Source organism: Ruegeria sp. AA3 (genome assembly GCF_056542905.1).
Map to the genome: position 1 here is coordinate 115,344 of NZ_JBQGAQ010000002.1, position 328,134 is coordinate 443,477.

At 54.4% G+C, this 328,134-nt stretch carries 289 protein-coding genes, 3 tRNA genes, 7 pseudogenes and 2 riboswitches (1 of these 301 cut by a window edge); of the genes and pseudogenes, 172 read left to right on the plus strand and 127 right to left on the minus strand.

The window, feature by feature from the left end; translation table 11 throughout:
- Positions 1-1,352: the 5' portion of an ABC transporter ATP-binding protein gene (locus tag ACR0JR_RS05040; RefSeq protein WP_480455288.1), read on the minus strand. It extends 346 nt beyond the left edge of the window; only the first 1,352 of its 1,698 coding nucleotides appear in the window; it begins with the start codon at positions 1,350-1,352; its stop codon lies beyond the left edge, outside the window.
- A gap of 1,153 nt (positions 1,353-2,505) precedes the next feature.
- Positions 2,506-3,204, minus strand: coding sequence for a DnaA N-terminal domain-containing protein (locus ACR0JR_RS05045; RefSeq protein WP_480455289.1), 699 nt, complete (start codon positions 3,202-3,204; stop codon positions 2,506-2,508).
- A 374-nt stretch (positions 3,205-3,578) separates the two neighbouring features.
- Here ACR0JR_RS05045 and ACR0JR_RS05050 point away from each other — a divergent pair, with 374 nt between their 5' ends.
- Positions 3,579-4,889 (plus strand): AAA family ATPase, encoded by a 1,311-nt coding sequence (locus tag ACR0JR_RS05050; RefSeq protein WP_170546972.1) that lies wholly within the window; start codon positions 3,579-3,581, stop codon positions 4,887-4,889.
- Positions 4,886-5,938: a ParB N-terminal domain-containing protein gene (locus ACR0JR_RS05055; protein WP_480455290.1), complete on the plus strand. Its 1,053-nt coding sequence runs from the start codon at positions 4,886-4,888 to the stop codon at positions 5,936-5,938. The genes ACR0JR_RS05050 and ACR0JR_RS05055 overlap by 4 nt, the downstream gene beginning before the upstream one ends.
- 84 nt (positions 5,939-6,022) lie before the next feature.
- Here the strand turns inward: ACR0JR_RS05055 and ACR0JR_RS05060 are convergent, their stop codons facing one another.
- From ACR0JR_RS05060 to ACR0JR_RS05115, 12 genes are all read right to left on the minus strand, one after another.
- A complete protein-coding gene (locus tag ACR0JR_RS05060) occupies positions 6,023-7,078 on the minus strand; it encodes a tyrosine-type recombinase/integrase (RefSeq protein WP_480455291.1) in 1,056 nt (351 codons plus the stop codon).
- 122 nt (positions 7,079-7,200) lie between these two features.
- On the minus strand, positions 7,201-7,560 hold the full coding sequence (locus ACR0JR_RS05065) for a GMC oxidoreductase (protein ID WP_480455292.1): 360 nt from the start codon (positions 7,558-7,560) through the stop codon (positions 7,201-7,203).
- 12 nt (positions 7,561-7,572) lie between these two features.
- Positions 7,573-8,037, minus strand: a complete 465-nt coding sequence (locus tag ACR0JR_RS05070; protein ID WP_480455293.1) for a hypothetical protein — start codon at positions 8,035-8,037, stop codon at positions 7,573-7,575.
- A gap of 15 nt (positions 8,038-8,052) precedes the next feature.
- Positions 8,053-8,289, minus strand: coding sequence for a hypothetical protein (locus tag ACR0JR_RS05075; protein WP_480455294.1), 237 nt, complete (start codon positions 8,287-8,289; stop codon positions 8,053-8,055).
- A gap of 104 nt (positions 8,290-8,393) precedes the next feature.
- Positions 8,394-9,236 (minus strand): fumarylacetoacetate hydrolase family protein, encoded by an 843-nt coding sequence (locus tag ACR0JR_RS05080; RefSeq protein ID WP_480455295.1) that lies wholly within the window; start codon positions 9,234-9,236, stop codon positions 8,394-8,396.
- A 17-nt stretch (positions 9,237-9,253) separates the two neighbouring features.
- Positions 9,254-10,009, minus strand: coding sequence for an SDR family oxidoreductase (locus ACR0JR_RS05085; RefSeq protein ID WP_480455296.1), 756 nt, complete (start codon positions 10,007-10,009; stop codon positions 9,254-9,256).
- 8 nt (positions 10,010-10,017) lie between these two features.
- On the minus strand, positions 10,018-11,520 hold the full coding sequence (locus ACR0JR_RS05090; RefSeq protein WP_480455297.1) for an aldehyde dehydrogenase (NADP(+)): 1,503 nt from the start codon (positions 11,518-11,520) through the stop codon (positions 10,018-10,020).
- 12 nt (positions 11,521-11,532) lie between these two features.
- Positions 11,533-12,645, minus strand: a complete 1,113-nt coding sequence (locus tag ACR0JR_RS05095) for a fumarylacetoacetate hydrolase family protein (protein WP_480455298.1) — start codon at positions 12,643-12,645, stop codon at positions 11,533-11,535.
- 1 nt (position 12,646) lies between these two features.
- A complete protein-coding gene (locus ACR0JR_RS05100) occupies positions 12,647-13,477 on the minus strand; it encodes an amidohydrolase family protein (protein WP_480455299.1) in 831 nt (276 codons plus the stop codon).
- On the minus strand, positions 13,474-13,902 hold the full coding sequence (locus ACR0JR_RS05105) for an RbsD/FucU family protein (protein WP_480455300.1): 429 nt from the start codon (positions 13,900-13,902) through the stop codon (positions 13,474-13,476). The genes ACR0JR_RS05100 and ACR0JR_RS05105 overlap by 4 nt, the downstream gene beginning before the upstream one ends.
- Positions 13,892-14,944 (minus strand): aldo/keto reductase, encoded by a 1,053-nt coding sequence (locus ACR0JR_RS05110; RefSeq protein WP_480455301.1) that lies wholly within the window; start codon positions 14,942-14,944, stop codon positions 13,892-13,894. The genes ACR0JR_RS05105 and ACR0JR_RS05110 overlap by 11 nt, the downstream gene beginning before the upstream one ends.
- A complete protein-coding gene (locus ACR0JR_RS05115) occupies positions 14,941-15,678 on the minus strand; it encodes a GntR family transcriptional regulator (RefSeq protein ID WP_480455302.1) in 738 nt (245 codons plus the stop codon). The genes ACR0JR_RS05110 and ACR0JR_RS05115 overlap by 4 nt, the downstream gene beginning before the upstream one ends.
- Positions 15,679-15,762: 84 nt before the next feature.
- Between ACR0JR_RS05115 and ACR0JR_RS05120 the strand changes: the two genes are divergently transcribed.
- From ACR0JR_RS05120 to ACR0JR_RS05135, 4 genes are read left to right on the plus strand one after another with little or no spacing between them, the layout of a single operon-like run.
- Entirely contained in the window at positions 15,763-17,316 is a 1,554-nt protein-coding gene (locus tag ACR0JR_RS05120; protein ID WP_480455304.1) for a UxaA family hydrolase, read from the plus strand.
- 41 nt (positions 17,317-17,357) lie between these two features.
- Positions 17,358-18,884, plus strand: a complete 1,527-nt coding sequence (locus ACR0JR_RS05125) for a sugar ABC transporter ATP-binding protein (RefSeq protein ID WP_480455305.1) — start codon at positions 17,358-17,360, stop codon at positions 18,882-18,884.
- Positions 18,881-19,888: an ABC transporter permease gene (locus ACR0JR_RS05130; RefSeq protein WP_170334476.1), complete on the plus strand. Its 1,008-nt coding sequence runs from the start codon at positions 18,881-18,883 to the stop codon at positions 19,886-19,888. The genes ACR0JR_RS05125 and ACR0JR_RS05130 overlap by 4 nt, the downstream gene beginning before the upstream one ends.
- A gap of 48 nt (positions 19,889-19,936) precedes the next feature.
- On the plus strand, positions 19,937-20,881 hold the full coding sequence (locus ACR0JR_RS05135) for an ABC transporter substrate-binding protein (protein ID WP_170560619.1): 945 nt from the start codon (positions 19,937-19,939) through the stop codon (positions 20,879-20,881).
- Positions 20,882-21,021: 140 nt separating this feature from the next.
- On the opposite strand, the gene ACR0JR_RS05140 is transcribed toward ACR0JR_RS05135, so the two are convergent.
- The gene (locus ACR0JR_RS05140; RefSeq protein ID WP_480455306.1) at positions 21,022-21,696 is read right to left on the minus strand and encodes an IS6 family transposase; all 675 of its coding nucleotides are present in this window, start codon (positions 21,694-21,696) and stop codon (positions 21,022-21,024) included.
- 249 nt (positions 21,697-21,945) lie between these two features.
- Here ACR0JR_RS05140 and ACR0JR_RS05145 point away from each other — a divergent pair, with 249 nt between their 5' ends.
- Both ACR0JR_RS05145 and ACR0JR_RS05150 read left to right on the plus strand, forming a co-directional pair.
- On the plus strand, positions 21,946-22,983 hold the full coding sequence (locus ACR0JR_RS05145) for a glycosyltransferase family 4 protein (protein ID WP_480455307.1): 1,038 nt from the start codon (positions 21,946-21,948) through the stop codon (positions 22,981-22,983).
- Between the two features lie 89 nt (positions 22,984-23,072).
- Positions 23,073-23,478: pseudogene (locus tag ACR0JR_RS05150) on the plus strand (transposase); the annotation flags it as partial.
- Positions 23,479-23,486: 8 nt separating this feature from the next.
- On the opposite strand, the pseudogene ACR0JR_RS05155 reads toward ACR0JR_RS05150, so the two are convergent.
- Positions 23,487-24,087, minus strand: a pseudogene (locus ACR0JR_RS05155) (helix-turn-helix domain-containing protein); the annotation flags it as partial.
- A 138-nt stretch (positions 24,088-24,225) separates the two neighbouring features.
- Here ACR0JR_RS05155 and ACR0JR_RS05160 point away from each other — a divergent pair.
- Positions 24,226-25,230: a GlxA family transcriptional regulator gene (locus ACR0JR_RS05160; RefSeq protein ID WP_170545991.1), complete on the plus strand. Its 1,005-nt coding sequence runs from the start codon at positions 24,226-24,228 to the stop codon at positions 25,228-25,230.
- Positions 25,231-25,238: 8 nt separating this feature from the next.
- On the opposite strand, the gene ACR0JR_RS05165 is transcribed toward ACR0JR_RS05160, so the two are convergent.
- The 7 genes from ACR0JR_RS05165 to ACR0JR_RS05195 all read right to left on the minus strand — a co-directional run bounded on the left by ACR0JR_RS05165 (position 25,239) and on the right by ACR0JR_RS05195 (position 32,552).
- Positions 25,239-25,799, minus strand: coding sequence for a sarcosine oxidase subunit gamma (locus ACR0JR_RS05165; protein WP_480455308.1), 561 nt, complete (start codon positions 25,797-25,799; stop codon positions 25,239-25,241).
- Entirely contained in the window at positions 25,792-28,737 is a 2,946-nt protein-coding gene (locus ACR0JR_RS05170) for a sarcosine oxidase subunit alpha family protein (protein WP_480455309.1), read from the minus strand. Before ACR0JR_RS05170 ends, ACR0JR_RS05165 begins: the two co-directional genes overlap by 8 nt.
- Positions 28,734-29,021, minus strand: coding sequence for a sarcosine oxidase subunit delta (locus ACR0JR_RS05175; RefSeq protein WP_480455310.1), 288 nt, complete (start codon positions 29,019-29,021; stop codon positions 28,734-28,736). Before ACR0JR_RS05175 ends, ACR0JR_RS05170 begins: the two co-directional genes overlap by 4 nt.
- A gap of 11 nt (positions 29,022-29,032) precedes the next feature.
- Complete coding sequence (locus ACR0JR_RS05180) at positions 29,033-30,283, minus strand: sarcosine oxidase subunit beta family protein (RefSeq protein ID WP_319544238.1); 1,251 nt, start codon at positions 30,281-30,283, stop codon at positions 29,033-29,035.
- Positions 30,284-30,490: 207 nt separating this feature from the next.
- Positions 30,491-31,297, minus strand: a complete 807-nt coding sequence (locus ACR0JR_RS05185) for an iron chelate uptake ABC transporter family permease subunit (protein ID WP_480455311.1) — start codon at positions 31,295-31,297, stop codon at positions 30,491-30,493.
- Complete coding sequence (locus tag ACR0JR_RS05190) at positions 31,297-32,037, minus strand: metal ABC transporter ATP-binding protein (RefSeq protein WP_480455312.1); 741 nt, start codon at positions 32,035-32,037, stop codon at positions 31,297-31,299. Before ACR0JR_RS05190 ends, ACR0JR_RS05185 begins: the two co-directional genes overlap by 1 nt.
- A 2-nt stretch (positions 32,038-32,039) precedes the next feature.
- Positions 32,040-32,552, minus strand: coding sequence for a Fur family transcriptional regulator (locus ACR0JR_RS05195; protein WP_170545968.1), 513 nt, complete (start codon positions 32,550-32,552; stop codon positions 32,040-32,042).
- A 56-nt stretch (positions 32,553-32,608) separates the two neighbouring features.
- On the opposite strand from ACR0JR_RS05195, the gene ACR0JR_RS05200 reads away from it, so the two are divergent.
- A complete protein-coding gene (locus ACR0JR_RS05200) occupies positions 32,609-33,697 on the plus strand; it encodes a zinc ABC transporter substrate-binding protein (RefSeq protein ID WP_480455313.1) in 1,089 nt (362 codons plus the stop codon).
- Positions 33,698-33,830: 133 nt separating this feature from the next.
- Here the strand turns inward: ACR0JR_RS05200 and ACR0JR_RS05205 are convergent, their stop codons facing one another.
- Positions 33,831-34,958, minus strand: a complete 1,128-nt coding sequence (locus ACR0JR_RS05205; protein WP_480455314.1) for an amidohydrolase — start codon at positions 34,956-34,958, stop codon at positions 33,831-33,833.
- A 97-nt stretch (positions 34,959-35,055) separates the two neighbouring features.
- Between ACR0JR_RS05205 and ACR0JR_RS05210 the strand changes: the two genes are divergently transcribed.
- On the plus strand, positions 35,056-35,232 hold the full coding sequence (locus ACR0JR_RS05210; RefSeq protein WP_480455315.1) for a hypothetical protein: 177 nt from the start codon (positions 35,056-35,058) through the stop codon (positions 35,230-35,232).
- Positions 35,233-35,686: 454 nt separating this feature from the next.
- Here ACR0JR_RS05210 and ACR0JR_RS05215 read toward each other — a convergent pair whose 3' ends face one another.
- Both ACR0JR_RS05215 and ACR0JR_RS05220 read right to left on the minus strand, forming a co-directional pair.
- Positions 35,687-38,059, minus strand: coding sequence for a 1-deoxy-D-xylulose-5-phosphate synthase N-terminal domain-containing protein (locus ACR0JR_RS05215; RefSeq protein ID WP_480455316.1), 2,373 nt, complete (start codon positions 38,057-38,059; stop codon positions 35,687-35,689).
- 14 nt (positions 38,060-38,073) lie between these two features.
- Positions 38,074-39,273 carry a methionine gamma-lyase gene (locus tag ACR0JR_RS05220; RefSeq protein ID WP_480455317.1) on the minus strand — a complete coding sequence of 400 codons (1,200 nt, stop codon included), beginning with the start codon at positions 39,271-39,273 and terminating at the stop codon, positions 38,074-38,076.
- Positions 39,274-39,388: 115 nt separating this feature from the next.
- Here ACR0JR_RS05220 and ACR0JR_RS05225 point away from each other — a divergent pair, with 115 nt between their 5' ends.
- On the plus strand, positions 39,389-39,844 hold the full coding sequence (locus ACR0JR_RS05225) for an Lrp/AsnC family transcriptional regulator (RefSeq protein ID WP_480455318.1): 456 nt from the start codon (positions 39,389-39,391) through the stop codon (positions 39,842-39,844).
- 170 nt (positions 39,845-40,014) lie between these two features.
- A complete protein-coding gene (locus tag ACR0JR_RS05230) occupies positions 40,015-40,434 on the plus strand; it encodes a tyrosine-type recombinase/integrase (RefSeq protein WP_480455319.1) in 420 nt (139 codons plus the stop codon).
- A 75-nt stretch (positions 40,435-40,509) separates the two neighbouring features.
- On the opposite strand, the gene ACR0JR_RS05235 is transcribed toward ACR0JR_RS05230, so the two are convergent.
- Positions 40,510-40,587 (minus strand) — tRNA-Pro (locus ACR0JR_RS05235).
- Between the two features lie 151 nt (positions 40,588-40,738).
- Between ACR0JR_RS05235 and ACR0JR_RS05240 the strand changes: the two genes are divergently transcribed.
- From ACR0JR_RS05240 to ACR0JR_RS05315, 16 genes are all read left to right on the plus strand, one after another.
- Complete coding sequence (locus ACR0JR_RS05240) at positions 40,739-41,986, plus strand: site-specific integrase (protein WP_170781455.1); 1,248 nt, start codon at positions 40,739-40,741, stop codon at positions 41,984-41,986.
- A 172-nt stretch (positions 41,987-42,158) separates the two neighbouring features.
- Positions 42,159-42,611 (plus strand): hypothetical protein, encoded by a 453-nt coding sequence (locus tag ACR0JR_RS05245; RefSeq protein WP_480455320.1) that lies wholly within the window; start codon positions 42,159-42,161, stop codon positions 42,609-42,611.
- Positions 42,612-42,676: 65 nt separating this feature from the next.
- The gene (locus ACR0JR_RS05250; protein ID WP_480455321.1) at positions 42,677-42,949 is read left to right on the plus strand and encodes a helix-turn-helix domain-containing protein; all 273 of its coding nucleotides are present in this window, start codon (positions 42,677-42,679) and stop codon (positions 42,947-42,949) included.
- 141 nt (positions 42,950-43,090) lie between these two features.
- Positions 43,091-43,345 (plus strand): hypothetical protein, encoded by a 255-nt coding sequence (locus ACR0JR_RS05255; protein WP_170781457.1) that lies wholly within the window; start codon positions 43,091-43,093, stop codon positions 43,343-43,345.
- A gap of 198 nt (positions 43,346-43,543) precedes the next feature.
- The gene (locus tag ACR0JR_RS05260) at positions 43,544-44,365 is read left to right on the plus strand and encodes a hypothetical protein (RefSeq protein ID WP_170781458.1); all 822 of its coding nucleotides are present in this window, start codon (positions 43,544-43,546) and stop codon (positions 44,363-44,365) included.
- 92 nt (positions 44,366-44,457) lie between these two features.
- Positions 44,458-46,245, plus strand: a complete 1,788-nt coding sequence (locus tag ACR0JR_RS05265; protein ID WP_170781459.1) for a DNA polymerase — start codon at positions 44,458-44,460, stop codon at positions 46,243-46,245.
- 753 nt (positions 46,246-46,998) lie between these two features.
- Positions 46,999-47,610 (plus strand): hypothetical protein, encoded by a 612-nt coding sequence (locus ACR0JR_RS05270; protein ID WP_170781460.1) that lies wholly within the window; start codon positions 46,999-47,001, stop codon positions 47,608-47,610.
- A 15-nt stretch (positions 47,611-47,625) separates the two neighbouring features.
- A complete protein-coding gene (locus ACR0JR_RS05275) occupies positions 47,626-47,910 on the plus strand; it encodes a hypothetical protein (RefSeq protein ID WP_170781461.1) in 285 nt (94 codons plus the stop codon).
- Positions 47,907-48,161 (plus strand): hypothetical protein, encoded by a 255-nt coding sequence (locus ACR0JR_RS05280; RefSeq protein ID WP_170781462.1) that lies wholly within the window; start codon positions 47,907-47,909, stop codon positions 48,159-48,161. The genes ACR0JR_RS05275 and ACR0JR_RS05280 overlap by 4 nt, the downstream gene beginning before the upstream one ends.
- Positions 48,162-48,411: 250 nt before the next feature.
- Positions 48,412-48,957 (plus strand): ProQ/FinO family protein, encoded by a 546-nt coding sequence (locus ACR0JR_RS05285; RefSeq protein ID WP_170781463.1) that lies wholly within the window; start codon positions 48,412-48,414, stop codon positions 48,955-48,957.
- Positions 48,958-49,045: 88 nt separating this feature from the next.
- A complete protein-coding gene (locus ACR0JR_RS05290) occupies positions 49,046-49,561 on the plus strand; it encodes a hypothetical protein (RefSeq protein ID WP_170781464.1) in 516 nt (171 codons plus the stop codon).
- Entirely contained in the window at positions 49,542-50,207 is a 666-nt protein-coding gene (locus ACR0JR_RS05295; RefSeq protein ID WP_170781465.1) for a hypothetical protein, read from the plus strand. Before ACR0JR_RS05290 ends, ACR0JR_RS05295 begins: the two co-directional genes overlap by 20 nt.
- A complete protein-coding gene (locus ACR0JR_RS05300) occupies positions 50,208-50,603 on the plus strand; it encodes a hypothetical protein (protein WP_170781466.1) in 396 nt (131 codons plus the stop codon). It begins immediately after the preceding gene.
- A complete protein-coding gene (locus ACR0JR_RS05305) occupies positions 50,600-51,142 on the plus strand; it encodes a hypothetical protein (RefSeq protein ID WP_170781467.1) in 543 nt (180 codons plus the stop codon). The genes ACR0JR_RS05300 and ACR0JR_RS05305 overlap by 4 nt, the downstream gene beginning before the upstream one ends.
- On the plus strand, positions 51,135-51,323 hold the full coding sequence (locus ACR0JR_RS05310) for a hypothetical protein (RefSeq protein ID WP_170781468.1): 189 nt from the start codon (positions 51,135-51,137) through the stop codon (positions 51,321-51,323). Before ACR0JR_RS05305 ends, ACR0JR_RS05310 begins: the two co-directional genes overlap by 8 nt.
- A complete protein-coding gene (locus ACR0JR_RS05315) occupies positions 51,310-51,552 on the plus strand; it encodes a hypothetical protein (RefSeq protein ID WP_480455323.1) in 243 nt (80 codons plus the stop codon). Before ACR0JR_RS05310 ends, ACR0JR_RS05315 begins: the two co-directional genes overlap by 14 nt.
- Positions 51,553-52,214: 662 nt before the next feature.
- Here the strand turns inward: ACR0JR_RS05315 and ACR0JR_RS05320 are convergent.
- Positions 52,215-52,367, minus strand: a pseudogene (locus tag ACR0JR_RS05320) (IS6-like element ISPmar1 family transposase); the annotation flags it as partial.
- Between the two features lie 642 nt (positions 52,368-53,009).
- On the opposite strand from ACR0JR_RS05320, the gene ACR0JR_RS05325 reads away from it, so the two are divergent.
- Both ACR0JR_RS05325 and ACR0JR_RS05330 read left to right on the plus strand, forming a co-directional pair.
- Positions 53,010-53,234, plus strand: a complete 225-nt coding sequence (locus ACR0JR_RS05325) for a hypothetical protein (RefSeq protein WP_170780364.1) — start codon at positions 53,010-53,012, stop codon at positions 53,232-53,234.
- Positions 53,235-53,297: 63 nt separating this feature from the next.
- A protein-coding gene (locus ACR0JR_RS05330; RefSeq protein ID WP_170780365.1) for an IS5 family transposase occupies positions 53,298-54,055 on the plus strand; the annotation gives its coding sequence in 2 pieces (ribosomal slippage) (positions 53,298-53,622 and positions 53,622-54,055; 759 coding nt in all).
- 164 nt (positions 54,056-54,219) lie between these two features.
- Here ACR0JR_RS05330 and ACR0JR_RS05335 read toward each other — a convergent pair.
- Positions 54,220-54,857, minus strand: a pseudogene (locus tag ACR0JR_RS05335) (IS6 family transposase).
- A gap of 111 nt (positions 54,858-54,968) precedes the next feature.
- On the opposite strand from ACR0JR_RS05335, the pseudogene ACR0JR_RS05340 reads away from it, so the two are divergent.
- Both ACR0JR_RS05340 and ACR0JR_RS05345 read left to right on the plus strand, forming a co-directional pair.
- A pseudogene (locus ACR0JR_RS05340) lies at positions 54,969-55,295 on the plus strand (transposase); the annotation flags it as partial.
- Positions 55,296-55,542: 247 nt separating this feature from the next.
- Positions 55,543-57,216 carry an FkbM family methyltransferase gene (locus ACR0JR_RS05345; protein WP_480455325.1) on the plus strand — a complete coding sequence of 558 codons (1,674 nt, stop codon included), beginning with the start codon at positions 55,543-55,545 and terminating at the stop codon, positions 57,214-57,216.
- A gap of 163 nt (positions 57,217-57,379) precedes the next feature.
- Here ACR0JR_RS05345 and ACR0JR_RS05350 read toward each other — a convergent pair whose 3' ends face one another.
- Positions 57,380-58,540, minus strand: a complete 1,161-nt coding sequence (locus ACR0JR_RS05350; protein ID WP_170780367.1) for an IS30 family transposase — start codon at positions 58,538-58,540, stop codon at positions 57,380-57,382.
- Between the two features lie 253 nt (positions 58,541-58,793).
- On the opposite strand from ACR0JR_RS05350, the gene ACR0JR_RS05355 reads away from it, so the two are divergent.
- The 6 genes and pseudogenes from ACR0JR_RS05355 to tnpC form a co-directional block, all read left to right on the plus strand.
- The gene (locus tag ACR0JR_RS05355; protein WP_170780368.1) at positions 58,794-59,564 is read left to right on the plus strand and encodes a class I SAM-dependent methyltransferase; all 771 of its coding nucleotides are present in this window, start codon (positions 58,794-58,796) and stop codon (positions 59,562-59,564) included.
- Between the two features lie 124 nt (positions 59,565-59,688).
- Positions 59,689-60,633: a glycosyltransferase family 2 protein gene (locus ACR0JR_RS05360; RefSeq protein WP_480455327.1), complete on the plus strand. Its 945-nt coding sequence runs from the start codon at positions 59,689-59,691 to the stop codon at positions 60,631-60,633.
- Positions 60,634-60,823: 190 nt separating this feature from the next.
- Positions 60,824-61,699, plus strand: coding sequence for a hypothetical protein (locus ACR0JR_RS05365; protein WP_170780370.1), 876 nt, complete (start codon positions 60,824-60,826; stop codon positions 61,697-61,699).
- A gap of 591 nt (positions 61,700-62,290) precedes the next feature.
- Positions 62,291-62,503 (plus strand): hypothetical protein, encoded by a 213-nt coding sequence (locus ACR0JR_RS05370; RefSeq protein ID WP_480455498.1) that lies wholly within the window; start codon positions 62,291-62,293, stop codon positions 62,501-62,503.
- Positions 62,500-62,853 (plus strand): IS66 family insertion sequence element accessory protein TnpB, encoded by a 354-nt coding sequence (gene tnpB, locus ACR0JR_RS05375; protein WP_170780371.1) that lies wholly within the window; start codon positions 62,500-62,502, stop codon positions 62,851-62,853. The genes ACR0JR_RS05370 and tnpB overlap by 4 nt, the downstream gene beginning before the upstream one ends.
- A 54-nt stretch (positions 62,854-62,907) precedes the next feature.
- Positions 62,908-63,825, plus strand: a pseudogene (gene tnpC, locus ACR0JR_RS05380) (IS66 family transposase); the annotation flags it as partial.
- A gap of 38 nt (positions 63,826-63,863) precedes the next feature.
- Here the strand turns inward: tnpC and ACR0JR_RS05385 are convergent.
- The 5 genes from ACR0JR_RS05385 to ACR0JR_RS05405 form a co-directional block, all read right to left on the minus strand.
- Positions 63,864-64,990, minus strand: a protein-coding gene (locus tag ACR0JR_RS05385) for an IS3 family transposase (protein ID WP_170780372.1) whose coding sequence is annotated in 2 segments (ribosomal slippage) — positions 63,864-64,729 and positions 64,729-64,990 — 1,128 coding nt in all. Because the reading frame shifts where the segments join, the coding sequence is not laid out codon by codon here.
- Between the two features lie 82 nt (positions 64,991-65,072).
- Complete coding sequence (locus ACR0JR_RS05390; RefSeq protein ID WP_480455329.1) at positions 65,073-67,124, minus strand: glycosyltransferase family 2 protein; 2,052 nt, start codon at positions 67,122-67,124, stop codon at positions 65,073-65,075.
- Positions 67,125-67,588: 464 nt separating this feature from the next.
- Positions 67,589-68,653 carry a glycosyltransferase family 2 protein gene (locus ACR0JR_RS05395; protein WP_170780374.1) on the minus strand — a complete coding sequence of 355 codons (1,065 nt, stop codon included), beginning with the start codon at positions 68,651-68,653 and terminating at the stop codon, positions 67,589-67,591.
- Between the two features lie 215 nt (positions 68,654-68,868).
- A complete protein-coding gene (locus tag ACR0JR_RS05400) occupies positions 68,869-69,078 on the minus strand; it encodes a Tn3 family transposase (protein WP_480455493.1) in 210 nt (69 codons plus the stop codon).
- Positions 69,079-69,091: 13 nt separating this feature from the next.
- Positions 69,092-69,775, minus strand: coding sequence for an IS6 family transposase (locus tag ACR0JR_RS05405; protein WP_480455331.1), 684 nt, complete (start codon positions 69,773-69,775; stop codon positions 69,092-69,094).
- 50 nt (positions 69,776-69,825) lie between these two features.
- Between ACR0JR_RS05405 and ACR0JR_RS05410 the strand changes: the two genes are divergently transcribed.
- Positions 69,826-70,536 (plus strand): hypothetical protein, encoded by a 711-nt coding sequence (locus ACR0JR_RS05410; RefSeq protein ID WP_170780375.1) that lies wholly within the window; start codon positions 69,826-69,828, stop codon positions 70,534-70,536.
- 283 nt (positions 70,537-70,819) lie between these two features.
- On the opposite strand, the gene ACR0JR_RS05415 is transcribed toward ACR0JR_RS05410, so the two are convergent.
- Positions 70,820-70,896: transfer RNA gene (locus ACR0JR_RS05415), tRNA-Pro, on the minus strand.
- 128 nt (positions 70,897-71,024) lie between these two features.
- Positions 71,025-72,140, minus strand: a complete 1,116-nt coding sequence (locus ACR0JR_RS05420; RefSeq protein WP_480455332.1) for a THUMP domain-containing class I SAM-dependent RNA methyltransferase — start codon at positions 72,138-72,140, stop codon at positions 71,025-71,027.
- Positions 72,141-72,439: 299 nt separating this feature from the next.
- On the opposite strand from ACR0JR_RS05420, the gene ACR0JR_RS05425 reads away from it, so the two are divergent.
- From ACR0JR_RS05425 to ACR0JR_RS05455, 7 genes are all read left to right on the plus strand, one after another.
- Complete coding sequence (locus tag ACR0JR_RS05425; protein ID WP_480455333.1) at positions 72,440-73,783, plus strand: Na(+)-translocating NADH-quinone reductase subunit A; 1,344 nt, start codon at positions 72,440-72,442, stop codon at positions 73,781-73,783.
- A 5-nt stretch (positions 73,784-73,788) separates the two neighbouring features.
- Positions 73,789-74,997: an NADH:ubiquinone reductase (Na(+)-transporting) subunit B gene (locus ACR0JR_RS05430; RefSeq protein WP_480455334.1), complete on the plus strand. Its 1,209-nt coding sequence runs from the start codon at positions 73,789-73,791 to the stop codon at positions 74,995-74,997.
- Positions 74,990-75,805, plus strand: coding sequence for a Na(+)-translocating NADH-quinone reductase subunit C (locus ACR0JR_RS05435; protein WP_480455335.1), 816 nt, complete (start codon positions 74,990-74,992; stop codon positions 75,803-75,805). Before ACR0JR_RS05430 ends, ACR0JR_RS05435 begins: the two co-directional genes overlap by 8 nt.
- Positions 75,805-76,458, plus strand: coding sequence for an NADH:ubiquinone reductase (Na(+)-transporting) subunit D (locus tag ACR0JR_RS05440; RefSeq protein ID WP_170545951.1), 654 nt, complete (start codon positions 75,805-75,807; stop codon positions 76,456-76,458). The genes ACR0JR_RS05435 and ACR0JR_RS05440 overlap by 1 nt, the downstream gene beginning before the upstream one ends.
- Entirely contained in the window at positions 76,458-77,066 is a 609-nt protein-coding gene (gene nqrE, locus ACR0JR_RS05445) for an NADH:ubiquinone reductase (Na(+)-transporting) subunit E (protein ID WP_010441340.1), read from the plus strand. Before ACR0JR_RS05440 ends, nqrE begins: the two co-directional genes overlap by 1 nt.
- Positions 77,067-77,076: 10 nt before the next feature.
- A complete protein-coding gene (nqrF, locus tag ACR0JR_RS05450; RefSeq protein WP_170780380.1) occupies positions 77,077-78,300 on the plus strand; it encodes an NADH:ubiquinone reductase (Na(+)-transporting) subunit F in 1,224 nt (407 codons plus the stop codon).
- Between the two features lie 70 nt (positions 78,301-78,370).
- Positions 78,371-79,207, plus strand: a complete 837-nt coding sequence (locus ACR0JR_RS05455) for a metallophosphoesterase (protein WP_170772356.1) — start codon at positions 78,371-78,373, stop codon at positions 79,205-79,207.
- Positions 79,208-79,210: 3 nt separating this feature from the next.
- Here the strand turns inward: ACR0JR_RS05455 and ACR0JR_RS05460 are convergent, their stop codons facing one another.
- Positions 79,211-79,735 carry a CBS domain-containing protein gene (locus tag ACR0JR_RS05460; RefSeq protein WP_010441346.1) on the minus strand — a complete coding sequence of 175 codons (525 nt, stop codon included), beginning with the start codon at positions 79,733-79,735 and terminating at the stop codon, positions 79,211-79,213.
- 122 nt (positions 79,736-79,857) lie between these two features.
- On the opposite strand from ACR0JR_RS05460, the gene ACR0JR_RS05465 reads away from it, so the two are divergent.
- From ACR0JR_RS05465 to ACR0JR_RS05495, 7 genes are all read left to right on the plus strand, one after another.
- Positions 79,858-80,043 (plus strand): hypothetical protein, encoded by a 186-nt coding sequence (locus ACR0JR_RS05465; RefSeq protein ID WP_170545946.1) that lies wholly within the window; start codon positions 79,858-79,860, stop codon positions 80,041-80,043.
- A gap of 67 nt (positions 80,044-80,110) precedes the next feature.
- Positions 80,111-81,136, plus strand: coding sequence for an FAD:protein FMN transferase (locus ACR0JR_RS05470; protein WP_480455336.1), 1,026 nt, complete (start codon positions 80,111-80,113; stop codon positions 81,134-81,136).
- A 15-nt stretch (positions 81,137-81,151) separates the two neighbouring features.
- Positions 81,152-81,382 carry a (Na+)-NQR maturation NqrM gene (nqrM, locus tag ACR0JR_RS05475; RefSeq protein ID WP_010441352.1) on the plus strand — a complete coding sequence of 77 codons (231 nt, stop codon included), beginning with the start codon at positions 81,152-81,154 and terminating at the stop codon, positions 81,380-81,382.
- Between the two features lie 15 nt (positions 81,383-81,397).
- Entirely contained in the window at positions 81,398-83,068 is a 1,671-nt protein-coding gene (locus tag ACR0JR_RS05480; RefSeq protein ID WP_480455337.1) for a sulfatase-like hydrolase/transferase, read from the plus strand.
- Between the two features lie 84 nt (positions 83,069-83,152).
- Positions 83,153-84,670, plus strand: coding sequence for a 2,3-bisphosphoglycerate-independent phosphoglycerate mutase (gene gpmI, locus ACR0JR_RS05485; protein WP_480455338.1), 1,518 nt, complete (start codon positions 83,153-83,155; stop codon positions 84,668-84,670).
- Positions 84,667-85,800 carry a murein hydrolase activator EnvC family protein gene (locus tag ACR0JR_RS05490; protein WP_480455339.1) on the plus strand — a complete coding sequence of 378 codons (1,134 nt, stop codon included), beginning with the start codon at positions 84,667-84,669 and terminating at the stop codon, positions 85,798-85,800. The genes gpmI and ACR0JR_RS05490 overlap by 4 nt, the downstream gene beginning before the upstream one ends.
- A gap of 6 nt (positions 85,801-85,806) precedes the next feature.
- On the plus strand, positions 85,807-87,150 hold the full coding sequence (locus ACR0JR_RS05495; RefSeq protein WP_170545931.1) for a S41 family peptidase: 1,344 nt from the start codon (positions 85,807-85,809) through the stop codon (positions 87,148-87,150).
- A 47-nt stretch (positions 87,151-87,197) separates the two neighbouring features.
- On the opposite strand, the gene ACR0JR_RS05500 is transcribed toward ACR0JR_RS05495, so the two are convergent.
- The 5 genes from ACR0JR_RS05500 to ACR0JR_RS05520 form a co-directional block, all read right to left on the minus strand.
- Positions 87,198-87,647, minus strand: a complete 450-nt coding sequence (locus tag ACR0JR_RS05500) for a hypothetical protein (RefSeq protein WP_480455340.1) — start codon at positions 87,645-87,647, stop codon at positions 87,198-87,200.
- Between the two features lie 81 nt (positions 87,648-87,728).
- Complete coding sequence (locus tag ACR0JR_RS05505) at positions 87,729-88,199, minus strand: MFS transporter (RefSeq protein WP_480455341.1); 471 nt, start codon at positions 88,197-88,199, stop codon at positions 87,729-87,731.
- A 6-nt stretch (positions 88,200-88,205) separates the two neighbouring features.
- Positions 88,206-88,724, minus strand: coding sequence for an MFS transporter (locus ACR0JR_RS05510; RefSeq protein WP_480455342.1), 519 nt, complete (start codon positions 88,722-88,724; stop codon positions 88,206-88,208).
- 103 nt (positions 88,725-88,827) lie between these two features.
- On the minus strand, positions 88,828-89,181 hold the full coding sequence (locus ACR0JR_RS05515; protein WP_170780387.1) for a hypothetical protein: 354 nt from the start codon (positions 89,179-89,181) through the stop codon (positions 88,828-88,830).
- A 9-nt stretch (positions 89,182-89,190) separates the two neighbouring features.
- Positions 89,191-89,952, minus strand: coding sequence for a DUF6478 family protein (locus tag ACR0JR_RS05520; RefSeq protein WP_480455343.1), 762 nt, complete (start codon positions 89,950-89,952; stop codon positions 89,191-89,193).
- Positions 89,953-90,180: 228 nt separating this feature from the next.
- Here ACR0JR_RS05520 and ACR0JR_RS05525 point away from each other — a divergent pair, with 228 nt between their 5' ends.
- The 4 genes from ACR0JR_RS05525 to ACR0JR_RS05540 are packed head-to-tail and all read left to right on the plus strand — an operon-like array spanning position 90,181 to position 96,428.
- Positions 90,181-93,276 (plus strand): ABC transporter transmembrane domain-containing protein, encoded by a 3,096-nt coding sequence (locus tag ACR0JR_RS05525; protein ID WP_480455344.1) that lies wholly within the window; start codon positions 90,181-90,183, stop codon positions 93,274-93,276.
- A complete protein-coding gene (locus tag ACR0JR_RS05530) occupies positions 93,266-94,165 on the plus strand; it encodes a CPBP family intramembrane glutamic endopeptidase (protein WP_480455345.1) in 900 nt (299 codons plus the stop codon). Before ACR0JR_RS05525 ends, ACR0JR_RS05530 begins: the two co-directional genes overlap by 11 nt.
- 59 nt (positions 94,166-94,224) lie before the next feature.
- Complete coding sequence (gene accD / locus ACR0JR_RS05535) at positions 94,225-95,157, plus strand: acetyl-CoA carboxylase, carboxyltransferase subunit beta (RefSeq protein WP_170780391.1); 933 nt, start codon at positions 94,225-94,227, stop codon at positions 95,155-95,157.
- Complete coding sequence (locus ACR0JR_RS05540; protein ID WP_170780392.1) at positions 95,154-96,428, plus strand: bifunctional folylpolyglutamate synthase/dihydrofolate synthase; 1,275 nt, start codon at positions 95,154-95,156, stop codon at positions 96,426-96,428. Before accD ends, ACR0JR_RS05540 begins: the two co-directional genes overlap by 4 nt.
- Before the next feature lie 68 nt (positions 96,429-96,496).
- Here the strand turns inward: ACR0JR_RS05540 and zapE are convergent, their stop codons facing one another.
- Positions 96,497-97,555: a cell division protein ZapE gene (zapE, locus tag ACR0JR_RS05545; RefSeq protein ID WP_170780393.1), complete on the minus strand. Its 1,059-nt coding sequence runs from the start codon at positions 97,553-97,555 to the stop codon at positions 96,497-96,499.
- Positions 97,556-97,702: 147 nt separating this feature from the next.
- On the opposite strand from zapE, the gene ACR0JR_RS05550 reads away from it, so the two are divergent.
- Positions 97,703-98,944 carry an MFS transporter gene (locus ACR0JR_RS05550; protein ID WP_480455346.1) on the plus strand — a complete coding sequence of 414 codons (1,242 nt, stop codon included), beginning with the start codon at positions 97,703-97,705 and terminating at the stop codon, positions 98,942-98,944.
- 1 nt (position 98,945) lies between these two features.
- Here the strand turns inward: ACR0JR_RS05550 and ACR0JR_RS05555 are convergent, their stop codons facing one another.
- From ACR0JR_RS05555 to ACR0JR_RS05575, 5 genes are all read right to left on the minus strand, one after another.
- A complete protein-coding gene (locus ACR0JR_RS05555) occupies positions 98,946-99,566 on the minus strand; it encodes an HAD family hydrolase (protein ID WP_170780395.1) in 621 nt (206 codons plus the stop codon).
- Between the two features lie 142 nt (positions 99,567-99,708).
- Positions 99,709-100,164: a YaiI/YqxD family protein gene (locus ACR0JR_RS05560; protein WP_170780396.1), complete on the minus strand. Its 456-nt coding sequence runs from the start codon at positions 100,162-100,164 to the stop codon at positions 99,709-99,711.
- The gene (sthA, locus tag ACR0JR_RS05565) at positions 100,161-101,621 is read right to left on the minus strand and encodes a Si-specific NAD(P)(+) transhydrogenase (RefSeq protein WP_170780397.1); all 1,461 of its coding nucleotides are present in this window, start codon (positions 101,619-101,621) and stop codon (positions 100,161-100,163) included. The genes ACR0JR_RS05560 and sthA overlap by 4 nt, the downstream gene beginning before the upstream one ends.
- 3 nt (positions 101,622-101,624) lie before the next feature.
- On the minus strand, positions 101,625-102,458 hold the full coding sequence (gene fghA, locus ACR0JR_RS05570; protein ID WP_480455347.1) for an S-formylglutathione hydrolase: 834 nt from the start codon (positions 102,456-102,458) through the stop codon (positions 101,625-101,627).
- 103 nt (positions 102,459-102,561) lie between these two features.
- The gene (locus ACR0JR_RS05575; protein ID WP_480455348.1) at positions 102,562-103,491 is read right to left on the minus strand and encodes an AEC family transporter; all 930 of its coding nucleotides are present in this window, start codon (positions 103,489-103,491) and stop codon (positions 102,562-102,564) included.
- Positions 103,492-103,652: 161 nt separating this feature from the next.
- Between ACR0JR_RS05575 and ACR0JR_RS05580 the strand changes: the two genes are divergently transcribed.
- Entirely contained in the window at positions 103,653-104,270 is a 618-nt protein-coding gene (locus ACR0JR_RS05580; RefSeq protein WP_480455349.1) for a TetR/AcrR family transcriptional regulator, read from the plus strand.
- A 48-nt stretch (positions 104,271-104,318) separates the two neighbouring features.
- On the opposite strand, the gene ACR0JR_RS05585 is transcribed toward ACR0JR_RS05580, so the two are convergent.
- Positions 104,319-104,403 (minus strand) — tRNA-Leu (locus ACR0JR_RS05585).
- Positions 104,404-105,168: 765 nt separating this feature from the next.
- Here ACR0JR_RS05585 and ACR0JR_RS05590 point away from each other — a divergent pair.
- From ACR0JR_RS05590 to ACR0JR_RS05645, 12 genes are all read left to right on the plus strand, one after another.
- Positions 105,169-105,582, plus strand: a complete 414-nt coding sequence (locus ACR0JR_RS05590; RefSeq protein WP_170474967.1) for a hypothetical protein — start codon at positions 105,169-105,171, stop codon at positions 105,580-105,582.
- A gap of 2 nt (positions 105,583-105,584) precedes the next feature.
- Entirely contained in the window at positions 105,585-107,585 is a 2,001-nt protein-coding gene (locus tag ACR0JR_RS05595; RefSeq protein WP_170780399.1) for a dynamin family protein, read from the plus strand.
- Between the two features lie 8 nt (positions 107,586-107,593).
- Positions 107,594-109,237, plus strand: coding sequence for a dynamin family protein (locus ACR0JR_RS05600; protein WP_480455350.1), 1,644 nt, complete (start codon positions 107,594-107,596; stop codon positions 109,235-109,237).
- A gap of 25 nt (positions 109,238-109,262) precedes the next feature.
- The gene (locus ACR0JR_RS05605) at positions 109,263-109,664 is read left to right on the plus strand and encodes a hypothetical protein (protein ID WP_010441394.1); all 402 of its coding nucleotides are present in this window, start codon (positions 109,263-109,265) and stop codon (positions 109,662-109,664) included.
- 24 nt (positions 109,665-109,688) lie between these two features.
- Positions 109,689-110,537: a hypothetical protein gene (locus ACR0JR_RS05610; RefSeq protein WP_480455351.1), complete on the plus strand. Its 849-nt coding sequence runs from the start codon at positions 109,689-109,691 to the stop codon at positions 110,535-110,537.
- A 70-nt stretch (positions 110,538-110,607) separates the two neighbouring features.
- The gene (locus tag ACR0JR_RS05615) at positions 110,608-112,650 is read left to right on the plus strand and encodes a dynamin family protein (RefSeq protein WP_480455352.1); all 2,043 of its coding nucleotides are present in this window, start codon (positions 110,608-110,610) and stop codon (positions 112,648-112,650) included.
- Positions 112,647-113,936, plus strand: a complete 1,290-nt coding sequence (locus tag ACR0JR_RS05620) for a dynamin family protein (protein ID WP_480455353.1) — start codon at positions 112,647-112,649, stop codon at positions 113,934-113,936. Before ACR0JR_RS05615 ends, ACR0JR_RS05620 begins: the two co-directional genes overlap by 4 nt.
- A 340-nt stretch (positions 113,937-114,276) precedes the next feature.
- Positions 114,277-116,472: a serine/threonine protein kinase gene (locus ACR0JR_RS05625; RefSeq protein WP_480455354.1), complete on the plus strand. Its 2,196-nt coding sequence runs from the start codon at positions 114,277-114,279 to the stop codon at positions 116,470-116,472.
- A 199-nt stretch (positions 116,473-116,671) separates the two neighbouring features.
- A complete protein-coding gene (locus ACR0JR_RS05630; RefSeq protein WP_480455355.1) occupies positions 116,672-117,637 on the plus strand; it encodes an FHA domain-containing protein in 966 nt (321 codons plus the stop codon).
- A complete protein-coding gene (locus tag ACR0JR_RS05635; protein ID WP_170780407.1) occupies positions 117,637-118,416 on the plus strand; it encodes a protein phosphatase 2C domain-containing protein in 780 nt (259 codons plus the stop codon). The genes ACR0JR_RS05630 and ACR0JR_RS05635 overlap by 1 nt, the downstream gene beginning before the upstream one ends.
- Before the next feature lie 23 nt (positions 118,417-118,439).
- A complete protein-coding gene (locus tag ACR0JR_RS05640; protein WP_170780408.1) occupies positions 118,440-119,702 on the plus strand; it encodes a transporter substrate-binding domain-containing protein in 1,263 nt (420 codons plus the stop codon).
- A 44-nt stretch (positions 119,703-119,746) separates the two neighbouring features.
- Entirely contained in the window at positions 119,747-120,853 is a 1,107-nt protein-coding gene (locus ACR0JR_RS05645; protein WP_170780409.1) for a transporter substrate-binding domain-containing protein, read from the plus strand.
- A 388-nt stretch (positions 120,854-121,241) separates the two neighbouring features.
- Here ACR0JR_RS05645 and ACR0JR_RS05650 read toward each other — a convergent pair whose 3' ends face one another.
- The 4 genes from ACR0JR_RS05650 to ACR0JR_RS05665 all read right to left on the minus strand — a co-directional run bounded on the left by ACR0JR_RS05650 (position 121,242) and on the right by ACR0JR_RS05665 (position 126,741).
- Positions 121,242-123,455 carry an NADP-dependent isocitrate dehydrogenase gene (locus ACR0JR_RS05650; protein ID WP_480455356.1) on the minus strand — a complete coding sequence of 738 codons (2,214 nt, stop codon included), beginning with the start codon at positions 123,453-123,455 and terminating at the stop codon, positions 121,242-121,244.
- A 211-nt stretch (positions 123,456-123,666) separates the two neighbouring features.
- Complete coding sequence (locus ACR0JR_RS05655; RefSeq protein ID WP_480455357.1) at positions 123,667-124,632, minus strand: sensor histidine kinase; 966 nt, start codon at positions 124,630-124,632, stop codon at positions 123,667-123,669.
- Entirely contained in the window at positions 124,620-125,297 is a 678-nt protein-coding gene (locus ACR0JR_RS05660; protein ID WP_480455358.1) for a response regulator transcription factor, read from the minus strand. The genes ACR0JR_RS05655 and ACR0JR_RS05660 overlap by 13 nt, the downstream gene beginning before the upstream one ends.
- Entirely contained in the window at positions 125,275-126,741 is a 1,467-nt protein-coding gene (locus ACR0JR_RS05665) for a DUF4153 domain-containing protein (RefSeq protein WP_480455360.1), read from the minus strand. The genes ACR0JR_RS05660 and ACR0JR_RS05665 overlap by 23 nt, the downstream gene beginning before the upstream one ends.
- A 169-nt stretch (positions 126,742-126,910) precedes the next feature.
- On the opposite strand from ACR0JR_RS05665, the gene ACR0JR_RS05670 reads away from it, so the two are divergent.
- The 7 genes from ACR0JR_RS05670 (at position 126,911) to ACR0JR_RS05700 (ending at position 137,331) form a co-directional block, all read left to right on the plus strand.
- Positions 126,911-129,217 (plus strand): Tex family protein, encoded by a 2,307-nt coding sequence (locus ACR0JR_RS05670; RefSeq protein WP_480455361.1) that lies wholly within the window; start codon positions 126,911-126,913, stop codon positions 129,215-129,217.
- Positions 129,218-129,426: 209 nt separating this feature from the next.
- Positions 129,427-131,007: an ABC transporter substrate-binding protein gene (locus ACR0JR_RS05675; RefSeq protein ID WP_480455362.1), complete on the plus strand. Its 1,581-nt coding sequence runs from the start codon at positions 129,427-129,429 to the stop codon at positions 131,005-131,007.
- 149 nt (positions 131,008-131,156) lie between these two features.
- Positions 131,157-132,722 (plus strand): ABC transporter substrate-binding protein, encoded by a 1,566-nt coding sequence (locus ACR0JR_RS05680; RefSeq protein ID WP_480455363.1) that lies wholly within the window; start codon positions 131,157-131,159, stop codon positions 132,720-132,722.
- Positions 132,723-132,725: 3 nt separating this feature from the next.
- On the plus strand, positions 132,726-133,670 hold the full coding sequence (locus ACR0JR_RS05685; protein WP_480455364.1) for a glutathione S-transferase family protein: 945 nt from the start codon (positions 132,726-132,728) through the stop codon (positions 133,668-133,670).
- A 25-nt stretch (positions 133,671-133,695) separates the two neighbouring features.
- Positions 133,696-134,673, plus strand: coding sequence for an ABC transporter permease (locus ACR0JR_RS05690; protein WP_480455365.1), 978 nt, complete (start codon positions 133,696-133,698; stop codon positions 134,671-134,673).
- Complete coding sequence (locus ACR0JR_RS05695) at positions 134,670-135,620, plus strand: ABC transporter permease (protein ID WP_170774252.1); 951 nt, start codon at positions 134,670-134,672, stop codon at positions 135,618-135,620. The genes ACR0JR_RS05690 and ACR0JR_RS05695 overlap by 4 nt, the downstream gene beginning before the upstream one ends.
- 4 nt (positions 135,621-135,624) lie before the next feature.
- Complete coding sequence (locus ACR0JR_RS05700) at positions 135,625-137,331, plus strand: ABC transporter ATP-binding protein (RefSeq protein ID WP_480455367.1); 1,707 nt, start codon at positions 135,625-135,627, stop codon at positions 137,329-137,331.
- 34 nt (positions 137,332-137,365) lie between these two features.
- Here the strand turns inward: ACR0JR_RS05700 and ACR0JR_RS05705 are convergent, their stop codons facing one another.
- Both ACR0JR_RS05705 and ACR0JR_RS05710 read right to left on the minus strand, forming a co-directional pair.
- Positions 137,366-138,103 carry a creatininase family protein gene (locus ACR0JR_RS05705; RefSeq protein ID WP_480455368.1) on the minus strand — a complete coding sequence of 246 codons (738 nt, stop codon included), beginning with the start codon at positions 138,101-138,103 and terminating at the stop codon, positions 137,366-137,368.
- Between the two features lie 45 nt (positions 138,104-138,148).
- Complete coding sequence (locus ACR0JR_RS05710) at positions 138,149-138,919, minus strand: transporter substrate-binding domain-containing protein (RefSeq protein ID WP_170780419.1); 771 nt, start codon at positions 138,917-138,919, stop codon at positions 138,149-138,151.
- A gap of 119 nt (positions 138,920-139,038) precedes the next feature.
- Here ACR0JR_RS05710 and ACR0JR_RS05715 point away from each other — a divergent pair, with 119 nt between their 5' ends.
- From ACR0JR_RS05715 to ACR0JR_RS05745, 7 genes and pseudogenes are all read left to right on the plus strand, one after another.
- Entirely contained in the window at positions 139,039-139,779 is a 741-nt protein-coding gene (locus ACR0JR_RS05715; protein WP_010441434.1) for an amino acid ABC transporter ATP-binding protein, read from the plus strand.
- A gap of 10 nt (positions 139,780-139,789) precedes the next feature.
- A complete protein-coding gene (locus ACR0JR_RS05720) occupies positions 139,790-140,551 on the plus strand; it encodes an amino acid ABC transporter permease (RefSeq protein WP_029621928.1) in 762 nt (253 codons plus the stop codon).
- Positions 140,552-140,562: 11 nt separating this feature from the next.
- Positions 140,563-140,913 carry a carboxymuconolactone decarboxylase family protein gene (locus ACR0JR_RS05725; protein ID WP_480455369.1) on the plus strand — a complete coding sequence of 117 codons (351 nt, stop codon included), beginning with the start codon at positions 140,563-140,565 and terminating at the stop codon, positions 140,911-140,913.
- A gap of 55 nt (positions 140,914-140,968) precedes the next feature.
- On the plus strand, positions 140,969-142,417 hold the full coding sequence (gene phnY / locus ACR0JR_RS05730; RefSeq protein WP_480455371.1) for a phosphonoacetaldehyde dehydrogenase: 1,449 nt from the start codon (positions 140,969-140,971) through the stop codon (positions 142,415-142,417).
- Positions 142,418-142,544: 127 nt separating this feature from the next.
- Positions 142,545-143,557, plus strand: a pseudogene (locus ACR0JR_RS05735) (NAD-dependent epimerase/dehydratase family protein).
- Positions 143,558-144,383: 826 nt separating this feature from the next.
- A complete protein-coding gene (locus ACR0JR_RS05740) occupies positions 144,384-146,123 on the plus strand; it encodes a type I secretion system permease/ATPase (RefSeq protein WP_480455372.1) in 1,740 nt (579 codons plus the stop codon).
- A complete protein-coding gene (locus tag ACR0JR_RS05745; RefSeq protein WP_480455373.1) occupies positions 146,123-147,430 on the plus strand; it encodes an HlyD family type I secretion periplasmic adaptor subunit in 1,308 nt (435 codons plus the stop codon). The genes ACR0JR_RS05740 and ACR0JR_RS05745 overlap by 1 nt, the downstream gene beginning before the upstream one ends.
- Positions 147,431-147,450: 20 nt before the next feature.
- On the opposite strand, the gene ACR0JR_RS05750 is transcribed toward ACR0JR_RS05745, so the two are convergent.
- Both ACR0JR_RS05750 and ACR0JR_RS05755 read right to left on the minus strand, forming a co-directional pair.
- The gene (locus ACR0JR_RS05750) at positions 147,451-148,407 is read right to left on the minus strand and encodes a dockerin type I domain-containing protein (protein ID WP_480455374.1); all 957 of its coding nucleotides are present in this window, start codon (positions 148,405-148,407) and stop codon (positions 147,451-147,453) included.
- Between the two features lie 84 nt (positions 148,408-148,491).
- A complete protein-coding gene (locus ACR0JR_RS05755) occupies positions 148,492-149,496 on the minus strand; it encodes a hypothetical protein (protein WP_480455375.1) in 1,005 nt (334 codons plus the stop codon).
- 221 nt (positions 149,497-149,717) lie between these two features.
- On the opposite strand from ACR0JR_RS05755, the gene ACR0JR_RS05760 reads away from it, so the two are divergent.
- The 4 genes from ACR0JR_RS05760 (at position 149,718) to ACR0JR_RS05775 (ending at position 158,036) form a co-directional block, all read left to right on the plus strand.
- Positions 149,718-153,569 (plus strand): Ig-like domain-containing protein, encoded by a 3,852-nt coding sequence (locus ACR0JR_RS05760; RefSeq protein ID WP_480455376.1) that lies wholly within the window; start codon positions 149,718-149,720, stop codon positions 153,567-153,569.
- 65 nt (positions 153,570-153,634) lie between these two features.
- On the plus strand, positions 153,635-154,453 hold the full coding sequence (locus ACR0JR_RS05765) for a SapC family protein (RefSeq protein ID WP_480455377.1): 819 nt from the start codon (positions 153,635-153,637) through the stop codon (positions 154,451-154,453).
- A gap of 156 nt (positions 154,454-154,609) precedes the next feature.
- Entirely contained in the window at positions 154,610-156,742 is a 2,133-nt protein-coding gene (locus ACR0JR_RS05770; protein WP_480455378.1) for a type I secretion system permease/ATPase, read from the plus strand.
- Positions 156,726-158,036, plus strand: coding sequence for an HlyD family type I secretion periplasmic adaptor subunit (locus ACR0JR_RS05775; RefSeq protein WP_480455379.1), 1,311 nt, complete (start codon positions 156,726-156,728; stop codon positions 158,034-158,036). The genes ACR0JR_RS05770 and ACR0JR_RS05775 overlap by 17 nt, the downstream gene beginning before the upstream one ends.
- 68 nt (positions 158,037-158,104) lie before the next feature.
- Here ACR0JR_RS05775 and ACR0JR_RS05780 read toward each other — a convergent pair whose 3' ends face one another.
- The 4 genes from ACR0JR_RS05780 to aspT all read right to left on the minus strand — a co-directional run bounded on the left by ACR0JR_RS05780 (position 158,105) and on the right by aspT (position 164,084).
- On the minus strand, positions 158,105-158,806 hold the full coding sequence (locus ACR0JR_RS05780) for a response regulator transcription factor (RefSeq protein WP_480455380.1): 702 nt from the start codon (positions 158,804-158,806) through the stop codon (positions 158,105-158,107).
- Entirely contained in the window at positions 158,807-160,672 is a 1,866-nt protein-coding gene (locus tag ACR0JR_RS05785; RefSeq protein ID WP_480455381.1) for a PAS-domain containing protein, read from the minus strand.
- Between the two features lie 91 nt (positions 160,673-160,763).
- Complete coding sequence (locus ACR0JR_RS05790; RefSeq protein ID WP_480455382.1) at positions 160,764-162,380, minus strand: bifunctional aspartate transaminase/aspartate 4-decarboxylase; 1,617 nt, start codon at positions 162,378-162,380, stop codon at positions 160,764-160,766.
- An 18-nt stretch (positions 162,381-162,398) separates the two neighbouring features.
- Complete coding sequence (aspT, locus tag ACR0JR_RS05795) at positions 162,399-164,084, minus strand: aspartate-alanine antiporter (RefSeq protein ID WP_480455383.1); 1,686 nt, start codon at positions 164,082-164,084, stop codon at positions 162,399-162,401.
- A gap of 399 nt (positions 164,085-164,483) precedes the next feature.
- On the opposite strand from aspT, the gene ACR0JR_RS05800 reads away from it, so the two are divergent.
- From ACR0JR_RS05800 to ACR0JR_RS05815, 4 genes are read left to right on the plus strand one after another with little or no spacing between them, the layout of a single operon-like run.
- On the plus strand, positions 164,484-165,608 hold the full coding sequence (locus ACR0JR_RS05800) for an ABC transporter permease (protein ID WP_480455384.1): 1,125 nt from the start codon (positions 164,484-164,486) through the stop codon (positions 165,606-165,608).
- Between the two features lies 1 nt (position 165,609).
- Entirely contained in the window at positions 165,610-166,425 is an 816-nt protein-coding gene (locus tag ACR0JR_RS05805) for an ABC transporter ATP-binding protein (RefSeq protein WP_170475076.1), read from the plus strand.
- Between the two features lie 5 nt (positions 166,426-166,430).
- On the plus strand, positions 166,431-167,747 hold the full coding sequence (locus tag ACR0JR_RS05810; RefSeq protein ID WP_480455385.1) for an MlaD family protein: 1,317 nt from the start codon (positions 166,431-166,433) through the stop codon (positions 167,745-167,747).
- On the plus strand, positions 167,744-168,400 hold the full coding sequence (locus ACR0JR_RS05815) for an ABC-type transport auxiliary lipoprotein family protein (protein WP_480455386.1): 657 nt from the start codon (positions 167,744-167,746) through the stop codon (positions 168,398-168,400). The genes ACR0JR_RS05810 and ACR0JR_RS05815 overlap by 4 nt, the downstream gene beginning before the upstream one ends.
- 6 nt (positions 168,401-168,406) lie before the next feature.
- Here ACR0JR_RS05815 and ACR0JR_RS05820 read toward each other — a convergent pair whose 3' ends face one another.
- On the minus strand, positions 168,407-169,987 hold the full coding sequence (locus tag ACR0JR_RS05820) for an FMN-binding glutamate synthase family protein (RefSeq protein ID WP_480455387.1): 1,581 nt from the start codon (positions 169,985-169,987) through the stop codon (positions 168,407-168,409).
- Positions 169,988-170,243: 256 nt separating this feature from the next.
- Here ACR0JR_RS05820 and ACR0JR_RS05825 point away from each other — a divergent pair, with 256 nt between their 5' ends.
- Positions 170,244-170,612 (plus strand): fluoride efflux transporter FluC, encoded by a 369-nt coding sequence (locus tag ACR0JR_RS05825; RefSeq protein ID WP_480455388.1) that lies wholly within the window; start codon positions 170,244-170,246, stop codon positions 170,610-170,612.
- Complete coding sequence (gene crcB / locus ACR0JR_RS05830) at positions 170,609-170,971, plus strand: fluoride efflux transporter CrcB (protein WP_480455389.1); 363 nt, start codon at positions 170,609-170,611, stop codon at positions 170,969-170,971. The genes ACR0JR_RS05825 and crcB overlap by 4 nt, the downstream gene beginning before the upstream one ends.
- Before the next feature lie 87 nt (positions 170,972-171,058).
- Here crcB and ACR0JR_RS05835 read toward each other — a convergent pair whose 3' ends face one another.
- From ACR0JR_RS05835 to ACR0JR_RS05850, 4 genes are read right to left on the minus strand one after another with little or no spacing between them, the layout of a single operon-like run.
- Positions 171,059-171,385 (minus strand): cytochrome o ubiquinol oxidase subunit IV, encoded by a 327-nt coding sequence (locus ACR0JR_RS05835; RefSeq protein ID WP_170475091.1) that lies wholly within the window; start codon positions 171,383-171,385, stop codon positions 171,059-171,061.
- A complete protein-coding gene (locus tag ACR0JR_RS05840; RefSeq protein WP_480455390.1) occupies positions 171,378-172,010 on the minus strand; it encodes a cytochrome c oxidase subunit 3 in 633 nt (210 codons plus the stop codon). The genes ACR0JR_RS05835 and ACR0JR_RS05840 overlap by 8 nt, the downstream gene beginning before the upstream one ends.
- Positions 172,007-174,097, minus strand: coding sequence for a cbb3-type cytochrome c oxidase subunit I (locus ACR0JR_RS05845; RefSeq protein WP_480455391.1), 2,091 nt, complete (start codon positions 174,095-174,097; stop codon positions 172,007-172,009). The genes ACR0JR_RS05840 and ACR0JR_RS05845 overlap by 4 nt, the downstream gene beginning before the upstream one ends.
- Positions 174,094-175,056 (minus strand): cytochrome ubiquinol oxidase subunit II family protein, encoded by a 963-nt coding sequence (locus ACR0JR_RS05850; RefSeq protein ID WP_480455392.1) that lies wholly within the window; start codon positions 175,054-175,056, stop codon positions 174,094-174,096. The genes ACR0JR_RS05845 and ACR0JR_RS05850 overlap by 4 nt, the downstream gene beginning before the upstream one ends.
- Before the next feature lie 132 nt (positions 175,057-175,188).
- Between ACR0JR_RS05850 and ACR0JR_RS05855 the strand changes: the two genes are divergently transcribed.
- From ACR0JR_RS05855 to ACR0JR_RS05890, 8 genes are all read left to right on the plus strand, one after another.
- Positions 175,189-176,424 carry a lytic murein transglycosylase gene (locus ACR0JR_RS05855; protein WP_480455393.1) on the plus strand — a complete coding sequence of 412 codons (1,236 nt, stop codon included), beginning with the start codon at positions 175,189-175,191 and terminating at the stop codon, positions 176,422-176,424.
- Positions 176,425-176,813: 389 nt separating this feature from the next.
- Positions 176,814-178,442, plus strand: coding sequence for a peptide ABC transporter substrate-binding protein (locus tag ACR0JR_RS05860; protein ID WP_010441492.1), 1,629 nt, complete (start codon positions 176,814-176,816; stop codon positions 178,440-178,442).
- Between the two features lie 66 nt (positions 178,443-178,508).
- Positions 178,509-179,432 carry an oligopeptide ABC transporter permease OppB gene (gene oppB, locus ACR0JR_RS05865; protein WP_010441494.1) on the plus strand — a complete coding sequence of 308 codons (924 nt, stop codon included), beginning with the start codon at positions 178,509-178,511 and terminating at the stop codon, positions 179,430-179,432.
- 11 nt (positions 179,433-179,443) lie between these two features.
- Positions 179,444-180,373 (plus strand): ABC transporter permease subunit, encoded by a 930-nt coding sequence (locus tag ACR0JR_RS05870; protein WP_170475103.1) that lies wholly within the window; start codon positions 179,444-179,446, stop codon positions 180,371-180,373.
- Position 180,374: 1 nt separating this feature from the next.
- Positions 180,375-182,180 carry an ABC transporter ATP-binding protein gene (locus tag ACR0JR_RS05875; protein ID WP_480455394.1) on the plus strand — a complete coding sequence of 602 codons (1,806 nt, stop codon included), beginning with the start codon at positions 180,375-180,377 and terminating at the stop codon, positions 182,178-182,180.
- 253 nt (positions 182,181-182,433) lie between these two features.
- Positions 182,434-183,327: a UTP--glucose-1-phosphate uridylyltransferase GalU gene (galU, locus tag ACR0JR_RS05880; RefSeq protein ID WP_480455395.1), complete on the plus strand. Its 894-nt coding sequence runs from the start codon at positions 182,434-182,436 to the stop codon at positions 183,325-183,327.
- A gap of 70 nt (positions 183,328-183,397) precedes the next feature.
- A complete protein-coding gene (locus ACR0JR_RS05885; protein WP_480455396.1) occupies positions 183,398-184,834 on the plus strand; it encodes a mannose-1-phosphate guanylyltransferase/mannose-6-phosphate isomerase in 1,437 nt (478 codons plus the stop codon).
- Between the two features lie 192 nt (positions 184,835-185,026).
- Positions 185,027-186,103: a DUF2793 domain-containing protein gene (locus tag ACR0JR_RS05890; RefSeq protein WP_480455397.1), complete on the plus strand. Its 1,077-nt coding sequence runs from the start codon at positions 185,027-185,029 to the stop codon at positions 186,101-186,103.
- Positions 186,104-186,136: 33 nt separating this feature from the next.
- Here ACR0JR_RS05890 and fcl read toward each other — a convergent pair whose 3' ends face one another.
- From fcl to ACR0JR_RS05915, 5 genes are all read right to left on the minus strand, one after another.
- Entirely contained in the window at positions 186,137-187,123 is a 987-nt protein-coding gene (fcl, locus tag ACR0JR_RS05895) for a GDP-L-fucose synthase (RefSeq protein WP_480455398.1), read from the minus strand.
- A 1-nt stretch (position 187,124) separates the two neighbouring features.
- On the minus strand, positions 187,125-188,249 hold the full coding sequence (gene gmd / locus ACR0JR_RS05900) for a GDP-mannose 4,6-dehydratase (protein WP_480455399.1): 1,125 nt from the start codon (positions 188,247-188,249) through the stop codon (positions 187,125-187,127).
- Positions 188,250-188,343: 94 nt separating this feature from the next.
- Positions 188,344-189,426, minus strand: a complete 1,083-nt coding sequence (locus tag ACR0JR_RS05905) for a helix-turn-helix domain-containing protein (RefSeq protein ID WP_480455494.1) — start codon at positions 189,424-189,426, stop codon at positions 188,344-188,346.
- Positions 189,427-189,485: 59 nt separating this feature from the next.
- Positions 189,486-190,223 carry a hypothetical protein gene (locus ACR0JR_RS05910; RefSeq protein ID WP_010441511.1) on the minus strand — a complete coding sequence of 246 codons (738 nt, stop codon included), beginning with the start codon at positions 190,221-190,223 and terminating at the stop codon, positions 189,486-189,488.
- Positions 190,220-190,744 (minus strand): RNA polymerase sigma factor, encoded by a 525-nt coding sequence (locus ACR0JR_RS05915; protein WP_260026907.1) that lies wholly within the window; start codon positions 190,742-190,744, stop codon positions 190,220-190,222. The genes ACR0JR_RS05910 and ACR0JR_RS05915 overlap by 4 nt, the downstream gene beginning before the upstream one ends.
- 98 nt (positions 190,745-190,842) lie before the next feature.
- Between ACR0JR_RS05915 and ACR0JR_RS05920 the strand changes: the two genes are divergently transcribed.
- Positions 190,843-191,424: a YceI family protein gene (locus ACR0JR_RS05920; RefSeq protein ID WP_170780449.1), complete on the plus strand. Its 582-nt coding sequence runs from the start codon at positions 190,843-190,845 to the stop codon at positions 191,422-191,424.
- Positions 191,425-191,461: 37 nt separating this feature from the next.
- Here ACR0JR_RS05920 and ACR0JR_RS05925 read toward each other — a convergent pair whose 3' ends face one another.
- The 3 genes from ACR0JR_RS05925 to ACR0JR_RS05935 form a co-directional block, all read right to left on the minus strand.
- Entirely contained in the window at positions 191,462-192,484 is a 1,023-nt protein-coding gene (locus ACR0JR_RS05925; RefSeq protein ID WP_480455400.1) for a trans-3-hydroxy-L-proline dehydratase, read from the minus strand.
- 63 nt (positions 192,485-192,547) lie between these two features.
- Positions 192,548-193,606, minus strand: coding sequence for a sn-glycerol-3-phosphate ABC transporter ATP-binding protein UgpC (locus tag ACR0JR_RS05930; protein WP_170780451.1), 1,059 nt, complete (start codon positions 193,604-193,606; stop codon positions 192,548-192,550).
- Entirely contained in the window at positions 193,603-194,397 is a 795-nt protein-coding gene (locus ACR0JR_RS05935; RefSeq protein ID WP_480455401.1) for an IclR family transcriptional regulator, read from the minus strand. Before ACR0JR_RS05935 ends, ACR0JR_RS05930 begins: the two co-directional genes overlap by 4 nt.
- Positions 194,398-194,537: 140 nt before the next feature.
- On the opposite strand from ACR0JR_RS05935, the gene ACR0JR_RS05940 reads away from it, so the two are divergent.
- The 12 genes from ACR0JR_RS05940 (at position 194,538) to ACR0JR_RS05995 (ending at position 208,721) form a co-directional block, all read left to right on the plus strand.
- On the plus strand, positions 194,538-195,797 hold the full coding sequence (locus ACR0JR_RS05940; protein ID WP_170475143.1) for an ABC transporter substrate-binding protein: 1,260 nt from the start codon (positions 194,538-194,540) through the stop codon (positions 195,795-195,797).
- Positions 195,798-195,890: 93 nt separating this feature from the next.
- Entirely contained in the window at positions 195,891-196,817 is a 927-nt protein-coding gene (locus tag ACR0JR_RS05945) for a carbohydrate ABC transporter permease (RefSeq protein WP_170475146.1), read from the plus strand.
- 1 nt (position 196,818) lies between these two features.
- On the plus strand, positions 196,819-197,667 hold the full coding sequence (locus ACR0JR_RS05950; RefSeq protein WP_170475148.1) for a carbohydrate ABC transporter permease: 849 nt from the start codon (positions 196,819-196,821) through the stop codon (positions 197,665-197,667).
- 22 nt (positions 197,668-197,689) lie between these two features.
- Positions 197,690-199,030 (plus strand): alpha-galactosidase, encoded by a 1,341-nt coding sequence (gene melA / locus ACR0JR_RS05955; protein ID WP_480455402.1) that lies wholly within the window; start codon positions 197,690-197,692, stop codon positions 199,028-199,030.
- A 58-nt stretch (positions 199,031-199,088) separates the two neighbouring features.
- On the plus strand, positions 199,089-200,798 hold the full coding sequence (locus tag ACR0JR_RS05960) for an IlvD/Edd family dehydratase (protein WP_480455403.1): 1,710 nt from the start codon (positions 199,089-199,091) through the stop codon (positions 200,796-200,798).
- The gene (locus ACR0JR_RS05965; RefSeq protein ID WP_480455404.1) at positions 200,798-201,565 is read left to right on the plus strand and encodes an SDR family NAD(P)-dependent oxidoreductase; all 768 of its coding nucleotides are present in this window, start codon (positions 200,798-200,800) and stop codon (positions 201,563-201,565) included. Before ACR0JR_RS05960 ends, ACR0JR_RS05965 begins: the two co-directional genes overlap by 1 nt.
- Before the next feature lie 4 nt (positions 201,566-201,569).
- Positions 201,570-202,463 carry a 2-dehydro-3-deoxygalactonokinase gene (locus tag ACR0JR_RS05970; protein WP_480455405.1) on the plus strand — a complete coding sequence of 298 codons (894 nt, stop codon included), beginning with the start codon at positions 201,570-201,572 and terminating at the stop codon, positions 202,461-202,463.
- Positions 202,460-203,065, plus strand: coding sequence for a 2-dehydro-3-deoxy-6-phosphogalactonate aldolase (locus ACR0JR_RS05975; protein WP_170774325.1), 606 nt, complete (start codon positions 202,460-202,462; stop codon positions 203,063-203,065). Before ACR0JR_RS05970 ends, ACR0JR_RS05975 begins: the two co-directional genes overlap by 4 nt.
- A complete protein-coding gene (locus ACR0JR_RS05980; protein ID WP_170780457.1) occupies positions 203,062-203,922 on the plus strand; it encodes an SMP-30/gluconolactonase/LRE family protein in 861 nt (286 codons plus the stop codon). The genes ACR0JR_RS05975 and ACR0JR_RS05980 overlap by 4 nt, the downstream gene beginning before the upstream one ends.
- Positions 203,919-205,832, plus strand: a complete 1,914-nt coding sequence (locus ACR0JR_RS05985) for a beta-galactosidase (RefSeq protein WP_480455406.1) — start codon at positions 203,919-203,921, stop codon at positions 205,830-205,832. Before ACR0JR_RS05980 ends, ACR0JR_RS05985 begins: the two co-directional genes overlap by 4 nt.
- Before the next feature lie 67 nt (positions 205,833-205,899).
- Positions 205,900-207,756: a family 1 glycosylhydrolase gene (locus tag ACR0JR_RS05990; protein WP_480455407.1), complete on the plus strand. Its 1,857-nt coding sequence runs from the start codon at positions 205,900-205,902 to the stop codon at positions 207,754-207,756.
- Positions 207,757-207,794: 38 nt separating this feature from the next.
- Positions 207,795-208,721 carry a carbohydrate kinase family protein gene (locus tag ACR0JR_RS05995; protein WP_480455408.1) on the plus strand — a complete coding sequence of 309 codons (927 nt, stop codon included), beginning with the start codon at positions 207,795-207,797 and terminating at the stop codon, positions 208,719-208,721.
- A 624-nt stretch (positions 208,722-209,345) separates the two neighbouring features.
- Here the strand turns inward: ACR0JR_RS05995 and ACR0JR_RS06000 are convergent.
- The 3 genes from ACR0JR_RS06000 to ACR0JR_RS06010 form a co-directional block, all read right to left on the minus strand.
- Positions 209,346-210,611 carry an ABC transporter permease subunit gene (locus tag ACR0JR_RS06000; protein WP_319544560.1) on the minus strand — a complete coding sequence of 422 codons (1,266 nt, stop codon included), beginning with the start codon at positions 210,609-210,611 and terminating at the stop codon, positions 209,346-209,348.
- Complete coding sequence (locus ACR0JR_RS06005; protein ID WP_010441534.1) at positions 210,608-211,414, minus strand: taurine ABC transporter ATP-binding protein; 807 nt, start codon at positions 211,412-211,414, stop codon at positions 210,608-210,610. Before ACR0JR_RS06005 ends, ACR0JR_RS06000 begins: the two co-directional genes overlap by 4 nt.
- Positions 211,415-211,512: 98 nt before the next feature.
- On the minus strand, positions 211,513-212,508 hold the full coding sequence (locus ACR0JR_RS06010; protein ID WP_010441535.1) for a taurine ABC transporter substrate-binding protein: 996 nt from the start codon (positions 212,506-212,508) through the stop codon (positions 211,513-211,515).
- A gap of 175 nt (positions 212,509-212,683) precedes the next feature.
- Between ACR0JR_RS06010 and ACR0JR_RS06015 the strand changes: the two genes are divergently transcribed.
- Positions 212,684-213,661 (plus strand): LysR family transcriptional regulator, encoded by a 978-nt coding sequence (locus tag ACR0JR_RS06015; RefSeq protein ID WP_260026931.1) that lies wholly within the window; start codon positions 212,684-212,686, stop codon positions 213,659-213,661.
- Between the two features lie 69 nt (positions 213,662-213,730).
- Here the strand turns inward: ACR0JR_RS06015 and ACR0JR_RS06020 are convergent, their stop codons facing one another.
- Complete coding sequence (locus tag ACR0JR_RS06020) at positions 213,731-215,419, minus strand: Na/Pi cotransporter family protein (protein WP_480455409.1); 1,689 nt, start codon at positions 215,417-215,419, stop codon at positions 213,731-213,733.
- Between the two features lie 277 nt (positions 215,420-215,696).
- Between ACR0JR_RS06020 and ACR0JR_RS06025 the strand changes: the two genes are divergently transcribed.
- Positions 215,697-216,671 (plus strand): LysR family transcriptional regulator, encoded by a 975-nt coding sequence (locus ACR0JR_RS06025; protein ID WP_480455410.1) that lies wholly within the window; start codon positions 215,697-215,699, stop codon positions 216,669-216,671.
- A 440-nt stretch (positions 216,672-217,111) separates the two neighbouring features.
- Positions 217,112-219,547, plus strand: a complete 2,436-nt coding sequence (locus ACR0JR_RS06030; RefSeq protein ID WP_480455495.1) for a GcvT family protein — start codon at positions 217,112-217,114, stop codon at positions 219,545-219,547.
- Positions 219,548-219,555: 8 nt separating this feature from the next.
- Here ACR0JR_RS06030 and ACR0JR_RS06035 read toward each other — a convergent pair whose 3' ends face one another.
- Positions 219,556-220,473, minus strand: coding sequence for a GlxA family transcriptional regulator (locus tag ACR0JR_RS06035; protein ID WP_480455411.1), 918 nt, complete (start codon positions 220,471-220,473; stop codon positions 219,556-219,558).
- A gap of 96 nt (positions 220,474-220,569) precedes the next feature.
- Between ACR0JR_RS06035 and ACR0JR_RS06040 the strand changes: the two genes are divergently transcribed.
- The 5 genes from ACR0JR_RS06040 (at position 220,570) to ACR0JR_RS06060 (ending at position 226,251) form a co-directional block, all read left to right on the plus strand.
- Positions 220,570-221,730 carry an acyl-CoA dehydrogenase family protein gene (locus ACR0JR_RS06040; protein ID WP_480455412.1) on the plus strand — a complete coding sequence of 387 codons (1,161 nt, stop codon included), beginning with the start codon at positions 220,570-220,572 and terminating at the stop codon, positions 221,728-221,730.
- 7 nt (positions 221,731-221,737) lie between these two features.
- Positions 221,738-223,753, plus strand: coding sequence for an acetate--CoA ligase family protein (locus tag ACR0JR_RS06045; protein WP_480455413.1), 2,016 nt, complete (start codon positions 221,738-221,740; stop codon positions 223,751-223,753).
- 3 nt (positions 223,754-223,756) lie between these two features.
- Positions 223,757-224,536 carry a carnitinyl-CoA dehydratase gene (locus ACR0JR_RS06050; protein ID WP_170780469.1) on the plus strand — a complete coding sequence of 260 codons (780 nt, stop codon included), beginning with the start codon at positions 223,757-223,759 and terminating at the stop codon, positions 224,534-224,536.
- Positions 224,537-224,709: 173 nt separating this feature from the next.
- Positions 224,710-225,291: a helix-turn-helix domain-containing protein gene (locus ACR0JR_RS06055; RefSeq protein ID WP_480455414.1), complete on the plus strand. Its 582-nt coding sequence runs from the start codon at positions 224,710-224,712 to the stop codon at positions 225,289-225,291.
- Positions 225,292-225,360: 69 nt separating this feature from the next.
- Positions 225,361-226,251 carry a LysR substrate-binding domain-containing protein gene (locus ACR0JR_RS06060; protein ID WP_170544053.1) on the plus strand — a complete coding sequence of 297 codons (891 nt, stop codon included), beginning with the start codon at positions 225,361-225,363 and terminating at the stop codon, positions 226,249-226,251.
- On the opposite strand, the gene ACR0JR_RS06065 is transcribed toward ACR0JR_RS06060, so the two are convergent.
- Genes ACR0JR_RS06065 through ACR0JR_RS06075 form a run of 3 tightly spaced genes read right to left on the minus strand, consistent with a single transcriptional unit; the run spans position 226,238 to position 228,449 of the window.
- On the minus strand, positions 226,238-226,810 hold the full coding sequence (locus tag ACR0JR_RS06065) for a thiamine pyrophosphate-dependent enzyme (protein ID WP_480455415.1): 573 nt from the start codon (positions 226,808-226,810) through the stop codon (positions 226,238-226,240). The two genes, ACR0JR_RS06060 and ACR0JR_RS06065, sit on opposite strands and share 14 nt — an antisense overlap.
- On the minus strand, positions 226,807-227,355 hold the full coding sequence (locus tag ACR0JR_RS06070; protein ID WP_480455417.1) for a decarboxylase: 549 nt from the start codon (positions 227,353-227,355) through the stop codon (positions 226,807-226,809). The genes ACR0JR_RS06065 and ACR0JR_RS06070 overlap by 4 nt, the downstream gene beginning before the upstream one ends.
- Positions 227,355-228,449: a pyridoxal phosphate-dependent aminotransferase gene (locus ACR0JR_RS06075; protein ID WP_480455418.1), complete on the minus strand. Its 1,095-nt coding sequence runs from the start codon at positions 228,447-228,449 to the stop codon at positions 227,355-227,357. Before ACR0JR_RS06075 ends, ACR0JR_RS06070 begins: the two co-directional genes overlap by 1 nt.
- 125 nt (positions 228,450-228,574) lie before the next feature.
- Between ACR0JR_RS06075 and ACR0JR_RS06080 the strand changes: the two genes are divergently transcribed.
- From ACR0JR_RS06080 to ACR0JR_RS06110, 7 genes are all read left to right on the plus strand, one after another.
- Positions 228,575-229,597, plus strand: coding sequence for a succinylglutamate desuccinylase/aspartoacylase family protein (locus ACR0JR_RS06080; RefSeq protein WP_480455419.1), 1,023 nt, complete (start codon positions 228,575-228,577; stop codon positions 229,595-229,597).
- The gene (locus ACR0JR_RS06085; protein WP_480455420.1) at positions 229,598-231,058 is read left to right on the plus strand and encodes an aldehyde dehydrogenase family protein; all 1,461 of its coding nucleotides are present in this window, start codon (positions 229,598-229,600) and stop codon (positions 231,056-231,058) included.
- A 243-nt stretch (positions 231,059-231,301) separates the two neighbouring features.
- Positions 231,302-232,684 carry a Rieske 2Fe-2S domain-containing protein gene (locus tag ACR0JR_RS06090; RefSeq protein ID WP_480455421.1) on the plus strand — a complete coding sequence of 461 codons (1,383 nt, stop codon included), beginning with the start codon at positions 231,302-231,304 and terminating at the stop codon, positions 232,682-232,684.
- Positions 232,681-233,313: a hypothetical protein gene (locus tag ACR0JR_RS06095; RefSeq protein WP_319544545.1), complete on the plus strand. Its 633-nt coding sequence runs from the start codon at positions 232,681-232,683 to the stop codon at positions 233,311-233,313. Before ACR0JR_RS06090 ends, ACR0JR_RS06095 begins: the two co-directional genes overlap by 4 nt.
- Positions 233,313-233,939, plus strand: coding sequence for a hypothetical protein (locus ACR0JR_RS06100; protein ID WP_480455422.1), 627 nt, complete (start codon positions 233,313-233,315; stop codon positions 233,937-233,939). Before ACR0JR_RS06095 ends, ACR0JR_RS06100 begins: the two co-directional genes overlap by 1 nt.
- The gene (locus ACR0JR_RS06105; RefSeq protein ID WP_480455423.1) at positions 233,936-235,129 is read left to right on the plus strand and encodes a YlbE family protein; all 1,194 of its coding nucleotides are present in this window, start codon (positions 233,936-233,938) and stop codon (positions 235,127-235,129) included. The genes ACR0JR_RS06100 and ACR0JR_RS06105 overlap by 4 nt, the downstream gene beginning before the upstream one ends.
- Complete coding sequence (locus ACR0JR_RS06110; protein ID WP_480455424.1) at positions 235,126-236,415, plus strand: amidase; 1,290 nt, start codon at positions 235,126-235,128, stop codon at positions 236,413-236,415. Before ACR0JR_RS06105 ends, ACR0JR_RS06110 begins: the two co-directional genes overlap by 4 nt.
- 14 nt (positions 236,416-236,429) lie before the next feature.
- Here ACR0JR_RS06110 and ACR0JR_RS06115 read toward each other — a convergent pair whose 3' ends face one another.
- From ACR0JR_RS06115 to ACR0JR_RS06140, 6 genes are all read right to left on the minus strand, one after another.
- Positions 236,430-237,362: an AEC family transporter gene (locus ACR0JR_RS06115; protein WP_480455425.1), complete on the minus strand. Its 933-nt coding sequence runs from the start codon at positions 237,360-237,362 to the stop codon at positions 236,430-236,432.
- An 80-nt stretch (positions 237,363-237,442) separates the two neighbouring features.
- A complete protein-coding gene (locus ACR0JR_RS06120) occupies positions 237,443-237,856 on the minus strand; it encodes a RidA family protein (protein WP_170475228.1) in 414 nt (137 codons plus the stop codon).
- A 14-nt stretch (positions 237,857-237,870) separates the two neighbouring features.
- On the minus strand, positions 237,871-238,356 hold the full coding sequence (locus ACR0JR_RS06125) for a sarcosine oxidase subunit gamma (protein ID WP_480455426.1): 486 nt from the start codon (positions 238,354-238,356) through the stop codon (positions 237,871-237,873).
- A gap of 13 nt (positions 238,357-238,369) precedes the next feature.
- Positions 238,370-241,237, minus strand: coding sequence for a 2Fe-2S iron-sulfur cluster-binding protein (locus tag ACR0JR_RS06130; protein WP_480455427.1), 2,868 nt, complete (start codon positions 241,235-241,237; stop codon positions 238,370-238,372).
- Entirely contained in the window at positions 241,224-241,481 is a 258-nt protein-coding gene (locus ACR0JR_RS06135; RefSeq protein ID WP_480455428.1) for a sarcosine oxidase subunit delta, read from the minus strand. The genes ACR0JR_RS06130 and ACR0JR_RS06135 overlap by 14 nt, the downstream gene beginning before the upstream one ends.
- 13 nt (positions 241,482-241,494) lie before the next feature.
- Positions 241,495-242,745 (minus strand): FAD-dependent oxidoreductase, encoded by a 1,251-nt coding sequence (locus tag ACR0JR_RS06140; RefSeq protein WP_480455429.1) that lies wholly within the window; start codon positions 242,743-242,745, stop codon positions 241,495-241,497.
- A gap of 285 nt (positions 242,746-243,030) precedes the next feature.
- Here ACR0JR_RS06140 and ACR0JR_RS06145 point away from each other — a divergent pair, with 285 nt between their 5' ends.
- Positions 243,031-243,819 carry a phytanoyl-CoA dioxygenase family protein gene (locus ACR0JR_RS06145; protein WP_480455430.1) on the plus strand — a complete coding sequence of 263 codons (789 nt, stop codon included), beginning with the start codon at positions 243,031-243,033 and terminating at the stop codon, positions 243,817-243,819.
- A gap of 35 nt (positions 243,820-243,854) precedes the next feature.
- On the opposite strand, the gene ACR0JR_RS06150 is transcribed toward ACR0JR_RS06145, so the two are convergent.
- Both ACR0JR_RS06150 and ACR0JR_RS06155 read right to left on the minus strand, forming a co-directional pair.
- Positions 243,855-244,904, minus strand: a complete 1,050-nt coding sequence (locus tag ACR0JR_RS06150) for an aromatic ring-hydroxylating dioxygenase subunit alpha (protein WP_480455431.1) — start codon at positions 244,902-244,904, stop codon at positions 243,855-243,857.
- 95 nt (positions 244,905-244,999) lie between these two features.
- Positions 245,000-245,953, minus strand: a complete 954-nt coding sequence (locus ACR0JR_RS06155) for a LysR substrate-binding domain-containing protein (protein WP_480455432.1) — start codon at positions 245,951-245,953, stop codon at positions 245,000-245,002.
- Positions 245,954-246,024: 71 nt separating this feature from the next.
- Between ACR0JR_RS06155 and ACR0JR_RS06160 the strand changes: the two genes are divergently transcribed.
- The 3 genes from ACR0JR_RS06160 (at position 246,025) to ACR0JR_RS06170 (ending at position 248,530) form a co-directional block, all read left to right on the plus strand.
- Positions 246,025-247,110: a hypothetical protein gene (locus tag ACR0JR_RS06160; RefSeq protein ID WP_480455433.1), complete on the plus strand. Its 1,086-nt coding sequence runs from the start codon at positions 246,025-246,027 to the stop codon at positions 247,108-247,110.
- 154 nt (positions 247,111-247,264) lie between these two features.
- The gene (locus ACR0JR_RS06165) at positions 247,265-248,209 is read left to right on the plus strand and encodes a fatty acid desaturase family protein (RefSeq protein WP_480455434.1); all 945 of its coding nucleotides are present in this window, start codon (positions 247,265-247,267) and stop codon (positions 248,207-248,209) included.
- A 3-nt stretch (positions 248,210-248,212) separates the two neighbouring features.
- Positions 248,213-248,530, plus strand: a complete 318-nt coding sequence (locus ACR0JR_RS06170) for a non-heme iron oxygenase ferredoxin subunit (protein ID WP_319544530.1) — start codon at positions 248,213-248,215, stop codon at positions 248,528-248,530.
- Positions 248,531-248,537: 7 nt separating this feature from the next.
- Here the strand turns inward: ACR0JR_RS06170 and ACR0JR_RS06175 are convergent, their stop codons facing one another.
- From ACR0JR_RS06175 to ACR0JR_RS06190, 4 genes are read right to left on the minus strand one after another with little or no spacing between them, the layout of a single operon-like run.
- Positions 248,538-249,419 (minus strand): amino acid ABC transporter permease, encoded by an 882-nt coding sequence (locus ACR0JR_RS06175; protein WP_170475251.1) that lies wholly within the window; start codon positions 249,417-249,419, stop codon positions 248,538-248,540.
- A gap of 54 nt (positions 249,420-249,473) precedes the next feature.
- Complete coding sequence (locus tag ACR0JR_RS06180; RefSeq protein ID WP_010441573.1) at positions 249,474-250,307, minus strand: transporter substrate-binding domain-containing protein; 834 nt, start codon at positions 250,305-250,307, stop codon at positions 249,474-249,476.
- A 36-nt stretch (positions 250,308-250,343) separates the two neighbouring features.
- Positions 250,344-251,186 (minus strand): amino acid ABC transporter permease, encoded by an 843-nt coding sequence (locus ACR0JR_RS06185; RefSeq protein ID WP_480455436.1) that lies wholly within the window; start codon positions 251,184-251,186, stop codon positions 250,344-250,346.
- Position 251,187: 1 nt separating this feature from the next.
- Positions 251,188-251,934 (minus strand): amino acid ABC transporter ATP-binding protein, encoded by a 747-nt coding sequence (locus ACR0JR_RS06190; RefSeq protein WP_480455437.1) that lies wholly within the window; start codon positions 251,932-251,934, stop codon positions 251,188-251,190.
- A 316-nt stretch (positions 251,935-252,250) separates the two neighbouring features.
- On the opposite strand from ACR0JR_RS06190, the gene ACR0JR_RS06195 reads away from it, so the two are divergent.
- From ACR0JR_RS06195 to ACR0JR_RS06205, 3 genes are read left to right on the plus strand one after another with little or no spacing between them, the layout of a single operon-like run.
- Positions 252,251-252,829 carry a carboxymuconolactone decarboxylase family protein gene (locus ACR0JR_RS06195; RefSeq protein ID WP_480455438.1) on the plus strand — a complete coding sequence of 193 codons (579 nt, stop codon included), beginning with the start codon at positions 252,251-252,253 and terminating at the stop codon, positions 252,827-252,829.
- A gap of 11 nt (positions 252,830-252,840) precedes the next feature.
- Complete coding sequence (locus tag ACR0JR_RS06200; protein ID WP_480455439.1) at positions 252,841-253,428, plus strand: helix-turn-helix domain-containing protein; 588 nt, start codon at positions 252,841-252,843, stop codon at positions 253,426-253,428.
- A gap of 12 nt (positions 253,429-253,440) precedes the next feature.
- Entirely contained in the window at positions 253,441-254,829 is a 1,389-nt protein-coding gene (locus ACR0JR_RS06205) for an MATE family efflux transporter (RefSeq protein ID WP_480455440.1), read from the plus strand.
- On the opposite strand, the gene ACR0JR_RS06210 is transcribed toward ACR0JR_RS06205, so the two are convergent.
- The 4 genes from ACR0JR_RS06210 to ACR0JR_RS06225 are packed head-to-tail and all read right to left on the minus strand — an operon-like array spanning position 254,810 to position 261,123.
- On the minus strand, positions 254,810-256,048 hold the full coding sequence (locus ACR0JR_RS06210) for an NAD(P)/FAD-dependent oxidoreductase (RefSeq protein ID WP_480455441.1): 1,239 nt from the start codon (positions 256,046-256,048) through the stop codon (positions 254,810-254,812). The two genes, ACR0JR_RS06205 and ACR0JR_RS06210, sit on opposite strands and share 20 nt — an antisense overlap.
- Before the next feature lie 11 nt (positions 256,049-256,059).
- Entirely contained in the window at positions 256,060-257,073 is a 1,014-nt protein-coding gene (locus ACR0JR_RS06215; RefSeq protein ID WP_480455442.1) for an Ldh family oxidoreductase, read from the minus strand.
- A gap of 60 nt (positions 257,074-257,133) precedes the next feature.
- The gene (locus tag ACR0JR_RS06220; protein WP_480455443.1) at positions 257,134-258,654 is read right to left on the minus strand and encodes a trimethylamine methyltransferase family protein; all 1,521 of its coding nucleotides are present in this window, start codon (positions 258,652-258,654) and stop codon (positions 257,134-257,136) included.
- Positions 258,655-258,669: 15 nt separating this feature from the next.
- Positions 258,670-261,123 (minus strand): GcvT family protein, encoded by a 2,454-nt coding sequence (locus ACR0JR_RS06225; protein ID WP_480455444.1) that lies wholly within the window; start codon positions 261,121-261,123, stop codon positions 258,670-258,672.
- A gap of 189 nt (positions 261,124-261,312) precedes the next feature.
- Here ACR0JR_RS06225 and ACR0JR_RS06230 point away from each other — a divergent pair, with 189 nt between their 5' ends.
- The gene (locus tag ACR0JR_RS06230; RefSeq protein ID WP_480455445.1) at positions 261,313-262,194 is read left to right on the plus strand and encodes a LysR substrate-binding domain-containing protein; all 882 of its coding nucleotides are present in this window, start codon (positions 261,313-261,315) and stop codon (positions 262,192-262,194) included.
- Between the two features lie 354 nt (positions 262,195-262,548).
- Entirely contained in the window at positions 262,549-263,871 is a 1,323-nt protein-coding gene (locus ACR0JR_RS06235; RefSeq protein WP_480455446.1) for a UDP-glucose dehydrogenase family protein, read from the plus strand.
- Between the two features lie 487 nt (positions 263,872-264,358).
- Here the strand turns inward: ACR0JR_RS06235 and ACR0JR_RS06240 are convergent, their stop codons facing one another.
- The 6 genes from ACR0JR_RS06240 to ACR0JR_RS06265 all read right to left on the minus strand — a co-directional run bounded on the left by ACR0JR_RS06240 (position 264,359) and on the right by ACR0JR_RS06265 (position 270,625).
- Positions 264,359-265,291 (minus strand): hypothetical protein, encoded by a 933-nt coding sequence (locus tag ACR0JR_RS06240; protein WP_480455447.1) that lies wholly within the window; start codon positions 265,289-265,291, stop codon positions 264,359-264,361.
- A gap of 6 nt (positions 265,292-265,297) precedes the next feature.
- Complete coding sequence (locus ACR0JR_RS06245; protein WP_010441588.1) at positions 265,298-266,611, minus strand: TRAP transporter large permease; 1,314 nt, start codon at positions 266,609-266,611, stop codon at positions 265,298-265,300.
- Positions 266,612-266,615: 4 nt separating this feature from the next.
- Complete coding sequence (locus tag ACR0JR_RS06250) at positions 266,616-267,149, minus strand: TRAP transporter small permease (protein WP_170406962.1); 534 nt, start codon at positions 267,147-267,149, stop codon at positions 266,616-266,618.
- 68 nt (positions 267,150-267,217) lie between these two features.
- Entirely contained in the window at positions 267,218-268,192 is a 975-nt protein-coding gene (locus ACR0JR_RS06255; protein ID WP_480455448.1) for a TRAP transporter substrate-binding protein, read from the minus strand.
- Between the two features lie 52 nt (positions 268,193-268,244).
- Positions 268,245-269,495, minus strand: a complete 1,251-nt coding sequence (locus ACR0JR_RS06260; RefSeq protein WP_480455450.1) for an NAD(P)/FAD-dependent oxidoreductase — start codon at positions 269,493-269,495, stop codon at positions 268,245-268,247.
- Complete coding sequence (locus ACR0JR_RS06265) at positions 269,492-270,625, minus strand: enolase C-terminal domain-like protein (RefSeq protein ID WP_480455452.1); 1,134 nt, start codon at positions 270,623-270,625, stop codon at positions 269,492-269,494. The genes ACR0JR_RS06260 and ACR0JR_RS06265 overlap by 4 nt, the downstream gene beginning before the upstream one ends.
- Before the next feature lie 97 nt (positions 270,626-270,722).
- Between ACR0JR_RS06265 and ACR0JR_RS06270 the strand changes: the two genes are divergently transcribed.
- Positions 270,723-271,643 (plus strand): LysR family transcriptional regulator, encoded by a 921-nt coding sequence (locus ACR0JR_RS06270; protein ID WP_480455453.1) that lies wholly within the window; start codon positions 270,723-270,725, stop codon positions 271,641-271,643.
- Here the strand turns inward: ACR0JR_RS06270 and ACR0JR_RS06275 are convergent.
- Positions 271,604-273,298, minus strand: a complete 1,695-nt coding sequence (locus tag ACR0JR_RS06275) for a thiamine pyrophosphate-binding protein (protein ID WP_480455454.1) — start codon at positions 273,296-273,298, stop codon at positions 271,604-271,606. The genes ACR0JR_RS06270 and ACR0JR_RS06275 overlap by 40 nt on opposite strands.
- 103 nt (positions 273,299-273,401) lie before the next feature.
- Between ACR0JR_RS06275 and ACR0JR_RS06280 the strand changes: the two genes are divergently transcribed.
- The 9 genes from ACR0JR_RS06280 to pta all read left to right on the plus strand — a co-directional run bounded on the left by ACR0JR_RS06280 (position 273,402) and on the right by pta (position 281,799).
- Positions 273,402-274,106, plus strand: a complete 705-nt coding sequence (locus ACR0JR_RS06280; RefSeq protein WP_170475285.1) for a GntR family transcriptional regulator — start codon at positions 273,402-273,404, stop codon at positions 274,104-274,106.
- Positions 274,103-274,816 carry an aspartate/glutamate racemase family protein gene (locus tag ACR0JR_RS06285; RefSeq protein ID WP_480455455.1) on the plus strand — a complete coding sequence of 238 codons (714 nt, stop codon included), beginning with the start codon at positions 274,103-274,105 and terminating at the stop codon, positions 274,814-274,816. The genes ACR0JR_RS06280 and ACR0JR_RS06285 overlap by 4 nt, the downstream gene beginning before the upstream one ends.
- Before the next feature lie 139 nt (positions 274,817-274,955).
- Entirely contained in the window at positions 274,956-275,354 is a 399-nt protein-coding gene (locus ACR0JR_RS06290; RefSeq protein WP_170475290.1) for a 5-carboxymethyl-2-hydroxymuconate isomerase, read from the plus strand.
- A gap of 3 nt (positions 275,355-275,357) precedes the next feature.
- Entirely contained in the window at positions 275,358-276,869 is a 1,512-nt protein-coding gene (hpaE, locus tag ACR0JR_RS06295; protein ID WP_480455456.1) for a 5-carboxymethyl-2-hydroxymuconate semialdehyde dehydrogenase, read from the plus strand.
- 42 nt (positions 276,870-276,911) lie between these two features.
- Positions 276,912-277,763, plus strand: coding sequence for a 3,4-dihydroxyphenylacetate 2,3-dioxygenase (gene hpaD / locus ACR0JR_RS06300; protein ID WP_170475294.1), 852 nt, complete (start codon positions 276,912-276,914; stop codon positions 277,761-277,763).
- 91 nt (positions 277,764-277,854) lie between these two features.
- The gene (locus ACR0JR_RS06305) at positions 277,855-278,709 is read left to right on the plus strand and encodes a fumarylacetoacetate hydrolase family protein (RefSeq protein WP_480455457.1); all 855 of its coding nucleotides are present in this window, start codon (positions 277,855-277,857) and stop codon (positions 278,707-278,709) included.
- Positions 278,706-279,506, plus strand: a complete 801-nt coding sequence (gene hpaH, locus ACR0JR_RS06310) for a 2-oxo-hept-4-ene-1,7-dioate hydratase (RefSeq protein WP_480455458.1) — start codon at positions 278,706-278,708, stop codon at positions 279,504-279,506. The genes ACR0JR_RS06305 and hpaH overlap by 4 nt, the downstream gene beginning before the upstream one ends.
- Before the next feature lie 13 nt (positions 279,507-279,519).
- Positions 279,520-280,584 (plus strand): aldolase/citrate lyase family protein, encoded by a 1,065-nt coding sequence (locus ACR0JR_RS06315; protein ID WP_480455460.1) that lies wholly within the window; start codon positions 279,520-279,522, stop codon positions 280,582-280,584.
- Between the two features lie 207 nt (positions 280,585-280,791).
- The gene (pta, locus tag ACR0JR_RS06320; protein ID WP_480455461.1) at positions 280,792-281,799 is read left to right on the plus strand and encodes a phosphate acetyltransferase; all 1,008 of its coding nucleotides are present in this window, start codon (positions 280,792-280,794) and stop codon (positions 281,797-281,799) included.
- Between the two features lie 266 nt (positions 281,800-282,065).
- On the opposite strand, the gene ACR0JR_RS06325 is transcribed toward pta, so the two are convergent.
- The 8 genes from ACR0JR_RS06325 to ACR0JR_RS06360 form a co-directional block, all read right to left on the minus strand.
- Complete coding sequence (locus ACR0JR_RS06325; RefSeq protein WP_480455462.1) at positions 282,066-284,123, minus strand: adenylate/guanylate cyclase domain-containing protein; 2,058 nt, start codon at positions 284,121-284,123, stop codon at positions 282,066-282,068.
- Positions 284,124-284,570: 447 nt separating this feature from the next.
- Complete coding sequence (locus ACR0JR_RS06330) at positions 284,571-286,007, minus strand: aminotransferase class V-fold PLP-dependent enzyme (protein WP_480455463.1); 1,437 nt, start codon at positions 286,005-286,007, stop codon at positions 284,571-284,573.
- Between the two features lie 129 nt (positions 286,008-286,136).
- Entirely contained in the window at positions 286,137-287,396 is a 1,260-nt protein-coding gene (locus ACR0JR_RS06335) for a cytochrome P450 (RefSeq protein ID WP_480455464.1), read from the minus strand.
- Between the two features lie 49 nt (positions 287,397-287,445).
- The gene (locus tag ACR0JR_RS06340; protein WP_319544502.1) at positions 287,446-287,850 is read right to left on the minus strand and encodes an OsmC family protein; all 405 of its coding nucleotides are present in this window, start codon (positions 287,848-287,850) and stop codon (positions 287,446-287,448) included.
- Positions 287,851-287,867: 17 nt separating this feature from the next.
- Positions 287,868-289,160 carry a TRAP transporter large permease gene (locus ACR0JR_RS06345; protein WP_480455465.1) on the minus strand — a complete coding sequence of 431 codons (1,293 nt, stop codon included), beginning with the start codon at positions 289,158-289,160 and terminating at the stop codon, positions 287,868-287,870.
- On the minus strand, positions 289,160-289,702 hold the full coding sequence (locus ACR0JR_RS06350) for a TRAP transporter small permease (protein WP_480455466.1): 543 nt from the start codon (positions 289,700-289,702) through the stop codon (positions 289,160-289,162). Before ACR0JR_RS06350 ends, ACR0JR_RS06345 begins: the two co-directional genes overlap by 1 nt.
- A gap of 7 nt (positions 289,703-289,709) precedes the next feature.
- A complete protein-coding gene (gene dctP, locus ACR0JR_RS06355) occupies positions 289,710-290,720 on the minus strand; it encodes a TRAP transporter substrate-binding protein DctP (RefSeq protein WP_170475321.1) in 1,011 nt (336 codons plus the stop codon).
- Between the two features lie 227 nt (positions 290,721-290,947).
- The gene (locus ACR0JR_RS06360; RefSeq protein ID WP_010441613.1) at positions 290,948-291,400 is read right to left on the minus strand and encodes an Lrp/AsnC family transcriptional regulator; all 453 of its coding nucleotides are present in this window, start codon (positions 291,398-291,400) and stop codon (positions 290,948-290,950) included.
- A 690-nt stretch (positions 291,401-292,090) separates the two neighbouring features.
- Here ACR0JR_RS06360 and ACR0JR_RS06365 point away from each other — a divergent pair.
- From ACR0JR_RS06365 to ACR0JR_RS06380, 4 genes are read left to right on the plus strand one after another with little or no spacing between them, the layout of a single operon-like run.
- The gene (locus ACR0JR_RS06365) at positions 292,091-293,449 is read left to right on the plus strand and encodes a hypothetical protein (RefSeq protein ID WP_480455468.1); all 1,359 of its coding nucleotides are present in this window, start codon (positions 292,091-292,093) and stop codon (positions 293,447-293,449) included.
- Positions 293,450-293,501: 52 nt separating this feature from the next.
- A complete protein-coding gene (locus tag ACR0JR_RS06370) occupies positions 293,502-294,482 on the plus strand; it encodes a glycosyltransferase family 2 protein (protein WP_480455469.1) in 981 nt (326 codons plus the stop codon).
- Positions 294,479-295,204 (plus strand): class I SAM-dependent methyltransferase, encoded by a 726-nt coding sequence (locus tag ACR0JR_RS06375; RefSeq protein WP_480455471.1) that lies wholly within the window; start codon positions 294,479-294,481, stop codon positions 295,202-295,204. Before ACR0JR_RS06370 ends, ACR0JR_RS06375 begins: the two co-directional genes overlap by 4 nt.
- Entirely contained in the window at positions 295,201-296,124 is a 924-nt protein-coding gene (locus tag ACR0JR_RS06380; protein WP_480455472.1) for a hypothetical protein, read from the plus strand. Before ACR0JR_RS06375 ends, ACR0JR_RS06380 begins: the two co-directional genes overlap by 4 nt.
- Before the next feature lie 151 nt (positions 296,125-296,275).
- Here ACR0JR_RS06380 and ACR0JR_RS06385 read toward each other — a convergent pair whose 3' ends face one another.
- From ACR0JR_RS06385 to ACR0JR_RS06405, 5 genes are read right to left on the minus strand one after another with little or no spacing between them, the layout of a single operon-like run.
- Entirely contained in the window at positions 296,276-297,289 is a 1,014-nt protein-coding gene (locus ACR0JR_RS06385) for a FecCD family ABC transporter permease (protein WP_010441617.1), read from the minus strand.
- A 1-nt stretch (position 297,290) separates the two neighbouring features.
- Positions 297,291-298,238, minus strand: coding sequence for an ABC transporter substrate-binding protein (locus ACR0JR_RS06390; protein ID WP_170543947.1), 948 nt, complete (start codon positions 298,236-298,238; stop codon positions 297,291-297,293).
- 16 nt (positions 298,239-298,254) lie between these two features.
- Positions 298,255-299,040 carry an ABC transporter ATP-binding protein gene (locus ACR0JR_RS06395; protein WP_170780528.1) on the minus strand — a complete coding sequence of 262 codons (786 nt, stop codon included), beginning with the start codon at positions 299,038-299,040 and terminating at the stop codon, positions 298,255-298,257.
- Positions 299,037-299,393: a DUF1636 domain-containing protein gene (locus ACR0JR_RS06400; protein WP_170780529.1), complete on the minus strand. Its 357-nt coding sequence runs from the start codon at positions 299,391-299,393 to the stop codon at positions 299,037-299,039. The genes ACR0JR_RS06395 and ACR0JR_RS06400 overlap by 4 nt, the downstream gene beginning before the upstream one ends.
- An 11-nt stretch (positions 299,394-299,404) precedes the next feature.
- Positions 299,405-299,599 carry a hypothetical protein gene (locus tag ACR0JR_RS06405; protein ID WP_480455473.1) on the minus strand — a complete coding sequence of 65 codons (195 nt, stop codon included), beginning with the start codon at positions 299,597-299,599 and terminating at the stop codon, positions 299,405-299,407.
- Between the two features lie 32 nt (positions 299,600-299,631).
- Positions 299,632-299,839: riboswitch (cobalamin riboswitch) on the minus strand.
- 331 nt (positions 299,840-300,170) lie between these two features.
- Between ACR0JR_RS06405 and ACR0JR_RS06410 the strand changes: the two genes are divergently transcribed.
- Together ACR0JR_RS06410 and ACR0JR_RS06415 are read left to right on the plus strand one after the other, a co-directional pair.
- Positions 300,171-301,238 (plus strand): catalase family protein, encoded by a 1,068-nt coding sequence (locus ACR0JR_RS06410; RefSeq protein ID WP_480455474.1) that lies wholly within the window; start codon positions 300,171-300,173, stop codon positions 301,236-301,238.
- 18 nt (positions 301,239-301,256) lie between these two features.
- Complete coding sequence (locus tag ACR0JR_RS06415; RefSeq protein ID WP_480455475.1) at positions 301,257-302,909, plus strand: peroxidase family protein; 1,653 nt, start codon at positions 301,257-301,259, stop codon at positions 302,907-302,909.
- On the opposite strand, the gene ACR0JR_RS06420 is transcribed toward ACR0JR_RS06415, so the two are convergent.
- Positions 302,906-305,908: an ATP-binding protein gene (locus ACR0JR_RS06420; RefSeq protein WP_480455476.1), complete on the minus strand. Its 3,003-nt coding sequence runs from the start codon at positions 305,906-305,908 to the stop codon at positions 302,906-302,908. The genes ACR0JR_RS06415 and ACR0JR_RS06420 overlap by 4 nt on opposite strands.
- A gap of 430 nt (positions 305,909-306,338) precedes the next feature.
- On the opposite strand from ACR0JR_RS06420, the gene ACR0JR_RS06425 reads away from it, so the two are divergent.
- From ACR0JR_RS06425 to ACR0JR_RS06435, 3 genes are all read left to right on the plus strand, one after another.
- Positions 306,339-307,637, plus strand: a complete 1,299-nt coding sequence (locus tag ACR0JR_RS06425; protein ID WP_480455477.1) for an AGE family epimerase/isomerase — start codon at positions 306,339-306,341, stop codon at positions 307,635-307,637.
- Between the two features lie 74 nt (positions 307,638-307,711).
- Positions 307,712-307,954: a hypothetical protein gene (locus tag ACR0JR_RS06430; RefSeq protein WP_480455478.1), complete on the plus strand. Its 243-nt coding sequence runs from the start codon at positions 307,712-307,714 to the stop codon at positions 307,952-307,954.
- 32 nt (positions 307,955-307,986) lie between these two features.
- On the plus strand, positions 307,987-309,264 hold the full coding sequence (locus ACR0JR_RS06435) for a hypothetical protein (RefSeq protein WP_480455479.1): 1,278 nt from the start codon (positions 307,987-307,989) through the stop codon (positions 309,262-309,264).
- 314 nt (positions 309,265-309,578) lie between these two features.
- On the opposite strand, the gene ACR0JR_RS06440 is transcribed toward ACR0JR_RS06435, so the two are convergent.
- Positions 309,579-311,042 (minus strand): aminotransferase-like domain-containing protein, encoded by a 1,464-nt coding sequence (locus tag ACR0JR_RS06440; RefSeq protein WP_480455481.1) that lies wholly within the window; start codon positions 311,040-311,042, stop codon positions 309,579-309,581.
- A 649-nt stretch (positions 311,043-311,691) separates the two neighbouring features.
- Here ACR0JR_RS06440 and ACR0JR_RS06445 point away from each other — a divergent pair.
- The 4 genes from ACR0JR_RS06445 (at position 311,692) to ACR0JR_RS06460 (ending at position 315,195) form a co-directional block, all read left to right on the plus strand.
- On the plus strand, positions 311,692-312,186 hold the full coding sequence (locus ACR0JR_RS06445; protein WP_170475351.1) for a TRAP transporter small permease subunit: 495 nt from the start codon (positions 311,692-311,694) through the stop codon (positions 312,184-312,186).
- 66 nt (positions 312,187-312,252) lie between these two features.
- Positions 312,253-313,302 (plus strand): TRAP transporter substrate-binding protein, encoded by a 1,050-nt coding sequence (locus ACR0JR_RS06450; RefSeq protein WP_010441629.1) that lies wholly within the window; start codon positions 312,253-312,255, stop codon positions 313,300-313,302.
- Positions 313,303-313,463: 161 nt separating this feature from the next.
- Positions 313,464-314,771, plus strand: coding sequence for a TRAP transporter large permease (locus ACR0JR_RS06455; RefSeq protein ID WP_010441630.1), 1,308 nt, complete (start codon positions 313,464-313,466; stop codon positions 314,769-314,771).
- Between the two features lie 13 nt (positions 314,772-314,784).
- Positions 314,785-315,195: a universal stress protein gene (locus tag ACR0JR_RS06460; RefSeq protein WP_010441631.1), complete on the plus strand. Its 411-nt coding sequence runs from the start codon at positions 314,785-314,787 to the stop codon at positions 315,193-315,195.
- 70 nt (positions 315,196-315,265) lie between these two features.
- Here the strand turns inward: ACR0JR_RS06460 and ACR0JR_RS06465 are convergent, their stop codons facing one another.
- Positions 315,266-315,565 (minus strand): CcdB family protein, encoded by a 300-nt coding sequence (locus ACR0JR_RS06465; protein ID WP_480455482.1) that lies wholly within the window; start codon positions 315,563-315,565, stop codon positions 315,266-315,268.
- Entirely contained in the window at positions 315,565-315,795 is a 231-nt protein-coding gene (locus tag ACR0JR_RS06470; protein ID WP_170543922.1) for a type II toxin-antitoxin system CcdA family antitoxin, read from the minus strand. The genes ACR0JR_RS06465 and ACR0JR_RS06470 overlap by 1 nt, the downstream gene beginning before the upstream one ends.
- Before the next feature lie 176 nt (positions 315,796-315,971).
- Positions 315,972-316,077, plus strand: a riboswitch (TPP riboswitch).
- 32 nt (positions 316,078-316,109) lie between these two features.
- Between ACR0JR_RS06470 and thiB the strand changes: the two genes are divergently transcribed.
- Genes thiB through ACR0JR_RS06485 form a run of 3 tightly spaced genes read left to right on the plus strand, consistent with a single transcriptional unit; the run spans position 316,110 to position 319,292 of the window.
- Complete coding sequence (gene thiB, locus ACR0JR_RS06475; RefSeq protein ID WP_480455483.1) at positions 316,110-317,090, plus strand: thiamine ABC transporter substrate binding subunit; 981 nt, start codon at positions 316,110-316,112, stop codon at positions 317,088-317,090.
- Complete coding sequence (locus ACR0JR_RS06480) at positions 317,066-318,613, plus strand: ABC transporter permease family protein (protein ID WP_480455484.1); 1,548 nt, start codon at positions 317,066-317,068, stop codon at positions 318,611-318,613. The genes thiB and ACR0JR_RS06480 overlap by 25 nt, the downstream gene beginning before the upstream one ends.
- Positions 318,600-319,292: an ATP-binding cassette domain-containing protein gene (locus ACR0JR_RS06485; RefSeq protein WP_170780539.1), complete on the plus strand. Its 693-nt coding sequence runs from the start codon at positions 318,600-318,602 to the stop codon at positions 319,290-319,292. The genes ACR0JR_RS06480 and ACR0JR_RS06485 overlap by 14 nt, the downstream gene beginning before the upstream one ends.
- Here ACR0JR_RS06485 and ACR0JR_RS06490 read toward each other — a convergent pair.
- From ACR0JR_RS06490 to ACR0JR_RS06505, 4 genes are all read right to left on the minus strand, one after another.
- Positions 319,280-319,759: a putative molybdenum carrier protein gene (locus ACR0JR_RS06490; protein WP_480455485.1), complete on the minus strand. Its 480-nt coding sequence runs from the start codon at positions 319,757-319,759 to the stop codon at positions 319,280-319,282. The two genes, ACR0JR_RS06485 and ACR0JR_RS06490, sit on opposite strands and share 13 nt — an antisense overlap.
- Before the next feature lie 17 nt (positions 319,760-319,776).
- Complete coding sequence (locus ACR0JR_RS06495; protein ID WP_480455486.1) at positions 319,777-320,718, minus strand: 4-hydroxyproline epimerase; 942 nt, start codon at positions 320,716-320,718, stop codon at positions 319,777-319,779.
- On the minus strand, positions 320,709-321,668 hold the full coding sequence (locus tag ACR0JR_RS06500; protein ID WP_480455487.1) for a dihydrodipicolinate synthase family protein: 960 nt from the start codon (positions 321,666-321,668) through the stop codon (positions 320,709-320,711). Before ACR0JR_RS06500 ends, ACR0JR_RS06495 begins: the two co-directional genes overlap by 10 nt.
- 91 nt (positions 321,669-321,759) lie before the next feature.
- Positions 321,760-322,362 (minus strand): helix-turn-helix domain-containing protein, encoded by a 603-nt coding sequence (locus ACR0JR_RS06505; protein WP_480455488.1) that lies wholly within the window; start codon positions 322,360-322,362, stop codon positions 321,760-321,762.
- Between the two features lie 146 nt (positions 322,363-322,508).
- Between ACR0JR_RS06505 and glyA the strand changes: the two genes are divergently transcribed.
- The 5 genes from glyA to ACR0JR_RS06530 all read left to right on the plus strand — a co-directional run bounded on the left by glyA (position 322,509) and on the right by ACR0JR_RS06530 (position 328,012).
- Entirely contained in the window at positions 322,509-323,762 is a 1,254-nt protein-coding gene (glyA, locus tag ACR0JR_RS06510) for a serine hydroxymethyltransferase (RefSeq protein ID WP_480455489.1), read from the plus strand.
- Between the two features lie 11 nt (positions 323,763-323,773).
- Complete coding sequence (gene lpdA, locus ACR0JR_RS06515) at positions 323,774-325,153, plus strand: dihydrolipoyl dehydrogenase (protein ID WP_480455490.1); 1,380 nt, start codon at positions 323,774-323,776, stop codon at positions 325,151-325,153.
- 14 nt (positions 325,154-325,167) lie between these two features.
- Complete coding sequence (lipA, locus tag ACR0JR_RS06520) at positions 325,168-326,112, plus strand: lipoyl synthase (RefSeq protein WP_480455491.1); 945 nt, start codon at positions 325,168-325,170, stop codon at positions 326,110-326,112.
- Positions 326,113-326,137: 25 nt separating this feature from the next.
- Complete coding sequence (locus ACR0JR_RS06525) at positions 326,138-327,511, plus strand: alanine/glycine:cation symporter family protein (protein ID WP_029621957.1); 1,374 nt, start codon at positions 326,138-326,140, stop codon at positions 327,509-327,511.
- A gap of 78 nt (positions 327,512-327,589) precedes the next feature.
- On the plus strand, positions 327,590-328,012 hold the full coding sequence (locus ACR0JR_RS06530; protein WP_010441645.1) for a universal stress protein: 423 nt from the start codon (positions 327,590-327,592) through the stop codon (positions 328,010-328,012).
- The last annotated feature ends 122 nt before the right edge of the window (positions 328,013-328,134 follow it).

Below are 328,134 nucleotides of genomic sequence, written 5' to 3' on the forward strand. Positions count from 1 at the left end.
ATGGTGTCAAAGCCCTGCTCCAAAGTCATAATGAAATCATAGGCGTTTGCGGCCTTGGCGGCCTCGATCACGTCCTCTTGTGTCGCTCCCTCTCGACCAAAACGAATATTGTCGGCGATCGACGCTGAGAAAAGAAATGTCTCTTGGCCGACAAAGGACATGTTCTGACGCAACGTCTTGAAAGAGGCGTATTTTATGTCTTGGCCATCGATCGAAATCGAACCACTATTTGGATCATATAGGCGCAATGCAAGGTTCAAAATGGTCGACTTTCCGCCACCAGATAAGCCAACCAAAGCGGTCGTCTTACCGGCCTCAAAGGTCAACGAAAGCCCCTTCAAGATCGGATCACGCCGAGCGTAGCCGAATACAACATCGTCAAACACGACTTTGCGAGGCCCATCTGGCAACGCTTTGGGATTAACTTCCTCAGGCAAGGTTTCCGGCTCGTCCAGCATGCTGAACAGCATTTTAACACGCCGCAAACCCACTTCCATCTTCACCCGCACCTTGGTCAGACGCTTCGCAGGTTCATACGCCATCATCACAGCGGTAACGAATGACATCAGTTCGCCCGGGGTGGAGGCCGCTGCACCAAACAATTTACCTGCACTCAGCCCGATGACCGACGCAATTGCAAATCCTGCCAGAATATCAGTCAGTGGGCTGGTTGCCGCTTGCAAGCGAGCAAGCTTATTTCGGCGTTGTTCGACGCTTTTAACTGCCGAATTCATCTGTTCGGCCATGCGTTCTTCCAGTCCAAAGGACTTGACCACCCGAATTCCGGCCGACGTCTCCTGAATGACTTTCATGATCGCACTCATCGACTGCAGCTCCATATCCGCAATATCGCGGACCTTACGAAGCAGCATCCGAACCCCCAGAATTGCAAGCGGGCCGACGATTAGCGTAAAGAGGGACAAGACTGGTTGCTGATAGAACATCACGGCAAGCAATCCGATCAATGTAAGCATGTCTCGAACGGCGGTCGTGACCATAATTTCGATAACCGTCCGCGCAGCCTGTGCTGTCTGTGTCACTCTCAACAGCAAATCCGAGCTTTCGGTCAGGTTAAAGAAAGATACGCCTTGCCGCAAAAGCTTGTCATATAGCTTGATCTGCTGTTTTGATACGATCCGGTTCCCAGCGCGGGTCAAAGCTACAACCTGGACGTACGTGGCGACACCTTTAACCAAGAAAATAGTGAACACGGCCATCGAAACGCTAAAGATCTTGGCCGAATTATCACTGTCGAACAGCGAGTCAACGACATCGCGCATGATGAACGCGATACCAGCTGTAGTCCCCGCCACAAACACCATCGCGATAATTGCAATGGTATACGGCAGCATTTGCTCCCGCATGTTCTCTGACAGCAAACGCCACAAGACGGAATCGCTTAGTACTGCCGCAAACTTTGATTTGATCTTTTGCAATGCACATGCCCACTGTGATCAGGATCGAGACATGTCTATTATGACAGACTCATAAATCGTGTCCGCTAGATAGTCGCCCGCTCTCTATTGGGCAAGCCCACGCAGTATTCCGCCTTATTCTACGGTTTCAATGCGCAATGTCCTGATCGGTGTGTCAACACGGATGTAAACCGCCAAAACCCGCCCTGACCACTGATATGCAATGTATTGGGCAATAAACGAGAAGGCGCGACAAGCATAGCCTGGGCCCCTGCCCTTTCGGCCTCGTTCAAATGTTGAAACCAACTGACCCAAAACTCGGGATCACACCCATATCAGATGGTCTGAACTTGCACCCAGCCCCCCTCTAGAGAGGGAGAGTTAGCTGGTTTTGACTAAAACACGACAATATTGTTGTGCTGATCGGGTTCATGTTGCATCCGATTCTGAAAGTCTGATCCGAAAATGGGCTCACCTCAACCGTACCAAGTAGAATCTGTAGAGCCGTCGCGAACATAGCAGAGGAATAAAGCTATCACTCTGATTAGCTTCAATTATCCAGCGAACTCTGCAAATTGCGGAATCCACATGCCGAACGTTCCAGCGGCCTCTTACCGATCAAATTGGCGGTTTCGATGCCTGCAACAACTGGGGTGAAGCATTTGAAGCGAAGCACGGGCCTCGTAAGCTGCTTGATGAACCGGTGATCCTGCTTGTAGATTTTGTTCACTTCTTTGATTTGCGACCCGCCAAGGATGAATACATTACTAAACAGCTGTTCATCCTCGCCTGTTCGACCTTAACACTACTTTCAGCCGGTATTTCTTCTAGATCACGACAGGAAACGCCGTTTCGAACGCAGAAGTAAACCGCAAATAGGATCACAGATACTGGGTAGAGCGCGCCATTGAAATAGATCACAAGACTTTCCCAAATATCATTGCAGACCAAGCCTCAATTGGAATTAACACGCGAAGCTGCAACATTCCGACCAACGACTGCGACAAAGAACGGTTCTCTACTAGTTTCAATCTGAAAATCTGACTGGTTTAATTCAAACAAATTCAAGCAAAGCAACGGCATGTTCCAGTTAGCCTATCAGACGCACCTTCTGAATTCGCCCAAATTCAAGTTGGATAGCTCCAAGCAAAGGCTTCAAATGGTGAGACTGAATGTACTGTGCAATGAACTTGCTTGGCGCACGCAAGGTGATCGTCTGATCTTGGGTTTCAACAAGTTGAAGGTCACGATACCAGCATTTGAACAACAACATTTCTGACTCTGATAAGCGTTGGAGCGCCCTACCCCACGGACTTTGAAGATCTTGCCTCTCAGGTTCGACTTCTAATTGTTTTTCTTGACCAAATTGTACATGAACGACCTTTTCGGATGGTTTTGGTACTTGCATTTCCATGCGTGATACAAAATCAGAACCAACATTTTGCCAAACTGGTTTGCTTAGGCGATAAATTTCCGCGTAGTTGAGTCGGTACGCCGCAACACGGCCTCTAACTCCGGGCCTAAGCTGAAGAAGCATATTATAATTCGTCAACCGCTTAATTTCTCGCTTGACGGTTCGTTGGTCTACGGACCAGAGGCGGGCCATTTCTTTTTGTCCGACCGTCAGCTCATCAGTGCGCCAGTTGTATCGGGCGGTTATCAACGCAATGAGCCGCATCATTGAATTTTGAAAACCAGGTGTACCACATAATCCCGCAACAGAGATTGCAGTTAGTAGATCGTACTTCTGTGAACCGGCCTGATGTCCTGTAAATCGTTTTATTTCCATTTTGATACTGCCACTGTGCCTCGAACGGATCGGTCTTGCTGTCCGATTCCATCAATTGGGTTCAGTGTGATGAAATCCCGTAGTTTGTCAACAAACTTTGAAAAGCAGGATACCCACTTCATTTTTCAAAATCAAAAGAAAATTCGGTTAATAGGTAATAGGTGACATTCGGGATGACACCCTATTAGAGGGTGAATGTCACCATATATCTAGTTAGTGATTGATGCTTGTCACCAAAACATAGCCTGGCATTCGAATTTCATCCCGTATTTAACGGATCATAGGCTAAAAAGCGGAATTTCTATTCTTTACGTTTTGCAGTTTCCGAAAATCGCGTTATTAAAAGACAACCGTCATATAACAAGAGCAACATCATGCGTGACCATACCGACCTTCAAGCTATGAACGAACGAAGCCTGGCTCAACAGGCTGCCGTCCGCCGCGCTACTTTCTCGCCTGCAGACGAGAAAGTTCTTCGACCATTCTCAATCTGGGAAATTAGCCAGTTCATGTTTGATGTCCCGGCCGACACCTTGAGAAAGAAGTTGGCCGAAGACCCGTCTCTTCCGCAAGGTGCGACTGAAGATGATGGACGGCAAAGATGGTTTTCTCTTGCTGAGATTAATGAGTTGAGACGGCGTTTGAGATTTAGGGGTAGGAGCCTTCTGCCTCAAAGGCCGGCAGGCCGGGCTATGAGAGTGGCGGTTTCGAACTTTAAGGGTGGTGTCGGCAAAACTGTCGTTGCTCAGCACTTGGCGAATGCGGCCGCGCTTGATGGTTATCGTGTTTTGGTGGTGGATTTTGACCCCCAGGCGACACTCACTCATTCAATGGGTCTGGCTGAAGTAAGAGAGTGGAACACTGTCTGGGGCATTATGTGTCGCGACCTCTGCCGTGAGGCGAACCGGATCGCGGACGAATATGATGATCCAGCAGATTGCCCCTACCCTACTGCCGACGAGTTGCCAGAAGATGTTCAGTCGATCGGCGCACAGCGTGTTCAGGATTTTATTCAAAGAACTTCATGGTCGACGATTGACATCATTCCGAGCTGCGCGAACGCTGCCTTCGTTGAATTTGCTTCCGCCCAGTATAGGTCCATTCATAAGGCATGGAGTTTTTTTGGATGCGTCGCAAGATATCTCGATGAGTTGCCAGACGACCAATATGATTTGATTGTTTTCGATTGTCCGCCTGCAATTGGATACCAATCTTTGAATGCGGCCTTTGCCGCTGATATCCTCTACATTCCGTCTGGTCCTGGCTATTGGGAGTATGACAGCACAACGAGTTATCTTGGTCAACTTGGCGACGCCTTGGAAGACATAACCAACGGTTTCGAACGTATTGCGCAGGATGCTGGTATCACTCTTCCTAAAAGGTTCGATGACATACGTGTTCTCATGACTCGCTTTGAGGCCAGCAACTCTCTGCATGTCGCGATGATGGACGCTTTCAAAAATGTCTTCGGGGCCGATGTCTGTCAAAATCCGATCGAAATGACACGTGCGGTCGAGCAATCTGGTAGGTTCCAGATGTCTGTCTACGAGCAGGACTATAGGCAGATGACTCGGGACACATGGAAACGGGCGCGTCTGTCCTTTGATAATGCATACAGTGAATTTAAGGACGTCGTCCTACGGGCCTGGGAGGCGCGTACTAAAGTTGAGGAGCGGGTAGAATGAGCGGTAACAAATTTGGCTTCACTCCGATTGATGAAGATGACCTCAAGAAAACACGCCGCCGCGAAGTGGGCCCAATGGGGGCTGCGGTACGCGAGACAGCAAATAGTTTAAATGAAAGCACTGAGAACCGTGTCGAACAGCGACGGCAAAATGCCTCCGATGCCAAGGAGTATCGCAAAGCTCGTGACGAGGGGCGAGTTTTGGTTGCGGTCAGCATCAATGAAATTCTTACGACAGATCTTCCAAGAGATCGCTTGGATCTATCGGCCGTCGCAAGTTCGGATGAGATGGATGAACTCAAGGCTTCTATTCAGGAACGCGGCCAGAAGGAGCCTATAGAGCTTTATAAGGATTCAGATGGTCGTTTCCAGCTCAAAAAGGGTTGGAGACGAGTAACTGCTCTTAGACAGCTTTATGAGGAGACTGGTGATGAACGGTTTTCCAGTGTTACAGCGCGAGTTGCCGAATCCCAGAGTGATCGCATCGACCTTTACATTGACATGGTTGAAGAGAACGTTGTTCGAGAGGACCTGACTTTTGCTGAGATGGCGCAAGTGGCAATTCTTGCTTCCAACGATTCTGAGTTGGGGGCAGGGGATGCAGAAGCTTTGGTCGGAAGGCTTTACTCATCCCTGCACAAGATGAAACGCTCTTATATTCGTAGCTTTGTTTACCTGCTCAATGAACTTGAAGGCGCGTTGCCGTTTCCTAAGAGTGTCTCCAGAAACCTTGGCGTTGAAGTTGCGCGTAAACTTCGAGCGTCATCGGGTTCAGCTGCTGGGTTAAGAGATGTGTTGGTGCGCGCATCCACAGCCGGTGAGCAAAACGAAGCGCTGGATGCCTTCTTGGCAGATACTGATGCTGAACCGGGTAGTAGCAAGCGACGTGAGAAAGCCGAGAGCGTGAAGTATGAGTTCCACGTGGGTGGCTCAAAAGTCACTGCGCGAAAGGGAGAATGCAGGATATTGTCTGGTCAGGACTTTAGTTCGATTGACCGGTCAAAGCTCCAGAGAGCGGTTGAAGCTTTCGAAGCTGTTTTGAACGAGTAGTAACCCGTGGGTTACCCATGCTCAGATTTCTTGATTTCAAAGGCGGTAACCCACGGGTTACCGCCTTCATCGTTTAGCGCCAGCTCACCCCAACAAGTCCGTCGCCGGGTTTTCAGCGATATCGACGTCGTCATAGTACTTTTTTGCCTGGGCCATCGAGCGGTGCAGCGAGAGGCGCATGGCCGCCTGGATTGGGGCGCCGTCCAGTGCGGCCTGGGTCAGGAATCCCGAGCGTAGCCCATGGGGCGAGGCAAAACCATCCGGCAGCCCGGCCAATTTCAGGCGGTGCTTGACGATCTGTGCGATTGCATCCGGGCTCAGACGACGTTTCAGCACACGATCCGCTTTTGAAATAGGTCGGAACAACGGGCCGTCGGTGATCCGTCCAACCTCGATCCAATGGACCAGCGCCTGGGCTGCGCGGGTCTTCAGCACCAGGCGCGGGGTCTCGCCCTTCTGGGTGGTCTTGGTTTTCAGTAGCGAGAGCCAGACGATGCCGCTCTTGTCAAATTCCTTGAGCGAGACATCCTCGCGCATCAACCCGGTGATCTCCGAGCGCCTCCGACCGCCCGAGGCCCAGCCCAGCATTAACAGCGCCCGGTCGCGACAATCCCGGCGAGAGCCGCAACAAGTGGCCAGCAGCTGCTCCAGCACATCGCGGGTGATCGGGTGTTGCGATTTTGGGGCAGGGGGTCGGGCAGCGGCTCGGCGGGCCTTGGCGCGGGCTTGCTTGACTTGGGGCGCGTCAAAGGGGCTGGAGAGGTTCTTCATCCGGTGAAAGGCCAGCCAGGAAGCGATGCGCCGATCGAGCGTAGACGGGGCGGGGCAGGAGAGGGACTTGCGCAGCCCTTGCGCAATCAGCAGCTTTGCGGTTTCGCGCGCTACATCCGTTTCTGGTGCGTCGTTCAGATCGCGGGCGTGATCGAGAATAAAAGCCAGCGCGATGGGCTCGCTTTCCGGCCAATCCAGCGCTGACCCGAAACGCGCGGCTTTCCATGCCGTCACGTAGAGCAGATCCCGCTCATAGGCGCGCAGCGTATTGGCCGGCGTGCCGCGCACATACAGGTCGGTCAGCGCCTCCTGATCTGTTTGCGACAGGGCAGGGGAGGCAGCTGGAAGATAGGGGGCAGGCGGCTTCATGGGGCCCATTCTGCGCTGATTTCCCGGTAAATCAATTATACATGATAAGAAACACTTATCGTGTATAACAGCGGATCTCTCGCACTACTTAGATAATGATCACAATGGGTATATAATGATCGTTACTCTACAAGCGGGCAATTTATATAACGCCTGCAGCGATCTGTCAGCACAAGATCACTACATTTTTCTTCAATCCTGATAGCGGGGGCGTTGGTATTGCCGCTGACGATGTCGGGCATGATTGAGGCGTCTGCGATACGAAGGCCCAGAATGCCATGGACTCGCAGGCGAGGGTCAACAACAGCACGGTTATCTGTGCCCATTTTACAGGTTGTGGTGGGGTGATAGATCGTCTGCGCCATGTTTCGGGCGGCTACGAGGTGGTCCTCATCGGTTTCAACGGTGCCAGACGGAACATGTTCGCACAAGATGAAGGGTGAGAGCGCCTTGGTTTTGGTCATGCCGCGGGCAATTTTCACAGCGCGGATCGCTCAAAGCTGGTCGCCGGATGTCGACAGATAGTTCGGCACGATCTTTGGGTAGTCGTGCGCATCTGACGACGTGATATGGATATGACCGCGACTTTCTGGCCGCAACTGACAGACAGAGGAGGTAAATCCTGAGATCGGATGCATCTCGATCCCCGGCTTGTCAGCGGACAGCGGCTGAAAGTGGAACTGGATGTCGGGGGTATCCAGCCCCTCCATGGATTTGGCGAAGATGGCCACCTGACGGGCACCTAGGCTCATGGGGCCAGTGCGGCGCAAAGCGTATTCGATTCCGATTCCTGTTCGATGGAAGATATTTTTGATAGCGTCGTTCATTGTCGGAACGTTGACCTTGTAAACAAGGCGGATTTGCAGGTGATCCTGAAGATGTTCACCCGCGCCCGGCAGTGCGTGACGCAGTTCGACCCCTGCGGTGCTCAAAATGTTCGGATTGCCGATGCCCGACACTTCCAGCAGCTGTGGCTAGCCAATGGCACCGGCGGACAGGATCACTTCACCGCCAGAGTTCAGTATAACCTTTTGGGGAGTTCCCTTGCGAACGTAAGCGACCCCGGTCACTTGCTTTGGCGCACCAGAGGCGACAGTTGAAACGTGGCTGTAAGACGGACTTTGAAGGATTGAAATACCTGAAGTACCCGGACCGATGTTCGGCAAGATCTGAATCGGCAGATATTGAAAAGCTACGCGTGTAGCGCCCATAAGAATATGAACTACGTTTGATCAATCATCGTCATCTAAGGCAAAACCCCTTCAATACGTTTTTGCTTCAACGCTGTTTTTTTGTCTTCTTTAACAGAATGTTCCTAACCCTGAATGACATCCTGTCGCTGTATGCCCAACCCCTCAATCCCCAGTTCAATTGTGTCGCCTGGCTTCAAATAGATCTGAGGTTCTTGCCCCATACCCACGCCAGGCGGTGTTCCTGTCGAAATCACGTCCCCGGGTAGCAGCGACATAAACTGCGACAGGTGCGAAATGACGGTCGCCACCCCAAAATGCATCGTTTTGGTTGACCCATCCTGATAGCGGTGCCCGTTTACCTCAAGATACATGGGCAGGTTTTGCGGATCTGTCACCTCGTCTCTTGTCACCAGCCAGGGGCCGATTGGGCCGAATGTATCGGCGGACTTTCCCTTGACCCATTGACCCGAGCGATGAAGTTGAAAATCACGTTCTGACAAATCGTTCACAACGCAATACCCAGCGACGTAGTCCATGGCTTCGGCTTCAGAGACGTATTTGGCCTCTTTGCCGATGACCACGCCCAGCTCCACTTCCCAGTCGGTCTTGACCGATCCGCGCGGGATTTCCACCGTATCATTGGGGCCGACGATGGCAGAAGTGGCCTTGAAGAAAATCACTGGCTCAGCAGGCAGCTCCATGCCGCTTTCCGCTGCGTGATCGGCATAGTTCAGACCGATGCAGATGAATTTGCCGACATTCCCGACGCAAGGGCCGATGCGCGTATCGCCGCCCACCACAGGCAGGCTGGCCACATCGACAGCACGCAGTTTTTCAAGAACGGCGTCGCCAAGCGTTGCGCCTGAGATGTCATCGACCACACCGGACAGGTCGCGAACCGAGCTGTCCAAGGCCAGAATGCCGGGTTTCTCAGCGCCTCTGGGGCCATAACGTAACAGTTTCATTGTAAGGTCCTTCCTACTCAGATCGTCCAACCGCCATCGATGGCAAAGGGCTGTCCGGTTGTGTATTTGCTGGCATCACTGGCCAGATACAGTGCCAGTTCTGCGATTTCTTCCGCCGTGCCGATGCGGCCCATTGGTTGACGGGCGATGAAATCGGTCATTGCCTGTTCATAATCTCCGGTGGAGCGCAGCCTCTCATGCAGACTGGGGCTGTCGACTGTGCCGGGACAAATTGCGTTGCATCGGATGCCTCGTGTTACGAAATCGGCCGCGACGGATTTGGTCAGGCCAATGACCGCTGCCTTTGATGCGCAATATGCAAATCGGTTCGGCACGCCCTTCATGGATGATGCGACCGACGACATGTTGATGATTGATCCACCGCCTGCTTCCAGCATTCCCGGAAGGGTCAGGCGGATCAGTCTGAACATGGCTTTGACGTTGAGGTCGAAACTGAAGTCCCAGTCGTTTTCGCTGCACTCAAGGATTGAGCCTCCCGCAACATAGCCCGCACAGTTAAACAGAACGTCCAGTTTCGGCAGGTCGACCACAGCGGCGGTCACAGCCTCATTGTCTGTTACGTCCAGCTTGAGCGGCTCGATACCCGCGATACCGCCTAATTCTGCAAGCGAAGCATCGTTGATGTCGCTGGCGATCACGCGTGCGCCTTCGGCTACAAACAATTCAGCGGTTGCACGGCCAATGCCTTGCCCGGCAGCTGTGATCAGAGCGGTTTTGCCCGCAAGCCGGTTGGATGGTTCGAATGTCGTCATTGGTTGCCTCACAGTTTCTCGGGCAAAAGGTCGGTTGGAATGTCCTGATAGCAAACCGGCCGCAAGAAACGGCGGATCGACAATGTGCCCACGGATGTTGCGCCAAAGTTGGTTGAGGCGGGGTAGGGACCGCCGTGAACCATGCTGTCGCACACTTCAACGCCGGTCGGGAAACTGTTGGCCAGTAGGCGCCCCGCCTTTCGTTCAAGCAGCGGAAGCAGCGCCTGAGCCTCTGGTTTGTCGCCTGCGTCCAGATGCAGGGTACAGGTTAGCTGCCCTTCGATGGCGCGCGCGATCTGTTGCATTTGTGAGGCGTCTTTCACGCGAACGATAATACCCAACGGTCCGAAAACCTCTTCCTGCAGCTTGTGATCGGCCAGCCAGTCATCGCCGGAAACTGCGAACAGGTAAGGGGCAGCATCGCGTATCTCGCAACTGGTGCCTATGATCTTGGAAACGCCTGTTCCGGCGGCGACCCGCGAAAAGCCGTCCCGATACGCTGCCGCAATTCCATCGGTCAGCATGGTCTGTTCGGCTACGGAAGATAGGCCGGTCTCAGTTGCTGCCTGAAACGCCTCGGCATCGGGTCCGTCAACGATCACGGCAATACCGGGATTCGTGCAGAACTGGCCAGCACCCATGGTCAGCGACGCTGACCAGCCCGTCCCGATCTCGGCCCCACGCGCGGCAGCGGCTTGTGGCAAGATGAACATTGGATTGACCGAACCCAATTCGCCAAAGAACGGAATGGGTTCATCCCGTTGCGCGCACAAGTCAAACAGGGCCCGCCCGCCCGCCAGACTGCCGGTAAAACCCACCGCCCGGATCAGAGGATGTTGCACCAGGCGCGTGCCGACATCCCGTTTGCCACCTTGAACCAGTGAAAACACTCCGGGATGAACCCCGGTCGCCTTGATGGCGGCGTCGATGGCCTGCGCCACGATCTCGCCCGTGCCGGGATGGGCTGAATGGCCTTTGACGACAACGGGGCATCCTGCGGCCAGTGCTGCGGCGGTATCACCCCCAGCAACCGAAAAGGCCAATGGGAAGTTCGACGCGCCGAACACCGCAACAGGACCCAGCGGGCGCTGGATCATGCGCAAGTCGGAGCGGGGCAAGGGTGCGCGATCCGGCATTGCCGGGTCATGGCGCATGTCCAGATAATCACCCGTTTCGATGTGATCGGCAAAGAGGCGCAGCTGGCCGACCGTACGGCCACGTTCCCCCTGTAGGCGCGCCTCGGGCAAGCCGGTTTCCTGAGTGCCAATCTCGGTGATGTCATCCCCGCGTGCGTCAATCTCATCCGCGATTTTACGCAGCAGCGTGGCACGCTCGGTGCGAGAAGACCAGCCGAAAGTGGCAAACGCCGCCTCGGCCGCTTCCACCGCGCTGTCGACCAATGCTGCTGTCCCGACAGAAAATTCATGGCTTGGTCCGTGCGCGGGTTCCGACGCAAAAGTTGTGTCTGCGCTAAGCCATTCGCCTGCGATCAGATGTTTTCCAGTCAACATGTTCATTCTCTCTTACAACAAGCCGCGATGGGCGAGGTTTCGCATCAGGTGTGACGCCCCGAAGGTCCATTCGGCGCATTCGGTCGATAGGCGCACGGTGTTTGTCAGCGCTCCAAGCTGGTCATTGGCGATGGTGACAACGTCACCAAGTTTGTGCGTGAACCCGCCACCCGGTTTATCCCGATCTTGGGTCGGGGCGAAGAGCGTGCCGAGAAACAGCATCAGTCCGTCAGGATATTGGTGGTGGCGTCCGATTGTCTGCTTCACAAGATCGGCAGGATCGCGGCTGATCTGCGACATGGACGAACTGCCGTTTAGGACAAATCCATCCGGTCCGGTGACGGTCAGCGTCAGTTCGGCTTGGCGTACATCGTCCAGAGTGAACCCGTTATCGAACAACCGGATCATCGGTCCAATCGCGCAGGAGGCGTTGTTGTCCTTGGCTTTGCTCAGCAACAGGGCTGAGCGCCCTTCAACGTCGCGTAGGTTGACATCGTTCCCTAGTGTCGCACCCTTGATCTGACCTTGTGATGTCACGACCAGAACAACTTCGGGCTCGGGGTTGTTCCAGGTCGAAATCGGGTGCAGCCCGATATCTGCACCGAAGCCGACTGATGACAGGACCTGCGCCTTTGAGAATACCTCGGCATCGGGGCCGATCCCGACTTCCAGATACTGGCTCCAGAGACCTTCTGCTATCAGCGCTTCTTTGACATCTGCGGCGGCGTCCGATCCTGGTACGATGTTCGAGAGGCTGCCTCCGATCCGATCTCCGATGCGCGCCCGGATCGTGTCGGCTTTGGCAGGATCGCCTGCGGCCTGTTCCTCGATCACGCGCTCGACCATGGAGCCTGCAAATGTAACGCCACAGGCCTTAACCGCTTGCAGATCACATGGCGCGAGCCACTGGTGGTCGGCGTCCAAAGGCCCGATATTTTCACCTTGTACGTTGCGCACAAAATCCGCGGCATCGTCGCGCTCTAGAATATCCCGGACGGTTGGTGCCGCTTTTGATGTAATATCGACAACCCGCCCACTGCGCAGTGTGACCACGCTGGGTCCGACCTCAGCACGCTCAAGACGTCCGAGCCACAGCCCGTTTGCTTCCAATGTAGGTATGGTCATTTCAATCCCTGAGGTTATAGGCACGGGCAGCGTTACCACCCATGATCGCCTGGCGTTCTGCGTCGCTCAGCTGGTTCAGCAGAGTGTCGGTGGTTTCACACCAGCGTTCGTAGCTGCTGGCCAAAGTGCAAACCGGCCAGTCGCTGCCCCAGATCAGGCGCGACGGGCCGAAGGTGTTCAGCAGGTGATCCACATAGGGGCGCAGGTCTTCGATCGTCCAGTCTGCAGCAGCTTCCGTCACAAGACCGGACAGCTTGCACCATGCACTGGTATCTCGGGCCAAGGCGGACATGTTGTCGGACCAATCATCCAAGAGCGCGTCTTTGATCAAGGGTTTTGACCCATGGTCGATGACAGTACGCATATCGGAGTGGCGTTCAAGAAGTTGCCTGAGCGGGCCCAGATGTTGGGGAAAGGTCAATGCATCGAATGTCAGGTCGTGCCGTCGAACTGCCTCGAAGGCCGGAGACAGCGTGTCGCCGAGCATCCACAAAGGGTCAGCAATGTCTTGTATCATCGGACGGAGACCGACCAGTGCCGGATGGGCGGCCATAGCGGCAATCTGCACGCCCACATCATCGGCTTCAAGATCAACCCAGCCGACAACACCTTTGATGAACGTATTCTGGTCGGCCAGCGAGAGCATGTATTCCGTCTCAGCCACAGTGGGCGCCGCCTGGACAAGGACTGTGCCGTCGATCCCGGCAGCCTTAAGCAGGGGCATTAGATCGTCCGGTGTGAAATCTCGGTAGATCGTACTCAGATCGGGCGTCAGCCAGCCATAATCGCCACGCGCCAAAGCCCAGAAATGCTGATGTGCGTCGATCCTCATTCGATCACACCCTTTTTCAGGATGATGTTGCCATAAAGCCTGCGTTCGCCGGTCTGAACGATAGCAAAAGCGTTGGCAGCACGGTCGTAGAATGCAAACCGTTCTAAGCCCTGCGCCTTGGCGGGGTTGTCGGCGGTGGAGTCAATGATGCGCTGAAAGTCTGCGACGGCGTCTGGAACTGCCTCTGGGTCGCCGACAACCTGCATGGTCAACGCCGGATCAGAAACGAATGTGTCCAACGGCATCACCGACAACACAGCTTGCAACACTTCACTGGCTGAAGATCCATCCGCCCGGATGCAGCCCGGCCCGCTGCTGGTGCCTGGGAAGTTTGCATCTGCGATGACGATTTCATCCCCGTGGCCCATGGTCCTGAGGGTATACAGAAGCTCCGGCGACAGGATCGGGTTGATGTTACGCAGCATCTGCAGCCTCACTTGGCAGAGGTGCGTCGAGTCGGATCAGGCCTTCGGATCGCAGGTCCGACCACAGACCCAGAGGAATGTCGCGCTCCATCAATGCTACATTGGACTGCACCTCGGATGCGTTGACGGCCCCGGGCACCACTGTTTTGACGCAGGGATGACCCAGAACAAATTGCAGCGCCGCCGCTATCAGCGGAGTGTTGTGGGCCGCGCAAACCGCTTCGATCTTACGGACCCGTTCCAAAATGTCTTCTGGTGCGTCTGCATAATTGTACTTGGCGCCGGGTACAGCTCCAGTGGCGAGAATGCCTGAATTGTAAGGCCCCCCAAGGATGATCCCGACATCGCGCTGCTCACAAAGTGGCAGGAAACTGTCGAGGGCTTCCTGTTCCAGCAGCGTATAGCGCCCAGCCAGCAGGAAGCCATCAAAGTCCCCCAGCCCAAGCAGCCTTTCGCAGACTTGCCATTCGTTTACACCCGCGCCGATTGCGGCGATCTCACCTGCATCGCGCAGTTCGGTTAGCGCTTTGTATCCCCCGCCATCAAAAAGCTCGCGCACCTTGGCGTCCGACATTTCCTGACTGCCCTGGCTGAAGACGCAGACGTCATGGACCAGAAGAATGTCTGAGTTGGCTACACCGATCCTGTCGCGGCTGGCCTCGTAAGACCGCATGACCCCGTCATAGGTATAGTCGAAGACGATCCTTTTCTGCGGGACATCGACAAAGGCTTCAGGTGTCACCTCATGCGGTTCGCAATCCAGTAAAAGGCGACCGATCTTGGTCGAAAGTTGAATGTTCTCGCGGCCAAACTGGCCTATCGCCTGTCCGAACCGGTGCTCCGACCGACCAAGCCCGTATTGCGGCGCGGTGTCAAAAAACCGGATGCCTGCGTCGTAAGCGGCCTGCAGTGCTGCCTGCGCGTCCTCGTCTGAGACTTTGCGGTACAGATTGCCCAACGGCGCCCCGCCGAACCCCATGCGGGTCAGGGGAACGGGCCGTTTGGTCCGGTTATTCAGTAGTTCTGTCTGGGAAACGGTCATCCTGCCTCGCTATTCAGCTGTGGGGTGAGGTTGAACAATTCGGGGTTTTGCTTTTCAAGTTGTTCGATGCGCGGCATCAACTGCCCAAGGTGAGTACGCATAGCGTCCTGCGCAGCCTGTTCATCGCGATTGCTGATTGCCTCGAAAATAGCTCTGTGCTCTGCCAGTGTTTCAGCGATCCGACCGGGGGTGGGCAGCAACAGCATTCGGGCGCGGCTGACTTGTAGCGAAACGGTCTGGGCGACATCCGCGAGACGGCGGAAACCGGTAAACTCCATCAGCAGACCGTGGAATTCTTCGTCTGCCTGGTAGAATCCGGGGATGTCCTCATCCTCGATCAGCAGCTCTTGCAGGCGCATGTTGCGGCTCAACCGCTTGCGCTGATCTTCGGTCAGATCGCGCGCAACCTTCGCAACAGTTGCAAGCTCAAGCGCCTCGCGCAGGAAAGCACCTTCACGGATTTCGTCCATCGAAAAGTAAGACACGCGGGTGCCAGATTGTGGCACTACATCCACCAGCCCTTCAGAGGCCAGACGCGCGATGGCGTCGGCAACAGGCGCACGAGATACGCCCAATCGTTCGCATACGGGAGCTTTCCGGAGATTCGCTCCGGGTGGGAAATCAAGCGAGAGAATCGCCTGCTTTAATGATTGGTGAACCCGTTGAGTCAGCGGCCCTTCGATAGTCGTGATCTCAGGCAGCAGCGCGGCATCAATATCTTGGTGTTTGCTCATGTTAAGCAACTTAGCATTCTAACATGTTAGTTGACAAGTAGTGATTTTGGATTTAGCAACATTGGCCAAGCAAGCGGGGAACAGATGCAAGCACACGGCGGCATAGATGTTTTGGAAGAGGCGACGCGCGACGTCGTGAAGCTTAATCCGCAGGACAATATCGTCATTGCTTTGCGCGACCTGCAGGCGGGCGAACATCCGGTGCATGTTCCGGTGCCCTTGACCGCGTCTGTCACCCGCGGTCACAAGATTGCGGTGTCATCAATCCAGGCCGGCGAAAACGTTGTTCGCTATGGCCAGATTATCGGGCAGGCTAAATGTGATATCGCACCGGGTGAACATATCCACGTGCACAACCTTGGCATGGGGGCGCATCAGCAAGACTACGCACATGCCAGCGCGAACGCGCCACTGCCCGCGCTGACTGAAGACCGGACATTCGACGGATACCATCGCACCGACGGTAATGTGGGAACCCGAAACTATATTGGCATTCTGACAACCGTGAATTGTTCGGGGTCCGTGGCACGTTTCATCGCAGAGGCGGCGGAAAAATCCGGGCTGCTGGACAGCTTTCCGAATGTGGACGGTGTGGTTCCGATTGTGCATGGGACCGGCTGCGGAATGTCCAGCAAGGATGAGGGTTATGCCACCCTGTTCCGCACCCTGTCCGGGTACGCACAGCATCCGAATTTCGGGGGTATCCTGCTGATTGGTCTGGGGTGTGAGGTTATGCAGGTTGCAGACCTTGTTGGCGGTCGTCCAATCCGCGCTGACGGTGCCTTACGTTACATGACCATTCAGAACGAGGGCGGAACGCGGCGTACCATCGAACGTGGGCTGGAAGAGCTGCGTGGCATCGCGGAGTTGGCCAATCAGGTCGAACGCGCCCCCGCTTCGATCAGTGCCATTACGGTCGGCATGCAATGCGGCGGCTCTGACGGGTATTCAGGGATCACGGCGAACCCGGCTTTGGGATATGCCTCGGATCTGCTGGTGCGCCACGGGGGCACGACGATCCTGTCGGAAACCTCGGAAATCTACGGCGCTGAACACTTGCTGACGCGGCGGGCCGAAACGGTCGAGGTTGGCGAAAAGCTGATCGAACGCATTCACTGGTGGGAGGATTACACCGCCCGCAACGGCGGTGAGATGGACAACAACCCAAGCCCCGGCAACAAGCGCGGTGGCCTCACGACCATTCTGGAAAAATCGCTGGGAGCCGTTGCCAAAGGAGGTACAGCCCCTCTGCGCGATGTATACAAATTCGGTGAGATGGTCGACAAGCACGGGTTCGTCTTCATGGACAGCCCGGGGTTCGATCCATGTTCCGTCACCGGGCAGGTGGCGTCGGGTTCAAACCTGGTCGTATTCACTACCGGGCGCGGCTCGGTTTCGGGGTATAAGCCGACGCCCTGTATCAAGCTGGCCACAAATTCCGAGATGTATGCCCGCATGGCCGACGACATGGACCTGAACTGCGGAGACATCGTGACTGATGGGATCAGCATCGAGGCAAAGGGCGAAGAGCTGTTTGAAATGCTCATCCGTGTTGCGTCGGGCCAAAAAACCAAAAGCGAGGAACTTGGCTTTGGGGGCGTTGAATTTGTCCCCTGGCAAATCGGCGCGGTGATGTGATCCGCGTTGGGCCCAAGGGAGAGGGGCACATGGGAGGGAAAATGAATAAATTGGTCGAAATGACGGGGATTGATAAGTTCTTCCCCGGCGTGCACGCGCTGAAATCCGTGCAGTTCGATCTTGAACTGGGCGAAGTTCACGCGCTGATGGGTGAAAACGGGGCCGGGAAAAGCACGCTGATGAAGATCCTTTCGGGTATCTATCAGCGCGATGGTGGAACGCTGAAGATCGAAGGGCGCGAAGTCAGCCCGACAACCCCCCGCGAAGCGCAGGATCTGGGCATCGGGATCATCCATCAGGAACTGAGCCTGATGAACGACCTCACCGTCGCCCAGAACATCTTTATCGGGCGTGAACCGCGTAAAAGCTTTGGGCGTTTGGACGAGGCCGCGCTGAATGCGCAGACCGCCGAAATCTTTGCTTCGATGAACCTCAGTCTTGATCCCAAGGCATTGGTGGGCAGCTTGACCATTGCGAAACAGCAGATGGTCGAAATCGCCAAGGCTTTGTCGTTCCGATCCAAAGTGCTGATCATGGACGAGCCCACAGCCGCCCTGAATGACGCCGAGATTGCCGAGTTGTTCGTGATCATTCGCCGCCTCAAGGCCGAGGGCGTGGGCATCGTGTACATCAGCCACAAGATGGACGAGCTCAAGCAGATCTCGGATCGCGTGACGGTCATGCGCGATGGGGAATATGTCGGAACAGTTGGGGCAGATGAAACCCTGATCAGCCAGATCATCGCCATGATGGTCGGCCGCGAGGTCAAAGAAGAACCGCTGGACGTGCCCGATCTGGGTGATGCTGAGATGTCTCTGCAGGTCACCGGGCTGAGCCGGAGTAGCGAAATTCAGGATGTGAGCTTCTCGGTCCAAAAGGGCGAAATTCTGGGCTTTGCCGGTCTGATGGGCGCAGGTCGTACAGAGGTTGCACGTGCTATCTTCGGGGCCGATCCCAAGGATAGCGGCGAAATCCGGGTACATGGTCAGGTGGTGTCGATCAAATCACCCACTGACGCCGTCAAAGCGGGGATTGGATATCTTTCAGAAGATCGAAAGCACTTCGGTCTCGCCACTGGCATGAACGTACGCGACAACATCGCGCTTGCCTCGATGGACCTATTCACCGGCGCAGGCGGGGTTCTGCACGATAGTGAAATCAGCGACACCGCCAAAAGCTACATTAAGCAGTTGGGCATTAGAACGCCATCTGACGTTCAGGAGGTACGACTGCTGTCAGGCGGTAATCAGCAGAAGGTGGTCATCGCCAAATGGCTGCTCCGCGACTGCGATATCCTGATTTTTGACGAACCCACGCGGGGTATCGACGTCGGCGCTAAATCCGAGATCTACAGACTACTGGAAGACCTGGCGGGGCAAGGCAAGACGATCATCGTGATCTCATCGGAACTGCCCGAAATCATGCGCCTCAGCCATCGCATCGCCGTGATGTGCGAAGGCCGACTGACCGGCATTCTACCCGGCGGAAAAGACACCACTCAAGAAGACATCATGCATCTGGCCACGCAGCGCGCGGCGGCGATGCAGGTAACAGGGACAGTCCAATGACCACAGCTACGGATATCGACAAGAAGAAACCCCTCGCGGGTCTGTCGGAAAGCGGTGCCTACCAAAAACTGCTGGCGTTCGCGAGTTTGATCGCCCTGCTGATCGGCTTCTCGATCGCGTCGCCGAATTTCATGCAGACCTCGAACATGATCGCGATTTTGCAGGCGACCTCGGTCAACGGGGTGCTGGCGGTGGCTGCGACGCTGATCATCATCACCGGCGGGATCGACCTATCGCTGGGCACATTGATGACCTTCTGTGCGGTGATCGCGGGCGTTGTTCTGACCTATCTGGGGATGCCCTTGCTGTTGGGTGTCGCAGCGGCCATCGCGGCGGGGGCGCTTTGCGGTCTGTGCTCGGGTACGTTTGTGGCCAAGATGAAGATCCCGCCCTTCATTGCGACTTTGGGCATGATGCTAATCCTCAAGGGTATGTCGCTGGTGATCTCGGGCACAAGGCCGATCTATTTCAACGACACGCCGGGCTTTGACCAAATTTCGCGCGGGTCACTGATCGGCGAGGTTTTTCCGTCTCTGCCTATCCCCAATGGTGTGCTGATCCTGTTCCTTGTGGCTATCGCAGCCTCATACATTCTGGGGCGCACGGTTCTGGGCCGGTACACCTTTGCGCTTGGTTCCAATGAGGAAGCAGTGCGTCTGTCCGGCGTAAACACCGACATGTGGAAGATGCGCATTTACGCGCTAGCCGGCGCGATCTGCGGCATCGCCGGCATCTTGATCGCCTCGCGTCTGAATTCCGCGCAACCAGCATTGGGACTTGGATACGAACTGGAGGCGATCGCCGCCGTGGTGATCGGAGGGACTTCGCTGTCCGGCGGGCGCGGGACGATCCTGGGTACGCTCATCGGTGCCTTGATAATGGCCGTGTTGACGAATGGCTTGCGTGTGCTGTCCGTCGCGCAGGAATGGCAGACCGTTGTGACCGGCGCAATCATCATCCTGGCCGTCTATGCCGATATGGCACGGCGCAAGAAATCGGGATGAACAAGCATCTAAATCAATAATCAGAACGACCAACTGGAGGAGAAAAACATGTTTTCACGTCGTTTTATTCTGGGGGCGCTGAGTGCGGCCACCCTGGCAGGACCCGCCTCGATGGCGGCAGCCGAAGAAGTTTACATCCCACTGGTTTCGAAAGGTTTCCAGCACCAGTTCTGGCAGGCGGTGAAGTCGGGTGCGGAACAGGCGGCTGACGAATTTGATGTTACCATCACCTTCGAAGGCCCGGATAATGAGACCATGGTCGACCGCCAGATCGACATGCTGGCTGCCGCCCTGGCCAACAACCCCAAAGCCATTGGTTTTGCCGCTCTGGATAGCCAAGCTGCAATTCCGCTTTTGAAGCAGGCCAATGAAAAGGGCATTCCGATCATCGCTTTCGACAGCGGCGTTGACAGTGACATTCCGCTTTCAACTGCGACAACGGATAACCTGGCGGCAGCTGGGCTCGCAGCCGACAAGATGGCCGAGAAAATTGGTGGCAAAGGCAAAGTCGCAGTTGTCGCGCATGACCAGACCAGCCGCACAGGCATCGATCGTCGCGACGGCTTCGTCAATCGCATGGCCGAGAAGTACCCGGATATCGAAGTTGTCACGGTTCAGTACGGCCAGGGTGACCACCTGAAGTCGACCGAAGTCACCAAGGCGATCCTGACAGCAAACCCCGATCTGAACGGCATTTTCGGCACAAACGAAGGCTCGGCCATCGGTGTTGTAAATGGCGTTCAGGAGCTGGGTACCGAGGGTCTGGTCATTATCGGTTACGACAGCGGCAAAGCTCAGAAAGACGCAATCAAGAGCGGTCTGATGGCGGGCGCGATCACGCAAAACCCTGTGGGCATCGGTTATGAGACGGTGAAGGCAGCGGTTGCGGCTTTGAACGGGGAAGAGGTTCCAGGTCTGATCGATACAGGCTTCTACTACTACGATGCCTCGAACATTGACGACCCGAAGATCTCGGCCGTTCTGTACGACTAAACACAACCACTCATACTGTCCGGCCTGCCTTTTGGGCCGGCCGGATAGTTCCATCTGCAGATTGTCAGGTGAATTGATACCAAGGCGGGATGTGTCGCAAATTTTTGGGAGGGGAAGAGTTAGCCTCTTACCGGACACACCTATCCTGCGATCTCTGCAAATAGCCGAAAGCCAGATTTCGCAGCGCTCGGGAATTGCTGCTTTCGGATCATGTTGGCGACCTCAAAGCCGTCCAGAGTGGCCGAAGCGGAACTGAACGATTTGAACCCGCACATTTGCCGTACACGACACTTGATAAACCGATGATCCTGTTCGATCAGGTTGTTTAAATACTTGGACCTGACTGTTTCGATTGGGATCGGGCAGCCAAAGCCTTTAAGCATCTTGTTTATGGCTTTGATGCCAGCCGCGTTTGCTCCGCTTTTGTCGATGACGATCTTGCTCGGGATTCCATTTGACGACAGAGCTTTGGCAAAGAACCTGGCTGCCGCTGGAGGGTTCCTGCGCTCAGACAGCATGAAATCAAGGGTATTTCCTGCCTTGTCGACGGCCCGATAAAGGTGCGTCCATTTGCCGCGAACGCGAATATAGGTCTCGTCCATTCGCCATGAACTCAGCGTTGGGCGTTTCTTCGATTGCGCTCTTGCTGCGATCATCGGTGAATACTTCTCAACCCAACTGTTGAGAGTGGCATGGTCCACCTGTACGCCGCGTTCAGCCATGATCTCTTCCAAATCACGGTAGGACACCGTGTACCGCAGATAGAAGTACAAAGCGTACAAAACTGCATCCTTGGGGAAATCACAGCCCTTCAATGAGCTCGTACTGAAACCTGTTCGAAATCTATTCGGCGGGAACAATCGTTAGATTGGACAGGCTCGTCAACTAGACCCCAGAGTTTGCGACACATCCCAACAAAAAAATCTCGTCCTGTGGGGCTTTTTACTGCTTTGTCAGATAGATACGGGGCGCCGCTCGCTCGCTCTTGTCATCGACCTAATGAATCGCTTTATTGCCCAAAATATTGCAACCATCTCTGAAGCAGATTCAGGCAGGAGCGTAGAGTGCATAATCTTGAGGTCATTGCGCCCAATCTGAAGCGAAGTCTTTCGGGGGTGACAACAACCATTGTCCGCTTACTGCCAATTCAAAAAGAGATGATCGGCATTTGTGCGACCGGACCGGGTCTTCCAACGGACATCCCACATATAAGGCTCTGGAAAACATTGTTTTTGTCTCGCGATGTTAAACGGGTCTGGCACGCGCGTCGAAATTCCGAAATGCTGATGGGCTTGGTGTTGACAACGATCTTCCGGCGAAACTTCAAACTACTCTTTACGTCAGCAGCCCAACGCAATCATTCTGCTTACACCAAATGGCTGATATCAAAAATGGATGCACTGATCGCAACAACTCCTCAGGCTGCATCGTTCCTAGATCGTCCCGCAACAGTCATTATGCATGGTGTGAACACCAACTTGTTCCATCCTGAGGATGATAAAAGAGCTCTAAGAAACAAACTTGGACTTCCTCACTGTACATTGATTGGTTGCTTCGGCCGTATTCGCCCCCAAAAAGGTGTCGACCTATTGGTGGACGCAGCCATTGAAGTGCTGCCTGCGTTTCCAAATGTCGAAATTGTATTCACAGGTCGTACAACAAAAGAGTTTATCGAGTTTAAACAACAGCAAGAGACAAAATTGCAATCAGCCGGCTTGGCGGAGCGTGTGCACTTCTTAGGTGAACGCCCATGGAGCGAACTCGTCGAACTATACCGTGCACTGGACTTGTTTGTTGCGCCTGCTCGGCACGAAGGATTTGGACTGACTCCTTTGGAAGCAATGGCTTCAGGTGTTCCCGCCATTGCTTGCGATGGGGTAGGCGCCTTTAATGCCCAAATTGAAGATGGTGAGACAGGACGGCTGGTGGAGAAGGACAATGCCGAGGCTTTGGCTGACGCGCTTAGAGAATTGCTTTCAGACCGCGACAAACTAACGGCCAAAGGCCGTGTTGCCAGATGCCATGTCCAACAGAATTTTAGAATTGAGAGCGAGGCAAAGGCTATAGTTCAAGTGTATCGCTCACTACTAAATGCTTCCTGACCACCTGATTTATGCCGAAGCTATTAGGGTCCGCATGCATTGATTTTCAACGCGCTGCATGATTCACGGCTCGGAAATGGAGTGGTGATATAAACGACCTTTTCCAAGTGACCGATGAGCAGATGGCCAAGTTTTCCGCTTTTTACCCGAAGTCGCACGGCGGGCCATGGGGCGATGGTAGAAGGATACTAGGCGGGATTATCTTCATCAACCGCAATGGATTAAAGTGGAGAGATGCGCCCGAAGCCTACGGTCCGCACAAAACGCTCTATAGCCTCTGAAAACGTTGGCGTGAGAAGTGCATCTGCGTCCGAATGATGGTTTGCCTAGTTGCCGAACATGGCGAAGAAAAAAACCATGATGATTGATGCGACTTGTCTGAAGGCACACCGTACCGCGATCAGCATGGTCGCGAGAAAGGGGCGTGGCCGCCTGATAGCGAAACTGCCCTCAGGACGCATCGATATTTTCACAAAATGCCATTGTTCAGTTTGTTTGAGGGTACTGATGATCGAAATATAACGTGCTGGCAGATTCACCAATCTTTCTGGTCCGTGTGGGGCGTCGGCGTCGAAAAACAGGGTGTCGCCAGCTTTCAGCGGATAGATCTGATCCCCATGGCGATAATCTACTTCGCCCTCAAGCATGTAAATTGTTTCGATCCCGCCGTGTTGAAATGTCGGATTTGGCAATGAGCGTGATCAAATACGGCTCCACGATTACGCCCGATCCGTTCGCACCCAAGTGTCCCAGTAAGTTATATTGGTGATTGGCGCGTGTCCCTTCGCGTTCAAGCTCCACCCCTTCTCCGGCTTTTGTGTGGACGGCTTCTCGGCGTTCTTCGAACTGTCGGAAAAAACTTGTCAGCGGCACCGACAACGCATCTGCCAGCAATTGCAGGGTCGTCAATGAAGGAGAGGTGTTGCCGTTTTCGATTTTCGACAACATGCCGATCGACAAACCGGTTAATTGGGCCAAGTAGGCAACAGTGATGTTTTGCTGTTTGCGAAAGGCCCGAACTTCGCGCCCGATCGCAACTTCTAACACCTTCTCTCGTTCGCCTGCCCGAAAGGAATGCGGATTTTGCGTCAGATTGGTAGGCATTTCGGTGTCGCGATTTTCTGTTCTGGACATTCAGCCTATTGCTATACTTGAGTTGCCTGTTTCTGCAAACATGTACCGTGCATCGCAACTTCCATACGGGCAAACATATCAACAATATTTCCTGATAGTGAAAATATCATGCTGGCTGAAAAAACAATCGAGTTGGGCATTTTGCTGTTTGATGGGTTTCCGATGGCGTGTTTGACCTCGGTGATTGAACCACTGCGGGCAGCAAACGAGATAGCGGGACAGGAGGCTTTTTGCTGGCATCTGGTTTCTGAGGCAGGGCAGAAAGTCAGGTCCAGCGCCAATGTCGGGTTCGAGGCCGACCGGCCTCTATCTGATTGTCAATCCATCGATATCCTCTTCATGCTCAGCAGTCCCGTCGCCGGGTTCCGGGACCCAAAGCAGGGCAATGGTGCATTGCGCGCGCTCGCGCGACATGGAGCAGTTCTTGGGGGTATCAGTGGTGGTGTTTTCCCTTTGGTCCGCTCAGGGGTCATGACTGGGTGTCCGGTTTCCGTACATTGGTGCTATGAGGCTGCTTTTGAGGCCGAGTTTCCAGATATCGAGGCTCGGCGCGAGGTGATTGTATCTGGTGCCAATCGTTATACCGCGGCAGGGGCAGCCGCAGCCTTTGATCTGGCCCTGCATCTGATCCAAGATCGATTGGGTAGTGAGGTCGCGCATGAAGTGGCTTGCTGGTTCCAGCACCCGATGATGCGTGGAACGAGTGTAAAACAACAGGTTCCGAATGTCCGTCAATCGGATTCCGGTGACAGATTGCCGCCGCTTGTTACCAAATCGATCGAGTTGTTCGCGGGCAGCGTCGGTCAGCCGATTTCGATCACCGAGGTCGCGCGTCAGACGGGTGTCACTCCGCGTCAGATCGAACGCGCATTCAAGCAGGCCACCGGACAAAGCCCCAGCCATTATTTTCGCGCGATGCGTATGAAGGCGGCGCGGCAGATGGTAGTGTATACAAAAGACCCGATCTCTGAAATTGCGGCAGCAGTCGGATATAGTTCCGTCGCACCGTTAGTGACACATTATCGCGCAGCCTTCGGCTTGAGCCCAAGCGAGGACCGCCGTCGGATTAACCGCTTTCGAGTTGAGGATAATGCTCCGCTGCCCTCAAGCTGAACTGCGTGTCACAGTGCGGATTTCATTGCAGTGACAATCGCATGTTGCAGAGATTGGGCTGAAGATCGCGGAGCGTATATACTGAACAAATCGGTTGACCGGCGCAGGAGGAAGCATGCCAGGTGGTGAATTGAGGTTCGTGCTGCGCCGCCTGTCGCCAAATTTTTGCAGTCCAGATTGCACAACAATTCCAGCACCGACTGAACATCGGGACCTTTTAGATCAAACCGGGCCCAGGCATCCGTCTGTTCGGACACCGAAGCAGCATCTTTGGTGCCATCTTTCACCAATTCCGCAAGACCCTCATGACTTTCGAAGGGAGCCTCGACAATCCATTGTTCGGGTCCAGCCCAAAAGGCTATGAGGTTTTGTCCTGAAAACTGACCGATACCAGGTGCCTTCTGCCCGATCAAAGCGGCCAACGCCGAATGAGTTTCGCCTTCACGCCCCAGGCGCGCCGCGACCGAAGCCAGCGCAACATCGGGGACTTCACTGCAGGTTACGCTGCCAATGGTGCAGGTTTCCGGGTCCGCTCCACCAAGTGCGGTTAACGCGATAAGATCATGCACGGAGCCGTTCTCCCTCAGGGTCGACAAAATGGGACGAAACAATCTCGACCTCGACGGTCAGATCGGTTAGCGGCGACACAAGGCGCATCTTCTCGCCATGACGGTCACTTCCGTTCGTCAGAAAGCCCAGACCGATATAGCAGTTCAGAGAAGGCGAGAAGGCGGCTGAGGTGACATAGCCCTGATCATGCGCGGCATCGACCGGACCGGATGCATCCATGAGATGCGCGCCAGCGGTGATCTTATCGGCGCTGTTCACGGGTTTGACGCCGACCATGTTCAACGCATCAGCCTCGTTCAGCCCTTCACGCTCTGACAGAACTGAACCAATGCTGTCTTTCTTCTTTGATACCATCCGATCCATGCCAAGGTTCAGTGCGGTTGTGGTTCCATTTAGTTCGTTGCCCGCCGCATGACCTTTTTCGATCCGCATAACGCCCAATGCTTCCGTGCCATAGGGCACCACGTTGAATTCTTCGCCTTCGACCATCAATCGTCGCATGAGGGCATCGCCATAGCGGGATGGGACCGCGATCTCGAATGCCAATTCACCCGAGAATGATATCCGGAACAGACGAGCACGTAATCCACCGCAAACGGTAGTGTTGCCGCAGGCCATAAAGGGGAAACCGTCATTCGAGATATCGAATTCTGGATCCACTATTTTCTGCAGCAACTTACGTGAATTCGGGCCAGCAACAGCGTATTGTGCCCAGGCTTCGGTGGTCGAGATCAATTGCACGTCCATGTCCGGGAATAGGCATTGCCGTACAAACTCCATGTGCTGGTAAACTTTTACCGCATTGGCCGTCGTTGTTGTAACCACAAAATGATCTTCGGCCAGTCGTGCTGCGGTGCCATCATCCATTGCAATGCCATCTTCACGCAGCATAAGCCCATAGCGGGTTTTGCCGACGGCTAGCTTGGCAAAACCATTGCAATAGATCCGGTTCAGGAAATCCGCTGCATCGGTGCCCTGTACATCAATCTTGCCCAGCGTGGTGCAATCGCACACCCCGACCGAGGCACGAGTCTGGCGCACTTCGCGGTCAACGGATTGCCGCCAATGCGTTTCTCCCGGTAACGGGAACCATTGAGCGCGCAACCAGTTGCCGACTTCAACAAACACTGCACCGCGCTCTTTGGCCCAGTGGTGTGATGGTGTCAGACGGGTGGGGTGAAATTCCTTACCCCTCATACGGCCCGCAAAGGTTGCTATTGGCACTGGCGTATAGGGTGGGCGGTAGATAGTGGTGCCGACTTGCGGAATGGATTTCCCGGCGATTTCGGCCATAATTGCCAAGCCGCCCATGTTCGAAGTCTTACCCTGATCGGTTGCCATGCCCAGCGTGGTGTAACGTTTGAGATGCTCGACCGACTGGAAGCCTTCCTGATGGCTGAGCTTTACGTCTTTGACAGTTACGTCGTTCTGTTGATCCAGCCATGCCCGCGAGCAGCCTTGGACATACCAGAATGGCGTCTGAGTGACCGGAGCATCTTCGGCCGTTGGAATCGCGATGGCATCGCTTTTCAAGTCAAGTGCGTGGGTGGCGGCTTCGGCACCGGATTTCAAGGCACCATGGGTGGACATGATGCCATTTGCGGCTCCGGCGACTGTCAGGCCCGGAGGCAACGTATCGCTGGGGACAAAGGCAGACAGGGTCTCATTCCAGACCGGGCGACCGCGTTGGTGGCAGGTCAGGTGCACATTCGGGTTCCAACCGCCTGAGATACCAAGCGCACCAACATCCAATGTGCGGTTTGAGCCGTCGGCCAATTTGACTTTGGCGAAAGTTAAACCAAGACGCCCTTTGGTATCGATAACCTCAGCGCCGCGCAGCACCTCATAGTCACCGTTCAGAGGGGCCTCGGGCCGAATGTCAACAACGGCCGCGATTTTCACCCCTTTGGCGTGCAGATCGGCTGCGGTGCGGTGGCCATTGTCATTGTTGGTAAAAATAGCCACGCGTTGCGCGGGGGTGGCGGCGAAACGGTTAGCATAACTGCGCAGCGCTCCGGCTAGCATGATGCCTGGCCGATCATTGTTCTCAAAGGCAATCGGGCGCTCGGTTGCGCCCGCGCACAAGAGGGCGCGCCCAGAATAGATGCGCCATAGGATTTGACGGGGTTTGCCCTCGGATGGAGCGGACAGATGATCGCCTTTCCGTTCGACTGCCCCGTAAATTCCATGATCATAAGCACCGATAACGGTTGTGCGCGGCATCAGGCGGACATTCGGCATCGCGGACAACTCCGCCACCGTCTGTGTAATCCAGTTTGCAGCGATGTCGTCGTTCAGCGAGTAAGTTTCGCTATTCAAACGACCACCGAGGGCAAAATCCTCATCCGCCAGTATCACGTCGGACCCCGCACGACCGGCGGTCAGCGCTGCCATCAATCCTGCCGGACCCGCGCCGATAATTAGAAGGTCGCAGTGCCTAAATCCCTTGTCATATTCATCAGGGTCTTCCTGCATCGACATGGTGCCCAGCCCTGCAGCCCGGCGGATAACAGGTTCATAGAGCTTCTCCCAGAATGCGGCGGGCCACATGAAGGTTTTGTAGTAGAAGCCTGCGGTCAAAAAATTTGAAAACCGATCATTGATCGCCATCGCGTCAAACCTGAGGCTTGGCCATCGGTTCTGAGAATGCGCTTCGAGCCCGTCAAACATCTCGATCGTCGTGGCCCGTGTGTTGGGTTCTTTGCGATTTTCCGTACGCAGTTCAACCAAGGCGTTGGGCTCTTCAGACCCGGCGCTCAAAATACCACGGGGGCGGTGGTATTTGAATGATCGCCCAATCAGGCGCACGCCGTTGGCTAGAAGGGCGGATGCCAGAGTGTCTCCCGGATGCGCCGTGAAGCTGTGGTTGTCAAATTTGAAATTCAGAGTACTGGTGCGGTCGATTTGGCCGCCGTTGAGCCGGTTGACTTGGGTCATTTGGAACGTCCTTGCATCCGGGCTACATCACGGGCCAATTCCACTTTCGAAATCTCATGCGTAACCGTATTGCGTGTCACGACGAGCCAGGATCGATCCCCCCCTTCGTGAAACCACAGCTCACGGTGTTCGCCCGCTGGATTGTCGCGCAGATAGGCGTAATCATAGAATGTCTCGACTGCGTTTTGAGCTTGCCAGTCGGGACGGTTTATCAAGGACGCGTCGCCCAGATACACGAACTCTGAACTGTCACGGGGACCCAGCAATGGATGTTGGATGATCATTTTTGGCTTCCTCAGTGCAGATTGGGCTGATTGCCCATACCTTTTTCGTCAATCATCCGACCGGTGCGAAAGCGGTCAAAGCGATAGGCGGTCGCTGTTGGGTGTGGCTCGTCCTTTGCCAGCAGATGCGCGAAACAATGGCCCGATGCAGGAGTGGCCTTGAAGCCGCCATAGCACCAGCCGCCATTGAAATAGAGCCCGTCGATATGTGTGCGGTCGATAATGGGCGACCCGTCCATGGACATATCCATGATCCCGCCCCACATGCGCAGCAGCCGCGCGCGGCCGATCATTGGCATCAGCGCCATGCCGCCTTCGCAAACATCTTCAACTACTGGCAGGTTTCCGCGCTGAGCGTAGGAGTTGTAGCCGTCGATATCGCCTCCAAATACCAAGCCGCCTTTATCGGATTGGCTGACATAGAAATGTCCCGCACCAAAAGTGATGACGCCCGGCAGGAGCGGCTTCAAACCCTCGGAGACAAACGCTTGCAGCACGTGGCTTTCAATCGGCAGTCGCATACCCGCCATTCCCATCAGACGCCCCGAATTCCCGGCAACGGCACAGCCAACCTTACCGGCCCCGATGAAACCTCTCGAAGTTTCAACGCCCACGCATGTGCCGTTTTCGATGCGGAATCCGGTGACTTCGCAATTCTGAATGATATCGACGCCGTGACTATCCGCCGAGCGCGCATAGCCCCATGCTACGGCATCGTGACGAACGGTGCCGCCGCGTCGTTGAGCCAGACCGCCTTTGATCGGGAAACGCGCGTTGTCAAAATTGAGGAACGGATACTCCTTGCGTACCTGTTCGGCATCCAGCAGTTCGGCATCCGCGCCGTTTAGGATCATGGCATTGCCGCGTCGCGTGAAGGCGTCGCGCTGTGCGTCCGAGTGGATCAGGTTGATAATCCCGCGCTGACTGACCATTGCATTGTAATTCAGGTCCTGTTCTAGACCTTCCCAAAGTTTCAATGAGAATTCGTAGAAAGGTTCATTACCATCCAGCAGATAATTTGAACGTATGATGGTCGTATTGCGCCCGACATTGCCGCCGCCAATCCAGCCTTTCTCGATCACAGCAACATTGCGAAAGCCGTACACTTTGGAAAGGTAATGGGCCGTCGACAGACCGTGACCGCCGCCGCCGATGATGACAATGTCATATTTCTGTTTGGGTTCGGGATCACGCCACGCCGGTTTCCATCCTTTGTGACCGCGAAGCGCTTCTTTGATGACGGTGAAACCGGAATATCGCATGAATCAGACCTTTTTCCAAAGAATCGCTTTATTTTGGTGAATTGGATACTCTCAAATCCGACATCTATGGCCCTGAATCAGACCTGAATGGCAGGCTGTGACTAAGTTCTCTTTACGCTAGGGCAATTCTATCGAATGTGGGTGCTGGATACATCATGTCTGTCATGACTAATGGAATGAAACGCCTGCGCAGATCTTGCGTCGAACCTAATTGAGCTTGGATCGGTCGCGTGTTTGCAATCCGACGACGCTGAGGCAGGCAAATAAAATTGCGGCCACACAGACGATGGACGGACCGGCAGGTGTATCGAACATATAGGCCGCCCTTAGACCAGTGACCGCCGAGAATGCGCCAATAGCGGCGGCGATCAATGCCATCGATTCCGGTGATCGCGCCAAACTTCGAGACGCTGCAGCAGGTATGATCAGCAACGCAGCGATTAACAGAACACCCACCACCTTGATTGCCACTGCCACTGTTATGGCAAGCGCCAATGTCAGGATTAACTGCTCGCGTCTGGGATTGAAGCCGCTGGCATATGCCAGCTCTTCGTTTAACGTGGCCGTCAGTAGGTGAGACCAGCGCCACGCGATCAGCGCTACGACAAGGACGGCGCCGCCCCAGATTACAAGCAAATCGGTACGCGATACGGCAAGGATATCGCCGAAGAGGTAGGCCATAAGGTCAATTCGTACGCCGGACAGAAAGGAAACGGCGACGAGGCCAAATGCGAGGGCGGAATGCGCCATAACACCTAGCAGAGTATCCATCGCATACCCGCGCCCGGACAACAGTGTTACGGTAAGCGCCATCGCAAGCGCAACCGCCAATGCCCCAGTAAAGACTGACAACTGAAATGTCAGCGAAAGCGCGATCCCCAAGATTGCGGCATGCGCTGTGGCATCTCCGAAATACGCCATCCGACGCCACACGACAAAGCAGCCCAGCGGGGCTGCGGCGAAAGCCACGCCAACGCCTGCCAGCGTTGCGCGTGTCATAAAATCATCAAGCATTATTCTGCCGCTTCTTGAGAGGTTTCACAGTGATCGTGATCATGGTCATGATCATGCCGATATAAGGCCAACGCACCGCCTGTTCCGGTCCCGAACAGAGCGCGGTATTCCGGGGCCGAGGCCACCACAGCGGGGGAGCCTTCGCAACACACGTGTCCGTTCAGGCAGACCACGCGATCTGAAGCGCTCATGACCACGTGCAATTCGTGGCTGATCATCAGAACGGCGCATCCGGTTTCGCGCCTGACTTCTTCGATCTGGTGATAAAACGCAGCCGATCCCGGTTGGTCGAGTCCCTGCGTTGCCTCGTCCAATAGCAATACATCTGGTTGGTTTATCAGGGCCCGCGCCAGCAGCACGCGCTGAAATTGCCCACCTGACAATTGCGACATCTGTCGTTTCAGCAGATCTGGCACCCCGGCAGTTTCGAGCGCTTTTTCGCATTCTACTTTGGAAACGCGATCGGTCAGCCGCATGAACCTCTCGACCGAGATTGGCAGTGTCGGATCGATGTGCAGTTTTTGAGGCACATATCCAATTTTCAATCCTGGTTTCAATGAAACCTGTCCTGCGGTTGGTTTTGTTGCACCAATGATGGCCCTCAACAGGCTGGTCTTGCCTGATCCGTTGGGACCGACGATGGTTACTATCTCTCCGGCCTCGACAACCATATCTACATGTCGCAGAACTGTATTCGCGCCGTAACGTACGCTGAGATTCTCAACGGAGATCAAGCTCATTTCTACGCCTTTTCAGTGCAGCTGGGGCAAAGCCCTTCGGCTTCTACAACCGTTCGCTCTATTTCAAAACCCGTTGCACGTGCAGCTGCGCCAAGTATCCCCTTGGCTGGTGCAGACTGCGCTTCGGCCACAGCGTCACATTTTCGGCAGATCATGAACGCCGGCGAATGGTCTGCTCCGGGATGAGAACACGCGACAAATGCGTTCAAACGTTCGATCTTGTGAACAAATCCATTTTGGACAAGAAAATCAAGCGCACGGTAAGCCACTGGTGGCTGCGAACCAAACCCTTCCTCGCGCAGCGCATCAAGAATGGCATAGGCCCCCAAGGCTCGATGCTCCTGCAGCAACATCTCAAGTACTTTTCGCCGCACAGGCGTTAGTCGCAACCCTTCTTTTTTGCACCGAGCTTCGGCTGTGGTCAGCGCAGTCTCAACGCAATTTTTGTGATCGTGTTTATGAAACCCAACAAGTGCGTCGTCGCAAACAGGATTGGGAGTGGCTTCACTTGTCATGTTATTCCATATCATGTATGTCGCTCGCAATGTTATACAATCACACTGAGGGTCCGATGTCCAGAAAGCTGCTCTTACAATCGATCACCGCTGCGTTAATGGGTGGAACAGCCATGGCGGATGCCCCAAAGGTGGCCGTCGACATTGCACCCGTCCACTCGTTGGTAGCCCGTGTTATGGAAGGTGTTGCAACACCTGATCTGGTCATCCCAGCGGGCGCATCGCCGCACGAATACAACCTGCGTCCCTCGGAAGCCTCTGCGCTGCAAGAGGCTGATCTGGTGTTCTGGATTGGCGAGGATCTGACACCCTGGTTGGAAGGCGCTGTCGAGACACTCAGCGATGGTGCCACGGTCACAACGCTTCTGGAATCGGATGGAACGGTTCTGCTTGATTTCCGTGAGAACGCATTATTCGAAGTACATGACCATGGGGATCACGATGACCATGGTCATGATGATGATCATGCGGAAGACGAAAAGCATGATGAGCACGATCATGAAGAAGAGCACGCACATAATGATCATGGCCACGACGATCACGATGATCACGATAGCGAAGATCACAATGATCATGCGGATCACGATGATCATGACCACGACGATCATGCTGATCATGACGATCACGGGCACGGCGAGCATGATCCTCATGCCTGGCTTTCACCGGCGAATGCAGAAATCTGGCTGAATGTCATTGCGGCCCAGCTTTCTGCCGCTGATCCTGACAACGCTGGTGCATATTTTGCAAATGCGGCTGCAGCGCGCGAAGAAATGGCAGCATTGTCAGATGAGGTAGCTGAAACACTGAAGCCAGTTCAAGGCGGTCGTTTTATCGTATTCCATGACGCCTATCAGTATTTCGAGGACGCCTTTGATTTCCGGGCTTCTGGCGCAATTTCTCTTGGCGATGCAACCGATCCCAGCCCGGCGCGTATCTCGGATATTCAGGGGCGTATCCAGGAAGAAGGTATTGAGTGCGTTTTGACTGAGCCGCAATTCAACCCAGGAATTGTTGCAACTGTTTTAGACGGTACAGAAGCAAAGACTGCCGTAATTGACCCGCTGGGCTCTGACCTTGATCCCGGGGTTGAGCTTTATCCGCAAGTCATTCGCAATTTGGCAAACTCACTGGCTGAATGCCTGTGATCCAATGAGCAGCCCGGCCGTTGCCAATAGGCGGTCGGGCTGAACATCCGCAAGCGTAACCAAATACGTTAATTGTCAGGATGTCGAACAGCACAAGCCAAGGGTGGCGGCTTCTTAAAAAGACGCCATCAAATTACGTGCTCTGATGGGCGAGATTGACCCAGAACGCGACACCGTGATCCAGTGCATCGTCGTTAAAGTCATAAGACGCGTTGTGCAGGGGCATCGCAGCCGGGCCGTCCAGTCCGTTACCCATCAGGATGAACGCGCCGGGGCGGTGTGTCAGAAACTCGGCAAAATCTTCAGAGAAACCTACTTGACCAAATTCCGCATCTACCGAACCTACCTCGCGCGCAGCACTGACGATGGTTGCAGTGGCTTCAGGGTTGTTCTTGAGCGGCCTGAAAGATGTTGAGTATTTTAGCGTTGCCGCGGCACCTTGCGCGGCACACACGCCCTCCACAATAGCACGCATTCTGGTCTCGATAGTGGCAGACACCTCGCTGGAAAAGCCACGGCAATCCCCCCGCAACACCACGTTGCTTGGCAGGATATTACGTGCTCCATCTGTGAGGAATTCAGTGACAGAAACGACCGCATGTTCACTTGCCGGTAACGACCGAGATACGATCGATTGTAGCTGCAGCACAATCGCCGAGCCCGTCACGATAGGATCAATTCCTTTGTCCGGCATCGAAGCATGACCGCCTTGGCCAGCAATCTGAATCTCAAAATTGTCCTCGAACGCGCAAAACGCTCCGGATTGCGTTGCAAAATGACCAAGCGGCATACCAGGCATATTATGCAGTCCAAAAATCGCGGACATGGGAAATCTGTCGAAAAGTCCATCCGCAATCATCGCGGCGGCTCCATTTCCGTTCTCTTCGTCGGGCTGGAATATGAAATGTATGGTTCGCTTAAGCGTCGGGTCATCCGCAAGCTTTAGGGCCGCACCCAACAGCATTGTGCTGTGCCCATCATGACCACATCCATGGAACTTGCCTGGGGTTTCTGAACGATGCGCAAACGTATTGGCCTCGTCTATTGGCAGCGCGTCCATGTCGGCGCGAAATCCAAACGCGGTTTCCCCAGGACCTCGGCGCAGCGTCGCAACAAGGCCGGACTTACCTATGCCACGCGTGACCTCCAGACCAGCTTGTTCCAATTGCTCGCCTATCAGGCGGGGTGTTCTGACAAGGTCAAAGCCGATCTCAGGGTGTGTGTGCAAGTCACGACGAAAGCGGGTGAGGTCAAGCATCATGAAGGCCTTTCTTGGATAGATTTCTCAGCGGTTGAACATTGTTTTGGCCAATCACGCTGTAGGTCCCGCAATTGCAGATGGCGGGATTGCTTATTCCATGCATCGCACCGACACAACCTCGGCTGTAGACAGCGCATCGCTGATCGCCATCCATTCGCCCTGGCTGTTCTCTGGTGCAGCACCTTTTGGCACTCCAAAATTTTTTGAATGCGAAGTCAGTTGGACCAAATACGTCCACTGCATCGCGGGTGATATATATACAGTCCGTCTGTAAATCGGTGATTTCGGAAAATCCAGCCGCAGAAACTAGTGGTTGTCTGGAGGGTCTCTGACACTTCGATTTGCCGCTTTGCATCTTGCGGCGGCGGGGCATCTAATCACCAAAAGGGCAGTGGATACATACCGGCTCATCGCTGAAAGTGTGAGGGCTCATAGAATCCAGCAAATTGACCATAAGCTGAAACGGCAGAATGCCCTTAGAATATTGGTCGGAGTGAGAGGGTTCGAACCTCCGACCCCTGCCTCCCGAAGATCGGTGCAGAGGGCCAAGTTATTGATTTTTAGTCAAAGGAGCCCTGTTTTCCAGGCGTTATCGCCAATCAAACAAGCCAAGTTCAGGTTCGGCAGGTTCATTGAACCTCAGAGCACTGTCTACATGGTCCGCTAGTTATCGTGGTCTATGTTCAGTGCTGGTTTGTTCTCTAAATTATTGCCCAGATCCAGCCCACTTATGCACGGCGAAGAGCTCTGCCATGAGTCAGGCCGTTCACTTTCTCCAAGATTGCGCCTGCGTCAATGCAGTGGTGGCGATATAGATCGCCGATTGTTCCGGTCTGACCAAAATGCTCGACACCCATTGGGATAGTCTGATGTCCAAGCACTGCCCCGAGCCAAGAGAGAGTCGCGGGATGACCATCGATGACGGTGACCAACTTGCAGTGTGGCGGGAGGTCGGACATCAGGGTTTCAATGTGGGAGCGTGCCGCTTGGTTACCGCGCGAACGCGCTCGTTGAGCGGCGGTCCATCCAGCATTCAGGCGATCTGCGGATGTCACGGCCAATACACCTATGTCGCGACGGCCTTCACCAATCATACCGGCGGCCTTGATTGCCTCCGGCGCGACTGCTCCTTGATAGGCGATTACAACTTCGCAATTGGGCCCCGGTTTTCGTAGCCAATAGGCCCCGTCGATGGCACCTTGGCGGAACTCGTCGTCGACACGCTTTCCAGGTTGTTCAATCGGGTTGGTGGTCAGGCGCAGGTAGACAGACCCTCCGGTTTCATCGCGTAGCCATGTGCGCTCGTCGGGCTGCCCTTCGCCATCGCGCTGCAGGTAATCGAAGGCCCATTCCATAATCACCGCCAGCTCGTCGGCAAAAGCGGGTTCAAAAGCGGCCAACCCGTCTTGGCTCATGCCGATCAGCGGTGTTCCAACGGATTGGTGTGCTCCACCTTCGGGGGCGAGTGTGACGCCCGAAGGTGTGCCAACCAGCATGAAACGCGCGTCCTGATAGCAGGCGTAATTCAGCGCATCGAGGCCGCGGCTGACAAATGGATCATAGACGGTGCCAATTGGGATCAGCCGCTTACCGAACAGGGAATGCGACAAACCCGCCGCTCCCAGAAGCAACATGAGGTTCATTTCGGCGATACCAAGCTCGATATGCTGCCCTTCGGGCGTGAATTCCCATTTCGCCGTCGAAGGGATCCGGTGTTCTATGAAGGCGTCGGATTGTTCGGATCGGGCAAATAGCTTGCGCCTGTTCACCCAAGGACCAAGGCTTGTCGTGCCTGTCACATCTGGGGAGGTCGTCACTATGCGTTCGGCCATTGGGCCGTCGCCTTTGGACAGACCGTCAAGGATCTTGCCAAGCGCCATCTGGGTCGAGATTTCGCGGCTGGTGTCGATTCCGATTGGCGGCACTTCCAGCTTGCCATCAAAATAGCGGCGCGGACCCTTGGCAAAGAAGGGCGTATTTGCAAGGAAATCCTTGAGCTTTTCTGGGTCCTGCACTGTTGCAAGCGGCTCCCATTCTTCGCCCTTCGGCACACCCATATGCGACTGCCACGCGGCAAACTGGTTATTGTTCATCAGCCCGCCGTGATTGTCCTTGTGGCCTGCAATGGGGGTGCCCCATCCTTTGACGGTGTAGGCCAGGAAACATGTTGGGCGATCATGATCGATGTCGGCAAATGTTTGGGCCATAGTCTCGACGCAGTTGCCGCCGAGGTTTTCCATAAGAGCGGCGAGCTCTGCATCCGTGCGCCGTTCGATTAGAGCGGTCACATCCCCCTGATCCCCCAGATCGTCCAAGAGACGTTGTCGCCAATTCGCACCACCCATGAAAGTCAAAGCGGAGTAATCCTGGTTGGGACAAGCGTCGATCCAATCACGCAGGCGGTCCCCGCCGGGCTCGTCGAAGGCGGCGCGTTGCAAGACACCATATTTCACACGAACGACATCCCAGCTGAACGCATCGAAGATCTTCTCGATCCGTTCAAACAGCCCTTCCCGGACGATACCGTCCAGCGACTGTCGGTTGTAATCGATGATCCACCACGTGTTTCGTAGGTCGTTTTTCCAGCCTTCTTGTAATGCCTCATAGACGTTGCCTTCATCCAGTTCGGCATCGCCTACCAAGGCTACCATACGACCCATTGGCGCGTCTGAACCCCAGCTTTTGGCCTTGATGTAGTCTTGAATGATCGAGGCAAACGAGGTGATCGCGACACCTAAGCCCACAGACCCGGTCGAGAAATCAACATCATCAATATCCTTTGTCCGGCTGGGATAACTTTGCACACCCCCAAATCCGCGGAAATTCTCCATCTTCTCGCGGGTCTGATTGCCCATGAGATACTGAATCGCGTGAAATACCGGCGACGCATGCGGTTTGACTGCGACCCGGTCCTCAGGGCGTAGGGCCGAGAAGTAGAGCGCGGTCATGATTGATACCATCGAAGCAGACGAAGCCTGATGGCCACCGATTTTGATCCCATCCACCTTTGGTCGGACATGGTTGGCATGGTGGATCATCCAATGAGACAACCACAACAGGCGCTGTTCGACGATCTTCAGTTGGGTGGGATCGATGTGCATGTTGGTCTCCGGGTTTAGGCGGCGCTGCGGGCAGGGTAGGGCAAAGCTTGTTCTAGGTCTGCAAGGATATCTTCGACATCCTCCAGCCCGACGGACAGACGGATCAGGCCATCGCTAATCCCATGCTCGGCCCGCTCTTCCGGGGTATACGTCGAATGCGTCATGGATGCGGGGTGCTGGATCAGGGTTTCCGCGTCACCCAAGGACACCGCACGCTGGATCATATTCAGGCGGTTCATGAACTCAATCCCGCCGGACAGGCCGGATTTGATTTCAAACGCTATCATGGCGCCGGGTTGGGACATCTGGCGCTGCGCGACATCATGCTGGGTGAAACTCTCAAGACCGGGAAAATAAACTTCGCCGACAGCGGGATGTGCTTCGAGGAAATCTGCGACGACCTTGGCGGACGCGCAGTGACGATCCAGACGTAGGTTCAGTGTTTTCAGACCACGCAGGATCAGCATCGCGTTGAAAGGGGCCATTACCGCGCCGGTCATGTCCTTCATCCCAACAAGGCGGATCTCAGAAATCTGTTCAGCGGTTCCTGCAACAAGACCCGCGACCACATCACCATGCCCGCCGAGGTATTTGGTAGCAGAGTGCAGCACGATATCTGCCCCGTGCTCGATCGGGCGGGTCAGATATGGGCTGGCATAGGTGTTGTCGACGACGACCGTGGCACCGACCGAGTGCGCAATTTCGGCGCTGGCGGCGATGTCCACCAAGCGCATGTTCGGATTGGCCGGAGTTTCGAAATAGACAACGCGGGTTTTGTCAGAAACCGCTGCTTTCAGGTTCTCGGGGTCTGTCATGTCGACATGTGTGATCGTGACCCCCCATTTCGCCAAACCGTGGCGCATAAAGGCGAAGGTGCAGCCATAGAGCGTTTTGTCCACGATGACTTCGTCACCTGGCGACAGCAGGGTCCAAAGCACTGCCGTGATCGCCCCCATGCCGCTTGAGAGAGCCAGTCCAGCCTCGGCGCCTTCAAGCACGGCAATGCGTTGTTCCAGAAGGTCGCATGTGGGGTTCGAAATGCGGCTGTAGATATGACCTTCACGCTCGCCGGCGAACATCTCTCCACCAGCCTCTGCGGTTTCAAAGGTAAACGTGGACGTCAAATGCAGCGGTGGTGTCAGCGCACCATCATTTTCCAGTGGGTTGTAAGCGTGGTGAATGGCGCGGGTGGCAAATCCGGTTGAACGAGTCATTGCAAGCTCCTGAATCATGTTGGAGCCAGTTTGCGCCTTTACTTTGAGCTAATGGTTGCTAAATATGCCAACTTGATCGGCGATATTGGCATATTCTGCCAAGAAAGAGGGTGAAATGGACGCTAAGGATAGGCAGATTATTCGAGCGCTGCAGCGGGACGGGCGCATGACGAACCAGGATCTTGCCGACGAAGTGAACCTGTCTCCCTCACCGTGTTTGCGCCGGGTCAAAAACCTTGAAGCCAACGGAGTGATAAAGGGATACAGCGCCGACGTTGACGCTGCCGCGTATGGGATGGCCATTACCGTCTTCGTTCGTATCCGGTTAGAGCGACACAATGAAACGGACGTTCAGAGCTTCGAAAAGCGTGTTCGGATGATTGATGAAGTTCTTGAATGCCACGTGTTGACCGGGGCGATGGACTATCAGTTGCGGGTTTTGGTATCGGATCTCGAGGCCTACGAGGAATTTATTCGTCACCGAATTCATCCGATCGGTGGGATAGCTTCGATCGATACCAGCTTTGTCTATGGAACAGTGAAAAAGACCGCTGTTTTTCCGCCCGGATAGATGGGCCGAGTTAGAATGAGTCGTTGCCAATCGGCTAAACATTTTAGTTGATTGATTTTTTCCCTCCGCAATTTCCCATTCTCACCGTCGCTATATCAAAGACATGCAGCGCGTGCTGCATCACTTATGAGAGGATAGCGATGATAAACAAACCGTATGGAGACACCCGGATGGCGAAGTATGTCGAACGGAGGGTGCTCGAACTGAAACCTACCAAGAGCCAAGCCGAGATCGCGGCGCAGGTGGGATACGTCAACCCGAACATGATCACGATGATCAAGCAGGGTGGTTCCAAAGTAGCATTGGATCGCGAAGCCGCTTTGTCCGATTATGTCGTTGAATGGGCGGGTGGACCTGTGAAGTCGATCAAGAAGGGATTCAAAGCAGCAGCAGTCGCGGCGGGCCTGCCTGATGTGTCACCACATGTGCTGCGGCATACAGCTGCAGTTCATATGGCGGAGGCAGGCACTCCGATGGATGAGATTGCTCAGTTTCTCGGCCATTCAGCCTCTCGGATCACCGCGTCCGTCTATGCACGCTATAGCCCCGAGCACCTGCGTAAAGCTGCCAACGCGTTAGAGTTCGACTAATGCTCAGGTTCAACGAACCTCGGATCACTGTCTTGAAAATACAAAAGGCGCCCTCAGGCGCCTTGTTTTATTGGTCGGAGTGAGAGGATTCGAACCTCCGACCCCTGCCTCCCGAAGACAGTGCTCTAAAAACGCTCACGTACTGAACACCCCTTCAATGCCTTATAAAATAAAGGTCCCGAGAGTAAATCTCTACGTAGGACTACGCTGGTCTACTATTTCATATTGCGGGACTGGCGCGGGACCATTGACCTCAGAGCACTGTCCTGCCACAAACAATCTGTCACCATGAAAAGAGACCAAGATGAACGACCAAACCGCGACCGTTGTCGCCTTTCCCGAACAACCGAAAAAGCGCCACCGCGCAGAGCGTATGATGCTCACGGACAAGATGGCGCGCACCTCGCTCCAACTTGAACTTGGCAAGAAGCGACAACGTATTGCCGATGCCAAGGTGATCGGGTTGTTCCTCGACCTCAGGGCGTCTGGCGGTAGAGGCTATGTCGTCCGTGGGCGCATTGCAGATGGTAAGAACAAAGCGATGATCGATGTGAGTATCGGTCAGGCTGACGCCATAACGATTGCACAGGCCCGGAAGCGTGCCACCGAGGTACTAGCCCAGATGAAGCTGGGTCTTGACCCGCGAAAAGCTGATACCGACGCCTACACCGTTGCGCGCGTGGTCGATGAGTTTATCGACCATCACCAGACCAAGGGTACCAAGACTGCCGACAAGATCGAACGGTGTGTCTGCCGCATTACCAGAGACCTTGGACAGACTGCCTTTGACACAATCACGCTTCTCCAGTGGAACAACGCCGTGGCTCGGTCGTTCAAGAGAAATGGCTACGCCCCTGCAGCCGACGACGCGAAATGGTTGCGTGCAATGGGGCGTTGGGCGCAGGAGACGGGCAGGGTCGCTACCGGCTTTGCCGCCATGGTCAAGGCACCTGAGTTGTCCAGCAGCGCCAAGGCTGAGGCTGAAGAAGCGCGCGATAGATTGTGGACGCTACATCGTGCCGAATGGCCGGTATTCTGGAAAGCGACGACTGCAGCCCGCAGCACCGTGTTCCGTGATTACCTGCGCCTTCTCTCTTTGACTGGCTTGCGTAGGCGCGAGGCATCGCTTGCGCGCTGGCGGGACATTGATCTCGACAATGGTGTGTGGCGCATCCCCGCGACCAACGCGAAGATGGCGCGGTCTCACACCGTCTATCTAGGTCCTCTCTCCACCGAGATACTTACTGGTTTGGGAGGCGACAACCCCGACACGCTTGTGTTCCCGGGCCGAGGCGGCGTGGTGATGTCGGGCTGGTCGAAGCTCATAAAGCCCGTGTCGGTGGCAATGGGGTCTCCGGTTCTGATGCACGGGCTGCGCCGTGGCTACCGCACGGCATTGGCGGAACTGGGAGTGTCTTCCGACGTCGCCGAGGCAATGATCGCCCACGCTCCTCCTAAGCTGGAGCGCACTTACGACAAGTCTGTCAGGGAACAAGAACGGCGTGACGCCCAACGCAGGCTTGAGCGAGCATGGATGGAGGATGTCACATGAACAAGCGCAACAACGGCAACGACGACGCCTACGACGCCGCAATCCTGCGCGATCTCCGGGCCATGGTGGACGAGCAAATGAAGCTTCTACACAACGTGCCCCGGGGGCGGGAGCGCGCTCTGAAGGAGGCCGACATCATGATCCGTGTCATGAAGCGTCTCGCCCCGGTCATATGGCGGGGGGAAACTTTGACAGTGCCTTCGCCATGTATGGTCGGACCCGCGACGAAGCTCTGGCGAACCCGTTTGGTGGGAATGATGCGGATGTGGAGACCGAGGCGTTCGAACTCACGCTTGGCGCTGCCGCCGACGTTCTGCACGAAGACTTCAGGGAGAGCCGTCGCAATGCTTGGCGGCAAGTATCTCACATGGTGGGCACCGACATCGCAACTCCCAAGCGGGTTGAGAACTGGTCCAAAGGCGGCAAGGAATACAAAAAACCCGGGCGTCTTGTAGGCGCGGAAGTCGCAATTGCACAGCTTCGGGCGTCTATAAAACGCCGCTGCTTGTCCGGAGACCTGAGTGCCGCAAAAACTTTTTTGCAGGAGGAACTGCGCCGATTACACAAACGATCTCAAGAGGTTGAGCAGGCGCGGATCGCTTTAGTTGGAAGTGTCCCCCTTTGACCCTATTCCGGGGGACACTCTTCGTGTGATTAATGAGGTGCCAGATCGAATGAGGATTTGGCACCATGAACGCCCCAACACGAGAAAACGTTCTCGTCGATGCGATCAAGCGCATCAACAAGGAGATCGACGCAGAGATGTCCGTGATCCCGGCTCGCGTCTCTCCCGACCAGTTGCTGGACACTGAACACCTCGCGGCATTGCTGATGGTAAGCCCCCGCACGCTCGAAACATGGCGAGCCCGGGGCCAAGGCCCTAAGGTTACAAAGGTTCGTGACCTAGTGCGATACCGCTACAGCGATGTGCTGGAGTTCATCCTTCACCAAAACCAAGAATGAAGAAGCCCGTGAAGCCGACCAAGGCTCCACGGGCTTTTTTTTTGTCACCAAGGTCCCCAACCGACCAAAGTAGGAGAACTCTATGGTCCCTTCATTACACGCTAATCTACGCCGCAGCAACTTCGCCGTTGGAGGTCTCTCATGAAGACCTCACCCACTGCACACGCAACAACGGGTGCCAGAATACCCCGAACATCACTGAGCCAAGGCGTGGCCCGCGACGTGAGCCACAGCCTGCGTGGTGCCGAGACAGCGATCAGACGAGCGTTGGAACATACGTCGAAACTCAAGAACCGCGCGGACATCGCTGCCTTGGCAGGAGACCTTGAACGCCTGCAGAAAGACCTGAGTGAGGTGAAAGCCAGCGCAGGCTGGATTGCGAGGGGGAAGCAATGAACCGTCGTGTCCGAGATGTCACCCGATTGGCCCGTCGGTATGGTCGAACCCTTAGCCATACAAGGAATGGCCACCTCCGCTTAGAGCACCCGCACCTCGACCCCATCATTACACCCGGATCGCCGTCTGATTGGCGCTCCATCCGCAAACTGCGTGCTAATCTCGAGCGCGCTCATCGCCATTGAAAGGACAACGGTCATGGCAACTGAGAAACTGAACGATGCCGCTAAAGAATGTGGTGCAGGCAAGGCGTTGGTTGATGCCGTCAAAACCGCAAGTGGTCTGAAGCACAGCGACGCTGTGCGCGCGATTAATGAATACGCGAATAACGGTCATGCCCCCGGCACCGAGATCGATCCTGAGAAGGTGTTGGCACACTTGGCCCATGGGTCTCCCTCCGAGGGGGTTGAGACCAGCGGGCGCGACGACGCATTGGGCGCGGAGCCGGAGGATATCTTCGCGCAGGCCACGCGGGCGCGGAAGGAACGTAAGCGCACAGGTACAAAGCCGAAGATCACCCGGAAGCCCATGCCGATCCCGGTGGTAACGAAGACCAAGGCTTGGTTTCGGGCCCACCCTGACGGGGCGTACACCGAAGTGCCGATCTTCATCGACCCGACATCCGAGGAGATGGAAACCAAGCCCTATTACGTGACACCTGACCTTGCCGACGAACTGGAAGGTTCTGACGGTCTGACCTACCAGACCGGCTACCTGATCTGCACAGCCAATGGGAAGGTCATGCTGTTCTTGGTCCGTGAGGCGGATCTTGAAGGAAACATGCACGCTGCCACCGAAGCGAAGCATGAGGCCTGTGCGGACGCCCAAGAGCACTGGACCCGGATGACGTGGGAAAAGGACGTGGGCCAGTATCAGATTAGCCACGCCGAGTGGGACAAGAAGGAGCCTCGCTGGCCCGCTGACATAACGGAAGAGACCGTCTTCCGCCTCGCATTCGGTAAGCAGGTTCTGGACGATTGGGATCACCCTATTCTGAAGAATTTCCGGGGTGAGGACTGATCGTGGATCTCCGGTCCCTCCCCCTCCGCCCGATCTCCGTAGACTTCGAGTACATACCGCAGGACGATGGCACTCAGAAGGTTGTCTGCGTTGTGGCAAAGGATCTGTGGAGCGGAGAAGTGTACCGGGCTTTCGGAGACGAATTGGGAGCCGCCCCGCCATACCCTCACGGGCACGGCACCGTGATGGTCGCTTACAACGCTGCCGCTGAGATTGGTAGTTACATGGCGCTGGGTTGGAAGCTACCACCAGCAACCATCGACCTGTACGCCGAACACCTCCGCATCACCAACGGACGCCCGCCCAGCAAGATGAACGGGGTTACCGGGCCGCGTGGTAGTTTGCTGGCCGCACTACGGTGTCACGGCCTGCCCGCACGGCAGAATGAGAGCAAGCGCCGGGTCATTAACCGCATTCTTGCTGGGCCACCCTTCAGCCAATCAGACCGGCAGATGATCCTTGATTACTGCCAAGAGGATGTTGAAGACGCCGGGAACCTGCTGGAGAAACTGCTTCCGCAGATGGAGGCAGCGTGGTGGGAATGCGCTTTGATCCGGGGCAGGTACTCAATCCCCACTGCGCATTTTGACAAGAACGGGTACCCCGTGGACGCCGATCTCCACGACCAGATCATCTCCTCATGGGGGGATATCCGTGCAGAGCTGGTCGCGTCCGTCGAGAGTTATGGCGTGTACCTGAACGGTAAGTTCAACCACATGCTGCTGGAAGAATTATTGGAGCGTCTCGGGATCGCAGAGGCGTGGCCTTTGACGCCGACGGGCGCACGGAGCACCAGCGAGAAGACCTATCGGGACATGGCGGACAGATACCCTGCCGTTGCCCCGTTCTGTAATGTCCAGATCGCTCTGGGCCAAATGAAGAAGGTGCAACCTTTAGGTGTAGGCCCGGATAGCCGCGCTCGGCTGGGCAAGCGGGATCTGGGGTACAAACGCCTCAACCTCCCGTATTCCGACGATGACACCCGCTCCGTTGGGTATGGGGCTTTCCGTTCGAAGACGGGCAGAAACCAGCCAATGGCATCCGAGTTCATCATGTTGCGGAACAACTGGTGGCGCACGATGGTTACACCGTCGTCAGGCAAGGCGCTCCTGTATGCAGATTGGTCGTCTCAGGAGATCGCCATCGCCGCCTTTCTCAGCGGCGACCCGAACATGATCCGACATTACCGCACCGGCGACTTCTACCTGTCTTTCGGCAAGTCTGCGGGCTTAGTTCCCGAGACCGCAACAAAGCAGAGCCACAGCCTGTTTCGCGACAAGGTGCTGAAACCCGTAAGCTTAGGTACACTTTACGGCCAGAAAGAGCATTCGATGGCGGGCAGGATTGGCCGCACTGTCCCCGAAGCAGCAGGCCTTCTCCAGAAGCACGCCCAACAATACCCCGAGTATTGGGATTGGAACCGCGACAGCATCGACAGCGCCGCCCTGTCCAGCCGGATTGAGACCCCGCTCGGTTGGCAGATGGAGGTTGCCGATATCCGGCAGACTGTGTTGGTGGACTGTGAGTGGGAACAGGAAGGTATTCGCGAAACCACCCTCCAGAACTGGCCCATGCAGGCCACGGCGGGCGACATCCTTCGGGTTGCCTGTATCGCACTTGCCGACGCCGGTTTCAGGCTCTGCTTCCCCTTGCACGACGCCGTGCTTGTGGAGGTAGATCTCGTCGAGATCTCGGATGCCTCAGCGGAGATCGCACGTCTTATGGAGGAAGCTGCCCGGTCGGTTCTAGGGCACGGCATCCCCGTAGACGTTGACGTGATAAAACCCGGCGAGAACCTGCGCGGACCTAAGGGTAAGGCTATGTGGGACATCGTCAACGCTGCGCTTACTCGCAGGGGGTATGTCACCAAATGGCCATGAATATACACACCTCCACGCCCCGTCTTGTCGCTTGGCCGGAAACCGACCCCCAACGCGGGACGATAACGGTCAAGATGCAGTCGAAGGAATACCGGTCTTTCAGGGCAGGGGGCGGGCACGTCGGTCAATGGCCGGGCATAGAAGTGTTGGAGGCTCCAGACCGGAATACCGGTTTGTTGTTCGTCCGGCGAGGTGTACCGAATGACGTGCTGGTAGCGTTAGAAGGTCAGCGAAATCCCAAAGACGAACCCGTCCGGTTCAGACAGCGGACCCGTCCGGTTCAGACAGCGGACCCGTCCGGTTCAGACAACCCCGTACCCCCTCTTTCAAATTCCTCAATATCCTCAATATATATACCCCCTATACCTAGTACCCCCTCAGACGGGGACCTTTACGAGGATCGGAAATACCCACAAGCGGGGGCAGAGGACGCCTTCGTTCGTATACCGCTAGCCTTACTTTACGACCTAGGCGCTCCCCCACATCTCCGGCTGGCGGCTGTTCTGATCCGACACTCTCGCATGCGGCAGCGTGCGCAGTTCAAATTGATCTCGGAGATGTGGCAGGAGGCCAACATCTCTTGCAGGGGGAACCGCGCCCGTGCCCTAGCCCGCCTCGAATCCCTGGACATCATCCGTGTTCAACGCCTGCCGGGCAGATCTCCCACCGTCTCGTTGAACATCGACAGGTACGGCTACGCACGTCCGTGGAAGCAATCGCCGGATCTCAAGGTCATCGAAGGAGGAGAGCCTGATGGGGATTAACCCCGAACTGGACGCCCGCCTATGGGCACGTGCCGACGCTGTCTGTGAACTGTGTGGCGATGGCGATGCGGACGAATACATTGCTCACCACTTGGACTACACCCGCGAGTTCGATGAGTGGTTGAGCGATGTCGTATTACTGTGCCGTAGGTGCCATGTCCTCCAGCATTTCCACAGCGCTTCGAGCCACAGGCGGTTTGCTTCTGGCAATCTGAACGGGTTCCGCACGTTACGGCCTTGCTCCCCCCACCCACAGTCATGGCCGGGGACAATCCTCCCACCTCGCCTGTTGCTGGCGGTGTTGCAAGATCCGCATAGCGATTTAGGGGAGAAACTGGGCACCGCGACGTTACCCAACAACTCACTATTGGTGATCCATGAGAACGGGATCTTCACACCCAAACCGGCCAACCTCACGATTGAAGAACTGGCCTATGACTTCCTCTTACCTGTAGCGTTGGAGATCAGCCGTCTCGCTCTGAAGCGATACCCTGTCGGCGAAGACGGCTTCCCGATGAAGCAGTTACCTATGCCCAAGCGGATCGGCTCGCTGCCTCTCCTTCGATACCAAGAAGCGCTGGGTGTATCTCAGGATGCGTAATGTAGGAACTGCCCCGTGAACCGTGCCGCCGACATACGCCGCCAATTTGGGATCACCAAACTGCAGTGGACCCGTGCAGCCAACAAAGCTGCCAAGCGTGTTCGCAATGGTGATCCGGCACTGGGTCACGTGTTGATGAGCTATCTGACGCAACTGTGCGGCATGCCGGTTGATCAGGCTTTCGATGAGATTGAACGCGTGACCGGTGAGCGCCCAGCACATTCCCCGACACCGATAGAGCAAACCAAATCACTGGCGTTCGTTCGCGCCTCCGATGACCAAAGGAGCAAGGCGAAATGACCAACATGATCCAGCTTGCGAAGCTGTGGCAGCGTACATCCACCAACTCGGGCAAGGTCTATTACGGCGGCCTACTGGGCGATGCGAACGTTTTGTTGTTCAAGAACGACCGTAAGGACGCCAAGGACGATCACGACCTGACGCTGTTCATCGCGCCCCAAAAGCCCAAGCCGAAGTCCAAGACCGACGACAGGCGCCAGGATGACCTGTTTGGGCGCGACCCGTACTCGGGTGATGAGGTGATCGAATGATGGATGTGTTGGAGAAGGTGATGAAGCATGGAGAAAGGAGCTCTCACCTGAACCGAGGTGGAGTGCATGGTGCCGATACCTGTGGGACCCCTATCACCCTGACCAAATCTCTCCGACCTTTGGACCTGTGTTTACCCCCCTTCGAGGTCGAAGAGCGGGTCCCTATACACACCGGTATTACACAAACCGGTCACAATGTTCCCGATCCTATGTTGATTAACCCGACCCCGATTTTTCTGGGGGAATTTTTTTGGCCGAATTTCCGGAAACTGTTCACCGAATTCCAACCGACGAAGTCCTGCCGATGAACGACACGAGCACCGAGAAACCCCGCATTCGTGGCAAGTTGGGTCTGGCGACTGCCGCTAAAACGTCCAGCGCCCTCGAGAAACACGCCCAGACGACCGTGGAGCCGATTTCCCCGCCCACTGAGCCGTCTGCACCCCCTAACGCACTTCCTGAGGCCGCTCAGACGCCCGCAGAGAAAGCCGATCTGGCGCTGGCTGAGGCCAAACGTCGTTGGCCTGTGATGTTCGACCCGTCAAATCCGCTCCCGCTTGCTATCGGCCTGAGGGATGCCATCCGCAAGGAACTGGGTATCAGCAACCAAGTTGCACGGATCATGGTCGGGCGTTGGGCGAAACGGTGGGCGTATCTGCGGGCCTTGGCCCACCCCGACAGCCAGCGACACAACCTTGACGGAACAGTTACCGAACCAGTGGCAGGTGAACATCGAAAGGCCGCTGCTGATCTACTGGCCAACAGACAGAAGCGTCGGGAGAAGCGCGATGGCTGATGGTGGGCAGGCCACGAACGTTTCCGAACAACGGGGTCTTCGAGTAGGTAACGAACCGACGACCAAGTGTCGAATTTGCACGTGGCGAATGGAGGATCGGCTCCGGCTGGTTCACGCGCACCTTGAGGGTGCATCTTACCGGGCGCTTGCCAAACAATTCCCTGCAGGCACGACCGCGATCTTCGAGCACCTGACCAAATGCGAGGCTGCCAACATCGCGCGTCAAAAGCTGCATCGCCACCGTGCCGTTGACTGGGGTCCGATATTGAGCGTGCTGGCAGAGGCGGGCGAGGTTGCTGGCGCTTCGATCCAAGCTGGGTTTGAGACGGGCGATATCTCAGGTGCCATGGACGCTGTTGACAGGTTGACTGACAACGTGACTGCGCGCACCGCTCTGGCACAGCGCCTGCGGGACCATGAGCACCACGAGATTGCTGCCGCCCTAAGGGAGATCGCCGCGCATTACACGCACGCCGACCCGCTGCACGCCCCAGCGATCATTGACGCTGTTCTGAAGGACCGACCGCATGCGCGTAATGCGATTGAGGATGTGCTAAAATCCTCGACAACAGGAGGCCTGAACGATGACAAAAGAGACGATTGATCTGTCCGCCATGAAGGCCGAACAGAAGGCCAAGTCCCGCGACCGTGCGACCGAGCACCTGCTGAAGATGGCCCCCGAGCAGTTGGTCCTGCTTAAAATGCAGCAGAAAACGCGTGAGGTTTATCCGGACAACGTGGAGTATGAACTGACGCGGATTGCGTTGGAGAAGCGACGTAATGAGCAGTTACCGACACCGACCTATGACGACCTGAACGCTGCCGTGGAAGCTGCGTTTGCGGCCTTGTTACACGCCAATCAGATCGCAGTTCGGATGGAGGTGGGCAAGGTGGCCTTCGACCATGACAACCCCCTTCACCGGGATAGTCCTGAGGGTGTTGCCATAACAACGGCTGAGGCTTTGGTCGCAATGCGCTGGCGCGAGGAGCCACCTGAGCACAAACGTGAGTTCAACTGTCACCGCCCCGGCATCGACGACGATGCACCCCTTCACCCAGACTGGCTGCCGGGCGGCTGTTATTACGAGGGTGATGTAGTCGAACGCGAGTTGGGCATGGACAAGGTCCCCTTCGATCAGGTCTCCGAAGAACTGCGCGACCGTCGGTTCAACAAGATCGTTGAACGGGTGCGACTGCCTGAGGAGAAGGACTGGAGCGAACTGGAACGCGAATACGGTGTGGAGGTATAGATGGCTGATCTACGTGTGGTAAACGACGACGACGATGCAATTGACGGTGAAATCTTTGGCCCTGTACCTGACGCCGACCTGATCGCCGCCGCTGGCACTCTGACTGGAGCACGCGCTTTAACTGCCGAGGCTATGGCGATCACGATATCCATTGCCCGTGACCCGACCGAGGAGCCTAAGAACCGGATTGCGGGCGCTATGGCCACGGGTGCTCTGGCGGCTCGGCTCCCTGCGCTGGCAGAGGCACAGCTTGATATCGAAAAGCGTGAACGGAAGGTCGTGGCTAGAAAGCTAAATCTGGGGCACGCTGATCCGTTCCGGGCAATTGAAAAGGCTGAGGCTATGGACACGCTGGAGACCCATGCCCAGATGCGCGGGATCGAGGTGAAGAAATGACAGCCACTGCGCGCAAGATCATCGACTTTGTTTCGGAGTACCAAGACCGCGCGGACTACTCCCCGTCCACTGATGTTATTGACCTGCCAGCGCTGAGCGAAGCCGAACGTGTCGCGCGCACCGACGTTGAGCGTGAGCCCGACCGTCCCGGTGACAAGTTGGTTCACGTGATACGAGCAGCCACCGACGCCGCCCACAACGCGACAGACGTGGCTATGTCAGAGGAAACGGGTGAGCGCAGTCTGAAGCTCTTGTGCAAGGCATCAGACGCATTGTGTCGTTTAACGAATGCGATCTATCCGATCCTGAAACGGGAAAATGCCCTCTTGACTGGCTCCATGTGGAACCAGAAGTCTGCCCGTCTTGCCATGCGGATCGGTCCATATGTGCCACCCCAACACAGGGCGAAGATTGCCGAAATACTGGAGAGTGAACTGACGCGCGGTATACCTGACGGTCGTTTGGTTTCAGATGAACTGAAGATTGCCCTGAACCTTTATCGCAAGCCGTACAATAGTGGGGGCACTGCTGATGGCTGATGCGTTGGAGATACTGAAAGCGGCCATGCCAAATGCTGCCAAGGTCTTGGCACGGATGGCTGCGCAGGGTGATTTATCAGCCCGTGATCGTCTTTTGCAGGCATACCCGGATAGCGCTGACGAGATGATCGATCGGGCGCGAAGGGCCCTCAAGAAGGAGAAACAAAATGCTGAGACGTAGACCAACAAGCCCAGACTTTCTGTCAAAGACCAACGCGATCCGAAGGGCGAATGGCCAGTTGCCTCTGACACCTTTGAAGGGTTCCATTTCAGGTGGGAAGCGCCGACCAACTACCGGAATGAAATCCGGGGGCACCTCCCCCAAGACCACGGATCGCGGTCGTTTGCGTCGGATCACGGAACAAATCGCCAATGGGGGGCAACCCTTGTCGAAGGGCCAGAAGCGTTGATTGCTCCCTGTTGCCTTGATCGCTGGCCATCTGCCATCTGAACCCTACCTTCTACTCGGATCAAATCTGGCGTGTTCAAGACGGTGAGAGTTTCGTTCTGGATTGCCCCGATGCCTACGCCACCCACACCGTTGCGTCTTACTACCGGCTCTGGGCAGGCGAACTACCTGATGAGGCCGAAGACGACACTGACGCCCCGATCTCTGACGAACTTTCAGAGGAAGAACTGCTGCGTGCTCTTATCGACGCCCAAGCCCACATCGAAGGAGCCCCGGTATGAGTATTCACATGGCAGGCTCAGGCGAGGAGCAGATCATCGATCCAGCACAGGCCGAGCAGGATGACGCATTGGTCAAGGCGCTGGTGCAGTCATACTTGCAAAGCCGCCGTCGTGACCTCAACGCCATCCGTCAAACCCACCGGGTGGCCGAGGCTTACAATCGAACCGTCTACGGTATCGGCGGCCATGATATCGACATCGATCCGCGTGCAGTGTCCGAACGCCAGTGGCGGTGTGCCCTAAAGTTGGCGGCGACGTTTATCCAGAGTGGCGGCACCATGACCCCGGCACAAGTCCGTCACGAATGGGCGATCCACATGGCGCAGCAGGATACGCTGCGGTACCTCAACGACGACCTGCTTGCCCCGTTTGAGGAATTGGATACCCACCTATTCAATGTGGCGTGGTCAACTCGCACACCGCGTTCAGCCATGATCTCTTCCAAATCACGATACGACACTGTGTACCGCAAATAGAAGTACACAGCGTACAAAACGGCATCCTTGGGGAAATGGCAGCCTTTCAAGGAAATCATGCTGAAACCTGTTGGAGAACAATACGCGGACAACAAACGTCGGATTCTGCATGCTCGTCAATCTAGGTCCAAAGTTTGCGACACAACCGCCAACACTGCTGGAATCAAGGCGATCAACAAGATGTTGAAAGGCTTTGTGTCACTGTGCCTTTAATTGCTGGACGCTCTCTTCAAAAAGTTGAGCAAAATCAGTCCCAAATTGTGCCCTTAGTTTCTGGACTGTGTCATTAATTGTCGGACTGTGCCCTTAAATCCAAGACTGTGCATTCTGGGGATAAGTCGTGTGTCAGCCAGAAGTGAACAGGTACAACGGCCCTTTATTCCCTCACCGAGAGTGTTTGAAATCGCGGGTTGGCAACTTGTGGATATCCGAGAATTAAGGGCACAAAACCGGGTCAAATGTCCGGTAGTGTGTCTGCGTCCATAAATCAAGGGCACAATGACAACAGATATCCAAATAAGTTATACTTAGAGTATTGTTTTGTGCCACGGTCTACGTTCCTGCGAGTGCCAGTTCCAAAAGTGTATGATGGCATGCGAAAACCTTGATATTTGGCTTTTGTTGACCATCGTGCTATGGCGATCAGGTTTGTTGAGCTTCAGACGGCCTAAAATTCAATTAAAAAACTTAAGAGGTGAGTAATGCCACAGTGGCATACAATCGAGGAACTTACGACGGATATTCTCCGCGAATTTGAAGCCGAAAGAACTGCAGGTGGAACAGAAGAAGCGGCGGTAGTGCGTGCCTCCGCTTTATTGGCAATGCACCGTGACGACATCGCCAGCCCAAATATTAGCTATGGCCTTACCGTCGCTGTTCTGCGGTCTGTTCTGGAAATCGTGGACCCACATGGGACACGGCACTAGGGTCAGGACCCATTGATTTCCGCTTGGCTGCGTGATTCACGGTTCGAAAAACGAGCGGTGAACATGTCTGATCTTTTCTGGCTGACCGATGCGCAGATGGCGCGTCTTGAGCCCTTCTTTCCAAAATCCCACGGCAAGCCCCGCGTCGACGACCGACGTGTGCTGAGTGGCATTATCTTTATCAATCGCAATGGCTTACGATGGCGCGATGCACCTGCGGCGTATGGGCCTCATAAGACGCTGTACAACCGTTGGAAGCGGTGGAGCGATAAGGGTATCTTTGCCCAGATGATGGTGGGTCTGGCGGCTGGACACGGCGAAGAGAAGACCGTGATGATCGACGCCACCTACCTGAAGGCGCACCGTACAGCGACCAGTTTGGGCGTTAAAAAGGGGGGCGTGGACGCCTGATTGGTCGGACGAAGGGCGGCATGAATACGAAGCTACATGCCATCTGCGACAGCCATGGTCGACCTCTCAACCTGTTCGTCACCGCCGGTCAAGTCAGCGACTACATCGGCGCTCGGGCTTTGTTGAGCAGCCTACCGAATGTTGATTGGCTGCTGGGTGACCGGGGCTATGATGCGGATTGGTTTAGAGAAGCGTTGAAAGACAAAGGGATACGCGCCTGTATCCCAGGCAGGAAACAGCGCAAGAAAGCTGTGAAGTATGACAAGCAACGCTACAAACGCCGCAACCGGATTGAAATCATGTTTGGTAGGCTCAAGGACTGGCGACGCGTAGCAACCCGATATGACAGATGCCCAAAGGTCTTCCTCTCGGCAATCGCACTCGCCGCAACCGTCATCTATTGGCTATGAGTCCTGACCCTAGAGCATCCGACTTTTAATCTGAGACATATCCGGCAGCTTTAATGTAATTCCAGCATTCATCTGGTGAGAAGAGATCGCGGATTTCTGTGAGAGCTTTGAACGGCATTGCCAACTTGTTTGCGTTTGATTGAGCAGGGTGATGCCAGTTCCTATCAGACATTCATTTCGGCAACATAACCGCTCCAGAGGCCGAAAGTATCGGTTCTGACGTGACGGTAAAAGTTGATGGAGAGTTAATAGCGGCGGGGGAAAAAACAGTGTTGACTTGATCGTGAGCGCCAAGGAACCTTTGCGCCTGCCTTGCCGACTTGAACTTCCTCATCATCTTCTCACGCTTTCGAGTAGGTTTGTGTGATCCTTCGATCCGATTGCTTAATCTCTTAAGTGCGCGGTAATCCGCGCTCGGCCTGAAATAGCTTCGCAACTTGTCCGTGATCACGACACCGGGTTCGCCGTATTGCGAAATCAACCACTTCAGAAAACGCCTGACTGCCTTGGCATTTCGCCGTGGTTGGACGAAAATATCAAGAGCATCTCCGTTCGCATCCACCACCCGCCAGCGCCAGTATTTCCGACCGTTGATCGGGATGACCACTTCGTCCAATTGCCATTTGTCGGCAGCCCCTAGCCGGTCCCGCCTGATGCAAGTGGCGGAATGGCGGCCAAAGCGTTCGACCTATTGTCGGATAGTTTCCCGGCTCACCGTAACTCCGCGTTCAGCGAGCAGATCTTCAACATCAGCAGTGATGAGTGCAAAGCGATGGTAGTCCCAGACAGCATAGGCGGTGATCTAGCGCGGAAAACGAAAACCCTTCAGGCGCGGCATTTTTTTGGGCGGTATAGTCATGCGAGAGGCCTAACCAATTCAGAACCCGCAAACAAGTTGGCAATGCCGTGCCAACAGATTGGCTATCCGGTGACGATACGGGTGGATAACAGCAGCGAGTTTATCTCTCGGGACATGGACTAGTGGACCTGCCGCAACGGCATCACGCTCGACTTTGCACGCCCGGACAAACCGACCGACAACGCCTTTATCGAAGCGTTCAACTCCAAGTTCAGAGCAGAGTGCCTGAACATGCATTGGTTCCTGTCGCTGGCAGATGCTTGCAAAAAGATTGAGGAATGGCTTAGATACTACAACGAAGAAAGACCGCACAACGCCATCGGGAACTTCCCGCCGGCAATGCTGGCACACTCACATGACGATACCAGCCCGTCATGCTGAGAAAAAGCGGAATACTCTATGCCTACGCGGCAGAAGGTTGGGATTCAGTGCAAAACAGGAACGGATTCTACATCAAAACGGCCCGGATGAAGGGGCTGGGTCACACTCCGAGGTGCAACGTGCTTGCCAAAGTTTGCGACACATCCTCGTCAGAGTTGAAAACGCCCACGAAAACGCTCAAGCTAATCGCAATACAAAGTTACTTGGGAAATATCGGTTTATGCGGCTATGGCCAAGTTGGGGTACGGTGACGACCCTCAAAGAAAGCCCCGAAAATGTGAAACGTTTTGTGGCTCACCATCTCGCGATCGGTGCGCAGCAAATCGTGCTGTTCTTTGATGACCCAGAAGATCCCGCAGCAGAGCTGGTCACGCATTTGGACCGGGTTACAGTGGTGCTCTGCGATGACGAGCACTGGATAGACCGTCGTCCAGCCGCCCATCAAAAACGTCAAAAGATCAACGCAAACATCGCCTACCAGTCGACTAAGCTGGATTGGATCATCCATCTGGATGCGGATGAACTTATTCACGCTCGCATGGATGTCGCGCGGGCGCTGGCAGTCGTGCCGCCGTCCCAACAGGTGGTGCGTTTGCCCGTAGCCGAAAGCTTTGCTGGGACGCAGCGCGGGCGCAATATTTTCCGCTATGCCCTGCCGAATTCGAAGAAAGGACGCGAGGTGGGCGATCGTGTCTACGGAGAGGCCTATTCGATCCTCGATGGTGGATTGCTGAGCCATCGGGCGGGCAAGCACTTCGTTCGCACAGGGCAGCCCGATATGGCCCTGTCGATCCACGGCCCGTTTCAACACGGGACCCGCGACGAGGGCGAGCTTGCCAAAGATATGACGCTTCTGCATTTGCACAGCTATGACGAAGATGAATGGGTCGGATCTGTCCAGCGCCGCCTGAAACGCGGGGCCTACCAGAAAAAAAACAATGATGACAAGCGCGGTGCAGGAAAGACAGCGGATGGGCTTGGGCGGAATGCCTACCTCAATCGTATAATCGAGACAGAGGGCGAAGCAGGTTTGCGGGCCTTTCACCGTCGTGTGTGTCGCTTTGACAAGGACAAGCGCCCTCTGCGCCGCATGGGAGCACTGTTGCGGGTGGATCTTTGGGAAGCGGAGAAAAATGCCACATTTTTTCCCGGCAGTGCGCCCGTCGCGGCACGGTCCTTTCGTTTTGATGCCGCCAAAGGGCATTTTTTAGCCGAAGTGGATTTTCGAGGGACGCGCATGGTCGTCTTTCCGGATGACAACTATACCGACCACGAGTTGGCACGCGGGATCGAAGTTGAGAAAGAGGAACTTAATAGTATTCAGGCGCTCGTATCGGGCAAATCTGTTGTCCTCTACGATATCGGCGCAAATTCAGGCATTTACAGCCTTATGGTCGCCCGTAGTGCCAGTGATGAAAGCCGCATTCACGCCTTTGAACCCAACCCGGAAATGATGGCGCGTTTGCAACATAATATCGAATTGAACGGCTTTGATCAAATCCGGACCCATGGCGTGGCGCTCGCGGGTGAGGACGGCACCGCGCAACTGTATTTGCATTCAAACCTGGGGCAAGCCAGTTTGCTCGGATCCTCAGCCGCTGGGGATGACTCAAAAAATATTTCTTCCGGCAATTCCATTTCCGTATCGCTCAAACCATTGAAGGCCTTTGTGGAGGAACGGAAGCCTGGCGTGCTCTATGTCCTGAAAATAGACATTGAGGGCGCTGAACCGCTTTGCCTCATACCGTTCTTCCAATCCGCGCCGCGCATAACCTGGCCGGATTTCATCCTGTATGAACACGCCCATACTGACAAATGGCAGACCGTACCGGAGCAGGTTTTTCCGGAAGGGGCCTATGAGGTCTATCAGAAATTCGCAAGCAATACCCTGCTGCGGCGGTCTGATTTCGTAGGCAGTTGACGAACGCCCCTTCCTGCACCAAAAAGTCCGCAAAAAAAGTGGCTGATTGTGGAACGGGATGCAAAACTGTCCCCCATTGAGGAGTGATCGACGTCCAAAACTGCTTCCCCTGATAATTCTCAAATGATTTTGAGGAGTAGAACGACCGCTCAGTGCTGTGGTTTCAACTGATCGCTGCAACACAAGCTTCAAATTTCTCCGCTGGCGTTTGGTAATGCAAGGTCTTTCGAGGTCGCTCGTTGAGCTGGCGAGCGACGGCGCTGAGTTTGGCTTGGCTAAAGCCCGATATATCAATGCCTTTCGGGAAGTACTGTCTGAGAAGTCGGTTGGTATTCTCGTTGCTACCGCGTTGCCAAGGTGACCGCGGATCACAAAAGAAGACGTCAATCTTTGTGGCCATGGTGAACTTCGCATGACCGGCCATCTCAGATCCTCGGTCCCAGGTCAGTGACCGATACAGCTCTTTAGGCAACTTGCGCGCTTGCTTGATTAAAGCGGTGATGACGCTTTGTGTGTCTTTGTTCTCGACCTTCGCCAACATCACAAACCGGGAATGGCGTTCCACCAGCGTGGCGATGTAGCTGTTGTTGGATCCTACGATCAAATCACCTTCCCAGTGCCCTGGGACAGCGCGATCCTCGACCTCAGGAGGGCGTTCACTGATCGGGATCGCATTCTTGATCTTGCGTAGCTTCAACCCTTTCTGGGTCGCATGGCGAGAGCGCCTGATTGCACGTGGGCTGCGCAAACACTCCTGTAATTCCTTCTTCAAAACCCCATGGGTCTGCACATACAGGCTGCGATAGATCGTTTCATGCGACACGCGTTGCTGCTCCTCGTCCGGGTGCTTGCGCTTGAGCCAACCGGCGATCTGCTGAGGTGGCCATTTCCGACGCAACTTGCGTGCGATCAGTTGGCACAATGGGTCGTTGAACGAGAGCTTACATGATTTGGGCCGCGTTGCGCAGTCCCAGGCCCGCTGATCCGAGCGCGCCGCGCGATAGGCCTGACGCCCGCCGTTTCTATGAACCTCTCGGCTGATCGTTGATGGCGACCGGTTCAGGTTTCGCGCAATGGAGCGGAACGATTGCTGGGCGACCAACCCGCGAGATATCTCCTTCCGCTCCGATAGGCTCAAAGCAAATCGCGACCTCTTACGGGCAGGTGGCCGGATCCCGCCAAACTGCGCCAAATGCGGAAAGATCGAAGACGACGCACGATTGAAGTGCCGACCAATCGAACTCATCGACTCTCCGCGTTGCCACCGATCCCACATCTCGGACTTCTGTTCGTCTGTGTAAAACGTCCGCGTACGATACTTCATCTGTAACACTCCATCTTGCCAAAAAGACTAAAGTGTTGCGCTCACCCGTTGAAACCGCCGCCGCTTTGCTGTCATTTAGAAAAACAGTTAGAATACCGGGTCGAGACTAAAGCGAACCTTTGCAAGAACAATGCAAACTGCATAAGTTTGGTTTGATGGCTGTCATAAAAACTGATCGCATGTTCAACACCATACCAACAGGTGTCATAAGACGCTTTCCAAAATTTAGATCAAATACAGGGAGCATGTTCGCATGACTAGCTTTTTCGAGAAAGTCCGCCCGGAGATACAAGCGAATGGGCTGAGATACATTAGGTTTCTGAAGGCACTTCACAATCGATATGTGTTTGATTGGTATTTCGAAATCGGTAGTCGCAAAGGGAATTCGTTGGCCACGGTGCGCTCAAAAACGATTGCGGTGGATCCGGTGTTTTCGATCACAAAGAACGTAGTTGGAACAAAACCGGAGCTGCACCTGTTTCAGAAGACCAGTGACTCGTTTTTCGAGTCCGAATTCCTCGAGAACAACGACATTAAGGTTTCGCTTGCGTTTCTCGATGGAATGCACCTGTTCGAGTATTTGCTTAGGGACTTCATCGCGACGGAACGTAACTGCGCGCGCGACAGCATCATCATGCTACATGATTGCTGTCCTTGGAACCTCGAAATGACAACGCGGGATCTCGACAATCTGCCCGAAGGCCCTTGGACCGGGGATGTTTTCAAACTTATTCCGATCTTGCAGAAGTATCGCCCGGACCTTCGCATTGATGTCTTTGACTGCAAGCCCACGGGTCTGGTTGCGGTATCAAAGCTTGACCCGGACAACGCTGTGCTCAGAGATACATATGCCCAGATAGTGCAAGACTACTTGACAATTGATTTTTCTTCGGACGAAGCAGAGAAACTGTATGATAGCTTTGACTACGTGTCTGCGGACGCAGAAGCAGAGGCAGGTTTTCCATTGTTCGATGGGCCGGGGCAGATCATAACGGTCAGTGGCCATCAAAAAGTAACTCCATAATTAGTCAGTCAGGAAAATTGGTAATTTGACAAAACCCGAAAGATCTGCAGTGCCCCGCCTTATACCGGAACGTCGATTTCGGGACTGGCCGATCGATGACCCGAACGTGTTGATTGTCACGTGCATGAAGGACGAAGGGCCATTTATCCTGGAGTGGGTCGCCTGGCACAAAGCGATCGGCGTTTCAGATTTCGTTGTTTATACGAACCACACAAACGACGGCACGACTGAGATTTTGGATCGGTTGCAGGACATGAAAGAAGTTGTTCATCTAGAAAATCCTGCTATCGCATTGGGTAGCACCTACTTTCAGCCTATCGCATTGAAAGCCGTTCATTCCAGGCCTGAATTCGAAACTGCGGATTTCGTGATTTCGATGGACGTGGACGAATTTGTGAATCTTCGCTGTGGATCGGGTACATTGCAGTGTTTGTTCAATGAAGTTGGCCCGTTTGACGTGTTATCGATGTCGGAACTGAACCACGGCAGCAATGATGTCGAGTCCTTTATCCCAGGCTGGGTTACCGAACAATTTCCCAGACATCAGACGCTGTATCCCGGAAGGTGGAAAGCGGAGCGTGGTGTAAAATCGATCGTACGGCTCTCGGACAAAGTCTTGCAAATCAGAAACCACAGGCCGGACGTTGATGAAACCGCGGTATGGGTGGACGGCAGTGGCCGACCCATTTCTGCCCTGCACGAGGATAGGACCAAGAATGGTATTGACACGCGTGGTTCATATGAGTGCGTTGTTTTGGAACATTTTCCACTTCGGTCACTAGAATCCTACCTTGTCAAAATGAATCGCGGCGATGTGGTGATCAAAGGCAAAATGGTTTCACATCGTTATTGGCGACTTCGTAACCAGAATGCACCCGCTACGTCGGACATGTCTCAAAACATCGCCCGTGCTCGTGCGTATTATAAAGAGGTGTTTGAAACGGACGTCCAATTGATGAGATTGCAACGATTAGCCGATGAACAGCATCGCAAGCGTATTGACGCAATCATAGGTATTGAGCCTTTTAAAAGCCGAAAGGAATGGATTCTGAAGAACGCATGGCAGTAACGAAGCCTGCGGATGATAATGCGGCGCGTTTTGTGGCCAAGCACACCAGAGCGTAACTTCTTGCAATTAACACTATAAAAAGGCCCATAGATTGCGTCACTACTATTCAAGAGACGGGCGACTGTTTGAAAGAAAAAGAAAGCTCATATTCGCTTTCAAACCTCGCTTTCGCGACACAGGATCTCGCTATATGCGCTGTGATCAACTAGCGGGCTTTGTGCGGCAGTACCATAGCGATAGATATGACGTCCGTGTCGAAGTCATGTCGCACCCGGAAAAAAAGCCTAATCGCTGGGCCAAGTTCCTGAGGCAATCTGAAGGCGCTGCAATCATTCTACTAAAGGGTTCTCCGGATATTTTATCCCAAGAGCAGCTCGAAAGCCTCCGACACAAAGCCATATGCGTGGCCATTGATCATGTAGACAGCTTTGCCGGTGGCGAGATCTTTGGAAAGGCGGATCTGCACATCGCGGCGAGCAAAGCCTCCCAGGACTTTATGCAGCGTAAATGCACACGCGTCTCTAATCGGCACAGGCTTAAGATGCCTCCGATCGCGCTCGTGGATCACCATGCGGACCCCAGAATAAAACCCTCAGAAGAACCCGAAGACACGAACCTGAAAATTGCCTATCTGGGCAAACTTGCCAATACATACATCCCGTCGGAAATTGCTCAAGACATGTTGACGCTCAGCGCGGATGCACAATCTGACTTTGAGCAAGCTTTGACTGAGATCGGGCAGGCACATCTTCACTATGCTGTGCGAAACGAAACAAATCGACAACCCAAACCATTTACCAAAGGATTCACTGCCGCGCTTGCGAACCGGAATGTGATTTGCACACCCGAGGTGGACGACGCAGTCAGGTTCCTGGGAGAGGACTATCCTTTCTTGGCCCGCAATTCAGACAAGGAGAGCATCATTGAGGTCGTTGATTTTGCGCGCGCTTCAGTCGGCTCTTCCGAATGGCAATACGGGCTTCGGTCGATAGAAGCAATGCGCAATCAGGTCAGCCCAGAACGAGTCGCACGACAGTTAGTTTCAGCGATAGACGCGTTTTTCTAGAGAAGGGCACATAGCGGAAAAGTCCATCGTTTCTCTCTATAAAAGACCCTAAACCAAAGGTCATAAGGTGGCTATCAATATAGACCGCATCGAACGGGGGGTTTGTTGCGGATAGTGTTGAAAAAATCTGTTGATTAGAGCGTCTGGCCCTGATTCACTTGTTTTGAGAGTGGAGGGCATTGCGATGATGGGACCGAAGTGCGCCCGTTGCTTGCACCGCATTACAGCTCACATGGTCGTCCGTCGATTGATCCCGAATTGGCCCAACTGGACCAACGTTACAAAAGTGGCCAAAAATCAGAACAATCGTAGAACGAAGAAAAGCGTAAGCGGTGCGTGACGGTCACCTACCAGCCCTTTGGCTGATCTGAGATTCCACCTTGGAGTGGTTTTTGAGGTGAGTTTCTCCATGGAGAGTACAAGAGAGTAACTCATTGGGCTTGGCGTTATCTTCTCAGCGGATGGGAGGCGGCGTTGGCCGGATGCTTTGAAGGCGCGGATTGTGGCGGAGACGCTGCTGCCGGGTGCGACAGTGAATGATGTTGCTGCCAAATATGGCCTGAAGGGAACCATGTCTCGTCGTGGCGGCGGATGGCCAAAGACGGTGATCTTGTTCTTCCGGTTTTGGAGGAGGAAGCTGCGTTTGCGCCGCTGGTGGTTTTTGAAGATCCGCCTTCGCCACCGGTCCCGGATGTCGCGCAGCCCATCGAGATCGCGGCTGGAGACATCCTGATCAAGCTGGATGGGGCGACACCGGCGGCGCGGGTTGCTGAGGTTGTCCGGGCGCTTGGGGTTGGGTCATGATCTTGCCTTCGAACCGGGTGCGGATCCTGGTGGCGACCAATCCGGTGGACTTTCGTAAAGGCAACGACGGGCTTTCAGCATTGGTGCAATCGGTTCTGCGTAAGGATCCCTTCACAGGAACTGTCTTTGTGTTCCGCTCCAAACGCGCTGACAGGCTCAAGCTGTTGTACTGGGATGGGACGGGTCTCGTAATGGCGTACAAACGGCTGGAAGACACGAGCTTCACGTGGCCCGCCATTCGGGACGGTGCGATGGCGCTGAACCACGCCCAGTTCGAGGCGCTTTTTGCGGGGCTGGACTGGCGCAAGGTGAAGGCTTTGGAAAGCCGCCCTCCGGCTGCGGCTGAATGAATCAGGAGGTCGATTGGGCTCTGTAAACTTCGGCTTTCGTGCTATGCGGCGGACATGTCTGACGCTGCCGACGACCTTGATTTGAGCCTGCTACCGCCCGTCTATCGTGCGGCTTTTGAAGCGTTGCAGGTTCAGGCCGCACGGGCAGCAGAGCTTGAAGAGATCAACAAGCGGCTTGAGCATCTGGTGGCGGAACTGAACCATGCGGTGCATGGTAAGAAGTCCGAGAAGCTGGACGAGGATGATCGGCAGCTCTTGTTTGAAGAACTCGAAGCTGCTGTCGCCGAGGTGCAGGAGCGCAAAGACACCCAGGCTCCCGGCGAAGATGCTCCAAAACGTAAACCGGTGGCGCGGCGTAATCTGGGCCATCTGCCAGAGCATCTGGAGCGCATCGAACAGGTCGTCGAACCCGACAACCTGACTTGCCCCTGCGGATGCGGGCAAATGCACAAGATCGGCGAGGACCGATCCGAACGGCTGGATATCGTGCCCGCGCGCTTGCGTGTGATCGTAACGGTGCGCCCCAAATACGCCTGCCGCCATTGCACTGACGGCGTGGCCCAGGCCCCGGTGCCAGCGCGCCTGATCGAAAGGGCGCTGCCAACAGAAGGCACCATCGCGCATGTGCTGGTGTCAAAATATGCGGATCACTGTCCGCTGCACAGGCAATCCCAGATCCTGGCTCGTGCGGGCATCGACATTCACCGCTCCACTTTGGCTGATTGGGTCGGCAAAGCGGCCTTTCATCTGGGCCCAGTGGTGGACCGGCTGGCCGAGCATCTGAGGACCTCCACGACGCTCTTCATGGATGAGACAACAGCCCCAGTGCTCGACCCCGGTCGCAAGAAGACCAAAACCGGATACCTCTGGGGACTGGCCCGCGATGACGGGAACTGTGGCGGCGATGACCCACCGGGGGTGGTGTTCTTCTATGCCCCAGACCGGCGCGGCGAGAATGCGGAAAAGTTCCTCCGGGTGAGCAGCCTCATCTGACTGGTCCAGTTTGATTGTTAGTGCATTGTTGGCCTCTGATCCATGTGGATGATGGTTTCCGGGGCTGGTGGGCGATAACCCAATGCACTGTGGGGTCTCTTGTTGTTGTAGTGTTTCCTCCATTGTTCGATCAGGATTTGGGCCTCACGTAAGCTGTAGAAGATCTCACCGTTGAGCAGTTCATCTCGCATCCGCCCGTTGAAGCTTTCGCAATATCCGTTTTCCCAAGGTGACCCTGGCTCGATGTAGGCGGTCTTCGCGCCGACGGCGGTGATCCAGTCTCGGACAGCCTGGGCGACAAATTCCGTCCCATTGTCAGAACGTATGAAACTCGGCGCGCCGCGAAGTATGAACAGGTCTGTCAGGACATCGATTACATCGGTCGAGTTCAGTTTCCGCTCGACCCTGATTGCCAAACATTCCCGACTGTACTCATCAAGGATGTTCAGCGTCCGGAAGGCTTTGCCATCATCGGTTCGGCAATGGACGAAGTCATACGACCAAACATGGTTGCGATATTCTGGCCGTAACCGAACGCATGAGCCGTCATTTAGCCATAACCTCCCTTTCTTTGGTTGCTTCATTGGCACTTTCAGCCCCTCTCGCCGCCAGAGCCGTTCAACCCGCCCATCACTGACGGACCATCCAGCCTCTCTCAGCAGCGCAGCGATCCTGCGATACCCATATCGGCCATATTGACGGGTCAGCTCGATCATGTCGGCCACCAGCCTGTCCTCGTCCGCGCGGCCTCTTGGGATGCGTCGTTGCGTGGACCGGTGTTGTCCAAGTACGCGACAGGCGCGTCTCTCGGAAACGTTCAACTGGTTGCGTACATGGTTAATACAAGCACGACGACGAGCGGGGCTCAGTAGTTTCCCTTTGTGGCTTCCGTCAAGATCAGTTTGTCCAGCGTCAGATCAGAAACCGCACGTCGCAATCGTTCGTTCTCTTTCTGAAGCCGTTTCAGTTCCTTCAATTGATCAACACCCATTCCACCGTACTTCTTCCGCCAGCGGTAATAGGTTTGTTCAACAACGCCGATATGCCTGATCGCATCAAGACGGGACATGCCTTGACCCATCAGTACTTCAACCTGCCGTAACTTCGAGACAATCTCTTCGGGCTTCGGTCGCTTGTTTGCCATTCGTGGTCCTCCGTTTCCTAAACATAACGGTGGACCAGTTCAGTTGGGGAGGCTCAGATGGCGGGCGACCAATTCAGGTAACCTAGTGTTGTGTGACATCCTGACGTTCGACCGTGAAGAACCATTCAGCATCCGGACGTTTGGCGATCACTTCATCTGGCACGGCCTCGGGGCCGGACAAGAAAACATTCGCACCAAAGTGACTGTGCAAAAGCGAAAGGCGTTCCATACGGTGGCTCGTTAACGCAGAATAGAACTGGTTGTAGTCGGGCCTCGCCTTCAGCTCCTCGATCTTGGTCCGGTGGCACTTTAGTGAAAAAGCATGGGCCTCGGCGATCTCAGAATCTTTGAGAAGCTTGTTCAGTTCGACGCGCATCTTTGGTAGCATCCGGGCAATAGAGCGATCTATTTCTGCGTTATTGTTCATACGAAACCAGTATGCGAGGCCCTGATCGCGGTCCACATGGTTCACGCGGCCCCTGTCTCTTTTTACCAGAAAGCTTTCTGCCGAACGCACAGCGTAGTGGTTGAGCTGTACAAGATCGTATCCGTAGGTTTCGGTCGTAGAGCGCCAGCTGTTGCGGTACATCTGGCGAGGCAAAGGTTGCCCTGATCCGTTCACCCAATGAACACTTTCCCACAGTTGCGGATTGAGCCCTTTTGGCCGATGAACTCCCAGCTTCTTGAACAGACCTACGTTCCGGAAAAGCGTTTTGAAACCCCATGCTTGATGTGGCTTGGGTGTAAATTCACGTGCGCAACGGATGAACTTCTCGATGACAGGGCTTTCGTCAAAAAGATGCACATTGCAGTTGCCGAACAAACGCCATGTCATTGCAATCATGTTGGCATCCGGAACGTGTTCAAACAACGCATCAAGCGTGCCATCGCCGCATTTGATATTCACGAACTCATCCACGTCGATACAGGTCACCCACGCGGCATTCGCGACGACCGGTTCATCTTGCGCCGAGCGGAGTGCTGCGTGTTGCGGTTTTAACCCCATCTCGCGAAATGGGTTTACTCGGTGTTGTACGTATCCCCTGCGTTCTAAGAGCTTCAGCATTGTATCCGTACCATCGGTACAGTCGTTTGTGTATACGATCACATCGTCGAAACCGATTGCACGATGATATGCCAGCCATTCTAGTACGAAAGGGCCTTCGTTTTTCATCGCTGTCACGATGACACGCCCGCCAGTTTGGTTGGCCGTTGGCGTCAAGGCAATTCGTGGAGCACGCTTGGGGTTTCCATCCCAAAGAGTTTCAGCTTGGTTGATAAGATATGCGTCTTCAACCAAAGAGGTTTTGGGCACGATTTTCGAAACTGACGGCGCAGAATGCCGTAGAGCCGTGAAACGATAAAATGCCCCGGTGACAGATCCACTCGGATTGACATTACCGATCCAAAAACGCCGCCAGACGGCGCGATCGGAAACCTGATTTCGTGCTATACACCAACGATTGCTCGCACCGGGATTGTCAAACTGAACACAGATATGGTCACTAAAGTGCGGATTGGCCTGATCACGCAAGCGCCAAGGGTAACAGCGCCGACCAACCAGAGAAATCAATCCACTGGATGAATTCACGGCGAGATCGAAAATAGAATCTTCACCACGAGTAATGAGGTCGCATACATCAATGTTCGCGACAGCCCGAGCGTGCGATAGGCCGCGCGAACGCATCATTTCATAAACGGACGCTGCGCCCAGAGGGCTATGCCGACGGTCAGGAGGTGGCACGTCCATTCGGTCTTTGCCCGGGGCATCTGGGGCACAAAACGGGTGCCATTCGGGCGGTAGGTCAGCCCGGCCAAGAGGCATGTCACTGCTGAGTAATTCGACGTTGCAGGTCAGGTCACGTTCCCGCAGTCCAGCTTGTAATTCTCGGGCGAAAACCTCATCCTCTCCGGGTTTTGCACGATCGAGGATCAGAGCAGCATCCATCAGATGTTGATCCGCGTGATAGGCCAACCAATCCAGCACAATTTCAGCGTCTTCACCGTTGCGCACTGCAGCAAGTGCATTTCGCCCTTCGAAGGCGGCAAAGTTGGGTGTTGCGGCTTCAATTGTGCATTCTTGGCCGTCTATCGTGAACACCGGGGATACTGCGTCGGGCAAATGAAAGCGCATCACCGTTTGGCCGCCGAGTGTGCTATATGTATATAGTTCGGCACCTCGGCGTGGGCATATTTTTTCGGGCAGGACTTCTCGGTCGAAGAAAAGGCTTAGAAGCCGCTCATTGTCTTTGACCGTTTCAACTGCATCAAGGAGAACGAACGCCCCAAAATCACGACTCTTCAGGCGGCTTCGATTAAACGCGACCATAAGGATAGCCTCTTCCACAACAGTGTTTGCACAGACAGAACACTGCGCTTCGATCCTTCAACGGGATTACATCAGTCTGACTTCTCCAATTCAAGTTTCAGACCCATCTTTTACAATCAGCTGCGTCAAAGCGTGCCTTTTGTGTGTTCGGGGCAAACATGAATAGTCAATGCATCTCGCCGATGCTCTATCCTTTGTTGCCCGACAAAAGCAGTTTCCCCAGCTTCAGTGCACATCCGCAGCGGGTTTGAGTTTTCTTGATCAGAAGGTTATCGGGTCTTGCTGTTTTCTTCTGCTTCCGCACGATTGCGTAGTTCCGTCCCCTTTGCGTGCAACGTTCTTGCAAGTTTTGGATCCACGTCGCGTCGTTCCGTTCCAACTATTCGCGTCAAAAGCTGCAGCCCATCCAGCGTCTCCATGACCTCGTACGCATGCTGTATGTGCCACTGCAAACCTTGTTGTGACAATCTGCTGAGCTCTTCGTCAGCGTGTAGTTCGTCGAGCATTTCCTTCAACGCCGGTAAATGACGCTGGATCGACCTTTCTTCAACCGAATTGAAATTCCGGTCAGCCCAATATCCCAGGTCGATTTCCTTGTGTGAACGGTTTGGCAGGCCACGAGAGGACTTGACCAGATAGGCAAGGGCAGACTTGACCGAATAGTGATTGAGGCAAACCAGATCCATCCCGGCCAAAGGCCCGAACGTTATTAAGCCACGCTGTTGGTAAAAACTTGGTAGCGGTTGACCTGAACCGTTGACCCACCGAAAACTGTGCGCGCGATCCCTCTCAGGTTTTTTGGGGCGATGCACACCAAGTTTTTGATAGGTCCCGTCATTGCGGAATAAGGTTTTGAAGTGGCTTGCCTCCCAAGGTGAGTAGCATGGAAACGGGGCCGCATGTGTGAACTCTTCCAGAACAGGCGACGCTGAAAGGTCTACTTTTCCGCTGTTGCCAAAAAGGCGCCATGTCAGCGCGTATGCATCAGCATCATGAACCGCCGCAAACAGATCATCAAGATATCCTGTACCTGTCTTGATGTTTACGAACTCATCGACGTCTGAAAACAATATCCACTCGGCAACCTTGGTAAGCTCATGCTTTCCGGCCAGTTCTAACGCGGTCCACTGCACCCCTTTTTTTGCATAGTCTTGATTGCGTTCATGTGTTACCCAACCCCGTGCCGCCAGCGCGTCCAGCAGATCATCTGTGCCATCTGTGCAGTCGTTTGAGTAGATGAGGATGTCATCAAAACCAATCAGTCGGTGATAGGCTACCCATTCCAGAATATACGGCGCTTCATTTTTCATCGCCGATATTAGGAGACGTGTCATCTGAGTTCCTGCGATGTGCTTATTGATCAGAGTTGGTAATCAGCCCCACCTGAGTGGTCCAATTTGATTGTTAGAGCATGACCGGTCTTTGGTCCATCTGGACGATGGTTTCGGGTGCCGGAGGGCGGTAGCCCAGAGCACTGTGTGGTCGTTTGGGATGTGTCGCAAACTCTGGGGTCTAGTTGGGGTGGATTCCGGCTGGGGGCAGGATTGTATCATAAGCGGTGACGGCTTGGATTCTTCCACCTGTATTCGCCGGTGAGAAGGATGTGAGCCCACCCGAGTGGTGAGATATGCGAGAGAAGGTCATCGGGACAGTTCAGACCGGCGCGTTTTCGCGCGGCGACCGCCTCTCCGAGATGCTTGGTGTTCCAGTAGATGATGAGGTTGTGTCGCAAACTTTTGGAACGACCAGAGCCAGCGATATGCTAGACGCAGTTATCCTGCGATCTCAGCAAACATCCGAAAGCCGGAAGTCGTATCACTAGAGAATTGCTTCTTCCGGATCATGTTGGCTACCTCAATGCCGTCCAATGTTGCGGAAGCTGACCCGAAAGATTTGAACCCGCACATGTGCCGCACGCGTCGTTTGATGAAGCTGTGATCCTGTTCGATCATGTTGTTCAAATATTTGGACCTGATCGTCTGTACTTTAGCTGGGCAGCCGAACCGCTTCAGGATTCTGTTCACTTCTCGAATGCCAGCTGCATTGGCGCCACTCTTGTCTATGACGATTTTGTTTGGGATCCCGTTTGACGACAGTGCTTTGGCAAAGAACCGGGTGGCTGCTGGACGATTTCGTCGCTCAGACAGCATGAAATCAAGGGTGTTTCCCGCTTTGTCGACCGCTCGATAGAGATACATCCACTTGCCGCGCACACGGAGATAGGTTTCGTCCATGCGCCATGAACTCTGAGTTGGACGCTTCCTTGATTGCGCACGAGCAGCGACTATCGGCGAGAACTTCACAACCCACCTATTCAATGTGGCGTGGTCAACTCGCACACCGCGTTCAGCCATGATCTCTTCCAAATCACGATACGACACTGTGTACCGCAAATAGAAGTACACAGCGTACAAAACGGCATCCTTGGGGAAATGGCAGCCTTTCAAGGAAATCATGCTGAAACCTGTTGGAGAACAATACGCGGACAACAAACGTCGGATTCTGCATGCTCGTCAATCTAGGTCCAAAGTTTGCGACACAACCTGCCTGCATTGCTTGGGCGGAAATTGCGATACAGCAAAGACAAGTAGCCTTGGATTGTATGTCGACGCGACAAGAAGCATGGGCGCAGTCCAAGTCTGAGGACAAGAAGGCTGCTTCCCTTGCAAAGGAATTCCAAGCGACAATGCAAGCAGTCATTGCTGCTGCGACCTGCATTGATGCGTTCTATGATCACCTCGTTCCATTTGCGCCCATCTCGGAAAGTACCCGCGAAGCTTGGAACAGAAAGAAAACCGCGCGCTATATCCGGATCGCAGAGACCTTGCGGGTTGCGTTTCGCATCAAGCCTGATGAGATGAAGCAGTGCATTGAGCATTTGAAGCCGATCTATTTACTCAGGGATTTTTCAGTCCACCCTTCAAGCGCTCCGGCACCGCCTTACCCACATCCTGATCTCGACATTCGGACTGACTGGAGGCTGACAGTGTATCGAGGTGATATTGCAGACGTGCTTGTCACCAACGCACTTCGTTTGCTTTGGGATGCAACGCGAGGGACTAAGTGCCGATCCGAAAAACTGACGACCTTCATGGATAACTTCCGGACGAGAGTTGAAGAACTTCTTCCCGACGGTGAACCAAAAGCGCGCTTCAGTTCTGTGGCTTTTACAATCCCAGAAAAGGTATTGCGCAAAGGGCGAAGCAACGGTTCCTGATCACCATTTTCGGAAAGCACTTGGCCGCACTTATAATATTGCATTGTCCAGAGCGCTTCCTGCGGTACACCTATATAGTCGCTGCTGCGCGGGTCAGGTGCTCGCTTAACATTCGTTAAGTTGCTGCAGGCGAGTTGGCGCGGCATCGGGTGCTGTCAGCAGTGGAGGCGCAAGCACGCCCATCTCATGCCTGATATAGGCCGGATCAGCAAAGTTTTGCGGGACTGGCGCGGGACCAGCAATAGTGCTTGACCGCGTCTGTCCTGTAAGTCATTGAAAACATTGGTCGGAGTGATAGGATTTGAACCTACGACCCCTGCCTCCCGAAGACAGTGCTCTACCAGGCTGAGCTACACTCCGACCGTGGCGGGTGATCTATACCTCGCGAATTGGATGTGCAAGAGGATTTCTGAGATTGGTATAGGGTGAACCACGGGGGCAGAATGACGACTGTCGCAACAAGTCCAGGTGGGTATCTGGACCGCATCTCACTTCAGTGGCTCAGTGCGAAACAGCCGAATTTTGGTTCCGCCATGATCGACGACCGGACCGGGCGGGAGCAAAGGTAGGCGCGTTGCGCGGACAAGTCCAGGTGTCGTGGTGACAATGCCCACACGCCAGCCGTGAAAGCGGTTGGCGAGTACCTTGCCAAGGCTGCCATATAGTGATCGCAAGCGCTTTTCGTCACCGATGCGGGCCCCGTAAGGGGGGTTCACGATGATCAGCCCCGTCGGCCCGGCGGGCGGTTTGATGTCACTGACCGAACGGTGCTGAAACTGGGTTATCTTATCCACATTGGCCTGCATCGCATTCGAACGCGACGCTTCAATCGCGCCTTCATTCCGATCGGAACCAAAGAATTTCAACTCGGTTTCGTGCGTTTGGGTTCGCTTGCGCAACTCGTGCCACGCATCGTGGTCAAAGCTGGCAATGTTCTCGAAAGCGAAACTACGTGATCTTCCCGGCATCAGACCAAGCGCTATCTCAGCTGCCTCAATTACAAACGTGCCCGAGCCGCACATCGGGTCCAAGACCGGCTCAGATCCGTCATAACCACATTCGCGCAGGAACATAGCTGCCATGGTCTCCCGCATCGGAGCTTTAGCAATGGCGGGTTTATGGCCGCGTTTGTGTAATGGCTCACCGGAGCTGTCCAGCGACAGAGTGCAAATATCTTTTTCGATCCGAAGGAGCACACGAACAGTGGCATCAGATGAGACCGGCGCGCCAAGTGTCTCAGAAATGGCGCGTTCAATACGTTGGCGGGCCGCCCTGTCATGATAGATGCGTGATTTACGGCAGGTTGCGTCGACCCTTACCGGAATATCGGATCTCAGGAACTCGGCCCAAGGGAACTTGCGTGCCCGCTTGTCCAACTGCGCCAAATGGACTGCGGGAAAACTGCCCAGTCGTACCAGAACTTTGTTGGCACCCCTTAGCTCAAGATTCGCACGCCAGACTTCAGGCCAGCCGCCACGGCAAACAACACCACCTACGAGCTTTTGCGGATCGTCAAATCCCCGCTCGATCGCTTCCGCATACAGAGGCGCTTCGAGGCCGGGCGTGGCGACCAAAAATATCTCAAGATCATCTTCGTCTTTCATTCAGGCTGCTTACACCGGATGAACATTAGGTGCGACATACAAATTGAGGGCAAAAATCCACTCAATGTGAAACTGAATCATAAGAATGTGAATTTCGGGTTCGAAATTGAGCGGTAACAGGTTTGCGTTTGCGGGCATCCCCGCGTAAAGGAGCTTTGATCGGAATTACGCTTGCGGATTCTGGTCGGTTTGAGGTGCTTTTGCGACCGGACTGATCGGAAAAATCGTGATATTTGTTGCCATCATTGTAAGGTGGCAAACAGCAGGCGCAGGACAGAGGCTTGGAAGAACGTAGCGACATGCAAACTTTCAAACTAAAAAAAGGGTTGGATTTGCCGATTGAAGGCGCGCCCGAGCAAAACATCCAACCGGGGCCTGAGTTTTCCAGTGTTGGCGTTCTGGGGGGGGATTATCTAGGTCTAAAACCCCGCATGTTGGTTCAGGAAGGTGATGATGTTCAGCGCGGTACACCGCTGTTTTGTCACAAGGACGCGCCAGAGGCGATGATGGTCGCACCGCTGAGTGGGAAAGTTGTTGCCGTTAACCGTGGTGCGCGGCGTGTACTTCAAAGTGTCGTGATCGAAGTATCCGATTTCAATGATACCGGGGTTGATTTCTCGGGCATTGGTGATGCGGTCTCTGTCGAGGGTGTCACCACCAAGCTTTGTGCAGCTGGACTTTGGACTTCCTTCCGTACGCGACCATATTCGAAGATGCCCGAACCGGGGACGACACCAGCAGCGATTTTTGTCACCGCGATGGACAGCGATCCACTGGCTGCAGATGCTGCCGTGGTAATCGCCGATGCATCAGAGGCATTTACGGCAGGTTTGGCCGCAATCTCACATCTGACTGAAGGAAAAACCTATCTTTGCTACAAAGATGGAGAAGCCATCCCAGGTGCTGATCTTCCTAAGGTTGAGGCAGCGGCTTTCTCGGGCCCGCATCCGTCCGGGCTGGCCGGGACACATATTCACTTTCTAGAGCCTTTAGCCGCTGACAAGCAGGTATGGACAATTGGCTATCAAGACGTGATTGCCATCGGACGCCTAATGCAATCCGGTCACCTCGATCCGAATGTTGTGATCGCACTGGCCGGACCGGGTGCGCGGCAACCACGCTTGATCCGTACGGTCATGGGCGCCTCAACTGACGATCTGATCCGTGATGAGGTCAATGTTGATGGAGCCGCTCGGATCATATCGGGTTCGATCCTGTCTGGACGCCATGCTGAAGGCCCGACTGCGTATCTCGGTCGTTTTGCACGTCAGATCACCATCATCCGCGAAGATCCCGACCAGATCACTATGGGTTGGATTCTCCCCATGCCGTCGAAATTTGCCGTTCAGCCGGTCCTGGGGTCTGCTTTTGCCAATAAACTCTATGCCTTGACCAGCAATTTGAATGGCGGACGACGCGCCATGGTTCCGACCGGCACGTTTGAAGAGCTGATGCCACAGGATTACCTGCCGACACAGCTATTGCGCGCTCTGTTGGTAATGGATACCGACACTGCTCAAGCTCTGGGCGCGTTGGAACTGGACGAAGAAGATCTGGGCCTCGTGGGCTTTGCCTGCCCGGCGAAATATGAATACGGGTTGGCGCTGCGCGACTGCCTTAGCAAGATTGAAAAGGAGGGCTGAGCCGAATGGGTTTGCGCAGCTTCTTTGATCGGATCGAGCCGAACTTTACCAAAGGCGGCAAGTACGAGAAGTATTTTCCCATCTACGAGATGGTAGAAAGCTTCATCTACACTCCGAAAACCGTAACCTCTGTCGCCCCTCACGCGCGGTCCTATGTGGATATGAAGCGGATCATGACCTATGTCGTGATCGCCACGATCCCCTGCATTCTATGGGGGATGTGGAACACCGGTTATCAGGCGAACTCGGCAATTGCCGCGCTTGGACCTGAAGCGGCCACAGGCTGGCGGATCGCCCTTTTGCAGATGTTTGGCATCTCGCTGGACCCGTCTAGCATCTTTGCCAACGTGGCGCATGGGCTGCTCTACTTCCTGCCGATCTATATCGTGACTTTGGTAGCAGGGGGTATTTTCGAGGTCATTTTTGCGACAGTGCGGGGCCATGAGGTAAACGAGGGTTTTCTTGTTACTTCTATGCTTTACACGCTTATCATGCCGGCAACGACACCGCTGTGGCAGGTGGCTCTGGGCATCATATTCGGTGTTGTGATCGGCAAAGAGGTTTTTGGCGGGACCGGCAAGAACTTCCTCAACCCCGCGCTTGTGGGCCGTGCGTTCCTATACTTCGCGTATCCGGCTCAGATGTCTGGCGACTCGGTTTGGACACCTGTTGACGGGTTTTCGGGCGCCACTGCCCTGGCTGTTTCTGCAGCCGAGGGGGTTCAGGCTCTGGCCGCCGAAGGCATCACTTGGTCCAGCGCATTCTACGGCACCATCCAAGGAAGTTTCGGTGAGACATCGACACTGGCCTGTATGATCGGCTTGGGCTTCCTGCTTCTGACCAAGATTGCGAACTACCGATTGATCTTAGGATGTCTGGCCGGAACCATCGGCTTTACCCTGCTACTGAACGTGATTGGGTCGGACACCAATCCAATGTTTGCAATGCCATGGTATTGGCACATCGTTCTTGGCGGGTATGCCTTCGGGCTGGCCTTTATGGTCACCGAGCCCGTCTCTGCCAGCCACACCAATGTTGGGCGTTACATCTACGGGGCGCTGATCGGTGTCATGGTTGTGTTGATCCGTGTCGTGAACCCGGCTTTCCCCGAAGGCATGATGCTGGCAATCCTGTTCGGAAACGTCTTTGCACCGCTGATCGACTATTTCGTCGTCCAGGCAAATATCAAACGGAGGGCGCGTCGCCATGTCTGATCCGCAATCCCAAGAACCAAAAGGTGCGATTGCCAAGTTTCTTGCGGCCTCGCCGGATTCTGTTGGCAAGACGATTTTCGTCGCCGTGGCTGTATGCCTGGTTGCGTCGATGGTCGTATCAGCCGCTGCGGTCAGCTTGCGCCCTGTGCAGGAAGCGAACAAGCTGAAGGATAAACAGGTCAATGTATTGCAAGTCGCGGGTGTTTATGAACCCGGCATAAATGTAACCGAAGCCTTCGCCGCGTTTGAACCGCATGTACTGGACCTTGCGACAGGTGACTTTGTGGACGACCAGTTCGATCCTGCCACGTTTGACGATATCGCTGCTGCCAGTGATCCGGAACTAAGCGTTGCTTTGGACGATGACCCGGCCGGGATCGGTCGCAAGGCCAACTATCGCGTCATCTACCTGCTGCGCGATGATGCCGGTGATCTGGATAAGGTGATCCTTCCGCTGCATGGCTATGGCCTCTGGTCGACGCTCTATGGCTTTATTGCTTTGGAGAATAACGGCAACGATATCTACGGCCTTCAGTTCTATCAGCATGGTGAAACCCCGGGTCTAGGTGCCGAGGTGGATAACCCACGCTGGAAAGCGCTGTGGAACGGTAAAAAACTGCGGGACGATGCGGGTGATCTGCAGATCACAGTCGCCAAATCTCAGCCCGCAGCTGGTGCCGATTTTTATGTCGATGCGTTGGCTGGTGCTACGCTGACCTCTGTCGGTGTTGATAACCTGGTAAAATTCTGGATGGGCGATGCGGGCTACGGCCCGTTCCTGGCCAAACTGCAAGCAGGAGATCTATGATGTCTCAGACCAAGAAAGAGCTGTTGGTCGATCCGCTCGTCGACAACAACCCGATCACACTGCAGGTGTTGGGCATCTGCTCCGCACTTGCGGTGACCTCATCGCTACAGGTTGCTTTCGTTATGGCGCTGGCAGTGACCTTCGTGACCGGGTTCGCGTCAATGTTCATCTCCATGTTGCGCAACCAGATTCCGGGGTCGATCCGGATCATCGTGCAAATGGTGATCATCGCTTCACTGGTGATCTTGGTGGATCAGATCCTTAAGGCCTATGCTTTCCAGATATCGAAAACCCTGTCAGTTTTTGTTGGCCTGATCATCACAAACTGTATCGTTATGGGGCGGGCCGAAGCGTTTGCCATGAAGAACCCTCCGATTGCTTCGTTCATCGACGGTGTAGGTAACGGCCTCGGCTATGGTCTGATCCTGATGTTGGTTGGTTTCATCCGCGAACTGTTTGGCTCGGGCAGCCTGTTCGGCGTGACGATCCTGCAAACTGTGAATAATGGCGGCTGGTATGTACCGAATGGTCTGCTGTTGCTGCCGCCTTCGGCCTTCTTCGTGATCGGCCTGCTGATCTGGGCTTTCCGCACCTGGAAGCCGAACCAGGTCGAAGAACGTGAATATGAAATCCAGCAGGTAGAGGCGCACTGATGGAAGGGCTTATTTCTCTGGCCGTAAAGGCGATCTTTGTCGAAAACCTCGCGCTCAGCTTCTTTTTGGGGATGTGTACCTTCATCGCCGTGTCCAAGAAGATTTCGACTGCACTGGGTTTGGGTATCTCGGTCATGGTCGTGCAAGCGATCACTGTGCCGACCAATAACCTGTTGCTCAGTTATCTGCTGAAACCGGGTGCGCTGGCCTGGGCGGGTTTCCCGGATGTGGACCTGACTTTCCTTGGTCTGATCTCGTATATCGGTGTGATTGCCGCGATGGTGCAAATCCTTGAGATGGTTCTCGATAAGTACTTCCCGCCACTCTACAACGCGCTGGGTATCTTCTTGCCCCTGATTACGGTGAACTGTGCTATCCTAGGCGGTTCGCTGTTCATGGTTGAACGCGACTATAACTTTGCCGAGGCCGCGACTTATGGCCTGTCTTCGGGCTTTGGCTGGGCGCTGGCAATTACCGCAATGGCAGGTGTTCGGGAAAAGCTGAAATATTCGGACATTCCAGATGGCCTGCAGGGGCTGGGCATCACCTTCATCACCGCAGGTCTGATGGCAATGGCCTTCATGTCCTTCTCGGGCGTGAAACTGTAAGGAGGGCGCAATGGAAACTTTTAGCCTTGGCGTAATCCTTTTTACCCTGATCGTTCTGGCGCTGGTGGCCATAATTATGGCGGCCCGCTCCAAGCTGGTGTCGACCGGTGATGTCAACATCACCATTAATGGCGAGAAAACAATCTCGGTTCCCGCAGGAGGCAAACTGCTGCAAACGCTTGCGGCGGAGAAGCTGTTTGTCCCATCGGCCTGCGGCGGTGGCGGGACGTGCGCGCAATGTCGTGTCAAAGTGCACTCGGGCGGAGGATCTATCCTGCCCACCGAGGAAAGCCATATCACCAAGCGTGAGGCGGCTTGCGGTGATCGCCTTTCTTGTCAGGTTGCGGTCAAGCAGGACATGGATATCGAAGTCCCGGAAGAGGTGTTTGGCGTCAAGAAATGGGAATGCACCGTTCGTTCGAACGAGAACGTAGCTACCTTCATCAAGGCCCTGACACTGGACCTGCCTGAAGGCGAGGATGTGAACTTCCGCGCCGGTGGTTACATCCAGATCGAAGCGCCTGCGCACCAGCTGGTCTATACCGATTTCGACGTCGAAGAAGAGTATCGGGAAGATTGGGATCGCTTCAATTTGTGGCAGTACAAATCCGTCGTGGCCGAGCCGATTGAACGTGCCTATTCCATGGCCAACTACCCGGATGAAAAAGGCATGATCATGCTGAACGTCCGCGTGGCGTCGCCCCCTCCGGGGTCCGAAGGTATCCCGCCGGGTCAGATGTCGTCGTATATCTTCAACCTGAAACCGGGCGACAAAGTCACAATCTCGGGTCCGTTTGGTGAGTTCTTTGCCCGCGAGACCGAGAAAGAGATGGTATTCATCGGTGGTGGTGCTGGTATGGCCCCGATGCGCAGTCATATTTTTGACCAGCTCAAACGTCTTGAGAACCGCAACCGCAAGATCAGTTTCTGGTATGGCGCGCGCTCGAAGAAAGAAATGTTCTTTGTCGAGGATTTCGACACTCTGGCCAAAGAGTTCGACAATTTCGAATGGCACGTCGCTCTGTCGGATGCCCAACCCGAGGATGATTGGAAAGGCTACACCGGCTTTATCCATAACGTTCTGTTCGAAGAATACCTCAAGAACCACCCGGCGCCTGAGGATTGCGAATACTACATGTGTGGCCCGCCAATCATGAACCAGTCGGTCATCAACATGCTGCTGGATCTGGGCGTGGATCGCGAAGACATCATGCTCGACGATTTCGGCGGATAAACAGTATTGATCGGTTCCATCCTTTGGAGCCGATTTTTTTCTCAGAGTTGATCAGTCAAAAGGCACCCCGGTGCCCTATTTTTCGACTGATGCTGCGCCGTTTTTGTCTCAGAAGGTAACAGGCGATATGCTAACCGGATGGATCAAAAGGTTTTTTGCGTCTCAAGCGCTACCTGATCAGGTAATAGGCACATCCTCACTGGCACCGACTGAGAAGTTCTATGCCATCGGCGACCTTCATGGCAGACTGGACCTACTGCAGATGCTTTTGCCTGCATTGGACGGTGCTTGTCCCACAGTGTTTGTTGGCGACTATGTTGATCGAGGTGAGCACAGCGCACAGGTTTTGCGTCAGTTACACCACCTGGACACACGTTCGGAAAAGAAAGCGATCTGCCTTAAAGGCAATCATGAGGACATGTTGCTTGGGTTTCTAGATGCTCCAAGAAAATGGGAGCGTGTTTGGCTGCACAATGGTGGTGCCCAGACCTTGGCCTCATTTGACCTGACAGATATTGAACTCTCCGATCCAGATGCCGTCGCTGAAGCGCTTCGGGGCGCGATGGGGCAATCCCTTGTGGATTGGCTGTTTGATCGTCCGCTGACCTGGACAAGTGGCAATGTGACCGTTGTTCACGCTGCGCTTGACCCGTCGCAGCTGGTCGACGGACAGCAAGACAGCACCTGCCTCTGGGGACACCCGCAATTTCGTAAGAAACGTCGAAAAGACGGGCAATGGGTAGTGCACGGGCATACGATCGTCGACGAGCCCATGATTGAGAATGACGTCATATCTATCGACACCGGTGCATTCGTCACCGACCGCCTGACCGCCGCGGAAATCTCACCCGGTTCTGTCCGATTTATCTCGGCGAGTCACACCGGAATCGAGTGGGAATCGGCTTAAGAGTTAGCCGACAATCATCTGTTTCATTCTAAGCGCTTCATATTCCAGTTCCTTCAATCGGAAATGGACTACGTCCCCAATAGTAATAACGCCGCGCAAATTGCCGTCACTTAAAACAGGCATGTGCCGGAAGCGACCCTCGGTCATAGTTTTCAGCACATCGTTCAGATAGTCGTCTGGGCTACAGGTTTTGACCTCAGTCGTCATCAGGTCGGCCACAGATTGAGGTAATGTCTGACCGGGTGTTTCCGCCATTCGGCGAACAATATCACGTTCAGATAGGATCCCTTGCAACGAACCATTCTGGTCAGTGACCACAACCGCACCAATGCGCTTTTCCCGTAAGATATCTACAACTGAATGGATCGTATCGTTGGGTCGTACAGAAAAAACAGCATCCCCTTTGCCTTCCAGCAGTTTTGAAACCGTTGTCTGTGTGTGCGACAAGTTTGTTTCAACTGACTGACTGCGAGTCGCCTTCGCGGCCTTGTCGCCACGGGTCGGGGGCTGGTAAGAGCTTGGGGCCATGGGCGGTCTCCTCTTTCACAGGTAGTGTCCTTATTCTCTACCTTACCGCAGGGATAGGCGCTGTATAGGTGCAAATTCGAAAACCGATGTAACCGGACTACTTTACAAGGAGTTCCAAGTTCTTGAGCGAGCTATACCTGACCCCGCCGGTTGCTGCGTTGATCTTCTTTGTTGTCGTTGTCTGTGGTCACAATTTCCGCATGGTGTGGAAACAACAACCCTCAGGCTGGCAGAAACGCGCCTGGATCTTTGGTGTGCCAGCCACGATTGGGCTTCTTGCCCTCGCGTTTTTGCCGCTCAAGATCTGACGCCGGTTTGACTCTGAACAGGGCCGCTGGCATATGCCGGGCAAGACTACTCGCAGGAGATCGCCCCATGCGCCCGTTGATTGCCTTGGCTTCGTTGTTGTTTGTTTCGGCTTGCCTGTTTGACAAGGAACCTGATGTGGTGCGCCTGTCCGGTGAGACTATGGGTACCACATTCAACATTACCGCTATCGGCGATGATCTGGACGAAGCTGCACTGGGTCAGGCGGTTCAGGAGACACTGGCACAAGTTAACGCAAAGATGTCAAACTGGGACCCGAATTCCGAAGTTTCGACCTTCTCGTCCTCAGACAGCACAGAACCAATGCCGGTTTCAGATGAGTTTGCGTTCGTGATCGAAGCCGCAAACGAGGTGCATGAGAAGTCTGGCGGTACGTTCGATGTCACCCTTGGTCCGCTGATCGAGTTGTGGGGATTCGGCCCGCGCAAACCCGAAGACCCGGTTCCTGCCGATGCTGAAATTGCAACAGCGTTAGCTCAGGTGGGTCAGGCCCGCCTACTGACATTGGATAGTGCAGCCCGCACACTTGCGAAATCAGACGCAGGAGTGGGGATCAATTTGTCTGCGATTGCCAAAGGCTATGGTATCGATGCGGTTGCTGCACAGCTGCGCGACGCTGGAATTGAGAACTATATGGTCGAGATTGGTGGTGATCTGGTGGCCATGGGTGAGAACGACAAGGGCGAAAGCTGGCGGATCGGTATCGAAAAGCCCGAAGCTGGCACACAGGCCATCCAGCTAATCGTTCCGCTGGATAATCTGGGGATGGCAACTTCGGGTGATTATAAGAACTTCTTTGAACAAGACGGTGTGCGTTACTCGCACATTATCGACCCGGTCACGGGACGGCCGATCACTCATCGCACCACTTCCGTCACGGTTCTGGCGGATGATGCGATGATGGCGGATGCCTGGGCGACAGCGATGCTGGCACTTGGTCAGGAAAAAGGAATGGAAATCGCGGAAAAGAATAAACTTGCCGTGTTTTTTATCTCGCGCGATGTGACAAGCGGGGAAGAAGCCTATATCACCGTACAAAGCAGCGCTTTCAAGGATGCGCTGGGAACCAACTGATCGGTAGGCACTGCTATGAGCACCTTTATTCTGGCATTCGTATTGTTACTGATCATCATGGTCGGGATGTCGTTGGGCGTAATGCTGATGGGTAAGACCATCAAAGGCAGTTGCGGTGGCTTGAATGCAATTTCCGGTGCTGACAAATGTGTGGTTTGTCAAAAGGATATCGACCCCGATAGCCCCCTGCGTGATCAGTTGCAGTGCAAGCGTGCAAAAAAGATGCTGCAACAGATGGAAGGCTAGGATAGTCCTCTTGGCATGAGCAAAGCCAAGAACGTCCTCTTCATCATGTTCGACCAATTGCGCTGGGATTACCTCAGCTGCTACGGACACCCACATCTCCATACGCCAAACATTGATAGGCTCGCTTCGAGGGGCGTGCGGTTTACCCGCGCTTACATTCAGTCCCCCATTTGTGGCAGTTCGCGCATGTCGACCTATACCGGTCGCTATGTGCATTCGCACGGCGCGTCCTGGAATAATATCCCGCTGAAAGTCGGAGAGATCACCTTGGGTGATCACTTACGAAAGGCGGGGATGGATTGCTGGCTGGTCGGCAAGACCCATATGGCTGCGGATGCCGAAGGCATGGCCCGGCTGGGATTGGAGCCCGACAGTGTGATTGGTGCGCGCGTGGCTGAATGCGGGTTTGATGTGTTCGAGCGTGACGATGGGTTGCGGGCCGAGGGACCAGATGGTTTTTACGATCCGGATGGGGCCAAGAAGTATAACGAATACCTGAAGGACAAAGGGTATGAGAGCGACAACCCCTGGCACGACTTTGCCAATTCGGGATTGGATGCGGATGGTAATGTTCTGTCCGGGTGGTTTCTGAAAAACTCGTCCGAGGCGGCCAATATTGCCGAGGAAGACAGTGAAACCCCATATCTGACCACCCGTGGGATGGAGTTCATGGATTCTCATGACGGCCCTTGGTGTTGTCATCTTAGCTATATCAAGCCGCATTGGCCTTATATTGTGCCGGAACCCTATGCATCGATGTATGGTCCCGAGCACATTCTGCCGGTGGTTCGGTCTGAGTCAGAACGCCAGAATGCGCATCCGGTACTGAAGGCATTCATGGACACGAAAATTGGCCAAACTTTCTCGCGTCAGGACGTACGCGAGGCCGTTATCCCTGCTTACATGGGCCTAATCAAGCAAGCCGATGACCAGATGGGGCGGCTGTTCGACTGGATGGAGAAAACCGGGCGGATGCAGGACACCATGATCGTGCTAACCTCGGACCACGGGGATTTTCTGGGCGATCACTGGATGGGCGAGAAGACATTTTTCCACGATGCTTCAACCAAAATGCCCCTGATCATTTACGATCCATCGTCCGAGGCTGATTCCACGCGCGGGACCACTTGTAACGCATTGGTCGAGTCCATCGATCTGGCCCCCACGTTTCTTGAGATTGCTGGCGGGGAGCCCGCAGGCCACATCCTCGAAGGGCATTCGCTGCTGCCTATTTTGCATGGTCAGGCCGATTGCACGCCACGCGATGTGGCAATCTGCGAATATGACTACTCTGCATCACCAATAGCTCAGAAACTGAATGTCTCGGTTCGGGATGCGGTCATGTTTATGGTCGCGAACGAGAAGTGGAAGTTGATCCATTGCGAGGGTGGTTATCGCCCGCTCTTGTTCGACCTTGAGAATGATCCAAATGAGCTGACCGATCTGGGTGATAGCGCAGAGCACGCGGACATCATTGCAGAAATGTATGACCACTTGTTTGCTTGGACCCGCCGTCCTTCGCAGCGTACCACTCGGTCCGAAGAGCAACTGCTAAACATGCGCGGATCGAGCGGCGGAACTGGCATCGTGATCGGCATTTATGACGAAAATGATATGCCGCTTGAGTTGACTGTGAAGTATCGCAACCGTAAGGCACGGCCCTTTGGCGACTACACGTCAGATTAATTCTGCTCTTGTAGATTCAAAAGACGGTTCAACCTTGCACGGGCAGGGGGTAGAAGATGGCGACGCCGAAATCGGAGAGCACTCATGACCGCCCCCAAACCCGTTGTTCTGTGTATCCTTGATGGTTGGGGGCTGTCCGATGACACCAAAGCCAATGCGCCATATCTGGCAAACACGCCGACCTTTGATGCCCTCGTGGCGGAAGGGCCACATGCGCAACTGATTACGCACGGGCCGGATGTGGGCCTGCCAAGCGGCCAGATGGGAAACTCCGAGGTCGGTCACACCAATATTGGGGCAGGGCGCGTGGTTGCGATGGATCTGGGCCAGATCGATCTGGCGATCGAAGACGGTTCTTTTTCCAACAATGAAGCACTGCAAGATTTTATCGCCAAGGTGAAAGCAACAGATGGCACAGCCCATCTGATGGGATTGGTCTCGGATGGCGGTGTACATGGACACCTTGATCACATTGTAGCCGCCGCTAAAGCCATCACCGATGCCGGCGTTCCAGTTGCGTTGCATGCCATCACAGACGGGCGCGATGTGGCGCCGAAATCAGCTTTAATCTACATTGCGGAGCTCGAAGACCGTTTGCCCGAAGGGGCAAAGATCGTCACGGTCTGCGGGCGATACTATGCCATGGACCGTGATAATCGCTGGGAGCGCGTTTCTGAGGCTTATGACGCGATAGTCAAGGGACAGGGGCGTACCGTGGTCTCGGCACATGAGGCTGTTGATCACGCTTATATCCAATCCGAGACAGACGAATTCATCGCACCCACGGTGGTCAACGGGTACTCGGGCATCCAGGACGGTGACGGATTTTTCTGTCTGAACTTCCGTGCCGACCGCGCCCGCGAGATACTGCGCGCAATTGGCGAACCAGGTTTTGCAGATTTTGACACTGGCCCGCGCCCGCAGTTATCGGCATTGCTTGGCATGGTCGAATACTCCGACGGCCACAATGCCTATATGACGACCGTATTTCCCAAGCGGGACATCGTGAATACTCTGGGCGAATGGGTTGCGAAACAGGGTTTGCGCCAGTTTCGGCTGGCCGAAACTGAGAAATACCCCCATGTGACCTTTTTTCTAAACGGTGGCATAGAACAACCCGAAGAGGGTGAAGATCGTTTCATGCCCAAATCGCCCAAAGTGGCGACATATGACCTGCAACCCGAAATGTCCTCGGCCGAGGTGACCAGTAAATTCGTCGAGGCGATACATGACGGATATGATCTGATCGTCACAAATTATGCCAACCCCGACATGGTCGGTCATACCGGTGATCTACAGGCTGCGATTGATGCCTGCGAGGCGGTCGACAAGGGATTGGCCCAAGTCGTAGCTGCCTTAAAGCAGGTGGGTGGCGCGATGATCGTGACCGCTGATCATGGCAATTGTGAAATGATGGTTGATCCGGCAACCGGCGGTCCGCACACCGCCCATACTTTGAACCCTGTTCCGGTTGTATTGGTTGGCGGCCCCGAAAATGCAAGCCTGCGCGATGGGCGACTGGCCGATCTGGCTCCAACGCTGCTGGAACTTATGGAACTACCAAAACCTACAGAAATGACTGGAGCAAGTCTGCTGACATGAGGATTAGACCGGTCCTCATAGCAGCGTTGATTTGGTCGACGCCTGTCATCGCGCAAACTAACCCGTCTATGGCGGCGCTAGAGGCGGCAGAGATGCTTGAGCAAGCCTCGATAGCTCTGACCGAGGCTGACAGTGCACGTGATCGGGTCAAAGCGCTGACCGAAACGCTTCAGGCGTACGAGGCTGGTCTGACCGCGATGCGTGACGGCCTGCGTCGTGCGGCCCTACGAGAAGCGCAATTGACGGCGGAACTTCAGGTGAGGGAACAGGAGGTGGCGCAGCTGCTTGGTGTTCTGCAGACTATCGAGACCACCGCGCCACCGGTACTGATGCTGCACCCCTCCGGCCCATTGGGAGCGGCTAGAACGGGTATGATGCTGTCAGAGGTTACGCCTGGCCTGAACACTCAAGCCCAGAATCTTGCAGCCGATTTGCAAGAAGTCCAAACGCTGCGCCAGCTCCAGCAGAATGCCGCCAATACCCTGACAGAAGGTCTGACTGGGGTGCAAGATGCTCGTACGAAACTGAGCGAGGCTATTGCGGACCGTACTGACCTACCGCGCCGCTTTGTCGAAGATCCCGTGCGCACCGCTATTTTGATATCTTCGACCGAAACGCTGGACGGGTTTGCCAGTGGATTGTCTGAGATTTCCGATGGCGAAATCGCGGATACAAACGCCGATATCGCGGATCAGAAAGGCCATATCGCCCTACCCACCAAAGGGGTCATTCTTCACCGATCGGGGGAAACAGATGCGGCTGGCGTTACGCGCGCCGGTCTTGTGTTGGGAACGCGGCCTCGCGCATTGGTAACGTCACCCACAGCCGCAACGATCCGCTACCGAGGACCATTGCTGGATCTGGGGAACCTAGTGATCCTTGAGCCTCAATCTGGGCTGCTCTTTGTGTTCTCGGGTTTACAAGAGGTGTATGGCAATACGGGAGAGGTGATCCCGGAAGGCACTCCAGTGGGTTTAATGCCGGGTGAAACCCCGGGAATCGGCGCTATTATGTCAACAAGCGGTGATGGCACTGGAACTGATCGGTCAGAAACGCTCTATATAGAGGTAAGAGAAGATAACAGCCCAGTGGACCCGGAATTATGGTTCCGGACGGACAAGGATGGATAAACGAGTATGAAGAAATTTGTGATCGCCGGTCTGGCCGGCACCGTGGCGGGATTAATCGCAACCACACAGATTGCAGGGCCCTTGTTAGCGCAAGAGGCCGAAAACAAGGCTGGAGTATATGAGCAGCTTGATCTGTTTGGCGATATTTTCGAACGTATCCGCGCCCAGTATGTCGAAGAAGTCGAAACCGATGAATTGATCGAAGCGGCGATTGACGGGATGCTAACCTCGCTTGATCCGCATTCCAGCTATCTGTCGCCTGATGACGCCGAACAAATGCGAGTGCAAACGCGAGGCGAATTCGGTGGTCTTGGGATCGAAGTCACGCAGGAAGAAGGCTTTGTCAAAGTTGTCTCGCCCATGGATGATACCCCGGCAGACGCGGCCGGGATCGAAGCAGGTGATTTCATTACCCATGTCGATGGCGAAAGTATTCTTGGCCTGACTCTGGATAAAGCGGTTGATTTGATGCGTGGCCCGGTAGGGTCGGAGATCGTTATCACAGTCGTGCGCGAAGGTGAGCAGGAACCCTTTGATGTTACGATCGTGCGCGACACAATCAAACTGACAGCCGTCCGCGCGCGCACTGAAGGCACCAGTGTGGTGCTGCGCGTCACAACCTTTAATGATCAGACCTTCCCAAACCTCAAGGAAGGGTTGGAAGAACAAATTGAAGAGGCGGGTGGTATCGAAAATGTAAACGGTGTCGTTTTGGATCTGAGGAATAATCCGGGTGGTTTGCTGACGCAGGCTATCAAGGTTTCAGATGCGTTTTTGAATGAAGGTGAGATCGTTTCGACCCGTGGTCGCAATCCGGAAGACGGTGAACGGTTTAACGCCACACCCGGTGACCTGACCGGTGGTAAGCCTATTGTTGTGCTGATAAACGGCGGCTCAGCGTCGGCTTCGGAAATCGTGGCTGGCGCACTGCAGGATCACCACCGTGCGATTGTGGTTGGCACTAAAAGCTTTGGAAAAGGATCAGTCCAAACGGTAATGCCAATTCGCGGCGATGGCGCGATGCGTCTAACTACATCTCGCTACTACACGCCCTCGGGTCGTTCGATTCAAGCGCTTGGCGTCAGCCCGGACATCATTGTAGAGCAACCCCGTAACCGACCCGATGAAGAGGATGAGGACGATGCAAACGCCCGCACCCGGTCTGAGGCCGATCTTCGTGGTAGCCTGAACAATGACAGCCTGAGCGAAGACGAGATTCGCCAGATTGAAGAGGACCGGGCCAAAGCTGAAGCGACAGCAGAACTTCGGGAAGAAGACTACCAGTTGGCCTATGCAATCGACATCCTCAAAGGTCTTTCGGCATTCAACCCAACCGGACCTTCGCAATAATAGTCGTGGGGCCGCAATAGGCGGCCCCACCTCCAGTTTATTCAGCTTTATTCTTCGATCTTGTGCAGTTTTTTCTCGTCCAGCATCAGGGCAAGGATAATTCCTACCGCGACCGAGAAAGTGGCGAAGACAAAGGCCATGTTCATTCCGGTGTCAAAGGCTGCGGTAATTGCAGACTTAACTTTTTCGATTTCACCCGATCCTAGTTTCTGCATTACAATTTTTGCAGATTCTGTGGTCAGCGTCCCACCTTTAATTGCCTTTTGATCGGCGTCAGACATATCAATGTCTGCAGCCGCAAGCCCAGTTTTCAGGCTTTGCAGACTGGATACATACATGACCGCAGTCGCGCAGGCGACAGATATTGCGCCGTAGACAAGATGGGTCATGAAACTCAGCCCGCCGACCAGACCGGCGCGTTCGGGCTTGACTGCGCATACAGCTGCTGTGCCTGACGGACCAACTGTCAGCGTTGCACCCAATCCAATCAGGGCCATTCCCGGTAATATCTGAAGATATCCGGCGCTGGCAGGCATTACGACCACGCTTGCTGCGCCGAGTGTCGAACAGACATATCCCTAAAAGAGCAATCGTTTGGGTCCGAAGTCATTGTAAAGCGTGCCCGAGACAATCGATCCAACGGCCAGCAGGACCGTCAGCGGGGCCAGACCCAACGCGGATTGAAAGACAGACCACCCAAGAACTTTCTGCATATATTGTGGAAAATACAACAACCCCACAAAAGCGGCGGAGACGTTGAACATGTTCAGACCCAGGGTGATCAGAAACTCTCGATTCCGCATTAACTGGGGCAGCGGCAATGGCTCCTTGACCCTCTTTTCGACCCTCGGGAACAAGAAAAACAATACAGCGGTGACAAAAAACAGCAGTATGAGAGATAGCGACGTCCAGCCCCAGTCGGCCCCTACGTCCAAGCCGTAAAGCAGTAACAATACCGCCAATGACAGGATGCCCATACCTGCAAAATCGATATGCTCCCCTTTCTTATGCTCGGTTTCACGCTCCATCAGTAGGATGGCGGTGGCCATTGAAACTCAGGAGAACACTACGTTTGCCAGGAAAAATAGCCGCCAGTCACCCAGGTTGACCACTGCGCCGCTGATCATTGGGCCGAAGACATTGCCTGTGGTAACACCGGCTAGAATTAACCCCATAACAAGCGCGCGGTGTTCCTCTTTCGCAACTTTGGTCGCACCAAATGCTAGAGTGCATGGCCAGACGCATCCTGCCCCTATCCCCTGCAGCGCGCGCGCTCCGATCAAATAGTCCAATCCGGGCGAGACAAAGCACAAAATCGACGCAAACAAGAAAATCGACAGGCCAATGATCATCATCCTACGATGGCCATACATGTCACCCAGGCGACCGCCGGCTACCATCGTCATAGCAAAAAACAGGGCGTAGATATTCAGAACCCATTGGGTGCTGGTTATGTCTGCATCAAAGCTGCTTTCAATTGCGGGCACCAGCATCAGAGCCCCGGTGAAATCGATCCCGATACCGAATGCCGTCACCATCAGGGCGATGATTTTTATGATGCTCTTTCGATCCATGGCCTCATCACTTGATGACGGTAAGCTTCAACGATGCATGGACAACGCTGAAAAGAAAGAAGTTTACCGCGCATGGCTGTTAGTGATCGCGACAAAACCGGGTCTAAGATGCCTGAGATCTGCGAAACGCGCGCTTTAACATGTCAAGTTCAGCGCGAAGTAACGCAACCTCGGCCCGCAGATCATCAGCAGCGGGAGATCCGGCAATGACGGTAAAATCACCTAACTTCTCACCGGTTATCGTGTCACGGATTAAGAAACACTGCACACCTTCGGAAACGGCGGAAGACGGTACCGGAATGCGCAAAACCCACCCCTCATCATCGGGTATCAGTTCGACACCTGGCAATTGCTCACCCAGATACTGCACTTCAACCTGAGGAGTACTTTCACTGCTCAGGTGACCTTCCCATACAGCGTTCTCAAAACGAACTGGGGTTAAGCTTGTTTGCGTCATCATGTGCCTCTAAAGATCTGCCCTGTGATGGCGGCAAAATGTCAAATCGCGTAAAACCACACGATTCATTGCAGGTTGATCAATAATCAGGTCCAGCCAGAGTTTTTCAATCCGACGTTCGTGCAATTCTAGATGTGCCAGATCGAAATCGACCGAGCATTCTGGCGTCGAAAGATCGAGCTCGCGCAGAACCTGCTCGGAGTTGGGGCCATGTTGGATGTTGAGTCGGGAAAAGACGGTTGTCGGGCGTTCGGATTCAATCACAGTGTCCACCCGCATCATGTGCTGACGAGTCAATCCAACGGCGGCATCTGGTGGAAGCTCGATGGACAACGACAGAAATGACCCTTGAAAATCAAAGATCTCTATCGCCAGGCTAAATGGTGCTAAGTCCTTTTCCCGCCGATTGCGGGTTTGCTGCAATCCAATCTCGCTCAAAGAGCAGTCGTGAAACAAGGTTACTTGCCCATCTATCTTCGCCTTACGCGGTGCGGATGCCAGTCCCTTGCGCGATGCAGGTAAACGCCAAAAATCTGGGCGCCATGACCAGTCGGTTCCCAGTGGTTTCGGCAATTGATCAGAGCCAAGCCGCGGCTGGATCAATCGATTATCAGCAATTTGGATGACCCGTTCCAGCTGTCCCCGCAATTGCCGCGCCTCATCGCGTTGACGCCTAAGCTTGGGCAAAGCCAACTGGTCGGCCAACTGCTCTGTCCGCTGAAACCGCCGGATTGTCTTGCGCAGAATATAGCGATCCAGAAATTCCCTCATCGTTCTCTCTTCCAAACCTGTCTCTCTTTAGTCAAAAGCCGTGCAATGGACAAACCTGTCCTGATTAATCACGAGCGATATTTTCTGAGATCTGAACAAGACACGCAGATCAACTGGAATTTACGGCGGCGGTACTTCACAATTCTTGCAATGGACTGGGCTGCAGCTTACCGTCGGCGTTCTGGCGAAATGACCCCAGATCAATTAAAGTCACGACGAGGCAGGGGCATGGAACCCACCCTATTTTCATTCATCTGGAAGTATTCGAAGAAACAGCAACTGGTACTGCTGTGTTTGACGGTTTTATCATTTCCGTTTCTCTATGCCTCATTGGAGCTTCCAAAGCAGATTATCAACGATGCTATTGGTGCACCAACGGACACTGTGACTGTGCTTGGTATCACTGTGAGCCAGGTGCAGTATCTGATGATTCTGTGTTTTGCCTTCCTGGCGACGGTGATCGCCAGCGGTGTCATGAAAATGCGCATCAACACTATGAAAGGCATTTTGGCCGAACGGATGTTGCGGCGTCTTCGCTTTACTCTGATCAGTCGCTCTATGCGTTTTCCCAAATCCTATTTTGCGACAACCAGTCAGGGTGAGCTGGTGTCGATGATTACTTCCGAGGCCGAGCCAATGGGCGGGCTGATGGGCGATGCGATTGCGCAGCCGGTGTTTCAGTTCGGTCAAATGATGACCATCGTCACCTTTTTGTTCATGCAAAGCGTCTGGTTCGGACTTGCCAGTATAGCACTGATCCCGCTGCAGGCCTGGCTGATCCCCAAGCTGCAACGCCAGATCAACCTGCTGAACAAAGACCGCATTCAGGAGGTTAGGCGGTTAAGCTCTGAAATCGGGGAAAGCGCTGCCGGGATAAGCGACCTGCGCACCAACGGTGGCTGGCGCTATAGACTGGCGCAGTTCAGCCATCGTCTGGGAACCTTGTTCGAGATCCGTTTCAAGATCTACAACAAAAAGTTCTTCATGAAATTCCTCAATAACCTGATCACTCAGATTACGCCCTTTTTGTTTTACTCGGTGGGCGGGTATCTGGCGATCACCGGTGAGGTGACAGTGGGCGCGCTGGTTGCCGCGCTTGGTGCCTACAAGGACCTCAGCGGCCCGTGGAAAGACCTGTTAACCTACTACAATCAGGTGCAGGATATGTCGCTGCGCTGGGAAATCGTGATCGAGCGTTTTGCGCCTTCAAACATGATACCTGAGCGGTTGTTTGATGGCGTTCCAGATACCATCCCGCATCTCACCGGGGATATCGAGTTACGAAACGTGACGGTTCGTGACGATGACGGCAAGACGATCCTCGAAGATATCGATCTGATAATTCCGAAAGGGGCCCGGATCGCCATTCAGTCCAAACACGCCTCTGAGCGTAGTGCGCTTGCGCAGCTACTGACGCGCGAGTTGCTTCCGGTTCAGGGAGAGGTCTTGATGGCCGGTCATAACCTGAGCGATCTTCATCAAGCGGTAATTGCCGCAAGGATCGGCTATGCTTACTCGCGACCGTATTTGTTTGACGGAACGCTGGGGGACAACCTCTTGATGCCATTGCGCACGCATCCTCAGCACGAACAAGATGCGCTCAGAGTGCCCTCGCGCCGCCAAATCGAGGCGGTTCGGGCAGGGAACCCTCCGGATTCCTTGTCTGATGAATGGATCGACCCAGGTCTAGCGGGTCTCGACGACATCGAAGACATTCGCGACTGGTGGTTCCAGCTTGTCGAAGCCATGGGCATCGATGAATTTATGTTTCGCCGAACGTTGCGTTCTCAATTCGATCCGAAAGTGCACCCGGCGCTGGCAGAGGAAATCGTCAATCTGCGTGATACTGTTGCGACCCGACTGCAGGAGCGAGGGTTGGACAAATATGTTTACCGGTTCGATCCTGACCAGTTCAATCCTGCTGTTCCTTTGGGTGGTAACCTGCTTTTTGCCTCTCCAACGCAGGACATAGCGCCTGACATCCTTGCAGGTGATGACCGGTTCCTATCGCTGCTCAGGGCCAATGATCTTGATGGTGATGCGCTCGGGATTGCCGAGGCTGTACTGGAAACCTTGAACCAGACTTTCGGGCGTGACGGCGCTGATCACCCGCTGTTTCTAAGGCTCGGCATGACGAAGGACATGTATCACCGTCTGCTGGATATCGAAGAGCGCCGCAAGACCAAAGGAGATGACTCTATCGGTGATCAGGAACGCGCACTTCTGCTGACCGTGCCGTTCATGCTGACAGCCGAGCAAATCGGCCCCAGCTTCCCAGAGGAATACAAGGAAAAGATCCTTTCCATCCGTCGCACTCAGGCTGAACGGTTGCGGGCTGCCATGGGGTCAATGTTTATCCCGGTGTCGCCGGACACCTATGTTCCACGCCTGACAGCCATGGAAAATGCTCTGTATGGTCGCGTCTCGATCATGGCCGGGGCTCAGGCCGAAGAGATCGAAGATCTTGTTGCCGAAGTACTGAACGAAGCTGGGCTACGCCGCAGGGCTGCCGCAATCATATATGACCTGCCGTCCGGACTGGGCGGGAACAACCTGCCAACTGTGTTTCAGGAACGCGCTGCGTTTTCACGAGCGGGAATAAAGCGACCGGATATATTGATCCTAGACAAAGCGCTGGCCAGCCATGATTCAGAGAGCCGTTTGAGAACCCGCCTGAAATTACGCGAATTGTTGCCCGATTCAGTTATGATTTTCATGGAGGATCACTTCGCCCATCCTGAAGCCTATGATTTGTTTGTGGAAATCAAAGATGGTCGAATTGACGGTGTGTCGCGTGTTGCCACAACAGGTGAGGAGGACACGTCGGATGATCTGAGCCGAAAGCTGAAGATCATTTCTTCTACCGAATTGTTTGCACGCTTGGACGGGCGCAACCAACGCCTTCTTGCCTTTTCGGCCCAATGGTACGAGGCGGCGGCAGGTCAAACCATATTTGCGCGTGGTCAGGCACCGGATGCAGCCTATTTGTGTATCTCTGGTAAGGCCAGCGTGAACTGGATCAATGAGCACGGTGAAAAACGCTCAATCTCGACGGTAGAGCCAGGGCGTCTGATCGGTGATTTGGCGATCATTACCAATGAGCCTCGCCAATTGGATCTGGTGGCTCTCACGGATTGTTCCTTCCTACGAATTGGTGCCGAAGAATTACGGGCAGTAATCGAAAGTGATGCAGGTGTGGCGGTTAGGCTCCTTGAAACGGTGGCCGGCTATCTGACCACCGTTTCTGAACGGCTGCGTAACGGTAGCACGCTGATTGGTGAAGAACCGCCTGTGGCAGATGTTGAGCGAAACGATGAACACTAGAGAACAGCCCGGCGCTTATGAGAGCCATCAACACCTGATTGAGGACGCCAGCAGGCATCCCGAGATCTGGCGTCTTTTTGCAGGCTTAGCGCTGGTAGCAGTGGTCGTGGTGACGCTCAACGCAATCTTATTTGCTACTGTCGTCAGCCTGGGCCCGCCTGGATCTGCGGCCGCCTTTCTCACGGGGTCTTCCCCGTTTGCGCTGCTTATCGTGCTAGCCAGTTTTATTTTCGCCACGCTGGGGGTCGCGCTGGGTGCAAGATTGTTTCAGCATCGATCGCTGTCCTCCATCGTCGGAAATCAGTCGATCGCCCTGCTGCAGTTCTGGCGCGTCCTACGCGCGTTGCTCATACTTGGTTTCGTGATATTGGCGTTACCGCCCTACGATCTGGGTGAACCATTGTTAGTCAACCTGGGCTGGTCCAAATGGCTTCTACTGTTACCTTTGTCCTTGGGTGCGGTTTTCATTCAGACGAGCGCCGAAGAAATTCTGTTTCGCGGCTACCTTCAACAAAGTCTCGCTGCGCGGTTTCGGTCTCCAGTTATCTGGATGGGGCTGCCGTCGATCTTGTTCGCTGCAGGTCATTATAGTCCTGCCACCGTTGGTGATAATGCGATCCTGATTTCCATCTGGGCCCTTACCTTCGGATTGCTGACCGCTGATCTGACCGCGCGGGCAGGGACACTTGGACCTGCCATTGCGCTGCATTTTTTTAACAACTTTGCCGCACTTCTGATCATTTCTCTGCCCGACAACCTTGGGGGCTTGGCCTTGTTTCACCTGCCTTACGAGGCATCCGATGCGGATGCGCTCAGACCCTGGTTGTTTGTAGACTTCGCGCTGATGGTCGTTGGGTGGCTTACCGCGCGATTGGTCCTCAGGCGCTGATTGCATTTCCGGGCATTGCGTCTTATTTGACGTCAACGCCGCAATATCAAGGTTCCCACATGAACTGGATCACAAACTACGTACGCCCTCGGATCAATTCGATCTTTTCGCGCCGCGAAGTGCCTGAAAACCTTTGGCACAAGTGCGGCGAATGTGGAACCATGCTGTTTCATCGCGAGCTGGCGGAGAACCAGAATGTCTGCACCCAGTGCGGCCATCATATGGCGATCACACCACGGGACCGATTCACGCATCTGTTTGACGGCGGTATTTTCTCGGAAGTTGAGGTTCCGGCCCCAAAAGATGATCCGCTGCAGTTCCGCGATCAGAAAAAATATCCCGACCGGATGAAGGCTGCCCAGAAAAAAACCGGTGAGAAAGAGGCGATGCTGGTCGCCCTTGGCGAGATCGGCCGTACACCGATTGTAGCTGCCGCGCAGGATTTCTCGTTCATGGGCGGATCAATGGGCATGTATGTCGGCAACGCCATCATCGCCGCCGCACAAGAAGCTGTGAAGTTGAAACGCCCGTTGATCCTGTTCTCGGCTGCAGGCGGTGCGCGGATGCAGGAAGGTATTCTCAGCCTTATGCAAATGCCCCGCACGACGGTGGCAGTTGAAATGCTCAAAGAGGCGAACCTGCCCTATATCGTTGTGCTGACCCACCCGACCACAGGCGGCGTCACCGCATCTTATGCCATGCTGGGTGACGTTCACATTTCGGAGCCCAATGCATTGATCTGTTTCGCCGGACCACGCGTTATCGAACAGACGATCCGCGAAAAACTGCCCGAAGGATTCCAGCGCGCCGAATATCTGTTGGATCACGGCATGCTTGATCGCGTGACGAAACGTACCGAGATGCGGGAAGAATTGATCACGATCACCCGCATGCTTATGAATCAGCCCCCAGCGATCAAAGGCGACTTACCCGCGCCTGAACCCGAAGAGGCCACTTCAGAGGCGCCTGTCGAGGAAGCGGTCAAAAAATGACCGCCCAATCCTCGGATGTCATCCTCGACCGGATGATGGCGCTGCACCCCAAGATCATTGATCTGACCTTGGACCGGGTTTGGCGTTTACTGGCTGCGCTCGACAATCCGCAAACAAGACTGCCGCCTGTCATCCATATCGCTGGAACCAACGGCAAAGGCTCGACCCAAGCCATGATCCGGGCAGGTCTTGAGGGGGCAGGGCGCGCGGTCCATGCCTATACGTCTCCACATCTGGCCCGGTTTCACGAACGAATCCGGTTGGGTGGTGAGTTGATTTCCGAAGCCGACCTCACCGCCGTTCTGGATGAGTGTTATGCCGCCAATGGTGGTGAAAACATCACCTATTTTGAAATCACAACCAGCGCTGCACTGCTCGCGTTTTCTCGTTCAAAAGCCGATTATACATTGCTTGAGGTTGGATTGGGCGGGCGACTGGACGCCACGAATGTGATTGATCAACCTGCGTTGACGGTAATCACACCCGTCTCAATCGACCATGAGCAGTTTCTTGGCGATACACTTGGCAAGATCGCCGCTGAAAAGGCGGGGATCATCAAGCCAGGGGTTCCCTGTATTGTCGGCCCGCAACAGGATGAGGCGCTGGAAGTGATCGAATACACTGCGGCTCGTCTTGGTGCGCCGCTGTTCATACACGGGCAGCACTGGCATGTGCATACGGAGAATGGTCGTCTAATTTATCAGGATGAAACCGGGTTGCGAGATCTGCCCATGCCGAACCTGTTGGGGGGGCATCAAATTCAGAATGCCGGTGCCGCACTGGCTGCATTGCGTCACCTACAAATGGGTGATGATGCCTACGAGGCTGCGGTCACCAAAGCCGAATGGCCTGCCCGAATGCAGCGGTTGAAAACCGGCCCTCTGGTAGAGCAAGCCCCTCAAGCCGAGCTGTGGCTTGATGGCGGTCACAATGCAGCTGCAGGGGCAGCGTTAGCTGATGTTTTATCGTCATTGCCAGAACGACCGACGCATATGATTTGCGGTATGTTAAACACCAAGGATGTCACTGGCTATCTCGCACCTTTGGCCACAAAAGCTGCCAGCCTGACCGCTGTGTCCATTCCCGGCGAACAGAATACGCTGAGCGCTGAAGACACAGCCGCAGCAGCATCCAAAGTGAATCTGACCGCGACAACTGCTGACAGCGTTGCAGACGCGCTTGCGGCAATCACTGCCCAAACCCCTCACGCGCGGGTTTTGATTTGCGGGTCCCTCTATCTCGCAGGGAACATCCTCCGAGAAAACGCCTGATCCTGTACCAGACTAAGAAAACTACTAGGGAGACCGGCCCATTTAGGGCTGGGCGGGCGTAGAACTCCCTATTTCCCCCAATCCTTATCCTGCATCTCACGCAGCCGTGACGCCGTACGTTCGAACTCGAACGTGCCTTCCCCTTCGACGTACAGCATCTCGGGCTCGGCAGCGGCAGAACAGATTAGCCGGACCTTACCCTCATACAAAGCGTCAATCAGGGTCACGAAGCGCTTGGCCTCGTTAAAATTGTTGCGTGACAATCGCGGGATGTCTTCCAACACCAGCACCTTCAGCGCTTCTGCTATTGCCAAATAGTCACCGGGGCCCAGCATCCGTCCGCAAAGATCATAAAACGATGCTCGCGCCACTCCGTTTCGGAACGCGGGCAGAACAACTTCGCGTCCCTTGACCTGCAAAGCCAAAGGCTCCGCCGGCCCACCTGACAAATCATTCCACACAGCACGAATCTTCTCTCGCGCCTCGGGTCCGATGGGCGTGAAGTAGACCGGAGAACCTTCAAGCCGGTTCTGCCTGTAGTCGGTGGGTGAAACCAGCTCCCATACTTCCAATTGTTCTTTGATGTGCTGGATGAAAGGCAGAAACAGTTGCCGGTTCAGCCCATCCTTGTACAGATCATCCGGATGGCGGTTTGATGTCGTGACAACAACAACCCCACCATTATGAAGCAAATCAAACAGCCGTCCGACGATCATTGCATCTGTGATATCGGTGATCTGCATCTCATCAAAAGCCAGAACACGCACAGACTTGACCACGGCATCGGCGACCGGCGCCAGCGCATCTTCGACACCGTCTTCACGTGCCTTGTGCAAGCCTGCGTGAATTTCCTGCATGAATGCGTGGAAATGGACCCGACGAACCGGGGTATCGCCCAGTGTCTCGACAAACATGTCCATCAGCATTGACTTGCCGCGCCCGACGCCACCCCAAAGATACAAGCCTTTGGGCGGCGGAGGCGCCTTGCGAAAAAAACTACGCTTAACCGGTTCAGCTAGTGCCGCCCGAATGCGATCAAACCGGGGTAGCACCGCTTCCTGGGCGTCATCCCGTGTCAGAGAACCATCGGCGATGCGATCTTCGTAGAGCGAAGTTAAATCCGTCATGTCTTGAGCCATACCGCCCGGTTCACGTATTGAAAAGAAACCTTTTTCCCGACACATCAATTTTGCTGAACTGGCGTCGCAAAACTCCTGAATTGACGTCTGTGGTCGCGCCGCTAACGTCTTTACGAACCACTCTCCGGAGGCCCAATGCCGCAATCTACCCGCCTGATGAATCCGATCCTGATCGTCGGTTGCATCGTCATTACCGTCGGATTTGCGGTTCGCGCTTCTTTCGGCGTGTTTCAAATCCCAATAGCAGATGAGTTCGGTTGGCTGCGTAGCGACTTTTCTATGGCCATAGCGATTCAGAACCTTGCCTGGGGAATCGGTCAGCCGATCTTTGGTGCTATCGCGGAAAAGATCGGTGATCGGCGCGCCATTGTTCTGGGTGCTTTGACTTATGCGGCGGGTATGGTGCTGACGGCTTGGTCAGTGACACCATTTGAACATCAAGTCTATGCGTGGCTGGTGGGTTTTGGGATCGCCGGAACAGGGTTTGGCGTTGTGCTAGCAGTTGTTGGTCGTGCCTCATCCGACGCGAACCGGTCAATGTCACTGGCGATTGTCACAGCGGCGGGTAGCTTCGGGCAGGTTATCGGTGCTCCGACGGCCGAATGGTTGCTGACTTTTCTGCCCTGGCAGCAGGTGTTCCTTGTCTTTGCCGCAGCAATTCTCGCTTTGATCCTAACCTTGCCGTTTATGCGGGCGCCTCTACCGATCAGCAAAACTGAGTTCGAAGAAAGCATGGGGCAAATCCTTGCCAAAGCCTTCCGCGACCCTTCTTATTCACTGATTGCGATTGGTTTTTTCAGCTGTGGCTATCAACTGGGCTTTGTCACTGCGCATTTTCCCGCCTTTGTTACCGAGATGTGTGGCCCGATCCAGCCCGGGGGCCTGTTGTATTCAATGGGCATCACCACGACATCGGCCCTGGGTGCAATAGCCATTTCGTTGATTGGGTTGGCCAATATCGGTGGAACGCTTCTGGCAGGCTGGGCGGGAAACCACTTTCCGAAGAAATATCTGCTAGCTGCCGTGTATACTGGCCGTACGATTGCGGCAGGGGCTTTCATCGTGTTCCCAATCACGCCCTTGTCGGTGATCGCGTTCTCACTGGTGATGGGATCGCTTTGGTTGGCAACAGTGCCGCTGACGTCTGGACTTGTCGCGCATCTTTATGGCCTGCGATACATGGGAACGCTCTACGGCATCGTATTCTTGAGTCATCAAATCGGAAGCTTCCTGGGCATCTGGCTGGGCGGACGCATGTACGATCAATTTGGTGATTACACCATGGTTTGGTGGATCGGAGTCGCCATCGGGGCCTTCAGCGCCATCATTCACCTGCCCATCCGGGAAAACCGCGAACCAGCTAGCGTGGCAGTCTGACCTAATCGGCCTCCTCCTTGGTCAACAGTCCCTCCGACACCAACCGATCCGCCCAACCTTCAGGGCCGATGAAGTGATGGGTCTGCCACCCTCGCGCCTTGGCTGTTTCGAGGTTTTCGATCCTGTCATCAGCAAACAAAAGAGCAGCAGGGTCGATGCCGCAATCGGCCTCTACCATCTCATAAATAGGGGTATGAGGCTTAACCGCTTTCATCCGGCCCGAGACATACTGGCGATCAAATTCGTTCAGAAACGGATAAACGGTGGTGGCATAGTCGAAGTTCTGAACCCCAAAATTGGTCAGCGCAAAAACAGGTATTTTCTTGGTGCGTAGCGCTCGCAACAGTCGTGCGGAATGCGGGATTTCAGGCGCGGCTAGCTCGATCCAGTTGTCGTGCCACATCCGAATTTCGTCTCGCCAATCTGGGTACTTGTCCGCCCAGCTGTAAATCGTATCGGTGAAGTGATGGCCCTGATCCACCAGATCATTCATTCCATGCAGATCGACCTCGGCAAACATGGCACGCCGACGTTCCTCGCCGATCACGCGATCATAGTAGCGCTCGGGTTGCCATTCGATCAGTACGTTTCCGATGTCAAATATGACGGCTTCGATGGTCATACGGTAATCCCATACCTAATCAATTGCCGCCGACTGAACCAAGCACCGGACGAAGATGCAAGCACCATCCACAGCGCGGTAAGCGCTGCCCGGCCGAACGGGACGTTGCGCATCTTTGGTGCGCCACGGACCGGCGTGAGCGCTACCCGCGCAATGCGGCGCGTATCTCTCGCTCAAGTACGTCAAGAAAACGCGATCGATCTGCTTTGCCGAACGATTTGCCGCCGCCGCCAGTTCCCAGAGGATTTGCAGCACGAAGATCTGCCATCAGATCGCGCATCGCCAGTTGTTGGCCGATATTGGCTGCCGTAAAGGCCTCACCGTTCGGGCGCAACGCACGAGCTTCGGCTTCAATGCACTTCGCGGCAAGCGGGATGTCTGACGTCACCACGATATCGCCTGCACCGCAGCGCTCTGCGATCCATTTATCCGCCTCATCCGCACCGGCCGCGACAATCACCACCTGCACCAGCGGGTTGGCCGAGGGGCGCAGCCCACCATTGGAGACCAGGACCATTGGCACTTTGTGTCGGGTTGCGACGCGTTCGGCCTCGGCCTTCACAGGGCAAGCGTCGCCATCGATGTAAAGCGTCGTCACGCGTCTTTGGCCTTTGTCGACACTTTCGCCTTCGAGGTGGATTTGCGTACCTTGAACTCTTCGGGAATAGGCATCCGGTTAAAAGCGTCCAATCCCGCAATTTTGTAAGCTTCGGCCAAAGTCGGGTAGTTGAACGTATTTTGCACGAAGTAATCCACCGTGCCTTTCAGGTTCAGCACCGCCTGCGCAATATGGATTAGCTCTGTCGCCCCTTCACCTACAATCTGCACTCCCAATACGCGGCGGGTCTTGAGCGAGAACAGCATCTTCAGCATCCCATGTTCCAACCCCATGATATGCCCGCGCGAGGTTTCGCGGAACCGAGCCACGCCGACTTCGTAGGGGATGCCACGTTCCTGCAGTTCTTCTTCAGACATGCCGCAAGTAGAGATTTCGGGAACCGAGTAGATCCCGTACGGATACCAGGGGCTTTCCGGCAAGGTCGGTGTCTCAAGCGCATGACAGGCGGCGACTCGCCCTTGCTGCAAAGACGTTGAGGCCAGCGAGGGATGCCCGATGACATCTCCGGTGGCATAGATATGAGGCACCGAGGTTTGATAACTCTTTCGGTCCACGCTGATCCGATTGCGATGATCGGTTTCAATCCCGACAGCGTCTAGGTTCAGGGCCGAGGTTGCACCCATGCGCCCCGCGGCAAACAACAACATCTCAGCCCGGACATGGCGCCCGTTGTCCAGTGTAATCTCGACATGACTGCCCGCATCTTCGATCTTTTCGACGGCCGAGCCCAACCGCAGATCAACACCATTTTCACGAACTTGGTGTGTGAAGTCGTGGATGAGCGTTTTGTCGATGAAATCTAGAAATGTCTCGCGTGGTTCAATCAGCGTAACGCGAACATCCAGCGCTGAGAACATGGTCGCGTATTCAACACCGATCACACCGGCACCGATCACACAAAGCGAACGCGGTATTTCTTCCATCTCTAGGAAGTCATCTCCGTCGACGACGGTTTTGCCGTTGAAGGGAACGTAATCGGGGCGATATGTTTTGGTGCCGGTCGCGATCAGGAATTTTGCAGCTGTCAAACGCGTTGTTTCGCCTGCATCGGTTGCGACCTCAACCTCATGCGGTCCGATGAACTTGGCTAGCCCGCTCAGCGTTTCCACATGGTTTCGGTTAAATTGGTGTTCCAGCACGTCGACCTCATGGTCGAGCGTCATGTGTAGCCGTGCCTTCAGATCTTCCGCACTGATCTGATCCTTTACCCGGTAGGAGCGCCCATAAAAACTGCGTTCACGCCAGCCTGACAGGTTCAGCACCGTTTCCCGTAGAGTTTTGGACGGGATTGTCCCAGTATGCACTGAAACGCCTCCCAAACGGTCTTTGCGGTCAATCACCAGCACCCTGCGCTGCAGTTTTCCGGCCTGAATAGCCGCCGCGCGCCCCGAAGGACCTGAGCCAATGATGATCAGGTCATAATCATATTTGCTCATGCCTTATTCCCCATACAATGCTTCGGCGTGGAAGGTGATGTGGTCCTCCATGAAGGTGGACACGAAATAGTAGGAATGATCATATCCCGGCTGCAGACGAAAGGTGGCTTGTTGGCGACGTTCGACGATTGCCTGCGCCAATGCTTCTGGGCGCAACAGGTCCATGAATTGGTCATTTGCACCAGTATCGATCAGGATGGGACCGTTGAAGCCGGTGCTTTTCATCATCGCTGACGCGTCATGCTTAGCCCATGCCGCTTCATCATCGCCTAGATAGGCGCTGAGCTGCTTGCGACCCCAATCCGCCCCTATCGGGTTTGAAATCGGCGAGAAGGCTGAAACCGACCGATACCGCCCAGGCAGATTCATCGCCAGCGTCAATGCACCATGTCCGCCCATCGAGTGCCCGGTGATTGCCTGACGGTCGGCATCGATTGCAAAGCTCTCTACTAACAGCGCAGGTAGTTCCTCGGCGACATAGTCCCACATGTTGAAGTGAGGCACCCAAGGTTTTTGTGTAGCATTGACGTAGAATCCCGCGCCCTGACCAAGGTCATAATCTTCATGATCCGCGACCCCATCTCCGCGAGGTGACGTATCGGGGAACACTAGAGCAATACCTTGTTCTGCCGCCCAGCCTTGCGCTCCGGCTTTGGTCATTGCGTTTTCATGTGTGCAGGTCAGGCCTGATAGATACCACAAAATCGGAACTGGGCCGTCCTTTGCCTCGGCCGGAAGGAAAAGGCCAAATGTCATATCACATTTGCAAGCCGAGGAGGCATGGCGATAGACGCCTTGCATACCGCCAAAACAGGCATTTTCCGAAAGGGTTTCCATCGCTCTGATCCTTACGTTGTGTCGGCGTCATGGCTATCGCTCTGTCGCGTCCGCGTAAAGTGCGGGTGCTACCGGCGGGTGGATTTTTAGAAAAGTTTGAAGATCAGAGGGTGCTGACCCAACCAATTACCAGCGGGACAGTCAGGATGCTGGCCAAGGTTGACAATAAGATTGCCGCAGATGCGCGCTGCGGGGCCACACCGTAATGCGCGGCCAGCATGTAGACATTGCCCGCGACGGGTAAAGACGCCGCCGCGATGGCGACCATGGCTGGAAAGGATGCAACCGGAATCAGCCAGATCACCATAATCGCGACAAAAAGAGGATGTAGAACCAGTTTGCTAAAACTCAGCCAACCCGCAATCTGTATGCGTTCCGCCGATTTGTCGGCAAGTGACGCGCCAATGGCAAACAACGCACCCGGTGTCGCTGCACCCCCCAGAATTGTTAGAAAGTCGTTCAAAGGGGCTGGGACGGGCACATTGAATGCCGACCAGATCAACCCGGCAGAGATTGACAAGATCATTGGGTTTCTCAGCAAGCCAACCCCAATCAAGCGCACCGTCGCAAGACCGAGCCGGCCATCTCGACCAGCGTTGATCAAAATCACGATCAGAGAGGAAAACACAACAAGATCAACGGTTAGAACCAGCATCACGGGTCCTATGGCCGCTTCAGAAAACAAGAGCGCCAGCATTGGCAAGCCCAGGAACCCCACATTGCCGATCGCGGCGCATTGAGCTTCAACGGCAGCCGTCGGAATATCCAATCCGCGCAGATAGGCGACGGCCGTCGCCAGTGTATAAACACCCGCCGTTCCAATCAGATACCCGATCACAAGACGACCATTGAAGATCTCGGCAAAGGGCAAGGTGGCTGCAAATCGAAACAGCATTGCAGACAAGGCGAAGAAAAATACGAATTTGGTCAGATAAGCAGTTGCCTCGGGCGGGAAAAATCGGCTGCGAGCGGCGCAAAATCCCAGGCCGATGATTGCGAAGAACGGCAATGTGCGCAGAAAGATCTCAACCATGGCTGTGTGTTAGCATGAAAGGCCGGGGTCGCAAGGGCGACGCGCGGCAGAAGCTACTCTTGACGGTTAAACGTTGTGACAAAACCGCGATCCAGTTGAAATGCGTTGAAACTGAACCGAACGGTTTATAGTGTTGTAGAATATCGCATTCAGGAGAAATCATGACTCAAGCCGCCGCCATCCTGCGTACAGGCCGAAAATTCGATCAGGTTTTGCGCGGGGCGCGCGAGGTGTTCATGGCGGATGGGTTCGAAGGCGCGAGCGTTGATGACATTGCGCGATCAGCGGGCGTGTCGAAGGCCACTCTCTATAGCTACTTCCCCGACAAGCGTCTGTTGTTCACCGAAGTCGCCCAGACTGAGTGCCGGTTAATGTCCGAGCGTATCCTGTCAATGATTGACGAGACCAAACCTGCGCGCGAGGTGCTAACAATTGCAGCAACTCAGCTTACTGCATTTCTGGTTTCAGACTTTGCGCAGCAAGTCTTTCGCATTTGCGTCGCCGAGCGAGACAGGTTCCCGGAACTCGGTAAGGCCTTTTTTGAAGCGGGCCCTCAGAATGGTCGGCGGCAGATGGCAGAGTATCTGACCAAAGCGGTCGCAAAAGGAGAGTTGGCTGTCGAAGACGTCAATATTGCGGCCGAGCAGTTTTCGGAGCTGTGTAAGGTAAGGCTATGGGGACGGGCCGCTTTTGGTATCCAAAACAATTTCAGCCAAAGCGAGATTGACGAGGTTGCTATGCAGGCGGTCGATATGTTTATGGCACGATACGGCGTTTGAGTTTGACGACCCAACGTCAGAGCAACGAATCGATTCTGTTAAGTTTTGTGGTGCGGGTGGAGGGACTTGAACCCCCACGCCTTGCGGCGCCAGAACCTAAATCTGGTGCGTCTACCAATTTCGCCACACCCGCAACCCGATGCCAAAGCATCGCGACGAGGCGCTCAATAGCAAAGCTTTTGAGGGAGCGCGAGAGGTAAAGTGCGACAATACACAAGATTATTATCGCCATCCGAGAAACAATAAGACGTCGAATTGCACTTCATCCAAACTCCTGAGAATCGAGTGCAAGTCCGAAGTGGCAATCCGTCGAAAAGGAAATGTCTTTGAAGGGCGGGTTTATTTAGATCAAAGTGCAGAGATTTTCTGTTCGTCGAGATGTCAGAATAGGCTCAATCTTGACATTATTATTGTTTCCAAAAGGTGAACTTGCGGACCTTTTTTGATCGTAAGTGTGTTGCACCTATAAGTTGAGCTCACCACGAGGTTTGTGGACGAAGGGTCGCCAGAGTGAAATATTGGGTGTTGTATGAGTAGCCTGAAGGAAATTTAAGCAAAGCTACACATAGTGAGGGGGATCGATTAATTTTGTGAAAAAACAAATAAATATAAGATATATTGAGGCTCAACTCTGATCCAGCGCACCAGATTAGAGTTGTCAGTATTGGAATCGGTTACGGGTCCAGTTGGTGCGTGCTTTTCAGGCATTCTCTTATAGGTTGAGGTATTTATGAGGTCCGCCACCTTATTTGTGCCACATTTCAAACGCCAAAATATCCTATTCGCGTCAAAATAACACCGCGGAAATCGTAATTGATTGAACGCAGGAGTTAATGAGTCTTTTTGCCTTCTGGCACCGTGCGAGTTTCTGCTCAACTCCAGAACAAGGGTCTCTGTCGTGACCAACCTGATCAAATCCGCTGCTTCCGAGCAGGACGTTGTAAGTCTTGCCCGAGAAAGTTTTATCGGCGAGCTAAAAACTCTGAACCGCCAGCATCCTGGCACGGGTTTCGGCGTTGCGCTCAAAACCCACTCGGGCAATCGCTATTTGCTGGCGAATGCCCGCATGCCTTTGCCGGCAAACAAATCAGAAGATTTTCCAACGGGGCGCCGCGTCGCCTGCCTGGAAAATGGGGAAGGCTTCAGTTCTATCGAAGTGCTTGCTGATTCCTTCGCATATGAATCAATTTCACCGCAAACCGAGGCTGTGATCCTCGGTAACGCATTGGACCTTATCGCGCGCATCGACACGCTTGCGAGCTTGCCGGACGGGGCAGGGGACCAATTTGCCGCAACAGGTACCGGAGGCTAACCATGGCGCGTAACGACCACCTTCTGTCTGTAGGAAACGAGGCTCTGTCCGAAATGACAGAGACAATGACTTCGTTGACGACGCAGATCGACCAACTGACAGAGGTAGCGGATGCGCGTTCTTCCGCGAGGCTCGCTGCGCTCAAGACTAAAATGGAGAATTTTTCAGCCAGCGTCACAATGGTGGGGCAGGTAAAGGCCGGGAAATCGTCCATCGTCAACATTCTGGCGGGGCGGCCAAATCTGCTACCCTCGGATGTGAACCCATGGACGTCTGTGGTGACCACGCTGAATATCAATACCCGGACTGAAGGGGGCACCAAGTCCAAGTTTACCTTTTTCGAGCAGGAAGAATGGGACAACCTGATGGTTGGCGGCGGTCGCCTGGGCGAACTCGCAAACCGTGCTGGTGCTGATGATGAGATGGATGACATCCGTCGTCAGATCGGGGAGATGAAGTTTAAGTCCGAGCAAAGGTTGGGCAAACACTTCGACCTGATCCTTGGCCAAAGTCACCAGTATGACTATTTCGATGATGAACTTGTCCAACGGTATGTCTGTCTTGGGGATGAGGATGACCCAGATATCGACCCAAAGACGGGCCGCTTTGCGGATGTGACAAAATCAGCAGAGCTGTTTATGGATATCCCGCAATATCCGATTTCGCTTAAGCTTTGCGATACGCCGGGCGTGAACGATACATTCATGGTGCGCGAACAGATCACTTTGCGCAGCCTGCGAGGGTCAGAGGTTTGCATAGTTGTATTGGCTGCAAGCCAGGCACTGACCACGATGGATATGGCGCTGATGCGTATTATCGCTCAGTTCGAAAACCGGCAGATCATTCTGTTTGTGAACCGGATTGATGAATTGTCTGACCCGGTCAATCAGGTCCCCGAGATTCGCGATCGCATCCAGGACACTCTGAAGCAGAACAACATTGACGCCAACACAAGCGTTGTCTTTGGCAGCGCCCTGTGGGCTGAGGCCGCTCTCACTGGAAACCCGGACATTCTGACAGAAGAATCGCGCGAGGCATTGAACACTTTCTACCTGGCTGCCGGTTTCGGCGATCAGGCGGCGTCACTCGACAAGATCTGGGCGCTTTCCGGCCTGCCCGATTTGTTGCTCGCGATGAATGAGCGTATTGCCGAAGGCGCCGGAACGCGGCTTTTGGATCGCGTCCGGCATCGGGCGCGCAATATCGCCAGTCAGATTCGGGCGACAGCTGTTGCTAAGACCTTATCAAACTCGGATGGAATTGTTCGGGATTTAGATGGTGCGTCGCCAGAAGACGCGATTGCGAGGGTTACAGCCGAATACGAAAAGAAAGCTTCCGAGCTGACAACCAAACTGCGCGACAAGGTACTGGAGCGACTTGCCTCGGCAGAAGCGAATTTTGTCAAGCGCGCGACCGATTCTCTGATCTCACATCTTGAGCAAAATGGAGAGCAGGGTACATGGCAATATGACCCGGCCGGGCTGCGAACTTTGCAGAAAGCCGCATATTTCAGCTTTGCCCGTTCGATGCGCAAGGAAGCCGGTGCGCTGTATTCGGCTGCTGCGGCGGATGTTGAGGCTCTGTACCAGAAACTATTGGGCAACCATTTGGGTGAATTCAATATCGAAGCTCCGATCGTGCCACGCGTGCCTCCGCCACTCGGGATTGGGCGCACTATTGCGCTGGACCTGCAAAGCACATGGTGGCGCCGATGGTGGCAACGCCGAAAGGGCTTTGAGGCCTATGCCGCAGACTACACGCGCTTGATCGCATCTGAGGCGAACTCGATCACCAAAGATATCGAGGAGAACCAGATTGCCGCCGTGCTGGAGAATGTACGTGCTACGCTGACCGACTTTATGGTCGAGCAGAAAGATACGTTGCTCAGCATCTCGCATTCACCTGACAGGGCTGCGGCACAGATCGCCGAGCAGAAGCCACAGAAATCGCGCGACGATATTCTGGGCGATATCCTGAAAGACCTTAGTAACGAAGCAGCATAAGAAGAGTTATGGTAAAAAATTCACAAACCCGCTTCGTCTCTCCCAAGACATGGAACCGCATCGAGCAGTGGTCCCGCCGCAAACCCGTGTTTGCGCTCATGGGAGAATTCAGTGCAGGCAAATCGACGTTGATGAATTTCCTGCTACGCAAACAGGCACTGCCAACACAGGTCACAGCCACGCAGCTGCCGCCGATCTGGTTCAGCTGGGGCAATCGACCCGCTTATATCAAACGCCATGATGGCAGTACGCAAAATATCGAGTTGGATCAGCTTGACCAGGTTGGTGTCAACGACGCCCAGTTCATTCGCATCTTCCTTGAGGCCGATATTCTTGAGGCGGTCGACTTGATCGACACACCCGGCATTTCGGACCCGAAGATTTCGACGGATGTCTGGCAGCGTGCAGTTGGCCAAGCCAATGGTGTGTTGTGGTGCACCCACTCGACACAAGCCTGGCGCGAGACTGAACGTGCCACCTGGGTTTCGCTGCCGGAAAGGCTGCAGCATAAATCGCTGCTGCTGGTGACACGTGCGGATGCTTTGAATCAGAAAGACAGGCAAAAGGTCTTGCGCCGCGTAAATCGCGAAGCGGGTCATTTGTTCAATCGCACGATCCTGTTCTCGGCCCGTGATGCCATCATGGCCCGTGACAAAACCGGTGATGCCGAACTTTGGTCACGCAGCGGTGGTGGTAAGATGGTCGACAGTTTCCTGGAGATCACCGAGCAGATTATGGACAAGCGAGCGGATATGCTAGCCCGCTATCAAATTGATAATTCCCTGTCCGAAGCCCCAAAAGTGAGCCATTTGCATCCGGAAAGCCGAATGGAAGATGTGCCGTTGGTGCATCAGGATCCGCTGGCTGACAATCCGGCTGAAGCGAACAGTGATGTTGTCACAAGCTTTCCAATCCGCCCTGCCCGCGTCGAACGCCGCTCAGAAGAGGCTGAGCGCCCGCGAATTGACGTGGACGAGGCAGAACGGATGCGCGCCGAAATGACCTCTGAAGCAGAACCAGCTGATGAAGATCTGCGCTCTGTATTCTCAGAACAATCCGATGACCCGCTGGATCTGAACCTTTTGGCGAACCCGACCCATGACGTCGATGAGTTTGCTTTCATGGATGAAGAAGAGGACCAAGAGGATGCGGAGCTAATTATTCTCGGTCCCGAAGATGAACAAGATGCAACGGTAGAAGCCTCGACATCCGAGGAGACTTTGGTCGATGAGGAGAGCGCGGGTTCGGACATCGAAGTGTCTATCTCGTCGATTACGTCATTGCTTTCTGAGCAGTCTGAGGAATCTACAGAAGAATACGAGCCGGAACCGGAATCAAACTCACTCACGCCAGCCAAAGTGGTTGAATTGAGTGGCGAAGCGAAGTCGAATGAAGAAGCATCTGAAGAACAAGCAGCCGATCCAAGCGTTCTGCCTTCGGAATCGCCACTCAGCGCGTCTGCGATGTGGAGCGAGATCGTAGCGCGGGAAAGTCTGCCTGATGATGCCCAAGGCTTGAAAAGCGCTTTTGCTGCGTTTTTGTCCGAGTATGATCAGATTGCGCTGGAGCACACCGCTCGCAATAGCGAATCCAGCATGCGTCCGGTGTCGGAAGCGCGCAAAAACGGTGGAGCAGAATGGCATGCGATCTGAAACATTCTTTGAGGTGGATATCTGAATGTCGATAGAATCCGCCTTAGCCTCGGCCATCGAGACCATACCCGACTGCGTTGCAGCCGGGTATGTTGATATGGAAACAGGGATGCTGTTGGGCATTGATGCTGCAGACCGAGAGAGTTCAGATGCTTTAGAAAATCTGGCGCTTTCAGTTGCTAACCTGTTTCAAAGCCGGGGTACAAAAGGCTTTGAGGAATTGTTGCGCACGGCACAGATAGATGAAACGGAACACCCCGGATTTGGGGAAATCGCGGTGTTCGCCAATGATCGTATACATATCTTTCTGAGAACGCCGAAATACCCGGATCACGTGGTCTGCTATATCTGTCGCGACAGTGCGAATACCGGGCTTGCGCTTACAAAATCACATCTCAGCCTCAGCTCGGTGGCTGCTGCGGTATAGACGGAACCAGAGGGGGTTCACGGTATGATGGATGGCGAAATACTCGAATTGCTCGAAGAAATCGGGCAATCTTCGGTCGCGCGCTTATCTCCCGCAGTATATCTGTCGGGCGAAACTGCGAAGGCAAGACGAGGTGAGGTACTGAACGCTATTCGCGGCACGATCCTGCCAAGGAGGCTAGAGTTCAAGGCGGCCGACGGAGGAATGCTGGCGGTTGAAGTGAACAGCTCTCGGATCACCGATGTCTTTCGCTGTGCTTCGGGGCCTTTACCCGATTTTGAAACCGATGCGCGTGAAAACTTGACGGGCCGACTAGCCCAACTGGTTTCTGACATCGCGATCGCCCCCGGCCCTTTAGAGTTGATTTCGCTCAGACCGGATTCGGCGCTTGAAGCGGATGATGTGGGCATAACATTTTCTGAGGTAGAGGCGGCTTGCGGAAATATTGATCTACCGGATGAGCGGCGTATGACGATCGTTCCGGATGCCACCCCTGAACCTGAACCAGAAACGGATCAACAGAGCCCATCGGGGATAACTGATGCATTCTATGAAGGTTCTGAACGCTTTGCTTTGGGACGCTTTTTGATTAGCGATGAGGTCAAATTTGATGGGCTTTGTTCCGAAGGGCAGCCTACGCATCCAGACGAAAACCTTTTGGCGCGTTTCACCAAAGATCTCCTCGGCTGGCAAGCAGATGTATCTAACATACTGTCAGAGCCGCAATTGATCGTATTGCGACCGTCCGGGGGTCAAGGTGTTGGCCTTGCGATCCTGCGCGATGATGAGGACGTTGCAGCCGCGTTTCATGACACCCGTAAGCTGGGCGCTGCTGTCAACCTGTGGAAATCTTTGAAAAACGCCGTCGAATGACCGCGTTCCTGCCAAATAGTGTCCATTTTGCAAAGCTAGATGATAAATACGAGTTACCAGGGTAAATCTTATGAGTGAGTTAAACCGCCGCGAGCTTATTCGCATCGCAGAAGACATGAATGGGATGAGCAATGACGAAACACGTCATTTCATCTCACGCATTGTTGACGATCTGTCGAACCTCAAGCCTTCGATCGCCTTCGTAGGCCAGATCAAGGCTGGCAAATCTCGCTTGATCAATGGTTTCACCGGGCAGGCGGAATATCTACCCTCAGACGTGAACCCTTGGACAACTGTGATCACCGACATGCATTTCGGCCATCCATCCGGCAGGAAATCGGGTGCCGAATTTCACTTCTTCGACAATCGCCAATGGCAAGCTCTGATCGCTGAAGGCGAAGAGCTGCGCAATATGTTCCCGGACGAGGAAGACAGCTATAAACGCGAGATGATCGAAGAGCAGGTTGAGGCGATGAAAACCCGCGCCAAGCTGCGTCTTGGTGATAGCTACAAACACTTGTTGGGCCAGCATCACGATCTCGATGAACTAACATCAGACGATCTGGCACGTTATGTTTGTGCCGGAGATGACCCAACGGATGAAGGGGAACATGACCCCGGTTCGGACCGAGGTCTTTACAGCGATATCACCCGCAAGGCCGAAGTCTATTTTGACATCGGCCATTTCCCGTATCCGGTAACCGTTACCGATACACCGGGTGTCAATGACCCGCTGCTGATCCGCGAGGAAATTTCGCGCCAATACCTCAAGGAATCAGATTTCTTTGTGGTGGTGCTTTCGGCGCATCAGGCGTTGTCGCGCGCGGATCTGAAATTGTTCCGTTTGATGCAAGCGCTAGAGCTTGGTCAGATTGTGGTTTTCATCAACCGTGTCGATGAATTGGGCGGTGGTGCCGTGGATGCCACGAAGGTGCGCGCTGATGTGTTGGACGGGCTTGAGAATGCTTTAGGTAATTCGGATATCGATGTCCTGATGGGCAGTGCCCAATGGGCGCATTACGCTCTGACCGGTGATGAAACCGGCATTGACCACGATCAGATACTCGCTTGGCTTCGGGCTCATCCTGAACAGATGAAGCAATACCTGGATGGCGTCGAAGAGATCAAGCAAGGCCCCGGCCCTATCAGCCGCGAAGGCGTATTACGTTTTGCCGCAATGATCGCGTCGGGCCTGCCCGATTTGCGCCGCCATGTGACCAAAGCTCTGACGGAAGGCCCGCGTCAGGAACAACTCAATATGGCTTGGCAGCACCTCAACAGCTTTGCCCAGGGTGAGCTTGAGCGCAGCAACGCGAGGCTCCGTGCGATTGAGGAGCAGGACGGGCCTGACACGGCAAATGTTGAAGAGAATAACAAGACACTTACAGATCTGCGCGCGTTGATTGCAGAGAAATCCCGGGCGATCACCAACGACATGGATGACGTGCTGGCCAATCTGCGTGGCGTAATGGACGACACGGTTGCCGAGGCCGTTTCGATTGTCGTACGTGGTCCCGATGGCCAATCCCCTCTGTTGACCAAAGACGGTGATACCGAGTTGAATTTCACACCGCTGCGCGAGCGGATGCGAGAGCTTGTTCAGGGCGCGACTCAGGTGGTGCGTCAACGCATGCTTAGTGAGCTCTATGCGATCGACATGCAAAGCAATGCTGCCCTGCGTGCTCTGCCTGGTTGGCAGGAGCCGGTGGACAATCGCATGAATACCAGCGCGGTGCGTTGGTTCAGACCAGACACCAGTGCATTGACGCGGGGTATTACGGTCGAACTGCGTGTGACATGGCTATCGCGACTGATTTCGCGTCGCAGCGTTCTGAACCGGGCGGAAAGAATGATCGTACAGGAGTTCGAGATGATCGGTGACGATCTGGTGGATACCGCCAGAATCGATCTGATCGAGCGCATGCAAACGGTGCTGGATCACTATTTGGCACTACTTGCCGGGCATCTGGAACATCGCGCCGGAACCGACGATACAAATGCTCGTGCCGACGCTCAACGTGCGGTTGACCAGGCCCGCCGCATCAGCGATGAACTGGGTGCGGTACATGGAACCGCACCCGTGGACACTCGACAGGCAGAGGCCGCAGAATGATTGAATTCCCCGGAACCGAGAAGGAAGTGCGCCAGTTAGAGCGTTTCCTGACCGCAACTGAAAGCGCCCCTTCGTCGGTTGAGCTGGACGATATGCGTTCCCGCGCCTTGGCTCATGCCGAGCGGCTTTCGAACGCGGTGTCCATCGGTTTTGCCGGGGAATTTGGCGCCGGGAAGTCCAGCCTTGCGAACATGCTTGCAGGTGCTGACATTCTGCCCACCGGGCCGCAGCATCTGAAACTGCCACTGGTTATCGTCGCTTACGCTGATACACCTGAAACCACTGTTGGTTGGTGGGACAAAGAACCCAAGGTCTACTCAGGGATAGCGCTGGAAAAAGCCGCAGCTGACGAACCTGATTTCATCTCGGTCGGGTTGAATACCCCTGACCTACAAGAGATCTCCCTATTCGACCTGCCCGGTGCCGGTGCTTTGGATGATACATACAAGCAGACACTGGGATTGCTGGAGTATGTGGACTGCGCCATTTGGTGTACCAACGGAACCAACGCCTGGCGCGAAACTGAACGGCACTTGTGGGCGCAGGTGCCACAGAAGCTGCGCGATAACAGCTTGTTGGCCGTAACCCACGCCGACTTGCCTCCGGTTCGGGATTCACTGGATCGGGTTGTTGCCCGACTGAATAAAGAAAAAGGTGATCTGTTCCGTGCGGTTGTACCCATTGGCACCCCGGTTGCCGTGCGTGCAATGGAGCAGGAACCCGAGCCTGACTTTGATCTTTGGGAGACCTGTGGCGGCCAAAATTTGGCCGAACAGGTACTAAGTGTTGCGTCTGACCATCGACGCCATGATCTTGAAGCGGCTCAGAAGGACTTGGTCGAAGAATTTCTGCCTTATATGGAAGAACTCACGGGGGTTGAAGAAGAACGTGACGCTAAGGCTGATGGCTTTGCGGTCCAATCAAGCTTAGAAACCGCCCTGCCCCCTCTGGATAATCCAATTCTTGAAGATTGGCTTGCAGCCATAGCCAGTATCTACAACGACCTGCGTGAAAGCTCGGATATCGAGCCTGCGGCCTTTCTGCAAAGTTGTCAGGAAATTGTTGAGGATTTTGCCGAGAGGTTGGAATCCGGATCCGAAATCGACCCCGAGGCTGATTGGATTCCGGCTGAGTTCGAAAAGGCAACCGACCTGCTGTTGCTACTACAATTCGAGAGTGGCGATGCACCTCTCAAAGACGCGATCAGCATCCTTGCACAGCTTAGCGACAACCTTGCATGGGCCGGCAGCTCGGTCGCGTCTGCCCCTCCGAAAACCGGAACGTAAGGTTTTCCCGCAATAATTGAGCCGCAACGCAGCGATTCGAAAGGATCGGAATCACCGCGCTATTGTTTCGATTTCGTGGACCAAGCGCGGTTTTTGAAGATATAGAATCCGATTAACTCACCTTAGGAATACACTATATTGTATGCAAAGCGTTAGGCGCTTCTATATGTGCGATTTCTGAATTTTTGATCCTTAGTGAAGCCATCAGGTGGCCCAAATAAAGTCAAATTTGAAACGTCTAACCGTCTAAAGTGTCCTGCGGTTGTGTTTGGTTGTGAGTTCGCGGGCTAAAGCCCTGGTTATCTAAGCCGCAAAAAACGAGTAGAATGGGCGGGAAGAAATGAGCCACAACCAGGCTGTCGGCACAACGCACGACGAACCTCAGATCGAAGGATTGCAGCCAGGCGCGAAGCTGCTGCGCGGTCAGTATGAAATTCTCCGTTTTCTAAGCAACGGTGGATTTGGTATAACCTATCTCGCACGCGATAGTCTGGATCGCGATGTAGTCATCAAGGAATGCTATCCTGGCGCACTTTGTCAGCGGAATGGTGATCTGGTCGAAGCCGCCAACCCCGACCACAAAGATGACCTTCGCGCCATTATCGATCTGTTTATTCAGGAAGCGCGCAACCACGCGCGGCTAGTCCACCCAAACATTGTCGACGTGCATCAGGTGTTTGAAGACAACAACACCGCCTATATCGCTATGGACCTGATCCGTGGCTGCGATCTGTTGGACTATGTCGAAAATCCTGACAACAAAAGCGGGCCTGATTTCATCGTTCAGGTCACCGAAAAGATGCTTTCTGCGGTGTCGTTCATTCACCAAAGCGGCATGTTGCATCGCGACATATCGCCGGACAATATCCTGATTGACGAAAATGGCGAGCCGGTTCTGATCGACTTTGGCGCAGCACGCGAACAGGCAGCGAACAAATCGGCGGCCCTGTTGACGTTGCGCGTGATCAAGGATGGGTATTCACCACACGAATTTTACGTGCGTGGGGCGGAACAAGGGCCTAGCAGTGATCTTTATGTGCTTGCTGCAACCCTTTATCACGCGATTGGTGGCGAGCGGCCGATTGATGGTCAGACACGTCTGAACGCATTCAACAACGGACAAGACGACCCATACATCCCGCTAGCCGGACGTTTCAAAGGCTATCCCGATGGATTCCTTGAGGCGATTGATAAGGCGATGGAGGTTCACACCCCTGACCGCTTGCAAACCGCATTGGACTGGTTGCGCATGTTCCGTGGTCCCGGGGTGATGTTCGACAGTTTCGCCTACCGCCCGGTCTCGGTCATTGTAGGCATGGATCGTAAAGACGAGCAGGCCGAAAAAGAACGGATCAAAGCGGAAAGCGAGAATGCCGAAGCTGTTGTGACTGCCTTGCTTGCAGGGAATTCTGATCTGGCGCTTGGCAATGAGGAAAAATCCGAAGACGATCTCGCAAAATTTGCACCCAAAGACGAAGCCGTCGCAGCAGTAGATACTGTTATCAAAAGCGGTTCAGGTGGCAGTGGCAAGGTAATAGCAGGTGCCGTTGTCGTCGCGGCGGCGTTGGCAGCCGGTGGGTACTTCATGTTGTCAAGTGATCAGCCGACACATGAGGCAACTCAGGTAACACCCGACTCCATCGAGGCAACGCCGGAGCCGATCGAGCAGGCCGCAGTTTCCCAGACCGAACCGCTACAGGTTGAAACTATCTCGGCCACAGAGCCTGAGGTCGTAGTGGCAGACCCAGAAGATGCACAGGCAGAACCGGTTGTCGAAACAGAAACCAAACAGGAAGATCCTGTCGAGCAAACACAAGTGGCATCAGAGGCGCCCGCTGCAGTTGACGCGGAACCCGCTCCCTCAGATGAAGCCGAAGAGGCTGCGGTACAGACAGCACTGAACGATGAGAACACTTCAGAACCGGTGACTTTGGCGGAAAATCAAGTGGCCTTTGGACATTGGGATATTGAAGTACCCTTTGATATTTCCAAACGTCGCAGTGCGACAGGCAGTGTCATTGCGATCAATGATGTCGACGCGAACCTGAACACGGCTGTCATCGGCGACTGGGTGAAGCGTGGGACCACGATCTTTAGACTCAACAGCGAGCCGATCCGCCCGGACGCAACTCTGGTTTCACAGGTTCTGGATAATTTCTCGGTCGATCCGGACGGGTATATCCGTGTTGCGGCGCGCTATCGTGAACTGGGTCAGACGCGTGCACAAAACGGGCTTTTGGCACTGCCTGCTCACCGAATGTTTGGATTGCAGAACGGATACACTTTCAAAGCCCATCATGCAGGTGACGCGGGGTGGCAAACCGTTGTCGCCTCTGTCCCGGAGAACGGCGTGGGGGGCTTACAAAAAGGTGATGTTGTTCTGCGTGAAGCGCAGACAGGTACTACACTCGACCAGCCAGAAAGTCTTGATGACGTTCTCGCTGTTCTTGCTTCCGACAATCAGCCCCAGGCGCGCTTGATCATACTGCGCAATGGCGGAGAAGGCACTGCGGTTATGCAGCTAACGCAGGAGTAATTGAACCGGTTTATGTGAAAATCGCCAGTGTGTGTACTGGGGGCGGCATCTCCATCGTCGCCCCGTCGGGAACCGGACCGTCGCGAAGTAAGAGTTTCCCTGTTTCTTATTCAATAGTGCCTCTGCCCTTTTAGGCAGCGGTTAGTAGCCATCCTGCGGGCTGATCCCCGCAACAGAAAACAAAGAAGGTGTCGTCACCATGTTTAAATACAAAAGCCCTCTTAGCCGGCTTCTCGAGGGTGCCGGCAAACCGAAAGAAGATGAAGCGGTAGAAGCAGACGTAGTACAGGACGAAAAGCCTGAGCCAATTGCCGACTTCAACGCGCTGCGCGCTGCACTGGCTGGTGGCAACGTGAGCTCAGACAACTATGAAGAATCTGACGAATTGATCCCGGAAGAGCCTATGCCGGAGTTCGAAGAAGATCAGATCGTTGAAGAAATTGTGGAAGAAGAAGCGTCTGACTTGCAGGAAGCTGAAGACGAAGACGAGCAAATCGTGACGCTTCATCTCAGCACTGAGGATGAAGCCGAGGACGACAAGACACTCGCCGCCGTCGCGGAAATTGCGACTGCGGAGCCTGAGGAAGCCTTTGAAGCCCAAGCTGAGATAGAAGCAATTGCGGAGCCTGAGCCCGCACCCGAACCGGAGGCTGTCTCGGTTGTAGAAGTGACTGAACCTGATGCGCCAGCCGCGCCTGCAGAAGACCGGCGTTCGCGTGTGAAGACCACTTTCCTGGGCTTTGAGCGGGCAGACACGCATGTTCAGGACTTGATGGAAACATCCGAACCTGTCGCAAAGGCCGAGGCCGTGCAACAAACTTTCCCTGTCGGATGGTTGGTTGTAACCGCCGGTCCGGGCCGAGGTGCCGCAATCACATTAACCGAAGGGTTGATGCAGATTGGCCGGAACGATGATCAAGCTATTCAGCTGGACTTTGGCGATACCGGAATCTCGCGCAGCAACCATGCTGTTATCGCCTATGATCCTGAGGATCGGAAATGTTATCTGGGTCATGGTGGCAAGGCCAATCTGGTCCGTCTGAATGGCAAACCCGTGCTGAGCACCATTGCCCTGTCAAACGGAGACTCGATCCGCATCAGCGAGACATCGATCCGTTTCATGGCCTTCTGCGATGATGGCTTTGACTGGCGGGATGCCGATTAATGCTGGCGACCCCTGCATATGATATTGCCCTGATCCTGGACCAGGGTCAGCGCGACTCGCAGGAAGACGCGATTGCCGCACGGGTCTCTGATACGGCGGATGCAGGATATGTCGTCGTTGCCGATGGTATGGGTGGCCATGATGCAGGTGAAGTTGCCTCGCAGCTGATCATTTCTGCCTGGCGCGACGCGATGGATGCCCAGTTGGATGAGCCTGACCTTGTTCAGAGCGCACTGCTCGACGCTCTGCCGATGGCCGCAATGCAGGCTAACGCCGCAATCGCCAGCCATGGCGAAGAGAACAAGGTCAACTTGGGCTCTACCCTTCTGGGCATGCTGATGTTGGAACAGCGGATCTTTTGGATTTCGATCGGCGATAGCCCCTTGTATCTGTTTCGCGATGATACCCTGTCACAGATCAACGAGGACCACTCGATGGCCCCGATGATCGATGCGCAGATCGCGCAGGGTCTGCTCAGCGCAAAAGAGGCGCAGATGCATCCGGATCGCAACCAGCTGACCTCGGTCATCATGGGCGCTGCAATCCCGAAGGTTGATTGCCCGGAACAGCCTTTAGACCTGGTGTCGGCAGATATTCTGATCCTTGGCAGTGATGGACTGCAATATCTCGATAACACCGAGATCGAGACTTTGCTGCGCACTCATTATCAATCTCCGGCCCGCGATATCGCCGACGCGCTTCTTCAGGCGCTAAAGGCCAAAGCAGACCCGGATCAGGACAATATTTCAATCGCCGTGGTTAAACCGGCACAGACATGAACTAGGCAGAGAAACAGGAAAAAATGAGAAACCATCTTATCATATCCGGCCTCGCTCTAGCAGCCGCAACAGGGACGGCTTCGGCGCAAGAGGCATGTTCAACCTACGAGATCCAACGCGGCGATAGCCTACGGGAATTGGCGATCGCGGTGTATGCGACCGAAGACTATCGGCCAATATACGATGCAAACCGCGATGTAATTGGCTCGAACCCAAATATCATTCGTGTCGGTGATATTTTGACATTTCCCTGTCTGGAGGATTTGGGGCGTGAAGCTCTGGTTCCTGATACCGAGGCTGGTCGTATAGCGGCGGAAATGGCGGCGGAATTAGTTAAAGCAGCGGAAGAGCGCGCTGAAAAAGCCATTGCCGAAGCAGAGGCACGCGTGGCTGCTGCTGAGGCAGAAGCGCAAAAAGCAAGCCAAGATGCGGTAGTTGCTGCAAAAGAGGCGGCTTTGAAAGAAATCGAAGCCGCTCGTGCCGAAGGTGCAGCGCTGATCCGAGACGCAAAGGGTGGCGAGCGCCCGGAAGTTCGTGACCGTCAGATCTTGATGATCACAGGTGGCAACTATGCTCCGTTCACGGACGAGGCTTTACCAAATCGTGGGCTTTATACAAACCTCGTGGAAACAGCGATGCTGCGAGCCGCGCCCGAACAGCCGTATAAAATTCAGTTCGTGAATGACTGGTCTTCGCATCTCGATCTTCTGATGCCAACCCTTGCCTTTGATGCCACCTTCCCTTGGTCGCGTCCAAATTGCGAAGCGGCGGATGGTCTGTCTGAAAAGGACCGTACTCGGTGCGAAACCTATAACTTCTCGAACCCGTTCTACGAAGTTGTAGATACCTTCTTTGCGAAGGGCGGGTCGGGTTATGAACAGACTCTGACCTATTCGGATTTCGCAGGCGCCACGATCTGTCGACCAGAAGGCTGGTCGTTGTCACATATGGATGCGGTTGGTCTCTATGAGCCGGCGATCACCCTGATGCGGCCAGTATCGCCGGATGATTGTTTCCATGCGGTCATGGATGGCACCGCCGATATTGTCGCAATCGAAGCCCATTTGGCGGTCGAGGCAATTGGACGGCTCGGCTATGAGCATCAGATCATCGAAAACCCCAACCTGGCGGCAATCAAGTCGCTTAACGTCATGACCCACAAAGATAATCCAGATGGGGAAGCCGTCCTTGAGACGCTCAACCAGGGTCTGGCGATCATGCAGCAATCTGGCGAGTGGCGCGACATCGTATCAACGGCACTGCGCTATCAAATGGAAAATGGCTAAGGCCCCCGAAGGCCTGACAAAACAAAAGTCTGGAGGAAGTGGACATGTTTAACAAGAAACTGAAGAAAGCAGTACTGTCGGCAACAGCCCTCACCGCCCTGAGCGCAGGCGCAGCCGCCGCACAAGAGGCCTGCTCTAACTATACCGTTCAGGATGGTGACACACTGGCAACCATTGCCATCGCCGCCTATGGAACCTCGAACTATCAGCCGATATTCAACGCGAACCGCAACGCGATCACCAATCCAGGTTCGCTTGAAAATGGCTTGGTTCTGGCTTTGCCCTGTGAGGATGGCAGCCTGCCAAACGGCCAGAGCGCGCAAGAACTGATTGCTGCTGAAGAAAAGCGTGCAGCGAGTGTCAAACGCTCGAACGTTTATGCACCGCCGATCAAGATGGTCGCAGGCAACGGTTGGGAACCGTTCACAACAGAAGACCTGAGCGGCGGCGGCATCATGACCCGACTAGCTACAACAAGCCTCCAGCGTGCAGGCAACAGCCGCGACTTCTCGGTCAGCTTTGTAGATGACTGGAGTTCGCATCTGGACACACTGTTGCCATTGGGTGCGTTTGATATTTCGATCGCGTGGACTGTACCGGATTGTACCAACCGCTCTTATGAGTGGTCTGCAGAGACCGAAGCCCGCTGCACCCAATTTGTCGCTTCTGTTCCGGTATATGACATCGTCGGTGGCTTCTTCACTTTGCCTGAAAGCGAATACGCAAAGGCGACAGATTTCTCCGACCTTGAGGGCTCGACCGTTTGCCGTATGGCAGGCTGGAGCATGGTGGTGCTGGAAGAACAAGGGCTGAATCGCGAGAATACAACGGTTGTTCAGCCCAATTCGGCCCGAGATTGCCTTGATGCGGTATTGACCGGAACCGCAGATGTGGCCGCGTTCGAGGTCGACCTGTTCGCATCGACAATGAAAGACATGGGTTTGACTTCGGCTGACATCGTTGAAAACCCGTATGTATCCACTCTGTCGTCGATGAGTTTCCTCGCACATCGCACCAACCCGTTCGCACGCGAATACATTGCGATGATGAACAAGGGTCTGATTGAGATGCGTGAATCCGGCGAATGGTATGCGATTATCTCGGACACGCTGCGCGAACAGAACGAAAAGCTAAACGCGGCATCCAACTAATCCCTCGGTCGATACGACCATTTTGGGCCGGTCTTCTGACCGGCCTTTTTTTTATCAGGTCATTACTGACGAAAGAGAGTAGTAGAGCGCAAGAACCACAAGGCGAAGAATCACGGGTCGAAAACAGTGTATTGGGCTTAAAGCGCAGACATAATGCTAACAAAAAACACTTTTTGCTAATAAAAAGCAGCTTCCTACGGGAATCCCCCAATATTCAGCGCGAGTAATAAGCGTAGGATTAACTCAACTGCACCGGTGAGGCGATAGCCCCACCACTCACTCAGAAAAGGGCTGGCTATGGGGGTCGGCCCTTTTCTTATTCTGGAAACAAAGAACCGGCCCGCAATGGGGCCGGTAGATTTTTTGGGCATCGGTGCCTGAACCGCGCTTAATCAATAAGCGCGTTCAACGTCGCACTTGGCCGCATCACGGCTGCCGCTTTGGCGGGATCGGTGTGATAATAACCACCCAAATCCGCAGGAGCGCCTTGGGCCGCTGCCAGCTCTGCCAGAATCTGTTCTTCCTTGTCTGCCAGTTCTTTTGCAAGCGGTCCAAACTCGGCGGCAAGATCAGCATCATCGGATTGCGCAGCCAGAGCATCGGCCCAGTAGCGGGCGAACCAATAGTGGCTATCGCGGTTGTCCGGCTGACCAACCTTACGACTGGGCGACTTGTTGTTGTCCAGAATGCCCTGTGTCGCCGCTTCGGCAGCCGCACCCAGCACGCCCGCTTTGGCGTTGCCCTTACTGTCTGCCAGGAAGTTCAGAGACTCTCCGAGTGCACAGAACTCCCCCATTGAGTCCCAGCGCAGGTGGTTTTCTTCGACCAACTGCTGCACGTGCTTCGGAGCCGAACCGCCCGCGCCGGTCTCAAACAGACCACCGCCATTCATCAATTTAACAATCGACAGCATCTTGGCTGACGTACCGAGCTCCAGAATTGGGAACAGATCGGTCAGGTAGTCCCGCAACACGTTGCCAGTGATGGCGATGCTGTCCTTGCCTGCCGTGATGGTTTCCAGCGATTGGCGGGTCGCCTCGCGTGGGGTCATGATCAGGAACTTGTCAGCCACGCCTGCGGCCTCAAGCGCCGGTTTAACGTATTTGATTAGCTCGGCGTCATGGGCGCGGTTGGCATCTAGCCAGAAGATGGCCTCGGAACCAGTCAGGCGCTGACGGTCCATCGCCAGTTGGATCCAGTTCTCGATCGGAGCTTTCTTGACGGTACAGGCGCGCCAGATGTCACCCTTTTCAACTGCATGCTCATGCAGCGTTTCGCCATTGGCCAGCACGATACGGATGGTTCCATCTGCGGGTGCTTCGAACGTCGTCGGGTGCGATCCGTATTCCTCGGCTTTCTGCGCCATCAGTCCAACGTTGGCGACGGCACCAGCGGTGGCTGGGTTCAATGCGCCATTGGATTTGAAAAATTTGATGGCCTCATCATACACCGGTGCATAGCAACGGTCAGGGATCACGCAGTTGGTATCGCCCTTGGCACCAGCTTCGTCCCAACCTTTGCCGCCTGCGCGGATCACGGCGGGCATCGACGCGTCAATGATCACATCTGACGGCACATGCAGGTTGGTGATGCCGCGATCAGAGTCCACCATGTACATCGAAGGGCGATCTCCTTTGATCGCGTCGATTGCAGCTACGATTTCCGCGTTGCCCTGAACCCGATCAAGCAGATCGCCGAGCCCTGAGTTCGGATTTACACCTAACGCCTCCAGCTCTGCTCCGAATTTTTCGAAAACCGGTGCGAGCCACGCCCTGACTGCATAGCCGAAGATAATCGGGTCGCTGACCTTCATCATCGTAGCCTTCATGTGCAGCGAGAACATGGTCCCGTCTTTCTTGGTATCTTCGATGGCATCTACAAGGAAGGAGGACAGAACCTTGACCGACATAAAAGTTGCATCCGCCACGGTACCTTCAGCCAGCGGCCATCCGTCTTTCAGAACTGTTACCCCGCCGTCTTTACCGACGAATTCAATCTTTGCATCGCCAGCCTGCGCTGCCGTGATAGTTGCCGATTTCTCGTTGGCGTAAAAGTCGTTGCCTGACATCGACGAAACTTTGGTCTTGCTGTCAGCGTTCCATTCCCCCATCAAATGCGGGTTTTTCTGCGCATAATTCTTTACGGCACGTGCAGCACGGCGGTCGCTGTTGCCTTCCCGTAGCACAGGGTTCACAGCTGATCCTTTGATGGCGTCATACCGCGCGCGGATTGCCTTTTCTTCATCTGTCGAAGGCTCTTCAGGATAGTTTGGAATGTTGTAGCCCTGCGACTGCAGCTCTTCGATGGCAGCCACCAATTGCGGTACCGAGGCCGAGATGTTCGGCAGTTTGATCACATTTGCATCTGGAGTTTTCACCAACTCGCCCAATGCAGCTAGGTCATCAGTGATGCGTTGTTCGTCTGTCAGGTTCTCGGGGAAGGTCGCGATAATACGCCCGGCAAGCGAAATGTCTTTGGTACCGACGCTGACACCAGCGGCTGATGCAAACTTGCGGATGATGGGCAGGAACGAGGCGCTCGCCAGTTCAGGCGCTTCGTCTACAATGGTATACAATACGTCGAAGTTCGATTTTTCTGCCATATTCCCTTACCTTTTTTAAGCCTTTCTGGGGCGTGCGATCCAAGAGTATGTGCCGCTGTAGTTTTGGCACCGAGCCGTAACGGGACACGACGGCCCCACGGGTGACTCTGATTTGACAGGGCCTCCAATAAATGAGGATTGGCTTAGGATCAATCGAATACAGAGGCGCAAATTGACACGGGCCTTAATGCCTTTTGCTGATGCCTATTTTTCACTCATCCGGGAAACGGATTTCAAACTGCGTACCTCTATCGGAAGGGATCAGCGCAATATGCCCGCCATGCGCGTTCATCAGATTAGCGACGATAGTCAATCCCATACCGGTCCCTCCCCGTTCGCGGGCTGTGGTGAAGAACGGATTGAAGATATGATCCCGGTTCCAATCGGATATGCCAGGTCCATCATCCTGAATTATCAACCGTTCGGCTTCCGCCGTCAGGGCCACCCGCCCTGCCCCGTGTCGGCGGGCATTGTCTAACAGTTGGTTCAACACAATCCACAGGCCAGAAGAGGCAAGAGGAAGGGTCCGCTCGCACCCTTCAACGCTGATATCCAGTTCGGGAAATGACGTACGCATTTTGTGGGCAAGTCCAGCGATCGTGGATGTTCCATGGTGTTCAGGCACCCTTGCCTGGGCAACACGATTCAAGGCGGCAAGCTGCATTTGCATTTGATCGCTTGCGCCCAGTATCTGGCGTAACAATGTGCGATCCTGATCTGTAAGTGCATCGGCTTCCGTCAATAACTCTCCTGCAGCGCGGATTGCTGTGACCGGGGTTTTCAGCTCATGCGTGACGTGATCTGCAAACCCACGGATCGAAGCTTCGCGCCGTTGTAAAGTATCTGCCATACTCAGCACCGAACCGGCGAGGCGAGACAGTTCCTGCGTTCCAAAGTGATCAGGTGGCTCGGCGGGCTGACCCTGTTCCACCGCACTTGAATAAGAAGCGAGCGCCGAAATCGGTCGTAGTAATAGCCGGACCATTAGATACCCAAGCACTCCGGTCGCGCAGCCGATCAGGACCGCCAGAAGGCCTGCAGCATTGCGAAACCCGATTTCAGGTCCAAGGTAGCGCAAAGCGATCAGACCCAGCAGAGACAAAACGAGCGTACCTGCCAGACCTCCGCCAAGAACAAATCCCAATGAAGGACGCCACTTGCGCCTTAACCCGGCCATGTGCCCATCCGTAACCCGATTCCGTGCACGGTCTCGATGGCCCCGATCCAGCCTTGATCCCCAAGCTTGCGGCGAAGATTCCTTAGATGACTGTCCAGTGTGCGGTCGGCTACGGCGCTACCTGCGCCATAGATCGCATCGATCAATTGAGGGCGCGAGACTATAGCCTCGGGTGTTTGCATCAATCGGCGCAGGATTGACAACTCGGTTGCGGTCAACGCGAGTATAGACCCATCAACCCAAACCGAATGGCCGGAAACATCCAACTCTACAGGGCCATGCCGAAGATTCTTGGTCGAGCCTTCTGCGGTACTGCGTTTGAGGATGGCTTTGATCCGCGCAACCAGTTCGCGCGGGCTGAAAGGTTTGGTGACGTAATCGTCGGCCCCCAGTTCAAGACCCAAAATTCGGTCTATCTCATCATCGCGTGCGGTCAGGAACAGGATCGGTACGTCAGAACGCGCCCGCAGGCGACGACAGACCTCAAGTCCGTCAAGCTCGGGCAAGCCGACGTCCAGCACAACCAGATCAGGCGCTTCCCGTATCGCATGGGTCAGCGCCATCTGACCGTCTCGCGCTGTGACCGTCTGATAGCCTGCCCGCTCGAGCGTGATCGAAACCAACTCGCGCAGGCGCGGATCATCATCCACGACGAGGATTTTCATCAACCTTCTCCGGCAATGTTTCGGCGTTCAGATTACGGATCACCCGATCTGCGCGAAAGCCCCAATTCCTCCAATTGTCGATGACCGGAGGGGTTGCGCAATCCCGCAGTCGGCTGTCTTTCATTAATTCGGCCGCAGCCATATGATTGAGCTGGCATGCGTAGTAGAAATCAAACCGAACCGGATGCTCAATATTCCAGCGGGCAATCAATGCGGCGAAATTTACAAAACAGCACGCATAGAGCACGATAATCCCCAAAGCTGTTGATCGGACCATTAGCCACCGGTTCGATTTGCCTTTCAGAATTTGCCATCCGGTCAGGCTCAATCCCACTACAACAAGCACCATCCAGATCGCAGCGTGAACCCGTAGGTAGGTCAACCCGTAGGATTCCACATATAGCGATAAGCGCATCATGGAAGCGATCACCAGCAGCACGTTCTGCGCAAGCCATAACATCATCCATCTTGTCAGCCCTGACCTCTCGTTCAAAAAAGGCCGTGCAACCAGCGCAAACGCACCTGCAAGCAAGGCCGTTGCCAGCAACGGATAGGCGCCGCGATGCGCATATTCCGCATAGCTCATCCCTTTGGGAAGTTCCGCGCTACCCCACAGATACACGACATCCATACCGGTTTGGATCGCCAGAAGCATGTTGAATGTGATCAGTGCGTTGGCAACAGACTGTGCGTTCACGCCAAACGCTGGAAAGCCGCGCCTCTGCTTGGGTCCTAACCGCGGGGATAGCAATTCTGGTTGTCGGACAACCGCGAGGATCGGCCAGATGAGTATTGCGACTCCGAACCAAAACAACAGCCGATCGAAGCGCAGATCAAAACGCCATATCCGATCACTCCATTCCGATAAGACTGGATTGGCTGATATTATCAGAGAGGCCAGAACCAAAGCCCCACCAACAGGAAAGCTCCACTCACGCAAAATGCGATGCGCTATCCTTTGGTCCTTAGATACAGAATGACTGTATTTAGCCGCCTCAAGCCCTTGTCTGATCGACAGCAAAGGATATTGGGACAGAAATCGGCGCACCGAGGTCCCCTGACATTGCCCCGACACGGCCCAACATAACGCCACGGTCGATCCGCCCAGCAAGAAGGCCAAGGACAAGGCCTGAACATATTCCACGACCGGCAATATGCTGAGGACCAAAAGCACTGCCGGTCCCGTCATACCAGCACGGCGGCCCAGCAATACCCAAACAACTCCGGCAACCGCGAGCGTATAGGCCGCTAAAGAAATGCCGGGCGCATGTTCGAAAAACAATACATCTGCTAGTGCAACCAGAATGACCAATCCGACGGTGGCATCGCGATTACCTGGTCCCGTTGTGCCATCTTGTTTGCTCGGATTCTTGTAAGCGGCGTCAAGCCACCAACTATCCTGTAAAACCGACGCAGGAACACCGCGCACGATGAACTGTCCCATATTACTGCTCCTTGTTTATGCTGGCCCTATTTGGCCCACTTGGGTGCAGATCACCGCGCAGCGGTCGTGCAGATTTTGTGCAGAGACGTTTTTTCCCAGATCAAGTCCTCTTTCCCTTGCACCTTTAGCTGGCTAAGACGGTTTTCCAACCGTAAGTCAGGAGACCCCTTTGGACCGTATCGCCCGCACCATCGCCACCGAAATCAAAGCACGTCCTGAACAGGTTGGGGCCGCCGTTCGATTGTTGGACGAAGGAGCGACCGTGCCCTTTGTCGCCCGCTATCGGAAGGAAGTGACGGGTGGCTTGGACGATACACAACTGCGCACTCTGTCCGACCGCTTAACTTATCTGCGCGATCTTGAGGCCCGACGCGAGACGATTCTGGCCTCGATCAAAGATCAGGGGAAACTGACGGATAATTTGGTGAAATCGATTGTCCAGGCCGAGACCAAGGCGCAACTGGAAGACATTTATCTTCCCTACAAGCCGAAGCGTCGGACCAAGGCGATGATTGCCCGTGAGAATGGCTTGGAACCGCTGGCCGATGCCATTCTGACTGACCGTTTAGCGGAGCCAGAGGGCTTGGCCGAGAAGTATCTGAATGAGGCCATTCCCACGGCCAGAGACGCCCTGAATGGCGCACGTGACATCATCACGGAACGACTGACCGAGAACGCTGTACTGTTGGGAGAACTGCGCAACTTCATGCAACGCGAAGCGCTGCTGAGTGCGAAAGTTGTCGAGGGAAAAGAACAGGAGGGCGCTAAGTTCAGTGATTACTTCGATCACTCGGAGCTTTGGTCGAAGACCCCATCGCATCGGGCGCTCGCAATGTTGCGTGCCTCAAAGGAAGGTATCGTAACACTCGATATCGCGCCGGAACCCGAGGCAGGGGCTGCACGGGCCGAGGCCATGGTGGCGGCTCATCTGAACACTCGCGGTGATACGCCGGGAGATAAATGGCTGCGCAAGGTCGCGGGCTGGACATGGCGGGTCAAGCTGTCGCTGTCGATGATGGTCGAGTTGATGGCTGACCTGCGCAGCCGCGCGCAGGACGAGGCAATCCAGGTGTTTTCGCGCAACCTCAAAGACCTGTTGTTTGCAGCTCCGGCAGGCGCACGCCCGACGCTGGGGTTGGATCCCGGCATACGCACTGGGATCAAGGCAGCCGTAGTGGATGCAACCGGCAAGGTGGTTGCAACGGATACACTCTATCCTTTTCAGCCCAAGAACGACCTGCGAGGTGCGCAAGCTGCGATCCTGAAACTCATCGCCGCCCATAAGATCGAGCTTATTGCCATTGGCAACGGCACAGCCAGCCGCGAGACCGAACGTTTGGTGGCAGACACGTTGTCGCTGTTGCCCAACACGGTTAAAGCGCCCACCAAGGTCGTTGTGTCCGAAGCCGGAGCTTCAGTCTACTCCGCCTCCGAACTTGCTGCGCGTGAATTTCCTGATCTTGACGTTTCGCTGCGTGGGGCGGTTTCGATCGCACGCCGCCTGCAAGACCCGCTGGCCGAACTGGTCAAGATTGAGCCAAAAAGCATCGGGGTTGGTCAGTACCAGCATGATGTCGATCAGCACCGTTTGTCGCAATCGCTGGAATCAGTGATCGAAGATGTGGTGAACGCAGTGGGTGTGGACCTAAACACTGCATCGGCACCGCTTCTCTCACATGTCTCAGGTCTTGGCCCGGGTTTGGCTGATGCGATCGTAAGCCATCGGGATATCCACGGTGCCTTCGCGTCTCGTCAGGATTTGTTGAAGGTGGCCCGCCTTGGCCCGCGCGCCTTCGAGCAATGTGCAGGATTCTTGCGTATCCGGGATGGATCAGAACCTTTGGATGCGTCTTCGGTTCACCCCGAAGCCTATGATGTCGCCCGTCGGGTGGTAGCGGCCTGCGGGCGCGATATTCGCCAGATCATGGGGCACGACGGTGCCTTGAAAGGCCTGCGCGCCGAACAGTTTGTGAACGACAATTTCGGTTTACCCACGGTGCGAGACATATTCACCGAACTTGAAAAGCCAGGCCGAGACCCCCGGCCAAGTTTCAAAACCGCATCCTTTACCGATGGTGTTGAAGAGATCACAGACCTGAAACCTGGCATGGTTTTAGAAGGTACCGTTACCAATGTGGCCGCCTTCGGCGCATTTGTTGACATCGGTGTGCATCAGGACGGGTTGGTTCATGTCAGCCAACTGGCCGATCGGTTCGTAAAAGATCCGCATGAAGTGGTTAAGACAGGGCAGGTTGTCAAAGTCAGGGTGGTTGAGGTCGACGTACCTCGTAAACGCATTGGGTTGACCATGCGGAAGGATGGTGGAGCTTCTGCCCGTGAGGACAATGCGCTTCGTGGCAAGGGCAAACCCGCGCGACCAGTCAAGCCGGGGGAACAGCGGCGCGGACATGGGGGCCAGTGCACCCAGAATGGTGCTTTTGGTGACGCCCTCAGAGACGCCTTCAACAAACGTTAGGTTGCAACCCCTGCACAAGGCAACTAGGCGGCGTGTTCCTCACGGCATACCAGTCAACTGATCCCCAGCAGAGCCGAGGACAAAATGGGGCGCTAACATTCGGGTGTTGCAACTCGGGCGATGATCTGGATGATGCTGATCCATGATGGCCGACAAATTCGGCCAACCGCATGAAAATGCGGTCACAACAAAAAATGGGGAGACGACTTATGTCATTCAAAACTCTGATGCTTGCCGCCAGCGCAACAGCGATTATCGCGGCGGGTGCTTCGGCGGAAACGCTGCGTTGGGCGCGTGCCGGTGATGCACTGACGCTGGACCCGCACGCGCAGAACGAGGGTCCAACTTCGGCCATGGCGCACCAGATCATGGAAACTCTGGTGATGCGTGATCATTCCGGTGCACTAGTACCCTCTCTGGCAACTGAATGGGCGCCGTCCGAAGACAACCCGAACGTCTGGGTATTTAAACTGCGCGAAGGCGTCACGTTTCACGATGGGGCCGAGTTTGACAGCGATGACGTTGTATTCTCGCTAAACCGCGCCATGACGCCGGATTCCGATTACAAGGAACTGCTTGCTTCGGTGAAAGAGGTGCGTGCACCCGACAAGTTCACGGTTGAAATCGAAACTGATGGCCCAAACCCGATCATGCCCAACAACCTGACCAACATGTTCATGATGGACAAGGATTGGGCTGAGGCAAACAATGCCGTCAAGGTGCAGGACTATGAAGGCGGTGAGGATACCTTTGCAGCTAAGAATGCCAATGGCACCGGACCTTACAAGCTGGTTAGCCGCGAACCGGACGTGAAAACCGTTCTGACTGCCAACGAGAACTACTGGGGCAAGGATGAATTCCCGCTTCAAGTGACCGAGATCGTCTACACCCCAATCCAGAACGCCGCGACACGCGTCGCCGCCTTGTTGTCGGGTGAAGTGGATTTCATTCAGGACGTGCCGGTGCAGGATCTTGAGCGTGTCGCCGGAACTGATGGGCTGGATGTACGGACAGCACCACAGAACCGGGTGATCTTCTTTGGTATGAACATGGGTGACGCCGATCTGACCTCGGACAATGTGGATGGTAAAAATCCGCTGGCTGATGTCCGAGTTCGTCAGGCGATGTCGAAAGCGATCAATCGTGATGCGATCAAACAGGTCGTGATGCGTGGCCAGTCTGCTCCTGCAGGCATGATCTCACCTCCGTTTGTGAATGGTTGGGACGCAGATATGGACGCATCTTCTTCAACCGATATCGAAGGGGCCAAGGCGCTGATGGCCGAAGCGGGCTATCCTGATGGATTCTCGCTGACCCTGAACTGCCCGAATGATCGCTACATCAATGATGAGGCAATCTGTCAGGCGGCGGTTGGCATGCTGGCCCAGATCGGGGTCACCGTGAACCTAGACGCCAAACCGAAGGCGCAGCACTTCCCGCTGATCAACAATCTGGAGACAGACTTCTACATGCTGGGTTGGGGTGTTCCGACATATGACTCGGAATACATCTTCAACTTCTTGGTGCACTCGAAGGGTGAGAAGTATGGCTCTTGGAACGGCACGCGGTACTCCAACCCTGATTTGGATGCCAAGATCGTAGCCCTGGCCTCGGAAACCGATCTGCCCGCGCGCGATCAGCAGATCGGAGACATCTGGCAAGTTGTTCAGGACGAGCAGCTGTATATCCCGATCCACCACCAGGTATTGAACTGGGGTATGAAATCGGGTGTCGGCACCATCGTTGAACCGGAAGATTCACCGAAGATCAAATACTTCGAGATGAACTAAACCATCCATTTGGATGTTGATCAGGGCGCGTTTTCGCGCCCTGTTCTTGTTTGCACCGCAGGTAACGGGACTGTGATCTCAAACCGAGAGTGTCTTTACGTGGTGGCCAAAAAGCTGGATTGTTTCAGCGATAACAGGGAGTTTTCGCCATGATCTTCAGAAAAAGTGCCATTGGCCTGGCCATGTTGCTTGCCAGCACCGCACAGGCCGCCGATTTCAAATGGGCCTCGACCACCGATCCGCAGACGATGGACCCCCATGCGGTTAACTCAGCCCCCGTACTTGGGTTCCTGAACAACGTCTACGAAGGTCTGGTCCGCCGCGGCAAGGACATGAGTGTCGAGCCCGCGCTGGCCGTCAGCTGGGAGCCGATTGGAGATGGTGAGGGTTGGCGGTTTAAGCTGCGTGAAGGCGTAACATTCCACGATGGCAGCAGCTTTGACGCACAGGATGTCCTGTTCAGCTATCAACGCGCATCAGGCGAAGCGGCAGATACCCGCAGTTGGTTCGCCCCCGTCAGTGATGTCGTTGTGGTCGATGACTACACCGTCGATATCATGACGACTGCACCGAACCCTCTGTTCCCGTCTTCGATTGCCAACTGGATGATCATGGATCAGGGCTGGACCGAAGCCAACGACGCTGTGGTGCCTGATAAAGAGACCGGCAACTACGCAACCATCAATGCCAATGGCACAGGGGCATTTAAAGTTACCGAGCGTGAGCCAGGCCTCAAAACTGTGCTGGAACCATTTGAGGGCTGGTGGGGAGATGTCGAACACAACATTACCCGTGCTGAATTTAATCCGATCCAGAACCCGGCGACTGCCGTTGCAGCTTTGCTTTCGGGTGACGTGGACATGATCAACCCTGTACCAATCCAGGACGTCGCTCGGCTGCAGCAGAACGCAGAGGTTGATGTCATTCAGGGCATCGAAGCACGTGTGATCATGCTGGGCTTCGACCACGAAGCCGAAGCCCTGAAATACACCGACGATGCAGGCAAGCCAAATCCGTTCCGTGATGCACGTGTGCGTCAGGCAGTTGCACAAGCCGTCAATGTGGATGCCATTCTGGCCACGATCATGCGAGGCAATGCTGAACCCGCCTCACAACTCGTCAGCCCGGCGATGAGTGGATTTTCCGACGCCAATGCGGAACGTCCTGCGTTTGATGTAGAAGCTGCCAAGGCCCTGCTTGCGGAAGCAGGCTATGCAGATGGATTCTCGTTTGGCCTGAAATGTCCGAACGACCGCTATCTGAATGATGAGGCCGTCTGTCAGGCAGTTGTTGGCATGCTTGCGCAAATCGGCATAACGGCCGAGTTAGATGCAATGCCTGTGCGGAACTACTGGCCGGAGTTGCGTGAGGACAATTATGACATGTATCTTCTGGGCTGGAGCCCTGGCACGTTTGACGCTGAACATCCGGTCCGCTTCCTCGTCGCCACTCCAAACGAAGAGAAAAAGCTGGGCAGCTGGAACTTCGGTGGATTCTCGAATGCGCGGGTCGATGAGCTGTTACCGATGATCCAATCCGAGCTGGATCAGACCAAGCGGCAAGCCATGCTGGATGAGGTGACGCAGATTTATCAGGACGAACAGGTCTACGTACCGATGTATGTTCAACCGTTGGTCTGGGGCACGCGCAGCAATGTCGAGCTGACACAGCGCCCGGACAACTTTTTCCTGCTGCGCTGGGTGACGGTGAACTGAACAATGGGTTTGATGATTGCCGGTGTCTATCATGCAGAAGACCCGGCGCCCGATAGCACGCTTGACGGCGCGTTTCGCCGTCAAGCCTCGACCATCCGTAACGCTTTACCCGATACGGAACTGGAACCACAGCGGTTTCACCTTTACGCGGCGTGGAATTGCCCTTGGGCGCATCGCGTTTTGTTGGTCCTTGCCCTCAAAGGTCTGCGGGATCTCGTCACGGTTGCCTATGCTGAACCGCGTCGCACAGCAGATGGTTGGGTTTATGCGGATGGCGCCGACGCGGTTTATGGCGCGACCGCGTTGCATCACGCCTATGCCCGCGTGACCCCCGCCTATACCGGGCGGATCACGGTGCCGCTGCTTTGGGATCGGCTTCACGACAAGGCCGTCTCAAACGAATCTGCTGATCTGGTGCGGATGCTGGGCACCCTGCCGGGCCATGGCCCAAATCTGGCACCACCAGAAAAGCTTGATCAAATCGAAGCGTGGAATGACAAAATCTATACGCGCCTCAACAACGGGGTCTACCGCGCAGGTTTTGCACGCACACAAGAGGCTTATGAGGCGGGATTCCGAGATGTCTTCGCCACGATGGATGAGATCGAAGCACATTTGGCCGCCAACCGCTATCTATGCGGTGATGCCCTGACCGAGGCCGATCTGCGCCTGTTCCCGACACTGGCTCGTTTTGATGTCGCGTACCATTACGCCTTCAAATGCAATCTGCGCCGACTGATCGACTATCCAAATCTCTGGGGCTATGCGCGAGAGCTCTATGCGCTGCCGGGTGTCGCTGAGACGGTGAAGTTCGGCATTTACAAACTGGGTTATTTCTCACCTTCCGAGCTGCGCAATCCACTTGGCATCGTGCCGTTGGGTCCAGAGATCGATTGGACCACTCCGCATGGCCGAGATAGCTTGACCACCCGGTCGGTTAAAGCATAGACAGACCCACCAATGGGGAAAATCAATGTTCGCATTTATCGTCCGAAGGATGTTCCAGTCCATCATCGTACTTCTGGTCGTGGGGCTGGTAGCATTCTCGATGTTTCGCTTTGTTGGCGACCCGATCGACAACATGCTGGGACAGGAGCGTACGCAAGCAGATATCGACCGCCTGCGCACCGAACTTGGGCTGGATCAGCCTTTTGTGGTGCAATACGCCAAGTTCCTGCAAGGTGCTGTTCAGGGTAATTTCGGAGTATCTTACCGGCAGGGCCGACCTGTCTCGACTATCCTGCTTGAGCGGGCTCCCGCAACGCTGGAACTGGCCTTTGTGTCTGGATTTCTGGCAATCACCATGGGCATCGCGCTGGGTGTCTTTACTGCGATCCGACGACAAGGGATTGCTGCGAATGTGATCATGACGGTTTCCCTGATCGGGGTTTCGTTACCCACATTCCTGATAGGTATCCTGCTGATCTATATTTTCTCGGTCGAGCTTGACCTACTGCCCAGCTTCGGGAGGGGCGAGACCGTTATGATTGGGCATTGGTCAACCGGGTTTCTGACGACCTCGGGCCTCAAGGCGCTGATTTTGCCTGCAATAACCTTGGGACTTTATCAGATGACGCTGATCATGCGGCTGGTCCGATCCGAAATGCTTGAGGTGCTGCGTGCCGACTATGTCCGTTTCGCACGCGCCCGTGGGCTTTCAGATCGCGTCATCAACTTCCGCCACGCGCTGAAGAATACGTTGGTGCCGGTGATTACCATCACGGGTTTGCAGCTGGGTTCGATCATCGCATTCGCAATCATCACTGAGACAGTGTTTCAGTGGCCCGGCGTGGGCCTGCTGTTCATCAACGCAATCCAGTTTGTCGATATTCCCGTGATGGCGGCCTATCTAATGCTGATTTCGGTGATGTTCGTGACGATCAACCTGATTGTCGATCTTCTTTATTATGTCATTGACCCGCGTCTGCGTGTCGATGCGAGGGCAACATGAGCGATACGATGGAAACTACGAAAGCCGCACCAAAGACGCGCATGGCCAAGTTTTGGGACAGCGACTTCGCATGGTCATTCCGGCATTCCCCGGTTGCTGTGATCGCCTCGCTGGTTGTCGTCATTCTAGTGCTGGCAGCGATCTTCGCGCCGCTGATCGCGCCTTATAACCCGTTCGACCCCGCAACGCTGAACCTGATGAACGGCTTCACGCCGCCGGGCACACCGAATGCCTTCACGCAAGAAACTTTTCTGTTGGGAACCGACGATCAAGGGCGTGATGTGTTTTCCACCATCCTTTATGGTTTGCGTATTTCGCTGTTCGTCGGGGCATCGGCGGTGCTTCTTGCACTTGTTATCGGAGTGATCCTAGGGCTGGTCGCGGCTTATTTCGGCGGTTGGATCGAAACACTGATCATGCGGATCGCTGATGTGCAATTGACCTTCCCTGCCATTCTTGTGGCAATGCTGATCTTCGGTATCGCCAAAGGGATAACCCCGCCGGAATACCGTGATGAGATGGCAATCTATGTTCTGATCATTGCGATAGCGCTGTCGGACTGGGTGCAGTTCGCGCGGGTCGTGCGTGGTGCGGCGTTGGTTGAGAAGAACAAGGAATATGTACAAGCCGCGCGCCTGATCGGCCGGGGGTCGTTCCCAATCATGTTCCGCCATATCCTGCCTAATGTCCTGAGCCCCGTTCTGGTCATCGCTACAATTTCGCTGGCGCTGGCCATTATCGCCGAGGCGACGCTGAGCTTCTTAGGCGTTGGCGCACCCCCGACCCAGCCATCTTTGGGCACACTAATCCGTATCGGCCAAGGCTTCTTGTTCTCGGGCGAGTGGTGGATCTTGTTCTTCCCGGCCTGTACGCTGCTGGCCCTTGCCTTGTCGGTCAACCTGCTGGGCGACTGGCTGCGCGACGCACTGAACCCCAAACTGCGGTGATCTCATGAGCCTTTTGACCATCCAAGACCTCACCGTTGAGTTTCCGACCCGCCGCCAGCTTTTCACAGCGGTGGATCACGCCAGCCTGTCCGTTGAGCCCGGTGAAATTCACGGGCTTGTGGGGGAATCCGGTGCCGGTAAATCCACAATCGGCGCCGCTGTCATGGGCCTGCTTGAACGTCCCGGACGTATCGCCAGTGGCCAGATCAAGCTGGGCGGCGAGCAGATCAGTGGGATTGATGCCGAGGCGATGCGAGGGCTGCGCGGCAAGAAGATCTCGATGATCTTTCAGGACCCTTTGACCTCGCTGAACCCGCTGTTCACGGTGCGCGAGCAACTGGTTGAAACGATCCAGACCCATCTGGGCGGTACTGAAGCCGAGGCAAACAAACGCGCCCGAGACCTAATTGACCGCGTGGGCATTCCAGACCCGGACACGCGGCTTGATCAATACCCGCATCAGTTTTCAGGCGGGATGCGCCAGCGTGTAGTCATCGCGCTGGCCTTGTGCACCGAACCGGATGTAATTATCGCTGATGAACCCACAACGGCATTGGATGTTTCGGTTCAGGCGCAAATTCTGGACCTGATCAAGGAACTGGCCCAGGAGCGTCAAGTAGGTGTCATCCTGATCACCCATGATATGGGTGTGATCGCAGACACCACGGATCGGGTGACCGTGATGTATGCGGGAAAAGTGGTCGAAAGCGGTACCACGGCTCAGGTGATGGGCCAGCCACAGCACGAATACACCAAGTCCTTGATCGCTGCTGTGCCGCGCCCGACGCTGAAACTGCATCGCTTCCCTCAGATCAGCTATGGCGGGCGCGAAACACGTTTCGCAATCGAGGATATGGCACGCCATTGGCCTAGGGTGGACAACGACACCACCAAGCCAATCTTTGAAATCCGCAACCTGACCAAAAAGTTCCTGCAGAAACGTGGCCTGTTGCCTTGGGATAGGACATATTTTACAGCCGTTGATAGTGTCAGCTTCGATATTCACGCGGGCGAGGTCTTCGGGGTCGTGGGTGAATCAGGCTCGGGTAAATCGACCGTCGCGCGGATGATCGCCGGGCTCTACCCGGTTGACGGAGGCACGATTGATTTTCAGGGCCAGCGGGTCAGTGATCTAAGCAATCGTTCGGTGCAAGACGAGTACCGAAAGAACATCCAGATGATCTTTCAGGACCCCTACTCTTCCCTCAATCCTCGGATGCGCGTGGATGAAATTGTTGCTGAGCCAATTCGCCATCATCGCCTGATGGATGGCGCACACATCAAGCGCCGGGTGGATGAATTGTTGGATCAGGTGGGTCTGGGTTCCGGAGCCGGTCAAAAATACCCGCACGAGTTTTCGGGTGGTCAGCGGCAGCGTATATCGATCGCCCGCGCTTTGGCGACACAACCCCGGTTCCTGATCTGCGATGAGCCAACGAGCGCGCTTGACGTATCGATTCAGGCTCAGATTCTGAACATCCTGAAGGATTTACAAGAGCATCTGGGCCTGACCATGCTGTTTATCAGCCATGACTTGCCCGTCGTCCGCCAGATGTGCGACCGGGTCGCGGTCATGAAGCAGGGCCAAATCGTCGAAGTTCAGGAGACAAGCGAGTTGTTTGCCAATCCGAAAACCGAATACACAAGCGAGTTGCTGCGGCTTATGCCAAAGCTTGATGACCTGTCGACCGATGGTCTTGAGGCGGAGTAGACGACACCCCGCCTTTCACTTCGGTATCTTGTGACTATCTGTCTAACTCAAAAGAACGAAATTCGTCTGCAATTGCGAGGGCAGCCTCGGTCAGCAGGCGCTCACCATCCTTTGGGTTGGCGAGGGCAGAATGTGAACCGACCCGCCCATCAGGAAATTCTATACGATGTTCATCGGGTGGACCATGCCGGTCGCCTGCGTGTTCCCGCACATATTCTGCAGTGAGCTTTTTTGGCGGCTCGGCTGCCTGGTTTGCTGGCAGTTCGCCAAGTAGAGATTGCGTTATTGCAATCTCGGATGGGGTTGCATGCATCCCCTCCCATTCGCCGTATAGCTGTCTGCGCAGCTTGTTTACTGTGTCCGGCTCCCACCAGCTGCGGATCATCATCTGGTTGTCAGGAAGAGTGGATTTGATGGTGCAAAGGGGTTCCAGATTGGCACCATGCCCATTTACCACAAATACGCCACGGAAACCTTGTGCCAGCAGTCCCGCAATGACTTCATTTGCCAGCATCTGAAATATTTCGGCCGATACCGAAACCGTACCGGGAAAGCCTGTATTGAACGGCGCGGGGGTGTACGCCAGCGGGGGCGCAACGATCCCCCCGCATCGACTGGCAGCCGCAAGCGCGACTGCCTCAGCGCAAATTGTGTCCGTACCTATGCGACCCATCGGACCATGCTGTTCGGTCGAACCCACCGGAAGCAACACCGCAGCGCCTTGATTTATACGAGCGTCGACCTCGTACCAGGTCATGTGATCAAGCTTCATGACTTCCTGTCCACGCTCAGACCATTGCTGCGGTGTCAGCTGTTATCAGAGGCCCCACCGCTTCTGATTTTCATCGAAGAAGCCCTGAGCTTTTTTCACTTCGATCCAGCTGTTTACATAATTGATCCAGACCTGATCATCCTGCGGCAACAGCATCGCGATCGGGGATGGCGACCGGGGGCCGGCATTTTTCACGCGAACAACCGGAAATTTGGCCTCTAGCGTCGAGCCTTCGATATTTGACGTGATGAACACATCCGCCCGACCGGCAAGCACTTCCTGAAAACCGCGCGCCGGAGCTTCGACCACCTTGATATCAGCATCTGGGAACCATTCGCGCACACGTTTTTCAAAGGTAGTACCCAGGGTTGTTGCGACTTTTACATCGGGTTTGTTGATCGAGTCATACCCGTCAAATTTGTCGGCCTTGTCTTTGGTCGTGTACGGGAACAGCTCAACAGAGATGTAGCTGTCAGAGAAACCGGCAACCTTCAAGCGCGGCGGAGAAATCGAAGCCGAGCCGGTGATATGATATTTCCCGGCGACCACCCCATTGACCAGGGTTTTCCAGTCTGTCGGAACATATTCAACTTCGACGCCAAGATCTGCAGCCAGTGCGTTCATGATATCTATATCATAACCCTTGTAGCTGTTAGTCGCAGGATCGCGCAGCGACATTGGATTCCAATCTCCAGTTGTACCGACTTTCATCACACCAGAATCCAGGATTTCATTCAGTGCAGACTGGGCCTGAGCGGCGCTACCAATCGCTAGGCCAATCGCAGCGGCAATGGCTACTTTGAAAAGATGTTTCATGTATTTCTCCTGTTGGTGGCACTCGGCTAGTTTACCTGGATTGTTTCTTGATCTAAGCGCAAAGACCACGCTAACCTCAAGAAAATAATTGACTGAGAATAACAAAGGCAGGCCAGCTAATGCCAGACGCCGCGATCGAGTTAGTCGACGTAAACAAATGGTATGGCACATTTCATGTGCTCAAGGATATCAATCTTACGATAAATAGCGGTGAAAAAGTTGTAATCTGTGGGCCTTCCGGTTCTGGAAAATCGACGGTTGTAAGATGCATCAATCAGCTTGAAAAACACCAAAAAGGTACGATCCGCATAGACGGGACAGAGCTGTCAGATAACGCCCAATCCGTCGCCACAATTCGATCAGAAGTCGGGATGGTGTTCCAGCAGTTTAATCTTTTCCCGCATTTGACCGTGCTGGAAAATCTGACTTTGGGTCCGATCAAAGCAAGAGGCTTGAGCAAAAAAGAGGCCGAAGAAAAAGCCCGCCATTACCTTGAACGGGTCCATATCCCGGACCAGGCCGACAAACGTCCTATTCAGCTTTCAGGTGGACAACAGCAACGTGTGGCCATCGCTCGTTCGCTTTGCATGGAGCCGAGGGTTTTGTTGTTTGACGAACCCACCTCGGCCCTGGACCCCGAAATGATTTCCGAAGTCCTCGACGTGATGGTTGAACTGGCGCAGGAAGGAATGACCATGGTGGTTGTCACCCACGAGATGGGTTTTGCACGCAAAGTTGCAGACAACATGGTGTTTATGGATGCGGGTGAGATCGTCGAACAAGGAAAACCTGAGCATTTTTTCACTAATCCGCGGTCTGAGCGGTGTCAGAAATTCTTAAGCCAGATTCTGCAACATTGAGTTGGATGTCATGAAGAAACCGCTCCTGTTCCTCCCCCTGTTCGTACTTTTAGCTGGGTGTTCGTCGTCTCAGACATGGGGCTGGTATGTGATTGACCCCACCACCGCATCAGGCTGGACCAATGTCAAGTTTCTGGTGTCTGGGATGGGTGCGACGATCCAGATATCGCTGATCGCGGCGATCATGTCGATTGTGATTGGTCTGCTGGTGGCACTGCCAGGTCTGTCTGAAAAACGTGGTTGGCGACTGGTGAACCGGATCTACGTGGAATTTGTACGCTCAATCCCTCTGCTTCCGATGTTGTTTTGGGTATTTTATGGTTTGCCAATCGTCTTTCAGTCGATGGGGATGAATATACCGATCGATCCATTCTGGGGGGCGATCATCACATTGGCAATCTCGGACAGTGCCTTTACCGCTGAAATTTACCGCGCCGGGATTCAATCAATTGCCAAAGGCCAAAGTGAAGCTGCGCAGACAATCGGGCTGAACTACTTTCAGACTATGCGCTATGTGATCCTGCCGCAGGCAATCCGACGCATTTTGCCGCCATTGGCCAATCAGTTCATTTACATCGTGAAAATGAGCGCCTTTGCCAGCGTCATTGGTATGCAGGAACTGACACGCCGCGCGAACGAGCTGGTGGTGACCGAATATCGTCCGCTCGAAATCTATACTTTGCTGATCTTTGAATATCTGGTGCTGGTCTTGATAATCAGTGCTGGCGTCCGTTGGTTAGAGCGTCGTATGGGCGCGGATGAACGCGGATAAGGAGAATACAGTTGGACTGGAAAAACTTCATGGCCGAAACCGAGGCCAATATCGGTGTGTTCTCGAAAGAAGTACCGGAAACCGTGCGTGGGTTTGGCATTATGGGTAAAGCTGCCAAAACGGACGGTGCACTGAGTGAGAAAACCAAGGAGTTCATGGCCCTTGGCATTGCGATCGCCACGCGATGCGATAGCTGCATCGGTTTCCACGTCCGTTCTTTGGTTCGTTTGGGTGCGACCCGCGACGAACTGTGCGAGGCTCTGGCTATGGCGACCTACATGGGGGGCGGACCGTCATATGCCTACAGCGCCAAGGCACTGAAAGCGTTTGATGTGTTTTCTGAGCAATCGGGCGAGACATGATCTGATTTGGATGACATATTTCCGCTCATTCGCTTAAGGTAGGAAAGACCGGGACATGTCAGCTAACGAAATCAGAACCGAGGGGATGAGGATCGGTGGTGAGGTCGTCTTTGCAAATGAGACAATTCCGGTCCACTACCCATATACCAATGAAGTTGTCGGCAATGTTCCTGCTGGCCAGGCCGAACATGCGCGTCGCGCTTTTGATGTTGCCGCTCGATACAAACCCAGCCTGACACGCCATGAGCGTAACCAGATCCTACAACGGACATCAGAGTTAATCGGGCTGCGTCGTGGCTATCTGGCAAAATGGCTCGTGCTAGAGCTGGGCATCTGCCATCAGCACGCAATTTATGAGACGAAGCGCGCGCAGGATGTGTTTCAATTCGCAGCAGGCGAAGCGCTGAGGGATGATGGTGAAACATTTTCGTGCGATTTGACCCATAATGGGAGGGCCCGCAAGATTTTCACTATGCGCGAACCGGTGAACGCAATCAGCGCGATCACCCCCTTTAACCACCCTTTGAACATGGTCAGCCACAAGGTTGCACCTTCGATTGCAACAAACAATTGCATGGTTTGTAAACCGACCGAGCTGACTCCGCTAACTTGTCTGACGCTGGCGGATATCCTGTACGAAGCCGGTCTGCCCGCTGAGATGTTTCAGGTGATCACCGGTTGGCCGCAGGATATCGGCGATGAGATGATCACCAATGAAAACATTGACATCATCACATTCACCGGTGGTGTGCCAGTGGGCAAGATGATAGCGGCGAAGGCCGCATTCAAGCGTCAGGCGCTTGAGTTGGGCGGCAATGATCCACTTATAGTTCTGAACGATCTGTGTGATGCCGATCTTGAAAAGGCTGCCGGTATTGCGGTGGCAGGTGCTACCGGAAACTCTGGCCAGCGTTGCACCGCAATCAAACGTATTCTGGTGCAGGACAGCGTGGCCGATAAGTTTGTAGCATCGGTTCTGGAGAAGGCGAAGAAGATCAAGTTTGGAGATCCGCAAGACCACGAGACTGAGCTGGGTTGTGTTATCCATGACAAAGCCGCTGAACTATTTGATAAACGCGTTCATCTTGCTGAGAAAGCAGGAGCCGAAATACTATACCACCCTGGCCGTCGGGGCGCGTTGCTACCGCCCATCGTGGTCGACAAAGTGCCCTATGGCTGCGAACTGGTCATGGAGGAAACCTTTGGCCCCATCATCCCGATCATTCGCGCGCCTGAAGATGACGAAGCGGTGATGCGCATCTCGAATTCTACGGAGTTTGGTCTTAGTTCGGGCGTCTGCACCAACGACCTTAATCGTGCCATTGCCTATATCAATGGTCTGAATGTTGGCACCTGCAACATCTGGGAACAACCCGGGTATCGCATCGAGATGTCCCCGTTCGGAGGCATCAAAGACTCAGGAAATGGTGTCAAAGAAGGGGTCATTGAGGCCATGAAGTTCTTTACGAATGTCAAAACCTATTCGCTCCCCTGGCCCGGATGAGCAGGTCGATTTGGATAGAAAGGTAAAAACCGGCCAATAGGGAAATGACGGCATGAGCCGTAGCACTTTAGGCGTCATATGTGCCGGTGGGCGCAAGCGCCAAGCCCAGACACAATGAAGCAACCTCATGCAAAAGGTTCTGATCACAGGCACCGCTGGATTTATCGGATTTCATCTTGCCAAACTTTTGCTTGAAAACGGAAATCGCGTTCACGGCTATGACGGGATGACGGATTACTACGATTTCCGCCTCAAGCAGAGCCGGCACACGCTGTTGTTGGAAAACCCGAACTTTTCGTGCGACGAAGGGATGCTGAAAGACACTGAGAGCTTCGACCGAATGGCTGACGCATTCGAACCGAACGTGATCATCCACCTCGCGGCGCAGGCCGGCGTCCGGTATAGCTTGGAAAACCCGCGCGCCTATGTCGAAAGCAATGTTGTCGGAACATTCAACGTGATGGAAGCGGCATGGCGACATAAAGTACAGCACTTGCTGATGGCCTCCACCTCGTCAATCTATGGGGCTAATCCTGATATGCCTTTTGACGAATGCGAGAAGGCAGATCATCAACTTACGATGTACGCTGCGACCAAGAAAGCGAACGAAGCGATGGGGCACTCCTATGCGCACCTTTGGGATCTGCCGACAACCATGTTTCGCTTTTTCACGGTCTACGGCCCCTGGGGGCGTCCGGATCTCGCCTTTTTCAAATTCACAGATGCAATTCTAGAAGATCGACCCATCGACATCTACAATCATGGCGACATGTATCGGGACTTCACATATGTTGATGATCTGGTGCGAGCCATGCGCTTTTAATCGATGTCGCTCCGGTTCGGCCCGAATCTCCTGAGGATATCGTCAAAGGCGACAGCTTCAGCCCTGTCGCGCCATACCGCATTGTTAACATTGGCAACTCTGACAAAGTGCGCCTGTTGGATTTCGTTGACGCGATCGAAGAAAGCCTCGGCAAGCCCGCGATCCGAAACTACATGGATATGCAGATGGGAGACGTGCCCGCGACTTGGGCGAATGTCGATTTGCTGCACCGATTGACTGGCTATCGCCCAAAGACAGAAATCAAGGATGGCATTCAGGCTTTTGTAGACTGGTATCGCGACTATTACAGCAAATAGAGCCTGCGATTTGGTCAATCTTAAACCAATCGCTACTCTGAGAAACTAGGCGGGTCCCCTTCGGGTCACTACAGTTATCAAATTGCTTGTTTCAATGCGTCGATGATCCGTGCTTGCGTATGTTCCTGTAAGTATGGGAGCATTGTCAGGCTGATCACACTTGTTGCTGCCTATTTGCCAACTGGCACATATGATGCAATATTTGGCACCGGTGAATGCATTCTCAAACTGAGTGCGTCGCGCGTTATCTGCAAGCAAATACCCATTATCTTTTCTGACAGAGCGACTGGTAGAGACCCCATCTTGGGTTTGAGTGACCCGCGAGATATTGGTGCAAAACTCTGCAAATCCAAGAAAGCGAGAAATTTCTTGATCAAAAAAAACATCTCTGGATGCCTTGGGATCTACTCTCTGGAAAGCGCGCGAGTATGGCGTCGACACCCGGTTCATTGAGTTGGCTGGCGAGGTCAACACCGCGATGCATGTGAATGTATTTGGCTAACTTGCAAATGTACTCAATGAACGCAGTAAAGCGGTTTGCGCCTGAATGGCTGCCTTGTTTTGGAAGCTAGAGTAAACTCCGGCTGAAAATGACTGGTGGAGCTTACCAAGGCCGGCGCGGATCACGCTAAGGCAGTCGGCGTGTTCCTGCCATTTTCGAACGAGCAACAGCATAAACACCGCCGAAAGCTACTAAGCAGCGGATAACGCGCGTTGTCCCTGCATAAGCGCGCAGATATAGTTGCCACAATTGTCAGGTCGATCTCGGGTTCTGGAAATTCGGCTTTTGACGAGTTCTCGATGTGAGCAATCAAGGGCCGTTCGTGTGAATTTGAAAAATCGCAACACCCCACCCCAGCGACACGAGCTGAGAAAAGTCCGCAACCAAGGCAACAGCTTCCTTGCGCTTGCGTTCCTATTCAGTGTGTTTGTCAACTTGCTGATGTTGACCGGCCCTCTGTTTATGCTGCAGGTATATGACCGGGTCCTTGGGTCACGCTCGACCGAAACACTGTCAGCTCTGTTTCTGCTTGTCGCATTGCTTTATGCGCTGATGGCGATGCTGGACTATGCACGTGGCCGGATCGTTGCCAGATTTGGCGCCCGTTTCCAGTCATCCCTTGATGAGCGCGTGTTTGAAGGAACGATGCGGCGTGCCTTGTTTCCGCAAATTCGGTCAGCGCCTGCTACGGCGTTGCGCGATTTGGAGTCGATTCGCTCGTTATGCGCCTCCCCCGTTTTGCTTGCAGTGATGGACATTCCGTGGACCCCAGTGTTTCTTGCTGCGATTTTTCTGTTTCACCCATTGCTGGGCTGGCTGGCGGTGGCTGGTGGTACACTTTTGGTAGTGATTGCTCTGCTCAACCAAGGTTTAACGCACCGTAAGGTCGCAGAAGCGCAAGTGGCGACTGCCAAAGCCAACGCATTTTCTGAACACGCCCGGCAAGCTGCCGAAGTGGTGAGATCGCAAGGAATGCAGGAGGATGTATCTAAGCGTTGGCTGAAACAGCGGACTGAAGCGCTCTCGCAGTCGATTTCTGCCAGTGACTGGACAGGCAGTTTCACCTCACTCACCAAATCACTTCGGCTGTTTCTTCAATCTGCGATGTTGGCACTAGGTGCATGGCTTGTTCTTCGCAATGAAATGACACCCGGTGCGATGATCGCAGGCACTATCCTATTGGGTCGTGCTTTGGCACCGATTGAGATGGCGGTGGGCCAATGGTCAATGATCGAACGTGCGCGTACAGCCTGGATCAACCTGAACCAGTTTCTCGACTCCACACCGCCAGAGGCATCGCGCACTAAGCTGCCAACCCCAAAGGCGCATCTTGTGGCAAAAGGTTTGACCGTAATTCCGCCCGGCGCCAAAACCCCAACATTGCGCAATGCCGCGCTTGAGCTGGAGCCCGGTAGAGCGCTTGGCGTCATCGGTAAAAGCGGATCTGGCAAAACAACGCTTGCCAAGGCGCTGCTTGGTTTATGGCCCCCTGCAGCAGGTGAAATCCGTCTGGGGGGTGCGACGCTGGACCAATACGATCCCGACGATCTGGGGCAGCACATTGGTTATCTGCCGCAACAAGTTACCTTGTTCAATGGTACTGTGGCCGAGAATATTGCCCGTATGTCTCAGTCGCCTGATCCCGAAGCGGTAGTTGCAGCGGCGAAAACGGCGAATGCACATGATTTGATTCTCGGCCTTGAGAAGGGCTATGATACGTTCCTCGAGGGGAATGATAGTCAGCTCTCGGGTGGCCAGAAACAACGCATTGCACTTGCGCGGGCACTCTATGGCAATCCTGTTGTGTTGATCTTGGATGAACCCAACTCGGCTTTGGATGCCGATGGAACTCTGGCTCTGAACACTGCGGTACGCGAGCTTAAGAAAGCAGGCAAATCCACCATCATCATGACCCATCGCCCGCAAGCTATCTCAGAGTGCGATGATCTTGTCGTCGTTGAAAAGGGTCAGATCGTAAAATCCGGCGGGCGCGATGAGGTTTTGAATACAATGGTGCAAAACGCCAACGTCATAAAACGGCATCTGAATAAGGTGGGTGAATGATGTCAGACAAGAGTTCACGTCCAGCCTGGAACATCACGGCACCAGCGGTTGTCGGCTTGTTGGCCCTGGCAATTCTGGTGTTAGGGTTAGGAATCTGGAGCGTCCGCACCGAACTGGCCGGGGCGATCATTTCCCAGGGTGTGATTGAAGTCCAAAGCAACCGTCAAGTGATCGAACATCCGGATGGCGGGGTAGTCGGTGAAATCTTCGTGCGTGACGGTGATAGTGTAACCGAAGGCGAATTGATGCTGAGGCTTGACGATACCTTTCTGGCGTCGGAGACAACCATCGTTGAATCACAGCTGTTCGAGTTGCTTGCCCGAAAGGCTCGACTTGAGGCAGAGAGGGACGGCGCGGATATCGATGCACTTGCCCAAAGCCTGCAGGAGCTCAAATCCAATGAAACAATCGGTGACGATTTGCTGGCGGGCCAGCAACGTTTGTTCAACGCAAGACTTGACACGCTGACCCAACAGATTGACCAGTTAGGCAAACAAAAGGTTCAGATCGAAAACGAGATTGAAGGTATTCAGGCTCAGCTTGCATCACTGAATACGCAAGTTGAACTCATCAGAACTGAACTTGAAGATCAGCAGGGTTTGCTGCAACGCGGTCTGACGCAAGCAAGCCGTGTCTCTGCCCTACAAAGAGAAGAGGCAAATCTTACCGGACAAATAGGGCGGCTTGAATCGACCATTGCACGGCTCAAGGGCCAGATCGCAACGACCGAAATTCAGATTGTCGAACTGCAGGCCACCCGCCGCGAAGAGGCGATTACCGAACTTCGAGACGTTCAATCTCGTGCGGTTGAGTTGGCAGAAAGGCGCCTTGCACTAACCGAACGATTGTCGCGCCTGGATATTCGCGCACCCGTTGCTGGCACAGTTTATGACAGCCAGGTTTTTGCGATTCAGTCGGTTATACAACCCGGTGAACCGATGATGTACGTAGTTCCTCAGGACACTCCGTTACTGGTTGCCGCGCGCGTAGACGCATTGCATGTGGATCAGTTGCATCGTGGACAGGATGTCGCCCTTCGGTTCCCGGCCTTCAACCAGCGTGACACCCCTGAGATCGAAGGCCATGTAGTCAACGTTTCGGCCGACACGTTCACCGACGAGGCCAGCGGCTTTACTTTCTATCGGGCCGAATTGGTGCCCGATGAAGGCCAGCTTGATCGTCTCAACGGTCAGGAACTGCTGCCTGGAATGCCGGTTGAAGCTATGATCAAGACAGATGAGCGTACGCCCCTGTCCTATCTGATCAAACCATTGGCTGACTATTTTTATCGCGCATTCAGGGAGTGATCGGGGCCTGAAGCCCATGCTCAAACGGCTTCGACATTTCCCAGGAGTATTGCAGTCATATCAAGCGTCAAAGCGCCATCTATTATGGTGACATCGACGCTTGTATTGTAATTTACTTTGTTTCTGGAGATATCAGACAAATTTTCGTTCGCGTCCAGAAATACCCATTCGGCCCCATGTGCGGTGGGTTGTCCAACCGCGACTTGTAGAATCGCCAGCGCGTCGAGGGCATTAACCGACCCATCTCGGGTTATGTCGGCTGCGATGAAATTCTCTGCAGCGGCAGACCCCCAGGTTGGATCCAGACCGACCGACATACGCAGAACCTGCAGAGCATCCAGCGCGGTAATTTCGCCGCTCGCTGTCGAATAAGACTTGATGATTTCTAGTTGTCCGGGAAACGTCCCATCCGGTACTTCCAAATCGAATTCACCATATTCATTGGCTTGCACTGTGAGAGTAGAGCCTCCATCAGGCGTAAACCGGATTTCGGCATTCCCAAGCGCTGGATTTCGGACGAAAGCATCAAGCGTAAATGCGCCAGCTAAACCTTCAGAGGCGTTGTTATCCGGACCGGAACCCAAATCAACCGGGATGTGGTCCGGCCCACTAAACCCGGACCCGAACACCTGAGCGCTGGTCAAAGGGGTGTTGGTATCCGAAATCAGGTCGATTGTTTCATCAAGATAGGTTATGCGTGCGCCTGTCGCTGTTGAGGTAAAATCCAGCTGCGCAGGAGTCCTAAGGAACGGGTAGTGCGACAAGTCCAGCCGATCTGTCCCGGCCTGAAAATCCGAAATTACAGTTGGACCACTGCTTTGACGGATCACGAAGACATCTGCGCCTGCCCCACCTGTCATGATCGTTGAACTTGTACCGGTGATCAGGATGTCGTCGCCCGCTCCACCGTTCAGGGTTGAATCAAGAATCCCTCCGCTTAACAAATCGTCTTGCGCGGTCCCGGTTACCGACCCCAAGCCTTGCGAGACAACTCCCAAATCCGCAACTGATACGCTGAGATGGGTTATGCCCGGATCTATTTGAGACGTTGCAAAAACCTGTTATTCATCCCCTACATGCGCCACGCTGAGCGTTTCAACATTCTGTAATCTGGTTTCCAGCGTGTCTGCAAAACTATCCATATGAATGAGTTGCCCATCCGGGGTCATCGTGAACAGTGTAACGCCGTCATCGCCGCCCCCTGCCAGGACAAAAACCCGCCCCTCTACTTCAATGACCGATAGACCCTGTACAGATTCGAATCGGGTATGCAGTGTATCCAGGACGTGATTGGTTGGTCTGAGCTGTCCATTGTCGCCCAATTCCATGACGCTTATTGAGCTGCTTTGCGAACCCGCTACGACGACCCATGATTTGCCATAAGCCTGAACAACTTCGATAGCAGTTGGCGCGCTTATCCCGAGCGTCTGAATCGAAGTATTTCCATCTACCGCGGATAGTACACCTGAATTCTGGTCGACCAAATACGGCTGGATAGAGCTGCTTGCAGTATCAATGGACATGACGAAATGTTTCGATCCGACTTGTAACGCCCGTAGCTCATCTGCTGAGCCTGCAACCGAATTTATCAGGCTCAAAGTCCCGTGTAGATTGATGTGATAGGTTGCAAGCTGCCCGGTATCAGTTTGTGCAAGCGTAAGAATTTCGTTTGTACCAACCGTCAACTTTGTCGCTGCAGAAATATCTCCGCCGCCAGACAGAGTGTTTGTTTCGCGGATGCTGCCAATGCTTCCATCAGGGTTCAGGCCATATCCGATCAGACCCGTCGCGGTATCGACGTCCAAAATTAGCTGATCGCCAGAGGCGAGTTGGATTGGAATGCCACTCCGACCGACTTGATACGACATCGATGCGTCGAAATACTGCAGGTCTATTTCCTGAGGCGATACTTCCGAACCAAGTAGCCACGAAACGATCCCGCCTCCGGGTCCAGTGATACTATAGAGATACGTTTCTCCGTTAAACGTTTTTAAAGCCGTATCGCCGATACCTGAATCGAGCGCTGCGGTCCCCGTTGCCACCACACTTTTGAACTGAAGCTTCATCGCCCCTACCCCCTACCACCCCTGGCAGTGGAAACAGGATGGAACGATGCGCAGACCAGAACCAGAGCGGAAATGTGGTGAAAATAGGGACTTCGGTTCCAGATTAATTCAAGTTTTCCGGAATGCTCCCCCAAAGGTGCCAGATCGCGCCACGAATGAATGGGTTTGAACCGGGAAATGCGGGACATGCAAAAACCGCGTCCATCAAATGTGAGGGCAACATGACCAACAACACCGGCTCGACCAAAATTTCGATCACGGACTCTCAGCCCAATGCGCAGCGCAAGCATCATGTTCGCAACTGGATAGACAAAAAGCTCAAGCTATTGGCCAAGCGTGGGTTTGCAGGTGGTCTTGGGTCAACATTATTGGTATTGCCGGTGTTGGCACAGGCGACCGACGAACAGCTCGACTCCTATCAGTTTGCAAATTCGATCCCCGGTGTTCTGGTTGTAAAATTGCTTGCAAATGGTGATGTCCAATTAAGCTTGGCGGATGGTAGAACGATTGTTGTCACCGCCGAGAACGTTCAAATTCTAGAAAACGGCGCGATTATGCTTGCCGACGGGGTTGCCGAAGAAATTGCTCAATTCAGTCTCGCAGCGGAAGCCGCCGGAGCGACCGCCGCCGCGGGCGGGGTGAGTGGCGCGGGGCTTGCATTAGGTGGACTGGGTATTGCCGGTGCAGCCGCCGCTGCTGGCGGAGGCGGTGGTGGAGGGGGCGGGAGTGATGAAGACCCCGAGCCACCTACGGTCGCAACAGAACCTCCTCGCCCACCCAGCCTTAACCTGCAGGAATTGCAGACAAATGAACTTAATAATATCAGCAGCAAATCAGCGACCCCCGAGGGCACAACTTCGGTAGAAGTAACCATTGGTCCCGTCACCAGAGCTGTCACCCCCGATATCGATGGAAACTGGAGCGTTTCGCTGACTCAAGCCGAAGCAGCCGCGCTCCCTCAGGGGATTTCAACGGTTACAATTCGACATCTGGATGGTGTGGGCACTGAAATTTCGGTGGATACCGCCAAGTTTGACGTCGATACAGTCCCTCCTACATTGGAAATTACCGCGTTTTCAGCTGGCGTAGTTTTGAATGGCGCAGAACAGAACGACGCTCTTGAAATCTCGGGCACAACAGATGCGGAAAATGGCCAAATTGTCACGGTAACGGTCGGTGGTCAGACCTATCAAGGGACAGTTTCTGGGAGCAGCTGGGATGTCTCGGTACCAGCCGTTGATCTTGCGGCTTTACCAGACGGAGCCAACATAGCAGTAACGGCAGATGTAACTGACCGCGCAGGCAATCCCGCCGTTCAGGTAAATGATGCATTTGATACAGACTTCTCTGCTCCTACTCTGACTCTGAACCCTGTTGCCGGCGGATCTATCGATCTTGCAGATGTTGGCGGCGATCTGGTTCTGACGGGGACAACCACCGCCGAGAACGGTCAGGCCGTTACCGTATCTTTCGACGGCCAAGATTATGGCGGAACCGCTTCGGGCGGCAGTTGGTCGGTGACGATCCCGAATGGGGATCTTTCTGGACTGGCCACCGGGGTGCCCGCTGCCATTTCTGTTGCGATCAGCGATGCTGCGGGTAACCCTGCAACACCCATTGTTGTCTCTGTACCGGTCGATCTCACTGGTCCTTCGATAGCAATTGCTCCCCTATCCGTCGGTGCCGTCCTGAACGCAGCTGAGGTGGGTTCTGATCTGACCGTAAATGGGACAACAGGAAACGTATCTGACGGTCAGCAAGTTTCGGTCACTCTGAACGGCCAAACTTATACAGATTTGGTATCGGGCGGCAGTTGGAGCGTGAATATTCCAAGTGCAGATCTCATAGCACTCGCTGATGGCGGAAGCTTCAACCTGACGGCCGACGTTACTGACGCTGACGGCCTACCGGCTCCGCAGGACGTTGTCGGCCTGTCCAAAGATGTTTCAGCGCCCACATTGAACATTGACAGCTTTTCGCATGGCGCAGTCATGAATGCGACAGAGCGTGATACGGACCTGACCGTCTCAGGAATCACTTCGGCTGAGGATGGCCAAACGGTGACCGTATCCCTCAACGGACAATCCTATACGGGTATTGTTACAGGAGGGTCTTGGATTGCCACCGTACCTACCGCAGATTTGGCGCTGCTGTCAGATGGCGCGACGATATCCGTGACTGCAAATGTCTCCGATTCGGCTGGTAACCCGTCATTGCAGGCTTCCAGAAGCTTCGACACTGACTTCACACCTCCAGCATTGGTGATTTCGTCCCTATCCGATGGTCCGGTGATAAACATCGCCGAGCAGGTTACTGATTTGGAAATTTCCGGAACGTCCAACGTCGGTGATGGAACACAAGTTACTGTCCAAATTGTAGCTTCAGATGCCACTGTTTTGCTAAGTGGTTTCACCCCTGTCAGCGGAGGTGGCTGGACTTACACTGCGGCCGCATCTGACCTGAGCAGTTTACAAGATGGGGCATCATACACCGTAAATGCTTTGGTTTCCGATGCCGCTGGGAATGACAGTAGCACCTCGGCAAGTTTCAGCACGGACCTTGATGCACCTACGATTACGATGAACCCTCTGACTGTGGGTCCTATACTGGACGTAATTGAACAAGGATCCGACCTGAACGTTTCAGGTTTCACCTCCGCTGAAGATGGACAGTTGGTTACCGTCAATCTGAACGGTGCGGATTATACTTCTGTGGTTTCTGGTGGTACCTGGGCTGCGGTTATCCCTTCTGCCGATTTGCTTGGGCTCGCAGATAGCAGCAGCTTTCAGATCACAGCATCGGTCCAGGACGCAGCGGGGAATCCGGCAATTGACGCAATAGCAACGTTAGATACAAACTTCCGTCCTATTCTGAGCTTCAATACGCCGGGAACAAGCGGAGCAGTTTCACTAACCGATGCGCAAAACACTGGATTAACGATCTCTGGTGGTTCTACGGGGTTAACGCTAGGTCAGGCGATCGATGTCACGCTCAATTCAGTCTCCATCGGCAGCGCAACCGTTGCTGCTGATGGAAGTTGGAGCCTTGCGGTGTCCGCTACAACCTTCGCCTCGATCGATGCTGGAGACTCTCTCGATTTTTCTGCACAGGCAACTGTGTCTGGTGGTCCGGACCCCTCTCCAATTTCGGTTGAAACCTTCGCTCATGTGCCAGCCGCTTATACGATTTCTGAGGTTGGTCGAAGCGGATCGACGGTGACATTCGAGATTTACGCAGACCCGGATCGCGATATCTCCAGCGGACTGGCATTTACAGCTGATCTTGGCTTTGATTCTTCGATTGCGACATATGACAATGGGTCCGAGATCGAGAACGCGGATTTCAACCTGTTCCTTGCGAACCCAAGCGGAGGTTCCACGATCAGTTTCGCCGGAGCTGCGACAAGCTATGGAGATTTGTCGCAACCAGTTGTTACATTCACGATGACCATGCAGGATGCAACCAAGCCGATAGTGCTGACGTTGACCACACCGGATGGCGGGCCGTCGCAACTTCATCTGGGCACCGCTGGGGCTGATCATCTAATCGGGTCAAACGTCGACGATGTAATCCATGGCGGCGATGGAAGCGATATGATTGACCTCTCAGGCGCAGGTCGTGACGTTGTTGTGTTTGATGCAGATCCGGCGGCGAATGGCCTGGATAGTGTTCGCAACTTTACACTCGGCCCGGCAGCGAGCGCATCAGACGCGCTGCTATTTCATAATCTCGATGCAAGTACGCTGCGCGGTGACGGTACTGGAGTTGAGTTGCTTATGGCAGGAGGCACAATCGGCTCAAACACCGGCTTCGTTGGTTTGGAAACTTCACTTGCTGATCTGGATGTCAACACGATTGCCAGTGCTGCAGAGAACCTGACAGGTGCTCAGGCCGGAGACGAGATATATCTTCTTGCAACAGATGGCTCTGACAGCCTTCTTGTCAAAGTCGATTATTCAAGCCCAAGTTCAGCGTCGGTCGAAACACTGGCGCAGTTTGAAGGGCTTGCGGACCTAAGTGCGTTGACATCAGACAACGTCCTGTTGACCGACCCGACCGGCGCTTCTGCGTAAATCGCCGATAGGCATTTGGCGAGATTACCTGAGGTGATCTCGCCTTATCCTTACAAGAGGTTTGTATGATAGAGAATGGTCTTGTCCCCGTAAATGTTGGGCGTCATCGCAACTTTTTCTGGCGTCGTTTCACGTCTTTCGGATTTGCCCAAGGCATGGCCGGATGTCCGATCGTCGTTTCAGAAATATCTCGGATTGCGTCTGCGTTCCCCATTGTGTTCCAGCGGCAGGGGGATGATTTCATACCGACGGCGCTGTTTTCAGTCGCTGCTGGCATAGCGTCACCCTTTGTCGATCCAAAAGGGCATTGGCGTGCGACGTATATACCGTCAGCGCTTCGTTCCTACCCGTTTTACGCAGGGCCTTCTAAAAATCCCAACGTTCCTGCGGTGCAAAAGTTGTGCCTGTACGTTGATGAAAGCTCTGGATTGTTGACGCGCGATCCACAAGATAATCCATTTTTTACCGACCAAAATAAACTGACTCAGGACCTCCAGGACGTGCTGCATTTTTTGCGACATCGTGAAGCCGCAGCAATCACAACCCACCGCCTTTGCACATTGCTTGCAGAAATGGAGCTTTTCATTCCCCTTCAGGATTATGAAGGGATCGCTCTGCCCCCAGCATGTTGGGGCATCGATAGGAAAAAACTAAATCGCGTTCCGGATGTTTTCAATCTGACGCTGATAAAAAATGATGCGTTTGAATTTATCCACGCTCATCAAATTTCGTTGTCGCAATGTGCATGGCTGGCACAAGCGCAGAGAGGCTCAGAATACTATCATTCGTCTTCGAGCGACACACTAAACGGGTTCTTAACCGCGATGGCCAATGATGTAGCCCATGATCACACAAACGCAGAGCCGATCAATGAGATGGGCTAACTATCTATCAAATCTACCGTTTCTGGCGACCGTGCTTTTTTCTACTCAGAAAATAGCGCCAAACCTAAATTGTGAAAAGCGGGTAACGACTGTGGGCCGATCCGTAAATTCGAATGATCCGGTGATCGTCAAATTAAACTATTGGGATAGGCTCACATGAAAGTTACCCATGGTTCTTTAACACCGCTAGAATCTTGCTTGTTAAATGTAGCAGCCACGCTCGAACGCACTTTGACAATATCGACACTGTCGGCCGCACGGTCGGGTGAGGTGGATGATCTAACCGTTCGCGACGCGATAACTCTGGCGCAAAATGCCGGGATGCAGGTTGGTTTTGGAGCACAAAAAATCAACGCATTTGACGCAACACTGGCGCCAGCGATCCTGTTGTTGAGTGATGATCGTGCCGTCGTATATCATGGCCGCTCGCAATCGGGTGATCTCTTACTCTTTGATCCAGCGTTAGGCGATGGCGTCGGAGAGATTTCTGAGGAAGATTTTCAGGAAGCATATACAGGCTATGCATTACTTTTTCGACGATCGCACGACGACGAGGTTGGAACCTCTGCCGCGAGGCACGAAGGGCACTGGTTCTGGTCCGCGCTTGCGGTGAATCGCTGGTCCTACTTTCAGGTCGCGTTGGCGGCTGCGATGGCGAATATTCTGGGGCTGACGACTTCAGTTTTCATTATGATTGTCTACGACCGGGTGTTGCCGAACGAAGCAACGGAGTCTCTCCTAGCTCTGACTTTCGGCGTGTGCTTGGCATTGATATTCGACTTTGCGCTTAAGCTCTTGCGCGCCGGTTTCATTGACCGCGCCGGACAACAAGCCGACATGTTCATGGGGCGGCGCATCTTCGACCAGATGCTGAATATCCGCATGACCGCACGGCCAGGTTCAGTCGGTGAAATGGCCAGCACGATAAGAGAATTCGAAACCCTGCGTGAGTTCTTTACTTCGGCCACTTTGGTTGCGGTTGTGGACTTGCCGTTCATCGCCGTCTTTATCCTTACCATCTACCTCGTCGGGGGGCCATTGGCGCTGGTTCCAGCACTTGCCGTACCGGTTGTTTTGCTGAGCGGATTAGCTGTCCAACCAATGTTGTCACGGCTGGCGGAAAATAGCTTTGCCGATGGACAGTCAAAGCAATCTGTACTGGTCGAGACAGCAACTGGTCTTGAGACGATCAAGACCACAGCTGCAGGTCGGAAAATGCAAACGCGCTGGGAGAATGCAATCGTGCGCCAGTCGGAGCATGGGGCGCGTAGTCGCGCCATTACCCAGTTCGCACTGAACCTGACAGGGCTTACTCAACAAGCCGCGCAAGTGTTGATTGTGTTCTACGGCGTATTTCTTATTGCAGATGGCCAAACCAGCATGGGTGCGCTTGTGGCATCAGTTATGCTGACTGGACGGGCTTTGGCGCCATTGGGCCAGTTGGCTCAGACACTTACGCGCATCAATCATGCGCGTAGTGCTTTTCGCAATATCGATAAGCTTATGCAGGCAGATAACGAACGGCTGCAGGGCCGGTCATGGGTGAGCCGACCCGAGATTTCCGGGCGCATCGCGTTTAACAATGTCTATTTTACTTACCCCGAGCAAACTGACGATACGCTAAAGGGTGTTTCCTTCACCATCGAACCGGGTGAAAAGGTAGCGATCCTTGGCCAAATTGGATCAGGCAAGAGTACGATCGCGCGATTGCTGCTGGGATTATATCAGCCGCGCGTGGGATCTGTAATGCTCGATGGGCTGGACATCCGTCAAATCGATCCCGGAGAATTGCGTCACAACGTTGGCTCGATCCTGCAAGATATTTGGCTGTTCTCTGGTTCAATCAGGGACAATATTGCCAGCGGTATGATGCGTCCGCACGATAGCGATGTAATCCGCGCTGGTCAGGTAGCGGGGGTTGAGGATTTCACCGCCAAGCACCCGCTCGGTTACAACCAACAAATCGCCGAGCGTGGTGAAGGCCTGTCAGGCGGTCAGAGACAATCAGTTGCTCTGGCTCGGGCGCTCATAGGCCGCCCCCCGGTGTTGGTGTTGGATGAACCGACAAGTGCCATGGATATCAAATCCGAGGCGGAGACAATCAAAAGGTTAAAATCTGCAACGCAACACACCACGATGGTGATCGTGACACATCGTACAAGTTTGTTGGAACTGGTGGACCGCGTGATCGTGATTGAGGATGGCAAGGTCGGCATGGATGGACCCAAAGGCGTTCTTGCGCAACATGTTCGCAATCCCGGGAGGCATCTGAATGTTGCGGCATCCTGAATTCAAACAGCTCGCGCGCGAAATGCAGGGGCAGGCACCGCTCCGCGGATCCGTGTTACTGTTCCTGATTGTGGGATGCATCATCACCGCGGTTGCGTGGGCAAATTTTACAGAGTTGGACGATGTTGTACGCGCCGACGGCCGCATAGTACCCTCCGGAGACATTCAGGTTGTTGAAGCCACCGAGCCGGGGGTTCTGCAATCTCTGCATGCATATGAAGGGCAGCTGGTCGAAGCCGGAGCGTTGTTGATGGAACTCGACAGTAACCAGATTGAACGTGAGTTAATTCAGGAACAACAACGCGCATATGCTTTAATGGCGCGTGCCCAGCGACTGCAGGCGGAAATAGACGGGAGTGATCTGCAGTTTGGCGAACCCTTGTTGAGCGAAGCTCAAAGCGTCGTACGATCAGAAACAGCGCTGTATCGGGGGAGGCAAGCTGAACTTGCCTCCGAGATTGCAATTCTGACGAGACAACACGAGCAAAGACAGCGCGAGTACGAGGAGGGTTTGGTGGATCAGATTACAACAATGGAAACATTGAATGTTCTGGCTGAAGAGCGCGCAATGATGGAGCCTCTAGTTGAGCAACGCATGGAACCTGTCACTACGTTGCTTGCATTGCGTCGGAGTGAGGCAGAATGGACTGGCCGAAAGACAAGGGCTGAGGCGGTGATAAGCCGCCTTAAGGCCGGTCTTAACGAAATAGATGAAAAAGTAAGCGCAACGCGCAGCAGATTTCGCAGCGCTGCACTTACGGATTTGGCATTGGCTACGGCTGAGCTGTCGGCGTTGCAACCTGCCCTGCCCTCGCTACGTGACCGGGTGTCGCGCGCGCAGATTCGTGCTCCGGTTCGAGGCATTGTAAATCGCATCCACAGTAAGACAATCGGAGGTTTGGCGCGCAGCGGTGAAGAATTGATCGAAATCGTCCCATTGGACGACGGACTGTTGGTGGAAGCTTACATTCGCCCCGATGACATCGCATTTTTGCATGCAGGACAACAGGTTAAGATAAAGATTACGGCCTACGACTATTCTCGATACGGCAGCTTAGACGGTGAGATCATTCGCATTGGAGCTGACGCAGTAACGCGTACTGAAAGGAGTGAAGAAGAGGTCTTTGCAGTTGAAATTCAGACCTCGGACACCATGCTGGACGGATCTGGTATGGCGGTCGAGATCATACCCGGAATGATCGCGGAAGTTGATATCCTTGCGGGCCGAAAAACGGTGCTGGATTACCTGATCCAACCGGTATTGAAGATCAAGGACCGGGCCCTTCGCGAATGAGCTCTCGTCTCAAGAAATGCTGGCTCATTCGTCGTGGCGATAAATTGACAATTGTTTGAAAGGGATGCTCATCGCCAGGCAACGTCGCCTAGAAAGATGTACCCTGCCCCGTAGATAGTTTTGATCAGGCGCGGATTTTTGGGGTCCTCTCCCAATTTTGTCCGCAACCGTGAGATACGTACATCCATCGCCCTATCAAAGCTGTCGCCAGCGCCACCACCTAAAATCTCTTGCATACGGGCCCGATTGATAAGGCGTTTGGGACTTTCGAGGAAGAGGCGCAGAACCTCACCTTCGGCGTGGCTGAATGGTGTTTCCGCACCATTTTCATCAATCAGAACATATCGGTCAAAATGCGCGGTCCATCCGTTGAATTCGGCGGCATCTGAGTTTTGCACAGCAGGACCAGTAGACCGCAAGCGGGCGCGAACACGCGCGATGACCTCTGCGGGGTCGAAAGGTTTGGTTATGTAGTCGTCCGCCCCAAGTTCGAGCCCTGTCACTCGATCCTGCACCTGTGCCCGGCCCGAGATGATAATGACAGCGGCACCCTGCTCGAGCGCAAGGCGATGTACCAGTGCCAGTCCATCAGTATCAGGTAGCGACAAATCCACAAGGCAGACATCTGGCGTGACCCGCTTCAACGACGCTTCGAATTCACGCGCGCGCGCAAAGCTTTGGGTTCGAAAACCCGCATCTTCGAGAGCGCCTGTCAAAATGTGCCGTATTTCAGGTTCATCATCAAGAATGGTCACCAATGGTTGTGTCATCTACGCGGCCTCGGTACGGATCAGAGCGGAAAGCTGCTCTGGTGTGAAAGGTTTGCTCAGGACAGGCGCGCGTTTAAGCGCTTGATGATGCAACGGATCGGAAATCGGTAGGGATGTCATCAGGATGCAAGGCAAAACACCACTCAGATGGTCGACGATATCGATACCGGTGCCTTCACCCTCAAGCCGGATGTCTGATAGCACCAGCGTGATATCTTCAACATCGGACGTCAAAGTAAGTGCTTCTTCAACCGAGCTCGCTTCGATGACGGAACAGCCCAATCCAATCAGAATTTCCCGAAATTGGCTGCGTAATTCATCGTTGTCCTCAACCAAAAGTACAAGACCCGCCTGAGAGGGCGGCGCTGGTCGGAAAGGCAGGCGAATTACAACCGATGCACCAGAAGGCGTGTTCCGCAAATTCATATCGCCCCCGGCGAGCTTTACGGTGTCATAAACCATCGGAAGCCCCAGCCCCGATCCACCGCTGCCTTTGGTGGTAAAGAACGGATTTAATGCTTGCTCCAGCGCTTCCGGAGTAAAGCCTGACCCCGTGTCTGAGACCGTAATTTCGATCCAAATTGTTCCGATCGCATGCACGCTGATGGTAATTTGACCGGAGGTACCACAGGCGTCTCGGGCATTCAGCACGAGATTTAGCAGAGCATCCTGCACCATACCTGGATCAAGCATCAACGGCTTGTTGGGCAGAGTATTTACGACCGACAGTCCCATTCCGCGCGGTAAGGAAGGTGTGGCCAGAATGCGCAAGTCCTCGAGTAGCCCGCGCATATCCGTAGCCTGTGGTTGGGGTGTGCGATTGCCAGTCATGTCTGCGATGCGGTTCAACAATTGCCCGCCTCGCCGTGCGGTCTGCTGCGTGGCTGATACAAGCTGATCTGCCTCGACAGGCAAATCCATCTTCTCAAGTCGTGCCTGCATTCCCAATATGATAGTCAACAAATTCGAAAAGTCATGGGCGAGCCCACTGGTCATTTGCGCCGCCATCGCTCTGCGTCGTGTTTGCTGAAGAGCGACCCGAGCTTGTGTCTCTTCGGTAATATCCACGGACATGACGTAAACGCCGCCAGCTTTGTCTGGCGTGAAGGACACGCGAATGCGGCGCGAATCCTGATCCTCTGTAAACTCAAAAACCGAAGTTTGGCCGCCATACGCCTGTTCCAGATTCGGTTTTATCCGATCATAGGCCGATTGCCCCAAGGCCTTTGATATGTGAAGGCCCAGAATGTCAGACGGGCGGCCAGGCATAACCGAACTGAGGCGGCGGTTTGAGTAATCGTATCGTCCATCAGTATCCAGATGCGCGATATGAGCCGGCATCATCTCGGTTGTCATCCGCGTGCGCGCCTCGATCTCGGTCAACTGGCGCTTAGCCTCTTCAAGCGCCGTAATCGTTGCAGCCAGTTTCCGGTTTGTTGCCGAAAGCTCTTCGGCGTGTCCTAAAAGTTGGTCGGACAGTTCTTCTGAGCGGGTTCGCAGCAATTCTTCGACCTGCTTGGTGCGCGTAATGTCTGTGTAAACAGCCACCCAACCACCATTCGGCAAGGGCGCACCTTCGACCGAGATCACCTGGCCATTAGGTCGAGTACGCTCCATGTAGTGTGGCTCGAACGCCAACGCCTGAGCAACACGGGTCTCAACCATTTCGGCGACATCACCGTCCGGGCCGTACTCGCCACGGCTGGCGAGAAAGTGAATGGTGTCGTGGAACAATGCACCTGGTTCGACAAGCTCATCCGGCAATCCGAACATTTCCTGAAATCTCAAATTGCTGACTACAAGGCGCAACTGACTGTCATAGATCGACAGCGCTTGCCCGATGAGGTTCAGGCCAGCTGTTGTCATCGCCTTAATGCGTTGTTCAGATATCTCCAAATTCATCCTCCCCTGCGCCTATGGGTAACACCAGTTCAGGCACAGGTGTAGGGAATTTGATCTAGCCATGCAGCGGCAAATTGTTCGCGGCGCGGTAGGCCTGCACGTAGCCCCGCGCAACCGATCGAACAGCTGTTCCGATCTGCGAATAGGCTTCATCCGGCAGGTTGGCGAAGGAAACGCGGGCCGACCATCCGGGTGCATCAAATCCGCTGCCGTTTAGCAAAACGATGCCATAGTCTTCGGCCAGCTTGAACGCGATATCCAACGGGTGAACATTCTGTTTAATCCATGCCACGACATCTTCGCCGACATATTTTCGCAGCCAGTATTCAAAATCGATGATGCCGTAATATGCGTCGTAGTGCGCACCTGCCTGCACCTCGATCCCCATCGCTTCGGTCAGGAGTTTAAAACGGCGATGAACCAGTTCCATGCAGGCGGTCTGATAGATTTTCTTGCTATCGACCAATTCGCACAGCGAAAACAGAGTCATCATAACCTGCTGCGGCAGTGACAGACCCGCCGTGTGGTTTAGAGCGACATCGCGACTATCGGCCACTAACCGGTCAATAAAGCGGATATCCCGTGGCGTCAGGCTGAGTGTGCCATAGCGCTTGTCCAAGGCCTGTTTGATCTCGTCCGGATGATCCGCCAGTTTCAGATCGAAGATATTGTCTTGCGCTACGGCAATCACTCCAAGCCGCCAGCCGGTGCAGCCAAAATACTTCGAATAGGAATATACTCCGATCGTATTGCGCGGCAGATGGCCCATGACCGAGGTAAAATCATGCACAAAGGTGCCGTAGACATCATCTGTCAGCACGATCAAGTCAGGACGGTGATTTTCCACTAAATCCGACAACTTGCGCAACGAAGCGGTGCTGAGCGCAACTGAAGACGGATTACCGGGATTGACCAGAAAGAACGCCTTTACTTTGGGATCTTTCAACTTTTCCACAGCGTCGTTGGTCAGTTGGAACCCGTCTTCCTCGTCGGTCTCGACTTGGACAGATTCAAGGCTGTAGTCCTCCAGCTCGGGCATTTCCAGATAGGGGGTGAATATCGGCGTACATAGTGCAATCGTGTCGCCCGGGTTCAGCAGCCGATTGGCTTTCAGCGACTTGAAGATGTAACACATCGCCGCCGTGCCGCCTTCGACTGCGAACAGATTGAACTGAGCGTCAGGCCGGTGACCTCGACACATGGACCACATCAGGTATTCATGGGCGATCGCAGCATTGTGTTTCAGGATGCGGTCGGGGACCGGATAGTTGTCACCGATGATCGAATCCGTCAGCTCATGCACAAACTCATCGGCGTCGAAATCAAATGCAGAAATGGCATGCGCCACGACCTCAAGCAGCGTGTCGACGCCCGGTGTTTCAGAATGATCAGACGCCCAACTCTGTAGCCGTTCATGGCAGCCTTTCTGCGCAGGCATTCCGCCTAAACCAGCAGGATGGTCCATCACGCGTTTGGATTCAGTTATTGCAAATTGACCAAGGGCAAAGAACGCTTCGCGTGGGCGGGTGGCGACCCAGTTGGGATTGCCTCGTCCTGCATTCAGAAAGGCGCTGTTGGCCTTGTGCGCCTCAGCCGATGCCAGTTTGATCAGCTCATCTTTGATCTGAAACGGGCTGAGTGCTTCGTAGTCGTGCAGCGTTACTCTATCCATACCGTGAACCTCTCCAAATCAACTTAAGATCAAAACGACGACCATACCGAAGATGGTCAGCAATGTGTTCCCGATCGCATACGGCATTCCGTAACCCAGCGCCGGGATGCGACTTTGCGCGGCTTCTTGGATCATACCCAATGCAGCTGTGGTGGTCCGAGCGCCGGCGCAGGCGCCGAACAAGATCGCAGGGTGAAACTTGAACACGTAATGTCCGACATAGACCGCAAAAATCATCGGCAGCGAAGTTGCGACGATCCCCCACAGCAACAGCGCAATACCAGCCTGTTGCAGCCCCGCGACAAATCCCGGCCCTGCGGTGATCCCGATCACCGCGATAAAGACGTTCAGACCCAGCGTGTTCATCAACCAGAGCGCCGGGCCAGGTATTCGGCCAAATGTCGGATGAACAGTACGCAGCCAGCCCAGCACCAGCCCGGCCAGAAGTGCACCTCCGGTTGTGGAAAGGCTGATTGGGAAACCACCCATCATGACAGACAGAGTTCCGATGATCCCACCGATGAAAATCCCCCAGCCCACGAAGGCCAGATCCGTGGTGTCTACCGGGCGGTCTGCATAGCCGATCTGGGCAACTGCGGCCTCAACGTGCCGCTTGCTGCCCTGAATTGTGACGATGTCACCTCGATGCACAACGGTGCCTGGCAGCAGCGGCAAATCCTGCATGTTGCGCATCAGTTTCGAGACATAAATGCCCCGCGCAATCGACAATTTGCTTAGTTCTTCAAGCGTCTTGTTATGCACCTCTTTGCTGGTGATCAGCACATCCAGCTTTTCCGATGGAATACTCAGTAGATCAGGCGCATCAGCTTCTGTGAGGTTGGTCTCAAGCAACCCCACCAGATCAGCGCGGCGGCCTGAGAACATCACGATATCTCCGGCTTGCAATGCGGTGTTATCGTCTACCTCAATGATCTTCCCGTCGCGTCTAAGGCGTTCGGCATAGATGCGGATACCGGGCATCAGGTTTTTGACCGGTTGCCCCAGCAGATCGCTACCTTCTGGGATCTCGAAGGCCCGCGCCTCGATCGCGCGATAAGCTGAGACGATGCCATCACCGGTTTCCACCGATGTCGTGCCACCCAGCTTGGCCTCATACTCCTTGCAGGCCGCGACCAGATCGACGCCGATCAGGCGCGGGCCGATCTTGGCCAGAATGATGGCCGACCCGATAGTGCCGTAGATGTAGGTCACCGCATAGGCGATCGGAATCTGGTTAGCATAGGTCTTGGCCTGTTCCGCAGACAGGCCCAGCTGACCGATCTGGTCAGTGGCAACTCCAATAGCCGCCGAAATCGTCTGCGATCCGGCATAAAGCCCCGCTGCATAGCCAAGCTCTAGCCCCGCCACCTTGGCTGCGATGATGGGAATAACAAGGCAAAGCGCGAGCACGCTGAGCGCAAAGAGCACCTCACGCGCGCCGTCTGCCTTCAAACCGCGAATGAACTGCGGTCCGACACCGTAGCCCACGGCAAATATAAACATAATGAAGAATGTCGATTTAACGGCCGAGTCGATGTCAATCTGGGCTTGACCAATCACCACAGCCGCCAGCAACGTTGCGGTGACTGTGCCCAGGCTGAATCCCATCACCTTCCACGGGCCGACTAAGAAACCGATACCGATCGACAAAAATACCGCCAGCTCAGGATAATTCTGTAGAATATTCACCAACCAATTGACCATCATCCACCTCTCAGTTCGTGCGCAAAAGGCATGTGGTGCAAGCGGCGGTGGCGAGGCAGAAATGCGCCCTACAAGCTAATCTATTTGCCGACCAAGCTGCCCATTCGACAAACTCAACCACAATTTGAAATTTCCAGCACACGATACCTCAAGAAGGATACTTGTCCATAATTATCTGAATATTAACCTGTTTTGCTCCCGCACGCCTATCAATACCTTTCGAGGTTTGCCCGGCAGATTCTTGGTATTCAAATGACAGGTTTCGACCAGTTGCACTGTTTCTTTAGCAATCTTCGCCCCGAATTTCACTGTCGCACACTCGCCATGCGTGAGGGTAAAATCTTAGCTTATTTGAACAAATCCATTGCAGGCCCCAAGTGTTTGCCATCACATACGGCTATGACACGGCCGACGATAAATTCTGAGACGAGCGCAACCGGCGTTTACATACGGATATCGGGGGACTTGCGCACGCAATTGTTGGATCGTGTTGAAGGGGATTTTGCGGCGCTTACGCCCAACGGGCAAGATGCTACGATAGACATGTCACAAGTCGAGTCTTTGGATACCGGAGGGGCATGGCTTGTTGCCAACCTCGTACGACGGATGAGTTCCAATGGGACCCAGGTTCGGCTTGAAGGGGTGTCCCCAGCGCATTCTTCGTTGATCGAGACGGTATCGCACAACATACCCGATGCGGCCGGAGAGGAGCTGCCGCCGCAGGGTTTTGTGAACTGGGTTGCTCGGGTCGGTCAAAAGACTTTTGGTGCCTGGCAAGACACGTTGTCGATCGTCGGCTTCCTGGGCCTTACCCTGCATCGCTTGGTTCGAACTTTGATCATGCCCTGGCGGTTGCGGCGTGCTGCATTGTTCTCGCAGATGGAGCAGGTCGGCTTCAAAGCTCTGCCGATCGTTTCCTTGATGGGCTTTTTGATTGGGGTTGTCTTAGCGTTCCAGGGCGCGACTCAGTTAAAACAGTTTGGGGCCGAGATCTTTGTAGTGGAGCTGATCTCAATCTCTATCCTGCGAGAGCTGGGTATCCTGCTAACCGCTATTATAGTCGCAGGCCGTTCTGGATCGGCCTTTACCGCCTCAATCGGCTCCATGAAGGTGCAGGAAGAAATTGATGCGATGCGGACACTCGGCCTTGACCCGATCGAAGTTCTCGTCATCCCGCGTGTCGTAGCCTTGCTTATCATGCTGCCAATCCTGGGATTTGTGGCCGACATGGCAGGTTTAATCGGTGGCGCTTTGATGAGTTGGATCGACCTTGGAGTGAGCCCCGGCATGTTCCTGACCCGGTTGAAGGAAAATACTGGGGTGGCACAACTTGCCGTTGGAATGATCAAAGCTCCTTTCTTCGCGTTGGTGATCGGAGTTATTGCCTGCTGGCAAGCCATGCAGGTCAAAGGCTCATCGGAAAGTGTTGGTCAGCGGACGACAGCCTCGGTCGTGCAATCGATCTTCATGGTAATTGCGATAGACGCGCTGTTCTCGATCTTTTTCTCAGAAATGGGGATATGAGATGGATGGGGCCGCGCTGCAAAACAAAACCCAATCCGATACGAAACGTGAAGCCGTTATTCGTGTGCGCCATCTGACCAATCAGTTTGGAGATCAAGTGGTCCATGACAATCTTGATCTGGATGTCTGGCGTGGTGAAGTTCTGGGTGTTGTCGGTGGCTCGGGCACCGGTAAGTCGGTGCTATTGCGCACGATCGTTGGGTTGAACAAGCCTAAGTCGGGCAGCATCGAAGTTCTGGGTGTTGATGTCCTGAACGGCCCCGAAGAAGAGCGTCAGCGCATCGAAAAAAGCTGGGGTGTCGCCTTTCAGGACGGAGCGCTGTTTTCCTCGCTGACCGTGCTGCAAAACGTGATGGCGCCTCTGCGTGAACATACCGGCATAAGTGAAAAACTGATGGCCGCGCTTGGGGGGCTTAAGATCAGTCTGGTCGGACTACCTCAGCTAAGTTGCAGCAAGTTCCCCTCGGAACTGTCCGGGGGTATGCGAAAACGCGCCGCGTTGGCCCGCGCCCTGTCGTTGGATCCCGAAATCGTGTTTCTGGACGAACCAACCGCTGGGTTGGACCCGATCGGGGCTGCCGCTTATGATGAATTGATTGGTGAACTTCAGCACGCGCTAGGTCTGACTGTGTTTATGGTGACGCATGATCTGGACAGTTTATACGCCATTTGTGACCGCATCGCTGTACTTGCGGAAAAGCGTGTGCTGGTTGAAGGTCCGATAGAAGAGATGACCAAGGTCGACCATCCTTGGGTTCAGGAATATTTCACAGGCCCCCGCGCCCGTGCGGCACAACAGAAGGGGCAGGACAGGTAGAGGCGATGGAGACCCGAGCGAATTATATCCTGATTGGTGCGTTCACCTTGGCAGGCATTCTTGGTGCCTTCGGGTTCTTCCTATGGCTCGCCAAATTCGAAGTAACCCGTCAATACGCTTACTATGATGTTTTGTTCGACAATGTTTCGGGCCTGTCTGCCGCCGGTGGCGTGAACTATAACGGCTTGCCGGTGGGACAGGTAATTTCCCTGGATCTGGACAAAGATGACCCCTCGAAAGTAAGGGTTCGACTTGAGATTGATGCAGGCATCCCCGTCACCAAGGAAACCATCGCGCAATTGCAGTCTCTGGGCGTCACCGGCGTGGCATATGTTGAGTTGTCCGGTGGATCACCAACCGCACAGAAATTGCCCCAGAACAGCGTCATCACAAGCAAGCGCAGCTCGATCCAGTCCTTACTCGAAGGCGCACCCGAGGTTCTGGAAAAGGCGGTCACCCTGCTGGAGAACCTCAATTCCGTTGTAGATGAGAGCAATCGCAAGGCGGTGTCGGATATCCTGAACAATCTGGCGGAAGCGTCGGGCAAACTGGATAAAACACTGACGGATTTCCAGTCGCTTTCGTCCGATCTGGGCGGTGCCGCCAAAGATGTTGGCGAATTCACCAAGAGATTGGATACGTTGGCGAACACGGCCGAAACAACGTTGAGCACAGGAACCGATACGCTCAAGAGCATCAAAGAGACGTCAGAAATTGCCAAAACAACTCTTGAGACTGCAAACACCGCCATTGCCAGCGCTGAAAACGTAATTCAGGAGGAGATTCGACCCTTTATCGAGCGGGGTTCAATCCTTGCCGAAAGGCTGACCCAACTGTCAGATGAGGGCAGCCTGACACTTGGCGTGATAAGTGAAACTGTTCTGAACGCAAACACGACCCTTGAATCGGTTACATCCACGATGAACTCGGCCAAAGGGGCGCTAGACTCGGCCGAGCGAGCATTCGACTCGGCCAATCGCGTGATGGACGAGGATATCTCTCCGGTCGCAGCCGATGTAAGTAAGGCCGCCAATCAAGTCGCGGAAACCGTTTCGAACATAACCGAAAAAATCGACGAAATATCAGACGACGTCCTGAGCGCTTCTAAATCGGCGTCAGATCTGTTGGGTACGATCGATGGCGTCGTTCAGGATAACCGCCGTCAGGTCTCGGATTTCTTGCGTGTTGGCTTGCCTCAGTTTATCCGCTTCATCGAGGAATCGCAGCGTCTTGTGATTAGTCTCGACCGACTGGTCGACAAGGTCGAACGCGACCCCGCCCGCTTTTTGTTAGGCACCCAAGCATCGGAGTTTCGTCAATGATACGGCCCTTAACACTGTCTCTGATACTGGCCGCAATGACGGGTTGCACTGGCCTGGGAACGCTGCGGCAAGCCTCAAAGCCCAACGATCTCTATTTGCTAACCCCAAAGAGCACGTTCTCGTCTTCGCTGCCACGCATACAGAAACAGATCGTTGTTGAGGAACCCACAGCGACGGCAGCGGTAAACACCGATCAGATCGCCGTTCAGCCAACCTTGCTGCAAGTTCAATACCTACCTCGTGCCCGTTGGGTGGATCGCGCGCCATTGATCGTTCAGGCGCTGATGGTCGAAAGCTATGAAAACTCCGGCAAGGTTGCGGCCGTGGGGCGATCGACGGTTGGCCTGCGGGCTGATTATGTGATTGCACCCGATTTGCGCGAGTTTCAGGGCATAGTCGTCAGCGAAACGGGAGACTCAAAAACGGTGCGCGTGGAAGTGCGCATCAACATTAAGATCATCGATGAGTACGAGGACAAGATTATCGCCTCCAGCTCGTTCACAGAAAACGTAATGGCCACAACTGATCAGACCCCTGATCTAGTCGAAGCGTTTGATGTGGCCTTGGGCCGGACCATGCGGGATGCGGTCGAATGGAGTATCCGCAAAATTAACACTCACGTGCTGAACAACCCACGTTCAAGCCCAAGCTAGGGGTTGTCAGAACTGGTTGGCCGAAGCTGCCTGCCAGTCCGCAGCATATTCCTGCGGCACGGTTTTGCCCAGCAAAGCGTCTTCTTCCAGGAAGCTGTAAAGCTCAGCGTAAGATCGTTCTCCCTCATCTGCCATGCGACGGAGGATATCGCTGGGTCGCAATTCAGAAACCTTGGCTTTGCCCATAGCACCCAAGATCTCGCGGAAGCTTTCCAATGTCGCGTCATGGAACCGGTGCACACGCTGACGTTTCTGCGGCACGTTTACCGCTCGGCCCCGGATCGGATCCTGCGTCGCCACGCCCGAAGGGCACCGATTGGTATTGCAGTGCAGTGCTTGAATGCACCCAACGGCAAACATCATCGCCCGCGCCGCGTTGCACATATCAGCACCCAAGGCCATTTTCTCGACCATGTCGAAACCCGTCGCAACCTTGCCCGAGCAAATCACGCGCACCTTGTCGCGCACTCCAATCCCACGCAGGCAATTGTTTACAAAGATCAACCCTTCGTTCAGGGGCACCCCCAGACGGTTGGTAAATTCAACCGGCGCCGCGCCGGTCCCTCCTTCGGCACCATCAACGGTGATAAAATCGGGCAGTATGCCGGTTTCCAACATGGCTTTACAGATCGCCATGAATTCCGAAGGTTGGCCGATGCACAGTTTGAAGCCAATCGGCTTACCGCCAGACATTTCCCGCAGATGCTGAACAAATTGCATCAACCCTGTCGGCCCATCGAACGCCGAGTGTATAGGGGGTGAAATTACATCCTGATGCACAGGGACGCCTCGGATTTCCGCGATTTCCTCGTCCACCTTTGCGGCCGGCAATACCCCTCCATGAGACGGTTTTGCCCCTTGTGAAAGCTTAATCTCGATTGCCTTCACCACATCCAATTTGGCTTTTTCGGCGAATTTGTCCTTGTCGAACCCCCCATCGGCGGTACGACATCCAAAATACCCTGTTCCGATTTGCCAGATGATGTCGCCACCCTCAGCCAGATGGTGCGGGGATAGCCCTCCTTCGCCGGTATTATGTGCAAACCCGCCATCCTTAGCACCACCGTTCAGTGCCCGGATCGCATTTGCACTGAGTGCACCAAAGCTCATCGCTGAAACATTCAGGCGCGAAGCGTTATAGGGTTTGTCGCACTGAGGCCCGCCAAGCATAATCCGTTCCTCACTTTCATCGACATGTTTTGGCGAAAGTGAATGATTTGAACGATGATAACCGACACTCAGTATGTCGTACTGAGTCCCGAATGCCTGTGTATCCACCTGCCCTTTGGCGCGGGAATAGACCAGACTGCGGATAATCCGATTGAATGGTCGGCCACTTTCGTTGGTTTCCACAAAATACTGCCGGATTTCGGGGCTGACAAATTCCAGCATATAGCGGAAGTGGCCGAGAACAGGATAGTTATTCAATACGTTATGCTTGGTCGTCAGCATATCGTACATTCCTACAATCGCGTACGGGATCAGAATGACCAACAGCCAATTCGCAGGGGACCAGAAATACCCCAACAATAGGGTAAGTGGCAGGACCACAAAGCTGAGCACATAATATAGTCTGCGAACAATCATCCCTGACCTCCCTGGGTGGCGTAAAGAGCTGTGTATCCTCGGCTGGATCGTGGGCCCGAAGCCCGGCAGATGTTCTCAAACGTGAACCAGATTCAACTGAATTTGCAAGACCTTGCTAATCGGTCGTTAGTAACGGTTGAGTTAGCAAGGGCAGTTGATCGGTCCATTCGCAATCTATATGCGGGATAAGACACAGGTAAGAGCGGGATCAATCTAAGTGTCACAAACTGCACCTGCCCTCAGGCGTAGTGCCCAGATGTACGCAGCCGTCTTTGTTGGTGGCGCTGCGGGTTCGCTGCTGCGCGAACTGTTCACGGTGCCGATACCCGGTGCTCCATTCCTGACAGAGACGTTCGGTATTAACATTGTGGCCTGCTTCATCCTTGGCTGGCTCTATTCTATCCGCCACAAAGTTCATGCACATGTGCTGCACTTGGGTGCTGTTGGGTTTTGCGGCGGCCTTTCTACTTTTTCGTCATTTGTGGCCGAGTTGGAGCGTTTGGCCGAAACCACCGGTTGGTACGTCATCACCGCCTTCGGGGCAGAAATTGCAATTGGCTTAACCGCAGCGGCTTTGGGTGAAGCGTTGGGTCGAAAGTACTTGCCTTGGAGGCATCCAGAATGAACGACCTGTATCTGCACGTCATGTTTGCGCTGGGAGGAGGAGCAGGTGCCGTACTGCGCCACTGGTTGACGCTTCAGGTGACCCACGATCTGCCTTACGCTACACTGATTGTGAATGTGGCAGGCAGCCTGTTGCTTGGTCTCTGGGTTGGTTATCTCGGCGGGGAAATCGAAATGAGCGAGCAACAGAACCGATTGGTATTCGGCTTTTGCGGTGGCTTCACAACGTTTTCCAGCTTTGCTTATCAGTCACTGCAGTTGAACCGTGAAAGAACCATCGCGTTCGCAGCTGGCAACATTATTCTCAGTCTGGTTTTATGCTGGATCGCGCTTTGGTTAGGATTGGTCCTGATGGCCTGACCAATCGAGTTACCGGTTATGGAACCAACGATAGTGGTGAGAAGAACCACTCCTGATGCGGCTACAAGCGGGTCAGGGCTTAGCGGTTCACATCATCTGCATGTGCATCCGGATGGCCAAATTACCTAGAATCCAGACCGTCCCGCCGATGATAATCAATAAGACCAGCGTTGAGAAAAGGATCAGGTCCAGATCCTCTCGGCTGCTGCGCCGCCTGTCGATATGAAGAAAGTACACCAACTGCACAACCAACTGTGCCAAGCCCAGTAGGCCGATGCTAAGATAGACCCCTTTGGTTTCAATCCCGTATCGGTGAGCGATTAAGAAGACCGCCAGCGTCAGCAGAAGAGACCCACCATATCCGATAACATATCGGCGACGCTCTCGCTTGTGCAGGTCAGCGCGTCTATCCATAGGTCAGCCCTCCGAAATACACAATTGTGATGATGCCGACCCAGATCAGATCAAGGAAGTGCCAGAACAATGCCAGTCGCACCATACGGGACATCAACAAGTCAGTTAGTCCGAACATTCTTAGCTGAATGCCCAAGACGATCAGCCACAGACACCCCGACGCGACATGCAGACCGTGCAGTGGCACAAGGCCATAGAAAGCCGACAAAAATCCGCTGCGCTGAGGGATACCGCCCTGGGCTGCCATGCTCAGAAAATCGCGGATCTCCAGAACCAGAAAGCTAAGCCCCAGCACCAGTGTTACCCCAAACCACAGAACGATCCGCGCTCGCGGCAAGTTATATTTCAACGCCAGCATTGCCAGCCCCACGGTCAGACTGCTGGTCAACAATATCAGGGTTTGAGCAAAGATGCTTTTCAGATCAAACAACTCATGTGGTCCGGGCCCACCCGCCTGTGCATCAATCATCGTGATGTAGATCGCGAACATCAGGCCGAAATAGACCAGATCGCTCATAAGAAAGACCCAGAAGCCAAAAGTGACAACCTCGGTGGCTTTGTGGGCGCTCGCATGGCCTTCGCCAAGGTTGATGCCCGGATAGCTTTGCGTGGGTGCGCGCCTCATGTCACGGCCTCCATATCCGGGCGTGCGAGACCGCGATTTTCTGGGGCAATTTCATAATCGCGATCCACTGCTGCAGTGCTATGGACAAGGTCCAGCCAAGCTTCATGGTCTTTGCGGACCTCTTCGGCAGGAATGATGATTTCGGTGCTGGTATCAAAGCTCCAGATGATAATTGCCAGGATGATAGCAATAGTCATCAGGAGCGCCAGCCACCAAATCCACCAGACCAGTGCGAACATCCAGACACCGCTGAGCACGCAGAGGATGAACCCGATGCCGGTATTGCGCGGCATCTCGATATCTTCATAGGCCTCAGGTTTGGGATAGGCTGCAGCACGCTCTTTAGCGGCGGCAAAGTTGTCGCGGTCGGTGACCTGTGGGACGATGGCAAAGTTGTAAGGCGGTGGTGGAGACGGGATCGACCATTCCAGTGTACGCCCATCCCACGGATCACCTATCGGAGCACGGGTTTGTTCACGATTGCGGATACTGACCCAAAGTTGAATGAGGATCGAGAACAACCCGCAGGTGATGACCAATGCACCAACTACGGCAATGATCATGTAGGGGTGAAAGCTCGGGTCCTCCCAACTGTAGGACCTGCGCGGCATTCCCATCAAACCAACAAAGTAAAGCGGCATAAAAGTCAGCAAGAAACCCACGGTCCAGCAGACGACCGAGACGCGTCCCCAGAATTCGTTGAGACGAAAACCGAAGGCTTTCGGGAACCAATAATTATAGCCCGCGAGCAGCGCAAACAGTACTCCGGGCAAAAGGACGTTGTGGAAATGCGCCACAAGGAACAACGTGTTGTGGACCTGATAGTCAATCGTCGGATTGGCCAGGATTACCCCGCTAAGGCCACCAATCACGAACAGCATCAAAAAGGCTAGACCATAGAGCATCGGAACGGAAAACCGTATCCGCCCGCGATAGAGCGTGGCCATCCAGTCATAGACTTTCACGCCGGTTGGGATCGCGATCAGCATCGTCGCAATGCCGAATACCGCGTTGATCAGCGCGCTTTGGCCCATGGTGAAGAAATGATGCAGCCATACTGTGAAAGACAATACTGCAATCGACATCGTGGCAATGACCAGCGAGTTGTAGCCATAGAGACGCTTGGCCGAAAAAGTGGCAAAGACTTCGGAATAGATACCATATGCTGGCAAGACCAGCAGATAGACCTCTGGGTGACCGAACAGCCAGAACAGGTTGGCATAGTTCATCATGTTTCCACCAAGATCATTGGTGAAGAAATGGAAATCCAGATACCGATCAGCGGCCAGCAACAGCGCCGCCACGCCAAGGGGCGGCATGGCAAAGACGATCAGGATTGAGCTACAGATGATCGTCCAGCAATACATCGGCAGCCGCATGAATTTCATCCCAGGCGCACGCAGCTTGTAAATTGTAACGGCAAAATTGATACCAGTGAGAGTGGTGCCTACGCCCGAGACAACAATGGCCCAAATCCAATAATCCGGCCCGACGCCGGGATTGAACGCGGCGCCTGTGTAAGGCGGATATGCGGTCCAACCTCCGGTCGAAAACTCGCCAACCACCAGCGAGACCATCAACATCATGCCGGACGATACCGTCAGGCCAAGGCTGATTTGGTTCATAACCGGAAATGCAACGTCCCGCGCGCCGATCATCAACGGAACCAGATAGTTTGCCACTCCAAAGACAAAGGGGACGGCAACGAAGAAGATCATGATGGTGCCGTGGGTGCTGAATAGCTCGGCGAAATGTTCGGGCTTCAGAAATCCATCGCCCGGACCTGCCGCCTGTTGGGCCCGCATCACAACACCTTCCAACACGCCCCTTGCCAGCATGACGATGGCAAAGACGATATACATGATGCCGATTTTCTTGTGATCAGCGCTGGTCAACCAATCCCGCCAGAGAGGGCTCCAAAGGCGAAACCACGTTAGCAGGAACAGCACCGTCAAAGCGCCCACTATCACTATTCCGGCCGCAGCGTTGGCGATGATTTCATTGGCATCGGGCGCCCGGATGAGCCCGGTGATCGGCAACGCATCCCAACTCAGGCGACCCAAAATGCCAGTCTCGACTGAAGTCATTGTTTTGCCTCCGACCCGTACGCAGTGGTGCCGGGTTGCTGGCCAAGGGCAAGAGGCTCCCCGCTGTGATAACGATGCAGGATCGAGCGGAACAAATCACCTTCTTGCAGTGTAAAATAAAGCGCGTTCAGCGGCATGAGTTCGGTTCCTAACGCCGCCTGAACTTCGTCCCGATCCGTGCGCATGGCCAGTGTCTGATACGTGTCTTTTGTCAACGGAATACCATGCGCCCGGACGCTGGCGACCCAGTCCTCGAAATCAACGGGTTGCATGGCCTGCGTTAGAAACTTCTGCTTGGTGAACCCGCGACCATTATACTGCGTGTTCTCACCCTGCATCGTATTGGGCGTGTCGGCCACCACATGCAGTTGCGTTGTCATGCCAGGCATGGCGTAGATTTGCCCAGCCAATGCAGGGATCATAAACGATTGCATCACTGTGTCGGTCGTCAGCGTAATCGCGACCTGCTTTTTGATGGGGATGCCAAACTCTCCGACTGTAGCGATTCCAAGATCGGGATAGATGAACAACCATTTCCAATCGAGGCCAACCACCTGCACCTGCAAGGCAGGCTCCTCCCCGAATGGGGCGGCATAGGGATCGAGACGGTATGTGGTTTTCCAAAGGTAGAACGACAGGATCGCCACAATCAGCACCGGTACACCCCACATCAATACCTCAAGCTTTGCCGAGAAATCCCAATGCGGTTTGTAATATGCGTTTCCACCATTGCGTCGGCGATACCTATAAGCGACCAGCGGCACCAAGACCAAAACCGGGATCACCGCAATTAGGATCAGAGCGGTCGCTCGCAGAAGATGCTTTTTTTGGATCTCGGCGATTGGCCCCTGTGGGTCGATGAAACTATCACTAGCCCCAACTGCCTGCACTGTCAGCAACAGCGCAACTAGCGTCACCAGAGCGGACACTGCGATCGAAGACATCCGGGAAAAGGTCACGCCTGATGATCCTCTTACGGCGGGGGTTCCCGGCAACTATCGACAGAGTCACGGATTTTCTCAAGGACTTTTGCAATTTTGCTCCTAAAGGCGCTTGTTGACACCACCTCACGGGCGCGCAAGATCGGTTCCATGCGTTTCGTTTTCACTGTTCTCTTCCTGATTGTTCTGGCAGCTCCTTTGTTGGCGCAGGATCGTGTTCTGGTTGAACGTCAGTTTCAGAGCTGGCTGCAACAAACCGTCTGGCCACAAGCAAAGGCAAAGGGTGTTTCCAAGCAAACTTTTCGGCAAGCTTTTGATGGGGTGAAACTAAATTGGGATCTGCCGGATCTGGTGCCGCCGGGCAGCCCTCAAAAAACACCAAAGGTGCAGCGTCAAGCCGAGTTTGGTTCGCCGGGTCGGTATTTTAATGCCGGATCCGTACAGGGCGCCACGTCGGTCGGCCGTAAAATGGCCAGACGTCACGCAGATACCCTGGCACACGTCGAAGCTGAAACCGGTGTGCCTGCAAGGATCATTCTGGCCATTTGGGGACGCGAGAGTGGATATGGTCAGGTACCAATCCGACACGATGCATTTCAGGTTCTGAGCACGAAAGGGTTCATGAGCACGCGCGCCGACTATTTCACCGCAGAACTGATCGCAGCACTGCAAATTGCCGAAGCGGGTCATGCGCAAGGAAGAGAACTAAAGAGCAGTTGGGCAGGAGCATTGGGTCAGCCACAATTCATGCCAACAAATTTTCTGACCTATGCGCGTGATGGCGACGGCGATGGCAGAGCGGATATCTGGGGTTCAGCCGCAGATACTATTGCGTCGATTGGAGTCTATCTTGAAGAGCACGGATGGATTGCGGATCGCGATTGGGGATTTGAGGTTAATCTGCCCAATACCGTTTCATGCGCCCTAGAGGGGCCTGATCAAGGGCGTCTTATCCGGGATTGGGCAGCAATGGGCGTCAGCCGTGTTTCCGGCAAACCTTTTCCAGCGCACGAACTGGCTGCCGAAGGTTATCTGATGATGCCCGCAGGTCGCAGCGGCCCGGCTTTCATCGTCACGCCTAATTTTTATGTCCTCAAAGACTATAATACCAGTGACCTCTACGCTTTGTTTGTGGGCCATGTCGGCGATCGCATCCAATACGGTGTTGGCGATTTTCGCGGGCGCTGGGGTGACGTCGGTAACCTCTATCGGTCGGACATCGCAACAATGCAGCAAGTGCTTGTTGAACAGGGTCATGATGTAGGCGGCATCGATGGTCTGCCTGGATATAAAACCCGGCGTTCGATCGGTCGCTGGCAAGCCGCATCAGGCCGTGCCCCGACATGTTTTCCAAATGACCATTTGAAGGCAGCGCTGAAGCCCTGAAATTTGCCCTGATTCGCCATTTGCGCGTGTTGACGAAAACCCATTCGCCCTTTGCAATTTGTATGACTTCACGAAAATGTCACCAAAGCAAAGCGTTTCAGAATAATCTTTCGATGCTCCCTTACGTTACGGTTTCAATCGATCTTTGAGCCGGCAATGCGACTTAAAACCCTTTACCTTTCTCCAAAAACCAGCAGATTTTGCAGCAGTGAAAGAGAACTTTCGCAATCGGCTTTCCGACGCTGCCTAATGGAAATGGTCTGAAATTTGGACTCTGCCGCGATCTAGATCAAGGTGAACGCACGGCAATTGTCGGAGACACACAGGTAGATGGGTATCCGCTGCAATAGCAGGATTGCCCAACGCCACATAATAATGGGAGTAATCACATGCACAAAATTGTCCGTACTTCATTGGCGGGGCTGTTGTCCTCGACCATCATAACTGGCGCAGCAATCGCCGCAGGAACCCACCCCGAAACCGGCGAAGCGCTGGCGGATGACCAGACGTTTATCTATCGCATTCTGGACGAGCACAGCTCGGTCGACCCGCAAGTGGTTGAAGATGTGTCGGGCGCCGAAATCGTGCGCGACTTGTTCGAAGGTCTCATGAACCAGGACGAAGATGGTAATCTGGTCCCCGGCGTTGCCACCGAATACTCGGTCAATGACACCAAGGATGTGTATACGTTTACCCTCCGCGATAACGCGAAATGGTCAAACGGAGATCCGGTTACCGCAGGTGACTTCGTTTTTGCATGGAAACGTGCTGTCGATCCTGAGCTGTCATCGCCCTACGCGTGGTTCATGGAACTGATGTCGATTGAAAACGCGGCTGAGATCATTGCGGGTGAAAAATCAGTGGATGATCTGGGTGTCAAAGCCATTGACGACCACACTCTAGAAGTCACACTGAGCACGCCCCTCCCCTATTTCCCTCAGATGACCACGCATTCGACAACCTTCCCTGCGCCGCAGAAAGTGATTGAAGAATTCGGCGATGCATGGACCAAGCCGGAAAACATCGTATCGAACGGCGCCTATGTCCTGACAGAGCATCTGCCACAGGAACGTTCGGTGCGTGAGCGCAACGAGATGTACTGGGACAATGACAACACCATCATCGAAAAAGTTGTGGCATTGGTCATCAATGACGAGAATGTCGCCCTGACACGCTACCTTGCGGGCGAGTTGGATCGCACCGAAGTTCCTGCTGGTCAGTTCCCGCGCCTGCAGCAGGAGCATCCGGATGAAGCCATCAGCTTCCCTCGTTTGTGCAACTATTACTATACCTTCAACGTCTCTGACAGCGGTCCCGAAGCGTTCAAGGACCCCAACGTCCGTCAGGCCCTGTCGCTGGCCGTGGATCGCGCGATCATCACTGAGAAAGTGATGGCCGGTGGTCAGCCCCAGGCTTACACGTTCGCACCCGCCGCCACTGCCAACTTTACGGTTCCGGACGTGGAGATGGCTTCGATGAGCCAGGCTGAGCGCGATGAGCTTGCAAAAGAGTTGCTGGCAGGAGCGGGCTATGGTCCGGATAATCCGCTGAGCTTCGAGATGGTTTACAACACCTCAGAAGCGCACAAGAAAGTGGCCGTGGCACTCAGCCAGATGTGGAAGCAGAAGCTGGGCGTCAATGCCGAACTGGCAAACATGGAGTGGAAAGTATTCCTGGAAGAGCGCGGTAATCAGAACTTCGAACTGGCTCGTGGCGCATGGTGTGGTGACTATAACGAAGCCTCGACCTTCCTTGATCTGCTGCAATCGGATTCCGGTTACAACGACGGTAAGTACAACAACGCACGCGTTGATGAGCTGCTGGCCGAAGCCAAAACTTCGGATGATCCGGCACCGCTTTATACCGAAGTAGAGCGGATTATTGCACAGGAAACTCCTGTAATCCCGATCTATCACTACGCAGGCGTTTACATGATGGACAGCGATGTAGGGAACTGGCCCGTCAACAACGTCGAACAAAACTGGTATTCGAAGAACCTGTACAAGGTCGCCGAATAATCGTCATAGAACCACGCCCTGTCCCGGAGGTATCCGGGGCAGGGCCAATAAACATGGGGGCATGAAATGCTTGCCTACAGTCTGCGGCGACTGCTGATCGCCATTCCGACGATCCTGTTGCTGATCGTCGCCTGTTTTTTCCTGATGCACGTAGCACCCGGCGGGCCATTTACCTCAGAACGGCCGCTGCCGCCGCAGGTTCTGGCCAATATTGAGGCGCGCTATGGGTTGGACCAACCGTTGTGGAAACAGCTCTGGGACTACCTGTACAACATCGTCGTGCATTTTGATTTCGGCCCGTCCTTCAAGTTCAAGGACAGGGACGTCAACGACATTATCGCTCAAGGGTTTCCGATTTCCCTGACCTATGGCTCGCTTTCATTTCTTGTTGCAACTGCCGTTGGTGTAAGCCTTGGGATCGCCGCCGCGATCAAACACAATAGCTGGATTGATTATTTTGCTGTTGGTCTTGGTATCGCAGCGCAAGCTCTGCCAAACTTCATCATGGGGCCGATCCTGATCCTTACCTTCACCCTGTGGCTGGGCTGGTTGCCGGGAGGCGGCTGGAACGGAGGCCAATGGCAATATCTGGTCATGCCGGTGATTGCGCTGGCAACATCCTATATGGGTTCGATTGCACGGATCACGCGTTCGTCGATGCTCGAGGTTCTGAACTCGAACTTCATCCGTACTGCGCGCGCCAAGGGCTTGCCGACCAGAACCGTAATTTGGCGTCATGCGTTGAAACCTACGTTGTTGCCGGTTGTCTCATATCTCGGGCCGGTGTTCGTCTACGTGCTTACGGGTTCAGTCTTTGTCGATATCTATTTCTCGACCGGTGGTCTGGGTCAGGCCTACGTTGGCTCTGCACTGTCTCGTGACTATGCGGTGCTCTTGGGGGTTACCATTCTCTATGGCGCATTGACCGTTGTCGTGAACCTTCTGACCGACCTGGCTTATGCCTGGTTTGATCCGAAAATTCGTTACTGAGGGGCAGGCTCATGCTAGGAAAATCTCAAAAAGCCGCCCATCTGGCCGAAGAAATCACAGATTACACGGTCATTCAGGGGCGCTCGCTCTGGCAGGACGCACGTATGCGTTTTGTCCGCAACAAGGCCGCAATGGCCAGTGTTTTTGTTTTGGGTCTGATCGTGCTGTTCACGATTATCGGACCATATTTTGCAGCCTGGTCCAACGAAGAGATCGACTGGAACGTAATGGGTGACGTACGCGGCATGGGAATGCCCTCGATCGAGACTGGTCACTATTTCGGTGTCGATGATCTGGGGCGCGACCTTTACAGCCGTGTCATTCAGGCGACCACCACATCGCTACTGGTTGGTCTGATTGGGGCTGCAACTGCGTTGATCGTTGGCACTTGCTATGGCATTGCCGCTGGTTATATCGGAGGGCGTACCGACAGCGCCATGATGCGCTTTGTCGACATACTTCTGGCGATCCCGGCAACTCTGATCATCATCCTTCTGCTGGTCGTGGCGGGGCGGTCCTTTTTCATGCTGTTCATCGCGTTGGGTGCAGTCGGTTGGTTGACCATGGCGCGGATCGTTCGGGGGCAAACCCTGACGCTGAAGAACCGCGAATTCATCGAAGCCGCTCGTGCCGCCGGTGTCAGTGAGTTTACCATCATGTATCGCCACATTCTGCCCAACCTGTTGGGCGTTGTGATCGTGTACGCCTCGCTGTTGGTCCCCGAAATGATCCTGACTGAAAGTTTCATTTCGTTTTTAGGTCTCGGGATTTCTGAACCCTACACCTCTTTGGGCCGCCTGATTGCCGAAGGTGCCGGGACTATGGGCTATGGCACTTTGTGGCAGCTTCTTTATCCCCTGACATTCTACGTCGCCATCATCATCACCATGTTTTTCATCGGTGATGGTTTGCGTGACGCGCTGGACCCGAAGGATCGCTGATATGAGTCTATTTTCCATCAAAGACCTGAGCGTGCAGTTCGACACCCCGGATGGCATCGTCGAAGCCGTCAAGGGCATCAGTTTCGACATCAATCCAGGCGAGTGTCTGGGCATCGTCGGCGAAAGCGGGTCGGGCAAAAGCCAGACCTTCATGGCAGCGATGGGGCTATTGCCTCCAGCTGGCCGCGCAACGGGGTCTGCCATGCTGAACGGTCAGGAAATACTGAACCTGCCAGTGAACAAGCTGAACCGCATCCGCGGCGATGATGTCGGTATGATCTTTCAGGACCCGCTCACCGCCCTGACCCCGCATTTGCGGGTGGGTCAACAGATGCGCGAAGTGTTGCAGGTTCATGAGGGTTTGCAGGGTTCGGCTGCCAAAGCACGATGCCTTGAATGGCTGGACCGCGTCCGCATCCCCGAGGCGAAACGGCGACTGGATCAGTACCCGCACGAGCTGTCGGGCGGGATGCGCCAGCGGGTCATGATCGCGATGTCGATGCTGTGCAACCCGAAATTGCTGATCGCGGATGAACCCACAACGGCGCTGGACGTCACCGTACAGGCCGACATTCTGGACCTGATGGTGCGACTGCAAAAAGACGAAGGCACAGCCATTGCTTTGATCACCCATGACATGGGCGTCGTCGCGCGGATGTGCGACCGCATACAGGTCATGCGCCTTGGTCAATTTGTCGAGGCCGGGGAAACCCGTGAAGTCTTTCGCGCTCCGCAACATGAGTACACCCGCACCCTGCTTGAGGCGATGCCTCGCATCGACGCCGGTGACGCGCCCAAATCCTTGGGCAAGACCGAAGAGCCGCTGCTGCGCGTTGACGACGTCAAGGTTCATTTCCCAATCCATGTTCCGGGCGGATTGTTCGGCCACAAGGTACCGCTCAAGGCCGTGGATGGTGTCAGCTTTGATATTCGCAAGGGCGAAACGCTGGGTGTTGTGGGTGAATCCGGTTGCGGCAAGTCCACGCTGGCGCGGGCGGTTCTGCAACTGATCGAACCCAGTGCGGGCAACGTCAGCTGGCTGGGCCATCCGATCGTCGGGTTGAAACGGTCCGAGTTGAATAAATACCGCAAGGATCTGCAGATTGTATTCCAGGATCCACTCGCCAGCCTTGACCCACGGATGACAATCTCGGCCTCGATCGCGGAACCATTAAAAACCTATCGACCAGACCTGACGGAACGCGAACGTAAGGACCTGGTCGCCGAGATGATGGAACGTGTTGGCCTGCCAACCAATATGATCAACCGTTATCCACATGAACTGTCAGGTGGGCAAAATCAGCGCGTCGGAATCGCTCGGGCAATGATCAACAAACCAAAGTTGATCATTTGCGATGAAGCCGTTTCGGCACTGGACGTGTCCATTCAGGCTCAGATCGTGGAATTGTTGCGAGAATTGCAACAAGAGTTCGGTTTGTCGATGATTTTCATTAGTCATGACCTGTCAGTTGTACGCGCAGTGTCTAACCGAATCATGGTTTTGTACTTGGGTCGCATTGTCGAATTGGGCGATGGTGAAGTAATATGTTCTGAACCAATACACCCCTACACCAAATCCCTGATATCGGCGGTTCCGATTCCTGATCCGGATGTTGAGCGTAACCGTCAAAGGCTTAAAATACCAGGTGAATTACCGTCTCCGATGGATCCCAAGGCCACATTGCGTTTCTTACCCAGCAAGTTGTCCTCGGGTGAAACGGACTATGTCCCGCGGCTTAGCGAAATCGCTCCTGACCATTTCGTTGCCGAACATGATCCGCTTGATGCGATTATGGCTAACTCCTGACTATTCGCGCCCCGAAGCTTGAAGGTTTCAGGGGCGCGAATCCTACTTTTCGTCGCACCAAGTACTCCGTGTACCTTGGCTAGAACCACGTTTGGGTGTGTTTCGTTTTGACTCTGTGTGCAGGTTAATGGCAGATTCCATCGTGCCCGCTGCACTACTGTCGGGTGAGATTGATTGATGCGAATTTAAGTTTTATGTGAGAACCCCAGCGCCTGCAAAGCGCTCGGGCAGACTATGGAAATCATGAGGTAACATGGCACGCAAAGTCACAAAGGCTATTTTCCCCGTCGCGGGTATGGGGACGCGCTTTTTACCGGCGACCAAATCGGTGCCAAAAGAGATCATGACTTTGGTCGATAGACCGCTGGTTCAATATGCAATTGACGAAGCGCGGGCAGCCGGGATCACCGAGTTTATCTTCGTGACGTCACGCGGGAAGTCAGCGCTTGAGGATTACTTTGACCACAACCTTGTGTTGGAGCAGGACTTGAAATCCAAGGGCAAAGACGATTTGCTTGAGATATTGAACGCGACCAATATGGAAAGCGGCGCGATCGCCTATATTCGGCAGCACAAGGCGCTGGGGCTTGGACATGCAGTTTGGTGTGCACGGCGGCTGATCGGAGATGAGCCTTTTGCGGTAATGCTGCCCGATGATGTTATTGGTGCAGACAAACCCTGCTTGCAGCAAATGGTTGAAGCCTATGAGGAAACCGGCGGCAATATGGTTGCTGCGATGGAAGTTCCAAACGAAAAGACAAGCTCTTACGGTATTTTGGATACAGGCCAAAACGTCGGTACGGTTGTCCGAGTCAAAGGTATGGTAGAAAAGCCAAAACCTGAGGAGGCACCATCAAATCTCGCCGTCATTGGTCGTTATATTTTGGGCCCCTCGGTACTGTACAATTTGAACAAGAAGAAGAAAGGCAGCGGAGGCGAAATCCAGCTGACTGACGCGATCGCCGAGGATATCGGAAATGGCGTTCCTGTATTTGGTTACAAATTCGAAGGCCAACGATTTGATTGTGGCTCAAAGGCCGGTTTCCTTCAGGCCACGGTATCGTTTGCGCTGGCCCGCGAGGATCTGCGTCAAGATTTAAGTCAGTATCTGCATGATATCGTTTCGTCGGACCAGGCCGCGCAATAGGTAAGATGCTTCAACCAGTTGGCATTCATTGCAATAGCTCGACCCCAAGAACGCAGAGAGCGAGGGCAGCATGAGGACCGTCTATCCGGTAATTTTATGTGGTGGCTCCGGAACACGGTTATGGCCCCTGTCGCGCAAAAGCTACCCAAAACAATTCGTGCCGCTGATTGGTGAAACCAGCCTTTTGCAGCAATGTGCAAAGCGTCTGAAAGGACCCGTCGAAACGCCTTACGCAAAGCCGTTGCTGTTAACCAATGAAGCATTTCGTTTCGTTGTACCTGAGCAGTTGATGGCCGTTGGAATTGACCCAGGCCCGATCCTTATTGAACCTGAAGGGCGCAACACCGCTCCGGCTGTCCTGGCGGCAGCTCTGCACCTTTCGTCCAGCGATCCCGATGCATTGATGCTGGTGGCGGCGTCCGATCACGTCATTCCGGATGCTCAGGCCTTTCACGAGGCAGTTGCGGAAGGTATCCGTACGATTGATGAGCGCGGAGACCTTGTTACATTCGGAATCACGCCTGACCGGCCAGAGACTGGATATGGTTATCTCAAACTTCGGCAAATTCCCGACGCGTCGGGTGCGTCGATTCCTCTCGATCGATTTGTTGAAAAGCCCGACCTGAAGAGCGCCGAAACGATGGTGTCCGAAGGTAGTTACCTTTGGAATTCCGGCATCTTTCTGTTTGCGGTCCGCGATATCCTTGCGGCCTATGACCAACATGCGCCGGATCTTGTAGCTCCGGTTCAGAACGCTGTTGATCAGGCGCAGTCTGACCTGGGCTTTCTGCGGCTTGAATCCATCGCTTGGAACTCAGTTCAGGACATATCGATCGACTATGCGGTTATGGAAAAGGCCAGCAACCTCAGCGTTGTTCCTTATGCAGCCGGGTGGTCAGATGTAGGCAGTTGGTCGGCGGTGCAGGAGCTCAGCAACCCTGATGCAAATGGGGTCGCTACCGCCGGTGAAGTCACTGCCATTGATTGCCACAATGTGCTGGTGCGCTCAGAATCTCCTGCACAGGAGGTCGTGGCGATGGGGCTGGAAAACGTGATTACAGTCGCGATGCCCGATGCGGTTCTGGTGGCCAGCATGGACCGCGCGCAGGATGTCAAACAGGCCGTCACAGCCTTGAAAGCAAAGGGTGCCAAGCAGGCGGAATCCCTGCCGGTCGATCACCGACCCTGGGGGTGGTTCGAAAGCCTCGTTATCGGAGACCGGTTCCAGGTCAAGCGTATCCATGTCCATCCCGGTGCTTCGCTGAGTCTGCAATCTCACCATCATCGGTCCGAGCACTGGATCGTCGTGGAGGGCACCGCCGAAGTGACGATAAATGACGATGTTCAGCTGGTGTCAGAAAACCAGTCGGTCTATGTGCCTTTGGGTGCGGTTCACCGGATGATGAACCCCGGCAAAGTCCCGATGGTCCTGATCGAAGTACAAACCGGGACCTATCTGGGTGAAGACGACATTATTCGCTATGAAGATGTTTATGCGCGTAATTGACTTAGGTCAGTAGGCGCTAGTAGCCGTTCATCTCTGATTAATCCCGCCATCTGCAATGCAGATGGCTTTTCGACATTTCTCAAATCCTAACAAATCAAAAACCCAACGTTCGGGTTCGTCAGGTGGGTTTCACTAATATTGCGGCAGGGTGGCGCGCGATCATTGTCAAAGCGACATCTCAGGAGGACGCCCGTGCCACAGAACTCACCCCGTTTGAACCTGCCCTTTATTCAACCGTCTCAGGCCCAGAAACACGTGACCCATAACGAGGCGCTGCGTACACTCGATCTTGTGGTCCAACTGAGCGTAGTCTCCATCGACGCGACAATACCGCCCGCTGCGCCCGATCAGGGGGAGACGCACGCGCTTGGCACGGCGCCCACGGGAGCATGGGCTGGTCACGACGGCCAATTGGCGGCGTGGCTGGACAACGGATGGCATTTCATTGCGCCGGATTTGGGCTGGCGGGCCTGGGACCAAAGCTCGGAGCAGTTGAAAATCTGGAACGGATCCGCCTGGATCGACCCACCTGTCGATTTGCAGAATCTGCCAGGAATTGGCGTCGCAACCGGATCCGACAGCACCAACCGGCTGGCGGTGTGTAGCCCTGCGACGTTGCTAACCCATGAAGGTGGTGGTCATCAGTTGAAGGTCAACAAAGCCAGCGACGGCGACACGGCCTCGCTTTTGTTTCAATCCAACTGGACCGGTCACGCCGAGATGGGCCTTTCTGGCAACACGGAGTTCTCGATCAAAGTCTCGCCAGATGGCGGGAGTTGGGTTGAAGCACTATGGTTTGACGCCTCATCTGGTATCGCGGGTGGAGCGGCCATACAGAGCAGCGCCAACGACACCACGCCTGGTCGCCTGATGCGGGCGGATTATGGGTACGGACCGGGTAACGTACTGGGCACAGTATCACAAAACAGTGGTGTACCTTCCGGTGCTGTGATCGAGCATGGCAGTAATACAAATGGAGACTACACGCGATTTGCTGACGGCAGCCAAATTTGTACAACAACTCTTGATGCTGTCGGGTGTACGACCGCAACCGGTGCCTTGTTTACCAGCGGTTCCGCCAACTGGGATTTTCCCATCGCTTTTGCCGCTGGCAGCAAACCAGCCCTTAGCGGGAATGGTGGCGGGCTCGGTCGGTTTATAGGATTTGACACGCCATCGGAAACACAAGCGACATTCCAGGTGCTGGCGGCAATTTCGGATGCCACAAATATTGAACCATCAATGATCGCCATCGGCCGCTGGTTCTGACAGCTCAGACCGTCCAGGCCATTGCGCGGGCGGTCACCTTTCGCGCAGATCGGTTTCTGATTGATCTAGAAACCACGCATAGGTCTGGCGAATTCCATCGCTAAGACTGATGCCAGCACTCCAGCCCATACCTGCGAGGCGCGATACATCCATCAGTTTTTGCATCGTGCCATCCGGTTTGTCTGGATCATACGTGATCCGGCCAGTGAAACCGACGACACCCGCAATGATCGTTGCGAGGTCTGCGATCGATGTATCGCTGCCCGTACCCACATTAATGTGGCTTAACATTGGATCAGTATTTGCCTCATATATTTCGCGCGGCAGGTCCAAAACAAACACCGACGCCTCGGCCATATCATCAACATGCAAGAACTCGCGTCGCGGATTTCCGGTTCCCCATATGACAACTTCATCTAGCCCATCACGCTGTGCCTCGTGAAAACGTCGGATCAGTGCCGGGAGCACGTGACTGTTTTCAGGGTGAAAGTTGTCTCCGGGGCCATAAAGGTTCGTCGGCATGACGGACCGGTAGTCTACGCCGTGCTGCCTGTTATAGCTTTCACAAAGCTTGATCCCGGCAATCTTGGCGATGGCGTAAGGTTCATTTGTCGGCTCCAGCGGCCCGGTCAAAAGCGCGTCTTCGCGCATAGGCTGGTGTGTTGAGCGCGGATAAATGCAGGAACTTCCAAGTTGCAGCAGCTGTTTTATACCTGCCGAAAACGCCTGATGGATCACATTGCATTCGATCATCAGGTTCTCGTAGATGAAATCCGCCGGATATGTGTTGTTCGCATAGATACCGCCAACACGGGCGGCGGCCAAAATCACGATGTCCGGACGTTCTGAGCGCATGAAATTCTGAACCTGAACCTGATCGGTCAGATCCAATTCGCTCCGCGTCCGCGTGATTAGCTCGAGTTTTTCACCTGCCTGTTGGCGCTGCTGCAGCCTTCGCAGAATCGCGCTTCCGACCATGCCGCGATGACCCGCTACATATATTCTGCGCGAGCTGCCCATTTCAGCCGTTTTCCCGTGTGACTGGCGCAGCCATCCCGTGTTCTTTGAGCAGGGCATTGCGCCGTGCGATTTTCAAATCTTCGGCAACCATTTCGGCGCATAGATCTTGCACAGAGATCTCGGGTTCCCAACCTAGTTTTTGCTTGGCCTTGGACGGGTCTCCCAACAGCGTATCAACCTCGGCCGGTCGGAAGTAACGCGGGTTGATCCGCATCACGATATCGCCAGCTTTCAGGGCAGGCGCCTTATCACCCACTACTTCGCGAACAATCGCAAATTCCTCGACACCCTCCCCTGAAAACTCCAGCACCAAACCCAGCTCGCTGGCAGACCATTCGATGAACTGGCGCACGGAATACTGCTTGCCGGTGGCGATTACAAAGTCCTCGGGCGTCTCCTGTTGCAGCATCAGCCACTGCATCTTCACATAGTCCCGCGCGTGCCCCCAATCGCGCAAACTATCGATATTACCCATATGCAAACAGTCATCCAAACCTTGCGCGATGTTTGCAAGGCCACGAGTGATCTTACGAGTCACAAAGGTCTCACCACGCCGGGGGCTTTCGTGATTGAACAAAATACCGTTGCAGGCGTACATCCCGTAAGCCTCTCGATAATTTACTGTTATCCAATAGGAATACAGCTTGGCGACCCCATAGGGTGAGCGCGGGTGAAAAGGCGTTGTCTCGCGTTGCGGTGTTTCCTGCACCAAACCAAAGAGCTCTGAGGTAGAGGCCTGATAAAACCGGGTCTTGCCCTCCAGTCCCAGAAACCGGATCGCTTCGAGCAGGCGTAGCGTACCCAACCCATCCACATCCGCCGTGTATTCAGGCGATTCAAAACTCACCGCGACATGGGATTGCGCACCAAGGTTATAGACCTCGTCGGGCTGCACTTCCTGAATGATCCGGGTCAGGTTCGAGGTGTCGCTTAGATCACCATAATGCAGATGCAGTCTGGGATCCGGTTCATGCGGATCCTGATAGATATGATCAATCCGCTGCGTATTGAAAGACGATGCGCGTCGTTTGATACCGTGAACGTCATAGCCTTTGGCAAGCAACAGCTCAGCCAGGTAAGAGCCATCCTGACCCGTAATACCGGTTATCAGTGCTGATTTGCTCATGATTGCGCCCCGATGGTTCTACTTCGCCTGTTTGTCCTTCCAGAAACAGCAAGACTCGGCCAAATGCAAGCTAACGGGGAATTCGAACGATTAGTTATAATGCTGCCGTCCAGACTCGATAACGCCCCTGCCCTGTCACCTCGCGGATCAATCCTCTGTCGCTGAATTTGTCCAGATTTCGCTGTATCGCCGCACGCGAGGCCCGGGTCAGCTCTTCGGCCAATGGTGCCGACACCATCGGCCAAGCTGTCAGCGCGTCGATCAACACTGGTGGAGTTCGCCCACTCAGATCTGATACAGCCTCACGGGCACGCTCTTCCCAGGCGCTGATCCGGTCCAGATGCAGCAAAGCTGCAAGCGAGGCCTGACCTGCCCCGCCTATCCAGGCGTATAGTTTTTCATCCAATGAGCCTGCACCGCGCAACGCACCCGGTCCCGACAAGGAAAGCGGCATGAACAATGCGCCACCTCGCCCCATCGATGCCGCATGGCGGGCTGCAATAACGGCAGCTTCGGTATCCTGTCCTATGCCCGGAGAGAGCGCGCGCCACGCGTGGAACCCGATTGCAGCCTGGGTCACCGGGTGCAACGCAGCCACATTTCGCATCACTTCGGCCAGATCTATCACGGTCTCTGGCGCGTCCTCGATGCCCTGGGCCTGACGATCCAGAAACGCGGTCAGCCCAGGGTCCCATCCGCCCTCTGATGGCCCAGCACCCGAGGATAGTCGCCGCACCGCCCAGCCTGCCCGGTACAACGCCTGAACGTCATCACCCGTCGCACCGATCCGCAATCCGATCCATAGCGCAAGACGATCGACGCTGATCCGGTCTCCGGTCCACCAGCCCAAATCCGACACTTCCATTAAGGCTAGACGGTGACCCCATCCTTTCGGCCCTGCGCGCAAACGTTCATCCAGCGCTCCGAAAGTCACGGCCAGATCAGCAAGTTCAGCGGACAGTTCAGATTGAGCCGCGCGCCAATCCCTTGGATCAAAAAGGAGGCTTTGATCAGGCCTTGGGACAGACGGAAGAAATTCTTCAGGATCTTCTTCATCCGGTGGAGGGAGAAACCATAGATCCTCTTCATCCGGTGGATCGGTGTCATAGATGCTGCGCGGCCCTGCGTCCAGGGCCTCATCATCGTCTGGGTCCGGTTCTTGAGGGATCGGCTTCATATCTGGCATTCTTCGAGCATTTGCCGAAGTTCACAAGGGGTTTCCCGAAATCCCGATAATCAACCCGCAAAGGCCGCGGTCAGAGCATGCAGCTCTCCACTCAGATCTGTCTCGCGATCGCCACCCAACAGCATATAACCATACCCATCTTTTGCCCATGTCGCGGTTGATAGGCCGCTCAGCACTGCAAGATTGACTGCCTTCGATGGGGCATTTGGACCTTGCCGGATCACGCAGAACGCAAATGGATTTCCCTGCGCGTCAGCAAAGACAACCTGAACCAATGGCTTGCCTTTGAATGATAAAACCTGTGTGCGTTTCAGGTCGAGGCCGGGAAGATTTTCCAGCACCTCCCGATTTAAGGGTCGGCCGAGCTGAGCCTCAGCCTGAGCAAACTGCGCGTCCAGTTTTTGCGGAGAGTTATCCAGATCAGCAATCGTTTCGGCTGAATAGAGTGATTGATAAATTGCAGCTTGCTCTGCCCAGCCCAAAGCCTTCGGACGCGTCACCCAGAAGGTTGCGGATACTGCGATAACGGCAACCGAAGCCGCAACCGCCAGCAATCGAAGAGGTCCCGATTTGTATTGCTGCGGAGTGGGCGCAGGCAGATCAATTTCAGGAACCTCAGCCGGGACGTCATCAAAAACCTGCTGCACAACAGGGGCAAACGGATCCAACGCCATCAAGCGGGCTTCAAGACCCGTATCCTCTGCCACGGCCGCTTCGATGGCGTGGACTTCGGCCTCATCAAGGCTGCCCTCCAGATAGGCCAGAAGTGTTTCGTCGGAAAACTTCATTTGCCACTCCGTTGCACCGCGTCGTCCGCTTCGTGCTGCATTACGGTTTTCAGTTTCTGCCGGGCGTTGGACAACCGGCTCATGATTGTGCCGATGGGAACATCCAGCATGGCCGCAGCTTCGCGGTAACTGTACCCTTCTACAAATACAAGCATCACCGTTTCGCGCTGCGCCTCTGGCAGTTGCATCACTTGAGTAAACACCTGAGCGGCGAAAATATTCGTTTCTGAGTCGGGCCCGTGTGCAACCAATTCCGCCTCAGGTGTAACCGACAATGCCTGCGCCTTGCGTACAGACCGTGCCCGTATCTCGTTCAACCAGATCGAGCGGCAGATCGTCATCAGCCAACTGTCCAACCGTTCATACGAGGTGACCTGATGGTGCTTTTCCAACGCACGCAATGCCGTTGCCTGCAGCAAATCGTCCGCTACATCCGATGCACCCGACAGCGCCAATCCAAACCGCCAGACCCGTTTCGAATGGGTCTGGATCGCGCCGCGCACGGCTTGTTCGGTGCTCATCTCAACACTCATCGAATAAATCGCGACCTGTGTGTGTTTGCTTTGTCATGGGACCGGGCCCGCTTGGTCTGAACTGTCATAGACTCTGGAGGAATGAAATGAAACTTCTGTTCAAAACAATCACGATTGCGTCGGCTTTTGTTGCAGGTCCCGCGCTGGCCGCTGATTGGACACTGAATCCCAGCGCCTCTCATCTGGCCTATGGCACGGTTAAGATCGACGATGTGGGCGAGGTCAATTCCTTCACCAATATATCAGGCCATGTCAGCGAGGATGGCAAAGTTGAGATTGATATCGACCTGTCCTCGGTCGAAACGAATATCGATATCCGCAACGAGCGGATGATCGAACATGTGTTCCGCAAGGTAGCAACAGCCACGCTGACCGCAGAGATTGATTTGGATGAGGTGTCCAAGTTGGATGTGGGGTCCAGCAACACGGTTGAAGTGGATGCCAAACTGGCTCTGGCCGGGACCGAGGTTGAGTTCTACACCGATATGTTCATTTTGCGCGTGGCCGAAGACACTGTCATGGTGTCAACCAACGATATGGTCTTCATCAGCACCGAGGATGCGGGCGTCTCAGCAGGTGTCGACAAGCTAATGGAGCTGGCGCAACTTCCCAGTATCACTCGTACTGTACCAGTGACTGCAAGACTGATGTTCAATCTCGATACCTGAAGATCAACCAAAGTACGGGGTCAATTTTGACCCCGACTTATGCCCCCCAAGTATCACTCAAGCGGTAGCCACCGGGCCAAGGGTCTTCCGGGTCCAGCATGTGCTGGTGTGTGCCCGTAATCCAACCCCGCCCCGAGATTTCCGGTGTGATCGCCATGCGCCCATTCAGATCGAGCTGATCCACGATGCGGCAGCGAAACTCACTGTCGATAACCGAACGCGCATGATAGCGGTCATTCATCGACATTTGACCTTTGGCCAGCAAAACAGCCATTCGGGCCGATGCACCGGTGCCGCAGGGTGAACGATCCAGCTTGCCGGGCTTGATGGCGACGGTATTGCGACCGGTGAGGATATCGCCCTGTCGATTCAGCGGGCCTGCGATTTGGCAGAATGAAATGTGATACCAGTCTTTGGTGGGGTGATTGAAGCCAAGCTGCTCATTGGCCGCATCGGTGATACGCGCGCCGGTTCTGGCAAGATCAGCGCCTTCATCAGGCGTCAGGTCAAAACCCAGATCAGCTGCATCGACAATTACAAAACTGTCGCCACCAAACGCGGTATCTACGCGCAGCGTCCCGATGCCCTCAACCTCGATCCGGGCATCCAGCTTGTCGACGAAACTTGGCACGTTCTGCACATAGATGTGTTCGGCCTTGCCATTGCGGCATTCGGCGCGGACGCGGACCAGCCCTCCGGGAGCTTCTAACGTCAAACGAGTTTCTGGTTCATGCATTGGAAGGATGCCGCTATCCAGCAAAACCGTAGAAACGCAGATGGAATTCGAACCGGACATCGGCGGCGTGTCTTCCGGCTCCATGATGATAAAGGCCGCATCGGCCTCAGGGTTTTTTGGTGGCACCAGCAGATTCACATGGCGAAAGACACCGCCGCGAGGTTCGTTCAGCATGAAATCCCGCAGGGTCTGGTCTTCGGCGACAAAGGCCCTCTGGTCCCACACGGTTTCGCCCGGAGGCGGGGCGACCCCTCCGACGATGACATCGCCCACCTCGCCTTCGGCATGGGCTGAGATCACATGGATGGTTTTGGAACTGCGCATATGGCCTCCTGAAAGCCGCTGGTTAATGCGCAGTCATGCAAAACAACTTCGGTCTGGCAAGCCCTATCGCAGCCGCTGACCCGTCTCGGGATCGAACAGCATCGCGCGTTCGGGCCGGATCGAAAGCCCGATACGGTCACCGGTCGTACTGCGCTGGTCGTCCCGCTCTTCCACAATCAGCTTATCGCCATTGGGCGTAAGCAGATAGGAATAGGATACACCACCCAGCGCTTCGGTCAGATCAACCGTGCAGGTGTCACCGTTTCGATCCACCTGAATATGTTCGGGGCGAATGCCCAGCGTCACTTTCGCTGCCCCATTGGGAACGCTTTCGGTGACCGGGATCGCATCAGTCAGCGCAGGGTGCCGCACCATGCCATCCACGACATCGCACTCTAAGAAGTTCATGGCCGGAGAGCCAATGAAGCCCGCCACGAATCTGTTATCGGGGTCACGATACAGGTCCATTGGGGCACCTACCTGCTCGATCCGACCGTCGCGCAATACCACAATCTTGTCGGCCATGGTCATCGCCTCGACCTGATCATGCGTAACATAGATCATCGTTGCGCCGATTTCCTGATGAAGTCGCGCAATCTCGACCCGCATCTCCACGCGTAGCTCTGCGTCAAGGTTCGAAAGCGGCTCGTCGAACAGGAACACCTCGGGGCCGCGCACAATGGCGCGCCCAATCGCAACCCGCTGACGCTGACCGCCGGACAACGCTTTGGGTTTGCGTTTCAGATATTGGTCGAGTTTCAGGATATTCGACGCTTCCTGAACCTTCTGGTCAATCTCAGCCTTGGCGACACCGTTCATCCGCAGGCCAAAGCCCATATTCTCGGCCACCGTCATATGGGGATAGAGCGCATAGGTCTGGAAAACCATCGCCACCCCCCGCTTGGCCGGGTCGACATGCGTGACTTCACGTGCGCCGATATGGATCTCACCATCCGAGGTTTCCTCAAGCCCCGCGATCATCCGCAACAACGTAGACTTGCCGCAGCCCGAAGGGCCCACGAACACGCAAAACTCGCCATCTTCAATCTGCAGATCGATCCCGTGAATGACCTGAGTCTGGCCATACCGTTTGATCGCGCCTTTCAGGGTTACACCTGTCATGTTGCTTGCATCCTATTCTGTTGGCCCTCGGGGAACCGCCACGCCTGTGCTTCTGTGCCAATCTGTTCAGCGACGCGCCGGACGCGAGGCACCCAAGATTGTAATTGTTCGAAATCCATCCTTCCGGTCGATCCCGTCACCGATAGAGCCCCTAACATGCGGCCCCCGGAGGTCAGGATCGGGCAGGCAATACAGATGATGCCGGGCTCATGCTCTTCATCATCAACCGCGTAACCCCGGTTGCGGATCAGCTCGAGATCGGCTCGCAATGCCTTCTCCGAGGCCAGTGTCTTGTCGGTGAACCGGTGAAAGCTTTGTTGCGAGATCGTCTTCTCCAACTGAGCCTCGTCCAGATAAGCCATCATCGCCTTACCGACGCCGGTACAATAAGCCGGGCCGACCTTGCCAGCCTCGGAATACATCTCGATCGGTCGCTGAGCATTGCGTTTATCCACATAAAGCACCTGCCCGGAATCAAGCTGCGCCAGGTGCACCGTTTCCCCTGTCTCGGCGCTGAGGGCGTCCAAGAAAGGCCGCGCAATGGGCGCAAGCGAGCTTTGGGTCCATGCCGAATGAGCCAACCGCACCAACCGCATCCCTGGAGAATATGTTTGCCGTTCCGGTTCGTAATGCAGCATGCCCTGATTGGTCAGCGATTGCAGAAAGCGATACAGCGTCGCCTTGGGGAATTTGCTGCTTTCCAGCAATTCCCCAAACCGCACAGGGCGCCCGAAGGCCGCGACCTGTTCCAACACATCACATGCTTTTCCTATTGTTCCGTCACCTGCCACGGGTGCCTGTTCTCCTCCGCTTTCCCCCGGTCTTGGGTACGAGGGTCTTGACAAGACTAGCCGAGTCGATGTGTAGTTTTCAATATATAAAACAAGGTTTCAATATTTGGAACCAATATGGAAGCTTAAGGGAGGAAACTATGCATTCCATGTTCAAGCGCACAGCAGCTGCTTTGGCTGCCAGTGTGGCACTTGCTGCGCCTGTTGCAGCTGAGCTGACCGGTGAGCTGCGAATCTTCCTCGATACATCCAACCCGGCGCCGCGCGCGACGATGGAAGCGATGATCGAGCGATTCGCGGCTGAACATCCCGGTCTGGAAATCGAGACCACCGTGATCGACCGTGAGGCATACAAGACCCAGATCCGCAACTTCCTGACGGCAGACACGCCTGACGTTGCCACGTGGTACGCTGCCAACCGGATGAAGCCATATGTCGAGGCGGGCCTGTTCGAGGACGTCTCAGATCTGTGGGCCGAGCCTGAAATCGCCGACAATCTGGCATCCACCAAAGGCGCGATGACCATTGATGGAAAGCAATGGGGTGTCCCGTACACATACTATCAGTGGGGGGTTTACTATCGCAAAGACATCTTTGATGAACTTGGCTTGACCGAGCCAACCACTTGGGAAGAAGAGCTGGCCAATTGCCAGAAGATAGTTGATTCAGGCCGCGCCTGCTACACCATCGGCACCAAGTTCTTGTGGACCGCTGGTGGCTGGTTTGACTACTTGAATATGCGCACCAATGGGTTCGATTTCCACAACCAGCTCGCAAATGGTGAAATCAGCTGGGAAGACGACCGGGTCAAGCAGACCTTCGCCAACTGGAAACAGCTGATCGACATGGGCGCGTTCATCGACAATCACCAGACTTATAGCTGGCAGGAAGCCCTGCCCTTCATGGTCAACGGCGAGGCGGCGGCCTATCTGATGGGCAACTTCGCCGTGGCGCCCCTACGTGAGGCGGGTCTGACGGACGATCAGCTGGATTTCTACCAGTTCGTTGCCATCAACCCCGATGTCGAACTGGCCGAAGATGCGCCGACGGACACGTTCCACATTCCGGCCAATGCCTCAAACAAGGAAGCCGCGCGTGAGTTCCTGCGTTTTGCGGTTTCCGCGGACGAGCAGACCGAAATCAACAACGGTGCAAACCTCGGCCAATTGCCTGTGAATGCGCAATCTGCGGTAGATGACGATAAGTTCCTGCAGCAAGGTTTCACGATGCTGTCGTCCAACAGCCCTGGCGGTGTTGCCCAGTTCTGGGACCGTGACGCACCAGCAGAAATGGCCAAGGTCTCGATGGAGGGCTTCCAGGAATTCATGGTCAAGCCTGACAATGCGGATAAGATTCTGGCCAAGCTGGAACGCGCGCGTGAGCGCATCTACGACAACTAAGTGTAATTAGGGCCGAACTCAGTTCGGCCTTAAACCATTCAAAATCGTAGGGCGGGCTTCAGCCCGCCTTCACCCCCTAACCAGAGATGTTCCATGACCGCTGTAGTTGACACCCCAGAACAGGAAAGCTGGTTCCACAGAAACCAGCAGCGCATCGCGCCTTGGCTGTTTCTGGCTCCGGGCCTGCTGTTCTTCTTGGTCTATGTGATCATCCCGGTGTTTCAGTCCTTCAACCTGTCTCTTTACGAGTGGGATGGGCTGGGAGCCGCCGAATATGTAGGCATGCGCAATTATGAGGATCTGTATTGGGAATGGGTCGACCGTGACGCATTCTACATTTCGCTCAAGAACAACCTGATCTGGTTGGTCCTGTATCTTGCTGCAATTCCCGCAGGCCTGTTCATCGCACTGTTCCTGAATCAGACGGTCTGGGGCATACGGCTCTATAAGTCTTTGTTCTTCTTTCCGTTCGTCATCTCTCAGGTTGTTGTTGGCCTTGTTTTCACATGGTTCTACGACCCGACATTCGGATTGTTGAACGAATTCCTAGGTTTATTCGGTATGGGCCCGCTGAATGTGTTGGGCGACGAACGGTTCGTTACCTATGGCATCATCTTCGCAGGGCTCTGGCCGCAAACCGCCTATTGCATGATCCTCTACCTCACCGGCCTGAACGCCGTTGACCCCGAGCAAATCGAGGCCGGACGGCTTGACGGTGCAAAAGGTGGGCGGATGCTGTGGCACATCATCCTGCCGCAACTGCGACCTGCGACGTTCATCGCTTTTGTCGTAACCATCATCGGTGCGTTGCGCAGCTTTGACTTGATCTCAATCATGACACAGGGGGGGCCTTTTGGGTCGTCCCGTGTGCTGGCCTATTACATGTTCGAAGTCGCCCTGTCCGAATACGGTTTCCGCATGGGATACGGAGCCGCCATCGCGGTGATCCTGTTCCTCATCATGCTCTGCTTCATCGCCTATTTCCTGTGGTCGATGTATCGCGAAGAAAAGGGGCACTGAGATGTTTCCCAAACCCATCGAAAAACAACCCCGCGCGGCCCAGATCACCTATCAGGCGATGCTGCCTCTGGCGCTGTTGCTGTGGCTGGGGCCGTTGCTGGCCGTTGCGCTTTTCTCGGTCAAACCGGCGGCAGACTTCACCAACGCGAACTATTGGGGCATGCCGTCCAGCTTTGAGGGCGCTTTCAACTATGGGCAGGTCTTCTTTAATTCAGACATGCCTCGATATTTGCTGAACTCATTCCTGATCACCGTACCCACCGTGATCGGAGCCGTGGCGCTCAGCTGCATGACCGGATTTGCGCTTGGAATCTACAAGTTCAAATCGAACCTTTGGATTTTCTTCATGTTCGTGGCGGGCAACTTTGTCCCCTTCCAGATTTTGATGGTCCCCGTACGCGATCTGACTTTGGAACTGGGCCTCTACAACACCAAAACCGGGCTTGTTCTGTTCCATATCGCCTTCCAGACCGGCTTCTGCACACTCTTCATGCGCAACTTCATCCGCGCCCTACCCTTCGAACTCATCGAGGCGGCGAGGGTTGAAGGTATTAGCGAATGGCGGATTTTCTGGTATGTGGTCCTACCGCTAATGAAGCCCGCAATTGCCGCGCTCAGCGTGCTGATCTTCACCTTCATCTGGAACGATTATTTCTGGGCGGTTGTCCTGACCCAAGGCGCCGAAAGTCAGCCCGTTACCGCCGGGATCACCAGCTTCAACGCCCAATTCCGCGCCGCCTATCAGCTGATGAGTGCCGGTTCAATTGTCGCAGCCCTACCACCTGTTGCCATGTTCTTCCTGATGCAGAAACACTTTATCGCGGGCCTGACCCTCGGTGCAGTAAAATAACGTCAAACCAGAGGTTTACCTCATGACCAAGATCACCTTTGTAGGTGCGGGTTCCACGATCTTCATGCAGAATATCGTGGGTGACGCCCTGCTCACCCCTGCCCTCGCCGACAGCCATTTTGCGTTGATGGATATTGATCCGGTGCGCTTGGCCGAGAGCGAGGCTGTGGCCAAGGCCATGATCCGATCAGTCGGCACGGGTGCGACCGTCTCGACCCACACGGATCGCCGCCCGGCGCTGGACGGCGCGGATTTCGTGATTACTGCCTTTCAGGTCGGCGGATACGAGCCGTGCACCGTGACTGACTTCGAAATCCCGAAACAATACGGCCTGCGCCAAACCATCGCTGATACGCTGGGTGTAGGTGGCATCATGCGCGGCCTACGTACTGTGCCCGTTCTGTGGGGTGTCGCGCAGGACATGATGCAACTCTGCCCCAATGCTACGCTGCTGCAATACGTGAATCCGATGGCCATCAACACCTGGGCTTTGGCCGAGCGTTTCCCCGCACTAAATCATGTTGGTCTGTGTCATTCTGTCCAGAACACAGTCGAGGAACTGGCGCATGATCTGGATCTGCCCAAGGCGGATATTCGCTACAAAGTTGCAGGCATTAACCACGTCGCCTTCTTTCTCAAACTCGAGCATGAGGGCCGCGATATCTATCCTGCTCTGCGACAGGGCTATCACGCCGGGCACCTGCCCAAGCCTCCGCTTCTCATGCCTCGTTGTCCGAACAAAGTCCGGTACGAAGTGATGGATCATCTCGGTTACTTCTGCACCGAAAGTTCCGAGCATTTTGCAGAATACGTTCCTTGGTTCATCAAAGACGGACGCAATGACCTGATCGAACAGTTCAGCATACCGCTGGACGAATACCCGACCCGCTGCGTCGAGCAGGTGGCCAATTGGAAGAACCAAGCCAAGACACTGACCGATGGTCGGGATATCGAAGTAACCCGAAGCCACGAATTTGCCGCCAACCTTATGAACGCAATCGTGACAGATACGCCTTACACAGTTTACGGCAACCTACCGAATACGGGTCAAATTCCGCAACTGCCGCTGGGAGCCGCGGTTGAAACTCCGTGTCTAATCGACGCAAATGGCGTCCAACCTTCCGTGGTTACGGATATCCCGCCGCAGCTGATCGCTCTGATGCGGACCCAGATCAACGTGCAAGAGTTGACGGTTCGTGCACTGACAGAAGAGAACCCAGAATACATCTATCACGCCGCCATGATGGATCCCCATACTGCGGCGGAGTTGGATTTGCGCCAAATTCGCAGCCTCGTCACCGATCTGCTTTCCGCCCATGGCGACTGGCTACCCGATTGGTGCCAACCTGCCCGCGCGGCCTGATCTTCATCTATTCGAAGTATAATCAACTCTAACGCAAGTCAGACAGACAGAGCCAAAAATGACCAAGAAACGCCGTTCACAGCATTGGTACGGAAAACTCGATAAGGACGGGTTCATTCACCGGTCCTGGATGAAAAACCAGGGCTTCCCCGACCACGCCTTTGACGGGCGGCCCATCATTGGCATCTGCAACACGTGGTCAGAACTGACGCCCTGCAACTCGGGCCTGCGTGATCTGGCCGAGGGTGTCAAACGGGGTGTCTGGGAGGCGGGCGGCTTCCCTGTCGAATTCCCGGTAATGTCGCTGGGTGAAACTCAGATGAAACCCACCGCCATGCTGTTTCGCAACCTGCTGGCGATGGATGTTGAGGAATCCATCCGCGCCTATGGTATCGATGGCGTTGTACTTCTGGGCGGATGTGACAAGACCACACCTGGGCAGCTGATGGGTGCGGCCTCGGTCGATCTGCCGTCCATTGTGGTCAGCTCTGGCCCGATGCTGAACGGCAAATACCGGGGTCAGGATATCGGCTCGGGCACGGATGTGTGGAAGTTCTCCGAGGCCGTTCGTGCCGGGGAGATGACACTTCAGGATTTCATGAATGCTGAATCCGGCATGTCACGCAGCGCGGGCGTTTGCATGACCATGGGAACCGCCAGCACCATGGCCTCGCTGGTCGAGGCGATGGGCATGTCCCTGCCCACCAACGCCGCCCTGCCCGCCGTCGACGCCCGCCGCATGGCACTGGCACATCTGACCGGCAAACGAATTGTCGAGATGGTGGACGAAGACCTGAAACCCTCCGACATTCTGACCAAGGAAGCCTTTGAAAACGCCATCCTCGCCAATGCAGCTGTCGGAGGATCAACCAACGCGGTGGTCCACCTTCTAGCGCTGGCAGGGCGCGTGGGCGTCGATCTGACCTTGAAAGACTTTGAAATCGGATCGGAAATCCCATTGCTGGTCAATTGCATGCCGTCAGGCAAATACCTGATGGAGGATTTCTGTTATGCGGGCGGCGTGCCAGTGGTTCTGAGCGAACTCAAACCTTTCCTGCGCCCGGCAACGACCGTTCTGAACAAGGATATCTCGGCGCATTATGAAGGCGCTGAGTGTTTCAACACAGATGTAATCCGCCCCCTTGGCGATCCGGTAAAACCCGCCGCTGGCCTGCGGGTTCTGCGCGGAAATCTTGCGCCTAACGGGGCGATCGTGAAACCTTCGGCGGCCACAGACGCACTGTTGGAAACCGAGGCCGAAGCATATGTTTTCGAGAGCATCGAGGACCTGAAAGCTAATATCGACCGCGACGATCTGCCTGTTACACCCGAGACCATTCTGGTCCTCAAAGGCTGTGGTCCTAAGGGCTATCCGGGTATGCCCGAGGTTGGGAACATGCCGATCCCGGCCAAGCTGGTCAAAGAAGGCGTACGCGACATGCTCCGCATCTCGGATGCGCGTATGTCTGGCACGGCCTTCGGAACGGTCATCCTGCATGTCAGCCCCGAGGCGCAAGCCGGTGGTACACTCGCCTTGGTCAAGACCGGTGACCGTATTCGGGTGTCCGCCAGCAAGGGCGAGCTGGAACTGCTGGTCGACGAAAAGGAACTGGACGCCCGCCGCGCCCTGTGGCAACCGGACGATCCGCATTACACGCGTGGATATGCGAAACTCTATATCGATCACGTGCTGCAAGCCGATCGCGGCGCGGACCTTGATTTTCTTGTGGGCAAAGACACGCGCCTTGTGACGAGAGAGAGCCACTGATGGATCAACCTGCCACCTTTCAAGACCTGCGCGGCGCATCCGTTTACATTACCGGTGGTGGATCGGGTGTTGGCGCGGCACTCACCGACGGCTTCATGAGCCAAGGGGCAAATGTCGCCTTCATAGGCCGCTCGGACGCAAGCGCCTTTGTCGAAGAGATGCGCGACAAACATGGCCGCGCACCCTTGTTCTTTCAGGGCGACATGACCGACACCGAATTGCTGCACGCCACCATGGCCAAAGCAGCCGAAGCTCATGGCCCACTGAAAGTGCTGGTCAACAATGCAGCCAATGACAAGCGTCACTCGCTTGAGGAAACCACTCCCGATTTCTGGGACTGGATGATCGAGGTGAATCTCAAAGCTTATTACTTTGCCTGTCAGGAAGCCGCGCGGCAAATGAAAGACAACGGCGGGTCGATCATCAATTTCAGTTCAATCAGTTACATGATGGGGAACGCAGGCTATCCGATCTACACCAGCTCAAACGCGGCAATCACCGGTATGACTCGCTCTTTGGCGCGCGAGCTTGGGCCTCAGAAAATCCGGGTCAATGCACTGGCTCCGGGATGGGTTCTGACGCAGAAACAGCTGGACATGTGGGCAACGCCCGAAGATCTGGCCGCGCATTTGGATCGCCAATGCCTGAAAGAACATCTAACGCCCGAAGACATGATCGCACCAACCCTGTTTCTGGCCTCAAGCGCAAGCCATGCCATGACGGGTCAATGCATGGTTGTCGACGGCGGCGTTGTGGTAACGGGGTAACGCTATGAATGTTGAGTGGATCGCTGTTGACTGGGGTACCTCTCATCTGCGCGTCTGGGCCATGCAGGGAGAAAGAGTGATCGCTCAGGCGGTTTCGCAGGATGGTATGTCGCGCACGGCTGGGGGAGATTTTCAGGCAGCTCTGTTGGCTCTGATCAAAGACTGGCTGCCTGAGAAGCCAGTAGACGTGATCGCCTGCGGAATGGTTGGTGCGCGGCAGGGCTGGGTCGAGGCGCCCTATTCCGCCGTGCCGTCCGAGCCAATCCCGGTCGTACCCTTCCGCGTTCCAAACACCGATCCGCGTATTCGGGCCTTCGTAGTTCCGGGACTAAAGCAGAACAGCCCCCCCGATGTGATGCGCGGTGAAGAGACTCAGATCGCAGGGTTCCTCAGTGCGCATCAGAGTTGGGACGGTGTGATTTGCCTGCCCGGCACGCATACAAAATGGGCCCAGATCAGTGCTGGTGAAGTTGTCAGTTTCCGAACCTTTATGACCGGTGAGATGTTTGATCTGCTGTGCGGGCAATCCGTTCTTCGGCATTCAATTGATGATGGATGGGACGAAGCAAGCTTCATTGACGCTGTGGCGGATACGCTATCGAAACCTGAACAGCTTGCTGCGCGACTCTTTGGATTACGGGCGGCTGACTTGCTGCATGGTCAGAATAAGAACATCGCGCATGCCAGTCTTTCGGGCTTCCTGATAGGTGCAGAGCTTGCCGCATCGCGGCCCTATTGGCTGGGTCAGCAATTGGCAGTCATCGGCTCGGAAAGTCTAACCAAGGCCTACGCCACCGCACTACAGCAGCAAGGCGCATTGGTCGAAACCGTTGACGCAACCGCGACAACACTAGCGGGGCTGGCACAGGCCCGCACACTCACGAGGCAAACCGCATGAGCCGTCCCATAATCGCCATCTTGCGCGGGCTGACACCTGATGAGGCGGGGCCTGTCGGGCACGCGTTGGTGCAAGCGGGTATTGACCGGATCGAAGTACCGCTGAATTCACCCGATCCTCTGGAAAGCATCCGTATCCTAGCCTCGGATATCGGTGATCGGGCACTTATTGGCGCAGGAACTGTGCTTACCCCCGATCAGGTTGATGCGGTAGCGGACGCTGGCGGCAAACTTATCGTTTCACCGAACTGTGATGTATCGGTAGTCCAACGTGCTATTGCACTTGAATTGCAAAGCTGGCCAGGCGTTTTCACCCCGACCGAAGCTTTCACGGCCCTACAAGCTGGAGCAACTGGGTTGAAATTGTTCCCCGGGTCGATGGCTGGCCCCTCAGGCTTGGCCGCAATGCGGGCCATACTACCACCTGGCACGCAGGTATATGCCGTCGGTGGCGCGGGCCCAGAGAATTTTGATCAATGGATCAAGGCCAGTGCCGATGGCTTCGGGATTGGCTCAGCGCTTTACAAGCCTGGCATGTCTGTTGCTGAAGTATCAGACCACGCCCAGCAGATCGTGGCAGCCTATGACGAGTCAACGAAATGAGCCACGTTTACGATGATCGCCCCTGCGAATTGGGTGAAGGACCATTGTGGCACCCGGAGCGAAAACAGCTTTTCTGGTTTGACATTCTTAGCAATCGCCTGATGTCCAGAGAAGGCGACCAAGCTCAGGTCTGGGAATTTGAAGAACATGTCTCCGCCGCTGGTTGGGTCGACAACGAAACCCTGCTGATCGCATCAGAGACAGGTCTGTGGCGATTTGAGCTGGGTAGCCACGCCAAGGATTTGATTGTTCCGATTGAGGCCGACAACCCGGTGACTCGATCTAATGACGGCCGCGCCGATCCTTGGGGTGGGTTCTGGATTGGCACCATGGGCAAGAATGCTGAAACGGGCGCCGGATCGATTTACAGGTATTGGAAAGGTGAGCTAAGGCCATTGGTTCGGGAGGTGACGATTTCGAACGCGATCTGTTTCGCGCCTGACCGCGCCTGTGCCTATTACAGCGATACTTTGACCAAACAGGTCATGCGCTGGGAACTGGATGCGGAGACTGGCTGGCCCATGGGCGAAGCCGCCGTGTTCCTTGACCTGCAAAGCGACGGCTTGAACCCGGATGGGGCTGTTGTCGACAGCACCGGCAATATCTGGATCGCTCAATGGGGTGCAAGCCGGGTCGCGGCCTATACGCCAGCCGGTCAATTCTTGAAATCAGTCCATTTCAACGCCAAACACACGTCGTGCCCGAGTTTTGGTGGCAACGATCTGACAACGTTGTTTTGCACCTCCGCCCGACAAGGGCTTGAAGCCGACACACTGACAAAAACACCAACAAACGGCATGACCCTCGCCGCCGCAAATGTTGGCGAAGGTCAAGCGGAGCACAGAGTTATCATATGAAGCCAGAACTTGGCGTCTGCTATTACCCCGAACACTGGCCCGAAGAGAATTGGGCCAAAGATGCGGCACGCATGATCGAGACCGGCCTGACCTGGGTCAGGATCGGAGAATTTGCTTGGAGCCGGATGGAGCCCACTCCGGGCGATCTACAGTTTGGCTGGTTGGATCGCGCGATTGAAACCCTAGGCGCTGCGGGCTTGAAGATTGTGCTGGGCACACCAACGGCAACTCCGCCACGTTGGATGCTGGACAAGTATCCCGACATGCTGGCCATGGACGCCAATGGTGATCCGCGCAAATTTGGCTCGCGCCGACACTATTGTTTTAGTCACGCAGGCTATATCGACGAATGCAGGCGGATCGCGCAGATTATAGGTCAGCGTTATGGCCGTAACCCGCATATCGCGGCGTGGCAGGTCGACAACGAATATGGCTGTCACGATACGACAATCAGCTACAGCGAGGCAGCTTTGGAAGCGTTTCGCCATTGGCTCGCGGATCGCTACAGCTCGATCGATGCACTGAACACAGCATGGGGCAATGTGTTCTGGTCGATGGAGTACAATAGCTTCGATCAGATCGAGTTGCCGAACCAAACCGTGACCGAGCCCAACCCAGCGCATGTCCTGGCGTTTCGCAGGTTCAGTTCGGATCAGGTGGTGGCGTTCAACAAGGCCCAGGTCGACGCGCTGCGCCCGCTGACGGATGCACCATTGTTGCACAATTACATGGGTCGCGTGCTGGAATTTGATCATTTCGATGTCGGGAATGATCTCGATATCGCCACATGGGACAGCTATCCGATTGGCTTCCTTTCGGATCGTCTGGAAGCGGATGAGGCGCACAAAACCGCGTTTCTGCAGCAGGGCGATCCCGACATGCAGGCCTTTCACCACGACCTCTACCGCGCTGTCGGTCATGGCCGCTGGTGGGTGATGGAGCAACAGCCCGGCCCGGTGAACTGGGCCCCATATAACCCAGCCCCCCTGCCCGGTATGGTGCGCCTGTGGTCGCTTGAGGCCGTGGCACACGGGGCCGAAGTTGTTAGCTACTTCCGCTGGCGACAAGCACCGTTCGGTCAGGAACAGATGCATGCCGGCCTGATGACCCCAAATGGCCACGACGCACCCGGATTGACCGAGGCGCGCCAAACTGCCGTCGATCTGGCCGCACTGGGCGAGGTCCATCCGGCACGCGCGCCTGTAGCGATTGTGTTCGACTATGCGTCGGACTGGGCATGGTCCACGCAGCCTCAGGGTGCCGGATTCGACTATTTCAAGTTGGTGTTCTCAGCCTACCGCGCATTGCGACGCGCCGGATTGTCAGTGGACTTTCTTTCTCCGTCTATGGTCGGCGAAAACCACTACAACCTGATCCTCGCACCGGGCGTAGCTGTGCTGGAAGATCTGGAACAGCGGCTGATACAGGGTTGTGATCTGGCCATTCTGGGTCCGCGTAGCGGAGCAATCACGGAAGACTTTCAAATCCCTCGCGAAGGGCCTCCCGGCCTCAACTATCTTGATACACATGTTAACCTGATCGAAACGCTACCACCCAGCGTGGTCCGCACCGTCGACGGGGGTGGCAAGTCGGAACATTGGGTTGAACGTTTGTCGGGTGAAGCCAAGACTCTGCTAACATTCACCGATGGCACCCCTGCCCTGCACGGTGAAGCGGGGCTTTGGTATCTGGCCGGATTCCCGGATGAGGCGCTTTGGGATCGGGTGATTACGATGGCTGCTCAGGGCACCAATCTTGTGCTCCACCCAATGCCACCGGGACTACGACGGGGCGAGACGCAGTCGCATGAGGTATTGATCAATTACAATGCGCATCCGGTTTCGTGGAATGGCCTTCAGATCGAAGGTTGTGATGTCCTGTTCAGGAAACACGGCTCATATCAACGTTAATATAGATACCGCTAACATAACCTGATAGAGGGCATGACGCAGGACATGGCTCCAACAGGTTGCGACAATGAATTACACCCGTTCAGACTTTCCCGATGGCTTCCTATTTGGGGCGAATGCCCCTGCTGAAATGGCCACAGGGTTAGATATGTACCGCATCCCAATCCGTTGGATTGATATCCTGCCAGATGGTCGCACACCTGATACTGATGCGTTGGATCAGTGCGAACAGCGGATCGATCAAATTCTGTCTCTGAACCTCCGGCCATGTGTGGTGCTAGATCATTCAGAGTTACCCCCAGCACTGGAAGACATTGGCGGCTGGTGCAATCGAGAAATAGCCGCATATTTCTCGGATTTCGCTGAAACAATCGTGGCGCGGATGGGCGATCGCCTATTCAAGGTCTCAACCTCGTGCCTGAGGACAAAAAACCAAGGCAGCCCACGCATCGAAGCCCGCAGTCTGCACCATCAACTGCTTGCTCAAGGCGCTGCTCGTCAAGAAATGCGCAGCTATGGTTTGACCAACCTAGGCGCAGAGCTTGAACCAGTCTTGCTCGATTCAATTCTGAACGCGAAGTACCCCGAGGTGCTGCTGGACCGAGTGGAGAATTACCTTCCCGACAACTGGTCAGATGATTTCGCAACCATCGCAGAACCGAATGACTGGCTCAGCGTGACAGTAAGTCAGGACGTCGATGTTGACACCGTGCTGAACATAATTTCTGAACACAAAAAGCCATTGCCGGTTTTCATCAATCTGGCTTCGAATGATACTTCAGACCTGACCCATGGATTTGATGCGATACACATCGCTCTAAAACAGGGCAGCTTGATTCAAGGGGCTTTCTTTGAATACGAGAGTAGCAGCACAGCCGATGCGCTTCAGCTACTCCTGAATGTTGGCAGCCAACCTGCGCCATGGGTTCGCCCAAAAGGAGGGCTGCACGCGCATTGGAACCTTGTTGCCGATATCGGTGGCACCAATACAAGACTTGGCGTCGTGACTGAGGGGGAACTGACTGATCTGCGCAAGCACCCCACCGGGACCGTCAGCGATCTGCAGGAGGCGCTTCATGAATTGTGTGACGAAATTGGCACCCAGCCGCGCGCGGTTGTCGCCGCAGGTGCAGGACCCGTTAAGAATGGCACAATTCGTCTGACCAATGCCAATCTCGATCTCTCCGAGGACGCTCTGGCCAAAGCCACAGGCGCGCACCACACCTATGTCATAAACGATTTCACAGCAGCCGCTTGGTCAGTTGCCGAAATTACCCAGAATGATGTCGAAGTTCTGCAGGGTGAGGCATCACCGCCTCTAGGGACGCGCTTGGTCGTCGGGCCGGGGACAGGATTGGGCGTAGGCGCCCTGCTCTACTCCGAGGGTCATTTTCACACTGTGTCTGGCGAGGGGGGCCATATGGGTCTATCGCCGCGCCATCTGGATGAGGTCGAGGTTTTTAACGCCGCACGTCAGATCGTACCAGAGTGTTTCTTCAGTGATACGCTGGCCATCGAAGCCGAGATGTTTCTAAGCGGCACCGGGCTGCCGGTGCTTTATCAGGCGATTGGGTTGACTGAAGGTCAGCTCAATGTCGCCATGCGTTCGGCAAAAGACATTCTTCAGGATGCGCAAGATGGTTCTGATGCCTGCGCAGTAAAAGCCGCTCGTATGTTTACTGAACATCTGGGTGCACTTATGGGAGACCTTGCCGTCGCCTTGACGCCTACAGGTGGGGTGTTTCTAGTTGGAGGGGTGGCTGAAAAGAACCGTTGGTTGTTCGGCCAGGATTTTCTACGTGCATTCAACGCTGGCGGACGTTTCGATGATTTGCGTAAAGCGATGAACTTGTATGTTTCGGAACAGGATGAATTTGGCATTGTTGGCGCTAACAATTTCTGTAAGAATGCGCTCGCACGTTAAACTAACCACGCCTTTTCTGAACAACGAAGGACTGCAGGATGATCCTGTGCTGCGGAGAAGCTCTGATCGACATGATCGCAGAACCAACGGTTTCGGGTGCAAAGGGTTTTGTTCCTCACTCCGGCGGAGCCATCTTCAATACCGCGGTCGCGTTGGGGCGCTTAGGTGTCTCGACGAGTCTATTGACAGGTTTGTCAACGGATATGTTCGGGGAACAACTAATAGCCGCCCTACAAATCAGCCACGTCACAACTACACATGCTGTTCGCTCGGATCGTCCAACGACGCTGGCTTTTGTGCAGTTGAAAGATGGGCATGCCACCTACAGTTTTGTTGATGAGAATTCTGCTGGGCGAATGCTGAGGCCAGAAGATATGCCCGATAAACTACCGGGCATCTCGGCATTGTATTTTGGTGGGATCAGCTTGGCCTGCGAACCCTGCGCCGATGCCTACGCTGCCTTGCTTGAACGCCATGGCGCAGAGCGTGCGGTAATGCTGGACCCAAACATTCGTCCGGGATTCATCAAGGATCAGACCCGATACCGGACCCGGCTGAACCACATGATCGCCAAGACTGACATAATTAAGGTATCAGACGAGGATCTTGATTGGATTATCCCCGGTCCCGAAAACCATGCCGAGAAAGTCCCACTGCTGCTACAAGCAGGTCCTGCTGTCGTGATCGTGACCAAAGGGGGCGACGGTGCATCCGGCTATCTCGCAGATGGAACTGAGGTCTCGGTACCAGTTCAGAGGGTTAAAGTCATGGATACCGTCGGTGCCGGAGATACATTCAACGCGGGCGTGCTGGCCGCACTAAGTCACGCGGGTCAATTAGATAAGCTATCACTGCGCGCCTTGCCGTCAAACAATTTACGCGACGCACTGGAGTTTGGGGCAAAAGTTGCCGCGGTGACCGTATCGCGCGCCGGGGCAAACCCACCCTGGGTGCAGGACCTCTGATTTTGGACAGATTCCGGAAGTGATGGAAAACATCTTGAGGTCACCCCTCAGTGAATATTATGCCCCTTCAAACGTAGTGAATTTGGCAGTTGGGCTGCAACGCAGTCAGGTCTTGCCCAAGCAGATTACTATCTGCTGATCAACTTAATTCCTCTACGGATATATTGGCGCTAGGTTTGAGGTACACGATATGAGAGAGATTGTGGCCTGCAGGCACTCTGGCGACGCTGAGGACCCGATCGGCTGAAGCGACAGAGCACCAACATGATCCAGCCAAGTATGATTGGTGCGACCTCACCCGTTAACAAATTGGTAAAGATTCTCTTCAGCCTTGAGATCAGACCATCCAGAAACCGTGCATCGGCGTCCGTCAATATCCCGGCACCGATACCGCAATACGCCATAAAATGCTTGTCACATTTTGCTCCCCTGAGAGCGCGCAGCTAGATCCTCACGCTATCTAACATCCTAACATCGGATTTTCTTTGGATATGGAAACAAAGCAGTGTTTTGCTGCCAACCAATACGAGGCAAGAGACCAGCTTCAAATAAAGAGCTGCCCCCGAAATTATTCGGAGGCAGCTTAGTTGTTAGTTCAGCAAAAGCAGACTTCGATGATGAAGGTCAGCTCCGGCCTTTCCACGGAACCAGCCAGTTTTCAGCCTTGCGCATCAGGATATCGATGCCGTAGCCGATGATGCCGATCAGCACGATGCCCATGATGACTATATCCGTCAGCTGGAATTTCGAGGCCGCGATGATCATCATACCAGCCCCTTTCTGTGCCGCGACAAGTTCGGCCGCCACAACAGTACCCCAGCATACACCCATGGCGACGCGTGCGCCGGTGAATATCTCGGGCAACGAGTTGGGTACAATCACATGGCGCATGATCTGCCACTTCGACGCCCCCAGCGAGTATGCCGCGTGGATTTTTGAGATGTTCACACCAGACACACCTGCACGTGCAGCAATAGTCATGATCCAAAGCGCAGCTAGGAACAGCAGGACGATCTTACCGGTCTCCCAGATGCCAAACCAGATGATGACCAACGGGATCAGCGCCAATGGCGGCACAGGGCGCATGAACTCTACGATTGGGTCAAACCAGCCCCGGAACCAGCCAGACAATCCCATGGCGTATCCGAGCGGAATGCCGATGAGCGCTCCGGCGACAAAGCCCGCGATAACCCGCAACAACGACCAACCAAGATGCTGCCAAAGCGAGAAGTTCTGATAGCCTTCGCTGGCTATCTCGAAGAAGCGCGCGACAACAGTTTCGGGTGCCGGCAACCAGATCGGGTTCATCTGCATACCCTGCGCCGGAGTGAAGCTGATCGCGCCTTTTCCGGTCAGTGATACTGTGCCATCGCCCACGCTAACAGAACCATCCTCGCCAATCGCCGTGCCATTGATGGCGATGATCTTCGCGCCATCTTTGCGCTTCACCTCATCATTTTTGTCGAACAAGATGGTCGAGGAACGACCGCTGGGCGCGACAAAGGCGACATCCTTGGCAAAGCCGTCACCAGGCTCAACCTCAAAGCTCTCCGCCTCCTCTCCAAAAGGGGGAACCTTTACATAGATCGTGGCATCATCTGTGTTGCCGTTTGCGTCTTCGACTGTGTACGTAAACTGCAAATCCCCGACAAAGGGGCCAGGGACATGAATGGGCAGCAGTTTTGAACCGGTAAACGCGGCCCAAATCACAAAGATCACAAGGATCGAGATAATCGACGCTGCCCGGTCTGCGCGTACTGCACTTTCATCGCCAAACGTCACAGTTTTGAGGCTCGTAAAGTCCTGACGGCTTTGCAAACCCCTGCGCAGCAGATGCACGATCAGAAATGCGCCGCCGAACAGGCCGATATAAAAAAGAAGTACCATCATGATGCTTGCTCCGTCCGGCCCATGATTTCCTCTTCCATTTCCCAAATCATCGAAAGGATTTCGTCGCGCGTTTCCGCAAAGCCCTCGGACTTTTTCACGTCACGAAGGTCAGCGTTCACACCTCGCTCGGCAAATGGCAGATTATATTCCTTGTGAATTCGTCCAGGGCGCGGGGCCATGACGATCAATCGCTCACCCAGCAACAGGGCTTCTTCCACCGAGTGGGTGATCAGAATGATTGTCTTACCAGTTTCTTTCCATAGCTTCAGAACCAGGCCCTGCATTTTTTCACGTGTCAACGCGTCCAAAGCACCAAGCGGTTCATCCATCAGGATCACATCGGGCTCGTTTGCCAGGCATCGCGCCAGTGCGACACGCTGCTGCATACCCCCAGACAATTCGTAAACAGCCTTTTCCTTGAAATCCTGTAGGCCCACGACCTCAAGCAAATGATCCGATATCTTGTCTCGTTCTGCTTTTGGCATGCCCTTCATACGTGGCCCAAAATCCACATTCTCGCGCACGTTCATCCACTCGAATAGGGCGCCTTTTTGAAACACCATTCCGCGTTCCGCATCCGGACCTTTGACCAAATGCCCATTCAGCTCAATGCGCCCTGAGGTCGGTGCAAGAAAGCCCGCAACAATGTTCAGCAAAGTTGTCTTGCCGCATCCTGATGGGCCAAGAACCGAGACCAGTTCACCTTCTTTCAGACTAAGCGATACGTCCTGGAGCGCCTGCACTGAAGTACCGTTAGGCAAGTCAAAACGCATGGACAGGTCTACGATGTCCAATTCAGGCATTCTGTTTCCTTCCTGCTGTTGCATCTGGGGACCGGCCCGCAACCGGACCAGTCCCCAGCGATCTGCATTATTTTAGTTGTCGAATGTTCGTCCCGATCTCAGTTTGAGGCTGAGCTCAGCGGATCTGCATTCACAGCACCTTCATAGGAATCCAGCGCGGAATCGATGCTACCCGCTGATACAAAGACGTTTGCGACGCCCTTCATAAAGTCTTGAGCACCACCACCAAGCCATTTGTCCGACAATTGCTCTTCGGCTGTCGGGAAACTGAATGTAGCGATCGTTGCTGCAGCATCGCTTGGATCCATACCTGCATCCTTGGCGATGACTGCCAACATATCATCCTTGTTGTCCCCAGCGGCCCATTGCGCATTGGCGTCTGCGGTCACTTTGAGAAACTTCGAGAGCAGTTCCGGTTCTTCTTCGATGAAGGAAGACGGAGCACTGGTCACATCGAAAACAAGAATGCCAAGCTCTTCCTTCTCAGCACCAGTCAGCAAGATATTGCCGTGCTCGGTCATGCGCCGCAGCGCACCACCCCAGCCGCATACCATGTCCAGGTTGCCTTGCGCAAAGGCGGCTGCCCCATCGGCAGGAGCCATATCGACAATTTCCAGCGAGCTTAGATCGACGCCAAAATGGTCCATCTGTGACAAGAAGCCATAATGCGCGGCGGTCCCAATCGGAACGCCAACCTTCTTGCCATTCAGCTCACCTGCATTTGTCTTGTCGATTTCAAGCGCTTCAGCGACGACACAATTGTCATTGTCCGAATAGCTTACCGCGACATCCACGGCCTGCAGATCCTGACCGGCAGACGTGGCTACGACAAAAGGCGGTACACCCTGGCTGACCGCGATCTGAACGTCGCCTGAAGCCATGGCGGCAGACATTGCAGTGCCCGTGTCGAAGGACACCCAATTGATCTTGACCCCCATCTCGTCTTCATAGGTCCCGTTTGCTTTCGCATACTGGAACGGCATCGGCCATTCCAAAAAGTACGCAACCGTTATTTCATCAAGCGCTGCGGCTTGTGAGGCGGTTACAGCGGCAATCCCGGCATAGGCCGTTGTAAGCAGATATTTTTTGATCATTTCGATTATTTTCTCCCTGCTGGTTCCGTCAGTTCGACCATTTCCGATGGTCGACTACGGATCAGTAAGAGAAACCATAGTCGGTAAGGTTCAATTTCGTAAATCAAAAAACATGTTGCGAAAAAACCGTAACTTTGTTTCGCTTTTGATAAATAGTTCTTTGGAAGGGCCTGCAGTGACCAAAAAATCACTTAGCCTCAGATGGCTTGAAATCTTTCAACTGGTCTCGAAATTGGGGTCGATCCAAAAGGTGTCTGTTGAAACCGGTTTGTCAATCAGCACGGTTTCAAATCATCTGCGCAGCCTTGAACGGGCTCTGGACGTGGAACTGGTGGATCACAGCCGCCGACCGATGGGATTAACGCCTGCTGGCACAGTGTTCTCCCGACATGTCCACGAAGGCCTGATGGCTCTGAAACGTGGAGAGGCTGAGCTGCGCTCGGGCAGTTGGCAGCATGCAACTGATTTGCGTTTGGGTTTGATAGATGATTTCGACAGCCGTGTTGCGCCCGATTTGTTTACTCTTCTTTCGGCTCGGCTGCCGCGATGCAGCTTTCGCCACTTTACGCGCCAAAGCCACGAGATCATCGACAAGCTTCAATCGCAGGGTTTGGATGCTGGAGTCGCAACTCGACCTTCCTACCATGTCGAGGGGCTCAAAGAGTTTCCTCTTCTTCGTGATCCCTTCATCGTGATTATTCCACCCGCCTTTGACGGTCCGGTTGAAGACCTTGCAAACCCGGATAGTACTCTGCCGTTTCTGCGATACTCGCGGGATCTCGCCATCGGCAAGCTTATTGAGATGCAGCTTACGCGAAGCAAGATAATTTTACCCAACCGCTTCGAACTTGAGTGCAATCAATCCATTATCGGGTTGGTCGCAGGAGGCAGTGGTTGGACCATCACAACCGCCGCCAGCTACTATCGTGCGCGTCGCTTCCACAAGAACACGCGGGCGATGCCTTTTCCCGGCAAAAGTTTTGCCCGCACCGTGTCGTTATTTACAACGGATGTATATCCGTCATCGACGACCCGGTTGATCCACAACGTATTGCAAAAGCTGATCCGTCAACACGTCACCGAACCTATGATATCGCGGTTCCAGTGGTTGGAAGATGATTTCCGAACAATCCCCACTCCGGCCGAATTGTAAACGCTTCGTCATACGAGCTTAGCCGACGGATGTTTCAGCACGGCAGACGTTGCAGCCGTCATGTACCCGCTAGGTTTCAGCCTCTTGCTCACGGGGGGGCAATTCTTCGATCAACCTTGTCTCAAGCAACTGACCGCTGGAGTAGAGGATCGGCGTCGAAATAGCGGCGATATGACTATTGAATTCACGAAGCGCCCGTAGGGTCTCGAGATGCACATCGCTGGTTTCGAAGCTTTCTGCCATGCCATTTTGCAAACGGCGGAAATGACGTTTTCTGCTGTCACGTTCGGCGCGCTTGATCTCAGTCTTTTCCAAGTTCAGAAGCCGTGCACTTTCCAGATCTTCCGAAATTATGACGTTTGTCGCCAGTTTCAGATTGGCCAGTATTTTCTCGTGCATCTGTTGCACTTCCGACCATCCCTCTGGCGAAAACTGCTTCCCTGTTTCCCGCAATTCACCGGCCAGCACCGTCAGGCGCTTTGCCACCACGTCGCCTGCCGTTTCCAACCGGACTGCATATTCCAGCATATCGCGGGCTGCATCAGAGTTTTTCGAATCCATCTTGTCCGCAGGCAATGCTGCGACAAATGCCCGGATATCTGTCAAGCATTGGTTAACATCCTGATCTATAGCCTGAATTGCCTTAATCTGCTCGGGTTCACCAGATCGGTAGAGCCCCAGCAAGGGGCTGAACATCAACTGCACAAGATCAGCCATTCGAACCAGCTCGCGTTTGAGGGCCGAGATCGCCAGGGTTGGAGACCCCGGCACTTGTGGATCAAGGGCGCTTGCGGGCCGAGCGAGCGGGTTGGCTTCTACGACTGGTTTTTCATCCGGTAGCAGCCGCATGAACGGAGCCTGCAACATTCCGCAGAAGGGTAAAGACAAGATCAGGAGCGAAGCATTGAACGCCAAATGCGCATTGACCAGCATCTGTCCCTGATAGTCGCTGCCGATCATCCCAGCGCGCAAAGCCAAGTTCGCGGCAAACAGGCATAGCACGGCCCAGACCCCGCGAAGCGCAAGATTTGCGTAAGGAATGCGCCGGGCACGTATATCCATCCCACGCGTCAACCAAACTGGAATGAGCGCGCTGCCCAAATTTGCGCCTAGCACCAATGACAATCCGGCAGAGAACGGCAATGCACCTATCTGGACGAGCGTGACGCACATCAAAATGGCCGCAACTGAACTGTGCATGACAAAGGCCAGCGCACCTCCGACAATGAATGCAGTCACATAATCGCGCACGAGATAGTCAGCGATTGCGGGCAAGAACGCGCTGTCCCGGATCGGGTCCATGGCTTCGCGCAAAAACCGCAGAGAAATCAAAATAAAGGCGACACCCATCAGAATTCGACCGATCTGACGTGGCCGCTTTCGTTCGGTTTTGACAAATAACCAACCACCGATGGCCAATAGTAGCGGTACGAGCCAGTCAAGACGGAATGACAGTATCTGAATCACAAGGGCGGAACCAAGGTCACCCCCCAAAACAATTGCCAGACCCGCCGGAAAAGCCAGATATCCGCCCGCCGCGAACCCTGAGGCCAACAGCGCCACAGCAGCCGAGCTCTGTAGAACAACTGCCAAAAGCATCCCCGTCAGGCTGGAGCCCATCATGCTGTTGTTTCGTGTCAGCACACGCTGGAACGAGGCGCCGTAACTCCGCTCGATCCCTGTTCGGACCATTCGAACCGCAAACAGCAAGAGCATTGTGGCTCCGGCCAGTTGAGTAAGAAATACTAGTATTGCCATGCGGTGCGGTCTTTCTGCTGCATCGGCCTGTTTAACGTCCAAATTCTATGAAATTCAAGCACAAACGAGGCAAACAATGGTGGCGATACGACATCTAGCGACTGGCGTCGAAGTACAAATGTATTTGGCAGGGCAGACCAATTGCAAGTCGCATTGCAGATTTTCAAATCAGCGTTTGGTATTTGAGAAACGGGTGCCAGATTTCGATAATTTGATATCAATGTTCGCATGAGCCGCTTAATTATTCGCAGGTATGCCTGTATCTATAGGATTTAAAATGCCGCGCCAATCTGCCCCCAAAGATCTTAGTCTCAAATGGTTGGAACTGTTTCAGATTTGTGCTCAAAAAGGATCGCTGCAAGCAGTGGCGAAAGAAACAGGTCTTACTGTCAGCACAGTGTCGCACCATCTGCGTAATCTCGAAGACCATCTGGGGGTTGAACTGTTCAATCACTCGCGCAGACCAATGGTTCTGACCCCAAAAGGAAAGGCTTTTCTACGAAACATTGACGATGCATTACAGTTGATCCGGATAGCAAAGGCTGAGGCGTCGGCAGGAAGCGTATCCGAAGCCAGCCATCTTCGATTGGGGACCATCGAAGATTTTGACAGCGACATTATACCGGAACTGGCCGTTTACCTGTCATCGAGCATGTCTGCCTGCAATTTCATGTATCACACAGATTCCAGCCATTCGATTATCGAGATGTTGCGAGATCGACAGTTGGACCTGGGAATATCCACCACACCCAGCGAAAGGTCACGTGATCTGCAAGATCGTCCGCTTCTAAGTGATCCATTTGTCATCATATTGCCCAGGGCCAACGAGGCGCCTTTGAGCGATATTGTCAAGGGCCGCACTAAACTTCCGTTCCTGAGGTTTTCCAGCAACCTTTACATCGCGCGTCAGATAGAAGCTCAACTACGGCGGATAGGGATATCAGCCTCTCACAGATTTGAATGCAGCAATAACCAGACGCTGATGTCGATGGTGTCAGCCGGTGCTGGTTGGACCATTACAACCCCACTGCTGTATTCGCGGGCGAAACGGTTTCAAGCCGACCTGCGTATGCACCCGTTTCCAGGTAAAAGCTTTGCGCGCACTCTGGCGCTGATCACGACGCCAGATTGCTCCAGATCCGTTGTAGAATTGGTGGAGGATAAAACACGATCACTGATCAGCAACCGTATCATCGCCCCGCTTTGCGCAGAGATCCCTTGGCTGGCAGACAGTTTCAAATTGATTGAATAAAACCGACCTTAGCTCTTTAGAGATATTAGTTTGTTCCCGGATATGCCCATCCTGATCGACGGATAGGCAAGCGGTGAGAATGGCCTGCAAATCTCTTACGCCCCTGGGTGCTCGCATTCGGGCCTATGATGCTCCGCTCTCTGCCCATGCCTTGGATCGCCCCGGTCTGCGAGCGGACGAAAGAGGTTATCTCGCCCTTTGGCGGTGGAAATGCGCTTCGTGCCCTGCACCATATCGTTAGTGAAAAAGCCCATGTGATCCTCGGGGTGCATGAGGTTGAGCGATTCAACATAATGCTGGTCACTTATGTTGGTCACATGCAGTTTATTACGATATTTTGCTTTTTTATTTCCGATTTTGTGATCAAAAAGGTCGCAGCGCTTGTGATCCACACCGCTGATCGCGCTAATCCCAAAAAAAACGAGCCGGAGGTTGATGCCATGAAATCGCGTACCAAGGTTGTTGTCATTGGCGGCGGTATCGCTGGGTGTTCGACACTGTATCATCTGATCCAAGAGGGTTGGACTGACGTAGTACTGGTAGAACGCAACGAACTAACCAGCGGCACAACCTGGCATTCGGCTGCGCAGGTGACCAATTTTGGCATGAATCAGACTATGGTTGGACTGAAAACGCACTCGATCAATCTGTACAAGGAATTGGCCGAGGATCCAGACTACCCGATCAACTACCATCACGGTGACGGCGGTATCCGGCTTGCCAATACGCCAGAGCAGATGCAGGGTTATCACCACTTTGCGTCCATGGCGCGCGGAATGGATGTGCATTTCGAGATTATAGATGCCGAAGAATGCGCCTGCCGCCACCCGCTGATCTCTACCGACAATCTTTTGGGCGGGCTATGGGATCCCTTGGATGGCGACATCGATCCAGCACAGTTGTGCCAAGCACTGGCTCGCCGCGCGCGCAAAGCCGGGGCCGAGGTCTATCGGAATACGCCAGTTATCGCGCTGACCCAGCACAAGGATGATACCTGGACGGTGCACACCGAACATGGAGATATTGACTGCGATATCGTGGTCAATGCTTGTGGCTATCGGGTCAACGAAGTGGGTGCGATGATGGGTGTGCACCACCCTGTTGCCTCGATGGAGCATCAGTACTTCCTGACCGAAGAGATCGCGGCAATCCGCGACGCAGGTCACCGGATGCCCCTGCTCCGCTGTCCGATCAGTGACTACTATTGTCGGCAGGAAAAGAACGGCTTGCTGGTCGGCTTTTATGAGCAGGATTGCAAAACCTGGGGCATGGATGGGATTGATCCGAATTTTGTTAACGCGCTGTGCCCTGACGATCTGGACCGCGTGACGGATGTGCTGGAGGGCGCGTTTGCCCGGATGCCCGCACTGATGGAAGTCGGCATCCACACCGTCGTGAATGGACCGATCACCTACACGATCGACGGTGCACCTTTGGTCGGGCCGATCCCCGGCAAGCGCAACGCTTTCTGTATCATCGGCCTGCGCGCAGGTCTGGGCGAAGGGGGTGGCCATGGCTGGCTGCTGGCCCAACAGATCGTTCATGGCGAGGCCTGTTATGACACGTGGTGCCTTGATCCGCGCCGGTTTACTGGCCACACCAATGTGGAGCTGACTGCGCTGAAAGCCATCGAAGATTATCAGAATGAATTCCGCTTTCATTTCCCGCACGAACACCGGCCTGCTGGCCGCCCTGCCAAGACAACCCCGCTGACCCCGATCCTCGCAGCAGAAGGGGCCAAATTTACAGTGGTCAACGGTTGGGAGCGGGTCGACTACATCAAGCCTACGCCTGACTTTCACCCAACGCTGAGTTTCAGTTTTGATGAGACCTTTGACGTCGTCGCAGCGGAAATCAGAAACCTGCAAGAAAATGTCGGGCTGGCCGAAGTTAACGGCTTCAACCGTCTGGAAATCACCGGAACCGACCGGCATGAGTTTCTGGATCGGATGATGTGCGGCGCGGTGACGCAACGCGACGGGCGGGTCGGCCTTGGCTATCTGCTGAACTACCACGGGATGGTCAAGGCCGAGGCCACAATCGCCAACCTGCCCTCCAGCGATCGCGGCCCGGCGCGGGTCTGGTACGGGTCCGCCGCCGCCAGCGAATACCATGATATGGATTGGCTGAAGGCGCATCTGCATGATGGCGAGGATGTGCAAATTCGCTCGCTCACCAATGATCAGACCATACTGGTGCTGGCCGGACCCAAATCGCGCGACGTGTTGTCCGCTTGTGCACGAGGAGATTGGTCACGAGACACCTTTCCCTGGCTGTCTGTTCGCGAGTGCTTTGTCGGGTTCGCGCCGGCAACTGTGTTGAATATCAGCTTCTCAGGGGAACTGGCCTACGAGATACATGTCCCGAACGCCTCGCTTTATGCGGCCTATCTGGCGCTCAGAAAAGCGGGTGAGACACATGGCATGAAACTCTTTGGTGCTCGCGCCGTCGAGTCCATGCGGATGGAGAAAGGATTCATGCACTGGAAAGCCGAGCTGCTCACAGAGTTTGATCCGTTTGAGACCGGTTTGGATCGGTTCGTGAAACTGACCAAAGGCGATTTCATTGGCCGAAACGCGTTGCAGGGACGCCTTGAGAACGGTCCGCAAAAGAAACTGGTAAGCCTGAAAATCGAAACAACCATAGCACCTGCACATAGTGGCGCTTCGCTGATGTTGGACGGCGTCGTTGTTGGTACCATCACGTCAGGTGACTGGGGCCACCGAACAGGGTTAAACCTTGCTTACGGCTTTTTGAATCCAGAATTTTCCGAACCCGGCAGCCGAATGCAGCTTGATCTGTGCGGAGAAATGATCGGTGCCGAGGTGATTGCACCTTCCCCGTATGACCCGGACCTCTCACGCGTGCGTAGCTGATCCGGAAGCTACCCGCCGTTCCGATAGGCAGTCGGTGTCTGACCGAATTGAGCCCGGAACGCTCGCGTCATGGCACTGGGATTTTCATACCCGCAGCGGCTGGCGATTTCGGCCACGGACTGCTGGGTTTCGACCGCAAGTTTGCGCGCCAGATTCAGACGCAGACGACGATAGAGCGCCTGCGGTGTTACGCCCAGCTCGGCCAAAACCCGGGTTTCAATCTTCTTCTGAGAACACCCAAGCTGGCGAGCGATATCCTTTATCAATATCGGCGCATCTAACGTGCCCTGCATGACGCCCAGCACCCGAATCACAAGCCTGTCTTCGGATTTCATCTGTGGCGAAGCAGCGCTTGGTTCACCGCGGTTCATCAGAAGATGCGCGACCTCCATCGACAGCAATGGTCCATGGTCCGCAAGGATCAGCGCCGTGGCCAGATCATAAGCCGCCATAGCGCCGGAACACGTGATCCGGTTGCGGTCGATCACAAAGCGCTCTTGCAGGGCATCAACGTCTGGAAATGCCTCTTCGAACCGCGATAATTCATCCCAGTGAATGGTTGCGCGATACCCGTTCAACAGACCTGCATCTGCAAGCAACCAACTTCCTGTATCCAAGCCAGCCAGCCGAGAATGTCGATTTGACGCACGGTGCAAAGCGCGCAACGTTTTTGAAACGGAATGCTCCAGATATCCATATGACGGCATGACGATCAGAGCATCGCCCACTGCGGCCCCGATGGCACCGTGAGGTGCCACCTGTAACCCACTGGAACTTTCCACAGTTGCACCGTCAGGCGAATAGAATTGCCAGGCATAGAGATGCTGCCCCGCCAAAGTATTCGCGGCGCGTAGCGGCTCAACCATGTTGGCAAGGCACAGGTTCGAGAAACCATTGAACAGCAAAAAGTTGTAGGTCTGAGTCAATTTATTCTAACCCTGCATGATAAACTACGATTAGTGCATGTCATAGGCCCAGACAATGCCGTTTCATTCCCAATCAGGCATCAGGGGAACCGCGTTATGCAATTTGGCTTATCCGAAGAACAGGACATGATCGTCTCGACCGTGCGCAGTTTTGTCGAGAATGAGATCTATCCGCATGAGGCCGAGGTCGAACGGACCGGCCAAGTCCCGACCGAATTGGGCGAACAGATCAAGCAGAAGTGCATCGATCTGGGCTTTTATGCCTGCAACTTCCCTGAAGAAGTGGGCGGTGCAGGTCTGTCGCATCTCGACTTCACTCTGGTTGAGCGCGAACTGGGTCGCGGGTCCATGGCATTGACCCATTTCTTCGGTCGCCCGCAGAACATTCTGATGGCGTGTAATGACGAGCAGCGTGAACGCTATCTGTTGCCCGCTGTACGCGGTGAAAAAATGGACGCGCTGGCGATGACCGAACCCGACGCGGGTTCGGACGTCCGAGGCATGAAATGCCAGGCGGTTCGCGATGGCGGCGACTGGGTCGTAAACGGTTCGAAACACTTCATATCAGGCGCAGAACATGCTGATTTCTTCATCGTGTTCATCGCAACAGGTGTGGATGAAACCCCGAAAGGCCCAAAAAAGCGTATCACCACCTTCCTTGTGGATCGGGGTACGCCGGGTTTTGAGGTGCGCGAGGGATACAATTCGGTAAGCCACAAGGGCTACAAGAATTACATCCTGTACTTCGACAATTGCCGCCTGCCAGACGCACAGGTTTTGGGCGAGGCCGATGGCGGTTTCGCCGTGATGAACGAATGGCTTTACGCGACGCGCCTGACGGTCGCTGCCTTCTCAGTCGGACGGGCGCGGCGCTGTTTTGATTACGCGCTGAATTACGCCGCTGAACGCAAGCAGTTTGGCCAACCAATCGGCAAGTTTCAGGGTGTTAGCTTTCAGATCGCCGATATGATCACCGAGATCGACGCCGCCGATTGGCTGACACTCTCGGCCGCATGGCGACTGGATCAGGACTTGCCCTCAAACCGCGAGATTGCATCGGCCAAAGTCTACGCCTCGGAAATGCTGGCGCGGGTGACGGATACCACGCTGCAGATCTATGGCGGCATGGGGCTGATGGACGATTTCCCAATCGAACGGTTCTGGAGAGATGCGCGGGTCGAACGAATCTGGGACGGCACGAGCGAAATTCAACGCCACATCATCAGCCGTGATCTGCTGCGGCCTCTGGGTGCCTGAGGCGTAGATGAGCAAGGATATCTCTCGCCTTCTGCGCCCGAAATCCACAGCGGTCATCGGAGGTGGTGCGTGGTGCCAGCAGGTTATCCAGCAATCCCAACTCATGGGGTATGCCGGGGACATCTGGCCCATCCACCCCAAGGCGGCTGAACTCGCGGGGCACAAAGCCTACGCGCGGCTTGAGGACCTGCCCTCCGCCCCGGATGCCGCCTTTGTTGGCATCAATCGACACGCCACGATTGAGGCGGTACAGATTTTGTCCGAAATGGGCAGCGGTGGTGCAGTTTGCTTTGCATCCGGATTCTCGGAAGCTGTGGCCGAGGATGATACGGGTGGAGACTTGCAATCAGAGTTGATCAAAGCGGCAGGTTCCATGCCCATTCTGGGGCCAAACTGTTATGGCTTTATCAACGCGTTGGACGGGGCGCTGTTATGGCCTGACCAACATGGAGCAGTTCCCGTTGAGCGCGGCGTCGCCATTCTGACCCAAAGCTCAAACATCTCGATCAACCTGACCATGCAGCGCCGTGCCTTGCCCATTGCCTATATGGTGACCTGTGGAAACATGGCACAAACCAGCCAGGCAGAGATCGCTGCAGCGCTGATCGATGACCCGCGGGTCACTGCAGTAGGTCTGCATATCGAAGGCTTCAAGGATGTCCGCGAATGGGAAGCCCTTGCCGCCAAAGCTTTTGAGAAAAGCGTTCCCCTGATCGCGCTGAAGGTTGGTGCGTCTGAACAGGCGCAGGCAGCGACTGTGTCACATACCGCTTCACTGGCGGGCAGCGACGCGGGTGCGCAGGCTTTGCTGAACCGGTTGGGCATACCGCGACTAAGGTCTCTCCCAGAGTTTCTAGAAACGCTGAAATTGCTGCACTGCTACGGACCGTTAACAGGAGCCAACATTGCATCGATCAGCTGTTCCGGAGGCGAGGCAAGCCTGATCGCGGATATGGCAGTTGGCACAGGCCTCAGCTTTCCCAAACTGGGCGAAGACAAAGAAACCCGATTGCGCGATGCGCTTGGTCCGATGGTCGCGCTGAACAATCCGCTCGACTATCACACCTATGTCTGGCGCGACGAAGCAGCAATGGCGAGCGCCTGGGCCGGGATGACCGGGGACGATATTGATCTGACCATCTCGATCGTCGACTATCCAACCACCGACTTGACGGATTGGGCTTGTGCAACGAACGCGGCACTCAAGGTGCGGGAAGAAACCGGCGCACGATTTGCTGTGGCGGCGACCTTGCCCGAGTTGCTGCCAGAGGATGTCGCGCAAACCTTGATGGCGGGTGAAGTGGTTCCGTTCATGGGCTTAAGTGAAACTCTCGCTGCTACTCGGGCCGCGGGTCAGATCTGTGCGCCTTCGCACGAACCAATCTGCTTGCCAGGCGACCTGGAAGCCAAACGAACTTTGACCGAAGCGGACGCCAAGCAGGCACTTACAGGACATGGCCTGCGTGTGCCCCAGAACCGTTCGGTTCGGAGCGCAGAAGAAGCCCAATGCGCGACACACGAGATGAGCGCGCCTTTCGCCGTCAAGGGCGTCGGACTTGCCCATAAGTCCGAACACGCCGCCGTGAGACTGGGAGTTCAGGCCTCTGACGTGCCGAAAGTTGCCGCAGAAATCGGAACCGACGAGATCCTGATCGAAGAGATGATCTCGGGAACCGTGGCCGAACTGCTGGTCGGCGTCGTGCGCGACCCCGCCCATGGGTTTGTTCTGACCCTCGGCGCGGGTGGTGTCCTGACCGAGATCTTGCGTGATACCGCTTCGCTGCTGATACCGACGACGCCTGATGATATTCGTGGCGCGCTCGACGCGCTAAAGATCGCCCCGCTTCTGGCCGGCTATCGCGGCCAACCAGCGGCTGATATAAATGAGATCATTGCCGCTGTTCTGGCCGTTCAGAACTATGTCGTGCACAATGCCGATACGCTCGGCGAGGTCGAAATCAACCCGCTTCTTTGCACGCCGACCCGCGCGGTTGCAGTGGATGCCCTAATCAGAAAGGCCTGAGATATGGACCCGATCAAGACCCGCCGCGAGGGCGCAATCCTTGAGGTTACTCTGGACCGCCCTAAGGCCAACGCCATCGATCTGGCCACCAGCCGCGTCATGGGGCAGGTCTTTGCTGAGTTTCGCGATGACCCCGAATTGCGCGTCGCCATTCTGACTGGTGCAGGAGAAAAGTTTTTTTGCCCCGGCTGGGACCTGAAAGCCGCCGCCGACGGCGACGCGGTGGATGGGGATTATGGTGTGGGTGGTTTCGGAGGGCTTCAGGAACTGCGCGACCTCAACAAGCCAGTCATCGCCGCCGTCAATGGAATTGCATGCGGGGGTGGGTTGGAACTTGCGATTTCAGCTGACATGATTCTGGCCGCAGAACACGCTACCTTTGCCTTGCCTGAAATCAGGTCTGGCACCGTCGCGGATGCCGCCAGCGTCAAACTGCCTAAACGCATCCCCTATCACATCGCAATGGAATTGCTTCTGACAGGTCGCTGGTTCGATGCCAAAGAAGGCCACCGCTGGGGATTGGTCAATGAGATTTTGCCTTCCGATCAGCTCATGGATCGCGCTTGGGAGCTTGCGCGCCTGCTCGCCTCAGGACCACCACTTGTCTATGCAGCGATCAAAGAAGTTGTGCGCGAAGCCGAAGACAGCAAGTTTCAGGATGCGATGAACCGCATCACCAAACGGCAGTTGCGTACGGTAGATGTACTTTACTCCAGTGAAGATCAGCTTGAAGGCGCAAGGGCCTTCGCTGAGAAGCGCGACCCGGTCTGGAAAGGGAAATAACAAACCCATTCGTTTTCAAACTAAGTAAATGAATCCGAGAAGAACAGCCCTTGATCACACAGGTCGAGCTAGTTCATCAAAGTCAGCTCAATTTTTGAGTAGATCATACTTTACACGCCTGAAAATCAGGTCACAAATTGCTTTATGCATATATTTGGGATCAACGTGACCTGATGCAGGACAAAAAATCAGAGACTGAATTGGAGATCGGTCGCACTCTGCAAAGACTGCGGCAAGAGCGAAACCTGACCGTCACAGAACTGGCAACTCAGGCAAACCTGTCGACGGCGATGATCAGCAGAATCGAGAACGGCCACGTTTCGCCTTCTCTTGGCACATTGCAGGCTTTGGCCGATGCCTTGTCGGTATCTCTGATGGCGTTGTTCAGCCATTCCGAGCATACGGCAGACGTTCATCATGTTCCCGCAGGCACAGGGTTGCCGTCGCGGCGGATTACGCATGACCACGCACATGACTACCTGACACTGGGTAAGCACAGCGGGCCGGGCGGGTCCTTTCAATCCGCACGCATCCGTATTTCTAAGCAAGACCAAAACACCTTGCCCAAATACCAACACGAGGGACATGTATTCATATACATGATCAATGGGCGTGCCCGGTATATTTGCGGTGCCGAAGAATTTCTTATGGCAACAGGTGACACGCTTAGCTTTGACGCCAAACTACCACACGGAGTACACGAAATCCTATCGGACGAGATAGAGTTCATTACCGTTTCAACCCGGCCACAGTAATGACCATCTGCTGGCGTCACCGCGCCTGAACCCTTGCCTAAGTGACCCGGGAGTGAAAAGACCTAGAGAATGAAAATTACCTTTCGACAGGTCGATGCATTTCGATCCGTGGTATCGACCGGATCTGTAACAGAAGCCGCGACAATGCTGGGCATTTCGCAACCTGCAGTTAGTCGGCTAATCGCAGATCTTGAGGCTGAAGTCGGATTTGCTCTGTTTCAACGCTCAGGAAGGGTCCTGGTTCCAACAGACGAAGCGCGGCTGCTTGTACAGGAAGTGCGCCAAGCCGTCAGCGGTATGGAACACATCAAGCAGGCGGCGACAGCGATCGGCAGTTTTGGACACGCGCGGCTAAGCCTGGTGACCACCCCAGCCTTCGCAACGCAACTGGCCCCTGATCTGATCAGCTTATTCGCATTGGCCTGCCCCGAGGCTATGGCGCGGTTGGAATTTGAGGCCAATGACGATTCAGTGGAATGGCTGGTATCGCAGAGTTTTGATTTTGGGATTACGTCCAGCGTCCCGTCTAACCCATCTTTTAACAGCCTGATGCTGTCGGATGACGATGTATACTGCGTTTTGCCCAAGGGTCACCGGCTAGAAGACAAATCCGTCATTCACGCACGAGATTTGGCGGATGAGAGTTTTATATCCTACATGGGGTCATCCCGCTTCCGGTTCGAGGTCGACCGCTTTTTCGATGCCAAATCGATTTCGCGTAGCCTAAAATATGAAACTCGAACTACGGATGGCGTCTGTCGTCTTGTCGCGCGAGGGCTTGGAGTGTCGATTGTTGGAATGTCCAAAGGCCTTTCCGAAACCGTTCCAGGATGCGCTGTACTGCCGTTTGCTGCACCACTAAATTTTCAAACAGTGCTTTTCTGGTCCAACAACAGACCACTATCCGCTGTTGCAAATATCTTTCTCGAAATAGCGAAGGACACGCTTAGCTCCGATTGAGCGCATCCCGAAAGCTTTGTCGCGCCTTTGCGCTGTGAATATAGTCATAGTCGCGTGGATAGGATTTGCCCGGCCGAATCTCCATCGAAACAAACTGAGGGCCCGGCGTATTCAGAATATATGGTAACGCGTCTGCAAACAGTTTCAGCTCGCGAAAACCCTGTGACCCGGCATATCCGGCTGAACGCGCAAACCCAACGAAATCTACCCGATCAGCGCCGGGCAGCGGATGCGCACCATTCACCTCATACACCCGGTTGGCCGCCACGAAGTGATACAAATTGGTTACGCCTGAGTTTGCTATCGTGACCAGAGAACCCAGATTCATCAACAGGCTGCCATCCCCATCCAAAACAATCACGCGTCTGTCTGGATTGGCCAACGCCAGCCCCAATCCGTGCGAACTGGCCTGACCCATTGCTCCGACCGCTACATAGTTCAAGTCACGAGGATTGAGTTGCAGCCAATCAAAGCAGCTTTGATATACAGCCACAACGATATCCCGTTCATTCACATGGGGTATCAACGCAGCAAGCGCATCATCACGGTCAATGATCATGTTGCCTCCGGGCTCCGTCCAATCAGGAATACATGAGGGCGCGACGTGTTGTACGCCGCATCGACGGCTTGCGGAATATGATCAATATCTTCAGGCTCTTCGATCAGTGAGTGCGATATTTCCATCGCATCCAGAACCGGTTGGATAATCCGCACCCCGTATGAAGCTGATTGGTCGGGTTGCACATCGGGCTCTTTTCCCTGCAATCCGACCATCATGACGATGGGCAACTCATAGTCCATGCCAATTGCCCGAATGGCGTTCAGAGAATCCATCAACCCGGTTTGCTGCATCATCAATAACGCCCGAGTGCCGTTGTATGACATCGCCCCACAGATGCTAACACCCTCATCTTCTTTACAGATGCGGGTCAGGCGAAAATCGGGATCTTTCGAAATCGGCCAAAGTAAGCCGTCACTTGTGACTATATCCGGCAGGGCAACAATTTCCCGAATATCCGATTGCTTTATGCAGGCGATGATGCCAGCCCCCGACGGAAAGGCAATATCCCGAGCACTTGCGGCAGGTTGAAGTGATCCGCCCATTAGCCCGCCCCATTCAAAAATTCAGCAATACCATCTCGCACAGCTTGCAGTTCATGGGGCCGCCCAATGGTTATGCGAATATAATCCTTGTAGGCCGCCGATGCCAAACGCCTTACTGCAATACCATTCCGGCGCAAGAAGAGGTCGACCCCTTCGGCAGATTTCACTGGATCAGGAAAATGGACCAAAAGAAAATTGGTCTGACTTGGGACCATCGTCAAACCCAGCGATTGCATTTCCGACGAAAGCCACTTGCGCCCACGCTGATTGGCATCAAACACAAAGCGTGTGTGCGCCCGATCTTCAAGCGCTCCAATCGCAGCAACCGCCGAAGGTGAAGCAACGGGAAAAGTCAAGGCAATACGACGAATACTATCCAGGATATCCGGAGGGCCAAACACCCATCCTACCCGCGCTCCGGCCAAGCCGTAGATCTTAGAAAATGTCCGGCACATAACAACGTTGCTGGCCTCTTCCACCAGCTTGTGCGCTGGTTCATAGTCTTCGGCGTCGACATATTCTTCGTATGCCGCATCAATCACCAGCAACACGTCCTTGGGCAACGCAGCGTGTAGTCGCCTCACCTCAGATCTGTTCAAATAGGTTCCAGCGGGGTTTTCCGGGTTCGCAAGATATACAATCCGCGTTCGATTGGTCACGGCATCAATCATTCGATCAACCGAGGGCTTGAAGCCGTCATCAGCGACTGAAATTACATCGGCATCATTTGCGTAAACGTAGTTTGGAACTTTTAGATATCCGTTTGCGCTTCGGATCAGCTCGGTGCCCGGCCCCAAATAGGCTCTGGCCAATCGGGCCAGCAAATCATCCGAACCTTGTCCCGTTGTTATCCAAGATTCGTCCAGATCGAAATGCCGCGCGATAGCGGGCGCAAGAACACGATCAGGGTTCTCTAGGTAGCGCTCAATATCGCTCATGGCGGCGCGCGCCGCCGCACGCGCATTGGGACTGGGTCCAAAAACACTTTCGTTGGAATTCAACAGCACGGTCGCAGGTTGCCCGGCTTCTATCGGCGCACCCACCATATGTGGCTTGATGTTTTCGATTCCAGATTTTGCCAGAACTATGGTCATATTGCTTCCTCGAAACGGATCAATCACGCTGCTCAACTCAATATATCACACATAATTATTCATATGCCAATTCAACTGCAAAAATATTATGGTATATGGGGAGCATATTGAACAAAGGACCTGCCATGGCAGAGGCGAAACAAACGCAACCCAGCAGAGTGCATGCAACCATCAATCTGGATTCTCCGGGCAAACAGACCGGGGATTTAATGCTGAAGTGGTCAGACAACACCGTGCCACTGGGATATCACCCCATTGCGATCGTCAGTCTTCGCGGATCTGACGGCCCGACGGTTCTGCTGCTAGGTGGAACTCATGGTGACGAATTCGAAGGCCCCGCTGCAATATTGCGGCTAGCCGAGCGTCTAGACCCCTCACAGATTGCCGGGCAGATCATCATGATACCAGCCCTTAACGCTCCGGCGGTCGCCAGCTCCTCTCGCGTATCTCCGCTGGACGGGCAGAATCTTAATCGCGCCTTTCCCGGTGACCCCGGCGGCGGGCCGACGGCGATGTTGGCGCACTATGTGGAAACAGTATTACTGCCACGTGTTGATGCAGTGATTGATCTGCATTCTGGCGGCAAGGCTTCGGTCTTTGCCCCTTGCGCACTGGCGTCGCGCTGTGCTGACACCAAGCTGACCAAAGCGAACCTTGATCTGGCCAACGCGTTCGGATTGCCGCTGATCTGGGTATTGGGCGCACATAATGACAATCGTTCAGTCAACGCAGCAGCAGAGCGCGCAGGTGTTCCTATGATCGCAACCGAGTTAGGCGGTGGCGGCAATATTACACCCGATATTGTAGATGCCGCAGAAACAGGTTTGATGCGGTGCTTAACCGAACTCGGGCTTCTAGAAGGCAGCTCTGGTATTGGAACACCCCCGCGGCAGGTTGAGATCGCATCCCCGCATGACTCACTCTATGCCCCCGAAAATGGCTTATTCGACCGATATGTCTGTGCTGGGCAAGAGGTTCAGGCGGGTGATTTGGTGGGGCATCTGCGTTTTCCCGATAATCCTAGCCGACCCGCTCTGAAACTAAATTTTCCCAACAGCGGATTTGTGCTCGCGCATGGCAATCGCGGGATGGTGTGTCGGGGCGACCTGCTGGCGCTGGTAGCTCAGAACGCATCGAAAGGAGACTGAATGCGATCCTACACTCCATTCATTTCAGGCAAGTACATAGATTGGCAAGGGGACACCATACCCAGTATCAACCCTGCAACCGGACTGGTCTGGAGCCATATCGCCAGGTGCGACACATCCGAGGCAGATGTAGCGATACGAGATGCGGACCTCGCCTTTCGCGCAGGGCCGTGGGCTCAGCTTGATCCTTCAGGGCGCGCCGTCATGCTTGATGCTATGGCTGATATGCTTGAGGAGCGTTGGGAAGAACTTGTTGAATCGGAGATTCTGGATAATGGCAAGCGCATTACCGAGGTACGTGGTCAATTTTCTGGATTGCATACCTGGTATCGTCATTTTGCTGCCGAAGCGCGCAAACTAGCCCCTGTTCCGCAGAGTAATTCCACGCTTGGGGTCACAAGCGAAGGACACTGGTCGCCCTACGGTGTGGTGGTCGCAATTACACCATGGAACTCGCCCCTGATGATCCTGGCATGGAAGCTGGCTCCGGCTCTGGCCGCGGGAAACACGGTTGTGGTCAAACCGTCGGAAATGGCGTCAGCCTCAACCCTGGAATTCGCCCGACTTGCCCGCGAGGCGGGTCTTCCACCGGGTGTGTTGAATGTGGTGACGGGATGGGGCAACGAAATTGGTGAGGCACTTGTTCGGCATCCGTTGACACGCAAAGTGAGTTTCACCGGCTCAGATATCGGTGGCCGCAAGGTCGCTCAGGCTGCCGCGGGTCAGGTCGTGCCCACAACGCTCGAACTGGGCGGCAAGTCGCCTCAGGTTGTGTTCGCCGATTGTGATCTGGATTCGGCGATCAACGGGGTTATGTCCGGCATTTTCCTGTCAAATGGCCAGACTTGTGTAGCGGGTTCTAGGCTAATTGTCGAAGCCCGGATCAAAGACGCAATGATCTCGAGACTGCTGGAACGATCCCGTTCACTGATACCTGGCGACCCATTTGACCCGAACACTCAGATTGCACCGCTCGCCAATGAGCCGCATCTGAGAAAGGTTACTGCGATGATCGAACAAGCAAAGGCAGACGGCGCCAATTGCCTGCTGGACGGCACCCAAACAGTGAAAGGGATTGGCGGCTACTATGTCGGGCCAACGATCTTTGATCAGGTCTCTCCGGACATGCAGATCTGGCGAGAAGAGGTTTTCGGCCCTGTGCTTTCAATCACCACCTTTGAATCCGAGGACGAAGCCATCGCGCTCGCTAATGACAGCGACTATGGACTGTCCGCCGGGGTTTGGACCACGGATGCAGCGAAAGCCGCCCGAGTTGCCGAAGCGATATGTGCGGGCACCGTTTACATCAACCACTACCGCAGCGTTGATCCAGGTAGCCCGATCGGTGGCGTCAAACTGTCGGGATATGGGCGGGAACTGGGACCGGGCGCAATCACCGATTTCCTGCAGGTCAAGTCAATCTGGACCGGAACAACACCTGTATCCAACCCGTTCCTTTAATTGTGTTGGCAGAAAAATTGGCAGGACGCAGAAATGCGAAGAAATAACTAATTGACATATGGATGGCACTATCAATAAAAAAATATAATGCATTAGAGAGTGCTAGATTTGTAGAGCATTCGCGCACTGCAGCGTCCAGCCATATCCGGCATGAGACATCGGCAGGTCATTCCCGAGTGGAAGCTCGAGATATGCAGAAGCCAATCGCTGGGTGCGTAAGCCACGACGACTGGAAGGCCAAAAATGAACACCCCATCTGACAACAGCCCATTCACGGTTCCAAAAGGGAATTTTCGCGGTCACGATCAGCAAGGTGTCTGGTCAGAAAACTACGACCCGGAATTGACCGAGGTTGGTCCGGGAACACCCTGCGGCGAGTATCTGCGCCGGTTTTGGATGCCCGTCGCCATGACTGATCAAATTGGAGATCTTCCTTTTCGCCTCCGAATTCTGGGCGAGGATCTGATCCTGTTTCGCGAAAAGAAAAATGGCAGGCTGGGATGCACCCATCTGCATTGCTGCCACCGAAACATGAGCCTGGAATTCGGCATCGTGGAAGAAGGCGGCATTCGCTGCTCTTACCATGGCTGGAAGTATGGTTTGGATGGGACAGTTCTGGAAACACCATGCGAACCCCCTGCGTCTCAGGTCAAGAAAAAGGCCTGTCTCGGGGCGTACCCGATCATCGAATACAAAGGGTTGGCTTTTGCCTATATGGGTCCGGCAGATAAGACACCGCCTTTCCCGGTTATGGATACTTTCGATGATGAAGGTGATGAACTGGTACCGTATCTCATCAAGTCACCCTGCAACTGGCTACAGGTGATGGAGAACGCGTGGGACCCGTTTCATGTGGTCTATCTGCACACCAAGGCTGCGCGGGTGCAGTTCCACGAAGCATTCGCGCATATGCCGATGATTGAGTTTCACGATAGTCAGACCGGCGATTTCTATACCAATGTGCGTCGGGATGGTGATTTCATCTGGGTGCGAGTACATGACCACATGTTGCCATCGTTCACTCAGAATGGCGGGCATTTCCCAATTCCGGATCGATCAAGGTACTTTGGACGCGGTGGGCTGTCACGATGGATCACTCCGATTGATGACACCAACACCATGGTCATCGCCTGGCGTCACTTTCGGGAAGAGCGGTTCAACGACGACCCGCGCGGCATGACCAATCGGGACGAAGTGGGCTTTGGCAAAACCGATTTCTACGGCCAGGGTCCGGATCGCCCCTATGAAATGCGGCAACGCGATCCCGGTGATTATGATGCCTGGGTCAGCCAGGGCCCAATCAACATCCATGCCCGAGAGAACCTGTCATTCACAGATCGTGGCGTGGCCAAGGCGCGCCGGATGTTGCGCAACGCGATCCGGGCCCTGGCAAATGGAACTCCACCTGCACAGCCAACTGACAATTTCAAGGGTATAGTCCCGACTTATGCCGGGGATACCGTGTTGAAAATCCCGTTGCAGGAAGGTCGTGATGATGGCGCCCTGCAGAAAGAAGTCTCGTTCAAGGTTGCTGATATTCTGAAGTCCGGCGATCATCTGCAGGGGTTTGAGCGCCGCACTTTCATCGAAAATGCTTTGAAAGAATACGAGGCAAGCTGGTCATGAGCACGCGAATCCCTCACAACCCGGGGCGGGTTGATTGGTCGGGCGAGAACCCGGGCATCTATCTGAAACAGCAGCCTGATCAGGCCCACTACGATACGCTGGCGTTGTTCTTTCGCGTGGTTCTGTCGCCATATGGGCGTGGTCATGCAGCAATTGTATTGGGCGCTCCGGACGAGGCCAGCGGCTGGCCGAAAGTCCCAAACCTGATCATGACCGACAACCAGCGTATGATGCGTTGGATCGTTGAAGGCTGGGTATCCAAGATGCCAACATTTGTTGGCAAACCGGGCTTGCAGGCCATGACTTGGCTGGATTGTGACAGCGTTGAAAAGCGGCCCGGCGACCTCAAGACACGCTATTCCGAGACCTTGCGTGGTTCGGGTGTGACATTGGACATGATCTGGCAGGATATGGGGCCACCGCTGCCGGTGGAAGTCACACGCGAAAACTCGGCGACCAAAGAACACGAGATGTATTCCGTATTTCTTGAGGCCAAACAGGCTCAGGTCAGGATCAACGGCACCGCCCTGCGCGGTCAGGTGGCAGATCGCCAATTCTTTGGACGCACGATGAGCACGGCCTTTCTGGCCTTCTCGGAAACCTGGGTTACCCCTGCGGAGGACACCTGATGCCCCTGAACGAGCCCATCACCCCCGGCGTTGTTGACTGGACAGGCGAAAACCCGGGCATCCTGCTTAAAGACGAGAATGGCAATTTTAGCGCCATGGCGCTATTCTTTCGGGTGGCTTGGTCTCCGGTCGGTCAGGGGCAGGTGCTGTTGCTTCTGGGATCGCCTGATCAGGTTGAGGGTCCACCGAATGCCCCAAATGTCATCCTCAGCGACAATCCCGAACTAACCGCGTTCCTGAAAATGAACTTTATCAGTAAACTGGCTGCCTTTGCCAATGCGCCTTCGTTCGCCACTCTTCCTGAAATTGGGGCACATGCCGTGCGCTGTTCGGGCGACCCGATGAGCCATCGGTATACCGAAACAATTGCAGGCGGCCCTTTGACGGTTGAGCTGGTTTGGGAAGGCTTCGAAGCACCTCGTGCATTGGAACTGTCCCCGCATGAGGTCGCATCGGGTGAGCAAAACATGTTCTCGCTACTGGTTCCTGCCCATGCGGCCCAGATCATCGTCAATGGCCACGTGTTGCCGGGCAAGTTGGGTACGCGCGTGCAGGCCGGGTACGAGACCACAACCGCATTTCTCTATTTCTCGGAAACCTGGATCATTCCTCCGGAGGGATCATGACCCTGCACCCGTCAGACCAGTTGGCCTTTGATCGGGCGATGGTCACGCAGCCGGTCTGGAATCGATTCAACACCGCAGCTGACGCGCTTGACCTGCCAGAAAATGTACTGTTGCACGCAGGTCCAGCCTTTTCGCGCCCCACGGATATCACCGCTCCGATCCTCAATTCAGCTTGTGTTGCTGCAGTCTGGGAAGGTCTGTCCCGCGACTTTGACCAGGCCGAAGCGATGATCATGGCAGGTGAGATCGCGTTACGCCCGGCACAGGATCACGACGTCGTCACACCGCTGGCAGCCGTGGTGTCCGCCTCCATGCCGTTGCATTCGGTCTACGACGCATGGCGCGGTCAGACACGGGTTTTCTCCCCGATCAATGGAGGTGCACGCCCATCGCTGCGATTGGGTCTGCGCTCGGACGCTGTCCTCGAACACATCCGCTGGCTGAACACGCGCTTTCTGGATGTGCTGCAAAACGGTCTGGCTGAAGGAATTGCGCTGGTTCCATTAGCGGTTACGGGGTTGGTAGGTGGCGATGATTGCCATGGGCGCACACCCGTCGCAACAGAAGCGTTGGTTGATGAACTTAAGGATCGCACATCCGATGGCATCAACGACGAAGATGTTTTGGAGTTCATGGCGAACTCTCCTTCGCTGTTCCTGAATCTCTGGATGGCGGCGACCAAGCTGATGATGAAGCTTGCCGAAGGTGTCGAAGGCTCCAGTTTTGTGACGGCAGCAGGTGGTAATGGGCGAGAGGTTGGCATTCAGATCTCGGGCCTGCCGGGACGGTGGTTTACTGTTCCCGCAGCACCGCCCAAGGGTCGCCTCGATACCGACTTACCCGAAGACCGCGCCCTGGGTGCCATCGGAGACAGCGCCGTGGTCGAGGCCTTTGGCCTTGGTGCCATGGCCATCGAACTTAGCCCCGAGCAGAAAAAGGTTCTCGGCGCTTATCTACCTGACAATTCCAACGCACGGGTGACAGGTCTGTCAGCAGGTTCTCATCCCTATTTTCGTTCTCTGGATATTCGGCTTGGCTCAACTGCGCGCGGAGCGGTGGCGCAAGGTTCTGGTCCAGCAGTTGGGCTTGGCATACTTGATAGGTTGGGTCAGGCTGGTCGGTTGGGTGGTGGCATCTATGACATGCCGGTCGATCCATTTTCAGCTGCGGTGAAAGCACTCAAGGCATGAGTGATTTATGTCGCCGCAGCGCGCACGAACTGGCCCGACTGATCCGGATAAGAGAAGTCAAGCCATCGGAGGTCATGCAGGCACATCTCGAACGGATCGCACTTCGCGAACCTGTGCTTGGGGCATTTCAGCACCTTGATGCAGATCGCGCCATGGATCGGGCACTGGCTGCCGATAATCGGCAATCTGACGGGCCGCTCCATGGTGTCCCATTCGTAATCAAGGATATCGTCGATACCGATGACATGCCGACCAGTTGGGGCAGTGACCTGTATTCTAATCGACAACCGGTAATGAACGCGGCCTGCGTTCAAATGCTTCTCGATGTGGGCGCCATTCCTATCGGCAAAACAGTTACGACCGAGTTCGCCTATTTCCGGCCCGGCAAAACTGCGAACCCGCACAATCCAGGCCATACTCCGGGCGGCTCATCATCGGGTTCCGCTGCAGCGGTCGCTGATTTCATGGCTCCGCTGGCCTTTGGATCGCAGACGGCGGCATCATTGATCCGACCGGCTGCATATTGCGGAGTTTATGGATTTCGCCCTACGATCCATGGCTACCCGCTTTCCGGTGTGATGGGGTTGTCACCAAGCCTTGATACGCTTGGGGTACTCGCCCGTCATCCATATGATCTTGCACTTACCGATGCGGTTCTACGCGGCATCGAGCAGCCTCAACGAGCGCGTTTTGAGGACAGTTTGCCGCGGGTCAGCCTGATGCGCGGACCACACTGGATGGATGGCTCGATTGAGATGCGTGACACCTGCACCCGTGCTATGTCCGCCATTGCAGCCGCAGGATCGGAATCTGGCGAAATTGCCCACCCTGCTATTTTTTCTGAACTCACCTCGGCACATCACACTGTAATGGCATATGAGACCGCACGATTACGCCGCGATGAATTTGAAAAAGGATTGCCAGCGATCAGTCCTCAATTTCACGCGCTGATCGAAGCCGGGTTAAAGATCAGCGAGGTGGATTACCAGCATGCTCTGATCCTCCGTGATCGTGCTGGATTAGTATTGGAACAGATTTTTGGGGATACCGATGCCCTTCTGGTGCCATCTGCGCCAGGTCCGGCCCCGGTGGGCCTGGAAGCGACCGGAGATCCCTTGTTCTCGCGCATGTGGAACCTTTTGCAGGTTCCTTCGATCGCCATCCCATTTGGGACCGACCAAAATGGATTGCCACTAGGGATACAGCTTGTCGCGCCAAAGGGCTATGACGCCCGGCTACTGGATATTGCGCAATGGGTCAGTAACATCCTAAACCCATTGGGTTGAATTTTTCGGTTCGTCTAACCGATTAACGGTAACAATATCGCCAACGAAATTGGTATGCTAACGGCTGCTATCAAGGTCTGAAGCGTGACGATTGCGGCCATCAAAGGCGCGTCCCCGCCTAGTTGCTTGGACAAAGTGTACGATGAAGCCCCCGTAGGCACCACGGAATAGACCACTGCAATCTGCAAAACATCCTGAGGTAACCCGACAAGTATTCCGATACAGAGCGCAGCAACCGGAAACACCATCATCTTGCCGACAATGGCCAGCATTAGAGGGAGCGCACTCGCCGCCATCGCCCGGACACGCAGGTTTGCGCCAACAGCCAGCAGAGTAATGGGCAATGCGCCCGCCCCAAGAATGTCAGCCACCTCGTGGACAACAGGAATGCGGTCACCGATCATCTGGTTGGCCCCAATCGCCAGTAGGATCGAGATGACATAGGGATTTCGCCCAAGCTCACGCAGGATAGCGATCGGCAATCGGGTCGCAGAATCCTGTTTCAATGCCCCCACCATCATGACCACCATGACGATGTTGGTGATAGGCACCAGTATGGCTGTCGCCAGAATAGCGATGTCAAACCCCACTGGACCGTAAAGATTGGCTGCAAGCGCAAGGCCTATGAATGAGTTATGTCGCGCACTTCCCTGCAAGATCGACGTCGCCTGCGGTGCCGCATATCCCATCAGACGGGCACTGATGACTGCAAATACCAGCGCCGCCACAAACCCACCCAATATGGTCATCGAATAAAGGCCAAGCGCAGATTTATCTAACGGCGATAACGAGATCTTCGTGAATAACAGGCAGGGCATCAAAACCCAATAAACCAGCTTGTCATTCAGGTTCCAGAAATCGGTGCTGGGAATTCCGCCTTTACGAAGGGCCAGACCCAACGCGATAATCAAAAAGATCGGTAATATCGAAGTCAGAATTGTAAGCATCTCAAATCAATAATAAATCTGGGCTGCACTTCGATATACTGTCATACAGTGATATTCTACACAACTCGACCGCCATCCATTCAAGCGCTTCCGTCCGTGTCTTCGTCGATCACAGCCATTGCATCAATTTCAACCAACAGTGAAGGATCGGCCAAGCCTTGCACGACAACCCCGGTCGAACAGTGATGCACGCCCTCGAACCAGCGGTTGATCGCCTCGTAAACCGCTGGCCGGTAGGAAATATCAGTGACATAGACCGTCAGCTTGCAAACATCGGCAAGGCTGCCTCCGGCCTCTTCCATCCAGCGTTGAATATTGCGGCAGGCCTGATCCGCCTGGGCACCAGGATCACCTTCGCCGATGAGTGTCCCATCCAGCAAAGTTCCAACTTGGCCCTGCATGAAGACAAAATCGCCCCGCGCCCGGATCGCCTTGGAATAGGTCGCCTGAGCGTGATAGCGGGTTTGATATTTGTGAATATGTGTTCGTGCCATTCGCTTTTTTCCCTCTAAGCGACGGCACGGGAAAGATAATCCTCGACCATATCGCCAAAGCTCTGCTCTACGGCAAATTCAAAACCATCTTCACACCGCATAATTAGTGCTTTGAGGCCAAACAATTCAGTATAGGTTACGGTTTCTTCGCCGAACTCAGTTTCATGTATATCCAACGGACACGCAATGGACATCACTTCATCCGCTTGCGGACCGGTCACTCGAAAAAATGTCAGCGTATCCGAAATCCGCACGATGCTGATTTCCGCCGGGCAATTGGTCGGGCTGAGGTGTTTCTCCAGTTCGGCTTCCTGCTCCAGCGGAGCGCGCGCGATCCAGTGGTTTCGCCCGACATGATACAATTCGACTGAAGCTTGACCTGTCCGCGAGTTCGGCCGCTCCGGCAGTGTAGGTAGAACATCAGCTGCCCAGTTTTGAATGGCAGCTGGACTCCCTTTGAGATCAAACAGCGCGTTTAGGGGTTGGCGCACTATTGCCATGTCATAAGTCATCTCAGGACCTCAAGAGCTTGCCGTCGGGATCGTGGAACACCGGCTTGGTGATTTTGACCGGGATCACTTCATCTTTTAGGCGGACATGAGCAGTTTCCCCGTGTCGGCTATGACCATTCTTCAGCAATGCCAACCCGACCCAGCGATCGTTCACAACACTCCAGACGCAGGCAGTCACGAGGCCTTCGGTGGCCTCTTTACGACCTCCGGGGGTTAGCGGCGCGCCTTCTGGCACTTGCTTGTTGTGATCTTCGGGTAGAATGCCCACCAACTCCCGCCGAATTGCTTTTCCTTCGCGACGCAGCTGTATCGAGCGTTTGCCAAGATAGTCTGTCTTTTTCTTCGACATTGCCCAACCCATCCCAAGGTCAAGGGCATCCACTGTGCCGTCGACTTCGTGTCCCAGCGACAGGAAACCCTTTTCGACACGCAGCACGTGGCTCGATTCCGATCCTACCGGGAGGATACCAAAGGGGGCACCTGCCTCCATCACCTTGGCCCATAACGCTGCCATGTGGCGTGGGGCAACATTGACTTCAAAGGAAAGTTCACCCGTGAAACTGACGCGAACGATGCGCGCGGGAAAACCTGCGACGGTCCCATCCCTGAAAGACATGAATGGAAACGCCTCGGGCGAGAGGTCGACATCTGTGCCAATAGCCTGCATCACATCGCGCGCGCGCGGGCCGCAAATCGTGGCGTTGTTCCATTGGCTTGTCACCGTCGTGATCATCACCTGCCAATCCGGGAATTCTGTCTGAAGCAGCTTTTCCATATGCTGATTTATTGAATCCGCATGACCGGTAGAGGTGGAAACAAGCCATCTGTGTTCATCAAGCCGGAACACCACGCCATCATCCAGGATCAGCCCATCATCCGATAGCATCAGCCCGTAACGACCATTGCCGGGCGTCAGCGAAGATACCACGTTAGAATAGATAAAATCCAGGAATTGCGGGACATCGCGGCCTTTCAACTCGAATGTCCCTAACGGTGAGCCATCATAGACGCCAACGCCTTCCCGAACGGCACGGCATTCACGGCTCACTGCGTCTTGCAGGCGTTCACCCTGTTGAGGGAAATAGCCCGGGCGCCGCCAACGCGCACCGGCCTCATACATGACCGCGCCATTGTCTTTGTTCCACTGGGTGACTGGCGTGTGCCGATACGGGAACAGAACCGAATCCTCGCGTAGCCCGCCGATCGCACCGAAGGACACAGGTGTGTAGGGCGAGCGGAAAGTGGTTGTTCCGACCTCTTGCAACGGCACACCTTTTTGCATCGCAACAGTGCCGATGATGTTGATGTTCCCGGTCTTACCCTGATCAATACCCATGCCGCCGGTGGTATAGCGTTTGACATGTTCGACATTGTCATAGCCCTCACGCAGAGCCAGATGCACGTCACTGACAGGCACGTCATTCTGAATATCCAGAAACGCCTTTCCGCGCTGGTCAGGCAGGTCTACCCGCCAAAGCGGCTCGATCTCATATGCAAGCTCCTCACCCCCATCGATAATCTGATCAAGTGTCAGTTGCCCAGCCGCAGCGCCAACCGCTGTGCAGTTCTGCACTGGTTGATAAGGAAGAAAGGCAGCCAAATCTTCGTCAAACATTAGCGTGCTGCGAGATTGAGACCACAAATGTACAGTCGGGTTCCATCCCCCTGAATGCGCAAGCAAATTGCATTCAATCCAGTTTACAGAACCCGATGAAGAAACGGCTTTTACTGCTTTGACCCCTTTATGACCGCGCACATCTCCAACAACGGTTGAAGATTGCACAGTGATTTCGGGCACCAATTCCAGCGCAGACTGAGGTACGCTTGAGCGACTGTCGAGGATAGCCTCAACCCGCACCCCTGCCGCGATCAGATCAGAGGCGACCGCATATACACTGTTGTTGTTGGTAAACAGGACCACTCTTTTTCCGGGGGTAACCCCCCATCGGTTGCAGTAAGCCTGTACCGACGATGCCAACATAACCCCGGGCCGGTCGTTGTTGCAGAAGACCATGGCGCGTTCGGTTGCGCCTGTGGCGATAACCACTTCCCCTGCCCTCACGCGCCAAGAACGCTCAATGATGCTTTCCTGTACAGGATTACGCTCATTCACAATCAGCAAATTGTGTTCGCGATATGCCCAGACGGTCGCATTCTGCAAATGGGTTACATTGGCCATCCCTCGCAGCTCCAGAACGGCATCCTCCACCCAACCCATTGCAGGTTGCCCGTCGATGGAAAGATTGCGGTTCAACAGGCTGCCACCTGCCTCAGAGCCTTCGTCGGCAAGGAATACGCGCTTACCCGCCCGTCCTGCCTCAAGCGCTGCCTTCAGTCCGGCGGGGCCTGCGCCAGCGACCAAGACATCAGCATGGGCGTGGCGCGCTTCGAAATGCCCCGAGGATGGCGGCTGAGCCGGTGCAGCAGCCAACCCGGCAGCTTTGCGAATTGAAGGCTCAAAAAGATGCCAATTGGGCCATTTGAAAGTCTTGTAATAAAAACCGGCCGGTATGAAACGGCTGAACAGTTGATTAACACTGCCAAGATCAAACTCGGGCGATGGCCAGCAATTCACCGAACGCGCGCTTAGCCCGTCGCGCAAAGGGACGGTGGTTGCCGGGCGGTTTCCCGAGGCATCCTCACCATCCAGCTCCACCAGTGTCGCGGGTTCTTCGGGACCATGACCAACAATGCCACGAGGGCGGTGATACTTAAAACTTCGCGCCGTAACACGAACACCGTTGGCCAATAAGGCCGAGGCCAGAGTATCGCCTTCAAACCCCTCATAGGATTTGCCATTGAAGGTAAATCGCAGAGGCCGATTTCGATCAATTCGCCCACCCGATGCACAGCGGTTATTCTGAGTCATCTGCGGCCTCCACGATGTCATGGGTCCGGGTATCGCGCCAAATCGTGACCCACTCGCCACAACCTCGCGCATGCCACCACCGTTCCTGAACCGGGCCCAATGGGTTAGGCACCACGGTCAGATACTCGACCCATTCGGCGTCGCTAACGCTGTTCGGGTCGGGGCGGTCTGGACCGACCGCGCCTCCAAAGATAAATTCGAGTTCATTACGTTTGCCGCAGAATGGGCAGGGAATTAGCATCATAAACCTTACCCTCCTAACGCGCCGTGGTTGTCCCGGCTTCCATCACAAAATCCAGATGGCAAAACCGGTTGAGCGTAAACGAAGACATCAGTGGATGAGGCTCGCCCTTGGCCACCAGATGGGCAAGCGTCAACCCACCTGCGGGGATGGCCTTGTATCCACCCCACCAACCGGCTGTTACAAACAAACCCGGCAAGTCTGTCTGATCCATAATGGGAGAGGCATCGTGAGCAATGTCCAGATGCCCGCCCCATTGACGCATAAGTTTGAGTTTCTTGAACGACGGGAACAGGGAAAGCATCGCGGTTACCGTGTCTTCAAACACGTTCTGCTTAATATCGCGTCGGAAACTCTGACCCATATCCGGTGCACCACCGATCACCATTTCTCCCTTGTCGGATTGGCTGAAATAGAACCCGCTGTCAGGGCAGTTCACTATGACGTCCACTAATGGTTTCACCGGCTCGGACACAAATGCCGTCAGGTTCATCGTGCGCAAAGGTAGCTTCAGCCCGACGGTTTCGGTCAACGTTGTGGTATGGCCTGAGACGGCGACAACAACTTTTTTGGCACGAATCCTACCGCGATTGGTTTCGACACCGCTGATATGGCCATCAGCCCCGCGGATCAGAGATTGAACTGCGGTTTGCTGGTGTATCTCGACCCCAAGCGCATCAGCCGCGCGCGCATATCCCCACGCCACTGCATCATGTCTGTTCACGCCAGCATCCCTATGCACCATGCCGCAAATTACAGGCAAACGCGCATCCGGGCCGCCCCCGGTCAGCGCGGGTATTCTTCTACGCAGTTCGATCTCCGATATCTGTTCGTAAGTCGATCCGTAAATATCCATCGCCAGTTGCCGTCGCCTGAGCTCGCGCAACTTGGGCCAAGTTTGCACAACATCCACCATGGTGCGCTTCGAATGCATCATGTTGAAGTTCAGTTCGTGCGTCAGACCCTCATACATGGCGACGGATTTGACGTAGAAGGGGATCGACTCGTCCCGCATGTAATTGGATCGGATGGTCACCGTATTACGAGCGATATTGCCACCACCTAGCCAACCTTTTTCAACCACAGCGACGTCTGTAATGTCGAATTCTTTGGCGAGATAATAGGCGGTCGCAAGACCGTGCCCCCCAGCACCGATCACAACAACCTCATACTGGTCTTTGAGCGGGGGGGAACGCCAAGCCCGCGACCAGTTTCGGTGCCCTGAAAGTGCATTCCGGGCGAGCGAGAACACAGAATATTTTTGCATGGTGATCCCAATATTGACCACAAGCAATGTACGGTCAATAAAATATTTTACCATCACGCAAAACTATTGGCCGTTTAACCAAATTGTTGTACGGTGAGTCATGAACTTCCGCATTAAACAGTTTCACCGGAACCTCGCTGGCAAATGGTCTGCCCGGTCGCGTTGGCCTTGTTTCATCATCAATTGCCGCAGTTCTCCATCTTACTGACACCACGTGGATCGCGGCGCTTCGCGCCAATTTACGAACCCGCCCGGAAACGGGTGGAAACTAAGTGGATGGATCAGATGACCAAGCCAAATGAAATTAAGGACGTGCAGGAATCCTACGCGCGCGACGGCGTCGTATTGTTAAAGAACATCCTGTCAGACGACTGGCTAAGCAAATTACAGGATGCAGTTGATACCGAAGTCACAAAAGGAGACCGTTACTTTGCGTATAAAAATATGCGCGAAAACCCCGGCACTTTTCAGGACTATTGCCTGACATCGGATATCGGACAACGCGTAGCTGAGGTATCAGGCAGTCCGTGGACATCGTTAATCTATGACCAGATTTTCGTAAAAGAGCCGGGAACGCGGACTCAAACCGGATGGCACACGGATCAGCCCTATTGGCCCGTGGCAGGACCGATCATGACAATGTGGATCGCACTTGACCCGGTTGACCCCGACAATGGAGCACTGGAATTTGTGCGTGGATCACATGCATGGGGCGCAAAATACCGGCCTTTCAAAACCGATCAGCAAGGCGGTTTCCTGCACTATCTGGAAGAAGATAATCCGGATTACATAGACATGCCGGATTTTGAGGCCGACCGTGCCCAATATGACATCTTCCACTTTGAAAACATGAAACCAGGCGACGCACTCGCCTTTGACGGAATGACCGTACATTCGGCTATGGGCAATCGGACTTCGACACGTCGCAGGCGCGGATACGCAATTCGATTTGCTGTCGAAGGTGCGACCTATGAACCTCGGGATTCGGTTACAGAATGGCTACATGACGATAGTTTGAAACCCGGCGCACCCTTTGCAGGGGGCCGGTATCCAATCATCTATGAAACTGCCTAAGATACGGGGCCGGCGATCCGGCCCCGAACCAGAAATCAAGCTTGCTTTAGCGCGCTTTCGGTTACCGTTGTTTCAGCTTCAATCGCCCGATCCAAAACGCGCCGATAAATCTTTGCTCCGGCATCCAGGCCCAGATCGATATGAGGCGTCATTGCGTTCTTCATGCCCTTGTGCACCTCTTCCAATACTTCTTTATCCTCAATAAATGCCATCCGGGCACCATCGTTCATGAATTTCGAAACCTCTGCATTGTCAGGGTCAGAATTACGATGCTGGAACCAGAAATATCTGGTTTCATCTTCGTTTATCGGTGTCATGAAATTGTACGAAATATTGATAAAGGTCTGCTCGACCGGATCTTTGTCATAGCCGCCGGTGCCGACCGGCGTATAGATGGATTTGTTCAATCCGATCGCCGGGAGGCACATCTCATAATGCTGCAGGCGATCACATTCGCCTTCAAATGCGACCAGTTTGGAGTAGTAAGGCGACGGCGGCTTATTCTCGATCCAGCGAGAAACGATCACGCCTCGATCGGTTTTTTCAACATTCAGGGGCTCTTCATCCGTTCCGGCCCCTGCAAACGAAGAGACGTGAACCCAGGCCACATGGCTGGGATCAAGCAGGTTGTCACAGACCCAAAGGTAGTGGCAATCGATGTCCATCACGCCGCCATCGGTCATGCCCCAGGTTGGGTTGTCAAAGTTCTCGATAGGGAAAATCAGATCAGGGTTGGCCAACTCGGGATCGCCCATCCAAATCCAAAGCAGGCGATAGCGATCAACAACCGGATAGGATTTCACGACCGCGCGGCGGGGCGTCATCCCGCGCTGTGTCGGGCTATCCGTGCATTTCCCCGAGCAATCGAAGGTCAACCCGTGATAGCCGCATTCTACGGTGTCTCCTATCAGATTCCCTTTCGACAATGGCAGCTTACGGTGTGGGCAAGCATCTTCCAACGCGACCGGAGTGCCATCTTGCTGTCGATAAAGCACAACATTTTCACCCAGATAGGTTTCCGCTTTTAGCTCACGGCCGATATCCTTGCTCCAGGCGGCGACATACCAACAATTCCTGAGATACATGGGCTGCTCTCCTTATCGATCCGGTAGCTAGGGGCATTATGGCATTCGATTGGCAATACGCCATGCCGGATTGGTAATAAAAGATATAAGGTGGGCTAATTCAAATTTGGCGCAAGCGGTGGCAAGTCTGGCTGGGCTGCTGCTTCGGCTTTTATCCAGTTCAGAAACTCGTTGACCTTCTGGCTATCCTTTGTCTCTGGGCGTCGCACAAGCCAATATGATAAAGGCGACAAGGTCATTTCCGAAAACGGACGAACCAGCCTGCCATCACATAGTGCATCAATGACCAATGGCTCGCGGCCTAACGCTACGCCCAACCCTTCGATAGCGGCCTGAATGACCATGTTTGACTGCCCCAATCGGCGTGTCCGCGGCGATGAAGGCATGGTCAAGCCACTCTGCCGTGCCCAGAATTCCCAAGTAGGGCTGGATGTGCCGTGATGGAGGTTTTCATCAACAAGCAACGTGTGTTGCGCCAAATCCTGTATGCTTGTCAGCGATGAGGCAAGTGAAGGGGCGCAAACCGGAAACAGCCTTTCCCGCATCAGCAAATCAACTTCCAACCCCGGATATTCTCCAAGCCCGTATCGGATGCCGATATCTGAATCCGCTCCGGAGAACGGGTGGTAACCGGTGTCAGTCGCAATTGATATTGAAAGGTCAGGATGCGCCAGATCGAAGTGCAGTAGCCTTGGAAACAACCAGTTAAAAGCAAATCCAGGCAGGCATGAGATGACTATTGTTCGATCCGAGCGGGTGCGGTCCCGCAATTGGGCGCACACTTCTGATATGCGTCCCAATCCTTCTGCAATAGCCAGCGCTAGTTGTTCGCCTTCCCGGGTTGGACGCGATTGCCGCGCACCTCGCACGAGTAAATCCCTGCCCAACCACTCTTCCAGTGTCCTGACATGCTGACTAACCGCGCTCTGACTGACCCCTAACTCGTCGGCAGCAGGAGAAAATCCAGAATGGCGCACGACCGCCTCAAAGGCGCGCAATGCAGAATAGGGCAGGTTCAGGATCATATTAGTGACCCTAATGTGAGCCATTAATACTTTCAAATGGATTAGCTCCCGCATCGGATCGTAAATTTGAGATACTAAGCAATCAGGATGTGTCGATGTCTGATATGACGCCGGAGCGGGGTGCTCTAAATCTGCTGATCAACTGCGCCCGCGCATCTACGGGCGACAAGTTGTTGATTGCATATGAACCGCCCGAGTTTGGGTACTTCGATGCCGAATGCGTAGATGTCGTGAGCCGAGTAGCCCATAAGCTGGGAATGACCGTCGATACCGTCGATGTCGGCTTTAACCCCGACAATCCGCATCTGACACCTGATCTTATGGCCCGGTTCGAAGAAGCAGACATTATTCTGTTCCTTGCCCGGCTTGGGGATCAGTTGCGGTTTTCGGATATGCCGCAGGGCAAAAAGATTATTGTCAGCTTTGCATTGTCCAAAGAGATGCTGGGCTCGGGCTTTTCTAATGGCCACCACGATGCGTTCATGGAGCTTAAGACCGATATCAACGCAGTGCTGGACTCAGCGACTGAGGTGCGCCTGACCTGCCCGCTGGGCACTGATGTTCGTGGCAGACCGATTATGAACCTGAAACCAACAGGTGACACCTCGATCCTGCGCTTTCCAATGTCCGTCTTTACCCCTGTTCCGGCTTACAGTTTCTCAGGTCGCGTAGCTATCAGTTTTCTGACGGGAACAGGTTCGAAATACTATGACGACTATACGATTGAATTCGACCGCCCGGTCTTTGCAATAATGGAGAACGGGCGGTTGCTGCGTTTCGAAGGCGACCCTGCCAATGCGTTCAAAGCCGAAGCACATTATGACCGGGTCGCAGGAGATTTAGGTATCGACCGTAGCTTCGTTCATTCCTGGCATGCAGGCATTCACCCAGGCTGTGGTTATCCTTGGGACATGCGCGACAACTACGAACGCTGGGGCGGGTCTGCCTTTGGCAACCCGCGCATCCTGCACTTCCACACCTGCGGGGCCTACGCGCCCGGTGAAATCAGCTGGAATGTCATCGACCCGACAATCGAAATTGACGGCGTGACCTACTGGAACAACGGCGTTTTTCATGCGGATCGGTTGCCCAACGGGCAAACCATTCTGGATCAATACCCTTGTGCCGCAAGCCTGTTCAAATATCCCGACCCTGATATCGGATTAAGGGTCGCGAGCTGATCAATCGCGGCTTGATCGAATCATCACCTGTCGAAATAATCTTGTTAATAGGACCTGATCGAGTTGGTCCTATGGTGCGGAGCACTCCCGTCTCCGGTGCCGGAATACGCGTAGAGGGCAAGACCCCCCGCTCCGGCAAACTCATGGAAATCACATGTCAAAAGCTATCGTCACGCCGCTGACTCAGGCACTGGCCGAAGGAAAACTGACGCGCGAAGAACTCAAAGGATTTATGCAACGCTCGAACGCGCCTGGATTGCGTCATCTTGCACTTTGGATTTTGGTACTGACCTGCACCACAACTGTGATCACCTTGGCTTGGAACAGTTGGCTGATCTGGCCCGCGATGTTTCTGCAGGGCGTCGTCTTGGTTCACCATTTCTCACTGCAACATGAGTGTGTCCACTACACCGTGTTTCGTACCCGCTGGCTGAACGATCTGGTCGGGCAGATTTGCGGCCTGATTATCATCCTGCCACACCGGTTCTTTCGGTACGAGCATTGTGACCATCACACCTATACCCAACTGACCGGAGAAGATCCCGAATTGATCCCGCTTCCGAAAACACTTGGTCAGTATTTTCTGTATTTATCTGCCCTACCCTACTGGCGCGGCAAATTCACTGAACTGTTCCGGCATGCATTTGGCAAACTCAGCGACGTTGAACTGCGATTTATTCCCAAAGAAGAACATCAATCGATCTATTGGGACGCGCGCCGAATGTTGGCCATTTACGCAACGATATTGCTGGCCATGGCGGTCACCGGTTGGTGGGGCTTGATCTGGTACTGGATCATACCACTGTTTCTGGGTGAGCCAGTGATGCGCTTTGTGCGCATGACTGAACATGTTGGGCGGCCCACCGTGGCGCAGATGTCAGAAAATACCCGCACCAATCTCGTGTCAAAACCGATGTCCTTTTTGTGCTGGAACATGAACTATCACGCCGAGCATCACTATGTCGCCTCGGTCCCTTTCCACGCTCTGCCCCGCCTGCATGAAAAGCTAAAGGATCATATCTTCGTCGAAAAAGGCGGGTACCTGGCCGCGCATCGCGACATTCTGCGTCAGATCATGCAACGGAATGCAAGGGCCTGAGTGATGAAAACAGAAAAACCCTGGCGCGATGTAATAGAAGTTTCAAAACTAGAGCAGAACTGGGTCACGCGCGTGGAAATCGGGCCTCGTATGATTGCGGTTTACGATACACCCAGTGGTGTCTACGCGTCACTGGCTTTGTGTAACCATGGTGGGGCCGATTTGTGCAACGGCTATTTTGATGGTCATGTGATTGAATGCCCATTGCATCAAGGTGCATTCGATGTCCGGGACGGCAAGCCTGTTTCAGCACCAGCAACCCGCGCGATGCGCGTATTTGAAACACGGGTGCAAGACGGGATGGTTCAGGTCCGAATGTGACCTGAACCTAACGCTTTTCAGATCGCTTCTCGAGCCGCGCAAAGATGCGGCTGAGACCAAAGCAGACAACAAAATAGAACGCCGCTGTTGTAATCCACGCCTCGAAGATCATCCGGGACGAGGCGACCAGTTCGACGGTTTTGTAGGTCAGTTCCTGCACCGAGATCAGCGACAGGATCGAGCTGTCCTTGATCAATGAAATGAACTGGTTGGCTAGCGGGGGCACAACCTTTTTCATCGCCTGCGGCAGCACAACGTAGCGCAGCTCTTGCATACGGCTCATCCCGATCGAGCGTGCCGCCTCGCGCTGACCCTTCGGGATCGACTGAATTCCGGCACGCACGATTTCGCCGACAAACGCACTTTCAAACAGGGCCAGAACGATCACCCCTGAAACAAGCGAAGGAAAGCGACGCATTTCGCCGAAGAAGAAGGTCCAGATCTGGTTGTTTTCCTGCCGTGCAATACCGCGCGCCCAACGTTCAAGGTTCAGCGCATCGATCAGTTGTTGAGATAGGAAAAAGAAAAAGATGAAGACAACGACGACGGGGGGAACATTACGCAAAAACTCAAGATAGGTCCGCGCAAGCATGCGTATGGTCAGATTGGCCGAACAGCGTGCAATTCCCAGAATTGTACCAAGAATGAGCGCCAGAATACCCGAATAGATGCTGATGCGAACTGTCGCTGCTAAACCCTGCAGCAGCAGATTTGCAAAATACTCTTCGCGCCCGGAATGCCAGCCAACAATATAGCTTGGGATCAGTTCCCAACGCCATTTGTAATTCAGCGTACCTTCGATCGACAGCCAGATATACCCAAAGAAGGTTATCAAAACCGCCACGATCACATAGTCGGGCCATCTGAGTTTTCTAAGGAATTCCTGCACCAAAGCGCTCCGCATAAGGACCAGGGGCGGTGGGTCCGCCCCCAGTCAGAGTGGTTATTGGGCGACCTGGTCGGCCCACTCTTCAGTGGCAAACCAGTAATTATGACGCTCTTCCAGCCAGCCGGACCGCCAATTCTGCGCAATCCAGTTGTTGAAGAAGTTCATTGCGTCGGGATCTCCTTTGCGCATCCCAAACGCCTCACCACGTGGATCAAACAGCTCACCTTCAAGCACAACCAGTGTTTCCGGATTGCGCCCCGCCTCACGGTTGGGGGTTGGCTGCGATGCCATTGTGGCGTGGGCGTTGCCATTCAGCACTTCCTGAGTCGATGCGCCATCTTCATCAAACAACAGCAGATTAGCCTCAGGGAATGCCTTGGCAATCACGGTTGCCGGCGTTGCGCCGCGACGCGCAGCAAAGGTAACGTCAGATGAGTTCAAGTCCTCACGCGCCATACCTGCAGTCAACTCTTTGTTGGCCAGGATGGCCAAGCCAGAATAGGCATAAGGGTCAGTGAAGTTGATCGTCAGGTTCCGCTGAGCAGTCACCGACATGCCCGAGATGATCACGTCGAAATTACCAGACACAAGGGCCGGGATAATGCCATCCCAGGCAGTTGGAACAAATTCGACCTCAACGCCCATGTCTTCGGCCAATTTTCGGCCAACATCCAGTTCGAATCCGATCAGATCGCCGTTCTTGTCACGCATCGACCAAGGTACAAACAGCGATAAGCCAATCCGGATCACCCCATCCTGTTTGATCGTTTCAATTACACTTTCGCTGGACAGTTCCTGAGTTGCGCTTTGCGCCCAGCTTGAGGTCGCCATGCCAGTTGCCACGACCGCGCCCAGGGCAACCCCGAGCATTCTGCGAGATAGCTTCATCTTGGTTCTCCTTGTTGTCCGGTTAAATTCTTGTGGTTATTGGTCGACGGCATATTTCTTCTCCAGGTAACTTACGCCGATCGACAGGATCAGGGTCACCACCAGATAGACCAGTGCGATGGTGAACCAGATTTCAAAACTCATGTAAGTGTCGGATATGATGTTGCGTCCGAAGGTGGTCAGCTCGGCGACGGCAATAACGCTGACAATGGCCGAGGATTTGATTAGGTGAACAACCTCGCCCGTCATCGGCGGCAACATAAACCGAACAGATTGCGGAAGGATGATGTAACGATAGGTCTGATAGGGGGTCATCCCGATGGATTTAGCCGCCTCCCACTGACCAGTTGGGATGGCATTAATCCCAGCCCGCAGAATTTCGGATATCAGCGCCGAATGAAACACCGCCAAGGTCAAAATACTGGCGGTATACCGGTCAAATCCAAAAATCGGGCCCAGCACGTAGTAGAACAGATAAAGCAGGACCAGTAGAGGAATGTTTCGGATAAGTTCAAGGAAGCCAACTGCTACAGCCGTACCAATTACCAGGCCGGATAGACGCAGCAACGCGACCAGCAGTCCAATAGCAGTGGCCAACAGGAAAGAAATGACAGACAATTTGATCGTGGCGACCAACCCTATGGGTATCTCACCCCACTCAAAGCCGATTTCTGTGTTGCGGTAGAGGAACTGGGGCACCCGGTACCATTGCCAGTTATACCCCATTCCCTGAGCACCAACATACGAGCCATAGGCGATCAGCACCACGATGATTGCATAAATCGCGACCGAGACAAACACCGAGCCAAAGAACCGCTTATAGAAGGGCGGTTTCGGCAAAGACTGCCCTTTTCCCCGTGATATGCCCAGATCGGTCACGTCAGTGCTCCAATATCTGGTTCAGGAACAGGCGACAGCGTTCGCTGGACGGGTTGGTAAAGAACTGTTCTGGAGGTGAAATTTCCACGATCTGCCCGGCCTCCATGAAGACCATAGTGTCAGCGACCTTACGGGCAAACCCCATCTCATGGGTGACAACAACCATGGTCATACCGGTATTGGCAAGTTCCACCATCACATCCAGCACTTCATTAATCATCTCTGGATCAAGCGCAGAGGTCGGCTCATCAAACAGCATGATCCGGGTTTCCATGCACAAGGACCGCGCGATGGCAACGCGCTGTTGTTGCCCACCCGACAATTGCGCCGGATACTTGTCGGCCTGCTCGGGAATGTGAACACGATTAAGATAATTGCGTGCGGTTTCCTCGGCCTGAGCTTTGGAAATCTTTCGCACCTTCATCGGCCCGATCATCAGGTTTTCAAGCACGGTCAAATGCGGAAACAGGTTAAACTGCTGAAACACCATTCCGACTTCTTGCCGCAACTCACGTATTTCTTTTGCGTCTTTGTAAACTTCGATGCCATCAATCACGAGACGTCCAGAGTTATGCCATTCCAACCCGTTGAAACAACGGATCAGCGTGGATTTTCCCGACCCAGACGGGCCGCAGATCACAACCTTTTCACCCTGATGAACAGTCAGATCGATATTCTTGAGTGCATGGAAAGTGCCATAATACTTATCAAGATTGGTCACTTCTATCATAGGGGAGGGCTGAGTCATGCCGAACCTGTCGATATCCGGGTCAGACGCAATAGCTGACCTTTGAGGTTGCGAGTATAGCCCGTCAACAAACCAGGCGCATTTCGACTTTGCGCGCATTTGACCAACCGCGATCCGTCGTCATGCCTGTCTGCACAAGACATCGGCAGCTTTGAATTTGGCAAAGCGGAGTAATCTGGCAAAGCTTCAGAATCCTCAAATCTGTTGCGCGCTAATCAATATGGTTGCTTAATGTGCAATATTCGTCAATAAAAAACTCAACGGGCGCTCTGTCGCCGCCTCGAAATACGAAAATAAACTATAGAAGGACGAATGAATGTCTGCCTGGATTCGGATGATATCTGACGAAGATGCCGACGAACATTTGAAGAATACCCTTGATTTAGCGCGTACACCGCATGGGACAGTGGACAACGTGATGCGTGTCCATTCGCTACGTCCCAACACCATGAAAGGGCACGTCATTTTGTATCGCGCCTGCCTTCATGATGACGCCAATTCAGTGCCTATGTGGTTTCAGGAAGTCATAAGCTCCTACGTTTCCACGCTGAACACGTGCCCTTACTCCTATGCCAACCACTGGGCAAACGCCCGTCATCTGATCGGTGACGACGCACGCGCCGACTCAATTGAGGCTGCGCTTATGGCGCATCGCCCTCAGGATGCGTTCGAGGGCGCCCATCTGGCCGCGTTGAGCTATGCTGAGAAGCTGACGCTGTCGCCGGGCACCATGGAAGAATCGGATGTAGACGCCTTGAAAGATGCTGGCTGGGAAGACGGTGAGATCCTCGAAATCAATCAAATCGTGGGATATTTCAATTATGCCAATCGGTTGCTGAATGGTCTGGGTGTCACAACAAAAGGAGACGTCGTAGGCTACTACGGCGAAGATTGACGGGACGTTTCATGCAAGTTGACACGCCGGGAAGACAGATTGACCGTGCCATTGGCGCCTCACTGAGGGAGCTGCGCCAAAGCCGGAAGCAATCCGCCCGCCGGCTTGCCGAACAATCGGGCATTTCAGCTGCGATGGTCAGCCGTATCGAAAATGGGCTGGTTTCACCTTCGATTGACACTCTTGCGGCATTGGCAGAAGCACTAGAAGTCCCCATCGTTTCACTGTTTCGCGAAGCAAGAACTGATCACACCGACTATACCCTCGTGCGCCATGGTGAAGGGTTGAAGTCTACCCGCCTGGCAGGTGGACATTCACATGAATACGTCAACCTCGCCCTTCATTCCCGGAAAGACCTGCGTTTTCAGGCCCGTCGCGTAAAGCTGCTGCGAGATGAGGGGCAACCGCCCACCTATGTCGGACACGGCGTTGTATTTGTTCAGGTGCTCGAAGGGCAGGCAGTCTATCGCTATGGCGAAGCACGGTTTACGCTTTCAGCTGGCGACAGCATCAGTGTTGACGCAGAATTGAACCACGGCTTCGAAGAGGTTTTGACACCCGAATTTGTTTTCCTGACTGTTCAGGCCGAGCGTCCATAGTGGCGAACTGAAATGGCCGACCCCACCGACATTGATCTGACACACGGGCCGATCTCGGCCCACTTTCGGACTTTGGCCATTCCCGCTGCAATCGGGATGTTGTTCAACACTCTCTATAATGTCGTTGATATGTTCTTTGCCGGGCTCCTCTCGACAAGTGCACAAGCAGGCCTGGCTTTGGGCTTTCAGGCATTCTTCATCGCCATCTCGGTCGGAGTTGGATTGGGTGCAGCGATGAGCGCGCTCGTCGGCAACGCTTTGGGTGCTGGTGAAAATCGCGCGGCGCGGCGGTTTGCAGCACAAGGCATGATCTATGGCTGCATCGCCGCCGGAATTTTGGCATTGGCAGGGCTCTGGTACGGCCCGGCACTTATTCGATTGGTTTCGGAACCGGGACCATATCGCGAAGCGGGATTACGCTATTTCTACTGGCTTTTGCTGGCCCTGCCCGGGTTTCTTTTGGCGTTTGGATGTAACGGTATCCTTCAGGCACATGGAGACGCCGTTTCGATGCAACGCGCTCTTATCGTTGCGTTTTTTGCCAATATTGGCCTCAATCCGTTGTTGATCTTTGGTATCCCGGGCTTGATCCCCGGCATCGGGTTCGATGGCCTCGCCATTTCTACGGTAATCAGCCAAACCGGTGTGATGGTGTTCATGATCCGCCAGGTGCTCAGACGCCGAAGAATGAGGCGCATGCGGGCAAGAAATTTCATTCCGCGCCTGCAAAAGTTCAAGGAAATCTCAGTTCAAGTCCTTCCAACGGCCACATCGTTCATCGTGATGCTCCTATCAGGTTTTGTCGTGCAGTTCGCGTTGAAAATCTTCGGCGAGCACGCGATTGCGGGCTTCGGTGTCGCTATTAGGTTGGAGCAGATTCTACTATTGCCTGTGCTCGGGGTCACTGGTGCGCTGCTTCCCATCGCGTCTCAGAATTTCGGGGCACGGGACTATGAAAGGGTGCGCGAAGCCCTGTTTTATTGCTGGAAAGTCGGGCTGGTCATGACCGCTATTGCGGCCCCGATCCTGTGGATATTTGGCCGGTCTCTGCTGGGTCTCTTTACTGATGATCCCGAAGTTATTCGCGTGGGGCTCAGCTATCTACGTGTCGATAGTCTGATCCTTCCATTCTATATGATGCTGTTTTCAATCAACTCGCTGCTGCAGGCGCTAAAACGGCCAATCTGGACAGTATGGATCAGCCTCTATCGTCAGGGATTTGGCGTCGCTTTTTTTGTCTGGATTTTTATCGGCGTTCTCGGCTTCAACGAAATCGGTGTCTGGTATGGAACCGCCTGTGCCGTGATCACTGGATGGATGATCGGGCTTTTGGTGGCATCTTACGTCGCCCATAAGGAATTGGGCGGGCTCTGGCTTAGTTTTAGAACCGATCCGGGCTGAAGGCCTGTATATCGATGCTCGGTACCCTGCCAGCGACTACATCTGCAACAAGTCGCGCCGTCGTCGCTCCCAATGTCAGACCCAGTTGCCCGTGGCCCGTAGCAAAAGTGACATTGGTCAGACGCCTGCTGCGGCCAATGATCGGGCGTGTATCAGGCGTAAAAGGGCGACGACCCATGCGGCGCTCAAATTTCTCAGTCCTCAACCCCGGCAATACACGGTGCGCACGTTTGACCAATACATCGGCCCGGTTCCAATCGGGCTGCGCATTCAAGTCCGCAAACTCTGCGGTGCCTGCCACGGCCAGCGCATCCTCATAAGGCGTGATGCCAAACCCGCCCTTTGCGTAAAACACCGTGTGGCGCAGATCGATTCCACTTTCGTGCAAAGCAGTTGAGTATCCCATGACACCCTCCATGCGCAGTGGAATATTCAATTTCTTAGCCAAGACGCGCGAATCCGTGCCTGCAGCAACTACAAACTCGTCCGCGCTCAGCGTGCGCCCGTCGCCGGAATGCACGCTTTGGATATGTTGACCATCACGCGTAAAGTCGATCGCTGCATTCGAGACAATCTCCCCGCCCCGTTGGGTGAAGCTCTGCATCAGAATTTCGACCAACAGTTTTGGATCCGTCACAAAACTCCAATCCCGTAACAACGCTGCATATTTGAAATCGGGCGCAATAGCGGGGTCCATCTCATGCGCTTCATGGCCTGATACCTGGTCGATGGTGCACCCGAACTCACGCGCGAGATCAAAGGCACCGCGCATGGTCGCAAGGTCATCGTCATCATCAAACAGCTTGATCACAGGTCGCTCAACCAAAAGCTCTGGGTGACCAACATCCGCGAGCTGCGCTTTGAAATCATCAGTGGCAGCAAAGGTGAGACGTGCCAGATCGGCGGTAATCGCCCGCATCTTCGAACGCCGCGCATTGGCTGTGAACCGCGCAAACCAAGGCATCAGATTCAATGCCGAGGCTGGCCGCAAAGAAAGCGGGGCCTCGGAATCCAGCAACCAACCCGGCACTTTCATCAGCATCCCCGGCTGTGACAAAGGCACGATCTCGCCAACTGCGATACAGCCGCAGGAGGCCCAGCTTGCCCCCTCACCCACCGGTCCGGGTTCAACGACCGTGACAGAGTGCCCCTGCGACTGCAGTTTTAAAGCACAGGAAATTCCAACAACACCGCCACCGATTACAACGACCCGAGACATTCGTGCGGCCTCTACTGAAGTTCGCGCAGTTGTGCCATCAATTCGGCAGTGACACGAACTCCATCCGCTTCGGCAGCAGCGCGATTCTTCAACCTTCCATCTCCGGGGACGCGTGCATCGCCATTACCTTTAATCTCGGCGCAAATGCGCTGGACATAATCTCCGAAGGCTTCGTTGCCAAACCGCGCCGGGTCGATTGCTATCAAAGTGTTACCACCCTTGATGTTTAACGCTCCGTGCGCTTCGCGGTCGGCGTTATCGACAGATAAGGTGCCACCGGCTAGCGCTGCACCGAGGACTTCGATCAGGAAAGCAATCGCTGCTCCCTTGTGTTCACCAAATGGCAACAAGCTGCGGGATTCCAGTATGGCGTTGGGGTCACGTGTCGGCTGTCCCTCTGAATCAAGCCCAGCGGGGCGTGGCAAATCATGCCCTTCGGCAGCAGCCAGTTTGATATCCATCAGGGCAACCATGGATGAGGCTTGATCCCAAACCACCGGATCAGCCCCTACTCGTGGGCAGGCAAACGACATCGGATTGGTGCCAAATACCGGACGCACCCCACCTTGCGGAACGACCATAGACAACGAATTAACCACGCCAAAGGCCACGAGCCCAGCCTCGGCAAGCGGTTCGGTATCAAATCGCAAAGCTCCGAGGTGATGAGTATTGGCACAGGTAAATGCCGCGATCCCATTTTCTCGCGCCATTTCAATCAGTTCACTTCGCGCCGCCAATGCAGCAACCTGATAAAACCCATTGTCTCCATCACCGCGCAACACACCTGGTGCAATGCGCTGGACAGCCGGTGAAGCCACTGGGTTGGCATAACCTGATGACAAGTATTGCGCGTAAACCGGCAACAATCGAAGACCATGGCTTCGCGGGCCATCTCTTTCGGACTTACGCACAAGATCAGCTATCACATCAGTACTGTGCGCATCCAACCCGGCCTTCGAAAGCACAGATTTTGCTAATTCCCGAACCTCTTCGAGTGAAAGCGTTGTGGTCGAGATTTCGGTCATTGGAATTTCCCAGTTCTTGTACTGTTGACGGGCGCGATAGTACCGCTTTTTATCTTGGCATCAGCCGCTGTATTCCACACGCTTTTTAGCGACAAATTCATCCAATGCGCCGCGCTGATCATCCGGCATTGGCGGCCGCACATAGGTGTTTAGCATACGCTGCGCTTCTTCCGTACCAACGACTTCGGCGGTTTTCGAGCCCTCAGCTTCCCACTGTTCAAAACTGTCATTGTTTTGCAAGTGGTTCATGTGCATGGGGTTCTCACGCGTGTGGTCGGTGCCTAGGAAATGTCCGCCGGGTCCGATGTTTTCGATGTCGCCCAGCAAAGCGTCCAGATTTTCCTCTTGCAGGCCACTGAAGAAACGGTGGAAGTTCTCTAACTGCAATGCGTCCTGCACCCATTTCGAATAGCTGACCCCAAGCGCGCCCTCAAGAAAGCCCGCCGAGTGGACGATGTAGTTCGCACCGCCCAGCAGTACCGGCCACATGGTGTTTGCAGTGTCGAACGCAGCCTGCATATCCGGGGATTTCGATCCGGTCCACATGGTACAGGTCCGCCATGGCACACCATAAAACCGTGCCATCTGCCCCACCAGAAGGTTCATCAGCCCGGGTTCGGGCGAACCCATCATCGGTGCACCTGTCTTCATCGAAACGCCCATGATTGCGACGCCCAATACCATCGGTGCTCCGCGCCGGATGATCTGGCTGTAGGCCATACCGGCCAGAGATTCTGCAATCAGCAGCGCGACACCACCCTGTGGGCTGGCAGGTGTGCTTGCCCCGGCAAGAACAAAGGGCGACAGCAGGCAGGGCTGGTTGGCAGCGGCATAGACGCGCAAGCTCTGCAACATGGTCTCATCCCAGACGAGCGGTGTGTTGCAGTTCAGTAGGGCCGCCATTACCACATTGTTGTCGACAAATTTCTCACCAAACACGATGCGAGTCATCTCAACCGAATCCCGTGCCGCCTGTTCCGACAGCACCGAACCTTTGATCGGTTTGTCGGTCAGCGTCAGCGCGGCATGAACCAGCTCCAAGTGGCGTTGCGGTACGGGGACATCCTGCGGCTCAACCGGCAAAATACCCGGCACCATCATCGACTGACTCATCTGACTGAGTTTGAAGAAGTTATGCGCATCCTCCAACATCGAAGGGCGGCGCACACCATCCAGACCATAGACAAACGGCGCGCCATACGCATTGGCAAAGACAGAATGCTGATTGCCCACCCGAAGCGAGCGTTCCGGGTTGCGCGCGGCATAGCCCCACTCTGAGGGAACAGCCGAGATCAGGTCCATCAGCATCTCGCGCCCGATACGCACCCGTTCACCCTGCACATCCGCGCCGTACTTCTTCCAATCGGCCAAAGCGACCGGATCACGGAACTCGATCCCTGTGGTTTCAAGTATCGTCATGGCCGCGTTGTGGATTCTCTCAACACCCTCGGGGCCAAGCAGATCAATCGGACCGACCTTGCGGTTCAGCGTCGACAGGTAGACGGGGGGCGGGTTGGTGCGAGCCTTGACCCGCGCGGCACGTCCGCCGCCACGGCCCGAGCGTGCTTTGACTTCTGCCATCTCAATTCCTCCGGATCAGGCGCGCGCGCGGGCGCTGGTGGGATCAACGGCGCAGGTATCGATCACTTCGGCCTCGCGCATTTCATTGTGGATAAGCACCTGCATTTTGGTGCCGGGTGCCGTCATGTCCTGTGGCACCAGTGCCATCGCAATGTCGTGGTTGCAGTAATACGAGAACCCGCCCGAGGTGACCCGCCCGATCAACTTACCATCGGCATAGACGCCTTCGTCGAACATCACCGAGGTATCGCAGAACGGCAGCTTCAGTGTTACCAGCGTGTTGTATCCGCCATCGGCCTGCTGCTTCTGCAGCGCGGCTTTGCCGATGAAGTCACGTTCGGCCACCTGCCCGCCGATCTTTTCTGCCATCGCCACGAAACGGCCCAGATCGGCCTCATAGGGTGTCAGGTCCTTGCAAATCTCGCGATTGATGGCGCGATAGGATTTCTCAAGTCGCATCGATTCCAGCGCCTCAAGACCGAAGGGTTTCACGCCGGTCTTCAGCAGCAGATCAACGAGGTGGCGATTGTACCCAACCGGGTGATGCAGTTCCCATCCAAGCTCTCCGGTATACGAGACACGCAGCAGGTGTACACCTTTGGCATAGCCCACCTCACCCATCTGCGCCGAGAGCCACGGGAAGGCTTCATTTGACAGATCATTGTCTGTCAGCGGCTGTAAGATTTCGCGTGCCTTGGGCCCGGCTAGCGCGATCACGCCCAGCTGCTCTGAGATATCCTCGATCACGACAGACCCGTCGCCCGGAAGCGCGCGCTGTAGTTGGTCCCAGTTATAGGCCCGCCAGTTTGGCGTCGAGATCAGGTAGAAATCGTCGTCGGCATAGCGCACGATGGTGTATTCCGCATCCATGCCGCCCTTGTCGTTCAGCATCAGCGACAGGGTCATGCGGCCCACTTTTGGCAGTTTGTTGGCCATGATGCTGTCTAACCACTGTGCAGCCCCCGGTCCGCGAACGGTGAATTTGGTCATCGGAGACATTTCGATGAAACCAGCTTCTTCACGTGTAGTTCGCACCTCTTCCTGAACCCGCTCCATATGATTGGTGCGACGGAAGCTGTGTTCGGGGATCGCTTCTTCGGGTGATTTGGCGAACCAGCGCGGGAATTCGTAGCCATTGAAGCTGGTCCAGACTGCTCCTTGTGCGGTCAACAGATCGTATGATCCTACGGTTTTCATCGGGCGCGCATCGGGGAAATCCTCACCAGGCACATGCGTATTCATATGGGTGCCCCATGTCTCGCGCACCTTATCCATGGTCCAGCGCTTGGAGGCATAATCCGAGAACCTGCGCGGATCGAGTTCCGACATATCCATGCCCGGATCGCCATCGACGATCCACTTGGCCAGACGGTTGCCAACCGTCCCGCCCCACAGAATGCCACCGGGCATGCCTTCGGCCAGCCAGAGGTTCTCATGTCCCGGCGCCGGACCGGCCAAAGGCAGCTCGTCCGGTGTCATCTGAAATGGACCGCGGGTGTTGGCTTTGATCCCAACCTCGCCCAGTGTGGGCACCCTTTCAATCGCGCGTTCCCACTGAGTTTCCACGGCGTCGAAATCCTCGGGCAGTAGATCAGCACCAAATTCCGGTGGCACGCGGTCTTCGGCAAATAGCTTGAGGTCTTTGGTGAATTCATAAGGCCCGAACTGGATGCCGCCCACATCTTCGCGCAGATAAGCGCCGTAATCTTCATCCCGCAGGATCGGGAATTCTGGCAGGCCCTCCGCCCGGCGCTCTTTTAGCAGCGGTACGGTCTCGGTGGTCCAATACTGGTGAACGATCGGAATACAGGGCAGATCCAACCCCACACGGCGTGCGTTTTCGCGGGCATAGTTGCCAGTGGCGAAGATCAGATGTTCACAGGTTATTTCACCCTGGCTGGTGGTCACTTTCCAATGGCCGTTGTCCAGCTTTTCATAGGCCTGAGCCTCGGTGTTCTGGTAAACCTTGGCACCTGCATCGCGTGCCAGCTTGGCGAGCGCCATGGTGATATCGGCGGGGTTCACGTACCCGTCCTCGGTGTGCAGGATACCACCCCGAATGTCCGGGCTCTGGTTTAGCAACGGATGGACTTCGGTAATCTCTTCAGGGGTCAGTAGCTTGCAAGGTACGCCAGCCGCCTCGGCAATCGAGATATAAGACTGGAACTCGTCCCAGCGCTTTTCAGTATTTGCGACCCGCAGTTGACCAACCTTCCGCAACCCGACCGAGCTGCCCATCTTTTCTTCAACCTCAGTATAGATGCGGATGGTTTCCATCGTCATCTTCGACACATTGTGCGACCGCACGAAGGTCACCAACAGACCCGCTGCATGCCAAGTCGAGCCGGAGGTTAGTGTTGTACGTTCCAGCATGACCGCATCTGTGCAGCCATGTTCTGTCAGCCCGTAAAGGATCGACGCCCCTACGCAACCTCCTCCGACAACCACGACTTTTGCATGTGACTGCATTCCGCAACTCCTTCAAACTGTGCACGATCAACAAGGGATCGCATTGCAAACCGGTTGGGGAGCATTTTCATCGGGAACCGTTGGCCGACAATTGCAAAAAGATTCACTCTGAGTTAGATGAAATAAGCCTATAGCCAGGCGATCTCCTTTAATTTATCAGGCAATAGATCCATCACAGGTCAAAACATCTTGCCCAACCGTCCCTACGATCTACCACCTCTTAGTTCGCTGATCAGCTTCGAAGCAGCCGCCCGGCATGTCAGCTTCAAGACGGCGGCTGAAGAACTCAATGTCACCCCGGCCGCAATCAGCCATCAGGTCAAAGCGCTCGAGAACGAACTGCAATGCGGGTTGTTTGTGCGCCATCATCGCGGTGTTGAACTGACTGAAAGTGGGGCATACCTACTTGTCTCACTGCAACGCAGCCTAGAAGGGATCAGCGAGGCCCTTGGGCAATTGCGACGCCAATACGACAAAAAAGGAGTGACGATCCGCTCGACAACAGCGGTAAGCTCACTCTGGCTCACGCCACGCCTTGCCCAATTCTGGAAACAACACGGACATGTTTCCGTTACACAGGTTGTAACAGATCTGGGCGTCGACTCTTCGAAGTGTGATTTGAGCATCCATTACGGAGATTCCAGCGGTGAAACAGGTATTTTCAAGACTCTGTTTCATGACAACATCATGGCCTTGTGCAGCCCCCGGTTTGCAGAACAAAACCCGATTGAGCGGGTCGACGAAATCGCGGGGCTTCCACTCATACATCTCGATGCCCCGGATACCGGATGGACTGACTGGCGCGCGTGGACACAAAAACTGGGGTATGAGGGCCCTTTGAACTCCGCCCATCGCGTCAACAATTACACGATTGCGCTTCAAGCCGCTCAGGACGATATGGGGGCAGTTTTGGGATGGGAGGGCTTGACTTCGGAGCTAATCTCATCCGGCAAACTCGTTAAGTTGTTGCCGCAGACCATTTCATCACAACTGGATTTTTACGTTAAACTGCACAACACCTCATCCGACCGCGCAAAGCTCGTATTCAAATGGTTGGGTGAGGCGATTTAAGAACACCGCGATCCGAGCGATACCTATATGCCCCGATTGTTTTGAGCGATCACCTATCGTTGTCGGTCACCCTAACCTTATTGGCAGCAGCAAAAACCCTATTGTCACTTATCGGTCATTCTTCACCGGACAAACAACCAATGCTCTTATTCAATGGTTTGGACACGACCGTCAGAGTAAACAAACTCACTTGAACATCCCCTCCTAAAGGGCATATTCCGTCGCGAAGAGTTGCATCCCGGTGAAATGTTCCGGACACCAATATCGGTGCTGCGCCCATGTGCTGAGCAATGGTTAAGTGTGTGGTTCCAACCGGAAGCGCACCGCTGGCGGGAAAAAGAAGGAATTTGATTAATGCGTATTGCTATGATTGGTACCGGATATGTCGGCCTGGTGTCCGGAGTTTGCTTTTCAGATTTCGGGCACGACGTTGTTTGCGTTGATAAATCTGAGCGCAAGATCGAAATGCTTCAGGCCGGCGAGGTGCCGATTTATGAACCGGGCCTCGATGTACTTATGGCCAAGAATGTGTCTGCAGGCCGTCTGACATTCACCACTGACTTAGCGTCAGCGGTCGATGGAGCAGACGCTGTGTTCATCGCAGTCGGAACGCCAACTCGACGCGGCGATGGACATGCTGACCTGACTTATGTGATGGCTGCCGCCGAAGAGATCGCGCAAGCTATAACTGAATATACGGTCGTAGTCACCAAATCGACCGTCCCGGTTGGTACCAATCGCAAGGTTCATGCAGTCGTATCAGCTGCCAATCCCAAGGCGAGTTTCGATGTAGCTTCGAACCCAGAATTCTTGCGCGAAGGTGCAGCAATCGATGATTTTATGCGCCCTGACCGTGTTGTTGTAGGCGTCGAAAGCGAACGCGCGGCAGAGGTTATGGCGGAAATATATCGCCCACTCTATCTGCGGGATTTCCCGATCCTGACCACCGATCTGGAAAGTGCCGAGATGATCAAATACGCCGCAAACGCATTTCTGGCGACAAAAATCACCTTCATCAACGAAATTGCGGGGCTGTGTGAACGTGCCGGTGGCGATGTTAAGGAGGTCGCACGTGGCATCGGTCTTGATGGACGGATTGGCAACAAATTCCTGCACGCCGGGCCCGGCTATGGTGGCTCTTGTTTCCCGAAAGATACCGCTGCACTTGCACGGATCGGGCAGGATCACGCGCATCCAATGCAGATCACCGAAACCGTCATCCGCGTCAATGACGAGGTCAAGAAGCGGATGATCGAAAAGATCCGGGAAGCCTGCGACGACAACTTCAACGGCAAAACGGTTGCGGTGCTGGGTGTGACCTTCAAACCCAACACCGACGACATGCGCGATGCACCGTCTCTGACGATCGTTCCGGCCCTGATTGGCGGCGGTGCCCGTGTGCGCGTGGTTGATCCGCAAGGTCGTGCTGAAGGCGAGGCGCTGCTGCCGGGTGTCGAATGGTTGGATGATCCTTATGCCGCGGCCGCAGAAGCTGATGCTGTTGTTTTGCTGACAGAGTGGAACGAATTCCGTGCCTTGAATCTGAATGAACTGGCCGAAACTATGAAATCGGCCCGCATGGTTGATCTGCGCAACATCTACTCTTCCGCGTTGGTGTTAGGCTCAGGGTTTGAGACCTATGTCGGCGTCGGAGTTGGCGATCACACACAGATGTGACCAGCCACGAGATGTAATTTCATACCTAACAATGAAAACTGCCCGGCATTTAGCCGGGCAATTATTTGTTACACCCTAGCGACGGCTTCGTTCATTCGCCAGGCCGATGAAGATCGACACGCAAGCCAGCGCCAGAACAATCGCGAACAGAAAGCCCGTTGCAATGGCCGCCAGAGGTCACAGGGCCAATCCACCAGCTCGGTGTCAGCAGCGCAGCAATCTATCTAAACGGGCTGTCAAAAAAATCATGAGCGCATCGGTTGGTCAAACGATCAAGCCAGCAACAACACCCTAATAATCAGCTCCCAAATTGTCCGACTTAAATTTCCGATTTGCTTCTACACTCCAAGTACCGCGCGCATCAGGCATGCGTTGAAATCTGGTCGCTATGTGGGCAACATTTCTTAGTTGGAATTAGACATTCGTTTATTTGATTGTTGAATAAGCGCTCTGACGAGTTTGCTGGCAGCATCCGTAACTTAGAAAGTCAAGCCACTGAATCTGCCTGCTGATACAACCGACCCATGATCAGCGGCGTAAGATACATTGGGATCTGATAGGCGCCGATAAATACCATGATAGGCAAAGTCAGTTCGGGGGGTAGCGCGACGAAGAAGATAGCAATGTTCCGGTTTCCAGCTATCAAGGAAACCGCTGTTGCCTTTGCGGGAGGGAGACTAGTGCGCGTCAATCGGAACGAGACCACCTGAGCGCCAAAATTGATAACACAAGCAAACACAATCCAAAATATCGCCACACCTGGGTTAACTATGGCCACCGCACTCAATGATGGCATCAGGCCGACCACAAATACGGCAAGCGTGATCGTTGCCGCGCCTTCCATATTCAGAAGCGTGGCGTCTGACGGCGCGCGAAGAACCGTCCTCCGCAACACAATGGCAGAGAGGATAGCGACCACGATCGTAAGAAACAATCGAAGGGTGGTCATCAGCACAGCTTGCATATCACCCAATTCAGGCATCAGCCAAAAAATTGGTAAGGCGGTAATTGGCAGCACGGCAGTCCCCGCCACGACCAGCCGCATCGCGTATTCTGCGGGATATCCCATCATCAGGCACATATTGGGGCTGCCCGAAATAGATGGAGCCGCTGCCATGATTAGCAAAGACAGAAAGACCGGAGTATCAGTCCAGCCACAAACAATACCTACTCCCGCCACCAACAGCGGCATGGCCAGCTGAAAGGCAACGATTGTTACGGCAACCTGCTTCAGATCAACCAGCGAACCCAAAATGGCACCTGGTTTCATCCGCAGCAGCGTTAGAAAAAGCAACACCATGACCAAGGGTGGCAGGAACGGCCGCATTGGTTCGGCCAGTCCTGGTAACAAAAGGCCTGCGACAAGCCCCGACACCAAGACATATGGGCCGTGACGTGCCGCGAGGTGAAGCGTGTTCAAGGCGTTCTACCCGCCCGGACTTTGGCGCAGGTTTTCAGGCAACCAGGTGGCCAGTTCAGGGAACCAGATCAGAACAAAAACCATGAGCACCATGATCAGGAACATAGGGATAGCAGCACGCGCGATATAGCTCATCTCGTGGTTGGTCATCCCTTGCATCACAAACAGGTTGAACCCGATGGGCGGTGTGATCTGCGCCATCTCGACGACGACCACGATGAAAATCCCGAACCAGATGAGATCAATCCCGGCGTCACGGATCATCGGTTCGACAACAGCCATGGTCAGCACGACCGAAGAAATCCCATCGAGAAAACAACCCAAAATGACATAGAAAACCAGCAGGACCATCAGCAGTTCGAACCGTGTCAACTCCCACCCCGCGATTAGGTCCGCCAGCCCACGCGGTAGGCCGGTAAAGCCCATCGACAGAGACAGGAATGCAGCGCCCGCAAGGATCAGGGCAATCATTGCGCTGGTGCGGGTCGCGCCCATCAGGCTTTCAGTGAAGGTCTTCCAATTCAGAGACCCCTGCCCGGCGGCCAACAACAGACCTCCGATCACGCCAAATGCGGCCGCCTCGGTCGCGGTGGCATATCCCAGATACATGGACCCGATTACCACCATAATCAGCAAGATCACCGGTAATAGGAAACGAGAGTTCTTGACCTTTTCGGAAAAGGTCAACTTCCCCTCGTCGTTGGGGTTCCAGTCTTTGCCAACTTTGGAATAGATGGCGACGTAGCCCATGAACATCGCAGCCAGCACAAGGCCAGGCAGAATACCCGCAAAGAACAGCTTGGTAATCGATTCATTGATCGTCACCCCGTAGACGATCAACGTCAGCGACGGTGGGATCATTAGCCCAAGCGTTGCCGCTCCGGTTAGTGTGCCGATGACCATGCGTTCGGGGTAGTTGCGCTTTCGCAGTTCCGGGATAGACATCTTGCCAACCGTAGTCAGCGTGGCCGCAGAAGACCCCGAGACCGCAGCAAACACAGTACAACCTACGATATTCGTATGCACTAACCCGCCAGGCAAAGGTGCCATCCACGGTGAGAGCCCTTTGAACATGTCTTCGGATAATCGCGTGCGGTAGAGGATTTCGCCCATCCAGATGAACATCGGCAAGGCGGTCAGCGTCCAGGATGACGACGCTGACCAGATAGTCGTGATCATCACATCGCCCACAGGGCGTGTTGTGAATAGTTCCATCCCGACCCATGCGACGCCCATAAGGGCCAGACCGACCCAGACACCGGTGCCCAGCAAGGTGAAGAGGACAAAGAGGAAGAGGATAATGACGGATATATTCTCCATGCTCTTACTCTCCGTGGCTCTGATCGGCCAGATCACGGGTGATGCGGTGATCACCCTTGAACAGGACGTGGAACAGGTGATCGGTGAGCGCGATGGCGAGAATAACGGCTCCGATCAGCATGGTTGATTGAGGTATCCAAAGGGCGGTTTTGTCCTGCCCCTGGCTTATGTCGTTGAACTTCCAACTCCAGTACACAAATCGATAGGCGTACCAGCAGAAATACCACATGACGGCAGAGCCGATGGCAAAGCACCAGATTTCGAGAATTCTGCGAAAGCCATCGGGAACCGCATTCAAAAGGATGGAAACCCGAATATGGCTGCCCCGGTTTAGGGCGTTGGCGAAGGCCAGAAACGACGCAGCAGCCATCGCGTATCCTGCATAATCCGGAGCGCCGGGAAAAACTTCGCCGGTCCAACGGGCCAGCATTTGCACCACAATCAACACCAGAATGGCAATTAGGCTGAGCGCCGCCAGAACCCCTGCTGCCAGATAGATGAAATCCAGTACGGACCTGAGCCCTCGCATTGCCGCCATGCTGTCCCCGCTGTGTTTTGTAGATTGGGAGCAGGCGGCAGGTTGGACCGCCGCCCGCATTGGAGTGGTTACTGAGAGTTGAACGCGTCGACGATGGCTTTGCCTTCGTCACCAGCGGCCTCAAGCCATTCGTTCGTCATGGTGACGCCGATTTCTTTCAGCTCATTCGTCATCTGCTCGGACGCAGGACCAACGGTCATACCGCCATCGCGCAGACCCTGAAGCGTAAAGCCGGTATATTCCTTGGCGCGCCAGTTACCGGCATACTCGGCCAGTTCCGCACAGCCTTTGATCACATTCTTATTGGCGTCCGAAACACCAGACCACACCTCTGAGTTGACCATCACATAGTTGCGCGGCAGCCAGGCATCCACCTCATAGAAGTAGTTCAGGCTTTCCCAGACCTTGCGGTCATATCCAGTTGAGCCGGACGACACCATGGAATCCGCCACACCGGTTGCAAAGGCCTGGCTGATCTCAGCCGCCTCGATAGTGACGGGCAGCATCCCGGTCAACTCGGCCAGCCGTGAAGTGGCATTGTTGTAGGACCGGAACTTGATCCCTTGCATATCCGCAACCGAGTTCACTTCGTTCTTGAAGTACAGACCTTGCGGTGGCCATGGCACGGCATAAAGCAGGGTCAGATTCTGCTCGGCCAGCAGCTTTTCAATCGAAGGTTTAGCAGCGTCCCAAAGCTTGGCGCTGTCATCAAATGACGTTGCCAGGAACGGGATCGAGTCAAACCCGAACAGAGCGTTTTCGTTCTGGTGACCAGAGAGCAGACGCTCACCAATTGGGGCTTGCCCGGTCTGGATCGCACGCTTGATGTCGGCACCTTTAAACAGCGAGCCAGAAGGGTGCGTGACAATCTCAATCTCGCCACCCGTGCCGGTGGTCACGCATTTGGCAAATTCCGCGCCCGTGGCTGAATGAAAATTCGATGCCGAATAGGCCATCGGCATATCCCATTTCTCGGCCATTGCCGGTGCGGCTGCGGCAGCTGTCAGAGCGGTTGCCGCCAGAAGGCTTGTCAGTTTTTTCATCATGTTTCTCCCTGTTAAGTTTTGAGACGCCGGCGTTATTCGCCAGTCATTTCTATGTTGCGAAACGCGAGGGTGCGTAGACGCCCATGTCTGTGTTCGGGGTTCTGCCCGAAATCATCTGGGCCAGAAGTCGCCCCGTTTTCGGCCCGCCTGTCAGGCCTATGTGATGGTGCCCAAAGCCCATATACGCACCGCTAATCCCCGGAGCCTCACCAATAATTGGGATCGAGTCAGTTGGTGCAGGGCGGTGCCCCATCCATTCCACTTCCTCCTTCCATGTCAAACCCGGGAAAGCCATCCGGGCATTCTTGCGCATCAATTCAAACGGCGCGCGCGAGGGTGGCGCATCAAGCCCGCCAAACTCCACAATGCCAGCCAAACGAATGCGCCCATCCATCGGTGTGGCAACAAATTTGCCAGAAACCACCATGACCGGACTGCGCGGCATGGCAGAAGGCTCCACCAATTCAAGATGATAGCCGCGTTCGCTCTCAAGGGGAACAGAAATGCCCAGACGCTTGGCTAAAGGTCCTGACCAAACGCCTGCGGTTACGATCGCAGTTTCGCACGCGATGGTTTCCCCACCCGTACGAACGCCGGTTACCTTTCCATTCTCCTGAACCACATCATCGACTGCGGCACGAAGGATCGTGCCTCCATTTGCTTCCACATACGCCGCCAGATCTTTGACATAGCGACCCGGGTCAGTGATGTGGCCGTGGTCCGAGAGCTTCGCAGCAAAACCGATGTCTTCACTATAGACCGGGTCATAGGCATGGAAGGCTGGGCCTTCCAACTCGTCCCATATGAAACCGTTCCGACGACGAATGTCCCACCCAAATGCGTCTTCCTTGTAATGCGTCCGGTCTTTGTAGAGGAACAGGTAGTCGGATGGCACGATCCACTTTTCAGCGCCTGTGCCCTCGGCCAGCGCTTTGTGGTCGTTCAGGCTATCACCAACAATTGGTGTCAGAGCTGCAGCGATGCGTTCCACATCTGATGCATTCGCATGACTCAGATAGCGGGTCATCCAAGGGACCAGCTTTGGCAGGTACCCCCATTTCAAAAACAATGGCTGCGACGGGCTGAGCAGCATTTTGGGCGCTTTTCTGAGAAGCCCCGGAACAGTCACCGGCACAATCGAGCAGGACGCCAGCACGCCCCCATTGCCGTGGGAGGTCCCCTCCCCCGGTTCCGCCTTGTCGATCAGGATTACCTTATGTCCTTCCCTCTGCAGCCATACCGCAGCAGACACGCCGACGATCCCGGCACCGATGATCGTTATGGTCTTCTTCTCGCTCACGCCGCCACCGCCTTTGCCACTGCATAATGATCAAGTTTGGCTATATCTGGCCTATTGCCGAGACCAGGAGCGTCAGGGACGACCACTTGGCCGCCGCTGACTTGGAAGGGGCTTTCCAGAATGTCTTCTTTCAGGAAATAGGAAGCTTGGTAGAACTCGCAGCCCAACGTGATCTCAGGGGTTGCCGCAATCATGTGCGTTCCTGCCAGATGTGCCAGTCCAGCCTCGAACATATCGCCGCCATAGGCTGTCAGACCATGTGCTGCAGCAACACGGGCCACAGACTGCCCCCGGGTCAGACCACCGGATTTCATGATTTTCACAGATACCCCATCACAAATGCTCTCGCGCGCGGCACGTTCCATATCTTCAGGGCCAAAGACACTCTCATCGGCCAGCAGCGGTACGTCGATCATTTGTCGTAGCTTGCCCATCATACCGAAATGGTGGGCCCGGACGGGTTGCTCGATGAAATCCGGAGCGAATTGCGCAACATCACGTACCTGAGCGGGAGCGTCCTCAATACTGAGCCCCTGATTATAGTCCACTCGAACCGAAAGCTCCGGATAATTCTGAGCGAGATACTCTAGTCGCATGATATCAAAGGCGTGATCCTTGAACCCGGTTTTGAGCTTCACAAGGCGTACACCATCCGCCTGCAACCGAGCCAAGAGGTCAATATCCTGCACAAAATCTGGATTCGCGATAGAGCAACTGAGCGGGATGGTCTCACGACACCGCCCACCCAGAAGGGACCAAACCGGAACTCGGCTGATCCTGCCTGCAAGATCAAGCAACGCAGTCTCCAATGCGGCCTTCGCTTCGGTGCAATGTGCGACCGCATAAGCCGCCCGCGCCATGATCGCTGACCGATTAGCGACCACCTCTCCGACCACGAGTGGGCGCAGATAACGATCCAGGGCTGCGTAGGTGGCTTCGGGGGTGCCTGTGAAAACGGACCAAGGGGACGCTTCACCAAACCCTTCGTTGCCGTCTTCGGACTTGAGACGCAGAACAACGACTTCGCAGACGCCTTCAACGGACCCAATACCGTGATCTCGGCGCGAGGTAACCGGCAACTCAAGGTGCCAAAGATCATAGCCTATGATTTTCTGTGACAGATTGCCCATTGCGCCCCCAGCCTATGGCGAGAGCCTGCCTTGACCGAGCTATCATTTCAAATACTATATTATCTAGAGATCATCAGGAAAAATGATACTGTAAAACATGTCCCTGCGTTTTCGTCAGCTGCAAGCCTTTCATGCAATAATGGAGACCGGAACCGTGACAGGCGCGGCTTCGGTGCTTGGTATTTCACAGCCGGGTATCAGTAACCTTCTAGCCCAACTCGAACGAGAAGCGCGGCTACCTCTATTTGAGCGTAACAAAGGGCGCCTTCTGCCTACGCCAGAAGCTGAATTGCTGTATCGCGAGGTTGATACGGTTGTTCGAGGCCTGGACCACGTGGCGCAGGCCGTCAGGGATCTGCAGAACAAGCACCCCGGCCAATTGCAGATCGCCGCACCACATCTTTTATCCTTCGGCTTCATGCCGCGTGAGATTGCTCGCTTCGCCAAAAGCCGCCCGAACCTATCGGTAAGTTTTCAATCGCAATATTCCTCGAAGATTCAAGAGTGGGTAATCTCTGGCTTGTTTGAGATCGGCATTGTCGAGATGCCCATTCTGCATGACACGCTAAACTACCAAGTCTTTCAGTTTGAAACGCTGGCAACCTTCCCAGAAGGAAGCCCATTGGCTGTCCATGATGTGCTCACACCCGAGATACTCGAAAACGAACCGTTCATCGTGATGGGTCCTGAACATCAAACAAACAGGCGGACCAGGGACATCTTCCAATCCGCGGGGCGCACTTGGCGGACTCAGATCCACACCCATCTGTCCGAAAATCTGCTGAGCTTCGTTAAGCAAGGTATGGGGGTTGCGATGATCGACCCCTTTACCGTTACTTTTGATGGCGAGAGCGGGTATCAAACCCGCCCTTTCCGACCCGCCGTGATGCTGGATCTGGCAATCATCACCGCCAAAGGACGCCCTCTTTCAACGATTGCTCAGGATTTTATGGCCCAACTAACCCCTTCGATCGCCTCCTACGCGACCCACTCTGAGACGGGTGCTGCCGCTTCGTGAAGCTGTTGCGAATGGATGTCGACCAGTGTCGGTCCATCATGCTCAATCGCCTGTTTCAGAACTTTCGGTAGATCCTCAGGGTCTTTGACTGTCCAGGATTTCACACCAAAGGCGCTTGCGACGGCGGCGTGGTCGGTGCGGTTGAAATCGACGTTGTAGTAGCGCTGGCCAAACCCCGCGTTCTGTCCCGCTTTGATCCAGCCAAAGACTGAATTCGAGAACACGATCGATGTGATCGGCATGTTGCGTCGCACCATGGTTTCGAACTCACCACAGGTGAATCCAAAAGAGCCGTCCCCCATCACGGATAACGTCTTGACCGAAGGCCGCCCGACATGTGCGCCCATAGCAGCACCCAAAGAATACCCCAGCGCCCCATGGGCCCGATTGGTAATGAAATGCCGCCCGGGTTTCCGCCAGCGGTAATGTGCACTGAAATAAGGACATGGCGTGCCTGGATCAGCGACCACAATCGCATCGTCATCCAAAATATCCATCAGCGAAGCCATAACCGCTTCGGGACGGATCGGTGTTTCGTGGCTAGCAGCGAGTGAGTTGAAGGCCACCATCTTGGCCGCCCATGCGGCGCTGGCTTTGGTAGCACCACCAAACTTTGGCAGATCACTCCGTTCTTCCAGCGCCTGTGCCAAAGCCTCAAGCGCCAATCGGGCGTCGGCACAAATTGCAACCTCGGTCGGATAATTGGCCCCGATCACCATCGGGTCACTGTCGATATGAATGATAATGGCATTGCGCGCGGGGCTTCTCCAGCGTTCGGTCGTAACTGATCCGGCACGACAGCCGATGAAAAGAACGACATCGGCCGCGTCCACCACTGCACGGGTGGCAGGTACCCCGCCATTCGACCCGACGACACCCAAGGCAAGAGAATCTGTTTCGGCGATGGAGCCCTGCCCGGATACTGTCGTGGCAACGGGCATATCCAACAGCGCCGCGACACGGCGCAGGGCGTCTGTGGCTCCGGACAAAACAGGTCCTCCCCCGCAGACCGCCACTGCGGATTTCGATCCCGCGAGTATTTCTGCTGCCGCCTCGATCGCGTCCGGATCAGGCCCTGCGCGCTCGGCTGGATAACTGCGATGCCGGGCATCCGCCCAGATTTCGGCCTCATCGACCGGCGCTTTCTGAGTGTCAAAGGGCAGAGCAAGATGTGTGGCCCCGGGAGTTCCAGTTGTCATCGCTCGAAAAGCAGCACGCACCATGGCTGGCAGTCGCGTGGCATCATCCAGTGATGCGTTCCACTTAGCCAGCGGTTTGAACAACGCGGGCTGGTCCAATTCGGTGAGCGGATACTTCCCCCGACTGGTCGTTGCCACATCTGAGGTAATTGCCAATATAGGGACCGAGCTTTCATTGGCCTCGACCACACCGGGTAGAATGTAGGTCGCCCCACCCCCAGAAGGGCCTTCGCATACACCTGGCTTACCAGTCACCCGTGCGTAACCATCTGCCATATAGGCTGCATGACGCTCGTCCCGGGTCAGAATGTGCTGAATACCATGATCCATGCGGGCCAGCGCGTCATAGAACGGCAGGGTTGTATCACCACACAAGCCAAACATGTGCTTCACACCATGCGCTTCCAGCATACGAACCATTGCTTCGGCTCCGGTCAGATAATTCGTTCCCGTCATGGTAGATACCCTTTCGATTCTTCCTGCACACAATACTGTATACAGTTTTGTATATTGATTTCAAGAACGGCGTGTGGCACCTGTAGATCAAGGAGAAATGCTTATGGCGGGTCCACGCGTTGATGACATCTACGATCAGGTGAAGGCGATGGCGGTCTCATTCCGCCTGCGTCCCGGCGATCGATTGAATGAAGTCGCACTATCGAAAGAATTGGGCGTCAGCCGGACCCCATTGCGTGAGGCTTTGAACCGGTTGGTCGCAGAGAGATTGTTCGACTTTCGCCCGGGACAGGGTTTCTTTTGCCGCCCTCTGGATGCCCAGAGCATCTTTGACTTGTTCGAGTTGCGCCAAATCATCGAAACCGCCGCAGTTCGAGCGGCGTGTACTAAAGCCTCTTCAGAACAATTGCAGGCGCTCCATGATGAGCTGTATGCAACCGGTATCGATATCACCGGATTGACGGTCGAAGAAGCGGTGACCCGGGACGAGGCATTCCATCTAGGAATAGCCAAACTATCCGGAAACAAAGAGTTGCTGCAGACGCTGACACGGATCAACGAGCGCATTCGCTATATTCGCTGGATTTCCATGAGCCTTGACCGGGTTCAGCGATCGAAAGACGAGCATAAACGTGTCATGCAGGCACTGATGGACCGAGATGCCGATGAAGCTGCACGGGTTTTGGGCACCCACATCAACAAGCGGATGGATCAGGTGCAGGATGCGGTGCGCCATGGGATATCCAGTATCTACATGGAAGGGTCCAAAGATATCTCGACCCGCATCATTCAGGAGGCGCAGTCATGATCGCGAAGGGCGGCAAATCTATCTATGGTGCATCCGTCGGGATTCTCATGCTGGACGCCCAGTTTCCACGGGTTCCCGGCGATATGGGGAATGCGCAGACATGGTCGTTCCCGGTGTTGTATCGCATTGTTCGCAACGCTTCACCTGATCTTGTGGTCCGGCAACGGGCAGAAGGGCTGCTGGACGCGTTCATCGACTCCGCAAGAGACCTTGTCAAAGATGGGGTGGACGGGATCACCACCAATTGCGGCTTTCTCTCGCTGTTTCAGGAAGAACTGGCCGACGCGGTATCTGTCCCTGTAGCAACCTCCTCATTGATGCAGGTTGAGATGGTCAATCGCGTTTTGCCAGCGGGAAAACACGCCGGAGTACTAACCATATCCGCATCGACGTTGAGCAAAGAACACCTAAGAAAAGCTCGTGTTCCCGAGGGCACACCAATCGGCACAACCGAAGGAGGCCTCGAATTTACCTCGGCGATCCTTGATAACAAACTGACATTGGATGTGGACCAAGCCCGCTCTGACAATGTCAAAGCAGCGCTTGCCCTACAGTCCGACAACCCTGACCTTGGCGCCATCGTGTTGGAATGCACCAATATGTGCCCCTACGCGCCGGATATTCAAAAAGCGACGGGCCTGCCCGTCTTTTCCATCGTGTCTTTCATAAACTGGTTTCATGCCGGACTAGCCCCGCCTAAGTACCTGTAAAGTCCCAGAACATAAGAACTGCCCCTACACACTTAGGAAGACCATATCACCTTCCCTACGGTTAATATGTTAAGGAAAGTCCTTGACCCCAGCGAGCGTTTTACTTAACATGTTTATCAAATAATCGCAGAGAGGGACCATGCCGCATTTTCACGTCGACTACTCGGGAAACCTCGAAAATATCGTGGACATGAGCGGTCTGTGCGAATGCCTCCGTGCGACAGCGGCGGATATTGATACCTTCCCTACGCCCGGAATTCGCATTCGCGCGGTGCGGGTCGATCACTATGCCATCGCCGATGGAAACCCGGCCCACGGGTTTATCGATATCTCGATCCGCCTGCGCGCAGGTCGCAGTGAAGATGTGAAACAAGATGCCACTCGGCGCATCTTTGAGGCAGCCAATACTTATCTGGCCCCGGCCATGGCCCGCCATTCAATCGCATTGTCGCTGGAAATGCGTGACATAGACCCTGAGCTTTCCCCAAAAACCGGCACGATCCGCGACCATATGGGCGCGGCCCGTCAGGAGACCTGATACATGAGCGCACTGGACAGCAATATCGAAAAACTGGCTGGCTATCTGACCCGTTTCAAGGAAACTGGAATCAGAAACCGGATCAATGGGAAAGACAACGATGGCTCTGGTGGTGTGTTTCAATCCACGACACCAGTTGATAAAAGCACCATCTGTGATGTGGCCCGCAGCACCGAGGCTGATGTAGATGCGGCGGCCCAAGCCGCAAAGGACGCATTTCCAGCGTGGCGGGACATGCCCGCAACAGAACGAAAGAAAATTCTGATCAACATTGCTGACGCAATCGAGACGCGCGCCGAAGAGATTGCCCTATGCGAATGCTGGGACACGGGACAGACATGGCGGTTCATGTCCAAGGCAGCTTTGCGCGGGGCCGAGAACTTTCGCTATTTTGCTGATCAGGTGGTGCAGGCCCGCGATGGTCAGCAGTTGAAATCACCAACCTTGATGAATGTTACCACCCGCGTACCAATTGGCCCGGTGGGTGTGATCACGCCATGGAACACGCCCTTCATGCTGAGCACATGGAAGATCGCTCCTGCGCTCGCAGCGGGCTGTACCGTGGTTCACAAACCGGCCGAAGATAGCCCGCTAACCGCAAGACTGCTGGTAGAAATTGCTGAAGAGGCCGGGCTTCCGCCAGGTGTTCTGAACACCGTAAACGGTTTTGGTCATGATGCAGGCAAACGTCTGACTGAGCATCCTGCGATCAAAGCAATTGCTTTTGTGGGTGAAAGCCGCACCGGAAGTATCATCACCAAGCAGGGGGCAGATACACTGAAGCGGATGCATCTTGAACTGGGCGGAAAAAACCCGGTGATCGTGTTTGATGACGCCGATCTGGATCGTGCGCTGGATGCGGTAATCTTCATGATTTATTCGATCAACGGTGAGCGCTGTACTTCGTCGTCGCGTTTGCTGGTACAAGATACGATCAAAGAGGAATTCGAAGCCCGCTTGATTGAACGTGTCAATAACATCAAGGTCGGGCATCCGCTGGACCCAGCAACCGAGATTGGCCCGATTGTAACCGAAGAACACTACAATAAAGTCACCAGCTACTTTGACATCGCTAAGGCTGACGGTGCCACGATCGCCGCAGGTGGCGAAAAGGTCGGCGACGAAGGCTATTTTGTCCGCCCCACCCTGTTCACTAACGCCAATAACCAGATGCGGATTGCGCGCGAGGAAATATTTGGGCCCGTTCTGACCTCAATCCCCTTCTCGACCGAAGACGAGGCGCTGATCATGGCGAACGACACCGACTATGGCCTGACCGGCTATGTCTGGACCAACGATCTGACCCGCGCCCTACGCTTTACCGACAAGCTCGAGGCTGGGATGATATGGGTAAACTCGGAGAACGTTCGACACCTACCCACACCGTTTGGCGGGGTAAAGGCATCCGGCATAGGTCGCGATGGCGGCGATTGGAGCTTTGAGTTCTATATGGAACAAAAGCATATCGGGTTTGCCACAGGGCAACACAAAATCATGCAATTGGGTAAGCTATAATAGGCCAACCCGCTCGAAAGACTGAAAATTCAGGAGGAGATCATGGGCGAAATCGTTCTTGCTGCAAAGATGACCCACGTACCCACGCTGCTTATGTCCGAGCAGGAAGGGCCGATAAAAGGCAAACGTCAGCCAGCCATTGACGGTCACCGCGAAATCGCACGTCGCGCGAAAGAGCTGGGTGCAACCACAGTGGTTATTTGTGACACCCATTGGGTGATCAATGCCGGGTTCCACATCAACGCGAACGAGAAGTTCGAGGGGCTGTTCACCTCAAACGAATTCCCTCAGTTCATTCAAAACCTGCCTTATTCGTATCGGGGCAACCCGGAAATGGGGGATGCGATTGCCAAAATCGCATCGGATAAGGGCGCCTATACGCTTGCGCATCATCTGGACAGTCTTGAACTGGAATATGGCACTTTGGTCCCGATGCGGTTCATGAGCCGCGAGCATGACATGAAGGTCGTCTCCGTCGCTGCTTGGGCCACGGTTCACGATCACGACGAAAGTCGGATCATCGGTGAAGCCATTCGCGAGGCGGTCGAGGCCAGCGATGAGAAGGTGCTGCTGGTCGCGTCCGGTTCCCTGTCGCACAAGATCTGGGCCAACAAGGATTACGCTGCCAATAACGGCACATTTACCATCAGCTCGGAATTCAACCGCCAGATGGACTTGCACGTTCTTGAAATGTGGAAGAACGGCGACCACGCCACATTCCTCAAAATGCTGGGCGACTATGCCAATTTCTGCTGTGGTGAAGGTTCGATGCACGACACGGCGATGCTGTATGGCGCGCTGGGATGGGATGCCTATGACAAGAAGTGCGAGGTCGTGACTGAGTACTTCCCCAGCTCGGGTACCGGACAGACCAATGTCATCTTCCCTGTTTGAACCCTCGAATTGCTGAATCAGAACCTGAGTGTGGCGGCTAATAGTTGAATTTCAGCATGAGACCGGACCCCGCTGACGAGGACAAAAATCAATGCGCTATGCAACTTACACAGCCAATGAAGAACTATTCTACGGGGCTGTTACCGATGAGGGCATGATCGCCCTTTCGCCGGATTTTCCCCACTGGCCATCTCTGTATGATGTTATAGCTGCAGGTGCACTGGACCAGCTAGAGACGGTTGCCAACAGAAAATCTGTGACACACACCGAGTTCACCTATGAAATGGTCATGCCCAATGCGCGGCGCATCCTGTGCGTTGGAGTAAATTTCCCTGATCGGAATGCCGAGTACAAAGATGGCAGCGCGCAACCAAAATACATGTCGCTGTTTCCACGTTTCGCCAGCGGATTTGCGGGCCATGAACAAAACCTTGTTCGTCCCCCCGAAAACCACACATTGGACTACGAAGGCGAAGTTGCAATTGTCATCGGCAAAACGGGGCGACGTATCCCCAAGGATCAGGCCTATGACCATATTGCAGCGTTGACTCTGTGCAACGAAGGCACGATCCGCGATTGGGTCCGGCACGCGAAATTTAACGTCACGCAAGGCAAGAACTGGGATCGTTCTGGGTCCATCGGGCCGTGGCTGGTGCCATTTACCAACGCCTCTCAGCTGGATGACGCCCGTATTGTCACCCGCGTCAACGGAGAGGTACGTCAGGACGATACGCTGAACCGCATGATGTTTCCGATCCGACGCGAGATCGAATATATCTCGACCTTCATGACCCTGCAGCCTGGGGATATAATCGTTACCGGCACGCCCACAGGCGCGGGTGCGCGGTTTGATCCGCCTAAATACCTCAAGCCCGGCGACGTGGTCGAAATCGAGGTCGAAGGCATTGGGACTTTGCGCAATGGCATCGAGGATGAAATTGTATGACGCCCGCCGAGCATGCAAAAGCCGCTGCAGACTTGCTTGACGCCGAACGCAGCGGCAATCAGATCGGCCTTCTGTCTTTGCGTCATCCTGAGATGGGGATGGATGATGCTTATGAGGTTCAAAACGCCATCTACCGCGCCAAGTTGGCCGAGGGTCGCAGAGTGGTTGGTTGGAAGATCGGCCTAACCTCGAAAGCGATGCAATACGCGCTAAACATCGATATCCCTGACAGCGGTATCTTGTTTGACGACATGATCTTTGACAATGGCGCAACCGTGCCTGCCGACCGATTCATTCAGCCCCGCATCGAAGCTGAGATCGCCTTTGTCACCAAATCTCCGTTGGGTGGAGACAACGTGAGCCGAGAAGATGTGATTGCAGCCACTGACTATGTCGCACCTGCCATCGAAATTCTCGATACGCGGATCCAGCGTGTAGACCCCGAGACCGGCAAGACCCGAACCGTGTTCGATACCATCAGTGACAATGCGGCCAATGCTGGCATTGTGTTGGGTGCCGCGCGCCATAAGATCGATGCTGCCGATCTGCGATGGGTCGGAGCTCTGACATTTCGCAACGGTGAAATCGAAGAAACCGGACTGGGAGCGGGTGTGCTGAACGACCCAATCGAAAGCGTTGTTTGGCTGGCGCACCGCATGGCCACATATGGCCAAAGCATTGAGCCCGGCCAGATTATCCTGTCCGGTAGTTTTATCCGACCGGTCGAATGCCCTTCCGGGACCGAAATCCATGCTGATTTCGGCGCGTTTGGGTCTGTTGACATTCGCTTCGATTAAAAGAGAGTTCGCCATGCCTGCCCCAACAAACCGCTTTAAGATCGCGCTAAAAGAAAAACGCCCCCAAATGGGCTGCTGGATTGGCTTGGCAAGTCCATACGCCGCCGAAATCTCGGCAACCGCCGGATTTGATTGGCTGCTGGTAGATGGCGAACATGCCCCGAATGATCTGCGCTCGATACTGGAACAGGTGCGCGTGATTGAAGCCTCCGACAGCATACCACTCGCCCGCTTGCCGATCGGCGAAACATGGTTGATCAAGCAATATCTGGATGCGGGTATTCAAAGTCTCCTTGTACCAATGGTTGAAAGTAAGGATCAGGCAGAAGAACTGGTTCGGGCGGTTCGGTATCCGCCTATTGGGTCACGCGGTGTCGGTTCGTCTTTAGCTAGGGCGTCGATGTTCGCCGCAATCGACGACTATCTCACCACTGCAGATGACCAGATATGTCTGATCGTTCAGGTTGAAAACCGTGCCGGCATGGCGGCACTTGACGGAATACTGGAGACCGAGGTTGACGGGGTCTTTATTGGACCAGCAGATCTGGCTGCTGATATGGGCCATATCGGCCAGGCAGGACACCCAGAGGTCAAGGCCGCCGTGCTTGATGCCATAAAACGCACAGTGGCCGCTGGCAAGGCGGCTGGTATTCTGACCACGGATCCCGAGATGCAACGCCAATGTCTTGATCTGGGTGCAACCTTTGTAGCCACCGACATTGATGTAACCCGGTTTGCTAGTGCTATTCGCACGAGCGCGCAACAAGCGTTGAGCCTGCTTCATGGCCAGACAGCATCGGGACGGATGACCTCGGCCAACAGCAGCAAATATCTGCAACAACTCTGCAAGCACTGGTCGCACAAGGCCGAGGTTGAATTCAACGAGACGCACGGCCGGATCAACTTTTCGGATGGCAAATCTGTCGAGATGTCGGCGACCCAAGACTATCTGTCGATTGTCGCTACAACGGGCGCGCGCGGTGATCTGGAGCATTGGAAACAGATTATTGAACAACACCTCTTACGCTTCGCCTACCGAGAAGACTGCACGCCGATCTGGGATCAGAGTTCTTCCTGATCCGTTCACGCAGATTTGACAGCAACGAGCCAACAACTAGCCCACTTCCGGTCGCTTACCGTCAGCGTCGCGCCGTTTGACGCATTGAACAAAACCATTGTTTGTGAGACGAACCTGCGCAGTGCAACTACGGGCAAGTCAATTGGTGTACTCCAATGTCCTCAACCGAGCGTTGCTGCCAATTCTAGTGGAGAAGGACGGGTACTGATGACCTTGACGCCAATCGAGCTGCTGAAGGCGAATGCGCCGACAACCCGCCCTGTTGTAGCGCTGAGCGAAGGAGCAGACCCGCGGATAGTAGCAGGGGCGCTGGCGGCACATAGTGCGGGTGTCGCCGATATCATTCTGGTCGGACCAAAAATAGAGGTTGAAGCCGCATTGCACGCCGAGGGCGCATCAGCAGGCGACGGTATCTCGATCCACGACCCGGCCCAATCTTCCCTGACTGAGGCTTTTGCAGCCGAATATTATAACTTACGAAAACACAAGGGTGTTGACGAAGCCAAGGCGCGGCAGGCGGCGGAAACGCCATTGGTCTATGCGGCGATGCTGGTGAGACTCGGACACGCAACAGGCACAGTGGGAGGAGCGGTACATACAACTGGCGATGTTGTCAGAACCGCAATTCAGGTCATTGGCATGAAACCTGGCGCTGGAATGGTGTCATCCTTTTTTCTGATGTACCCGCCCGAAAACGCACAACCCGGTGCACGTGCGATGCTGTATTCTGACTGCGGATTAGTAATAGACCCGAATTCGGAAGAATTGGCGAGTATTGCTGCTGCATCGGCGGTTTCCGCGCGTGCCTTGCTGCGGGAAGAACCAAAAATCGCGATGCTGAGCTTTTCAACCAAGGGCAGCGCACGCCACCCGTCGGTCGACAAAGTAGTCAACGCAACAGAAATACTCCGCGCGAAACATCCGGAATTGAACGTTGATGGAGAATTGCAATTTGACGCCGCATTTGTTCCATCGATCGGCGAACGTAAATCGCCAGGATCGACAGTTGCCGGACAGGCAAACATCAAGATTTTCCCAAATCTGGATGCCGGGAATATTGGCTATAAGATGACCCAGCGTTTAGGCGGTTATCTGGCAATTGGACCGGTTCTTCAGGGCCTAGCTAAACCAGCCAACGACCTCTCGCGGGGCTGTAGTGCAGAGGATGTGACACAGATTATCGCTGTGACCATCCTTCAGGCGCTTGAATCCTAAAATCAGGCACCTGGCCTTCAGTTTTGACAGGCTAGCGACCCATTCAAGACACTTGATGGGTCTGTCTGAATGGTTTCCGCCAATGCGTCTCTCCCTCACCTACCTGAAAATGAAACATCGGGAGACGATCTCTTTCGTGTCGCATTTTGCACGCTGGAAATCTGATACATCTGAAACCTTGGGGTCAGCACCGTGGTGTATAGTTCGGCGGCGCTGGAGACTGCGGTGTAAGCACCATTTCTTGATGATCGCCCGAGCCGGTCAATTCATTTGGAGTCCGCTATTGCAACCCCGTTCCAGTCTGCCGGTGGTGGCGACACCAGATAGGTGTTTGAGCGCTCTATCATAATAGCTGAAGCCTGATCACCGCCCCGGCCTCGTTCTGCAGCTTCGAAAGCCCGGATCGCCGCTTCGAAACGGAGGTTTCGGTAGTGCTCAAGTCCTTCTTCGTAAGCTTTTATCCATGAATGCGATCCCGCAGAACTGTCGGCCATTTCGATTAACTCATAAATCACCAGACCACCTGTTCGACCATAAACTGCCAATGTGTCGAGCTCGCGTACCACAATTGAATCACCTGCAGCACGGCGCGTTTCCGGGCCGATCAGAACCGAAGTTCCATAAATCTTGTTGGCACCTTCCAGACGGCTGGCAATATTAACAGCGTCGCCTATCGCTGTATAATTCAATCGCTCTTCTGAACCGATATTCCCGACCAGCGCATCGCCTGTATTTAGTCCCACACGTATGCTCAGGGGGCGCCCCTCATTATCTTTGATACCTGTTGCGGCAACGGATTCGACAAGATCCAAAGACGCCCTGCAGGCATGTTCGGCGTGATCGGCGTCGGCACGCGGGGCACCCCAGAAGGCCATGACAGCATCACCCATAAACTTATCAATCGTCCCATCATGTCGGGCGATAGCGGACGATGCAGCGCTGAAGAACGGCGCCATTAACTGAACAATTTCGGGGCCAAGCTTTTCCGAAAGCCCTGTAAAACCAGCCACATCACAAAACAGAACTGAAATTCGCTTTAGGTCTCCGCCCGGCTGCGTTTTGATCCCCTCTGCAACCAACATCCGAACAAGATCAGTTGGTACATATTTGCGAAAGGCCGATAGGCCTGCCGCCATATTCGCGGTTGCCGCTGAAAGATTCGAAAGTTCGCGAAGCTTTGAGGGTCTGCGGGTGATCTTTTCAGTATCAAATCTTTCAACACGGCTCAGGTCTTCGACGATGCGTGCCAAAGGATTTGCGACAACCGTTCGGACAAGCCAAATTGCCAGCGCCGTAGCCACGACGACAACTCCGACCAGAATATAGAGCAAGTTCACCAGTGTCTGATTGATTCCGGATAAGAAAGCAGACTCGGGAATAACCGTCGCCACGCGCCACCCATAAAACCCCAACGGTGTCAGAGCCACTGCATAGGGCACACCATCGTTCACAATCCTAGTTGTAGAGTTCATGGACGCGCGCGAAATCGAATTCCCCAGCAGTTGCTGCCCGGACTTCTTGGCAACTTCGTAAAGCTGACCTTCACCCATCCGGGCAGGTGTGATCTCATCCGCCTCGGGATCAGGAACTGCGATCACTTTCCCGTCAGCATCAAGAATAAATGCAGCGCCAAATTCACCAGGTCGCAGTGTGCCCAGAAAACGCGACAGCCTGTCAGTTTCGATGACAACAGCCAGAACACCCTGACGCTTGCGATTTACGTCGACGGGGCCTGCAAACGCATAAACCGTCTTATGACCCCCGGGCAGATCACGGGCTTCGATCCAGTCGGCAGTGCCCCGGCCTATGAAATTCCGATACCAAGCGTGATCACGCGGATCAAAGGTTGTCGCCGAGAAAGCCCGTTCTTCGAACTGAATATCACCCGGAATAAAAATGTATCGGTCGGTCCGCAGCATTCCATCTCGGATTTCGCTGTCGATCTCGATCATCTCAAGCCCACCATCCCCTAAGCGATGAGCGGCAAAGTAATTCCCGTCCGGCCAACCAAACATGATCCACGAAATGTTTGGTTGCGCCTGCAGTTGCGACAGAAAGACAAACTCGCGTTTGTCGGCCTGTCGCGTGGCGATGACGTCCTGAACAAAGATGGTTCGCACGGCTGCCCAGGCCGCCTCGGCAGATCTCAGCGTCAGACCAACTTCAATCCGAACAGTATTTGCGATCTGACTATTGATCTCAGCCGCCAGCATTCGGCTGTTCTCGCGTGCAGTCGTCCACCAAAGCGAATGCACCAGAAAAGTTGACACGCCAATCGAAAACGCAACCAGCAGAGTCACCGCGATCCCTACACTGATGCGCATGTCTGCTCCAACACGGTACATCGTCGGGAAAATGCAATTTCACTGCGCGATTCGACCATATGATTCCTCATGCCCCTGCCCGACATGCCCAATCTACCCAGATTGACCACTAAACAGCCTGACCATTTGACGCGCCGTGCCAAATGGCCTCTTTCTCGGTGAATGATCGCACACAAACTGGTAGCAGCGTAATCAATTCACATTGAACGAACCTGCGCTTTAGAATTCGAAGGCCCAACGACTTCTACCCGGTCACGGTACAAATGAAAATCAGTCGCACTAATACCAGGTTCAATGTTCAAGCCCCCTGTGTGATAGGAACTGAACTTCGATATTTCAATCGTTGCAAAACGACCCGTTCTCGGCAGTTGTCACAATCAGACAGTAAGAAAATTGGCCAGACCCACCGAGGGAGGTCCGACCGCCGTAAGTTCTCGATATCGCCTACTACGCCACTTCAAGCGCGTCGGTATTGATAGCGAAACGAGCGGTTGCTGGATCGGACATGTAACGCACTTCCAACTCGTCGAGACGACCGGTCAGTTCGTTCACACAATCGATGATGTACTGAACTTTCGCGTCATCCATCAGGTAACTGAAATTCAGACGTACCCAACCCGGTTTAAGCAACTCTTTTCCATCCCGCAGATCGCTGAATAGCTGTTCGGATTCAGGTTGTCCTATTTCCAGAAGCCGATGCGCATACGGACCTGCGCAGGCACATCCACCTCGTACCTGAATACCATAAACGTCGCTTAGCATTCGGGTAAAAAGCTGGTGGTGGAAACGCGATCCATCAGCACGGCTCACCCGAAATGAAAAGATTGGCAATCGATGCGGATGATCAACGCCCAACAGGGTCAGTTGCGGATTTTTTGACCACGCCTTCAATGCCATTTCGTTCATCTCTGCTTCGCGTGCAGAGATGAAGGCCTGACCAATTTCGTCTTTGACGATAAAGGCCAGCGCGGCGCGAATATCACCAATAACATTGGGGGTGCCTGCCTCTTCACGGGCTGCGATATCGGACGAGTACCGATGATCCCACGGCGACACGAAGGTTACTGTCCCTCCTCCCGGCCACGATGGGATATCCAGACAAACAGTGTCATCGCGCACTATCAATACCCCGCTGCCTCCAGGCCCCCCCGGAAACTTGTGTGGTGAAACAACGACTGCGTCTTTTTGGCAATCATCGGCCGGGTTTATATCAATCGGCAGATAGGGACCAGCTCCTGCGTAGTCCCAGACCGACAATGCACCATGGGACTTGAGTAAGCGCGTGACCTCATCGGTCGGAGTGACAATACCCGTGACATTGGACGCTGCCGAAAAACTGCCGATTTTGACGTCAGCGTCAGCATGATCCTTCAATGCCGCTTCAAGCAGCGCCAGATCAGGGCCACCTTCTGCGGCTTCGGGGATTTCCACTACTTCAGCTTTTGATTCACGCCATGGCAGCAGATTGGAATGGTGCTCGTAAGGACCAATAAAAACAACAGCCTTGGCAGCGTCGTTGATACCAAACAGCGCGACAAGCCGGTTAAGGCCTGCAGTAGCACCAGAACCGGTAAATATCGTGCTGCACCCTGCAGCATTGGTAAGACGCGAGATTTCTGCCCGGGCTTCGGCGCGCAGACGGGTCATAAAGGAACCGCAGAACGATGCTTCGGTATGGCTGTTGGCATAATAGGGCAGCACGGAATCTCGGATATAGTCCTCAACCTGAGCAAGAGCCCGTCCGGAGGCAACATAATCTGCGTAAACGAGTGATACATCGCCAAACAGGCCCGGGATGCTTGCCCCGTCACCAATTACGCCTTCGCGCAAGTTGCGAACAAGGTTATCGGATTTTAGAGAACTACGAAAATCTGCAAGCGACATGTGAATACTCCTTTGATGAGTATTTTATATGCAAAGATAGAAAATTATGACCCAAAGTTATCACCATTGGCATATTAATCGATAATTATGAACGAATAATAGGGTCGTTATTGGGTTAATTTGCCAACTCTAATTTTCTGCCACACCGTTATCGAGGCGCTCGTTTAGCGCCACCTCCGCATTTGTCAAACTCAACGGAGAAAAACCGGCAGTGAAGTCGGGCCACGAAAAGCAAAACCCCTGAACCTCTACTTCCCGCGAGGGATCGGCCTGCATATTCGGAAAACACCGGAAGAAATACGGCAGCAGCGCATCGCTTACCAGACGACGATACAGATCGCCCCCCATACACCGATGCGGACCCAACCCAAAGGTCTGGTTTGCACTAAGCGGGCGATGAATATTGAACAGATGAGGGTCCTGCCAGTAGTCTTCATCATGATTGGCCGAGCCCTGCACAACCATGATTGTTTCACCTTTGGGCAACGTTACTCCGCGTAGGGCAATTTCACTGGCAACTATACGTGGGCTGGCCTGAATAGGGGCAACCCAGCGCAGCCCTTCCTCACATGCCAAGTCCCAACGATCGGATTCTATGCAGTGATTTAGCTGATCCGGATTGCGTAGAAGCCCGTGGATCGTGGTTGAAATCGCATCACGGCTTTCGACCACCGCGCCCCCGATACAGATTTTTAGATTTGTGCGTATCTGACTTAGTGAAAGTGGATTAGGCGCATTGACCATCACTGACAAAACGGAAGGATTGGGGTTTTCGCGATGAAAATCGACCATCCTGTCAAAACACCGGTTCATTTCATCGTTGGCACGATCGCTGAGCGCAAATACGGCCGGGTCAAAACCCGAGTTCATGGCCCCCGTGATCAAGGCATTCGCCCAACTGAAAAGTTGATCCTGACCGTCAGGCTGGATGCCTAAAACGTGTTGCAGGTAGAGCGCCGATAGCGGAGCCGCCAAGGTCTGGCGAAGGTCCGTTCTGGTTTGATCGCGCAAAGCGGATACAGCCAATTCAGTGACTGCTTGGAACCTAGCCCTCCAGGTATCGCAAAAGTGGCGAGCATGAAAGGTTTCCACCATTGCATTTCGCTCGTTCAGATGCGCCAGACCATCTTTACGCATCAACGTATTGCCACCAAACGCACGTTCCATTGCCGTCCTGGAATCGGAGGAATGAAAATGCTGTGTATCCGTTTTGGCCAGATAGGTGTCGTCTGCCTTAGTCAAAACAATCCGGCCGATCGCCTCTATCCGGACCACAGGCGTTTCGCGCCGCAAACGCCGATAGACAGAGGCTGGATCTCTGTCGAGCATTTCAGGGGTCGTGTCGGAATCTACGGGAACTTCGTGCCTCGCAGCAGAGATTTCGGTCATGGCTCTGCTCCTTGTACCCAGAAATTGGCTCGCAGCGGCATTCAGGCGATCAGGCCGCCTGAATGTTGATCTCGACTTCGGTATTCAATGAGTTGCTGACAGTGCAAATAGCTTTGGCCTGCTTCAAGATGCGGGGCGCCATTACCTCATCATCCACCACATCGCCGATGATCGTGATCTCGGCCTTCTCCAACCGACCGGGCAATTCAGGAGACTTGGTGCCTACAATTTTGACTGTGAAAGGATTCAACTGCGATTTACGTTGCGCAGCCGCCCACTCGACTGAGCGTATGATACATGAACCAAGAGAAGCAATCATCGTGTCCACGGGAGTTTCATGCGGCGGATGAGGAGTAATGTCGTCAGTATCCCCATAGGCATAGCTGAGTTGTGCACTTCCATCGAAGAACACAAAGACCGGTCCGAAACTCTTGGGCCTCACTTTCAGAACCATAGGGCTTAGCTCCTTTATCAGAATAGCAGATTTGGCAGGAAAAGCGCCAATGCAGGGAACATCGTCAGCACCAGAATGGCGAACAAATGGATCAACCAGTAAGGCACTGTTGCCGCCGCGACGCGTCCCAAGCTGACTTCATTATTGGTCAGCGCAGTCAGGACAGAAAGATTAAGTCCCACCGGGGGTGTGACCTGTCCAATCTCGATCACGATGGTGATGATTACTCCGATCCAGATCGGGTCAAACCCCAAGCCCGTCAAGAGCGGGAATACCACAGGCAACGTCATGATCATCAGGGACAATCCATCGAAGAAACATCCCAGGATCAGATAAATCAGAACGACGATTAACAGCACGCTGTAGGTTCCCATGCCGCTTTCTGCGACCACCTCGAGAATTTGCTGAGGGACACCCAGGATACTTGTGGATTTAGCCAAAATGGTTGCGCCCAGCACCAGAAAACCAACTGCAGCGAACAACAGAACGGACTGATACACCGCCTCAACCAATTTCCTCCAGGTCAAATCCCCCCAAATCGAAGAGATAATGACTGCCAGCACAACGCCCACACCTGCGGCTTCGGTTGGCGTTGCCAAACCACCCACAATGCTGCCGATCACCGCGAAAATCAGGGCCAGAAGTGGCCAAATCTGTTTGAAGCCTGCTAAAGCTTGCCACAACGATACCGGTTCCTGGTCACGCGGAGCGATCGACGGGTTGCGAGAGCATTTGACGAAGAGATAGGCCATAAACATCAGACCCACTAGGAAACCCGGAATAATGCCTGCGGCAAACAGGCGGCCGATCGAGGTTTCCGTCAATGCGCCGTAAATCAAGAAAGATAGGCTCGGCGGTATCAGCAGCCCCAGCGTGCCTCCGCCAGCCAGACTTCCAACCACGGTGTCTTTGTCATAGCCGCGCTTGGACATTTCGGGATAAGCAACCGATCCGACCGCGGCTGCTGTCGAAAGGCTCGAACCGCTGACGGCTCCAAACAATGTGCAAACCGCAATGTTAGTGTGCAGCAACCCACCTGGAATTCGCCGAAATAGAGGCGAGAATGCGGAATAGGCTTTCTCGCTGATTCCGCTCCGCAGCAACACCTCACCAAGCAAGATGAACATTGGCACCGCGCTGAGTGTGAACGAGTTGAAAACGCTCCAGAGTGCGTCGATTGCAAGCGAGGTCGCGCCGTTTGAGAAAAAGTAAAGGATAATAAGCCCAGTCAGGCCCAATGCGGCACCCAAAGCGACGCCAGTACCGGCGGTGGCGACCAGCACCCCAATCAGAGTAAGCCAAAATGACATTAGCGGGCCTCGTCGGTAAAGCTTTGTTCCATATCTGCTTCTGAATCATCCACTCGGTCTAGAACACCGACCAGACGGGCCACAAAAATGGATAGGGTTAGCGTCAGAGAGATCGGCATTAACGCCATCCAGGGATAGAGCAGAATCCGGGTGGTTTCCGTCTTGAGATTGCGCTTGAAAGCAAACTCGAACCAAGGAATCGTCTCGACGATCAACCAGAGAAAGAAGACTATACCAACCAGCAGCGCGGCTATCTGCACAACGACATGCATCTTGCCTTTTAGCCTGTCGGCCAACAGCGAAACGCGCACATGTTTGGCCCGCAAGGTGACCATCGGCAAACCCAAAAATAACGAGACACTCAATAACAGTCCAACCACTTCCTCGGTGATGTGAAGAGGTGAGTTGGCAAACTTACGCATCAGGACACTGGTTACGATAATGCCAACAATGGCTATCATTCCCAGTGCTGATGCCGCCGCACACGCAAGGGCCAGACGATCCAGCCCCCGCGCGATAAAGTGTTTTAAACTTGTTGCCATCTTTGAATTAGCGGCCCAAAGCGGTCAGAACACGTTCGCGGTAGGCCGGTGCGTTTCCACCAGCTTCTTCCGCCAGCATTTTCCATGTTTCGGTTACCGAGGACACAAAGAGGGCCCGGTCTTCGTCAGAGAAGTCTTCACCCCAGGTCACACCCTCTTCACCAAGTTTTTCACGGGCAGCAAGCTCACGCTCGAAGTCATCTTCATACTGGTTGGTACGGTCCCACAAATCATCTGCTGCTGCAGTGATCGCCGCTTTGGTTGCCTCATCCGTCGCGTCCCACTTATCGGTGGCCACGCCGATTACGTATGGACCGGATGCCATCGGATAAAGGAATGACGCATACTTGGCCACTTCCTGCAACGAGACCGTATGCGCATAGAGCGCCGGGTAAAGGGCACAGTCAACGACCCCGGTCTTGAGCGCCACATACATTTCTTCTTGTGGGATGATCTGCGCGGCAACACCCAGACGGGTGAAGGTTTCGACCTGATCACGCGCCCAGACACGCAACTTCTTTGATTTCAGATCCTCAAGGGTGCGCACGGGCTCATCCCGGCAGAAAACTGAAACCGACAGCATCGGGATTGCGACATAACCCACTGAGGACACACCCCAGTCAGCAAACTCTTCTTCATAGATATCGCGGACTGTCGGGATTGCTTTTTCGAACTCCTCGATCGAGCCGATGGTGCCCTGAACAACTACGGAGCTTAGCGCAGGAGCGTCACGCCCTAAATAGTTGGCCCACATCAGGCTCATTTCCACTGCGCCTTTGGGCAAAAAACGCAAGGTATCCGTGTTTGGCAAACCCAGCGAACCGCCGCTGTAGAGAGTAATCTCAGAGCCTTCCGCGAGCGCGCCGTTCACATCTTCAACGAATTGCTCCAGCTCAGCCGTTTCCGGGCGCGTTTCCGGAAGAAAGTTGTTAAAGCGCCACTCATCGGCCATCGCTGGCGAAATGGCTGCTCCTATACCCGAAATACCGAATGCGGCAGCTTGGATAAGTCTATTCATATCGTGTCCTCCTGATGGAAATGATATCTGCGACCTGGTGAATATTATCACCAAAATATCAACCGATTTCAGATTATCCTGTGTATGTGACCACAAGAATGGGGAAAACTTCGCCTAAAGCTTGCGATCGCCCCTAGTGCGATTCTTCCCAATCGAAAACAATCCAATCATGCACTTACAATTAGTTTGGACCAACCAAATCGGGCTGTTCACGTGAATATCAAAGTTCAAGAGATTTTTAATGGCCGCTGCTCAGCAATTGCTTCCATAGAGAAATAGGAGGTAACCGAGTCAAGCTCTACTTCTGAAATTAAGCGCTGATATACCAGATCATACGAGTTCATATCCTCAGTGATGACCTTTATCATGTAGTCGTAATCGCCCCCGATCCGGAAAAAATCTACGACATCCGGAATTTTCAAAACGGCGCGGCGGAATGCATCAAGCCATTCCGTCGAATGATGGCGCGTTTTCACCATCATGAAGACTACCAAGCCGAGGCCAAGTTTCTCGCGGTTAACGCGCACCGTCGAACCAACGATTACACCGGTCTCGTTCAACCGCTGCAAGCGTCGCCAACAGGCGTTCTGAGACAAGTTGACCTTTTCGGCAAGCTCTCGCTGCGAAAGAGAACTGTTCTTTTGCAATGCCTCAATGATTTTTAAGTCTTTGTCATCCATGTACGCACGCAATTCATTCAATTGACCCACAAAACAACAAAAAACACAGGGATCTCTTACATACAACACAATAGTATTGGGTCTGTCACGATTTCTCTGACCCCACGAAATGAATCGAGCCCTATCAAGTGCCAGACTGACTTCCATAGAGTTGCACGAAGCACCGCGCTTAATAATAGCGATGAATATGTCTGACTATCCGGCTCGGCCAAAGGTAGATGACCTGTCTAGAGCCTATCTTTCCAGAATCTCCCGACAAACCTCGCGTGATCAGTGACGCCTTCTCAAGAGCGTTATTTTAGTACACTACACTGACCTGCATTGGCGAACACGGTTGTTAGTTGCCCGACGAGGTTCTGGGAAAGCAACTCATTGAGCTGTGCATATAGTGTACATCTCAAACGCCTCGGAACATCGTTCGCGACAGGCGTTGACACAATCGTCAAATAACAATCAAGTGTGAAACACTAATACGGTACTGGTCGCTGTTCTCAGACGCGGGATCTGCTGCAAAAGCCGAGCATTTGATCCGCGTTAAGTTGGAGGTCGAATTCTTGTCGCCACGTTGGAGTGTGTCTTTTGGCCAATAAGATAGATGTCTCGGCGTCTTCCATCACATCAACCTCCAATTACTCTCGACAGGTCTATTTCCTTCTAATCTCTTTGTTTTTAGCATTTCAGTTGCTCAAGTTGATATACTTTTTGCCTTCACCCGAGGTTGGTGGAGACGCTGCACGAAAATGGTTTTTGGCCAAGGATTTGTCCGAGGGATCGCTAGAGGTTTTCCGTGCGAATGAACACGCCAGCCATCACTATTTTCGGTGGGGGACCTGGCTATTTCCCCTGGCGCTAGTTTGGTCTTTCGGGGACTCGGTTGCGTTTTATTATCTTTCGACCTTTATCCCTGCGGCACTCGCAGCCAGTATTTTTCTGAACCTCTACTACCGCCACTTCGGTTTGAAGGTGGCTTCCGCTTTGGCAATACTCTGGGCGTTGGATCCTCAGCTCAATCGCGCGTTGTTCCAGCTTCTACCAACCGGGGCAGGCCTTCTTCCATTGGCGTTGATTGCATTAGGCTTCCAGCGTTTCATTGATGAAAAGCTGACCAAACGCGGGTTGGTGCTTTGGCTTTCTCTTTGCCTGTTCTGGCTCTATGGAGCGAAAGAGACGAATATCTTTTTTGCCCCGGGCCTCTTCATCGCGGTCTGGGTTTTGGCCGGACCAAGGTCTGCATTCAAACTCACAGCCATTTGCCTGATATTCTATGTAATCGAGGCCATCGCTCTGAGCGCGCTTCAAGGCCAGATCATGGTCGGAGGCAGACTGCTTGAGCTGTTAGTGGGCGGAAGCAATCACCTGAAGATAATGTTTGAATCCTCATCTCACGTGCAACAGCAAGAAACGCTCTGGGACGCAGGCATCATATCGCGCTGGTATCGGGTTCTGGCTGTGCATGTGCCAGTCTACATCCCTTCAATCTTGGCTTTTGTTGCGATTGTGATCTCGGGATTTGTCTCGCCATTCTCGAATTCGACGGGGCGGGTCGCCTTCGCAATCGCCCTAACGGCGCTTAGTTTTGTCGTATTGACCTCCTTTTTCATAGTGTCATTTGATCCTCTGCGTTTAGGGCAGCCCCTTAGGCCTCGCTATGTTGCGATCTTACTTCCGTTCTCGGCATTTGCCTTGGTCTATGTCGCACGCGAGATGAGAGTCGGCCGTGTTCTGCGCGACTTACGCTTCTTGGTTCTTATCGCGTTGATGTACCTGACCATCGGATACTTCAGTTATCAAAAAGAAATCAGAGCGATGTCGTCCCAGTTAGATGACGAGCGTATATCACTCAATCCACCTGCCAGAGATACTTTGGCGAGTCGGATGGCCTACTTCGAAACATATGGGAGGGAGCTTCCACCCAACTATTGCAACTTAGAAAAACAAGATTTCAAACAGTTGTATTTTGGATTGATGTATGTTCGGAACGACAGCCATGCGCCATCGCAGATAGAAATCGTTGGTGAGTGCACGCAAGCAACGGACCCGAACATGTAGAAAAAACACGCGCAGGCCACTTCACCTATAATCATAACAGATATAAAAAATCATGACCAAACTCATCGTTCAAATCCCATGCTTCAACGAGGCAGGCAGTTTGGCCCAAACTGTCGCTGACATCCCCCGTCAGATTGATGGTATCGATGAAGTAGAAGTTCTGATCATTGATGACGGCTCTACCGATGAAACGGTTGAGATAGCGAAGGCCTGCGGCGTCGACCACATATTGCGAAATAAGGGCAACAAAGGGTTGGCGCGTAGTTTTTCGTATGGGCTTCGGGCTTGCCTTGAACATGGCGCAGACATTGTCGTCAACACTGATGGTGACAATCAGTATCAAGGGGAATCAATCCGTGATCTGGTGCAACCGATCCTAAACAATCAAGCTGATATCGTTGTAGGCGACCGCGGCACCTCCGAGATCACACATTTTAGCCCGTTAAAAAAGCGTTTGCAAAAGCTCGGCAGCGCTGTCGTGCGTCGAATGTCCGGCCTGGATGTAAAAGACGCAGTTTCAGGCTTTCGTGCCTATTCCCGTGAGGCGGCCCTGCGCACCAACGTAGTTTCCAGCTTCAGTTACACGGTAGAGACCCTCATCCAAGCCGGAAACAGCGATCTGTGTGTGGTCTCTGTTCCCGTGGGCACGAACCCGCAGCTGCGCGAGTCGCGACTGGCAAAAAGTATGGGCAGCTTTATCCGTAAACAGGTGTTTACGATGCTGCGGTCTTACGCGATGCATCGGGCCCTACAGTTCTTTACGCTAATAAGCTTTGTTTTGATATGCTTCGGCTTGCTACCAATCGTTCGCTTCCTCGTTCTGTTCATGATGGGCGAGGGACAGGGAAACATTCAATCTCTCGTTCTGGGTGGCGTTCTGATCGTTCTGGGGGTAATCAATTTTGCGGTCGCGCTTCTGGCCGATGCGATTGCAGTTAATCGGCGGCTGCAGGAGCAGACATTGGAAACTATACGCCGTATGGAACTGGCTTCCGCACAGGTCTCACGCAAGCGATCGGACATGGAAGAATGACCGCCTCTCGTATAGCCAAGTCAGTTTATGTTTCAACCCTTCGAGGAGCGGGCAAAATTGCCCGCACTGCCGGGGTCTATAGCGCGCTTCAACGACGCCTTCCGGATCGACGCGCTCATTGGTGGCTGAGCCTTTTTGCCATTCACGATATTGATGCAATGGTTGATCTGGACGTGCCCTGGTGGAGTTATGGCGCCATCGACAAGGTCGACGCTTTTCTCGCCCAGCGAGACACCCCACGCGTTTTTGAATACGGCAGCGGTGCAAGCACAATCTGGGCCGCGCGGCGCGCTCATCATGTCACCAGTGTCGAACATGATGTCGATTGGCATCCTGTAATTTCCAACCGGCTGAGCGCGTTTTCCAACGTTGAATTGAGGCTGATTGAGCCCGATGCCAACTACAATCCAGAATACGGATCAAAAAAACCTGGAAATACTTCGCGCAGCTTCGAAAGTTATGTCACTGCAATCGAAGGCGCAGAAGGTCCATTCGACGTCATCATCATAGACGGACGCGCTCGGGTGGCTTGTTTGAGGCACGCGATAGCACACGTTGCACCTGGTGGCATGATCGTATTTGATAATTCCGGCAGACGGGAATATCGTCGCCCGATTGAAGCGGTGGAGGCACAGGTCAAGACCTACCGGGGGCGCGTTCCCTCACTGCCCTATCCCGATCAAACGACGCTGATCCAACCCACCCCTGTAGCAGAGAAATGACACTACCAATCAAGTTAGGGCGTGGACAGCGCCGCGCGCTACGCGTGATAGGCTGGGCCATTGTTGCCGTGACTTTGTACTATTTTACCGTCGCGGTTGCACAGCACTGGTCCCAAATTGCGGTATGGTCTCCTGGCTGGCAGGCGTGGGCAATCGTATTTGTGGCAATATTTTTTTATGCAACCGCTTTGCTGCTATTGGCCGAGCTTTGGCATGGACTGGTCCAGGGAACGCAAGACCAAACATTTTCACGTGCACTGACGTTTTCAACCTACTCCAAAACGCAGATCGCGAAATATCTACCGGGAAACGTGTTTCAATATTTGGGCCGACATGTCGTTATGGCTGACCATGGAGCAAATCAGGGTGGGTTGGCGCTCGCAAATATTCTTGAAATTTGCACTCTTATTCTGGTCGCGGGGCTTTTCGCTCTAATCGGATTTACATTTGGTGCAGCGCCCCACGCACTAGAATTATCTGAGGTCATTCCTATTCATTGGCTTGTACCGACAGCGATGGTTATTGCCATTTTCCTGATCATACTGATTACAAGAATGCTTGGTGCGCACCCCAACACGCCGTCGCGACAAAGGCTTATCTACGGATCGTTGCTTGCTTCCATCTTCTTCTTAGCCATGGGCTTTACTTTGTTGGTATTGGTTGGATTGGTTTCCGGTGACTATGACCCTGCCATCTTAGTCATTGCCGTGACGTCTTGGCTGTTAGGCTATGTCACTCCTGGCGCGCCTGGAGGGATCGGAATACGTGAGTTTGTTCTGCTCATCTTCTTACAGGCCTATATACCTGAGGCAGAAGCGCTGATTGCAATCGGGTTGTTCCGCGTGGTCACATCACTAGGTGATCTGGCATTTTTTATCGGCGGCGCTTTTCTGTGGCGTATCTCGCCAAGAGTAGAATGATCATTTGTTTGCCAAACTTGTAGCCCGACTGCACCTTTTAAATAGAGTAAACTATTGAGAAGTTGGCAATTTTAGGCTCATTGCGACCATCAAGAAGCGGAGATGCGATTAAATCCGGAAAGCGATAGCTGCGGCTGTTCGTCACTTAAATTCACCGCTGGTTTCTTGCTGTTCTGAACAAAAGCAAAAATACAAAAACCGAACCTATGGAAGTCGTGACAATCCCTACTGGCAACTCCTGTGGCGCCAGCAAAAGCCTGCTGAGAATATCCGAACCGGTCAATAACGCAGCGCCAACAATCGCGGCAGTAGGTACAAGGTGGCTGTGCAAAGGTCCCGCAATTCCGCGGGCTATGTGTGGCACCATTAGGCCAACAAATCCGATCACACCCGCCACTGAGACAAAAACTGCAGTTGCCAAAGCTGCCGTGAAAAACATGCTGAATCTCAATCCCTGAACAGGGACCCCAAGAGTTGCTGCGGTTAAATCCCCCGTAAGCAGCGCGTCCAACCAACGACTGCGATACAGCGAATACGTTAGGATCAGGATCAGCCCAACACAAACAAGGGGAAACGTCTCCCAGCGGGCCAGGCCCAATCCACCTAACATCCAGAAGATCACCGAGTGGGCAGCGCGGTTGTCACCCGCAAATATCAAGTAGTTGGTGATGGCTGAAAACAGGAATGAAACCGCCAATCCAGCCAGGATTAGTTTCTCTGGCGCACTTGTGCGCAAACCGTGAACCAGCGCCAATACAACGCCCGACGCGACGAGCCCTCCGCAGAAGGCGGCGAGCGGCAGTGTCCAAAAACCCAGCACATCTCCGGTTACGGTGATGACAAACACCGCACCTGCGGCGGCCCCCGAAGACAAGCCAAAGAGAAATGGGTCGGCAAGATCGTTGCGAGTCGTGGTTTGTAGGACGACGCCAACGATACCAAGTCCGGCGCCTATCACAGCGGCGAACAATGCACGGGGCAACCTGAGATCAAACACGATCCGGTGCATCGGAGACATCTCGCCGTCGTCGATACCCGTGCCACGCATAATAGCGGTAAATGTCTCAGACACCGGGATCGAGGTGGTTCCGTAAATCGTGGAAACCAGCACAAGGGCGGCCAAAATAGCCGCCCCCAGCAGAAGTGTTAGGCCAAATCGGCCCATATCAGTTGAGGCCCGGATGCATCGCTTGAGCCATTTTCGAGATTGCCTCAATATTTGCGGGGCCAGGTGTCAATTCTTCGTACCGCAAGCCGATCCAACGCTCATTCTTGACGGCATCTGTCTGCGACATCACCGGATGCTCTTGCAGGAATTTGAAGGTATCTGCTGCGCCGTTACCGGTCTGATAATCCAGCAGCACCAGGAATTCGGGGTTAGATGCGGCCACGGCTTCCCAGGAACTACGCCCCCAACTTGTATCCATGTCATGGGTGACATTCTCACCACCCGCCGCAGCGATCATAGCATCGGGAATGGCAAACTTCCCAGCAGTGAACGGTGCATCCGCCGGACCATCCAACAAGAAAACTCGAGGCTTCGGCAGCTCGGTCGTTTGCGCTTCGATCGCGGCCAATTCGTCTTTCCATTCACTCACTAGCGCCTCGGCCTTGTCCTCGACCTGCATAACTTTGCCAAGACGTAGAACATCGTCAAACAGCAGGTCCATGCTGGACTCGGGGCGATCCTTGTCCAAATGCACACAGCTTTCGGTCAGGATCATGGTTTTGATCCCGAAGGGTTCCAATGTGTCTGGTGTCACATCCCCACCCGGTTTCATTCCATAATACCAACCCGCGAAAAACAAATCTGGGTCCGCTGCGACGAGGTTCTCAACAGTGGGGTATTTCGGCGCGAGCTCCGGAATGTCACCCCGCAAGGTATCGAATTCCGGGCTGGTCTTGTACCAGCCGGTGATCCCGGTGAGGCCGACGATCTTGTCCTGTAGCCCCAAAGCAAAAGCCATATCCGTCATGTTCATATCATGCACGACCAACCGTTCCGGCAACGTCTCAAACACAAGGGGTTCGCCGCAATTGTCCACGGTGACTTCCTGCGCTGCAGCGCTGCTTGCAATGGCAGTGACCAAAGCCACGGACCAGATGTGTTTCATCAATATTCTCCTGAGTTTATGTAGAAACAGTGGTTCTTCGGATATCAAGAGCCGGTATCACGCGACCCTCATGGTGAAAGCACAGATAATCCACGCCAAAGGTTTCACGGACCCGTTCAGGCGTCAGAACTTCGGCGACCGTGCCAAATCCGGTCAGGCGCGTGGATTTCATCAAAGCAACATGTGTGGCGAATTCAGGGATCATGACCAAATCGTGCACGATCATTACCACTGTGACCCCAAGATCAGCGACTAGCGACAACATCCGCCCCTTTGCGTCCGGATCCAAATGATTTGTGGGTTCATCGAGAAACAGCAACGAGGGATTTTGTGCCAAGGCGCGAGCAATATGAGCCCGCTGACGCTCACCCCCAGAAAGCTGAGCCATCCGCTTGTCCGCCAACATGCCTAAATGGGTGAGGTCTAATATCCGGTTCAGTTCGCGCGCATGATCTTCGGCCGAGCGATCTGCGCGTATGGGGATCTGACCCAATGCCACATAATCACGCAGTGACAGGCGCCCGTCAGGAAATTCCTGCTGGCTGACAACGGCTATCATGCGGGCGCGTTCTTTTGCGGATAGGTGCTTGAGGCTTTGTCCATTCATACGCACATCCCCCAATGCCAGTGCCTCGGCACCACAGAGTAGATTCAAAAGCGTTGTTTTACCTGCCCCGTTCGGACCAGCGATCGCAAGAATAGCGCCCTCGCCCAAGGCGAACGACACGCCTTGCAACAAGATATCTCCGTTAAGCGCGTAATATTCCAGATTTTCGGCAATCAGAAAGCTTTGCTTGGTCATAGCGCTTCCTCAAACTCAATACGCGGCAGGCGTGAGAGAGTTTTTGTGAACAATGCCCTTGGCCGATCAGTGGCATTTGTCCAACCATCGCCAGTGCGCAGATACTGATGGGCAAATTCAACGATCGCGTCCAAATCTTCATCTGTAGAAATGTCACCAAATAGATATTGTGCTTTGCCACGGGCCTGAAAGCCGATGGTGATTGGCCTTTCACAACCCGCCATACAATTCACAGAGCGGATCACAAATTCCCTCGGCAATCTATGCTTCAACGCCTGGGGTACTTTGTCTGCACTTTCGCCACTTCTGCAGCTCACGCAGACAAGAAGGATATGATCAACACTGTTCGTCATCTCGCCACCGTTTATTGCGCAATTAAAGCTTTTGCAATGTTATTTCGTAACACTTTGATTATTCTGAACACCGCGTTGGGCACCCCGCGTCGGCGGTTAACGTTGTCGACAATGTATTGATCAGCGATTTTCGCATTTCTCACTCCGCTTGTTTCCAAGCGCAGACGGAAGCTGCCAGTCGTGCACACACGTGTAAAACGTGTCATCAATACCTCCTTCCAGGACACCCCGCCCCGGGTTGGTTGAACAAATGATGGCAGGTCTCCTGACTTGCGGGTCCGCGCTTGGCCAACCTTCCCGACCCTTGGGGTCAGTGGCTATTTGGCATAGCTCACCGCTTACAGTTGCGGGGGCAGTTACGGAATTGGCGCCGCGTGGCATTCCTCACCGTATTCCCTTTTCATCCCTCTGACGTATCGTTGGGAACCATCTGCTGCCTGAGTGCCCGAGATCAAGAAATGCGTCAATAACTTTCTGTAAGCTTAAGTCTTCGAAGGTAAGCCAACGCAACGCTAGCGAATACGGCGCCAACCGCGTCCGTTTCGAAGTCGTAGATCAATTGATCCCACCCTACCAATTATTGACCGGTATACTTCATTCTGACGCGAAAACGGCTGTTTGAGATCGAAAGGAATGAGGCAATAAGGCTGCCATAAGTCACTTCATTTGAAAGAAAAACCAAAAAGGGTTAATCTGCGGGCATTTAGAAGGGGTTGGCTGTCAGATATATTTGTAGAGGTTAATTATTGCCTGGGCTTGCTCGGGAAAGGGGGTTCGTTGACACATTATTTGCCAAACACTTCACCTGAAGACGTGGTTGACGATATCATCGACCAGAATTTTGAAGCGATCGCGAAGTGGAAAGGTCGAAGGTTAAGAGCGCAACATGGGCGCAGCCATGGGTGTGTCAAAGCCACTTTCACAATCCGGGACGATCTGCCGGAAAGGTTGCGCCATGGCCTTTTCGAAAAGGCAGCAAGTTATTCTGCAGCAGTTCGCTTTTCCAACGGTGCGCATCTGGACGATCGTAAAACCGATGCCCATGGAATGGCGGTCAAACTATTTGATGTGCCGGGCACCAAACTGATCGACGCCGAGGCACTTTCACAACTCAACATCTCGCAAATCAGCGATGAGTTCGACTTTGTTCTTGTCGATCGGGACACTTTTCCCAGCTACCTTTCCGACGATTATGAACGGCTAAGCAGCCTGATCGCCACGCTGCAAGCCCTCCAGCACGCGGCAAATAAGCGTCGCAGCTGGTCATTGAAGCTGATCGCTCGAGGGTTCGTGGCCCTGTTTCGCGCATTTGCCACACAAAAAGGCAGGCGACATCTTCAGACTGCGAGCGATTTTGCCTCGAACTACATGCAGTCGCCATTCGAGTCGCATTTCTGGTCAACGACGCCCTATCGGCTGGGGGCTGACCTGACAGTACGATACCTCGCCCGCAGCGTTCGACATAAGGTAGCAACCAAACCGGTGGACGAGCATGACGGCATCAGCCTGAAACTCCGTCAGGACGTCGCCAGTGACAGCAATCGATTTGAGTTCTGTATAATCGAACCACCGCGAAACGATAGCGACTTCGATCCGCTCGATAACCGCGTCAGATGGGCCTGCGATCCACAGCCGGACGCACCACTCGACCCGTTTCATCGAACGGTTACACCCATCGCAGATATTATCATCGAAAAAGATGCAGAATTCGATCCGCTCGATGGTGATACCCTGTCATTTTCGCCATGGCGTGTGACCGCCGAGCACAAACCTCTGGGCCCGATCAACGCAATCCGGCTTAAGACTTACCTCAGCCTCGCCCGCGCCCGTTTTCCAAACCGATGATCAATTGGAGCCATTTAGATGCTGAATATTGATGATCTTATCAATCTTGGGTTCAAGATCGCACCACGCACGACAAGCTATATCTCAGCCATGAGGCTTGCGAATGCAGCACGGGTGCACCGGCCACGGCCCTATACATTGGGTGCGGACTATACCAGCTGGCCAGGCGTCTATTCCAACCGCTGGATTGGCCGTCACACAACGCCCGAAGATCCTTCGCCGATCCTGCCATCGGAAAGTGAAGTGGCCGACTTGTTTCGCCGCAGAACTCAGATAGATGGCAGCCCGCTTACCTTGTTGTGCCCGCAAGGCACGACCGTTCTTTTCATCTCGGTCGCGCAATGGTTCACCGACAGCTTTCTGCGGACCTTCGGGCCAACCGGACCGTTTGATCAGACTGATTCAAACCACGAAGTCGATTTATGCCAGATCTACGGATTGAACGATTTTCAAACTGATATGCTGCGCGAAAGAGACCCCGAATCAGGCGAAATGACCCACCGACTGGCGTTTCGGATGGACGACAATGGCGAGATGTGGCCGCCGAAGCTGTTCCAGAAAGATCAATCCGGTGGAGTTAAGCTGGCCCCGCCATTTGATGGCAGTCTCGCCGAGGGTGATAATGCGGCGCGGCCCCTGCATGATCCGTGCAAGCTGCGCAACTCCTTGAAACGCGCACATCCCGAGCTGACGTGCCAACAAGTCGATCAAAGGCTGCTTGATTTTCACGCAACCGGCCTGGACAACGGCAACGGCACGATCGGCTATAGTGCCATCAACACATTGATGATGCGCGCGCACAATACATTTGCCGATCTTCTCTGGCGCGAGAAACGCGGCACTGACGGTTGGGATAAAGAGCGCGTGTTCCAAACCACGCGATGCACTCTGATCGCGCTGCTGATCAAGCTGGTGATTGAGGACTATATCAGCCACGTGGCGAACATGCCTTTTCATCTGCCGGTCGGCGTCAACCGCTGGCAGCGTTGGCATCATTCAAACCAAATCGCGATTGAATTTAACTTGCTGTACCGATGGCATTCAATGATCCCCGAGCGTTTCATCATCGACGGCGCTCAGGTCGAGCCGACTGGATTCCGGTTCAACCCTCGCCTCGTCGAACAAACGGGACTTGAGGAAATGATCCGCTCTCTCTCGCGCCAACCCGCAGCCAGGATATCGCTGCGCAATACACCTGATTTTCTGTTCGAAAGGCCTGCAAAAGGTGTGCCCTCACCGGTCGAAGCAACGATTGCCCTTACACGCAAAGCACGACTTCCCTCGCTGAACGCCTATCGTCATCATTTTAAACGTCGAGTACACTCGAGCATCGCGGATCTTGTGGGGGATCAGCCCTTCGCCGACGAGCTAATCGCCGACCTGAGCAGAATGTATTGCAATGTTGACCGGATCGAGTTGTTTCCGGGCTTGTTCGCCGAGCAGCACAAGGGGACCGTCATTATGGGTGACTTGATGACGTCAATGGTGGGGTATGACGCGATCACGCAACTCATGAACAACCCAATGGTCTCAAAGAACCTGTACTCGGCCAAGACCTTTTCGCAAACGGGTCATCGGCTGCTGCTAAAAACCTCTTCATTTGCGCAGGTCGCTGAATTTGTTGGTCTGAACCTTGCCCCGGATGACTGTGCATTGGGCCGAAGGCGCTAGGCCGAAACCCCGGCATCATTCAGCTTGGCAAGACGTGCAGCAATCTCAGGGTCAACTGGTCGCAGACGGGCCAGATCTTCTAATGCTCGTTTCTCATACAGAGCAGCTCCCTGATCACGGGCCACCTGTATCGCCGTTCGGCACGCGGCCTCGGCCTCATCAGAAGCGTCTTCCTGCTTTGCCAGCAGCGCAGCTCTGATCCGGTTTAGCTCGGCTTCGTAATTCCGCTCTCCGGTTTGATCCGCAAATCTTAAACCAGCATCAACTGCTTCCAGACCTTGTGGGATTTGACCAAGCGCGAGAAAGCCACGCGCAAGTTCAGTATGGACAAGAACACCTGCCGCCTTGGCTCCAGTTGCATGCATTTTTTCCCAGGCCGATTGCAGCAAGGCGACGCCCTTTGCCGGTTCGCCCGTACGTATCGACGCACCCGCGAGATGCGCGGTTGCAACCGCGTTGTAATATGGGCCAACACTGTCTCGCACGATCTTTGCAAAAGTCTTTGCCATATGCGGATAATCCGGATGATCGGTCTGCATGTAGATCTCGGTCTGCCAATGCATCGCGTTTGCCACCGTCAGCGACTGCCCCAATGCCCCTGCAGCATCAACCGCACTTTTGGCGCGAGCCAAAGCACGTTCAGTATTCCCCAGGAAACTGTCGACCAAGGCAGCCATGCTCTCGATCTGTAACATCGCCGCGACATCCGGATCGTTTCCTGCCTCAACAGCGTGTGCTTCGGCGTGCAAAGCTGCTTTTTCCAGCGCAGTCGCCGCAGCTATGAACTGTCCACGCGGTGCAAGCGCTGATCCACGTATGTAATTGCCGACCATGCACGTATGGTGATCATCATGGGCATCGATCATCGCCTGTCCCCAATGCTCGGCCTTGCGATAATCCCCTTTGACCATCGCAGCGGTAAAGAGACCCCTACCGGCGCGCACCAAAGTGCGGCGATCTCCGAGTTTCTTGGAAAGCTCAAAGCTACGGTCGAACGCTGAAATTGCAGAATCCGCACCATATCCGATCCGGACGCGTTCGGCGGCTGCAAGTAGAAACTGCAAGGAAAGTTCTGCCTCTTCACGATGTTCGGCAGGCAGTTTCTGCAGCAATCGCAATCCGTTTCTAACTTGCTGCGCACCTTCTTGATTGGCATGGCGACGCAGGTTTATGCGAGCGGCTTCGATCCAGGCAGCCACGGCTTTGTCGGGCGCACCTGCCAACTCCCAGTGACGTGCAATCTGTTCCGGTTTGCGGGCCGCCTCAGGCTGTGCGTTCAGTGCTTCGGCTGCGCGTCGATGTAAATGCGCCCGCCGATCTCGTACGAGGCTTTGATAGGCCGCTTCGCGGACAAGTTCGTGCCTGAACCGCCAGGCCCCGCTCGCATTTTTCCCTGTACCGGGTAAGTGTTGCAGTAAACCTGTTGATGCTAACTGGCGTATTGCCTCATCAGCTTCGGCTTCTGAGATGCCGCTGATATGCGCCATCATAGGTACGCCAAATGTACTACCTATGACTGCCGCCTCGACAGCTGTACGGCGAAATTCACCCACTTCGTCTATTTGCTGCGCCAATAGGTCGTGAAGTGTCGCGGGAATGACCCCCAGTCCACGTTGGGGTGAAGCTGCCATAGCAGTCGCGCATTCTTTGATGAAAAGAGGAATGCCGTTCCCACGGGTCACGATCTGCGCCATGGTTTCATCACTAAGCTGCGCATTTGATGCGGCACCGGCCAAAACCGCAGCGGTGTCATCATCCAGCGGTGATAGTGCAGTTATCTGCAGCGAAGGGATGCTTTCTTCCATAGCCCGCGTGACAGGATTTCGCCCGGCCAACAATAGCAGAACAGGTAATTTGCTAAGATGCTCTGCCACAGCTTGAAGAACCGAAAGGGTCGACGGATCTGCCCATTGCAAATCCTCGACCACGACAAGCACCGGCCCTTCGCGGCTTAACCCTTCAAAGACACGACGGAATATCGTAACGATTTCGGCGCGCAGCGCCTCTTCGCTGGCGGGTCCATGATCGCCGGGTCCTGGCGCGAGAACAAAAAACAAGGTGCCCAATTGGCCGTCATCCAGAATATAGCCCAGATGTTCCGTCATTCGGTTTCGTCGGATCGCGATGTCGTCGCTGTCGAGAATTCCGCACCAGCGTTCAATTTGTGAGATGAATGGAAAAAAGGGTGAGCTCACATGAAAAGGACTGCAATGATACGTCACCCAGGCCTGGGGGCCCACCGACGTACGCAGATCCCGGATCAAGTGGGATTTTCCAATTCCTGCTTCACCCTGCAGATAAATTACCCTTCCTTTGCCGGTTTTCACGTCAGACCAAGCCGCATGAAGTTGCGCTCTCTCAGTGTCCCGCCCGATCAAAGGTATCCGGTCTTTATCCAATACCTGAATTCGGGTCTCACCTGCCAAGCGATACACTGGAACGGGCCGATCAAATCCTGCAAGGCTCTTTGCACCCAGGCCATCGAACTCAAGCTGCTCGCCCCCCAGTGCGCGGGTCGCAGCGGATATCAGCGTCCCACCGGGTTCAGCAAGGGCCTGTAACCGCGCAGCAAGATTCAGCGTAGATCCAAAGATCGCATCCGGCTGGATGTTGCTCCCGAGTGCAATATCCCCGACCAGCACGACGCCAGAAGCGATTCCGATGCGGCACTTCAATTCGGTCGGGCCAGACAACTCGGCCAGATCAGAATGTATGCGCAAAGCCGAGCGCATGGCCCTTTCGGCATTGTTTTCACAGGAAGAAGGCCACCCAAAGACCACCAAAACTCCGTCACCGACGATCTGAAGCACGCTGCCTCCAAAGGCATTGGTGGCATGTTCGACCAATTTCTGATAGCGCAGCGTGGTCGATAGCAAATCCTCGGGATCAAGGGTCTGGGCAAGAACAGTTGATCCGACAAGATCCACCATCATGACTGTGAGATGGCGATGCTCCATCGCGCCAAGATCAGTATCAGGACCAGCCGGGTGTAGTACCATCAGCTCACACCGTTTTCAGACATCGCATGACTATGCGAATGTTTGCTCACAATTGAACTAATACTGAACAATGAGAACATGCCCCCCTCGCAAAGCCTCATATAAACCTGCACTCGCCATCGCAGTCTGGCGACATGTAAGCTGCGATCACAGCCTATATGATGCAAGGCTATCTGGCTATGTCCAGCGTTACTCAGGTGCAGACTGCCTTCCCGTGCGAAACTTCATTGGTCCAATTTCACCAATCACTACACAAAAATTGCCCTAAACTCCCGTGGTCTGGTCAAACAAATCGGGGGTGGTAGTGTTTCCTCAAAATTAGGCATCTACCATTCTGGAAGAATTGATGCGATTGCAGCATTGAAAACCTCAATGGCGGTATTGTGAGACGCGGCGTGCACCGTCGTTTAACGCAGGTGGGACGATAAGAATGACAATTGATAAGCTACTTCCGGTCGGGCTGGATTCTGAAACAGGTTTTTGGCTGGACACGCCAGAGCACCAGAACTGGTTGATGGAACAGGCTCGTCATCAGCTTGAATTTTTCAGTGCAAGCTGCCGAAATGGGCCTGGTTTCTTTCTGCTTGATCATGACGGCACCCCCCTGCCTGGCGAGGTGCAGGAACTGCACACGACCACCAGAAAGATCCATTCTTATGCCTTGGGGCATCTCTTCGGATTTAAGGGTGCTGAAAAGATAGTTGACCACGGTATGGCATATCTTGAGCGCTATCACCGAGACGCGGAATTTGGTGGATTTTTCTGGGCGCTGGAAGGTGACCGCGTCGTTGATGATCGCAAACTGGCTTACGGGCACGTCTTTGTTCTTCTTGCGGCGGCGAGCGCAAAGCAGGCAGGTCATCCGGGCGCGGACAGGCTCATGACTTACGCTCGAAAGGTTCTGGATACACATTTTTGGGACGAAGAAGCGGGACTGTTTTGCGACGAATGGAACAGAGATTGGACGCCGTTCTCCGACTATCGCGGGATGAATGCAAATATGCATGGTGTCGAAGCCCTGCTTGCCGCGTTTGAAGCAACGGGGGACAAGGTGTATCTATCCCGTGCAGGCAGCATTCTGGATTTCTTTGTCGGCAAAGTCGCACCCAAAGAAAACTGGCGATTGCCAGAACACTACACGAGCGACTGGCAGATTGATCGCGCATATGCGGGCAATCCGATGTTTAGGCCAGCCGGTACAACTCCGGGACATTCGTTTGAATTGGGACGATTGCAACTGCAATATTGGGATCTGTCGGGTCGCCCGAACACCGACGCACCGCATTCTGCGCGTCAGTTGATTGAACAGGCCCTGCGTGATGCCTGGCTTCCCGGCGGAGGCATCGCTTATACGTTGGACTTTGATGGACAAGTTTCAAACGAGAACCGGTTCTGGTGGCCTGTAACCGAAGCGATCAGTGCCGTCGCTGCATTGATCAGAATTGACAGAAAAGCAGAAGATGAGCGCTGGTACAGAACTCTCTGGGGTTATGCGAATGAACGATTTGTGGATCATCAGAATGGCGGTTGGTTTCCGGCTGTGGACGAAAACGGCAAGGTCGTAACATCCATCTTTAACGGGAAACCAGACATCTATCATTCACTACAGGCCTGCCTGTTTCCGCGTTCAGGTCGCCTATCGAGAATGCTGCCGTTTTTACCTGCCAATCCCTGTCATTCAAAAGCGTGCAGAAGCCCTTCAATTGAAGAATCGGGGGAAATCTGGTAGTGTAGCCATATTCAACATCATCTGACGACCTGCCAATTCGGATACGTTTCCAAACGAACGGATAGGAGAGATGAATGGCAAATCAAGCTAGCAAAAAGCACAGTACCCGCAAAGGAAATGTCGAGGTTCGACCGCAACCGTCTGCCCATTCCGCTTTAGGTGAAAGGGCACAAGCATCGGGCCTGATGACACCCCAAACTCTTAGTGAACGTGACGAGAAGGTTTCAAAGGTTCGCCGGAAGGGTGGTCCGCCATTAGAGGAAGACAACTCTGCCAGTTCTGCAAGCGAGGCAGACCCAACAGAATTGGATTACTGACACATTTTGACATTACTATTACGGAGGCTGCCATGCCCTCGACCCATCAGCCAAGGATATTCAACACAGTAAATCTAACAGATTTTGATACAAACGGGCAAACGTCGACAGTCGGCGAGCCCACGGTCTCAAACAACGGAAATCAGATACTGGCCACTGGAAACTGGTACGCCAGCCGGTCTTTGGATGGTGGCCAAAGCTGGTCGCATATGAGCCCTTTCACCTTGTTTCCGCCAGCAGATGGCGGTTTTTGCTGCGATCAGACCACCATCTACGACCCAAGCCGGGATTTATTGATCTGGCTGCTTCAATATATCGAACAGAACGGGACCAACACATTACGTGTTGCGGTCAAGCAAGGCCGCACACTTGGAAATGACAACTGGAACCTCTGGGATTTCACACCGGCGGGAATTGACCCATCGTGGAACGGCGAATGGTTTGACTACAACCATGTCTCTCTTTCAGAAAACTACCTGTATGCGGGAACCAACGTGTTCTCGGCCAGCAGCAACCTTTTTAGGAGGTGCGTCATATTGCGAATATCGCTGGACGAACTTGCAGCTGCCGCTGGATTATCTTTTGACATATTCGAAACGCAGCACAATTTCTCACTACGTTGTGTTCAGGGCGCGCGCGGTTCGATGTACTTCGCCAGCCACAATTCGAACTCGCAAATCCGCGTGTTCAGGTGGCCAGAGAACTCACCGGACGTTGATGAATTCGACATCGATGTCACCCCGTGGTTTGCGGGCAGCTATTCCGCGCCTACGGTTGGAGGCGGCGACTGGATGTCCAGGACCGATCCACGCATAATGACCGGTTGGTTAGGGCGAGGCGCGCTGGGGTTCATGTGGACAGCCAACCAACAAGCCAACAGGCCAAACCCATTTGTCCGGACCGTTCGCATCGACGAAGCCACAATGTCCCTGATCGACGAGCCTGACATCTGGAATGATCAGATCGCGTTTTCCTACCCCTCGACAGCCGTAAATCGGTTCGGCGACGTCGGGCTGTCGATTTTCGCCGGTGGGGGCAATCTGCATCCAAGTCATGTCATTGGTACCTATGACGATATAGATGGAGTTTGGCGCTTGTCCCTCGCGCGGCAAGGAACGCATACGCCGTCCTTGGGCAAATGGGGAGACTACACGAACTGTGCCGAGATTGCAGATGACGGATTTACCTGGCTTGCCGCTGGCTACACGCTGCAAGGTGGGAGCACGCAAAGCGACATCGAACCAACAATGACTTGGTTCTCACAGCAGCGCTATGACGCGCCTCGACGTCATCCTCCTGCAATAGTCTAACCAACTAGATTAGTTTCAAAAGATTGGATCATACCATGCATACAGCGATGAAATCACAAGGAATAAAGTCTTTTTTGCGCCAAGAAGGACCGTGGTTGTTGAGTGCATTCGTCATAGCCGACTTATTTTATAAATGGGGCTCATTTGCATTGGAATGTGTTGGCTTTTTACTGACATGGTACGCCCTAAGCTGGATCTCGAGCCTGCTTGTGCGGGTCTTCACGGGTGAAAACTCCGCTCTCGGCGATTAAACTTACCGAACTCCTACACACAGACTTCTCGGGATCAGCTTGGGCTTCATTTCAAACAAGCCTTCACGTACCCTGCAACTCAGTCACGACGTTGGATAACAGCTCAATTCCTTGCGGGATTAACCCCGGTTGGATTGATGAGACACCAACTCGGAAATGATGCTTCCCTTCCGCTGCCTTCGAGAAACACGGTCCAATCGGCTCTACGATTACGCCCCGTCTGAGTGCTGCATCACAAATTGTCTTAGCCTCGAGTTTTTCATCGGGATCGGCTAGAACGAAAACAGTACCACCGAATTCACCTGCTCTCAGAAAGCTGGGTAATCGCTCACGAATCATCGAGTCTGCCAAATGCCAGCGTTGTTCATAGTTCTGCCGCACCCGGCGTAGTAAACCGTCGTAATATCCTAACCTGATGAACGCGGCGGCAGTATGTTGCAGTATCATGGGTGGGTGGCGCATCATCATGCCCCGGCAATCTCGCGCTGCATCGATAAACTCAGGCGCGGCTGCCAGATACCCCAGTCGCAAACCTGGCGAGAGCCCCTTGGACAAGCTGCCCAGATAGATCAGGCGGTCGGTATCATCCAGGCTCCGCAGCGGCAGAAGCGGTGAATGACGATAGTCCACGTCGCATTCGTAGTCATCTTCGACGATGTAAAAGTCATAATCTTCAGCAGCTTGCAACAGTGCGCGCCGACGACGTTCAGACAACGTGACTGTGGTTGGGTGTTGACGGTTCGGCGTGATGAACACCAGATCCGCACCGCGCAGGCGCTCGTCAACAATGAGACCTTCCTCATCCACGGGTTGAAAGCTTACCTTACCGAAATTGGCCTGAAGAATCTTGCGAGCATCCGGATAACCCGGATCTTCCATTACCGCAGTACGTTCACGCCCGCCAAAGAGCAGGCTGGTAATAAAAAGCCCATTCTGTGAACCCAATGTAATCAGTATCGATTCACTGGGCTCGAAAATTCCCCGCCGTGGCAAAATGCGTTGCCTGACCTGTTCGACAAGCTCTAGGCTGTCATCATAAAGTCCATCTGCAGACCAGATCTTGAGGTCTTTTCGGTTCATTGCCAGCCGGGTGCACTCACGCCAATCCGCAACTGGAAACACACCATCATCGATCTGATTACACACAAAAGGATAGGCATATTTATACCAGTCTATTGGGCGCGGGATTGTCTCAATCTCTTCAGTACGGCGCAGTTTGTTCAGTTTGTGGCTAATTGATGTAGCGGGCCTGGTATTCGACCGGCCAATCGCATCACTGTCCGTTCGTATCCCGCGGTCAGAACACACAAAATAGCCAGACCGAGGCCGTGCCTCGATCAGTTGTTCTTCCTCAAGCTTACGATAGGCTGCGACAACCGTATTAATAGAAACATCTAAATCCCGCGCCAGCACGCGGCACGAGGCAAGTTTCAGCCCGGAAGGCATCAATCCTTCAAATATGAGTCGCGATATCTGCGAGACGATCTGGTCGCGCAATCCGCTGGACTGAGATTTATCAATACTCAATCGTTGTGTCATATCCTACAGGGCCCCAGTCAACGTTTCCGCCGCGCGACTTGCAAACTGTATCCTTGTTTTCAAGTGTTCCTTGCGAAAGGCAAAAGGCAAGTTATGCCCATTCGTCTCTCCGGAATTGCAGTCGGAAACAGGTGATCTGATTACGAGTCGATTGATGATAACTCAAAAAGAAACTTCCACCAACTTCATGTAATAAAAGCGCTTCTACCAAAACGTAACTTCAATAAGTGTCCGGTAGGTGGGTATGTTCACCCGCCATCAGTATGCGGTCAGATACAAATTATGGCGATCATCGAACGCCTCGCGCGATACAATCTGTACCCATTATTACAAGCAACTGTATCTTTCTCAGCGGTACTCCATCGCGTTTGCTGTAGCGATCCGGAAGGCTCCACACTGAAACTGGGAGTAGTTCGGATCGTTCGATGCGATAAGGGAGGGAGACCGTTCGCATGGTTTTGCATGAGTGGAATACGCGTCAACACTCTGAGATGAGCTTCAGCCAACGACTGTATGGTATACGTCTGAGTTAGTTACCTTTGAACTTTGCCGCCAGAGACAGAGAACATCGAAGTTACACTCGGAATTTTTGAGGGAGAACCATATCCATGAAAAACACAGTGAGGTCGGAATGCTGATGCGCGGATTGGAAAAACTGACAAGCGCAATCTCAGAGGTCATGGGCCGTATCGGTTGGTTCCTGATCCTGTATTGCATGGCATTTGGTGTGTCGGACGTGTTCATGCGCTACGTACTCAACGCACCTTCACAGTGGATTGGAACCACTTTGCAGGCAGCAATGGTATTGTTGGCCTGTACCGGAGGTGTTTACGCGCTGCAGCATGACAGCTTTGTCAAACTTGACCTGTTCTACGCAAATGCAAGCAAGCGATCAAAAGCGATCTTGGACGTCCTGACGGCGCCGATCGCTATTCTGTTTCTGGTCGCCTTGATCTGGAAGGGATACGAGGCCGCGTCATTGTCATTGATGCTCAACCAGAAAACTCCGACATCTATCCCGATCCCGATCTATCCAATCAAGTTTGCCATTCCGCTTAGCGGTGTAATGGTACTTTTGGTGGTCTTGAAACACTTGCTCCGCGATCTGCAAACGATCTTCGGGCGGGGCTAAGGCCGTTTGCCCGGATACACATAATTTCACGAAAACAAACTGATCCACTAACGAGGAGGAACTAACATGAAACCAAACAGGTTTATGCACACCACGATGTGGGCGGGCGCCTTTGCGGTGACCGCAAGCATAGCCGTCGCTCAGGACGGGCCGCCGGATGAAGTCACTGAATGGACTTTCCAGCCTGCATTTGACCAGACCGATGCTGGCTGGGACAACGGCCTGATCCCTTGGGTTGAAGCTGTTGAAAAAGCGACCGAAGGCACTGTTAAAATCCGCGTTGAGCCCGCCGGAGCACTGGTCAGTGGTGCAGAGGCCTTTGGCGCCGCCGCAGCTGGTTTGACCGACGGCTATGCCGGATGGGGCTCTGTCTATGGTGGCGATATGCCCGAAGGCATGCTGGCGTTTGGTATGGCTATGGGCGCCAACAACACCGAAGAAGCCTGGGAAGTGATGTGGGGCAACCCTGATTATCGCGTAGGCGACATCGTTCAGGAAGCGGCGCATGCCCGTAACCTGCATTGGGCTGGTTGGACCAACCAGGGCCCGAACGCGATGTTCACCAAGTTCCGCGTCGAAAAGATGGAAGATCTGGAAGGGCACAAAATGCGTGCCGGTGGCCCTCAGGCCATCTTCCACTCGACCATGGGCGGTGCGCCAGTCTCGATGAATGGTGGCGAAATCTATACGGCCATCAAACTGGGCACGATCGAAGGCACATACTGGGACACTGGCGGCATCGACGACATGTCGTTCCACGAAGTGATCGATTATGCGATCATGCCCGGCTGGAACCCTGCCCAGCATCAGGAAATCTTTATCAACCTGCAAAGCTGGAATGCCCTGACCGACTGGCAGCGCGAAAAGATCGATGGCGTCTTTGAAGAAACCTACTTCGAAACCAGCCGCATGCATGCGGAAGGCGTGGAAGAAGCGCTGCAGATCCTGCGTGATGCCGGTGGTGAAGTGATCGAGCTGAGCGACGAAGAAGTTGCTCGTATGCGCGAAAAGTCAATTGCCGAGGTGTGGCCGCAGGTTGCAGCTGCTTCGGATGGCAACGCCAAAGGCGTCGAAATCTTCAAGAAGTTCTTGGAAGACAAGGCAAACGCGCAATAATCCCGCGCCGCGTGAAAGCTCACGCATTGCTTAAAACGCTTCTGCTGGCCCGACTGTTGGGCCAGCAGATTAGATAGGCGCATGTCAGCGTTCGAAAGACTGCCGGCAAGCAACCTGACATAGACCGCGCGAACGGCCACTAGGTAAGGAAACTAAGGATCATGAGCCTCGAACTAATTACAGCGCTGTATTTCTTAATACTGTTTGGGATCCTTTTTATGGGCCTGCCGGTTGCGTTCGGTTTGGGTGGAACGGCAGTGCTGTTTGCCTTGGTTTTTGAACCCCGCGCGCTGCTTTCGGTACCAAGTGCCTTCTATTCAACACCTTGGAACTCGGTTTTGGTCACAGTTCCCCTATTCCTGTTTATGGGTTCACTAATAAGATTTTCTGGGATAGCCGAGACGGCCTATGATGCCGTGTACAAACTGATTGGCCATATTCACGGCGGTCTCGCCATGGGTACGGTACAGGTTTGTACGGTGTTTGCTGCCATCACCGGCATCACACCTCCGGCAACGACCACAATGGGTCAAATCGCTTACCCGTCAATGATGCGCTATAAATATGATCGCCGTATCGCGATTGGCTGTATCGCGGCTGGCGGTGCGTTGGGCGCACTGATCCCTCCCAGCGTTCCCTTCATCTTTTATGGTTTGCTGGCCAAGGTTTCGATCGGTGATCTGTTCATGGCAGGCCTCTTGCCGGGCCTGATGCTGGCGACATTCTATACGATCTATATCGGCGTACGCTGCAAAATTCAGCCTGAACTAGGCCCCGCGCTGCCTGCAGATCAGAAATTCACCCGCGCCGAAAAACTGACCGCAGTTCTCAGCATCTGGCCATTTGCACTACTGATCATCATCGTTCTGGGTGTCATCTGGGGCGGTATCGCAACCCCTGCCGAAGCAGCGGCATTTGGTGCGGCGGGTGCATTTGTCATCAACCTGATCTACGGAAAGCTGACCTGGGAAGTTTTGAAGGAATCGCTGGTTTCCACTTTAAAACTCAGCGGCATGGGCCTGTGGATCCTGATCGGTGCAACTGTCTATCTGAATGTGTTCAATACTCTGGGCAGCCAGGATTTGTTGACCAACCTGGTACTTTCCATGCCGGGCGGCAGCACAGGCATCCTGCTGATGATGATGCTGATCATCCTCGTTCTGGGTATGGTGATGGACGATTGGGCTATCATCATGCTGTGTACCCCGCTGTTCATTCCAATCATTGACGAGTTGGGAATCGACAAGCTGTGGTTTGGCGCACTGTTCATCGTGAACATCCAGATCGCCTATCTGACACCTCCGTTTGGTTTCGTGCTGTTCTGGATCAAAGGGGTGCTACCCAAAGATGTCAGCATGGGCGACGTCTACAACTCGGTTGGCCCGTTTGTTGTGCTGCAGTTTGTTGGTCTGACACTAATCTTCATCTTCCCGCAGATCGCAACCTGGCTGCCAAGCATCCTGAAATAACCCGGAGGTTCCGATGTATAACCATATCCTCGTTCCAGTCGCACCCGATCACATCAACGACTGCTCCTTGTCTCTGGATGCTGCAAGCCGTCTGCTGGCAGACGGAGGAACCGTATCGGTGCTATCGGTTCTCGAAGAACTTCCTTCGTATATCGGCTCGTACTTTCCTGCGGAACAGGTTCAGAAAAGCGTTTCAGAGTTTGAAGAAAGACTGGGCACAGCCGTGGAGGCTTCGAACATCAGTACGCATGTCGTGACTGGGCATCCCACAAATTCGATCCTCGATTGGGCTGAAAAGCACAAAGCGGATTGCATCATCGTGGCGTCGCATCAACCGGGTCTTTCGGACTATCTGATCGGCTCAACGGCTGCACGTGTTGTCCGGCATGCCCAATGCAGTGTTGTTGTGCTTCGTGGAAAATAGAACTGAAGACCAATAACCTGCCGCTTCTGCAGATTAACGATGGCTGGCCTATTTGGCCAGCCATTCCTTTTCAGAAGCCTTGCATCAGCATATCGACAGCAACGGTAATTTTTTCAAACTCGTCAACGAGATTCCCTACTGGCGATTTGAGTACCCCTGTCGGAACAGCCGCCATAAACTGGGTCACCATGACAACCGGCTCATCCATGATCATGAACTCTGGGTTAAGACGAGTTGCAGGTTTCGGCGCGTGCGGTTTCGGCAATAGGGGTACGACCACACGTGTGTTCAGATCGCTCAGAAGATCTGATTGGACATCCATCAAGAAGCCATCGCCAGAGGGGTTCGGAAACACATCGTATTTTGGCATCAGAACTGACGAAACCGCTCCAGAGGTAGTCCATGCTTTTCAACATAAGAGTTGGAGCTTTGCAGAGCTTCGGCGTTCTCCGCTTGCCATTGCTCTGCCTTGGCTGCCGCCACGGCTGCACGAACCCCCTCCTCCGCGGCCCGCGAAAGGTTCACTTTCAGTTTTCGAGCCTCGGTAAGCAAAGCGGGATCGAGCGACAGATTGGTCGGTTTCCGTGCTTGGACATTCATATAACCAACCTCCTCATAAGCAAATTTAACACCATATATTATGCGCGTCAAATTTGCGTATAAAAGCGCGCATCAATTTCAACATCAAACTGAGCGATTAGTCGGCAAAAATCGACCTGCTGCAGGCTTGAAGCTCAGGATTTTGGTTGTATTTGCGCTCGTGTCACCCTAATCACAGCCCTACCTCGGGGTGCGCGCGATACTGCGCTGAGATGTCCACTGGCAAACCCGTTGAACCTGAACCGGCTAGAACCGGCGGAGGGAAAGGTACAGGTTTTGTCCATCCTTACCCTCTCGCCGCATTGGAGGATGATATGAAACATCTGGCAATTGCTGCGGGAATACTGACTGCAACATCGGCTGTTGCAGCCGACAAACCACAGTTGACCGTTTATACATATGACAGCTTCGTCTCGGACTGGGGCCCTGGCCCGAAAGTCGAAGAAGCATTTGAGGCAGTTTGTGACTGTGACCTTAATCTTGTGGGTGTCGAAGACGGTGCCGCGCTGTTGTCACGCATCCGTCTTGAGGGTGAGAACACCGATGCAGATGTTGTGCTGGGGCTAGATACCAATCTGATCGCCGCCGCCAAGGAAACCGGCTTGTTTGCCCCTCATTCGGTAACCGCTGATTACGCGCTGCCAATCCAATGGACAGACGATACTTTCGTTCCTTTTGATTGGGGTTACTTTGCCTTTGTTCACAACGCTGATGCGTCAGCGCCCGCCAATTTTCGGGAACTGGCGGACAGCGAGGCTAAAATCATCATTCAAGACCCACGCTCATCTACCCCGGGTCTGGGCCTGCTATTGTGGGTCAAGTCGGCTTATGGTGATGAAGCCCCGGCAATCTGGGCCGACCTTTCCGACAACATCGTGACAGTGACCAAAGGCTGGTCCGAAGCTTATGGGCTGTTTCTCGATGGCGAGGCTGACATGGTGTTGAGCTACACAACATCTCCTGCCTATCATCTGATTGCCGAGGAAGATGCCAGCAAAGCAGCTGCAGCCTTTGACGAAGGCCATTATATGCAGATCGAAGTTGCGGCAAAATTGGCTGGCTCGGATCATTCAGAATTGGCCGACCAGTTTTTGGATTTCATGGTTTCCGACGCGTTCCAGCAGATCATCCCGACAACCAACTGGATGTATCCAGCCGTCACCCCGTCCTCGGGGCTGCCCGAAGGTTTTGACACTCTGGTCGTTCCTCAGAAATCTCTGATTATTGATCCCAGCGAGGCTGCAACCAAAAGAGATGAGGCATTGACGGAATGGCTGGGCGCACTCAGCCAGTAAGCTCATGGCCAGGTGTCTGCGCGGCGGTCCTTGTCGCCGCACTGATATTGGGAACTTTGGCCACCGTTGGCTTACGTGCCGAAACCAGCGGCGGATTCGATCCCTCTGATTGGGCGGCGCTGCGCTTTACGCTTTTGCAAGCAACGCTCTCTGCAGCGTTCAGTTCTATTTTGGCCATCCCAGTGGCACGCGCATTGGCGCGGCGGCGGTTTCGTGGACGACGGGTATTGATAGCGCTCTTGGGGGCGCCATTCATCCTCCCGGTGATCGTCGCGATATTGGGACTGCTACAGGTATTTGGCCGCTCTGGATGGATCTCGGATGTTTTGGGCGTATTTGGCCTTACCCCAATCCAAATTTACGGGTTGCATGGTGTCGTTCTGGCCCACGTGTTCTTCAATCTCCCTCTTGCAACGCGGTTGATTTTGCAAGGATGGCAGGAGGTTCCAGCAGAACGATTTCGTCTTGCCGCACAGCTTGGATGCGATGGGATAGCAATGTTTCGATTGATCGAATTGCCCATGCTGCGGCGCGTTTTGCCCGGCGTGCTGGCCGTTATCTTTGCCATCTGCCTGACCAGTTTTGCCGTTGCTCTAACATTAGGCGGCGGCCCACGCGCGACCACGATCGAACTCGCGATTTATCAGGCGTTTACATATGATTTCGACCTTGGCCGTGCAGCGCTGCTATCCGCGTTGCAACTGGCCCTGACCGCGGCTGCCGCACTGGCGGCCCTGAAGTTTTCGAGGGGGGACGGCTTTGGGGCGGGCCTCAACCGTGCAATCCGCCGTTGGGATGGTGGAACGCCTTTGTTGGACGCGTTTTGGATAATCGCCGCAGCAACATTCCTACTTTTGCCATTGGCATCTGTGGTGATTTCAGGCGCGTTGGGATTGTTCGAACTACCCACCCTAGTGTTTCGCGCAGCCGCAACTTCGATCCTCGTGGCCACCATCAGCACCATGCTTTTGTTGTTGCTCGCGGTGCCTATGGCTGTTTCTGCGGCGACCGGAAGGTACGGCATCGTTGAACTGTGCGGCATTCTCGGCCTCGCTGCATCACCACTGGTTATCGGCACCGGTCTGTTTATTCTGATCCGCCCTGTCGCCAATCCAGCTATGCTGGCCCTTCCCGTCACTGCACTGGTTAACGCCGTGATGGCCTTGCCTTTCGCGCTTCGAATACTCGTGCCCGCTGCGCGCGACACGGTAGTACGGCACAGACGTTTGGCCCTGTCTTTGGATATGAACAAACGCACATTTTTCACCCGCATCATAGTGATGCGTCTTCGCCCTCAAATCGGTTTTGCTGCAGGCTTGGCTGCTGCCCTGTCGATGGGTGACCTTGGCGTAATCGCATTGTTCGCTGATGCGCAGATCGCAACCCTTCCATTGCAGATTTATCGCCTTATGGGGGCCTACCAAATGCAAGGGGCTGCGGGCGGAGCGTTGTTGCTGCTTCTGCTTTCGATGGGTGTGTTTTGGATACTGGATCGCGGAGGGCGTTGGCATGCTGAAGCTTGATGAATGCATTATCTCGAACGGCAGCTTTCTGCTGAATGCCGATTTCGAAATCGAAACTGGAGCCAAGGTCGCGGTCATTGGCCCATCTGGCGCGGGGAAATCTACGTTGCTGGAAACCATTGCCGGATTTCGGGATTTGAAGGCCGGGCAGATGCACTGGAATGACCAAAGTCTGACCACACTGTCTCCGGGAAAAAGACCGTTTGCGATGCTGTTTCAGGACGGAAATTTGTTCCCGCATCTGACCGCGGCCCAAAATGTTGGCTTGGGCATCCGCCCGAATGGGCGCTTGTCAGATGAAGAAAAGGAAATGGTAAGGACGGCCTTGCATCGCGTTGGCCTACCGGAAATGGGAACCAGAAAACCTGCCGAATTGTCCGGAGGACAACAGAGCCGGGTCGCGTTAGCTAGAATATTAGTTCAAAAGCGAGATGTCTTGTTGCTGGACGAACCCTTTGCGGCCCTTGGTCCTGCGCTAAAGGCCGAGATGTTAGATCTGGTGGCGGATCTGGTGGCTGAGACCGGAACAACGCTGCTTATGGTCAGTCATGATCCTCAGGATGCGCTTCGGATAACCGAGCAAACGGTATTTATTACGGACCAGGTTGCACACGCACCTGTTGCAACCAAGCAGCTATTTGAAAATCCACCTCCAGCGCTGCGTGATTATCTGGGGTAGGCAAATTCATCGAGACAACCCTCAAGTAGATCTCGCACCTGCACATCCAGACCGGGCGCCTCTGACCCGCGCGGACCGGCAATGTTCAAGACTTCAACCGGATTTGTGCGCAACCAATCCCGCAGTTTTTGTTGGCAAAACTCCGTTCCCTGCCTGACATCGAGCACCAGGTAAGGCTTTCCGGCCTCCCTTGCAAAAACAACTGTTTGTTGCGTGCCAGGACTGTCTGAACCATTCACAACTATCAGCGTTGCATCGCTGGACTGAACGTTCAGCTTTGTCCGCTCGATCACTTCCGGTGAATGGGTCTCGACCAATCCAGCGTACTCAACAGGGATCAGACCGGCCTCGTTCGTTCTGCCTTTTGGGACCCAACCACCATAAAGGATTTGGTGCTTTCGTGCGAAACCCAGGGCAGCCAAATCAACGCCCGTTTGCCCACCCGCCACGATTTTGGAAACAGACATTCATTTCTGCCCTTTAGTTACGGTCTGATTATTCCGGTTCGGAACGGATCGCCCTCAGCAAAGATCAATGTGCTTTCAGCCATCACGTATGCTTGCCCGGTTAAACTTGGAACAACACCCCCAACCTGCCCGGGTTCATAGAACAACCGGTAGCTACTTCCGATCACACTCTCCTGCACAATCTCTTCTCCGGCTCGCAGCTGCCCACTGGCCGCCAGACAAGCCAAACGCGCCGAACTGCCAGTGCCGCAGGGTGAGCGGTCATAATCGTTATCAGGGCATAGAACAAAGTTTCGGCTGTGGACCCCTTTATTCGGAGACTTGCCTTGCAAAATAACATGGTCGACAGGCTCGCCATTCTCACCGCCAACACCATGGGAGATACAGGCTTCGCGGATAGCAATGGTAAAGTCAGTCAATGAACTGATGTTTGCAGGTTCAACAGACATTGGGCTCGGGTCGACAATAAAAAACCAATTGCCGCCATAAGCTACGTCTCCGGTCACTGACCCGTAGCCGTCGACATCAATAGTAACCGCCTGACGCACCCGGCGGCTTTCGATATTCGTAACCTCAACGGTGTTTGGGTCCTTCAGGTCAATCACCACTTCTCCTGCAGGGGTTTCGATCCGGTGCACACCGACTCCGATCCGACCCAAATGAGCCAGTGTCACACCCAGACCGATCGTGCCATGCCCGCACATCCCCAGCACCGCATCAGCGTCAAAATAGATAACGCCCGCGGCACAGGCCGGGTTTACGGGCTCCACAAGAAGTGCACCAACCATTCCGGGCTGGCCACGCGGCTCTAGCAGAATGGATTTGTAGAACTGCTCGTGCTGCATCGCCAATCGTTCTGCCCGCTCTGCCACCGACCCCGACCCCGACCCCAGATCGGGACCGCCATCCAGAATGACACGCGTGGGCATTCCTCCGGTATGGCTGTCGATCACATGCATTCAGCGATGACCCCACCCTGTTGGACCCAGTCGTTGAACCAGTCGCGGAAAAGTTCATACTGCTGTTCGCAATAGTTTCGCTGCGCGTCAGACAACTCGTCTTTTTCGTTGAAATGCAGACGGTATTCATCTTCACCATTCAGGACCAGAAGATGTTTATAGTACAGAACGAGGTCCGTACCTTCGTCAAAACTTGCCAATACGCCAAACGCCTCATCCAATTCGCGTGCGCGCAGGCGGGCTTCGGCGTGACCAGTCGCGGCTTTCTTGGCCAGTGCCGCCAGCAGCAGCGCCTCTTTCGGCAGCGCCGTGCCGATCCCAGTAATTGACCCCGTGGCTCCACAATTTACGAAACCGTGATAGACCTCGGTGTCTACACCGACCATTAACGTAACCTGATCGTCCTTAGACGTAATGAATTCGGCAGCATATCTCAGATCGTCTTTGCCTCCGAATTCTTTGAAACCGACCAGATTTGGATGTTCGGCCCGGAGTGCGAAAAACAAGTCAGCGCGGGTCGCAAAACCGTATACTGGGCTGTTATAGATAATCGCTGGAACGTCGGGTGCTGCTGATAAGATGGCTTTGAAATGGTTCTTTTGTGCCGCGATCGACGAGCCACGCGAAAGAACACGTGGAATAACCATCAGACCTGATGCGCCCACTTTCTGCGCATGAGCTGCATGCGCGACCGCTGATTTCGAGTTAATGGCACCTGTGCCAACAACCACAGGCAATCCAGCATCAACCAGCCTTTCAACGCCTTCCATCCTTTGCGCATCCGTTAGCAAAGGCCAATCGCCCATCGATCCACAATACACCACGGCAGACATGCCGGCGTCGATCATCTCTTTGCCCTTTTTGACCAAAGCATCGAAATCCGGAGCCCGATTAGGCAGGCAGGGTGTCATTAATGCAGGCATCGTGCCGGCAAAGATATTCTGTGTCATGTGCTTCTTCTTTTGTTCGGATTGAGAGTGCTCAAATTCTAATTCCGTCCCAACAACAACGCGGTTATCAAAACAAACCGTCACATCGGTTTCACTCGAGCGATACCCACAACACCTGGGCATCTTCTTTGCTGGTTGAGATGCATCCGTGCCCCATACTGCTGTCGTAATATAGTGAATCCCCAGCTTTCATGGGCAATGGTCGATAGTGTTCGGATACAAACGTCAACTCGCCGCTGATTACATACATGAACTCTTCGCCACTGTGCCTGATCCAAGTATCATACTCTGAAATATCTCTGGCTTTGATCGTCGCGATATAGGGAAGCATCCGCTTGCTTGTGAGCTCTGTGCACAGAAGCTCATGTAAATAGGTAGGTGTGTTCTTGATTTCACCCTCACCCTTGGCGGTGAAATCGCGTCGCCCTGATATGCCGGTCTGTCCTGACTGCAGGAACAGTTGAGGCGTGCTCATACCCAGTGCCTGTGTCAGCCTTCGCACGATGTCAAAACTAGGTCGCGTTTGATTGTTTTCAATTTTCGAAAGCGTGGATCGACCGATTCCCGCTGCCCGACCAGCCTCTTCCAAAGTCCAGCCTTTTTCACGACGCGCATCACGGATCGAGCGTCCTAGTACAGCTCCATCGCCCAATTCATCCATTCCAGAAGTATCATTTGGGTGGTCCTCAACCATATAATTCTCCCCTTTTTCTGAAGGTTAAAGGTTTCCACAACATCCTACAACTTTCCTGTTGCTAAATATTTGTTGCCTTATCGGTACATTCTCCACTATAGGAAACATAATTTCCTGTTTGGGGAGCATGGTCGATGGAGGAGATAATGTTCAATAAGTCGCTCATTGAAGCCGATCCGGTCATCGCGTCATCGATTGCGCGCGAAGGCAAACGTCAGGCTGAACAGATCGAACTGATCGCTTCTGAAAATATTGTCTCTCAGGCTGTGATCGATGCACAGGGTTCTGTGCTGACCAACAAATATGCCGAAGGCTATCCTGGCCGCCGCTATTATGGTGGATGCGAATATGTGGATGAAGTCGAGGCCGAAGCGATCGAACGGTTGAAACAATTGTTCGGTTGCGAGTATGCAAACGTCCAACCCCATTCGGGTGCACAGGCCAACGGGGCCGTCAAACTGGCGCTACTTAGCCCTGGCGATACCATCCTGGGTATGTCGCTGGATGCTGGTGGCCACCTGACTCACGGCGCAAAACCTGCCCAATCCGGCAAGTGGTTCCGTCCGGTCCAGTACGGACTGACCGAAGCCGGGCTGATTGATTATGATCAGGTTGAGGAACTTGCCAAAGCCGAAAAACCCCAACTGATCATTGCAGGCGCATCGGCCTATTCGCAAAAAATTGACTTTGCACGCTTCCGCGCCATCGCGGATGAAGTTGGTGCTTGGTTGCTGGCCGACATGGCCCACATAGCAGGGCTTGTCGCGACAGGTCTGCATCCTTCGCCAGTTGGCCACGCCCACGTTGTAACATCAACCACGCACAAAACCCTGCGTGGACCGCGTGGCGGGGTTATTCTGACCAACGACGAAGCGTTAGCAAAAAAGATGAACTCAGCCGTTTTCCCCGGCTTGCAGGGCGGCCCTCTGATGCACGTGATTGCAGGAAAAGCCGTTGCATTTGGAGAAGCACTGAAACCCGAATTCAAAGAGTATATGAAGCGTGTCGTGGATAGCGCGTCAGCATTGGCGAATGTAATGATAGCGCGCGGCTGCGATATCGTTTCTGGTGGAACCGAAAACCACCTGATGCTGGTCGACCTGCGCCCAATCGGCGTAACCGGAAAAGACGCTGAAGCTGCGCTGGAGCGTGCAGGCTTCACTTGCAACAAAAACAGCGTTCCGGGTGACCCCCAGAAACCGACGATCACCAGCGGCATTCGTTTGGGCACCGCAGCTGGCTGCAGCCGGGGTTTTGGTCCGGAAGAGTTCAAGCAGATCGGTCACCTGATCGGCAATGTATTGGACGCATTGGCCCAATCGCCGGACGGGGATAAGGCCGTCGAAAAGGAAACCCGCGAAAAAGTCCGCGCCCTTTGCGCAAGCCACCCGATCTACTGAGAGAAGACCAAATGACTTACGATCTTATTGTCATCGGGGGCGGACCAGGCGGCTATGTCGCCGCGATCCGCGCAGCTCAATTGGGCATGAAAGTAGCGTGCGTTGAGGGCCGTGGTGCGCTCGGCGGGACTTGTTTGAATGTGGGGTGCATACCCTCCAAAGCGTTGCTGACCTCCTCGGCCAAATATGCCGAACTTGCACATCTCTCCTCCCACGGTATTGCGGTCGAGGGGGCCAGCATCGATGTACCAGCGATGATGGGCCGCAAGGACAAGATCGTAGGCGACCTGACCAAAGGCATCGCGTTCCTGTTCAAGAAAAACGGCGTCGATCTGATCGAGGGGTGGGCCAGCATTCCCACCGCCGGGCAAGTTAAAGTTGGAGAAGATGTCCACACAGCCAAGAACATCCTGATTGCCACGGGCTCGGAACCCACACCATTGCCGGGAATCGAGATAGACGAGCAGGACATCCTCAGCTCAACAGGTGCGATCGCATTGGAGACGGTTCCCGAACATCTGGTGGTGATCGGTGCAGGCGTTATCGGTCTGGAGCTGGGGCAGGTCTGGGCACGTCTGGGCGCCAAGGTCACGGTGGTTGAATATCTGGATCGGGTGTTGCCCGGAATTGACGGTGAGATTGCCAAACTGGCGCAGCGCGCCCTGTCCAAACGTGGATTGAAGTTCCAATTGGGTCGGGCGTTGAAATCGGTCGACAAAACGGATGCAGGTCTGACCCTGACCGTGGATCGCGTTGGCAAGGACAAGGAAGAAGTGATTGAGGCCGACAAGGTGTTGATCGCTGTCGGTCGCCGCCCCGTCACCCGAGGGCTTGGCCTAGAGGGGCTGGGCGTGGTTGTGAACCAACGTGGCGTCATAGAGGTTGACAGTACATTCCAGACATCAGCGCCAGGCATTTACGCCATCGGTGACTGCATTCCCGGCCCAATGTTGGCACATAAAGCCGAAGAAGACGGTGTTGCCTGCGTTGAAATGCTGGCAGGCGAAGCCGGGCATGTCGATTACAACACCGTGCCGGGCGTTGTGTACACAGATCCCGAAGTCGCCTCGGTAGGATTGACCGAAGAAGCGCTGAAAGACGCCGGGGCCGAGTATTCCGTCGGCAAATTCGCCTTCATGGCGAACTCGCGCGCGCGCTCGACCGGAGAAACAGACGGTGCGGTGAAAGTACTGGCAGACACTAACGGCAAGATTCTGGGCGCGCATATCTGTGGCGCTCATGGTGGCGATCTGATCGCAGAATTGGTGTTGGCGATGACCAAGGAGGCAACCGTGTCCGAAGTTGCTGCAACCTGCCATGCGCACCCTGCGATGGGTGAGGCTGTCAAAGAAGCCTGCCTCGACGCCCTAGGCCGCGCGATTCACGCCTAAACCGGAGCCGCCAGATGACCATCCAGCTTCGTCCCCGTCACCCGGAAAAAGCCAAAAAGGCAGATAGCGTTATCCCACGCAAACCCAAGTGGATTCGCAAGAAAAAGGTACAAGGCCCCGAGTTTTATGAAACCCGCCGCCTGATGCGGGACCACGATCTCGTGACGGTCTGCGAAGAGGCAGCCTGCCCAAATATCGGTGAATGCTGGTCTAAGCGGCACGCTACCATGATGATTATGGGCGAAGTCTGCACGCGCGGCTGTTCATTCTGCAATGTCTCAACCGGGCGTCCCGATGCCCTGGATGTTTTCGAACCTGGTCGGGTGGCCGCAGCGGTGAAGAAACTGGGCTTGCGTCATGTCGTCATCACATCTGTTGATCGCGATGACCTAAACGATGGCGGGGCTGAGCATATTGCACAGACAATCCGTGCGGTCCGCCATCAGAACCCTATCACAACGATCGAGGTTCTGACCCCCGATTTTCTGGGTAAGGGAGAAGCTGCAGAAGTGGTGTTTGAGGCTGCTCCGGATGTGTTCAACCACAATCTTGAGACTGTTCCGCACCTCTACCCAACTGTACGCCCGGGTGCGCGTTACTATACTTCGCTACGGTTGCTGGACGATGCCAAACGCGCAAATCCCGAAGTTTTCACCAAATCCGGATTGATGGTTGGATTAGGTGAAACACTGAATGATGTCCGACAAGTCATGGATGATCTGCGTGCTGCAAACGTCGATTTCTTGACAGTCGGTCAATACCTGCAGCCGACGCCGAAACATCACCCGATCGACCGATTCTGGACTCCGGAAGAATTCGCCCAACTGGAACAAATCGCGCGTTCCAAGGGCTTTTTGCACGTGTCAGCAACCCCGCTGACCCGTTCGTCGTTCCACGCGGACGAAGACTTTGCCGCCCTTAAGCAAGCCCGCCAGCGGGCCATCGCAAACAGGGCATAAACCTGACGCAAATGGGAGGGAAACCATGGAAGCGTTAAATTCAATCGTAGGGGCTATTAATAGCGTCGTGTGGGGGCCGCTAATGCTGGTCCTCATCCTCGGCGTTGGCTTCTTCCTGCAGGTGGGGCTGAAGTTCATGCCGATCCTGCGCATCGGCACAGGCTTCAGCCTGCTGTTTAAAGGCCGTGAAGGTCAGGGCGAAGGGCAGATCAGCCCGTTCAACGCGCTGATGACCTCGCTGTCGGCGACAATCGGTACGGGTAACATCGCCGGTGTGGCCACTGCTGTCTTCCTGGGCGGTCCGGGCGCCTTGTTCTGGATGTGGATGACCGCCCTGGTGGGCATGGCCACCAAATATGCAGAAGCTGTCTGCGCCGTGAAATACCGCGAGAAAGACGAGTTGGGCAACTATGTCGGCGGTCCGATGTACTACATCAAAAACGGTCTGGGTGCGAAATGGGCCTGGCTGGGCGTTGCGTTCGCTCTGTTCGGAGCTGTCGCAGCCTTTGGCATCGGTAACGGTGTACAGGCCAACGGTGTCGCCCAGGTTCTGGAAGCGAATTTCGGTTTCAACACCTCAGTCACCGGTGTTGTTCTGATGGTTCTGACAGCCGCCGTGATCTTGGGCGGCATCACCCGGATCGGCGCAGTTGCCGGTAAGTTGGTTCCGTTCATGGCAATCGCCTACATCATCGCGGGCTTGCTGGTACTGCTGATCAACATCGGCAACATCGGACATGCGCTGTCACTGGTCTTCACCTACGCCTTCACCCCCTCGGCCGCCGAAGGTGGTTTCGCGGGTGCCGCTGTTTGGGCTGCGATCCGCTTTGGTGTGGCACGTGGTGTCTTCTCGAACGAAGCGGGTCTGGGTTCCGCTCCGATCGCGCACGCCGCAGCCGAGACCAAAGGTCCGGTCAACCAGGGCCTGATCGCGATGCTGGGGACGTTCATCGACACTATCATCGTTTGCTCGATCACCGGTCTGGCGATCATCTCGTCGGGTGCATGGACGTCTGGTGAATCCGGTGCCGCTCTGACCAGCCACGCGTTCGAGCTATCATTGCCGGGGATCGGTGGATATCTGATCGCCATCGCTCTGTCGATCTTTGCCTTCACCACCATCTTGGGCTGGTCGTTCTACGGCGAAAAATGTGTCGAGTTCCTGCTTGGCGTCAAATCGCTGATGCCTTACCGCGTCCTGTGGATCGTCATGATCTATTTCGGAGCGACCGCGGATCTAGGCTTCATCTGGCTGCTTGCCGATACGCTGAACGCCATGATGGCTATCCCGAACCTGATCGCCCTGGCGCTGCTGAGCCCGATCGTCATCAAGCTGACGAAAGAGTTCTTCGCTTCGGGTGGCAAGTCCGAAGAGCCAGGTGGCACACCAGCCGAATAAACCTGGATAAACATACCCCGGGGGCCAGAGTGGCCCCCGGGCTTTGAAACAGATTTCTATATCTCGAGGAGAGACGTGATGGCCACGAAAATCCTGCTGCCAATTGATCACACCGACGACCGCTCATGGAAGAACGCCCTGCCGCTCGCGCTGGAACAGGCAAAATTCTATGGTGCTGAATTGCACGCAGTGGCCGTTATCCCCGAGATCATCCAGCTCCCTAACCTGCCTGCCAACTATGGTGCGGGTGCCAAAGAGCATGTACGCAACGCGATTCAGGCCATTCTGGATCACGGCAATGCCGGTGACGTTCCGGTACATGTCGAAGAAGGCAGCGTCTACCGCGAAATCCTGAAGCTTGCGTACAAGGAAGGCTTCGATCTGATCGTCATGGCATCGACCAAAGGCGATTTCCCGAATTATGAGATTGGCCCGAACCTGTCACGTGTCGTGCGTAACGCGCATTGCACTGTAACAGTCGTTCGTGACCAATCCCGCTGATTAGAAAGGCTCTGGCTATGGGCGAGATTAAACGCACGCCTCTTCACGCTTTGCATGTTGAGTTGGGTGGTAAGTTGGTTGATTTTGCTGGGTGGGAGATGCCTGTTCAGTATCCATTGGGG

Excerpts from the sequence above, each read along its gene's own strand:
- ACR0JR_RS05305 (WP_170781467.1), top strand. The coding sequence starts at position 50,600 with ATGACAGCCACTGCGCGCAAGATCATCGACTTTGTTTCGGAGTACCAA.
- ACR0JR_RS06445 (WP_170475351.1), top strand. The coding sequence starts at position 311,692 with ATGCGCGGATTGGAAAAACTGACAAGCGCAATCTCAGAGGTCATGGGC.
- ACR0JR_RS06145 (WP_480455430.1), top strand. The coding sequence starts at position 243,031 with ATGACCAAGCCAAATGAAATTAAGGACGTGCAGGAATCCTACGCGCGC.
- ACR0JR_RS05230 (WP_480455319.1), top strand. The coding sequence starts at position 40,015 with ATGGCGAAGTATGTCGAACGGAGGGTGCTCGAACTGAAACCTACCAAG.
- ACR0JR_RS05620 (WP_480455353.1), top strand. The coding sequence starts at position 112,647 with ATGATTGAATTCCCCGGAACCGAGAAGGAAGTGCGCCAGTTAGAGCGT.
- ACR0JR_RS05500 (WP_480455340.1), bottom strand. The coding sequence starts at position 87,647 with ATGGCCCTGATTGGATTGGGTGCAACGCTGACAGTTGGTCCGTCAGGC.
- ACR0JR_RS06100 (WP_480455422.1), top strand. The coding sequence starts at position 233,313 with ATGCCCCTGAACGAGCCCATCACCCCCGGCGTTGTTGACTGGACAGGC.
- ACR0JR_RS05055 (WP_480455290.1), top strand. The coding sequence starts at position 4,886 with ATGAGCGGTAACAAATTTGGCTTCACTCCGATTGATGAAGATGACCTC.
- ACR0JR_RS05295 (WP_170781465.1), top strand. The coding sequence starts at position 49,542 with ATGACAAAAGAGACGATTGATCTGTCCGCCATGAAGGCCGAACAGAAG.
- ACR0JR_RS05095 (WP_480455298.1), bottom strand. The coding sequence starts at position 12,645 with ATGACCATACCTACATTGGAAGCAAACGGGCTGTGGCTCGGACGTCTT.
- zapE (WP_170780393.1), bottom strand. The coding sequence starts at position 97,555 with ATGACGGATTTAACTTCGCTCTACGAAGATCGCATCGCCGATGGTTCT.
- ACR0JR_RS05110 (WP_480455301.1), bottom strand. The coding sequence starts at position 14,944 with ATGACCGTTTCCCAGACAGAACTACTGAATAACCGGACCAAACGGCCC.
- ACR0JR_RS05245 (WP_480455320.1), top strand. The coding sequence starts at position 42,159 with ATGGCGGGGGGAAACTTTGACAGTGCCTTCGCCATGTATGGTCGGACC.
- ACR0JR_RS05410 (WP_170780375.1), top strand. The coding sequence starts at position 69,826 with ATGCTCGTCAATCTAGGTCCAAAGTTTGCGACACAACCTGCCTGCATT.
- ACR0JR_RS05530 (WP_480455345.1), top strand. The coding sequence starts at position 93,266 with ATGAACACTAGAGAACAGCCCGGCGCTTATGAGAGCCATCAACACCTG.
- lipA (WP_480455491.1), top strand. The coding sequence starts at position 325,168 with ATGACCATCCAGCTTCGTCCCCGTCACCCGGAAAAAGCCAAAAAGGCA.
- ACR0JR_RS06010 (WP_010441535.1), bottom strand. The coding sequence starts at position 212,508 with ATGATCAAAAAATATCTGCTTACAACGGCCTATGCCGGGATTGCCGCT.
- ACR0JR_RS06530 (WP_010441645.1), top strand. The coding sequence starts at position 327,590 with ATGGCCACGAAAATCCTGCTGCCAATTGATCACACCGACGACCGCTCA.
- ACR0JR_RS05635 (WP_170780407.1), top strand. The coding sequence starts at position 117,637 with ATGCTGGCGACCCCTGCATATGATATTGCCCTGATCCTGGACCAGGGT.
- ACR0JR_RS06390 (WP_170543947.1), bottom strand. The coding sequence starts at position 298,238 with ATGAAACACATCTGGTCCGTGGCTTTGGTCACTGCCATTGCAAGCAGC.
- ACR0JR_RS05060 (WP_480455291.1), bottom strand. The coding sequence starts at position 7,078 with ATGAAGCCGCCTGCCCCCTATCTTCCAGCTGCCTCCCCTGCCCTGTCG.
- ACR0JR_RS06500 (WP_480455487.1), bottom strand. The coding sequence starts at position 321,668 with ATGACACAGAATATCTTTGCCGGCACGATGCCTGCATTAATGACACCC.
- thiB (WP_480455483.1), top strand. The coding sequence starts at position 316,110 with ATGAAACATCTGGCAATTGCTGCGGGAATACTGACTGCAACATCGGCT.
- ACR0JR_RS06235 (WP_480455446.1), top strand. The coding sequence starts at position 262,549 with ATGCGTATTGCTATGATTGGTACCGGATATGTCGGCCTGGTGTCCGGA.
- ACR0JR_RS06080 (WP_480455419.1), top strand. The coding sequence starts at position 228,575 with ATGGCAGAGGCGAAACAAACGCAACCCAGCAGAGTGCATGCAACCATC.
- ACR0JR_RS05945 (WP_170475146.1), top strand. The coding sequence starts at position 195,891 with ATGACCGCTGTAGTTGACACCCCAGAACAGGAAAGCTGGTTCCACAGA.
- ACR0JR_RS06190 (WP_480455437.1), bottom strand. The coding sequence starts at position 251,934 with ATGACTCAGCCCTCCCCTATGATAGAAGTGACCAATCTTGATAAGTAT.
- ACR0JR_RS05710 (WP_170780419.1), bottom strand. The coding sequence starts at position 138,919 with ATGAAACATCTTTTCAAAGTAGCCATTGCCGCTGCGATTGGCCTAGCG.
- ACR0JR_RS06140 (WP_480455429.1), bottom strand. The coding sequence starts at position 242,745 with ATGCAAAAATATTCTGTGTTCTCGCTCGCCCGGAATGCACTTTCAGGG.
- hpaD (WP_170475294.1), top strand. The coding sequence starts at position 276,912 with ATGGGCGAAATCGTTCTTGCTGCAAAGATGACCCACGTACCCACGCTG.
- ACR0JR_RS05695 (WP_170774252.1), top strand. The coding sequence starts at position 134,670 with ATGAGCGATACGATGGAAACTACGAAAGCCGCACCAAAGACGCGCATG.
- ACR0JR_RS05525 (WP_480455344.1), top strand. The coding sequence starts at position 90,181 with ATGGAACCCACCCTATTTTCATTCATCTGGAAGTATTCGAAGAAACAG.
- tnpB (WP_170780371.1), top strand. The coding sequence starts at position 62,500 with ATGATCTTGCCTTCGAACCGGGTGCGGATCCTGGTGGCGACCAATCCG.
- ACR0JR_RS06375 (WP_480455471.1), top strand. The coding sequence starts at position 294,479 with ATGACCGCCTCTCGTATAGCCAAGTCAGTTTATGTTTCAACCCTTCGA.
- ACR0JR_RS06420 (WP_480455476.1), bottom strand. The coding sequence starts at position 305,908 with ATGGTACTACACCCGGCTGGTCCTGATACTGATCTTGGCGCGATGGAG.
- ACR0JR_RS06280 (WP_170475285.1), top strand. The coding sequence starts at position 273,402 with ATGGCGGGTCCACGCGTTGATGACATCTACGATCAGGTGAAGGCGATG.
- ACR0JR_RS05225 (WP_480455318.1), top strand. The coding sequence starts at position 39,389 with ATGGACGCTAAGGATAGGCAGATTATTCGAGCGCTGCAGCGGGACGGG.
- ACR0JR_RS05805 (WP_170475076.1), top strand. The coding sequence starts at position 165,610 with ATGGATGGGGCCGCGCTGCAAAACAAAACCCAATCCGATACGAAACGT.
- ACR0JR_RS06285 (WP_480455455.1), top strand. The coding sequence starts at position 274,103 with ATGATCGCGAAGGGCGGCAAATCTATCTATGGTGCATCCGTCGGGATT.
- ACR0JR_RS05970 (WP_480455405.1), top strand. The coding sequence starts at position 201,570 with ATGAATGTTGAGTGGATCGCTGTTGACTGGGGTACCTCTCATCTGCGC.
- fcl (WP_480455398.1), bottom strand. The coding sequence starts at position 187,123 with ATGGGCAGCTCGCGCAGAATATATGTAGCGGGTCATCGCGGCATGGTC.
- ACR0JR_RS05135 (WP_170560619.1), top strand. The coding sequence starts at position 19,937 with ATGTTTTCACGTCGTTTTATTCTGGGGGCGCTGAGTGCGGCCACCCTG.
- ACR0JR_RS06170 (WP_319544530.1), top strand. The coding sequence starts at position 248,213 with ATGAAAACAGAAAAACCCTGGCGCGATGTAATAGAAGTTTCAAAACTA.
- sthA (WP_170780397.1), bottom strand. The coding sequence starts at position 101,621 with ATGAGCAAATATGATTATGACCTGATCATCATTGGCTCAGGTCCTTCG.
- ACR0JR_RS05655 (WP_480455357.1), bottom strand. The coding sequence starts at position 124,632 with ATGGCCGGGTTAAGGCGCAAGTGGCGTCCTTCATTGGGATTTGTTCTT.
- ACR0JR_RS05885 (WP_480455396.1), top strand. The coding sequence starts at position 183,398 with ATGAGGACCGTCTATCCGGTAATTTTATGTGGTGGCTCCGGAACACGG.
- ACR0JR_RS05280 (WP_170781462.1), top strand. The coding sequence starts at position 47,907 with ATGACCAACATGATCCAGCTTGCGAAGCTGTGGCAGCGTACATCCACC.
- ACR0JR_RS05690 (WP_480455365.1), top strand. The coding sequence starts at position 133,696 with ATGTTCGCATTTATCGTCCGAAGGATGTTCCAGTCCATCATCGTACTT.
- ACR0JR_RS05085 (WP_480455296.1), bottom strand. The coding sequence starts at position 10,009 with ATGACGACATTCGAACCATCCAACCGGCTTGCGGGCAAAACCGCTCTG.
- ACR0JR_RS06435 (WP_480455479.1), top strand. The coding sequence starts at position 307,987 with ATGCCCTCGACCCATCAGCCAAGGATATTCAACACAGTAAATCTAACA.
- ACR0JR_RS06250 (WP_170406962.1), bottom strand. The coding sequence starts at position 267,149 with ATGGCGGCAATGCGAGGGCTCAGGTCCGTACTGGATTTCATCTATCTG.
- ACR0JR_RS05660 (WP_480455358.1), bottom strand. The coding sequence starts at position 125,297 with ATGAAAATCCTCGTCGTGGATGATGATCCGCGCCTGCGCGAGTTGGTT.
- ACR0JR_RS05440 (WP_170545951.1), top strand. The coding sequence starts at position 75,805 with ATGTCTCAGACCAAGAAAGAGCTGTTGGTCGATCCGCTCGTCGACAAC.
- ACR0JR_RS06275 (WP_480455454.1), bottom strand. The coding sequence starts at position 273,298 with ATGACGGGAACGAATTATCTGACCGGAGCCGAAGCAATGGTTCGTATG.
- ACR0JR_RS06005 (WP_010441534.1), bottom strand. The coding sequence starts at position 211,414 with ATGCCTGAATTGGACATCGTAGACCTGTCCATGCGTTTTGACTTGCCT.
- ACR0JR_RS06225 (WP_480455444.1), bottom strand. The coding sequence starts at position 261,123 with ATGCAGTCACATGCAAAAGTCGTGGTTGTCGGAGGAGGTTGCGTAGGG.
- ACR0JR_RS05350 (WP_170780367.1), bottom strand. The coding sequence starts at position 58,540 with ATGAAGTATCGTACGCGGACGTTTTACACAGACGAACAGAAGTCCGAG.
- ACR0JR_RS05905 (WP_480455494.1), bottom strand. The coding sequence starts at position 189,426 with ATGAAGCCGATCCCTCAAGAACCGGACCCAGACGATGATGAGGCCCTG.
- ACR0JR_RS05715 (WP_010441434.1), top strand. The coding sequence starts at position 139,039 with ATGCCAGACGCCGCGATCGAGTTAGTCGACGTAAACAAATGGTATGGC.
- ACR0JR_RS05180 (WP_319544238.1), bottom strand. The coding sequence starts at position 30,283 with ATGCGATATTCCGGTTTCACCGTCATCAAAGAAGCGCTTCGCGGTCAC.
- ACR0JR_RS05490 (WP_480455339.1), top strand. The coding sequence starts at position 84,667 with ATGAGGATTAGACCGGTCCTCATAGCAGCGTTGATTTGGTCGACGCCT.
- ACR0JR_RS06150 (WP_480455431.1), bottom strand. The coding sequence starts at position 244,904 with ATGTATCTCAGGAATTGTTGGTATGTCGCCGCCTGGAGCAAGGATATC.
- ACR0JR_RS05510 (WP_480455342.1), bottom strand. The coding sequence starts at position 88,724 with ATGGATCGAAAGAGCATCATAAAAATCATCGCCCTGATGGTGACGGCA.
- ACR0JR_RS06095 (WP_319544545.1), top strand. The coding sequence starts at position 232,681 with ATGAGCACGCGAATCCCTCACAACCCGGGGCGGGTTGATTGGTCGGGC.
- ACR0JR_RS06480 (WP_480455484.1), top strand. The coding sequence starts at position 317,066 with ATGGCTGGGCGCACTCAGCCAGTAAGCTCATGGCCAGGTGTCTGCGCG.
- ACR0JR_RS06425 (WP_480455477.1), top strand. The coding sequence starts at position 306,339 with ATGACAATTGATAAGCTACTTCCGGTCGGGCTGGATTCTGAAACAGGT.
- ACR0JR_RS06270 (WP_480455453.1), top strand. The coding sequence starts at position 270,723 with ATGTCCCTGCGTTTTCGTCAGCTGCAAGCCTTTCATGCAATAATGGAG.
- ACR0JR_RS05200 (WP_480455313.1), top strand. The coding sequence starts at position 32,609 with ATGTCCAGAAAGCTGCTCTTACAATCGATCACCGCTGCGTTAATGGGT.
- ACR0JR_RS06205 (WP_480455440.1), top strand. The coding sequence starts at position 253,441 with ATGGCCGACCCCACCGACATTGATCTGACACACGGGCCGATCTCGGCC.
- ACR0JR_RS05430 (WP_480455334.1), top strand. The coding sequence starts at position 73,789 with ATGGGTTTGCGCAGCTTCTTTGATCGGATCGAGCCGAACTTTACCAAA.
- ACR0JR_RS05460 (WP_010441346.1), bottom strand. The coding sequence starts at position 79,735 with ATGGCCCCAAGCTCTTACCAGCCCCCGACCCGTGGCGACAAGGCCGCG.
- ACR0JR_RS05420 (WP_480455332.1), bottom strand. The coding sequence starts at position 72,140 with ATGAAAGACGAAGATGATCTTGAGATATTTTTGGTCGCCACGCCCGGC.
- ACR0JR_RS06465 (WP_480455482.1), bottom strand. The coding sequence starts at position 315,565 with ATGCCAAAATACGATGTGTTTCCGAACCCCTCTGGCGATGGCTTCTTG.
- ACR0JR_RS06180 (WP_010441573.1), bottom strand. The coding sequence starts at position 250,307 with ATGAAGCTATCTCGCAGAATGCTCGGGGTTGCCCTGGGCGCGGTCGTG.
- aspT (WP_480455383.1), bottom strand. The coding sequence starts at position 164,084 with ATGGTCAATTGGTTGGTGAATATTCTACAGAATTATCCTGAGCTGGCG.
- ACR0JR_RS05205 (WP_480455314.1), bottom strand. The coding sequence starts at position 34,958 with ATGATGCTTGACCTCACCCGCTTTCGTCGTGACTTGCACACACACCCT.
- ACR0JR_RS06395 (WP_170780528.1), bottom strand. The coding sequence starts at position 299,040 with ATGACCAAGCAAAGCTTTCTGATTGCCGAAAATCTGGAATATTACGCG.
- ACR0JR_RS06470 (WP_170543922.1), bottom strand. The coding sequence starts at position 315,795 with ATGAATGTCCAAGCACGGAAACCGACCAATCTGTCGCTCGATCCCGCT.
- ACR0JR_RS05675 (WP_480455362.1), top strand. The coding sequence starts at position 129,427 with ATGTCATTCAAAACTCTGATGCTTGCCGCCAGCGCAACAGCGATTATC.
- ACR0JR_RS05705 (WP_480455368.1), bottom strand. The coding sequence starts at position 138,103 with ATGAAGCTTGATCACATGACCTGGTACGAGGTCGACGCTCGTATAAAT.
- ACR0JR_RS06200 (WP_480455439.1), top strand. The coding sequence starts at position 252,841 with ATGCAAGTTGACACGCCGGGAAGACAGATTGACCGTGCCATTGGCGCC.
- ACR0JR_RS06135 (WP_480455428.1), bottom strand. The coding sequence starts at position 241,481 with ATGATGCTAATTCCCTGCCCATTCTGCGGCAAACGTAATGAACTCGAA.
- ACR0JR_RS06040 (WP_480455412.1), top strand. The coding sequence starts at position 220,570 with ATGCAATTTGGCTTATCCGAAGAACAGGACATGATCGTCTCGACCGTG.
- ACR0JR_RS05925 (WP_480455400.1), bottom strand. The coding sequence starts at position 192,484 with ATGCGCAGTTCCAAAACCATCCATGTGATCTCAGCCCATGCCGAAGGC.
- ACR0JR_RS06325 (WP_480455462.1), bottom strand. The coding sequence starts at position 284,123 with ATGCGCATCAGTGTAGGGATCGCGGTGACTCTGCTGGTTGCGTTTTCG.
- ACR0JR_RS06385 (WP_010441617.1), bottom strand. The coding sequence starts at position 297,289 with ATGGGCCGATTTGGCCTAACACTTCTGCTGGGGGCGGCTATTTTGGCC.
- ACR0JR_RS06165 (WP_480455434.1), top strand. The coding sequence starts at position 247,265 with ATGTCAAAAGCTATCGTCACGCCGCTGACTCAGGCACTGGCCGAAGGA.
- ACR0JR_RS05870 (WP_170475103.1), top strand. The coding sequence starts at position 179,444 with ATGCTAGGAAAATCTCAAAAAGCCGCCCATCTGGCCGAAGAAATCACA.
- ACR0JR_RS05575 (WP_480455348.1), bottom strand. The coding sequence starts at position 103,491 with ATGGTTGAGATCTTTCTGCGCACATTGCCGTTCTTCGCAATCATCGGC.
- ACR0JR_RS05255 (WP_170781457.1), top strand. The coding sequence starts at position 43,091 with ATGAAGACCTCACCCACTGCACACGCAACAACGGGTGCCAGAATACCC.
- ACR0JR_RS05745 (WP_480455373.1), top strand. The coding sequence starts at position 146,123 with ATGTCAGACAAGAGTTCACGTCCAGCCTGGAACATCACGGCACCAGCG.
- ACR0JR_RS05995 (WP_480455408.1), top strand. The coding sequence starts at position 207,795 with ATGATCCTGTGCTGCGGAGAAGCTCTGATCGACATGATCGCAGAACCA.
- ACR0JR_RS06000 (WP_319544560.1), bottom strand. The coding sequence starts at position 210,611 with ATGATGGTACTTCTTTTTTATATCGGCCTGTTCGGCGGCGCATTTCTG.
- ACR0JR_RS05940 (WP_170475143.1), top strand. The coding sequence starts at position 194,538 with ATGCATTCCATGTTCAAGCGCACAGCAGCTGCTTTGGCTGCCAGTGTG.
- ACR0JR_RS06030 (WP_480455495.1), top strand. The coding sequence starts at position 217,112 with ATGAAATCGCGTACCAAGGTTGTTGTCATTGGCGGCGGTATCGCTGGG.
- ACR0JR_RS05785 (WP_480455381.1), bottom strand. The coding sequence starts at position 160,672 with ATGACAACAGCTGGCCTGAACCTCATCGGGCAAGCGCTGTCGATCTAT.
- ACR0JR_RS05045 (WP_480455289.1), bottom strand. The coding sequence starts at position 3,204 with ATGGAAATAAAACGATTTACAGGACATCAGGCCGGTTCACAGAAGTAC.
- ACR0JR_RS06120 (WP_170475228.1), bottom strand. The coding sequence starts at position 237,856 with ATGGCACGAACACATATTCACAAATATCAAACCCGCTATCACGCTCAG.
- ACR0JR_RS06405 (WP_480455473.1), bottom strand. The coding sequence starts at position 299,599 with ATGACACGTTTTACACGTGTGTGCACGACTGGCAGCTTCCGTCTGCGC.
- ACR0JR_RS05820 (WP_480455387.1), bottom strand. The coding sequence starts at position 169,987 with ATGATTGTTCGCAGACTATATTATGTGCTCAGCTTTGTGGTCCTGCCA.
- pta (WP_480455461.1), top strand. The coding sequence starts at position 280,792 with ATGACCTTGACGCCAATCGAGCTGCTGAAGGCGAATGCGCCGACAACC.
- ACR0JR_RS05240 (WP_170781455.1), top strand. The coding sequence starts at position 40,739 with ATGAACGACCAAACCGCGACCGTTGTCGCCTTTCCCGAACAACCGAAA.
- ACR0JR_RS05495 (WP_170545931.1), top strand. The coding sequence starts at position 85,807 with ATGAAGAAATTTGTGATCGCCGGTCTGGCCGGCACCGTGGCGGGATTA.
- ACR0JR_RS06195 (WP_480455438.1), top strand. The coding sequence starts at position 252,251 with ATGTCTGCCTGGATTCGGATGATATCTGACGAAGATGCCGACGAACAT.
- hpaH (WP_480455458.1), top strand. The coding sequence starts at position 278,706 with ATGACGCCCGCCGAGCATGCAAAAGCCGCTGCAGACTTGCTTGACGCC.
- ACR0JR_RS06050 (WP_170780469.1), top strand. The coding sequence starts at position 223,757 with ATGGACCCGATCAAGACCCGCCGCGAGGGCGCAATCCTTGAGGTTACT.
- melA (WP_480455402.1), top strand. The coding sequence starts at position 197,690 with ATGACCAAGATCACCTTTGTAGGTGCGGGTTCCACGATCTTCATGCAG.
- ACR0JR_RS05130 (WP_170334476.1), top strand. The coding sequence starts at position 18,881 with ATGACCACAGCTACGGATATCGACAAGAAGAAACCCCTCGCGGGTCTG.
- ACR0JR_RS06155 (WP_480455432.1), bottom strand. The coding sequence starts at position 245,953 with ATGGCTCACATTAGGGTCACTAATATGATCCTGAACCTGCCCTATTCT.
- ACR0JR_RS06455 (WP_010441630.1), top strand. The coding sequence starts at position 313,464 with ATGAGCCTCGAACTAATTACAGCGCTGTATTTCTTAATACTGTTTGGG.
- ACR0JR_RS06505 (WP_480455488.1), bottom strand. The coding sequence starts at position 322,362 with ATGGTTGAGGACCACCCAAATGATACTTCTGGAATGGATGAATTGGGC.
- ACR0JR_RS06060 (WP_170544053.1), top strand. The coding sequence starts at position 225,361 with ATGAAAATTACCTTTCGACAGGTCGATGCATTTCGATCCGTGGTATCG.
- ACR0JR_RS05680 (WP_480455363.1), top strand. The coding sequence starts at position 131,157 with ATGATCTTCAGAAAAAGTGCCATTGGCCTGGCCATGTTGCTTGCCAGC.
- ACR0JR_RS05170 (WP_480455309.1), bottom strand. The coding sequence starts at position 28,737 with ATGACCCAAGTCAACCGGCTCAACGGCGGCCAAATCGACCGCACCAGT.
- ACR0JR_RS05365 (WP_170780370.1), top strand. The coding sequence starts at position 60,824 with ATGCGCTGTGATCAACTAGCGGGCTTTGTGCGGCAGTACCATAGCGAT.
- ACR0JR_RS05685 (WP_480455364.1), top strand. The coding sequence starts at position 132,726 with ATGGGTTTGATGATTGCCGGTGTCTATCATGCAGAAGACCCGGCGCCC.
- ACR0JR_RS06495 (WP_480455486.1), bottom strand. The coding sequence starts at position 320,718 with ATGCATGTGATCGACAGCCATACCGGAGGAATGCCCACGCGTGTCATT.
- ACR0JR_RS05610 (WP_480455351.1), top strand. The coding sequence starts at position 109,689 with ATGATGGATGGCGAAATACTCGAATTGCTCGAAGAAATCGGGCAATCT.
- ACR0JR_RS05325 (WP_170780364.1), top strand. The coding sequence starts at position 53,010 with ATGCCACAGTGGCATACAATCGAGGAACTTACGACGGATATTCTCCGC.
- crcB (WP_480455389.1), top strand. The coding sequence starts at position 170,609 with ATGAACGACCTGTATCTGCACGTCATGTTTGCGCTGGGAGGAGGAGCA.
- nqrE (WP_010441340.1), top strand. The coding sequence starts at position 76,458 with ATGGAAGGGCTTATTTCTCTGGCCGTAAAGGCGATCTTTGTCGAAAAC.
- gpmI (WP_480455338.1), top strand. The coding sequence starts at position 83,153 with ATGACCGCCCCCAAACCCGTTGTTCTGTGTATCCTTGATGGTTGGGGG.
- ACR0JR_RS05650 (WP_480455356.1), bottom strand. The coding sequence starts at position 123,455 with ATGGCAGAAAAATCGAACTTCGACGTATTGTATACCATTGTAGACGAA.
- ACR0JR_RS06085 (WP_480455420.1), top strand. The coding sequence starts at position 229,598 with ATGCGATCCTACACTCCATTCATTTCAGGCAAGTACATAGATTGGCAA.
- ACR0JR_RS05630 (WP_480455355.1), top strand. The coding sequence starts at position 116,672 with ATGTTTAAATACAAAAGCCCTCTTAGCCGGCTTCTCGAGGGTGCCGGC.
- ACR0JR_RS06485 (WP_170780539.1), top strand. The coding sequence starts at position 318,600 with ATGCTGAAGCTTGATGAATGCATTATCTCGAACGGCAGCTTTCTGCTG.
- ACR0JR_RS06020 (WP_480455409.1), bottom strand. The coding sequence starts at position 215,419 with ATGGCAATACTAGTATTTCTTACTCAACTGGCCGGAGCCACAATGCTC.
- ACR0JR_RS06245 (WP_010441588.1), bottom strand. The coding sequence starts at position 266,611 with ATGGAGAATATATCCGTCATTATCCTCTTCCTCTTTGTCCTCTTCACC.
- ACR0JR_RS05505 (WP_480455341.1), bottom strand. The coding sequence starts at position 88,199 with ATGGCCACCGCCATCCTACTGATGGAGCGTGAAACCGAGCATAAGAAA.
- ACR0JR_RS05950 (WP_170475148.1), top strand. The coding sequence starts at position 196,819 with ATGTTTCCCAAACCCATCGAAAAACAACCCCGCGCGGCCCAGATCACC.
- ACR0JR_RS06330 (WP_480455463.1), bottom strand. The coding sequence starts at position 286,007 with ATGTCGCTTGCAGATTTTCGTAGTTCTCTAAAATCCGATAACCTTGTT.
- ACR0JR_RS05470 (WP_480455336.1), top strand. The coding sequence starts at position 80,111 with ATGCGCCCGTTGATTGCCTTGGCTTCGTTGTTGTTTGTTTCGGCTTGC.
- dctP (WP_170475321.1), bottom strand. The coding sequence starts at position 290,720 with ATGAATAGACTTATCCAAGCTGCCGCATTCGGTATTTCGGGTATAGGA.
- ACR0JR_RS05520 (WP_480455343.1), bottom strand. The coding sequence starts at position 89,952 with ATGAGGGAATTTCTGGATCGCTATATTCTGCGCAAGACAATCCGGCGG.
- ACR0JR_RS06110 (WP_480455424.1), top strand. The coding sequence starts at position 235,126 with ATGAGTGATTTATGTCGCCGCAGCGCGCACGAACTGGCCCGACTGATC.
- ACR0JR_RS05195 (WP_170545968.1), bottom strand. The coding sequence starts at position 32,552 with ATGACAAGTGAAGCCACTCCCAATCCTGTTTGCGACGACGCACTTGTT.
- ACR0JR_RS06400 (WP_170780529.1), bottom strand. The coding sequence starts at position 299,393 with ATGACGAACAGTGTTGATCATATCCTTCTTGTCTGCGTGAGCTGCAGA.
- ACR0JR_RS06255 (WP_480455448.1), bottom strand. The coding sequence starts at position 268,192 with ATGAAAAAACTGACAAGCCTTCTGGCGGCAACCGCTCTGACAGCTGCC.
- nqrF (WP_170780380.1), top strand. The coding sequence starts at position 77,077 with ATGGAAACTTTTAGCCTTGGCGTAATCCTTTTTACCCTGATCGTTCTG.
- ACR0JR_RS06065 (WP_480455415.1), bottom strand. The coding sequence starts at position 226,810 with ATGATCATTGACCGTGATGATGCGCTTGCTGCGTTGATACCCCATGTG.
- ACR0JR_RS05120 (WP_480455304.1), top strand. The coding sequence starts at position 15,763 with ATGCAAGCACACGGCGGCATAGATGTTTTGGAAGAGGCGACGCGCGAC.
- ACR0JR_RS05605 (WP_010441394.1), top strand. The coding sequence starts at position 109,263 with ATGTCGATAGAATCCGCCTTAGCCTCGGCCATCGAGACCATACCCGAC.
- ACR0JR_RS05555 (WP_170780395.1), bottom strand. The coding sequence starts at position 99,566 with ATGACCATCGAAGCCGTCATATTTGACATCGGAAACGTACTGATCGAA.
- ACR0JR_RS05775 (WP_480455379.1), top strand. The coding sequence starts at position 156,726 with ATGTTGCGGCATCCTGAATTCAAACAGCTCGCGCGCGAAATGCAGGGG.
- ACR0JR_RS06290 (WP_170475290.1), top strand. The coding sequence starts at position 274,956 with ATGCCGCATTTTCACGTCGACTACTCGGGAAACCTCGAAAATATCGTG.
- ACR0JR_RS05515 (WP_170780387.1), bottom strand. The coding sequence starts at position 89,181 with ATGACGCAAACAAGCTTAACCCCAGTTCGTTTTGAGAACGCTGTATGG.
- ACR0JR_RS06450 (WP_010441629.1), top strand. The coding sequence starts at position 312,253 with ATGAAACCAAACAGGTTTATGCACACCACGATGTGGGCGGGCGCCTTT.
- ACR0JR_RS05050 (WP_170546972.1), top strand. The coding sequence starts at position 3,579 with ATGCGTGACCATACCGACCTTCAAGCTATGAACGAACGAAGCCTGGCT.
- ACR0JR_RS05960 (WP_480455403.1), top strand. The coding sequence starts at position 199,089 with ATGACCAAGAAACGCCGTTCACAGCATTGGTACGGAAAACTCGATAAG.
- ACR0JR_RS06125 (WP_480455426.1), bottom strand. The coding sequence starts at position 238,356 with ATGGCAATAGTGCGCCAACCCCTAAACGCGCTGTTTGATCTCAAAGGG.
- ACR0JR_RS05755 (WP_480455375.1), bottom strand. The coding sequence starts at position 149,496 with ATGAAGCTTCAGTTCAAAAGTGTGGTGGCAACGGGGACCGCAGCGCTC.
- ACR0JR_RS05640 (WP_170780408.1), top strand. The coding sequence starts at position 118,440 with ATGAGAAACCATCTTATCATATCCGGCCTCGCTCTAGCAGCCGCAACA.
- ACR0JR_RS05160 (WP_170545991.1), top strand. The coding sequence starts at position 24,226 with ATGCTGGCTGAAAAAACAATCGAGTTGGGCATTTTGCTGTTTGATGGG.
- ACR0JR_RS05975 (WP_170774325.1), top strand. The coding sequence starts at position 202,460 with ATGAGCCGTCCCATAATCGCCATCTTGCGCGGGCTGACACCTGATGAG.
- ACR0JR_RS06345 (WP_480455465.1), bottom strand. The coding sequence starts at position 289,160 with ATGTCATTTTGGCTTACTCTGATTGGGGTGCTGGTCGCCACCGCCGGT.
- ACR0JR_RS05915 (WP_260026907.1), bottom strand. The coding sequence starts at position 190,744 with ATGAGCACCGAACAAGCCGTGCGCGGCGCGATCCAGACCCATTCGAAA.
- ACR0JR_RS06380 (WP_480455472.1), top strand. The coding sequence starts at position 295,201 with ATGACACTACCAATCAAGTTAGGGCGTGGACAGCGCCGCGCGCTACGC.
- ACR0JR_RS05595 (WP_170780399.1), top strand. The coding sequence starts at position 105,585 with ATGGCGCGTAACGACCACCTTCTGTCTGTAGGAAACGAGGCTCTGTCC.
- ACR0JR_RS05100 (WP_480455299.1), bottom strand. The coding sequence starts at position 13,477 with ATGAGGATCGACGCACATCAGCATTTCTGGGCTTTGGCGCGTGGCGAT.
- ACR0JR_RS06215 (WP_480455442.1), bottom strand. The coding sequence starts at position 257,073 with ATGACCGAAATCTCGACCACAACGCTTTCACTCGAAGAGGTTCGGGAA.
- ACR0JR_RS05550 (WP_480455346.1), top strand. The coding sequence starts at position 97,703 with ATGCCGCAATCTACCCGCCTGATGAATCCGATCCTGATCGTCGGTTGC.
- ACR0JR_RS06460 (WP_010441631.1), top strand. The coding sequence starts at position 314,785 with ATGTATAACCATATCCTCGTTCCAGTCGCACCCGATCACATCAACGAC.
- ACR0JR_RS05435 (WP_480455335.1), top strand. The coding sequence starts at position 74,990 with ATGTCTGATCCGCAATCCCAAGAACCAAAAGGTGCGATTGCCAAGTTT.
- ACR0JR_RS06075 (WP_480455418.1), bottom strand. The coding sequence starts at position 228,449 with ATGACCATAGTTCTGGCAAAATCTGGAATCGAAAACATCAAGCCACAT.
- ACR0JR_RS05175 (WP_480455310.1), bottom strand. The coding sequence starts at position 29,021 with ATGATCATCCAACATCCATTGCTGGGTCCCCGTGACAGTTCAGAGTTC.
- ACR0JR_RS05580 (WP_480455349.1), top strand. The coding sequence starts at position 103,653 with ATGACTCAAGCCGCCGCCATCCTGCGTACAGGCCGAAAATTCGATCAG.
- ACR0JR_RS05980 (WP_170780457.1), top strand. The coding sequence starts at position 203,062 with ATGAGCCACGTTTACGATGATCGCCCCTGCGAATTGGGTGAAGGACCA.
- ACR0JR_RS05125 (WP_480455305.1), top strand. The coding sequence starts at position 17,358 with ATGAATAAATTGGTCGAAATGACGGGGATTGATAAGTTCTTCCCCGGC.
- ACR0JR_RS06045 (WP_480455413.1), top strand. The coding sequence starts at position 221,738 with ATGAGCAAGGATATCTCTCGCCTTCTGCGCCCGAAATCCACAGCGGTC.
- ACR0JR_RS06105 (WP_480455423.1), top strand. The coding sequence starts at position 233,936 with ATGACCCTGCACCCGTCAGACCAGTTGGCCTTTGATCGGGCGATGGTC.
- ACR0JR_RS05990 (WP_480455407.1), top strand. The coding sequence starts at position 205,900 with ATGAATTACACCCGTTCAGACTTTCCCGATGGCTTCCTATTTGGGGCG.
- phnY (WP_480455371.1), top strand. The coding sequence starts at position 140,969 with ATGTCAGCTAACGAAATCAGAACCGAGGGGATGAGGATCGGTGGTGAG.
- ACR0JR_RS06315 (WP_480455460.1), top strand. The coding sequence starts at position 279,520 with ATGCCTGCCCCAACAAACCGCTTTAAGATCGCGCTAAAAGAAAAACGC.
- ACR0JR_RS05665 (WP_480455360.1), bottom strand. The coding sequence starts at position 126,741 with ATGGGACAGTTCATCGTGCGCGGTGTTCCTGCGTCGGTTTTACAGGAT.
- ACR0JR_RS05395 (WP_170780374.1), bottom strand. The coding sequence starts at position 68,653 with ATGACACGTCTCCTAATATCGGCGATGAAAAATGAAGCGCCGTATATT.
- ACR0JR_RS05985 (WP_480455406.1), top strand. The coding sequence starts at position 203,919 with ATGAAGCCAGAACTTGGCGTCTGCTATTACCCCGAACACTGGCCCGAA.
- ACR0JR_RS06070 (WP_480455417.1), bottom strand. The coding sequence starts at position 227,355 with ATGGGCGGATCACTTCAACCTGCCGCAAGTGCTCGGGATATTGCCTTT.
- ACR0JR_RS06090 (WP_480455421.1), top strand. The coding sequence starts at position 231,302 with ATGAACACCCCATCTGACAACAGCCCATTCACGGTTCCAAAAGGGAAT.
- ACR0JR_RS05875 (WP_480455394.1), top strand. The coding sequence starts at position 180,375 with ATGAGTCTATTTTCCATCAAAGACCTGAGCGTGCAGTTCGACACCCCG.
- ACR0JR_RS05700 (WP_480455367.1), top strand. The coding sequence starts at position 135,625 with ATGAGCCTTTTGACCATCCAAGACCTCACCGTTGAGTTTCCGACCCGC.
- ACR0JR_RS06025 (WP_480455410.1), top strand. The coding sequence starts at position 215,697 with ATGCCGCGCCAATCTGCCCCCAAAGATCTTAGTCTCAAATGGTTGGAA.
- ACR0JR_RS05800 (WP_480455384.1), top strand. The coding sequence starts at position 164,484 with ATGACACGGCCGACGATAAATTCTGAGACGAGCGCAACCGGCGTTTAC.
- gmd (WP_480455399.1), bottom strand. The coding sequence starts at position 188,249 with ATGAGCAAATCAGCACTGATAACCGGTATTACGGGTCAGGATGGCTCT.
- ACR0JR_RS05405 (WP_480455331.1), bottom strand. The coding sequence starts at position 69,775 with ATGATTTCCTTGAAAGGCTGCCATTTCCCCAAGGATGCCGTTTTGTAC.
- ACR0JR_RS05310 (WP_170781468.1), top strand. The coding sequence starts at position 51,135 with ATGGCTGATGCGTTGGAGATACTGAAAGCGGCCATGCCAAATGCTGCC.
- lpdA (WP_480455490.1), top strand. The coding sequence starts at position 323,774 with ATGACTTACGATCTTATTGTCATCGGGGGCGGACCAGGCGGCTATGTC.
- ACR0JR_RS05625 (WP_480455354.1), top strand. The coding sequence starts at position 114,277 with ATGAGCCACAACCAGGCTGTCGGCACAACGCACGACGAACCTCAGATC.
- nqrM (WP_010441352.1), top strand. The coding sequence starts at position 81,152 with ATGAGCACCTTTATTCTGGCATTCGTATTGTTACTGATCATCATGGTC.
- ACR0JR_RS05355 (WP_170780368.1), top strand. The coding sequence starts at position 58,794 with ATGACTAGCTTTTTCGAGAAAGTCCGCCCGGAGATACAAGCGAATGGG.
- ACR0JR_RS05250 (WP_480455321.1), top strand. The coding sequence starts at position 42,677 with ATGAACGCCCCAACACGAGAAAACGTTCTCGTCGATGCGATCAAGCGC.
- ACR0JR_RS05185 (WP_480455311.1), bottom strand. The coding sequence starts at position 31,297 with ATGCTTGATGATTTTATGACACGCGCAACGCTGGCAGGCGTTGGCGTG.
- ACR0JR_RS06210 (WP_480455441.1), bottom strand. The coding sequence starts at position 256,048 with ATGTCTCGGGTCGTTGTAATCGGTGGCGGTGTTGTTGGAATTTCCTGT.
- ACR0JR_RS06115 (WP_480455425.1), bottom strand. The coding sequence starts at position 237,362 with ATGCTTACAATTCTGACTTCGATATTACCGATCTTTTTGATTATCGCG.
- ACR0JR_RS06350 (WP_480455466.1), bottom strand. The coding sequence starts at position 289,702 with ATGGCAACAAGTTTAAAACACTTTATCGCGCGGGGGCTGGATCGTCTG.
- ACR0JR_RS05480 (WP_480455337.1), top strand. The coding sequence starts at position 81,398 with ATGAGCAAAGCCAAGAACGTCCTCTTCATCATGTTCGACCAATTGCGC.
- ACR0JR_RS06360 (WP_010441613.1), bottom strand. The coding sequence starts at position 291,400 with ATGGATGACAAAGACTTAAAAATCATTGAGGCATTGCAAAAGAACAGT.
- ACR0JR_RS05845 (WP_480455391.1), bottom strand. The coding sequence starts at position 174,097 with ATGACTTCAGTCGAGACTGGCATTTTGGGTCGCCTGAGTTGGGATGCG.
- ACR0JR_RS05115 (WP_480455302.1), bottom strand. The coding sequence starts at position 15,678 with ATGAGCAAACACCAAGATATTGATGCCGCGCTGCTGCCTGAGATCACG.
- glyA (WP_480455489.1), top strand. The coding sequence starts at position 322,509 with ATGTTCAATAAGTCGCTCATTGAAGCCGATCCGGTCATCGCGTCATCG.
- ACR0JR_RS05290 (WP_170781464.1), top strand. The coding sequence starts at position 49,046 with ATGGAGGATCGGCTCCGGCTGGTTCACGCGCACCTTGAGGGTGCATCT.
- ACR0JR_RS05930 (WP_170780451.1), bottom strand. The coding sequence starts at position 193,606 with ATGACAGGTGTAACCCTGAAAGGCGCGATCAAACGGTATGGCCAGACT.
- ACR0JR_RS05370 (WP_480455498.1), top strand. The coding sequence starts at position 62,291 with ATGGCCAAAGACGGTGATCTTGTTCTTCCGGTTTTGGAGGAGGAAGCT.
- ACR0JR_RS05190 (WP_480455312.1), bottom strand. The coding sequence starts at position 32,037 with ATGAGCTTGATCTCCGTTGAGAATCTCAGCGTACGTTACGGCGCGAAT.
- ACR0JR_RS06490 (WP_480455485.1), bottom strand. The coding sequence starts at position 319,759 with ATGTCTGTTTCCAAAATCGTGGCGGGTGGGCAAACGGGCGTTGATTTG.
- ACR0JR_RS05105 (WP_480455300.1), bottom strand. The coding sequence starts at position 13,902 with ATGCTGCGTAACATCAACCCGATCCTGTCGCCGGAGCTTCTGTATACC.
- ACR0JR_RS05645 (WP_170780409.1), top strand. The coding sequence starts at position 119,747 with ATGTTTAACAAGAAACTGAAGAAAGCAGTACTGTCGGCAACAGCCCTC.
- ACR0JR_RS05780 (WP_480455380.1), bottom strand. The coding sequence starts at position 158,806 with ATGACACAACCATTGGTGACCATTCTTGATGATGAACCTGAAATACGG.
- ACR0JR_RS06305 (WP_480455457.1), top strand. The coding sequence starts at position 277,855 with ATGCGCTATGCAACTTACACAGCCAATGAAGAACTATTCTACGGGGCT.
- ACR0JR_RS05270 (WP_170781460.1), top strand. The coding sequence starts at position 46,999 with ATGGGGATTAACCCCGAACTGGACGCCCGCCTATGGGCACGTGCCGAC.
- ACR0JR_RS05390 (WP_480455329.1), bottom strand. The coding sequence starts at position 67,124 with ATGCGCTTTCATTTGCCCGACGCAGTATCCCCGGTGTTCACGATAGAC.
- ACR0JR_RS06265 (WP_480455452.1), bottom strand. The coding sequence starts at position 270,625 with ATGGGCAATCTGTCACAGAAAATCATAGGCTATGATCTTTGGCACCTT.
- ACR0JR_RS05075 (WP_480455294.1), bottom strand. The coding sequence starts at position 8,289 with ATGGGCGCTACACGCGTAGCTTTTCAATATCTGCCGATTCAGATCTTG.
- ACR0JR_RS05260 (WP_170781458.1), top strand. The coding sequence starts at position 43,544 with ATGGCAACTGAGAAACTGAACGATGCCGCTAAAGAATGTGGTGCAGGC.
- ACR0JR_RS06430 (WP_480455478.1), top strand. The coding sequence starts at position 307,712 with ATGGCAAATCAAGCTAGCAAAAAGCACAGTACCCGCAAAGGAAATGTC.
- ACR0JR_RS05360 (WP_480455327.1), top strand. The coding sequence starts at position 59,689 with ATGAAGGACGAAGGGCCATTTATCCTGGAGTGGGTCGCCTGGCACAAA.
- ACR0JR_RS05080 (WP_480455295.1), bottom strand. The coding sequence starts at position 9,236 with ATGAAACTGTTACGTTATGGCCCCAGAGGCGCTGAGAAACCCGGCATT.
- ACR0JR_RS05210 (WP_480455315.1), top strand. The coding sequence starts at position 35,056 with ATGCATCGCACCGACACAACCTCGGCTGTAGACAGCGCATCGCTGATC.
- ACR0JR_RS05760 (WP_480455376.1), top strand. The coding sequence starts at position 149,718 with ATGACCAACAACACCGGCTCGACCAAAATTTCGATCACGGACTCTCAG.
- ACR0JR_RS05835 (WP_170475091.1), bottom strand. The coding sequence starts at position 171,385 with ATGGATAGACGCGCTGACCTGCACAAGCGAGAGCGTCGCCGATATGTT.
- ACR0JR_RS05300 (WP_170781466.1), top strand. The coding sequence starts at position 50,208 with ATGGCTGATCTACGTGTGGTAAACGACGACGACGATGCAATTGACGGT.
- ACR0JR_RS05790 (WP_480455382.1), bottom strand. The coding sequence starts at position 162,380 with ATGGATAGAGTAACGCTGCACGACTACGAAGCACTCAGCCCGTTTCAG.
- ACR0JR_RS06055 (WP_480455414.1), top strand. The coding sequence starts at position 224,710 with ATGCAGGACAAAAAATCAGAGACTGAATTGGAGATCGGTCGCACTCTG.
- ACR0JR_RS05840 (WP_480455390.1), bottom strand. The coding sequence starts at position 172,010 with ATGAGGCGCGCACCCACGCAAAGCTATCCGGGCATCAACCTTGGCGAA.
- oppB (WP_010441494.1), top strand. The coding sequence starts at position 178,509 with ATGCTTGCCTACAGTCTGCGGCGACTGCTGATCGCCATTCCGACGATC.
- ACR0JR_RS05315 (WP_480455323.1), top strand. The coding sequence starts at position 51,310 with ATGCTGAGACGTAGACCAACAAGCCCAGACTTTCTGTCAAAGACCAAC.
- ACR0JR_RS05920 (WP_170780449.1), top strand. The coding sequence starts at position 190,843 with ATGAAACTTCTGTTCAAAACAATCACGATTGCGTCGGCTTTTGTTGCA.
- hpaE (WP_480455456.1), top strand. The coding sequence starts at position 275,358 with ATGAGCGCACTGGACAGCAATATCGAAAAACTGGCTGGCTATCTGACC.
- ACR0JR_RS05090 (WP_480455297.1), bottom strand. The coding sequence starts at position 11,520 with ATGTTGACTGGAAAACATCTGATCGCAGGCGAATGGCTTAGCGCAGAC.
- ACR0JR_RS05425 (WP_480455333.1), top strand. The coding sequence starts at position 72,440 with ATGCAAACTTTCAAACTAAAAAAAGGGTTGGATTTGCCGATTGAAGGC.
- ACR0JR_RS06160 (WP_480455433.1), top strand. The coding sequence starts at position 246,025 with ATGTCTGATATGACGCCGGAGCGGGGTGCTCTAAATCTGCTGATCAAC.
- ACR0JR_RS06340 (WP_319544502.1), bottom strand. The coding sequence starts at position 287,850 with ATGGTTCTGAAAGTGAGGCCCAAGAGTTTCGGACCGGTCTTTGTGTTC.
- ACR0JR_RS05540 (WP_170780392.1), top strand. The coding sequence starts at position 95,154 with ATGACCGCCCAATCCTCGGATGTCATCCTCGACCGGATGATGGCGCTG.
- ACR0JR_RS05220 (WP_480455317.1), bottom strand. The coding sequence starts at position 39,273 with ATGACTCGTTCAACCGGATTTGCCACCCGCGCCATTCACCACGCTTAC.
- ACR0JR_RS05770 (WP_480455378.1), top strand. The coding sequence starts at position 154,610 with ATGAAAGTTACCCATGGTTCTTTAACACCGCTAGAATCTTGCTTGTTA.
- ACR0JR_RS06130 (WP_480455427.1), bottom strand. The coding sequence starts at position 241,237 with ATGACTCAGAATAACCGCTGTGCATCGGGTGGGCGAATTGATCGAAAT.
- ACR0JR_RS05815 (WP_480455386.1), top strand. The coding sequence starts at position 167,744 with ATGATACGGCCCTTAACACTGTCTCTGATACTGGCCGCAATGACGGGT.
- ACR0JR_RS05860 (WP_010441492.1), top strand. The coding sequence starts at position 176,814 with ATGCACAAAATTGTCCGTACTTCATTGGCGGGGCTGTTGTCCTCGACC.
- ACR0JR_RS06335 (WP_480455464.1), bottom strand. The coding sequence starts at position 287,396 with ATGACCGAAATCTCTGCTGCGAGGCACGAAGTTCCCGTAGATTCCGAC.
- ACR0JR_RS05825 (WP_480455388.1), top strand. The coding sequence starts at position 170,244 with ATGTACGCAGCCGTCTTTGTTGGTGGCGCTGCGGGTTCGCTGCTGCGC.
- ACR0JR_RS05720 (WP_029621928.1), top strand. The coding sequence starts at position 139,790 with ATGAAGAAACCGCTCCTGTTCCTCCCCCTGTTCGTACTTTTAGCTGGG.
- ACR0JR_RS06525 (WP_029621957.1), top strand. The coding sequence starts at position 326,138 with ATGGAAGCGTTAAATTCAATCGTAGGGGCTATTAATAGCGTCGTGTGG.
- fghA (WP_480455347.1), bottom strand. The coding sequence starts at position 102,458 with ATGGAAACCCTTTCGGAAAATGCCTGTTTTGGCGGTATGCAAGGCGTC.
- ACR0JR_RS06220 (WP_480455443.1), bottom strand. The coding sequence starts at position 258,654 with ATGGCAGAAGTCAAAGCACGCTCGGGCCGTGGCGGCGGACGTGCCGCG.
- ACR0JR_RS05765 (WP_480455377.1), top strand. The coding sequence starts at position 153,635 with ATGATAGAGAATGGTCTTGTCCCCGTAAATGTTGGGCGTCATCGCAAC.
- ACR0JR_RS05965 (WP_480455404.1), top strand. The coding sequence starts at position 200,798 with ATGGATCAACCTGCCACCTTTCAAGACCTGCGCGGCGCATCCGTTTAC.
- ACR0JR_RS05810 (WP_480455385.1), top strand. The coding sequence starts at position 166,431 with ATGGAGACCCGAGCGAATTATATCCTGATTGGTGCGTTCACCTTGGCA.
- galU (WP_480455395.1), top strand. The coding sequence starts at position 182,434 with ATGGCACGCAAAGTCACAAAGGCTATTTTCCCCGTCGCGGGTATGGGG.
- ACR0JR_RS05855 (WP_480455393.1), top strand. The coding sequence starts at position 175,189 with ATGCGTTTCGTTTTCACTGTTCTCTTCCTGATTGTTCTGGCAGCTCCT.
- ACR0JR_RS06370 (WP_480455469.1), top strand. The coding sequence starts at position 293,502 with ATGACCAAACTCATCGTTCAAATCCCATGCTTCAACGAGGCAGGCAGT.
- ACR0JR_RS05215 (WP_480455316.1), bottom strand. The coding sequence starts at position 38,059 with ATGCACATCGATCCCACCCAACTGAAGATCGTCGAACAGCGCCTGTTG.
- ACR0JR_RS06415 (WP_480455475.1), top strand. The coding sequence starts at position 301,257 with ATGCTGAATATTGATGATCTTATCAATCTTGGGTTCAAGATCGCACCA.
- ACR0JR_RS05615 (WP_480455352.1), top strand. The coding sequence starts at position 110,608 with ATGAGTGAGTTAAACCGCCGCGAGCTTATTCGCATCGCAGAAGACATG.
- ACR0JR_RS05910 (WP_010441511.1), bottom strand. The coding sequence starts at position 190,223 with ATGAAGTTTTCCGACGAAACACTTCTGGCCTATCTGGAGGGCAGCCTT.
- accD (WP_170780391.1), top strand. The coding sequence starts at position 94,225 with ATGAACTGGATCACAAACTACGTACGCCCTCGGATCAATTCGATCTTT.
- ACR0JR_RS05600 (WP_480455350.1), top strand. The coding sequence starts at position 107,594 with ATGGTAAAAAATTCACAAACCCGCTTCGTCTCTCCCAAGACATGGAAC.